Source organism: Agrobacterium sp. T29, assembly GCF_006970545.1.
Taxonomy (GTDB): Bacteria; Pseudomonadota; Alphaproteobacteria; order Rhizobiales; family Rhizobiaceae; genus Agrobacterium; species Agrobacterium leguminum.
In genome coordinates this window covers 514,814-969,664 of the sequence record NZ_CP040641.1, presented here as the reverse complement: position 1 = coordinate 969,664, position 454,851 = coordinate 514,814, and the positions used below count along the sequence as shown (strand labels likewise).

Genomic DNA, 454,851 nt, shown 5'->3' with positions numbered 1-454,851 from the left:
TCAAGCACGACTACCGCCCAATAGCCAATGCCAAACTGGTCTATCCCGATCTCGCCCGGTCAACGGTCCACACGGAACCTCTGGGAAGTGCCAAGATTCAGAAACTATTCGAGGCCGGCGTCGCCAGCGGGTTGTTCGAAAACGCCTTCCTCCCTCTACTGGGATTTTTGACCGGGCGTCGACTTGGGCTCCTTATTCATCTCAAGGGCGATGATTTCCGCGAAAAGTTCAAGGACGTGTGGGTTGCCCAGACCTCCGGCATCGTTCAGATGAACGGACACTGGAAGCGGCTCCCTATCAAGACCAATGCAAGCACATCCTTCTTCGTGCTCCATAACTTCCTTTCGGAAATCGGTTTCGTCCAATGGGCGCTGGAGCAAGGTGACAAGTTTCTTTTCCCAAACTTGATCAGGCTGCAAGACCCTAGCAAGAGCGCGTCGTCCTACATGGGACGACTGTTTGAGGACGCTGGAATCAAGGAATCCCGTGGTGAGGTGTTTCACTCGCTCCGGAGCGGCTATATCGCGGATGCCGGTGACCAAGACATCGAGAAACGGGATAGGCAGATGCAGGTGGGTCATGAGATCGGTGACGACGAACACGATAAGTACGGGTTTCGAACGTTGACAGAGCGGAAAGCCCGCACGCTCGCGAACCTGCCTCTTAATCCGGATATCGACCTTTCGATGTTCAAGGGGCTGGATTTCGGCAAGTTAGCAAAGGCGAAGAGAACGCGGGGGCGGAAACCAAAGACAGGCCGCAATTGATCAAACGGTTGCGTCTATTTGCCTATGCCAATCAACACAATGGCGGGGGGACGCTGCATAGTCCCCACATCGTATCGGAGGTAGGGCGACATCCAGCACGTTTTTCTGACGCGGCTTTAGGTTGTTGCCCCTTATAAGCACCGGTTGTTTCGTCCGTTTCAGTTCACGCGAGATCGACGACAGAAGCATGTTGGTCATGCCTATTTAGGCTTAGTAGACAGCCATATTCTCATCAACATCGAAACTCTGGACGCAGACGCAGCTGACATATGAATTTGATCCGATGCGGAAATCATTTTCGCACCGCATCAGCTACAGGATTAATCCTTCAAAAATGCACAGCTTTCAACCACCGAGACCGGATCAACAGATTGATCTTAGGTTGCATTTTTGTTCGCTAGGACTATTGAATGTCGATGCTGATTCCTGGGGGCGACTGCAAGTGACCAAACCTTTTTACGCTGAACCGATTCTCAACTCGCCCTATGAGGTTCCGACCCGGCATCATGCGTTGTCTGAAAGCGGGGAGCCGTTGGATCACCCTCCAATTGAGGGACGGCGACGCTCGAAATACATCGCGCCCGTCCCTAAAAGCCGCAGGACAAAGGCTGACGGCAAAAGGCAGGCATCTCTGGACCTCGACCAAGCTGGCCAGGGTGGAAGCCGTTACAATCCCACACCTATAATCAGTGAGATTCGGACGCACATCGCTGCATGGCGCAGCCTGCCCAATCCTAACGACTGGGGTGTTACTCCGACGACTCAGCGGCTCCTTCAACACTGGCGCAGCGACGCGTTCTCGGGGGCACGGCCCTTCTATTGTCAGGTCGAGGCTGTAGAGACAGCGATCTGGCTTGCAGAAGTTGCGCGCAACCGAAAGCAGTACGCGCATATTTTCCGCCATCTGGAAGAAGCAAACCAGGACGCCAACCCTGAACTCATCCGTACAGCCCTGAAACTTGCCACGGGTGCGGGCAAGACCACTGTCATGGCGATGCTTATCGCTTGGCAGTCCATCAATTCGGCGCGTCAGCCAAATTCGAGCCTATTCTCCCGTGGCTTTCTCATCGTCGCGCCGGGCATCACGATCAAGGATCGCCTGCGCGTCCTTAAACCCTCTGACGCCAACAGCTATTACCGCACCCGCGAGCTTGTGCCGCAGGACATGATGCAAGACCTGAACAAGGCGAAGATCGAGATCGTCAATTATCACGTCTTCCAGCGCAGAAAGGCACACGAGCTTAATGCTGTGGGTCTTCGTTTGATGAAAGGCTGGAAGAACGAGGAGATCGAGGAACTGGAAACCGAGGGGGCCATGCTCCAGCGCGCCTGTGGCGATCTGCTCCAGCTCAAGAATATCGTCGTCATTAACGACGAGGCTCACCATTGCTATCGTGAAAGACCGAATACGAACGAAGAACAAGAGTTAAAGGGCCAGGAGAAGGAGGAAGCAAAAGAAAACAACGAGGCAGCGCGCCTTTGGATTTCCGGCATCGAAGCTCTGAAGCGCAAGGTCGGCGTGCGCTCCGTCTACGACCTCTCTGCAACGCCATTCTTTCTGCACGGCTCGGGCTATGAGGAAGGCACGCTCTTCCCATGGGTTGTATCCGACTTTTCTCTCGTCGATGCCATTGAATGCGGCATCGTGAAGCTGCCACGCGTCCCCGTCTCCGATAACTCCGTCAATTCCGCCATGCCGGTCTATCGCAATTTGTGGGATCACATCGGCAAGGACATGCCGAAGAAGGGAGCCGGGAAATCTGGCGACTTGGACCCTTTCAAAATGCCAGCGCCATTGCAGACAGCACTTTATTCGCTCTATTCCCATTACCAGAAGGAATACGAGGCTTGGCAGCAGGTAGGGATCGGCGTCCCACCGGTCTTTATCGTCGTCTGCAACAACACCGCCAGCTCGAAGCTTGTCTATGAATGGGTATCGGGATGGGAACGCAGCGAGCAGGGCGAGCTTGTCACCAAACATCATGGCCATCTGAAACTGTTCAGCAATTTCGACCAATACGGCAACCGTCTGCCGCGGATGAACACGCTGCTGATCGACAGCCAACAGCTGGAATCAGGTGAGGCACTCGATCCGGCTTTCCGCGAGATGGCCAAGATCGAGATCGAGCAGTTCAAGCGGGAGAAAGCCGAGCGCGATGGCGCTGCCGAGGCAGCCAATATTTCGGAGTCCGAACTGCTGCGCGAGGTGATGAATACCGTCGGCCAGAAGGGGCGGCTCGGTGAACAAATCCGTTGCGTGGTCTCGGTCTCGATGCTGACAGAGGGCTGGGATGCCAACACTGTCACCCACATTCTCGGCGTGCGCGCCTTCGGGACGCAGCTTCTCTGTGAGCAGGTCATCGGCCGCGGCCTGCGGCGGCAATCCTACGAGCTGAACGACAAGGGTCTCTTCAACACCGAATATGCCGATATCCTTGGCATTCCCTTCGATTTCGCCACTGAACCGCAGGAGGTGGTTCGCACGCCGCCGAAGCCTGTTACTCGAGTCCACGCTTTGAAAGAGCGACCCCATCTATCGATCCGGTTCCCCCGCGTTGCCGGTTACCGCACAGAACTACCGTCCGACAATTTCTCCGCGACATTCAGCGAGGATTCGGGCCTGACTTTGACGCCAGAGCTGGTCGGTCCTTGCCGGGTCCGCCTGGAAGGTCTGGTCGGAGAGGGCCATGAGATTTCGCCCGACGCGCTGAACGACATGCGGCCGAACACCGTCGCCATTTATCTGACCAAAAAGCTGATCGAGCTTTACTTCCGCGAGACCGATCAGGATGTTCCCTACTACCTCTATAACCAGCTTCAACCGATTACCCGACGCTGGGTCAACCAGTGCCTGAAGCTAACCGGCGGCACAAAGGCCGGCATGCTGACCTATGCAGAGCTGGCGGAAAAAGCCTGCGAGCAGATTTACCAGGCGATCGTGCGCAGCGCTGGCGAAGAAGGCACAGGCGTCGTGAAGGCGATGCTCGATCCCTATAACCCGCATGGCTACACAGATTTCGTCTCCTTCATCACCACCAAGCAGAACCTCTGGCGCACGTCGCTGTCGCAGGTTAACTACGTGGTGTGCGACAGTGATTGGGAGGCGGAGTTTGCCCGTGTGGTGGAAGCGCATCCCTCAACCATTTCCTACGTCAAGAACCAGGCGCTTGGTTTCGAAGTGCCTTACCGCTTGGGCAGCGTGCCGCGCCGCTACCTGCCGGATTTCATCATTCAGGTGGATGACGGCCACGGGCCGGATGACCCACTGAACTTAATCGTTGAGGTCAAGGGTTTCCGTGGACTGGATGCGCAGATCAAGGCGCAGACCATGGAGACCATGTGGGTGCCGGGGGTCAACAACCTGAAGACCTATGGCCGCTGGGCGTTCAAGGAACTTCGTGACGCGTTTGCGATGGAAGAAGAATACGAAAAACTGATTGCGTCGTGTCTGACGCTGGTAAAGGAAGTTGCTTGATGGCGGGCTCAACATTTCGAACTAATCCGGTTTCGCTCCACGACCTCCTGAAGAGCTGCAACGACGGCAAAATGCAGCTACCAGATTTCCAGAGAAGCTGGGTCTGGGACGAAGATCGCATCAAGAGCTTGATCGCCTCCATCTCCCGAGCTTTCCCTGTCGGAGCGCTCATGACGTTGGAGACTGGCGGGGGCGTTAATTTCAAGCCGAGAACAATTGAGGGTGCCCCCGAAGCCGCAAGCAACGTCTCGCCAGCAGAACTGCTGCTGGATGGCCAGCAGCGCATGACCTCGCTCTACCAGGTCACGCTTCGCGGTCAGGTGGTGAAGACGGTTACGCCAAAGAAACAGCCTGTCGAGCGCTGGTTTTTTATCGACATGAGAAAATCGCTGGATTTGTCTTCGGATCGTGAGGACGCGATCCTCTCTGTTCCAAAGGACAAGATTGTTCGATCAGACTTCAATCGTCAGATCGAGAGCGACTTTTCCACGACTGAAAAAGAGTTCGAAAATCTGGTGTTCCCCCTATCCCGTGTCTTCGACGGGATGGCCTGGCAAATGGAATTCGTCACTTGGGCGAATGCCAACGGTCGAATGCAGGAACTTTGGCCTGTCGTCCAGCAGTTCTACACCGAAGTCCTTGCCAACTTTACGGGCTATCAAGTGCCCGTCATCGCGCTTGACAAATCAACCACGAAGGAAGCCGTTTGTACGGTCTTCGAGAAGGTCAATACTGGAGGTAAACCGCTTGACGCCTTCGAGCTTGTTACCGCTATTTATGCTGCTGATGGCCACGAACTACGTAAAGACTGGTACGGCGACGGACGCGACAACAAAGGCCGCCACGGCCGGTTCGTGAATGCCCAGAAATTGGCCGACGCAGAAAAAGGCATCCTGGCGAACGTCGCCAACACCGATTTCCTCCACGTAACATCTCTGTTCTACACCCGTGACCTCAGACGGGCAGCCGAGGCCTTGGGCAAAGAAGGCAAGGACCTGCCGCAGGTCACAGGAAAGCGGGAGGCACTTCTGAATCTACCGCTGTCTGCCTATAAGCAGTACCAGGATCAGGCCGAGCAGGGCTTCTTGAAGGCCGCAAAATTTCTTTTTACTCAACGGGTATACCGTCTCTTCGATCTTCCGTACCAGTCGCAGATCATCTCGCTCGCCGCAATCCTTGCCGACATCGGCGATGCATGGGAACTTGAGGCGAACCGGGACAAGTTGACGAAATGGTACTGGTGCGGCGTCCTCGGCGAGCTCTATGGTTCTGCGGTTGAGAGCCGTATCTCGCGCGATTTCCTGGAAGTGCCTGTCTGGCTGGCCGGTGGTAAAGTGCCTGCAACAGTGTCCGAAGCCTCATTCCGACCTGAACGCCTGAAAACGATGCGCATGCGTCTGTCTGCTGCCTACAAGGGTGTGAATGCCCTGCTGATGAAAGAGAAGGCAAAGGACTTCCGCTCCGGCCAGGAATTTGACCACACAGTCTTCTTCGGCGAGAGTGTCGATATCCACCATATCTTCCCCAAGAAGTGGTGCGAGGACCGAGGCATCAAATCGGACATCTATGATTCTATCATCAACAAGACACCCCTTTCCTACCGAACGAACCGCATAATCGGTGGTGTGGCACCCTCGGCCTACCTTTCAAAGCTGGAGACAGGGAGCGCAGATGCCTCTGCCATCAGTCCTGCCAAGCTCGACGGGTGTCTGACGTCGCATCTGATCGAGCCGGCTCTTCTTCGTGGTGACGATTTTGCCGGATTCATGGATGCACGCCAGAAGGCCCTTTTGAACCTGATCGAACATGCGATGGGGAAACAGTCGCCTGGAGCCATTGCTAGCACCAGCGACTATCCCGACGAGTTGGATGAGGACGAGGAGGAGGCCGAGTTCACGGTGGCTGCACAATGACGTTGCAGCAGCCAAGTCTTGATCGGATCGCACAGTTTGTCGATCAACTGAAAGACGCGTTGCATCCACAAGAGAAGATGGCTCAAGCGCAGACAATGCGGCTGAGCGCTTTGTTCGAAGCCGTTGCCGCTTTCAAGCGGGATAATGTTCCGACGCGCCGAGCCCCTCAGCGAAGACTGAATACGGCCAGCTTTTTATCGTACCTTGCTGATCTCCGCCGCGGTCTGGCGGCAGCGCGCCACGATGGCGACCTTCTGAATGTCTGGACTATTGCCGGCCTAAAGCGAAACGAGGTTCGCACGTCAGCGGTTCTTGGGTGGATACTCGACAGTAATGGCAGTCACGGCTTTGGCTCAGCGGTTCTGCAGGCCTTGCTGGAGGCTCTCATACAGAGGACTGGCTCCGAAGAGCTGAGGCAGGCGGTGCTCGGCAGTCACTACCGAGTTTCGGCCGAGCACACCTCATTTGGTGAGCGCGACAACCGCGTTGACCTCGCAATCGAAGGAAAAAATTGCATCATTTTCATTGAGGTGAAGATCGATGCACCCGAAGGCCGAGACCAACTTGACCGCTATACGGCTTTGGCAAAACGCAGGGCAATAGCTTTGCGCAAACCCGTCTCTCTGGTGCTGTACCTCAACAACACCTGCCCTCCCAACCCACCTGCACACTTGATATGGCTGACATGGCGCGATGTGGCACGCGCTATTTTCTCCGCTGTGGCTGGCTCACCTGAGCGCACTGTGTCCGGCGCTGTTCTAAAACAGTTTGCAACTCACATCAGCCGATTGCACTGAGGTCCGTATGTTTTCCAATGAGCTAGATAAGCTTCTTATACTGAATATCGCAGACCTAGATGAAGGCGCGCGGCGATTTGAACTTCTCCAAGATCGCATTGCGGAAAAAGTTGATGCGCTCATCGAGGGCTGGGCGACCCGCCAGGTCTGGCGCAGCACTCCAAATTGGAAAGATGATGAGGATGCTGCAGTCGCGCCTCAGCACTGGGTAACAGGCGAAAGCTGGCATGCCTGGTTTGGTCTCGAATATCGGTCTGGAGATACCCTTGAGTGGCGCGATGGCAACGATTACTTCTGGCTGACCAAGCTGTGCGCAGAAGGCCGAGGTGGTATGGGCTTTCGGTTTCGCCAAGAGGAATTCCCAAAGACGCCTTGGAAGAAGTTTATTCAGCGCCGTGCGGCTCGCTTCAACGATACTCGTTTCATCTTCGACGATGAGCCAAGTCTGTTTCTCCCGGTCAAGGTTGATAAGGACGCCCTGTCAAAAGGAGCGGAGGAGGAGAACTTCGACGACGCATTACGACCCTTGAGCGAAGCGCTCGATTACATACACAGCATCATCCATCGCTTCGACGAGCTGCGTGATGACATGAAAAAAGAACAGGCATCCTGACATGGCTAAGACCCCACGCGAAAAAGACGTCTCCACCCTAACCCATGACAAGGCGGTGCGGCTGAACAATCCGACGGCCGAGATGGCGTCGCTTTACGAGCAGCAGGAGGAGATGCTCGGCGAGGCGGCGCGCGAGATGCGGGTGCCGCGGGATCGTCCGCTGGCCGACGGCGTGGTGCGCGAGCGGGATATGGACCGCGATCCGCAGATCATCTGGAATGGCGCGAAGATCAAGATCACGCCGGCGCAGATGAAGAAGCTGGCCGAGACCGGCGAGATCGAGATCGGCGATGCTCAGCTTGTCTGGCGCGGCAAGGACCGTCAGGACTGGTCGGACCTCGTGGTCAATGCGCCGCCACTCTACATTCAGGAAAAGGTGCATCCCAAGGCCATCATCGACGACCTGAAACGTCGCACCACAAGCGCCCGCCAGCAGAGCACCGATGCGCCCGACCTGTTTGCCGATTTCAACGGCATTGCCGATCCGGAGGCGCGGGCGGAATTCTACCAGCACACCAAGCACTGGCAGAACCGCATGATCCTCGGCGACAGCCTGCAGGTGATGGCGAGCCTCGCCGAACGGGAGGAAATGCGCGGCAAGGTTCAGTGCATCTATTTCGACCCGCCCTACGGCATCAAGTTCAATTCGAACTGGCAGGTCTCGACGATGAGCCGGGACGTAAAGGATGGCAAGAAGGAGGATGTCTCGCGCGAGCCGGAACAGGTGAAAGCCTTCCGCGACACCTGGAAGGACGGCATTCACTCTTATCTCACCTATCTGCGCGACCGGCTAATGGTGGCGCGGGAACTCTTAACGGAAAGCGGCTCGATCTTCGTGCAGATCAGCGACGAAAACGTCCATCGGGTGCGGGCACTAATGGACGAGGTTTTCGGTGAAGAGAATGCCGTTTCTCAAATCACTGTAATGAAAACTGCGGGTCGATCCGCTGCATACCTTCCCGGAGTAGCAGATCATATTGTTTGGTATGCAAAGCATGCTTCAAAACTAAAATACCGTAAACCATTGACCCATAAGGGCTTAGAAGAAGACAACGCCGGAGTTTATCGTTGGCTACAATCGGACGATGGGCAGCGGCGACGGCTAAGTGAAGCTGAGCTACTGACTTACCAACCAGAGCACGGCAGGATTTTCAGACTCGACAACTTTACATCTCAGAAGCCCCCTGGCAGTTTCGAGTTCGAATTGTTTGGCCAAAAAATGCGACCTGGAAAGCGGTACTGGTCGACAGGTGAAATAGGAATTGCGAGGCTTAAAAAGGCATATCGCCTAGTACCGTCGGGGTTTTCCGCTGCTTACGTCCGATATCTTGATGACTTCTCTGCCCGCGAAGTAGGTAATGTTTGGACTGATACGGGCACGGGCAGCTTTACAGACGACAAGTTGTACGTAGTTCAGTCCGGTTCAAAAACTGTTCAGCGTTGCATACTAATGGCTACCGACCCAGGCGATCTCGTGCTCGATCCAACCTGTGGCTCGGGAACAACGGCGTATGTAGCAGAACAGTGGGGACGTCGCTGGATCACCATCGACACGTCTCGCGTGGCACTTGCTCTGGCCCGGACGCGGCTGATGTGCGCGCGCTACCCCTATTACCTGTTAGCTGATTCCAAGGAGGGTCGTGTGAAGGAGCAGGACGTCTCCGGCAAAATCCTTCCCGATGCGCCGGTGACAGGAGACATCCGCTTGGGCTTTGTTTACGAACGTGCCCCACGCGTCATGCTCGGTGCGATCGCCAACAACTCGCAGATCGACGACATTTGGGACAAGTGGCAAGGTGTTTTGGAGCCGCTAAGGACGCAGTTAAACAACGCTGTTTCCACCACCTTTGAAGAATGGGGAATCCCCCGTGATCTCGATGCCTGGCTGGATAGCAAAGACGGACAGGCCAAGGTGCATCTCGTAACGGAGACTGTGCGCAAAATCCACGCCGACTGGTGGGAGGGCCGTATCGCGCGTCAGAAGGAGATCGACGCCTCGATTGCCCGTGCGGCCGATGTCGAGCTGCTCTATGACCGCCCCTATGAGGATAAGACGAAGGTGCGCGTTGCCGGCCCCTTCACCGTCGAAAGCCTGTCGCCTCACCGCGTCGTCGCCGCCCGTGAGGATACGCTGGGTGCAGAACTTGCTGCATCCGGCGCGATCACCGCACGCGCCTCCACGCCCGCCAACATGCCAGAGGCGGACTTCGGCGAGATGGTGCTTTCGCACTTACGCACCGCTGGCGTCCACCAGCAGGAGAAGCGTGACACCATCCATTTCAGTGCCATTACCCCCTGGCCGGGTAATTACATTGCCGCCGAAGGCCGTTATGCCGATGGCGGCGCGGTGGAAAAACGGGCGGCAATCCTGATCGGCCCGGAATTCGGCACGCTGACACGTAGCCAGATCACCGCTGCCGCCCGTGAGGCATCGGACGCCCGCTTTGACGTGCTGATTGCCTGCGCCTTCAATTTCGACGCCCAGGCAACCGATCTCAACAGACTCGGCCCACTCGCCATCCTGAAAGCGCGTATGAACCCCGACCTGCACATGGCCGAGGACCTGAAGAACACCGGCAAGGGCAACCTCTTCGTCGTCTTCGGCGAACCGGACGTGGAAATCCTCGATGCGCCGGGCGGCGAGATCAAAGTCAAGGTCCACGGCGTCGACGTCTTCGACCCCTCCACCGGAGAAATCCGCTCCGACGACGTGAAAGGCATCGCCGCCTGGTTCATCGACACCGATTACGACGAGGAAAGCTTCTTCGTCCGCCACGCCTATTTCCTCGGCGCGAACGACCCCTACAAATCGCTGAAGACGGCGCTAAAGGCCGAGATCGACCAGAACGCCTGGGAGACGCTCTATTCCGACACGTCACGGCCATTCCCAAGGCCGAGCACGGGGCGGATCGCCGTGAAGGTGATCAACCACTTCGGGGATGAAGTGCTGAAGGTGTTCGGGGTTTGAGATGGAGGGGAAAGATTACGAGGACCTGATCGAAATCGTCAAAGGCTACATGCGGGAATATGATCTTTCCGACTTAGCGGACGACAGCAATTTCCTAGACCCTTACCTGCTTACCGAGGGAGTTTCCAAGCTTCCCCCGCCGCAAAAGCATTTGATCTTGCTGCTGGAAGCATTCCAACTTCATCTCAAGTGGACTGATGTGGACACGGTGAATCGCAGCCTAGAGCGTCTTTCCGAAACCGTTGAGGAAGCTCCGGAAAACGCATTTATGGAGCTCCCGGATCGCGGGGACAGCCGCCGCGTTTACCTCACGGAACTCCCAGCGCTTGGTCCTCTTCGTAAAGAGCTTGATGATTTGATCATTGCGCTAAGAGGCGAGGATTTCGAGCCGTCGCCGACAAGGGTGCCGGAATGAATAGGGTGAATGCAGAAGCGGCAATCAATTCCGTGTTCAGTGCTTATGGTATTGCAAGATCAGCTATACCCGCTGGAGCCAGTTCTCATGTGCGCGGCAAGGTCTATGAGCTGTATGTCCTGACGCTGGTGATCAGGTATCTCAGGCGATTGGGATACTTAGTGAGTTTTTCGCACCCTAGAGGAACAGTGCAGTTCAAGGCGAGCGCCGGGTTTTTGAAGGCAAGTGATCCCCATTTTTTTGCCGCTCAGCCAGGGGTCTCCCCATCGTTCGATATATATGTCGACGTCGAATTTCAGACACTCGGCAGTGCGCGCCTGAAAAGCGGCACAACTAGCGATCTCAGCGAACATCACGAGATTGACATTGGTGTATTCACGTACGGACTGAACAACGTTCGACCTGCGCATACTGATGTGGCCCTTGCGGTCGAATGCAAGGCGGTCGTATCGCTTCCAAAATCTGTAATCAGAGGCATGCTCGGACTTCGGAGAGAATTGAGTTTACTTGCCTCGCGTCAAAGGCCTACGGTGATAGCCGAGGCTGCGGACCATTCTAGACCGACCGTACCAGCCGACCCTGCATCCGAAGTTTGGCTTGTAACAACCGACGCAAGCGTGTCGAGTTATAGCAACAGTCCATCCGAGTTCGGAATCAGTTGCATCTATAAGAATCCGTGAGCAAACGTAGGCGTTGCGACACCATTCATGATGGATGGACGACTGAACTGCAGGCTGCAATCGACGGAGAGGATAGAAGAGGAAAAGCTGATGAAGCAAGTAGGCAATTCCATCTCGCGCTTTATAAGCTTGCTTCATCGTTTGAAGAATGAGTGTGGCGACAGCCCGGAGCGATTGAAAGTATTCTACGATCAAAGTGCATCGGTGAAAGACGCAGCAGATCAGCTCTTCCAGTTTGTTGGCTGGGGGAGTTTTGAACGTAGCGTGTTTCACAGTTCGGGAAAACTGCTCTCCGGCGCGCCGACTCGTTTTGAGCAAGACTGGAACGATTTCCACAGCAGCTGGCGCGCACCACTTTTCGATGCTGTTTTGGGCATTGATCTGGATGACTTGTCTCTGCAACTCAGCCCGACGGCAAACGAGGCAAAACCAGCAGATCAGACAAAAAGCGAGTTGTTAGACGTTGTGGCTCCGAACCCAGACGAGGACTGCAACTTCGATCCCTCTTTGATGGATGGAGCCAAGGCTTTTGAATTGGCGTTTCGGGCCGCCGAAGGTAGGGCAGATGATGTCGGCGGCCAGTGGGAAGATGATCTCGCTCGTGCCTCGAACATTGGGCTTGAGGCCTATGACTATCTGACCGGCACCATCGGTTTTTCGCCAGAGGAAGTGTTTCGCCGCTGGCGGAGCTTACCGGTTTTCTTCATCCCCGGTCATGTGACAGCCAAACACTCTGAAGCGGAGAAAGGAGGTTTGTATGAACTTCTGGACAATGCAATCCGGGCGTATGTCTTCGGCGCGACTCTCGCTTCTGTCGCGATGTGCAGAGCTACTTTGGAGCTGGTCCTGAAACGAAATTATGGGCTGGACTATCGATACAAAAACGACAAAGGTCATCTCCGGGACAGAGGTCTTGGGGAGCTGATTATTCTTGCCGAGAAGCAATACGAATACATTCAGGCTGGGAAAATCAGACCGCTTGTCGAATGGGCCAATGGAGTGCTTCATTCCACGTCGTTTGACAGAAGATTTGATCGCAAAGACGAGCGGGCGTTAATCGACTTTTTAAAGACCATTAAGTTCATCATCAACCGAGCCCCGAACAGTCAAGCGAGCGTACCGGAGGAAAATCCAAGATGAATGAAACCCAAGCGGCGCAGCTACTTCGTGATAGCTATGACAGAGGCGCAGTCACCCGTGAACAGGCGACCTCGGTTCATCTGTTCGGAATACAATATGCGGAGGAGCTCGCGAACCTGTCGCTGCCAGACATTCTTGCGCGGGCTAAGATGCCTGCGACCTATAAGACAGAGATTCGCAAAGGCATGAAGCTTGCGCCCTATGTCAGGCTCCGTGACTGACATGACCACAATCCTAGCAGACAGCTTCACCGCCGCACTCGCCAAGCTCACCAATGACGAGCAGAAGCACGCGAAGCTCACGGCGTTCGATCTGCAGACCAATCCGGACAGGCCCGGTCTGCAGATGCATCGGATAGAGGCATCCAAGGACCCGAATTTCTGGTCGGTGCGGGTCAACCGCGATCTCCGGATCATTATCCACAAGACTGGCGACAGCGTGATGCTGGCCTATGTAGACCATCACGATGACGCCTATGCCTGGGCGGAGCGGCGGCGCATTGAGGCGCACCCGCGCACAGGGGCTTTGCAGATCGTTGAGGTTCGAGAGCGGGTTGAAGAAGTCACCCTGCGCGCAATGCCGCCGGTACAGCCCGATCTTCCTTTCGTTGTTTCACCGCCGTTGCCGGCCGCAAGCGCGCCGTTGTTCACAAGGTTGTCCTCGGACGAGGCCCTGTCGATCGGCGTACCAGCCGACTGGGTGGAGGATGTACTCCAGGCAAGTGAAGATCACTTTTTCACGCTGGCGAACCACCTGCCGCAGGAAGCTGCCGAGGCGCTTCTCGAGTACGCAGCGACTGGGGTTCTCAACAAGCCAAGGGCTGTCGATTCCACGCCGATCACTCATCCCGACGCTCAGCGTCGGTTCCGCATCTTCGAAGGGCACGAGGAGCTTGCGGCAGCACTCGACCAACCCTTCGAGAAATGGGCAGTTTTCCTGCATCCTTCACAGCGAACCCTCGTCGAACGTGACTTCTCGGGCCCTGTCCGCGTGGTCGGATCGGCGGGTACCGGCAAGACCATCGTGGCGCTGCATCGGGTTGTCCGGACACTGCGCGCCGACCCCGCCTCTCGCGTTTTGCTCACCACATTCTCCGAACCGTTGGCTATGGCGCTCAAGCGAAAGCTCGACGTGCTTGTGGCAGATGACCCGCGGCTGACGGAACGCGTCGTTGTGTCATCGTTCGAACAGGCTGCGGGAGAACTGTATGCATTGATGACGGGACGGAAGGCCTATCTGGTCAGCCGTGAAAAATTGCGTGGCATACTGAGCGACACTGCCCCAACTGCCGGCACCGGACGTTACCCGATCCGTTTCCTGCTATCTGAATGGGAACACGTGATCGACGCCTGGCAGATCGACAGTGCGGAGGCCTACGCTCTAGTTCCGCGGATGGGACGCAAGAACCGGTTGGGTGCCAAACAGCGCGAGGAACTCTGGTCCATCTTTGCTGAAGTTAGCCGCCAGGTTCGTGCCAAAGCTTTGATGACGAGCGCCGATCTCTTCACCGCCGTGATGCGGCACTTCGATAATCGCGACCACAAGCCGTACAGCCACGTCGTGGTGGACGAAGCACAGGACCTCGGCGTTGCAGAACTGCGATTTCTGAAGGCAATCGTTCCGGATCGTGCCGATGCGATGTTCTTCGCAGGTGATATTGGTCAACGCATCTTCCAGCAACCGTTTTCCTGGAAAGGGCTCGGGATCGACGTGCGGGGACGTTCTTTCACGTTGAAAGTCAACTATCGAACGTCACATCAGATACGCCGCATGGCTGACAGCCTGCTCCCCGACAATGTCCGCGACGTCGATGGCGAGGAAGATCAGCGCAAGGGCACTGTTTCGGTCTTCGACGGAGTGGAGCCCGTTGTCGTCATTGCACCGACGCCTGAAGAGGAAATCATTTCTGCCGGGACCTTCCTGAAAGGGCTCGTTGACACAGGTGTCGCGCCCTCCGAGATTGGCATCTTCTGCCGATCAAACGATGAGATAGCGCGCGCGGCTAAGGTGGCAGAAGCGGCGGATGTTCCCACGGTCTCTGCTCTCCATGCTGCCTCCTCAAGCGAAGCGGTCCTGATTGGTACAATGCATCTCGCGAAGGGCTTAGAGTTTCGTGCGGTCATTCTCATCGCCTGCGACGAAGGAATCCTGCCATTGAATGCTCGCATTGCTGACGTTGCAGACGAATTTGAACTCGATGAAGTGGTGGCGACCGAGCGGCAGTTGCTCTACGTGGCAGCAACACGAGCCCGAGATCACTTGTTCATTTCGGGCGTTTCTCCTGGTTCTGAGTTTCTTGAAGACCTCAGACGCTGAGTAAGATCGATTTGCCAGCAAACGCCGTTATAAGGAGTAATGGGGGGAAGACGTCCAAAAATAATGGGACGCCGTTTGGCGGTGATACTGCAAGTCGTCAGAGGAAGCCTGAGCTACCTCTGCTGCTGCCATGCCCTCAACATTGTGGTAGAGAGACTGTAGGCTGAGGGTTGAGGTGCCACTTTGGCCGGAACGGAAACAAACCATCGGAGTACCGATCGGCCAGATTCTCGAAGACGTCTTCGCTCTCACGGAGATCGAAGCCCTGGCGTTCAAGATCAACGACGAGGGCTTCGGACAGCTTGTTCAAAGCAAGCCGGGCATCTTTCCGGCGTTGAGCAGCCACGATCATCTGCCATAACAGCATCCTCGCCATATCATCCCGTGACGGTCGACGCCTGGCTTTGGCCTCGTCCCTGACTCTCTGCTGACGCACGACCTGATCAGCGTTGCGCTGCTTCTTCGATTTCCTTGCCATTGCTTCATCTCCTTAGTTTGGAGCCTCAGCGTCCATACCGGCTATGCAAGAAACAAGCTCCGCCCACGTTGACATTCCGGAGCGGAAGGCTGGATCGCCAGTCCATCGACCGGCGCTGCGCAAACTCGGTTTGCACCGGAATCGGCAATTGAGACATTGGCAACGACAAAACTGGATTGTGAATCGCGGGAGGGTAAATTGATATAATGTGTTTCAAATTGCCGGCAACGTGGAAGACGGTATGCACACCTTGATGCGGTGCGAGCCGAAGTGAATGAACGTAAAACCATTTGCCGCCAGAGTGGTATAACGCATTGCGACGGCGGAACAGCCACCCCGCCAAATGCTGTCGCGGCCCGCACTAAAATCGCAATTTCCTCAATGGGAATCGATCTCTATGATTTCGGAATCGGCATTCGGGAATTGGGAATCGGAGTGGCGCCGATAGGAATCGTGGTTTCGGTGCCAGTCCGAATATTATCGTCAGTTTTCAGTTCGGTTATTTGTCCCCAGAAGCCTCCTGAACTCCTCGCCGGTCATCACCCCGACATCCTTCAGCCGCTCGGCGATGGCGATCAAAGCTCCGCGTTGGCTTTCCAGCAGGTCTCGGGCAATCGCTTCGGCGGCCACCAACCGGGCATTGACGCGATCCGCCAGGTGCCGGTCAAGGCTTAGCGCGTTAATGGTCAAAGCCGCCGACCGGTACAGCAGGGGTTGTTGATCCGAGAAGCCGAGGCGGGTCTCGGCAGCTGCTGCGTGGTCGGTTGCCATGGCGAGATCGCTGTCGTCATAGCCCCCTGCTCCGGCAACGGTATCGCCAAAGATCAGCAGCTCCGCAGTTCGTCCTGCAAGCATGCAGGCCACCTTGCGCATCAACCAATTTTCGGTTTGTTCAAGGTGTTGATGCTGGCGACTGATGACCTGCCCCATTCCACCGATCCCGATGCTGAGGGTCATGACCTCGGAAATGTCTGTGTCAGAGAACGCGATTGCATGACCAACCTCGTGAATGGCGATCCGCCACCGCAACTCATCGGATAGTCGTGGCTGACCGGCGAGCAAAGCGTGCTCGATATCGATAAAGGTCAATGGCCGTCGTTGCCGTCTGCTTTTGCGTCGAACGTCACGAACGAGGCGCTCGATATCGGCTCCGGTGCTGCCTGTCGCCAAGAGTGCCAGGCGCTGGAGGATGGATCGATGCTCAGTCGCGATTGTATGGATTGCTTCAGACATCTTTAATTGCTCCCGGAATGATCGAGTTAACTGCGCTGTCACCACCTCCGACCAGGCCTCCGGGCCGCAAACCCGCAGTCGTTCCGATCAATGGCGCAGTGGACAACACATCGGTAAGATCAGCGCCGAGATGATAAGCCAGGATATCGATCAAACCCTCGGTATCCGGCATTGGGATCGCGACGTGTTTTTCCAATCGGCCTGACCTGAGAAGGGCTGGATCAATCTTCTCGGGAAGGTTCGTCGCTGCCACGACGATGACGCCGTCGGTCTTGGTGGTTCCGTCGAGGAGTTCGAGCAGACGGTTGATCAGAGATCGCCAATAGTCGTCGTGCTGCTCTCGGTTCCCACCAAAGCGACTTCCGATATTGTCGATCTCATCGATAAACAAAATGACCGGTGCGTTCTTGCGCGCCAATTCAAAATCCCTGGTCATGCGCTTGAGAACGTCGCCGAGGTAACCCGGCTCAAGCCATGACGCAACCGACGTTACGAGCAGCGGCACCTGCAACGTGTTGCATAAGGCGCGGGCATAGGTTGTCTTGCCGGTGCCCGGCGGCCCGGACAGGATCAGTTTCGTACTCATCTCATTCCAGGCCAATTCGCCCTCGCGCCAGAGCAAAAGGTCTGTCTTTAGGTCGAGGGCCCATTCCAGCGCCTCGCGGTAGCCCGATAGTGTTTCGACACGGAGCTGACCTACGAGATTGCGGTCGACGACAGTCTGACCCAGATCGGTAACAGCGCTTGGCTGTTCATCAGAGGTCCCCACAAGCCTGTCAGGCTGAACGATGTCGATACCATCCAGGGTGCCGGAGGGATCATCGCTGTCACCATCTGAACGGAGACCCTTTACCTTTGCTCGCCCTGACCGGTCACCGACACGCCGAGAGCCGCGGTCTTCGCCGTCATCATCAGATTTACTGGAGGCGCGCGCCTGCTTGCCCAGGACCTCAAGGATAGACAGGATTTGCTCCAGGCCACGTCCGGGTCGAACCGCCAGTGCAAGCGCGTCGATAGACAGACCCTTGAGATCAAGGGCCGCCTTTTCCAGCTGCTGCAGGGACTGCTTTGGCGCGATGCCGCAACAGATGTGCAAAAGCTCGGCGATCATCTCATGATCAAGACCAGCGGTCTCGAGCACGAGGTCGGCCGTCATCGAGACGAAGGGCGGAAGGGCGGTCTCTGTCTCATCGGCAAGAACCACCGGGGCCGAGCGTTCGAGCAGGACATCAACGAGAGACTTGCTCAACGACCGTTCAACCGCCTTTTGGACGTCCGTCCCCACAAGTTTCTTAATCGTCTTGCGTGGCCTCTTTCGACGGCGATCACTATAGCCATCCCAAACGGAATTGCTGCGATAGACGTCTTCGAGCTTTGTCCAGCACGGTAGGATCAATCCATCTTCAAGCATAAAAACAAATCGCCGCTCAAACCGTCCGACTGGTGCTTTGATCAGGACGAAAGCCCCTGGGTTTCGGAGGACCGCCGACAGCAATGACAGATCGGGAATGCTTGAACCAACGGCCCGCGCGACCAGTAAAGCGATAGCAACGTGGGCTACGCTCGGCGGCGCAATATGCTTGCGAAGCTGTGCCAGGAACTCATGGCGACACGCAGGGACGGACACTTCGCGCGTGGCTGTTGCCGATGTATCCGGCTTGCTCCTTCGCTTCGTTGACGAGCAAACGTTTCCAACGGTCGGTTCAGCAAAGTCTTGTCCGTGAACATCACAGGTCGGTGTTTTGTAAGTTGCTCTGCGAAGACGCCGTCCTAACTCCGCGTGAAGCTTCACCGGTTCGGAACGGAGGAGATGCAGAGAGTGCTCTGGCACACGCCAAACCGTGCCGGACTGTTCATCTCCTTCGATGATGAAAGCCTGCTCCAAAAGTCCCACGCCCGCTGCACGCTCATAGAGATCAAGAACTGCAAGCCGGTGAACACGAGCCAGAATATAGCGGGTAATACGATCGGTCAGGGTTTCCATCACGCGCCGTCCCCGATTTCGTGAGGCATGAACTGTCGATTGCCCCTGAGCCAGTCGCGCAGCATCAAAGCCGTTGGATCGCCCGCATCACACAGCGCAAGCAACTGCTGTCGGAAGGTTTGGGGAATGCTGGTCATGGCAACGCCCTTGCGTCGAGCAAAGCCAATGACGACTTGGGCAACGACATCTGGATCAGGCGGAGTAGTGGAATTCGCGGAACACCTTGCAAAGGCTTTGGGGATGACCTGCGACCGAGGGGTCGCATTCTGTTTGGCGGCGGCCTTGAATTTCTCCAATCTCTTTGATCGGTCGTTCGTGACCGATGTAAAATCTCGATCTTCTGTGGGGGTGCCCGGAAACGGAATAATGTTTGAGGTAGGTCGGCGCATGGCGGACGTCTCCTGTCGCCGAACATAGGTTCGGCGTGAATGATGAGGATATCGGAAGGAAGGTTGGGCTGGCCGGTCAGCCCGTACCCGTTCGAGGGCTCCGGGCAAAACCAACACGGATGTAGCCGTAATCGACCTTACATTCATTCGGCCTGACTTCTACCGGCCCCGACAACCCGTCCTGCGGGGCGTCAGCGGTAATATCGTCAATGCGGGGCGGTTCCGCTTGTCGGGTGTAACCGCCCCTTGCCATTCTCCAGTTGTCGTCGATCCTCCCATGGAAGCGCTCGCGCAACATTCCGATTGCCTTGCCTGCATCGGCGACCTCGAGGAGATGATCGAGATCGCGCAGTGGCCAGACGCCGCCGTCAATGTCGGAGCGGTGGTTCTCCGCATTCAGGATCACAACACGGACCTCCTCCACCACCAGCCGACGATGCTCTCGGTAGAGAAGATCGGGTACGACGAGGGCGGCGGCCAACATCCGACTCTTCAGTTCGTTGATGCGGGAGACTTCGTAAGAGCCGAGGCTGCGCTTGACGTCGATGACGTGGGCGAGCTTCGTTTTCCTGTTCAACAGGATCAGGTCCGGCGTGTAGGTCTTACGCCCACCGGTATCGGCGTCGAGGGTCAGAGACCGGAAATGCTTTGGATCGTTTTTCTCGACGAGTTCAAGGGCAGTCTTGGTAACCGGTAGCCGAAGATTATGCGCCAGAACGACAAGATCAGGGTTGAGACTAGCAATGATGCCGATGCCACGCTCAAGCAGCCTTCCCTCCTGGATAGGAATGGATCGCAGGATCGCAGCGGCTTCATTGACCCCGCCGGCAAGCGCGTCGGAAAGCGCGCTGGTGGAAAAGGGCTGCGTAGACAGTTCATCGATAAGGATATCGAAGCGCGACTGAAGGGCGTCGAGATCGACGGCATGTGAATAGGCTGGCGCGCCGGGCACGCCTGAAAGAATAGTCGTCATTGTATTGCTCCTGCTGACAGTAGCGATCAGCCTGCAAACCTCGAACCCTCGGCGTCCGACCCGGAAATCATTTCCGCATCCGGCGGCCGCCCAGCTTCAAACGAAGCCGGTTCGGAAAAGGGATGATCGGTTGATGGGGTCAGGTGATCGACGGTGCGCAGGCGCGTCGAAAACGATGGGACATACAGCTGCGCCTTGACAACATGCGGCCATCAACAGGATCGGGGAACAGAGAAGCTTCCCGTTCGGAAGCAAAGCAGGTAAGGGTCAACATAGCCCAATGCCTTTCACTAGAAGGTTGCGGGTTAGGCCCTCGTTCGATGTTGGCGCATCGGCGGGGGCCGCTAAGTGTCTGCAGATATTCATTTTCTGCTAACACTTTCGACATAGCCCGGAGTTTTACGTCAGGCAAGGCGGTTGGAACACACCCGGAACAAAGAGCACCGGTATGGTTAACGGGAGAGGCGGCGACCACCGGTCAAAAAAATAGCCCCGCGCGGGCGGGGCCATGGGTACGGCTTTCTGAACGTTACGCCGGGACGGCTGCACCAGAAGTGATTCTCTTCCTCGCCTTGGCAGTTCGTTTGGGCGCGCTCATGCCATTGAACAATCTGTTGATCTGCGCCAGCGCCACCTCCGGCCCCTTTCGCTCCCGCACGCTCGGCTTTGGCGGCTCCGGCTGCGCAAGGTTACGCTTGTCAACGACCGCCACGTCATTCTCAGTAGAGGGCAACGCCTCCCCGTGGACCACGAAACGCAGCAGCGGCACGACCTCACCTTGAAGCCAGCCAACGAACTCGGTGCGATCGGGCCAACCGTCAACGCCGCCCATACGATGCAGCAAAGCCTGAACCTTGCGCCATGCACTGCCCTCCGGAAGACGCGCAGGCCGCCAATTCACACTTGCGACCATCTCCGCTTTCATCGGTGCCGCAATGCTGTTGAGGAGGTCGTGGGCATGGCGGCAATCGTAGACAATCGCGTCCTGCAGCTCCCCCTTCTTCACCGCTCGCCCTTTGGCAATTGGCTCCATGGCCTTTTCGACCTGCTTGAGGACTGCCGACATAAGACCGTGAAACTGCGCGACGTCCTGCGTCGTCTTCAACTCGGCAGCTTTCCGCAACCCGGCAAGACCACCGACATTGAGATCGTCGTCACTACGAGTCTCTCCGCGCTTCGTCTGGATACCGACCATTGCCTTAATCTGAGCCACCGTCAGGTTTTCGCCGTTCTCGATCGCTGTGATGACGCGATCAATGTCTGACCGTTCGGCAGAGGCCAGCACGAACAGGACCGTCGGGGCGACCGCCATCGACACCAACCGCTCCTTATAATCCATCAGGTTGTTATGGACTGCCATGTAGTTTCGGCCGGTCTTTGGCGTGAACTTGCACACCGCCTTAACCCATGCTCCGAGAGCCTTCTCAGGTAGAATGGATTTTGCGCGCAAGAGGTATTCGCCAATGTCATAGGCCTCCTCCGTCGTGCGCCGCCCGAGCGACCGAAAGGCGTCTCGGAGCCGTTTCAGTTCGTCCTGCTGCGCTTGGCTGAGGGTGCGACCCTGATTGGCCTCGCCAACTGAGGCCTTCCTCCTATGAGTGTGCTTCTTCATGTGTCTCTTGTCTCCGTTTACATCCGATCTTCATAAGCGACCGTGAGATTATGATGACATGAGATTAGAAAAGGTGTTACAACCAATATCGATAAGCTACTGAAATAAAACCATAAATCTCCATTTTTCCAGGTTTTCGTCGTGATTTCACCAGTGTTTTCAATGACTGAAAATTTCGGGAAAAATTTTTTGACGATAATAAAGGCACACCCATAAAGTGTATTGATCGACTTCAGACCACTGGGTTCAGGCCGAAATCTGCCGCTCGATCCGCCTACATCTCTTCCTGATGAGAAAGACGAGGCTGGACGCAAGTTCGCGATTTGAAACCGGGTACGATTGGACGTGGTCAAGTGCCTCGTCTGCCTTGGTCGCGACCAGAGCGGCGAGCTCCACGACGCGCCTGGTTACGGCAGCGGGACTAAGCCCGACATCGGCGGCAAACTGACGCCAGTCCTTCGCGTGCAACTCGTCGGCGTTGCGCTTGCCGGCCAGTTGCTGGGGCAGAGATTGATCGACCTGCTTGTAGGGTGACGCGCACATCAGATCGTAGAGCGGCGCGAGTCTCGCGGTGCCGGACGCGCCGACAAGCACCGAGTAGTTTTTCGCATGCGAGTCCGAGTTACAGATCAGGATGTTGAAGATCACCGCGTCAAGCAGACGGATGCGTTCGGCGGGCGAGACAAGGCGCGCCAAGGCTTGAAACATCTGCGGCAGTGATGCGCCGCCACGCTGACCGAGACCGGTTTGCTCATACTTCTCCGCCGGGAACAGTCCCAGCAGCTGGCAGAAGTCTTCTTGGTGTATGCGGCGGATGACACCTTGGCGGTCAGCAACCCGGTCATAGCGGCGGACGAGAAGATAGTCCCGTGTTCCTGCACGGCCCATTGTCACTTCGGCAACGTCCAGCCCGCAGAGCCTTGCGAGGATCATGCAGAACGCTTCATTGGTGACGCTCCCCGCAAGACGTTTGATGTCGGGCTTCAGGATGTGGGTCGAAGGGGTGCCGTCAACCGGTATGCCGATCCGACCTTCGTAATCGATGTAGACGGGGAGCTTGTCCTGGACGCCTGCAAGCGACATTGAGACGCCCCGCTCACCGATCAGGAATGGCCGCTCCGGCAGTTCGTCGATGATGCGCTCAAGTGCTTCCCCGTCATCGACGATGCGGAAATTATTTCCCTCCCGTCGCGGCTCACCGATCGAGAAGGCACCTGCCGTATCGCGGCCGACACGCAGCAGGAGACCGATTACGTCCTGGGGCGACACCTTGAGCTGCTGGCCAATTTCGGACAGATGGGTTTCCGGCAGCAGGTTCGCGAGCCACGGCATGACCCGTTCGGCCCCATAGCTGCCTGCGCGCATTGGCGTCGTAAGCGACAATGGGAAGGCTGAGGACCGTTTCTCCCACTCTGCGTCGTATGAGAGAGCTAGGCCATCCTGATCCGACAAGTGCGCAACAGACCAGTTCTCGTAGTAGATAGTCGTCAAGGTCGTATCCGATCAGGAAAAGCGCGGCAGGTAGTCGAGGTCGTCATCGGCTGCCGGAATCGGCAAGGACGAGATCGCATTCAGGTCGCCGAGGTTAAGTCCAACCGTTCTGGCCGCGATCAGGGATTTCTCAAGCTGACAGCTTGGCTTGCCGTTTTCTAGATCGACGATGAAGCGTTCCCCGGTGCCACAGCGCTCAGCGAGCTGGGTTTGCGTCCATCCCTGCTTCTTTCGGTATTCTCGAACAAGCGCGCCGAATTCTGCCGCTGAACGGATCATGATGACCTCCCTGCGATTTTACTCTTACCGTAAAGGAAGAATAATCAAGAATCCAGATGAGCTTACCGAAAAGGAAGATTTCTGCCTATTACGAAACTATCGTCCCGATCGGGAAGGCACGGCGTGACTGTTGATCAACCCGCGACTTCTGCTAAGCTGGCGGACGGATGGAGGTGAGCGATTTCGCTTACTTGGAGTTTTCTACCAACTCGTCAGCGAGGCGTCCGATCGGCGCTCGTACCGTTCAAAGACTGCGGAGTGACGTATTACGCATACGTCGTCTTGTGCGAGGATTCTACTCCCAACTGAGGGGTGGCTGTTTTCCCGGCCACTGCACGTCCGCTTCAGCAATGAAGCAAAGGACGTGAATCCATGCCATCAACAAAGGCGATCAAGAATCTCAGAAATCAAGCTGCTCTTGAACAAGGCTGGCGCTGCTATTACTGCCAACTGCCGATGTGGGACGCGTCACCGAAAGAGTTCATGAATCGCTATGGAATGCCGCCGGGTTTGACGAAGCGATTTCAATGCACAGCGGAACACCTGAATGCAAGATGCAATGGTGGCGAGGACGTCGCGGCCAACATCGTCGCCGCATGCCTCTTCTGTAACGCAACCCGCCACAGGACAAAGCACCCTCTTGATGCGACCAAGCATGCGTCTGTCGTGCGCTCCAGAATGGCCAAGGGAAAGTGGCATCCGCCCCAGGTCATTGCAGCTCTAGGCAATCGAGGAGAGCCACCGGCATGAGCAGCAAGGGTACGAGGATACTCCATATTGCGGTGTTCGACACAGGCATCGGCAAAGGCCGAAATCGTCGACTTGCCAAAATGTATCGTTCAATGTATCGCTCCAGGTATCGAAATCGGGCTTGTCTGTCAGTGCGTTGCCAGAAACCCTTGGATTCGTGCAATTGGGGAAGAGTCCCACCCTCTCCGCCATTATCGCTTAATCAATACTTTTCGTGGATTTGATGCCATTTCGGCATCGTGGTTGCGGCGCCTTTGGTCGTCACGAGTGCCTGTTCCCATGTCAGACCTTGGGTTGCTCGTGGGTGGCGCAATGGATGCCGCCGCCCACTTCACCCAACGGATCGATATTCAACGTGATTATCTCCCGATCTGGATAGAGCTTGCCAAGAACGGTTACGGCTCGTTCATCGGCTTGCCGGTCGCCGAATTCGGCGGCGATTACGGCGCCGTTGCAGACATAATAATTGACGTAGGAAGAGACAAAATCGGCGCTATCCGCACGGATGCCATAGGGCTCTGGCAAAATGACCATCTCAAGCTTGCGGCCCTCGGCATCGGTGGCGGCGGCCAGGATATCATGGGTCTCGAAGGCGGCGACCGACCAGGGATCGTCGGGATTGATTTTTTCCCCCATCTGAATCAGCAATTGCCCCGGTTTGACGAAACGGGCCAGTGCATCGATGTGATAATCGGTGATGTCCGCACCGATAATTCCCGGCGCCCAGATCATCTTGCGTGCGCCCATCGTGTCCAGCAGCATCTGCTCGATCCGGGCTTTGCTGTCCCGATTGCGGTTGGCGTTGACGAAGCTGCTTTCATGGGCGATCAGCGTGCCGTGACCGTCCGTTTCAACGCCTCCGGCCTCTCCCACCAGTCCTGCATCGAAAATCTGAAGGCCCATGCGCTCGGCTATCCGCGCGGCAATACGGCCATCGGCGCTATGGGTCTGTTTGTTGCCCCATCCGTTAAAGTTGAACTGCGTGAGGGCCAATCCGCCCTTGCCATCCACAACAAAAGACGGTCCGGAATCGCGGCACCACAAATCATCGGTTGGAATATCCCACAACTCGACGCTGCGCGACACTTGGCTGCGGATCGCGCCATGGTGCTGCGCTGCGGCCAGCATCACGACCGGTTCGAATTCCGCGATGGTGTTGGCGATTTTTGCGATGGTTTTCTGAAGATCGTCGAGGAAATCAGGGTCATCATGCACGGCGGGGTTCACCGGCCATTGCATGAAAGTGCGTTCATGCGGTTCGGTTTCTTCAGGATACCAGAAACCGGCGGCACGCGCCGATGAGCCTGTCGCATGACTCTGGTGTGACAAGGTTGAAAGACCGGTGGCAGCAGCGGCAAACAGCAGGCTCTGGCGACGGGTCATCATCGTATCACCATGAAAATAAAAAGAAAAATGTCGATCATTTCGCGGTGATACAGGTTAGGTTTGCTGACAGGTGCTGTCAACAGGGACGAAATTGCCTGCAAACGTTGCCATTTTTCAATGCCGCGGCTCTCGGCCGCTATTGCCTCTGCGAAAGGTGCAACGGATTTGCCCCGTTTTCTCAGAACCCACACTCAGCGAGAAATGCCCTGCTGGCCGCCAGATCATCCAGAATGCCGCCGGCATTGCGCGGATCGCGCTCCTGTTCGATGGTGATATAGCCGCCATAGCCAAGTTCCGTCAGAAGGCTGTGGATGGCTGGATAGTCGATTGAGCCGCGCCCGATCGGGCACATGACGCCCTTGGCGCAGGCGTCGAAGAAGCGGATGCGTTCTGCCATCACCTCTTCGAAAACCGCAGCGTCGATATCCTTGAAATGAATATAGTCGACACGATCCCAATAGCGGCGAAGCGTGGTGACGGGGTCCATGCCGGAATAGGCCATATGGCCGGTATCGAGGCACAGGCCCGCCAGATCGGCGGGAATGTCCTCGACGATCTGCTGCAACTCATCGGCAAATTCGATGTAACCGCCAGCGTGGGGGTGGATGGTGGCGCGCACGCCATATTTGTCACGGGCGAGCGTTGCGATGGCGCGGATGTTTTCGACCATGCCGTTCCATGCGTCGCCATCGAGGCGCGGCGCGCGGTCGGAATGGCCGGCGGCATAGTCCCGCTCGTCATGTCTCCAGTCCATCACCGTCAGATAGGGGGCGGAAAAGCGTTGGCCGGCATGGGTTTCCGGTTTCGGCAGGCGGGTGATCAGCGCGCAGATCTCGTCGGTCTGGCGCAGCAGATTGTCGCGGTTCTCCGGTGAGACCAGATCGTCGAAGATCGTGCCGGCGACGATCTTCAGGTCGCGCTCATTGAGCGCCTGCGAAACACGCTCGAGGTCGAGCGGCAGATAACCGTAAGGGCCGAGTTCCAGGCCGCCGAAACCGGCGGCCTTCGCCTCGTCCAGCACCTTTTCCCAAGGGGGCAGATGGGGATTCTTGACGTCGTCGACGCCCCAGCAACAGGGAGCGGTGGTGATGGTGATCCGGTTGGTCATGGCATCCTCGTGGCGCAATTGACGCCGGGCCGCCTTCTGCGGCCCGGAGCAGATCTCAGCGGCTGATGGTGGCTTGCAGGGCGTCGATGGAGGACTGGATGCCCGCCTCGGTGGACATGGTGAAATCTTCCATTTCCAGACTGACCCAGCCATTGTAACCGGCCATGCGCACCACGGAGAAAAATTCCTTCCACCATTGCAGATCATGGCCGGCGCCCACTGCCACATAGTTCCAGCTGCGGTTGGCGACATCCGTCACCTCTTTCAGCTCCAGCAGGCCGTTCACATCGGCCAGTCCGCGTTCGATGCGGGTGTCCTTGCCGTGGCAATGGTGGATCGCGCTGCCGAGTGCACGGGCGGACGCGATGGGATCGGCCCCCATCCACATCAGGTGCGACGGGTCGAGATTCATGCCGACCGTCGGGCCGACCTCATTGCGCAGGCGGAACAGGGTTTCCGGGTTCCAGACGAGCATGGCCGAGAAATTCTCGAGCGCATATTTTTCGACGCCCGCTTCCCTGGCGAGCTTCACAAGCCCGTGCCAGAGCGGAAAGGCGCGGTCTTCCCATTGGTAACGGTCGCGCTCCGGCATCTCGTTCGGCCAGCTCTTGGTGTAGACGAGCCAGTTCGGCACGGTGTCGCCCGGTGCTGCTTCCGGCAGGCCGGACATGGTGACGATCTTCGTCACGCCGATTTCGCCCGCCAGCCGGACGGTGTCCTCAATCTCCTTCAGGTGGCGCTTGCCCATATCGCCGGGATCGAGCGGATTGGCGGAGCAATTCAGCGCAGCGATTTCGAGGCCACGGGCCTCGATTTCCTTGAGCTTGGATTTGAGCAGACCCTTATCCGCCAGAAGTTCGTCGGCCCTGAAATGCGGACCGCTGGACCAGCCGCCGCCGGTCATCTCGATGCCTTCGACACCGAGCTCGACGCATTTGTCGAGCATGTCGGTGAAGGGCAGGCTTGCCATGACGTCGGTACAAATTGCGAGTTTCATCGTTCATCTTTCCGAGGAGGTATGGGGACGCGTCTGAAGAGGAGGAGGACGGGAGAGTTGTCCGGCGCGCCCCCAAGCTGGTTAAGCGAAATCGACCCAGGCGGCGCCGGCATCGGCCGAACGGACGCAGTTTTCCAGCCAGCGAACGCCTTCGGTGCCGGCCGTGATGCCAGGATAATGGTGGGTCTTCAGGAAAGCCTTGTCACCGCGATTTGCCGCGTCGACAGCTTGAGCGATCCAGAGATAAATGTTCGACCAGCTATCGCCGAGACCTTCGGTATGCAGCGCGCCCATGCGGTCGATGGCGAGGCTTTCCTGTTCCAGATAGGGCATGCCGTGATGCAGGATGCGGCCGGGCTCGCCCTGAACCTCGTAGATCAGCTGATCGGGATGGGAATCCGACCATTCGAGCGACGCCTTGGAGCCGACGAAACGGTAACGTTGCGATCCCATATTGCCGGCATTGACGGAGGAGACCCACAGGCGGCCGCGTGCGCCATTGTCGTAATGCATCAGAACGGTGGCGTGATCTTCCAGCGGCGCGCGCGTGGGGATGAAGGCCTTGCGGTCGCAGAGCAGGCGTTCCACCTTCATATGCGGTAGCACGACTTCAGAGAGATAATAGAGATGCGTGCCGATATCGCCCAGCACGAAGGTCGGACCGGCGGTGCGGGGATTGGTGCGCCATTTGACGGCCTCGCCCGCGCCCACATCGTCGCCGGCATTGAAGCCATGGGTATATTGCAGGTCGACGATGCGGATGTCGCCGAGCATCCCCTTTTTGACCATGGCCGCCATCTGGTGGACGAGCGGATGCCCGGTAAAGCCATAGGTGACGCCGACGATCAGGCCCTTCTGCTCGGCCAGCCGCGCCACCTCCTCGCATTCGGCCACGGTGAAGAATAGCGGCTTTTCGCAGATGACATGCAGCCCGGCCTCAAGGCAGGCCTTGGTGATCTCGTAGTGGGTGAAATTGGGGGTGGCGATTGAGACGACATCCACGCCGTCTTCGCGTGCCGTCTCGCCGGCAATCAGCGCCCTGTAATCCGCATAGCAGCGTTCCGCCGCCACGCCGAGATTGACGCCGAAGTCTTTGCCCCTTTCGGCATCGAGGTCGAAGGCGCCCGCAACGAGCTGGTAGTTGCCGTCGCGCAGGGCGCCGGTGCGGTGCTTGTAGCCCACCTGTCCCGTGCGTCCGCCGCCCACCATGGCCCAGCGCAGCGGGCGCGAAATCAGTCTTTCTCCGTTGATCATGTCAGTCGTCTTTCCATTTGATGTTGCGAATGGCCGCGGCGGGAGGCGGGGTCTGCCTCGGGCTCAGCGCCGGTTTGCCGCGTCATTTCTTGAAATAGAGGTCGATATAGTCCTGCATCTTGGTGCGCATGAACCGGCTCGATTCATCGGCCCTGTCCTCCCAGGCGAAGACGCAGGAGGTCATGATGCCGTCAAAGCCGATTTCGGAAAGCGTGCCGAAGAAATCGTCCCACGGCACTTCGCCCTGGCCGATATTCAGGTGCTGGTGCACCCGCGCCTGTGTGCCCGGCGGATTGAGGATATAACGAAGCCCGGAGCTGGCCTTGTGGTTGAAGGTATCGCCCACATGCACATGGGCGAGCACATCCTTGGCTTCGCGCAGCATCGCCTTGGTGTCGTCGCCGAAATAGAAGGTATGCGGCGCGCAATAGAGGAACTTGACGTTCTTCGAATTGACGGTGCGGATGATGTCGAGCGCCGGCTGTAGCGTTTCGCACCAGTCTTCCGGATGCGGCTCGACATGCAGGTTGATGTTTTCGCGCTCGAAGATCGGCACCAGTTCTTCCATCGAGCGCCACCAGGCATCCTCGCAGGCCTCGATCATCGAGCCGGTGTGGCAGCAATAACATGAACCCTTGTCGGGATGCGGTCCGCGGCCGAATTCTGAGTTCATCGTGTCGACCTCCAGTTCGATGGCGATCTCGATGGCGCGTTTCCAGTGTTTGACCGCTGCCTGCCGTTCGGTCTCGTCATTGGAGGCCCAGCGATACATCGGCAGCAGCGAGGCGATGCCGACATCGGCGTCCTTCAGCGCCTTCTTGAAAGACCTGATCCGCTCGGGAAAGACGCGCGGCGCCTTGAACCATTCGAGGAAATCCGCGCGCGGGCTGAGTTCGATCCAGTCGTAGCCGAGTTCCTTCACTTTGGCCGGAAGCTGATCGAGGCTGGTGAAACGATGCATGTGGGGGTCGATGGCGATTTTCATCGGTCTTGATCCTTGCTTTAAGTCTTAATTCGAGGGTGGCTGCGGCGGATGGCCGTCATGGCTGGCCATGTAATTTTCCACCTCCGCGCCGAGGTCGGCGAGCGCTTCACCGCCGGCCATCAGATCGGTGATTTCCTCGCGGGATTTTTCACCCTTGCGGAAGTTTGCGGCGACCGCGCCGCGAATGAGCACGGCGAAATGGTCGCCGACGGCAATCGCATGGGTGACCTGATGGGTGATGAAGATCACCGCGATGCCCCGCTTGCGCGCCTCCAGCACGATGCGCAGGACGTGGGACGCCTGTTTCACGCCCAGCGCTGCCGTCGGCTCATCGAGGATCAGAACGCGTGCGCCAAAATGCACCGCGCGGGCGATGGCGAGCGATTGCCGCTCGCCGCCGGAAAGCCCGCCGATCAGGCGGTCGCCGTCATCGATGCGGGTGATGCCGAATTCCTGCACCGCCTTGACGGCGATTTCGTTGGCTTTCTTGCGGTCGTAGATCCGGAAAGGCCAGAAACCTTTGGTCGGTTCGGCGCCGATGAAGAAGGAGCGGCCGATGCTCATCAGCGGAAAGGTTCCGCCGAACTGGTGCACGGTGGAAATGCCCATGCGCTGCGCATCGCGCGGTCCGTCGAAATTGACCGGCTTTCCATCCATCAGCACTTCGCCGGAACTCGGCTGGTAGACGCCGGCCAATGTCTTGATCAGTGTGGATTTGCCCGCGCCATTGTCGCCCAGCAGGCAGAGCACCTCGCCGGCGCGCACTTTCAGCGAGATATCGTGCAGAACATCGATCGGGCCGAAGGATTTGTTGACGTTTTTAAGTTCGAGAATGGGTGTCGACATCGTCTTGCCTCACTTCTTCTTCGGCGAATAGGTGAGCGCCATGACGCGGAAGGTGTTGTTCATCAGCACGGCCAGGAGCAGCATGACGCCGATGATGAGGCTCGACCAGTTGCGGTCAAAGGCGGTGAAATAAATGCCCTGATTGACGATGGCGAAGGTGATGGTGCCGAGAAAAATACCGATCACCGAACCGAAGCCGCCAGTCAGCAGCACCCCGCCCACGACGACCGCGATGATGGAGTTGAAGATGAAGGTCATGCCGGCCGAAACCTGGGCGACATTGAACAGGATTGCCTGACAGACCCCGACGAAGGAGGCGCTGACGGAGGAAAGGACGAAAAGCGTCACCGTCAGCTTGTCGGTGGGAATGCCGGCATTGCGGGCACTCACCCGGTCGCCGCCCATGGCGAAAATCCAGTTTCCGAAGGGCGAATAATGGACATAGAAGATATAGATCGCCGTCAGCAGCAGCCACCAGACGATGCTGACCTGAAAACTGCCGCCGATGAATTGTCCGAACAGGAATTTGGCGATGGGGCCGGATTGGGCCGGGCTCAGCGCCACGCTGGTCGTGCCGGTCAGAAGCACGGAAAAGCCGAGGATCAGCCCCTGCACCGCAAACAGCGTGCCGAGCGTGACAATCAGTGAGGGCACCACGGTCCGTATCACCAGAAAGCCGTTGATAAGCCCGACAAGCACGCCAAGGCCAAGCGCGCCGACAATGCCGAGCCAGATCGGCATGCCGTAATAACCGGTGATGATGGCGACCGTCAGCGCGCCGGCCGGGATCATAGCGCCGATGGAAATATCGAGCTCGCCGGAAATCATCAGCAGCCCGACGGGAATGGCGACGATGCCGAGATTGGCGGCGACATTCAGCCAGCTTGCGGCGCCGGCGGGTTTGAGAAAATCGATGCTGCCGAAGATGACGAAGAAGGCAAGAACGAAAACAAGGCCGAGAAAGGCGCCTGATTCCGGGCGGCGCAGAAGGTCGCCCAAAGAGAGATTTTTCACGTCGTTCACTCCAATATTGGCCCTAAGTGCCGAGGGGATATCCTCTGCCCGTCAAACCCCGACCCCCGGTTTCGCCGGGGATCGGAGGCGGGCAAGGATCACCGCTCAGCGTGCTCCCTTGGCGACGCCGACAAGCGTGGTCTGGATGTTGGATTTGTCGACGATGTTCGGTCCCGTCAGCAGCGGGGCGGTCGGCAGATCGGTTCCGAAATCGATGGCCGAGGCCAGAAGCGTTACCGCCAGCAATGATTGCAGGTAGGGCTGCTGGTCGATTGCAAAACCCTGTGTCCCGTCCTTGATCCGGTCGAGGCCGGACTGGTTGAGATCGAAAGTGCCAAGCAGGGCGGTTTCTGTCTTGCCGGCCTGCATGATGCCGATGGCGGCGGAATCCGCATCGCCCGCCGAAATGGTCAGGACGCCGTCGATCTTGCTGTCCTGTAGCAATGTCGCCTTGATCGCCTCGGCGACGGCGGTGGCGTCGCCGAAACTGGTGGCGGGAAGCGGCAGTTGCTTGCCGGCGCCGCCGGCCTTGGTAATGCCGTCGATGACGCCCTTGCAGCGCGCCTCCTGATTGGCGGCGCCCGGAACGGTATTGACGCAGATGACGTTCTTTTTGCCCTGTTTCGCAAAATATTCGCCGCCGGCGACGCCGGCAATATATTCGTCGGAGCCGACATAATTGATCGCGCCGAGTTCCTTGGCCTTTTCGTGCCCACCGGCATTCATGAGAATGACCTTGATACCGGCATTGATGGCTTCCCGGATCGCCGGGTCCTCGCCTTCCGGAACCCAGTTCGGAATGACGAGACCATCGACCTTCTGGCTGATGGCGGTCTGGATCAGCTGCAACACGTCGGGCGCGAAATTGTCATAGGTCTGCAAACGCAGGTAATTGACCTTGCCGCCATTTGCCTCGACCACGAGGCGTGCGTCGTCCACACCCTTTTTAATGAGGTTCCAGAACGCATCGTCATTCTTGCCGCCGACAACGGCGATATTGGCCGCGAACGCGCCGGATGCCATCACGAGCGACACAGCGCCCGTTGCGAGAAATTTCCTGAAAAATGCCATTGCTTCCTCCCTGCCCATTCTCCCGACGGGCCCTAATGACAGGACGATTTATATCTTTCATTTTCATGGGAATGGAATTTATATTTCATTTAATGTTGCATTTAATATCATTTCATGTCATTCATGGATGATACGATTGTGAGGCGTCATGAACCGACCGACCATTACCGATCTTGCGAAAGCCGCCGGTGTCAGCATCTCCACGGTCAACCGGCTGCTGCACGGTTCGACTTCCGTGCGCCAGGATACGATCGACCAGATACTCAAGGCGGCGGAGGAGATCGGTTTTTATGGTCTCGGCACCATCAAGGACCGTCGCCGCGAGGCCATGCCCCATCACCGGCTCGGCTTTCTGTTGCAGCAATCCCACCGGCCGCTTTACCGGCTTTGGGCGGAAGGGATCGTTGCCGCCGCACGCCAGCGGCCGGATAGCATCATTGAGCCGGATGTCGTTTTCGAGGACGATCTTTCACCGGAGGCCGTATCCGCCAATCTCTTGAAGATGGGACAATCCTGCGGCGCAATCGCGGTGGTGACGGCCGATCATCCGCTCGTCAGCCAGGCGATCGACGAGCTGCGGGGCAAGGGCGTTCCGGTGGTGACTTACGTATCCGATCTATCGGCGGCAAGCCGCGCGGGCTTTGTCGGCACCGACAGCTGGAAACGCGGCCGCACGGCGGCATGGTTCCTCAGCCAGACGGTAAAGGGCGAGGGCGTGGTCGTACCGCTGATCGGCAGCAATCGGTATCAGTGCCAGGATGTTTCGGACGCCAGCTTCCGCTCCTATATGCGCGAGAACACACCTGAACTTCAGGTCGCGGAAACGCTGCTGACCCATGAGGAGCCGGAAAATGCCTATGTCATTGTGCGGGATATGATTGCGGCCGAACCGGGGCTCCGGGGGATTTATGTCAATGGCGGCGGCATATCGGGTGTTCTGCGCGCGCTCAGGGAACTGCCTGCCGAGCGGCAGCGCGACATAAAAATCATCTGTAACGATATCGGGCCGGAAACACGAAAAGGCCTCAACGAAGGGCTGATTACCGCCTCGCTGCCGCTTCCCCTCGACAGAATGCCGCAGCAGTTGATCGACGTGATGTTGCGGCGAATCGAGAACGGAGATTCGTCTTCCGTAGAGCAGCGGATCGTGCCCTTCGAAATCCTGACGCCCGAAAGCATCTGGACCTGACCGACACGATCACTGGAATTCGAGGCTCATCCGGGCAAGATCGTCCCACAGGCTTTCGGCAAAACCGCGCAGCACGATGACTTCGAAGACCTGCCCGTCAAGCCGGGTGAGGTGGGCTGCTATGTGGCCGATCAGCGTCGCGGCGGAATGTCCCACCGGGAAGGCTGCTAGAGACAGGTCGACTGCTGTGCCTTTGGCCAGAACTCGCTCGGCCATCTTGCCTTCGATGCGGATGCGAACGCGTCCCTGACTCTGGTCGACACCCGTTGCCTGAGGCTCGAGCGCTGCAAGAAGCGCCTTCATATCAGCATGAGACAGAGGGTGTTCACCGACGATGAACCATTGGCCCGGTGAGACCGCGCGTATATCGCCTTTGGCAAGGTCGCGAAGGCGGGCGTCCAGATCCGTTGCGTCGGGTGCGGCCAGAACGTGGATGATCGCGCCTTCCGGCAGCGGAGAGAGCTTGATGGCGGTGGAGGCAATCGCTCGCTTCGCGCCCAGCACCGGGCGGAGCGTCGGCCGGAAGCCGGATTTGAAGTCAGGCTTGAAATCAGACATGGAGTTTCTCGTTTTGAGGATCGACAAAAACCGGGTTGCAAAGGCGGGCTTGGGTAAATTCGTTGCGCAGGCCGTTCCAGACCATGATTTCCTCGCCATGCCGCGCAGGACCATTCTTGACCAGGGCGAGACCGATAGTCGAACCCAGATGCGGTGAGAAGGCGCTGGAGGTCACATAACCCTGATCGTTCTCCAGCGTTGCCGCGGCATCCTTCGCAAGAATATGCGAGCCGGTGCGGAAGGACTGTTTTGGATCAAGCGGCACGACGCCGACGAGGCTCGGACGGTCGGCTTCGGAAAGCCCCTTGCGCTCCAGCATCCGTCGGCCGATGAAATCGGCCTTCGTAGCGGAGACCATTTTGCCGAAGCCGAGATCGGCGGGCACCACCGTGCCGTTGATTTCATTGTGGGTGACATGTCCCTTTTCGATGCGCAGCACGCCAAGCGCCTCGACGCCATAGGGCATGATATTCTCCGCCTCGCCGGCTTCCATCAGCGCGTCGGCGACGCTTTCACCGTAACCGGCCGGGACGGCAAGTTCGTAGGCCAGTTCGCCGGAGAAGGAAATCCGGAACAGGCGTCCATGCAGCTGCCCGCCAAACAGGGAGACTTCCCGGGCTGCGAGGAAGGGAAAGGCCTCGTCGGAAATATCTTCATCGACGATCCTCTGGAGAATGGCGCGTGCCTTCGGTCCGGCAATCGCCATCTGCGCCCACTGGTCGGTGACGGAGGCAAGCCGCACGTCGAGATCAGGCCAGAGCGCCTGCGCGCAGAATTCAAGATGGTTCATGACGCCCGCCGCATAGGCGGTGGTGGTCGTCATGAAGAAGCGGTTTTCCTCCAGCCGGCTGGTGGTGCCGTCGTCATAGATCATGCCGTCCTCACGCAGCATCAGACCATAACGCGCCTTGCCGACCGGCAGTTTGAGGAAAGCGTTGCAATAAACCCGGTTCAGGAATTCGGCGGCGTCCTTGCCACAGATTTCGATCTTGCCAAGCATCGACACATCGCAGAGCCCGGCATTCTTGCGCACATTCAGAACCTCACGATCGACGCTTTCCCGCCAGCCGCTTTCGCCTTCGCGCGGAAACCAGGAAGAGCGATACCAGAGCCCGGTTTCAACGAACACGGCCCCGTTTTTCTCGGCCCAACCATGCAGCGGCGATTTGCGTACCGGCTGGAAATGCTGGCCATGATAGGCTCCGGTCAGTGCTCCGAAGGAGACGGGCGTATAAAACGGCCGGAACGTCGTGGTGCCGACATCCGCCGGGGAGATACCACGCGCTTCGGCCAGCAGCCCGATGGCATTGACATTCGAAAGCTTGCCCTGATCCGTCGCCATGCCGTTGGTGGTGTAGCGTTTGGCGAGTTCGACATGGCCATAACCTTCACGGATAGCGAGGCCGAGATCCTTGCGGTGAACGTCGTTCTGGTAATCGACAAAGGCTTTCGCCTTAATGCCGGGGATGGACCAGAGCGGCTTTGCAGGCGGGGCCACGATATCGTTTTCCACTGTGCCGAATGTCGGTGCGGTCGATGCAAAGCCGAGCTCTTGTGCCAGCGCTGCGCCCTTCCGCGCTCCATCCTCAAGGCAGGCGGCGATACCGTTGATCGCGGAAACCGCGCCGGCGAGTTCCAGCCCCTTGAGATTGCCGGGCGCCAGAAAAGCGGCATCGTCCTCCGACCAGACCGGCTTGCCGCCGCGATGGCAGGCGAGATGGATGATGGGGCTGAAGCCGCCCGACATGGCCAGCGCATCGACATTCAGCTTCTCCGCCCGGCCATTCGCATAAACTTCGATGGCGGAAAGCGCCTTGCCGCCTTTGGCATTAGAGACGACGCCACCCTTGATGACGCGCGCCTTGCCTTCGTAGCCCGGACTACCCTGCTCACGGCTGTCGATGATGGCGGCCAGAGCGACGCCCTGCGCCTCCAGATCGCGGGCAAGGGCATAACCGCTGTCATTGGTGGTGAAAATTGCCGTCGCCCTACCGGGGCTGACGGCATAGTGGTTGAGATAGCTGCGCATGGCGCCGGCCATCATCACGCCGGGAACATCGTTGCCGCCGAAGACCAGCGGCCGTTCTTCCGCACCGGTTGCAAGCAGCGCCCGCTTGGCGACGATGCGCCACAGGCGCTCCACGGGCACATGTGCTTTCGGATCGGGCAGATGTTTCTGCACCCGCTCCACCGCACCGAAGACATTGCCGTCATACCAGCCGAAAGCCGTGGTTCGCGTCAGTATCGTCACATTCGGCAGGGCTTCAAGTTCGGCAACGCATTGCGCCGCGAAATCCGCAGCGCTTTTACCGCCGATGGTGGCGGTTTCGGAAAGAAGCCAGCCGCCTGCCACGGAATGTTCATCGACAATGATGACGCGCGCGCCGGCGCGTCCTGCGGCAAGCGCTGCGGCCAGACCTGCCGCGCCGGCGCCGATCACCAGCAGGTCGCAATGCGCCCAGCATTTGTCATAGGTATCCGGATCCGCCTCGTAGCTCGCCTTGCCGAGGCCGGCGGCTTTGCGGATGAAGGGCTCGTAGACCTTTTCCCAGAAGGCGGCAGGCCACATGAAGGTCTTGTAGTAGAACCCCGCCCCGAGGAAGGGAGACAGAAGGCCGGTCAAGGCGCCGATATCGAAATCGAGAGAGGGCCAGCGGTTCTGGCTGCTGGCTTCCAGCCCGGCATAAAGCTCCTGCATGGTGGCGCGGGTGTTCGGCTCCGTGCGCCCGCCGCGGCCGATGGTCATCAGCGCATTCGGCTCGGCTGCACCCGCCGTCAATATGCCGCGCGGGCGGTGGTATTTGAAACTGCGACCGACGAGTTTCTGGCCGTTGGCGAGCAGGGCGGAGGCGAGGCTGTCGCCCTGAAAGCCTGACATAGGCTTGCCGTCGAAGGTGAAGGAAAGCGGTTTGGAACGGTCGATCAGACCGCCGGTCTTCAGGCGGTTGGCGCTCATGCGTTTGTCACTTTCGTCTCGTCGGCGGCGTCGCGGCAGGCGGATATCTCATGGGTGGCGGTATCGCGGGCGACGACCAGCCAGCGGCGGCAGCCGGATGTGTGGTGCCAATACTCCTCATAGGCGCCGCGCGGATTGTCGCGCAGATAGACATAATCGAACCATTCCTCCGCGCCGGCATCGGCGGCGGGCCTTTGAAGGGCTGCGCCCTTGATGGTGAATTCTTCCCTGGGTCTTGGCCCGCAATGCGGGCAGGGCACGAGACTTGCCATTTCAGATGTCCTTGATCCGCCAGATAGCGGGATGGCGAAAACTGTGAGCGATTTCCGCCTGAAATCCCGCTACAGATTTAGTGAAGGTTAGGCTGGGCGCCCTGGCCCTTTTCATCGATGAGATAACCGCGCCGGAAGCGATCCAGCCGGAAGGCCGTTGCCGTTTCCTGCGGTGCACCCCGCGCCAGAAGATGGGCGAAGCAGAAACCGGAAGCGGGCGTCGCCTTGAAGCCGCCATAACACCAGCCGGCATTGAGATAGAGATTGTCGATAGGGGTCTGGTCGATGATCGGCGAACCATCCATCGACATATCCATGATGCCGCCCCAGGAGCGCAGCACCCGGACGCGCGAGAGCGCCGGTATCATCGCCTTGCCTGCCTCCGCGACATGTTCGACCGTCGCCAGATTGCCGCGCTGGGCATAGGAATTGTAGCCGTCTATATCGCCGCCGAAGACGAGGCCGCCCTTGTCCGATTGCGAGACGTAAAAATGGCCGGCCCCGAAGGTGACCACGCCATCGATGAAGGGCTTCAGCCCCTCAGACACGAAAGCCTGCAGCACATGGCTTTCGATCGGCAGTTTCAGCCCGGCCATGGCGGCCACCTGCGAGGAATTGCCGGCTGCCGCGAGCGCCAGCTTGCCGCAGCCGATGAAGCCCTTGGCGGTTTCCACACCCACGACACTGCCGTTTTCGCGGCGAATGCCGGTTACCTCGCAGCCCTGAATGATATCGACGCCGCGGCTGTCCGCGCCGCGCGCATAACCCCAGGCGACGGCATCGTGACGCACGGTGCCGCCGCGTCTTTGCAGCAGGCCGCCCTGCACCGGAAAGCGGGCATTGTCGAAATCGAGGAACGGCAGCATGGCCTTGACTGCGGCGCGGTCCAGCAATTCGGCGTCGACGCCGTGCAGCCGCATGGCGTTGCCACGCCTTGTATAGGCGTCGCGCTGGGCATCCGAATGATAGAGGTTCAGCACGCCGCGCTGGGAAACCATGGCGTTGAAGTTGAAATCCTGCTCCAGCCCTTCCCACAGCTTCATCGAAAGCTCGTAGAAGGGATTGTTACCCGGCAGCAGATAATTGGAGCGAATGATCGTGGTGTTACGGCCGACATTACCGGAGCCGATGTAGTTTTTTTCCAGCACCGCGACATTGGTGACGCCGAATTCTTTCGCAAGATAATAGGCCGTCGCCAACCCGTGTCCGCCGCCGCCAACGATGATGACGTCATAATGCGGTTTCGGAGACACCTCCCGCCAGGCGGGTTTCCACGCCTTGTTGCCGAAAAGGCCGTTCTTGAAAATGGAAAAGGCGGAATAGCGCATCTGCGTACCTCGAACGATATCGCGCAAGCTTACCGGCGTCGTTCGAAAGGGAATTGCAAATAAGGGACATAATGATTTAAAAAAGAGACATGACGACCATCGAGCAGAAGAATGTCCAGCGCATTGGTTTCATCCTGGTTCCGAATTTCGCGCTGATGTCTTACGCCTCGGCGGCGGAGCCATTGCGCGCCGCCAATCTGATCGCCGGAACCGATCTTTACGATGTGGTTCCGCTTTCTTTCGATGGCGAGGCTGTCAGAAGTTCTTCCGGCATCATTGTCGGCTGCGAGGCACTCGCCACCGCAGGCGAGAGATGCCACACGATCTTCGTCTGCGCAGGGGGCGGGCCGCAGGACTGGACCGTTGCGGAAAATTCCTACGGCACGTTAAGGCGGCTGGCGCGGCAGGGTGTCCGGATCGGGGGCATTTCCAGCGGCGCTTATGTGCTGGCGGCGGCGGGATTGCTGGAAAACCGCGATTTCACCATTCACTGGGAGCATGCGCCGGTGCTGAAAGAGGCCTTCGACCATCTCACGCCCCGGCAGGCGCGGTTTGTTTTCGACGGGGATCGCATCACCTGCGCCGGCGGCGTCGCGCCACTCGACATGATGCATGCGATGATTTCGCAGAGAATGGGCGCTCATTTTGCGCGGCGTGTCAGCGACTGGTATCTGCATACGGCCGTGGCCGAACCCGGCGCGCCGCAACGGGGTTCCGCCGCCGAGCGCCATGGCACCAACCATCCGGCCCTGCTGGCCGTGCTGGAAAAAATGGAAACGACCATTGAAAGCCCGCTCGACCGGCAGACCATGGCGAAACTGGCGGGAACCAGCGCGCGCCACCTCGACCGGCTTTTCGCAACCCATCTGAAAACGACATTTCTGGAAACATACCGCGCGATCCGTCTCGATCACGCCCGGCGGCTGCTGGAGCAAAGCCCGCTCTCCATTGCCGAAGTGGCCTTCGCCACCGGCTTCTCAAGCGCCGGGCATTTTTCGGGAAGCTTCAAGGCCCGGTTCGGCCATACCCCAAATACAATGCGGCAAAGATTTCCTCCGAATTAAAATAGTTTTCCTGTAAGGAAGGGAAAACACGATAATGCCGGAGGATATCATGGTGAAGGATACCACCAAAACCGAAACTGCGCAGTTCCTGTCGCAGGATCCGCATGCCATCCGCGAGCCAAGGGTCAACAATCTGGAAATGGCGATTGGCCATGAGGTGCGCGCCTATCGCAAGAAACTCGGCATCACGGTCACCGATCTTGCATCGGCCACCGGCGTTTCCGTGGGCATGCTTTCCAAGATCGAAAACGGCAATATCTCGCCATCGCTCACGACGCTGCAGACGCTTTCAAAGGCGCTGGGCGTGCCGATCACGGCCTTCTTTCGCGGTTTCGAGGAGCCGCGCAGCGCCACCTTCGTCAAGGCGGGGCAGGGCGTGAATATCGAGCGCAGGGGCACTCGCGCCGGTCATCAATACAGCCTGCTCGGCCATATCGACAACAATACCAGCGGCGTCACCGTCGAGCCCTATCTCATCACGCTGACCAAGGATTCGGACGTGTTCCCGACCTTCCAGCATGAGGGAATGGAGTTTCTCTACATGCTGGAAGGCGAGGTGGTTTACCGCCACGGCGAGCAGCTTTTCACCATGCAGGCCGGCGACAGCCTGTTTTTCGACGCCGATGCGCCGCATGGGCCGGAGGAATTGGTGAAGCTTCCCGCCCGTTATCTGTCGATCATTTCCTATCCGCAAAGGCGGCTGGGCAATGATTGATAATTTGCCTTAGAAGAAAAAAATATTCCTGATAGTTGACGGAATGGAATTCCATATGTTAGCCCTTCATTCAGAAACGAATGGAGGTGCCTGTCGATGTGCGGCATTGTTGGACTATTCCTGAAAGACAAAAGCCTTGAACCGCAGCTGGGCGCGCTGCTTTCGGACATGCTCGTCACCATGACCGATCGCGGCCCGGATTCGGCCGGCATCGCGATCTACGGAAGCGCTGCCAATGGCCGGGCGAAAGTGACGATCCAGTCGGCCGATCCGACCGCCGATTTTTCCGGCCTCGCCGAAGCGCTGAAGGAAAGCGGCGTCGATGCCGTGGTCACGGTGAAAAGCACTCATGCTGTTCTCGATATTCCCGCCGAAAAACTGGATGGTATCCGTCCGGTTCTTTCCGCAATCCGCCCGAATGTGCGTGTGATGGGTTCCGGCGACAGCGTCGAAATCTACAAGGAAACCGGTCTTCCGAAGGATGTCGTCACCCGTTTTGACGTGCGCTCCATGGCGGGCACCCATGGCATCGGCCACACCCGCATGGCGACGGAATCGGCGGTGACGACGCTTGGCGCGCATCCCTTCTCCACCGGCGCAGACCAGTGCCTGGTGCATAATGGCTCGCTTTCCAACCATAATAATCTGCGCCGCGAACTGGTGAGCGAGGGCATGGTCTTCGAGACCCAGAACGACTCGGAAGTCGCCGCCGCCTATCTCACCGCGGAAATGGCCAAGGGCAAGGATCTGGGCGAGGCGCTGACCGGCGCGCTCGATGATCTCGATGGTTTCTTCACTTTCGTCGTCGGCACCAAATCCGGTTTCGGGGTGGTGCGTGATCCTATCGCCTGCAAGCCTGCTGTCATGGCCGAGACCGACCAATATGTCGCTTTCGGCTCTGAGTATCGCGCTCTGGTCAATCTGCCCGGCATTGAAAATGCCCGCGTCTGGGAGCCGGAACCGGCGACCGTCTATTTCTGGGACCATGAAAAGGCCGCCTGAGACCCGTCATCGGCGCCTGTTTTGAAAGTCATAATCCATGCCAGTTTTCGATCTCTCCCACACGCCGCTGCGTGAACTCAACAAGGCGCTCCACGGTCTTTCCTCGGGCGCAAACGACACCGAATTCGAGGTCGTCAATCCGCGCGGCCACCATGCCGTGGCGGTTGGCATCGACAGCCCCGTCACCGTCGATGTGCATGGTTCGGTCGGTTATTATTGCGCCGGCATGAATGATGGCGGCAACGTCACCGTGCACGGCTCGGCCGGGCCGGGTGTCGCTGAGAACATGATGTCCGGCACGGTCGTCATCGAGGGCGACGCCTCGCAATATGCCGGCGCCACAGGCCGCGGCGGGCTTCTGGTCATCAAGGGCAATGCCGCCTCCCGCTGCGGCATTTCCATGAAGGGCATCGATATCGTCGTGAAGGGCAATATCGGCCATATGTCGGCCTTCATGGGCCAGTCCGGCCATCTCGTCGTCTGCGGCGATGCGGGCGATGCGCTTGGCGATTCCCTTTATGAGGCGAAGCTTTTTGTGCGCGGTTCGGTGAAGAGCCTGGGTGCCGATTGCATCGAGAAGGAGATGCGACCCGAACATCTCGAAAAGCTCGCCGAACTTCTGGAAAAGGCCGGCGTCACGGATGTCAGCCCTGACGAGTTCAAGCGCTACGGCTCGGCCCGCACGCTCTACAATTTCAACATCGACAACGCCGACGCGTATTGAGGCGAGGGATATTCCGATGAGCTATCACAACCCCTTCACCCCGCCGCGCAAATCCGCAACTTTCGATGACCATACACTGGCGGAAATCCGCCGCGCGGCTGCGACCGGCATCTATGATATTCGCGGCGCGGGCACTAAGCGCAAGGTGCCGCATTTCGACGATCTCCTGTTTCTCGGCGCGTCCATCTCGCGTTATCCGCTCGAGGGTTATCGCGAGAAATGCGATACGACAGTTACACTCGGCACGCGCTTCGCGAAGAAGCCGATCACGTTGAAAACGCCGATCACCATTGCCGGCATGAGCTTCGGCGCTCTGTCAGGCAACGCCAAGGAAGCGCTCGGCCGGGGCGCGACAATCGCCGGCACCTCCACCACGACCGGCGATGGCGGCATGACGGATGAGGAGCGTGGCCACAGCCAGACGCTGGTTTATCAGTACCTGCCCTCCCGTTACGGCATGAACCCGAAGGATCTGCGCCGTGCGGACGCCATCGAGGTCGTCGTCGGTCAGGGCGCGAAACCGGGCGGCGGCGGCATGTTGCTCGGTCAGAAGATTTCCGATCGCGTCGCCAATATGCGCAACCTGCCGAAGGGCATCGATCAGCGTTCCGCCTGCCGTCACCCTGATTGGACCGGCCCGGATGATCTGGAAATCAAGATCCTCGAACTGCGCGAAATTACCGACTGGGAAAAGCCGATCTATATCAAGGTCGGCGGCGCGCGGCCCTATTACGACACGGCGCTGGCGGTGAAGGCCGGTGCGGATGTGGTGGTGCTGGATGGCATGCAGGGTGGCACGGCGGCCACGCAGGATGTCTTCATCGAAAATGTCGGCATGCCCACGCTTGCCTGCATTCGCCCCGCCGTGCAGGCGCTTCAGGATCTCGGCATGCACCGCAAGGTGCAGCTCATCGTCTCCGGCGGTATCCGTTCGGGTGCGGATGTCGCCAAGGCGCTGGCGCTGGGTGCCGATGCGGTCGCTATAGGCACTGCGGCGCTGGTGGCGCTGGGCGACAATGATCCGAAATGGGAAGACGAATACCAGAAACTCGGCACCACGGCCGGCGCTTACGATGACTGGCACGAGGGCAAAGACCCCGCCGGCATCACCACGCAGGATCCGGAGCTTGCCGCTCGCCTCGATCCCGTGGCCGCCGGCCGCCGTCTTGCCAATTACCTGAAGGTCATGACGCTCGAGGCGCAGACCATCGCGCGTGCCTGCGGGAAGAACCATCTCCACAATCTGGAGCCGGAAGATCTGGTGGCGCTGACGATGGAGGCTGCCGCCATGGCGCAGGTTCCGCTGGCGGGAACCAACTGGTTCCCGGGCAAAGGCAGCTTTTAAGCCATAAGAACGGACGGGCGCATTTGGGAGGATGTGCCCGTCTTTTTTCGATGAAGTGTCTGATATTCAAAAAAAGGGGAATGACGTGACACTGGACCTCTCCAAATTTGCTGCCGAAAAGGGCATCAAATATTTCATGATCAGTTATACCGATCTCTTCGGCGGCCAGCGCGCCAAGCTGGTTCCCGCAGAAGCGATTGCCGATATGCAGAAGGATGGCGCGGGTTTTGCGGGCTTTGCCACCTGGTTCGATCTGACGCCCGCCCATCCCGATCTTTTTGCCGTGCCCGACGCCTCCTCGGTCATCCAGCTTCCGTGGAAAAAGGATGTCGCCTGGGTCGCCGCCGATTGCGTGATGGAAGACCAGCCGGTGGAACAGGCGCCGCGCGTGGTGCTGAAAAAGCTCATCGCTGAGGCGGCAAGCGAAGGGCTCAGGGTCAAGACCGGCGTGGAGCCGGAATTTTTCCTGATTTCGCCGGATGGTGCGAAAATCTCCGACGAATACGACACGGCGGAAAAGCCCTGCTACGACCAGCAGGCGGTGATGCGCCGTTATGATGTCATTGCCGAGATTTGCGATTACATGCTGGAGCTGGGCTGGAAGCCCTACCAGAACGACCATGAGGATGCGAACGGCCAGTTCGAGATGAACTGGGAATATGACGACGCACTGCAGACCGCAGACAAACATTCCTTCTTCAAATTCATGGTCAAATCCGTCGCCGAAAAACACGGGCTGCGCGCCACCTTCATGCCGAAGCCTTTCAAGGGCCTGACCGGCAATGGCTGCCATGCCCATATTTCGGTCTGGGACCTCGACGGCAAGGTCAACGCCTTTGCTGACAGGGAAATGCCGTTCGGTCTGTCGGCCAAGGGCAAGACGTTTCTCGGCGGCATCATGAAACATGCGTCGGCGCTTGCGGCCGTCACCAATCCGACGGTCAATTCCTACAAACGCATCAACGCGCCGCGCACCATTTCCGGCGCGACCTGGGCGCCGAATACAGTGACCTGGACCGGCAATAACCGCACCCATATGGTGCGCGTGCCGGGGCCGGGACGGTTCGAACTGCGCCTGCCGGATGGAGCCGTGAACCCCTATCTGCTGCAGGCCATCATCATCGCCGCCGGCCTTTCCGGTGTCCGTTCCAAGGCCGATCCCGGTCCGCACTACGATATCGACATGTACCGCGAGGGCCACAAGGTCACGGATGCACCGAAGCTGCCGCTCAACCTTCTCGATGCGCTGCGCGAATATGAGAAGGATGCGGAATTGCAGCAGGCGCTCGGCACTGAATTCTCCAAGGCCTATCTGAAGCTCAAGCAGGGCGAGTGGAACAGCTATTGCTCGCAATTCACCGCATGGGAGCATCAGACCACCCTCGACGTCTGAGCCCGGTTTTCCCCGCCGCCCTTGCGGCTTTTCCCCGCGCTGATCAAAAGCGCGGGGTTTTTCGCTAAAGCGCGTCGCGTCCAATCTGATTCATGCCACGCGCTTTAGATCTTTGTTTTTAAGCATGTCTTGGTCCCAAAACCGCTGCACGCTTTCGGGAGACATGCTTTATCGATGACGGAAAGAGTGCCAGATGACGAACTTCGTCCTGACCGTGACATGCAAATCCACCCGCGGCATTGTCGCCGCCCTTTCAGGCTTTCTCGCTGAGAAGGGATGCAACATCGTTGACAGTTCGCAATTCGACGATCTCGGTACCGGCCGTTTTTTCATACGCGTCGGTTTCATTTCCGAGGAGGGTGCGACACGCGACGCCTTGATGGCCGGGCTTGCTCCGATCTCGGAAAAATTCGGCATGGAGGTGGCGCTGCACGATCAGGCAGAGCGGATGAAGGTTCTTTTGATGGTGTCGCGCTTCGGCCATTGCCTCAATGACCTGCTCTATCGCTGGCGCATCGGGGCGCTGCCGATCGATATTGTCGGTGTGGTTTCCAATCATTTCGATTATCAGAAAGTCGTCGTCAATCACGACATTCCGTTCCACCACATTCCGGTGACGAAAGAGAACAAGCCGCAGGCCGAAGCCCGGATCATGGAGATCGTGGAAAGTTCGGGTACGGAACTCATCGTGCTGGCGCGTTACATGCAGGTGCTTTCCGACAGGATGTGCGAGGCGATGTCGGGCAGGATCATCAATATCCACCACTCCTTCCTGCCGTCCTTCAAGGGGGCCAACCCTTACAAGCAGGCCTATCAGCGCGGTGTGAAGCTGATTGGCGCGACGGCGCATTATGTGACCGCCGATCTGGACGAGGGGCCGATCATCGAGCAGGATACCGTGCGTATCACCCACGCCCAGTCGGCCGAGGATTACGTGTCGCTTGGCCGCGACGTGGAGGCGCAGGTGCTGGCGCGTGCCATCCACGCCCATATTCACCGTCGTGTATTCCTGAACGGCAGCCGAACCGTGGTGTTTCCCCCCGGTCCCGGCTCTTACGCTTCGGAAAGAATGGGATGAGCATTCTGCGTGAGCCGTGCTGATGTTGCCTTAAGCAGAGCACGGCGCTAAATAAGCTGGTACGCCATAATACAAAAGCCATTTCCCGCTTTGTTCGTAACTGCGTTGCAACGAAACGGGAGGTGTCAAACGAGGTGATACCATGACAGATGCTTCGCACGGAACTGCCATTCGCGTTGAGCGCCCGACAAAGACGCTGAGGGAACTCGCTCTCGACAAGGTCCGTGACGCCATCGTGAACGGTTATTTCCGCCCGGGCGACCGTCTGGTGGAGCGCGATCTCTGCGCCCAGCTCGGCGTTTCCCGCACCATCGTCCGTGAGGTCCTGCGGCATCTGGAATCCGAGGGGCTGGTGGCGAATTTGCCGAACAAGGGCCCGATGGTCGCGATGCTCGATCTCGATGAGGCGAAGCAGATCTATGAAATTCGCGGTGCGCTGGAAGGAATGGCGGCGCGCCTTTGTGCGGAGCGCCGCGATCCTGCCATCGTGGAAGCGCTCGAAACGTCGCTCAGTCATATCCGCGAAAGCTATGTCGAAAGGGATATGCCGGGCGTTCTGGCGCATACCTCGTCCTTTTATCAGACGCTGTTCAGCAAGATCGACCGTCATGTCGCCTGGGGCGTCGTCAACCTGCTGACGGTGCGGATCAACCATCTTCGTTCGATGACGATCAAGACGAAAAGCCGCGATACCGAAGGTCCGGCGCAAATGGAAAAGATCGTCGAAGCCATCCGGCAGGGGGATGGAGACGCCGCTTACAAGGCGGCTCTGGACCATGTCGCGAGCGCAAGCGCGATTGCGGAAGCTGTTCTCATCGCCCAGAAGAGCGGCAAAGAGTAACCTCTCCCGCCTCGTGTGCGGCTAAAATTTCCGACGCAGTATCTAGCCTGCGTCGGCACCTATCCCCGCAAGCGTGGTTTGCAACATTTCCCGAACGGCAGCTACCAAATCGTTGAGCGGCTGGTCGTCGCGATAAAATGACGCCGCCGTCCGGACACGCCGGTAAAGCGTATCGGTGCCGGGCGCACGGCCGCCTTCGTCTGGCTGCATGTCGTAAGCCTGCGCGGCGCTCATGATCTCGATTGCGAGAATGGTTTCCAGATTGCCGATAATCGAAAGCGTCTTGTCGGCGGCGGCGGTGGCATGTGTCAGTATATCCTCCTGCAAGGCGGAGGTGATGCCGCCATCGAGGCTGGCGGGGGCGGCGAGGCGGCGGTTTTCCGCGGCAAGCGCTGCGGCCGTGTACTGGATGATCATGAAACCGGAACAGACACCGTCACTTTCCGCCAGAAAGGCGGGCAGCCCGCTGACAAGCGGGTTGACGAGCCGGTCGATACGTCGCTCGGAAATCGCTGCGAGTTCGGCTGCGGCCGTCGCCAGCCCATCCATGGCAAGCCCGAGCGCCGCACCGACAGCATGGGCCTGGGAATGGACCTCGGGCGACTGTGGCGTGCCGCCGACGACCGGGTTGTCCGTGACGCTTGCGAGCTCGCGGTCTACGACGTCGGCGATCTGCGCGACGCTGTCGCGAACGGCGCCATGCACCTGCGGCACGGCGCGCAGGCTGAGCGGATCCTGCGTGCGCGATCCGGCCGACCGGGCAAGAAGCGGGCTTGCCGCCAGAAGCTGGCGCAGGTTTGCGCCGACGGTCTGGATGCCGGGCGAGCTGCGCAGTGCCAGCGGCCCTGCGGCGAACGGATCGGCCTGCGCACCAAGGTTTTCATAGCTCATTGCCGCTGCCGCATCGGCCCAGTCAAGGAGCGAAGTCGTGCGGGCAAGCGCGAGGCTGGCGAGGCCGGTGGCGCAGGGTGTGCCGTTGACGAGGCTGAGCCCCTCCTTCGCCTGCAGAACCATGGGTTCGAGGCCGAGCTTTTCGAGCCCCTGCCTGCCGCTGATGAGTTCGCCGCCGTGGCGGGCCTGGCCTTCGCCGATCAGCACCAGCCCTATCGCCGCGGCATGGGTGAGGTAACCCACCGAGCCCTTTGATGGAATAACGGGAAGAATATCGCCATTCAGCAGGGCGAGCAGCGCTTCGACCGTCTTGACCTGCACGCCGGAATAACCATGCGCGAAGTTGTTGATCTGGGCGGCCATTATGGCGCGCGTTTCTTCGCGCCCGAGCGGTTCTCCGACGCCGCAGGAATGGCTGAGCAGGATGTTGCGGGAGAGGGCCTGCTGCTGCGGGATATCAACGATCACATCGCAGAGTGCGCCGACACCCGTATTGATGCCGTAACCGCGCACCCGTTTTTCGACGAGTGCATCGACGATGGCGCGGGCTTCGGCAATGCGCCGCCACGCTTTATCCGACAGGGAAAGCGTGGCGCCCTTTGCAACAGCGGCGATCTCCTGCCAGGTGAGGGCACGATCGATGGTGATCGTATCAGCCATGCTGGCCTTCTCCCGCACCCGTGCGGCGCTCCACGAAACGGGCGACATAGTCGTTTGCGGGGCTGTTGAGAATCTGGTCCGGTGTTCCCACCTGCACCAGTTTGCCGTCCTTCAGGATCGCGATCTGCGCGCCGATGCGGAGCGCCTCGTCGAGATCGTGGGTGATGAAAACGATGGTCTTGTGCAGGTTCTTTTCGAGCTGCAGCAACTGGTCCTGCATGTCGGCGCGGATCAGCGGGTCGAGCGCCGAAAAGGCCTCGTCCATCAGGATGACGTCAGTATCGGCCGCCAGCGCGCGGGCCAGACCGACGCGCTGCTTCATGCCGCCGGAAAGCTGGTGCGGAAACTTGTCCTCATAGCCAGAAAGGCCGACGGTCTCGATCCACTTCATGCCGATGGGCCGCGCGTCGGCCTTGGTCAGCCCGCGCACGCGCTGGCCATAAACGACGTTCTGCAACACGGTGCGGTGCGGCATCAGGCCGAAATTCTGGAACACCATGCTGACGCGCCGGTTGCGGAAGTCGCGCAGATCTTTCGGTTTCAGCGCGAGAACATTGTCGTCGCCGACGAGAATCTCGCCGCTTGTCGGTTCGATAAGGCGGTTGATGTGGCGCACAAGGGTCGACTTGCCGGAGCCGGAGAGGCCCATGATCACGAAAATGCGGCCGCCGGCTATATCGAGGCTGACATTGTCGAGCCCGACGCTGCATCCCGTCTTTGCCAGGATGTCGCTTTTCTCCGCGCCCTGCTGCGCCATGGCGAGCGCGGCCTTCCAGTTGCCGCCGAAGATCTTGGACACGTTGCGGATATGGATATCAGTCATTGCCCATTTCCTTTCGGCTGGATCGGCCAAAACCCTGGGTGATACGATCGAGCACGATTGCGAGAATAACGATGCCGAGACCCGCTTCGAGGCCCTTGCCGACATCGAGCGTCTGGATGCCGTTCAGCACCTGCTCACCGAGGCCGCGCGCGCCGATCATCGAGGCGACGACGACCATGGAGAGCGCCATCATGATCGTCTGGTTGAGGCCGGCCATGATCGTGGGCGTGGCGAGCGGCAATTCGACGCCGAAGAGGATTTGTCGCGGGCTGCCGCCAAATGCGGTTGCCGCCTCCACCACTTCCCGGTCTACCTGCCGGATGCCGAGATCGGTCAGGCGGATCAGCGGCGGCACGGCGTAAACGATGGTGGCAAGCACGGCCGGAACCTTGCCGAGGCCGAAAAGCATGATGGCGGGAATGAGGTAGACGAAGCTCGGCATGGTCTGCATGACGTCGAGCACCGGCAGGGTGATGCGCCTTGCCCACTCGCTTTTGGCAAGCAGGATGCCCATGGGCACGCCGATGACGATGGAGATGAGGCTGGCAATCAGCATCAGCGCCAGCGTCTGCATTGTCAGGTCCCAGAGACCGAGCGCGCCGACGATGAAAAGCATCACCGCCACCATGATGACGAGCGAAATCTTCTTCGCCGCGAACCAGGCGAGCACCAGGAAGACCAGAAAAATGACCCACCACGGCAGACCGCGCAGCACCCATTCCACGAAGAGGATCGCCTGCAGGATCGTCTGCGATATCGCCTTGAAAACGGAGCCGTAATTCACCACCAGCGAACGCACGATCTCATTGATCGGGCCTCGGATGGAAATATGGAAAACTTCAGGAAACATTGGTGTCGTCCTCGCGCCTGCCGACCCCATGTCCGGTAGCCGGCCCCTGTCCTGACGGGAAAATGCGCGCCGGAAGCCCGGCGCGCCTGCGATGTTTACTTGACGGCGGCTTCGATCCGCGCCTTGGCGTCCGCAGAAACCCAGCTGCCCCAGATATCGGCCTTGGTCTGAAGGAAGGTCTTTGCGGCGGCTGTCGCATCGACCTGCTTGTCGGTCATGTAGGCGAGGCTGGAGTTGATCTCTGTCAGCGGGAATGTCGCCTTTTCAAGGATCGCGATGATGTCCGGCGCTTCCTTCGCAAAGGTGCTGTTCACGCCATAGGCCACCTCGACGGAGGGGAAGGCGCAACCGGCGTCGCGCTTTCCATCGGCGCTCGTCAGTTCCTTCCAGCAGGCGTCGCTATAGGCCGGCTCCTGCAACTGGATGAGCTTGTATTTGCCCATGATTGCCGTCGGGCTCCAGTAATAGAACAGCATCGGCTCGCCCTGGAGATAGGCGGCGGCGATGGCGGCATCGAGAGCGGTGCCGGTGCCGGGGCGGAAGTTCACATAGTTTGCTTCCAGCTTGTAGGCTTGCAGCTTGGCGGTGTTGACGCCTTCGCAGGTCCAGCCCGAGGGGCAATTGAGGAAGCGGCCCTTGGTCGGCTCTTCCGGATCCTTGAACAGTTCGACGATCTTCGGGTCGGAAAGCTGGTCGACGCTCTTCAGGTCCGGAGCCTTGGCTTCGATGCCTTTTGCCGGGTCGCCCTTGACCAGATATTCCGGCACGAACCAGCCTTCGGCGGCGCCAACGAAGGTCTTGCCGACCGATGTTACCTGCCCGGCTTCCGCAGCCTTGTTCCAGACGTCGGAGCGGCCGATCCACTCTTCAGCGAAGATCTGCACGTCGTTATTGGCGGTCGCCTGTTCCAGCGTCACGGAGTTGCCGGGAATGGAATCGACCTTGCAATCATAGCCCTTGGAGAGGATTTCCTTCATGACTTCGGTGATGAAAGCACCGCTTTCCCAGTCGATGCCGGCGAAGGTGATGGTCTTTCCAGCGGCGCAGTAGCCTTCCGCTCTCGCGGACCCGGCATAGGCTCCAATGATGAGCGCGGTGGTGGCCAGCGCGATTTTCAGCTTTGAATTCAGCATTGCATTCCCCTTTTGGTTTGATGATTGGCAAGTTGCTGGCATGCGTTTTGTGGTTTCGGCCGGGCGTGCCCTGGGCAGATATCTACCCCTGAGCCCGGCGGTCATTGGTGCATTTCATGTCCCGTCGAAATCGGCGGCCGGGCGTTCGTCGAATCAATATGGAATTCGATGTTCACCCTGGAGCGGCGGGTTGGAAGTTCACTATACAACTTTGAGAAATTCATATGCTTCACGCGCATTGGCCATTCCGAGTCGAAGGCGTATGCGGTTGGCGGGTTCTGGCAAGGGCAGTCTTTCAGCGCATATTGCGCGGCCGAGCCGTCAAGCATAGCTTCGGCACCGGTATGGCAGTTCCTGCCGTTGCGCTGGGCGGGCATTCGAATATCGCCCCGACTATCGGCGGGAGACTTGCGGCCGCTGGAGATCGAGTCTTCGCTTGCCATTATTTTCCCCTCAAGTTGTATATGTAACTTCACACATTTGCGAAAGACAAGCAAGATAGGATGTGATAATTTTGTGCTTGCGCGGATTCTGGCTGCGTTTTGTGCAGTCGCCTGATTTTTAGGAGTTTCAATGCTGCCCGTCACCGAAAACGAGTTTCCTGTCTCGGGCGATCGCTCCTCCCTGCCGCTGTATGAGCGGGTGAAAGAACAGATCAAGGAAAAGATCGCCAGCGGCGAGTGGTTGACCAACCACAGGATACCCTCCGAAAACGAGATCGTCGACATGCTGGGTGTCAGTCGCATGACGGCAAACCGCGCCCTGCGGGAGCTGGCAACCGAGGGGGTGATCGTTCGCGTGCAGGGGCGCGGCTCTTTTGTCGCCCCGAAAAAGCGAAGCGCCGGCATGATGGGCGTGCGCAACATCGCCGACGAGATCAAGGAGCGCGGTTCGACGCATCGGCCGAGCCTGATCCTCGCCCAGACGGAAGTTTGCGGTCCCGATCTCGCAACGGCGCTGGAGATCGCCGTGGGAGCGAAGGTTTTTCACTCCATCATCGTGCACCACGAAGACGATGTGCCGATCCAGCTCGAAGATCGCTTCGTTAATGCGGAGATCGCTCCGGATTATCTGATGCAGGATTTCAATACGCTCACCCCGAATGCCTATCTAACGGCGGCAGCACCAATTTCGCGGACCGAGCAATTCATCGAGGCGGCATCGCCCCAGCCCTGGGAATGCAAATTGATGGCCATCAGCCGAAACGAGCCTTGCCTTCTCGTGCGCCGCAGAACCTGGTCGTCGAGCCGTGCAGTCACGTCCGTACGGCTGCTCTATCCGGGTTCCCGATATCGGCTTGAAAGTCAGGAATAGAGGCCGCCGGCCTCGGCTGCCCTGATCTTCCGGGACATTATCGCCATATCGGGCGGCCACTTGCGCATCCAGCCCGGCTGATGACGCCCCGGTCAAATCTGTCCCATTTCCCCGGCTCCAATCGTTGCTTGCCAAGTGCAATCGGTTGCCCGTAGCGCTCGACTTATCGGCGACGACAATCCCTCAAAATTCAACTGCTCGCCCTTGCGGGATTACGGTACTTGACAGTCATATATTATGGCATACCATAAGCCATCATATTTACGGAGAGAGCGCTGATGTCCATCCAGATCCGCAAGACCCTGCTGCAGGTCGAAACGACGTTGATTGAGGGGGGCAAGGCTGCCGCAGCGCCGTTGAAGCTGTTCGCCGCCATTGCGGTTGTTAAAAATCCGTGGGCGGGCAAAGGTTTCGTCGCCGATCTGAAGCCGGAAATTCACGCAGGCGCGCCGGCGCTTGGCGAGTTGCTGACGAAGATGATCCTTGACGCCGTCGGTTCCGGCGAGGCGGTGGAGGCCTATGGCAAGGCGGCCGTCGTGGGGCTGGATGGGGAGATCGAACATGCTTCCGCGCTCATTCATACGCTGCGCTTCGGCAATCACTATCGTCAGGCGGTCGGCGCCAAATCCTATCTCGCCTTCTGCAACACGCGCGGCCCCGGCAATGCGCCGATCATGATCCCGCTGATGGACAAGAATGATGAAGGCCGCCGTTCGCATTATCTGACGATCCAGACGGCCATTCCCGATGCTCCGGCGGCCGACGAGATCGTGGTCGCGCTCGGTGCTTCCGTTGGCGGCCGGCCGCACCACCGCATCGGCGACCGTTATCAGGATCTGAAGGATCTCGGTCAGGATGTCGCCAATCCGGCCGGCGTTTGAGGCGCACACCAATGCAAAGGGTCGCCGACACGTCACGGGTCAATGGTGCAAAGGCAGGCGCCGGCACGCTCCCCCGGAAAACGACCGGAGGCGGGGCCGCCTATTTCGACGCCGGCGCAGGCGAGGACTTGATCCTCATCCACGGTGTTGGAATGCGGCTCGAAGCCTGGACGCCGCAGATCGAGGTGTTTTCGAGGACGCACCGCGTCATCGCGGTCGATATGCCGGGCCACGGCGGCAGCGAACGTCTTGCGGCCGGCAGCACTCTTGAGGATTTCGTCGGCTGGTTCGGCCGGTTTCTCGACGACATGCGGATAGAGCGCGCCAATGTCGCCGGGCATTCCATGGGGGCGCTGATTTCCGGCGGGGCAGCCGCGATGCTTGGAGATCGCATAGCGCGTGTCGGGTATCTGAATGGTGTTTATCGCCGCGACCCCGTTGCGAAGGCGGCGGTGCTTGCGCGTGCGGCGGCGATCCGCACCACGGGCGTGGACAAGGAAGGCCCCTTGCTGCGCTGGTTCGGCGATGATCTGAAAAGCCGGCACGCGCGGGAATTGACGAGAGGCTGGCTGGAAATGGTCGATCCGGAAGGTTACGCGGTCGCCTATACCGCCTTTGCGGGCGGGGACGAGACCTATGCCGACCGCTGGCCTTTAGTCACCTGCCCGGCGCTTTTTCTGACCGGTTCGGACGATCCGAACTCCACGCCCCTGATGGCGGAGCAGATGGCGGCGATCACGCCGCGCGGTTATGCCCGTATCGTCGAGGCACACCGGCATATGGTCAATCTGACCGCACCCGAAACCGTCAATGCACTGATGGCCGAATGGCTGGCTTTAGAGGAGGAGCCGCAATGACCGTTGCAACCCTTGACCCGCGCGCCCTGCGCGACGCATTCGGCGCCTTCGTGACGGGGGTGACGATTGTTACCACCCGCGACGAAGCCGGAAAGCCGGTGGGTTTCACCGCAAATTCCTTCACCTCGGTCTCGCTCGATCCGCCGTTGCTGCTGATCTGCCTTGCTCGCAGCTCACGCAATTTCGCGACGATGACGGGTGCGAAAAATTTCGCCGTCAATATTCTGTCGGAAGGTCAGAAGGATCTGTCCAATACGTTCGCCCGGCCGGTGGAAGATCGTTTCGCCGCCGCCATCTGGTCGGATGCGCCGGCAGGCTCACCGGTCTTTACCGATGTTGCGGCCTGGTTCGAATGTTCGATGCAGGAGGTTATCGAGGCCGGAGACCACGTCATTTTGCTCGGTCGCATCGACGCTTTCGAGAATAGCGGTCTGAACGGCCTCGGTTATGCGCGCGGCGGTTACTTCACGCCGATGCTGGCCGCAAAGGCACTTTCGGCTGCGGCAGAGGGTGAAATCGCTGTCGGCGCGGTTCTTGAGCGTCGTGGCGAGATTTACCTCGTCGGCGAGGATGTGCTGTCGCTGCCCGGCTGCGTCGTGGCGGGCGGCGATCCGGTCGCGGCGCTAACGGCGCGGCTGGAAGAGCTCACCGGACTGACGGTCAGAACGGGTTTTCTTTACTCGGTTTATGAAAACAAGGCGGATGGGCGTCAGCACATCGTCTACCACGCGCTTGCGGATGGGGACGATGCGCCGCGCCAGGGCCGTTTTCTGTTGCCCGGCGCGCTGGCTTCGGCAAAGTTCGATTCCGGCGCGACGGCGGACATTGTCAACCGGTTCGCGCTGGAAAGTTCAATCGGCAATTTCGGTGTCTATGTCGGTAACGAGACTGCCGGTAGGGTCCATCCCATCTCGATGAAGGCGGCAAACCCATGAAATTCTCCCTCTTCGTCCATATGGAACGGCTGGACGCCTCGCAGGATCACAAGACGCTCTACGAGGAGTTCGTGAGGCTTTGCGAAATCGCCGATCGCGGCGGCATGCATGCCATCTGGACCGGCGAACATCACGGCATGGATTTCACCATTGCCCCGAACCCGTTCGTGACGATCGCCGATCTTGCCCGGCGCACCAGGACGGCGCGTCTCGGCACTGGTACGGTGATTGCGCCCTTCTGGCACCCGATCAAGCTTGCAGGCGAAGCCGCGATGACCGACCTCATCTGCGACGGCCGTCTCGATATCGGCATCGCGCGCGGTGCTTACTCGTTTGAATATGAGCGGCTGCTTCCGGGCCTTGATGCCTGGGGGGCTGGCCAGCGCATGCGCGAGCTGATCCCGGCTGTCAAAGGTGTGTGGGCGGGGGACTATGCGCATGACGGCGAGTTCTACAAATTTCCGGCCACCACCTCCGCTCCCAAGCCATTGCAGCAGCCCTTCCCGCCGATCTGGGTGGCGGCGCGCGATCCGAATTCGCATGAATTCGCTGTCGCCAATGATTGCAACGTGCAGGTGACGCCACTCTGGCAGGGCGATGACGAGGTGGAAACCCTGATGGGCCGCTTCAACGATGCCTGCGCCAAGAACCCGGAAAAACAGCGGCCGAAAATCATGTTGCTCCGCCACACCTATGTCGGTTCCGATGAAGCCGATATCGCTCAGGCGGCGCATGAGATGAGCGTCTATTACAATTACTTCTTCGCCTGGTTCAAAAACGAAAAGCCGATCCATCAGGGGCTGATCGAGCGTATTGCGCCCGAAGACATCGCCGCCAACGCGATGCTTTCCACCGATGTCATGCGAAAGAACAATGTCGTCGGCAATGCCGATGAGGTGATTAGCCGGCTTAAAGCTTACGAGGCCATGGGCTATGACGAATATTCCTTCTGGATCGATACGGGCATGAGCTTCGAGCGTAAGAAGGCCTCGCTGGAGCGCTTCCTTTCCGATGTCATGCCGGCTTTCGGGGAGTAACGCGATGCGCAGTTTCCAGTGCTATATCGACGGACGTTTCGAAGATGGCGAGGCGCGTTTCGCAAGTCTCGATCCCGCAAGCGGCGCTGCATGGGCCGAAATGCCGGAAAGCCGCGAGGCCGATGTCGGCCGTGCGGTCGAGGCCGCGCATCGGGCGCTTTACGAAGATGCAGGCTGGTCGAAACTGACGGCGACACAGCGTGGCAAGCTGCTCTACCGGCTCGCCGATCTGGTCACTGAGAATGCGAAGACGCTTGCCGAACTCGAAACCCGCGATACCGGCAAGATCATCCGGGAAACCTCCGCGCAGATTGCCTATGTCGCGGATTATTATCGTTATTATGCGGGTCTGGCCGACAAGATCGAGGGCGCCTATCTGCCGATCGACAAGCCGGATATGGATGTCTGGCTGCGGCGCGAACCCGTGGGCGTCGTGGCGGCCATCGTGCCGTGGAACAGCCAGCTGTTTCTCGCCGCCGTCAAGATCGGTCCCGCACTCGCGGCCGGCTGCACCATTGTCGTCAAGGCCTCGGAAGATGGGCCGGCACCCCTTCTGGAATTCGCCCGGCTGGTGCATGAGGCCGGTTTTCCCGCCGGCGTCGTCAATATCGTCTCCGGCTTCGGCGCATCCTGCGGCACGGCGCTCACCACCCATCCGAAGGTGGCTCATATCGCCTTTACCGGCGGTCCGGAAACGGCGCGTCATATCGTGCGTAATTCGGCTGAAAACCTTGCCTCAACCTCGCTGGAACTCGGCGGCAAGTCGCCGATTCTCGTTTTTACCGATGCCGATCTCGAGAGCGCTGCCAATGCGCAGGTGGCGGGCATTTTTGCCGCGACCGGCCAGAGCTGCGTCGCCGGTTCGCGGCTGATCATCGAAAGAAGCGTCAAGGATCGGTTCCTCGAGATTCTGAAGGCGAAGGCTGAGGCGATCCGCATCGGCTCGCCGCTGGATATGGCGACGGAAGTAGGCCCGCTGGCGACGGAGCGCCAGAGAAAGCATATCGTTTCTCTGGTTTCCGCCTCCGTGGACGCGGGCGCCAAGGTTGTCACAGGCGGTGCGCCGGTAGACGGCGACGGTTATTTCTATCGGCCAACCATTCTCGATTGCGACGGCATTCGTTCGCCATCGATGGAGAAAGAGTTCTTCGGCCCCGTCCTCTCGGTCGTTTCGTTTGAAACCGAAGCGGAAGCCATCGCGCTGGCCAATGACACGGTCTATGGGCTTGCCTCCGGTGTCTTCACGCAGAACCTGACGCGCGCCCACCGTCTGATGAAGGCGATCCGGGCCGGCATCGTCTGGGTGAATACCTACCGTGCGGTTTCGCCGATTGCGCCTTTCGGCGGATTCGGCCTGTCGGGCGACGGACGCGAGGGCGGGCTTGCGGCGGCGCTCGATTACACGCGCACCAAGACCATATGGCTGCGCACCTCCGATGACCCGATCCCCGATCCCTTTGTGATGCGGTGAGCCCATGTTTTACGAAATCCGCACCTACCGGCTGAAGAACGGCGCCATTCCCGCCTACCTCAAGGTGGTCGAGGAAGAGGGCATCGAAATCCAGAAGAGCCATCTCGGCGAACTGGTGGGTTACTTCTTTTCCGAGATCGGCCCGATCAATGAGATCGTTCATATCTGGGCCTTTTCGAGCCTGGATGACCGCGAGGAACGGCGCGCACGGCTGATGGCCGATCCGCGCTGGTTGTCCTTCCTTCCGAAGATCCGCGACCTCATCGAAGTCGCTGAAAACAAGATCATGAAACCGGCGCGGTTTTCACCGCTCAGGTGAAATGCGCCGGTCGCGACGTGCATACCAACAAGAAGCTCTAAAACGGAGTAAGGGAACATGAAATTGAAACTGGTATTGACGACATGCGCCGCTCTTTTTGCCCTTGGTGCATCTGCTGAGGCGAATGATCTGGTTTTCTCCAGCTGGGGAGGAACCACGCAGGACGCCCAGAAGGCGGCCTGGGCTGAAAAATTCATGGTATCGACCGGCATTAACGTGGTGCAGGACGGTCCGACGGACTACGGCAAATTGAAAGCCATGGTCGAGGCGAACGGCGTGACCTGGGATGTGGTCGATGTCGAGGGCGATTATGCCGCGCAGGCCGGCCCGAAAGGCCTGTTGGAGAAGCTCGATTTTGCCGTCATCGACAAGACCAAGCTCGATCCGCGTTTCGTGACGGATTACTCCGTCGGCAGCTTTTATTATTCCTTCGTCATAGGCTGCAATGTCGATGCCGTGGCCGCCTGCCCGAAGAGCTGGGCGGATCTGTTCGATACCGCGAAATTTCCCGGCAAGCGAACCTTCTACAAATGGTCGGCGCCGGGTGTGATCGAGGCCGCCCTTCTGGCCGATGGCGTGGCCGCCGACAAGCTTTATCCGCTCGATCTCGACCGCGCTTTCAAGAAGCTCGATACGATCAAATCCGATATCATCTGGTGGTCCGGCGGTGCGCAGTCGCAGCAGTTGATTGCATCTGCGGAAGCGCCTTTCGGCAGCGTCTGGAACGGCCGCATGACGGCGCTTGAAAAAAGCGGCGTGAAGGTGGAAACCTCCTGGCAGCAGAACATCACCGCGGCGGATTCCCTCGTCGTTCCCAAGGGAACGAAGAACAAGGATGCGGCGATGAAGTTCATTGCGCTCGCCACCTCTGCGCAGGCGCAGGCGGATATGGCGACCGCGACGGGCTATGCGCCGGTCAATATCGAATCCGCCACGCTGATGGATCCGGAAACCGCCAAGACCCTGCCGGACCAGCAGACGGAAAGCCAGGTCAATGCCGATATGAACTACTGGGCGCAGCATCGCGACGAGATCGGCGAGCGCTGGTACGCCTGGCAGGCGAAGTAAGATAACGGCGCGGGCCGCGACAGGCGCCCGCGCGATTTTCCACGTCCAGGAGGTTTGGGCATGGTCTCGCTTACCGATGAAACAGTCAGCCCGAAAGCGAAGGTGCGGACGCCTTTCCGGCCCGGCAATTTTACGGCTACCCTGCCGGCGCTTGTCCTGCTTGTCCTGTTCTTCGTCGTTCCGGTTCTGATCCTGCTGTCGCGCAGCGTCACCGAACCCGTCCTCGGATTGGGCAACTATGCCGCCCTGCTGGGAAGCTCAACCTATCTGAAAATCTTCTTCAATACCTTCGCGGTGTCGGCGCTGGTAACTGTCGTGTCGCTGGCGATCGGCTTTCCCGTCGCCTGGGCGCTCGCCATCATGCCGGCGCGGCTCGCTTCCATCGTCTTTGCCATATTGCTCCTGTCGATGTGGACCAATCTTCTGGCGCGCACCTATGCGTGGATGGTGCTGTTGCAGCGCACGGGGGTGGTGAACAAGACGCTGATGGGGCTCGGCATCATCGATCAGCCTCTGGCGCTGGTCAACAATCTTACCGGCGTAACGATAGGCATGACCTATATCATGCTGCCCTTCATCATCATTCCGCTCTATGGCGTCATCCGCAAGATCGATCCGGCCATTCTTCAGGCGGCGGCCTTGTGCGGGGCGACACGCTTTCAGGCGCTAACCCGCATCCTTATTCCGCTGGCAGCGCCCGGCATGATTTCCGGCGCGCTGATGGTCTTCGTCATGTCGCTCGGTTATTTCGTCACCCCCGCGCTGCTCGGCGGCACGGCGAACATGATGCTGGCCGAACTCATTGCGCAATTCGTGCAGTCGCTGGTCAACTGGGGCATGGGCGGGGCGGCCGCACTGGTGCTGCTGGTGGTGACGCTGACGCTTTACGCCATCCAGCTCAAATTTTTCGGCGCGGCCGGGGTAGGGGGGCGCTGACATGCTTTTGAACTATAACAGCCTCGGCCTCTGGAAATGGCTGCTCCTCCTGATCACGCTGCTGACGACGGCATTTCTCGTTCTGCCCATCGTTTTCATCGCAGCGCTGTCCTTCGGCTCGTCGCAATGGCTGATCTTTCCGCCGCCCGGCTGGACATTGAAATGGTATGCGGATTTCTTCGCCGATCCGCGATGGCTGGAGGCCGCCTGGACCAGCCTGCGCATCGCTCTGATGGTCACGGTGCTGTCCGTGCTGATCGGTCTTGTCGCCTCCTTCGGGCTGGTGCGCGGCCGTTTCATCGGGCGTAACACGCTTCGCGCGCTGTTCATGACGCCGATGATCCTGCCCGTCGTGGTGCTGGCGGTGGCGCTTTACGCCTTTTTTCTGAAACTTGGCCTTGCCGGCACCACTGCCGGTTTCGTTATCGCCCATCTCGTCGTGGCGCTGCCTTTTTCCATTCTGGCGTTGACCGGCGCGCTCGAGGGTTTCGACAAATCGATTGAGGATGCGGCGGTGCTGTGCGGCGCAAGCCCGTTGCAGGCGAAAATCCGCATCACGCTTCCCGCCATCAGCCACGGCCTGTTCTCGGCGGCGATCTTCTCCTTCCTTACCTCGTGGGATGAGGTGGTGTTGGCGATCTTCATGGCAAGCCCGACATTGCAGACGCTGCCGGTGAAAATCTGGGCAACGCTGCGTCAGGATTTGACGCCGGTTATTGCGGCCGCCTCCACGCTTCTCATCGCGGTGACCATCATTCTCATGCTGCTTGTCGCGGCTGTGCGAAAAGGACTGAAAACATGACCAAACCGCTCCTGCAGATTCGCGGCATCCGCAAGCAATACGGACCGGTCGTCGCCGTTCAGGACGTCAATCTCGACGTGCAGCCGGGCGAGTTCATGACATTTCTCGGGCCGTCCGGTTCGGGCAAGAGCACGACGCTTTATATCCTTGCCGGTTTCGAGCAGCCGACATCGGGCGATATTCTGCTGAACTGCGAAAGCCTGCTGTCGACGCCGTCGCACAAGCGCAATATCGGCATGGTCTTCCAGCGCTACACCCTGTTTCCGCATCTGTCGGTCGGCGAGAACATCGCCTTTCCGCTGAAGGTCCGCGGCAAGAGCAGGGCGGAAATCGATGCGAAGGTGAAGGAAATGTTGCGGCTTGTCCGTCTCGAAGGTTTCGAGGACAGAAAACCGGCGCAGATGTCGGGCGGTCAGCAGCAACGCGTGGCGCTGGCGAGGGCGCTTGCCTATGACCCGCCGGTGCTGCTGATGGATGAGCCGCTCTCGGCGCTCGACAAGAAGCTGCGCGAAGAAATCCAGTTCGAAATCCGCCGCATTCACCAGCAGACGGAAGTGACGATCCTCTACGTCACCCACGATCAGGAAGAGGCCTTGCGTCTTTCCGACCGGATCGCCGTGTTTTCCAAGGGGGTTATCGACCAGATCGGCACGGGGCCGGAGCTTTATGCCCACCCGGCGACCCGTTTCGTGGCTGAATTCATCGGCGACAGCGACTTCATCGCCTGCGATCTCCTCGCCGCCTCGGGCGGCAAGGCGACGGTTTCGCTCGGTCGGGATATCGTCTTCGATCATATTCCGATGCATGGCGAAGCCATGCCGGGAAAGAAGGCGGCGCTGATGCTGCGCCCGGAGCGGCTGCAGCTCAGCCGTAACCGGCCGGTCGCCGCCGCCGGTTTCCAGGCCACGGTCAGCGACATCACTTTCCTCGGCAACAATGTCCATGTGGTGGCCCATACCGGCTCGGGTGAGCCGCTTGCGGTGCGCCTGCCTTTCGGCCATGAGGCGATTTCCGGCCTCAGCCGTGGCGACCTCGTGCATCTCGCCTTCGATCCGGCCTCGGCGCAGGTCTTCTGTTGAGGAATGGGCCATGCATCTGAATGATCCCACACTCTTCGGCGAGAAAGTGCCGGTGGCAGGCCGCTGGGTCGGTTGCAATGGCCGTGAAACGGCGGCGATCCGCAATCCCGCGACCGGTGAGATCGTCGGGCGGGTTCCAGAGCTCGGCGCGAAGGAAACGAGAGAAGCGATCGCTGCGGCTGTGATTGCTCATAAGCAATGGGCCCGCCGCACCGCCGGCGAGCGTGCGAATATCCTGAAGGAATGGTTCCGGCTCGTCATGGAAAACCGTGGCGATCTCGGCATGATACTGACGCTGGAACAGGGAAAGCCGCTGGCGGAAGCAAAGGGTGAGATTGCCTATGGCGCAAGCTTCATCGAATGGTTTGCGGAAGAGGCGCGGCGGATCAATGGTGAGACAGTGCCCGGCCACCAGCCTGACAAACGCATTTTGGTTCTTCGCCAGCCCGTGGGCGTGGTTGCGGCCATCACGCCATGGAATTTCCCCAATGCAATGATCACCCGCAAGGCCGGCCCGGCGCTGGCCGCCGGCTGTGCGGTGGTGCTGAAACCGGCGCCGCAAACGCCGTTTTCTGCCATCGCCCTTGCCATCCTTGCAGAGCGCGCCGGCCTGCCGCTTGCGCTTTTCAGCATTTTGACGGGGCCAGCCGCAGAGATAGGCGCAGAAATGACGGCAAGCCCGGATATCCGCCTTCTGACCTTTACCGGCTCGACGCGCACGGGAGAGCATCTTTACCGGCAATGTGCGCCTACGATCAAGAAACTGGGGCTGGAACTCGGCGGCAATGCGCCCTTCATCGTCTTCGATGACGCCGATCTCGATGCCGCTGTCGAGGGCGCGATCCTCGCCAAATTCCGCAACAATGGTCAGACCTGCGTTTGCGCCAACCGTCTTTATGTGCAGAGCGGCGTCTATGATGCTTTCGCTGAAAAATTCGCTCGAGTCGTCGTTCGGTTGAAGGTTGGCAACGGGCTGGAGGAGGGAAGCATTCTCGGGCCTCTTATCGATGCAAACGCGGTCGCCAAAGTGGAGGCCCATATTGCCGACGCGCTTTCGAAGGGCGCCGAGATCGCCACCGGTGGCAAGAAGCATGCACTGGGCGGCAATTTCTTCGAGCCGACGATCCTGCGCAATGTCGATGCCGGCATGCAGGTGGCGCGTGAGGAAACCTTTGGGCCGCTTGCGCCGCTCTTCCGCTTCGAGGATGAGGCGGATGTGATTGCGCAGGCGAACAATACCGATTTCGGCCTCGCATCCTATTTTTATGCGCGCGATCTCTCGCGGGTCTTCCGGGTTGCCGAGGCGCTCGAATATGGCATGGTCGGTGTCAATACGGGAGCTATTTCCACCGCCGAGGCGCCTTTCGGTGGCGTCAAGATGTCGGGCCTCGGCCGGGAAGGCTCACGCCACGGCATCGAGGAATATACCGAGCTCAAATATGTCTGCATCGGTGGCGTCGGCTAAGGCCGGGCCGCGAAGAATGATGCCTATGCCAACAGCCCACGCATGATCAGCTCGAGATGTATTTTCAGGACGGCCTGTCTGTCCAGAATGCGTCGGTCGTTGAAAATCAGCCGAAACACCAATGTTCCGACCATGGGCGACATCACGACTTTGGCAAGTTCGGGAGGATTGGCCCTGAACCTTTTTTTCGCCACGCCCTCCTCGAGGATCGTATCGATGCGCGCAAAGACAGGCGCCATCAACGTGTCATGGTGCTGGTCGATGAGATCGGGAAATTTTGCGCCTTCCGCAAGGATCAAGCGGAACAGTTCCCGCATCTTCTTGTTGTCGACGAGTGCATCGAACAGGAATTCCAGCAGCAGGCGAAGCTCCTCGACCGGGTCGTCGGATGTATGCGTATAGGCCTTGAACGCCTCCTGGAATGGCAGGGAGGCATGCTTGACCATCGCTTCGAAGAGCGCCTCCTTGGTTTCGAAATAGACGTAGACCGTCCCTTTCGTCACCCCCACCCGTTCCGCGATGTCTTCCACCCGCGTCGCGGTAAATCCCCTTTTGGTGAATTCCTCGAATGCGGCATCGAGAATTTGCAACGGACGTTGTATCTTCTGTTCAGCACGTGTCAGTTTTGCTTTCGCCATGGCCCCGGATCCTTCTATTTTTTGACGCGTGCCCTTCTGTCCGTCGCGATTGGCGGAAATGAGAGATGGGTTTGCCTATAGCACCGGCGCAAAAACCGGAACGATTTTTGTGAAGGCGCGCGCATGCTTCACTATGCCGGAACATTGCCAATGCGCCCGCAGGTATGTGCCGGACGAGAAGGGAACGATCATTCGGGAACCTGTACCGATACTCCGGACAGCTCCCCAATCAGCGGCATAAGAATTTCATTGACTATTCAGTCAGTCAAATATTATAGGATGAGGCGAAGATCAAGAGGTCACCATGAGAACCATTCTTATCGCGGCGGCGCTTGGCGGTATTTTCGCCCTGTCGTCCTGCAGCAATGAAGAGCCGCCCGCCGAAAAGCCGCTCCGCACCGTCGATGTGGTCGCGGCTGAGAAAAAGCCCGTTGATCGCGGTAGCGTCATCACGGGCGAAGTAAAGGCACGGGTCCAGACGGATCTGTCCTTCCGGGTCAGCGGCAAGATCACCGAGCGGCTGGTGGATGTGGGCGCACGGGTGAAGACCGGGCAATTGCTTGCCCGCATGGATCCCGAAGAGCAAAAGGCCGATCTCGATGTCGCCCTGGCCAACCTGCAATCTGCGGAAGCGCAGCAGACGCAGGCGCAATTGACGTTCGACCGTCAGCAAAGCCTGTTCAAGACGCAGGTGACCTCGCGTTCGGCGGTCGACAAGGCCCAGGAAACCCTGCTCACGACGCAAGGGGCGGTGAGATCGGCGCAGGCGCAGCTCGATACGGCGCGGGATGCCCTGTCCTATACCGAACTCAGGGCGGATGCGGATGGCGTTATCACGGCGCGTAATGTGGAGGTCGGCCAGGTGGCGCAGGCCGCCCAGCTCGTTTTTACGCTGGCGCATGACGGACCGCGCGATGCGGTCTTCGATGTCTACGAATCCCTCTTCCTCGAGCGCGATATCGACAATCTTGTCAATGTCAGCCTCCTGTCGGACCCCGCCCGCAGCGTTGCGGCGCCGGTGCGGGAGATTTCTCCGACGATAGACCCGGACAATGGAACGATCAGGGTCAAGGTGGGTCTTAACGGCGATATGACCATGCCGCTCGGCGCGCCCGTATCCGGCCATTTCCGCTTCAAACAGGTCGATGCGATTGAGCTTCCGTGGTCGGCGATGACGTCGCAGGACGGCTTCCCCGCCGTCTGGGTGGTCGATCCGCAATCTTCGGAAATCGCCATGCGGCGCATCGAGGTCGCCGATTACGAGACGGGTCAATTCGTCATCACGCAGGGGCTTAATCCCGGCGATCTCGTCGTCACCGTCGGCACCAAATTTCTCCGCGCCGGTGAAAAGGTCGCCTATGAAAAGGGGCAGGCACAATAATGTCCAGTATATACAAAAGCTTGTTTTTGGTGGCTGTGGCGATTGCGGTTTCCTCCTGCGAGGACAAGCAGGAAGCCGCCGCCGAGGCGCCGCGCCCGGTGCTTTCCGTCGTCGTGGAAGAGAAGCCGGCTGACGCCCTGCGGCTGACCGGCACGGTGGAATCGCGCATTCAGACCGATCTCGGCTTTCGCGTGCTCGGGCGCATTATCGCCCGCAATGTCGATGTGGCCGATCTGGTGAAGAAGGGTGACGTGGTGGCCTCGATTGATCCGCTGGCGCTCGAGCTTGCGGTGAAGAGCGCGCAATCCGACCTCTCCAATGCGGAAGCGCAGCTGGCCAATGCAGTGACGACCGAGCAGCGCCAGCGTGTGCTGGCGGAAGCCCGCAGCGGCACGGAAGCCGCACTGGAAGAGGCCGAGCAGGCCACCCGCACCGCCAATGCGTCCGTCGCCAAGGCCCGCGCCAATCTGGACAAGGCCGAGGAGCAGCTGGGTTATGCGCAGCTGCATGCGGAATTTGACGGCGTTGTGACGGCAACTTCGGGCGAAATCGGTCAGGTCGTCTCGGCCGGGCAAACGGTCGTGACCATTGCCCGTCCGGAAGTGCGCGACGTGGTGGTCGACGTTCCGCAATTTGCGGCGCAACGGCTGGAGATCGGCTCCGCCTTCGAGATCGCCCTGCAGCTCGATCCGAAAATTCGCACCACCGGCGTGGTGCGCGAGATTGCTCCGGAAGCCGAAACGGCGACACGCACGCGCCGCACGAAGATCAGCCTGCAGGATGCGCCGCCGGCATTCCGGCTCGGTTCCGTCGTCACGGCCTCCGTGCTTGCCGCATCCGAACCGCAGATCATGCTTCCATCATCGGCTCTGCTGAAGACCGACAATGGGTGGGGTGTCTGGATCGTCAATGCCGATACGGCAACGGTAACGTTCCGCCCGGTCACGATAGAGGGCGAGCCTGCCGAAGGCGGCAACGTGCGCATCACCGGCGGCGTCAAGCCCGGCGAGCGTGTTGCCAGCGCCGGCGTTCACAAGCTCAAGGATGGACAGGCCATCAGGATCGATCAGGAGGTCCGTCAGTGAAGAAATTCAATCTCTCCGACTGGGCGCTCGAACACCGTTCGCTCGTCTGGTACTTCATGCTGGTTTTCGTTCTTGCCGGCGTTTTCTCCTATCTCAACCTCGGCCGCGAGGAAGATCCGAACTTCACCATCAAGACCATGGTGATCAGCGCGCAATGGCCCGGCGCTTCCGCCGAAGAGGTGGCGAGGCAGGTGACCGACAGGATCGAGAAGAAGCTCGAGGAACTCGACAATCTCGACCATCTGCGCAGCCAGACGGTCGCCGGTCGCACGACGATCTTCGTGGAACTGGTGCCGGAAACCAAGGCGCGCAACGTCGAGCCGACATGGGTGCGGGTGCGCAACATGATCGGCGACATCAAGGGCGAGTTTCCCTCCGGCGTCGTCGGTCCCTTCTTCAACGACCGCTTCGGCGATGTCTATGGCAATATCTATGCCTTCACCAGCGATGGTCTCAGCCAGCGGCAATTGCGCGATCTGGTGGAAGATGCGCGTGCGAAGGTGCTGACTGTCGACAATATCGGCAAGGTCGATGTCATCGGCGCACAGGACGAGACGATCTATCTGGAGTTTTCCACGCGGCAGATCGCGGCGCTCGGCATCGACCAGCAGTCGATCATCAAGACGCTGCAAGCCCAGAACGCCGTCACGCAATCCGGCTTCGTCAATGCCGGGCCCGAGCGCGTGGCGCTGCGCGTCAGCGGCCAGTTCACCTCGGAAGACAGCCTGCGGTCCATCAACCTGCGGGTCAACAACCGGTTTTTCCCGCTGACGGAAGTGGCGACGATCCGGCGCGGTTATGTCGATCCGCCGTCCTCGCTGTTCCGCTTCAACGGCCAGCCGGCCATCGGCCTTGCTATCGGCATGAAAACCGGCGCGAACCTGCTGCATTTCGGTGAGGCGCTGGATGCTGAGATGAAGCGGGTGGTGGCTGATCTGCCTGTTGGCGTCGATGTGCATCGCGTGTCCGATCAGCCGGCCGTGGTCGATGAGGCGGTCTCGGGCTTCACCTCGGCGCTGTTCGAGGCCATCGCCATCGTTCTCGTCATCAGCTTCATCAGCCTTGGCCTCAGGGCCGGCATGGTGGTTGCCGTTTCCATTCCGCTCGTGCTGGCGATCACCTTCGTCTACATGGAATATACCGGCATTTCCTTGCAGCGCATCTCTCTGGGTGCTCTCATCATCGCGCTCGGGCTTCTCGTCGACGATGCGATGATCGCCGTCGAGATGATGGTCGCGCGGCTTGAAGTGGGAGACGATCTCAGGAAAGCGGCGACCTATGTTTACACCTCGACCGCTTTCCCGATGCTGACTGGTACGCTGGTCACCGTTGCCGGCTTCATTCCGGTTGGTCTCAACAACAGTGCGGCGGGTGAATTCACCTTCACGCTTTTTGTGGTGATCGCCGTTTCGCTGATCGTGTCATGGATCGTCGCGGTCCTGTTCACGCCGCTGCTCGGCGTGACGATCCTGCCAAAGACGATGAAATCGCATCATGAGAAAAAGGGCCGCTTTGCCTCCGCCTTTTCCTGGCTTCTCGGCCGGGCGTTGCGCTGGCGCTGGGTGACGATTATCCTCACCATTGCGCTGTTCGGCCTTTCCGTCGGCGGCATGGGCCTTGTGCAGCAGCAGTTCTTCCCGTCATCCGACCGCGTGGAGCTGATCGTTGACTGGAACCTGCCGCAGAACAGTTCCATTGCCGAGACCAACCGGCAGATGGCGCAGTTCGAGCAGGACATGCTGGCCAAGAATCCGGATATCGACCATTGGACAACCTATGTCGGCGAAGGCGCGCCGCGTTTCATCCTGTCCTTCGACGTGCAGACGCCTGACGTCACCTTCGGCCAGACGGTCATCGTCACCAAGGGGCTGGATGTGCGTGACAAGGTGCGCGCCGAGTTGCAGGACTATCTGAACAAGACTTTTATCGGCACCGACGCCTTCGTGAAACTGCTCGATATCGGTCCTCCGGTCGGAAAGCCGGTGCAATATCGCCTGAGTGGCCCTGATATCCAGAAGGTGCGCGAGCTCGGGCAACAATTGTCGGGCATCGTCGGCGAACACCGGCTGCTGTCCAACATGGTGATGGACTGGAACGAGCCGACGCGCGTGGTGAAAGTGGATGTTCTGCAGGACAAGGCCCGCCAGCTTGGCGTCTCGTCGGAAGATATCGCCAATGCCATGAACAGCATTGTCGAAGGGTCCACAGTCACGCAGGTTAGGGACGATATCTACCTCGTCAACGTGGTGGCGCGGGCGCAGCTTTCGGAGCGCGGCTCCATCGAGACCTTGCAAAACCTGCAATTGCCGGCAACCAACGGCAAGGCCGTGCCGCTCTCGGCAATCGCCAATTTCCGTTATGAGCTGGAGCAGCCGACCATCTGGCGTCGCGACCGGATTCCGACGGTCACCGTCAAGGCTGCCATTATCGGCCCGACGCAGCCGGCGACGATTGTGGAGCAGCTGAAACCGAAGATCGAGGCGTTCCAGAAAACGCTTCCCGTCGGCTACACGCTGGAGACGGGCGGTTCGGTGGAATCCAGTGCGGATTCGCAAGCACCGATCGTCGCTGTCGTGCCCATGATGCTGTTTGCGATGGCGACCATCCTGATGATCCAGTTGCAGAGCTTCAGCCGGCTGTTCCTGGTCTTCGCCGTGGCGCCGACTGCCCTGATCGGCGTCGTGGTGGCGCTGCTCTTCTCCAATGCGCCGATGGGCTTCGTCGCCATTCTCGGCGTGCTGGCGCTGATCGGCATCCTGATCCGCAACTCGGTCATTCTCGTCGTGCAGATCGAGCATCTGAGAAGCGAAGGGGTTTCGGCATGGCGTGCCGTCATCGAGGCGACCGAGCATCGCATGCGGCCGATCATGCTGACGGCGGCGGCGGCCACCCTTGCTCTCATCCCCATATCGCGGGAAATCTTCTGGGGCCCTATGGCCTATGCGATGATGGGCGGCATTGTGGTTGGCACAGCGCTCACGCTGCTTTTCCTGCCGGCGCTCTATGTCGCGTGGTTCCGCATTCCGCGTGAGGATGACAAGCCGGAGGCAGCGGAAATCAAGGCGTAATATCTGACGCGTAGCGAGGGTGCGGCGATGCTGCATCCTCGCTCCAACAAAAATATCCGCCGTCGTTGTTCCGGCGGGCAGGATAATGTTAGGAAGGTCGGCTTGGCCGCGAGAGCGGTGGCCGTCCTTTTTGCGTTTGGACGATTCTGGTTTCGCGTTGATATTGCGAACATATTGAGAGTGCGGAGGGTTTGAAGATGGGCGGGTTGTCGGATTGGCTTGCGGATGCGCAGCCGATCAATCGCAAGAATGCCGCAGAAGCGGTATTCGATGATATCCGTTCCGCCATCACTTCGGGGCAGCTTGCGGTCGGCACCCGGCTGCCTTCCGAAGCCCATCTGGCCGCTCGATATGGCGTCAGCCGGCCGATTATTCGCGAGGCTTTACGGTCGCTCCAGACCCTGGGGCTGACGCAGACCCGCACCGGAAGCGGCACCTATGTGATGACGCCGACCCCGCCTTCCGAATTGAATTACGGCGCCTATTCCGCCCGCGATCTGATCGAAGCCCGCCCCTTCATCGAAGTTCCTGCGGCCGGTTGGGCGGCGTTGCGGCGCACGGATGCTCAGCTGGAAGTCCTGCTTGACCTCTGTGATCGGATGGAAGCCGAAGAAAGGCCGCATCCCTGGGTGCTGCTGGATGGGCAATTCCATTGCGCCATTGCGGAAGCATCGGCCAACAGGCTGTTCGCCAAGGTGGTGGCCGATGCCCGCGAGGCCCTTTCCCAACAGTCAGAGATGGTCAACCTGATGGCCGGTCGTCGCGTCGCCTCGAATTTCGAGCACCGCCGGATCGTCGAGGCGATCCGGCGGGGTTCAGCGCCCGAGGCGCGGGAGGCGATGGAGCTTCACCTTGGCCAGGTGAAGCAGGTGGTGACGACGATTATTGGCGAAGATCGGCTTCGCCAGCCGTGACGGCGGGCAGGTTGGCAAGGTGCCGCGGGCTCAGCGCCTGCTGCAATTGCGCATCGGTGAGATAACCGCGTTCCAGAACCACCTGCGGCACCGTGCGGCCGCTGGCAAGCGCCTCCTTGGCCACTTCTGTCGCCGCATAATAACCGATCAGCGGGTTGAGCGCGGTGGCGAGACCGATGGATTCTTCCACGCGCTGCGCCATGATGGCCGGATTGGCGACGATGCCGTCGACGCAGCGTTCCGCCAGCGTGCGGCAGGCGGCGCTGAGTTGGCTGATGCTCTGCGACAAGGCTCGCACGATGATCGGCTCGAAAGCGTTCAGCTGCAATTGCCCGGCTTCAGCGGCCATGGTGATGGTGATGTCATTGCCGATCACCGCATAGGCCACCTGGTTGACCACTTCGGGAATGACCGGATTGATCTTGCCCGGCATGATGCTGGAACCCGCTTGAACGGAGGGCAGTGTGATTTCGCCGATACCAGCGCGCGGGCCGGAAGAGAGCAGGCGAAGATCGTTGCAGGTTTTCGATAGTTTGACGGCGACGCGTTTCAGCACGCCGGAGAGATGCACGAAAGCGCCGGGATCCTGCGTGGCCTCGATGAGGTCCGCCGCCGTCACCAGCGGCCGTCCGGTCAGCTCCGCCAGGTGCTGGCAGGCAAGCTCGGCATAACCGCGCGGCGCATTCAGCCCGGTACCTATGGCGGTGGCGCCGAGATTGATCTCGTGCAGAAGTGCTGCGGATTCGATGAGGCGCGCCTGATCTTCTCCCAGCATCACCACGAAGGTGCGGAATTCCTGGCCGAGCGTCATCGGCACGGCGTCCTGCAATTGCGTGCGGCCGATCTTGATGAAGCCGGCAAATTCCTGCGCCTTGCGGTCGAAGGCATCCTTCAGCACGCCCATGGAAGCCGCCAGATCGTCGATGGCCTCGATCAGCCCGACATTGATCGCGGTCGGATAGGCGTCGTTGGTCGACTGGCTTAGATTGACATGGTCGTTCGGGTGAAGCCGGGCATAATCGCCTTTTTCGTGTCCGAGCAGTTCGAGCGCACGGTTGGCGATGACCTCATTGGCGTTCATATTGGTGGAGGTGCCGGCTCCGCCCTGAATTTCATCCACCACGAACTGCTCATGCAGCGCACCGGCGCGGATTTCGCGGCAGGCTGCGGCGATGGCTTGCATGCGTTCTGTGTCCAGAAGGCCGAGCTCGTGGTTTGCGCGTGCCGCCGCCTCCTTCACATAGGCCAGTCCCCGGACGAGATAGGGGTTGTGGCCGATGGTCACCCCGGTGATCTTGAAGTTTTCCACGGCGCGCGCCGTGTGCACGCCCCAATAGACATCCGCCGGAATTTCCTTGGTCCCGAGCAAATCATGCTCCTTGCGCGTCACGCTCACTTTTTCCTCCACTGGCTTTTAAGCGTTGCTATATCTGTAAAGCTGTCTTACAGATTTTTTGACCTTAATTGGGGTGGAGGAGAAGGTCAATCATATCGAATACGCTTGACGAACGGCATTATCTGCCATTATGAGGGGCAAAAATCTGTCATGCAGCTTTACAGCGCGCATGAGCATGCATGCTGGCCATATTCCAGCGCGGACTGTGCCAGTTTCATTTTCATTTCCGGCTTATCGCCGACTGCAAGCACTTTATCGGGAGGATAAATATCCATGCATTCTGGGAAAACGGCGTCTGCCGATCGTGAGGTCTTCGTCGAAGAAGACCTCGGTTACCACAAGGCCCTCAAGCCGCGTCAGATTCAGATGATCGCCATTGGCGGCGCCATCGGCACCGGGCTTTTCCTCGGTGCGGGCGGACGTCTGGCACAGGCAGGCCCGGCGCTGGTATTTGTTTATGCGCTTTGCGGCTTCTTCGCTTTTCTGGTGCTGCGCGCGCTCGGCGAGTTGATCATGCATCGTCCGAGCTCCGGTTCCTTCGTGTCCTATGCCCGTGAGTTCTACGGCGAGAAGATGGCCTTCGCGGCCGGCTGGATGTACTGGCTGAACTGGGCCATGACCTCGGTGGCGGATGTGACCGCCGTTGCTCTCTACATGAATTTCTTCAAGCAATATGTTCCGTGGCTTGCGGGTATCGATCAGTGGGTCTTCGCGATGACGGCGCTTCTGGTCGTGCTGGCCATGAACATGCTGTCGGTGAAGGTCTTTGGTGAGCTCGAATTCTGGTTCAGCCTCATCAAGGTGCTGGCGCTTGCGATCTTCCTCGTGGTCGGCATTTATTTCGTCATTTTCGGCACCCCCATCGAAGGCCATGTCACCGGCTTTAGCATCATCACCGATAATGGCGGTTTCTTCCCGAACGGTATTTTGCCAGCCTTCGTCATCATACAGGGCGTCGTCTTCGCTTATGCCTCCATCGAACTGATCGGCACGGCGGCAGGCGAGACGGAAGACCCGCGCAAGGTCATGCCCCGCGCCATCCGGGCCGTGGTCCTGCGTCTCGTGGTCTTTTATGTCGGTTCGGTGCTGCTGTTCGCGCTGCTTCTGCCCTATACCGCCTACAAGGCCGGCGAGAGCCCCTTCGTCACCTTCTTCGGTTCCATCGGCGTGCAGGGCGCTGACGTGATCATGAACCTCGTGGTTCTGACCGCCGTGCTGTCCTCGCTCAATGCCGGGCTTTATTCCACCGGCCGCATCCTGCACTCGATGGCGGTTTCCGGCTCGGCGCCGGCAGCACTTGCGAAGATGAACAAGAACGGCGTGCCCTATGGCGGCATCGCGGTGACCGCCGTCGTCACCGTTCTCGGTGTGGCGCTGAACGCCGTCGTTCCCGCTTCGGCCTTCGAGATCGCGCTCAACCTCTCAGCGCTCGGCATCATCTGCGCATGGGCCGTCATCGTGCTCTGCCAGTTGAAGCTCTGGCAGCTTTCCAAGCGTGGTGAACTCGTGCGTCCGGATTTCCGCATGTTCGGCGCGCCGTACACCGGCATTCTCACGCTCATCTTCCTGTTCGGCGTGCTGGTGCTGATGGCCTTCGATTATCCCGTCGGCTCCTGGACCATCGCCTCGCTGCTGGTCATCATCCCGGCGCTCGTCATCGGCTGGTATCTCTTGCGTGACCGCATCTACCGCCTTGCGGACGAGCGTGCGGGAGCATCGCAGTGAGCGGGCAGGACGCAACGCCTCTGGTGGCGGTCATCGCCACCGGCGGCACCATCGCCAGCCGGCGTGGTGCCGATGGCGTAAGCACGCCCAGCCTTTCGGGTGAGGATCTGCTGGCGCTGGTTCCGCAGATCAACGCCCGGCTGAAGCCGGTCGACCTGATGGCGAAGGATTCCTCCAGCCTGACACTGGCAGACATGCAGCGCATCAGCGATGCGGTGGGCGCCGAGCTCGATGATCCCGCTATTGCCGGCATCGTGGTTCTGCATGGCACCGACGCCATGGAAGAATCCTCGCTGCTCGTGCATTTGCAGCGGGCCATCACAAAGCCGGTGGTCTTCACCGGCGCACAGTTTACCGCAGACCATAAGGACGCGGACGGACCGGCCAATCTGGCGCGGGCCATAGAAACAGCGCTCGATCAGGCGAATGCCGCAAAAGGCGTGCTCCTCTCCTTCGGCGGCCGCTGTCTGCCGGCCTGGGGGCTTTATAAGCTGAGCGCGGATGAGGCGGATGCCTTCCGCTCCGCCCGGCCGCTGGCTGCTGCCGCAATGCTGCGGCTTTCCGCCCCGGTAACCGATCAGCGCGTCGATATCGTCGCCATTCATCCCGGCTGTGACGCGACCCATATCGATGCAAGTCTGCAGGCGGGCGCGAAAGGCATCGTTCTTGCCGCACTCGGTTCCGGCAACGCCAATCCACGTATCGCCGAGGCTGTGAAGCGCTGCGCCGAACGCGGCGTTCCCGTCATCGTTTCCAGCCGCGTGCCGGAAGGGCGGCTGGTGGCGACTTATGGCGGCGGCGGCGGCGGGCATGATCTTGTCGCGGCGGGCGCCGTGCATTCATCCACGCTTCGCCCGGGCCAGGCCCGCATTTTGCTGGCAGCGCTGCTGGCCGGTAAAAGCCCGGCGGAAACCATCGTTTCCGCTTTCGGTGATAGCCCGCTCTCTTAGAGCACTTCCAGAAAAAGTGGACCCCGGTTTTCCGTCCGGAAATGCGTCAAAACTCTAAGTAGCGGCAGCGATGCCCGCGACCGGCGGGCATCGAAATTCCTATAAGATTCCTATTTTATTGCCTCTGTGGCCGTCTCGAACCTTTATGCGGTTCGGGTGCATTCTTCTGTGCGTGAAGGGATGGTGTTCCCTTCTCAGCCAGAAAGAGTGAAAAGCGACGTCCCACATGACGGCGCTTTTCTTCCTGTCCGGCTCCTCGAATAAAAAGGAGTCCCATCGATGATGGATGTTGTTCTGATCGGCGCAGCCACGGTGTTTTTCGCCCTCTGCTTTGCCTATACGCGCGCCTGCGACCGGCTTTAGACGGAGGCTGCGATGACATTCGACTATATCTTGAGCGGCGCCGTCACGGTCTTTATCGCCGCCTATCTCACCTATGCTCTCATTCGCCCCGAACGTTTCTGATCGGGAAGCGGCGGTTCGCGCGGCGGAGAGAAAAATGGAATCGGATCCGCCGCTCTCTCTTTCTGTCCGAGCATCGGATTTTCCGAAAACCGCATGACACTTTTCGGTCCGATGCTTTATTGAAAGTTCAATACCATGACCCTCACTGGATGGTTTCAGATTCTGCTTTTTTGCGGGATCATTTTTGCGCTGGTGAAGCCGCTCGGCTTCTATATGGCGCGTGTCTTTAATGGCGAGCGCACCCTGCTGTCGCCGGTTCTCGCACCCGTCGAGCGCGGCCTTTATGCCCTTGCCGGGACAAGCGAACGTGAGGAGCAGCACTGGACGACCTATGCGTTCTCCATGCTTCTCTTCAACCTGCTTGGTTTTGCCCTGCTTTATGCCCTGATGCGCTTTCAGGCGGTGCTGCCCTATAATCCGCAGGGAATGGCGGCCGTGGGGCCGGAATTGTCCTTCAATACGGCGGTCAGCTTCGTCACCAACACCAACTGGCAGAATTATGGCGGCGAAAGCACCCTGTCCTATCTGACCCAGATGGCGGGTCTCACCGTGCAGAACTTCGTTTCCGCCGCAACAGGCATGGCAATCGCCATCGGCCTGATCCGCGCGTTTTCCCGCGCTTCCGGCAAGGCGATCGGCAATTTCTGGGTGGATATGGTCCGCTCGACCCTCTACGTGCTTTTACCCCTCTGCATCGTGCTGACCCTCGTTTATGTCTGGCTCGGCGTGCCGCAGACGCTCGGCGCCTATGTGAATGCGCAGACGCTGGAAGGCGCGCAGCAGACGATTGCCGTCGGCCCCGTCGCGTCGCAGCTGGCGATCAAGATGCTGGGCACTAACGGCGGCGGCTTCTTCAACGCCAATTCGGCGCATCCCTTCGAGAACCCGGATGCCATTTCCAACATGCTCCAGATGGTGTCGATCTTCGCCATCGGCGCGGCCTTTACCAACGTCTTCGGCCGCATGGTCGGCAACCAGCGCCAGGGCTGGGCGATCCTCGCCGCCATGGGCGTGCTGTTCATCGCCGGCGTCGCCGTCACCTATTGGGCGGAAGCGGCCGGAAACCCGCTGATGCACGGCTTCGGTCTAGCCGGCGGCAATATGGAGGGCAAGGAAGTCCGTTTCGGCGTGGCGCTCTCGTCGCTCTTCGCGGTCATCACCACCGCCGCCTCCTGCGGCGCGGTCAACGCGATGCATGGCAGCTTCACGGCGCTGGGCGGTCTTATCCCGCTTATCAACATGCAGTTGGGCGAGGTGATCGTCGGCGGTGTCGGCGCGGGTTTTTACGGCATTCTGCTCTTCATCGTCATCGCCATCTTCGTGGCGGGTCTGATGGTCGGGCGCACGCCGGAATATCTTGGCAAGAAGATCGAGGCCAAGGAAATGAAGATGGCGGTTCTGGCCATTCTCTGCCTGCCGCTCGCCATGCTGGTCTTCACGGCAACGGCCACCGTGCTGCCCTCGGCGGTCGCCTCGGTCGGCACGGCGGGGCCGCACGGCTTCTCCGAAATCCTCTATGCCTATACCTCGGCGGCCGCCAATAACGGCTCCGCCTTCGGCGGCCTCACCGGCAACACCACCTGGTACAACATCACGCTTGGCTTTGGCATGCTGATGGGCCGTTTTCTGGTCATCATTCCGGCACTCGCCATTGCCGGTTCGCTGGTCACCAAGAAGACCGTTCCAGCCTCGGCCGGCACCTTCCCGACGGATGGCCCGCTTTTCGTCGGCCTGCTTGTCGGCACGATCCTGATCGTCGGCGGCCTTACCTTCCTGCCTGCATTGGCGCTCGGCCCCGTTGCCGAACATCTGGTGATGGCGGCAGGCCAGCTCTTCTGAGGTGATGCCATGAACGACAAGTCCCGAAGTAACCGCATCGTCTCCGCCCGCAAAGGCGCTCCCGTCAAAGGGAGCGCCACGCCCGGCGGCTGGTGCGCTTCCAATCTTATTCTCGCGATGATGGCGGCTCTCGTCGCCGCCGTCGTCGCTCTCGAAGTTATCACGGGCTGATCGACCTTTATCGGTCGCCCCGTTTCAAACGCTGGAGCCTCTTCATGAGCCAGTCCAAACAAGCGAGCATCCTCGATTCTCGCATTCTCGTGCCGGCGATTGCCGCCGCATTCAAAAAGCTCAACCCACGCACGCTTGCCCGCAATCCGGTCATGTTCGTGGTCGCGACGGTGTCCGTGCTGACAACAGTGCTGTTCATCCGCGATCTCATCATGGGCGGCGCCAATCTCGGCTTTTCCTTCCAGATCAATCTTTGGCTCTGGTTTACCGTATTGTTCGCCAATTTCGCGGAAGCTGTCGCCGAAGGGCGCGGCAAGGCGCAGGCGGATTCGCTGCGCCGGACCCGTACCGAAACCCAGGCGAAACTGCTCACCGGCGATGATCGCAGCCAGTATAAGATGGTGGCGGGCACTAGCCTGAAGGTGAACGATGTCGTTCTCGTCGAGGCAGGCGATATCATCCCCTCCGACGGCGAGGTTATCGAAGGTGTCGCCTCCGTCAACGAGGCGGCAATCACCGGTGAATCCGCCCCCGTCATCCGTGAATCCGGTGGGGACCGCTCTGCCGTCACCGGCGGCACGCAGGTGCTGTCGGACTGGATCAGGGTTCGCATCACCGCCGCCGCCGGTTCCACCTTCCTTGACCGGATGATTTCGCTGGTCGAAGGTGCTGAACGCCAGAAGACGCCGAACGAGATCGCGCTCAACATTCTGCTCGCGGGCATGACGCTGATCTTTGTGCTGGCTACGGCGACTATTCCGAGCTTTGCATCCTATGCCGGCGGTTCAATCCCGATCATCGTGCTGGTGGCGCTGTTCGTGACACTCATCCCCACCACCATCGGCGCGCTTCTGTCCGCCATCGGCATTGCCGGCATGGACCGGCTGGTGCGCTTTAACGTGCTGGCCATGTCCGGCCGCGCCGTCGAGGCTGCCGGCGATGTGGATACGTTGCTGCTCGACAAGACCGGCACCATCACCCTCGGTAACCGGCAGGCGACCGAGTTTCGTCCCGTTGCCGGTGTTTCCGAGCAGGAACTGGCCGATGCGGCGCAGCTTGCCTCCCTTGCCGACGAAACGCCGGAAGGCCGTTCTATCGTGGTTCTCGCCAAGGAAAAATACGGCATCCGCGCCCGCGACATGCAGAAGCTGCATGCGAATTTCGTACCCTTCACCGCCCAGACCCGCATGAGCGGTGTCGATTTCGAAGGTTCCTCCATTCGCAAGGGTGCAGTCGACGCTGTTCTTGCCTATGTTAACGGCGGCGCTCCGCAACAGGGCAATGTGGCGCTTGCCGTCAAAACCGAAACGGACGCCGCACGCGGCATCCGGACAATTGCGGAAGAGATCGCCAAGACCGGCGGCACGCCGCTCGCCGTCGTGCGGGATGGAAAGCTGCTCGGCGTCGTGCAGTTGAAGGACATCGTCAAGGGCGGCATTCGCGAGCGTTTCGCAGAGCTTCGCCGCATGGGCATCCGTACGGTTATGATCACGGGCGACAACCCCATGACGGCCGCCGCCATCGCAGCGGAAGCCGGCGTCGATGATTTCCTTGCCCAGGCGACACCGGAAAACAAGCTGGAGCTTATCCGCGAGGAACAGGCCAAGGGCAAGCTCGTCGCCATGTGCGGCGATGGCACCAACGACGCACCTGCGTTGGCGCAGGCCGATGTCGGCGTTGCCATGAACACCGGCACGGTGGCGGCACGCGAGGCGGGCAATATGGTCGATCTCGACAGCGATCCGACCAAGCTCATCGAGATCGTCGAAATCGGCAAGCAATTGCTGATGACGCGCGGCGCGCTGACGACGTTCTCTATCGCCAACGATATCGCCAAATATTTCGCCATTATCCCGGCAATGTTCCTGGCGCTCTATCCGCAGCTCGGCGTTCTGAATGTGATGGGACTTGCGACACCGCAGAGCGCCATCCTGTCGGCGATCATCTTCAACGCGCTCATCATCATCGCGCTCATCCCGCTCTCGCTGAAGGGCGTCAAATATCGGCCGATCGGCGCGGGCGCGCTGCTGTCGCGCAATCTGGTCATCTATGGCCTCGGCGGCATCATCGTTCCCTTCATCGGCATCAAGGCCATCGACCTCGCCATCACGGCGCTCGGTCTTGCCTGAGGAGTAAAGACAATGTTCAAACAGCTTCGCCCCGCACTGGTGCTCATCCTCGCCACCACCGCCATCACCGGCCTTGCCTATCCTCTGGGCATGACGGGTCTCGCTCAGGCGATCTTCCCCTTTCAGGCCAATGGCAGCCTCATTGAAAAGAGTGGTGCGGTTGTGGGTTCGCAATTGATCGGGCAGACCTTTGCCAGTGAGAAATATTTCCATGGCAGGCCATCGGCTGCCGGCGATGGTTACAATGCCGCTTCGTCGTCCGGCTCCAATCTCGGCCCGACGAGCGCCAAGCTCATCGACCGGGTGAAACAGGACTACGAGGCCGCAAAAACCGAAAATCCGGCGGCCGAGGTTCCGGCCGATCTGGTGACGGCCTCGGGCAGCGGCCTTGATCCGCATGTCTCGCCGGAGGCCGCTTATTTTCAGGTGCCGCGCGTCGCCAAAGCAAGGGGCATGGATGAGGCATCCCTGCGCGCCATCGTCGAGCGCCATGTCGAAGGACCGGAACTCGGATTCATGGGAGAGCCGGTCGTGAATGTGCTGGCGCTCAACATGGCTCTTGACGCAGCCGGCTCATGAACTGAAATGGCTATGGCTTGTTCGCAAGCCATAGCCTCGACACTGGTGGGTTAAATGCCTGACGACAATCGCGATATGCCGAGCCGACCATCGCCCGATGCGCTGCTGGAAAACGCCCGGCGCGAGGCGCGGGGCCGGCTGAAGATTTTTTTGGGGGCGGCACCCGGCGTCGGCAAGACCTATGAAATGTTGATGTCCGGCCGGGCGAAGCTGGCGGAGGGGGTGGATGCCGTCATCGGCGTTGTGGAAACCCATGGCCGCCGGGAAACCGAAACGCTGGTGCAGGGCTTCGAGATCATCGCGCGCCGGCGTATCGATTATCGCGGTCAGGTGCTGGAAGAGATGGATCTCGATGCCATTCTCGCCCGTCATCCCGCTCTGGTTCTGGTCGATGAACTGGCCCACACCAATGCCGCCGGCAGCCGCCACCCCAAGCGCTACATGGACGTTCAGGAGATTCTGGCGCAGGGCATCGACGTCTATACGACGCTGAACATCCAGCATGTCGAAAGCCTGAACGACGTCGTTGCACAGATCACCCGCATCCGTGTTCGCGAAACAGTGCCCGACAGCATTATCGACCGGGCCGACGATGTCGAAATCATCGATATTACGCCAGACGATCTGATCAAGCGTCTGCAGGATGGCAAGGTTTACCTGCCCCGCACCGCCCGGCGCGCCATCGAGAATTATTTTTCGCGCGGCAATCTGACGGCGCTACGCGAACTTGCGCTGCGGCGCACCGCGCAACGGGTGGACGAGCAATTGCTCAACCACATGCAGTCCCATGCCATTTCCGGCCCGTGGGCCGCTGGAGACCGGGTTCTGGTTTGCCTGGACCACGGCGGCAATGGCCCGGGTTTGGTGCGTTATGCCCGCCGGCAGGCGGATCGTCTGCGCGCGCCCTGGACGGCGCTGCATCTCGATACGCCGCGTTCGCAACAATTGTCGGAGGCGGAGAAGGACCGGCTGGCCGGCACGATGCGGCTTGCCCAGCAGCTCGGCGGCGAAACGGTGACCCTGCCGGCGCTCGATCTGACGCGGGAGATCATCTCCTATGCCAACGCCAATAATTTCACCCACATCATCATCGGTCGCCCGCGAAAATCGTGGTGGCAGCGGATTTTTCAGCGTTCGCTGACGCATGATCTGATCGACCATGCGGGCGATATCAGCGTTCACGTCATTTCCGGCGATAAAAAAGAAGAGAAGCTGGGCCAGGCCGCAAAGCCGGCCTCGGCACAATCACATCGTTCCATAAGGCCTTATCTTAACAGCACCCTGTTCGTCGGCCTGGCGATCGTGGCCGGCATCGTGCTCGACCAGACGCTCGATGTCAGAAATCTGGCGCTGGTTTTCCTGATGGCGGTTCTGGCCGCCGCCGTACGCGGAGGGCTGGGGCCAGCGCTTTATGCTTCCCTGCTCGGTGCTTTTGCATTCAATTTTTTCTTCCTTGAGCCGCGTTACACCCTGACCGTTCGCGATCCGGAAAGTGTCGTGGCGCTGCTGTTTTATCTCGGCGTTGCGCTTGTCGCCTCCAATCTCACGGCAGCCGTACAACGGCAGGCCGCCGCCGCGCGGGCAAGGGCGCGAACGACGGAAGATTTATATCTGTTCTCCAAGAAGCTTTCGGTGACGGGAACGCTGGACGATGTGTTGTGGGCAGCTGCTTTCCAGATGGCCTCGATGCTGAAGGTTCGGATCGTTCTGCTTTTGCCGGAAAACAATACGATCACGGTCAAGGCGGGATATCCGCCGGACGATACGCTGGTGGATGCCGATATTGCCGCCGCGCAATGGGCCTGGGAACATAACAAGGCTGCGGGCAGGGGCGCGGATACGCTTCCCGGCGCCAAACGGCTTTATCTGCCCCTGCGCACCGGCAGCGGCGCCGTCGGCGTGGTGGGGCTGGACGATGACCGGCTCGGCCCGCTTCTGACGCCGGAACAGCAGCGGCTGTTCGATGCCCTGGCCGATCAGGCGGCGCTCGCCATCGAGCGGATTCAGCTCGTCTCGGATGTCGACCGGGCAAGGCTCGCGGCGGAAACCGACCGGCTGCGCACCGCGCTCCTGACATCCATCTCCCACGACCTTAAAACGCCGCTTGCGGCCATTCTGGGTTCGGCCGGAACGCTGAAGGATTTCGCCGAGGACATCCCGCCGGATGCCCGCGCCGAACTGCTTTCGACGATCATCGAGGAATCCGAGCGGCTGAACCGCTTCATCTCCAATCTTCTTGATATGACGCGGATCGGTTCGGGCGCGATGGAACCGAATTACGGTCTGCATTTCGTCGGCGATATGGTCGGAACCGCGCTTTCGCGCGCCGCGAAAATCGTCGTCAGGCATGAGATCGTTCTGGATATTCCCTCCGACCTGCCGATGCTGAAGGTCGACCCTGTGCTTTTCGAACAGGTCCTGTTCAATCTCATCGACAATGCCGCCAAATACGCTCCCGAACATACCGCCATCGAGATTCGCGGCTGGCGGCAGGGCAAAAATATCTTCCTCTCCGTGGCCGATGCGGGGCCGGGTATTCCACCCGACGATACGGAGCGGGTCTTTGACAGTTTCTACCGGGTGCGCAAGGCGGACCACGTGCAGGCTGGAACGGGCCTGGGACTATCCATCTGCAAGGGGTTTATCGAGGCCATGGGCGGTTCGATCCGCGCGGAAAACAGGTCGGGCCGTACCGGTGCGCAGTTTACCGTCAGTCTGCCGGTTCCCGCCGATGCGCCGGTGATAGACCATGATTAAGGCGCGATTGCCGGCGACAAGCAGCTATGCCGCTGAGGGAGATCGGAAATGACCAATTCCGCCGTTCGTATTCTGATCGTCGACGACGAACCGCCGATCCGCAAGCTTTTGCGTGTCGGGCTGTCGACCCAAGAATATGCGGTGAGCGAGGCGATGAATGCGAAGGTCGCCATGGAATTGGTCAGTGAGGACAAGCCCGATCTCGTCGTTCTCGATCTCGGGCTGCCGGATATGTCGGGGCATGATCTTCTGGCGAAATGGCGCGGCGAAGGGCTGGCGCTGCCGGTCATCATCCTTTCCAGCCGCACGGATGAGGCGGGTATAGTCAAGGCGCTGGAACTGGGGGCCGATGACTACATCACCACGCCTTTCGGCATGAATGAGCTCGTCGCCCGCATCCGCGTCGCCCTGCGCCATCGATTGCAGACCCAAGGGGAGAGGCCGGTGTTTCAGACCGGGGACCTGTCGGTCGATCTCGTCAGGCGCATCGTCAAGGTGGAGGATCGGGAGGTGAAGCTCTCGCCCAAGGAATATGACATTCTGCGGGTTCTGGTGCAGCATGCCGGCAAGGTGCTGACGCACCGTTTCCTGCTGGAGCATGTCTGGGACGAACTGACCGATGTGCAATATTTGCGGGTCTATGTGCGCCAGCTTCGCCAGAAGATCGAGAAAACCCCGGATCAGCCGCGTTATATCCTGACGGAAACCGGTGTCGGTTATCGGCTGCAGGAGGTGTGAGGGCGCCGCAAGGCGACGCCCTCCGATAGTTTAAACGGCGGCGCAGATCGACAGGAATTCGTCCACATCGGCCTCGGTCGTCGCAAAGCTGGTGACCATGCGGATCAGCACTTCGTCCTTGCCGACCTTTTCCGGCATGTCGCGCGGCTCCAGCCAGTCATAGAACTTCGCACCCTTTGCCGTGGCGGCTTCTGCGGCGGCCTTTGGCAGAATGGCGAAAACTTCATTGGCCTGGGTCGGCCAGGCAAGGCGGGCGCTGTTCAGCGAAGCGAAACCGGCGCGCAGCCGGTTGGCCATGGCATTGGCGTGGCTGGCGAGATCGAGCCACAGATCGTCCTGCAGATAGGCCTCGAATTGCGCGGCGATGAAGCGCGACTTGGAAAAAAGCTGGGCGGTGCGCTTGCGCAGGAAGGAAAAATCCCGGGCGAGCGATGGATCGAAGAAGACGATGGCTTCTGCGCACCAGCAGCCATTTTTCGTGCCGCCGAAAGACAGGACGTCGACGCCGCGTTTCCAGGTCATTTCGGCGGGCGTTGTACCGAGGGCGGCCAGCGCATTGGCAAACCGTGCGCCGTCCATATGCAGCGGCAGGCCGTTGTCCTTGGCGATTTTGGCGATGGCGTCGATTTCATCGAGCGTGTAGACCGTGCCGGCCTCGGTCGCCTGCGTCATGGTGATGGCTGCGGCGCGACCGTGATGCACGGCATCCTGCGGATAACGCGCAATGCGCTCGATCAGGTTCTCCGGCAACATCTTGCCGTTCGGTCCCTCGACGGCGACCATGCGCATGCCGGAAAAGAAATCCGGCGCGCCGCACTCGTCCTCGATCACATGCGCTTCGGAATGACAGAAGGTCAGGCCGCCGGCGCGGGCGATGCTGGCCAGCGAAAGCGAATTGGCCGCCGTGCCGGTGGCGACGAAAAACACCGCGACCTCGCGCTCGAAAATCTCGTTGAAGCGCTTTTCAATGGAGAGATCGAGTTCGCTGGTGCCGTAGGCGGCGGCAAATCGCGTGGATTCCCGCGAAAGCCGTTCGTTGACGGCAGGGTGGGCGCCGGCCCAATTGTCTGAAGCAAAAAACATCTCTGAAGGCTTTCCGATGGCTGGGGTTCTGGTTTGGGAATGCGTGGCGCGATGAACGGCAAAGTTCTATGACCTAAGATTGCGATTGGCAAATCCGGCAATGAAAGCAATGGCTCTGCGGGTGTTGCGATAAGAAAGTTTCGCGCAATAGGTCAGTATCGAAACTTCGCTGCAAAATGGGGCTTTCACTAATTGGATTCACGCCCTTGCCAAATTCGCCTGTTTCTGCCAAAATCCTCGTGAATTGAGACAGCTTTGCTGTCCTAAATTTGGTCGAGCCGGATTGAATGCGGATTTTGCGGGAAGCGAAAATTCGTGTCGAGCCGGATCTTCGCATGAAACCATGCAAGTAATTTTGCAGGAGGGACAAAAATGACGAACAAGCCGCAGGCGGAAATCGCCGCCGCCACCCTGACCACAGACTGTCCCACCGCGGCTGCGGCCGCACCCGTTTCTGCGAAAGCGCGTTTCGCGGGCGGTTTGCCGGAAAGGCAGGGTCTTTACGATCCGGCCAATGAACATGATGCCTGCGGCGTCGGCTTCGTTGCCCATATGAAGGGTCAGAAGTCGCACCAGATCGTCAAGGACGGCCTGTTCATCCTTGAAAACCTGACGCATCGCGGCGCCGTCGGCGCCGATCCCCTGATGGGCGATGGTGCGGGCATTCTCGTGCAGATTCCCGACCGCTTCTTCCGCGAGGAAATGGCGGCGCAGGGCGTCACCCTGCCGAAGGCCGGTGAATATGCCGTCGGCCACATCTTCATGCCGCGTGATCCTTCCCGCATCGAGCATTACAAGAAGGTCATCGTCGACGTCATCGGCGAAGAGGGGCAGCAATTCCTCGGCTTCCGCGATGTGCCGGTCGATAATGCCTCGCTCTCCAAGGCGCCGGATATCGCAGCGACCGAACCGCACCACGTGCAGGTCTTCATCGGTGCCGGCCGCGATGCCGCGAGCAATGCCGATTTCGAGCGCAAGCTGTTCCTGATCCGCAAGGTACTGTCCAACCGCATCTATGACGAGGGCGGCGGCAAGGAAACGCAGGATTTCTATCCCGTTTCGCTGTCGTCTTCGACCATCGTCTACAAGGGCATGTTCCTCGCCTATCAGGTGGGTGCCTATTACAAGGATCTTGCCGATCCGCGCTTCGAATCCGCCGTGGCCCTCGTGCACCAGCGTTTTTCGACTAACACCTTCCCGTCCTGGAAGCTCGCGCACCCCTACCGCATGGTCGCCCATAACGGCGAAATCAACACGCTGCGCGGCAACGTCAACTGGATGGCGGCGCGTCAGGCGTCGGTTTCCTCCGTGCTGTTCGGCGACGATATCTCCAAGCTCTGGCCGATCTCCTATGAAGGCCAGTCGGACACGGCCTGCTTCGACAACGCGCTCGAATTCCTCGTGCGCGGCGGTTACTCCATGGCCCATGCCGTGATGATGCTGATACCGGAAGCCTGGGCCGGCAATCAGTCCATGTCTGCCGAACGCAAGGCATTCTACGAATATCATGCAGCGCTGATGGAGCCGTGGGATGGCCCGGCCGCCGTCGCCTTCACCGACGGCAAGCAGATCGGCGCGACCCTCGACCGCAACGGCCTGCGCCCGGCGCGTTATCTCGTCACCGATGACGACCGCATCATCATGGCGTCGGAAGCCGGCACGCTGCCGGTGCCGGAAGAGCGCATCGTCAAGAAGTGGCGCTTGCAGCCCGGCAAGATGCTGCTGATCGACATGGAAAAGGGCTCCATCGTTTCTGACGAGGAAGTGAAGCACGAGCTTGCCGCCAAGCACCCTTACCGCACCTGGCTCGACCGCACGCAGCTCATCCTCGAAGAGCTGAAGCCGGTTGAACCGCGCGCGCTGCGCCGCGACGTGTCGCTGCTCGACCGCCAGCAGGCCTTCGGCTATACCAGCGAAGATACCAAGCTCCTGATGTCGCCGATGGCGACCACCGGTCAGGAAGCCATCGGCTCGATGGGCACCGATACGCCGATTTCGGCCATGTCGGAAAAGTCGAAGCTGCTTTACACCTATTTCAAGCAGAACTTCGCGCAGGTGACGAACCCGCCGATCGACCCGATCCGCGAAGAGCTTGTCATGAGCCTCGTGTCCTTTATCGGTCCGCGCCCGAATATTCTCGACCATGAAGGTGCGGCCCGCGCCAAGCGTCTGGAAGTGCGCCAGCCGATCCTGACCAATGGCGATCTGGAAAAGATCCGCTCCATCGGCCACACGGAAGACCGTTTCGATACCAAGACGCTCGACTTCACCTATGATGTGGAGCGCGGTGCCGAAGGCATGCCTGAAATGCTCGACCGCTTGTGCGAGCGCGCGGAATCGGCCGTTCGCGGCGGTTACAACATCATCGTTCTTTCCGACCGCCAGCTCGGGCCGGACCGTATTGCGATCCCCGCCCTTCTGGCGACCGCTGCCGTGCACCATCACTTGATCCGCAAGGGTCTGCGCACCTCCGTCGGTCTCGTCGTCGAAACCGGTGAGCCGCGCGAAATCCACCATTTCTGTCTGCTGGCCGGTTATGGCGCCGAGGCGATCAACCCCTATCTCGCCTTCGATACGCTGCTCGACATGCACAAGCACGGTGCCTTCCCGAAGGAAGTCTCCGACGACGAAGTGGTCTATCGCTACATCAAGGCGGTTGGTAAGGGCATCCTCAAGGTCATGTCCAAGATGGGCATTTCCACCTACCAGTCCTATTGCGGCGCGCAGATCTTCGACGCCATCGGCCTGTCTTCGGAATTCGTCGAGAAATATTTCTTCGGCACCGCCACCTCCATCGAGGGCGTCGGCCTGACCGAAATCGCCGAAGAAACCGTAACGCGCCACACGGCTGCCTTCGGCAAGGACCCGATCCTTGCCAATACGCTCGATATCGGCGGCGAATACGCCTACCGCATGCGCGGCGAAAGCCACGCCTGGACGCCGGATGCCGTTGCCTCGCTGCAGCACGCCGTGCGCGGCAACAGCCAGGATCGCTACCGCGAATTCGCCGGCATGGTGAATGAGACGGCGCTGCGCATGAACACCATTCGCGGCCTGTTCAAGGTCAAGTCGGCGGAAGCGCTCGGCCGCAAGCCGGTTTCCATCGACGACGTTGAGCCGGCGGCTGATATCGTCAAGCGGTTCTCGACTGGCGCCATGTCTTTCGGCTCGATCAGCCGCGAGGCGCATACCACGCTTGCGATTGCCATGAACCGTATCGGCGGCAAGTCCAACACGGGTGAGGGCGGTGAAGAATCCGACCGTTACATGCCGCTGTTGAACGGCAAGCCGAACCCGGAACGCTCGGCCATCAAGCAGATCGCGTCCGGACGCTTCGGTGTAACGACCGAATATCTCGTCAATGCCGATATGCTGCAGATCAAGGTGGCGCAGGGTGCCAAGCCCGGCGAAGGTGGCCAGCTGCCCGGCCACAAGGTGGATGCGACCGTTGCCAAGACCCGTCACTCGACCCCGGGCGTCGGCCTCATCTCGCCGCCACCGCATCACGATATCTACTCCATCGAAGATCTGGCGCAGCTGATCTACGACCTGAAGAACGTCAACCCGGAAGCCGATGTTTCGGTGAAGCTGGTGTCGGAAGTCGGCGTCGGCACGGTTGCGGCCGGTGTCGCCAAGGCGCGCGCCGACCATATCACCGTTGCCGGTTTCGATGGCGGCACGGGCGCTTCGCCGCTCACCTCGCTGAAGCACGCCGGTTCCCCATGGGAAATCGGTCTTGCCGAAACCCAGCAGACGCTGGTGCTGAACGGTCTTCGCTCGCGCGTTGCCCTGCAGGTGGATGGCGGTTTGAAGACCGGCCGCGACGTCATCATCGGCGCGCTGCTCGGTGCGGATGAATTCGGCTTTGCCACCGCGCCGTTGATTGCGGCCGGCTGCATCATGATGCGCAAGTGCCATCTCAACACCTGCCCTGTCGGCGTTGCCACGCAGGACCCGGTTCTGCGCAAGCGCTTCAAGGGCACGCCGGAACACGTCATCAACTACTTCTTCTTCGTGGCCGAAGAAGTGCGCGAAATCCTCGCTTCGCTTGGTGTTACCAGGCTGGACGAGATCATCGGCGCTTCCGAGCTGCTGGAGAAGGATGAGATGCTGGCGCATTGGAAGGCCAAGGGGCTGGATTTCAGCCGCATCTTCCACAAGGTCGAGGCTCCGAAGGAAGCAACCTTCTGGACCGAGCGCCAGAAGCATCCGATCGATGACATTCTCGACCGCAAGCTGATCGAGAAGTCCCTGCCGTCGCTCGAAAACCGCGAACCTGTCGTGTTCGAAGTGCCGATCAAGAACGTCGACCGTTCCGCCGGCGCCATGCTGTCGGGCGCGCTCGCCAAGCGCTGGGGTCACAAGGGCCTCAAGGACGACACGATCCACGTCACCCTCAAGGGGACGGCGGGCCAGTCCTTCGGCGCTTTCCTCGCACGCGGCATCACCTTCGATCTGGTGGGTGACGGCAACGACTATGTCGGCAAGGGTCTGTCGGGTGGCCGCATCATCGTGCGCCCGCCGGAAAACACCCGGATCGTGGCTGAGAACTCGATCATTGTCGGTAACACCGTGCTTTACGGCGCGATCACCGGCGAGTGTTATTTCCGTGGCGTGGCTGGCGAGCGTTTCGCGGTGCGTAACTCCGGCGCGGTCGCGGTTGTCGAAGGTGTCGGCGACCACGGTTGCGAATATATGACCGGCGGCATCGTCGTCGTTCTCGGTGAAACGGGCCGTAACTTCGCGGCCGGCATGTCCGGCGGCGTGGCCTATGTTCTCGACGAGAAGGGCGATTTCGCCACCCGCTGCAACATGGCCATGGTCGAGCTGGAGCCGGTTCCGGAAGAAGACGATATGCTGGAGAAGCTGCACCATCACGGCGGCGACCTCATGCACAAGGGACGCGTGGACGTTTCCGAGGACATGACGCGCCACGACGAGGAGCGTCTCTACCAGCTGATCTCCAACCACTTCCATTACACGAACTCGTCGCGCGCCAAGGATATACTTGACCGCTGGAGCGAGTTCCGTCCGAAATTCCGCAAGGTCATGCCGGTCGAATACCGCCGTGCGCTTGAGGAAATGGAGCGCATGCGCATGGGCGTGGCGGCGGAGTAATCCGCCGCGTGAGGATACTACACCAACTGGTCTCGCTGATGATCGCGGTCGCCGTTCCCACGGCGATCATCTGGACGAGCGGCGAGACCGGATTTGAGTTCATCGTGCTGGGGGCGGCTTTTGGTTTCGCTTACTGGTACTGGGGCCCGACAGGCGCTCCGCTTTGATGTGAGGACATAAACGTGGGCAAGGTTACAGGTTTTCTGGAGATCGACCGGCAGGTGGGCAAGTATCAGCCCGCATCGGATCGTATTCGCCATTTCCGCGAATTCACCATTCCGATGTCGGATGCCGAGGTGCAGAAGCAGGCGGCGCGCTGCATGGATTGCGGCATTCCCTACTGTCATGGCCCGACGGGCTGTCCCGTGCACAACCAGATCCCCGACTGGAACGATCTGGTCTATAACAACAATTGGGAAGAGGCGATCCGCAACCTCCATTCCACCAACAACTTCCCGGAATTTACCGGCCGCGTCTGTCCCGCGCCTTGTGAGGAGGCGTGCACGCTGAACCTTGAGGATGCGCCGGTCGCCATCAAGACCGTCGAGCAGGCGATTGCCGACAAGGCCTACGAGCTGGGCTTCATCGTGCCGAAGCCGGCGACGATCCACACCGGCAGACGAGTCGCCATCATCGGTTCCGGTCCTTCGGGCATGGCGGCGGCGCAGCAACTCGGCCGCGCCGGCCACGAGGTTCATGTCTATGAGCGCGAATCCAAGCCCGGCGGCCTGTTGCGTTACGGCATCCCGGACTTCAAGATGGAGAAGAACTTCATCGACCGCCGTGTCGAACAGATCAAGGGTGAAGGCGTCACCTTCCATTGCGGCGTCAATGTCGGCGTCGATGTGACGGTCGAGGCGCTTCTGGCCGACCACGATGCCGTGCTTTATTGCGGCGGCTCGGAAACCCCGCGCCCGGCTGGTATCGGCGGCGCCGATCTGCATGGCGTTTACGATGCCATGCCTTACCTCGTGCAGCAGAACCGCCGCGTCGGTCGCGAAAATATCGACAGCGTCGGCTGGCCGGCCGATCCTATTCTTGCCGGCGGCAAGCATGTCGTCGTTGTCGGCGGTGGCGATACCGCATCCGACTGCGTTGGCACGGCTTTCCGTCAGGGTGCGGTGAAGGTCACGCAGCTCGACATCCGCCCGATGCCGCCGGAAAAGGAAGACAAGCTGGCGGTCTGGCCCTTCTGGGCAACCAAGATGCGCACCTCGTCCTCGCAGGCCGAAGGCGCCATCCGCGAGTTCCAGGTGGCAACGCTCGAATTCGTCGGCGAAGACGGCGTATTGACCGGCGTGAAATGCTGCCAGGTGGATGACCGCCGCAAGCCGATTGCCGGCACGGAATTTATCATCAAGGCCGATCTCGCCTTCATCGCCATCGGCTTTTCCGGTCCCTTCACGGACAGCGTGCTGAAGGAAATGGACGGCAAGCTGACGCTCAACACCGACCGTCGCGGCTCCACCAATGTGATCGCCAACGAAACGGACTACAAAACCTCGGTCGACAAGCTGTGGGCGGCGGGCGACGTGCGCCGTGGCCAGTCGCTGGTGGTCTGGGCGATCCGCGAAGGCCGCCAGGCGGCGCGTGCGATCGATGAAGCGCTGATGGGTGCGACCGTTCTTCCGCGCTAAGCACCGACGGCAATACGAGCCGGAAAGGCCTGTTGCAGACGCAACAGGCCTTTTCTTTTGGCTGTGAAAATGACGGCTTCTTCTTCAGCAATAGGGAAGGGTGATACGGAAGCAGGCGCCACCGGTGGAAGCATCGCTGATGGTAATCTCCCCGCCGTGATAACGGACGATTTCCTGCACGAGGTTGAGCCCGAGCCCGGTGCCGCGATCTTTCGGCCGCAGGCGGTGGAAGGCATCGAAAACCAGTTCCCGGTCCTCCTCGGGAATACCATTGCCTTCGTCGGCTATCTCTATCACCCGGTTTGCCGCCACCCTTATCGTGATCGTGCCGCAATTGCCGCCATGTTCTATGGCGTTTTGCACGATGTTCATCAGGGCGCGCTGCAACGAAGCGTCGTCGGCAAGGGCGAGGATAGGCTCTTCCTCCGGTTCGAAGGACAGCGCATATCCCCGTGATATGGCGAGCGGGGCCATATCGGCAACGACCGATCTGCACAGGTTGACAAGATCAAGGGGGACCAGAGGGGCCTTCTGCCCGCCAAGGCGCTGCAAATCGAGCAATTGTTCGGCCAGCACGGCGATACGGCTTGCATCCGCCAATATTCTGCTGCGGGCCGGGCCGTCCAGCAAGGTTTCCACCCGGGTCTGGAGAATGGCGACGGGGGTTCGCAATTCATGGGCGGCATCGAGAATGAAGCGCTTGTGCCGTTCGTAGCCATCGTCCAGCCGCTTCAACGCGCCGTTGACAGCATGCACGAGCGGCTGCACCTCCCGTGGAATATCGCCATCCGGCAATCGGTATCCGCGCCTGTCGATATCGATGGTTTCCGCCGTTCGGGCAATGGTGGAAAGGGCGCGAAATTCCCTGCGGATGATCCAGGGGATGGTCACGACCGTCACGATGGACATGAGAATGAGGACAGGCATGATCAATATGTTCGAGAACAACAGAACGGGGAAGGTCATGCTGAACGGCCCGCCTTTGCCGATCATGACGAATTCTCCCGCCGGTCCCGAAGCGCGGCGAACGACGGCGATGCGCACCACGGCGAGGTAGGAATAGGACAGCGCCGCGTCGCGCACGTCGGAGACCCTGATGTCGCTCAGCTGCTGATCCATGTTGCTGAATGCCTCGGGCACCTGCCCGCCCTGCACGATCTCACCTTTTTCGCTGACCGCGACGAACCAGAAATCGGAGGTATTGCTGCGCAGGTTGATGAATTCGGGCGTTTCTTTGAGAACCAGCCGATTGTCCTCATTCCGTATGATCGCGTTGGCGGTTATCTTGGCCGCCTCCGGGCTGAGCAGCGCGCTGCCTGCGCCGCCGCTCGACATATAGGTGACAATGGCGGCGGTGACGAAGAACAGGCTGCCGATCTGGAACAGCAGCAGTTGAATGGTGAGCCGGCGCTTGAGCGATTTTCTTCTGGCCAGCTTCACGAGGTTGCCCTCAGCAGGTAACCGACGCCGCGAATGCCGTGGACCTCAAGGCCCGCATCCGCGGCCGCCAATTTGCGGCGCAAGCGGGAAATATGGGAATCGAGCGCATTGGACTGGATCTCATCGTCGAAATTATAAACGGCTTCCTCGAGCAATGAGCGCAGCACCGTTCTGCCCTGTCGCCGCAACAGGGCCTCGAGGATCAGCAGTTCGCGTCTGGTCAGCGGAAGAAATTCGCCCTTGATACGCACTTCGCGGGTTTCGAAGCAGAATTCCAGCCTGCCCAGTTTTGCCGTCATCGTCACGGCGCCGGCCGGCCGGCGCATCAGGGCGCGAATGCGTGCAAGCAGTTCCTCGACGGCAAATGGCTTGGCCAGATAATCGTCCGCACCGAGGTTCAGGCCATTCACGCGATCCACAAGCGCGCCCTGCGCCGTCAGCACGATAACGGGCGGGGTGACGGGCAGGAGCCGCAAATCTTCAATAAGCCGGATGCCGTCACCATCCGGCAATTGCCGGTCGAGTACGACAAGATCGTGAACGCCGTCCATGATGGCGTGACGGGCAAGATCGAGCGTGCCGACCGTATCCACGATAATATCGAACCGGTGGAGCGCGGCGGACAGGGCTGCTGCCATTTCGCGTTCGTCTTCAACAAGCAGCAGGCGCATGAATTCATCTCGGTATTGTCCGGCGTACCTTCCGGAAAGGGGCGCGGCGAAAGGCAAAAAACCGACGGCGCCGCTGACGCTACGGACAAGCGAGGCGTCGCCGTCAAATAGATGTCGCCATGCAAAAAGGGGAGTGGGGATGGTGGATGGCCAACCCCGCATTCCTGCAAAGCTGTACCTATCCTGTCATGTGCGGATTGCCTAAACATTACGCCCGCTGCGGGGCGGTCAGGCCGCTGCGAAAGCGTCTATTGTTTTGCCTGTGTGGTATCGGGCGCCACACGATAGTCATCGATGCGGCCTGCCGGTGCATCGGCCATCTCGCCCCGCTTGGTCAACCTTTCGCGTGGCGATTCCACCACAGATACGCGTGTCGGTCCGGCGGCCAAAGGGGCATCGCCCAGCAGCTTGTCGCCGCCATCGAGATTGGGATCGGTGAGGCTGATAGGCTGGGTACGTACCTGCCCGGCATCGATGCCGAGTGCGGGCAGGGAGGTGAGCGCCGGCAGATTGCTGCCGTCCAGTTTCACGAGGTCCGGCCCGGCGCTATCGAGGTGCCTGCGCACGAATTTTTCGACGTAAAATGCAAGCTTGCGTTTGCCGGCCTGGGTCATGCCGATGCCATCAGCCTCGCGCAGGCGCGCCTGCTGGCCGTTCATGTCGTAACCGGTGATGACGAATTTTCCCGCCTCATCGACGAAACCGTCCCAGACGTCGACGAATTCGCCGCCATATTTCTCGACATGGCTGCGATAAAGCCGGTTGAAACCGACAAGATCGGCCGAAAGCGACGACGACTGGAAGGCGGGCAGGCCAACCCACAAGAGCGGCACCTTTTGGCGCTCGGCAAGGGCCAGAAGCTCGTCGATCCGCCTCTCATATTCCTTGAACCAGACCTCCGTGCCGAATTTTTCCCTGATATCGCCGATCTGCATCTGCTGGCGATCGTTCGATCCCATCATGATGACGATGGTGGCCGGTTTGGTCTCGCTGATGAATTGCGGCAGGTTGGTGAACCAGTCGTAATAATCGGTACGGACGAGGCCGGAAGAACCATTTGCACGCACATCGACGGCGATTGCAGGCGAACTGGCGAAGGCATTGACCAGTTCTTCACCCATGCCGCCGGCGAGAAAATCGCCGATGACCAGAACGCGCCGCGCATTTTCAAGCTTGGCGGCAGGCTCCGGCTTTGCGGTCCGCATCTGCACAACCGAGGGCGCTTTTCTGGCGGGTTGCGGGCGGGTGACCGATCTTTCACGCGGAGCAGACGGAAAATCGCGGCGGTTGCGGGGCTGGTATTCGCGCCCGGATCCGCCATCGCGGCCCACCGGTCTGCCGAAGAGCATTTCAAACAGGGTGCGCCGTTGCTCCTGGGCGAAGCTTTCGGAAGGAACGAGCGGCACGGTAAGGACAGCGGAAAGAAGGACGGCGCAGAAACGCCAGCCGGTTCTTCCGTTCTTCGCCGCAGGTTTCCTACTCATGACATCAACCTTTCCGGATGCATCGGCGGCGCTCACGCCGCCGCCGAATTCACCGGCACATTATCAATTGCGCAAGGCTCTCAGCAACCGCTGCGACGGCTGGCCGTCGGTTTCCATACCCATGCGCGACTGGATGGCGCTGATGGCTGCTTTCGACCCGGAGCCGAAGTTCCCATCCACCTCGCCGTCATAATAGCCGAGCTCCTTCATGCGGGTCTGCAGCTCGAATTTTTCACGAATGTCCAGCGTCCCATCGGGGCGCGGCCATTTCTGCTGCATGCCGCCATAACCGGCGATCTCATCCGCAAGCAGGCCGACGGCGAGCGCATAGCTGTCGGAGGCGTTGTATTTCTTGATGGTGAAGAAGTTCTTCATCATCAGGAAGCCGGGGCCGTTTGCTCCGCCCTGCAATTTCAGCATGGCGCGATCGGAACCGCGCGTGAAGTTCTTGCCGTTCGGGCGGGCAAAGCCGAGCTTCGTCCATTCCGCAATGGTCTTCGTCTGCCCTTCATAACGGGCGCCGCCACGCGGAACGGCGGTTTCATAACCCCAGGTCCGGCCGGGCTCCCAGCCGTTCTTGGAAAGAAGATTGGCTGCGGTTGCCAGCGCGTCCGGAACCGAGTGCCAGATGTCGCGCTTGCCGTTGCCATCCGCATCCACCGCATAAAGCAGGTAGCTGGTGGGAATGAACTGGGTATGACCCATCGCGCCCGCCCAGGAGCCTGTCAGCTGTTTCGGCGTGACATCGCCCGCCTGGAGAATCTTCAGAGCGGCGATCAATTGCGTGCGCGCGAATTTGGCGCGTTTGGGATCGGAATAGGCGAGCGTTGCCAGCGCCTGCGGGATGTTGTGCAGACGTTCGGGTTTTTCGAGAACCGCGCCGTAATTCGATTCCATCGACCAGATGGCGAGAATGATGTGCTTGTCGACATTGAAGTTACGCTCGATCCAGTTGAGGGTCGTCGCGTGCTTCATCTTCATCTCGCGGCCGATCCGCACCGTGTACGGATTGACGCGGGAATCGAGATAATCCCAGATCTGCGTGGTGAATTCCGGCTGGAAGGTGGCCTTGCGCAGCGCGTCGGGATCCGGCTCACTGACACCGGCAAAGGCCTTCTGATAGGTCGCCTTGCTAATGCCTTCTTTCGCGGCTGTTGCATAGAACTGGTTGATCCACTGACGGAATCCCTGATCGGCGCGGGCCGAAACGGGCGCCAGCGAGATTGCCAGGCCTGCAACCACCATGCAGCCGAATTTGCGGACATCTGAAAGGATCATCTTTGTCATCGTCTGTCTTTCGTTCTCTCGAATGTCATTTCGATTGCGAAAACGCATCGGGCGTCATCATGGATAACAAAAGAACGTCAACAAATTCTTTACCATTAATAGATGGTAGCGTCACCCTTTACAAAACGTTGTTATTTTTGAAATAACAACAGCGTGCGGGGATTGTGATCAAGTTTTATCTCTCAGGAGGGATATGTGGTAGAACAGAAGAAAATTCGGAAGGCCGTATTTCCGGTCGCAGGTCTCGGCACGCGTTTCCTGCCCGCAACCAAGGCGGTTCCGAAAGAAATGCTCACCGTCGTCGACAAGCCGGTCATTCAATACGTCGTCGATGAGGCGGCGGAAGCGGGCATTGAGCATTTTGTATTTGTCACCGGCCGCGGCAAGGCGGTGATCGAAGATTATTTTGATATTCAATTTGAACTTGAACAGATGCTGCGCGAGCGCAACAAGAATGCCGAGCTGACATTGCTGGCCGGCCTTCTGCCCAAGGCGGGCACCGCGAGCTTCACGCGCCAGCAGGTGCCGCTCGGTCTTGGCCATGCGGTCTGGTGCGCCCGTGATATCGTCGGTGACGAGCCTTTCGCCGTGCTCTTGCCCGATATGATCATGCATTCGCAGAAAAGCTGCCTCAAGGGCATGGTCGAACTTTATGACCAGACCCAGGGCAACGTTATCGCGGTGCAGGAATGCGCTCCCGACCAGACGCATAAATACGGCATCGTCGGTGTTGGCGACACCGTGGGCGAAGGTTTCAAGATCACTGAAATGGTCGAAAAGCCTGCCAAGGGTACGGCGCCGTCGAATTTCTACATCAACGGCCGTTATATTCTTCAGCCCGAGATTTTCGACATTCTCGAAAATCAGGAGCGTGGCGCCGGCAACGAAATCCAGCTGACGGACGGCATGCTGACGCTCGCCAAGTCGCAGGAATTCTCCGGCTATCATTTCCGTGGCCAGACCTTCGATTGCGGCGCCAAGGATGGTTTCATTCTTGCCAACGTCGCCTTCGCGCTGGAGCGTGGCGATATTCGCCCTGCGATCGAAGAGCCGATCAAGGCTCTGATCGACGGGTTGAAATAATCCACCAGAACAGAAACGGGATCCCGGCCTCAGCGCCGGGATTTCTTTTTGGCCGAAGCCTATCGCTTGAGGACAAGTCCTGCGCCGACGCGCAGCTCACTGCTGTCGTAAACCGGTGTCCACTGGTAGCTGACGTCCGCCGTCAGGTCGAGATAGCGGTTCAGCCCCCAGGTCAGGCCGGCGCCTGCGGTATATTCCACGGCGTTTTCCATGTCGGAAGAGGGGAATGTGCGATGCACGATCTGCCCCGTCAGGCGGGCAACGAGGTTGCTGCGCAATTCGTGGGTCAGGCCGGCATCCAGCCGATAGGAAATCCAGCCACCCTGCGGTCCGCCGGCAAAGTCCTCTATCGTCGTGCGCAGGCCAAGATTGACATTCGTGCCGCGCTGGGGTGACCAGTTGAGTTCGCCATCCAGCGTCAATGCGCCGATCGAGGCGAGGCGATCGTCGTCATATTGCTTGCGCAGATAGCCGATGGCGGCCTCGCCGCGGGTCTTCTCGCCAAGATCGACTTCCGCGCCGACCTTCGCCCCATAGGCATTGGAGGAGCGGGCATAGCCCGAATTGTCGAGACGCCTGTCATATTTGGTCGTCCCGGCATTCAGTTCGAGGAAGGGGATGAGCGCCGGCGACAATTCGTAGCCGATGCGTCCGCGCAGGTTCGCGCCGTTCTGGTCGCGGTCACTGAGGCTGATCGGCCGGCCGTCGACGCCTTTCGCATCCGTATAGACCGTGCGCGAGAGATCGAGCGCCGCCAGGCCGCGCAGCTTGCCGAAATCCCGCTCTATCGATGCGCTGGTGGTGAAGCGGTGTTCGCCGCCCTGCACGGCAGCGCCGGTGAGAGCATTGGGGTCAGTCGTGTCCTCGCGGCTGAATTCATAACCGGCCTTGAGATTGGCCGTCGTTTCTTTACCGAGATCAAGGCGCAGATCGGCCTCTATCCTTGCCCGGGGTTCTTCACCGTCCTTGTCGCTACCGAAGTTCCTCTCCCAGGCGCCGTCGCCCGTCACCGTCAAAGCGTGACGGGACCAGTCGCTGGTGAGCGTACCGCGTATGCCTGTCGTCAGATAATTGCGTCTGGAAGGACCGCCGGTATTCGTCTGCTTTTCCGTATTGATCGTCTGGCTGATCGAAGGCCGCAGCAGGAATGTGCCGAGCCGGATGCCGGGCGTCTGGCCGGGTTCGGTCGCTATCCGTGGATTTTCGCCACCGTCCACCGTCGGCTCATAGGGGTTTTCGGCCTCGGCATAGGGTTGGCCCGCTTCGTCCTGCTGTTCGTAAATCGGATCGCCGGGATTGTTGGACGGACGCCAGAGTTGCGGTGCGGGCGTGGGTGTAGCTGTGGCAGGGACAGTGCCAGTGCTCACCCCACTGTCCGTCGCCGGCGTGGGTGAAGCTGCTCCGTCGACGGCAGAAGCGCTGCCCGGCAAGACTGGTATGGCTGTCGTTGCAGTCTGCGCGAAGGTGTTTCCCTGGGGGTAAAAAATCGTGCAGGCGAGCAGCAGGGTTGCTGCTTTCCGCGACGTCGGCAGACGTGTGGCGGTGCCCTTCACGTTCATTCCTTTTCACCCGGCGAGTTTGGCCGATGCCGGATCGAAGGGCCACCAAGACATCTCCTCAGGCCCGATGAGTGACAGGCCGATGAAATGACGTGAAGAAACCAGGGACCAGACAGGCGACGCAAGTTTTAACATCGCTTTAACAATAGGTTTTTTATGGTTAACAGTTGATAAAGATCGCCGGGATTTCAGTGTTATGGCAGGCGAGGGAAAAGCAGCGACATCCATCGCTGAATCGGGCGGCTCGATTTCACTCACCTCGATTACTGGAGAAGAATAGTCATAAATGCAAAAAAATTCTAATATGAGAAGATTAAAACGTTTCAATTTGGCACGGAATCGCCCTATAGTTTATGAGGGCTGATCTTCTATTGCTCAGCAAGTGGTATTGAATTTTATTTTGTGTGACAGCGTCGTTTCATGAATCCCGTTTTGAACACCAAGCAGGTCGGTTTTTATTGTTGGGATATTACCAATGACCGTTTCTATCTAGACGAAGTATGTGCTGAACTCTTCGGGATTCCGCTTCGGGAAGCGATGCAGGGCATCAGCATTTTTCAGATGCTTGAAAAAGTGGACCTCGATCATCGAAACCATGTGATCGAAACGGCGTTGACCACGCTCAAGGCCGCGAGTTTTTATAATCAGGAATATGCCGTGCGCCGCAGCGACGGCTCGGTCTCATGGGTAAGGACGCTCGGGCGATATCTGGTCGACGAGGAAAACATCCCTTTCAAGCGGCTTGGAACGATGGAGGAGATTTCTCCGCCGGACCGGCGTCATTGATGACATGTCGTTGGACTGAAACCGTCGAACATTTTCGGACGACATCGACTAAAACCCCGCGCCGACGGGCTGGAGAGTGGACTTATTCCGGCTGAAAGAGTAACAGTCGGCCATGATTACGCGCGCCGTCAAACTGGTCGAAGACAATGCCATCGAATCCGCCGTGCGGACGATTTCGATGGAGCGGGCTGGCCTTGCCGCCCTTGAGGATGCTTTGAGGAACGGTCTTTCAGACCCCTTCTGCAAGGCGATCGAGACCATCGGCCAGTCGAATGGCCGTCTCATCATTACCGGGGTCGGTAAAAGCGGCCACATAGGCGCGAAGCTTGCCGCCACCTTCGCCTCCACCGGAACGCCTGCCTTTTTTGTGCATGCGGCGGAGGCCAATCACGGCGATCTGGGCATGATCGGCGGCGATGATGTGGTGCTGGCCATTTCCAAGGGCGGCGAAAGCGCCGAACTGCGCAGCATCATCAACTATTCGCGCCGTTTCTCCATTCCGTTGATCGCGCTCACCTGCTCGGAAAATTCATCGCTGGCACAGGCTTCCGATATCGTGCTGCTGGTTCCCAATGAGCAGGAAGCCTGCCCGCTCGGCCTTGCGCCCACGACCTCTACGTTGATGCAGCTTGCGCTGGGCGATGCCCTTGCCGTTGCGCTGCTGGAGGCGCGCAATTTCACCGCGGGCGATTTCAAGGTGTTTCATCCCGGCGGCAAGCTGGGGGCGAGCCTGACGCTGGTCAGCGATATCATGCATACCGGCGATCGTGTGCCGCTGGTCAACAAGGGAACGGCCATGCCGGAAGCGGTCGGGGTTCTCTCCCGCAAGCATTTCGGCTGTGTCGGCATTCTGGACGAGGATGGCCGCCTGTGCGGCATCGTCACCGAAGGCGATATGGCACGAAACCTGTCGCGCAACCTCGCCGAGATGACGGTCGACGACATCATGACCCGCACGCCGAAGACCGTCAAAAAATCGGTGCTGGCGACCAGCGCGCTGGCAACGCTGGAAAAATTCCACATTGGCGCGCTGATTGTCATCGATGACGACAACCGGCCCATCGGGCTGGTGCATTTCCACGATCTCTTGAGAATTGGCGTGGCTTGAAGCCACCGCCGATCCTGAAAAAGCTGGTCTGAATCTATCTGTTCAACGGCTCGATTGTCAGCGTGCGTCCGCGTGCGGAAGCGATCCTCACCCGGGTGCCGGCCGGCAGGTCTTCGCCGTTGACCGGCCACCAGGTATCGTCCAGCCTGATGCGACCACGCCCTTCGACAATCGGTTCCTGAAGGGTCGCGGTGCGGCCGACAAGGCTTGCCTCACGCTGGTTGAGGAAGGGTTCGTCGCTTGCCGCCCGGTTCCTGCCGAAATATTTCCGGCCGAGCAGGGCGAAGACGACGGAAAGCGCGGCAAACAGCACCAGCTGCAATTGCCAGGCCCAGAATACCGCATCCCACAAAAGCAGCGAGACCGCGCCGATGACCAGCGCGGCGAGGCCGATCCAGATCAGGAACACGCCGGGAGCGATGAGTTCGGCGGCCAGAAGCATGAAGGCGACGATCCACCAGCTCCATGGTCCCAGCTCAGTGGCAAGCCGTTGCAACATCATCACTTCTCCGATGAAGAGCCGAAGGGATTACCGGGGATCGTGACGTTGATGCTCTGGCTGGAAGGCCGCGTCGGCGGCACGGAGCGGGACGATGTGGAGGCGGCCGGCGCGGTCGGCGCATCGCCCCTGTCACCGAAGACCTCTTTCGCAATCGTGCCGATACCGCCAAGGGAACCGATCAGCGCCGAAGCCTCCATCGGCATCAGTACGATCTTGGAATTCTTCGCCGTGCCGATCTCCGCCAGAGCCTCGGTATATTTCTGGGCGACGAAATAGTTGATGGCGTGGACATTGCCGGCGGCGATGGCTTCCGAGACCATGCGGGTGGCGTTGGCTTCGGCCTCGGCCAGACGCTCGCGCGCCTCGGCATCGCGGAATGCCGCTTCGCGCTGGCCTTCCGCCTCCAGAATGGCGGATTGCTTTGCGCCTTCCGCGCGCAGAATCTGGGCATTGCGGGCGCCTTCGGCTTCCAGCACCTGCGCGCGTTTTTCGCGCTCGGCCTTCATCTGTCGCGCCATGGAATCGACGAGATCCTTCGGCGGTGCGATGTCCTTGATTTCGATGCGGGTGACCTTGATGCCCCATGGTCCCACCGCCTCGTCCACCACGCGCAGCAGGCGATCGTTGATGGCGTCGCGGTTCGACAGCAATTCGTCGAGGTCCATCGAGCCCATCACCGAACGGATATTGGTCATGGTGAGGTTTTCGATGGCCATTTCCAGATTGGCGATCTGGTAAGCGGCCTGCGCGGCATTGAGGACCTGATAGAAGGTGACGGCGTCGGCGGAGACGCTGGCATTGTCGCGGGTAATGACTTCCTGTGTCGGTATATGCAGGACCTGCTCCATCACGTTCATTTTCGAACCGATGGTTTCGAAGAACGGCACGATGAGGTTCAGGCCCGGCTCGAGTGTGCGGGTGTAGCGCCCGAACCGTTCAACCGTGTAGCGATGCCCCTGGGGCACGGTCTTGATGCCGGCAAACAGCACCAGAATAACGAGAACCACCGCTGCCATGACGACGATGTCGAAACCGCCCAATGCAATCATCACTTTTCCTCCTGATCAGAACCGTCCGGGTTTTACCCCGGCATCGTTATGGCAAGATTACACCCATCCTTGCAACTCCCGCCGCACAACCTTTTCGAGAACATTCATGCCCTCGGCGCTGTCGTTAAGACAGGGGATATGGGTAAATTTCTCTCCGCCATTATGCAGGAAAATCTCGCCCGCTTCACCGGCGATTTCTTCCAGCGTCTCAAGACAATCCGAAACGAAGCCGGGATTCATCACGGCGATGCGCTTGATGCCTTCCGAGGCCAGCTTTTCCACGGTCTTGTCGGTATAGGGCTGCAACCATTCTTCCGGTCCGAAACGCGACTGGAAGGTGATCATGAAATTTTTCTCTGTCCGCCCCAGCGCCTCGCGCAGCAGCCGGGCGGTTTTCTGGCAGTGACAATAATAAGGATCGCCCTTTTTGAAATAGGATTGCGGAATGCCGTGGAAAGAGGTGATCAGCATCTCCGGCTCCCAGTCCAGCGTCGCCAGATGGTTTTTGACCGAGGCGGCGAGCGCCTCGATATAGGCCGGATCGTCGTGATAGGGCGGTACGGTGCGGATGGCGGGCTGCCAGCGCAGCTTCATCAAATGCTCGAAAGCCTTGTCGTTCACGGTTGCCGTGGTCGATGCGGCATATTGCGGATAAAGCGGGAAAAGCAGGATTTTTTCGCAACCCTGTTCCTTCAGCGCATCGATCTTCGAGGCGATGGAGGGCTGGCCGTAACGCATGCCCCAGTCGACCGCGACATTGGGCAGGTCCTTCAGCGCTTCCGCCAACAGCTCGCCCTGGCTGCGAGTATAGGTGCGCAGATAGCTTTCATTGCGCTCGTGGTTCCAGATTTCCTCATAGGCCTTGCCGACTTTCTGCGGGCGCTTGTTGAGAACAATGCCGTAAAGGATCGGATACCAGTAGAGACGCGACCATTCGATTACCCGCTTGTCGCTCAAGAATTCCGCCAGATAACGGCGCATCGGCCAATAGTCCGTACCGTCAGGCGTGCCGAGGTTGACGAGCAGGACGCCGACCTTGCCAAATGCTGTGCGGGGATGGTTTGCGGGGAGTGCGGATAGTTCTGTCGCCATGAATGACACCCTGAAACTCGGACTGGTTGCGTGAGGAGCGGTTCCGTTTCGGATAAGGGCGGAAACGCTCCATCTTGTGTTTATGCGTGCCGAACGCAAACCGCGACGGTTGGGCCGGCAATGCCCGAGCTATACGCTCGTGCCGTCAATTTGTTCACGTGTTCTAGACGAAATTTTTCAGGATTGAACCACCGGCGGAGGCTATTTCCGCGGCGGGGGGCGCTGCAGGATGTCCTTCGCCAAAATTTGATCTGTAAAGATTTGTTTTTAAAAGAAAAATAAGAAGCCGGCCCCGATCTCCGAGGGCCGGCTTCCTGTCTGCGGCAAATTGCCCTGTCCGTTCCCGTCCGGCTTATTGAGCCGGCAGTTCCAGCTCCTCGCCGATCTCGATGTGGTTCGGCTGCTTCAGCGTGTTTGCTTTGGCAATCCTGCTCCAGAGAGCGCCGTCGCCATATTTCTCGGCTGCGATCTTCCAGAGCGAGTCGCCCTTTTCAACGACATATTTGCTGGCGGCAGCAGCGGCTGCGGCGGGCGTCGTCGTGGCCGGAGCCGTGGCGGCCGGTGCTGTGGCAGCAGGTGCAGTAGCGGCAGGGGCTGCGGGAGCGGGTGTGGCGGCCGGCGCAGGTGCGGTCGCTGCCGGCGCAGGTGCCGCGGGCTTTGCCGGAGCGACATAACCGGCAGGCGTCACTTCGCTGATGCGGCCATCCGTGTAGGGCTTATAGGGGCTGTTGGCGGTGATATAGGCCGCAACGGCTTCCTCGAGGTTGGGGCCGAAGTCATAGGCGTTGATGGCCTTGGTCGCAAAGACCTTGAAGCCGTCGCCGCCGGTACGCACGTAATTATTGGCCGCGACAATATAGGTCTTGGCGGGATCGAGAGGCACGAAGGCGTCGCCTTCCTTGACCTCGACTGAAACGACCCGGCCGCCGGCCGGCTTCGAGCGGTCGAAGGAATATTTCAGGCCGGAGACCTGCATGAAACGACCAGCGCCGTCGTCGATCTGGCTGACGCCGTTTTCGAGCGCGGCGCGAATGTCCTCGCCCTTCAGCTGGAAGGTCGCGACGGTGTTCTGGAACGGCAGAACCGTCAACACTTCGCCCATGGAGACATCGCCGGCATCGATGGAGGAGCGCAGGCCGCCGCTATTGGCGAAAGCGATGGTCACGCCCTGATCCTTGACGCGGGCGAGCGTTGCATCGGCCACCAGATTGCCCATGGAGCATTCCTTCACGCGGCAAACCTTACGGTCTCCCTCGATCGGGCCTTCCGAAGAGCCGACGACCTTCGATTTCAGAGCCTCGATCGGCGCCTTCAGCTCATCGATGCGCTTCAGCGTGGCTTCATCGGGCTTGAAGGAGGAGTCGATCAGGATGGGATCGCCCTTGCTTTCCTTGACCACGCCACTGTCGTCGAAGACCACTTTTAGGTCGCCCAGATATTTGCTGTACTGTCCGGCCTGAACGACCGGAACCTTGTAGCCGCCGGGATTGTCGACCAGGGTCGGATAGGGGCCTTCGGCCTTCTGGTCGGTGTTGGAAAGCAGCGTATGTGTGTGGCCGCCGACCACGACGTCGACGTCAGGGATTTTGGCGATGAATTCGAGATCGCGCGGATAGCCGACATGGGTCAGCGCAATGATCTTGTCGACGCCGTCCTGCTTCAGCTTCTGTACCTGCTCGCTGATTTTCGCGACATCTTCGGCGATGGTGATATTGGGACCGGGCGTTGCCAGTTCAGCCGTGTCGTTGGCCACCGCGCCGACGATGCCGATTTTCTGTCCGCCGACTTCGAGCACGATGGACGGCTTGACACGGTCGCCGATTTTCGAGGCGGCGGTGGCCACCACATTGGCGGTCACGACGGGGAACTGCACCTTGTCGAGGAAGCCGGCAAGTCCGTCTTCGCTGTCGTCGAATTCATGGTTGCCGACGGTCATGGCGTCGAACTTCATGGCGTTCAGCACTTCCGCTTCCACCGTGCCCTTGTAGGTGGTGTAGAACAGCGAGCCCTGGAAATTGTCGCCGGCATTGAGCAGCAGAACGTTCTTGCCTTGAGCCTTCAGGGCATCACGGGTCTGATTGATTGCGGTCAGAAGACGGGCGGCGCCGCCGAAGCATTCGTTTTTGCCTTCTTCTTCCGCCGAGCAGGTCGAGTCGAACTTGTTGATCGATTCGATACGGGAGTGAAAATCGTTGATGTGAAGAATGTTGAGCTCGTAATCGGCCAGAGCCGCTCCAGCCGAAAGCGTTATCGCCGAAACGCTCAGCATGCCCAGTCCCAAAATTTTCTTCATGGTCCCTCTCTCCTGTTCAAAGCGGAAGCCCGGGCCGGTCGATCATCCTCCGGCCGTGCTCATTTTCTAATCTGAAATCATGTCAGTCTTTCAAAGCGCGATGTTTCCATTTAGCGGCAATCGCCGCAAGCGAAATTATGACAGGCGCACAATAAACAAAAACGCACGCCTGAGGCGTGCGTTCCAGAAGATCATCTCTTTGAAAAGGTGACGTTATCAGCCTTGGCGCGTCAGCGAGAACTGGCTGTTCGTGTCCGTCGTGCAGTTCAATTGTGACGGGGAGACGAGGGCGCAGTTGACGCGCGACTGCGTGTTGCGCACCAGCGAGGTCATGTTGATTTCGTAAAGCGTCGGCGAAATCGTCACATAGGTGCCGGAGGCCAGAAGCGTGTTGGTGTCGGTCGAGCGGGTGGAGAAGGCGCCGTTCTGGAACGTCGATACGATGCCGTTGCGGTCGATCCAGCGACCGTCGACGGCCGGGCCGCGGGCAAGCGAAGGCGCCATCGAGGTCTGCTGGGAGGGACCCGGCGCGACGCATGAAGACACCGCGATGGCGGCTGAAAGCAAAGCAGCGCTTGTCTTGAAGTTCATGAGCCTGTTCTCCTGCGATTCGATGAAACCTTCTGTGCTTCGACCATGCCGCGAAGCGTTGCTTATTTCAAGGCAACGTTGTTCGCTCTCCCCGGTTCCTGATGTCGTGCAGGAAAGCCCCGGCGTGACAAATATGAGACTCCGTCCCGTCAGCGCACGAGGATGTTGCGAAACTGCCAGGGATCGGACGTATCGATATTGTCGGGAAACAGGCCGGGGCGGCCATCGGTCGGCTTCCAGTCGGTATAATGTCCCTCGACGGGTCCGAGATAGGGGCGCTGCACCTCAAGGCAACGGCGGTAATCCATTTCATCCGCCTCGACGATACCGGCCTGCGGATTTTCAATGGCCCAGACCATGCCCGCGAGCACAGCGGAGCTGACCTGCAATCCGGTCGCATTCTGGTTGGGGGCGAGGGAGCGTGCTTCCTGCAGGCTCAACCGCGAGCCATACCAATAGGCATTCCTGTCATGGCCATAAAGAAGAACGCCGAGTTCATCGGCGCCATCGACAAGCTCGTCTTCGCCGAGCACATGCTGGATCGGCTGAGGGGTGCCGCCATTGCCGAAAAGCTCATGCAGGGAAAGAATGGCGTCATTGCAGGGATGGTAGGCATAATGGCAGGTCGGCCGATAGGTCACGTCGCCATCATCGTTGCGGACGGTGAAATAGTCGGAAATCGAAATCGCTTCGTTATGCGTGACGAGAAATCCGTATTGCGGCCCAAGGCCCGGGCACCATGTCCGCACCCGCGTATTGGCGCCGGGCTGATCGAGATAGATTGCCGCCTTGCTTCCCTTTTTCTGCTTTTTCGCGTTCTTCGGCATCCAGTTTTCATGCGTTCCCCAGCCGAGTTCGGCCGGCTGAAAACCTTCCGCGATAAAACCTTCGACGGACCATGTGTTCCAGAAAGCGCCGAAGGGCTTGGGTTCTTTCGCCCGCTGGGTGTCGCGTTCGGCCACGTGAACGCCCTTGACGCCAAGCCGCTTCATCAGCTTTGCCCAGCCATCGCGGTCATGCGGCTGCGGCTCCTCGATGTCGAGGCCGGTATCTTTGGCGAGATTGACGAGTGCCTGTTTCACGAACCAGGACACCATGCCCGGATTGGCGCCGCAGGTGGAAACCGCCGTCGTGCCGCCCGGCTTGCGCGCCCTCTCCTTCAGCATGGTTTCGCGCAGCGAATAATTGGTTCGGGCCGCATTGTCGGCATCGGCATCGAAATAAAAACCGGGCCAGGGTTCGACGACCGTGTCGATGTAAAGCATGCCATGCTTGCGACAGATCCGCATCAGATCGACGGAGGCGGCATCGACCGAAAGATTGACGCAGAAGCCCTGGCCCTGAACGCCCTTGAGGAGCGGCTTGAGAATCTCGCGGTAATTTTCCTTGGTCAGATGCGTCTGGATATGGCGGATGTTCCTCTCGGCCAGAAAGGCGGCGATGTCTTCGCGCGGGTCGATGACGACGAGCCGGGTCCTGTCGAAATTGAAATGACGTTCGATCAACGGAAGAGTACCGCGCCCGATGGAGCCGAAGCCGATCATGATGATGGGGCCGTCAATATCGCCGTAAATCGGGTGGTTTGCATCCGTCATTCGTCAATTTTCCTTTTTCAGCCAATAAGTAAGCTAGATCACAAAAGCGTGCCACAATAAAGGGCAGGTGGATGACGGACATATGACGATGGCGACGGCAAGACGGGCGCGCGCACCCTTTCCACCGCATTCTGCCTCTTCGCATTTTAGAGAGTGCGTTTATAATTAAGTTCTTCTTTTCCTCTCTATGTCCAAAGGCTTGGGGGCTTTGGCCGGATGACGACGGGGGAATTTTCGCCATCACGGGGGAGTTGCCTGTTGAATAATCTTATCGAGCGTGTCGCAGCGCTTCAGAGTGCCACCCCCGTTCTTATTGCGCTTTACGATTCCGAGGACCGGTTGCGCCATGCCAATCCGTCGTTTCGGGAAAGCTTTCAGCTTGCCGCTGGCGATTTCCCGACCTGGGCGGATATCATGCGGCTGAACCACCGGCTGCGCACCGGTGTCGTCGTCCGCAACAATGATTTCGAGGGATGGCTGCTGTCGGCGCAGTCCCGGCGCGGCAAGCTGCCTTACCGCGCCTTTGAGATGGATATGCATGACGGCCGCTGGTTCTGGATGACGGAAACGGTGCAGCAGGATGGCTGGATGCTGTGCGTTGCAAGCGACGTCACCGAATTGCGCCAGGGTTACAGAACGCTGCGGCAGGACCGGGATCTGGCAGTCCGCGCCTCGCAGACGGATGAATTGACGGGAACGGCAAATCGCCGTTTCGTTTTCGCCAAGCTGGCTTTGCAGGTGGAGCAGGTTGCCAAGGGGCTGGAAACGCCCTTTTGCCTGTGCACGCTCGATATCGATTTCTTCAAGCAGATCAATGATCGTTTCGGCCATAAATGCGGGGATGCGGTGCTTCGCGATTTCGTCGGCATCGCCCATTCCGTCATCCGGCGGGTGGATTGTTTCGGCAGGATCGGCGGTGAGGAATTCATGCTCATCCTGCCGCGCAGCACGGTGGCCGAGGGCCGGGAGATCGTCGAACGGCTGCTGCAGAAGGTGCGCCTTTCGAGGCCCCTCTCCGAATTTCCGGACTTTTCCTATAGCTGCTCGGCCGGGCTGACGGTCTATCGTGCGCCCGAAAGCGCCGACGATGTTTTCATGCGGGCGGATCAGGCTCTTTATGCGGCTAAGGAAAAAGGCCGCGACCGGCTTCTGGCGGTGACCGTTTAAACGAGTTCCGCTGCAATCAACCCATGCAGCGAATTGCCGACGAAGAGTTTCCGACCGGCAATGTCTTCCGGTTTCAGCGCCTGTCCGCGCGCCCGGCGTTCGCGGATCAGATCAGCGCGCAGCACACCCGGCAGAATGCCGCTGTCGAGCGGCGGCGTCAGCAATTGCCCATCCGGCATTTCGACGAAAATGCTGGTCGACGATCCCTCGCACAACTCGCCGCGCTCGTTGAGCAGCAGCACCTCGTCGGCCTCTCCGGCTGAAAATTCGGCCCGGGCGGCATCATAGGGCTCGCGGCGTGAGGACTTGTGGCGATAGAAGGTGTCGGAGGAATCGAGCGTGGTCTGCCGGGCAATGCGAACCCGCCAGACGGCATCCTGCCGCAAGGGCTGGAAGTCAGCGGTTTCGATGTCGAGTTCGCCCTTGTAGTTCATGACCAGCCTGACGCAGAGCGGCTTTTCGCCGCTCACCTTTTTTTCCAGAACCTGAACCGCATTGACGGGCGCGCGAAAACCGAGCGCGTCGGCGGAGCGCAGCAATCGGCGCATATGCTGGTCGATGCGCTGAAAGCCGGTCTGCGGCTCCCAGCGCAGGGTTTCCCTCAAGGTCAGATCGGCGGGTTTGCGTTTCATTGCCTGTGCTCGTCGCCTGAATTATTGCCGGTGTCTTCTGCCGGCAATATCAACCGGCAAAGCTTGTCCGAAATAGGATAGCCCTGCCGGCGGAAGAGATTAAGCCTGTTTGTTATCCAGCGCTTCGAGCTCGTCGATCAGCCCCTCGATCATCGAAAGCCCCTTGTCCCAGAAAGAGGGATCGGTCGCATCGAGGCCGAAGGGTTTCAGAAGCTCCGAATGGTGCTTGGTGCCGCCCGCCTTCAGAAGCTCGAAATATTTCTCCTGAAAACCCGTCTCGGCCTTCTGGTAAACCGCATAGAGCGAGTTCACCAGGCAGTCGCCGAAGGCATAGGCATAAACATAAAAGGGCGAGTGAATGAAATGGGGGATGTAGGTCCACCATGTCTCGTAGCCTTCGGAAATCCGGATCGCCGGGCCCAGGCTCTCGGCCTGAACGGACAGCCACAATTCGCCGATCTGCTCGGAGGTCAGTTCTCCCTGTTTGCGGGCGGTGTGCAGTTTGCGCTCGAATTCATAAAAAGCGATCTGGCGCACGACCGTGTTGATCATGTCCTCAACCTTGCGCGCGAGCATGGCCTTGCGTTCCCGGATGTCCCTGGTGTCGTCGAGCAGCTTGCGGAAGGTCAGCATTTCCCCGAAGACGGAGGCGGTCTCGGCAAGCGTCAGCGGCGTCGCGCACATCAAGGCGCCCTGTTCGCCGGCCAGAACCTGATGAACGCCGTGGCCGAGTTCGTGGGCAAGCGTCATCACGTCACGCGGCTTGCCGAGATAGTTGACCAGCACATAGGGATGGGCCGAGGGCACGGTCGGATGCGCGAAGGCGCCCGGCGCCTTGCCGGGGCGGGCGGGGGCGTCGATCCATTCTTCATCGAAGAAACGGCGGGCAATATCGGCCATCTCGGGGGCGAAATTGCCATAGGCGGAAAGCACGGTGTCCTTTGCCTCATCCCAGGGAATGATCGTGTTCGACGTATCGGGAAGCGGCGCGTTGCGGTCCCAATAATTCATTTGTTCCATGCCGAGCCATTTCGCCTTCATGGCGTAATAACGATGCGAGAGGCGCGGATAGGCCTTCTTGACCGCCGCCGCCAAGGCATCGACCACCTCGCGCTCGACGCGGTTGGCGAGATGACGGCTATCGGCAATATCCTCGAATTTGCGCCAGCGGTCGGAAATATCCTTGTCCTTGGCAAGCGTGTTGGTGATGAGCGTGAAGACGCGCAGATTGTCCTTGAAGGTGGCGCTCAGCGCCTGAGCCGCTTTCTTTCGGGTTTCCGGCTCCGGCTCCTGCAGCATGTTGAGCGTCACTTCCAGTGGCAGGCTCGCGCCGTCAATGTCGAAACGCAGATCGGCCATCGTCTCGTCGAACAGGCGGTTGAAGGCCGCCGCGCTGGTCATCGATTTTTCGAGGAACAGCTGCTCCAGCTGGTCGTCGAGCTGGTGCGGCTTGTCCTTGCGCAAATCCACCAGCCACGGGCGGTAGTGACCCGCTACGGCGTCATTCGCCATGCAGGCGTCCATCCTGGCGTCGTCGATACGGTTGAGCTCAAGGGTGAAGAACAGGAGATGGGAGGAAATATCCGTCAGCTTCGCCTGGGCATCGCCGTAAAGCTTGCCGTTTGCCGGGTTCGACGTATCGGAAAAATAGGTGAGCCCGGCAAAGGAGCCGATGCGGCCGATGAGATCGTCCAGCGCTTCATATTCCCTGAGCGCGGCGCCGATTCCGTTTTCGCCCGTCGCCTTCGCGGCTGCTTCAAGCTTGCCCTTCCATTTCTTCTCGAAAGCCGCCGCCATCGACGCCGCCTTGTCGAGATCGCCCTTGTATTCCGGCGAATCGCCCGACGGATAGAGGTCCGAGAGCTTCCAGCCGGGCAGGTCGCCAAGCGCCGGACCGGCGGTTTCGGCAAGGGAGAAGACGGGTTGCGGGGTAGGGCGGTTGAGGGTCATCGAACGTGTCCTTCTGATTATGCGTGCGAAGCATATGGGGACCTTGTTTCCCGCGGCAATGGATAAAATGCAAGCAATTCTCAAAACTGGATGTTCAAGTCTCCCATGCCAGAGTGCGGAATAAGGGACCGCATGAAGCAGGTCCATAAACCGGAAACCGGAGCTAAAAATGACCGCGCATGTTCTCGTGATAGACGATGATCCCGTCCAGCGCCGCCTGCTCAAAAATGCGGTGGAACGTTATGGGCATCTCGCCTTGCTCGCCGAAAACGGCAAGGCGGGGCTGGAATTGCTCAAGCAATATAGCGGCGAGATCAATGTCATCGTCCTCGACCTCATGATGCCTGAAATGGACGGGCTTACCTTTCTCAAAGCTATCGGCGAACTCGGCACCGATGTTCCCGTCATTGTCCAGACGGGGCAGGGCGGCATCGATACCGTTGTGCAGGCCATGCGCGCCGGCGCTTTCGATTTTGTCGTCAAGCCGGTTTCGCCGGAAAGGATCGGCGCTGCCATCTCCAATGCGCTCAAGCTCGACAGGAGAGAGGCAAAGGCCCGCACGGGCCGGCGCGGACGGAGCAATGCAGTGAATTTTACCGATATCGTTTCCGCAAGCCCCGCAATGCTGAGGGTCATCGAACTCGCGCAGCGCGCCGCCCAGTCCAGCATTCCCGTGGTGCTGGAAGGCGAATCCGGTGTGGGCAAGGAAATGGTCGCCCGCGCCATCCAGTCGGCCGGCGACAGGGCGAGCAAGCCGTTCATCACCGTCAATTGCGGCGCGATTCCCCATAATCTCGTGGAAAGCATCCTCTTCGGCCACGAAAAGGGAGCCTTCACGGGGGCGACGGAAAAACATGTCGGCAAATTCATGGAGGCGGATGGCGGCACGCTGTTCCTCGACGAAATCGGCGATCTGCCGCTGGACGTGCAGGTGAAGCTGCTCCGCGCGGTCCAGCAGGGCGAAATCGAAACCGTCGGCTCCGCACGGGTGCAGAAGGTGAATGTGCGGCTGATCTCCGCCACCAACAAGAACCTCATCGAAGAGGTGAAGGAAGGCCGCTTCCGCGAAGACCTTTATTATCGCCTCAACGTCTTCCCGATCACCATTCCGGCGCTGCGCCGCCGCAAGGAAGATATCCCCCATCTGGCGCGGGTTTTCGCCGAGCGCTTTTCGGCGGAACAGAAATTGCCAAATCCCGTCGGCCTCGATGCCAGCGCGCTGGCGCTGCTCACGGCTTATGACTGGCCGGGCAATATCCGCCAGCTCGAAAACGCTGTCTTCCGTGCGGTAGTGCTTTCGCAGGGCGAGGAACTGTCGGATTCCGATTTTCCGCAGATCGCGCTTCAGCTGCCGGAATTTTCGACCGGCGACGATGCGGACGATGTTACCCGCACACCATCGGGAGCGTCGCTGAAGCTTGCGGCCTATTCACCGGCCCCGCCACCGGCCGCTGAAAACCACGCCGTCATCGAGGAGCCGTCGGATATTTCCACCACCATTTACCGGGGCGGAAACCTGATCTCCAGCATGGATGAATCGGGCAATATCCGCAAACTGGCCGAGATCGAGGAGGAGCTCATCCGTTTCGCCCTGCGCTTCTATCGCGGGCAGATGAGCCAGGTTGCCAGAAAGCTTGGTATCGGCCGTTCGACGCTTTACCGAAAGCTGAAGGATTATGGCATCGATCCCGACGATCCCCTTCGAGATGCAGCCTGAGCGCACAAACCCCGCATTCGAAGGCAGATCGTAAATTCGTTAACTTCTGAGCAAGGATATCCGCTTACCGTCTATAAACCTCTTGTTAGTGGCTGATTCACTATGTAGAGGAAGGTTGTATGTGTGTGGCAATTTTGCCATCGTGTCACCGTATTTGACGTTCATTTGAGGCAATGTGACAGAAATTGTCTTCCAGGCGGGGATCGAATTGCCATATCTGCATCGGAATAACGCGCTTTCGACTAGGATCGCGCGCGGCTTGATCAAGGATATATGCACGAAGCTGTCGGCGCGCGCTGTCACCTTTGCCTGCCTGATGCTCGCCGCAATGCCTTTCGTAGGTGTTTCGGCGACGGAAGCCGCCGCCGAGACGCGCAGCCTCAAACTGTATTATATCCATACACGCGAGAAGGCGGTCATCACCTTCAAGCGCAATGGAAAATATGACCAGAAAGGTCTGCAGGAGCTGAACCGGTTCCTTCGTGACTGGCGGCGCAACCAGCCGACACGCATGGACCCGCGCCTTTTCGATCTTGTCTGGGAAGTTTATCGCCGCAGTGGCGCGACCGACTATATCAACGTCGTTTCGGCCTTCCGCTCGCCGGAGACCAACGGTCTGCTGCGGACGCGCACCAAGGGTGTCGCGGAAAAAAGCCAGCACATGCTCGGCAAGGCCATGGATTTTTATATCCCCGGTGTGAAGCTTGCCCGCCTTCGTGAAATCGGTATGCAGATGCAGATCGGTGGCGTCGGTTTCTATCCGACATCGGGCTCCCCCTTCGTGCACATGGATGTCGGCGGCGTTCGCGCCTGGCCGCGCATGAGCCGCCAGGAACTCGTCCGCATCTTCCCGAACGGCAATACGCTGCATCTTCCTTCCGACGGCAAGCCGCTTCCCGGTTATGAGCAGGCGCTTGCCGATTACAAGAAGCGCGTCAGCTCCTCCTCCATTCAGGTTGCTTCCAGCGCCGGTGCCGGCCCTGCCTCATCTGGCGGCGGCAAGCGCAAGACCCTGTTGCAGGCCCTCTTTGGCAGTGGCGGCGACGAGGATGAAGATCCCGATAGCATCGCAGCGCCGGAGCCCGCAGAACGGCCGGCTGTCGCCCGTCCGGCGGCTCCGCAGCAGGCGGCTCCCGAGCCTGAACCCACCATTGCAGTTGCTTCGGCACAGGCGCTTCCCGGCGTGAACGATGCGCCGCTGCCGACGGCTCGTCCCGCCTTCGGTAACCAGCCGCCGGCCAATACAGGCCTTGCGACCGCGCTTTATTCGCCGGCCCGCAATGCAGCGCAGGATGCCCTGCAGGCAGCGACCACGCCGACGCCGGCTTCTGCGCCGGCCGAGCGCCAGCAATTTGCCGATCTGGCTGAGGTATCCGTGCCGGTGCCCACACTTCTCGGGCCGCGTGGCATGAGAGGTGATGCGGAAGGATCGATCCTGACGGCGTCCGCAGATGGTGCGACACCGGCTGCGACCGGCGAACTCGCTTCTGTTCCGGTTCCCGCCAATCGTCCGGCCGTGGCGGAAGCCCTGCTGGCGGCGGCGAATGTCGACCCCGAAGGTGAGGACGATCTCGCCGAGGCGCAGGAAGATACGCTTTCGCCGACGGTGGTTGCCGCACTTGAACAGAGCGGTCAGGCCGCCCGGTCGCAGGTCCAGTCGGCTGCCATGCCGACAGCCGCGCCATTCCCGGCCGCCGTCAACCACAAGGTTACCGTCGCACCCGCCGAAACGGCCAAGGCCGAACCGCAGGCTGGCTTCGGTGATGCTTTCGACCTGAAGCCTGCCATCAATGGCGGTCTCAGCGCCGGCATGCCGACCAAGGGTTCGCGTCCGAGCAGGCAGGATGCCGCCGTTTCCCAGCAGGCCATGGTGGGCGGTGGACGTCTGACGCAGGATCTGATTTCGGATTGGGCGCTCAACCAGAACAAGGGCACGACCGGACGCTCGGTAAAGGCGCCGCGTGTTGTCGCCAACCGTATGCTCAGCAACGACATGTCGGCTTCCGCCACCTCGGCGAGCTTCAAGCCCGGTGCCGTTGCCATCGAATCCAGCCGCTTCAGCACGCCGGTGAAGATGCACTGAGCCTGTTTTCATAAGTAAGACGGCCGAGAGGCCAACAAAAAACCCGCCGTTACCGGCGGGTTTTTTATGCGGGATATTGAAGCTTTAGACGCCGCTCTGGCCGTCCGAGCCAATATAGGCGATGCGGACCATATTGGTCGCGCCAGGGGTGCCGAGGGGCACGCCGGCGGAGATGATGATACGATCGCCCGGCTTGCCGAAACCTTCGGAAACCACGATGCGACAAGCGCGGTTCACCATGTCGTCAAGGTCGCTGGCATCGCCGGTGACGACGCAGTGCAGGCCCCAGACGACCGACAGGCGGCGGGCGGTCTGGATGATCGGCGACAGCGCGATGATCGGAACCTGCGGCCGTTCGCGCGCGGCGCGCAGGCCGGTCGTGCCCGAGGACGTATAGGTGACGATTGCCGCAAGCTTCAGCGTTTCGGCGATCTGGCGCGCGGCAAGCGAAATGGCGTCGGCGCCGGTCGGTTCCGGCTGGGCGCGCTGCGCATAGATGATATTGGAATAATAGGGGTCCTGCTCCACCGTGCTGGCAATGGAGGCCATGGTGGAAACCGCTTCGACCGGGTAGTCGCCGGAGGCAGATTCAGCAGAAAGCATGATGGCGTCCGCGCCTTCGAAGACGGCGGTGGCGACGTCGGAGACTTCGGCGCGGGTCGGTACAGGTGCGGTGATCATCGATTCCAGCATCTGCGTGGCGACCACGACCGGCTTGCCGGCGCGGCGGCAGGCGCGGGTCAACTGCTTCTGGATGCCCGGAACGGCTTCCAGCGGCATTTCGACGCCGAGATCGCCACGGGCTACCATCAGCGCGTCGGAAAGTTCGATGATTTCCTCGATGCGCTCGACAGCCTGCGGCTTTTCGATCTTGGACATCAGGCCGACGCGGCCGCGTGCGATCTTGCGCACTTCGGCAAGGTCTTCTGGACGCTGGACGAAAGAAAGCGCTACCCAGTCGACTTCGCCGGTGGCGAGAACGGCGTCGAGATCGACGCGGTCCTTGTCGGTCAGAACGCCGACGCCGAGCAGCGTATCGGGCAGGCTGATGCCCTTGCGGTCGGAGATGCGGGTGCCGGAAATGACGGTGGTGACGATGCTCTTGCCGTCGCTCTTTTCAGCGCGCAGATGCAGCTTGCCGTCGTCGATCAGCAGGCGATGGCCGGGCTTGACCGCCTCGAGAATTTCCGGATGGGGAAGGAAAACGCGGGTGTTGTCACCAGGCGTGTCGTTATTGTCCAGCGTGAAGGTCTGGCCCGGAACGAGTTCGACCTTGCTTTCGGCGAATTTTCCGACGCGCAGCTTGGGACCCTGCAGGTCGGCCAGAATGCCGATGGGGCGGCCGGTACGGCTCTCGACAGAACGGATACGCTGAATGAGCGTCCGCATCACGTCGTGGCTCGCATGGCTCATGTTGATCCGGAAAAGATCTGCGCCAGCAAGATGCAGCTTCTCGATCATCGCCTCTTCGGAAGAGGCTGGGCCGAGAGTTGCAAGAATTTTGACTTTGCGGTTACGCTTCATCAGTTTTGATTTCCCTGTGTGCCTGGCGTATCGGAGAGCTGGACCATCCAGCTGCCCTGTCTGCCCGTGTCATATTCCTTGAAACCCATTCTCTGGAAGCTGCGGGCAAAACAATCGTCCACGCCGTTGATCTTGAACTCGTTTTCCGCCACGCACATGTTGACGTCACCGGTCCAGCGGCCGCCATGGGCGGCATCTTCGGCATAGAGATAATAATAACGTGACTGCAGCTCACCCTCGATCAGCGTCGCGCAGGTCGAGGAGGGGACCTGCCACCAGCCTTCACTGACCCAGCCCTCCTGTGCCCGGTAGCCGATTGCGACCCCCACGAGGTTCTGCGTGCTGTTGCACACGCGAAAATCCGCATGCGCGGGCGCCGCGATCATGAACGGGGTCAGAAACAATGCCGCTGCGGAAAAAAGACGGGCGATATGCCGAAAGTGGCGAGGAAGAGCGAGAGATGACTGAGTCACGGCTTCCATCCGGATTCCATGGTTATAATGAACACACTTCTTGGCGTGGCCGCCCAAGAAAGTCAACGCGATTTTAATCGATTATATTGTTCGTGGGATCGTGAGTGCGATAAGGTAGATGGCTGTTCTTTCGCCGCAACTTGCGCCCGGCCTCAAGCCATGCCATCAAGCTTCTCTCCTCAATCCTGCCCCAGAAAATCATCGATGAACGACTTCATACCCTATGAAATCATAGAAGGCGATTATGACAAAGGCATGGTTCTTCTGGCGGACCATGCCATGAACCTCCTGCCGGCACACTACGGCAAACTTGGCCTTCCGCAAACCGCTTTTCATCGCCATATCGCATTTGATATCGGTATAGAGGGGCTGACACGCTCACTTGCCGCGCGCCTTGGCGTGCCGGCGGTGCTCGGGCGGTTTTCCCGGCTGCTCATCGATCCGAATCGCGGCGAGGATGATCCCACTCTCATCATGAAGATTTCGGATGGGGCGATCATCCCCGGCAACCATCCGATTTCGGACGAGGAATGGCAGAGGCGGATCGAGATTTTTCACCGGCCCTATCACAATGCCGTGGACCGTGTGCTGACCGGCGTGGCCGAAGCCTCGGAAGAAGCGCCGCTGGTTCTGTCGCTGCATTCCTACACGCCGTTCTGGAAGGAAACGCCGCGGCCATGGCATGCGGCGGTTCTGTGGGATACGGATCATCGCGCGGTCGATCCGCTTCTGGCGCATCTGCGGGCTACGGGCGACATCCTCGTCGGCGACAACGAACCCTATGACGGGGCGCTCAAGGGAGATACCATGTATCGCCATTGCATGATGAAGGGCATACCGCATGCGCTTCTCGAGGTTCGGCAGGATTTGATCGCGAATGAAGAGGGGATCGCCGAATGGTCGGACCGGCTCGCTCCCATTTTCGCCGCAATGAACGACGATCCCGTCCTGCATGAATATCAGCTGTTCGCCTCCCGCACCGGCCCCTATTGAGCCTGGAGTTTTGCCATGACGAATGAAAACGACAATCGGCAGGTCGAATTCGAGGCGGCGGCATTTCGCCGTCTCGTGCAGCACCTTCGCGAACGCCACGACGTGCAGAACATCGACCTGATGAATCTCGCCGGCTTTTGCCGCAACTGCCTTTCCAATTGGTACCGGGAAGCGGCCGAGGAGGCCGGTGTTCCGCTCAGCAAGGAAGAGTCCCGGGAAATCGTCTACGGCATGCCTTATGAGGACTGGAAGGAAAAATATCAGGCGGAGGCGAGTGATACCCAGAAAGCCGCCTTTGAGCAGAACAGGCCCAGGGAATAACCCCGATCGACGGAAACGACTTGACGCGACGCCTTTCAGTGGGCAGTTCACAGGCCGGAATTCTGCTGCCCGCCAGCAGCGACCGGCGAAGGCTTCGCCCGGAATAATGAACAAGGCTCGCATGCGGGCCGTCAATAAAGGATGATATGATGGACGATACCAGCACCACCGAAACCGTCGCCGCCGCAGAACTGCGCCAGTTCATCGAGCGCGTCGAGCGCCTGGAAGAAGAAAAGGCCGCCATTCAGGGCGATATCAAGGATGTCATGGGCGAGGCGAAGGGCCGTGGTTACGACACCAAGGCGATCCGCACCATCATCCGCCTGCGCAAGAAGGATGCCAATGAGCGCATCGAGGAAGAAACGATTCTCCAGACCTATATGGCCGCGCTCGGCATGGAATGATCGGCTGGAAATGCCTCAATGAAAAATCGCCGCTTTTGCGGCGATTTTTGTTTGAGCATCTCGCGAATTCAGCCGCGCGTGCCGGCCAGCTTTTCCGAAAGGTCGACGGCCTCCTTGCGGGCGTCCTTGTCGGCGGGGTAGAGCGCCAGATAACGTTCCCACGCCTTCAGCGCCAGCTCGTCGCGGCCCGAGGCTTCGAGGATGTTGGCAAGGCTTGCCAGCGCCGGGAAATAGCGCGGCTCCCTTTCCAGCGTCAGGTTGATATCCGCCATCGCCTTGCGGGTGTCGCCATCGGCAAAATGCACCATGGCGCGACGATAGGGCGCCTGCACATAGTCCGGATCGAGCAGAATGACCTGGTCGAGAAAATCGTAAGCGGCGGCATTGCGCTTTTCGTCAGCGGCTTCGCCCGCCCATTGCATCAGCAGATTGACCGTTGCGCTGCCGGAATCATTCCATTCGGAGGCGATCTGGTTGGCTATGCTGCGCGCCTTGACCGCATTCCGTTCTTTTTTCAGCGATGCGAAAAGCGTGTCGATCGTCTTGGCGGGTGAAGGCGCAGAGTCCGCAACGGCAGGCGGTTGCCCGTCCGCCGCATGGGCAATGTCAGCCGTTCCCGAAAGCGGGAGGCTTGAAAACAGGAAGCCCTGAGCGAGGATGATAGCCGTGCAAAAACGATTTGGGCGCATGGGTTAAAGCTTAACCCGACTGCGCCCAATATCAAATGCAAACTTCTGCTCTGTCAACAAAGTGATCCGCGAGCCTGATCGCGAACCGCAGTCGCAGTCAATCAGCCCTGACGAGCCTTGAAGCGCGGGTTCTGCTTGTTGATGATGTAGACGCGGCCCTTGCGGCGAACCAGGCGGTTATCGCGATGACGGGCCTTAAGCGCTTTAAGCGAATTCTTGATCTTCATTTTACTGGTCCGCAGTTTTGCACGGTTTCTGCCGTGCTTATTCAAACAATCAAAAGCGCGCAACGGGGCGCGCTCTTTTCGGTTGGCAGGCAGATACCCGTTTGAGCCCTGCCTGTCAACACTTGCCCGTGTCGTTGCCTTAAAAGACTAGGCTTTTCCTGTGCGCAAAAGCTCGGTCACATGGCCCATCTTGCGGCCCGGCCGTGCTTCCGTCTTGCCGTAGAGATGCACGAGACAGTCTTTTTTCGACAGCCATGCCGGCACATCGTCGATGTCGTCGCCGATGAGGTTGGTCATGACGCAATCCGAATGGCGATCCGTGCTGCCGGGCGTAAGGCCCGATACGGCCCGGATATGCTGTTCGAATTGCGAGATTACGCAGGCCGCCTCCGTCCAGTGGCCGGTATTGTGAACGCGTGGTGCCATTTCATTGGCGACCAGCGAACCATCCGGCAGGACGAAAAACTCGATGCCGATGATGCCGACATAATCGAGCGCGGCCAGAAGCTTTTCCGCCGATTGCACGGCAACCTCCCTGGCGGCGTCAGAAAGTGCGGCCGGAACGGTGGACGTGTGTAGAATGCCGTTCAGATGGACATTCTCGGCGGGATCGTAACAGGCAACGGCGCCGTCCTGGAAACGGGCGGCAATGATCGAAATTTCCCGCTCGAAGGAGATGAAGCTTTCGAGAATCAGCGGCACGCCGCCGAGCGCCGCAAAGGCGCCTGCGAGGTCTTCCCCACCGCGGAAAAGACGCTGGCCCTTGCCGTCATAACCCATGCGGCGGGTTTTCAGCACGCCCTTGCCGCCGAAGGCGGCCAATGCGGCCTCCAGCTCTTCCTGGCTGTCCACGGCGCGGAAATCGGCGGTCGGGATGCCGCAGCCGTTGAGGAAGCGTTTTTCCGTCAACCGGTCCTGCGAGGCGCTGAGCGCTTTCGGAGGCGGATAGACGGGAACGGAGAGGCTGAGCTTTTCGGCGGCCGCGACAGGCACGTTCTCGAATTCGTAGGTCACGACATCGCAACGGCTTGCGAGTTCCGCAAGCGCGTTTTCGTCGTCATATTCCGCCACGATCTGCTCGTTGCAGGCCTGCGCAGCCGGACAATCGGCCTGCGGTTCCAGTACGATGGTACGGTGGTTGAGACGGGCTGCGGCCATCGCCAGCATACGCCCGAGCTGCCCGCCACCGATGATGCCGATGGTCAGGTTGGTCGTCTTTGCCATCACTTTTGTCGTCACTGGGCGCTGTCCATGGGATATTCCGCGACAGCCGCCGACTGGCGCGCACGCCAGGCATCCAGCCGGTCGGCGAGGTCCTCGTCGCTCAGCGCCAGAACCGCGGCGGCGAGAAGGGCGGCATTGATCGCGCCGGCCTTGCCGATGGCGAGCGTGCCGACGGGGATGCCGGCGGGCATCTGCACGATGGAATAGAGGCTGTCCTGACCGGACATGGTCTTGGACTGTACCGGAACGCCGAAGACCGGAAGCGGCGTCATCGAGGCCGTCATGCCCGGCAGGTGGGCGGCGCCGCCCGCACCGGCGATGATGACCTTGAAGCCTTCGTCCTTCGCGCCATTGGCGAAGTCATAAAGCCGGTCCGGGGTGCGGTGGGCGGAAATGATGCGGGCTTCGTATTCAATGTCGAGCGCATCCAGCGTATCGGCGGCGTTCTTCATGGTCTCCCAATCGGACTGGCTGCCCATGATGATGGCGACGGGGGGCGTTTCTGCTGTCACGTAATGTCTCCGGGCTCAGGCGATGATATCGGGAATGACCTGGTCTTCGAGCTGGGTCATCTTGTCCTTGACGGCCAGCTTCTTCTTTTTCATGCGCTGTATTCTCAGCGCATCGCAGCTGGTCTGGATCATCGCGTTGATCGCCGCGTCATAATCCTCATGCTCCTGGCGCAGCCGCGCCAGCGTGAGCCTGATGTCCGCCTGGTCCTGATCGGGCATCTCGTCATCCCCATTTTATGCCAGCCGGATCGGCTCCGGCGCGTCTGTGATCGTTCACGAGCCTCTATCATCAAATCGCGGTAACGGGAAGTTATCCGTTGCGACCAAATTGCCCACTTATTGCCTTCATTTCGCCTTCGACAAGCGGCGCGATCCGTGTCACATTGCCGTCGTAAACCTGAAACTCCAGCGATGGAGAGCTGGAGGTAGGTTCAAAAAGGAAGGACGTGCCGCATGACCATTCAGGCTCATATTGCATCGCTCGAAAAGAAACACGGTGCTCTGGAGGAGGAGCTCGAAAGTATTCTTGCTTCCCCGTCGTCTGACGATAGAGAGATCGCGGACCTTAAACGTCGAAAACTGCGCCTGAAGGATGAACTGCAGAGGCTCAAGGCCTCGACAAGACATTGATTTATGCCAGACCGTCGGCCCTCGATGAATGAGGGGTCGACGGTCTGAGCCTTTCGAGCTCTGGCGGCGAAAACCTGCTGCCAGAGCTTTTTTATTGTCGAATTTAGAACGGCAGTCCGTCCCACAGCAGTTTAAGCGCCGCAATCAGCGCCATGGCATACATGAGTGGGTAAAACACGGCGGGTTTCAGATATTTCACCACCCTGGCGCCGGCAAGCGTCGCCAGCATCGCCACCGGCAGCAGGCTTGCCGATGTCTTGAGGTTGGTGGCGTCCAGCGCGCCGAGCGCGAAATAGGGAATGAGCTTGATCGCATTCATGATGGCGAAGAAACGCACGCTCATGCCAGTATAGGTCTTCGGATCGAGCTTCAGCGGCAGAACATATATCTGGAAGGGCGGACCGCCCGCATGAGCCACGAAACTCGCATAACCCGACAGGCTGGACCAGAGGGTCGCAGCCGCCGGTCTTTGCGGCTTGGCCGGAATTTCCTGGCCCTTGCGGCTTTTGAAGCTCTCATAGAAATAACGCAGCACGAACAGGATCGTGACAGAGGCGACGACAAGGCGCATGGCGTCCGCGGAAATGAGGCTCGAGGTCGCCCAGCCGAGCGCGATACCGGCGATTGCGCCCGGCAGCATGATGAGGAGCGTTTCCCGGTGGTTGTAGTGCCGCCAGGCAAAAAGCGCCACGATATCCATGACGATCAGGATCGGCAGGAAGATGGCCGCCGCCTGCACGGGCGATACCGCAAGCGCCATCAGCGGCACGCCCATCAGGGCGAGAGCGCCGCCCAGCCCGCCCTTGGAAAGGCCGACGAGCACGACTGCGGGGATGGCGACGAGATAAAAATGAAAATCGGTGAGCATGGATGGACGGTTGATCCTTTCGCCGGTCCGGTTTATCGGATTTGTCATATGAAAACGAGTGCAGATTGCGCGGTAGGCGTCTTCTGTCTGAAATGGACGAACCGATGACCCTAGTTGAAGATCGTTGCCGCCTTGTCCTCATCGTTCCGCAATCGGACGACGCGCAAAAGCAGGCGACAGAGGTGGAAGACGCATTGCGGGGCGGCGATGTCGCTTCCGTCATCATTCCGCAATATGGTCTGGATGACGCCGCTTTCCAGAAACGCGCCGAGCTGATCGTGCCGCTTGTCCAGAAGGCAGGTGCGGCAGCGCTCATCGCCGGCGACAGCCGCGTTGCCGGTCGCGTGAAGGCGGATGGCCTGCATGTGGTTGGCAATGGCGAGGCGCTTGCCGAGGCCGTGGAAAAATTCACGCCGAAGCTCATCGTCGGCGGCGGCAATGCGGATGACCGTCACAAGGCGCTGGAGCAGGGCGAGGCCAATCCGGATTATGTTTTTTTCGGAAAGCTCGAAGGCGACATCAAGCCGGAAGCGCACCCCAAAAACCTGGCGCTCGGCGAGTGGTGGGCCTCGATGATCGAAATCCCGGCGATCGTCATGGGCGGCACGGATATTTCCTCGGTGGTTGCCGTGGCAGAAACCGGTGTGGAGTTCGTGGCGATGCGCAGCGGTGTTTTCGATAACGTCAGTGGCGCTGCCCAGGCCGTTTCTGAAATCAACGCCCTGCTTGACGAAAAAGCGCCACGGTTTGACGGTTGATACAGGCGATGATCATGCGCTCGGTTCACCTCTGCCTTTCCGTTTCGCTGCTGGCGCTCGCTTTCGGCGCGCCGGCGGGTGTCGCTTTTGCCCAGTCCGGGCCGCAGAGCGAAAGCAATGCACTGTCCCGCCAGCTGGAAAATGAGGCTCAGCCGACCCGTCAGGGCAGGGTGCAATCCGAAGAGCAGAAGGACTTGCAGCCCTCTGCAGGTGTGAATGTCTATCAGCGCATGGGCGCGGAGCTGCCGGCGCTGCCGCCTGAAAAGGAATTCAAGGGCCGGGTGGACGAAGCTTACGGGCATTTCCAGCGCGGCGAATATGTGCAGGCGCTCGACAAGGCGCTGAACCGCGCGCAGAACGGTGACGCAGCCGCCCAGACGCTGGTGGCGGAAATGATGTCGCGTGGTCTGGGCATCGCCCGTGACGAGAAGACAGCTGCTTTCTGGTACCAGCAGGCGGCTCAGGGTGGCGATCCCGTCGCCATGTTCAAATTCGCGCTGATCCTGATGGAAGGCAAATTCGTCACCCGCGACAAGGCGAAAGCTGACGATTTCATGCGCCGTGCGGCGGAAGCCGGCAACGCCTCTGCCCAGTTCAACTGGGGTCAGATACTGGTTTCGGAAAATCCCGGCGCCAAGGGTCTGCTGATGGCTTTGCCGTTCTATGAGAAATCCGCCGAACAGGGCATTGCCGATGCGCAATATGCGGTGTCGCAGATTTACTGGTCGCTCAAGGATGTGCCGGCCGAGAAGAAGGCAAAGGCGCGGGACTGGCTGACACGGGCCGCGAAGGCTGGATACGATACCGCGCAGGTCGATCTCGGCATCTGGCTGGTCAACGGTTTCGGCGGTGAGCGCAATCTGGATGAGGGCTTCCGCTGGCTCTACGGTGCGGCACAGCGCGGCAATGTCGTGGCGCAGAACAAGGTGGCGCATCTTTACATTCAGGCGCTCGGCACCCGGCCCGATCCGGTCGAAGCGGCCAAATGGTACGTGCTTTCCCGCCGCGCCGGGCTGAAGGATCCGTCTCTCGAGGACTTTTATCTCGGCATCACCGACGAGCAACAGAAGAAGGCGATTGAGGCCGCAAATCGTTTCCGCCCGACGTGATGGAAGGGGAGCCTTCCGGCACCGGCGTCGACCCATGGGCTTTTTGCCTTGAATTTCCGCGCGTTTTGTGGTCTTGAACCGCAAACTTTCAATTCAAGAAAATAATGACGTGCCTGCCCGGTGAGCTTCCGGGCGGTTCGCAAGATTTCCAGGAAACAACATCGATGGCCCGTTCAGCCCTTCTCAATGTCATGGTTCAGGCCGCCATCAAGGCGGGTAAGTCTTTGTCGCGTGACTTCGGTGAAGTGCAGAACCTTCAGGTCTCGGTCAAGGGACCGAGCGATTTCGTCTCGCAGGCGGACCTGAAAGCCGAGAAGATCGTGCGCGACGAGCTGATGAAGGCCCGCCCGACCTACGACTTCCTGGGTGAAGAAGGCGGCGAGGAAAAGGGCACGGACGGCGCACATCGCTGGATCGTCGATCCGCTGGATGGCACCACCAACTTCCTGCACGGCATTCCGCATTTCGCGGTTTCCATCGCGCTCGAGCGTAACGGTGAAGTCGTCGCCGGCGTGATCTTCAATCCGGCCACCGACGAACTCTACACTGCCGAGCGCGGCGGCGGTGCGTTCCTCAACGATCGCCGCATCCGTGTCGCTGCGCGCAAGGCGCTGACCGATTGCGTCATCGGCTGCGGCGTGCCGCATCTCGGCCGTGGCAATCACGGCAAGTTCCTGGTCGAACTTCGCCACGTCATGGGTGAGGCAGCCGGCATCCGCCGCATGGGTGCGGCTTCGCTCGATCTCGCTTATGTCGCCGCTGGTCGTCTGGATGGTTTCTGGGAAGCCGATCTTTCGCCATGGGACATGGCGGCAGGTCTGGTGCTGATTCGTGAAGCCGGTGGTTTCGCCTCCGACATCAAGGGCGGTACGGATATCTTCGGCAGCAGCTCCGTCGCTGCCGGCAATGAATATATCCACAAGGCGCTCGTCGAGGTCGCCAACCGTCCCATTCCGGGCCGCTGATTGGTTTTCGGCGGAAAACCTGCTGTTTTCTGCAAGTTTTAGACGCCCGGCGAATATTCGCCGGGTGTTTTTATTTTCCGTCATCCGGTTCCAGGCTGTTTTCGTGAAACGCCTGTGACGAAAGACCGGCTTTTCGCTTCAAATCGTCGCAATTTTCAAATAGCTTCCGCTGGATAGCTGACCAGAGGGAATGCGAACGTTATGGCGGATTCGGAGCTGCTCGATCTTGGCGTCGAGAAACCGGTGACCACACGGCAATACAGCCACAAGCTGTCCAGCCCGACACCGTTTCTCTGGACGATGGTTCTGTTTCTGATCCTCGTGGGCTTTCTGGCGGCCATTCTTTACCGGCAGGCCCACACCGCCTTCATGACCAATCCGGGGCTCAACGGCTTTATTCTCGGTGTGCTGGCCATCGGCATCATTCTGGTGTTCACGCAGACGATGAGCCTGCGTTCCGAAGTTCGCTGGTTCAATGCCTTTCGCGCTGCCGGCAGCGTCGAAAAGGTCGGCCGTGCGCCCAAGCTGCTTGCGCCGATGAGCACGCTGATCGGTAAGCGTGGCGAAGTCCGGCTCTCTGCCGTTATGCAAAGGACGATCCTCGATTCCATCGCGACGCGCCTCGATGAGACGCGTGACACATCGCGTTATCTTGTCGGCCTGCTGGTGTTTCTCGGCCTGCTCGGCACCTTCTGGGGCCTGATCGGCACCATTGGCGCCATCAGCAATGTCATCCAGTCGCTCGATCCGAGCGCTGGCGACAGCAACGATATTCTCGGCTCCCTCAAGGCTGGCCTGACTGCGCCGCTGGCGGGCATGGGAACAGCCTTTTCCTCGTCGCTGCTTGGTCTTTCGGGTTCGCTGATTCTCGGTTTCCTCGATCTTCAGGCCGGCCGCGCCCAGAACCGTTTCTATACCCAGCTCGAAAACTGGCTTTCCTCGGTGACGGATACGACGGAAGGGCCGAGGGAGTTCAAGGGCGAACCCGGCGCCGTGGTCAGCACCGAGCGCTCGCTTGCGGCCATGACCAGCCTTGCCGAAGGCATTCAGGGCCTGGTCAAGAACATGCGCAGCGAACAGCAGATGTTGCGAGACTGGATCGAAGCGCAGCAAGAAGAATCGAAATCGCTCCGCCGCACGCTCGACCGGCTGTCGGCGCGGATCGACAGCGACACGAAATCTTCCGGACGCACCCGGCACGATAACGGGAGCGAGTAGCCATGGCGCTTGCGCGCAACCGCCGCCGCGACAGGGGTGTGGATTATTGGCCGGGTTTCGTCGACGCGCTTTCGACGCTGCTCATGGCCATCATGTTTCTGCTCACGGTCTTCGTACTGGCGCAATTCGTTTTGTCGCGGGAAATCACCGGCAAGGATGAGGTGCTAACACGTCTCAACAGCCAGATTGCGGAGCTGACCGAACTTCTGGCCATGGAAAAGGGCAACAAGCAGGATATTGAGGACGCACTCGCGAGCCTGCAATCCACCCTTGCCGCATCCGAAAACGAGCGCTCGCGCCTGCAGGCGCTTCTCGATGCGGGATCTGGCAGCAATGCGAATGCCAATGCCCGGATCGGTAGCCTGACCGGTGAGCTGGACGAGCAGCGGCAGGCCAATTCCCGTGCCTCCGCGCAGATCGAATTGCTCAACCAGCAGATTGCGGCGCTGAGAGCGCAGATTGCCTCGGTCGAAGCCGCGCTTCAGGCCTCGGAAGCCAAGGATGCCTCTTCTCAGGTCAAGATCGCCGATCTCGGTCGCCGTCTCAATGTCGCGCTGGCGCAGCGGGTGCAGGAACTTAACCGTTATCGGTCCGATTTCTTCGGGCGGCTGCGCGAAATCCTGTCGGACCGCGAAAACATCCGCATCGTTGGCGACCGGTTTGTCTTCCAGTCCGAAGTGCTCTTCCCCTCCGGCGGCAATGAACTCAACCCGGAAGGGCAGGCGGAGATGGAGAAGCTTGCTGTCGCGTTGCTCGATCTCGCCAAGGAAATTCCGGCGGAGATCAACTGGGTGCTGCGCGTGGATGGCCATACGGACAATGTCCAGCTTTCCGGTTCCGGGCGTTATCGGGACAATTGGGAGCTTTCGTCGGCCCGCGCCACCTCGGTGGTGAAATTCCTGATCTCCAAGGGCGTGCCGGCAAACCGGCTGGTCGCCGCCGGTTTCGGCGAATATCAGCCGATTGCCGAAGGCGATACGCCGGAGGCACGGCGGCAGAACCGCCGTATCGAACTCAAGCTCACCGAACGCTGAAATCGCGGACCGCCTCATCGCGGTTGCCTTCTGATGAAAGTGAATTTACGTTCGCGTAAAAGTAATTCCGTCATATCTGGGAGGGGCTGATGGAAGGCTATGATGTGGTCGTTGTCGGCGCGGGGCTTGCCGGGCTGGTGGCGGCAACCGAGGCGGCTGAGCGGGGTTTCAGCGTCTGCGTCGTGGATCAGGAGGGCGAGCAGAACCTTGGCGGACAGGCCTTCTGGTCGCTGGGCGGTCTGTTTTTCGTCGATAGTCCCGAACAGCGCCGGATGCGGGTGCGAGACAGTCTCGATCTTGCAAGACAGGACTGGTTCGGCTCGGCCGGTTTCGACCGTCCGGAGGATTATTGGCCGCGCCGCTGGGCGGAGGCCTATCTCGATTTTGCTGCCGGTGAGAAACGCGAATGGCTGCACCGCATGGGCATGCGCTGGTTTCCCGTTGTCGGCTGGGCTGAGCGCGGCGGCAGCCTCGCCCACGGCCATGGCAATTCCGTTCCGCGTTTCCATGTAACCTGGGGCACGGGTCCGGGCGTACTTGCACCTTTCATCGAAAAGGCGAAGGCGATGGCGGCAACAGGCCGGCTGACCTTTCGCTTTCGCCACCGGGTTGATCGTCTGGAGATCGCCGACGGTCGGGTGACCGGTATTTCAGGGGCGGTTCTCGCAGCCGACCCCGTGCAGCGCGGGCAGGAGAGCAGCCGGCAAGAGCAGGGCGATTTTGTCTTCTCCGCTGCGGCGGTCATCGTCAGCTCCGGCGGTATCGGCGGCAATCAGGAACTGGTGCGGCGCAACTGGCCGGTGGAACGGCTGGGCGAGCCTCCTGCCAGCATGGTCTGCGGTGTTCCCGCGCATGTGGATGGCCGCATGATCGCCATTACGGAAACCGCCGGTGGAGCCGTCATCAACCGTGACCGCATGTGGCATTATACCGAGGGTGTGAAGAACCACGATCCGATCTGGCCGGGTCACGGTATCCGCATCCTGCCCGGCCCCTCGTCCTTCTGGTGCGATGCGGATGGAAACCGCCTCGCCGCCCCCGCCATGCCGGGTTTCGATACGCTCGGCACGCTTAAAATGCTGGGCGAACGCGGCAGCGGCCATAGCTGGTTCATTCTGACCAAGGCGATCATCAAGAAGGAATTTGCGCTTTCAGGCTCGGAGCAGAATCCGGATCTGACCGGCAAGGATATAAGGCTGCTGCTCAAAAGACTGGGCAAGGAACCACCGGGACCGGTGCGTGCCTTCATGGAGCGCGGCGAAGATTTCGCCGTTCGGGATACGCTCGAAGAACTCGTGACGGCGATGAATGCCATCAGCGGCGACGACCGGCTGAATATAGGCCGTATCCGCCATCAGATAGAGGCGCGCGACCGCGAAATCGAAAACGGTTTCAGCAAGGATGCACAGGTAACGGCCATCCATGGCGCGCGCCGTTATCTCGGCGACCGGTTGATGCGGACGGCAAAACCGCACCGCTTGCTCGATCCGGCAATGGGGCCGCTGATTGCGGTACGGCTGCATGTGCTGACGCGCAAGACGCTTGGTGGTCTTCACACCGATCTTGAAGCGCGGGTGCTGGATGCTGCCGGTGCGCCGGTGCCGGGCCTTTATGCCGCCGGCGAAGTGGCGGGTTTCGGCGGCGGCGGCATGCATGGCTATAATGCGCTGGAGGGCACGTTCCTTGGCGGCTGCCTGTTTTCCGGCCGCGTTGCGGGGCGCAAAGTGCTGGCGTGATCTAGGCCTGGGCGCGCAATTCGTCCGGCCCGGTCTGGAATTGCAGCCGGGCAAGCCGCGCATAAAGGCCATTCTGGCGAATGAGGCTCTGATGCGTGCCTTCTTCGATGATGCGGCCTTCATCCATCACCAGAATGCGGTCGGCCTTCAGCACGGTGGCAAGGCGATGGGCGATGACGATGGTGGTGCGGGTTTTCATCAGCTCATCGAGCGCCTTTTGCACCAGCGTTTCGCTTTCCGCATCCAGCGCCGAGGTGGCTTCGTCCAGCAGCAGGATTGGCGCATTGCGCAGAATGGCGCGGGCAATGGCGATGCGCTGGCGCTGGCCGCCGGAAAGCGTCACGCCGCGTTCACCCACCTGCGTATCATATCCGTCGGTAAGACGTTCGATGAAGCTGTCGGCCTGTGCGGCAATGGCGGCGGTGCGCACTTCCTCGCGCGTCGCGTCAGGCCGGCCAAAGGCGATATTATCGTGGATGGAGGAGGCGAATATCGCCACATCCTGCGGAACGATGGACAGGCGCGCGCGCAGATCGGCAAGGGTGACGTCGCGGATATCCGTGCCATCGACGGTGATGCGGCCCTGCTGCGGATCGTAAAAGCGCATCAGCAGCGAAAAGACCGTGCTCTTGCCGGCACCGGAAGGCCCGACGATGGCGACGGTTTCGCCGGCGCTGACCTTGAAGGAGAGGCCGGAAACGATCGGCCGTCCTGTCGCGAGCGGATAGACAAAATCGACATTCTCGAATTCCGCCTCGCCGCGCGGCTGCTGCGGCATGGCGACGGGCGATGTGGGTTCCGCGACGGGCGAGTGCTCGTTCAGCAGTTCGGAAAGCCGTTCGGCCGCACCGCCCGCCTGCGCCAGTTCACCCCAGACTTCGGAGAGCTGGCCGAGACCGCTTGCCGCGATGACCGAATAAAGCACGAACTGACCGAGCGTGCCCGCGGTCATGCTGCCCGACAGCACGCTTTGCGCGCCATACCAGAGAATGCCGACGACGCTGCCGAAGACCAGCGCAATGGCGACGGCGGTGAGGATGGAGCGGGCGCCGATGGCGGCGCGTGCGCCCTGATAGGCGGCTTCCACGGAGGCGCCATAACGGGCATTCGCCAGCACCTCGGCATTAAAGGACTGCACGGTGCGGCTCGCCGCAATCGTCTCGGAAGCATAGGCGGCGGAATTGGCCAATGTGTCCTGCGTGGTGCGGGAGCGGGCGCGAACCGAGCGCCCGAAGGCGATCAGCGGGAAAACGATGAAGGGAATGGCAAGCAGCGCAAGGCCGGAAAGACCGGGGCTGGTATAGATCATCATCGCCACCGCGCCGCAGCACATGATGATGTTGCGCAGCGCTACCGAGGCGGACGAGCCAAAAGCCGAGCGAATCTGCACGGTATCGGCGGTCAGCCGCGAGGTCAGCTCGCCGGATCGATTGCTATCGAAAAACTGCTGCGACAGGGTGGTGAGGTGGGCAAAGACATCGCGGCGCAGATCGGCAACGACCCTTTCACCGATGGTCATGACGTAATAATAACGCATGGCGCTGGCGAGCGCGAGGACAACGGCAATCGCCAGAAGCATGGCGAAATAGCTGTTGATCATGCCGCCATCCGGCGTCTGGAAACCGTGATCGATAATGCGGCGAACGGCAAGCGGCAGGGCAAGTGTCGTGGCGGAAGAAAGCACGAGAGCGAAAAGGGCGGCCGCCATCAGGCCGCGATAACGCCGGAGATAGGGAAACAGGCCAAGAAGCGGCTTCAGGCTTCTTTGTTTCGCCGCTTTCTGCTCGTCAATGTCTGCCACGTCCTCTATGCTCCTCATTCCCTGCCGTTTTGGGCCTTTTGCGGGTGAATTTCCGGTGTGCGGTAAAATTCCCGCCCCTTTGGCCATCTCCTTTCACAAGGGGATAGCAGGCTCTTGTTATCTGGGCGACCTTCATGTATAGGCTCCGCATCGAATTGGGAAGCCATAGCCCATCTGGTCTATGGCTTCATTTATTGAAATGGCTCAGTTGACGCAATTGCGGCAAATGGACCGCACGTCACTTAACCAGGAAGATTGTCATGAAGGCTGATATCCATCCCGATTATCACACGATCAAGGTGGTCATGACCGATGGCACCGAATACGAAACCCGCTCCACCTGGGGTTCGGAAGGCGCCGTCATGAACCTTGAAATCGACCCCAAGTCCCATCCGGCATGGACGGGCGGCAACCAGCAGCTTATGGACCGCGGTGGTCGCGTTTCCAAGTTCAACAAGCGTTTCGGCGGCCTCGGCCTCTGATCCTCTTGTGGACGGATCGTTTAAAAAAAGCCCGGTTTTACCGGGCTTTTTTGTTGCCATTTTTCGGCGATGGCGCTCGCGCCCGCGTAGCACGCAAAGAAAAAAGCAGGCCGGTGAGCCTGCTTTTCAAATTGTCCGGATAAGGTCGTCTTTTCTCAGTTGATCGAGAAAGCCGTGCGCAGAAGGTTGAGCTGCGCCTGCACGCTGTTTTCATTGTCCGGCACCTTGGCGGCTTCGGATGGGCGATAGATTTCGCGGTCGAGCAGGGCGATGCGGTTCTGGAGACGCAGCGAGCGCTCGATGAGATCGCGGAAGGATTCCGGCAGGTCGTTCCAGCCGGGCGCGTTGCGGTCGACGTTGAAGCTGTCGAGTCGCACCTTGTTCTTTTCGTTCAGAACCTGATCGCGTGTCATTTCGCCGTTGTTGACGGCGCGCTGCAGAAGCAGCCAGGAGGCCATCTGCATCAGGCGGGTGGTGAGGCGCATCGATTCCGCCGCATAAAGCACCGAGGCCATGCGCGGCAGCACCTTGGAGGCGGCGCGGCCGGCGCCGTCGAGATAACTTGCCGTTTCCTCAACCAAGGTCATGCCTTCGGTATAGAGGGTCTTGAACTGGTTGGAAGCAGCCGCGCGACCCGCAAAGCTTATGGTATTTAAAACCTGTTCCGACATTTTCTTTAAATCCCTGCTCACGCACCACACTGTCAGGCAACGACGACCCGGATATTTTGTTCCGGCCTTTAGTGTTTTCAGGATGGTATCTTTACCTGAAATGCGCAAGGCAATTATTAAAGAAGGGTTAATACCCACAGTTTTACGGAAACCGGCCAGCGGCAAAAAAAGAGCCGCGAAAGCGGCTCTCAAGGTAAAACAGGGAGAAAAATCAGACCAATTCGCCGTATGGAGAAGATGCCTGAGGTCCAGAAGAACTGGACATGTATAGTAATCTCTCAGAAAGCTTAATTTTCGGTTAATGGTAAACGAAAGACTGCCCCGTAATATTCATTTTCGGGCGCTGGCTGAGCCGTAGCTTGCGGCAGCGGAAGTGCAGTCGTGTACCTATTCTGCAGCGCGCATCAGGATCGGAAGAGATTTTCCGCCGCCTGCCTTCCGGCGGATTTCCGTGTCCTCTCCTCTTCGAGTCGGGTGATTTCGGCTTGCAGAAGATCGATACGGCTGCTCAGCTCGTCCACGGAAAGAAGGCTGAGATCGCCACCGATCTCATGCGCTGCCGGTTTTTGCGGACGGTCATCGTCAAAGAGGCTCATATGCCTGCTCCTTTTTCCACATAGTCGCCATCGTCGCCTGGATATTGCGGCGCGCGCGGGTCAAGCGCAATACTTTCCGGCGTGACGAGCGGTGAGGGCGTCGTTGGCATCATCGTCGAGAAATTGTCTTTTTCCTCGGTGGAAAGCGCAGCGCGCCGGCGGCTTCTGATGATGGCATAGGCGGTGATGAGCAGATGGGCCACAGCCGTCACCAGGAACAGTGCATAGGGGCCGAAATGGGTCATGATCGCGCCGCCGAGCGTCGGGCCGATGATGGTGCCGATGCCGTAAAGCAGCAGCAGACCGCCGGAAACCTTGACGAAGTCTTCCGATGCGGCGAAGTCGTTGGCATGTGCCACGGCGATGGGATAGAGGGCGTTGGCGGCGGCGCCATAAATGGCGATCATGGAAATCAGCACATAGACATCATGCGGCTGGACCACCGCGACAGCCAGGCCCGCGACCGCGCCAAGCCCGGCCAGCCCGGCCAGCACGTAGCGGCGGTCTATCCGGTCTGAAAGCCGGCCTGCGGGAAATTGCGCCAGCGCACCGACGAAAATCGTGACGGACACCATGATGGCGATCATGGTCGGGTCCAGCCCTGCCCGCGCACCGAAGACGGCGCCGAGCGTACCGTAAGCGCCATTGGCAATGCCGATCATCAGAATGCCGATGAAGGAAACCGGTGAGTTGCGGTAAAGGGCCGGCAGATCCAGCTTCACCTTCTGCAACGGCTGTGGGCTCGCCGCCTTCGAAAGCGTCGCTGGCAAAATCGCGATGCAATAGATGATACCGCAGATCATGAACAGCGAGGTATTGCTGATATCCCCCATCGGCACGATCATCTGCCCCGCCACGACGCCGAGCAGCGTGATGGCGATATAAAGCGAGAAGATCATGCCACGACTTTCATTGGTGGCGCGCTCATTCAGCCAGCTTTCGATAATCATCGAGGTTCCGGCCGTGCAGAAACCGGTAAGCGCGCGCAGCGCGATCCATGAGGTGTCGTCGATGATGAGGCCGGTCATCAGCACCGTCAGGCACACCAGCGCCACGAAGGACCCGAATGCCCGTACATGGCCAGCGCGGCGCACGATGGCAGGCGCGACAAAGCAGCCGACGACGAATCCCGCCGCCCAGGAAGTGCCCAGAAAGCCAAGAATTTCATTGGAGTAACCTTCCGCCGAACCACGCACCGGCAGGACGAGGCCCTGAAGGCCGTTGCCGAGAAAAAGAAACAGAGTGCTGGATAAAAGAGCGAATACGGGTAGAAGATTTCTGCTCATGAAAACACTCTCATGCGTTCGGACGGACGGTCGGACAGGTCATAGGACGGGCGTTACCCGAATGAGTTGCACTCTTCTGGTGAACGGTAAAAATGTCCAGCCTGTGACGATGCAGAAATAAAGAAAAGGCTCAATAAATGACGAAGGCGATCGGCCTTTTTTTACTGCTGGCCATGGTGGTCCAGATCATCCGGCCGCTCGGTCTGCCGGGCCTGAAAAAAAGAGGCGATTGCTGGAAGATCGCGGTTGCCGCCTTTGTCATCTGGTCGGTGACGCTGCTTCTGCGTCCGTAACGAAAAGCCGCCGCGGAGGCAGGCTCCTTTCAGGCGGGTGGCGGCTCCGCATCGGGCACGACCGATAAAGTATGCTTGAGGCATTTAAGTGCGAAACAGGAGCGGGAATGGCGCACACCCTCGATCTTGTAAAGCTTGCGGCGCAGAAACTGCTCGTAACCCGCGGTTCCCGCCACCGCCACCTTGATGAGATAATCATATTCGCCGGTCGTCAGATAGGCTTCCAGCACTTCGGGAAGAGCGGCCATGGCCTTACCGAAACGTTCCAGAACCTCATCGTCGTGACGCTCCAGCATGACCTCGATGATCACCGTCTCGGTCAGTCCCAGGTGGGCCTGATCGAGAATGGCGGTATAACCGCGAATGACCCCTTCGTCTTCCAGCCGCTTGACGCGCTGCCAGCAAGGGCTGGGCGACAGCCCTACCTTTTCCGATAGTTCCGTATTGCTCAGCCTGCCGTTCTCCAGCAGGGCCCGCAATATTTTGCGGTCAATTCTGTCCAGCGGCTTCGTCATGCCGGCCTCCCTGAAATATATCGCAAAAAAATCTGCCGTCGGTGGGGCCGCTCGCGAAAGAAGTGTTTTCCGAAGGGCACTTTGGCGGCGCCATTCGAAAGCACCTTTGGCTGGTCTTTGAGTACCGTACTGCAAGGTACAGGCAGCAGGGAGGAGCAGGCATGGCACCTACACGGCAACAGCATTTTCCAAGGCCGAGAACGCTGATACACCCCGGTATTTCTTCGCCGGTGCGTATCAACAGCCTGCGCTCGCCGTCTGCGCGCCATATGCGGCTCTTCATCGCGCCTGGCTGCAGCCTCTACGATGGAATCGTGCGGTCTTTGGCCGAAAACGGCATCGAAAATGCCTCTTTGACCATTCTCGGCGGTTATTTCGACATCCTGTCCTATTGCGTGGCTCCACCCGATCCTTCCGGCAGGGCGGTCATCGCCTATACGAAACCCATCGATGCCGGGGCAGCCTGGCTGGTTTTCGGCAACGCGACGCTGGGGCGGAGCATGAAGGGCGAGCCGATCGTGCATTGCCATGCCGCCATGCGGACTGCGGCGGGTGTGGTCAAAGGCGGCCATTTGCTGACGGAATCCTGTATCGTCGGAGAAGGCGGCATTTCCGCACTCGTGACCTCGCTCGACAGTTTCGTGCTGCAGCAGTCCTTCGATCCCGAAACCAATATTCCCCTTCTTCAACCCAGGAATCGCACGGAGCGCGCCGATGAACACGCATAACACTGTCGAATCCGGCTCCATGGGCCGCGTGGCCTATGCCCGCATCGCGCCCAATGAAGATCTCGTGCTCGGCGTCGAGAAACTGTGTCTGGCCGAAGGTTTCCGCAACGCCTTCGTGCGCGGCGCGTTGGGCAGTCTGGTGGATGCGTGCCTCGGCACCCGCAGCGGCGCGTTTTTGCAGATAAGCGGTCCTGCCGTTGAAATCGTTTCGATTGCCGGTGAGGTGCGCGCCCAGCCGGATGGCTCCCTGCGCGCCGCGCTGACCGGCGTTGTCGCCGATACCGATGGCGCGGTTTACGGCGGTCCCTTCATCGCCGGCGCCAACCCTGTATGCATGACCTTTGAGGTGACGCTGGAAGAATGGTTGCCTGCGGAAAAGCCGCAGGCGGCGTGAGGTACGGTAAGGCGGGCGGTGGAGTTGCGCGGCGCAACTCATGCGGCCGCCCCCTGTCTTTCGGTCAGAAGCAGCTCGAAAGTGACGCAGACCGGGTTCTTGCCGCGCACCAGCCGCCCGCCGCTGATCTGCGTGGTAAGATCGACCATCGCAATATCCAGCATTGCCCGTCCGCCACCCGTGGCGGAGGGGTGGATGCGGCCATTGCGGATGAGGATTTCGCTGGCATAGGCGGTGAGACTTGTTCCGTCTTCATAATCCGCGCCGATCAGGCTGCCGATACCATTGACCTCGGCCTTCCGCAGGTCGAATTGTTTGCAGGCGGCTTCAAGCGCCGTGCAGATATCGGTATTGGGCCGCACGGTGCACAACAACGCCCGGCGCCCTGCATCTTTCCGGTTGCGCGGCTGCGCGATGGGCGTGAAGAGGGGGAAATTGGTTTCCTCATCCTTTTGCACATCCAGAATTGCGCCATCCAGCGCCAGCGCCTCGAGCGGCGTTTCCCCGGCAAATTCGGACTCCAAAGGCAGCAGGTGGCCCATGGATAGAACGCCTTCGGCACTTTTCCACGAACCATGGCAATGCAGGAACGGCCGACCGTCGCGTCGCCCCATATGCAGGCCGGCATCGATGATCGTGCCTCCCGGCATGGAGAATGTTTCGCTATACCAGGCGGCATGGGCGTCATCGGGTGCGGCTGCGGGCATGACATAGTGCAACCGCTTCATCGGCACATTTTTCAGTCTGACATAACCGCCATCGAAACCCTGTTCGACAAAGGCCTCTGCAATCGCTTCGTTGACGCAGACGCCGGGTCTGGCATTCAGCCTGACCGGATGGGCGTGGCAGCCGACGACGCGGAAGCGTTCGGGTGTTGCCGGCCCCGGATGGACGATGCTGCGCGGAAGCCCCTTCGGGGGCATTATCGTCATACCGCAAGCCCTGCGGTAATGAAGCCGCCATCCACGGCCAGCACCTGTCCGTTGATGTAGCTCGCGTCGTCCGACACAAGGAAAGCCACGGCAGAGGCGATCTCGTCCGTCCTGCCATAGCGGTGCATGGGAACGCGGCTGTGCCACTGGCTGCGAACATTCTCCGTATGAACCGCTTGGGTGAGGGGGGTATCGACGGGGCCGGGCGCAATCGCATTGACGCGAATGCCCGATTGCCCCAGCTCGTTTGCCATAACCATCGTCAGAAGATTGACGCCACCTTTTGAAGCGCCATAGGCGCTGCGACCACGATTGCCGCACATGCCGGAGACCGAGCTGATATTGACGATCGAACCGGAAATTGCGCGGTCCAGCCAGTAACGCGCGGCGGCGCGGGCCACGGCGAAGCTGCCGACGAGATTAACGTCAACGATACGACGGAATTCTTCCACGCTGGTATCGATGGAAAGCTTGTCGATGCCGATGCCGGCGCTGTTGACGACGGCCACCAGATCAACGGCACGATCGGCGCCGCCTGCCGTCAGGGCGGCGAAAGCCTCTTCTATCGACGCCTCATCCGCCACGTTGCAGACGATGCCGCGCGAGGCATCGATGCCGAGTTTTTCGCAGGCCGCATCCAGCGCCTCACGCTTGAGGTCCAAAAGCCATGGCTGCCAGCCGCGCGCCATTAAGAGCTGCGCCGTGGAAAAGCCGATACCCGATGCGCCGCCGGTGATGGCGACAGCGCCTTTCATCTCTCTCGTCTGCTGTGTCATACCGTCTCCTCCCGGTTATGCGTTACGGCCTTCAGCCGGTCAGTTTTTCCTCGAAAACCGGCATCTGGCCGCGCTTTTCCAGCTCCTCGCGGATCATCTTCTTGGTGATCTTGCCATAGGCGGATTTCGGCATGGCATCCCAGAACACAACGGCTTTCGGCAGCTTGTAACGGGCCATCTTGCCGTCGAGATAGGCTTTCAGGTCGATGCCGGCGATATCCGCGCCCTCCCGCGCCACGCAGACGGCGACGCCGACCTCGCCCCACACCGCGTCCGGCACGCCCAGAACCGCTGTCTCGCTGATATCCGGGTGCATGAGGATTTTCTCCTCGATCTCACGCGGATAGATGTTCGAGCCGCCGGAAATATACATGTCGGAGGCGCGGCCGGTGATGTAGACGAAACCGTTCTCATCGCGGTGGCCAAGATCGCCGGTGCGGAACCAGCCGTTGCGGAAGGCTTTGGCATTGGCATCGGGATTATCGTAGTAACCCGCGAAAACCGCCGGGCCGATCACGCAGATCTCGCCGGTTTCACCGGCCTGAAGCTCCTCGCCCGCATCGTTCTGGATTTGCACTTCCATGCCGGTGCGATCAAAACCGCAGGTGCCGATCCGCGCCTCCGGGCCGTCCTCGGCGGCGTGGAAGGAGGGCGGCAGCACGGTGATGTTGCCGGTCACTTCGCCGAGGCCGAAATATTGCACCAGCACCGGGCCGAGCTTGGCGAGCGCCCGTTTCTGATCGGCGCGATACATGGGCGCACCGGCATAGATGACGTAGCGCAGCGAGGAATGATCGAAACGATCCACGGAAGGGTCTTCGATCAGCATTTTCAGAATGGTCGGCACGGTAAAGGCATTGGTGACGCGCCATTTCTCGATCAGCGCCCATACCGCAGGCACATCGAGTTTTTCCGCAGCCGGAAGCACCGTTTTTGCCCCATGCGCCACCTGCACCAGCTGGTGAATACCCGCGCCATGCGACAGCGGCGCAACGACGATGGAAGCGTCGCCCGGTCCGGTGCCGGGCATCAGATCGCAAAGATGGTTGGTGATGACGAAAGCCATCTGGCCATGGGTCAGTACCGCAGCCTTGGGCCGACCCGTTGTGCCGGAGGTGAAGAAGAACCAGCAGGGATCGTCCCGATCCACCGCCTGGCTTTTTACTTTCTGGCCCAGATGACGGGCCACGATGGTATCGTAGTCCTCGCCGAATTCGGCCGTGCCAATGGCGATGGTGAAATCGATCGCGGTCGCATCACGGCTGGCCCTTGCATGCTCGGGAAAAGCGCTGGCGCAGATCATGCCGCGTGCGCCGCTGGCTTTTGCCAGATAGGCCACCTCATCTGGCGACTGGCGGTAATTGGTCGGCACCCACACCGCACCCACGCGGAAGCAGGCGAACATGGATTCGAACATCTGGTTGTTGTTGGAAGACTGCACCAGAATGCGGTCACCCTTTTTGACGCCGAATTCGGTGACCAGCGCCTGCGCCATGGCATCGACACGGGCGTCCATTTCAGCCCATGTCCAGGTCTTTTCACCCCAGACGAAACCTATATCGGTTGGGTGGCGGCGTGCCGCCTGGGTCAGGAAATGCGAGAGATTCATCACCCGCGTGGTGGAAGGCGCAACCCCGCCGGGAGGATGCTGCACGGCGCTTTGTATCGTCATTTCACGCGCTCCATGATCGAGACATAATTGGCAACCGCAGTTCCGCCCATGTTGAAGACACCGGCCAGCGAGGCGCCGGGGATCTGCATGTCGCCCGCCTCACCCATCAATTGCATTGCGGCCATGACATGCATCGAGACCCCGGTTGCCCCGACAGGATGCCCCTTGGATTTCAGCCCGCCGGAGGGGTTGATCGGCAGGCGACCGGTTTTCAGCGCAGTCCCTTCGCGTACCACCCGATGGCCTTCACCGGGTTTCGCCAGCCCCATGGCCTCATATTCAATGAGTTCGGCAATGGTGAAGCAATCATGGGTTTCGACGAAGGAGAGGTCGTCGAGCGTCGCCCCGGCGAGTTCCAGTGAACCTGCCCAGGCGCGGCGCGCGCCCTCGAAGGCCAGCGGATCGCGGCGGCTGAGCGCCAGAATGTCATTGACATGCTTGCGGCCCCTGAAACCGATGGCCCGGTTGAGTGTCGCTGCGGTTTCCTCATCGGCCAGAATGATGGCGGCGGCGCCATCGGAAATCAGCGAGCAGTCGGTGCGGCGCAACGGGCCTGCGACATAAGGGTTCTTGTCCGATACCGTGTTGCAGAAATCGAAGCCGAAATCCTTGCGCATATGGGCATAGGGATTGACCGCGCCATTGGCGTGGTTCTTGGCGGCGATCATCGCCAGTTCTTCCGAGCGATCTCCATAGCGCTGGAAATAGGCCTCAGCGATACGTCCGAACTGGCCGGCAAAGCCGCCGGAAATATCGGCTTCCTCAGCACGGTAGCAGGCCGATAGCAGGATTTCACCCACCTCGGCGGTTGGCAGCGCCGTCATTTTTTCGGCGCCGACAACGAGCGCGATGCGTCCACGCCCGGCCTCAATGAAATCCATGGCGCTGTAAAGGGCGGCCGATCCCGTCGAGCAGGCATTCTCGAAACGCACGGCGGGCGTATAGGCGAGGCGCTCATCGCCCATGGCCACCAGCGCGCCCTGAAAATCCTGTTTCGAGAAACCGTTATTCATGACGCCGACGAAAATGCCGTCTATATCGCCGACATCGACGCCGGCATGGTCTATGGCCGGCGCCACGACCGAAGCCATCAGTTGCTCGGTATTTTCAAGGGCCGATTTGCCGAAAGGCGAATGCGCCCAGCCGACGATCTGCGCTTTGCTCATTTGCTCGTTCTCCTTGTTTGCCGTTTCGCATCGCCTTCGCCGCGCGTGCGGGCGCGGCTGGCCATCATTTCCGCAATGCGTGTCTCGATGCGGGTCACTTCCTCGCGCAGCACCGCCGCCAGTTCCGGCTGGCGCTCCGGCCGCATGCGGCTGTCGACGGCGGCAATGCTCAGCGCCCCCGCCACCGCGCCATCCGGCGTTCGGATGGCAACGCCGATACCCCAGGAATTCGAGAGGATCAGACCCGGATTGAGCGAATAACCATTGGTTCGCGTCAATTCGACATCGCGGCGCAGCCCGTCCAGCGTGATGCCGGGATAGTTCGCGGCAATCAGCCCGCTATTGGCGGCAATGACGCTTTCCACCTCGGCATCGGGCAGCGCCGCCAGCATGGCGAGCGATCCCGCGCCAATGCCCAGAGGGTGCTCGAAACCGGCCTGAAGCGCGTGGGTGCGCACCGGCCAGGTGCCTTCTTCGCGATAGAGGCACAGCGCAAATGTATCGCGACGCACGGAAAGGAAGCTCGAATCCTCGGTGCGGCGGGAAATGCGCGTCAGACTATCCTGGGCCATCTGCAGCAAGCCGAAACGGCGCGATGACAGGCTGCCGAGCACATAGGCTTCCTCGCCCAGATAATAACGCCGCGTTTCCTCATCCTGCTCCACCAGGCCTGCGCGGATCAGCGCCAGCAGCAGGCGGCGGGCCGTGGGCTTGTTCAGCCCGCTTTCGGTGACGATGACCGAAAGCGCCACACCGCGTTCGGCATGACGCCCCACCATCGATAGAAGCCCCAGCGCCCGGTCTACCGCGCGCGCGCCTGTCAGGTCGTTTTCCATCGGGATCATCGTGGCCATATCAGGAAAACGCTCCCACCGCACAGCTTTGCCCGCCATCGACCGGCAGGCAGATGCCGGTGATGAACTTGGCTTCATCGGATGCCAGAAAGACTGCCGCATGGGCGATATCGAAGGCATCGCCCATGCGGCCGACCGGGACCGCGGCATTGCGCGCTGCCACCATATCCTCGACGGAGGCATATTGATTGCTGATCTGCTTGTAGATCAGCGGCGTGTCGATCATTCCGGGCAGAACGCAATTGGCGCGAATGCCCTGGCGGGCATATTGCATGGCCAGCGCCACGGTTGCCTGGTTTACGGCGGCTTTCATGGCGTAATAGGCAAAATAGGGATAGCCGGTCCAGCGAATGGAGGCGAGCGAGGAGATATTGACGATGGCCCCGCCGCCCTGCGCCAGCATCACCGGCAGCACCGCCTTGGCGGTGCGATAAACGGAGCCGATATTGAGGTCGACCGAGGCTCGAAAGCGTTCCTCATCCAGCTCGACCGGGCCGCCCATATGGGTCACGCCGACATTGTTGTGCAGGATATCGATGCCGCCGAAGACCTCGCAGGTCCGCGCAACCGTGGCAGATACGGAATCGAATTCCGTGACATCGGCAGCAACCGCAATCGCCTCGAAACCTTCGCCGCGAATGATCTGCGCGGTTTCCTCGGCCGCGTCAGCGAAGAGGTCGACACAGGCCACGCGTGCGCCTTCGCGGGCGAATTGCACGGCCGCAGCCTTGCCATTGCCGAAACCCGGACCAGATGATCCTGCGCCAAAAACAATGGCGCGTTTTCCCGTCAGGCGACCTGTCAAAACAGTCTCCATTACAATCGTCAGAAATAGTCGGGTCGGCCCCGCTAGAGCGTTTTCACTTTTCTTCGAATCGCGAAAACGCTCCAGCTTTTTGTTTTGTCGCATTTCCGGACGGAAAACCGGGTTCCACTTTTCCTGGAAATGCTCTCAAAGCGGGGCCAGTTATTCAGCGGATCGATCAGGTCAGGCTGGCGCCAACGGCCTTTTCGAGAATGGCCCAGGCTTCATCGCCATATTTGCCCTTCCATTCGGAATAGAAACCGGCTTCCTTGAGGGTTGCACGGAAGAGTGAGGCGTCGGTGTCGTTGAAGGTCATGCCCTTGGCAATCAGGTCTTCCTTCACCGAGGCATTGAGTTTCGCCACATCGGCCCGCTCGTCCTTGCCGGCCTGATTGAGGTTTTTGGCAACGATGGCGCGCAGGTCATCCGGCAGGCGCTCCCAGGCGCGCTTGTTCGCCAGGAACCAGAAGCCGTCCCACATATGGTTGGTGACCGAGCAGAATTTCTGCACTTCGAACAGCTTGGCGGTGGAAATGATCGCCAGCGGATTTTCCTGGCCATCGACAACGCCGGTCTGCAAGGCGGTGTAGACTTCAGCGAAATTGATCGAGGCTGGGGCCGACTTGAAGGCCTTGAACATCGAGGTCCAGAGCGGGCTTACCGGCACGCGGATCTTGAAGCTTTCGAGATCGGCCGGCGTGGCGATGGGCTTCGAAGCGCTGGTGATCTGGCGGAAACCGTTATCCCAGATGGTGTCCATGGCAACGAGGTTCTGCTTGGCGATTTCGCCGCGCACATATTTGCCGAGATCGCCATCCATGGCCGCCCAAACCGAATCGTAGTTCGGGAAGGCGAAGCCGATGCCGCTGATGGATGCATTCGGCACCAGCGTCGACAGGATCAGTGGCGAAAGCGTAAAGAATTCAACGCCGCCCGAGCGTACCTGGCTCAACACATCGGTATCGGCACCCAACTGGCTGCTGGGGAAGATGTTGATATTCACCTGGCCGTCGGTTTCCTTGGCGATACGGTCAGCCGCTTCCTTGGCGCGGATGTTCATGGGATGCGCGGCAGGCAGGTTGTTGGCATATTTATAATTGAATTGCGCAGCGCGGGCGCGCGACACAAAAGCGGTGGCAAGAACGGCAGAACCGGCGCCGGCCAACACGGTACGTCTGTTGATATTCATTGCTTTCTCCTCCCAAAATAAAAGCATGTATCATTCATCGGCGTGGCGGGTGGACCCGCCACGGTCTCAGAGCAGAATTGTCGAGAAGCCCGGAATTGCCGCAATCAGCAGCAGACCGATGACCATGGCTGCGAGATAGGGCCAGATGGCGCCCATGGCCTCATCAGGCGAAACATTGCCTATCTTGCAGGCGATATAGAAACCGATGCCGATGGGCGGCGCCATCAGGCCGATATTCATGGCGACCACCACCACCATCGAATAATGGATGTCGTTGATGCCAAGCGTGCGGGCAATGGGGAACATGATCGGTGCGAGCAATACGATCGCCGGCAGGCCTTCCAGCACGCAGCCGAGGATCATGAAAATCAGGATCGACACGACCATATAGGTCATCCAGCCGCCCGGAAGATCGGTAATCATCGCGGTCAGCTGGAAGGCAAAGCCGCTCTGCGTCAACCCCCAGGCCATGGCCGAGGCGCAACCGAGGATCAGCAGGATCGCCCCGGAAAGGGCGGCCGTCTCCACCAGCATGGAATAGAGTTTTTTGAGGCTGATGCCGCCATAAAGCACCGCACCGATAATCATCGCATAGAGCACGGCAATGGTGGAAACCTCGGTTGCCGTCGCCACGCCGCCGCCGACGAGGCTGCGGATGAGGAAGGGCAGAACCAGCGCAGGCGCTGCAACCAGCGCTGCCTTGCCCACCAGCGGCCACGGGGTGCGTTTTGCGCCTTCCATGTTTTCATGCCGCGCCTTCCAGCGCGCCAGAACGGCCAGTACCAGAAGCAGTACCATGGCGATCATGAAGCCGGAAGTGAACAGGCCGGCAATCGACACGCCCGCTGCCGAACCGAGAACGATCAGCACGATGGAGGGCGGAACCGTATCGGCCATGGCGGCGCCGGTGGCCAGAAGCGCGATCATTTCCTTGGGCTTGTGGCCACGGCGCTTCATTTCCGGAAACAACGCCGGTGCGACCGTCGCCATATCCGAAACCTTGGAGCCGGAAATGCCCGAGACCAGAAACAGCGAACCGAGCAGCACATAGGACATGCCGGCGCGAATATGGCCGAACATCGAGGATAGCAGTTCGACAATCGCCTTGCCCATGCCGGTGGCATCGAGCACGCAGCCCAGCAGCACGAAAACCGGAACCGACAACAGAATGATGCCGGACATGCCCTCGTCAATGCGCCCGATCATCACGATGGTCGGAACCCAGGTGGTAAAGGTCAGGTAGGCGAGGGTTCCAAGGCCGAAACAGAAGGCGATCGGTACGCCCAGTACCAGAAACACCGCCACGAACAGGCCAAGGAAGATCGCCAGATTGAAATTGCCGAAAGTTTCGAGCGTCGGAGATGCCAGATAGAGCAGGCCGGAGGCGACCGCGACGGTGACAACGGCTGCGATGATGTCCCGCAGATTTTCCCTGCGGAAGAGATTGTTGAGGACCAGCAGCAGCATAAGACAGGCGCCAACCGGCAGCGCTGCAGCGCGGAAGGACATTGGAATATTCAGCGCCGCCGAGGTGACGACCCATTCCTCAATGGCATATTCTATCGCGGGCTTGATAATCGCCGCAAGAAATGTCGCCACCAGCACCAAAGCGAGCGAATTGACATAGCCCAGAATGCGCTGCGGAAACATGTTGAGAAACAGCGTCAGTCGCAGGTGCTCGCTACGATCGATGGCAATTGCCGCACCCAGCATGGCAAACCACAGGAAGCTCAACGACGCCGTTTCATCGATCCAGACGATTGGCAAATGCAGGGCATAGCGCGATGTCACGCCCAGCAGAAGCAGGCCGATCATCACCGCCAGCAGCACCGCCGCTACGGCCTCGATAGGTCGCATGAACCACGAGCCTGTTACCGGCCCGGTATGTAAAAGCTCTCCATCGAGTACAAATACGTCGTCATTCGCGTTTGCGGTCATGGTCATCGGGGCCTCCTCTCCCACAGAACAACCTTCGCAACGGACTGCGGCAGACAAAGAGAGTTATCCGCGTCGAGGCCAATATCATGACCGACGCATCAGGATATATCTGTCATTGCCAGACCGGCCAGACCCCTCCAAAAGCCTGAAACTAGCGGTATATTGCCTCCACAATATGGACCGTTAAAAAACTATGCATTCGGGATACACAGGAAAAGTGCCAAAATCAACTGTATAAATGCAGTATTGCGCGGTTTTCATCGCGTGTTTATAGGTCCACATAGTGGATCATACTATAATTGATTGAAATTTATCTGTGATATAACGAGCGCGCAGCAATTTCCGGGGCTTTTCGGAAGCCCGTCGAGACGAAAGCGCTTATGATGCCGGGCGATCCGGATGGTCTGGCGCTATGCACTGGAGAAGTCGGGGAGCGCATCCGCTGCCTATTGCGGCAATGACGGTCATAAAGTCGTCAGGTCGCACGACTTGAGCGGATAAAGCTGCCCATGGTGGATATGCTTCCACGCAGGTAGCGATGCACAATCAAAACGGTTGAGAATTATCAGTCAGGTAAAATGAAAGACGATTGGTCCGGGTGACGGAATACGGATGATCTTGCTTTATCAAACGAAGCAGCCGCCCGTTGGGGCGGCTGCTGTTTATCTGATGTTCTCTGTCAGCCTCAGGCTGCCTTTTCGAGTTCCTGCTTCCAGTTACCCTTGGCGGCGAGGCTGTTCATCGCGGCGCGGTGCGTGAAGGCGCGCTGGCCGGCGGCGACGTTTTCCTGCTTGCCGCCCCATGTCTTGAGGGCCGTATCCTGAAGCGCGCGGCCGTAGGAATAGGTCAGAGACCAGGGCAGGTCGTAGCCGGCATTCATGGCGGAGAGATGGGCGGTCGCCTCTTCGGAGGACTGGCCGCCGGAGAGGAAGGCGATGCCCGGAACGGAGGAAGGCACGGTCGCCTTCAGAACCTTCACGGTCTTTTCCGCCACTTCCTCGACGGAAGCCTTGCGGGCCTTCTTGCCGTCGATGATCATGTTCGGCTTGAGGATCATGCCTTCAAGGTTCACGCGGGCGTCGAACAGGTCTGCGAAGACGGTCTGGAGAACCCATTGCGTGACTTCCGCACAGCGGTCGATGTCATGCGTGCCCGGCTCGCCGTCCATCAGCACTTCCGGCTCCACGATCGGCACGATATCCGCCTGCTGGCAGAGGGCGGCGTAACGGGCGAGCGACTGGGAGTTTGCCTTGATCGAACCCCAGCTCGGACGCTGCTCGCCGATGGTGATGACGCCGCGCCACTTGGCGAAACGCGCGCCGGCCTCATGATACTTGCGCAGGCGCTCGTAAAGACCGTCGAGGCCTTCAGTGATGAATTCATGCGGATGGAAAGCCATCGGCTTGGCGCCGATATCCACCTTGATGCCCGGCAGGCTGCCGGCCGCCTTGATGATATCCACGAAAGGCGTGCCGTCGGCGGCCTTCTGGAACAGGGTCTCTTCGTAAAGGATAACGCCGGAGATGTATTTCTTCATGGCGTCGTCGGAACGGAACAGCATCTCGCGATAATCGCGGCGGGCGGTCTCGGTGGACTCCAGATTGATGCTGTCGAAACGCTTTTTGATCGTTCCCGTGGATTCGTCGGCGGCGAGCAGGCCCTTGCCGTCGGCGACCATTTTGATTGCGATGTCTTCGAGACGTTCGGTCATTTGCTATTCTCCCAAGGCACAATAAATTTCCGATAACAGAAGTTCCAGGGCAGGGAAATGGCACGCTAACTCATTGAAACGATTGAAATGATTTCAATCGTTTGAAACTTTTCCTCCCGGTGCCGCTTACCAAAAAGCAAGGCCGGACAAGCGTGGCTTGTCCGGCCTCGTGTCAGGCAAGTAGGGTGAGTTTACTTGGCGGCGGTCAGGATGGCAACGCCCGGCAATTCCTTGCCTTCCATCCATTCGAGGAAGGCGCCGCCGGCCGTCGAAACATAGGAGAAATCCTCGGAAACGCCGGCATGGTTGAGCGCGGCCACGGTATCGCCGCCGCCGGCGACGGAGACGAGCTTGCCGGCCTTGGTGCATTCCGCCGCGTGTTTTGCGGCAGCCACGGTCGCCGCGTCGAAGGGTTCGATTTCGAAGGCGCCGAGCGGACCGTTCCAGACCAGCGTTTCGGCGCGGGAAATCCAGGCCTTGATGCTTTCAACCGATTTTGGGCCGACATCGAGAACCATGGCATCAGTGGGAATGGCGTTGATGTCGACGATTTCATTGGCCGCACCGGCCTTGAATTCGCGGGCGACGACGCCGTCCTCCGGCAGCACGATGGCGCAGCCGGATGTCGCCGCCTCGATCATGATCTGCTTTGCGGTCTCGGCGAGATCATGCTCGCACAGCGATTTGCCGACCTGCGCGCCGCGGGCGGCGAGGAAGGTGTTGGCCATGCCGCCGCCGATGACGAGGGCGTCGACCTTCTTGACGAGGTTCATCAGCAGATCGATCTTGCTCGAAACCTTGGCGCCGCCAACGATGGCGACAACCGGACGAACTGGCTGGCCGAGGCCCTTTTCCAGGGCCTCAAGCTCGGCCTGCATGGTGCGGCCGGCATAGGCGGGCAGGTGGCGTGCAAGGCCTTCGGTGGAAGCGTGCGCGCGGTGGGCGGCGGAGAAGGCGTCGTTCACATAGATATCGCCATTGGCTGCCAGAGCTTCGACGAAGGCCGGATCGTTCTTTTCCTCGCCCTTGTGGAAACGGGTATTTTCCAGAAGCAGGATATCGCCATCGTTCAGTTTAGCGACGGCGTCCGCCGCCGGTGCGCCGATGCAATCGGCTGCGAAGGAAACGGCGTGATCCAATACTTCCTCGACGGCAGGCACGATCTGGGAAAGCGACATATCGGCCACCGGTTCGCCCTTCGGACGGCCGAAATGGGCAAGCAGAATGACTTTTGCGCCCTTGGAGGACAGTTCCAGAATGGTCGGCGCAACGCGTTCGATACGGGTTGCGTCCGTCACCTTGCCATCTGCGACCGGCACGTTGAGATCAACGCGGACGAGAACGCGCTTTCCGGCAATGTCGTTGAGGTCGTTGAGGGTCTTGAAAGCGGGCATAGGTCGATCCTGATTTGTTGCGAGTTCGGCACGGACCATACTATGCCTGATTGACGACGCAAGCCGGTCAGGCCTCATTTTCTCTCACTGTATTCGCAGGGGTGTGGGCGCTTTCTTCAACGCTGGCGGCGTGTGGCTGGCGCTTCTCTGCCAGATGGTTGCGCACACGATTGAGGATTTCCGAAAAGCTGATGAAGATCGGCAGGCTGGTAGCCGGTTCCACCGGTTCGAGGGAGATGCCCACACCGGTTATCGCCTCGTGTTCGTCCAGTGTGCGAACGATCAGCACGATGGAGCCGAGGCGCACGCGGTCGGCATAATCGGCCTTTCCGGCAAGACGGGCCTCGATGAGTTCTGCGACGCTCATCGCCTGTTCGGCGGGCGAAAGCAGGCCGGGGCCATAGGCTGCGTCCAGCTCCTTCGCCGGGCGGGCGGGTGAGATCGCGAAGGTGCCGAAGAAATCGGCGTCGTCATCGGCAACCGGCAGGGCGCTGGCGAACAGCCGGTCGATCAGGCGGGAATAGCCGGGCGCGATGAAGAGATAGACGAGATCGTTCTCCCGCAGCCGCCCGGCATATTGATAGCGGATCGATTTGCCGTCGCGCACCACCAGCGAAGGCATGGCCCAGCGCGGAATACGCTCGCCCTGCATGATGGCGCTACCCTTGGCGACCCGGTAGGAGATCAGTTCGTGATTGGCGGTGCCGGGCAGGTCGACTTCCAGCTTGTCCACCTCGCCCATGCGCGGTGGCACGATCAGCCCGAGCCTTGTCGCCACCGGCTTGATGGTCCAGCCCTGCACGAGGAGCGACACCAGCACGATGATGAAGGCGGCGTTGAAATAGACCTGCGCATCGTCAAGGCCGCCGAGAATGGGCATGATGGCGAGCAGGATGGAAACCGCGCCGCGCAGGCCCACCCAGGCGACGAAGGAGGTTTCCTGCTGGGTATAGTTGAAGGGCATCAGGCTCAACCAGACCGCAAGCGGGCGGGCGACGAAGATCAGGAAAAGCGCCAGCAGCACGGCCGGAATGGCGATTGCCGGAAACTGCGACGGGGTGGCGAGAAGGCCGAGCATCAGGAACATGATGATCTGGGCAAGCCAGGTCAGACCCTCATGGAAACGGCGGATGGTTTCCTTGGCGAAGATCCGGCGGTTGCCGGCGACGATGCCAGCCACATAGACCGCCAGAAAACCGCTGCCGCCAATTGTGCCGGTGAAGGAGAAGACGAGCAGCGCCAGCGCAAGCACGAAGATCGGCGCCAGCCCGCGGTCGGCGGCGAACCGATTGACGACGGTGGCGATCATGACGCCGCCGAGCAGGCCGAAAATCACGCCAAGGCCCATCTGCTCAATGAAAAGCAGTAGAAAGCCGCTGTCGATGCCGGCCAGCCCCTGACCCTTGGCGATGATTTCGACCAGGGCAATGGTAAGGAAGATCGCCATCGGATCGTTGGTGCCGGATTCGACTTCCAGCGTCGAACGCACCTGATCGCGGATATGGATGCCGCCGATGCGCAGCAGGAAGAACACGGCCGCCGCATCGGTGGAAGCGACGATGGCGCCGAGCAGCAGGCCCTCAAGCCAGGAAAGCCCGAGCAGCAGGGCCGCCGCGCCCGCAAAAAAGACGGATGTGAGGATGACGCCGACTGTAGCGAGAGCGACGGCAGGGGCCGCCGAAAGCCGGAAGGATTGGATGGATGTGCCGAACCCGGAATCGAAGAGGATGACGGCAAGCACCAGCGAGCCAAGCATATAGGCCAGTGGATTGTTGGTGAATTCAATGCCGAGACCATCCACACCAGCCCCAAGGCCGATCATCAGGAAAAGCAGGAGGAGCGGCGCGCCGAAACGGAAGGCGATGAGGCTGGAAAAGGCGGCGACGAGAACGAGAACGGTTGCGACCAGCAACAGAAGATAAAATGATTCCACGTCCACCGCCTCATTCAAACCGCGTTGATAGACCGCAACCCGTGGCGCAATGAATGCTCTGCACGTCTGCAGTCAATGCGCCACGGGTTGCGGTCTGTCAGCGCTGTTTCGGGTGGCGTTGAAAGGTGACGCAAGGCGGGGTGTATCGAATGATACGGCAGGGCCGAAGTGCATTGCGCACGACCGTTATCCCTGTGTTTCTTGTCCGTCCCAAAGTGGACCAGACAAAGGCAGGAAATGGGAATTTTTTCGGCGTATGGGCGAAAAAATCCAAGGCGCGCAGCGCGAAATATGCTCCGCCCAAACAATTCAGGCGCCCGGGTTTCGACGTAACATAGAGACAATGCAGCGGCGTTATTTCTCTCGTCCGAATTGCTTTTCAACATTACCGGAGCGATCGGATGAAGCGGATAAATATTACTGGATTTATTATGGTGTTGGTGGCGGGCTCGATAGTTTCGGGTTGCTCAAGCACGGAACAGACGGCCGAAAACATGGCTGCTCAACGCGAGCGTTGTCGCGTCTTTGGCTACCCTGAAGGTTCTCGGGATTTTGCCGACTGTATGATGAAGCTTTCCATGCAGCAAAGTGATTTGCGGCAACAGACTTTCGATACGATCTGGAGCAGCGCCGGGAATTCCGGCCCGGTCATTATCAACAACAGAAAATGACGGATGCGCGTGCCCCGTACTGGTTGAGGGACGGCCGCATCGTCTCTCCGCCGGTGATTGTTTCGATCCGAAGCGCCCCGCCTTGCTTCGGGATCGACGCCGGCGGGATCCCTCACTCCCGCCGGCATTTTTCAGGCAAACAAAAACCGGCAGGATTGCTCCTGCCGGTTTTTTATGGAAGCGATGCCTGCTTAGATGGTCTTCGCGAAGGCGACGGCCGTATCCGACATGCGGTTGGAGAAGCCCCATTCGTTGTCGTACCAGGACAGAACGCGCACGAACTTGCCTTCCATGACCTTGGTCTGGTCGATCGCGAAGATCGAGGAATGGCTGTCGTGGTTGAAGTCGCGGGAAACCAGCGGCTCCTCGGTGTAGCCGAGAATGCCCTTCAGCTTGCCATTGGCGGCAGACTTGATCGCCTCGTTGATTTCCTCGACCGTCGTGTCGCGCTTGGCGATGAACTTGAAGTCGACGACCGAAACGTTCGGGGTCGGAACGCGGATCGAGGTGCCGTCCAGCTTGCCCTTGAGGTGCGGCAGAACGAGGCCAACGGCCTTGGCAGCACCCGTCGAGGTCGGGATCATGGAAAGGGCTGCGGCGCGGGCGCGGTACAGATCCTTGTGCATGGTGTCCAGCGTCGGCTGGTCGCCCGTGTAGGAGTGGATCGTGGTCATGAAGCCATGATCGATGCCGACGACGTCATCGAGAACCTTCACGACCGGCACGAGGCAGTTGGTGGTGCAGGACGCGTTGGAAATGACCAGATGGTCCTTTGTCAGCTGGTCGTTGTTGACGCCGAAGACGACCGTGAGGTCTGCGCCGTCAGCCGGAGCAGACACGATGACGCGCTTTGCGCCGGCCGTCAGGTGAGCGGCAGCCTTGTCGCGGGCGGTGAAGATGCCCGTGCATTCCAGCGCGATGTCGACGCCGAGTTCCTTGTGCGGCAGCGTTGCCGGATCGCGAACGGCGGTAACCTTGATCGGCTTGCCGCCGCCAACGATGATCGTGTCGCCTTCGACCTTCACATCGGCCGGGAACTTGCCGTGGATCGAATCGTAACGCAGCAGGTGGGCGTTGGTCTCCACCGGGCCGAGGTCGTTGATGGCAACGACTTCGATATCGGTGCGGCCGGATTCGACGATGGCACGCAGGACGTTGCGGCCGATGCGGCCGAAGCCGTTAATGGCAACTTTTACAGTCATTTACAGTCTCCCGAACAAGATTGGGCGTGGTCTTTGCTGAATGGTGAGGGCCTGGGAAGCCCTCACGCAAGTTTTGCCTCGACTGCGGCGACGACGGCTTCCGCCGTGATGCCGAAGTGCTTGAAGAGATCCTTCGCCGGCGCGGACGCTCCAAAGGAGTGCATGCCGACGAAAGCACCGTCGTTACCGATGAAATAATCCCAGCCCTGGCGGATGGCGGCTTCGACCGCGATCTTGACCGGAGCCTTGCCGATGATGGCGTTGCGATAGGTTTCCGGCTGTTCCTTGAAAAGCTCGAAGCAGGGAACGGAAACGACACGGACGGAAACGCCGTTGTCCTTCAACGTTGCGGCGGCCTTCAGCGCCACTTCGACTTCCGAACCGGAGGCGAAGATCGAAACCTTGGCGTCGCTGGCGGAGACGAGTTCGTAAGCGCCGTAAGCAGACAGGTTCTTCTCTTCATATTCCTTGCGCGAGGGCGCAAGGTTCTGGCGGGTGAGCGCCAGCGCGGAAGGACGATGCTTCTGCTCCAGCGCGAGCTGCCAGCATTCCGCCGTTTCGGTTTCATCCGCCGGGCGGAAGACGAGCAGGTTCGGAATGGCGCGCAGGGCTGCGATCTGCTCCACCGGCTGGTGGGTCGGGCCGTCTTCGCCGACGCCAATGGAATCATGCGTCAGAACGTGGACGACACGGATGCCCATGAGCGCTGCAAGGCGGATCGACGGACGGCAATAATCCGAGAAGATCAGGAAGCCGCCGGCATAGGGGATGAGACCGCCATGCAGCGCGATGCCGTTCATCGCCGCCGCCATGCCGTGCTCGCGGATGCCGTAATGCAGGTAACGGCCGGAGAAGTCCGTCGGCGTGATGGACTTCATCTGGCTGGTCTTGGTGTTGTTGGATGGCGTCAGGTCAGCCGAACCGCCGATCATTTCCGGCAGGACGCCGTTGATGACTTCGAGCGAATCTTCCGAAGCTTTGCGTGTCGCGACCGTCGGGTTGTTCTCGATGATCTTCTTCTTGAAGGCATCGATGGCGCTGTCGAAATTGCCGGGCAGGTCGCCGGCGAAGCGGCGCTTGAATTCGGCCTTCTTGCCGGCTTCAGCGGCTTCAAGGCGGGCTTCCCAGTCCTGGCGGGTCTTGGTGGAGCGCAGGCCGGCGAGACGCCATGCATCGAGCACGTCTTCCGGAACGACGAAGGCTTCGGCTTCCCAGTTCAGGTGCTTGCGGGTGGCTGCGATTTCTTCGGCGCCGAGCGGGTTGCCGTGAACCTTGTGGGTGCCCTGCTTGTTGGGCGCGCCGAAACCGATGACGGTCTTGCAGGCGATGAAGGTCGGGCGGTCGGATTTCTGCGCGGCTTCGATGGCGGCGGCAATCGCGTCCGGATCGTGGCCATCGACGCGGATGGTGTTCCAGTGAACGGCCTGGAAGCGGGCGATCTGGTCGGTGCTATCGGAAAGGCCGACTTCGCCGTCGATGGTGATGTTGTTGTCATCCCAGAACAGAACGAGCTTGTTGAGCTTCAGGTGGCCGGCAAGCGCGATGGCTTCGTGGCTGATGCCTTCCATGAGGCAGCCGTCGCCGCAAAGCACATAGGTGAAGTGGCTCTGCAGGTCGGAACCGAACTCCTCTTCCAGCTTGCGCTCAGCAATCGCCATGCCGACGGCGTTGGCGATGCCCTGGCCGAGCGGGCCGGTCGTCGTTTCGATGCCGGTCGCGTGGCCATATTCGGGGTGGCCGGCGGTCTTGGAACCGAACTGACGGAAACGCTTGATCTCGTCGATCGTCATGTCCTCGTAGCCCGTCAAATAGAGCAGCGAGTAAAGAAGCATCGAGCCATGACCTGCCGACAGCACGAAGCGGTCGCGATCCGCCCAGAGCGGCGCCTTGGGATCGAATTTCAGGTAACGGGTGAAGAGAACGGTGGCGACATCAGCGGCGCCCATCGGCAGACCGGGATGGCCGGAATTGGCCTTCTCCACTGCATCCATGGCAAGAAATCGGATCGCATTTGCCATCCGGTTGTGTTTGTCGCGAGAAATCATGGCTTTTCCGTCTGTTTCCGGGTGAAAGGAGATAGTTTTACGCAACTATCCAAAAAGCGGGTTGATCCATAGCAGGTGAGGCCGGCAAGTCAATAAATCCACTGGCGTTTGCGGTTCGCTGAGGGAGAAAAAATCGTTTAGAAAATCGGACATCCTGACAAAATCCGTGCGATAGGCGTTGCCGCCTCTTCGTTCATCCACAGAGCAAAACGTCTCAATGCACTGGTTTGATTGACGGGATGGTAAATCGGGTAATAACCTCGTGATTGTTGAAAAGGCCTGAAACCGGACGATTCGGCCGGTGGCGTGCGAGTTGGAAAAAACGATGTCGGCTGACAAGACCGTACAATCTGCGCTGACGGAGCTGAATGCTGCCATCACAAATCTCGAAAATGCCATCGATATGCGTATCGAGCGGCAAAGGGAGACGGGCGAGATCGATAACGAGGTCAAGCGGGTCCATGTCGACCGCGCAAGGCTCGCGCATGAGCTGGATCAGGCCGAGTTTCGCGCCAATCGTCTTGAAGAAGTCAACCGCGAGGTTTCCCGCCGGCTGGTGACGGCGATGGAGACGATCCGCGCGGTGCTGGATCGATAGGAGCGGGCTCATGGCGCAAGTCACAGTTATGATCGACGGCAAGGCCTATCGCATGGCGTGCGAGGCGGGGCAGGAAGACCATCTGACCGATCTCGCAACGAGGTTCGACCGGTATGTCGGGCACCTCAAGAGCCAGTTCGGTGAAATCGGCGATCTTCGCCTGACCGTTATGGCGGGCATCATGGTGATGGACGAGCTTTCCGAACTCAATCGCAAGATCGAGAAGCTGGAAGGAGAGGTCGCCTCCCTTTCCCGCAACCGCGACGGCATGGCCGAGCACCGGGCGAAATCGGACGAGATGGTGGCGCTCGCCATCGGCGATCTGGCCGACCGCCTGAACGGGATTACCGAAAAACTGCTGGCGCGGCCGAAGCCCGCCGCGCATTGATGGCCTGAAGGGTTCTGAGGCGGCAAAATTTCGCGCGCTGCCCTCTGGCGGTTTTCTCCGATCCGTCCTATATCTTCTATGCGTTCTGCGCTTCCCGACAGGAACCACAATCCCTGGGGCCATACTCGATCCAAAGGGAGCTGTCCCTGGCCAGTCCCGTGGGGCTGGACACACGGTGCCCACCTACTTTTGTAGGCGCCCAGGATCGTAAATCTCCATCGGTCGCCGTGGATCGCGCTTGAAGTTTCGGATCAACCTCCGGGGCTTCCCTGTATCCTTGATATATTCGACAGTCATTTTTCATAACTGCCGGACGCGGCTTTTTTATATTGCCGTCATTGCAATGGCGGAACAATTCCCTATTATCCGGATTGGTATGTCTGTCATGCCCTTTAAAAAAGGGCGCTGCGGTCAAAACCGCGACGTGCCGTTCAACAGCCCAAAGAGCTAAACTTGTTTACTGAAATTATGATCGTGGTCCTGCTCACCGTATTGAACGGTGTGCTTGCCATGTCCGAGCTTGCCGTTGTCTCCTCCAGACCGGCGAGGCTCAAAGTGCTTGCCACACAAGGCAGCAAGGGCGCCACAATGGCGCTCAGCCTTTCCGAAAATCCCGGACGCTTTCTTTCCACGGTGCAGATCGGCATCACGCTGGTCGGCGTCCTTTCCGGCGCTTTTTCCGGCGCCACGCTCGGTGCCCGCTTTACGGCGTGGCTTTTGGAGCAGGGCGTTCCCGACCGTGCCGCCGATGCGCTCGGCGTCGGCTCGGTGGTCGTCGCCATCACCTATCTGTCGCTGATCGTCGGGGAACTGGTGCCCAAGCAGATTGCGCTGCGCGATCCCGAAAAGGTCGCCGCCCGCGTCGCCCCCACCATGATGCTGCTGTCCAAGGTCGGCGCGCCGCTGGTGTGGCTGCTTGACCGGTCGGGCAAGGCCGTTCTGGCGCTTCTCGGCCATAGCGGTGAATCCAACGCTTCGGTCACCGACGATGAAATCCGCACGGTTCTGGCCGAAGCTCACAGTGCCGGCGTGATCGAGACCGAGGAATCGGCGATGATCACCAGCGTCATGCGCCTTGCCGACCGCAATGCGCGCGGCCTGATGACGCCGCGACGCGATGTGGAAGTGGTCGATATCGAAGACAGCGCCGAAGAAATCCGCGAGCAGCTTCGACAGACGCAGCGTTCGCGCCTGCCGGTGCGCAACGGCGCCTCGGATGAAATTCTCGGCGTGCTTTTCGCCAAGGACGCTTTCGATGCGCTCGCTTCCGGCAAGGAACTCAACATTCGCGAGCTTCTGCGGGAAGTGCCGGTCGTATCGGATCTGACGAGCGCGGTGGATGTCATCCAGTCGCTGCGTCGCTCCACCGTACATATGGTGCTGGTTTACGACGAATACGGCCATTTCGAAGGCATCATCAGTTCCGGCGACGTGCTGGAAGCCATCACCGGCGCGTTCCAGGAAGATGATGACGAGGAGCCGGCCATGGTCGAGCGCGAGGACGGTTCGTTCCTCGTCGCCGGCTGGATGCCCGCCGACGAGTTCGCCTATCGCATGGGTTTCCAGATCGACGAGGATGCCGAGTTCGAAACCGTTGCCGGTCTGGTTCTGGACGAGTTCCGCCGCCTGCCGGAACTGGGCGAGCATGTCACCCGCAATGGTTGGCGTTTCGAGGTCATCGATCTCGACGGCCACCGCATCGACAAGGTTCTCGTGAGCCGGGCCGCTTGATGCCCGGTGACGTTGCCAAAAAAGCAAGGCTGCGCGGCGAAAGGCTCGCCGCGCGCGATGCACTGACGCTGGCGGAGCGCCAGCAGAAGAGCCAGTCCATAACGGCCCATGGCGCCTCCAGCATCCCCTTTGCACCGGGCACCGTAATTTCCGGCTTCATGCCGATCCGCTCCGAGGCCGATACCCGGCCGCTGATGGAAGCGTTGCGGACAAGGGGCGGGCGTCTCGTCCTGCCCGTTGTGCTGGACCGCGAAACCATTGTCTTCCGCGCCTTTGAAACGGATACGCCGCTGGTGAAGACCGGCTTCGGCACGACCGGGCCGGGCGAGGATGCGGAGGTTCTCGATCCGGATATTCTGCTCGTGCCTCTTTCCGTCTTCGATGGCAAAGGTCAGCGGGTCGGTTATGGCGCGGGCCATTATGACCGCGCCATTGCGCGGTTGCACGCCAGGGGCCGTCAGCCTGTGCTCATCGGCGTCGCCTTCGATTGTCAGGAAGTGCTATCCGTACCGGCGGAGCCGCATGATGTGTCGCTTCACGCCATTCTGACGGAGAGCGGCCTGCGCTGGTTTTCCGGCCAGCCGTTGATGTCTGATAATGGGCAAACGGCGCTTTAGCACTTTTTAAAAGACGGATTACCCGCTAGAGGGACGAAATCCAAAGAACATACGCAAAACGGGGCGGTGAATGAGACTTCTTTTTCTCGGAGATATGGTTGGCAAGACCGGACGCACGGCTGTCTGGGAACGATTGCCGGGGCTGATTTCCGACCTGAAGCTGGATTTCGTTATCGTCAACGGTGAAAACGCTGCCGGTGGTTTCGGTATCACCGAGGATATCTATCTCGAGACCATCAATGCTGGCGCCGATGTGGTAACGACCGGCAACCATGTCTGGGACCAGAAGGAAGCGGTTTCCTTCTGTGAGCGCCACGACCAGTTCCTGCGGCCCGCCAATTATCCGGATGGTACGCCGGGCAAGGGCTCGGGCATTTTTTATGCCCGCAACGGCGCGCGCATACTGGTTGCCAACATCATGGGCCGGGTCTTCATGCATCCGGAACTGGACGATCCCTTCAAGTCGGCGGAAAACATTCTTGCCGCCTGCCCGCTGAAGGAACAGGCCGACGCCATTATTTTCGATTTCCACGCGGAAGCGACCAGCGAAAAACAGTGTTTCGGCCATTTCGTCGACGGGCGCGCAAGTTTCGTTGTCGGCACCCACACCCATGTTCCGACCGCCGACGCGCAGATATTGAACGGCGGAACCGCCTACATGTCGGATGCCGGCATGTGCGGCGATTATGACAGCTCGCTTGGCATGGAGAAGGAAGAGCCGATCAACCGCTTCATTTCCAAAATGCCGAAGGGCCGTTTCGAGGCTGCGAGCGGACCTGCAACGATCTGCGGTGTCGGCGTTGAGATTTCCGACCGAACCGGACTTGCGGAAAAGATTGCGCCGCTGCGCATCGGACCGCGACTTTCGGAAACCCTGCCATCCTTCTGGGTTTAATCTTCCCCGAAGCGTTCACAATGACGAGAGTGTAAGCCTTCCGTTACTCTTGTAACTGGACGCTCGCCAAAACCTGTCCCATCCTCTCAGCTTCGCAAGTTCAGGGGAGTGGCATGATGCTGCGCGTGCTAATGCTTGCAATAACGGGGCTGATCGCCTGTTCGGGAGCGGCCTTCTCCCAGACGGCGAGCCGTCCTCCCGTCAGCCAGTGCCAGGCGATCGCCAGCAACATTCCGGGCGTCATGTTCGCGAGCTTCAATCCGCCGGGTGTTCAGCTGGCGCAAGCTGCGGCAAAGGAAGAGGTGAAGATCAGCTTCATCGGCCATTCCACCTATCTCATCGAAAGCCCCGGCGGTGTGACTATCGCCACCGATTATAACGGCGTCTATCGTCCGCCCGTCACGCCGACGGTGGTGACGATGAACCGGGCGCATTCGACGCATTTTACCCTCAGTCCGGACCCGGCCATTCAATATGTACTGCATGGCTGGAGCGATACGCCGGGAGAAAAGGCCGAGCACAAGGTTCTGGTGGGCGATGTCTATATCCGCAATGTCGCAACCGACATCCGCAACCGCTGGGGCGATTACGAGTCCTTTCAGGAGAACGGCAATTCCATCTTCATCTTCGAGGTTGCCGGGCTGTGCATCGGCCATCTCGGGCATCTGCATCACGAGTTGACGGATACGCATTATGCCGAGATTGGCCGTCTGGATGTGCTGATGGTGCCGGTGGATGGCGGGCTGACCATGGGTGCCGACAGCATGAGCCGCGTGGTCAAGCGCCTGCGCTCCGCGCTTATCCTGCCGATGCACCGCACCGGCCCGCCGCTGGAGCAGTTTCTGACGATGTTCGGCGAAAGTTTCCGTATTGCCTATGCGACCGATCCGGTGATCCGGGTTTCGATGAGAAACCTTCCCCGCCAGCCGCAGATACTGGTGCCAAAAGGCATGTAGCATGGCGACGGGCGGGGAAGGCCGGGGGGAGTGGTTTATCAGGCAAAGGTGAGGTGCTGGCGGACGCCGACGTCAGGCGTCTTGTCATCCGACATGTTCGCCTTGGCGATTTCCCAGCCGAATTTCAGCGTGCTGTCCGTCGAAGCCCAGATATCGGCATCGTCGACATGCAACGCCAGCATGGTCAGTTGCGGGTCGCTTTTGCCATGTTCGTACCAGGCCGCCGTGACGGAGTTCCAATATTCGTCGATCTTGGTTTTGTCGTCGCGCGCTTCGAGGATGCCTGAAAGGCAGGCGTGGTAGTCATGGTCCTTGCCCACCACGCAGAAATGCGCCCGGGAGCCGGATTTCAGCGATTTCACCAGATCGGTGTCTTTTTTGGAGAAAAACCAGATGGTGTTGGTCTTGGGGTCAGCATGAGGCGCCATGGGCTGCATGTGGTTGTGCAGTCCCTCCAGCCCGAGCATGCCGGCATGGACGGAATTGATCTCGTCCCAGAGCTGGCGGGCCGGTGCTTCTCGTGCTTCAGTCAGGCTGACCATATGTTTTCTCCTTCGGGTCTTATGCTGCGACGGAGGAAAAATGCCCTGTTCCGCCGCGTTCATGATCAGAACGAAGAGCGGATAAATCAGTTCCTTCCGTTGTTGCAGCAAGAGAAAGCGCTTGCGGGGTTGAATGGCGCGGCTATCGCACTTATAAGGCCCGCAATCTCCAAATTACGACAATCAGGTTTTCCATGGCTGGTCATTCACAGTTCAAGAACATCATGCACCGCAAGGGCAAGCAGGACTCCGTGCGGTCCAAAATGTTTTCCAAGCTTGCGCGCGAAATCACCGTTGCGGCAAAGACGGGCATGCCCGACCCGAACATGAACCCGCGCCTGCGTCTGGCAATCCAGAACGCCAAGGCACAGTCCATGCCGAAGGACAATATCGAGCGTGCGATCAAGAAGGCGTCCGGCGCGGATGGCGAAAACTATGACGAAGTCCGTTACGAGGGTTACGGCCCGGGCGGCGTTGCTGTCATCGTCGAGGCTCTGACGGACAACCGCAACCGCACCGCCTCCAACGTTCGCTCCATCTTCACCAAGGCCGGCGGCGCTCTCGGCGAAACCGGCTCGGTCTCCTTCTCCTTCGATCGGGTTGGCGAAATCTCCTACAAGGCTGAAGTCGGCGATGCCGACAAGGTCATGGAAGCCGCCATCGAGGCCGGTGCCGACGACGTCGAATCTTCCGAAGATGGTCACACTATCATCTGCGGTTTCGAAGCGATGAACGAGGTTTCCAAAGCGCTGGAAGGCGTGCTGGGCGAAGCCGAAAGCGTCAAGGCCATCTGGAAGCCGCAGAACACGGTGCCGGTGGATGAAGAAAAGGCACAGTCGCTGATGAAGCTCATCGACAATCTCGAAGACGATGACGACGTGCAGAACGTCTACTCCAACTTCGAAGTGTCCGAAGAAATTCTCGCCAAGCTTTCCGCCTGACGTCTCATATTTCATAAAAAAGCCCCGGTAGCGTCCGCTCCGGGGCTTTTTGTTTAGGCGGCCTTCTTTATGGAGGTCCGCACGTCGGCAAAAATCTCCACGGATCGCAGCCGCTTTTCGATGTCATGGATCGGCATGGAAACGATCAGCTCATCCGCCTGCGTTTCCGCCAGGAAGCCGTCGAGATGGCGCTGGATCGTCTCAGGCGAGCCCACGGCTGCGAAACGCAGCGTGTGTTCGACAGAGAAACGTTCCATCTCGTTCCAGTAATCGTCCATGCTGTGCACTGGCTTCGGAAACTGCGTGCGCACGTTGCGGCGCAGGTTGACGAATTGCTGCTGCGACGAGGTGAAGAGATGCTGTGCCTCCTCGTCGGTATCGGCGCCGACGCCCATCACACCCACCATCACATAGGGCTTGTCCAGCACTTCGGAGGGTTGGAAGCGCTCGCGATAGATATGGATCGCTTCCATCAGCATATCGGGTGCGAAGTGAGAGGCGAAGGAATAGGGCAGGCCGAGGGCTGCGGCGAGATGTGCGCTATAGGTGCTGGAGCCGAGCAGCCAGATCGGCACGTTGGAATTCATGCCCGGTACGGCGAGAATGGCCTGATCCTGCTGCGGCGGGCCGAGGTAACGCTGGAGTTCGACGATATCGTGCGGGAAATTTTCCGCACCGGCATCGAGATTGCGGCGCAGCGCCCGTGCCGTGCGCATGTCGGTTCCGGGAGCACGGCCGAGACCGAGATCGACACGGCCGGGAAGCAGTGCCGCAAGCGTGCCGAACTGCTCGGCGATGACGAGCGGGGAATGGTTGGGCAGCATGATGCCGCCGGAGCCGACGCGGATATGTTTCGTGGCCGCGCCCACATGGGCGATGACGAGCGATGTTGCCGCACTGGCAATGCCCGGCATGCCGTGGTGCTCCGCCAGCCAGATGCGGTTATAGCCGTGTTCTTCGGCCTTGATCGCCATTCGGCGGGAATTTTCAAGCGCCTCACTGACGCTCTCGCCTTCGCCGATGGGCGAAAGGTCGAGAATGGAAAAGGGGATCATCCGACGCTCCTGCGAAATTTAAATCTTTGCTGCGGATGTAAGGCGCGTGTCCCGATTTACCAGTGAAGTCGCGCAGAATTGAAGGATGGTTCAAAAAAATTGGGGCCTTCGAAGAGGCCCCCGTTCTTTTTCAGCCTGCCCGCCGAATTTGTCGGGTGTCGCGATGACCAGCCGCATCCCGGTCGGAAGCCAGCGTGAATTGTCCAAGCCTGCCGTCCATTTCACCCGCTTCGGAGGCGAGATTGTGAATGGCGGCCGTCGTTTCTTCCACCATGGCGGCATTCTGCTGGGTCATGGTGTCGAGGCTGGCGACGGTGCTGTTGATTTCCGAGAGCGTGTGCGCTTCCTCGCGGGTGGAGTCCATGATCTCCTCGATGCGCGCGCTGATGGTCTGCACATGCTTGCCGATGCCGGAAAGCGACGTGCCTGCTTTTTCCACCAGCGCCACGCCGGCGGAAACCTCGTCGGTGGAGCGCTTCAGCAGGCTGGTGATCTCCTTTGCAGCCGCTGCCGAACGCTGCGCCAGTTCGCGCACCTCCTGCGCCACGACCGCAAAGCCTTTGCCTGCTTCGCCTGCACGTGCTGCCTCCACGCCGGCATTGAGGGCGAGAAGATTGGTCTGGAAGGCGATTTCATCGATGACGCCGATGATCTGGTTGATCTGGCGTGACGAGGTCTGGATCGCCTCCATGGCGGCGATGGTCTGCTCCATCACGCGGCTGGATGCCGTGGCCTCCGCGCTGGCGTCGCGGGCGATCCGCGTTGCCTGTTCGGCGCGTTCGATCTGGTCGCGGACGGCTTCGGTGATCGCCTTGATGGCGCTTGCCGTTTCGGTGATGGAGGCTGCCTGTCGCTCGGTGCGTTCGGCGAGCTGATCGGCGCCCACCCGCATTTCCTCGGAACCGCCACGAACCGCGGCGGAGTTGCCGCCGATGGCCTGCATGGTTTCGCTGAGCCGGGAAAGCGCCGTGTTGAAGTTGTGGCGCAGGCTTTCGAGATCGTCGGGGAAGACGGTTTCGATACGATAGGCGAGGTTGCCGTTCGCCAGCCGGTCGAGACCTTCATCCAGGGAATGCACGACCATCTGCAGGGTGCCGGCCTCGGCCTCCCGTTCCGCAAGATGCGCGCGGCGGGCCGTTTCGGCTTCCTCACGCGTGCGTGATGCGGTTTCTTCCATCTCCCGCTGCAGGATGAGCTTTTCGCGGAAACTGCCGAGCGCCTGCGCCATGCGGCCGATCTCGTCCTTCCGGTCCTGATTGCCGATCTCCGCATCGAGACGGCCTGCGGCCACTTCGCCGGTCAATCCTGCAAGCTTTTCCAGCGGTGCGAACAGGCGCCGCGCGAAGAAGGCCGTCGCCGCGCACATGGCCGCCAGAACGCAAAGGCCGATCACGGCAAGCGTGCCGGCAATCGAAACCGAGCCCGCATTCAATTCGCTGCGCAGCATGCTTTCCACCGCGAGATATTTTTCCCCGGCAAAGGAGAAGGGGCGGGCATAGGCATTGGCCTCGCCATCGGCACGGTCGATCTTGGCAATCGTCATGCCCGTCGTATTCAGCGCCTGCCCATGGAAACCATAGATTGCCGGATCGAGGCCGACCAGCCTGTTACCCTCCACGCCGATAACCTTGCCATCGGCGGAAACGATTGCGGACTGTTCGGAACTGCCGGCCGTCACACCCTTTGTGAGGATCTGGCTGAAGACCTCTTCCTTGACCCGGAAGAGGACGATGCCCTTGAACGCGCCGAATTTGACGACCGGAACGCCGAAATAAATACCAGCCTCTTTCGTGGCGGCGTCGATGCGCAGGCCGGAGAAGCTGGTCTGCGCCACGTCGTTCACGGCCTTTTCGGCATTCGCGGCGCCGCGCGTGAAGGCCGCGCCGAGGCCGCTTTCCGCCCACGCGCTGCCGGTGACGGTTTCCCCGAAAGCCGTTCCCTTCAGGTAAGAGTAATAGACCGTGCCTGCAGGATCGATGAAGAGAACGTCGCTGAACGGCGTTCCCTGCAGATAACCGCCAATATCCGTCTGGGTTTTTTCATGGGTCGAATAATAAAAGCCGCTTGGGCTTTCCGGCTTGATCAGCTTTTCCTTTTCGCCGAAGGGGTTTTCCTTGACGAAGACGCGCTGCAGTTCCGCCTTCGCATCGCCGGAGTTCTTCTGCACGGTCGCCCAGCCGCTGCGCATGGAAACGACAGCCATTTGCAGGGATTCGATCTTGGCAATGGAATCCGCCTGCGTTTTCAGCTGCTCAAGACGCTCCTGAAGCATGTCGCCGCGAAAGACGAGAATGCTCTCCATGGATTTCGACGCCTGTTCTTCGAGAACGCCGCTGCTGCTTTGATAGCCGAGAAGTGTCAGAGCCCCGGTCGAGATCGCCATAAGCGCCAGGAAAATCGCCAGCACTTTGGTGGATATGGAATGAAAACGGTTCAGCATGGCCGATACAGCCCCCAATGCCGGATCAGTTCCCGCGCCATGCATGTGGCGCCACCGGATGGCTGATATGGCTCAAATATTATGCCGCGGATCATCATGTCCGCAGCTCCCCTTTTTTGATTTTGTGGGGGAACAATGCGGTACGCGGTTTAAGCAGAGGTAAATGCTGCACTGCAAATTTGATGAATGTTGTCGTTTTGTTCACTTATCGCTGGCAGGGTCGCAGCCGGAAAGATAAGGTGCCTCATGCAAAAGACGATTCGAATCATCGGCATTGACCCCGGATTAAGGCGCACCGGCTGGGGGGTGATCGACACCCTCGGCAACAGCCTGCGGTTTGTCGCCTCCGGCACGGTGACGTCGGACGGCGATATGGATCTGGCCTCCCGGCTCTGCCAGCTGCATGACGGGCTGGCGGATATTGTGCACAGCCACCAGCCCGACGAGGCGGCGGTGGAACAGACTTTCGTGAACAAGGATGCGGTTGCGACCCTGAAACTCGGCCAGGCGCGCGGCATCGCCATGCTGGTTCCGGCGCGCGCAGGGTTGCCGGTCTTCGAATATGCGCCGAACGCGGTGAAGAAGGCCGTCATCGGTGTCGGGCACGGCGAAAAGCAGCAAATTCACATGATGCTGAAAATCCTGATGCCGAAGGCCGAATTCAAGGGTAACGATGCGGCGGACGCGCTCGCCATCGCAATCTGCCACGCCCATAATCGCGGCGGTGACAGGATGCGGCGACTGCTGGCGGCCGGTTGAATATTTAAAGTCTCATTGCAGCGGGCGGCATCATGATCGGAAAACTGAAAGGCAGCATCGAGGAAATCGGCGCGGACTATGTGCTGGTGGATGTGCACGGCGTCTGTTACGTCGCCTATTGTTCGGCGCGCACGCTGTCGAAAATCGGCTCCGTCGGGGAAGCGGTGGTGCTGTTCATCGAAACCTATGTGCGTGAGGACCAACTGAAGCTCTTCGGTTTTCTATCGGCGCTGGAGCGGGAATGGTTCAACCTGCTGCAGAGTGTGCAGGGCGTGGGCTCAAAAGTGGCCTTGGCCGTTCTTTCCACGCTGTCGCCCTCCGAACTGGCCAATGCCATTGCGCTACAGGACAAAACGATGATCTCACGCGCGCCGGGCGTCGGGCCGAAGGTGGCGGTGCGCCTTGTGACCGAGCTGCGCAACAAGGCGCCGGCCTTCGCCGGAGAGGCTTCCGCCTCGATCGGCCTCAAGCAGGAGCTTGGCGAAGGCGTCGCATCCGCACCGGTGGCGGATGCCGTTTCCGCGCTCACCAATCTCGGCTATTCGCGCGACCAGGCCGCCAATGCGGTTGCCGCCGCGCTGAAGAACGGCGGGGAGGGCGGCGACAGCGCCAAGCTGATCCGGCTCGGGCTGAAAGAGCTTTCGCGTTGATGCGCTTAATGCTAAATTCCTTACAATGGGTGAAAAGTAAGAAAAGGGCAGCGGCATGGGCTTTCAGGTGACAATCACCTCCAAAGGGCAGATGACAGTTCCCAAGAACGTGCGCGAACAATTGAAAATCAAGCCCGGCGACAAATGTTACGCCTGGGTTCGTAACGGGGAGATGATCGTTGTCCCTCGTAATAAATCTCTTGCCGATCTGGCCGGAATTCTCGGTAAACCTCCGAATGGCAAAAAGCTTACCGTCGAGCAGATGAATGACGCGATTGGTGAGGGAGCCGTTGCGCGATACAAGCGTTCTACGGGTAAGACGGAAGACGAATGACCAGCCGTTTCGGAATAGACACGAATATTCTGCTCCGTATCGTGGTAGATGACGATGTCGAACAAAAAGAAACGGTGAAGCGTCTTCTTACACGGCTTGAGGACGGAGAAACCCTGCTTGTAAGTCTTGCTGTGATTTTGGAGACGGCGTGGGTACTAGGCCAGTTCTACGGTTATCCTAAAAGCACCGTTCTGGAGTTTTTCCAGCTTATGCTTGAGCGGCGGGAACTGGAAATTCCGGATTATGAGGCGATTGGCAATGCCATCGACATATGCCGGAATACAAATGCGGATTTTTCCGACGCAATTGTATCGGAAAGCAACAGGGTCAATGGCTGCGTGGCGACATATACGTTTGACAAAAAGGCTGCTCGCAAGCTGCCGGGAATGGAACTTCTGACATGAGTGATCCGGCAAGGCTGATCACCCCCGAAAAGCGCGGTGAGGATATCGACACCACCCTGCGCCCGCAGTCGCTGGACGATTTTACCGGCCAGGCGGAGGCCCGCGCCAATCTCAAGGTATTTATCGAGGCGGCCAAGAACCGTGGCGAAGCACTGGATCACGTGTTGTTCGTCGGCCCGCCCGGCCTCGGCAAGACCACGCTGGCGCAGATCATGGCCAAGGAACTTGGCGTCAACTTCAAATCCACCTCCGGCCCTGTCATCGCCAAGGCGGGCGATCTTGCTGCACTTCTGACCAATCTCGAGGAGCGCGACGTTCTTTTCATCGACGAAATCCACCGTCTCAACCCGGCGGTGGAAGAAATTCTCTATCCGGCAATGGAGGATTTTCAGCTCGACCTCATTATCGGCGAAGGACCGGCGGCGCGCTCGGTGAAGATCGATCTTTCCAAATTCACCCTTGTCGCCGCGACGACCCGTCTTGGGCTTTTGACGACGCCGCTGCGCGACCGTTTCGGCATTCCCGTCCGGTTGGCTTTCTACACTGTGGATGAGCTGGAACTGATCGTCCGGCGCGGCGCGCGGCTGATGGGGCTGAACATGACCGACGAGGGCGCGCGCGAGGTGGCAAGGCGTGCCCGCGGCACGCCGCGTATCGCCGGGCGGCTATTGCGCCGTGTGCGCGATTTCGCCGAGGTGGCGCGGGCGGAAGCCGTTACCCGCGAGATCGCCGATGAGGCTTTGACCCGGCTTCTGGTCGACAAAATGGGTCTCGACCAGCTCGACATGCGTTATCTCACCATGATCGCCGTCAATTTCGGCGGAGGCCCGGTTGGCATCGAAACCATCGCCGCTGGCCTTTCGGAGCCGCGCGACGCCATCGAGGATATCATCGAGCCCTATATGATCCAGCAGGGCTTCATCCAGCGCACGCCGCGCGGCCGTATTCTGACCGGCACGGCCTGGAAACATCTGGGCATGCAGCCGCCGAAGAATATCGAGGCGGCGCAGTTCCGGCTGACGCTGGAGGAGGATTGAGGGAACAAGCCCGGTGTACCGGCATTTGATCGTCTTTGGCACGGAGATGATCATGTCGGTGTATCGCAAGGGCACGAAGGTCCGGTGGAACTGGGGCAGCGGCACCGGTGAAGGTAAAATCGTCGAGACTTTCACGGATGATGTCGAACGCACCGTCGCCGGCTCCAGAATAAAGCGGAAAGCGAGCAGGCAGGAGCCTGCCTATCTGATCGAACAGGACGACGGCGCCAGGGTTCTGAAAAGCAGATCGGAGCTTGAGCGCGTCGATTGAACGACGCCGTCCTTCGGCGGCAATGGAGGAGCCTTCATGTCTTACGATCCGCTGCGGGTCTTCCGCAAACTCGCGCGCAACAACCGGCTGGCCAATTTTCGGCTGCATCAGGCCTGTCTTCAGCTTTCGCAGGAGGCGTTTGTGGCTTCCCGTGTGAGTTTCTTTCCGACGCTGCGCGCGACGCTGAACCACATATACACCGTTGACCTTTTTTATATTGATGCCCTGCAGGGCGGCACACTCGGCCTTGCCGCCTTTGCCGAAGAAGAGCCTTTCGCCACCATGGCGGATCTGCGTGTCGCCCAGATGGAGTTGGACGAGGTGCTTATCGCATTTGTCGACAGTCTCGATGAAGACGGCCTTGCGGCTAACGTCAATATTCACCGCGGCACGCGCATCCAGCAGGACCGCTGCGACGATATCCTGTCGCATCTCTTCCAGCACCAGACGCATCATCGCGGGCAGGCGCATGCGATGTTGTCCGGCACCGCGCTCAAGCCGCCGCAACTGGATGAATTCATTGTGGGAGATGACGCAAAAGCGAGAAAAGATGAGATGGATGCGCTAGGGTGGACGGAAACCGATTTGATGTTTCCAGCCCGCAGGTCAGCGCCATGACACACGATACCAAGCAGGACACCCGCATCCGCATGAAGTTCAAGCCGAAGCGCATTTTCCAGATGCGGGTGGCGGGACTGGCGTTTCGTGATGGACACGTGCTGGTGCACCGGGCGTCGCATGAAAAATTCTGGACCTTTCCGGGCGGCCGCGCCGAAATGGGCGAACGCTCCGAAGAAACGCTGGCGCGCGAAATGGTGGAAGAGCTTGGCGTCGAGGCCAAGATCGGGCGGCTTCTCTGGGCGGTCGAAAATTTTTTCCATTATGAAGGCAAGGACTGGCACGAACTCGGATTCTATTACCTGATGGACCTGCCGGAGACGCTGGCCTTTCATCCGACCGATATCATTCACCGCGTTCAGGATGGCGACAACGAGCTGGAGTTCCGCTGGGTCGCCGCAACCCGTCAGGCATTGACGGAGCTTGATATTCCGCCCTATTTCATTGCCGACGCAATAGAGCATCTGCCGAAGGCCACAAGACACCTCGTCTGGCATGACGGCGATCTGGACGATAAATGACCTCTGCCCCCAAACGCCACATGATCCGGCTGGACCGGAAACCGCAACTTTTCAGCATGCGCGTGGCGGCGCTGATCTTTCAGAACGGCCATGTTCTCGTCCAGCGCGGTGCGAAGGACAGTTATTGGGCCTTGCCCGGCGGGCGGGCCGAAATCGGCGAAAGTTCGCAGGAAACCATCATCCGCGAGATCGGCGAGGAGCTTGACCGGGATTGCTCGGTCGAACGTCTTCTCTGGTCGGCCGAAAGTTTTTTCGCCTATGACGATTTTGCGGCGCATGAACTCGGATTTTATTATCTCGTTTCGCTTCGCCAGCCCCTGCCGTTCCATGAAAGCGATATCGTGCATCGGGTGTTGGATGGCGTCGAGGTGGAGTTCCGCTGGCTGCCCGCGCAGCCTTCTGCGCTTCTGAAGAGCGATCTGAGGCCCCGTTTCATCGCGGAGCGTATCGAGGCGCTGCCGCAACGGCATGAGCATCTTATCGTCCGCGAAGGACGTTCCGATGCAGTTGAAATTCCCAAGGAGATAGTATGAGCGAGCTTGTGGTTTCGCTTTCGGGCGAGCTTATCGAACATGGCCACCGCCTGACGCAGCGTGTCTATTATGAGGATACGGATTTTTCCGGCCTCGTTTATCACGCGCGTTATCTGCATTTTCTTGAGCGCGGGCGCACCGATTACCTGCGTTGCCTCGGCTGCGAACAAAGCGCGCTTCTGACTGCCGATGAGGAAGGTCTTGTCTTCGTCGTTCACCGCATGGAGATCGATTTCAAGACGCCGGCGCGGATGGATGACGTGTTGACGATCACGACCATCACCGAGAAGGCCGGCGGCGCGAAAATGGTGCTCAATCAGGAAATCCGGCGCGGTGAAACGCTGCTTGTCGCCGCCAAGGTCATCATCGCCGTCATCAACGCCAATGGCCGGCCAAGGCGTCTTCCGGAGACGGTGGCGGAAAAATTCCTGAAGTAATTGGCGGCCCGGTCCAGTAAATCCATCCGGCGTGGCCTCGCTGTAACACTCCTTTAACCATAATGGTGTCTTACTTTAGCAACTGGCATTTGTGCGGCGCACGCCTTCCTTTCACCAAATTTATTGGCAAGTAAGGCTTACTGGCAAGTATCGGGGTATGGCTAAGGGGTTGGCGGCTGTTGCCGCAGGACTTCGAGCGTTAACACGCGTTTGAATCGCCCGGTCCCGTACCGGGCGTTTGGATTCGGGGATTGGATATTTATGGAACAGGCAGGTTTGGCAGCGGCGACGCACGATGTAAGTCTCTGGGCACTGTTTATGCAGGCGGGCCTCATCGTGAAGCTCGTGATGATCGGACTTATCGCCGCCTCGGTCTGGACGTGGGCGATCGTCTTTGACAAATATGTGAGCTTCGGCAAGGCAAGACGCCAGTTCGACCAGTTCGAACAGGTCTTCTGGTCTGGCCAGTCGCTCGAAGAGCTTTATCGCACGCTGGCGGAACGCCAGAATGGCGGTCTTGCGGCGATTTTCGTTTCCGCCATGCGCGAATGGAAGAAATCCTTCGAGCGTGGCGCACGCTCGCCCATCGGTCTGCAGATGCGCATCGACCGGGCGATGGACGTGACCATGGCGCGTGAAAGCGAACAATACGAGGCGCGCCTCGGTTCGCTCGCCACCATCGGTTCGGCCGGTCCCTTCATCGGTCTCTTCGGTACGGTTGTGGGTATCATGACCTCGTTCCAGGCGATTGCCGGTTCGAAGTCCACCAACCTTGCGGTCGTGGCGCCGGGTATCGCCGAAGCGCTTCTGGCGACGGCCATCGGCCTCGTCGCGGCTATTCCCGCGGTTATCGCCTACAACAAGTTCACGGCCGATGCGCACAAGCTTTCCGCCCGCATGGAAGGTTTCGCCGACGAGTTCTCCGCGATCCTGTCGCGCCAGATCGATGAAAAACTTCAGACGCGGCAGGCCGCCCAGTAAGCGGCCGCATGCTGTGCAGTAATTTGCCGCAAGGCAAAATGGAGTAGATGATATGGGTATGTCAGCAGGTGGCAGCGGCGGCGGTTCCGGTGGACGCCGGGGGCGCGGCGGACGACGCAGGGGCGGCGCGATCAGCGAGATCAACGTGACGCCGCTGGTCGACGTCATGCTCGTGCTGCTCATCATCTTCATGGTGGCGGCACCGATGATGACGGTCGGCGTGCCGATCGATCTGCCGCAGACATCCGCCAATGCGCTGAACTCGGACACGCAGCCGATCACCATTTCCGTCAACGCCAATGGCCAGATCCATCTGCAGGAAACGGAAATCCAGGCGGCCGAAGTGGCCGACAAGCTGCAGGCAATCGCCACGACAGGTTATAACGAGCGTATCTTCGTGCGCGCGGATTCCGTTGCCGCATACGGCGTCGTTGCCGATGTGATGGCGCGTATCCAGGCGGCGGGCTTCAAGAATATCGGCCTTGTGACCCAGCAGAAACAGGACAATTGACGTAAAACGATGAAGGGCAGCCTTACCACATCCGCGATCGTGCATGCGTCGCTTCTGGCTTTCGCCCTCGTTTCCCTGGGCTCGCCGGAGCCGCTTGACGTGTCGCAGGCCGAGGCCCTGCCGGTGGAACTGGTGCCCATCGAGGAGCTGAGCCAAATCCAGCAGGGCGACAAGAACGCGCCGAAAGCGGAAAAATCGGCCCCGGTCCCGACCACGCGGCCGGATATTGTCGAGAACGCCCAGAATGTCGGCAACAACACGGTCGATCTTGATGCGCCGCCGACGCCGACCACCAAGCCCAACGACAATATCAGCGCCGCCGCTCCGCCAAAGCAGGAAAAGCCGCAACCCGTCGTCGACACCAAGGCGAACGAGGTGAAGGAAATCGTCAAGGAAGAAACCTCGGCTCCGAAGCCGCAGGAAATGGCCGCCTTGCCGCAGACCAAGCCTGAGATCGCACCGCAGCCGAAGACGGAGCCGCCGCCGCAGGAAACCAAGGCCGAAGAGCCGCCGCCCGCGCAGCAGGAACCGGCCGAAATCCCCGTGCCGCAGAACGTGCCGCGTCCGAATTCCCGTCCCGAGCCACCGAAGCCGGAAGAGCCGAAGCAGGCCGAGACCAAGCCTGCCGAGCAGAAGCCCGCGGAAAAACCGGCCGAGACCAAGCCCGATCAGGCGAAGTCCACCGACAAGCCTTCCGACAAGAAGCCCGGCGAGAAGAAGCAGGAGACTGCGAAATCGGCTTCTTCGAAGGAAAGCGATTTTAACGCTGACGATATCGCCGCGCTTTTGAACAAGCAGGCCCCCTCGGGCGGCGGCGCCAAGCGCTCCACCCAGCAGGCCTCGCTTGGCGGCAAGAAGACGACGGGCGGTTCGACGCTCAGCCAGACGGAAATGGATGCGCTGCGTGGCGCGATCCAGAAGAACTGGCAGATCATTCCCGGCATGGCGGATGCCTCGGACGTTCGCGTCCGGGTCACCATGAAGCTCGACCGTGATGGAACCATCATCGGTCGGCCCGAGATCGAAGCGACCGGCGGTTCCGAAGGAACGCGTCGTGCTCTTTCCGGCGGAGCCTATCGCGCCATCATGCGTTCTGCTCCGTTCACCAACCTTCCTGCCGACAAATATGACGCATGGAACGAAGTTGTCGTGAACTTCGATCCCAGTGAATTGCTATGAATGCTGAAAGGCCTGGCAACATGAAGATATTTTCGCCGATCCGGCTGGTGCTCGCTGTCGCGGCCCTCATGTCGGTTTTCTCCGCACCGGCTTTTGCGCGGGTGGAAATCAACATCAACAAGGGCAATGTCGAGCCGCTGCCCATCGCCATTACCGACTTCATGTCGAGCGACGGCATCGGCGCGCAGGTTTCCGCGGTCATTGCCGCCGACCTGCAGCGTTCCGGCCTTTTCGCGCCGGTCAACAAGAACGCCTTCATCGAAAAGATCAGCAATCCGGATCAGCAGCCGCGTTTCGAGGACTGGAAGGTCATCAACGCACAGGCGCTCGTGACCGGCCGTGTCACGCGTGAAAGCGATGGCCGCCTGCGCGCCGAATTCCGCCTGTGGGATACGTTCGCCAACCAGCAGATGACTGGCCAGCAGTTCTTTACCCAGCCGGAAAACTGGCGTCGCGTCGCCCACATCATCGCCGACGCCATCTATGAGCGCATCACCGGTGAAAAGGGCTACTTCGACACCCGCGTCGTTTTCGTCTCTGAAAGCGGCCCGAAGACGGCCCGCAAGCGCCAGCTGTCGATCATGGACCAGGATGGCTTCAACGTCCGCAATCTCACCAACTCGAACGACATCGTCCTGACGCCGCGTTTCTCGCCGAACCGTCAGGAAGTGACCTACATGTCCTTCGAAGGCCAGCAGCCGCGCGTTTATCTGTTGCAGCTGGAAACCGGACAGCGCGAAGTCGTCGGTAATTTCCCCGGCATGACCTTCTCGCCGCGCTTCTCTCCGGATGGCCAGAAGGTCATCATGAGCCTGCAGCAGGATGGCAACGCCAATATCTACACCATGGACCTGCGCTCTCGCACCACGACGCGGCTGACGAACACGTCGGCGATCGATACGGCGCCGTCCTATTCGCCGGATGGGCAGCGCGTCGCCTTCGAAAGCGACCGCGGCGGCCGCCAGCAGATTTACGTCATGAATGCCGATGGTTCCGGCCAGCAGCGCGTTTCCTTCGGCGATGGTTCCTATTCCACGCCGGTCTGGTCGCCGCGCGGCGATCTGATCGCCTTCACCAAGCAGTCGGGCGGCAAGTTCTCGATCGGCGTGATGAAGACCGACGGTTCGGGCGAGCGCATCCTGACCAGCGGTTTCCACAATGAAGGCCCGACCTGGGCGCCGAACGGCCGCGTGCTGATGTTCTTCCGTCAGAACGCCGGTGCGGGCGGTCCGCAGCTCTATTCGATCGATCTTACGGGCTACAACGAGCAGCTCATCAAGACGCCGACTTTCGCTTCGGACCCGGCGTGGTCGCCGCTTCTGGACTGATATGACTGCCATGACGGCGCCGGTTCCTGCCGGCGCCGTCATGTTTTACTTGATACCACGGGGAAGTGCGCCTCTTTCTTGCCGCAAAGTGTTGTGAGGGAGCAAAAAAATGGGACATTTCCTTTCTGTTAACCATAAGCGTTTGCCGGCTATTAACCGCGATCAGTTAGTGTCCGGCAACGTTATTGAAATCCTAAGGAGAGACCGGCGATGAGCCGTACACACATTTCGGCACTCAGCCCCATGCAGAAACTGGCCCGTAACCCGGCTGTCATCGCCATGACGCTCGCGCTCGCTCTCGCAGGCTGCGCGAATAAGAAGAACATGCCGAACAGCGCCGGTGAACTTGGCCTTGGTGGCGCGGGCTCCGCAACGCCGGGCTCCCAGCAGGACTTCACGGTCAATGTCGGCGACCGCATCTTCTTCGATACCGACTCGACCTCTATCCGCGCTGACGCCCAGCAGACCCTGCAGCGCCAGGCTCAGTGGCTCGCCCGTTACCCGAACTACGCCATCACCGTTGAAGGCCATGCCGACGAACGCGGCACGCGCGAATACAACCTGGCGCTCGGCGCCCGTCGTGCGGCTGCAACCCGCGACTTCCTGGCTTCCCAGGGTGTTCCGGCAAACCGCATGAAGACGATCTCCTACGGCAAGGAAAAGCCGGTCGCCGTTTGCGACGACATCTCCTGCTGGTCGCAGAACCGCCGCGCCGTGACGGTTCTCGGTGGCGCGGGCATGTGATTGCCTGACGTTATTGTGATCTCGAATGAAAGGCGGTCTTTGGGCCGCCTTTTGTTTTTTTCATAGTTTGGCCGAAGTTAAGTTGCTTTTTCGGTTGATATGGAAAAAATCCGGCTTGCGCCATTCCGGTGCAAATCAGTTAAGGCAGGACGAATGAGATGAAGAAACTTGTCGTGGCGGGAATGCTGGGGCTTGCAGCCTGCACCGGCTTGAGCGGCATCGCCGTTTCGGGTCCGCTGTTCGGTGCGGGGGGTAGCTTCGGCACGATCAACTCTCAGCAGCAGCCCCCGGTCGTCCGGGTTCAGGCCAATGAAGCCTATCGGGTTCAGCAGCTTGAAGAACAGATCCGGCAGCTCAACGGCCGTATCGAGGAAATGAGCTTCCAGCTTCTGCAGATGCAGGAAACGATCCGCAAGGCGCAGGAAGACAATGAGTTCCGCTTCCAGGAACTGGAGAGCGGCAATGCCGGCGGCAAGGGTGCAAGCCCGACCGCTGCGCCGAAAAAGAAGGCGGAAGCCAGTCCGGTCAATCCGGCCTCACCGCCGACCGACGACGTTGCAACGATCATCGAAACGCCACCCGAGGGTGGCGCTTCCGTTTCTCCGTCTGCTCCCTCCACCACTCCTACAGGCGCACCGGGAGAGACGACGCTCGGCTCCATCGAGCTTGATTCCAAGGGAATGCCGGTTGGCGGCACGTTGAATCAAGGCGCTAATAATTCCTCCGCCGGCCTTCCGGGCGTCAGCACGGGCAATAGCCAGCGCAAGACGGATCCGGTGAATACTGCGGCGCTTACCAGCGAAGGCGATATTTATCAGGCCGCTTACGGCCATGTTCTTTCCGGTGACTACAAGCTGGCGGAACAGGGGTTCCAGCAATATCTGCAGGGTTATCCCAAGGGCACGAAGGCCGCGGATGCGAGCTTCTGGCTGGGCGAGGCGCAATATTCCCAGGGCAAGTTCAATGAGGCCGCAAAGACCTTCCTGAACGGCCATCAGGCCTATGGCAAATCTCCGAAGGCACCGGAAATGCTGATGAAGCTCGGCATGTCGCTTGCCGCTCTCGACAATACCGAAACCGCCTGCGCCACGCTGCGCGAGGTGCCGAAGCGTTATCCCAATGCTTCCAAGACCGTGCTGAGCAAGGTTGCCAGCGAACAGAAACGGCTGAGCTGCTGATTTTTCCCTGCGATCGCGGGTATTTCCATGCCGGTTGATGCCCGCATTCTGAACGAAAAGACTGTTGCGCCGCTCGCGGCGGCAAGGTCTTTTGTCGAAAATCTCCACACACCCGCCCATATCCTCGTCGCAATCTCCGGAGGCAGTGATTCCACCGGTCTGTTGCTGGCCTTGCATGAGGCAATGGCGGAGATGGATCGGGATGGCTTGCGCCTTTCCGCCGTCACCGTAGACCATGCGCTGAGAGCGGAATCCGCCGATGAGGCGCGCAAGGTGGCGATGCTCTGCGCCGAACTCGGCATCCCCCACGTTACCCGCCGATGGGACGGTGCCAAACCGGCCTCCGGCCTTTCCGAAGCCTCCCGGCTTGCCCGCTATCGCCTGATTGCCGAGGTCGCCCGCGAGACCGGCGCCGATCTTGTCGTGACAGGACATACAATCGGCGACCAGCGCGAAACCGTGGCGATGCGCGCCGCCCGTAGCGGCGGCTCTGACAATCTCGGTCTCTCCGGCATGGCGGATGCGGTCTTATACGATGGCCGCCACTGGATCATGCGGCCGTTCCTGATGTGTGAGAGGCAGGCGATCCGTGACTATGTGTCCTCCCGCTCGCGTGGCTGGTTCGACGATCCGAGCAATGAAAATACCCGATATGAGAGGGTGCGAGTACGGCAGGCGCTTCCCGTTTCTGCCGTCCGGATCGATGCGGAAACCTCTCTCAAAAGACAGGCGCTTTCCGAAACAACGGCCGCTTTCCTGCGCGGTCACACACAGGTTTTAAACGCTGCGCTCGTCAGATTGGCCGGCGATGGCGTCGATCCCGATCTTCCCGAGTTCCGGCATGGGCTGGCGGCGCTGATCGCCACCCTTGGCGGAAGGGCATATTTTCCGGCCGCAAGCAGCATGGAACGCGTTCTGCGGTTTCTCAAGACGGCTGAACGCGGGCGACTGACGGTCGGTCGCGTCCTGCTCGATCGCCGGCGGGACGGGCTCTATATGTTCCGCGAGCAGCGAAACCTGCCGGAGCTTGATATTGGCGCAAATGACCGAGGGCTGTGGGACGATCGTTTCCTCGTAAAGAACGGATCGGCTTTTCCAGTCCATGTCGAAGCGCGCAGGGCCAGCGATGCTGCGGAAGCGGCCGCGCTTTTTCCGTCAGTACCGGCCGGGGTGGCGAAGCAGGCGATGGCGGGGCTGCCGCAAATTGCCGCAGCGGCCGATGAGCCGGGTTCGCGGGCGGATGCCCTCACCATCACGCCGCGGTTCGCACCTTTCGATCTTTTCCTGTCGCGTTTCGACCTTGAGTTGGCGAATGCAATCGCCAATTTATTCGGGCGGACGGCATATCCACAGCCCCCGGTTTAAATCCGGCCTCTTTTTCGTGAATTGCCTTGGAATAGTTTTTACACCAAAACGCATCAGATAATGCGCTTTGCCTTGGCAACGGCAGATGTCGTCCTTATGTTAGGGGCACGTAAGAGCGGGCAGCAGATATGCCCGTGTGAGTTCGGGGAGTTCGATGAACCCAAATTTCAGAAATTTCGCCTTGTGGGCCGTGATTGCCCTCTTGCTGATCGCATTGTTCAGCATGTTCCAGACATCGCCGACGCAAACGGGTTCGCGGGAAATTCCGTATTCCCAGTTTCTTCGCGATGTGGATTCCGGGCGAGTTCGCGACGTGACCGTCACCGGTAACCGGGTTCTCGGAACCTATACCGAAAACGGCACGGCCTTTCAGACCTATTCCCCCGTCATCGACGACAGCCTGATGGAGCGCTTGCAGAGCAAGAACGTGACCATCGTGGCGCGTCCCGAAAGCGACGGTTCCTCCGGTTTCCTGAGCTATCTCGGCACGCTTCTGCCGATGTTCCTCATTCTCGGCGTGTGGCTGTTTTTCATGCGGCAGATGCAGGGCGGCTCGCGTGGTGCGATGGGCTTTGGCAAATCCAAGGCCAAGCTTTTGACGGAAGCCCATGGCCGCGTGACGTTCGATGACGTTGCAGGCGTGGACGAAGCCAAGCAGGACCTCGAGGAAATCGTTGAATTCCTGCGCGATCCGCAGAAGTTCCAGCGCCTTGGCGGTAAAATTCCGCGTGGTGTGCTGCTCGTCGGCCCGCCCGGTACGGGTAAGACGCTTCTGGCGCGTTCCGTCGCCGGCGAAGCCAATGTGCCGTTCTTCACCATTTCCGGTTCGGATTTCGTGGAAATGTTCGTCGGCGTCGGCGCAAGCCGTGTGCGTGACATGTTCGAGCAGGCCAAGAAGAATGCGCCCTGCATCATCTTCATCGACGAAATCGACGCCGTCGGCCGCCATCGCGGCGCCGGTCTTGGCGGCGGTAACGACGAGCGCGAGCAGACGCTGAACCAGCTGCTGGTCGAGATGGACGGTTTCGAGGCGAATGAAGGCATCATCCTCATCGCCGCCACCAACCGTCCTGATGTTCTTGACCCGGCACTTCTGCGTCCCGGCCGTTTCGACCGTCAGGTCGTCGTGCCGAACCCGGATATTGTCGGCCGCGAGCGCATCCTCAAGGTGCATATCCGCAACGTGCCGCTGGCGCCGAATGTCGACCTCAAGGTTCTGGCCCGAGGCACCCCCGGTTTCTCGGGTGCGGACCTGATGAACCTCGTCAACGAAGCTGCCCTCATGGCCGCCCGCCGCAACAAGCGCGTCGTCACCATGCAGGAATTCGAAGACGCCAAGGACAAGATCATGATGGGTGCGGAACGCCGCTCCTCCGCCATGACCGAGGCCGAGAAGAAATTGACCGCCTACCACGAAGCCGGCCATGCCATCACCGCGCTGAAGGTTGCCGTGGCCGATCCGTTGCATAAGGCGACGATCATCCCGCGCGGTCGCGCGCTCGGCATGGTCATGCAGCTGCCGGAAGGCGACCGTTACTCCATGAGCTACAAGTGGATGGTGTCGCGTCTCGTCATCATGATGGGTGGCCGCGTTGCCGAGGAACTGACCTTCGGCAAGGAAAACATCACCTCCGGCGCGTCTTCGGATATCGAGCAGGCCACCAAGCTTGCCCGCGCGATGGTTACGCAATGGGGCTTCTCCGATGCTCTCGGCCAGGTCTCCTATGGTGAAAACCAGCAGGAAGTCTTCCTCGGCCATTCCGTCTCGCAGTCGAAGAACGTCTCCGAGGCGACGGCCCAGACCATCGATACGGAAGTTCGCCGCCTGATCGACGAGGCTTATGGCGAGGCGCGCCGCATCCTGACCGAAAACCACGATGGTTTCGTTGCGATTGCCGAGGGTCTGCTTGAATACGAAACCCTGACGGGTGACGAGATCAAGGCCCTGCTGAAGGGTGAGAAGCCCGCCCGCGATCTGGGTGACGATTCTCCGGGCAGCCGTGGTTCGGCAGTGCCGAAAGCCGGCACCAAGAAGGACGGCCCGAGCGAAGCAAAGGGTGACGGTGAGGCCGAAGGCGGCATGGAGCCGCAGCCGCATTGATTGTTCGCGCAAGCTAAAAATTGTAAAAGGCCATCCGGGTTTCCGGGTGGCCTTTTCATTTTGGTAACAAGATATAAGCCATTTTTGCGCTAATTTACGTGCTGTTTATCGTGGTTTGTGGCATCTAGCCAAAAACGCTTCCGGCTGTTTTCAGCTTTTGCCGGAATGCTGGAAAAGATTTGGAGTTCAAATGGCACGCCGTTATTTCGGAACCGATGGTATCCGCGGACAATCGAACGTATTTCCCATGACGCCTGATCTGGCGATGCGTGTGGGCATTGCGGTCGGGACGATCTTCCGCCGTGGCCATCATCGCCATCGCGTGGTCATCGGCAAGGATACGCGTCTTTCCGGTTATATGCTGGAAAACGCGCTGGTCGCCGGTTTCACCGCCGCCGGTCTCGATGTCTTCCTGCTCGGCCCCATTCCGACGCCCGCCGTCGCCATGCTGACCCGCTCGCTGCGCGCCGATATCGGCGTGATGATCTCGGCCTCGCACAATCCCTTCTCCGATAACGGCATCAAGCTTTTCGGACCGGATGGTTACAAGCTCTCCGATGAGCTGGAACTGGAGATCGAGGACCTTCTCGACAAGGATATCTATGCGCAGCTTGCCAAGCCGAGCGAGATCGGCCGCGCCAAGCGTGTGGATGGCGACATCTACCGTTATATCGAATTCGTCAAACGCACCCTGCCGCGCGATGTGACGCTGAGCGGACTGCGGATCGCCATCGACTGCGCCAATGGCGCGGCCTACAAGGTGGCGCCCGCTGCGCTCTGGGAACTCGGCGCGGAAGTCGTCACCATCGGCAATGAGCCGAACGGCATCAATATCAATCTGGAATGCGGCTCTACCCACCCGGAAGCGCTGCAGAAGAAGGTGCATGAAGTACGGGCCGATATCGGCATCGCGCTCGATGGCGATGCGGATCGTGTCATCATCGTTGACGAGCGCGGCGAGATCGTCGATGGCGACCAGCTGATGGCCGTCATCGCTGATAGCTGGGCTGCCGACAACACGCTGCGCGGCGGCGGTATCGTGGCGACCGTCATGTCGAATCTCGGTCTTGAACGCTTCCTGGGCGACAAGGGCCTTACCCTTGCCCGTACCAAAGTGGGCGACCGTTATGTCGTCGAACACATGCGTAACCACAATTTCAACGTTGGCGGCGAGCAGTCCGGCCATATCGTGCTGTCGGACTATGGCACGACGGGCGATGGTCTTGTTGCGGCCTTGCAGGTTCTCGCCAAGGTCAAGCGCTCCGGCCTCACGGTCAGCGAAGTCTGCCGCAAGTTCGAGCCGGTGCCGCAGCTTTTGAAGAATGTCCGTATTTCCGGCGGCAAGCCGCTGGAAAACCCTGTCGTGCAGCAGGCGATTGCGGATGCGGAAAGCGCATTGGCCAATAATGGCCGCCTCGTCATCCGTCCCTCCGGTACGGAGCCGCTGATCCGCGTCATGGCAGAAGGCGACGACAGCGCGAAGGTGGAGCAGATCGTCAACGATCTCGTCGGCGTCATCGCCAATGCCCGCTCGGCGGCGTGAACTTCCGCAACAGTAACGCCTGAAAAAGCCGGCTCCGCAGCCGGCTTTTTCTTTGAGTATTTCCTAATAAATATAGTGAATGATCGTGGTTAATCGGGACTTAACCATTTTACGCCAATCTCCGTGACTGAACAGTTCACTGGCATCTGCTGCCGAAACCGCACGTGCCTCTTCTGGAGTGGAAGTCATGAAAAACGCCCTGGCCGGATTTCTGGCCGTCCTGTTGACCGGTACCAGCGCTATCGCTGCCGATCTTTATCAAGCCGAGCCCGCACCGGCCTATGTCGAGGCCCCCGAAGTCGAGATTACCCAGGCAAGCGGCTGGTATCTGCGCGGTGACGTCGGTTATTCTTTCAACAAGCTGCGCGGCGCTCACTATTATCAGGGCGGCCCCGGCGGCTATCTAGCGGATTTCGAAACCGCGAAGATCAAGGACAGCTACATCATCGGCGCCGGCGTCGGTTATCAGTTCAACAACTATTTCCGCAGCGACTTAACCTTCGACTACATGGGTAAGTCGGACTTCCGTGGCTCTACTCGTGGCTATTGCGGCAACGGTGCTGACTGCGTCTCGACGGACCTGAGTGCGCTGAGGGCCTACACGCTGATGGCGAACGCCTATGTCGATCTTGGCACTTATGGCCGTGTCACGCCTTACGTGGGTGGCGGTATCGGCGCATCCTATGTGAAATGGGACAAGCTGCGTAACACGTCCTGTGCAACGGACGGATCTGGCTACTGCGACCCCACCACGGAACATGGCGGCAAGGGCAAATGGCGCTTCGCCTACGCTCTGATGGCCGGCGCATCCATCGACGTCACCTGTAACCTGAAGGCCGATATCGGCTATCGTTTCCGCCATATCAACAAGGGCGATATGTTCGCTTATGAGAATGGCGGCGGTCCGGGCCGTGACAAGGGCCTTTATTCGCATGAAGTGCGCGTCGGTGGCCGTTATGTCTTCAACGGCTGCGATACCGCGCAATACATGCCGCCCGCCGATATTCCGTTGCAGCCTGCCGTTTATAAATAAACGTCACGCACCGCTGGTACTTTCAGACCGTCCGCATCCTCCGGGTGCGGGCGGTTTTGTTTTACCGGCATCTGACACGGGGCATGACGCATATGGACCAAAATTCTTCTGCGTAGCGACATATTCCGCTTGACTGGGATCGGCGAGAGGAATAGCAACGGCGTCAGGACACTCCACCCTAACGTGGAGCGCCTATCTGGAAGGGTAGTCAAATGACAGATATCGTGAAGCCGGACGTCCGTCCGGGCAATGCGCATTTTTCCTCTGGTCCCTGCTCGAAGCGTCCCGGTTGGTCGCTAGATGCTCTCTCCGATGCGCCGCTCGGTCGCTCGCATCGCGCCAAGGTTGGCAAAGCCAAGCTGAAGCAGGCCATCGATCTCACCCGTGAAGTTCTGAACGTTCCTGCCGATTATCGCATCGGTATCGTTCCGGCATCTGACACCGGCGCCGTTGAAATGGCGCTCTGGTCGCTGCTCGGTGAACGCGGCGTCGATATGCTCGCCTGGGAAAGCTTCGGCGCTGGCTGGGTCACCGACGTCGTCAAGCAGCTGAAGCTGAAGGACGTCCGCAAATTCGAGGCCGATTACGGCCTGCTGCCGAACCTTGCCGAAGTCGATTTCGACCGTGATGTCGTCTTCACCTGGAACGGTACCACCTCCGGCGTTCGTGTTCCCAATGCCGATTTCATCCCGGCTGACCGCAAGGGCCTGACCATCTGCGACGCCACTTCGGCGGCCTTCGCACAGGACATGGATTTTACGAAACTCGACGTCGTCACCTTCTCCTGGCAGAAGGTTCTGGGCGGTGAGGGCGGCCATGGCGTCATCATCCTTTCGCCCCGCGCTGTCGAGCGTCTCTTGAGCTACGCGCCGGCATGGCCGCTGCCGAAAATCTTCCGCATGGTTTCCGGCGGCAAGCTGATCGAAGGCATCTTCACCGGCGAAACCATCAACACCCCGTCCATGCTCTGCGTTGAAGATTATATCGACGCGCTGCTGTGGGCGAAGAACCTCGGTGGTCTCAAGGCGCTGATCGGCCGTGCCGATGCCAATGCCAAGGTTATCTACGACTTCATCGAGAAGAATAACTGGATCGCCAACCTGGCCGTCAAGCCGGAAACCCGCTCCAACACCTCCGTCTGCCTGAAGATCGTCGATCCCGAGGTGCAGGCGCTGGATGTAGCCGCGCAGGCTGATTTCGCCAAGGGTGTTGTCGCCCTGCTCGAAAAGGAAAATGTCGCCCTCGATATCGGCGCTTACCGTGACGCCCCGTCCGGTCTGCGCATCTGGGCCGGCGCGACCATCGAGACGGCGGATATGGAAGCCGTCATGCCCTGGCTCGCCTGGGCCTACCAGACGCAGAAGGCAGCACTTTCCAAGGCTGCCGCCTGATTTTGATACCGGCCCTGCGCTGATGCAGGGCCGCATATTCCCCGCTTTCAAAACTGCACCGTTTTTCAAGGAGCCCGTGAACCATGGCACCTCGCGTACTCGTATCCGACGAACTGTCGGAAACCGCCGTCCAGATCTTCCGCGATCGTGGCGTCGAAGTCGATTTCCAGCCGAAGCTCGGCAAGGACAAGGACAAGCTTGCCGAAATCATCGGTAACTACGATGGTCTCGCCATCCGCTCCGCCACCAAGGCAACGGAAAAGCTGATCGAGGCGGCGACCAACCTCAAGGTCATCGGCCGCGCCGGCATCGGCGTCGACAATGTCGATATTCCGGCCGCCTCGCGCCGCGGTATCATCGTCATGAACACGCCTTTCGGCAACTCCATCACGACAGCGGAACACGCTATCGCGCTGATGTTCGCCGTCGCCCGCCAGCTTCCGGCCGCTGACAGCTCCACGCAGGCCGGCAAGTGGGAAAAGTCGAAATTCATGGGTGTCGAAATCACCGGCAAGACGCTTGGCGTCATCGGCGCCGGCAATATTGGCTCCATCGTCTGCTCGCGTGCACTCGGCCTCAAGATGCATGTTCTGGCCTATGACCCCTTCCTGTCGCCGGAACGCGCGCAGGAAATGGGCGTGACCAAGGTTGAGCTGGACGAGCTGCTGGCGCAGGCTGATTTCATCACTCTGCACGTGCCGATGACCGATAAGACGCGCGGCATTCTCAATGCAGAGAACCTTGCCAAGACCAAGAAGGGCGTGCGTATCGTCAACTGCGCCCGTGGCGGTCTGGTGGATGAAGCGGCCCTTGCAGATGCCATCAAGTCCGGCCATGTCGCTGGCGCCGGTTTCGACGTGTTCGAAGTCGAGCCCGCCACCGAGAGCCCGCTTTTCGGCCTGCCGAACGTCGTCTGCACGCCGCATCTCGGTGCTTCGACCACGGAAGCGCAGGAGAACGTCGCCCTTCAGGTTGCCGAGCAGATGTCGGACTACCTCGTCAAGGGTGCGGTTTCCAACGCCATCAACATGCCGTCGATCACGGCTGAGGAAGCACCGCGCCTGAAGCCGTTCATCCGTCTCGCGGATGTTCTGGGCTCTTTCGTCGGTCAGGTGCAGGAAAGCGCCACCAAGGAAATCGAAATCCTTTATGACGGCGCAACCGCCAGCATGAACACCAAGGCACTGACCAGCGCCCTGCTGGCCGGCCTGATCCGCAGCCAGGTTGCGGATGTGAACATGGTTTCGGCCCCGGTCATGATCAAGGAAAAGGGCATCATCCTCTCCGAGGTCAAGCGCGACAAGACCGGCGTTTACGACGGCTACATCAAGCTGACGGTCAAGACGGAAAACCAGATCCGCTCGGTTGCCGGCACGGTGTTCTCGGATGGCAAGCCGCGCTTCATCCAGATCAAGAACATCAACATGGATGCCGATGTCGGGTCGCACATGATCTACATCACCAACACCGACGTTCCCGGCATGATCGGCTTTATGGGCACCACGCTCGGCGAGGCTGGCGTCAACATCGCCAACTTCCAGCTCGGCCGTGAAAAGGAAGGCGGCGACGCCATCGCACTTCTTTATGTCGATGGCCCGGTTTCCGAAGTCGTGCTCGACAAGCTGCGCGCCAACCCGGCGATCCGCCAGGTCAAGCCGCTGACCTTCAACGTCGACTGATCTTATCGTTCCTCCCAAGGGGACAATAAGGCCCGGCGCAGGGGAGACCCTGTGCCGGGTTTTTCGTTTTTCCAGTGTCTGTTTCGTCGTAAAATAAGGACGACTATCGCATTGGTTGCATATCACAAAAAATTTAAGCCAAGTGGTCTAAAAATGATGATCATGAGTTGCTATATCGCCTGCTGACATGCCGCTCATGGGAGGGCGGCCAACAGGAGATAACGATGTTTGCTGCCTTTCGGCGCTTCAAGGGTTTGTTCGCAGTCGCCGCGCTTGGTATCGCGGTGTCTTTCGTGGCGGTTGATATGGCGGAAGCGCGTCGCGCCAGCGGCGGTTTCGGCAGCCGCGGCACGCGGACCTATTCCGCTCCGCCTTCGACCAGCACCGCACCTGGCCAAACCGCGCCGATCAACCGCAGCATGACGCCCAACACCAATCAGGCAGCGCCGAGCGCTGCTCAGCCCGCCCGTCCGGGCGCGCAGGCGCCGCAGCAGAATCGCGGCCTGTTCGGCGGCATGATGGGTGGTTTGATGGGCGGCCTGTTGATGGGCGGTCTGTTCGGCATGCTGCTGGGTGGCGGTTTTGGCGGCATGGCCGGTTTCTTCGGCATGCTGTTGCAGGTGGCGCTGATCGGTCTTCTGGTCATGCTCGCCATGCGTTTCTTCGCCTCGCGCCGTCAGGGCCAGCCCGCTTATGGCTCGGCCGGCGGGTCGCAGCGCACGGATCATTCCGGTTCCTCCTATAATGGCGGTTCGCAGGCGGGTTCTGCCGCATCCTCGTTCAAGATTCCGAAGATCGGCGCGCTGGCCGGCGCTGCGGGCGGTGTGGCCGCCACTGCCGCAACGGCAAAGCCTGCGCCTCATGCCAACGCCATGTCGGAAGGTGATGAAATCGGCATTACCCAGGGCGATCTCGAAACTTTCCAGAAAATGCTGGAAGACGTGCAGGCCGCCTATGCCGCCGAGGATTATGGCACATTGCGCAAGCTGACGACGCCGGAAGCCATGTCTTACCTCGCGGAAGAACTGAGCGACAACGCCACGAGCGGCGTGAAAAACGACGTGCGCGATGTGACGCTGCTACAGGGCGATGTTGCCGAAGCATGGCACGAAGAGGGCCAGGATTATGCAACGGTGGCGATGCGCTACTCCGCCATCGACGTGATGCGCGACCGCACCTCCGGCAAGGTGATCGAAGGCGACGAGCACCAGCCTTCTGAAGCGGTGGAAATGTGGACCTTCGTTCGCCGCCCCGGAAAAGACAACTGGCAGGTGGCCGCTATTCAGGCGGCTGCCTGACGAATCGGAACGTGTTTAACGGATAAAGGCCCGGCGGTTTGGTGACCGCCGGGCCTTTGCTCGTCTCACTTCCAGAAAGCATGGTCACGCCGACGCTCGCTCCGCCAAGGGGACAGCAAGATGCGGTCAAAAAACGACTGATAAATCTAACGGGTGATATCTCCCCCGCTCATCGGCGGTGAATTCCGCTTCGCCCTGCTATGCAAGGCTTTGAGCCCTTCTTGTCGCGGCATGTTGCCCGCGCATGGCTCATCCGCTTCACGGAATTGCCTTTTTTTATTCATCCGGCATTCAGTCCCTGCATCCTAACCAGAATGCATACACGTCAATGTGACTTTTCGCGCCGGTTCTAAACCGCTTTGGAAAGGGAACCTCAGGCGCAAAACAGCGTTGACAATCCAATCCCCGGCCCCTCCCAAGCCGGGCTGGGTGGCTGGGCAATGCAGGCCCTGCGAGAACGGAGAGCTATCGAGATGAAACGCTTTGACCTGATCGACGGGATGCGCGGTTACTTCCTCGTCTTCATGCTGATCAACCATCTGGTGTTTGCCGGGGGCTTCTGGCTGGTGGAAATCAATCACCGGCAGTTTGCCTTTGTCGAGGACGCCCAGGGCTTCGTGTTCCTGTCCGGCCTGCTGATCGGCATGGTTTATGCGCGCAAGATGATGAAATACGGCTATGATGCCGGCAAGCAGATGATCTGGAACCGGGCGCTGGAACTCTATCGTTACGCGATGGGTCTCGTCATCGCCGTGCTGTTCTTCCGCATGGTCATCCCGCATGCACCCTATATCTGGTACAACTGGCTCGGCATGACGTCGTTCGACGATCCGCTGCGACTGGCGGCGATTGCGACATTCCTGTTCCAGCCGACCTTCATGGATATTCTGCCGCAATATATCGTCTACATGATCTTTGCGCCGGTGCTGGTGAAGCTCTGCCTCGATGGCAAGTGGGCCTATGTCATGGCCGGCTCCCTGCTGGTCTGGATGGCCGGCCAGCTTGGCCTGCAGCAGATCGTGACGACCCCGCTCAACGAACTCGTGAAGGGTGCGGACGAGCAGGGCATTCGCGTCAGCTTCAACCTGCTCGGCTGGCAGCTCGTATTCTATTCAGCGCTGGTGATGGGCGCGATGACGGCGCAGAACCGCATCCCGTGGAAGGCGATCTTCTCGCCTGAGCACACGTGGCTGCCGAAGGCGGCGCTCGTCATCTGCCTGTTCTTCATGCCGCTGCGCATCGCGACAGCCTGGGGCCTGATGCCGGAATTCATGATGGGCAAATTTTCCACCATGGAAATCCGCGCCGATTTCGGCCCGGTCTATCTCATCAACTTCCTCGCTGTCGGCGTCGGCCTGACGTGGCTGGTGATCGCAGGTCCGAAGCACCACCGTCCGCTCGTGCGTTCCATCGCCGAAAGCGTCATCTGGGTGCTGTCGCTGAAGTTCCTGCAATTGCTCGGCCGCCATTCGCTGCAGGTCTATGTCTGGCACGTGGCGATCGTTTATGGCGTCTATTATCTGGATGGCCGCACGGCGGAACTGTCTCAGCTCAACAAGACGCTGATCGCCTTCACGGCTATTGGGTTGCTGGCCCTGCCAGCCCTGTGGCGGGAGCGCGACAAGTGGTTCGGCAGCAGCGGCCAGAAGACGGCCGGCGCCTGAGGGCCGGGTCCCAGCCCGAATCTGACGGCTTTGCGGGGCGGTTTTCCGCCCCGTACTTGCGTGCGCGGCCATTCCTTTCTATATGCAGCCCTTAAATCCGCAGGATGACGAGACAGGACGGCCCGATTGATGGCCAGGTTTCTCGCGGCGGATGACCGACAGGCGGCGGGGCCTTTACCCCCGTTATGACTGACGATGGGAAAAAACGTGAATACGCTCGATTTTGACAAGAGGCCGGAAGATACCCGGATCGTTGTCGCCATGTCCGGTGGCGTCGATTCTTCGGTGGTGGCCGGTATCCTCAAGCGCGAGGGTTATGATGTCCTCGGCATTACCCTCCAGCTCTATGACCACGGTGTTGCCGTGCACCGCGCGGGCTCCTGTTGCGCGGGGCAGGATATAGACGATGCGCGCCGGGTCTGCGAAACGCTCGGTATTCCCCACTACGTGCTGGATTACGAAGCGCGGTTCCGCGAAACCGTCATCAACCCCTTTGCCGAAGCCTATGCGATGGGCGAAACGCCGATCCCCTGCGTGGCCTGTAACCAGACGGTAAAATTCGCCGATCTGCTCGCCACCGCGCAGGAGCTCGGCGCCGATGCGCTGGCGACCGGCCATTACATTCGTTCGCGTCCCAATCCCGTTTCCGGTCAGCCGGGGCGGCGTGCGCTTTATCGGCCGATCGACAGCGACCGTGACCAGAGCTGGTTCCTGTTCGCCACGACGCAGGAGCAGATCGACTATCTGCGCTTTCCGCTCGGCGGCCTCTCCAAGGCTGAAACACGGGCACTGGCGGAAGATATGGGTCTTGTCGTCGCCAAGAAGGCTGACAGTCAGGACATCTGTTTCGTCCCGCAGGGCAAATATACCGATATCATCAACAAGCTGAAGCCGAATGCGGCATTGGCAGGCGATATCGTCCATCTCGACGGGCGCGTGCTCGGCCGCCACGATGGTATCGTGCATTATACGATCGGCCAGCGCCGAGGCATTGGTGTCGCGACGGGGGAGCCGCTTTATGTCGTGCATCTCGATGCACGCGGCCGCCGGGTCATCGTTGGCCCGCGCGAGGCGCTGGAAACCCGCCGGGTCTATCTGCGTGACATGAACTGGCTGGGTGACGGCGAGCTGGCGAACGATGCAGGGCAGGGCTTTGCCTGTTTCGCCAAGGTGCGCTCCACCCGCCCGCCGACGGAAGCGATGCTGCATGCGGACGAAAACGGTATCTATGTGGACCTGATGACCGGAGAGGCCGGTGTCGCTCCCGGTCAGGCCTGCGTGCTTTATTCCGCACCGGGGGCCGATGCCCGCGTTTACGGCGGCGGTTTCATCGAACGGTCGGAACGCTCGGCGGAAGCCGAGGCGTCGCTGAAGGCGCTTCTGGAAAAGCCGGTTGCCGCCTGAAACCATTCGCTTTTTGCAGCGATGCGGAAAGCGAATTTTTTGCGCATCTTGCGCTTGACACCTTGGGGAGCGGCACCTTATAAGCCGCTCATCCTGATGGAACGGCCGGTCACATGACTGTCACGTTTCCCCTGTGGCGGGGTAGCTCAGGTGGTTAGAGCAGCGGAATCATAATCCGCGTGTCGGGGGTTCAAGTCCCTCTCCCGCTACCACTTTCCTTCATGCGAAAAATCCAAACCGAACGATTATGCGCCCATGTTTCATTGTACCCTGTAGCGCGTTTTCGGAATTTTGACACGAGAAATCGGAATTCGTGACAATTCCGAAAGGGGCGTCAAACTCCAATTGAAGACGCTTTAAGTGGCCTTCGAAGCGGTCTTGATTACTTCTTATCGGGCAGAGTTCCGAAAATGCGAAGGCAAACTGTTTCAACCGTTGGGAGGGTTCCTGTCGCCACAAAGGTCTGCCCTCTGCCCTTCGTCGTCATAGATTGATCGATTTGGGGTTCGTATGGGTCCGCGCTCATAGCGGCGAGGATGCGGTTATCATTGTCTAGGAAAACAAAGTCGCCAGAAACCCGGACGGTTTGTGTGCTCCGATTGGCAATTGAGTAAGTCGTTTCCAACTGCGTCATATCGGACAAAATATCCTTCACTTCCCTCACCGAGAAATTGTTTACGGTGAACCCGCCTTCGTCTACCGAAAACTTTTGAAATTCCGACATCGGCATGCAGATTGCCGAGGAAGGCGTCGCTTGCGACGCGCGGTAAGGCGCATCTTCGGCTCCCGCACTCAAAGGCACAGCGGCCAACAGGATCGACAGTGAAGAATGACGCTTGAATGTCGACAAGACAAATCCGCCAGCGAAGATGAAAATAAACTTGAGAAAGCTCGTCATTGTGTCCCTTCGCCGATGTCATAGCACGCTGGTTGTAACGAGTTAGAAATGACCCGTACAGAGGAGCTACGTGGGCAAAAACAAGCTTGCCAGCCTGCGCTGCCGAAGAGGGTAAGCAGCGCAGATCGGGTCGTCTAAATCAATTGCCGGCTTCGAGGGCGGCAATTCGCTCGGCTAGATTTTTCATGCTTCCGTACTTCGAGATCACGTCACCGTCGGGCGTAACTATGACGAGGTTCTCCGTGTTCTGAGCATTCGTGATCCTGATGCCGGATGGCCCCGCCTGGACAACCAGATGACCGTCGAAGAACTGGTCACGGTAAATGGCGGCGTCATGTTTTCCGTTCTGCCTGAACGTGATCCTGTTTTGAGGCGATACGATCATCGCAGAATCAGAGAAGGACGAACCTCGGAAGTCAATGCCGAAGGCGGCTTGCTGGTGCCCGACGCCGATAACGGTTCCATCAGCCGAGATGCTCTCCGGAGAAATCGTCAGGCCATTTTGCCAGCGACCTTTGCCGTTGCCTTCCGTCAGGACTTCTAGGGCGTTCGTATTCCGCCCACCAAAACCGACCACCTGAATGCCGACTTTTGAATGGTTCGGGTAGACGCCATCGAGGCCGGCATTGAGAACATCGACTTCCAGTCCGATCAACTGGCTATCCTGCGATTGCCCGCCGGAGCGAGCTGAGAAGAAACCGCCCCAAACCCTAGCATTGTTGACGACCGCTGACGCATCACCCCAAATGCCCACCGCGTTCGTGTTGGGACGTTTGGAAATGACCTCGCCAATGAAGGTCTGGTAGTGCTCAAGCGGTGGCCCGTCTTCCAAAAGATGGGAAACGCCCGCGTATTGCCCGACAGGCCGGCCGCCAAACTGATGGTAACCGTAGGTCGATTGGTCCATCACCGAACAGCGTGGATGTGCGCCACCGCACAGGAATTTTCCTGTCGCGTTCGTCTCCAGTTCCTGGGCGGTTGCAGCGCTCCCCCAAATTCCGGCGACTACGATGGCGAGAATGCCAAAAAACTTCATTGCATGTGCTCCCTCAGATTGAAAAGTTATCAGCAAATTGCAGCCGGTTGGTCAACCGCAAGTGTATTTCGCGCGCCGCTTCAACGGCGCGTGGTCAAATAATCCGGACGTGATTGACGATGAAAAAGACTAGCCACCCCGCCCCGCCAAGGAGGGCGATGACGCCGCAGATCAGGCCGAAAATGGCCAAGTAGAAAATCGCGGTCATGTCGGGGATCATTCTGCATCTCCTGTCCAGGAGATGGCCGTGATGTCTTCGAGCGTCTCCGCCGCCATGAGCTGTTGCGTCAACGTATCGAGTTTCGTCTGGCAAGCGACGACGTGGGCTTTACCTGCCCGGCCAGCGGCAATGATTTGCGATGCTGTGTGAGCACGAAAAGCCCATACCCCGGAGGCGTCCGCGCACCAGAACGGCGTCGTCCATCCATCTGGGTTACTTGGAATTAGCGCATCCGTAACACTGCCCATCATGTTCAGTTGAGCCGTCACGTCCGATGGATAGGTATGCATTGACCCAAGGGCATCAGAGTCGTAGTCGCTGACGATGGCACCACCACAACATGCTTGCAGCGTGGCCAACACGAAATCGCGCGCTTCTTCGATTGCAGGGGCCGCGTTCAACGCTTCGAGAAGCTCGGCGGTTGTCGGCTGGATCATATTGAGCGCGTCCAGCGCTTCGTCCCAAAACGTGATGACAGGCTTATCATCGACGATCGCGACCGCGACAAGTCCGCCATTTGGCTTCTGGAACGACCAGAAATCCAGATCGCCTCCGGCCGCCAGATAACGCTTATAGATCAGTTTCAGCATAGGTAGCCCTCACTGTGTCCGGAGAATAGTCATTGAGGCGGCGGCGATGTTCCCGCTGCTGAAGGTGCCTCCAGAGGAAATGGCTTCAAGGCCGGTGAGGATCAACGTGTCGCCTACCGCCACGTCGATTGCTCCCGAACCGGTGATGTAGCTTGTGACTGGTGTGCCAGCGATCAGCGTCTTGTCGTCCCCGAACTGGCAGACCGTGATCTGTCCGCCCGTGCCGTTGTTCTTGACGATTGAGCCGAGCGACGAGACGAACTGCCCTGTCGGAGTTCCGGTTACGCTGATCTGCATGCGCCCTGTGATCGTGTAACGACCGGCCTGCGTGAATGTGAACACAGACCCAGCAATCGTGCCGAACTGACTTGCTGAAGCGGAAGTTGCCCAAGGCACCGCGTAGGCGACATTGTTGAGCGCCAAGGCTGTGTTCAGTGAAGAGACTACGTTTTGATATCCACCAATACCTGTCAGCGTACTTGGATTAGGGTTGGTCAAAACGGCGCTGTTATTGAAGATGATGAAACGGGCGAGCTTGGGAATTTCGCCGCCCGTCAACGCGGTTCCGTCCGCGAGAGTGATCGGGATCGCGCCCAGCCCGTTGATGTTGAGGGTGGCCGCAGCCGTGTTACTGTTTACTACCCGGAGATTGACGGACATGCCATCCACGTAGGCGGGCGGAGTTGGCGTCAGCAAAGCCGTCAACACATTGGCGGTGCCACCGGCCACGGCGTAGCGCCACTTATCGGACTGGACATCAAGCGCCAGCTTTTCGACGTATGTGCCGGCGATACGCTCGAATACACGCCCATCGGGCAGACTGATGCCATGGCCGTCCGGTGGCGTCAGGTAGGTCCACACGGAACCTGTCCATTGGGCGATCTTGCCGACGTTACCCGCCCAGATGCCGGTCGCGCCGGTCGGGATCAGGTAGGCATCACCCGCTGATGGTGCGCCAGGCGCGATCGAAAGCGTCATGGAGTTGACCGCCAGCCATCGGCGGCTGCGGATTTCGGAAGCCAGCCCGAGGATTTGCAAGGCCTGCCAGAGTTGTGTCCAGTCGCCTTCGCTCGGGGCAAGCCCGGCCTCCGTGACAACCTTCAGGATTTCTTCCTGCGCCATGTTGAGCCATAGAGCAGTGACTACAGTGCCTGCCGTTCCGGTCACAAGGTTTTCGTCGCGGAAGCCACGCCGGCCGCCGCCAATATCGATAGTGTCAGCGCCATTGATGCGATCCATCAGGCTTCTCCGTACTTGAACACAAGGGTGGTATGGGCGGGCTTGTAGCGGCGCAGAACGCACTCGATCGACGAGACCTCGAACGAACCGAGGCGATGGCCGGCGCGGCTTGCGCCTGCCCGAAACTTCGTGACCGACACGACGCCCGGAATGTTGACGCGCCAGACGAACTGCGATCCGTCCGGGCGCAACCGCTGGCCCGCACGCAGGACACCGGCTCGGCTCGGCCAGAATTCCTCAATCGTGATCGTCACGCCGAGGGCGGCGGCAACCGATACAAAATACGGGATGGATTGCCCGCCTCGGGCCGTCCAGCGCTGGAAGGCGAGCTGGCGGCGCTGCTGTACGGTCAGGCCGTCTTTGTCGCGCCCGCAAGGGTCGGGACCAAGGCAGCGCTCGAAGTCCGAAAGCAGCTTGTCCGCCAGACGCGGGTCCGTCTCGTTCATCATCGCTTCGGCAGCAGCTTCCGCGTCTGCGATGGCCTCGGCGATCGCGCCGAGGAGGACGCCCATGACGCCGCCGCGATAGCGCAACGCCCAGCCGATCGGCAGCTTCGAAAACAAGTTTTGAAGGATCGTTGAGGAAGTCCTGGACATGTCTTAAAGCCTCCTCAATCCAGCCATGTGATTTCGGTGGCGATCGGGCATTCCTTGGTGCCGAGCGTGTATCTGGCGGCAGGTATGGTCAGATCGTGCGAATATTCACCATCGGCGGCCGAGATGGCTTCCGAGATGCGCGAAGGCTCGATGGTCGCGCCGATCGGGCTTTCGTTCTCCATGTCGTCTTCATCGCCGATGGTGGCAATGAAACGATCATAGGCGAGCTGCACCGCCGCCCTGGTCAAAGCGCCATCCGGACGAAGGCGCACGCTCACTGGCACCTCGACCAGCTCGGCCGCGACGGGGATAACGCGGGCGGTAACGGGCCGGACGCCGGTCTGGCTGCCCTGAGCGCCGACGTAATTGCCGATCGCGGTCAGCTCCAGTTCGGTCGGGACACGCGGCGTGCCATCATCATTCCTCAGGGCGATGACAAGGCCCACGGAGCCGCGACCGATCCAGTCCTCCACGACTTTCACGGCATAGACGCTCGCGACGTTGCCGACCCATGCCTGATAGTCCTGGGAAGAACCGCCCATGGGTGGCTCGCGGATGCGCTGAAGATAACGCACCTGGACTTCTTCCGGCTCCTCGTCATCAGCGCCGCCTGCAAAGGCTGTCGCGACGGTGACCTTCGAAATCTCCGGATATGCGGCAAGTGTCGAAAGCTGCACACCGCTTTCCAGATTGCCGGCGCTGCCGGCAGTGACCGCCTCGGCCGTGACGGCGACGGTGCCACCGGCCGCGATCGTGCCGCCCGAGGTGGTCACGTAGGTGTTGGTGGCGGTCGATGTCAGCACGATGCCGGAGGCCAGAACGGTTCCGGCCACACCTTCGATCGTGACGGAACCGACTGCCTTTGTCGCCGGACGTGGCTCGATGCCCCAGATCGAGGCATGGCGAAGGATCATCGTTTCGTCGTCGGCGCTGTCCGGCATCCACTGCCGCGCCCACCATGCGATATGGTCGTGCGTCTCGCGCACTTCCGGGGCCACCGCGCTCCAGATCACCGCGAACATGCCGCGTGCCGAACGGACGGCGCGGGAAATCGCCTTCACGTCGGCCTCGGGATAAATGCCGAGCAGGATCACTTCAGAGGTGGCAGCGAGGCGGGAAAAGATCGTTTTCGCTGCGGGGACAGGCCAGACCATTACGCCACCTTCCGCGTCAGTTCGAGCGTGACATCCTCGACCAGGACACGATAGGCGAGCACGCCATCTCGCAGCCACCAGACTTCGATTTCTGCCGGCGTTCCGGTATCGGTCTCGGCCCAGCCGAGGCCCTCGGCGAGATAATATTCCGCGAGCTGGCGGGTGGTCTCGGTTTCCTTGGCGCGTTCCAGCAACCACATCTTGCAGCCCGCCATGTCGCCGGCAGCATTGAGACCATCGAGGAGCGCGCCACGGCGCTCGGAGAAGGAAATGGGGGCCAGAAACTGCGACCGGCCTTCCGGCAGTTCATCGTCCGGAGAGGCGCGGCGATCTAGGCCGACCGAAAGCAGGACCGGCGTCACGGACGTTTCGTCCAGGACCAGATTGAATTCGTCATCCAGCACCAGATCGCAGCAGCGCCGCGTGGCGTCATAGGTCAGGGCAAGGTCGAAAAATCCGGTCATGGCGCGAAATTATCGCGCGCGCGCAAGCCTGATCAGGCCCGCCGTGGCGGGCGGTCAGCCGCCAACAGGCACACCACTAATGCCACCGCCTGGCACAACATCCGTGTGTTTGTGCGTCTTGTCGATCACGACGCCGTCGTGCCTGATGCTGCCGCCACTGATGCTAAGCCCGTCGGCATCCAGCGTCATCGTCACGCCGCCCACCTTGAAGGTGATGGAACTGGCGGCCTGCGCCTCCATGCCGCCGCTGGCCTTGACGATCAAGCGATCGCCGAACTTGTTGCCGATACCGACATCGCCTTTGCTCAAGCCGCCGATGCGTTGCGATGGATTGGCGAGCGGCAGGATGACCATATCGCCTTCGTCGCCGCCGACCGCCAGCGCCACGCCGACTGCGCCGTCATCGTCGGGAAACGAGAGCAGGCCATACGGCAGCATAACTTCCAGATCATCTCGCCAGACGCCTTCCGCCACCTCGGCCGAGGCCGTCTGCATCTGGCCATCATCCTTGATGTCTTTCACTGTGACGCGACGGATCAGGCCGCGCACCTTGTTGACGATCTCGCTCATAGGGCCTCCGCCGTGCCGTCCAGCGGGCCGGAACTCTTTTTCGCGGACTTGCCCTTTCCGGCCTTGTCTGTCCGGCGCTTGCCCACCGGCTCCTTGTCGAAGGCCTCGGCCGAGCAAACGGAAATATCCGTGGTGATTTCGTCTGCCTCGGAATAACGGACAGCGGAAATCAGCAGATCGCGCTCGATGCCGAGGAAGGCATCGGAAACGGACACCACCTGGTTAACCGTCCAGAGCTGGCCGTTCACCTCGTGGCCTTTGACCGTGTAGGTCTGCTCGTCACCCTCGGCGCGAGACGTGCGATTGCGCCAGTCGGCTTCGTCCTGGGCGCTGACCGCGCCCGCCTTGCTGCGTGCGAGATGGACGATCGGGCGGTAACGCCTGATCTCGGCATCATCCGCCCTGCCAGTCGCGACGGTTCCCTTGCGCTCGCGCTCGCGGGCCGAACCGTCGCCGTCGTTACGGCTGTCCGCACCGATCGGCTCGGCTGTGGCATCAAGGGCGGCGGCGCTCCGGGCTTTGCCGGACCGTTCCGACTGGCCGCGCACCACGGTCTTGCTATAGCGGTTCGCGGTGCTGAAATTTGCCCTGATGCCGATCACGTTACCCGGAAGACTAATCCCATCGGGCGCACGCGTCTTGCCCGTTCGGGTGATGACGATGTTGCCGACACCATCCGAAAGGATGAGGACGCTTCGCTGTCTCGAACCTTTCTCGATCGCGGAAAAGGCGGTCTCGCCAAGGTCGATCGAATAACGGTCGAAGGTCTCGCCGGTGTCCACTTCCGTCCGGACCTTCAGGCCGAACGGCTCGGCGATTTTTGAGGCTGCGGCCTCCAGTTTGACGCCCTTCAGCTCGGCCGGACCTTCCGCCAGTGCGGAACAGTCAATGAGATCGCCGGTCTTGTCGCGCCCTGAGATCGTTACAGAGGCGTTGCCGGGACTAACATCCGGGGCGACAGTTTCGACATGGCCTATCAGAACCGTCCGTTTTCCGATCATGATCTTTGCCTGCATCTGAGGGTGAAGACGCGGCAGGTTCGGCATCGAGGCGAAAGGGAACGTCGCTTTGGACGCCTCGCCATCACGAAACGTGAAGCTGAAGCTGCCAGAAAAGTCCTTCAGGTCGCGGGTGACTTCGCCTGATGTCCACTGATCATAGGCCGTGCCATTGAGAAAGAGCCTGATGCTTTTTGCCATCAACCACGCTCCAGAAACTCTATATCGCCGGCAGGCAATTGCGCCGGGTGCGATGGATCGTTGCGGGCGACAATATCGGCATAGACGGTTTCGAGCAGTGCCGGTGTATCGCCGGAAAGATGCTGGGCGACCAGCCATGCGTCGGCATCGCGATTGACCGACAGGCGGCGCACGGACGGCAGGCGGCCGATCACCTCATTGAGATCGGAGACAATTGCGGCCGTCAGCGATCGCGCAGCAGAAGAGAACGCCGAACTGGCGGCCTGCATCGTGTCGGGCGACTGCTGCTCGACCTGGTCAACGAGTGAGGCGAGTGCCGAGGTCATGGCGGCGCGGTAACGGAGCGCTTCCTGCCGCGACACGAAATCCGCATAGGAGGATTGCTCGGCCGTCGCCGCGAGGAACTGTCCGGCCGCACCGGCCAGCAACAGGGCGTCAATTGCGGAAGGTGCCTTGCCCGCTTCCGTCAGCAGTCCCGAGGCGATGGAAAGACCGGCGCTCATCAGCGCCTGGGCGCTGGGCGTCGCGGCTACCGTTGTCGTCGCGGGTGCCACAGCCGGAACCTCAATCGTCTGGGCAATGACCGACGCAGCCGAGCTGGCCCATGTGTCGAACGCGACAGGCGAGGATGGCGACGACGCTTCCAGCGCCGAGCGTATCTGGCTGACGGCCGAGCGAGCGTCGGGACGCGCCGTGATGGAATCGGCGACTGAGGACGTGACGCGCCGGCTGCGAATGGTCGCTGCGGTTCTGGCGCTGGAAATGACCGTCAGCGCGATCGAGGCGGCGAGCGAGGTCACAGCGCTGGTGAAGCTGATGAGCGCCGAAGGCAGAAGGCCACCGGAGAAACCGGAAGCCGAAGACGATGGTGCGCGCTTGAACCGGGCCGAAACCCGGATAACCCGCAGTTCCCGTTCCGAGAAGCGGATTTGCGCCGGCTCTTCCATGATGACCTGCATCGGGCCAAGCCACGGGTGAATGAGCAATGCAGGACCGGGCGTCTCGAAGGCTTTGGCGAGGAGCTGCGCACGGGTGCGGTAATCGTCACCGACATAAAGCGCCTCGATACTGATGCCAGAGGGACCAACGCCGAAATCGTCATAGGCGGCGGGATCGACACCCGGAAACAGGTATTCGAGAACCCGCCGTCCATGGTCGCTCGATACATCGACGATGGAGAGCGGAATGCCGCGATAAACACCCGGCAGCAATCCTTCAGCGGCATTGAGGCTGTCGAGAAGCATCAGGGCCTCCCGACAGCGCGGCCGGTGTTGACGTTCGGCGACGGCGACGTGACGGTCGTTGTCTGGCCGACAACCTTGCCGGGGCCTTCGACAACAACCTTCGCTTCGGTGTTGACGTTGAGCTGCTGTGGTGCTGCCGGCGCGGTTGGCGACGCCTGTGCCGGCAGGACACCATTCTGGTTGGCGGGCAGCACGCTGTTTCGACCAAAGCGCGTCATGTTGCGCTGGCCGGACACGCCGAGCGCGTTCGAGACGCTTTCAATGCTGAGCGCATTCTGCACTCTCTCAAGCGCCGACGCGACGCTGTTCCACGCCTCGGCAATACCCTGCGGCACAAGGGCGCTCCAGTCGATGCCGCGATTGATGGCTTCCACCAGTGATGCGATACCGTTCACGACCCACTCAATGGCTTTCGCAACGTCCTCCAGGACCATGACGGCCGCCAGCACTGTCTTGCCCGCCAGATCGCCGAGGAACGACATGATGCCGGAAAGCATGCCGGTTATCTTGCCACCTTCGCCGAGGCCGACAAGTTCCCGTATTGCCGTAGCCAGACGCATGAAACCGTTGGCGATGCCGCCAATCGCTTTCAGAGTGCCGCCCGCCGCTTCGCCGATCGGCTCCAGCCACTTCGCAAAACCGGAGCCAAAATCCCGGATCATTCCCCAGGCCGTGGCGATGCCATTCAACGCAGCATCGAGAACACGGAACGCGGCGAGCTGCACATCGCTGATCGTCAGGCCGGAGAAGTCGAACTGGAGATCGAGGCCGCGCATGAAGCCGGACACGAAGGTCTTCAGGTTCTGCCAGCCGGCCGTCACGTCCTGAAGCGCTCTGCCGAGGCCAGAACGGATGATCGGGCCGAAGCGGTTGACGATCGCGGTTCCGACCGTCATGGCGTCGGCATAGGCCTTGCCCATGCGGTTCCACAGTTGCGACAGGCGCGGCGCATAGCTTGACCAGTTGCGATAGACGTAGACGCCAGCGGCCGCGATGCCGGCGAGCGCGATGCCCACCGGGCTGAACAGCGCGGCCAGAACCGACAGTCCCGCGCCGATCGCGGGCAAGACCACGCCGAGAACGCCGAGGCCGGCCGCCGCCAGGACAGCCACGCCAGCAAAGGCGAGGCCCTGCTTGACCATGCCGCCAGTCGCGGTGTCCAGCTCGCGCAACCATTTGAGGCCGTCCATCAGATAACCGTTGATCGCCGGCATCCAGGTGCCGAATGCAAGGCCCACTTCGCGGGACGCCTGCGTGCCGATTTCGCGGAAGATGGTGAGCTGGCGATTGAGGCCCTGCATCTGGGTTTCGAAGTCGCCATCGATGGCGCTGCCTGTCGCCTTGGCGACTTCATCCTTGATCGACTTGTATTCGTCGATGTTGCCGAGCATGGGGATCAGGAAGTCCATCACCTGCATGTCGGAGAACAGTTCGCCGAGTTTGCCAGCGCCATAAATCTTTTCGAGCTGCTCGCGCACGGATGCCAGTGCATCGGCGTCGGACATGCCGGCATCCTTCGCTTTCTTCATCAGGCCCTGAATTTCCTTGCTGGAAACGCCGGTAAGCTTCGTGATCTTCTGCACCACGGCTTCGATCGGGTTGATGCCTTTCGTCACCGCGTCCTGCATCACACCCTGGATATCGACGCCCATGTCGGCAAAGTTCTTGACCGTGGTAGGCGCAAGCACTTTCGAGAGGAAGTTTTTCAGATTGTTGGCGGCCTCGGCCGGATCGGACGTTCCCTTGCGGGCGATCTGGAGGGCAGCGCCGAGGAAGTTGATTGCTTCACGGCCGGTCACGCCGAACTTCGCCATCTGCCCGGTCAGCGTCGGGAAATAACGCGACATGTCCTTCAGCTCGAAGGAGCCGAGCTTGCCCGCCGTTACCAGCGCCCCGAGGGCATCATCCAGTTGATCGGCCGGAAGCTTCAGTGTGGTGAGAAGCGACGTGGCGACAGACGCCATGTCGTTCATCTCGGCATTGGCGGCAGTGGCGGCTCGGCTGATCGATCCGATCGAGCGGTCTACCAGCCCGTTATCGACGCCGGCGGCGATCATCTGCCCCGCGCCTCGTGCAACGGTATCGGAAAGCTGACCGACATCGAGGGCGAGCTGCTCGAATTTCGCTTTTGACTGATCGACGAACGCAAACGCCGCCTGTCCCGTCAGATTTGACGTTCCGGCTATGTCGATCAACTGCTGCTGGAAAGCTGCGGCCTCCTGCATGGGGCCGAGGAAGGAAATGCCGGCAACCGCTGCGCCGACAATACCGATCTTGCGGGCGGCGCTGGAGATGCCGTCAAGCGCACCTCTAAGACCGCGTAAAGGCCCGCTCAAGAGGTCCTTGAGGCGAACGATGACATCAAGGTTCATGTTCCGGTTGGCCATGCGCGCGCCGCTCCAATCTGGCGGCAAAATATCGCGCGCACGCGAACCAATTCAGGCCCGCCTCAACGGGCGGTGCCTGAACTAGCCTTGAGCAAGGTCGTTTACGTGTTTTCGGTATGCCTGGATGCAGTTCCACCACATCCTTACCTGATCGATCGTCATGTCGCCGATCTCGGCCGCGCTGAAGCCGGAGCCGTCAGCGAGGCCGCCGAGCATTATCGGCCAGTCGTCCGACCACTCGTCAAAAAATGGTTGAGTACCCGGCCGGCGTCCGTGATGTCTTCGAGGTCGAGCTTTTCATACAGCTTGTCCATGACCATCTGCGACAATCGTGTCGAGCAGGAAAAGGCAACCGACACCTGTTTTGCGTCTGACGCGCTGGCGATACGCTGCTGATCAGCGCCGCGTAGACGATGAAACGTGAGAGCGTCGAACTCATCCTCCCAAGTCTTGCCGTCTTTCTTGCGCCCCACGACCTGAGGATACAACAACGGCAGCGTGACCGAACCGTCAGCGTTCTGGATTGCGCGCTCCGGAAGTCTGTCGCGTGGATCTGCGTCTTCATCCACAACGTCAGAGCGACCGCTAATCCCTTCCTCCACATTGCCCGCAGCCGTAGTGGTGATCGTACCATTGGAAGCATCTTCGTCCAGGTCGATGGTGATGTTCTTCGGAGTGCCCATCAGATAAGCTCCTCGCCCGCAGACGCGGCCCATTTGAGTTCGATCTTGCCGCCTTCGCCGCCCGTGACCTCGGGACGGTCATCCACGAGGAAGGCATCGTTGAAGACGAATGTCTGGCCGGTGTCGCAGAGCACCTGCAATTCTCCTTCGCCCGGGTCCAGCAGATTGCCAAGGCTCTGGCCCGCTTCGAGGTTGGTGGTGGCGGTAATCTGCGATCCCTGAAACTCCTGGGCGCGACCAACCTTGCGGCCATAGGTCACGGCGTTGTTCTTGATACCGCCCTGGCGAAATTTCGCACCCTTCTCGACGGGGATGTTACGGCCCCGCCAGATGATATCGACGATGCCTAATACCTGTGTCATCGTTCAAAAGCTCCTGTTAAACCTGAAATTCGAGACGGGCGGCGAAGACCATGAGATTGCCGACAACCACCACCTGTTGGCGGGCTTCCAGCCGGTTGCGATCATCGCTCGACCGTTTGAAGACGCTTTCCCTGAGCGTGCGCTGCACGTCCTCGATCCAGACCTTTTCGCCGTAAAGCTTGCATCGTGCCGCCCAAGAGCCGGCCATGCGTTTCGGCGTTACCACCGCCGTGCCGGGGTCTTTGTCATCGTCATGGCGGGATGCGAAGGCCGCATCAGTGTCGTCATCCACGAGTTTCGAGCGCGGATACATCAGATTGATGTACACGGACCAGTCATAGCGGATGCGGCTCATGGTGACAGGCACCATGATGTCGAGCCAGGCGCGATCATCGACGTCAAGCGTCGTCTTCTTGTAGGTCGTGATCATACGCGAGATCGTGACCGAACCGTCAGACAGGCAGTCAAAGGTGGAAATGCCGGCGCGCAGCAGCAGATCGGGTTCGTTTGCCGATTCGAGGAACTGATCGGCCTCATCCGGAGCGTCCACACCCGGCAGTACCAGCGACTTCAACTGGCGGGCCGGATCGTTCGTCAGATAGAACGAGGCGACACCAAGCGCCGAGGCGGCCATCGCCCAGGATGACGTCGGGCTTCTATTCAGGCCGGCCGCAGTCAGGAATGGCGAGTTGGTCAGGTTGCCGAAAGTCGTCAACTGGCCATAGGTCCCGCGCTTGAACACGAAGCCGTGGCAGTCGAGCTTCGAGGTCGCGAGATAGCGCACCCGCAGCCACTCGGCCGTTTTCGCCATGTTCGTTGCATCCGACCATGGATGCGTGATCTTGGTTGCCCAGGTGCTGGCGAGAAGATCGAGCGCCGGCTGAACGTCCGGATTGCCGGAGCCGCCCGCCATTGCGACGACGGCGCAGGTCAAACCGGCCGGAAGCGGCTGAACCTTGGTATCGACGCGCAGATCGATCTCGTTGCCGACCTCGCCACCATGGCGGGCCGTGACGGTGACCACGGCTGCGACGGCCGCTGCGGTCGCGACCATGTCGAGATCGGCATTGATGGCGGCGGCAAGCTTCGTCGCCAGTGCTGCCGGCGCATCGCCGGAAAGTGCGGTCATGCGAACCTGCCGGCCGCCGATCTTGAAGCGCAACACGACGGAACTGCTGGGAGAGCCGGCAAAGGTGAAGGTGCCGGTTGCCTTCACGGCGTCCTCATCATCGACAAGGCCGATGACGAAAAGCGGCGCGGTGCGGTTCGCCTTTTTGAAATAGGCGACCTGTTCAGCGCCGATCGAGCCACGGCCGAAGAGTGCGATTGCCTGATCGGCGCGGGTGATCTCCTGAATGGCACCGGCAGCGAGTGTGCCGGTGGCAAGCTTCTGGCCAATGATGAAGACTTTTTCCGGCCAGGGCAGAATGCCGACATTGCGATAGTTCGGCCCGATCTCGATCAGGGTCGCAGGTTCGAGGCGATCGACTGGGATTTCGTTGAAATCCATTACTTGTCTCCTTCAGACTTCTTGGTCGTGGACCGCTTGGTCTCGGCGGCGGTTTCGGCCGGTTCCTCGATCTGGGTGAGCTGCGGCGCATCGGACGATGCAGGCGCTGCGGGCTGGGCCGCGTCGGCGGGCTTCTCGATCAGATCGCCGTCAGCGATGCGCCGGCGCGTGAAAAGCGTGTTCGGATCGGGCAAGCCTTCCTTCGGCCATTCAGTGCCGTCCAGAAGGAGGACCGTGCGGCCCTCGGCCGCGATGAGTGTTTTCGTGGTGGCCATGGCCGGGTTTACTCCTGGGGTGGTTGAATTTCGTCGGAGACGGTTTGGGGCGAGCCGTTCACGGACCACGTGATGCCAAGCGCCTCGAAGTCGTCGGGCTGCATCTTTCCGGTCGCAGCGGCACGGGTTGCGAAGCTGAAGGTGAAATCGAGCTGGGCAATCGCGACATTGTCGTCGGTCCAGCCATCGGCAATAACGCTGTTGATCAGCGTCACATTGGTGGCACCCTGGCCCGCGAAGCTGACGCCCTGGAGAAGTACCGAGGCGACATCGACCATGGCGTCCATGCCGATATCGTACTTGTCGCCCTTAAAGCGCGCTTCAAGGCCGCTCGAAACGCTGTTTATGAGGATCAGCCGCCATAGCATGTTGCCCTTCAGCATCCGGCCGTTGTCAGGGTCCGGCTTCATGCCTGTCCAGGCGAGGCCGATGAAGGGCGACAGTTTGACGACGCGCTTGAACTCACCAAGGCTGAGAACCTGCGGCACACGCTCTATCGTGAAAGGGTTTTTGGGAAAGGCGATCCGGAGCCGCTCGATGATAAGTGGCTCTTGGTTGCGGATCGGCGTCAGGGGAAAGCTGTCCATCAGAAGCCCCTCAACGTGTCGAAGGTCACGATGCGCTCGCGGTCGGAAATGCGCGGGCCGGAGCCGACCGCGTTGCCGCCTGTCGGCGATGCCAGCTGAATGTCCAGGTGCACGATTTCCTTGGCGACGTTCTCAAGCCACTTGATGACCTCGGCGCGGCCCTTGGCCATTTCTTCCGAAGGGCTGGACCGTTCGGTATCGGCCAGATCGTAGCGGGCGAGGATGCAGGTGGCACGAACCACATCCTGCGGCGGGTTTGCGATCGGCGTCAGGTAGCGGCCGCGAATGTAGCTGTTGATCAGCTCGGTGGCGTCGGTCAGCGCGGTGTTGACCTTTTCCACGTCCGGCGTCTCGGCTTCACGGTCTTCCGGATTGGACAGGCGCACGATCTGCACCTCTCCAAAGCGGGCGATCATGTCGGTGACGGTGGCGTACATGGTCACTTCTCCCGTGATTTCAACATGAACATGAAAGCGGTAGCGCCAGCCAGGCCGCCCGCGATCTGAAAAAGCGAAAGGCTGAGGCTGACCAGGAGGAGCGACCGAGGAGCGGTAAAGAGCACCAGAACCAGAAATGCCAGGGTCACCGCGATAGCGCCAATGATGGCACCGCCGAGGCAGGCAGCCAGTTCTTCGACGGTGGGTTTCTTCTTGTCTGTCATGGTCTTCCTCAAGGCGGGGATTAGGGCTGACCCGAAGGCCAGCCCCGGTGCAGGCAGTTGGATCAGCAGTAAATCCAGCGGCGGTAGTGCAGAGACTGCCCGCTGGTCAGCCAGCTTTCGCGATAGATGTCCTTCAGCTTGCCGATGACCTTGAAACTGGAGACCTTCGGGAGGGCGAGATGCGCCCAGAGGAAGGCCGCAGGCTTGGCCACGGCGTGCACCACGAAGCGCACGAGGTTCAGGGCGAAGACGACAGTGTCTTTGGCGAACGTCGAGAACGCTGTGAGGCAGGCGAAGAAAGCGAGGCTGAAATAACGTCGTGTCATGCGGTGTCCTCTTTGGGTTGGCTTCAGGGTTTTGCCGCTGTTGCCGATGGCCTCTTGCGAGCCTCGTGCCATCGGAGGGCTTCGGGGCGATCGGTCCGGCGTGCTGATCCGGTCCTCCCGCTCCTCGCGGCGCTCCCGTCAGGGATTACTTCTTCTCTTTGCCGCCCTCCGAGGCGGCGATGGTCTTCGTCATGTCTGCAATCGTCGCGACGTGACCTTTGATCGTTTCGCCGTCTTTTTTGATGTGCGCTTCGAGATCACCAACGCGCTCCTCGGCTTTCTTCAATTTCTTGCCGAGGGCGTCGATCGCATTGTCGTGTTCCGCCTTAGTGTCTGCGAGCTTTTCGGCGACGGCGTCGGAAACAGCCTGGTTAAAGCTGAGCTGAAGCTTCTGGCGCTCGATCTCGACGCGGGCGTTTACCGCCTGCTCAATGTCGGCGCTGGAAACTGCGACTGTGCTGCCGGCGACCTCCTGGACGATGAAGGCGGGGTCGGCGCGAAAAGCTTCAAGCTCGGTATCGGTCCATCTGCCGGGTTCATAGAGTGCCTGAGCAGGATGCTCGACACCGTTGCGGCGGATGCCCGGTTTCGAGCAGATGATCTGGATTTTCGACATGTGTGGTTCCTTGGCTTCGGGTTTCGGGAAAGCGGCGACGCGGCCGTTTTCCGGAAACCCGCCAGCAATCGGGAGGTGACTGCTGGCGGTGCGGTCGAGCGGCGGATCAGCGCCCGGCCGGTTACGCGAGATGCGGGATGACGACGACGCTTGCGGTCTTTGCCCAGACGTTGGTGTCACCACCGTTGATCAGGGCAGCTTCAACGATCTTGCGGGCCGTCGCTTCGAGTACGGGCGGCACGAGCAGCTTGACCGGTCGGATCGCCTGTATCTGTCCATCTTTTCTACGGATGGACTGCATGGCGGTACGGGCGGCATCATAGTTTTCCTGCGTCAGCTCGGCCTTCGACTTGTAGGCGAACTGCCACATGCCGAAACCAGCGTTGCCGCGTGTGTCGGCGCCCCAGATGTATTCGGCGCGCCAGAAGACGTTCGGGTCTTTTTCGTCGAACATCTGGGTCAGTTTGATCTTCTTACGGTCCTGCCAGATCATCGGCTTGATGACCTGCGTATCGTCGATCAGGTACCAGGCCGGCTGCGCACCTGCGGTATAGTTCGACACCGAAATCTGATTACCCTGCTCATTGTAGCCGGGATGGTCGGTATCGAAGTAATACTGTCCATCATAGCAAGTGACGGTCTCGCCCTTCTTGAACAGAGGCCAAACGAGAGTATCGGGGAACGATTTGCCGTCCTGCCCGAACTGTGCGGCCATGGGTGTGAATATGCCGACCTGATCGTCTTCGATCTGTTTGCGCTTGATCTTGATCGTCTTCTCGAAGTCGCGGTTAACGATCTGATAGAGAGACGCACCGACATCATGGGCAACACGATCGCCGATCCATTCACGGAAACCGGGCAAGTCGTCCAGGCGCGGATACTGGTTGGCGAAGGTCGTAGACGTGACCGTCATGGCGATGGTCTCGTAAAACGCAGGCGTGGCGGCCATCGCCTGGTTAAAGATGGTCGAAAGCGAGGTGTAGATGCCCCGCAAATTGGAGATCGTGATATCCATCGTGGTTCCTTAGAGGGGCTTGAGCCAGACGCCGTCGGCGTCAATGGCATGGAGGATGCCGGCCGGCAGCAATGCGCCAGCAGCGAGCGTGAAGGTGTCATCTGCCGAGGCGTAAACGGTCTTGCCGATATCGGCGGCGGTGGCACCGGCCAGTGTGATGGCAGTGACATCCTTCTTCGCGTTGATGAGGCGGTCACCGGTCGCGCCGTCGCGGTTATCGACGTTTTCTTCCGCGAAACCGATCAGGGCGACGCAGGAGGCATGACCGGCCGGCACGGCCGCGAGCGCGGCGGTCACGCCGATATAGGTGCCGCCGAAGATGCGGACGCCGGCGAGAACGGGATAACCATAGGCATCGCCGTTGCGGGTCTTGCGGCGAATGTCAGCGGTAGCTGCCATGTCACATGTCCTTTCCGAAGAGCGCCTTGTGCTCTTTCTTGAAGGCTTCCTGATCGACGCCCATCAGGGCAGCGACGGTAAGCTCATCACTGGTTGCGGTTTCACCCTCGGCGGGCGGCTGACGGCCGCCGAGGCCGCCGGCGTTGAGCGACGGCATGACCTTCAGCTCCGCTTCGACTTCGGTCGGGTTTTTCATGTGGCGAGCGATGAAGTGCTCACGCAGGGACGGCACGATCTGCATCTTGGCGATGGCGGCATCGACGACGGTGGTGGCCTTTTCCTTTGCGGAATCGGTGATCAGCGTTTCGACACGGGTATTGAGCGCCTTGATCTCGTTTTTCAGGGTGGCGTTTTCCTGCTCGATGCCCGAGGCAGGCTTCGTTTTCGCCTGAAGGGCGGTCACCAACGCGTCAGCGCCGACAGTCACTTCGACGCCGGCGACTTCCGCCAGCTTCGACATCAAGGCCGCATGCGCGGTCTGGGCAGAGTGAGCCGCCGTGAGCGCCGCAAGGATCGCGGCCTCATCTGCGGTTTCCGGCAGGCCAAGCGCCTTCCGGAGAACTTCCAAATCCATGGTGGTCTCCAAGTTCTGAGAGTGAAGCGATTTCAGGTTGAGGTTGGGATCGTTGGTCAGCGCCACGCGCAGCAGCTTGTGAACCGCAAAGGGAGCCTTGGCGCTGTGGGTGAAAACCGGGGAAATGTAACCGTAGGCTTTGCCCTGCATCATCGTCAGGCCATCGGGCGTCCACTCGACCTTCGCCCAGACGCCATCGTCACGGCGCTCCAGCGCGGTAAGCCAGCCACGCGCAGGCGCGGAAAAACCCTGCTTTGCCGCAAGGTCGGTCGAATGGTTCTCATCGACCGGCAATTTCTTGCCCTCGGCATTGAATGCCGAGATCAGGGCGTCGGCATTGTCCAAGACATAAGGGCCGCGACCATCGACGCCGGAGAAACGGCCGGTCGGCAGAACGTGCAGCCATTCGGGAACCGTGGCGGCCGACTGCAACGCGACAATATGGGTCGAGACCGGCGCAGCCGAGGCCGAATGAAGTGCAACAACAGTGGTCGAGATCAGGTTTCGCATGGTCCGGATATGCCATGCGGGCAAAATTCAATTCATGCCTGCGCCTGCGGGCGGGCCTGAAGGAAAGAGAATTTCAGCGGGGGGAATAGCGGTCCACAAAACCGAAGACGGTTTCGGCGATCATCGCTTCGTCATCCGACGATATACCGAGGAAGGGACGTGCGGGCAAGGTAACACTGTCGGCTTTGATAAGGTTCCCGCCGATCCGGAACCGGAGATGCGTTGCCCGAACCGGCACGATCGTCGCGCCGAACTGGTGAGGGGCAGCGTAAATGACATCGGTGCCAACAAGTACCTCGTCATTGCTTGCCCTGGCATTGATGCTGTTCCGCAGCCGGCCGCTTTCGGTCAGGATGCGGGAATTGCGCTTGTCCTCGGCATATCCCGTGTTCAACGCCTGCCACGCTTGACCGTCCGGATCGGTCTGGGTGACGAAACGCATATGGGTCGAACCGACAAGGCCAACGCCGATCGCGCGCATAACGGGCGTCGTGTTCGTCATCAGGCCTTCGAGCTGGCGAAAGCCGCGTCGGACTTCCGAATCGAGAACCTGTGCCGTGATCGAGATCGATGCGCCGCTCATGCCAAGAACCTCACTGCCAGCCGGGGCCGAAGGCGTCCGTCAGATCAGAACGGCTGACACGCTGGAGCGAGGTCATATAAACGGTCTTCCGATCGGCCTTCATGACGATATCGACATCGGCGCGATAAAAGACACCATCATGTTCGCCGACGAAGGCCGGCCGGCCGCGATTGTCGCGAAGCAGCTTTCCGGACTGGACGAGCTGGCCGGGAATGACGCCGATGGTGTCGGGCGTCAGAGCTTCAGCTATTTGCGCCTGGCTGCGGATGGTGTCAGCCGTCAGGCGGATTTCCGTGCCTGCGGCGACATCGAGGGCGGCACCCGTCGCCTTGTTCGCCGTCGCAACCGGCGTCCAGGCACCGTCAGGCCATTTGCCCTTCAGCGCCGATTGAACGAAGGCCGCGACCTGCACCTGGTCGGCGCTGACCGCCTTCGGACCAGGTGCGGTTTGCGTCAGCCAGGCAGCGCCGGGATTGTAGGCGAAAGACGGATCGATCCCCCGCGGCTGGTCCGTGCCGAGTTGGTCAAGGTTCGGCGGCGTGTCCGGCCCGGATTTGCCGAGGCGGCGGAGACCAGGACGAGACACCGGCGTGACGAAGCAACCGCACCGGTAGCCGTTCGGGGGATACATTTTCGCCCAGACAGGATCGGTCGCTTCGTAGCAATCGCCATCCCATGCCTTGTGCTCCAGGCGCGGATGCAGCGCGCCGGAATGATTGTACATCCAGTAGGGAAACGCTTCGAGCGTCTCCGGGGCCGTCATCTGGGCGTAGCGGCCGGCCGCGTAAGCCGTGCTGAGATTGGTTTCGAAGATCAGGCGGGAGCGCCAACCGCGTGAACCGTTGTATTGCCAGCCGTGGCGCGCCACGATCGCATCGAAGTCGGCACGGAAATCTTCAAGCGTCAGGCCCTGTTCGGCCGCCTTGATGATCGCTGCCTGGAAATCCTCGACCAGCGCTTTTTTATTTGCGCCCGCCACCATGAACATCTTCGAATGGGCCGCGTCCCAGACATCGCGATAGCTTTCCGTTGGGACGGCCGTTTTCTGGCGAAGGAAGTCGATTGCCTCATCAAACGGCAGATTGATCGCGGCCACCGTCGTTGCCATCAGAGCAACGGCCAACGGCTTAAAAGTTGAGGCGTTTTTAAAGGCCGTGGAAGCGATTTTCGGGCCAGAAGCTACGGATGCCGCAAAAAGCCCCCTGAAGCGCGCCAGTGGGCCTCCTGTCATGACTGCCTCTTGAGGTCATCAATGAGCGCGGCCTGCCCGATCAGGTGCGCCATCGTCATGCCACGCGCCATGGCTTCCGCGAGATCCTCGGCCGACAGATCGAGATCCGCGAGTTTGCGGGCCGCGTCCCGAAGATCCGTCGCGGTGGACAGGATCTCGCGGACCTCGTCGATCATGCCATCCATGGCGGCTGCCGCATCCTTCTCCAGCCGATCGGTCAACTTTTCGAGCAGGTCCGGTTCATCGCGGGAATGCGCCAACGCGAATAGACGATCGAGGCTTTGCTTTGCGGTCAGCGGTTTTCGCTGGGGCCTGTCCTCGGGCGGAACGACCGTCTCGACACGCCCGCCGACCAGCTCGGCATCCGTCGCAGGTGTGGGAATGCCGAGGCGGTCACGAAGGAAGCTGGCCTCAGCCGTCAAGCCGTGTTTCGCGAGCTTGTCGAAGGCCTCGGCAAAGTCCTTCAGCGGCACTTCGTCCGGACGGCCGATGTGGATGGTTGGATATTCGTCCTGGGGGCCGAAGTTGAAAGCGATGATGTTCGGCACGAGCTGCGCATTAAGCGTGTCGGATGCGTCAAGCGCGTCGGAACGTTCAATATCTTCCTGGACAAGGCGATGTTCTTTGGCCACTGCATGACCACCGGAAACAGCGTCCGTCGTTGTCGTCTGGCCGAGGATCAGTTTGGAAGTCTCGCGATTGTACCAGTCCGCCCGCCTTTCGAACATGTCGGTCGAGCTGCTCTTCGAACCCACCTCATGGAACTCGATCAGCATTTCGCGGGGAATGATGGCCGCGCAGTCGCCGGCGATGCCGGAGACCGCCCGCCACAAGACATCCTTTTCCTGTTCGGTTGCGCCACGGCCATATTTGCCGATGCGGATTGGCTGGCCATAGTTCTGTGTGAAGACCGCCCAGTCTTTGACGGTGAAGCTCTTGAACATCCAGAGCCAGACCGCGACGCGGGCAATACCGGACCGGATGGTCAGACCTGATTTAGCTTTGGAGCGATGGACAATGAACTTGTGTGGAATGAGGGGCTCACCGGCAGCGCCCTCGCGTAGCAGCAAGGTTTCGCCGTCCGCCCGGTCAAACGTGAACCAGCGCTGCGTCCGCCAGATCATCGCGCGCGGAAGCACGTTGCCGTTCTTGTGGTGCCAATCTATCTCCAGGACGGAAATTGCCTTGCCGATCGCATCGAGCATATCGAAGAGGCTTGAGCGCAACACGCCAGTCTTGATCCACTCGCGCAGAAACTCGGCATGCTTCTTGTGTTCGGCGCCATCCGACGCGGGCGTGACAGTAATCGGCAATTGCGAAACTGAGCGACGGCGCGTGGCGAGCTGCGCGAGATAATGGCTATCGCGTTCTTCGATGTCTTCGGCCAGCTCGAAATAGGCTTCCACCTCGCCCTGGTCGGCGGCGCGCAGAATGGATGCCAGCTTGATCGGCGTCATGCCATCGGCCGGATGACCGGAAATCCACTGGCGGACACCGCCCACCTGTGCACCGGCCACTTCTTCCGTCAGCTCGGCAACGCTGACGACCTTGCCGTCCTGATCCTTCATGGAGCTGGCGAGGTGACGAGAAATCTTCTGCTTCTTCTTTTTCGCCATTAGAGCGATCCTCTCAGGTAGATATTGACGGTTCCGCCACGGCGATCGTCGTCATGCATCGGCGGGCCGCCATTGTGGCCCTGCATCGGATTGATAGCCTTGCGGCTGGTCTCGTACTCGTAGGCGATCGCCTCCTGGTTGGAAGCGAACCACGCCAGCGCGCCAGCCGGCGCGGTATCGCCGTGGCGATCGTAACCGTCAGCGCCCTTCGTCGAATGTTCATCCGGAACCTTGATGATCCCGTTGACGTAGGCGAGTGCTTGGTGATCGGCGAGAACATCGGCGTCGTTCGGCAAAAGCAGGCTCTTATCGACAAAGGCTTCGATGTAACCGGGCATGTTGGCCGCGTACCACTTGGCAGATGTCATCACTTCGTGGATGCATTCCCCCCAGCGCTGGCGGGCCTTTTCGGCAAGGTACTGGCCGTTGCCTCGCGCATCGAGCGCGCCACCGATGAGACGCGGCAAGGCATCGCCAATGTAGAAGAGGATGTCGCGCTGCTGGTCGAACGGGATGTTCTTCAACTCGACAATCAGGCGGGCGCGGCGGATGAGATCGGCCCCGATCTCGAAGACCACGATTGCCGTCTTGTCGCCAGAACGGGCAAAGTCTTCCCCGAAGCAATGTTCCCGGTCCTTGTCGAGCTTGTCTAAAAGGGGCTTCAAGAGGCCTTCACAGAACTCGTCAGCCTGTTCGGCCCGCTCAAAATCGTCGAGGTTCTTGAACTCGTCCGGCCGGTCCCACCGCACGACGGCTGGTAGATCGGCGGACATGCAGCGCTCGATCAGGACGCGGGTCAATGCCGCCCCTTCCGATTCGGCCGGGATCGCGTCCAGCTCCTGTTTCATCTTGGAAGTGCGCGTGCCATAGGCCGAGCGGATTTTCGCTTCCCAGGCGTCTTCCTTCTCCTGTGACCATTCCTCCCCCTTGATCAGGCAGACGCGTTTGAACAGACCATTCTTTACGGCATCGCCGAAGGTAAAGGTGTGGAAGTTGAAGCCGTTCTTTCCGGCCTCGGCTTCCTTGATCAGTTCATTGAACGGGTTGCTGACGCCGTTGTGCGAGGAAATCACACGGACCTTGCCGCCCCAGATCAGAAGTGCCGCGACGGAATCAATGACGGCGCGCACATCACGATGGAAGGCTGCTTCGTCGATGCAGACCGTGCCCTGAAGACCACGGATATTTTCCGGCCGGGAGGAAAGCGCCTCGATGCGGAAACCGGACTTGAAACGGATGATATAGCTGGAGATCGCGTTCGTGGTACCGTCGTCACGCTGATCGAAGAAAATGCCATCCTCGATCGTCAGCAGTTCCTTGGCGACGGTCTTTGCGAAATGCGCCGCATAGCCGATGAACTCCCGGCCCTTCGGCTTGGTGTCCGGAATGTAGAAATAGTTCTGCCCGCCTGCCGATCGCTGGGCGGCGGCGATCAGCGTTGCATCCAGCGCCTCGGCGAAGGTGATGCCGGTTCGGCGGCCCTTGGCGCAGCCCTTCAGCAGACTGTCGTCGGCAATCCATTCGGCCTGATGCGCCATAAGGACGCCTTCGGCCAATGGATCGAGATCAGCCGGAATATCGGCACCACGAGGCAATTCGTCCGGCAACTTGGCCGGATCGATCGGAAGCACTGGCGGGTCGGTCCACTTGCCTTGCGGCAAACCGGGCAAGGCTTCAGCCACGCTGTTCCTCCATGCATGCAAGACCGGTCCCTTTGCAGGACCGGCAATCGTTCTTCAGGTCATAGACGGTGCTGGAAATCGTGCCGTCACGTCGGCGGTTGATCCGCTTGATGGCCCGCCCTGTGCCATCGCACCTGGTGCAGGGGGCTTTCGGAAGAGTGACGGTCATTGGTCACCATCCTTATTCTCCACATCCGGAGAGACCTCGGGAACGGATTTCGCCTTCGGCCGCACGCCGAGGAACTCGCGACGGGCGCGGGCGATAGCCTCTTTCGAAATGCCGGGTTCGTTCGAAAGAACGTCGAGCGCCTTTTCCGCCTTCGCCTTCATGTCGGCCTCAATGCGTCGGGCCTTCTCTTCAGCTTCGAGCTTCAGACGGCGGTTCGAAGACGTGACCTGGGCGGCCGAGGCAGCGCGCAGCGCGTTCGCCAGCTCCATGGCACCTTTCGGCGAAATGCCCGCATCACCAGCCGATTGCAGCAGCTCGAAAATCAACGTCTTGATCGCCTCGGCCGCGATCAGGGTCAGATCGTCGGAACCGGCCGCGTCCATGCGCTCGGAAATGGTAGCGGCGATTTCGCGGGTCTGTTCAAGCCGGCGCGTCATCTGTGACAGTCGGATGGCGAAGCGATTGAAGGCCGAAAATGACGGGATGTCGAAATCGAGACCGATTTCGCCCTGAAGCGCGATCAGCTTCGTTTTCCACTCGGCATAGATGTCGAGCTGGCTTCGATCACGGTCGGCAAGTTCCTGCGATGCCCAGGAGATCGCGTCACTGCATTCCTCGGGCAGGAGATCAATTGCTGAAAGACGGCCGCGTGCTTTCGCCATGTCAGGCACCCACGCGTGACGGACGCTTCACGCCCTCGATGGCGGACTGGCGATCGACATGGCGACGGCCGAGATCGGTCAAGGAAGCAATCTTGACAGTGCCGGCACTGACGACGACAACAGCGCCCATGGTCTCCAGATACTCGATCTGCTGATGCACCCATGGCCGTTCCTGGTTGATGCCAAAATTGGCAAGGACCGGCTCAAGCATGGAGCTGCTCAGGCTCTCATTTACCTGTTCCGCCAAGGCCCTCAAGATGATGAGCCGCGCTTCTTCGCGCATGATTTTCATATAGTCGATGCCGATGCTCATTGTTTGCCTGCCGTTTCCACCAGTAGCTGGTTCATTCTTTCGTTCGTGGCTTTGATGGGCTTGAGGGTTTCGTTCAGCGTGTCGAGGCGGCCATTCACCTTTTCAAGGGCAAGCTCCAGACGGTGCTGGCTTTCCCGGTCCGGCAGGTGACGCATTTCCCCTTCGATCGCCTGGATGCGGCGGTCATGGCTGGTCAGCTTGGTTTCATGGGCCTCGACGTCTTTGCCCAAGAGCGCGATTTCCTCGCGACCGCTTTTGATGTCAGCCTCAAGCTTCTTTTCGCCGCTGGAGAAAAAGCCCTTGAGGTGACCAAGGACAGCCAGGCTGGAGAGAACCAGCGTCAGCCAGGGAATGATTTCGGTCGGCGTCATCGGCGGGCCTTCTCGAACTTCGTCTGACAGACGATGCACCGTGTGGCGGATGGCAATGCGATGCGGCGCTCGCGGGGAATGTCGTTCGGGCAGTCTTCGCACTCGATCGTGCCGGGTGTGCGCAGGGAGCGCGAGGCGGCGGCAATCCCGGCCTCACGCTCTTGCTCGGCCCGCTCGGCCGCCAAATCGAGAGCGGCGTTTCCACCGAAATTCATGGTGAGGTCTCCGGCATGTTGTCGATCGCCGCGACGGCAGCAGCTCGGCGCGCGTCGCAGGACAGGATTTCAGTTCGGTCGGCACTCCAGCGGGTGGCGACCTCCCGCTGGGAAAGGTCACGATCCGGCAGATCGCCAACTGCGCAGGGCACACGGGACGCGGGCGGCACGGCGGGCTTGACGGTGCGAAGCACGAGCGGAGCCTTGCTTTCAGTGGGGGAGCAGGCGGACGCGATCACGGCCAAGGCCGCAGTCATCGCCATTCGGCAAAGCCGCATTCTGTGTCTCCAGTTCTTCATTTCGCGCTCGCAGCGCATCGATCTTGGCGGAAGTGCTGCGCTCCAGGTCGAGCGCATAACGGGCTTGAGCCGCCTCGGCGCTGGCGGCTTTGGTGTTGGCGGCCTCGATCGCGGCCGTCCAACGGGCATCGCTCTCGGCTTTCGTTCTGCTGACGGCCCGTTCCACCATGCCGTTGACGGTGGCGATGGTGAGCCAGCCGAGGAAAAGGGCAGCTCCGATCAGGAGCAGCACGATGATGACAGGCCTTGCCGCCTTCGTTAGCCAGGCAGAAATCATCGTACCGTCTCCGACAGGGCAGCAGGCTGGTCGCGCGACAGGTAAGGTGGTGGCGAAGGCAGAACGGCTTCACTCTGGGCGGCCGCTTCGAAATCCTTGCTGCCGTAGTGGCGATGGACCCCGAGCACGGTTGCGATCAGCGTCAGGAGCGACGGCAGTGCAATCGTCGCCATGCCAGTAGCTTCTGAAGAGCCAGCGAGCGCCCCGGCGATGAGAAGATAAATCGCTCCCCACGAGGCCCAGAACGACCCCCAGAGATAGCGCTTGGATGTACTGTAGGTTGGCTTCATCGGCGTCATGCCTCGCTCTTCGAGACCGGTGCGCCGGTGCTCGACAGTTCGACCTTGCCAGCGATCGGCGCGTCAGCGGACTTCGGCCAGCGGACGCCACCACTCACGAGGCGGCTTTTGTCCACCCGCGTGATCGAAACGGAATTGTCCTGGTTGCCCCCGAGGACGTGATAGTGCGTCCGGTCCTCACCAACATAAAAGCCGACATGTCCGCCGCCCTTGCGCTCGAAAACGAGGATAGCGCCGCGCGCAATCCGGCTTTCGACGCCGAACTTCTTCCAGTTCAACGCCCCGAGAGGGTTGGCGGGAAGAGCCTCCTTGGGAAGAGTGGTGGCGATGAGGTTGCCGACGAACAGTCCGCACCAGGGAATGTCATCGTCGGTATAAAAGCTGGCAATCCAGCCGCCGAGCTTCTTGGCCCAGCCCATGATGGTTGCATTGGATTTGGGGCCGGCGATTTCCTTCAGTCCCATGTAGCGGCGCGCCTCGCGCATCCATACGGGTTCGGCCGGCACAGGCACCTTCTCGTAGGTAACGAGATTGCTGTTCGGGTTTTTGCTCTGCACCTTGCGGAGCGCATCAACGGTGACTTGATCTGCGCGGCCGGTGATCGGCAGATCATAAGCGCCCTGGAAGCGCTCAAGCGCCGCGATCACTTCGCGGCCATGAACGCCGTCCATGGTCCCGCCATAAGCGCCAGCAACGCGAAGGCGGGCGATCAGCCATTCGTCAAAAGTTTGGGTGGTCATGAAAGCCCCGTCATGATGGCAACTGGCGGAGATCGCGCGGGCCGATATGGGGGCAAATTAGAATTTGGGCCTGAAACAAATCAGGCCCGCCGTGGCGGGCGGGCCTTTAAAACATTTCCATCTGGCGGGGGTCTGTCTTTCGCCTGGACTTGAGCGGCTCCCGTTTTCTGGCGCGCTTCAAAAGTCTTTCAACACCGCTTTCGGTCAAACCGAGCCTTTTGGCAATATCGCGGTTGCTCATTTCGGCATCGACATAACGACGGGCGCGAAACTCGCGTGCCAGAGGCACCCTTATATATCCGCCCGGATATGCTTTGGCTAGACGGTATGCAGCATCAACGCCGATCGTCGAAGAAAGTTCGCTGCGCTCCGGATCAGACGGAACGTAAAGCCTGACGCCGGCATGCGCTTCGACCAGGGAGAAGAAACCGTCTTCGCCGAGCGTCGATAACAGATCAAGGGTGAGGTCTTCGGCCACGGGTAATCCTGTTCGAAATGATGAGCTGCTCTTCGGTCAGCGCCCGCAGGCGTGCTTCCAGCTCGATACGTCGGTGGGAAAAGCGCGGCAGCTTGGCGATCCTTTCCGCCAGTTGGTCACGCTGGTTCTGAAGAACATCGATCTCCCGCTGGTCCGGCCAGCCAAAGAGCGGCATGCCATTCAGGGGAGCGATGTTCCCGGTCATCACATTTGAGCCTTCTTCAGCCGACGAACCTGCGGCCCGAAATGGTTCATCACCGTGATCCACTCAGCATCGCTCAAATTTCTGTAGCTGATGCTTTCGGTGACGATGTGGGTCACGGCCTGCCAGAACGCGTTCGGCTCGGCTGGATGCAGGATCGCCCATTGTGCGCGGGCGATCTTGTAGCCGGGGCTTTTCTCGTAAGGCTCGCACGGCAGGCGATCGGCCCAGACAACACCGGCTCGCGCCAGCATTCCCTTCATCGCCTCGACGACGCTGACGGCGTCCTCTGGCTTGTGAACGAAGCGCATATCCGAAATGTTCGGCAATTGCCTGCCCATTGCGAAGGCTTCCAGTGCGCTGTCACGGCGATCGTCGATCACGCCGAGATTGTAACAGGCGATCCACAGCGCCCGCATCTTCGGCAGATACTTGCCGGAAAGCTTGCGCTTGCCGTCCCGGCCGTCCTGGCGAACCGGCGCGGGTCTCGCGGCACTGCCTCGCAAGCTGACGAGAACCTTTTGCCGCTCCGCCTCGGTCATTTCCGTCGTGGATGTCTTGCCGGTCAAAATGTGGAGCTTGGCGCGATAGGTGAAATCGTCCAGCCCGAGTTTCTTCTGCTCGATCTTGATGGCGGCGATGGTCTTGCTCATTTCGACATCCTCCGTGCCGCGTGCTCTGCAATGTCGGAAAGGCAGAACTCGGAAGATTTGTCTTCGCCGCCTTCCTCGGTGACGACCAGGACGAACATCTTGCCGTTTCTCGCGTGAACGAAATGGCCGTCCTTCAGAAATGCGTCGATCAGCGCCGTCAGCAACTGATCGGGTTCAAATGTTCTCGGCATCGTAGGCCTCGCTGATTTCGGTTGTGGTGAAGGTGGCTTTGAAAACCGGGATGAAGAACCGCACATAGACGAACTGGACGGACCATCCCCGGCGTTGCGCCTTCTCCCAGGTGTCGCGTTTGCGGTATTTGGATGCGACCGCCCTGGCGGCGGTCTCGCTCCATGTGTTCGGCTGAAGCTTTCCCGATGGAGAACAAAGCACGTAGCCCTTGGTGAAGGCCGCAGGGATTTGTCGCTTACTCGTCACTGGCGGACACCTCCGACAATGACGGTTTCGACAGGCGCCATGGGACGCGTGGCGGCCTGAGCGAGCGCGAGAGAAATGGCGCGATCGAGCTGGTCACGGAACATCTTGCGGTGACGGCGGTCGGATATTGAGGCCAGAACCTCTGCAATGTTGGTGGCAAGCGCACCACCAACGGCATTCAGGATTGGCACTTCGAACTGCTCGCCGGTCTCGATAATTGCCTTGTGGATCGCATCGGCGAGGATTTGCGACTGGCGGGCCTCTTCGGCCTTCGCCTTGGCGATAGGGTCATTCATGATCATCACCATGATAGCTGATCTGTTTCACGGGAGCCGGAAGCGCCAACAAGGGCGCGTCCGTCTTTCCGGAGGGGGCTTTGCGAGGCGTTTTCGCTGCCTTCTGTTCAGCCTCGATCTCATCGAGCTGATTGAGTATGCTGGCCATCTGGTAGCGATCGGCCGTCTCGATCTCGATCTTGATCGTGGACTTTCCACCCTTGGTGGCGGCGGAGAAGGATTTCAGGGTCGCGTCGGAGAAGTAGATGCTGGTCATGCCGCTTGGCCTTCGAGCATTGATACATGATGCTGCCCGCTCGCGATCCCCAGAAGCTTTGGAACAACCAAGTCCAACTCATCAACGATAAACCATCGCCATCTGAGGTGGCCCCATCCGCTGGAGAAGATTGTGGTGCCAGCCCGATATCGCCGAACGCATATCTCAGCTTTGACAATCAGCCCTTTTCGGCCGACTAGCGACCAGCGTTCCATGAGCGCGCTCGCCTGCTCCTTGCAGTCCTCGAACTTGTTCATATCGATCGCGTCGGCAAGCTCTGAATGGGCTTCAAGAATAGCGCGGACATCCGGCAAATCGGTATTGTCAACGAAATCCTGCAGCCAGTCTGGCGGGCTGTCAGGGTCACCAAGCGCTTCGATCATGTAGATGGCGGCAACTCTGGCTTCCGCATCAAAAAGATTGTCGTACAGGTGAAGCTCGCTCATGCCGCACCGCCTTTCCGGAGTTCGGCTAGGACTTCCCCGGCGTTGATGCAGATCGTATCAGCGAGCAGCGCCATAAGCTCCGGCTCTTCGCCGTCCTGTGTGAGAATGAGGGTGCGCTTACCAGCGCCGGCCATCCAGCCAAGCTCAAGGTGAGCGCTGCGACCGCAGGGCAGAACGAGAAGGCAGGTGTCAGCCCAACGCATAGCCGCGAAATCGGACATGAAGCCCTGCGCCGCACGCGGGTGCGTCAAAAGGGCGTTTCGATAGTCCTCGGCAGAGCAAGGTACAGCGAGGCCGATCTGAGACCAGGAGAAACCCGTGTTGTGTGGAGGGTTGCGGAAGTCATAGACCTCATGGCCGTTTGTCCGGAGAAGGTCGACGATTGCCGGCTGATGGGGATTGCGCCATGAGGACGCGACATAAATTCGTGCCATGGTGCTGTCCTCACGCGTCAGCAATGTTGAGGGAAATGCGGACCCACTCCGCATCGTGCGATTCCCGAAAGCTGAAATGCAGGTACTCTTTGGAGCCGATTACCCGCACGGCCGCGTTGATGGCATCCATCGCCTTCATCCAGCGCGGATCATCGCTTTCGATCTTGAACAGTTCGAAGACGGCATCCTTGCTGATCTTGCCTGCCTGATCGACATTGAAGGCACGAGTGACGAGGCCACGGATTTCAGCACGGCCGTCTTCGGTCCACTCATTCAGGCATTCGTCGATCAGCCCTTTCGCGACCTGCAACTGCGGCCCGAACTCGATCAGTTTGTTCACGCGGGTCTCGACGGACATTAGCCCGTCGATCGTGCGGTATTTCTGGTTTCCTGCCCCGGCGCGACCGCGTTTGACGAGGCCGTATTTGGCCTCAAGGTTCCGGTCGAACTCGGCGATATCGGCGCGGGTGTGCTTTTTGAAGCGGGCCAGCTCAGCCGAAAGCGGCTTGGCGAAACCGATGATCTTGCGAACCATCTGATCTTCAAGGAAGTCTTCTGCCTTCACCAGGGCAAGCGGCGTCAGGCCGCCATCCGCGTTGGTGACATAATCTTTACCGTTGACGACAGTGATGCCGGCTGCGGCCTTTTCTTCCAGAATTACAGCTTCCATGGTTATGAACCTCATAAATTAATGTGAAAGGGGGATCAGGCCGCGTCGCCACCAGACGGCGCGGAAGGTGCAGGGGAATTGGAGGGCTTGGGGCGGAACTGGACGACGTTACCGCCGTCCTCGGTGTCGGGCCGCATCAGGCCGAGAACCTCAGCCGTAACGCGGTTCATGCTGGTCAGCAGCGACAGGCGGTCTTGTGAAGCGCGCCGGTTCCACTCTGCCTGTGACCAGGCGTTTTCGAGTTTGCGGGCGAGTTCGGCGATGCGGCCGATGTGAAGGATGACGTTCACAGAGGTCACCCGGTCAAGGTTGATCGTGCCACGCTCATTGACGACGCCGTTCAAATCGCGCGCCAACTTGAGCAGATAATCGGAAACGCAGTCAGGCTTCGCCGTCATTCTTTTTTCCTCCAAAGTTCGGGCGGATGATGTTGCCTTCGGCCTTTTTCAGAAGGCCGGTGAGTTCGCCGGTTGCGAGCTGCTCGGCGGTCTTGGCGAGCAGCTTCCCGGCCTCGCTGTCGCGCAGAATGGAAAGCTCCAGCTCAAGATGGCCGGCCTGCTGTGACAGGGCGCGAAGGGTTTTCAGGACGGTCTGGGCGGATTGCGCATCCAGTTCCAGTTTTTCGTCCGGCTTCATCTTTTTGGCGTCCCCGAAGATGCTCGCGAGATAATCCAGGTGAGATTTGAGGGAAGGGTTTTCCGGCGTCATAGGCTGTCTCCCATGTCGCGGTTCTTCCAGGCGGCCTGAAGGTGCTCCAGGCGAACGCCTTCCTCGCCGTCGCCGATGGCGAGCATGGAAGCGGCCTTCATGGTGCGGTCGATCTGGCGAAGCGCCCCGGGCTTCTGGGAGAGACCTTTTAGAAAGGTTGCGCAATCGCTGCCTTCCTCTACGCCCCATGCCTTGATCAGCATTTCCGCGTCCGCAATCGGATTACGAACCGTGCGGACCTGCCGATCGAAGCGGGAAAGCACCTGCGCACGGCTGGCAACTGAACGACCCTGATCCTTAACAAAGGCGGTCGCGGTGTCCTCATTGCCGATCAGAGCGACGCCGCAATGATCATTGTCCACGAAGTGACGCAGCTGGTTGATCGCGTCCGGAACCGCGTTCTGTGCCTCATCAATGATGAGCAGCGAGCCTTCGCCAACGCGCTTCAGCTTCGCACCGAGGGCGCGGGCGAATTTTGCGGGATTATGCTCGTGCACCTCCAAAGCGGCACACAACTCGACGAGCATGCCGTGAACCGTCTTGGTGCTCGGGCTAAGCGTCGCCTTAAAGACATGTGGCCGAGTGGCGGCAAAGTGCTCCACAGCGGCGGTTTTGCCAGAGCCTGCGGGCAGGGTGACGCGGACGAAACCGGACGTTACCTGGGCAAACAGAAGAGCGTTGTAAACGTCCATGCCGACCGTCGTGCGCTGGAAAGGCGGTGACACGGGCATGATAGCGGCCATGTTCTGGCTGGCATCGATAGCATCGAGCCAGTTGGCCAACTGCTGATTTACGTTCGCCAGGACGCCGAGGTACTTTCCGCTAAACCAAGGGGAAAACGTGCCGTCCGGAACGCCCGAGCGGCGGGACACTTCGGCTTTCGTCCAACCGTAAGTGACGGCGACATCAACGGTGCGCGCCGTCAGCTTGCGCCATTCGGCAACGTCGGAAGCCGGATGCTTGGCGGTAAACTCGATCGTCGGTTGAGACTGTTCCCAGACGGTATTTGTGCTGGTCGTCTTTTTCATATAAAGGTTCCTTTGTTCAATTGTGGGGCGGCCTTTGGGTCGCTCATTTTTTTTCGCCCTGTTGGACTGGAACCGTACTCAGTACTTTTCGGCTCTTCTCTTGCGGGCAGGCTTGCCGCCTGCCTCGGTATTCCCCGTGGGGAATTGGATGATTGCGCTTTCCCCGCCCGCCACTCGGGCGAGGCCACGCGCAAAACTGTCTTCGAAATGATCGACGCTGACCGCCTCGACCGGGGCATGTGCAAGGTTGCCGGTAACAAGGCGCGTGACGACCGGACGAACCGGCGTCTGCGGACGCTTCGCAGCCTCGGCCTTGCGGCCCTTTTCCATGATCTCGCCAAGCTGCATCGGGGAGAGCGCCGCATTGCTCTTGGCCACCGCCTGAAGGTTCTTGACGTGCGTTTTGCGTGCCTTCTCCTGGCGACGGGCAGCGCCCGTATCGGCAAAGCCGGTTTTAGCCAGGCAGTTGGCGTCACAAAGGAAGCGGCCTTCCGGGTCGTAGACCTTGACCGGCTTGTGCAGGTCGGCTGGATCGAACCGAACCGTCAGCTTCTTGCTGATCCACTCGTTAAGCACGGGGTGCCAGTAGCGGTTACCGTGCATGTGGATCGCGCCGTCCGGCTTGCGGGCCGTTATGGCGACTGCCGAGAGCATCCAGAGCGAACGCTGGGCCATGCTGGCATAACGGACGATCGTGGACGGCTCGGCGATCGACGCGTCAAACGTCTGCGCAAAACTGCGGCCGTGGGCGGTTTCCGTTGTACGGTTCAGCCGGTGATTATGCTCGTCAACGCACTGCGCAACGTGGCGCTGGAGCGTTTCGAGCGGCACGGCGCTATTGCCGTAGTTTTCCGGCTTCGCGTCCGGCCGGTTGCCCGTATAGCAACCGGACATAGACGGATGCTTGGAAATTTCCTCGGCGAGATCGCGCCAGGCGCGTTCGATCGGTTTGGACTGACCGGAACGCGGCTTCACGAAATGCGGCTCGATGTCGAGCGTCTTCAAAAGGCCGGCAACATCGTCCTCATTGACCTTGAAGCGGTGACGGGTCTTTGCGCCGCCCGAGATCATCTTGCCCGCGAAGGCACGGCCGTTATCCATATAGATGTGCTCGGGGAGGATGCCGTCATGGTTCTCGATCATCGAACCGATGCAGGTGCGGACGGCCTCCCACGTTTCGGCTTCGGAGAGCGTCCACGAAAGAACCTTGCGCGAATAGACATCCTGAATACCGATCAGGATCACGCGCACTGGCGTCTCCGACCACGGTGCCCGCACAAACAGGTCGAGCTGGTGACCGTCGGTGTTGACGATCTTCATCGCGTGCAGATGTGCCACGGTGCGCTTCTGAGGAGGGAAAAGCTGTTTCGCTTTATCTTTGCCTTCGCGAGCGATGATCTGCGCGGCCTTCGGCACTTCCGCATCCAGGCGGCGGCGCAAGGAACGCTCCGAAGGGATCGGCGACAGGTTCTGGTCACGGGCAACCATCATCATGCGACGGTAGCAGGCGCTAAAGGATGGACGTTCCGGCCGCAGGAAGTCGGATTTCAGGATTTTCCACGCCTCGGGGTGGCAGGGAGTGACTTCGGCGGCTTCGCCGCTGGCGCTTCCCGAGAAAGATGGGGCGAGGGCGGCAAGCCAGTCCTGGCGGGAATGGCCTTCAACCATCTTGCGCCACTCGTAATAGGTCGCGGGCACGATATCGGCCCTGCGGGTGACGTGGGCGACGGCATGTTTCATGCTGATGCCCGAGGTCCGCAGTTCCTCGACTTCCGTCAGGACGGCGAAGCGGGTCTTGCAGATAGCCTTGTGGGCGTCTGAAAGGGCCTCAAAACGGTCCCAAAGCATCTTCGAAAGTTTCGTCGGGCGCGGATCGGTCGGCTCCGCATTGAGAAATGCGAGCTTCGCCTGCGCAACCGAAGGCAGGAAGGAATAATGGTATTCAAACCCGCCGCCTTGTCCGGCCTTCGGGCGGGCTTTCACGGTGGAACGCACGCCAGAGCGAGCGATAAACAACTCAAGCCCTTGGCGCGTGCTCGGAATACCCGGCAAAGCTGCCTGGGCCAATTCGGCGGATGTGAACCATTCTTTCTTCATTTGCGCACCCGACGAATGTGCACTGGCGTCGCCTGAAGAACTTTCAGTTCCTTGGCGAGCTTCCTCTGCTCCTGGCGAATGCGGGACATTTCCGCGAGGCGGGCTTCATCACCTTCGAGCAGCAACAGGCCGTCATCGGAAACAACGACATCCCAAAGCCAGAATGCGTTGGTGGCGCGAACGAACGCCTTGAAGCGCGGCATGCTGATGTCGTGGGCGGTCTTGCTTTCGGCGGTGTAGCTGTCGAGAGCGGACTTCGAGACTTTGTCCAGGCCGAGATAGTAAGCCATGCGTGCCGCGATCGTGTCGCGGTCATACTGGCATTCACGGATGGCACGGGCCATTTCGCGTTTCAGGGTCGAACGGAAGCGGTCGATATCGAGACGTTCCGACGCAGAGCGCACCGGGAAAACAGTCTCCTTGAAAAAGTCCATCTGGTTGGGATCGCGTTTCGTGCTCATGCAGCCTCCTCGCGGATCGCAGCCATGAGGGCATCCGGCGCGTCAGACATGCCGATGTGCTCAAGGAAGCTATCGCGGGTTTCCTCGCTCGCCTCGTCCCAGGCGGCGATCAGTTTGGTGAGGATGATTGATTGAGAAGGAGTGGGCGGCGGGGTGACCAGAGCGGGGGGCTTGGTGAAGGCAAGAACCTTCTTCACGTCCGGCTCGTGCTTCAGCGCTGCCGCGACCTTCACCTGATCTTCACGGGGAAGTTTCGCCAGCGTCAAAAGCTGCGACTGATCGTTTTCCGCCGAGGTGCCACGCACGGCCTGTCTCAGCACCGGATCGAGATTTTTCCCGATGCTGGTCACCTTCTCATAGGTGCTTTGACCGAAGCCGAAGCGCTCTTTTACGCGTTCGGAAAGCTCCCGCCCGCCGGAGAAGATAATTCCGTAATCGTTACGGTTTTTCTCCGAAGGACGGCCGGGCTTGATCTCGCCATGCTTCTCTTCCCAAAGTTCGCGGTACTTCATGACGAAGATGGCGCGATCAAGCGGGTTCAACTCATTGCGATAGAGGTTCTCGGAGATTTCGAGCAGCTGCGCCTCAACGGCATCAGCCTTGACGACGATGGCGTCAATCTCCTTCCAGCCAAGCAGCGTTGCAGCGGTGATGCGGTAGCCGCCCGCGACCAGCGTGAAAGGAGTTCCCTTTTTTGCAGGCGTCTTGCGGATCATGATCGGGCTGATCTGCCCGTGTTCAGACATCGAAGCGGCAATAGCCTCGGCATAATCCATATCGATCGGGCGGAGCCGCTCGCCGACAAAGATGCTTGATAGGGTGGCGCGGATGAACTCAGCCATGGGAGGCTTCCTGTCCGGCCGAGGCCTCGTAGAGCATTTCCATAAAGGTGTCTTTGGCGCGGGCGGCGATACGCTCGTAAGCCTTGTCAAAGAGCGGTTCGAAGCGCCGTGCCTCAACGACGCGGACAGCCTGCATCACAGTCCAGCGGGCAACGCCCAGGAGCACGACCAAGCGGCGGCGCGGAACATCGAAATCGACGTGAAGCACGTAGATCGCCATCTGCCGTGCGAGCTTCGCATCGAACATTTCGGCAGGCGGGTTGATGATGTGGCGGAGTGGAAGGTGGTTGAAATGCGAACGGCTGGCGCGATAGCTGGCCGCTACCATTGCCTGCAAACGTTCTTCATCGGAATAAGGATTTACCATCGAAACCTCGGAGTTCGTCGCTCGGCGACGGCATTGCGGCAGTTCGATGCCGGGGCGGTGGGGCTGGGTGTTGAGGCCGCCCCGGCATCTGGCGTCGCTCCCTGGGGGTAACAGAGCGACGGTTCGGGAAATCAGCGGGATTTGTTGGCGTCGGAGCGCGCAAGCAGGCGGCAAAGCTCGGGCTGCATGTCCATGGTGAGGCAACCGACAAGCTTATCGTCGATATCTGCATCGCCTTCGCCAAGCAGCAGGTCGACGAGTTTGTTTCCAGCCGTCATATGAACATCGGCGTCCATGACTGTCGCGTCAGCTTCTGCCGTCAAAAGCTCTGTCAAAGCCTGCTGCACGACTGTGTCGTCGAGCGTGATCGATTCCGGGCTGTAACCGGCCGACAGCTTCGCTTCGTTGAGGGCATGGGCTGCAACGACAATGGCGCGGGCATTCCGCAGTCGCTCGGCATCCACAGTTTCAAGATCGACGACACAGGCCATGGAAAGAGGCTTTTCTGTCGCCTGGGGCAGAGGCTTGGTGACCGTGGTTGGAGCGGGGCTGAAAACGAGAACGTCGGACGGATGCGGGCGGTCGATCAGGCCGTTTTTGACGCGTTCATGCCAGTGGGCGAACTCGTCAAATGTCGGACCCTCTACATTGCGCTTTTTCACAGCGTTTCCGAAGAAGTGGTAGGCCTCTCTGGTGGACTGCCCACGCTCGACGATGTTGTCGAAGGTGGTAATCACAAGGTCTTTCACCCGCGACGGGACACGGTCGAAGAAGGGCACGGCGACGTGATTGCGAACTGCTACGCTCATAGAGCTGCTCCATAGTGTTTGAGGATGGTGATGAGTGCGGCCGAAACGCCCGCGAACGCAGGACTAAAAATCAGCAGGGTTTCGGCCCACCGGCACACTCGGGAGCGGGCCGGAATGAAAATCGGGCTGTCGAAATTGGCATGCGGTTTCGTCATTGTGGGGTGTCTGCTGATCGGCGATTGTCGGGGTGTGGAGCGGTCGAGAGATTGGGTCTGACAGCCGGGGCGAACGAACGCCTTGCACTCGTGCGGTAGGCTAGAGCAGCAATCCCGAACCGTTCCACGCTTCATGCTGCGGCTTGCTCCGCTTCGGCGGCACGGCGGCCGTTCCGGTAATTCTCCGAAGGCTGCGGGCTGAGCCTGCGACCATCGGGCATGTAACGGGAGAACCAGAGAAGGTGCGGCCGGGTTTTCAGGGCCGCAGCGATGGCACGTTCACCGGCCGCGTGCGGCTCATGAACGGCATTGCCGGCTGTGCCGGTGGGCAGGCAATATTTCTTGTCGATCTCGGCAAGCGTAATTTTGGCTATGATGAGCTTGCCTTTAATCCGGGCAATTTCTTCCAGCCGAAGGCGTTCGGCACGGCTCATCTTGCCGCCGTCAGAGACACGGTGCATAAAGGATTCCTTCCAGAAGGGAGGCCCTGACCGGCCTCCTTTTTTGGGGTTATTAATTCTGCGAACACAGAAAGGATTAAGGTAAAATCCGGGATTTGTAAACCCGGCTTTTGCATTAATGCGAAGAATTTGGCGCGACCAGAAACCATCAAGACCCCGCTCGGCCAACGATTGCGGGATATCCGGAAAGCTTTGGGCGATCAGCCGCGTGAAGTATTCGCCAAGAGCCTTGGCATTTCCGAGAAAACGCTCGGCAATTACGAGCGGGGCGACAACGAGCCGGACGCCTCGGTACTGCTGGCCTATAAGGAGGTTTACGGCGTCGATGTATCGTGGCTTCTCACGGGCGACGGGCCGATGTTTAGTGAATCGGCGATGTCAGTGCCTGGAGCTGACCTCGTGGAAATTCCGCTCTATGATGTTCAGGCTGCTGCGGGTTCTGGCCTTATTCCGAAAGAGGATGGGCAACATAACTCAGTTGCCTTCAGCCGCGCGTTCCTTCGGAGCATCGGGGCAAAACCCGAAAGTTGCATTATGCTTGAGGCTAAAGGCGAAAGCATGCTGCCGACTATCCCAGATGGGGCATTCATGATCGTCGATCAAAGCAAGAGCGACATCGTCGATGATCAGGTTTTTGTTTTTCGCGTCGGACCCGGAATTAAGGTGAAGCGGGCAAACTGGCGCATGGACGGCTCGTTAGAACTGCGTTCCGATAACGAACAGAATGGCTATCCCAAGGAAGTCATCGACGAGGATGTGGCAGACGATCTTTCCGTCATCGGCCAGGTGCTCTCTCTTCTTCGTCGAGCATAAATTAGGAATCACTCAAAGGTGGCATTGACTCATTTTGCAATGAGAACAAAATAGGAACATTAGTAACGCCGAAGATGAGGTAAAGGGTATGGCGCTAGCTGATAAGTTCGTTGTTGTTCCATTCGCGGAGCGGAGACCTGAGATGGTGAATGTGGATTGGAAGCTTGCGCCGAAAAACGCCCGGTGGTGGGCCGTCGATGCCAACGGTGAAGCGCACTGGTTTTGTGAGCCGGACATCGCGGCATTTACTGACTTCTGGTTTTCAGAGCCGATCGGCGCACCTTCCTTCGGCTTCGACGGCGACTGGAGATCGAGCTTAACAGAGCGTCCGTCACGGTTTGGCCTGGTGCGCTAACGCAAAAAGCCGCGTTGCATCTTCTCGCAACGCGGCTTTCTCTTATTGTCTTTGATTTCATTGTAAAAAATCAGGATTTTTCGAACTTGCAAGACAGTTGCATGTTCAATTTAGCTTCGGGGCCGTCATTCGTGCTTGTTTGTGAGATATCCGCGCGAGGCCGCCGAATTCTTAAAGGCCGGTTTTCTGGGCTTTAAGGGGTCTTAAAAGACCGATAGGGTGGTTTTTGAGGAGTTGTTGAGGGACGCTCGAATTTTGGCCGTTTCTGCCACGACGGATCGCAGATCGCGCCGCCAGTCTGTCAAACTTGTTTTTGATTGGCGCTCGCATGCACGCTTGAAAGCCCCTGATTTATAAGGCTTTCTCGCCAGTTCCCGGATATTATCGGATATTCCTAGAGATTCCAGTAAGTGGTGACAAAGTACATTCATTGATTTTCCGAGCCGGAGAAACAATGGATCCGATGGTGCCTGCCGGTAAGTTATGCCCAAAAAAAGGGAAACCCGCTTACTGCCAAAACGCAGCCAGCGGGCCTCAACCTTTACCCCCTCCCACAAGGGCGGCTGCACAAAAGCACATTGAATGAATTATGGCAAGATCAAGGCGACCATATTGTTGCGGTTGATGGCCCTGTTCGCCAGTTTAGTGGCGGATGGCAGAGCGTGACCTGTTCCGTGTGCCGTTCGTAAGGGGAGCGATAGGACACGATATTTTCGGTGCAGCGCATTTCCGCGGAATTGGAATAGGTATTTTCGATCCGCTGCGGTCGATAATGTGCTTTGTGCGGTGAAACCCGTTCCTCACGATAAACCGTCATATCGGCGGCAGGCGATATGCCGGGTATCGACAAGGTCGCGACTGCGGCAATCAAGAGAATTCTTCCAGGATGTGCGGACATGGCTCTTCCCCGCGTTGAACAACGCAGGAGAACGTGCTGCGCACATAAGCTGTTCCAGGGACATCGGCAAAAAAATGCCCGCTCATCGCGGGCAATCAGAGGGGAACTGAGGTTAGGAGCCTCGGGTCTGAAACGGACATCTTCGGCATAAGTTCCGCTTGCGGAATAATTTCCGTCGCGCCTTGCCGACAAAGGGGCTGCGCAGGCCGAGTTTCAAGCCGCACGACACGGAACGATGCGACACGCGCAAACGGCGATAATTTTATGATGATTCTATCTTTAGGGAAATTTGGAGCGGGCGAAGGGATTTGAACCCTCGACCCCAACCTTGGCAAGGTTGTGCTCTACCCCTGAGCTACACCCGCTCAAATCCACCGGTCCGGGGTAGTTCGCTGAACCGTGGGCCGCCAAGCGGCGACGGGCGCTATATCGCTCAATCGATTTTGGAATGCAACAGGGAAATGACAAAAACGCGAAAATTTCTTTGAGAAATGCGACAAGCGGCGGAAATGATTGAGAATTTTTCATCCCGCTGTTTTTTCCTGCGTTGCCAAGCGTCGGTTGCCCGCTTAATCAGGAAACAAGGATAGTGGAATCGGCAGAGGCAGGCGGCAGGATATGGCGGAAAATTCCCAGAAGACGGCAACGGAGCTGTTCGAGTTTCTCGACGGACTCGGCATTTCCCACACCACGAAGCAGCATGAACCGGTGTTTACCGTCGCCGAATCCCAGTCGCTGCGCGACCTCATTCCCGGCGGCCATACAAAGAACCTCTTTGTAAAGGACAAGAAGGATCAGTATTTCGTTCTGACCGTTGAGGAAAATGCGGTCGTCGATCTGAAAAGCGTTCACAAGACCATCGGTGCGGCAAGCCGCGTGTCCTTTGGCAGACCTGAAAAGATGCTTGAATATCTGGGCGTCGCGCCGGGCTCGGTGACGGTGTTCGGAGCCATCAACGACACCGACAGGCAGGTCACCTTCGTGCTCGACAGCGGGCTTCTGGAAAACGAGCTGGTCAATGGCCATCCGCTTTCCAACGACCAGACGACAACGATCGCGTCCACGGATCTCATTCGCTTTCTCGAGGCAACCGGACATGCGCCGCTTGTCTTGAAAGTCACCGAGTGAGATACGATCTTTGCTTCAAATAAGACATATGACAGAGGTTACGGGAGACCGGCATGAGCGGCGAAAATAATCCTTACGGCGGTTCCTATAGCGGGCAGATGACCGCAAGCGCCCATCATAATGGCGAGCTGAACGGTGCGGCCTCCGGCCACATCAAGGACACCACGACGGCGGGTTTCTCCAGGGACGTTCTTGAGGAATCGCGCCGCCAGCCGGTTCTGGTGGATTTCTGGGCGCCCTGGTGTGGTCCGTGCAAGCAGCTGACGCCGGTGCTCGAGAAGGTCATCAACGAGGCGAATGGCCGCGTGAAGCTCGTGAAGCTGAATATTGACGACCACCCGTCGATCCCCGGCCAGCTCGGCATCCAGTCCATTCCGGCAATCGTCGCCTTTGCCGACGGCCGGCCGGTGGATGGCTTCATGGGTGCCGTGCCGGAAAGCCAGATCAAGCAGTTCATTGAGAAGATCGCCGGGCCTGACGCGGGCGATCCCAAGGCCGAGATCGAGGCTGTTCTGACGGAAGCGAAGCAGCTTCTGGCGGATGGCGATTTCAACGGCGCGGCGCAGCTTTTCGGCGCCGTCATGCAGGCCGATCCGGAAAATCCGGCAGCCATTGCCGGTATCGCCGAATGCATGATCGCCGCCGGTCAATATGAGCGGGCAAGCGAACTGCTCTCTTCGCTGCCCGCGGAACTCAACGAGGATGCGGGTATTCAGCTCGTTTCGAAAAAGATCGCGCAATATGAGGAAGCCCGTAAAATCGGCGACCCCGTGGCGCTGGAGCGCGAGCTTGCGCTCGATCCCGATCGTCACGAGGCGCGGGTGAAGCTTGCCAAGGTGCTGAATGCTCAAGGGCGGCGCGATGAGGCTGCGGACCATCTGCTTTACGTCATGCGCAAGGACCGGACCTTCGACGATGACGGCGCGCGCCGCCAGCTTCTGGAGTTTTTCGAGGCCTGGGGCTTCAAGGATCCGGCAACCGTTGCCGGCCGCAGGAAGCTTTCGGCGATACTGTTTTCGTAATGCGGGCATATCCCGGCCGTGGCGGTTGATCCGCCGGCCGGGCAGCAGTGAACAGGGGGCTTGATTCCCATGCATGTCGGAAATGCGAGATATGTGAAGAACGACGATCTGCCGGAAACCGTGCCGGTCTTTCCATTGCCGGGCGCGCTGCTTCTACCGGAAGGCCATCTTCCACTTAATATTTTCGAGCCTCGATATCTCGCCATGATCGACTGGGCGTTGGCCGGCCATCGCATCATCGGCATGGTGCAGCCCGCCCTGCATGTCATCGAGGCGGGGCTTGAGGGCGGTCCGCTGAGCGCGGTCGGCTGCCTCGGCCGCATCACGTCCTTTTCCGAAACCGGCGATGGCCGTTATATCATTTCGCTCACCGGCGTGTGCCGCTTCCGCCTGCTGGAAGAGGTGGAGGCGGGCAAACCCTATCGCAGCTTCCGGCATGCGCCCTTCATCGCCGATCTTTCCGGCGAATATGACGAGGATGCGGTGGACCGCGAAAACCTGCTCCGGGTATTCCGCTCGTTTCTGGATGCCAACCAGCTGGAAGCGGATTGGGAAAGCGTGGAAAGGGCGGGCAACCGCGTTCTCGTCAATTCGCTTTCCATGATGTCCCCCTTCGGACCGGCTGAAAAACAGGCGCTGCTGGAAGCGCCGGACCTGAAGACGCGGGCCGAAACATTGATCGCCATCACCGAGATCGTTCTCGCCCAGGGATCGGGCGAGGGCGGAAACGTGCTGCAATAGGATCGCCGCCATGGACGACAGGATGAGCAATGTCGATCCCAAGCTGCTGGAGCTTCTGGTCTGCCCTTTGACGAAAGGGCGCCTTGCCTATGACCGCGCCCGCAATGAACTCATCTCAGAAAGCGCGAGGCTCGCTTATCCGATCCGCGACGGCGTGCCGATCATGCTGATTTCCGAAGCGCGCAAAATAGAAGACTGAGCTTCCCGCTTACCCGCCTTCACACATTGCGTGTCGCGAATTGACGAAGATGCGTTGACAACCATGCGTGGATTTGACCAGAGTCCCGCCCGACATGTCTGTTGCGGGGAGAAAACTGATGTCGTTGCGCGCGCTCGTCCGGATTTCGCTGGTTGCGGTCTCAACCGCCCTGTTTTTTCCGCCAGCCATGGCGGCGGAACCCTCCCGCAAGGTCGTTACGACCCAAAATGGCGATTATTTCGGCTTCGATCTCAGGACGGAGCAAAATGTCTCGCTGGAGCAATGCGGCGAGATTTGCGTCGGCGATACCGCCTGCAAGGCCTTTACCTACAATCCCAAGGTGAAATGGTGCTTCCTCAAATCGGATTTCAATCAGCTGAACGCCTTCCCCGGCGCGGTTGCCGGCAAGATCGTGGAAGTGGCCGCGGAGGCCGATATCGGCGCGCCGCAGCGCCTGTCCTTCGTGACCGACAGCCTGCAGCAGGAAGCACGCCGGCTGAAATCCGGCCTTGCGGCGAATGAGGGTGAGGGCGAACAGGGCCTGGAAGCTCTCGTGCAGACGGCGCGCCAGCAGGCCGCCGCCGGCAATATTCCCGATGCGGTCACGACCTATAAACAGGCCCTTGCGATCACACCCGACGATGGCGCGCTCTGGGCGGAATTGTCGGAAAAGGCCGCGCAGGTCACCGATAATTATTCGATAGCGGGACAAGCCGCTTCCGCCGCCATCAATGCCTATCAGCTGAGCCGCACGGTCAGCGCCCGCACCGAGGCCCTGAACCGGCTGGCGAAGGCGTTTGAAAGAACCCAGAATTATCGCGCGGCACTCAATGCCTATAAGGAAAGCCTCGCGCTTGCCGACAATGCACAGACCAAAGCGGCCTATGCCGATCTGCGCACCCGGCAGGGTTTCCGCGTCATCAACAATACCGTGGATACGGATAGCGTCAGCCCGCGCGCCTGCGTGCAGTTTTCCGAGCCGCTGGTGAAGAACGGCGTCGATTACTCCTCGTTCATCACGCTGGATGGGGCAGCCCCCAAGGCCATCGAGGCGAAGGGCAGCGAGATTTGCGTGGAAGGCCTGACCCATGGCCAGCGTTACAAGATCGCGTTTCGCGCCGGCCTGCCGTCTTCGGTGGAAGAGCCTCTGGAAAAGCAGGTCGATCTCGATATCTATGTGCGTGACCGCGCCGCCAGCGTGCGCTTCACCGGCGAGAATTTCGTGCTGCCGGGCACGGCGCGCCGCGGCATTCCAATCGTCTCTGTCAATGCCGACAAGGCCGACCTGAAGCTTTATCGCGTCGGCGACCGCAACATCACCTCGCTTCTTTCAAACTCGCAGTTTCTGACGCAGATGGACGGCTACAATGCCGACCGTATCGAAAACGAAATTGGCGAGCTTGTCTGGCAGGGCTCGATCGATATCCAGCCCGATCTCAACAAGGATGTGGTGACGAGCTTCCCGGTGGATGAGGCCCTGCCGGAGCGCAAGCCCGGCATCTATGTGCTGACCGCCGTACCGCCGGGCACCGCGCCGGAAACCTGGGATTCGCGCGCCACGCAATGGTTCCTGGTCTCCGATACCGGCATCACCACTTATGCCGGAACCGATGGTCTGAATGTTTTTGTCCGTGCACTTGGCAGCGCCAAGCCGCTGGCAGATGTGGATTTGCAGCTGCTCGCCAAGAATAATGAGGTGCTGGGCACCGCGAAGACGGATGCGGACGGCCGCGCGGTGTTCTCGGCCGGCCTGATGCGCGGTACGGCGGCGCAGGCGCCTGCGATCCTGACGGCGCGCAACGGCGACAAGGACTACGTCTTCCTCGACATGACCCGCGCCGGCTTCGATCTTTCGGATCGCGGCGTGACGGGCCGGGCAGCCCCCGGCGCCATCGACGTGTTCAGCTGGACGGAACGCGGCATCTATCGCGCCGGCGAGACCGTGCATGCCGCAGCCCTTGCCCGCGATGTCGACGGCAAGGCAATCGAGGATCTGCCGCTCACCTTCATCTTCTCGCGCCCGGATGGTGTAGAGGACCGGCGTTTCGTCAGCGACGGCAAGGCGCTGGGCGGCCATGCGGTCGATCTGCCGTTGCAGGCAAATGCGATGCGCGGCACCTGGACATTGCGCATCCATACCGATCCGAAAACGCCTGCGATCAGCGAAAAGAGCTTCCTCGTCGATGATTTCGTGCCTGACCGCACCGAGTTCGATCTTTCCAGCAAGGCAAAACAGATCGACCCTGGCGCGGAAACGGCAATCGATGTCAATGGCCGCTATCTCTATGGCGCGCCCGCTGCCGGTCTGACGCTGGAAGGCGAGGTCGCCATCAAACCGACGCGCACCAGCGCCGATTTCGAAGGTTATTTCTTCGGTCTGGCCGATGAGGAGAGCGAAGAGGAAAACCGCACCACGCTTGCCGATCTGCCGGCGCTGGATGAAGAGGGTAAGGCGAGCTTCAATGTCGATCTGACCGACCTGCCGTCCACCACGCAGCTTCTTTCCGCCAACATCACCGTGCGCATGCGCGAGGCCGGCGGCCGCGCCGTGGAGCGCTCGCTGACGCTGCCCATCAAGGCGGAAGCCTCTGTCATTGGCATCAAGCCGCAGTTTTCGGGCGATCTCGCCCAGAATTCCGTTGGTCGTTTCCACATCATCGGTGTCAGCGCCGAAGGTGCCAAACAGGCGATGAATGGCCTGGCCTGGAAACTCATCAAGGTCGAGCGGAACTATCAGTGGTATCGTCAGGGCAATTCCTGGCGTTACGAACCGGTGGAATATACCAAGCAGCAGGAAGCCGGTACGCTTTCGGTCGATGCCAATGGCGGCGAGATTTCCGTGCCCGTCACCTGGGGCCGCTATCGGCTGGAAGTGGAGGGCGCCGGTAATGGCGCGCCTGTTTCCAGCGTTGAGTTCGATGCCGGTTTTTATGTCGAGGCAAGCTCGACGGAAACGCCGGATGCGCTGGAAATCGCTCTCGACAAACAGAGCTACAAGATCGGCGATACGGCCAAACTCAAGGTTTCCTCGCGTTTTGCCGGCGAGTTGATGGTGACTTCGGGTTCGGAAAAGCTGATTGCCGTGCAGAATGCCGAGATCGGCGAGGATGGCGGCGAGATCGACATTCCCGTCACCGAGGAATGGGGTGCGGGCGCTTATGTGACGGCCACGCTGTTCCGTCCCGGCGATGCGCAGGAAAGCCGTATGCCGATGCGCGCCATCGGCATCAAATGGCTCGCCGTCGATCCGGCCGAGCGCAAACTTGCCGTCACGCTCGGTGCGCCGCAGAAAACGCTGCCGCGCCAGCCGCTTGAAATTCCGATCACCGTTGCCGGTGCCGACGTGGGCGAAAAGGCCTATGCCATCGTTGCGGCCGTCGATGTCGGCATATTGAACCTTACCCGCTATGAGCCGCCGAAGCCGGATGAATGGTATTTCGGCCAGCGCCGGCTGGGGCTGGAAATCCGCGACCTCTATGGCCGCCTGATCGACGGTTCGCTCGGCGCCACCGGCCGGCTGCGCACCGGCGGCGACGGCGGGCAGGCAGCCCTTCAGGGCAGCCCGCCCACGGAAAAGCTCGTGGCCTTCTTTGCCGGTCCGGTCGAACTCGACGCAGACGGCAAGGCGACGGTCAGCTTCGATATTCCGCAGTTCAACGGCACGGCCCGCATCATGGCGGTGGCCTGGACGAAGACAGGCGTGGGACATGCCGTCTCCGATGCCATCATTCGCGATCCTGTCGTCGTCACGGCCAGCGCGCCGAAATTCCTCGCCCCCGGCGATGTCTCGCAATTGCGGCTCGATATCGCCAATACGGATGGCGAGGCCGGCGACTATCGGCTGGATGTGACCAGCAATACCGCGTTGACGGTCGATCAGGGTGAGATGTCGCAAACTCTCGCGCTTCAGAAAGGCGGCAAGTCTTCGCTGACGGTCCCGCTGACGGGCGAACAGCCCGGCAATGGCGCGATCACCATCAAGGTTTCCAATGCCGCCGGTCTTTCACTGGAGCAGGTTCTGAACGTTCCCGTACGTCCGGCCGTTCTGCCGGTGACGACGCGGCGCGAAATCAAGATCGCGCCCAATAGCAGCCTGACGATCAACGGCGATCTTCTGGCCGACAGCATGCTTCTGGGCTCGTCCGTCGCGGTCAATGTCACGCGCTCGCCGGCTTTCGATATTCCGGCGCTGGTGATGATGCTGGACAAATATCCCTACGGCTGCGCCGAACAGACGACGAGCCGCGCTTTGCCGCTGCTTTACGTTTCGGAACTGACGAAGGATAGCGGCCTTGCAGAAGACCCCGACACCCGCCGGCGGGTGCAGGAGGCGATCTACCGCGTGCTGTCCTTCCAGTCGAGTTCCGGCAGCTTCGGCCTCTGGTCGCCGGGTTACGGCGATCTGTGGCTCGATGCCTATATCAGCGACTTCCTGACCCGCGCCCGCGAGCAGAATTACGATGTTCCCGAAGCCGCCATGGTGCAGGCGCTGAACAACCTGCAAAACGGTCTTTCCTATGACAGCAATGTCAAGGATCGCGGCAACGAGATCGCCTATTCGCTTTATGTGCTGGCGCGCAACCGCAAGGCGGCGATCAACGATCTGCGTTATTATGCGGATACGGCGCTTGCCGATTTCCCGACACCGCTCGCCAAGGCGCAGGTTGCCGCCGCCCTTTCGCTTTATGGCGATCAGGCCCGTTCGAAGGCCGTATTCGGCGCTTCGCTCGACATGGCAAGCCGCACCACCAATGTCAGCTTCTCGCGCTCGGATTATGGCTCCGCCCTGCGTGATGGCGCGGCGACGCTGGCGCTTGCGGCGGAAAGCCGGCCGGTTCCGGCCGTCGTGCCGCAGCTTGCCGGTGCGGTGGCCAAGGAATGGGAAAAGAAGCCCTATACCAGCACCCAGGAACAGGCATGGATGCTGCTTGCCGCCCGCGCCGTGAAAGGCGAGGACAAGGATATCCGTCTCGATGTGAACGGCGATCTGCAGACCGGCGGCTTCGGCAAGCGGATGAGCGGCGACGAATTGCTGGCCGCACCCTTGAAGATCGCCAATGCCTCGGCCGATCCGGTCACGGCCGTCGTCACCACGGTGGCGCCGCCGGCGCAGCCGCTTGCCGCCGGCGGCGAAGGCTTCACCATCACCCGCACCTATTATTCCATGGATGGCGAGGAGGTGAACCCGAGCGAGGTGGTCCAGAACGAGCGTTATGTCGTGGTGCTGAATGTGGTGCCGCAGAATAACTGGCAGTCGCGCATTCTGGTGACGGACCTGCTGCCCTCCGGTTTCGAAATCGACAATCCGAGCCTCGTCAATTCGGCTGAGCTTTCGAATTTCGACTGGCTGCCGGAAACGGAAGCGGCGCATACGGAATTCCGCTACGACCGTTTCGTGGCGGCCTTCGACCGCTCGGCCGGCGACAGTTCGGAAATTGCGCTGGCCTATGTGGTCCGTGCCGTCACCCCCGGCACCTACGATCATCCGGCAGCTTCGGTTGAGGATATGTACCGGCCGCAATTTGCCGCCCGAACGGCAACCGGCCGCATGGAGGTGCGCTCGGCAAACCCATGAGGCGGAAGAAGGCGATCATTGTCGGCATCATGACGGCCGCGTTGCTTATGGGAGGCGCGGCCTTCGGTCTCGATGCGCTGGACAAGGCCTATCCGCCGCCGCTGGACGCTGCGCAGCAACGATCCTTCGAGGTTCTGGATCGTGACGGCAAGCTTTTGCGCGCTTTTGCGACACCCGATGGCCGCTGGCGGCTGAAAACCACGGCCGCCGAAGTCGACCCACAGTTCCTGCGCATGTTGGTGGCCTATGAAGACCAGCGTTTCTATGAGCATCACGGCGTCGATCCCTGGGCGCTTTTGCGCTCCGCCTGGCAATTGGCCAGCAACGGCCGGATCGTTTCCGGCGCATCGACGCTTTCCATGCAGGTGGCGCGGCTGATCGAGCCGCGCGCCGACCGCTCGTTTTCGGCGAAATTCCTGCAGGCCGCGCGTGCGCTCCAGATCGAAAGACGGCTCAGCAAGGCGGAAATCCTCGATCTCTATCTGAATATCGCGCCCTATGGCGGCAATCTCGAAGGCATTCGCGCCGCAAGCCTCGCCTGGTTCGGCAAGGAACCGGGCCGGCTCGATACGGCGGAGGCGGCCCTTTTGGTGGCGTTGCCGCAATTGCCGGAAAAGCGACGCCCGGATCGTTTTCCGGAGGCGGCGAAGCAGGCGCGGGAGCGGGTGCTGCAACGGCTTGCCGTGGAACGCGTGATGGGTGAGGGGGAGGCGGAACGGTCGGCTCTTGCGAATGTGCCCGCCAACCGGCGGGACCTGCCGGCCTATGCGCCGCATATGGCCGTCGCCGCACGGGTGAAATTCCCGAATACTGCCGAGGTGCGCTCCACGCTGAAGCTGCCGATCCAGCGGGAGCTGGAGGGTGTCGCCCGCCACGCGGCGGAAAAGCTCGGCGACAGGGTCTCCGTCGCCATCGTCATGGCCGATGCGCAGAGCGGCGATATTCTGGCGGAAGTGGGCTCGGCGGATTATCTCGATACGGCAAGACGCGGTTTCGTGGAGATGAGCCGGGCCGTTCGCTCGCCGGGCTCCACCCTCAAGCCATTCATCTACGGCCTTGCCTTCGAAGACGGCCTTGTCGGGCAGGAAACCATCATCGAGGATCGTCCGGCCGACTTTTCCGGTTACAGGCCGCGCAATTTCGACATGCACTATCAGGGCGATGTCAGCATCCGGCAGGCGCTGCAACTGTCGCTCAACGTGCCTGCCGTCAAGCTGCTCGATGCGGTCAGCCCCTCGGCGCTGATGGTGCGGTTCCGGCGGGTGGGTGTCAAACTCGTGCTTCCCGCCAATGAAGCGCCCGGGCTTGCCATCGCCCTTGGTGGTGCGGGTGTTTCGCTGGTCGATCTGGTGCAGCTCTATGCAGGGCTTGCCGGCGGCGGCGATCCCGTGCGGCTTGGAGACGGCGTCCGCTCGGACCCGGAACGGCTGGAGGGCGACCGGTTATTCTCCGATGCCGCGATCTGGAACATCTCCGACATCCTCTCCGGCGTGCTGCCGCCGCTCGGCATGAAACAGCGCGGCATCGCCTACAAGACCGGCACCAGCTATGGCTATCGCGATGCCTGGTCGGTGGGGTATGACGGGCGGCATGTGGTCGGCGTCTGGGTCGGCCGGGCCGACAACGGCGCGGTGCCGGGCATTGCCGGTTATGCGACGGCCGCCCCGATCCTGTTCGAGGCTTTCGAAAAATCCGGCGTGGCGATCACGCCGATGCCGGCCGCACCTTCCGGTGTCGCGCGGATCGCGGTCAATGACCTCCCCGCCAACCAGCGGCGGTTCACCACGACGGCCAGCGGCCTGCTTTCTGCTTCAAGACGTGAAAGTGCCCCGCGCATCGTTTACCCGCCGGAAGGCGCGCGCGTGGAGCTTTCCGGCCAGTCGGGTATCTCGCCGCTGGTACTGAAGCTGCAGGGCGGGCGCGCACCTTTCCGCTGGCTCGCCAATGGTTTGCCTCTGCCGAACGCGTCCCATCGCCGCAACAGCGAATGGCGGCCGGAAGGCCAGGGATTTTCCACACTCACGGTGATCGACGCCGATGGCCGCGCCTCGAGCGTGCGGGTTTTCGTCGAGTAAATTTTGCGGCCTGACGGTGCCCGCTTTCATCCGGTCTTCTTCAAAAGGAACATAGTCGCGCGGTTGCGGACGGCGAAGCCGTGGGCACCGGGTACTGGCGCCCCTCCAGCCATCTTGCCGACATATGATGGCCATGGGTCCGCGAGAGAGATTTTGGAAATTTTATTGCCGTATAAAAATTCTGCAATTTTTGTTGCGAATCCCGTTCCATCCCGTTATGTTGAAACTGCAGCCGGAAAATGCCGGCCGCATGGGAGAGACGGGCGCGGCATTGAAGCTGCGCGCAAACGGTGCTGCCGTTTCGGCTGATCGAAAGGACATGACCTCGCTCGAGGCGGATTGTGCTGCATCCGTCAAGGCGAAGTCATGCCCTGGAGATGGCCGGGAAGCGTCGGTTTGGATGGTCGCACACATTCGTCACGTGCGGGAAAAAGAGGAGGAGAAAATCTCGTGATCAAAAAAATCGCAATCACAACCGCATTCTGCGCCCTGATGGCAAGTGCCGCCCATGCCGAAAAAATTGGTGTGGCGATGTCGCTGTTCGACGATAATTATCTGACCGTATTGCGTCACAATATCCAGCGCCACGCCAAGGACCTCGGCGTTGAAGTTCAGATGGAAGATGCGCAGGGCGATATCGCCCGCCAGCAGTCGCAGATCGAAAACTTCGTGGCGGCCGGGGTTGATGGCATCATCACCATGCTGGTGGATGCGGATTCCGGCAAGGCCATGTCGAAGATCGCCGATCAGGCGGGCATTCCGCTGGTCTTCGTGAACATGCTTCCGGCCAATATGGAAAAATTCCCGGAAAAGCAGGCATGGGTCGGCTCCAATGAGGAACAGGCCGGCGAATTGCAGGCGACCGAGGTCTGCAAGCTTGCCAGCGGCAAGGGCGAGGCTGTCATTCTGATGGGCCAGCTCGGCACCACGGGCCAGCGCGGCCGTACTGCTGCCGCAGAACGCGTCCTCAAAAGCGATGCCTGCAAAGGCATCAAGGTGCTGGACGCACAGACCGCGAACTGGATGCGCACTCCGGCCATGGATTTGATGGCGAACTGGATCACATCCGGAATGAAGCCCAGCATCGTGCTCGGGAACAATGACGAGATGGCGCTCGGCGCAATTCAGGCGCTCAAATCCTCCGGCATCAGCATGAAAGACGTCGTCGTTGCCGGTGTCGATGCGACACAGGACGCGCTGGCGGCCATGGAAGCGGGTGATCTCGACGTTACGGTCTATCAGTCCGCCAAGGGCCAGGGCGAAGGGGCTCTCGAAGCCGTGCTGAAAATCGCGCGCGGCGAAAAATTCGAGCAGAAGGTGGATGTACCCTTCGAACTCGTCACCCCCGCCAATGTCGCTCAATACAAGTCCAGCAACTGATTTGCGGCCGGCGGCCGGGCGTTTCCCCGGTCGCCGGCATGGCAAATCACGGCCCGGCCGATGGCCGGATAAAGGACGGGTGAGATATGATTTCCACGACCACCTTAGAGGCGATCGAACGCTTCAAGCAGACTATTGGACCTTATCTTCTCGAAATCGAGGGGGTGCGGAAGGAGTTTCCGGGCGTCGTCGCACTGGATGACGTCCAGTTCCGGCTGCGTCCCGGTTCCGTGCATGCGCTGATGGGTGAAAACGGCGCCGGCAAGTCGACGCTCATGAAGATCATCGCCGGAATTTACAGCCCCGATGCTGGCACCGTTCGGCTGCGGGGGGAAGAAGTTCGCCTCAAAAGTCCGCGCGATGCGCTGGAGCGCGGCATCGCCATGATCCATCAGGAACTGGCCCTGATGGACTGGATGACGGTGGCGGAAAATATCTGGATTCGCCGCGAGCCGAAAAACCGTCTTGGCCTCATAGATCATGCGCAAATGCTTGCTGAGACAAAGGCGCTGTTCGAACAGCTGAAGATCAATATCGATCCGGCGGCGGAGGTCAGCACGCTGACGGTGGCGCAACGGCAGATGGTCGAAATCGCCAAGGCCGTCAGTTACCAGTCCAGCGTGCTCATCATGGACGAGCCGACATCGGCCCTGACGGAGTCCGAGGTCGCACACCTTTTCGATATCATCCGCGACCTGCGGTCGCGCAATATCGGCATCGTCTACATTACCCACAAGATGAACGAGCTGTTCGAGATCGCCGACGAGTTCTCGGTGTTCCGCGACGGGCGATATGTCGGAACCCATGCGAGCGCCGATGTCACGCGGGACGACATCATAAGAATGATGGTTGGCCGTGAGATTACCAACATGTTTCCCAAACAGGAGGCATCGATCGGCGACGTGGTTCTCGAGGTCCGTGATCTTGGCTTGCCAGGGGTTTTCCGGGATATTTCCTTCGATCTGCATCGCGGCGAAATCCTCGGTGTGGCGGGGCTGGTGGGCTCCGGCCGCTCCAATGTCGCGGAGGCGATTTTCGGTGTGGTGCCGGCAAGCGAAGGGGAAATCCGCATCAATGGCGGGCCGGTAACGATCCGTTCGCCCGCAGATGCGATGCGCGAGGGCATGGCGCTCCTGACGGAAGATCGCAAGGATACCGGTTGTTTTCTGCCGCTCTCGATCCTCGAAAACATGCAGATCGCCGCCCTCCGGAATGGCCACGCAACGATGGGTTATGTCGATGAGCGCGGACTGACGACGCTTTGCAACGACATGAAGAAGGCGCTGCGGATCAAGACGCCCGATCTCGACGAGCGTATCGAGAACCTGTCCGGCGGCAACCAGCAGAAGGTGCTCATCGCCCGCTGGCTTCTGACCAAGCCCGCAATCCTCATTCTCGACGAGCCGACACGTGGCATCGATGTGGGCGCGAAGGCGGAAATCCACCGCCTGATTTCCAGTCTGGCGAAGGAAGGCGTCGCCGTCATCATGATCTCTTCGGAACTGCCGGAGGTTCTCGGCATGTCGGACCGGATTGTCGTGATGCATGAGGGGCACATGACCGGGATTCTCGATCGCGCCGAAGCGGACCAAGTCAAAATCATGGAACTGGCGGCCCGCTAGGGCTGCGACGGCGACAATGCCGGGGAGGACAATTATGGAAAGCATACAGATCGAACCGGTCGAACGGAAAAGGCGCAGGCTGCCGCAGGAACTGAACATTCTGACGGTGCTGATCGGCGTCGCCCTTGTGTTCGAGCTGCTCGGATGGTTCGTGCAGGGGCAGAGTTTTCTAGCGAGCCCGCAGCGTCTGACGATCATGATCCTGCAGGTCTCCGTCGTCGGCATCATCGCTGTCGGCGTCACCCAGGTCATCATCACCGGCGGCATCGATCTCAGTTCGGGGTCGGTGGTGGCGATGACGGCGATGATCGCCATGAGTTTCGCCCAGAGCAGCGATTTCGCCAGGGCGATCTATCCCGCATTGACCGATATGCCCGTGGTGGTGCCGCTGGCCGTCGGTCTCGGTCTCGGCCTGATCGCCGGCATCATCAACGGCACGCTCATCGCGGTGACGGGAATACCGCCATTTATCGCCACGCTCGGCATGATGGTCACCGCGCGCGGCATCGCCAAATGGTACACGAAGGGCCAGCCGATTTCCTTCCCGACCGAAAGCTTTGCTTCGATCGGCTCCGGCGCATGGCCTGTCGTCATCTTCCTGCTTGTCGCCGTCACCTTCCATATTGCCCTGCGCTATACGCGTTACGGTAAGTTCACCTATGCGATCGGGGCGAACATGCAGGCGGCCCGGGTGTCCGGCATCAATGTCCCGCTGCATCTGGTCAAGGTCTATGCCATTGCCGGCCTGCTCGCGGGCCTTGCCGGCATCGTCACCGCCGCGCGCGCGGAAACGGCGCAGGCCGGCATGGGTATGATGTACGAACTGGACGCCATCGCTGCGGCGGTCATCGGCGGTACTTCGCTCTCGGGCGGCCGTGGCCGCATTTTCGGCACCGTCATCGGCACCGTGATCCTGGGGTTGATGATGTCGGGCTTCACATTCCTGCGCGTGGATGCTTACTATCAGGAGATCGTCAAGGGACTGATCATCGTCAGCGCGGTCGTTGCTGATGTCTACCGTCAAAAAGCCCGCCTTCGGAAGGGCTGATATCCATATGTACGGCATCTCGGCAGGGGTGCTGGCGGCAATGCCGGGGAGATGCACTTGAGCCTTTTCAACTCTCCTCTGGAACTGGGCGTCACCGTGCTCGCCGTCGTGCTGGTCGGGCTCTCCAAGGGCGGGCTCGGCGGCATGAGCCTGCTCGGCGTGCCGCTGATGGCGCTGGTGATGTCGCCGGTCACGGCCGCCGCCATCCTGCTGCCAATCCTCGTCGTCATGGACATGGTCGGGGTGGCGGCATGGCGCAACTGGGTCGACTGGCGGATCATGCGCCAGCTTCTGCCGGCGGCTGTCGTTGGCATCGGGCTCGGATGGATGACCGCCGAGATAACCTCGGATGCCGTGGTGCGATTGATCGTCGGCCTGGTTTCGGCCGTGTTCGTGCTGCGCGTGGTTCTTTCAAGAGGCGTTCTGGTGACGGTTGCGAAGGAGCGGCCGATGGCGGGGCGGTTCTGGAGTCTGCTTGCGGGTTACACCAGCTTCGTCGCCCATGCGGGTTCGCCGCCGCTGCAGGTCTATCTGCTGCCGCTTCGCATGGATCCCAAGGTCTTCACCGGCACCAATGTGATGTTCTTTGCCATCACCAATGTCCTGAAACTCGTGCCCTATGCGGCTCTCGGCGGTTTCGGCGCGCAGAATCTCGGTCGTGCCGCCCTGATGGTGCCGTTGGCGATCGCCTCCACATGGCTCGGCGCCTGGACGGTGCGCCACATGCGCGCCTCGATCTTTTATCCCCTGACCTATGTGTCCGTGGCGCTGGTGGCGGTGAAGCTGATCTGGGACGGCGTGACGGGACTTTAAGGGGTTTTGGTGCCTAGAGGCCCGTCACGGTCGGAATGCGCGGCGCGGTCTCGTTTTTCTGAACGCGTGCGGCCACGGCGACGGCCAGAGCCTGCGCAAGACACATGGGCGCGGCGAGAGACCGGGAAAAGCTGTAATCATGTTCGGGAACCGCGAAAAGGACCTTTGCCGATTTTGCCAGCGGCGACAGGGTGCTGTCGGAAATCGCAACGGTCGGCACGCCGATCTTTTCCGCTTCCTCGACGATATTCACCACCTCCGTCGCATAAAAGCGGAAGGATACGGCGATCAGCACGTCACCGGTCTTCATCGTCCGTGCCATATGGGTGGCAAGGCCGCCGCCCGGATCGAGAAGGATGCATTGCTTGCCGAGCATGGTGAGGATGTAGCGCAGCAGTTCCGCCACCGGTGCCGAGCGCAGCTGGCCGACGAGATAGACGGTGCCGGCGGCTTCTATGAGGTCCGCGGCGGTGCCGAGTTGTTCGGCACTGATGCGTTCGAGCAGATCCTGAAGGGAAGCGATGTCCCGCACCACCAGATCGTGAAGGAAACCATATTCAGAGCGGTCCTCGCGGCTTTGCAATTCATCGTCGAGCGCGCGCACGCGCGCCTCGAAACCCGGAGCCGCCGTCGCCAGCCGTTTCTGGAACAGCGCCTGCAGCTCCTTGAAACCCTTGTAGCCCAGCGACTGCGCAAACCGCACGAAGCTGGAGGCGTGGATGTTGTGCCGCTCGGCAATGGTATTGACCGAATGCACGGCGACTTCATTCGGGTTCTGCGTCAAATAGACGGAAATCCGCTGATAGGTCTTGCTCATCTGATCATGGCGATCATGAATGAGGCGGATCAGTTCTTCGTAATCTTTCGGAGGGTCGACGGGCTGCGGTTGTTGCTTCATGGTGTGATCTTGCAATATTTATTGCGGTTTTCCAAGGGGCATGGAGTCCCGCAGCCCGTCGCTCAATCCGGGATTTCAGGCGGCGACCTCCATCCATTGCCGTGCGGATGAGGAGCGCTGGATCGTCTCGACCAGGCGCTGGATGCGCAGGCCGGCGGCAAAACCGAAAGGCTCTGGCGCCTCTCCCGCGATCGCCCTCAGATAACCTTCGATCTCAATGGCTTTCAGGTCGTTGAAGCCGAGCTGATGACCGGGCGCCACGCAGAAGCGGCCATAGGGCGCGTGATCGGGCGAAGCCTCGATCCTGCGGAAGCCGCGACGGCCGACCGGATCGGCGGCGGAATAGAAATGCAGCTCGTTGAAGCGCTCCTGCGTGAAATAAAGCGCACCCTTGTCGCCATAGATTTCGAAATCATGCTGCATCTTGCGGCCGGTGGCGATCCAGTTGCCTTCAACCGAACCCTGCGCGCCATTGGCGAAGCGCAGGAAGGCGCGGCCCACATCGTCCACCTCAACCTTGCGTGTTCCGCCCCTGCCATCCGGCCGCTCGGCAATCAGCGTCACGCAATCCCCCATCACCTCGGTTATCGGGCCGAGCAGGAATTCGGCGGTGGCAAGCGCGTGAGAGCCGATATCGGCAAGCGCGCCGCCACCGGCCGGATCGTGACGGAAGGTGAAGGCGCCGGAGGCGTCAGCCATATAGTCTTCGGCATGCAGACCGCGATAACCGCGTATCTTGCCGAGTTCACCTGACGCCACCATTTCCCGCGCCAGCCGCAGCATGGGATTGCAGAGATAGTTGAAGCCCACCTGCGTTTTGGCGCCACGCGCAGCCGCGGCAGCGGCCATCTCGCCGGCATCCGCGGCAAGCGGTGCCAGCGGTTTTTCGCAATAGACGTGTTTGCCGGCGGCAATGGCGGCAAGCGCCATTTCCTTGTGCAGCGCGTTCGGCGCGGTGATATCGACGAGGTCGATATCCGGATCGGTGATGATGCTGCGCCAGTCCGCCGTGGAGTGGGCAAAGCCGAAATCCGCCGCCGCCCTTGTAGCTGCATCTTCGGTGATGTCGGCAACGGTGTGTAATTCGATCCGGTAGGGCAGATCGAACACTTTCTGGGCGGAGGCGAAACCGAAGACGTGGGCTTTGCCCATAAAGCCGGTGCCGATGAGGCCGACGCGGAGAACGGGTTTTTCAGACATGGGCAAATTCCGGATTGACGATGAGACCGGGATCGATCGTCCCTTTCAGATAATTGACGGCGTTCTGGATGGACGCGATGGCCATCCTCTCCCCGCATTCCGTCGTAAGCCCGGCAATATGCGGCGACAGGACGGTGTTGAACTGCGACAGTAGCGGGGAGGAGCTTTCCGGCGGCTCGTCATCGAAGACATCAAGCCCCGCCGCACCGACATGACCCGAGGCGAGCGCTTCGCCGAGCGCCTTTTCGCAGACCACCCCACCACGGGCGGTGTTTGACAGCACGACGCCACGTTTCATCAGTGCGATTTCCGCGGCCCCGATTGCCGGGCTTGCTCCCTTGGGAATATGCACGGAAATATAGTCGGCCCAGGGCAGGCCCTCTTCCAGCGATACGGGTCTTGTCGGCCCCTCGGGCCATCCCGCTTGCAGGAGATAGGGGTCGTAGGCGCGGATATGCATGCCGAAACCCGACGCCATTCTGGCAAGATGCCGCCCGATCCGGCCATAACCGAGGATGAGGAGGTTCTTGCCGGATATTTCCTGCTGCTCCAGCCTGTTACGCCAGCTCCATTCTCCCGGTTCACGAACCGCGCGGTCGGCGAGTATGGCCCGCTTTGCAGCCGCCAGCAGCAACATCATTGCATGTTCGGCGACGGAGACGGAATTGACGTCGCCGACGATGGTGAGCGCGATGTTACGGCGGTTGAGTTCGGCAAGATCGACGCTATCGTAACCCACCCCATGGCGGGACACCACTTTCAGCCGTCCGGCTTTTGCAATGGTGGCCGCCGAGAGCGGTTGCGTGCGGATGACGATCGCATCCGCTTCTTCGATGAAGGGCGCGTAGGAGGCTTCGGAAACATCCTCGATATAGCGGACGGAGAAGCCGAGGGAGGGCAGATCGCGCAGCATCGCCTCGCCGGAAGGATGAAGTTTTCCGGCCACGAGAAGGTTCGGCATTCAATACCCCCCTTTGCCATCGGTTTTTTTGGCGGTCTTATCCACCAGCCGGCGCCAGGTAGTGGTCGATTCCGCTGCCGCCGCCGCCAGAAGACGCGAATCGCCGGATACGGTCGTCATGTCGAAACCCCATTCCACCGCGCGTGCCGCGTAATCCGCCGTGCCGCAATGGAGGGCCGCCTTGATGCCGTTGCGGTGGCAGGCATCGAGGATGCGCCTGATGGCGTCGATGACTTCAGGCTCTTCCCGGTCGAAGGCGGGCGTCAATTGCCCTTTCGAAAGCGAGAAGCTGAGATCGGCGGGGCCGACATAAATCCCGTCGAGGCCGGGGGTGGAGGCGATCTCCTCGAGATTGTCCATCGCCTCTGCCGTCTCAATCATCGCAAAGGCGAGGATCTCGTCATTGGCCTCCGCGGCATAATTGCCGCCGGCGGCGTAAACGGCGCGGGTGGGGCCGAAGCTGCGTTCCCCGAGCGGGGGGTAGCGCATGTAACGAACGAATTGCTCGGCCTGCGCCCGGTTGTTGATCATCGGGCAGATGATGCCATAGGCGCCCGCATCCAGAACCTTCGATATCCAGGACGGGTCGAGCCAGGGCACCCGCGCCATCAGCACCTTGTCGGAGGCGCGCATCGCCTGGAACATGCCGAGCACATCCTTGTAATCGACTGCGCCGTGCTGGATGTCGATGGAGATGGCGTCGTAATCCTGCGCCGCCATGATTTCGGCGCTGAACGGGCTGGCAATCGACAGCCAGCCATGCAGCACCGGACGTCCCTCGGCCCAGATTTCTTTCAGTTTGTTTTTCCGCATGATTTTCTCCTGCAAGAATATTCGTCTTCAAAAGACGATCTGGGCGAGTTTGGTTTCGAGATAATCGCTTATCCCCTCTATACCGCCCTCACGCCCCATGCCGGAATGGTTCGTACCGCCGAACGGCGCTTCGGATGCGGCGAGAGCGAAGCTGTTGATGCCGACCATGCCGGATTTAAGCGCCGCTACCGTTCGCCGTGCCCTGTCCGGGGAACGGGTGAATGCATAGGCGGAAAGGCCCATGTCGGAGGCGTTAGCCCGCTCCAGAACCTCTTCCTCGGTGCTGAAGCGGGTGATTGCGGCAATCGGACCGAAATTTTCTTCGGCAAAAACCTTCATCGTGTCCGTCACGCCGGTCAGCACGGTGGGCTCGAAAAAGAAGCCGTGGTTCAGGTGCGGCGGGCGTTTGCCGCCATGGGCGATTTTTGCGCCGGCGTGTACGGCATCGGCGACCACCGCCTCGATGTCCTCAAGACGGCCGGCATTGATGAGCGGACCCATGCCGGTATCGGGATCAAGCCCGTCACCGAGCCTTATCTTTGCCGTGCGGGCCACGAAACCGTCGACGAATGCGTCGTGCAGGCTATCGTGAACGAAGATGCGATCCGGCGTGACGCAGACCTGGCCGCAATTGGCGAATTTGGTGGGCACCGCAAGATCGAGCGCGTTGTCGAGATCCGCATCGTCATAAATGATGAGGGGCGCATTGCCGCCTAGTTCCATCGACACCTTCTTCACGGTCTGCGCGGCGTCACGGATCATTTGCTGGCCGACCCGGGTGGAGCCTGTCAGCGACACCTTGCGCACGCGTTTGTCCGCCATGATCGGGCCATAGGTATCGGCTGTCGAACCCACAACCAGATTGACGGAGCCATCGGGAAGGCCGGCTGCCTTCAGGCAGTCGACCATGACCATCGCGACGCCCGGTGTCTGGGATGAGGGGCGCAGCACGACGGGGCAGCCGGCGGCGAGCGCCGGGGCGAGCTTGCGCGCTGGAAGCGCGGCCGGGAAATTCCACGCGGTGAAAGCGCCGACGATGCCGACGGCTTCGCGGGTCACCTCAAACCGTCCGCCGGGCACCCGGCTGTCGATGATGCGGCCATAGATGCGGCGCGCTTCTTCGGCAAACCAGCGGAACTGGTCGCAGGAAAGCGTCCATTCGCGGCCCGCCTGGGCAATCGGTTTGCCGGTCTCCAGCGCGATCATTCTCGCGCCTTCCTCGGCACGGCGCAACATTTCATCGGCGGCCCGATGCAGCGCCTCGGCGCGTGCGAAGCCGCCCATGGCGCGCAGTTTTGGAAGGGCGGTTGCCGCCGCTTCGATCGCCGCGCGGGTCTCATCGGCGGTGGCAAGCGTCACCTCGCCCAGCGCCGCGCCGGTGACAGGAGAGATGACTTCGCCCGTCACAGTGCCGGCAAGCCAGCGGCCGTTGATGAAAAGTCCATAATTCGCGTACATGGCTTACCCGATCTCGCTTGTGTTGACGGTGCGCCCTTCGGCGGCGGAACGAATCGCCGCTTCCGCAAGAAGCAGGGCCAGCCGGCCGTCTTCGAAGCCGACCTCCGGCGTCTTGCCCTGTTCCACGGCATCGACGAAGGCGCTGATTTCCGCTGCGAAGGCATCGGCATAACGGTCGATGAAGAAATTCATCAGCGGTGCTGCCCGGTCGGTGCCGTCTTCGGTGTGGAGGCGCAGGTGATTGAGCGTCCGGTTTTCGGAAATCGCCATGCCGGCACTTCCGAAGGCTTCCACCCGCTGATCGTAGCCATAAACCGCGCGCCGCGAGTTGCCGATCGTGCATTGTTTGCCCGAAGCGGTTTTCAGCACCACGGTCACGGTGTCGTAGTCGCCGCATTTTTCCATCAGCGCCGGGTCGACCAGCCGCGAGCCGGTGGCCAAGACTTCCGTAATCTCTTCACCCAGAATGAAGCGGGCCATGTCGAAATCATGGATCGTCATGTCGCGGAAAATGCCGCCAGACATTTCGATATAGGCGGCGGGCGCCATGCCGGGATCGCGCGAGGTGATGACGACCTGATGCAGATCGCCTATCGTTCCGTTTTCGACGGCCTCACGCACGGCGCGGTGTCCGCTGTCGAATCGCCGGACGAAGCCGAGCATGATCGGCACGCCGCTGCCGGCAATTTTTGTTGCACAGGCGTTGACGCGGTCGAGGGAGAGATCGATGGGCTTTTCGCAAAGCACCGGTTTTCCGGCGGCAACCGCCTTTTCCAGCAGATCCGCATGGGTGGGCGTCGAGGTGGCGATCAGCACGGCGTCGACCTCGGGCGAGGCAAAAACCGCCTCGGCTGACTTAAATCTCCTCACATCAAGCTTTTCGGCAATTTCTTTTGCCGACGGCTCGTAGACATCAAAGACACCGGCCAGTGTCGCCCGTGGATGGGCGACGATGTTTTCCGCATGCATGCGGCCGATACGGCCCACGCCAAGCACTGCAATTCTCAGCATTGAAATTTTCCTCCCGAGGTATTTGGCAATAATCATTGCAAAGTATTGAATTTGTCAATATGCATTCCAAAAACATATCGACAACCATCCGCAGGAGGAGGCGAGATGACCGCTAAGACCTTACGTCTGACCATGGCCCAGGCGCTAGTACGTTACCTGTGCAACCAGTTTACCGAAATCGATGGAGAGCGCGTTCCCCTGTTTGCGGGCGTCTTCGCGATCTTCGGGCATGGCAATGTCACATGCCTTTCCGAAGCTCTGGAGACGGTGCAAGATCAATTGCCGACATGGCGCGGGCAGAACGAACAATCCATGGCGCTCGCCGCAATCGGTTTTGCCAAGGCAAAACGGCGCAGGCAGATCATGGTCGCCGCGACATCGATAGGGCCGGGGGCGCTGAACATGGTGACCGCTGCCGGCGTCGCCATGGCCAACCGGCTGCCCGTTCTGCTTCTCGCGGGCGATACCTTTGCGAGCCGCCTGCCGGACCCGGTTCTGCAGCAGGTCGAGCATTTCGGCGATCCGACGCTGACCGTCAATGATGCATTCAAATCCGTGGTGCGTTACTGGGACAGGATCGTGTTGCCGGAACAATTGCTGCAATCGCTGCCGCAGGCGGTTGCGACCATGCTTGATCCGGCCGATTGCGGCCCGGCCTTCATCGGTCTTGCGCAGGATACGCAGGAAATCGCTTTCGATTATCCGGCGGTCTTCTTTGAACCGAAGGTCTGGAAAATCCCTCGGCCGCGTCCGGACCGTGATGCCGTGGCCGCCGCTGCCCGGCTGCTGGCGCAGGCGAAACGCCCGCTCATCATCTCCGGCGGCGGCGTGCGTTATTCGCTGGCGGAAGAACGCCTTGCCGATTTTGCCGCGAAGCGCGGCATTCCCGTGGTCGAAACCATCGCCGGCAAGGGCGCGCTTACCCACCACCATCCGGTCCATGCCGGGCCTATCGGCATTGTCGGATCGACCTCGGCGAATGCGCTGGCCAAGGATGCAGATGTCGTGCTGGCAATCGGTACCCGGCTTCAGGATTTTACAACAGGTTCCTGGACGGCTTTCTCTCGCGACGCGCAGTTCATTTCCGTCAATGCCGCCCGCTTCGATGCGGTCAAACACCGGGCGCTTTCCGTGGTTGGCGATGCGCTTGAGACCATTGAGGAGCTGGACCAGGCGCTCGGTGCGTATAAGGTCGATGTCGCGCATATGCAGCGGGCCAAAACACTGTTCGCCGAATGGGACAATCTGCTGGACGAACACCAGCGGGTCACCAATGCGCCGGTTCCTTCCTATGCGCAGGTGGTTGGCGTGCTGAATCGGGTGGCGCGGCCCGAAGATACGCTGATTGCGGCAGCGGGTGGAACGCCGGGCGAGGTGACCAAGGGATGGCGGGTCAAGAACCCGAATACGTTCGACTGCGAATTCGGCTTTTCCTGCATGGGCTATGAAATCGCTGCCGGCTGGGGTTGCTCCATGGCGCAGGAAGGGCCGGGCGGTGCCGGCGGCGTTCCCATCGTCATGCTGGGGGATGGCACCTATATGATGATGAACTCGGATATTTATTCGGCCGCGCTTACCGGGCACCGGATGATCGTGGTGGTCTGCGATAATGGCGGATATGCCGTCATCAACCGTCTGCAGCAGGCCAAGGGCGTTCCCGGCTTCAACAACCTGCTGACCGATTGCCGTGTGGCGGACCGGGAAAATCCGCTGCATGTCGATTTCGTCAAGCATGCGGAAGCGATGGGTGCCCATGCACGCAAGGCGGAGAGCCTTGCCGATCTTGAAGAGGCGATGATCTGGGCGCAGGGCAATGATGGCGTGACCGTCATCTCCATCGTTTCCGATGCGTGGAAATGGGTTCCGGGCGATGCCGACTGGGATGTCGGTGTTCCCTCCGTCTCCAGCTTCGAGACCGTGCGTGCCGCCCGCGCCGCGCAGGAAAACATCCGCAAGGCGCAGCGAGTGGGAGTCTGAGATGAAAGCAAGACTTGGTATCGCGCCGATTGCCTGGTGGAATGACGATCTCGCCGAGCTTTCCGATGATGTGAGCCTTCAGGAATGCCTGAGGCAGGCAAGCGAAGCCGGCTTTACCGGAATGGAGACCGGGCGCCGGTTTCCGATGGATATGGCGGAGCTTGGGCCGATCCTCGAGCGCTACGGCATATCGGTGTGCGGTGGCTGGTTTTCCGGCCTGCTGCTGGATGGCGACATCGAGGCGGAGAAAGACCGTATCGCGCAGCAGATGGAATTCTTCATCGCCGCCGGTGCGCCCTGCATCGTTTATGGTGAAACGGCACGCTCCATTCAGGGCGTGCGTTCCGCCCCGCTTGCCACCAAGCCAAGGCTCGACGAAGCCGGCATGGCGGCCTATGGCCGCAAGATGTCCGACTTTGCCGACTGGTGCGCGGGGCAGGGCATGCCGATTTCCTACCATCATCATATGGCGGCCGTCGTGGAGACCGAAGCGGAACTCGATCTCTTCATGAAGCACTCCTCGGTTCCGCTGCTGTTCGATGCCGGGCACATGGCCTTTGCGGGCGGCGATGTCATGCGCGTCATCGAAAACCACCATGCGCGCATTACCCATGTCCACACCAAGGACATCCGGCGTGAGGTTGTCGATAGGTTGGATAGAAACCGGGAGAGCTTCCTCGATGCCGTCATCAAGGGCGCCTTTACCGTGCCGGGCGACGGCAGCCTGGATTTCGAGGCGATCGTCAGGGCGCTGGCGTCGAAAGGTTACCAGGGCTGGTTTGTGGTCGAGGCAGAACAGGATCCGGTCAGGAATCCGCCGCTGGACATGGCCCGCAAGGGGCACAGGGAATTGCTGCGCGTGATGGACGCCGCTGGTTATGAGGTCGTGAAATGAACCGTATTGAAGGAAAGATCGCCGTTATTACCGGCGGAACCCAGGGGTTGGGTGCAGCCGTTGCGCAGGTGTTTGCACAGGCGGGCGCGGCGGGCATCGTCATCGTCGGGCGCGGCGTGGAAAAAGGCCAGGCTGTTGCGAATGCCATCACGCAGAAATCAGGCGTGCCGGTCGAGATGGTGGCGGCCGATCTTGGCAATATCGATGATGTCCGCGGCATCATTCCGGCGACGGACAAACGCTTCGGCCGGGTCGATATTCTCGTTAACGCGGCGGGGTTGACGGATCGCGGCAACATGCTGAACACAACGCCCGAGCTTTTCGACCGCATGTTCGCGGTAAATACGCGTGCGCCATTCTTTCTCATTCAGGATGCGGCGAAGGTGATGATCCGCGAGGGTATCGAGGGTCGTGTCGTTAATGTCGGATCGATGTCGGGGCTTACCGGCCAGCCGTTCCTCGCGCCCTATGCGGCCTCGAAAGGTGCGCTTGCTACGGTCACCCGCCATGCCGGCTTTTCGCTGATGCGTCATCGTATCCATGTGAACCAGCTCGATATCGGCTGGATGAATTCCGATCACGAGCGCAAGCTCGTCCTTTCCGAGACCGGCGATCCCGATTTCATCGACCGTGCGGCGGCGGCAAAGCCGTTCGGGCGGATTCTCGATCCGCTCGAAGTAGCCCGCGCCATCCTGTGGATGGCATCCGACGACAGCGGCATGATGACCGGCGCCGTGATCCCCTTCGACCAATCGGTCTATGGCGGTTATGACGACGCGCCGGTGCCGGCGAAAAAACTGGAGGAATAAGGCGATGCGGACCATCAAGGGGCCGGGTGTCTTTCTGGCGCAGTTCGCGGCCGATGAGGCGCCCTATAATTCGCTTGCCTCGTTGGCGGCCTGGGCCGCGGCCAAGGGCTTCAAGGGTGTGCAGATTCCCACCTGGGATACGCGTCTGATCGACATGAAACAGGCGGCGGAAAGCGATGCCTATTGCGACGATCTGAAGGGTATGCTCGGCGAGCATGGGCTGGAGATCACCGAGCTTGCCTCCCACATCACCGGGCAGCTTGTGGCGGTGCATCCCGCCCATGACGCGATCATGGACAGTTTTGCGCCCGAGCATGTCCGGGGCAATCCTGCAAAGCGTCGGGCATGGGCCGAAGAGCAGCTGCGCTTTGCCGCCCGCGCCTCGAAACGTCTCGGCATCGACCGCCATGTGACCTTTCCCGGCGCGCTTTTATGGCCCTATCTTTATCCCTATCCGCAATGGCCGGAAGGGCTGGTGGAGGAAGGCTTTGATGAGCTTGCCCGCCGCTGGACGCCGATCCTCGATGATTTCGACGCCCATGGCGTGGATGTCTGCTATGAAATCCACCCCAGCGAAGACCTGCATGACGGCCACAGCTGGGAGATGTTTCTCGACAGGGTCAAGGAGCATCCCCGGGCGAACCTGATGTACGATCCCTCGCATCTGGTTCTGCAGGGAATGGACTACCTCGCTTTCATCGACCATTACCACGACCGGATCAAAACCTTCCACGTCAAGGATGCCGAGTTCCGCCCCGATGGGAAATCCGGCGCCTATGGCGGCTATCAGCCCTGGTCCAGACGGGCCGGCCGCTTCCGTAGCCCCGGCGACGGGCAGATCGATTTCGGTGCGATCTTCACGAAGCTCACAACCTATGGCTTCGATGGCTGGGCGGTGCTGGAGTGGGAATGCTTCGTCAAAAATCCGGAGGACGGCGCGTCTGAAGGCGCGCGTTTTATCGCCGATCACATCATCCGCGTCTCGGACCGCGCCTTTGACGATTTCGTCAAATCCGGTGCGAACCGCAACGCCAACCGCGCCATGCTGGGGCTGGAGGAACAATGACTATCGAAAGACCGCTTCGTCTGGGCATGATCGGCGGTGGCCAGGGCGCCTATATCGGCAATATCCATCGTCTTGCCGCACGCCTTGACGGCAAATGGGTGCTGGTTGCCGGGGCCTTCGATGTCGACCCCGAGCGGGGCCGCACCTTCGCGATCAATGAAGGGCTCGACCCTGCCCGCAGCTATGGCAATTATCAGGAGTTGATTGCCGGCGAGGCTGCCCGCGAGGACCGCGTCGACGCGGTTGCGATCTGCACGCCGAATTTCACCCACTATCCCATCGCGAAGGCGCTGATCGAGGCCGGTTTCGACGTGATCTGCGAAAAACCGCTGACCGCGACGCTGGAAGACGCCATTGCGCTGGAAAAACTGTCGCGGGAAAGCGGCCGTTTCGTTGGGGTGACCTACACCTATTCCGGCTATCCGATGGTGCATGAAGCCCGTGCGCGCGTGGCAGCCGGTGAGATCGGCGAGGTTCGCACCGTGCAGGTGGAATATCCGCTGGAATGGATGGCGACCGCCATCGAGCAGCAGGGCAATGCCCAGGCGGCGTGGCGCACCGACCCGAAGAAGAACGGCCGCGGCGGTTCCATCGGCGATATCGGCACCCATGCCTATCATCTGGCCGGTTTCGTGACCGGGCTGAAATTGCAGTCCCTCACCGCCGATCTCGCTACCTTCGTGGCGGGGCGGGCGCTGGATGACAACGCCCACGTGATGATTCGTTATGAAGGCGGCGCGCGGGGCCTCCTGTGGTCGTCGCAGGTGGCGCTCGGCAATTCCAACGGCGTGCGCCTGCGGGTTTTCGGCTCGACCGGATCGCTGCAATGGTTTCAGGAACAGCCGAACGAACTCGTCTATACGCCGCTGAACGGGCGCGTGCAGACCATCAAACGCGGTGCGGACGATCTTTCCGAAGACGCAAGGGTCCGTACCCGCACCCCGCCCGGCCACCCGGAAGGATATCTGGAAGCCTTCGCCAACCTCTATGCCGGTTTTGCGGAAGCCATCCGCGCCCGCAAGGCTGGGCGCGAACCGGCAGCCATCGGCCGCAATATCCCGCTCGCTTATGACGGTCTGAAGGGTGTGGCCTTCGTGGAGGCGGTGGTGGACAGCGCCGAGAGCACCGATCCGCGCTGGATTACCCCGGTGGCGGTATAGGCTTGCAGCCAAGGACGGACTATGCCGGAAATCGACCTTCCGGAGAGGCCATGCCGGTCCGGAAGGTCGTGTGAATTTCTGCCAGGCCCTCCACCGAACCGAGAATGGCGAAGGGAGGGGCGGTGTTGCTTTCATAAAGGGATGAGGGCAGGGTGCGGCACGGCGCTGGAGGGGTTCGCGTGTCGATCATCATAAGGACCAGACGATTACATCTGCGGAAAGTCGAGAGTGCCGATCTGGCCGCATTGAGCCGGATTTATGCTGACCCGGACTGCATGCAGTTCTATCCGGGTACCAGGTCACCTTCGGAAACCCTCGCCTGGTTTCAGGAACTGGCTTTCGATAGTTATAGCCGACATGGCTTCGGTCTTTGGGCTGTCGTCGATCCGGTCTCGGAAGAGGTCATCGGCGATTGTGGAATTACGCTGCAAAAGACCCCTGCGGGCCTTGAGCCGGAGATAGGGTATCATCTCTGGCGCGGTTTCTGGGGCAAGGGTCTGGCAACCGAAGCGGCCATCGCCTGCCGCGACTATGCCTTTCACAACCTCGGTTTGCCCAGAGTGGTCAGCATCACCACGCCCGAAAACATCCCTTCGCAAAGGGTTGCGGAACGGGTGCACGACAGAAAAGAAATTTATCAGAAACGGCTTGGGGAAAGCGAAATTATCGTAGATCGTTATCTGTATATCAGCGAGAAACGGTGATCGGTCCCGGTTTCAGGCAGACGATGATTTGATTCATCCTGCGCCAAAGCTGGTCATGAGGCCATGTAAGCGGAGGTTTACATTTGAAACTACTGCTGGTCGAAGACGATGCGGAGCTGGCTCAGTGGCTGATAAAGGCGCTGAAGCAGCGCTACGAGTTCATGATCGATTGGGCGGATGACGGAACGGCCGCCGACCAGCGGCTTCGGCAGGAGGAGTTCGACGCCGTCATTCTGGACCTGGGGCTGCCGAAGATGGGCGGACGCGCCGTTCTCTCCGCAATGAGAGTTCGCGGCGACAATACGCCGGCTCTCATCCTGACCGCTCGTGACACCCTCAGCGAACGGATAGGCACGCTTCATGAAGGCGCGGATGATTTTCTGGCCAAGCCGTTCGCGATCGAGGAACTGGAGGCACGGCTGGTAGCGCTGGTGCGCCGAACCCATGGGCGCAATGTGGGCACCTTTTCTTGCGGCGACCTTACCTATTATTCGGCCGAGCAGCGCTTCACCCTGTGTGGCGATCCGCTCGACCTGACGCCTCGTGAGCACTCGCTCCTTCGTATCCTCGTGCAGCATGCGGGCGAACCCATGTCGAAGCAGAAGATTGTCGACCGGATGTTCTCCTATGACGCCGATATCCAGCTGGAGGCAATCGAGGTCATCGCGCATCGACTGCGGAAGAAGCTTTCGAACTCGGTTCAGATAAGAACATTGCGCGGACTGGGATACGTGCTCGAAGCGGGCGCGGCATGAGCAGCGCTGGAAGGTCCGGCAAGCCCGGATGTCCGCTCGCCCTCACGCTCGGTCTCTGGATTGTGCCGGCAATCATCCTGGCAATGGCGTCCACGCTCTGGTTCAGTGCGACGACCGTTCAGGAAATGGCCGATAGCGCCTATGATCGATCGCTTGCCGGGGCAGTCAGGGCGATCGATGCAAACATTTCCACGGAAAGTGGGGGTATCGGGGTCGAGCTTCCTTACAATCTCTTCGAGTTCTTCCAGCTCACGGCGCAGGGGAAGGTCTATTTCAACGTGTCCACGAGCGACGGCCTCGTTCAGATCGGCGATGTCCTCCTGCCAGAGACGCCGAACCTCTTGCCGGGCGAGCTTCGCTTCCATGACGGCGACTATTTCGGCGAGGCGATCCGCGTCGGAGCACTCAGCCGGCCGCTCGATCCCGTTAAGCCGGACGGGACGCAGATCACCATTCAGGTTGCCGAGACGAAACTGTCGCGCACCATGTTCCAGAACGAGTTGATCATCCGCGCCATCCTTCGTGACGTTCTCGTCGTGGTGGTTCTGGGAATGCTTATCGGCATCGGCGTCTTTATGGCGCTGAAACCGCTCAACAGGCTGCGGGAGGCGATCGATGCCCGCGAACCCGACGATCTAAGGCCGCTCGAGATCGCCGATCTACCAAAGGAGGTTCGCCCGGCCGTGGAGGCGATGAATCGGCTGATGGAGAGGAATGTCGAGCAGGCGGAACAGCAACGACGGTTCCTGGACGATGCTTCGCACCAGCTCAGGACCCCGATGACGATCCTGCGAACCCAGATCGACTACGCGCTGCATCAGGCAAACCCGGACGAAATCCGCATGACGTTGAAGTCGTCGAAGGACGTCCTGGATCGTTCGATCCGAACGACGAACCAGCTTCTCGCGCTCGCCAAGGCCCGGACCTCCCAAGGTACGGAAACATATCCGCAGGTTTCCCTGAACGTTGCCGAGACGGTAGCCGAGAGCGTCAGGATGCTGTGGCCCCGAATCCGCAGCCGGCGCATGGACTGCGCGATAGACGCCCACGACGATGGACTGGTCATCCGCGCCAATGAGGGGCTTCTTCAGGAAGCGATGATGAACGTTCTCGACAATGCGGTCAAATATTCGCCCGAGGGCAGCCTGGTGACGGTGAAGCTCCTGCGCGACGATGGATGGGTTGTTGTGGACATCATGGATGAAGGTCCGGGCATGGAGGAAGACGAACTGGCCCATGCGGGAACACGCTTCCGCAGCGGACATCGGGCGGCAAGCGGCAGCGGGCTGGGGCTGGCCATTGCGCTGACCGTCGCCCGCGCCAGCGGTGGTTCGCTGCAGGTCCGGAATAGAAAGGACCGGACTGGCCTTGTGGTTTCCATTCGCCTGCCACTGGCGACTGAAAGCCAGTTGAAAGCTTGAGAGCGATATACGGGGTGCTTCGCAGATAGGAGGTCTGCGTCACTTTCTGGAGGAACATCAATGACGTTCGCATTTCGCGCCGCTCTCGGCGCCGCCCTTTCCTTTACAGCATTTTCGATTTCTTCGACGATTGCTCATGCCGAACCCAAGAATCCCGAATGCATCGCTCCTGCCCAGCCCGGTGGCGGTTTTGACATTACCTGCAAGCTTGCGCAGGCGACGCTTCAGCAATCGGGTGCGGTGAAGTCCCCCATACGCGTTTCCTATATGCCTGGCGGTATCGGCGCGGTTGCCTATAACGCCATCGTTGGACAGCGCCGTGCGGAGCCGAATGTCATTGTGGCCTTTTCCGCCGGATCGCTTCTGAATCTCGCCCAGGGCAAATTTGGCGCATATTCCGAAAAGGACGTCCGCTGGGTTGCAAGCGTCGGTACCGATTACGGTGCGGTCGTCGTCCAGGAAAGCAGCGAGTACAAGTCCCTGACAGACCTGATGGCAGCGATCAAGAAGGATCCGAAGTCCGTCATCATTGGAGCCGGCGGCACGATCGGCAGTCAGGACTGGATGAAAGCCGCGATGGCCGCCCGCGCGGCCGGCATCGATTACAAAGCCATGCGTTTTGTTGCTTTCGAAGGCGGCGGAGACTGTGCGACCGCCCTTCAGGGTGGACACGTCCATATCTGCATGAACGACGTCGGCGACAGCCAGGCGGCAATCGATGGCGGCGCGCCGCTCAAATTGCTCGCAATCTTCTCGGAGCAGCGTCTTCCCGGCAAGCTTTCGCCGGTGCCGACTGCCATCGAGCAGGGATTCGACATCAAGTGGCCGATCGTGCGCGGCTTCTATGTCGGCCCCGAGGTCACCGAGGCGGACTACCGGTGGTGGGCCGATGCCTTTGCCAAGGCCATGCAGTCTCCCGATTACGCCGCCGAGCTTCAGAAGCGGAACCTGTTTCCTCTTCCGATGACGGGCGAAGAAACGAAGACTTTCGTTGAGAAGCAGGTGGCTGCCTACAAGAAGCTTGCCGCCGACTTCGGTCTCGCGACGACCAAATAAGGGCCTGAACAATGATGACCGACCGTCTTCTGGGAGCGACCGCAATCGCGGTCGCAGCGATCATGCTCATGTTCGGATACGGGTTGCAGGCACCCTTTGCCTATGAACCGGTTGGACCCCGCGCATTTCCGATCATCGCGGCAGCGACGATCGGGCTCTGCGGTGTCATCCTGCTTCTGAAGCCGGGTAAATCCCCCGTCGAGCCGGCGGGACCCATCGCTGCCATCGTCGCCCTGTCTGGCTGTCTCGCCGGATATGCCCTTCTTTTCCAATCGCTTGGTTTCGTGATCGCGACCACGATCTTCATGATCCCGATTGCGATGATCTTCGGAGCCAAATGGTGGCAGGGCGCGCTGACCGGCGTTGTGCTGGCCGTTTCGTCGTATTTGCTCTTCGACCGGCTTCTGGAGGTTGTTCTTCCTGCTGGTCCATTCGGAGGCATCGTCTGATGGATACTTTCAACTATCTCATGCATGGATTTGGGGTTGCTCTTTCGCCTGCCAACCTCCTTCTTGCCGCCCTTGGCGCCGTCGTCGGGACGATGGTTGGCGTTCTTCCCGGCTTGGGTCCAATCAACGCTGTCGCCATGCTTGTACCGGTGGTATTTGCCCTTGGATTGCCTCCGGAGGGGTCGTTGATCCTGATGGCGGCGATCTATATCGGCTCCGAATATGGAGGCCGGATCAGCGCCATCCTGTTGAACGTGCCCGGCGAAGCTTCGGCGGTGATGACCGCTCTGGAGGGATATCCGCTTGCGCGCCAGGGGAAAGCCGGGATCGCGCTCTCCCTCTCGGCCTGGACCTCCTTTGTCGGCTCGGCTATCGCCACTTTGGGCATCGTGGTTGCCGCTCCAATTCTTGCGACATGGGCACTGGCATTCGGACCGGTCGAATATGTCGCCCTCATGGTATTCGCTTTCGCGTGCCTGACGGGCCTTCTTACCGATCAGCCTGTGAAGGCGATGCTTGCGATAGGGCTGGGCCTCGCGATCTCCACGATCGGCATCGATGCCAACTCCGGGGTCTATCGCTACACCTTCGGCTCGCCAAATCTGGTCGATGGTGTCCAGTTCGCCACTGTCGTCATTGGTCTGTTCGCGATCAGTGAGTTGCTGATCATGCTCGACACCATGCACGGGGGCATGACCGTTCGTATCGAGCAATTGGGTCGCTCGCTTTTCAATCGGGCCGAGATGCGTTTCACCAATATGGCTGCGCTTCGCGGATCGCTGATCGGGTTCTTCGTGGGCATTCTGCCGGGTGCCGGAGGGACGGTCGCTTCCGCACTTGCCTATACGACAGAAAAGCGGGTGGTTGAAAAGAACGATCCCGAGGGAAGCCGTTTCGGTCAGGGTGACATGCGCGGCCTTGCATCCGTTGAGGCAGCCAACAACAGCGCTTCCAATTCCAATTTCATTCCCATGCTCACGCTTGGCATCCCCAGTTCCGGTACGACGGCGATCATGCTTGGCGTTCTGACGCTTTATAACCTGACACCGGGCCCGGCGCTTTTCCGTTCGCAACCTGATCTGGTCTGGGGCCTTATCGCTTCGCTCTTCATCGGCAACTTCATCCTTCTGGCGATCAACATTCCGCTCGTTGGTGTTTTCGCCAGGATGCTTTCGGTTCCGGCCTGGGTACTCGTGCCGTTCATCGTCGTCGTCAGCGCGATTGGTGTCTATTCGGGCAAGTCCACGACTTTTGACCTTGTGCTGATGGTGGCCCTCGGGGTTGGTGGGTATGTTCTGCGCCGTCTCGGTGTGCCGATGGCGCCGCTCATCCTCGGTCTCGTGCTCGGCAAGATACTGGAGCAAAGCCTGCGGCGGGCCCTGTCTCTTTCTGCCGGAGACGTCGCCATCCTCTGGTCGAGCCCGATTTCCGTCACCCTGTGGGGGATGGCCGCCGCTGTTCTTCTCGTTCCGCTGCTTTTGCCGAGGCTCGCGAAGTGGCGGCAGAAAACATCTCTCCAGATGGATTGATCAGAATGAATTATCTCATGCCCACGGATCAGGATCGAACATCGGCAGGCGAAAGGTTACGTCTCCTTCTGCGCGCGCCTGACATTGTCAGAATGCCAGGTGCGCACAATGGCCTTGCAGCTCTCCAAGCAAAAACAGCGGGCTTCAAGGCGCTGTATCTGTCTGGAGCGGCGATGAGCGCCTCTATGGGGCTTCCCGATCTTGGCATCCTTACGCTGGAGGACGTGCTGTTCTTCACCCGCCAGATCGTCAGGGCTTCGGGTCTTCCGCTGCTGGTCGACGGAGATACCGGCTTTGGTGAGGTCCTGAATGTCATGAATACGGTGCATCGTCTCGAGGAGGTCGGCGCGGCGGCCATCCAGATCGAAGATCAGGTGTTGCCGAAGAAATGCGGTCATCTGAACGACAAGAAGCTCGCCACCTCTGCGGACATGGCCGCAAAGATTGCGGCGGCGGCCCGGGCCCGGCGATCTCTCGTGATCGTCGCACGGACGGACGCGGTGGCCGATGAAGGAATGGAACGGGCGATCGACCGCGCTCGTCTATATGTGAAGGCAGGAGCGGACGCCATCTTCCCTGAAGCTCTGACGAGCGAGGCCATGTTCGCCGAGTTCGCGGCCGCTATGGACAGCGTTCCTCTTCTGGCCAATATGACGGAATTCGGTCGCTCTCCCCCCATGACGGCCGATGCGCTGCAGGCGCTCGGCTACCGAATGGTTATCTGGCCGGTTTCGTCGCTCCGGGTCGCCAACAGGGCGCAGCAGGAACTTTATGCCGAGCTTGCCCGTGAGGGAGCCGTAACAGATGCCATCCACAGGATGCAGACCCGCGCCGAACTCTACGATCTGATCGACCTTGCGGGTTATGAAGCGCTCGACGCCAGCATCGTTGCGAGCAGCCTTCCGCAGGCACAGTAGGCTTAAAAGCCTCACCTGGACGCCAGATAAGCAGCGTCGAAACAAGCGGGCAAGGAAATGAGCCGTGACTGACCTCTAGCGCGGACCCAGTCGGCTGCGATCAATCGCTTCACAAAGAAGCACGTCACACCTATTTACTTTTATAATTATATAATGCAGTTTCTCTGCGTCATACCCATGGAGGTGGGTTCACGCGATAAGGAGGATCGTCGCAATGCTTCATCTCAGAAAATTTCTCGCGGCTGCAACGGTCGCCGCCACTGCCGCGATGTCGGGGGCGAGTGCCACAATGGCGCAGGGCCTCGAGTTTACCATCACCGCTCCGGCCGGCGCCGGCGGCGGGTGGGACTCGGCATCCCGCTCACTCCAGGAAGTCATGATGGCCACGGGGGCCGCAAAGAGCGTGCAGGTCGTCAACGTTCCGGGTGCCGGCGGCACCGTCGGGCTGGCGCAGTTCGTGGGGTCTGCAAAGGGCAGTCCCAAGCAGCTCCTCGTTGCGGGCATTACCCTTGTCGGCGCCAGCATCTCGAACAAGTCGCCCGTGGATCTTACGCAGGTCACGCCGGTCGCCCGCTTGACAGGCGATCCGCTCGTCATCGTCGTTCCCAAGGACTCCCCGATCCAAACCATGGATGACCTGCTCAAGGCCATCAAGACCGACGTTGCCAAGGCCATCTGGGTCGGCGGGTCCGCCGGGGGCGCGGACCACATCCTCGCTGCGCTGGTCACGAAAGCCGCTGGCGAAGATCCCGCGAAGATCAACTACGTTGCCTATTCCGGTGGCGGTGAATCTCTGGCGGCCATGCTTGGCGGGCAGGCGACGGCAGGCGTTTCCGGTTACGGTGAATGGGAAGGCCAGATCAAATCCGGCGATCTCCGCGCTCTGGCTATCTCCTATCCTGAGCCTATCGAAGGAATCGAGGCCAAGCCGCTGAAGGCGCAGGGTCTTGATATCGAACTCGTCAACTGGCGCGGAGTTTTCGCCGGTCCCGGCGTCGAGGGCGCTGACCTTGAGGCTATCGAGGCTGCCGTAGACAAGACGGTAAAATCCGAACAGTGGCAAGCCGTTCTCAAGACGCGCGGCTGGACCGACTACTACGCGCCATCCGGCGAATTCAAGACGTTCATCGGCTCGGAGACCGAGCGCGTGCACGGCATTCTGAAGTCCATCGGCCTTGCCGACTGATTTCTCCCAAGACCGGGATGCCCCGTCTGCGGCATCCCGGCGACGAGGAAACAATGACCAGCAAACCAGCTTTTATCCATAACCGCCCCGCGGCGGTCATTGCCATTGTGCTTTTCGCCATCGCCGCCGTGACCTACTGGGACGCAAGCCGAATGGTCGTAAGGGCCACATACGGAATGAGCGCCACCGCGGCTTCATATTTCGTTGCGATCCTGTTCGCAATTCTGGCGGCCGGCCATTTGATCAGCGCGTTCAAGCCGAATGATGTCGAGAACGAGGAAGTCGACTGGAAGGCCGTCGGTTGGATCGGTCTCGCCCTGACGGGACTGATCGTGTCCATCTGGGCAGGGGGCGGGTTCATTCTGGGATCGACGCTGCTTTTCGCCTTCACGGCGCGCGCCTTCGGCCGCAAGGCATTCGTCACCGATATTTGTCTTGGGTCGATCCTCGGCATCGTCATCTTCCTTCTTTTCAACAAGCTTCTGACGCTCGCGTTGCCCATGGGCCCGCTTGAGCGGCTGTTCTGAGGTCGCCATGGATACCCTCATCTATCTTTTCCAGGGCTTCGCCATTGCCATCGATCCCGCCAACCTCATCTACGCGGCAATCGGGGTCATCATAGGCACGGCGGTCGGCGTGCTTCCCGGTATAGGCCCGGCGCTGACGGTCGCGCTTCTGCTTCCCGTCACTTTCAAACTCGATCCCGGCGGCTCCATCATCATGTTCGCGGGCATCTATTATGGCGGGATGTACGGTGGTTCGACGACCGCGATCCTTCTGAATACGCCCGGGGAAAGCGCGTCAGTGGTGACCGCGCTCGAAGGCAATCAGATGGCGCGCAGGGGAAGGGGCGGTCCGGCGCTCGCCACGGCCGCAATCGGGTCCTTCGTCGCGGCCCTGATCGCAACGGTCGGCCTCGCATTCCTCGCGCCCGTCCTGGTTAAAGTCGCAGTCAAGTTTGGGCCGTGGGACTATTTCGGCCTCATGCTGATCGCGTTCGTCACTGTTTCCGCGACGTTCGGATCGTCGCCGCTACGTGGTCTGACGAGCTTGGCCTTTGGCCTCTGGCTCGGTCTTATGGGCATCGACCAGCTTACGGGTCAGGCACGTCTGACCTTCGGCGTTCCTGAACTTCTCGACGGGGTTGAGGTGACGACGCTCGCGGTCGGCCTGTTCGCCATAGGAGAGGCCCTGATCGTGGCTTCCCGACATCTCTACAAGCCGGAAAAACCGATCCCGGTGAAGGGATCGATCTGGATGACGAAAGAGGACTGGAGCCGGTCGTGGAAGCCCTGGTTGCGCGGAACCTTCATCGGTTTCCCGATCGGCGCGCTGCCGGCAGGCGGCGCAGAAATCCCGACATTCCTCAGCTACAACATCGAAAGGAAGCTGTCCCGCAAACCCGAGGAATTCGGCGAAGGCGCGATTGAGGGCGTTGCAGGCCCCGAAGCGGCGAACAATGCCTCCGCGGCAGGAACGCTCGTGCCGTTGCTCACGCTTGGCCTGCCTACGTCCGCGACGGCGGCCGTGATGCTTGCGGGATTCCAGCAATATAACATTCAACCGGGACCGCTCCTTTTCGCTCAGCACGCCGATCTCGTGTGGGGTCTCGTTGCGAGCCTGTTCATCGCCAACGTGATGTTGCTGGTGCTTAATTTACCGCTGGTTGGCCTTTGGGTCAGGCTGCTGAAAATCCCGCTTCCATGGCTTTACGCCGGAATTCTGGTCTTCGCGTCAATGGGAACGATTGCGGCGAATCCATCCGTCGTCGAACTGCTCTTGCTGACCGGATTCGGTGTCGTCGGATTCCTTATGCGGCGTTTCGACTATCCGATCGCCCCTGCCGTCGTTGGCCTTATCCTTGGCCCTCTTGCCGACAGTGCGTTGCGTCGCTCGCTTCAGATGAGCCTCGGCGATCCGATTGTCTTCTTGCAACATCCGAGTTCGGCGATCATGATCGGGATCGCGGTCGTTGCTCTTGTCGCACCGTTCATCTTCCGCGGACTGTCACGTTTCCAGCAGGACGAGGATTGATTGGTGACCGGCGACCCATCGCGCTATGGTAACATGGCGCGATGTTCCGTAAGAGGACATCGCGACCATGCGATGAACAGGACAGGGCGGCGGATGGCTAGGAAAAGCCTGGTACCACAGATCAGCAGCAACATCGTCGAGTATGTGCAGACGAACCGCATGCAACAGGGCCAGCACCTGCCATTGCAGCTGCTGGCTGACACGTTCCGGGTTTCGCGTGCGCCGATCCTGAGCGCTCTCCAGAAACTCGAAGGAGATGGCATCGTCCGGGCCGAGCCAAACAGGGGCTACTTCCTTGCCGTCGACGCTGAAAATATCGCGCTTGAAACCGCCAGCGACGATATGGACGCGGCGGGCGACGAGGCGATCTACTTCCGTATGGCCGAAGACCGTCTGTCGGGCAAGCTTGAGGAGCGCGTCAGCGAAAACGAGTTGATGCGCTTCTACGACGTCCCCAGAACCCGTCTCCTGAAGGTTCTGCACCGTATCGCTGACGAAGGCTGGATCGAGCGACTGCCGGGGAATGGGTGGGCGTTCCGCCAGGCTCTGACGTCCAGACAGAGTTACGAGGATGGATATGCGTTCCGGGCCGTGATCGAGCAGCAAGCGATGCTGTTGCCGACGTTCGAGCCCGACGTCGAGGGCTTGAAGCGCGCCCGCGAGGTCCAGACCGCCTTGCGCGACGGCGGCTTCGAGACCTGGTCGCGTGCCGATATCTTCAAGGCCAACAACGAATTCCATGAGATGCTCGTCGCATGCTCCCGCAACGAGTTCTTCCTCGACTCCATCAAACGGATCAACAGGCTTCGCCGCCTCATCGAATATCACATCACCATCGACCGCAGCCGCCTGCCGAAGCAGACGGCGGAACATCTCCATATCCTCGATCTCGTTGAGGACGGGCGACGAAACGAGGCTGCGGCGTTTCTATTCACCCACATCATGGGCGCGAGCCGCATCAAGACTCCGAAGGTCTGACGTCCATCAGTCCAGCGCCTTGAAGACGATGCAGACAGGGCTCCCGACCGAGAGCACCTCATCCCTCGCAGACAGGCGACCGGTCACTGCGTCTATGTCGAACGTGGTCACGGTGTCCGAATCCTCGTTTGCCGCTAGAAGGACGCCGTTTGGGAGGATTGTGAAAAATCTCGGTGTCTTTCCGCCGGTCGCCCAATGTCCGGCGAGACGCATGTGGCCGGAGCGGTCCAGCTCGAAGACCACGATGGTGTCGCTGCCGCGATTGCTGGCATAGACGAACCGTCCGTCGCCCGATACCGCGATTTCGGCAGCGCGGCTGTTTCCGGTGAAGGTGTCGGGAAGGGTCGAGAGTATCTGGAAGGGCGAGAGGCGTCCGTTGTCGGGATCGAAACGGTACGCGGTGACAGTTGAGTCGAGCTCGTTGACAACATAGGCGAGGCGGCCGTTGGAGTGGAACGCGATGTGTCTGGGACCCGAGGTTTCCCGCGTGGCGCAGGCGCTCGCTTTCCGCAAGGTCCCGCTCGCCGCGTCGATCTCGTAGATGAGGACGGTGTCGGTACCCTTGTCCGGCACCGCGATCCACCGGCCACTCGGATCGAATTCCACCTGATGAGGCTTGGGCATGGGCTGCTCGACGCGATGCGGGCCGATTTCCCCGGTAACTGCGGCAAGGTCACAGACCTCGCCCAGGGATCCGTTCTCGAGGCGCGGAAGAAGGGCGATCGATGACGTAACGTGATTTGCAATGACGAGGTATCGGTTCGCGGGGTCGAAGGAGAGATCGACCGGATTGCGTCCCCGTGTCGATTGCGTTCCCAGTGGCGTCAGCTTGCCCGTCGACCGTTCGATCGAGAATGACGTCACCCGATCCGAGTCGCCGTGGACGGTATGCAGGAACTGGCCGGTTCGATCGAATGCCAGGAAGGACGGGTTTTCCATCTCGAGAAGCTGAAGGTGTTCCCACTGCATGCCGTTGCGAAGACGGTACACATTGAGGCCGTTGCCGCGCGCATTGCGCTGCCGCGTTGTTCGCGCGCCGACATAAACGACCAGGTCGCCGCGATTTTCCATTTCTCAGGTCTCCTCCGTATGGGCCAGAACCTGATAAACCGATCCTTCGAAAATCGCAATTGCATTTTATAATTATAATATGTAAATAGGGTCGTGCCTTGGGAGGCAAGCGACATAAACACCTTTGGGAGGGAGCCATGACGCTCACCGATACGAGCACGCTTGAGAAGACGACCACGCGTAAAGTCTTCTGGAGAATCGTGCCCTACTGTTTCATCCTCTATGTCATTTCCTATCTGGATCGCGCCAATCTCGGATACGCGGCCCTCGAGATGAACAAGGATCTTGCCCTTTCCGCCGAAGCTTTCGGCTTTGCAGGGGGAATCTTCTTCATCGGCTATTTCCTGTTCGAGGTTCCGAGCAACGTCGCCCTCCAGAAATACGGCTCGCGCATCTGGATTTCGCGTATTCTCCTCACCTGGGGTGCGGTTGCGGTCCTGACGGGTTTCGTTCAGGAAGCCTGGCAGCTCTATACACTCCGCTTCCTCCTCGGCGTCGCGGAAGCAGGCTTCTTCCCCGGCATCATCATCTATCTCACCTACTGGTTCCGCGCCAAGGAACAGGCGACGACGGTGGCGTTCTTCACCGCCGCTATCCCGGCTTCCTATCTGCTCGGCGCGCCGCTCAGCACCTGGATCATGGACAACGTGAATTGGTTCGGGCATGCGGGCTGGCGCTGGATGCTGGTGCTCGAAGGGTTGCCCGCAATCCTGGCCGGGGTCTTCAACTACTTTTACATGACAGATCGCCCGGAGAAGGCGAAGTGGCTGACCGAGGACGAGCGCAACTGGCTGGTCGGCGAGCTTGCCCAAGACCATAACAAACGCAAGAACGTCCAGCATCTTGGGCTGTGGGCTGCGATCTCCAACCCGAAAGTGCTTTTCCTGTCAGCGATCTATTTCATCTATCAGGTGGGCAATCTCGGGATCGGTCTCTGGATGCCCCAGATCATCCAGAGCTTCGGTAAGTCGCTAACGCACACCCAGATCGGCCTCGTCGCCATGATTCCCTATGCGATCGCCACGGTCGCCATGGTCCTGTGGTCCAGGAGTTCCGACCGCACGGGCGAGCGGCAAAAGCACAGCGCCGTACCGCTCCTGATCGGAGGATTCGCGCTGGCCGCTACAGGCCTGACACACGATCCTTATGTTGCGATCGGCCTGATCTCGGTGGCGCTCGCAGGCATCTATGCGTTCAAATCGCCGTTCTGGTCGTTGCCGGGTCTTTTCCTGTCACGTTCAACGGCGGCGGTATCGATTGCGGCGATTAACTCGATCGGCAACCTCGGCGGATTCGTCGGACCCTATGCGATGGGGTGGGCTAAAACGGCGACAGGCAGCCCGCTCGGTGGTCTTTTGTTCCTGGCGGTGCTTCTCGTGATCTCATTCTTCATGACATGGTTCATGCGCTTCCCGGCTCCCGACGCCGATGACAGTCCGACCGGACAGTTCCACGCCGGCCGTACGTCCTCCCGCAAAGCCTGAATGGAAAAACAGCATGCGCACCACATTCGACATCAACGGCGTCAGCCATGACATCATCGATCTTCCGGCCGAGGCCGGTGATTGTCTGGTGCGCATGCCTTATATCCATCGCATCCTGCTGGAGAACGTCCTCCGTACGGCAGGTGATGACGCCTTTCGTGCCAAGGACGCTATGCTCGCCTGGCTCGAAACGGGCCAGAGCGATGTCGAAATTCCCTTTCTGCCGAACCGGGTGCTGATGCACGACACGACATGCGGGCCCGCGCTCGTGGATATCGCTGGCATGCGCTCGGCGCTCGCCGAGGCAGGCGGCGATCCGGCCCTGCTCAACCCCGTCGTTCCCGTCGATGTCTCCACCGATCACTCGGTCGCCGTCGATGCTTTCGGGACTTCGGCGGCGCTCGCGCGCAACATGGAGCGGGAATACGAGCGCAATGCCGAGCGCTATAGTTTCATGAAATGGGCGACCAACAGCCTTGCCGACTTCCGGGCGCATCCGCCGGGAACCGGGATCATGCATACGCTCAATCTCGAACGGCTTGCGACGGTCGCGACGTCGGTGCAGCGCGACGGCAGGCTGTGGGCTATGCCGGACACACTGATCGGGACGGACAGTCATACGCCGATGATCAATGGCATTGGCGTGCTGGCCTGGGGTGTCGGCGGGCTGGAGGCGGAAAGCGTTTTCTTCGGCATGCCTGTCGCCCTCCGCGTTCCCGATGTTGTCGGCGTCCGGCTGACGGGCGCGCTGAGGGAGGGCGTTCTTGCAACCGATCTGGCGCTTGTCGTTACCCATCTGCTCCGCCAGATCGACTTGCAGGACAAGTTCGTCGAGTTCTACGGCCCGGGCGTGTCGAACCTCACGGCGGGCGACCGTGCGGTCGTCGCCAACATGACGCCCGAGTTCGGGGCGAATAGCGGCTATTTCCCGATCGACCGTCAATCGATCGATTACCTTCTCGCCACCGGGCGCAGGTCGGTACACGCTGCTTTCGTCGAGGCCTATGCGAAACGGGTCGGCATCTGGTTCGATCCGAACGCCAATCCGCGCTACACGTCCACCCTTGATCTTGACCTGTCCAGCGTCGAACCCAGCCTCGCAGGCCCCCGTCGCCCGCAGGACCGGATTGCAGTCAGCGAAACCCGTAGCGCAATCGCGGGAATGAAAAAGAACGGCGGCGCGCCTTCCGTCGAGGGTGAACCGAACGACGGCTCGGTCGCGATCGCGGCCATTACAAGCTGTACCAATACGTCCGATCCGCGCCTGTTGATCGCTGCCGGACTTCTAGCCCGCAAGGCGAAGGCCTATGGGCTTCGCCCTCCGCACTGGGTCAAGACGTCCACCGCGCCCGGCTCGCCGACGGCGGAGCGTTATCTCGTGCGGGCAGGGCTTTTGTCCGATCTCGAATCCGTCGGCTTCGGTATCGTGGGTTACGGCTGTACGACATGTATCGGCAATTCCGGCCCGCTGACCGAGCCGGTCGCGGATGCGATGGCCAAGCGTGGCATCCTTCCTGTCGCCGTGCTTTCGGGAAACCGCAACTTTCCCGGGCGCGTCCATCCCCAGCTTGAGGCCGGGTTCCTCGCCTCGCCACCAATGGTCGTGGCCTTCGCGCTCGCCGGGACCGTCGAACTCGATATCATGAACGATCCGATCGGGGTTTCGCAGGACGGCACGCCGGTGACCCTCTCCATGCTATGGCCGAGCGCCGTCGAGATCGACGAAGCCCTGGCTGCCGCATCGAAGATCGAGGACTTCGCGCCCGCCTACGATGCCGCCGAAGCGAGCAAGGCGTGGAAGGAGCTTCCGGCTCCAACGACGACGCTGTTTCCCTGGGACGAGACATCCACCTACATCCGCCGTCCGCCATTTGCGAGTTTCGGCAAGGGTACCAAGCTCGGAACCTATGAGGCGCATCCGATCCTCGTTGTTGGCGATGACATCACGACCGACCATATTTCACCGGCCGGCGCGATCCCCGCAAAGGGCGATGCCGGGCGCCATCTGATCGAGCGCGGGGAAAATCCCTTCGACCTCAATGTCTTCTCGTCGCGGCGCGGCAACTGGGAAGTGATGATCCGTGGCCTGTTCACCAACAAAACGGTGCGCAATCTTCTCGGCGACGACATTCCCCCCGGTTCCACCATCCATGCCGGATCGGGTGATGTCCTGTCGCTCTGGGACGCGGCGCAACGATACCAAGCCGAGGGCAGGTCCGTGGTCGTGGTGGCAGGCGAGCGTTATGGAATGGGTTCTTCTCGTGACTGGGCAGCCAAGGGTGTGGCGCTTCTCGGTGTCCGCGCCGTGCTCGCAACCAGCTTTGAGCGCATTCACCGCTGGAACCTGATCGGCATGGGCGTGTTGCCCCTACGGTTACCGCAAGGCGTCAAGCCCGCTGACCTTGGCATCTCGGCCGATGATGTCGTCGTGATTGACGCCGATCCACAGACCATGACACCACGTTGCGATGTGACCGTGACAATACGCAAGGTGGATGGCACTTCGACGACCCTGGATGCCGTGGCGGCAATCGAAACCAGTGCGGAGGTCGGCATTCTTCGGGCAGGCGGCGTGCTGCCGCTCATCCTCAAGCAATTGCTGAACAGGCCGGGTCGGAAGGCATCCGGGCGGGAAACCTGATCGGAGAAGCGAAATGACAGACATCGACATCGCCAAAGTGCGACGCGCAATCGCTCCTTCGGGAACGTTGCGGACGACGATAAACGTCGGGAATCCGATCCTCGCAAGCCGGAAAGACGTGCCGGGAGGCGTCGCAGGCGTTTCCGTCGATCTCGCCCGGACGCTGGCCGAGCGTCTGGACGTACCGCTCGAACTTGTCGTTCTGGAGTCAGCGGGTAAAGCAGTCACCGCCGTTGAGGAAGGCCGTGCCGATATCGGCTTTTTCGCTCGCGATCCGGCGCGCGCGCAACTGATTGCGTTCACTGCCCCCTACGTGCTGATCGAGGGATGTTATCTTGTCCGAGACGGCTCGCCGGTCTCCGAAATGAAAGACATCGATGTTGCGGGCCGTAGGGTGGTTGTGGGCAAGGGCAGCGCCTACGACCTGTATCTTACACGAGAACTTCGACACGCCGCGATAGAGCGTGCCGCGACCTCCCCCACCGTCGTCCAGCATTTCCTGGAAACGTCAGCCGACGTTGCGGCGGGCGTTCGTCAGCAACTCCAGCAGGATGCGGACCGGTTCGGTGGACTGCGGCTTCTGCCCGGCCGCTTTATGGTGATCGAGCAGGCGATGGGAGTGGCACGGACGCATGGCCCGGTGGCGCAGAGCTATCTGACCGCGTTTGTGGAAAGCGCCAAAGCCGAAGGTCTGGTTACCGACTTCCTGAAAGCGAATGGCGTGGATGCGGTCTCGGTGGCTCCGCTGACAGTTGATGTCATATCATCCTGATCCGCACAGACGCGCCTTGCGTTTTCGATAGCAAATAAAACAGGAAAATGGCGTCCACGAGAGGATTCGAACCTCCGACCCCAGGATTCATACCGCTTCGGCTTTCGCCGCCGTCCCGCCGTTTGCCGGCAAGACGTTCGTGGTCTGGACTGTCCCTTCACCATGGGCCTTGCGGCCTTTAGGTGCTGCCCATCCAGTCTCTACACCTTCACCGGATTTCTCCGGAGCTTGGCTCGGGATTGGCATGCTGGAAGACCAGCGAAGCTTTCCCCGACTTTGAGCAGATCGATTGCGTCGTTTCCGGGCGCAACCCCCAATTTGTCTTAGGAATCCTGTGCTCTATCCTGCTGAGCTACGTGGACACTGAATTGCTCTTTAACCTGACGATGCCTGCGGATCAACCGCGTTCTTCATCGCGGTCGATCTCTTCCTCGGCTTTCTTCGCGTCAGTCGGCAATCAGCTCGTCAGGCGCTGTTCGGCCAGTTTCACCCAGTAGGAAATGCCGTAAGCGATGGCCTCGTCGTTGAAATCATAGCCCGGATTGTGAAGCCCGGCCGAATCGCCGTTGCCGATGAAGATGAAGCAGCCCGGTCTTTCCTTCAGCATGAAGGAGAAATCCTCTCCCGCCATGGAAGGATCGACATCGGGGTCGACATTCGGTTCGCCCGCCACATCGCGGGCCACACGGATGGCGTGGTCGGTCTCGGCGGCGTGGTTGAAGGTCACCGGGCAATAACGCTCATAGACGACTTCCGCTTCCGCGCCGTTGGCAAGGGCAATACCTTCCGCCATCTGCTTGATGCGATCCTGCGCCAGATCGCGCACCGTTTCATCGAGGCTGCGCACCGTGCCGGCGATCAATGCCTCGTTGGGGATGATGTTGTGGCTGGAACCGGCCTGAAAGCGGGTGACGGAGACGACTACCGAGCGGATGGGGTCGGCATTGCGTGAGGCGATCATCTGCAAATTGCCGACGATCTGCGCGCCGATGGTGATCGGATCGACGGTGCGGTGCGGCTGTGCCGCGTGGCCGCCACGGCCCTTGACGGTGATGGAGAACTTGTCCGGTGCCGCCATAATGCCGCCCTTGCGGATGGCGAAGGCGCCAAGAGGAATTCCCGGCATGTTGTGCATGCCGTAGACCTCGTCAATGCCGAAACGCTCCATCAGGCCGTCCTCGACCATGGCGAGCGCGCCGGCGCCGCCTTCCTCCGCCGGCTGGAAGATGACGGCGATGGAGCCGGCGAAGTTGCGGGTCTCGGTGAGATATTTGGCCGCGCCAAGCAGCATGGCCGTGTGGCCGTCATGGCCGCAGGCATGCATGGCGCCCGCGGTTTTCGAGGCCCAGGGCTTGCCGGTTTCCTCAAAAATTGGGAGAGCGTCCATATCCGCGCGAAAGCCGATGGTGCGATTGCCCGGAAGATTGCCCCTGATGATGCCGACCACACCCGTGCGGCCGAGACCGGTCACGATTTCGTCAACGCCGAAAGATTTCAGCTTCTCCTCAACGAAGGCTGCGGTGTTGTCGACATCATACAAAATCTCGGGATTTTCATGCAGGTGACGCCGCCATTCGCTGACTTCCTGCTGGAGTTCGGCGGCTCTGTTCAAAATCGGCATTCGTTCATTCCTGGGTTCATCGGTGCGGCGTGTCGTAAAATCCTATCCTCCGTGGTGGATAGTGCGCCGCATAATTGACGTAATCAATGTACTTTGCCATTGCTAGGACATATATGGTGAATATTGCCATTCCCCGACCGAAGACGGGAATTCGAGGACAAGCCTTGCCACAGATATTTAAATCGCCAAACGCCGCCAGACGGCTCTCCGCAGCCGTTGCCATCATGACCGCAGGCCTCGTTGCCGCAGCACCCGTGGCAAACGCCAATCCGAAAATGGTGGTCGATGTCAAAACCGGCAAGGTGATTTCCCATCAGGAAGCCTTCCGCAAGTGGTATCCCGCTTCGCTCACCAAGCTGATGACCGCCTATATCGCCTTTTCGCAGATGAAGGCCGGCAAGATCAGCCCGCAGACGGAAGTGGTGATGAGCAAGAAGGCCGCCGATCAGCCGGCCTCGAAAATGTATTTCAAGCCCGGCCAGAAGCTGACGATGGATAGCGCTTTGAAGCTGCTGCTCATCAAATCCGCCAATGACATCGCCGTGGCGATTGCCGAGACCATCGGCGGCACCAGCGACAATTTCGTGGCGCAGATGAATGCGCAGGCGCAGCGGCTGGGCATGAGCTCCACCCGTTACATCAACGCCAATGGCCTGCCCGGCAAGGGACAATATACGACCGCCCGGGATCTGGCGCTGCTGGCGCTGATCATCAAGCGCGAGTTTCCGGAATATGCCCATTATTTCTCGCTGGAAGGCGTCAGCACCGGCAAGAAGAACTACGCCAATTTCAACATGCTGGTCGGCCGTTTCGATGGCGCGGATGGCATGAAGACCGGCTTCATCTGTGCCTCCGGCTTCAACCAGGTGTCGTCGGCCGTGCGCAATGGCCGCTCGGTCATCACGGTCGTGCTGGGCGCGGACAGCCTTGCCGGACGCACCGACCAGTCGGCCGATCTGTTGCAGATGGGGCTGACGGCGCCCTCGGGCCAAGGCGTTTCGCTCGCCGCGCTGGCGCCCTATGGCGATACTGGCGATGTGAACGATATCAGCGCCGAAATCTGCAACCCGAAGGCCGCCAAGGTGCGCAGCGAAAGCCGCGACGAGGCTGGCCGCATGGTCATCCATTCGCCCTATGTGCAGGAAATGACCCGCCCGCCGGAATATTCCTTCGCCGGTCTCATTCCGGGCAGCGAGACGGTGGCGGTGAATGCCACCAAGGGAGCCGGCAAGGGCGAACTCGCGAACGTGCCGATCCCGATCCCGCGCCCGACATTCTGATGATCGGTGACTGCCTCGAGGCCGAGCCTCGCGGTTGCAATGCGGTTTGTGTATTCGCAGGTCGATGATGTTATGATATTACAGTGTCGCTCGCGGCTTCCAGGCGCGGGCGATTTCTTTTAGCTCCATGCGGCTCCGGGTTTCGTGTCGTCCAGTGACCTGCCGGAGCGGCCATCAACATACAGGCAAGTCATGTCTCGCGATCGCATCCCGGTTTCCATCATCACCGGATTTCTCGGCGCCGGAAAATCGACGCTGCTCAACCGGCTCCTCAAGGATCCGGCGATGAGCGATGCGGCGATCATCATCAATGAATTCGGCGATGTCAGCATCGATCACATGCTGGTCGAAAGCGCGGGTGAGGGCATCATCGAGCTGGCGGAGGGCTGCCTGTGCTGCACGGTGCGCGGCGAGCTGGTGGATACGCTGGCGGAACTGATGGACGGCATCCAGACAGGCAAGCTGAAGCCGGTAAAACGGGTAGTGATCGAGACCACGGGCCTTGCCGATCCCGCCCCCGTCATGCAGTCGGTCATGGGCAACCCGGTCATCGCGCAGAATTTCGTGCTGAACGGCATGATTACGGTGGTGGATGCCGTGAACGGCCTTTCCACGCTCGACAATCATCAGGAGGCGGTGAAACAGGCCGCCGTGGCTGACCGTCTAGTGATGACCAAGCGCGCCCTTGCCGATGCCGCCACGATTTCCACGCTGAAAGCCCGTCTGCAAGCGCTCAATCCGCGTGCGACAATCGAGGACGGTGACAAAACCGAGTGGAGCGCTGCGGGGCTTCTCGACAACGGCCTTTACGATGCCGGCAGCAAGAATGCCGATGTCGGCCGCTGGCTGGGCGAAGAGGCGGCACACGATCATCATGATCACGGTCATGACCATGGCCATCACCACCATCATGGCGATCACGACGACCACCACCATCATCACGATGTGAACCGACACGATGCGTCTATCCGTTCCTTTTCGATCATTCACGATCAGCCGGTCAGCCCGATGGCGATCGACATGTTCGTGGATCTGCTGCGCTCGGCACATGGTGAAAAACTCCTGCGCATGAAGGCCATCGTCAAGCTGTCGGATAATCCGGCCCGGCCGCTGGTGCTGCATGGGGTGCAGAATATTTTCCACACGCCGGAGCGCCTTGCGGCCTGGCCGGACCCGGCTGATCAGCGCACGCGCATGGTGCTGATTACCAAGGATTTGCCGGAAGCCTTCGTGCAGGACCTGTTCGCGGCCTTCACAAGCGCACCCGGCATCGACCGGCCGGACAGGCAGGCGATGACGGATAATCCGCTGGCGGTTTCGGGGTTGCGGTTTTAGATCACGCGATGCCGTTGAAATCAGTGGGTGGGGTTACCCCCCTCTGCCCTGCCGGGGATCTCCCCCTCAAGGGGGGAGATCGAATCGAGGCGAGGTTTCGGCCGTCTCGACATTTGAGAATGAAGTGATGGGAGAGCTTCTTGCCGATCTCCCCCCTTGAGGGGGAGATGTCCGGCAGGACAGAGGGGGTAACCACGGCCGGCGCCGTTGAACGTCGGTTACCCGCCCTTCACAATCCGAAACCGATGCCCCTTATCCAGCGCAGTGGTTTCCACCAGCCTATGCCCATCCTCATTGCACATATGCGCAATATCGATCACCGCCAGCGGATCGGTCGTCTCGACGGTCAGAACATCTCCCGCCTTCAGGGTTGCGAGTTTCTTGCGGCTTCTCAAAACCGGAAGGGGGCATTTAAGCCCCCTCAAATCATAAACGATCTCGGCCGTGTCGCTCATTCCTTGGCCCAGAACTTCCAGAATGGCTTCTTTTCCGGCGCTTCGGGAGCAGGTGCTGCGGAATAGGCAAGCGGGTTCATGGCCGGAACCGGGATGCTCTGGGCAGCAGCTCCGGTCTGGTCGGCTGCTGCGGGGGTAACCGAGGCAACCATCGTCGGTGCCGCCGGGGCCGGGTTCGATTGCGGTGCCGTGGCGGGCTGGACAGCCGAAGGCCGTGGGCCGCGCAGGGAAGAAGCGGTTGCGGTCGTGGCCGGAGAGGAGGTGGTCACCTGCTGCGCCTTTTTCTCCATCAGCGCGGCATATTCCGTTTCCTTCATCAGCTTGCCGGCCTTCAGCGCCGAGCCTGTCGGGGCATAGGCAGGCTCGCGGCCCTTGCGCTTTTCGGCGACCAGCGCCTTGCGCTCGGCTTCGCTCGGGTCGTACCAGGCCATGCCGTCATATTTCTTCATCGCCTTTTCATAGGCGAGATCGTAGGTCTTCTCGTAGCTCGAAAGCGCGCTGACGAGCGCCGGCGGTGTGCTCATGGCCGGGCATTGGGCAGACGCGTTGAAGCTGCCGCCTTCGGTCTGCTGGTTGAAGACATATTTCTTCTCGCAGACATTCACTTCCGGCGGGCGCTTGGTCACTTCGAAATTGTCGTAACCGACCTTAAGCATCTTCCAGAATTCGAGATGTTCGCTCTGGCGATGGCGGGCCATGTTTTCCGCCGTCATTCGGAACGGGAAGGCCTGCAGCTGCACGGTCTTCTGGCCGCCTTTGAAGGCGTCACGGGCAAAACCGTAAATTTCAAGAATCTGCGCATCCGTCATCGAATAACAGCCGGAGGACGAGCAGGCGCCATGGATCATCAGATTGGTGCCGTTGCGGCCATTGGCGGCATCGTAACGGTTCGGGAAACCGGTATTGATGGCGAGATAATATTTCGAGTTTGGATTAAGGTGCGCGGGCGTCAGGTTGTAGAAACCTTCCGGCGCCTGCCGGTCGCCTTCCTTCACCTTCGGGCCGAGTTTGCCGGACCATGCGCAAATCTCGTAGCTGGCAATCTTCTCGAAACGGTTGTCGCGCCTGGCTTTCCAGATTTCCAAGGCACCTTCTTCCTTGAAGATGCGGATCATGATCGGCGAGGTGCGGTCCATGCCCCTTTTGTCGATCTCGGCCAGAATGGCCGGAGACAGCGGGTAATCGACCTTGTTCTTGACGTGGGAGACGTCGCGTTCAACGGTTTCGAGCGTATCGTTGCAGCCGGCAAGAACGAGCGCGGTGCAGGCAAGAAGTGCAAAATGTGTCAAACGCATGATCTGATCCGAAAGACGATGGCACGAAGCGGCGGCAGTTCTACACCGTCCCGTGTGTATTTTAAATACGGTATTAACCGTTTACATCTTCTTAACTCAAATCGGACCCGCCCCGCGGCCGCCGATACATCTTTTGATGTGACCGGACTATGGCCGAGTTGGGGCGATATTCAAGGAAAATAAGGCCGGACTTAAAGGTTCCGGCCGATATCCAGGAATTTCTGGCGGCGTTCGGCGCGCAATTGTGTGCCCGAACGCTGGGAAAGATCGGCCAGAGCCTTGGCGATGACGTCACCGGTTGCACTGATAACGGTTTCCGGGGCGCGATGCGCGCCACCGATCGGTTCGGGAATGATTCCGTCGATGACGCCGAGCGCCTTCAAATCTTCCGAGGTGATCTTCATGTTGGTTGCAGCTTCCTTGGCGCGGGTCGAATCGCGCCAGAGAATGGAGGCGGCACCTTCCGGCGAGATCACCGAATAGATCGCATGTTCGAGCATATAGACGCGGTTGCCGGTGGCGATCGCGATTGCGCCGCCCGAGCCGCCTTCGCCGATGACGACGGAGACGATCGGCACCTTCACGTTGAGGCACATCTCCGTCGAGCGGGCGATGGCTTCGGCCTGGCCGCGTTCTTCCGCGCCGACGCCGGGATAGGCGCCTGCCGTATCGATGAGGGTGATCACCGGCAGCGAGAAACGGTCGGCCAGTTCCAGCACGCGGATCGCCTTGCGGTAACCTTCCGGGCGCGGGCTGCCGAAATTATGCTTCAGGCGGCTTTTGGTGTCGTTGCCCTTTTCCTGGCCGATGATGGCGACGGGCTGACCGTTGAAGCGGCCGAGGCCTGCCTGAATGGCGGCGTCTTCGGCAAACTTGCGGTCGCCGGCCAGCGGCGTGAAATCGGTGAACAACGCCTTGGCGTAATCGACGAAATGCGGACGCTGCGGATGGCGCGCGACCTGCGTTTTCTGCCAGGCGTTCAGCTTGGAATAGATGTCCTGCATCGCGTCGTTGACCCGCGATTCCAGACGGTTGATCTCCTCCGAGGTGTCTATGCTCTCGTCTTCATCGGCAAGCTTCTTCAGCTCGATGATCTTGCCCTCAAGGTCCGAGATAGGTTTTTCGAAGTCGAGATAATTGTGCATGAGATCCGTTTCCGATCGTTTTGCGCAAGGTTTGACCGGATTATCCGGCGGTTCCGGTCGCTCTAATCAAGGTTTTTGCCCTGTTTGGCAAGGGGGTGATGTGTTTGTACCAGCTCTTGCAAGCGTTCTTCCAGCACATGTGTATAGATTTGTGTCGTGGAAATGTCGGAATGGCCGAGCAGTTCCTGTACCGCGCGCAAATCCGCGCCGTTCTGCAGAAGGTGGCTGGCAAAGGCGTGGCGCAGCACATGCGGCGATATCGCAGACGGGGTCAGGCCCGCACGGATGGCGATGTCCTTGAGGTCGCGGGCAAAGACCTGGCGGGGCAGGTGGCCTTCCTTGCTGTTGGAAGGAAACAGCCACGGGCTTTCCGGTGTCTCCGGTTTTTTCTGCGAAGCGGCCACCTTGCTTTTCTCGGATGCGAGCGCCTTTCTGGCAGCCTCGTATTTTTCCATCGCCTCGATGGCGGCGCGGGAAAGAAGAACCATGCGGTCCTTGTTGCCCTTGCCCCGTATCATCAGGAAGCGGCCTTCCTGTCGCAATACCTTGACCGGCAGCGAGACGAGTTCGCTCACACGCATGCCGGTTGCATAAAGCAGTTCGAGCAGCAGATGCATGCGGATGCGGGCAAGCTGGCCGGGACCGGATGTGGCGGCTTCCTGCGCCGCGAGGCTAAGAAGCCTGTTCACATCGGCGACGCTCATCGTTTTCGGTAAAGCGAGACCTTTCCTGGGAGCGTCGATGATGCCGGTCGGGTCGTCGCCGCGCAGTCCTTCCGAATAGAGAAAACGATAGAATTGCCGCATGGTGGAGAGACGTCGCGCCTGTGAGGTTGCGGCAAAGCCCTGAGCGGAAAGATGGGTCAGATAGGCGGAAAGGTCAGGCGTCTGCGCTTCCGTCAGGGACTGACCGCGCTGACCGAGAAATTCGCGCAGATCGGAAAGATCGCGCTCATAGGAAGAGAGCGTGTTGGCGGCTGCCCCGCGTTCGGCGCTCATCATTTCCAGAAAACTTTCCAGCCGCGCGCCGTCGCGTCCTGCCGTCGGCTGTCCGCTCATGGGGTGCGCCTTGCCGGTTCGGTCGACGGCGGGTTCAGTCGCTCGGAAGGAATGCGCACCGTCACTTCGCGGTCGCGCGGTTTGACGACCATGACGAGCAGCACCATGCCGCCATAGATCAGCCCCGCGATGGTCGCCAGTATCATCGTGAAGCGGAAGAGGGTAGGCATGGCGGCTCCGTGAAGGTGGCGGTCGAAACGTATATGCGGTGCGGCGAAAGCGGCGACAAGATCAAAATGCCCGCTCCGCTCCATGCCGCATGCGGCGATGATTGTGATTCACCGCAATTCAGTCAGCAATTTGGCTTGACGCTTCGTAAACATTTGCAGATATCCATGCCAAACGGGCTTTCAAATCTATGAATGAAACGAATTTATCCGTCCCGGCCACACTCGGGGAGCAAGCGCGGGCAAAGCTCGGACGGCGCAACATCGTCTTCGTCGGGCTGATGGGGGCTGGAAAGTCGGCGGTGGGCCGCATGGTCGCCCAGCAGCTCAGGGTGCCGTTCATCGATACGGATGTCGAAATCGAGCGCGTTTCGCGCATGACGATATCGGAACTTTTCGCCACCTATGGCGAGGAAGAATTCCGCGCGCTGGAAACGCGGGTCATCAAGCGGCTGCTGCGCGGCGGCCCCAAGGTCATCTCCACCGGCGGCGGCGCCTTCATCAACGATAATACCCGCCGGCACATCACGCGCGGCGGCATTTCATTGTGGCTGAAGGCCGATCTCGAGGTGTTGTGGGAGAGGGTCAACAAGCGCGACCACCGCCCGCTTCTCAAGACCGAAAACCCCAAGGCTACGCTGGCGACCCTGATGGAGAAGCGCTATCCGATCTATGCGGAAGCGGATCTGACCATCGAATCCCGCGATGTCCGCAAGGAAATCATCGTGACAGAAGTGCTGGCCGCCATAGCCGGCATCGAACAGAAAGACTGATCCCCATGACGCCTTCCGAAATCCACGCCGATGAACGTCTCGTCCATGTGCCGCTCGGCGAGCGCGCCTATGACATTCTGATCGGGCCGGGCCTGATCGGCCGGGCGGGCGGCGAGATTTCGGCGCGGCTGAAGGGCCGGCGCGCGGCCATCATCACCGATGAACATGTCGCGCCGCTCTACCTCGAAGGCCTGATGGACGGGCTGCAGACGGATGGCATCGAGGCCGTCTCGCTGACGCTGCCGGCCGGCGAAAAGACCAAGAGCTTCGAACATCTGGTCACCGTCTGCGATGCGGTTCTGGCGGCAAGGGTGGAGCGTAACGATGCGGTGATCGCGCTCGGCGGCGGCGTGATCGGCGATCTCGCCGGTTTTGCAGCGGGCATCGTGCGTCGGGGCGTGCGCTTCGTGCAGATACCGACCTCGCTTCTGGCGCAGGTCGATTCCTCCGTCGGCGGCAAGACCGGTATCAACAGCCGCCATGGCAAGAACCTCGTCGGCGTATTCCACCAGCCCGATCTGGTGCTGGCGGATACGGCGGTGCTCGATACGCTGAGCCCGCGGGAATTCCGCGCCGGTTATGCCGAAGTGGTGAAGTACGGGCTGATCGACAAGCCGGACTTCTTCTTCTGGCTGGAAAAGAACTGGGATGAAATCCGCACCGGCGGACCCGCCCGCATTCAGGCGATTGCAACGAGCTGCCAGGCCAAGGCGGAGGTGGTGGTGGCCGACGAGAAGGAAAACGGCGTGCGCGCCCTTCTGAACCTCGGCCATACATTCGGCCATGCGCTGGAGGCGGCGACCAATTACGACAGCAAGCGGCTGGTGCATGGCGAAGGTGTCGCCATCGGCATGGTGCTGGCGCACCAGTTCTCCGCCCGCCTCAACCTCGCAAGCCCCGACGATGCCGCCCGCGTCGAGGCGCATCTGAAGGCGGTGGGCCTGCCGACGACGATGAGGGATATTCCCGGCGAGTTGCCGCCGGTCGAAACGCTGATGACGGCAATTGCGCAGGACAAGAAGGTCAAGGGCGGCAAGCTCACCTTCATCCTCACCCACGGCATCGGCCAGTCCTTCGTGGCCGATGATGTTGCGGCGTCCGAGGTGCAGTCCTTCCTGTCGGAAAAACATCCAGGTTAAGGCCGCGAGACAAAGGAGGCCGTGCCTAGAACCGCACCGCTTCCCCCGGCGCCGCCGCCTCTATCGCCAGCGCATGCAGGCCGGCATCGAGTTCCGGCTTCAAAAGCGCGTTGATCGCCCGGTGGCGCTCGACGCGAGACTTGCCGGAAAAGCTTTCCGACACTATCTGAACACGCATATGCGTCTCGCCCGTGCCGGTCATATCCGGCTGGTGGCCGGCATGCATCAGGCTTTCATCGACGACCCTCAGGCGCTCCGGTGAAAAGCTTTCCCGAAGCTTCGTTTCTATGCGTTCTCGCAGGGACATGCGACGGGCTCCATTCTCGTTGGCTGGTCTTGAAGGGGGCTACCTAAAAGCCAGCAACATTCCGCTTTGTCAATTCTTGTTGTGCGGCTTTTCGCACCCCATAATCAGGGCATCATGAAACTGGATTCGAAATATTTCGATCGCATCCGCACGCGCCGGAAAAGGGAAAGGGAACCTGAGGTTCAGGCCCCCACCTGCCAGTGGGACGGATGCGACAAACCGGGTATTCACCGGGCACCCGTCGGCCGCAATGCCGAGGGGCAATTCTTCCTGTTCTGTTTTGAGCACGTGAAGGAATACAACAAGGGCTATAATTATTTTTCCGGCCTGTCCGACAGCGAGATCGCCCGTTACCAGAAGGAAGCGATCACCGGCCATCGCCCCACCTGGACGGTGGGCGTCAACAAGACGGCGCGCGACAGCCCGCTGCACTCCACGCTGCGTTCCGGCACGGCGAGCGGCAACGCCCGTATCCGCGATCCTTTCGGCTTTGCCGGCGGTTTTGCGGGCGGCGCAAGGGCAGGCGGCACCCGCATGCAGCAGGACCGAAAATTGAAGACGCTGGAGGCAAAAGCCTTCGATACGCTCGGTCTTTCTTCCACCGCAAAGCAGGAAGACATAAAAAGGCGCTACAAGGAGCTTGTCAAAAAGCACCATCCTGATGCTAATGGTGGCGATCGTGGTTCGGAAGAGCGTTTTCGGGCTGTTGTTCAAGCATATCAATTGTTAAAGCAGTCAGGTTTCTGCTAAGCCAACTTATGTGTTTACCGCCTGATTGATGATGTGGCCGGGTGGCTGCCGCCCGCCTTGGAGACGTGATGAGCAAAATCGACCTTGATATTTCCAACCTGCCCGACACGACGGTGTCCGTGCGGGAGGTTTTCGGCATTGATACGGATCTGCGGGTTCCCGCCTATTCCCAGGGCGACGCCTATGTGCCTGACCTCGATCCCGACTATCTTTTCGATCGCGACACGACGCTTGCGATCCTTGCCGGTTTTGCTCACAACCGACGTGTCATGGTCTCCGGTTTCCACGGCACGGGTAAATCCACCCATATTGAGCAGGTGGCCGCCCGCCTGAACTGGCCCTGCGTGCGCGTCAACCTCGACAGCCATGTCAGCCGTATCGACCTCGTCGGCAAGGACGCCATCGTCCTGAAAGACGGCAAGCAGGTCACCGAATTCAAGGACGGCATTCTGCCCTGGGCCTACCAGCACAATGTCGCGCTCGTCTTCGACGAATATGATGCCGGCCGCCCGGATGTGATGTTCGTCATCCAGCGCGTGCTGGAATCCTCCGGCCGCCTGACCCTGCTCGACCAGAGCCGCGTCATCCGTCCTCACCCGGCATTCCGCATTTTCGCGACCGCCAACACCATCGGCCTTGGCGATACGACCGGCCTTTACCACGGCACGCAGCAGATCAACCAGGCGCAGATGGACCGCTGGTCCATCGTCACCACGCTGAACTACCTGCCGCATGAGCAGGAAGTGAACATCATTGCCGCCAAGGTGAAGAGTTTCGACAATCCGAAGGGCCGTGAAACCGTCTCCAAGATGGTACGCGTGGCCGATCTCACCCGTTCGGCTTTCATCAACGGCGATCTTTCCACGGTCATGAGCCCGCGTACCGTCATCACCTGGGCGGAAAATGCGGAAATCTTCGGCGATCTCGCCTTTGCCTTCCGCGTGACCTTCCTCAACAAGTGCGACGAACTGGAGCGCACGCTGGTGGCCGAGCAATATCAGCGGGCTTTCGGCGTCGAGCTGAAGGAAAGCGCTGCGAACATCGTTCTCAGCGCCTGATCGTCCCCGGCTTGTCCGGGGAAGATCACCGATGACTTGAAGACGCCGGTGGCGCGCGCGATTTTCCGATCGCGTGCCGCAGGCGCCGACAAATGACAGGAAAGACAATGGCAGCGCGCGGCGACAATTCCAGAGCGAAACCGGGTACGGCGGTCGATACGGAACCGTTGCGTCAGGCGATTGCCGGATGCGTGCGATCCGTCGCTGGTGATGCCGAAGTCGAGGTCGTCTTCGCCAATGAGCGGCCGGGTCTTGCCGGTGAGCGCATGCGCCTGCCGGAAATTTCCAAGAAACCGACGGCGCAGGAAATCGCCATCACGCGTGGCCTCGGTGATTCCATGGCGCTGCGTCTTGCCTGCCATGATGCCGACACCCATGCGGTGATGTCGCCGCAGGGCGCCGAAGCGCGGCTGATCTTCGATGCTGTCGAACAGGCGCGCGTGGAATCCATCGGCGCGCTGCGCATGCCGGGCATGGCTTCCAACATCCATGCCATGAACACGGAAAAATACGCCAAGGCCAACTTCGCCGGCATCAACAACAAGGACGATGCACCGCTTGCCGAAGCCGTTGCGCTGCTGGTGCGCGAGAAGCTGACGGGTGAGAAGCCGCCGGAAAGCGCCGGCAAGGTTGTCGATCTGTGGCGCGATTTCATCGAGGACAAGGCGGCCGGCGACCTCAAGGATCTCTCCAGCGTCATCACCGACCAGAAGGCGTTTTCGCGGCTGGTGCGCAAGATGCTGACCTCCATGCAGATGGCGGAAGATTTCGGCGACGAGGATAACGAGCCCGAGAGCCAGGAGGCGGAATCCAACGAGGACCAGCCGCGCACCAACGAGACCGAAGAAGAGCAGGTCGAGGATGAGGCCGGCTCGGACGCGACGCCTGCCGATGAAAACGAGGCCTCGCAGGAGGAAATGGAAGAAGGCGAGATGGACGGCGCCGAGATGTCGGACGAGGAAATGTCCGACGATCTCGACGAGGATTCTGAAACGCCAGGCGAGACCCTCCGTCCCAACAGCCCCTTCGACGATTTCAACGAAAAGGTCGACTACCGCATCTTCACCCAGGAATTCGACGAGGAAATCCACGCCGAGGAACTGTGCGACGAGGCCGAGCTTGACCGTCTGCGCGCCTTCCTCGACAAGCAGCTCGCCCATCTTCAGGGCGCCGTCGGGCGCTTAGCGAACCGCCTGCAGCGCCGCCTGATGGCGCAGCAGAACCGTTCCTGGGACTTCGATCTGGAAGAGGGCTATCTCGATCCGGCCCGGCTCGTCAGGCTCATTATCGATCCCATGCAGCCGCTTTCCTTCAAGAAGGAGCGCGACACCAAGTTCCGCGATACTGTGGTTTCCCTCGTCATCGACAATTCCGGTTCGATGCGCGGCCGTCCCATTACCGTGGCTGCCACCTGCGCCGATATTCTGGCGCGCACGCTGGAGCGCTCCGGCGTGAAGGTGGAGATTCTGGGCTTCACCACCAAGGCCTGGAAGGGCGGACAATCGCGCGAACAGTGGCTCGCCAATGGCAAGCCGGCATCGCCGGGCCGTCTCAACGATCTGCGCCATATCATCTACAAGTCGGCGGACGCTCCGTGGCGGCGCGCGCGGCGCAATCTCGGCCTGATGATGCGCGAGGGCTTGCTGAAGGAAAATATCGACGGCGAAGCGCTGATGTGGGCGCATAACCGCCTGATCGGCCGCCCCGAGCAGCGCAAGATCATGATGATGATCTCGGATGGTGCGCCGGTGGACGATTCGACCCTGTCGGTCAATCCGGGCAACTATCTGGAGCGGCACCTGCGCGCCGTCATCGAGCAGATCGAAATGCGCTCGCCGGTGGAGCTGTTGGCAATCGGTATCGGTCACGACGTGACGCGTTATTATCGCCGCGCCGTGACCATCGTGGATGCGGACGAGCTGGCCGGTGCGATGACCGAGCAGCTTGCGGCGCTCTTCGAGGATACGAGCGGCGCTTCCGGTTCGTCCCGCAGGGTTCGCCGTGCGGGATAAGCGGGGCCGGGCTTCTTCCGCCTGCAAAACGCTTGCGATGGCCGCCATTCTGGCGGCCGCATCGCTATGTCCGGTTTCCATCGGCGCTTCCACCATCGATGTGCCGGTAAGCGTGCGTCTGCTCTCCTCTTTCGAGGTCGGCACCAGCGAAAAACGTTTCGGCAAGCTGGAATTTATCGGCGGCATGGTGATGAGCGCGCCGGAAAAGCTGTTCGGGGCGATATCCTCCATCCGTTTCCGCCCCAATGGGGAGGATTTCGTTGCGGTGCTGGATACCGGCCATTGGCTGACGGGCAGGGTCTTGCGCGACGCTCGCGGTGCTTTGTCCGGGCTTGCCGATGCCCGCATCACCCCCATGCTGGACATGAGCGGGCGCGAACCGCCGCGCAAGATGGAGATGGATGCGGAAGGGCTGGCGCTGCGCGACGGCAGGGTTTTCGTCAGTTACGAGCAGCGCCACAGGATCGTTATCTATCCCGATCCGGGCTTCGCCACCTCAAAGCCGCTCGACCGCCTGCCATATCTTATCCCCAGCAACGAGTTGCGCCATAATGGCGGCCTGGAGGCTCTCGCGGTATCGCCGGCCGATTCGCCGCTCGCCGGCGCTCTGGTCGTTGTGGCTGAAAAAAGCATCGATACGGACGGCAATCTTCTCGCCGCCATACTGGAAGGTCCGCGCAAGGGCACATTTGCCGTGACGCATCATCCGTCATTCGACGTGACGGACGGCGCGTTCCTGCCCAATGGCGACCTGCTGCTTCTTGAGCGCCGCTTCAACTTCGCCGAAGGTGTGGGCATGCGCATCCGCCGCATCCGTGGCGCCGATATCCGGCCGGGTGCTGTGGTGGATGGCGAAATTCTGATGGAAGCCGGCATGGCCTACCAGATCGACAATATGGAAGGCATGGATGTGGTAAAGGGGCCGGACGGCTCGACGCGCCTCATCATCGTTTCCGATGACAATCACTCGTTCCTCCAGCGCAACCTGATGCTGGAATTCAAGCTGGTGGAGTGAAATCAGGCCTGCTGCTGCTGTGCCGCCTTGTAGGCTGCCATCAGGTCCTCGACGGGAATGCCGTCGATCTTCATGCCGGTCATCCGGCATGACGTTATCTGCGCACCGGACAGGTTTGAGTTGCTCAGTTTCAGACCGGAAAAATTGACGTCATCGATCGACCAGCCGGACATGTTGTTATCCGTGAACGACGCGCCTGACAAATTGATATTGTTGAAGCTCGCCCCGGAAAGATTGACATTGTCGAAGACCGTGCCGGATAGATTGACGTCGTTGAAGGTTGAGCCTGAAAGCGTGGCGCTGGCGGCCTCCACGATGTCTATAACGTCCTTGATCTGCATGTCGACCTGCCTCCGCGCTGTGCCACGGACGACAGACTGCAATGCTGACGGCTGGCTTGCAAGCGCGATTTGATCCGCGCTTGCCCGGCCTCAAACGCGGCCCGTTTTGACGGCGCCCGGCATCGGCTTCAGCGTGTTCATCAGCGCGCCGTAGGGCAGGAGCATGACGAGGCCGACGAGAACCTTCACCGAAAGATCACCCAGCGCCCAGGAAATCCAACGGGGCGCTTCCACGGCGAAGACACCGAGAATGGGAGCGTTTTCGATGGCGAAGGCATCGTTGGGGCCGACGAAGGAGAAGCTTGCCGCAAAGGCGATGGAGAAGAACAGGGCCGTATCCAGCACCGATCCCAGCATGGAGCCGGCGAGCGGCGCGTGCCACCAGCGCTGGCGGCGCAGGCGGTTGAAAACGGAAATATCCAGCAGCTGGCCGATCAGATAGGCGGTGCCGGAAGCGACCGCGATGCGCGGAATGGATGTCCAGAAAGACAGCGTGACCCCGACGACGAAGCCGGCAAGCACGACGCGGCGTGCGATCGAGGGGCCGAACTGGCGGTTGGTCAGGTCCGTGACGAGGAAGGCGATGGGATAGGTGAAGGCGCCCCAGGTCAGAAGGTCGCCCAGATTGACGCCGAACAACGAGCCGGAAAGCGGGTATTGCACCAAAATATTGGACGCGACGACCACCAGTGTCATCAGCAGGACATAGATAAGCGTAAAGCGCAGATAGGGCATTTTTTTATCCTGGGTGATGCCACCAGTTGGAGCCAAGCATCGGAAGAAAACGTCTCAAACGGTTTTCGCAAAACCCGATGCAACTAAAATCTGGAACAAACAAAAGGCTTGAGCGGCAAAGCCATTCAAGCCTTCTGAATTCAGATGATGTCGAAACCGCTATTAAGCAGCTTCGGCCGTCTTCTTGGCGATCTGGCGGCGCAGGAGACGAGCGCGCATGCTCAGTTCGTTTTCGCCGGACTTCAGAAGGAAGGCATCGAGGCCGCCACGGTGTTCAACGGAGCGCAGAGCGGCTGCGGAAACACGCAGGCGGAAACGCTGGCCGAGAGCATCGGAGATCAACGTGACCTGGCAGAGGTTCGGAAGGAACCGGCGCTTGGTCTTGTTGTTGGCGTGGCTGACGTTGTTGCCCGTCTGGACGCCCTTGCCGGTCAATTCGCATACACGGGACATGGGTACACCTATTTCGTTTCGTCTGTTTCACCACTGGCTCGCCACCGGCAAAACCGGGGTGGCAATCCAACTGGCCATGATTGGAAAGTTGCGGTTCTATAGTCAGACGAGACTTAACAGTCAAGCCGCTCGCGATCAAATGAAAGGAAATTCCGGCGTTTTCAACCGGCATCCGCTTTTTTATTGCCACAAGTCAGCGTATATGATCGCCCGATAAGGCCGCTTCCGCGCCTCTTTTAAGGTGATATCGAAATGATTGCCAGAGGAAAAAGCATTTTCGTGGCCGCGACAATAGCGTTAACGGGCGTTTCCCCCTCGCTCGCCGCCGAAGCGCGTCACACAAGCGAATACAGCATCAACCTCGGCATTTTGCCGATTGCCAGGGCAAGTTTCTCGACTCGCATGGATGGACCGAATTATTCGATCTCCGGTTCCTTCAGCGCCGCCGGCCTTGCCAGCATCCTCAAGGATATTTCCGGCAAGACGACCGTTTCCGGCGCCAAGCGCGGCCACCGGCTGCAGGCCAACGAATATTCGCTGGTCTACAAGGACGGCAAGCGGGTGCGCACCTATGACGTTGTCTATCGCAACGGCAACGTCACATCGACAACGGTGAAGCCTGAGCCGAAAGCCCGGCCGGACAACTGGGTTGACGTGAAGGACCGCGACCTGCGCTCGGTTCTCGATCCGATTTCCGGCCTCATCATTCCCGCGGGCGGCCGCATCTGCCCGACTCGCCTGCCAATCTATGACGGCGAATCGCGACTCGATCTGGTTTTGAGCTCCAGCGGCACCAAGCCGTTCAAGACCAATGGTTTTAATGGCGACGCCATCGTCTGCAAGGCGCGGTATGTGCCGAAGTCGGGTTACAGGCAGGGGCGCAAGGATATCGAATATCTGAAATCCATCTCCATGGAAATCTGGTTCGCCAAGTCGAACAACATGGATGTCTATGCGCCTGTTTATGCCATCATTCCGACTCGGGTGGGGCAGGTCTATATTACGGCTACGAAATACGGCGGCTGACCAAAGCTGGCGGTGGCGTAAGAAAAGTAAACGTTGCGGCGTATTTCTTCTCCCCGCCGGGGAGAAGAAACAAGTGGCATCCGCTCACCCCACCGACATAACTCAGGGAGTTACGGCGCATCTCCCGGCGCCCAGCCGGGCTCTGCCATAACGAAGCTCGAAAAGGCAAAGCCCGGTGAGACGGTGCAGCCGACGAGCGTGAAGTCGCCGAGGCTTTCGGCCGATTGCCAGCAATTGGCGGGAACGATGACCTGCGGGCGCTCGCCTTCAAGAATGGCGGGGCCGAGCGTGAAGGTCTGCACTTCCCGGCCGTCCTGCGAAAGATGCAATGCGATGGGCGCGCCGGCATAATAGTGCCAGACCTCCACCGCATCGGTGACCCGGTGCCAGTGCGAGCGGTCGCCCTTTTCCAGAAGATAATAGATCGCCGTCGAATGACCGCGCTCACCGCCTGCCCTGTCGCGGAACGTCTGATGGTAAAAACCGCCCTCGGGATGCGGCTCCAGCCCCAGTTCGCGAATGATCGCCTGCGTCGATATTTCCGTTCCCATCAGAAATTGTCCTTGCGTGTGCGGATTTCCGCGAAAACATCGGCATCGGTGGCGCTTTCAAGGCCAAGATATTTGCGAATACCGGCATCGGCCACCCGCATATAGGGATTGGTCTGTTTTTCGAGCCCGATGGTGGTGGGAATGGTGAATTCATTCGCCTGCCGCGCCCTCTCGATGAGGGCCGCTCGCTCGCTTAGCACAGCGTTCTCCGGATCGACGGTGAGGGCGAAACGGGCATTCGTCAGCGTATATTCATGGCCGAAATAAACCTTGGTCTCATCCGGCAGCGCCATGAGTTTCTGGAAGGAATGCCACATATCCGCCGCCGGACGTTCGAACAGGCGGCCGCAGCCCATGGCAAACAGCGTATCGGCGGCAAACAGCAGCCCGTCATCGGGCAGATAATAACAGATATGTCCCGCCGTATGGCCGGGCGTGGCGATAACCTGTACGCGGCGGCCGGCGAATTCGAACTCGTCGCCATCGGCCTGCGAACGGTCGAGACCGGGGATCGCAACCGCTTCGTCGTAGGGGCCGTGAATTTCGCAGCGGAACTTGTCTTTCAGGGCCAGATTGGCTTCCACATGGTCCTGATGGTGGTGGGTGGTGAAGATATGGGTGAGCTTCCAGCCGTGGCCGTCGAGCGCCTGCAGGATAGGTCCTTCTTCCGGTGCGTCTATGGTGGCTGTCGCGCCGCTTTCGGGATCGTGCAGGAGAACCCCGAAATTGTCGGTGCGGCAAAGAAAGACGTCTATTTCCAAAGGTTTCATCTTATCCTCTCCATTTGCCGGCCAAAACCGGCGCATCGCCCGCCTGACCTTCTATGTAAGGGCAGACGCCTTGAAGTCCAACCGCCTGGTGCTACATTCTCGCCCATGAATACCGATATCGTCGATCTGCGCGAATTCTATCACTCTCCGCTTGGCCGCTCGGCCGAGCAGGCGATCACCATGGCGCTTTCGACGCTATGGCCGCCTTTGCCGGAAGAGCGGCTGGTCGGGCTCGGCTATGCCGTGCCGTTTCTGGAGCGGTTTCGTCGCGATACGGAGCGCACCTTCGCCTTCATGCCGGCGGGGCAGGGGGCGGTGAACTGGCCGGCGGGCGAACTGTCTTCCACGGCGCTGGTTTTCGACGAGGAATTGCCGCTGCCTGATGCGTCGATAGACCGGGTCCTGATGGTGCACGCGCTGGAATTTGCCGAAAATCCGCGCGAAAGCCTGAAGGAACTGTGGCGGGTGCTGGCGCCCGGCGGCCGTCTGGTGATCGTGGTGCCGAACCGGCGCGGCGTCTGGGCGCGCATGGAGCATACGCCCTTCGGTTCCGGAAGGCCCTATTCGCGCGGACAGCTGACGGCGCTTTTGCGCGAAACCAATTTCACGCCGGGCGCCACCGCCGAGGCGCTGTTCTTCCCGCCCACCACCAGCCGGCCGATACTGAAATTCCGCCGCTATCTCGAACATACCGGCCGCCGACTGTGGCCGCTTTTTTCCGGTGTCATCGTGGTGGAAGCCCAGAAGCGTCTCTATCAGGGATTGCCCGTCACCCAGCGCGCCTCGCGTCGCGTTTTTGTGCCGGTGCTGGCCCCGCAGGGGGTGCCCACCACCCGCACTGCCGCAGGCCAAGGAAAGCCGCGCTGACCCTCGACAAAGCGCCCATTCCGGTCTAATGCCTCCGGCATTGCTTTTGCCGGGTTCTCCGGCGCTTTTCCAAAGGTCGATCAAATGAGTGCAGAGCTTAGCCAACCTGTTCCGCGTCCGGGTATTCTGGATATCGCCGCTTATGTTCCGGGCAAGGAACATGTGGACGGCGTCGCGAAGGTTTATAAGCTCTCCTCCAATGAGACACCGCTTGGGCCCAGCCCGAAGGCGATTGAGGCTTTCGGCACGGCTGCCAGCCATCTGGAAATCTATCCGGACGGTCAGGCGATCGCGCTGCGCCAGGCGATTGCCGACGTGCACGGTCTCAACATCGCGAATATCATGTGCGGCAACGGTTCGGACGAGCTTCTCGGCCTGCTTTGCCACGTTTATCTGGGCGCTGGCGATGAGGCGATCATCACCGAACACGGTTTCCTCGTTTACAAGATCCAGATCATGGGTGCGGGCGCGACCCCGGTGACGGTGAAGGAAAAGGATTGCGCGGTGGATGTGGATGCGATCCTCGCCGCCGTGACGCCGAAGACCAAGATGGTTTTCGTCGCCAATCCGGGCAATCCCACCGGCACCTATGTTCCCGTTGCGGAAATCCGCCGCCTGCAGGCCGGCCTGCCGAAACATGTCGTGCTGGTGCTGGATGCGGCCTATGCCGAATATGTGCGCAAGAACGACTATGAGGCCGGGCTGGAGCTGGTTTCCGGCAACCGCAACGTGGTGATGACCCGCACCTTCTCGAAGGTCTATGGCCTCGCTGCCTTGCGCGTGGGCTGGATGTATGGTCCGGCCGCCGTCATCGATGCGTTGAACCGCGTGCGCGGTCCGTTTAACATGAGCGCACCGGCCATCGCGGCTGGTGCCGCTGCCATCCGCGATCAGGCCTTCGTCGAGAAGGCCGTGGCGCACAACGCGCTATGGATGGAAAAGCTGGTCACGACCTTTACCGGCCTCGGCCTCACCGTCACGCCTTCGGTCACCAACTTCATCCTCATCCATTTCCCGGATCGGGACGGCAAGCGCGCGGCGGATGCGGACGAGTTCCTGAGCCGCCGCGGTTACATTCTGCGTGCGGTACGTGGTTACGGTTTCCCGAATGCGCTGAGAATGACCGTCGGTTCGGAGGAGGCCAATCTCGGCGTCATCGCGGCCCTCACCGAGTTCATGGGGCAGGCGTGATGGCTGAGATCATGTTTGAACGCATCGCGCTGATCGGCATCGGCCTGATTGGCTCGTCGATTGCCCGCGATGTCAAAGAGCTGGGTCTTGCCCGCCATGTGACGATTTCCACCCGCAGCGAAGACACGCTGAAACGGGCGGAAGAACTGGCGCTTGGCACGGATTACACCGTTTCGGCGGCGGAGGCGGTAAAGGATGCCGATCTCGTCATCGTCTCGGTGCCGGTCGGTGCGTCAGAAAGTGTGGCGCAGCAGATCGCGCCGCATCTGAAGCCGGGCGCCATCGTTACCGATGTCGGCTCCACCAAGGCTTCGGTCATCGCACAGATGGCGCCGCATATGCCTGACAATGTGCATTTCATTCCCGGCCACCCGCTGGCGGGTACGGAAAAATCCGGCCCGGATGCCGGTTTTGCCGGTCTCTTCCGCGACCGCTGGTGCATCTTCACGCCGCTGCCGGGCACGGATGCCGAGGCTCTGGAAAGGCTGAAGGATTTCTGGCGGGCGCTCGGTTCGCGCGTGGATGAGATGGATGCCGAACACCACGACAAGGTTCTGGCGATCGTGTCGCATCTGCCGCATATCATCGCTTACAATATCGTCGGCACGGCGGATGATTTGGAGACGGTGACCGAATCGGAAGTCATCAAATATTCCGCCTCCGGTTTCCGCGATTTCACCCGTCTTGCCGCCTCCGATCCCACCATGTGGCGCGATGTCTGCCTGCATAACAAGGATGCGATCCTTGAAATGCTGGCGCGGTTTTCCGAAGACTTGGCGTCCCTGCAAAGGGCGATCCGCTGGGGGGAGGGCGACAAGCTGTTCGAGCTGTTTTCCCGCACCCGCGCCATTCGCCGCTCTATCGTGCAGGCGGGCCAGGATGTCGACGCACCGGACTTCGGCCGTCACGCGCTGGACCAGAAGAAATAAATCGCCGCTGGCGACAGTCATGGCCGGATTTGATGCGGCCATCAGACCGCTGGCAAAGTGTCAGAGCTTTGCTTTCGTCATCCTTGGGCTTGGCCCAAGGATCTAAACACATCAACACAAACAACCGGTTGCAGATCCTCGGGACAAGCAACCGTGGATCTACTGTGCGAATGCCGGGTCTGATCGAGCGATTGCGTTGAGGATTGTGATGAGCTTTCGCACGGTTGCGATGATGGCGAGTTTGAAAGGCTTGCCGCGCATTCTGAGCCGTTGATAGAAGCCGCCAAGAACAGGGTCTCTGACCTTGATGGCGCTGAGTACGGCCATATAGGCGATGTCGCGCAGATGTTTTCTGCCCCCTGCACATCGCCCGTTTCGTTCGGTTGCGCCCGACTGGCGAGCATAAGGCGCCACCCCGACAAGGGCGGCGGCGACTTTTGCAGAGACTTTTCCCAGCTCCGGCATGTCGGCAAGCAACGCCGTTGCCAGGACCGGCCCGACGCCGGTGACCTGGCGAAGGCGGGCATGGCTTTTGCGCAGCCTCGGCGTCTGCGTCAGCACATCGTCGATTGCCGCATCCAATGTGGCAATATCCTGTGCGATGGTCCGCAGACGCTCCTCGATCAGGTCGCGCACCAGCGGTTCGTCGATGGTGTCGAGCTGGCTGACGAGCCCACTCCTTTCGGCCAGCAGGCGCCGGCGGTGGGCGCTGATCGCATGCATCCTGCGGCAAGCCGGATCAGGCGCGTAGGGTGTGAGGTCACGCCGCACCGCCGCCAGATAACGCGCAATCATGGCCGCATCGATGCGGTCGGTCTTGGCCAGCTGGCCGATGGCGCGGGCAAAGCTGCGCACGCGGGCGGGGGCGACGATATAAACCTCAAGGCCGGCGGCATGAAGACCATCGGCCAGCCTACTTTCATAGCCGCCCGAGGCTTCGAGGCCGACGGCGACCGGCCCCAGCTCCCAAAGACGCCGGGCAAGCTGCGTGATCTCGTGCGGTGACGAACCGCAACGAAAGCTTTTACCGGCGGGGTGGATATGGATGTCGAAATACTGCTTGGAAACGTCAATGCCGACGACGGCGATATCGTGTATCATGGCCTTGCTCCCAGGCTTGTGGTGCGGGCAAAAGCCCGATCAACCGTTCGGGGTCAAAGGGAGCAGGCAGGGCCTTGCTTGTCCTCGGCTGTCTAAACCAGCCCGAAAAAACGGCCGCCTGCCTGCATCAGCCGGGTTTGCGATGCCCGGCTGATGCATCCAGTAAACCACAAATCCTCCACACAAGCCCGAGGATGACGTCGAATATGAGGCTAAACGTCAAATCGGCGGGATTTTCCCAAGCGGAATAAAGCCGCTGACCGTGGCGCGGCCACGATCCACAACGAGATCGACGGATGCCCGGTCGCCGCCGCCGGCGAGCGCGCCGAGCAGTTTGCGGGCCGTATCGATGGTGGACTGCAGCTGCGGGAAGACCTGCTTGGCATTGTCCGACCATGCGCCGAGCTTTTCGATTTCCAGCTTGAACTGGCCGGAGAGATAGCCCTCGTTGTCGAAGGAGAAGGGGCCGCTGATGCGCATGGTGCGGCCCTCGCCAATATCGGCCACCAGCCGGCGAAGCTCGCCGCTCGCGCCATACAGGCCCGAACTGTCGCTGCCATCCACCATGCCCGCCTTGCCGGCAAGGGTGACATCGGCGATGGCGTTGAGGCGCGGCAGAAGCTGCGGCCAGTCCTTGATGACGGTCGCGGAGTCGGTGAGCGTGATGGCCCCGTCGAGATCCGCGCCGTTCTGGCGCAGATGCATTTCCGTTTTGACTGCATCGAAATCGATGGTCTGGCCGGTGACGGAAGAAATCGCCTGTGCCTTCAGCCCGTCGATGACGAGCGAGCTGCGGTCGATGCCCTTCAGCTTGGTGACGATGCTGGACTGCATGTTCTGCCAGGCGGCCGAAATTGTCAGGCCATGGGCGGAACGGATCTCCGCCGGCGAATCGAGTTCCCAGACGATGTGGCCGGGATTATAGACCTGCGCTGCCGAGCGAAGTTCGCCGAAGGAAGCGGAAACGCCGTTCTCCTTGTCATCCACCGTCACCTTGGAGCAGAAGAGGCCGATGCGGAAGGGATAACCCTTGAAGGCGATATCGCCGCATTCGCCGCTAACGCTGCGGGCCTGCGAGGGGGCAATGACGTTCAGAACCGTCTGCTTCAGCCTGTCGGCGGCGTAAAACCACCCGGCGGTATAAAGTCCGATGACCACGAGGATGGCGATGGCGAGCCAGAGGAATTTTTTGGCGGTGCCGGATTGGCTTGACGCTGCCATATTGATCTCCGATGAACAGACTTCAGACAATTTCGATTTGGCTTGGGATATGGACGATTTTTGGGTCTTTGGCTACGGTTCGTTGATGTGGAACCCCGGCTTCGCCTTTGAAGAGCGGCAGCAGGCGCGGCTGCACGGGTATCGGCGCTCGCTTTGTATCAGTTCCAACTTTTATAGAGGCACCGAAGAAAAGCCCGGTCTCGTTCTCGGCCTGGAGCGTGGCGGCTCCTGCCTTGGCGTCGCTTTCCGCGTGCGCGGACAGGACCGCGACCCGGTCATGATCTATCTGCGCGAGCGCGAACTGGTGACGAATGTCTATAAGGAGCGGCTGGTTTCCATCGCGCTTTCCGATGGCAGGCGCAGCAGCGCCGTAACCTATGTGGCCGATCCCGCGCACGAGCAATATATCGGCGGTCTCGGCATTGCCGAATCGGCGACCATCGTCGCAGCCGCATCGGGCCGGTCCGGGCCGAATACGGATTATGTCTTCAACACCGTGCAGCATCTGCAGGAGATGGGCATTCGCGATTCCCTGCTGGAGAGCATCGCCAAAAATGTCGGCGCGCTCGCCGCTCAGCCGGCGGCGGTTTCCTTGCCCTGAAGTTCGGCGATCCGCTTCACGGCGGTCGGCGGCAGCGGCAAATGCGGGTTGTTGCGCACGGTTTCCAGCAGCAACTCGTCGCTCGCCTTTTCCGTTACATCGATCAGGCGCTTGAAAAACACGTCGGGGTCCAGCCCCGGCTCGATGGCCGGCAGGATACGCACCTTGAAACGGCCGGGATAGCGCATGGTGGACCGGCGCGGCCAGAACAGGCCGGGATGCATGGCGACGGGAATGACCGGAACCTGCAGATCGCGGTAAAGCCTTGCGATGCCGTAACGATATTCGGGTTCGGCGCCCGGCGGGCGGCGCGTGCCCTCGGGATAAATGATGAGTTCGCGACCGGCGGCCATTTCCTCTTTTGCCCGCTCCATCACCTTCAGCATCACCTTGCCGCGTGCGGCACGGTTAACCGGGATCATGCGCTGTTTCATGGCGTACCAGCCGAACAGCGGAATCCACAAAAGCTCGCGCTTCAGAATATAGACCGGATCGGGAAGATTGGGCAGCAGAGCGTAGGTATCCCAGAAGGACTGGTGCTTAGGTGCGAAGATGCAGCCGGTTTCGGGAATGTTTTCCAGCCCTTCGACCTCGAAGGTGGTGCCGACGATGGTCTTCATCAGCCAGTGGTTGGATCGCGCCCAGTTCTTGGGAATTTCATAGGCGATCTTGCGCGGCAGGATGAAATAGATCGGCGTCAGCACGATCATGCGGACAATCAGGTTGAGATAAAACAGCGTATTGAAAAGAAAAGAGCGCAGCTTGAGCATCAACAGCCTTCCCGGAGCGCAGCCGTTCCGAAGCCCTGGACAGGCCTCGATGCCGGATGCCGATGCCAGACGCCTACACGAAAACAAGGGGCCGCAGCAAGCGCGTTCTCGCCGGTCAGGAAGAAGCGCTTGTCGTCTTTATCCGGGAATGATCGGCGGCGGCCTTGCGCAGACCGTCGCCCTTGCCGAAGCCGGTGAGGTCGCGTCCCGCCGCCGCCACGAACTTCAGATATTCGTAAAGCATGGTTCTCACCACATCCGGCTCCACGAACCAGTTGGTGCGGGCGAGATCGGCGCTGATGACGGGATAGGCGATGAATTGCGTCTGCGGGCTGGCGCTGCGCAATTCATGCAGGCTGCGATGCATATGATAATTATTGGTGACGACGACGATGGAGGAATAATTGTGATCGCGTATCCAGCTTGCCGCCTCATTGGCGTTGCCGATCGTGTCTATCGCCTTATAGCCCATATCCACGCAGCAGGAAAACATGTCCGATGACCCTTGCGTCATCTTGCGGATCTGCGAGCGGGTGGTGGCCGGGTTGACGCCGGAAATCAGAAGCCGCTTGCCCACGCCGTCTCTCAGCAGGCCGACCGCCTGTTCGATACGCTGATAACCGCCGGTAAGCACGATGATGGCATCGCCTCTTGCCCCCTCCGGCGGACGCATGGAGGCGACGGAATCGGCAAACCACAGGAAACCGCCGGAAAATGCGCCGAGCACAATGACGCAAAGCAGGATGATGGCGCGAATAAAACGGCGCAGAGGACCGCGCCGCGACAACAGGCCCTTTCTGGCCGGTCGCGCTGTCGCCTGATCCTGGTCCATCCGACTCACAAACATTCCTCCTGAATACTCGCCGATTAAGGCAAGGAACAGGCATTTTTGTCCACCGTCTGCAGGTTACATCCGGCTTGTGACGGTTTCAGTCTTACCGCAGGATTCCGGGGGTGTTCTCACGATGCAAGACCGTCGCTTTTCGATGGATCGGAGCGGACGCGGTCGATATCGTCGATGGTGCGGATGACGGTCACGCGCGCCGTGATGGTGGTCAAAAGCGCGATGATGATCATCGTCATGGCAATGCCGAAATAGCCGCCGAGACCGACCGAAAACGAGCCGAAAAGCGCGCTCGCCTGATCGCTCTGCGGCGTGGCGACCGTGCTCGATTGCCAGAAACCGGCGACAAGGAAAACCGCCGCGGCCAGAGCGCTGCCCGCCGCCGCCCCTTTGAGGCTGATCTTCAGGAAGTGCTTCTGGAATTCGCGCGCCACAAAACTGCTTTCCGCGCCGACGAAATGCAGAACCTCGACGATATGCCGGTTGCCGGAAAGCGCGCCGCGCGTCGCGAACACCACCGTCAGCACCATGGCGGTGAAGACGAGGATAAGAACGCCGACGCCGATCATGACAGTGGTTCTGGCCATGGAGACCAGCCTGTCGACCCAGGTGCGGTGGTCGTCCAGAAATGCCTGCGGAATCTCGGCCTTCAGCATATCCCGCATCGCCTGGAAATCGGGCGGATTGTTTTCATCGATGGTGATGACGACGAGACGCGGCACCGGCAATTCGGAAAGATCGAGACCGCTGCCGAGCCACGGCTCCAAAAGGCGCGATGTTGCCGCATCATCGAGGATGGTGCCGTCGCGCGTGCCGACGAAGGTGAGCGCCAGGTTGCGCGCCTTGGAGAGCGCCGCATCCATGTCCAGCCCGTCCTCGGGCTTGATCTGGATGGTGATCTCGCGGGAAATCTGACTCTGCCAGGTGGCGGCGGTGGCGCGCACCATGGAGACGGCGCCCAGCGTCAGGCAGGCGAGAAAGGCCATGATGGCGATGACCACCATCAGCGCATTGCCCTGAATATTGGAGGGCGGCAGAATCGGCGCCATCGGGCGGATGCGCATGGGGGGGCGCTTCGGCTGCGCCGCTTCCGGCTTCAATTGTTTGCGGTTGATCTCATTCATAGATGTCGAGCCGCCCTTCGGTGAGGATCATCCGGCGCGCATCGATCTGGTCCATCAGGCCGAAATCATGGGTGGCGATGACGACGGCCGTGCCCAGCCGGTTGAGTTCCAGGAAAAGGTTGAGAAGGCGCTTGGCCATCGGCGGATCGACGTTGCCGGTCGGCTCGTCGGCCAGCAGGATTTCGGGTTGGTCCATCAGCGCGCGGGCAATGGCGGCGCGCTGCTTTTCCCCGCCGGAGAGGATGGCCGGCAGCACATTGATGCGTTCGCCGAGCCCCACCCACTTCAAAAGCTCGATCACATCGTTGCGATAGGCGCTTTCTTCCTTGCCGCGCACGCGCAGCGGCAGGGCGACGTTTTCATAGGTCGTCAGATGATCGAGCAGCCGGAAATCCTGAAACACGATACCGACGCGGCGGCGCAGCATCGGCAACTCGCTGCGCGGAATGCGCGATACATCGCGGTTGAACATGCGGATATTGCCGCGAGTCGGCTGCAGCGACATCAAAAGCAGGCGGAGCAGCGTCGTCTTGCCGGCGCCCGACGGGCCGGTCAGAAACTGGAACGAACCCTTGGGGATATCGAAGGTCATGTCCCTCAGGATCTCGGGTCCCATGCCGTAACGCAACCCGACATTTTCGAAATGGATCAACGGACTTCCAGTCTCTTCGTTTCGTGGTGGTTCGCAAGCCGCTGGCGCGTGGGGTTTGGATGTCGGGGTTTAACCCGGATCCGGCAGCCTGTGCGAGCCGTTTTTGCGAAGCATTAACCAATTAAATTTAAAACTTGGCAGGATTCGTTGCAATGCCCAGTTTTGCGGGCCGGAAAACCTCACCCAAGGAATTCTATGGCTATGTTCCGTTCATCTCGCCGGCAAGCGGCATTCGATTTCGACCTCCTGATGCCGGAAACGCCGGTGCGCCGCACGGCGCGGGCGGCAAATCCCGACCGCGATGTGATAGACGCGGAATTTGTCACCATCAAGGAAAACCGTTCGCCTCGGCCCGGAAACGACAATCGCGGTGCAGTGCGCCGGCAGGCGGCAAAACCACCCGTCACCATCGGTGTGCTCGGCCTCGCTTTCATCGGCTGGCTGGACCGCAGATTATCCCGTCTTTCGGCGGATGCCTATTCGGCGCTGGTGGCGGGGCTTGCGATTTTCGTCTTCGTCTGCTCGGGCGGTCTTTCGGTGGTCGTGCCGGAAAAGCCGGCTGTTGCCGCTTCGGTGAACCCGCTCGCCATTTCCCATGTCACCGTGACCCCGATGGAGGCGGACGGCATGGATACTCTGCTCATCAACGGCATCGTCGAAAACAATGGCGGCAATCTCGAAGAGGTGCCGGCCCTCCGCGCCGATCTCTTCGCCGCCAAGGGACAACTGGTGGCCAGCATGGTCATCGAACCGCCGGTGAAGGAGATGCAGCCCGGTTTCAGCCACGGTTTTTCGGCAAAGTTGCGCCATCCCGGTGGAAAAACGCCCGAGATCAAGCTTTCCTTCGTCGAGGCGGGTGCGTCCGAACGCTGACTGTGCTAACGCGTGGTCTTCGTATTTTTACTGAAAGGTAAAATCGGCAAGGCGCAGCACAGGAGTAAGAATGCCCGTCGTCCGTGGAAAAAACATCGAGCCGCTTTATACCGCCGAGCAGATCGCCGCGCGCAATCGCGACATGGCCAAGCACATTGCCAGCGGCCCGACCAAGGATTTGCTGGTCATTGCCGTGCTCAAGGGATCGTTCATTTTCGCGGCCGATCTTATCCGCGCGCTGCATGACAGCGGCCTTGCCCCTGAAGTCGAGTTCATCACGCTGTCGAGCTATGGCACCGGCACGGTTTCGCAAGGCGTCAGGATCGTCAAGGATATCGACAGCGACGTGAAGGACCGCGATGTCCTCTTGATCGACGATATTCTCGAATCCGGCCGCACGCTGCGTTTCGCCAAGGAACTGCTCTACGAGCGTGGCGCCCGCAACGTCACCATCGCTGTGCTGCTCGACAAGAAGGTCAAGCGCAAGGAAGATCTGGAGGCCGATTATGTCGGTTTCGAATGTCCGGATTATTTCGTCGTGGGTTACGGCATGGATGTCGCTTATGCCTTCCGCGAACTGCCCTTTGTCGGCGTTGTGACCGGCGACGCCTGAGCACTTTTGCCGTGCCGGAACGGCACAGCGCGGAGACGCCTCATTAACCATTCACCCAGCCAAAGCCTGGGTGTTTACCTCTTGAAAAGAGGAGCCTGCGATGTTGCTCACGGCTGGAAATGATGCCCAGGAGCAATGAGTAATGGCGAAGATTTTGATTACCGAAGACGAGGATGCATTGCGGGCTTTCGTCGCCCGCGCGCTGCGTCTCGACGGTCACGAGACCCATGAGGCGGCGGATGGCGAGCAGGGGCTGGAAAAGCTTCAGGAAACCAGTTTCGATCTTCTTCTTTCGGATATCCGCATGCCGGTCATGGATGGCATCGAGCTGGCGCACCGCGCCGCCGAACGCTTCCCGGCCATGCGCATCCTGCTGATGACGGGTTACGCCGAACAGCGCGAACGGGCTGACGATCTTGCGGAGAAGATCGTGGACGTGGTTTCCAAACCCTTTGCGCTTCCGGATATTCGCAAGGCTGTGGCGCGGGCGCTTGCGGCCTGAGTGATAAGGGCGCAGAAATCTAAAGGGCGGCCGTCGGGCCGCCTTTTTTGTTGGTCAGTCCCCTGGCTCAGCGCAGTTCCCTACCTCCGTCATTCCGGTCTTGAGCCGGAATCCAGCCAGCCCAAGTCCTTGAGCTGAAAGAACTCTTTCCGCCGCGCAGACGCACGCCGACTGGATGCCGGATCAAGTCCGGCATGACGGAAACTTTAGCTTCTGAAACAGTATGTAACGAGGCGCGCCATTACCTGTGCGAACCCTCACTGTATGTCCAGCAACCGCTCCAGATACCGCCGCTCGATTTCACCGGGCGGATTGTTGCCGAGCTTTTCGCGGATCGCCTCGAGGATTTCGCGGGCGCGCTGCACATCGATTTCGTCCGGCACCTTCACCTGATCGCCGAAATCCGGGCCGGTGGTGCTGCGCGGACGGCCGAGCGGATCACGGCCGTTCTGGCCGCCCTGGCCCGCCATGCCCTCCTGACCTTGCCCCGGCTGCTGGCCCTGCTGGCGCATGGCCTGCATGATCTGGCCCATCATGTCCTGTGCGCCCTGGCGCAGCGCATTCAGCGCATTGCCCTGACCTTCGACAGCCTGCTCGCCCTGGCCCTTGCCCAGCGCCTCGCCGGCGCCTTGCATTTCCTGCTGCGCCTTGCCGAAGTTTTCGCCCGGTTCCATGCCGAGATCGCGAAGGCCCTGCTGCAACTCGCCGAGCTGCTTGCCGAGCGCATCCTGTTGCGCCCGCAGGTTTTTTAGCGCCTCGCGCAATTGTTCGGCGGTCATCTGGTCGCTTGGTTGTCCGCCCTGCTGTCCGTTCTCGCCCTGTTGGCCCTGCTGTCCTTCTTGCGGTTGCTGGCCGTTTTCGCCCATCTGCTGTTCGTCTTCACCGCCCTGCTGCGGGTCGCCGCGCTGCATGCGGTCGCGCAGCGCCTGATCGAGCTTGAAGGTCTCGTCCATCAGCTTCTGCTGCTGCTGCAGGATTTCGCCCAGCTTGTCGATCTGCTGGCGCATCTTGCTGCTCTGCTGCTGCCCCTGCTGGCCCTGACGCTGCGGCCTGCCTGCCTGCAGATTGTTCATCATGCGCTGCAGCTGCGAGAGCATTTCCTGCGCCGCGTCGCGGTTGCCGGAGCGGGCGAGGTTCTCGATCTGGTTCATCATGTTTTCCAGATCGCGCTGGCGCAGCACGTTCTGTGCTTGGCTGTTCATGTTGGCCTGCGGCGCATTCTGCATGCGCTGGGCAAGCTCGCTCATGAACTGCTGCATGGCTTCGCGCAGTTCCTGCATCAGCTTGGCAATTTCCTCGTCGGAGGCATTGCGCTGAAGCGCTTCGGAAAGCGCAGTCTGCGCATCGCGCAGGCGTCTTTCGGCCTGCGAAAGATCGCCGTCCTCGATGCCGAGCGCGATTTCCCAGAGATAATCGGCCGTATCCTTTAGCATCTCCTCATTATAGGCGAGCCGCATGCGGGTCTGCGCCGATTGCAGCAGGAGATAATGGGTGGTGTTGGGAATGGTCTCTTCCGGACGCAGGCCCACCGCCTCGTTATAGGCGATCGCCTTCGGCATCTGGCGCGTATCCAGCGAGAATATCTGCCGCTGCTCGGCAATGGAGGCGGCCAGCGGTTCGGAGAAATTGCGGCCCGGCAGCACCATTTCATGTGCGGGGCTGCGGCCGGTCTGACCGGCGCCATCCGTCGCCACCAGCGTGATGCGCACGCGTTTTCCCGCCATCGGATGTTCGGTCAGGTTGCGGCTGGTCAGGCCCTTGATCTCGCGATTGTTCTGCCGCGGCAGATCGAGCTTGAATTCCGGCGGCGGATAAAGCGCGGTCGCACCTTCCGCAACGCCAATCGGCTCGATGATGGCGTGGGCTTCCTTCAGCCCATAATCGTCCTTGGCGGTAAAGCCCACTTCCAGCGCGCCATTGACGGCGCGTCGCGGCATGTTGTCGAAGGCGATGCTGGGCGGCTGGTCGGGGATGACGTTGAACACCCATTGTTCGCCATTGGCGGTGATCATGCCGCTTTCGGTAACATCCATGGCGAAGGTGCGCGGCGCGACGGGCTGATCCGCCGAACGAACCGGCGTTTGAACGGCGATATCGCCGCTTGCGCTGTCGGCACGCGCCGCTTCCGGTGCAAGCTTTTGCAGCGCGCCTGCCATTTCAGGCTCGAAGGTCACTTCCTCGCCGCCATCGCCGCCGGTCATGCGGATCGTCAGCTTGGAGGATTGCGGCACGGAAACCGCGTCACGGTTGGTTGCGTCGCGTCCGGTCAGGAAAATCGGCGCGCGGCCGGTATAGGATGGCGGCGTGACCCAGGCGTCGAGACGGATATCGGGATTGAGCGGACCGACAGCCGGCCGGCTGCGGAAGGCATCGGCAATCGTGCCCGCGCCGTTGGAATAGGAAAAACCGAAGGCGGCCGCCAGAAGAAGGGCGGGAACGGCGCGCAGCGCCAGACGGTCATAACGGGCGATATCGGGTTTCGGCAGGCCGGCATTCAGCGCGGCGATGCGCTCCGCCATGCGGATCTGGTGTTCTTTCCACAGCGTTCGCGAAAAGGGCGTATCGAAGGCCGGTTCGTCCTCCTGCACGCCAACCGGCTGGTGCGCGAGACCGTTGCGGTCTTCAAGCAGGCGGGATGCATCGTGGTCCGTCGGCCATTTCTGCCGCACGATTGGCAGGAGAGTGGCGATGAAGGAGAAGACGAGCACGAAAACAACGCCGAGCCGCAGGAAATCCGGCATCTGTCGGTAAAGGCCGAACCAGGCAAGCGCCAGAAACACGGCGGCGATGGAGAGAGGCCAGAGCGTTTTCGGCGCAATTTTTTCCGAAAGCAGCACGATTTTCGCGAAGAAGCGCTTGGCGGCAACCCGGCGGGCAAGGTCCGGCCGCTGCGCGAATGCGCCGGTCGGGCGCTTTCTGCCTGTCCTGTCCTCTCCGGCTGTGGTCATCAATCCGTTCTCCCGGTTCTGGCCACGTCGAACGCCATTCCCGGAACGGCGAGCTGTTTCATGTCACGGAGCAAGGATAACATTCTTTGTGGCGAAGACGAGGGCACCCAAGCCCTCACCCCCATTTTTTAGGCAGCTTCGCTTGATTGTGATCGACCAACCGGTGATGCGGGCGAGATCAATCGAGCCAGGCGGGTACGGAATCGAGCGCGATCAGCTCTTCATAGGTGCCGCGCGGGCGAATGACGTGGAATTTGTCACCCTTCACCAGCACTTCCGGCACCAGCAGGCGCGAGTTGTAGGTGCCGGCCTGCACCGCGCCATAAGCACCGGCGGAACTGACGGCGATCAGATCGCCCGGCTGCGGCGCAGCCATCTCGCGGTCGAGCGCCAGATAATCGCCGGTCTCGCAAACCGGGCCGACGATATCGGCCTTGATGCGCGGCGTGTTCTCGGCCGGCTGCACCACCGGGCGGATGCCGTGATAGGCCTCATAAAGCGTCGGGCGGATGAGGTCGTTCATCGCGCCGTCGACGATCACGAAGGTCTTTTCGCCGCCGTCCTTCACATAGATCACTTCCGTCACCAGAATGCCGGCATTGCCGACGATCAGGCGGCCCGGCTCGGTGACGATCTTGCAGTTGAGGCTCTTCAGCTCGTTCTTGACGATATGGGCATAGGCATCCGGCAGCGGCGGCGGATTATTGTCATCGCGATAGGGAATGCCGAGACCGCCGCCAATATCGACGTGGCTGATCGTGTGGCCGTCAGTGCGCAGCGCCTCGACAAGTTCGCGCAGCAGCCGGAAAGCGTCCTCGAAAGGCTGCAATTCGGTGATCTGGCTGCCGATATGCATGTCGATGCCGGTCACTTCGATGCCGGGCAGGGTGGCGGCATGGGCATAGACCGCGCGGGCGCGCTCATAGGAAATGCCGAACTTGTTTTCTTTCTTGCCGGTGGAAATCTTGGCGTGGGTGCGCGCATCCACATCCGGATTGATGCGGAAGGACACATGCGCCCGCTTGCCGACTTTCACGGCGCGCAGGTTGAGGACTTCCAGTTCCGGCTCGGATTCGATGTTGAAACAGTAGATGCCGGCTTCCAGCGCGTAATCCATTTCCGCAACCGTCTTGCCGACGCCGGAAAACATGATGCGGCTTGCCGGAACGCCGGCTGCGAGTGCGCGGCGCAATTCGCCGCCCGAGACGACGTCGATGCCCGCGCCGAGCTTTGCCAGCGTCTTCAAAACCGCCTGGTTGGAATTGGCCTTCATGGCGTAACAGACCATGGCGTCCACATCCGCAAAGGCGCCGGAAAACACCTTGTAATGGCGCTCCAGCGTCGCGGTCGAATAGACGTAGAAAGGCGTGCCGACCGCCTTGGCGATCTCGGGCACGGGCACGTTTTCGGCGTGCAGCACGCCGTCGATATAGCCGAAATGGTTCACAGGCTTTTATCCGTCAGAGAAGCTTGTCGAGAATGAACGGCCGTTCCTCCGTCGCCGGCTTTGTCTCCGTTCCGTCGGCATTGCGCTTGTTGCGCATTTCGACCGGCGTGCTCGGCGGGTCGATGTCGCCCTTACGCCCGCAGGCGCTGAGAACAAGGCTGACGGCGAGCGTCATGCCGATGGGAACGATAAGTTTGCGCGCGGTTTTTGAAAGCATGGGCCTGTCCAAAGGAAATATGTGCCTCTCTGATAACGAAAAACAGGGCGCTTGTGCACCCTGTTTCTTGTGATCGCAGCGTAACGCGATTTTATCAGTTGCGTCCGCGCCACCAGGCGATCTGCTTCTTCACTTCGGAAGGGGCCGTGCCGCCGAAGCTCACGCGGCTGGCAACCGATGCCTCGACGGACAGAACGTCGAAAACACCCTTGGTGATGCCGGGATGGATGGCCTGCAATTCCTCAAGCGAAAGATCGGCGAGATCGCAGCCCTTCTTTTCCGCCAGCGCCACGGCATTGCCGGTCACATGGTGGGCATCGCGGAAGGGCAGGCCCGCTTCGCGCACCAGCCAGTCGGCAAGGTCGGTGGCGGTGGAATAGCCCGAACCGGCGGCGGCGCGCATGCGGTCCTTGCGCACTTCAAGGTCGCGGATCATGCCGGTCATGGCGGCAATCGCCAGTTCCAGGCTCTCGGCGGCGTCGAAAACCTGTTCCTTGTCTTCCTGCATGTCCTTGGAATAGGCGAGCGGCAGGCCCTTCATGACTGTCAGGAGAGCGATCAGCGAGCCGTTGATGCGGCCGGTCTTGGCACGCACCAGCTCGGCGGCGTCCGGGTTCTTCTTCTGCGGCATGATCGAGGAGCCGGTGGAAAAGGCATCCGACAGGCGGATGAAGCCGAATTGCGGCGTCGACCAGATGACGATTTCTTCGGCGAGACGCGACAGATGCGTGGCGCAGATGGAAGCGATAGATAGGAATTCCAGCGCGAAATCGCGGTCGGAGACGGTGTCGATGGAATTGCGGGTCGGCTCGCGGAAACCGAGCGCCTTCGCCGTCATGTGGCGGTCGATGGGATAGCCGGTGCCGGCGAGTGCGGCCGCGCCGATCGGGCTTTCGTCCATGTGCTCGATGGCGTGACGCACGCGGGCGCGGTCACGGCCGAACATTTCCACATAGGCCATGCAATGGTGGCCGAAGGTGACGGGCTGCGCTGTCTGCAAATGGGTGAAGCCCGGCATCACGGTATCGGCATTTTCCTCGGCGCGGTCGAGGAAGGCGGCGATGAGGGCGGTCAGCATACCCTCGGTTTTCTGCAGTTCTTCCTTGACCCACAGGCGGAAATCGAGCGCCACCTGGTCGTTGCGCGAGCGGGCGGTGTGCAGGCGGCCGGCCGCGGTGCCGATCAGCGTTGCAAGGCGGGCCTCGATGTTCATGTGAATGTCTTCGAGCTTGCGCGAGAATTCGAAGCTGCCGGCTTCGATCTCTGACAGGATCGTGTTCAGGCCATCGGTGATCTTGTCTTTATCTTCCGGCGAAATAATGCCTTTAGATGCCAGCATGGCGGCATGCGCCATAGAGCCGCGGATATCCTGGGCGTAAAGCTTCTTGTCGAAGCCGATGGAGGCATTTATCTCTTCCATGATGGCAGATGGCCCGGAAGCGAAACGCCCGCCCCACATCTGGTTGGAGGATTTCTGATCTGTGCCGTCAGCCATGTTCGCAGTGCCCTGGAGTATTCGATGACAGAAAAAAGGCCGTTCAGGCTTCCTTCCGCCAAGTTGGTTGCAATTGCTGCCGTTGCCGGTGTCTTAAGCGGCGCGGGCGCGGTCTGGTTCAGGCATATTGGGTCTGAGAGCCCGGTTCAAGGGGCAGCGGTGACTGACGCCGGTTTATGTGAGGGGGCGGCGAAGCGCATCGCCTCGCTGAAGCCGTTTCTGAAGGGGCAGGTGGCGGCCATGTCGGCCACGGACACGCCGCGCATCATTCCTCTCTCCTTCAAGGGGCCGCAGGCGCAGGACATGACGCTTGCCGATCTCAAGGGCAAGGCGGTTCTGCTCAACCTCTGGGCCACATGGTGCGTGCCCTGCCGCGAAGAGATGCCGGCGCTGAACGCGCTTGAAAAGGAAAAGGGCGGTAACGCTTTCGAGGTCGTGGCCGTCAATATCGATACCGGCGCGGATGAAAAACCGAAAGCCTTCATGGAAGAATACAAGATCGATGCCCTGAAGCACTACCGCGACAGTTCCATGGGCGTCTTCAACGTTCTGAAAAAGGAGGGCCTCGCTTTCGGCCTGCCGGCAACCCTGCTGCTGGACGAAAACGGCTGCCTGCTTGCGGCCATGAACGGCCCGGCTGCGTGGGACAGCGAGGATGCCAAGGCGCTGGTGACCGCAGCCACTGGAAAATGATGCCGGCGGCCGGACATTGAGGGCTGTAGGCCGCAACCGCCTTCAGAGCCGGCCTTTCCAGCGGACGGGCCGGTGCAGACAAGCCCGTGCCCGCCTCGTATAATGATCCTGGCTTCCGCCATGAATGGGTGCCGATATGGAGTTGCTTATTCCCCGGCTTGGTCTTGCCCTCGCCATCGGCCTGCTTGTCGGTCTTGAGCGCGGCTGGCGGGAGCGCGATGCGCCGGCGGGCAGCCGCACCGCCGGGATCAGGACCTATGGCATTGCCGGTCTGCTGGGTGGCGTCTTCGGCGTATTGGCCGCCGAGCAGAACAGCGCCTTCGCCTTCGCGGCGGGTTTTCTGGGGTTCGCATTCAGTTTTTCATGGTTCAAGCTGCGCGAGGCGCGCCATGATAATGATTTCAGTGTTACCGGCGTGGTGGCGGCTCTCTGCGTCTTTGCCCTCGGCGGGCTTGCGGTAACGGCGCAATATCAGGCGGCGGCGGCTGGTGGTGCTGCCCTTGCGGCATTGCTCGCTGGCAGGGAAGTTCTCCACCGCCTGCTGAAACGGCTTACATGGATCGAACTGCGCTCCGCGCTGGTGCTTGCCGTGATGACCGCCGTTGGCCTGTCGATCCTTCCGAACCGGACGATCGATCCGTGGGGCGGCTTCAACCCCTGGGAAATATGGCTGTTCACCGTGCTCAGCGCCACGATTTCCTATTGCGGTTATATTGCCGTGCGCCTCCTCGGCTCAACCCGTGGCCTGCTGGTGACCGGGCTGGCGGGCGCCCTCGTTTCATCGACCGCCGTAACCGCCAGCTTTGGGCAGAAGGCGAAAAGCGGTGAAAACGTTTGGCCTCTGGCCGGTGTGGCGGCGCTGGCCGCGGCCGTATCGCTGCTTAGGGTTCTCGTTATCGTTCTCGCTCTTTCGTTGACGACATTTTCCCTTATCGCACCGGCCGTACTGGCCGCCGCACTGGTTCTCGGGTTAAGCGGCGCTGGCCTGATAAGGCTGCAGGATATGCAGTCCGGGCAGGAAATCGACGCAAAGAACCCGTTCGAACTGGTGCCGCTTGCCATTTTCGCCGCGCTCTTTGCCGCGACGAGAACGCTGAATGCCGTTCTGCTTGTCTGGATCGGCGCGGGCGGCTTCATCGCTCTCACGGCTTTATCGGCCATATTCGATGCCGATGTGGCGGTTCTCAGTGCGTTGCGAACCAGCGCACAGAATCTGTCGCCGGATATCGTGGCGAGCGCGATCCTCACTGCACTCGCCGCCAACGCGGTAGGGCGCGTATTCGTCGCCGCCGTTTCCGGAACGCTCGTTTATTGCGGGTTGCTCACGGCTGCATCCGTCGTCGCCGCCGGCGTCGGATCGATCATTTACCTGCTCATTGCCTGAGGGTTCAGGTGAAGGGGATCAGCGCGTCGGAACCGGCGTCTCGCCGCGATAATCGTAGAATCCGCGGCCGGATTTGCGGCCGAGCCAGCCGGCCTCGACATATTTGACCAGCAGCGGGCAGGGGCGATACTTGCTGTCTGAGAGGCCGTCATGCAGCACCTGCATGATCGACAAACAGGTGTCGAGACCGATGAAATCGGCAAGCTGCAGCGGTCCCATCGGGTGGTTGGCGCCGAGCCGCATGGCGGTGTCGATGGCTTCCACCGAGCCGACGCCTTCATAAAGCGTATAGATCGCCTCGTTGATCATCGGCAGCAGGATGCGGTTGACGATGAAGGCCGGGAAATCCTCGGCAACGGTGATCGCCTTTTCCAGCGTCCGCACATAGTCCTTGGCCGCGTCGAAGGTCTTTTCATTGGTGGCGATGCCGCGCACCAGTTCCACCAGCTTCATCACCGGCACCGGATTCATGAAGTGGATGCCCATGAACTGTTCGGGACGGTCGGTGGCGGATGCAAGCCGGGTGATGGAGAGCGACGAGGTATTGGTGGCGAGCAGCGCCTCGGGCTTCAGAATCGGGCAGACCTGCGCATAAATCTTGCGCTTGATCTCCTCGTTTTCCGTCGCGGCCTCGATGACGAGGTCCATGGCTGCCAGATCGTTGATGTCGGTCGAACCGCTGATCAGCGCCAGCGCCTGCTTGCGGGCGTCGTCCGATAGCTTGCCGTTGGTGACCTGGCGGGCGAGATTGCCGTTGATCGTGGCAAGACCGGCCTCGATGCCTTCCTTGGAAAGATCGTAGATATGGACCTTGTAGCCGGCAATGGCGGAGACATGCGCAATGCCGCATCCCATTTGACCGGCTCCAATGACACCGATGTTCTTAAAGGGGGCGGTCATAGGCTGGTCTCCTCTCAGGGATTTTGTCTGCGTTATTGCCGGCGATGTTACGCATATCGCCGAAAAAGAGAAGGCGGCGCGTTTAAAAAACGCGCCGCCTCCAATTTATGCTTAAATTACAGCGATTTTTCGAGTTCGGGCAGCGCCTCGAACAGGTCTGCGACGAGGCCGTAGTCTGCCACCTGGAAGATCGGCGCTTCTTCATCCTTGTTGATGGCGACGATGACCTTCGAATCCTTCATGCCGGCCAGATGCTGGATGGCGCCCGAGATGCCGGCGGCGATGTAAAGCTGCGGCGCAACCACCTTGCCGGTCTGGCCCACCTGCCAGTCGTTCGGCGCATAACCGGCATCGACAGCCGCACGGCTGGCGCCGACGGCGGCACCCAGCTTGTCGGCGACGGGAAGGATGACTTCCTTGAACTTCTCCGACGAACCGAGCGCACGGCCACCCGAGATGATGATCTTGGCCGATGTCAGTTCCGGACGGTCGGACGACGCCAGAGCATCGGAAACGAAGCTGGAAAGACCGGGGTTTGCAGCAGCGCCGATGGTTTCAACCGCTGCCGAACCGCCTTCAGCGGCGGCGGCAAAGGCGGTCGGACGCACGGTGATGACCTTCTTCGCATCGGTCGCCTGCACCGTCTGGATGGCGTTGCCGGCATAGATCGGCCGCTTGAAGGTGTCAGGGCTGACGACCTCGATGATTTCCGAGACCTGCGCCACGTCGAGAAGCGCCGCAACGCGCGGCGTCACGTTCTTGGCCGAGGCGGTCGCCGGCGCGATGATGACATCATAGGAAGGGGCGAGCGAAACGATCAGCGCCGCCAGCGGTTCTGCCAGCGCATTGGCATAGGACGCGTCGTCGGCGAGCAGCACCTTGGATACGCCGGAGAGTTTCGCTGCCGCATCAGCTGCACCCTTGGCGCCGGAACCGGCGACCAGCACATGGACGTCGCCGCCAATCTGCGTTGCCGCCGTCAGCGTCTTTGCCGTCAGGTCGGAAAGGGTTGCGTTGTCGTGTTCTGCCAGAAGAAGAATGGCCATGAGAATATCTCCCTTTTCCGAAACCTTAGAGGACGCCGTCGGCTTTGAGCTTTTCGACCAGCTCGGCAACCGAGCCGACCTTGATGCCGGCCTTGCGGCCTGCCGGCTCTTCGGTCTTCAGCACCTTCAGGCGCGGCGAAACATCGACGCCGAAATCGGCCGGCGACTTTTTGTCGAGCGGCTTCTTCTTCGCCTTCATGATGTTCGGCAGCGACGCATAACGCGGCTCATTGAGACGAAGATCGGTGGTGACGACGGCGGGAAGCTTCAGCTCAACGGTCTGCAGACCGCCATCGACTTCACGGGTGACTGCGACCTTGCCGTCGGACGGTACGACCTTGGAGGCGAAGGTGCCCTGGCCCCAGCCGAGAAGGGCGGCCAGCATCTGGCCCGTCTGGTTCGAATCGTCATCAATCGCCTGCTTGCCGACGATCACGAGGCCGGGCTGCTCAGCCTCGGCAACGCCCTTCAGAAGCTTGGCGACGGCCAGCGGCTCGACCGTCTCGTCGGTCTCGATCAGGATGGCGCGGTCGGCGCCCATGGCGAGCGCGGTGCGCAGCGTTTCTTCCGCCTTGGCCGGGCCGATGGAGACGACCACAACCTCTTCGGCCTTGCCGGCTTCCTTCAGGCGCAGCGCCTCTTCCACCGAGATTTCGTCGAACGGGTTCATCGACATCTTCACATTCGCAAGCTCAACGCCTGAACCATCCGATTTTACCCGGATCTTAACGTTGTAATCGACGACTCGTTTGACGGGAACAAGGATCTTCATCGGCGGCTTTCCTCAAACTCCTGTCCGCTTTGGCCAGTTGACCGCGCGGACCTCCAAAAACAGGTTGGCGACATGGATAAGCATTTTTCCCGCAATTACAACGGAGCAATCTTCATTATCACATGCACGTAAGGCATATCTTACGTTGACGTTCACGTAAATACTCTATCTCTTTCGCAAGAGCTCATCTGCTCCCGTCATAGCCCCGTTCGATTTGCGACAACCCCGCCGTTTGCGACGGATTCTTGAACTGTGCCGCCCTCGGCGGAACAATGGTGCGGTCAAACAGGGGAACGCCCCGCCTGCGCATGAAAATCACCATGATTGCGCCCGCCATGATGCCGCCCACATGCGCGCCCCAGGAAACGTTTTCTTCGAGCCCGAGCGCCAGCATCAGGAACTGCTGGCCGATCCACAGCGCCAGCGGAATGAAGGCGGGCAAAGGAAGCGGAATGCGCATGAGAACCAGCACCCAGACGCGCACTCTGGGATGCAGCAGGAAATAGGCCGCGACGACGCCGGAAACCGCACCCGAAGCGCCGATCAGCGGCCCCTCCGAGGTGGGGGCGACGAAACCGTGAAACAGCGCGCCGGCGATGGCGCAGGCGATGTAGAAGATCAGGAAACGGAAATGGCCGAGCGCATCCTCGACATTGTCGCCGAAGACCCAGAGAAACAGCATGTTGCCGGCCAGATGCCAGAAATCCAGATGCAGGAAAGCATAGGTAACGACGGTCAGGTCATCGGGCACGACTTGCAGGGCGGGTTCCAGATAGGCGTAGTCGAACACCACTGCGGGAATGAAACCGAGGCCGAGGGCTGCGGCATTGGCCTGGGTGTCGCTGGCCAGCACCCCGGTAAACAGCCAGACCAGCACATTGACCACGATCAGGCCGATGGTGACATATTGCAGCCGGATATGTTTGAGGGAATTCGCATCGTGCAGCGGTATGAACATCGAACGCCCTTTGGTTGCGTCATTGAAACGCTTTAGCGGTTCTTGCCGGGAACCCACAATATATCGGCCTTGCCGGCATCATTGGCGAAGCGGGCGGCGACGAACAGGAAGTCGGACAGGCGGTTGGCATATTTCAGCGCCGCCGGGCTGACGATCTCATTCTCAGTGACGGAAAGTTCCACCATCAGTCTTTCCGCGCGCCGGCAGACGGTGCGCGCCATATGCAGATTGGCCGCTGCCGCACTGCCGCCCGGCAGCACGAAAGAGGTCAGCGGTTCAAGGGCGGCATTGAGATCGTCGATTTCGTTTTCCAGCCGCGTGACCTGGCTTTCGACGATGCGCAGCAGCTCATAGGAAAGCGGTTCGCCGCTATCCGGCGTGGCGAGATCGGCGCCGAGATCGAAAAGATCGTTCTGAATGCGGAAGAGCATGGCATCCAGCTTTTCCATTCCGCCCGTATGAAGCCGCGCGACGCCGATGGCCGAATTGGTCTCGTCCACCGTGCCATAGGCCTCGACACGAAGATCGTGCTTCAGGCGGCGCGGGCCGGAAACCAGCGCCGTGGTGCCCTTGTCGCCGGTACGGGTGTAGATCTTGTTCAGCTTCACCATGTCAGCGGCCACCGCCGGTGAGCCAGAGGGTGAACATGATCAGCACAATCGCCACAGCCTGCAAAAGCAGGCGAAGCTGCATCAGCTTGTTGGAGCGGTTGGCGTCCTGTCCCTTCAGCATGTTGAAGAGGCCGCGTATCAGCACGATGACGACGAGGCCCATGACGATAAGGGCCAGAACGGTGGTGAAGCCGGACATGCGGTATTACTCCTCCTCAATCGAATCTGCGCAGCAGACGATAGAAAAGTCCGGCAGGCAAGAGCCGTTTCAGCACAAGCCCCTGTTTGGCCGGCACGGTAACGGGATAATGCGGTTTCGGCCTTTTGGCGGTCAGGGCATGTTTCAGCACGGCATAAACGGCGTCCGGGCCGAGCTTGTGGCGGTTGACGGGGCCGGAACCATCCATACGCGCCAGCTGGCGTTTATATTCCGCCGCATGGGCGGAATTTTCGAGATCGATGTGCTCGTTGATATGGGCAAGCGCCGTCGCGGTGAATTTGGAGGTGATCGGCCCCGGTTCGATCAGGCTGACATGGATGCCGCTGCCCTGAAGCTCCATGCGCAGCGTCACGCCCAGCCCCTCAAGGGCGAATTTCGAGGCGGTGTAAGCGCCGCGATAGCGATAAGGCACAAGGCCGAGGATGGAGGAGCAATGCACGATGCGCCCCGCACCCCGGGCGCGCATGAAAGGAATGACCCGCCGTGTCAGATCGTGCCAGCCGAAGACATTGGTTTCGAACTGTGCCCGCAGCGCTTCGACAGGCAAATCCTCCACCGCGCCCGGCTGGCCATAGGCGCCGTTGTTGAAAAGCGCATCGATGCGGCCGCCGGTCCGGGCTGCGACAGTGTCCACCAGCGCGGCAATCGTCTCCGGCTTGGTATAGTCCATGATCAGGGTCTCGATGCCCTGGTTTTCGAGTGCGGCCATGTCGGCGATGCGCCGCACGGTGGCGAAAACCCGCCAGCCGTCCCGGTGGAGCGCGCCGGCGCAATGGGCGCCGATGCCCGAGGAACATCCGGTGATGATGATGACGGGTTTTTCAGACATTTGCCGCTCCGGGAAACCGACTGTTGCTCTGGCCCGATTGCCCGGCCCGTTAAAATCCTATCGCGCGAAATCCGTGCCCTTCTGGAACCGAAAGGCCAGCTTGCGCGCTGTACAAAGCGAAGCTGATTTCCCATATTCGGCTCGAAGTTACAAATGAAATGCCGATGAATGGAGGTGACATGGTTGCCGCAGTGCGCCTGGCAGGCAAGGTTGCCTTCGATGCCTATTCCCATTTCGCCGAGGATGACGGCTGGGCGATGGCGAGCCATATGGCGCTGTCGATCCTGCTGGCCCTGTTTCCGTTCCTGATCTTCGGTACGGCCCTCGCCGGCTTTCTGGGGGCGGACCAGTTTTCCGAAACGGCGGTGCATCTGATTTTCGACACCTGGCCGGAGGCGATTGCCGGGCCGCTGGCGGCGCAGGTGCAGCAGGTGCTGACCATTCCGCGCGGCGGGCTGCTAACGATTTCGGTACTAGCGGCCGCCTATTTTGCGTCCAATGGTGTGGAAGCGCTGCGCATTTCATTGAACCGCGCCTATCGTGTCACCGAAACGCGCTGGTGGTATGTCACCCGCCTGCTCAGCCTGCTTTATGTGCTGATCGCCGTCGTGGTCTTTGCCGGCATCAGTATCGTGCTTGTTGCGGTGCCGGTCGCCATGTCCTTTGCGGAGGAGAAGTTTCCGTGGCTGACAGATGTTCTGAACACCGTCTCCAGCCTCGGTCTTTATGGCACCATCGTCGTGCTGACGGCGGGGCTGGTGGCGGCGCATCTGTGGCTTCCGGCCGGCAAGCGCCGCATCTGGGATGTCTGGCCGGGCATTCTCCTGACGATGATCTTCTGGGTCATCGGTGCGGCGATCTTCGCCTATTACCTCTCCACCTTCGCCAATTATGCCGCCACCTATGCCGGTCTCGCCTCGGTGATGGTCGTTCTGGTGTTTCTTTATATGGTCGGCGTCATCTTCATGCTCGGCGCGGAGGTGAATGCCGCGCTGATGAAATACAAGGTCCGGCAGATCATCCGCCGCAATATCGGCGGCAACAGCGCGCGTCGCGAGCAGGTTCTAGAGGAGACCGACAAGCCGGCGGATATCTGAGGGCGCAGCACCTTCCGAACGAAGGGCGGAAAGTCCGGTGCTGCCTTCGCTTTTCGAGAGCTTGCGCCCGTCCGCGCCCAAGATCAGCCGGTGATGGTGATAGGCCGGTTGCGGCAGGTCCAGCAGGTGTTGCAACAGCCGGTGAATGGCGGTGGCGTGATAGAGATCCATGCCGCGCACCACATGGGTTATGCCCTGCAGCGCATCATCCACCACAACGGAAAGATGATAACTCGACGGCGCGTCGGAACGCGACAGCACCACATCGCCCCAAAGCGCGGGCAGGGCCTCGATCTGCCCCGCTTCACCATCGCCGCTTTCCTGCCAGAACAGGGGGCTGCCGGCAGCGCGGATCGCCTTTTCCATGTCGAGCCGCCAGGCGTGCGGCCGGCCGGAGGCGAGCAGCGCATCCCGCTCCGCCCTTGGCCTCTCCCGGTCGATGGCCGGGTAAAGCGGCGCGCCATCGGGATCGCGCGGCCACAACCCTCCCTCCGCCTCGAAAGTACGAACGATCGCCTTGGTTTCTCCACGGCTCAGAAAGGCAGGGTAAGCGAGCCCTGCCTCGATCAGCCTGTCCAGCGTCACGCGGTACTCTTCGAAATGCTCCGATTGCCGCCGCACCGGTTTCTCCCAGTCGAGACCCAGCCAGCCAAGGTCATCATAGATTGCCTGTTCCAGCTCCGGGGTGCAGCGCGTCTGGTCGATATCCTCGATGCGCAGCAGAAAGAGGCCGTCGTTGTCTCGCGCCATATCATGGTTCAGGAAGGCGGAAAGCGCGTGGCCGAGATGCAGCAGGCCATTGGGGCTTGGTGCGAAACGGTAAGCCGGTTTTTGACGGAGAGGCGAAGGCATGGTTTCTTCTGCCATGTTTTAAAGCACCCCGCCAGCGGCTGGCGGCATATGGAATGACGGACATGAAAATCATCACCGGGATGGATGACATCAGCGAAGGGCTGGAGCATCTCGCCCGCCTCGATCCGGCTCTCGGTCTCGTCATCGAAAAGGCCGGTCCGCTGGAGTTGCGCATTCACGAGCCCGGCTTTTCCGGCCTTGCCCACATCGTCGTCTCGCAAATGGTGTCGCGCGCCAGCGCCAATGCCATATGGGCGCGTATCCTTGCCGGTACCGGCGGCGTGGTCACGGCGGAAAATTATCTCGGTGTACCGGAGGAATTGCGCGCCACTTTCGGCCTTTCCCGGGCCAAGGCGACGACGCTGGAAGGGCTGGCGCACACCGTCATGGAAGGGCAGATCGATCTTGACGGCGTGGTGCGCAAGGAGGGGCGCTCAGCCCTTTCCGAGCTGGTGGCGCTTCGCGGTATCGGCCCGTGGACGGCGGAGGTCTATCTGATGTTCTGCGGCGGGCATCCGGATATTTTTCCGGTCGGCGATGTGGCGCTGAGATCGGCGGTTGCGCATGCGCTTGCCCTGGAGGTGAGGCCGGAAGCGAAATGGCTGGCGGAGCGGGCAACAATCTGGTCGCCATGGCGCTCCGTGGCCGCGCGGCTTTTCTGGGGCTACTATGCCAATATCATGCGGCGCGCCATGGTGCCGCTGCCCTGAGCGGGGTTAAAAATCGGCAATACTGTAGGGCAGCGCTCCGCGCGAAAGATGATCGAAATGCAGCCTGCGTTTCAGCGGCGGCACGGCGCGTTGCACGCAATCCACCCTCTCACAGACCCGACAGGAAATGCCGATAGGTTTGAAGGAGGCCGCATTGCCGAGATCGAGCGTATCGGCATAAACGAAATTCTGCGCGTGTGAAATTTCGCAGCCAAGCGCGATGGCATAACGCGGTCTCTCCGTGTTGAAACCGGCGCCGGCTTTTTCGATCTGGGTGGCGATGGAAAGATAGCGCACGCCGTCAGGCGTTTCCGCCAATTGTCGCACGATCCTGTCCGAGCTTTCGAAGGCCTGATGGATATTCCACAGCGGACAGGCCGCGCCGAAACGGGCAAATTGCAGCCGCGTGGCGCTGTGGCGTTTGGTGATGTTGCCGGCGCGGTCGATCTTGGCGAAAAAGATCGGTACGCCTTTCATGCCCGGGCGCTGCAAGGTGCTCAGCCGGTGGGCCACCTGCTCAAGGCTCGCGCCGAAACGAACGGCGAGAAGCTCGAGATCGTGGCGCAGTTCCTGCGCCGCCCGGTGAAAGCGGCCATAGGGCAGGATGAGGGCTGCGGCGAAATAATTGTGCAGCCCGATACGACAGATTTCCGCAGCTTCCGCATTGCGGAAACCGGCACCGGCCAGCACCCTGTCCACCGTTGGACCGGCGTGAAGCTGGGCGATCTGCAACGCAAGCTGAAAACAGCGGGTCGGCGCGGCCATGTAGGAGCTGAGGGCGAGGGTTTTGCCGGCAGGATCGAAGTGCCGGATCAGACCGCCTGCCGCCTCGGTTCGGGTGATATGGATGCCGTAACGGCTCTTCAGATGCGCCGCCAGAATGCCATAGGTCTCGCCGCCTTCAATCTCCAGTTCTTCCGCCAGCTCCTCGGCCAGAAGATCGATCTCGGCCACGTAATTGTCGACGAAGTGGAAGAAGTCGCGCACCTCCTCATAGGGGGTTCTTTCCACCTGTGCGGTGCCGCGGCCCAGCCGGTCATCCAGCTGCACCAGCTGCTCGCTGTTCTGGCGATAGGCCTGATGGGCGCGCAGCAGCGCATGGGCAAAACCCGGCGCGTTCTGGGCGATCAGCTTCAACTCCTGAAGCCCCGGCTCGTAATTCAGGAACAGCGGGTCTTTCAGCGCCTCGCGCACAGCGGAAACCAGCCGGTCGCTTTCGCCTGTCGCCAGTTCCGCCATGTCGAGCTGGAATTTTTCCACCAGCGTCACCAGAACGCTGGCCGAAACCGGGCGCTGGTTGTTCTCGATCTGGTTCAGGTAGCTTGCGGAAATGCCCAGCCGTTCGGCGAATTGCGCCTGCGTGGCGCGGGCGTTTTCGCGAAGGCCGCGAACCTTGCGGCCGATGAAGAGTTTTTCCGTCGCCATGTTGCAACTTTGCAAAATTAAATATTGCAAATATTTATGGCACGCATACGCGCACGATCAAGGCTTCTTGGCGAATGTTTTCTGGGCTATTGATCGTGGCACAACGCATGGAGGAAACATGCCCGGCATTCTGGAGCAATTGGAAACGCGGCGCGCTGAGGCGCGGCTGGGCGGCGGCGTCAAGCGCATCGAGGCGCAGCATGGCAAGGGCAAGCTGACGGCGCGCGAGCGCATCGACGTGCTCCTGGATGAAGGTTCCTTCGAGGAATACGACATGTACGTCACCCACCGGGCGGTGGATTTCGGCATGGCGGAGCAGAAGGTGGCGGGTGACGGTGTCGTCACCGGCTGGGGCACCATCAATGGCCGGCAGGTCTATGTGTTTTCGCAGGATTTCACCGTGCTCGGGGGCTCGCTTTCGGAAACCCATGCCCAGAAAATCTGCAAGATCATGGATATGGCCGTGCGCAACGGCGCGCCGGTGATCGGCCTCAACGATTCAGGCGGAGCGCGTATTCAGGAGGGCGTGGCCTCGCTTGGCGGTTATGCCGATGTGTTCAAGCGCAATGTCATCGCCTCCGGCGTCGTGCCGCAAATCTCCGTCATCATGGGGCCTTGTGCCGGTGGTGCCGTCTATTCGCCGGCCATGACCGATTTCATCTTCATGGTGCGCGATACCTCCTACATGTTCGTGACCGGGCCGGATGTGGTGAAGACTGTCACCAACGAGATCGTTACGGCTGAGGAACTGGGCGGAGCCTCCACCCACACGAAGAAATCCTCCGTCGCCGACGGCGCTTATGAAAACGACATCGAAACGCTGGAACATGTGCGGCTGCTGTTCGATTTCCTGCCGCTCAACAACCGCGAAAAGCCGCCGGTGCGCCCGTTCCACGACGATCCGGCGCGGCTGGAAGCACGTCTCGATACGCTAATCCCTGATAGTTCCAACAAGCCCTATGACATGAAGGAAATGATCCACGCGCTGGCCGATGAGGGCGATTTCTTCGAGCTGCAGGAGGCTTTCGCCCGCAACATCATCACTGGTTTCATCCGTCTCGAAGGCCAGACGGTGGGTGTCGTCGCCAACCAGCCGATGGTGCTGGCCGGCTGCCTCGATATCGACAGTTCGCGCAAGGCGGCGCGTTTCGTGCGCTTCTGCGATGCCTTCAACATTCCGCTGTTGACGCTGGTGGATGTGCCGGGTTTCCTGCCCGGAACGGCACAGGAATATGGCGGCGTCATCAAGCACGGCGCCAAACTTCTCTTCGCCTATTCGGAAGCGACGGTGCCGATGGTGACGCTGATTACCCGCAAGGCCTATGGCGGCGCTTACGACGTGATGGCCTCGAAACATATCGGCGCGGATGTGAATTATGCCTGGCCGACGGCGGAAATCGCCGTGATGGGCGCGAAGGGTGCGGCGGAAATTCTCTATCGTTCCGAGCTTTCCGATCCGGAGAAGATCGCCGCGCGCACGAAGGAATATGAAGAGCGTTTCGCCAATCCCTTTGTGGCGGCGGAACGCGGTTTCATCGACGAGGTCATCATGCCGCATTCCTCGCGCCGTCGCATCGCCCGCGCCTTCGCGTCGCTGCGTAACAAGAGCGTGGAAACCCGCTGGAAGAAACACGACACTATTCCGCTCTGAGACTGGAAAAATGCTTCGGCCACCTTACTATATGTTTGTTCAGGCGCCCGGATGTCCGGATGTCCTCCCGAAACGCACAAGGACAGATTTTTATGGCCGAAAATTCCTCCGCAGATAATTTCCCCGCCGGATATGAGGTGCCCAAGGTCTGGACCTGGGACAAGGGCAATGGCGGCCAGTTCGCCAGTATTAACCGCCCGATTGCCGGTCCCACCCATGAAAAGGAACTGCCGGTCGGCAAGCACCCGCTGCAGCTTTATTCGCTGGCGACGCCGAATGGCCAGAAGGTCACCATCATGCTGGAAGAATTGCTGGCCGCCGGCCACAAGGGCGCGGACTACGATGCCTGGCTGATCAAGATCGGCGAAGGTGACCAGTTCGGTTCTGGTTTTGTCGGCGTCAATCCGAATTCCAAGATCCCGGCGCTGATGGATCACTCGACGACTGAACCGACGCGCGTTTTCGAAAGCGGCTCCATTCTCGTTTATCTCGCGGAAAAATTCGGCGCCTTCCTGCCGAAAGAGGGCAATGCCCGCACGCAGGCGCTGAACTGGCTGTTCTGGCAGATGGGCTCCGCCCCTTTCCTCGGCGGCGGTTTCGGCCATTTTTATGCCTATGCGCCGGTGAAGATCAAATACGCCATCGACCGCTACGCCATGGAAGTCAAACGCCAGCTCGACGTGCTGGACCGGCATCTGGCTGAAAACCGCTATCTGGCGGGTGATCAATATACGATCGCCGACATGGCCGTCTGGCCGTGGTACGGCAAGATCGCGCTCGGTCAGGCCTATGGCGATGCCGGTGCGTTCCTTGAGGCGGACGGTTACAAGAACGTCATGCGCTGGACGCTCGAAATCGGCGAACGCCCGGCGGTCAAGCGTGGCGTGATCGTCAACAAGACCTCGGGCGATCCGTCCGAACAATTGCATGAACGCCACGACGCCTCCGACTTCGAGACGAAGACGCAGGACAAGATCGGCAGGGCATAAGGAAAGATTAGAGCGCCAAAAGCGCTCTAACTATTTGAATTGACGCATTTCCGGACGTAAAAGCAATGCAGCTTTTAATGGAAATGTTCTGGAAGGACAAAAGATGGCGAACCTGCCCGAAATGACCAAACACAAGGGATTTCCCTCCGGCATGCCGAGCACGGGCGTCCAGTTCACCATCCGCCGCGCCAACCCCAAAGGGGTAACACCTATCAAGATGATACCCCGCCGGGCGCGCAACGACACCAAGGAGCATCGCATCGATGCCGCCTTCCTGCACTCGCTCTGGCACCATTTCGGTGCCGAGCCCTTCGAGCGCGGCAATCTCGACGCCGCCCGCCTCAACCTGCTCTTCGGCCGCGAGGTGGTGCCGGCGGAGAAGAATTTCGATCCCCTTTCCTATCAGGCGATGCTGGTGATTGATGAGCGCGTTGCGCGGCAGAACTTCCCGGAGTCTTTCGAGAATTTCTTCGAGATCTGAGAACGGGGCACGGCATTTGCCGTGAGGGGAAGAGGGGGAGAATAACCGCATGATCAAGAAAATCCTCATCGCCAATCGCGGCGAGATTGCCTGCCGGGTCATCAAGACGGCGAAGAAAATGGGCATCGCCACTGTCGCGGTCTATTCGGATGCGGATGCCAATGCGCTGCATGTGAGACAAGCGGATGAGGCCGTTCATATCGGCCCGGCCCCCTCGTCGCAGTCCTATATCGTCATCGACAGGATTCTTGAGGCAATCGCGAGGACCGGGGCGGATGCTGTCCATCCCGGTTACGGCTTCCTGTCGGAAAATGCTGCCTTTGCCGAGGCGCTGGAAAAGGCGGGCGTCGTCTTCATCGGTCCGCCTGTTGGCGCCATCAAGGCCATGGGCGACAAGATCACCTCCAAGAAACTGGCCGCGGAAGCGGGTGTTTCCACCGTTCCCGGCCATATGGGATTGATCGAGGATGCGGATGAGGCGGTGAGGATCGCCTCGCAGATCGGTTATCCCGTCATGATCAAAGCGTCGGCCGGCGGCGGCGGCAAGGGCATGCGCATCGCCTTCAACGATGCCGAGGCGCGCGAGGGTTTCCAGTCCTCGAAAAACGAGGCGAAATCCTCCTTTGGCGATGACCGCATTTTCATTGAAAAATTCGTCACCCAGCCGCGTCACATTGAAATTCAGGTGCTGGGCGACAAGCACGGCAACACACTTTATCTGGGTGAACGCGAATGCTCGATCCAGCGCCGTAACCAGAAGGTCATCGAGGAAGCCCCATCGCCCTTTCTGGATGAAGCCACCCGCAAAGCCATGGGCGAGCAGGCCGTGGCGCTGGCGAGAGCCGTCGGTTACCATTCGGCCGGCACGGTGGAATTCATCGTCGATGGCGAGAGGAATTTCTACTTTCTGGAAATGAACACCCGCCTGCAGGTGGAGCATCCGGTAACGGAACTCATCACCGGCATCGATCTGGTCGAACAGATGATCCGTGTCGCATCAGGAGAAAAGCTCTCCTTCGGGCAGGCGGATGTGAAGCTGAACGGCTGGGCCATCGAAAGCCGGCTTTATGCCGAAGACCCCTATCGCAACTTCCTTCCCTCCATCGGCCGGCTGACGCGATATCGCCCGCCGCAGGAGAGTGAACTGGAGAACGGCACCGTCATCCGCAACGATACCGGCGTTTTCGAAGGCGGCGAAATCTCGATGTATTACGATCCGATGATCGCCAAGCTGTGCGCTCTAGGCAAGGATCGTGAAACCGCCATCGACGCCATGGGGCAGGCGCTGGATCGTTTCGAGGTGGAGGGCATCGGCCACAATCTGCCCTTTTTATCGGCCGTTATGCAGCATGAGCGTTTCCGCGCCGGCCGCCTGACGACGGGCTTTATCGCGGAAGAATTTCCGGAAGGATTTTCCGGCGTGGAACCGGATGAGGGCGCGGCGCGCCAGCTTTCCGCCATCGCCGCCATCATCCATCAGCGGCTGCAGAGCCGCGCGATCGAAATTTCCGGCACGATCGGCAATCACCGCCGCATTGTCGGTCAGGACTGGGTGGTGTCGTTTGGCGCATCCCGCCACAGGGTCGGCGTTGAAACCGGCACGGATGGTACGGCGGCCCGTTTTGAAGACGGGGCGGCGCTCACCGTCGATACCGGCTGGCTTCCCGGCCAGAGCCTCGGCCTGTTCACGGTAGCGGGGGAGGTTATCGCCGCCAAGGTCGATCTTGCAGGTGCTGCGATCCGCCTGCGCTGGCGCGGCATGGATATTCGTGCCCATGTGCGCAGCCCGCGTGTGGCGGAACTGGCGCTGCTGATGCCGGAAAAACTGCCGCCGGATACATCGAAACTGCTGCTCTGCCCCATGCCGGGCGTCATCACCGGTATTTCCGTGGGTGAGGGTGACGAGGTGGAGGCCGGGCAGGCGCTGGCGACGGTGGAGGCCATGAAGATGGAAAACATCCTGCGCGCGGAAAAACGCGGCCGCGTTGCCAGAGTGGCGGCAAAACCGGGCGACAGCCTCGCGGTGGATGAAGTCATCCTCGAATTCGAGTGATGGCTGCTGCCGTTTTTCCGGAACGCATGTGGGCCGGAGCGGTTTACGGGGTCGGACCTGCGGGCGGATCGTTCGATTTTCGTCACGATCACCCGTCACAGTGCTAAAATGAAATGCAGAAGGGGAGAGATGCATGTCGGGTGAAAAAACGGTGAGGGATTGGCTGCAGCTTGCCGAAAAAGAGCTGAAGCGTTCACCGGAAACGCTCGTCTGGCACACGCCCGAAGGCATCGCGGTCAAGCCGCTCTATACCGCTGACGATCTTCAAAAGATTTCGCATCTCGACAGCCTGCCGGGCTTTGCACCTTTCACGCGCGGCCCGCGTGCCACCATGTATGCCGGCCGGCCCTGGACCATCCGCCAATATGCCGGTTTTTCCACGGCCGAAGCCTCGAATGCCTTTTATCGCAAGGCGCTCGCCGCCGGTCAGCAGGGTGTTTCCGTGGCCTTCGATCTCGCCACCCATCGCGGTTATGACAGCGATCATCCGCGTGTGGAGGGCGATGTCGGTAAGGCGGGCGTGGCGATCGACAGCGTCGAGGACATGAAAATCCTGTTCGATGGCATTCCGCTCGAAAAAGTCTCGGTGTCGATGACCATGAATGGCGCGGTTATTCCGGTGCTCGCCAGTTTCATCGTTGCGGGGGAAGAGCAGGGGGTGCCTCGCGCCGCTCTTTCGGGCACCATCCAGAACGATATCCTCAAGGAGTTCATGGTCCGCAATACCTATATCTATCCGCCGGAACCCTCGATGCGGATCATTGCCGACATCATCGAATATACGGCAAAGGAGATGCCGAAATTCAACTCCATCTCCATTTCCGGCTATCACATGCAGGAAGCGGGCGCGACGCTGGTGCAGGAGCTGGCCTTCACGCTGGCGGATGGCCGCGAATATGTGCGGGCGGCGCTGGCCAAGGGGCTGAATGTCGATGATTTCGCCGGGCGCCTGTCGTTCTTTTTCGCCATCGGCATGAATTTCTTCATGGAGGCTGCCAAGCTGCGCGCCGCGCGCCTGCTCTGGTCGCGCATCATGGAGGAGTTCAAGCCGCAGAAGGCGTCGTCGCTGATGCTGCGCACCCATTGCCAGACGTCGGGCGTCTCGCTGCAGGAGCAGGACCCTTATAACAACATCGTCCGCACCGCGTTTGAGGCCATGTCCGCCGTGCTCGGCGGCACGCAGTCGCTGCACACCAATTCCTTCGATGAGGCGATTGCCCTGCCGACGGAATTTTCCGCCCGCATCGCCCGCAATACCCAGCTCATCCTCCAGCATGAAACCGGTGTCACAAAGGTGGTCGATCCGCTGGCCGGCTCCTACTATGTCGAAAGCCTGACGGACGAACTGGCTGAGAAGGCCTGGGCGCTGATTGAGGAGGTGGAAGCGCTTGGCGGCATGACCAAGGCGGTGGCGGAAGGTCTGCCGAAACGACTGATCGAAGAGGCCGCCACACGCCGGCAGGCGGCGGTGGATAAGGGCGAAGAGGTCATCGTCGGCGTCAACCGTTACCGTCTCGAAAATGAAGAGGATATCGATGTTCTCGATATCGACAACGCCGCCGTGCGGGCCGCACAAATCCGCCGCATCGAAGAAACGCGCCGCCGCCGCGATGGCAAGGACGTGACCGCCGCTTTGGCAGCACTTTCCGAGATCGCCCGCAGCGGCAAGGGCAATATTCTCGAAGCCGCCGTTGTCGCCGCCCGCGCCCGCGCCACGGTGGGAGAGATTTCCGATGCGCTGCGTGCGGCCTTCGGCGACCATGCCGCCGTGCCGGAGGTGGTGAGCGATATTTACGGCGAGGCCTATAAGGACGAGCCGGAACTTGCCACGCTCGCCGCCCGGCTTTCCGGTGTGGCTGAGAGGATCGGCACCAAGCCGCGCATCATGGTCGCCAAGCTTGGGCAGGACGGGCATGATCGCGGCGCGAAGGTCATCGCCTCCGCCTTTGGCGATATCGGTTTCGATGTGCTGGCCGGGCCCCTGTTTCAGACACCCGTTGAAGCGGCCGATCTCGCCGTCCAGAACAGGGTGCATGTGGTCGGCATGTCGTCGCTCGCCGCCGGTCACAAGACGCTGGCGCCGCAGCTGGTCGAGGCGCTGAAACAGAAGGGCGCGGAAGACATCATCGTTGTCGTCGGCGGTGTCATTCCCCGGCAGGATTATCAGTTCCTGCTCGACCACGGTGTCTCGGCGATTTTCGGCCCCGGTACCAATGTCATGGATGCCGCCAACAAGGTCATTGACCTGCTCGAAGGCGTTAGGCGGAACGCGTGAGGGAAAGACGGCCATGTTCGGAAGATTGAATCATGTCGCCATCGCGGTGCCCGATCTCGAAGCCGCCATTGCCCGATACAGGCTGTTGGGCGCAGATGTCTCGGAACCGCAATCCCTGCCTGAACACGGCGTGATCGTGGTTTTCATTCAGGCTGACAATACCAAGATCGAACTTCTTTATCCGCTCGGCGAAAATTCGCCGATTGCCGCTTTTCTCGAGAGAAATCCGGGCGGCGGCACGCATCATCTCTGCTTTGAAGTGCCTGACATTGTCGCGGCGCGCGACGATCTCGTCAAAAAGGGCATTCGAATTCTGGGCGATGGCGAGCCGAAGATCGGCGCGCATGGCAATCCCGTTCTTTTCCTGCATCCGAAGGATATGGGCGGCGTGCTCTATGAGCTTGAGCAGGTTTCCCAGACATACGGCTGAAACACAGGCCCCGTAAGAGGCTGGCCATACGGTGAACGGCGCGCAGCGGCCATTCGCCTTTGCCGGAACGTGTTTCGTTTGTTTTCTTTTGACATTCGTTTTGTTTTCGTTTTTATGGCAATTGTCTTTCAACGATGGGGACGCGGTCCCCCGGCGCTGTCGTGGAGGCTCTATGTCCGGCGAGAATATTTTCGATCTTTTTGTTATCGGTGGCGGCATCAATGGCTGCGGCATTGCCCGCGATGCCGTGGGCAGGGGCTATTCCGTGGCGCTTGCGGAAAAGGGCGATTTCGCTTCGGGCACGTCTTCCGCCGCCACCAAGCTCATCCATGGCGGCCTGCGTTATCTCGAACATTACGAGTTTCGTTTGGTGCGCGAAGCGCTAATGGAGCGGGAAATCCTCTGGGCCATGGCGCCGCATGTCATCTGGCCCATGCGTTTCGTCCTGCCCATCCAGAAAGGCGGCGTGCGCCCGGCATGGATGGTGCGGCTCGGCCTGTTTCTTTATGACAATCTCGGCGGCCGCAAGCTTCTGCCGGCGACCCGCACGCTCGATCTTCGCAAGGACCCGGCGGGCAAGCCGTTGAAGCCGACATTTGCCAGAGCTTTCGAATATTCCGATGGCTGGGTGGATGATGCCCGTTTCGTGGTCCTCAATGCGCGCGATGCGGCCAATCGCGGCGCGACGATCATGAACCGCACGCGGGTCGTTTCCGCACGGCGCGAAGGCGAGCTGTGGCTCATCGAGACGCTGGACGAAAAAACTGGACGTGCGGAGACACATAAAGCGCGCATGCTGGTGAATGCCGCCGGTCCCTGGGTGGACAAGGTGCTTTCCGGCGTCTTCGGCCGCAACGACGTGCATAATGTCCGGCTCGTGCAGGGCAGCCACATCATTGTGCGCAGGAAGTTCTCCGATCCGCGCGCCTACTTCTTCCAGAATCCGGATAACCGCATCATCTTCGCCATCCCCTATGAGCGCGATTTCACGCTGATCGGCACCACGGACCGCGATTACAAGGGCGATCCGGCCAGCGTTCGCATCTCCGAAGATGAAATTTCCTATCTCTGCAACGCGGCCAGCGACTATTTCAGCGAACCGGTCCGGCCGGAAGATATCGTCTGGACCTATTCCGGCGTGCGCCCGCTATTTGATGACGGCGCTTCGAAAGCGCAGGAAGCGACACGCGATTATGTGCTGAAAGTGGAAGAGGGGGAAGGCGAAGCGCCACTCCTCAATATTTTCGGCGGCAAGCTCACCACCTATCGGCGGCTGGCGGAACATGCGCTGGAAAAGATCGGTGCGGCGATTGGTGAAAAGGGCAAGCCGTGGACGGCGGGCTCTCACCTGCCGGGCGGCGATTTCGGCGCTGAGAGATATGAGGCGCAGGTGCGGGCGCTCGTCTCCCTTTATCCCTTCCTTGACGGACGCCATGCCGAGCGACTTGTCAGAAACTACGGCACCAAGGCGGCGGAACTGTTGGGCAGCGCCACCGATGTCTCAGGCCTCGGCCGGCATTTCGGCGGCACGCTTTATGAATGCGAGGTGCGCTGGCTGATCGAGCACGAATGGGCCTGCGCGGCCGAGGACATTCTCTGGCGACGCACGAAACAGGGCCTGCGCCTGAACAAGGACGAGGCTGCCGGTCTCGATGACTTCGTGGCTGTGCTGACGGGCGGCGGGCAAAAGGCTGAAGCCGTGGCGGAGCGGGCCTGAAAATCCGCCGGTTGCCCCGTCAGCTCCCGGAACTCTTCGCCGGCCTCTCCGGGCCGTCGGTGCTCAGAATATAGTCGTCTGCGGCTGAAAGCGCGTGTTCCATATGCCCTTCGAACACCAGTTCCGGCTCGTTGGGCGCTATGGCGATTTTCGGCATGCCGCCGAAACGCACCGCCTGCGATTGCGCCAGACCGTCGCGCAGGCCGCTTTCCAGAAGATCGAAATAGCGGGTGCCGGGGCCGGTGATGAAGACCGGCATATGGCCATGCAGGCTGAAGAGGCGTGAAAGGCCGTTGCCGAGCGCAAGGCCGGCGGTGCGGAAGGCGAACCGCGCCATGCGGGCGCCGGTGCGGGCCGAGGCGGCGATCTTGTCCACCTCGGCGATCGGCACGAATTTCGCCGGTTCCGCCTGCGGCGGGGCTTCGAAAGCAGAACGCAGGATGGCGTAAAACCCGGAATAGGCCTCGATGCAGCCTTTGGTGCCGCAACGGCACAGTGCGCCGTCGGCCAGATGCAGCATATGGCCGAAATTGGGGGCGCTGACCTCGATTGCGCCGCCCGTCGAGCGGGCGATGCCAAGGCCGATGCTGTGGCCGAGCGACAGGGTGACGAGGGCTTCCGGCGCCGGGTTTTCCCGTGCCTGCTCCCGCATCCAGATGGCCTTGGCGGCCAGCAGCGTCTCGTTGTTCAGCGTCACGCGAATGCGCCCGTCCCCGGAAACGAGCCGCTGAAAATCGATCCTTTCGTCACCGAGAACCGGCGACCAGACAAGCGTTGCCGCGGCCGCATCCACCAGCCCCTTGCTGCTGATCGAGACCTGGAGGATATCGTGCCGGTCGATGCGCGAGCGATCGGCAAGTCTTGCGAGACCGGCGAGGATCGCGCCGCCGAATGTGCCTTTTTCAGCCGTAATCCTCTGTTCGGTGAAGCGGTCCACCAGCTTGCCGGCATAATCGACCAGCGAATATTGCACGCTGTCGGAAGAGATGATGACGATGGCGACATGGCAGAAAGCGCCGCGCGGGCCGAAGAGAATGCGTGGCCGGCCGCGGCCGGCGGTGGCTAGTTGCTCCTTCCGCAGAATGAGACCGGCCCGCTCAAGCTCGGTGGTGATGGCGGAGACGGTTGCGGAGGCAAGCCCGGTGAAAGACGACATGTCGGTATGGGAAAGGCTGCCGTGCAGGCGCAGCGCCGCCATCACCGACAGGCTGTTTTTCTGGCGCACCAGTTCCGTACTTGCAATGGCGGACATGGGCTGGGGCATGCTCCCTGAACGGCCTTTTTCCTGTCGTGCTGATCCACTCTGATGGCGCATGCCAGAGCGAAGATCAAGGCACCCGGATGCTGCCCGCAGCCGTTGTTGACAGCATGGGGAATCTCTGACATTAATTTTCTCGACTGTCGAGAAAATTGTGAAACCACAGAGACCGGCAGCTTTTTCCGGGCGTTTTTCCTGCATGGAGGTGTGGGGCTTCGCCCTTACCGGGAGGACATCATGAATTCTTTTGCCAAGCTTTTGGCGGGTACAGCCGTACTCGTTTCCCTGCATACCGCGGCTATCGCGGCCGATCTCGTCGTCGGCGTTTCCTGGTCGAATTTCCAGGAAGAACGCTGGAAAACGGATGAGGCAGCCATCAAGGCGGCGCTCGACAAGGCCGGCGCGAAATACATCTCCGCGGATGCGCAATCATCCGCCGCAAAACAGCTGACCGACGTGGAATCGCTGATCTCGCAGGGCGCCAACGCGCTGATCATTCTGGCGCAGGACAGCGACGCGATTGGCCCGGCCGTTGAAAAGGCCGTTGCCGAGGGCATTCCGGTCGTGGGTTACGACCGTCTGATCGAAAACCAGAACGCTTTCTACATCACCTTCGATAACAAGGAAGTCGGCCGTCTGCAGGCTGCCGAAGTCTTCAAGGTGAAGCCGGAAGGCAATTACGTCTTCATCAAGGGCTCTTCTTCCGACCCGAACGCGGACTTCCTGTTTGCCGGTCAGCAGGAAGTGCTGAAGGCGGCCATTGACGGCGGCAAGATCAAGAATGTCGGCGAAGCCTATACCGATGGCTGGAAGCCGGAAAATGCCCAGAAGAACATGGAACAGTTCCTGACCAAGAATAACAACAAGGTCGATGCGGTCGTCGCCTCGAATGACGGCACGGCCGGCGGTGCAATCGCCGCTCTCGCCGCGCAGGGCATGGCCGGTTCGGTTCCCGTTTCCGGTCAGGATGCCGATTTCGCCGCGCTGAACCGCGTCGCGCTCGGCACGCAGACGGTGTCGGTCTGGAAGGACAGCCGTGAACTCGGCAAGGAAGCGGCCGGTATCGCGCTGGAACTGGCCGGCGGCAAGAAGATGACAGAGATCAAGGGCGTCACGGCCTTTGATGGCGGCCCGAAGAAGGTCACGATGCAGTCGGTCTTCCTGAAGCCGATCGCCATCACCAAGGACAATCTGAACGTCGTCATCGATGCCGGCTGGATCAAGAAGGAAACGGCCTGCCAGGGTGTGAAGGCCGGAACCGTCAAAGCCTGCGATTGATCGAATAGGTCCCGGTTCGGGCGCTGCGCCATGGTTCATGGCGTGGCGCCTTTTAGAGCATTTCCAGGAAAAGTGGGCCCCGGTTTTCCGTTCGGAAATGCGCAAAACAAAGAGTTAGAGCATTTCCAGGAAAAGTGGAGCCCGGTTTTCCGTCCGGAAATGTGCCAGAACAAAGCGTTGGAGCGTTTTCGCGATTCAGGGAAAAGCGAAAACGCTCTAAGATGTGAGGAGCACCGGCAGTTCATGGCCGATATGACCCAATCCAATTCCACAACGTCGCAAAAGACGGAAAAAACAGGCTCGATAACGCGCTTCATCAACGCCACCGAGCTGGATACCAGGCTGCTCGGCATGGTCGGTGCGCTTCTTCTGATCTGGATCGGATTTCATATCCTGTCCGGCGGGCTGTTCCTGACGCCGCGAAACCTCTGGAACCTCTCCGTGCAGACCGCGTCCGTGGCCGTCATGGCGACCGGCATGGTGCTCGTCATCGTCACCCGCAACATCGACCTTTCGGTCGGGTCGATCCTCGGTTTTTCCGGCATGATCATGGGTGTCATGCAGGCGGAAATCCTGCCGCAGATCCTCGGCTTCGAACATTGGGCGACATGGATCGTCACGCTTATGGTCGGCATTCTCGTCGGCGGCGCCATCGGCATGCTGCAGGGCTCCATCATCGCCTTCCTCAACGTGCCGTCCTTCATCGTCACGCTCGGCGGTCTGCTCGTCTGGCGCGGCGGCACCTGGTTCATCACCAGCGGCCGCACCGTGGCGCCGATGGATTCGACCTTCCGCCTGATGGGCGGCGGCACCAGCGGTTCGATTGGTGCGACATGGAGCTGGATCGCCGCCGTCGTCGCCTGCGTCGCCATCATTGCGGCCATCCTGAATTCCCGCCATCAGCGCCGCCGTTTCGGCTTTCCGTTGCGGCCCGTCTGGGCGGAATATTTTCTGGCCGCGCTCGGCTGCCTTGTCGTCATCGGTTTCGTGGCGGTGGTCAACAGCTATCCATGGCCGGTCAACATCGCCCGCAACTATGCCGATGCCAATGGCATCGCCTGGCCTGAAGGCGGTCTGTTCATTTCGCACGGTATCGCCATTCCGGTGCTGATGGCGCTTGCCGTGGGTGCGGTCATGACCTTCATCGCCACAAGGCTGCGCTTCGGACGTTATGTCTTCGCCATCGGCGGCAATCCGGAAGCGGCCGAACTCGCCGGCATCAAGACCCGCTGGGTGACGGTGAAGATCTTCACGCTGATGGGCGTTCTGTGCGCCATCGCCGCCGCCATCTCGACCGCCCGCCTCAACGCGGCCACCAATGCCCAGGGCGAACTGGACGAGCTTTACACCATCGCGGCGGCCGTCATCGGCGGCACCTCGCTTGCCGGCGGTGTCGGAACCATTGCGGGCGCGATGCTCGGCGCGCTCGTCATGCAGTCGCTGCAATCCGGCATGGTGCTGGTGGGCATCGATACGCCCTTCCAGCGCATCGTCGTCGGTGTGGTTCTGGTCGTCGCCGTCTGGCTCGACACCATCTACCGCGCCCGCGCCAAGTAAGAACCGAGGAGAACTCCTATGACGGACCAAGTCACGCCCCTCGTGGAAATGCGCAATATTTCCATTTCCTTCGGCGGCATCCACGCGGTGGAAAACGCCTCTGTCGATCTTTTCCCCGGTGAGGTGGTCGCCCTTCTTGGCCACAACGGCGCGGGCAAATCGACCCTTATCAAAATCCTCTCCGGCGCCTACCGGCGCGATGGCGGCGATATCCTCATCAATGGCGAGGATGCGGATATCCGCAATCCCCGCGATGCCAAAAAATACGGTATCGAGACCATCTACCAGACGCTGGCCGTGGCCGACAATGTCGATGCGGCAGCCAATCTTTATCTCGGCCGCGAGCTGAAGACGAAATGGGGCACGCTTGACGATGTCGCCATGGAAGCCTCGGCCCGCGAGGTCATGGGGCGTCTCAACCCCAATTTCCGGCGGTTCAAGGAACCGGTGAAGGCACTGTCCGGCGGCCAGCGGCAGTCCGTGGCCATTGCCCGCGCCATTCTGTTCGATGCCCGCATCCTCATCATGGACGAGCCGACGGCCGCGCTCGGACCGCAGGAAACGGCGCAGGTGGGCGATCTCGTCAAGGAGCTGAAACGGCAGGGCATCGGCATCTTCCTCATCAGCCACGATATTCACGACGTCTTCGATCTGGCCGACAGGGTCTTCGTGATGAAGAACGGCAAGGTGGTGGGCCATGCCCGCACGCAGGATGTCACCAAGGACGAGGTGCTTGGCATGATCATTCTGGGCAAAGTGCCGGCCGGTGCGGTGCCGGGGCCGGGTGCGGTCGCGCTCTGAACTCAGTGAAATAAAGACATAAAGATTTCTTTATGTCTATTGACATCTTGGCGCCCGTGGTGAGAAATGCGGGTGTCATGGTTCTCCGGGCTCGTCTGTTCGATCCTGGAGCTAAGAGGGAATACGGTGCGCCGACGATCGGCAAGACCGGAGCTGCCCCCGCAACTGTAAGCGGCGAGCCTTTGTCCAACACGTCACTGGGTAACCCCCGGGAAGACGGACAAAGGCGACGACCCGTAAGCCAGGAGACCTGCCAGGACAAAATAACGTCCACGGGCGGGGTGTCCCGGTGGTTGCTGCAATGGTCCGGCACAGGCCGGACCTGCACGCGTCCGCTTTACCCATGCCCCCACAACCAAATGGGGTATGACAATGCCAGACAAGACCATTCCAGTCGCATCGCTCGGTTTTCCGAGGATCGGACGCCATCGCGAACTGAAGTTCGCGCTTGAAGGCTTCTGGTCCGGCAAGATTTCCGAGACGGAACTGCTCGAAACCGCCGGCCGGCTGCGCGCCGAAAACTGGGCGCTCCAACTGCAAAAGGGGATTACCCATATCCCGTCCAACGATTTCTCCCTTTACGATCATGTCCTCGATACGGCCGTGATGGTGGGCGCCATTCCATCCCTCTATGGATGGGCGGGTGGAGATGTTTCCCTCTCCACCTATTTCGCCATGGCGCGCGGCAGCCAGAGCGAAGGGCACGCAGGCTGCGGCCATGGGCATGAAGGACATTCGCATCATGGTCAGGGCGTTCCGGCGCTGGAAATGACCAAATGGTTCGACACCAACTATCACTACATGGTGCCGGAGGTTTCAGAGGATCAGCATTTCGTGCTCACCTCGCAAAAGCCGGTCGACCACTTCCTTGAGGCGAAAGCGCTCGGCATCCATACGCGTCCGGTCATTCTCGGCCCGGTCACGTTCCTGAAGCTTGCCAAGGCGCGCGAGGCAGCCTTCAAGCCGCTCGATCTGCTGGCAAGGTTGCTGCCCGTCTATGAAGAGCTGCTGCGTCGCCTGCGCGCGGCCGGTGCGGACTGGGTGCAGATCGACGAGCCGGTCGCCGTGCTCGATCTTTCCGAGGGGGAGCGTCACGCGCTGGCTGTGGCCTATCGGGCTTTGTCGAAGGCCGCGCCGGATCTGAAAATCCTGCTCGCCACCTATTTCGGTGGGCCTGAGGACAATCTCGAAGCCGTCGCATCGCTTCCGGTCACCGGCCTTCATATCGATCTGGTGCGAGCGCCAGATGCGCTGGAGACGGCGTTGAAGGCGTTGCCGGAAAATCGCGTCCTGTCGCTGGGTGTCATCGACGGCCGCAACATCTGGCGCGCTGATCTCGCTGCAATCATTACCCGATTGGAACCCGCCATCGCGGCACGCGGTGCGGCGGCGTTTCAGATCGCGCCGTCCTGCTCGCTGCTGCATGTCCCGGTCGATCTCGAACTGGAAACCGGCCTCGATGCCGATCTGAAAAGCTGGCTTTCCTTCGCCACCCAGAAGCTCGGCGAACTTGCCACGCTTGGCAGGGCCCTCGGCGAGGGCAAGGCCGCTGTCGCGACGGAACTGGAGGCTGCCTCCAAGGCCGTTGCCGCGCGTGCATCCTCGCCGAAGGTAACGGACGCCGCCGTGCAGAAGCGTATTGCGACGATTGGCGAGGCCGACAGGAAGCGGGTGAGCCCGTTTGCCGAGCGGCAGAAAGTGCAATCGCAGGCCATTGCGCTGCCGCTTTTCCCGACGACGACCATCGGCTCCTTCCCGCAGACGCCGGAGGTGCGCAAGGCCAGAGCGGCGCATTCCAAGGGCGCGCTGACGGATGCGCAATATGAAAAATTCCTGCAGAAGGAAACCGAGGCGACCATCCGCTGGCAGGAGGAAATCGGTCTCGACGTTCTCGTGCATGGCGAGTTCGAGCGCAATGACATGGTGCAATATTTCGGCGAACAGCTTTCCGGCTTCGCTTTCACCCAGCATGCATGGGTGCAGAGTTATGGTTCGCGTTATGTGCGCCCACCCATTATTTTCGGCGACGTGTCGCGTCCGAAAGCGATGACGGTTCGCTGGTGGGAATATTCGCAGTCGCTCACCGACAAACCCGTCAAGGGCATGCTGACCGGGCCGGTGACGATCCTCAACTGGTCCTTCGTCCGCGACGATATCGCCAGAAGCCTGACATGCCGCCAGATCGCGCTCGCCATCCGCGATGAGGTCAATGATCTCGAAGCGGCCGGTGCGCAGATGATCCAGATCGATGAGGCAGCTCTTCGCGAAGGACTGCCGCTTCGGCACCGGCATTGGCAGGATTATCTCGGCTGGGCGGTGGAATGCTTCCGCATTTGCTCCAGCGGCGTGGGCGACCGCACACAGGTTCACACCCATATGTGCTATTCCGAATTCAACCAGATCATCGATGCCATTGCTGCCATGGACGCCGACGTGATCTCCATCGAGACCTCGCGTTCGAAGATGGAATTGCTGGATGCGTTTCGGACCTACAAATACCCGAACCAGATCGGTCCCGGCGTTTACGACATCCATTCCCCGCGTGTGCCGGCGGTTGGAGAAATGGTCGATCTTCTGGCGCTGGCGCGAGAGCGGCTTGACGACCGGCAGCTCTGGATCAATCCGGATTGCGGCCTGAAGACGCGTAAATGGGAAGAGGTCAGGCCGGCACTGGTCAACATGGTTGCTGCCGCTGCCGAGCTTCGCCGTGCGGTGCTCTGATATGAATGGAGGCCCGGCGAGAACCGGGCCTCCATCATGGCTTCCGCCGGGAAAATGTGGGGGAGGGCATATGAAAGCCTCTCCGGGAGGATGGAGCCAGCCGGACAGGCAGATGAACGTTTCCGGGCCTACGACTGGAGATCGGTGTGGAAACGCTCAATCCCGGCGGATTTACGCCGTTGCGGAAGCGCTCAATGCAGATCGGCCTGAGCGAAGGCGCCGACATTCAGCTCTGCGCTTACCGGCGGCAGACCCTGGTGATTGATGTCCTGGGCCAGCGACAACAATGCCATTTCCAGGAAATAGGTCGACATGCCCAGTTCCAGAGATTTCGAGCGCTGGCAAAGATAGGAAACCATCCGCCCGAGCGCCAGAATCTCGTCTGCATTGTCCTGTTCAAGTATAGCTGTGGTAGACGCCGCCATGATTCCCTCTCGACAGTCGACAGTATGAAAACGCGATAATGTTGCGTTGTTCATTTTCGACCACATCGAGCGTCACGCGAGCGTCACACCTGCGTCAATCGTCGTTTTTGTCCGCCGGCGCGGCGGCATTTTCTGCCGCTTCAGTGGCGGCGAGCGATGTCACGAGAGCGACGATGCTTCTGCGCACAGCGGCGCTCTTGATGCGCGAAAAGGCTTGGTTGAGCGAAAAGCCTTCATTCGAGGCCACGAAGGTCTGCATGGCATTGATCGTGCCAAGGGCCGGATTGGCCGGGTCGCCATCGGGCGTGGCATTGGCGAACAGGGAGCTGACCTCAACGCCGAGAATCGACGCAATGGCCTGCAGACGGGACGCGCCGACGCGATTGGCGCCCTTTTCATACTTCTGGACCTGCTGGAAGGTGATGCCCAATCGCCCGGCCAGCGCACTCTGGCTCATGCCGAGCGACTTGCGGCGCATTCTGATTTGTGCGCCGACATGGACGTCGATCGGGCTGGGTAGTTTGGCGTGCATTACAAATTCCTCCGGTTGAGGTTCTTAAATCCGATGATTATCAATTAATATTGTTGAAGGTATACATTCAACACAATTTCCACGGGTATTGTGACGCTTTATTGACGAAATTGCACGATTTTTCGTTCATAATCGCGTGTCCGGGCCGCGATTTATTATTTTTGTTGCACAACGCAACGCACCGTTGCGGCTGGAAAGATGGCTCCATCCGGCCACGCCGATGGTTTGAAAGCCGATTCTGTCCCAAATTTCTCGGTTCATTGCATCGAATTCCTCAAGCGACTCGGTATCGCCGAAATGCGGAACCCAGACGAATGGCCGTTTCTGACCGGAACGTATGACATTTTCAAGAAGGACATTGTTGTAAAGTCTGGGCAGGCATTTTTTGGTGTCGATGGCCCGCGAAAGCGGGATGGGATTTCGTTCTATCGCAAAGCCCTGTCGCGCGAGCCAAAGTGACGAGGCGTCCAGTTTTCGTTTCAGCTCGGTTGCGGCGCGGGCATTGCATCCGCCATGCGCGACAGGGTCGGCAACGAGCAATAGCGGCCGGCCGCCGCTTCTCAGACCGGTGACTGAAACGAACTGGTCAACGTGGAAGCCGCATTGGTGCATTTTTTTGCCGGCAATCTCCGCTCCGCAAGTTTCCATCGCGGAAAAATCGGAAGAGACCGGGACTTTGCCGAGATCTTCCGGCCGATATCCGAAACTGAAGATGTTTCTGCCGTCGAGAGCCTGAATTTTTCGCCACCGCTGCGAAGGGATGGCCGCATTCCTTCCTATCCCCCTGTCATCCTGCAGGCTGGCATGGCCCACCAGCCGAAAATCCGGGCCGACAAGCTGGTTGCCGCCTGCCAAGGCGACATCCGAATGCGTGGTTGCCGCTCCCAGATATTCGGCCAGGCTGACGCCGATGGCCTTCTCCGCCACCAGGACGAATTCTGTCGCGGGATCAATCGCACGCACATGGAACATGTCCTGTATCCACGGATGCGAAACGCCGTCATTTCCGACAAGGGGTATCAGCTCGGTGCCGCAGGAGGCTGGCAGGCTGCCGAGCCAGTCTCGCGCTGACGCGAGACTGGCTTGATCGGTCACGATAAAAGCGGTGATATCTGCGGGCAGGGCCGAGAGCAGGTTTCCGATTGGAATGAGCGGTGAAACAGTGTCAGTGGCCCTGTTTTCCGCAAAAAAAGCGGCGGGTAGTGCGAGCGCAATCGTGCGGATCAGCCCGCCGCAATCGGGCATAAGAGGCAGGGGCTGGATGGCGCTCAAGACCTTTTGTCCCCTGCCGCCTGCCTTGCTGCCAATTGCTGGAAAAACATCGTATTCTGAAGCTTCCATGATGGCGGCGGTGGGGATGGCAACGTTTCTCCCGTGATTGTTGCCAGAAGCCTTGCCGCATCGTTTCTTTTGATGGAAACCGCATTGGCCGCGAGCAGATTCGCCGTCTCGGAGCCGAGGCCCGCTTCCGCGGCGACGGCGCGCCATGTCCTGCGGGTAAAATGCAGATTGTTGGCTGCGCAGGTGAGCGCGTCATATTCCTCTGGAGCGACCGTCTCGCGGCAGACGGCGAGCGTCGCCTCGGCATCGACCAGTGCGACTGTCAGCGCGCGGTAATCGAGCGCGCCGGGTGCGTGGCTCACCGCCACATCGGCATCGGAAAAACGCCGCCCATCCCGATAGGCTTCGAAAATCTCGCCGATGCCGATCATGCCGAAGGGGGCGCATTCCGCCGCTCTGAGCGCTCCCATGCTGGCGGCGCCGAAAACGGTGACGCCGCTCGACAGTGCAAACAGGATTTCCTTGTGCCAGACGGCGGCGCAATCGCCATAGAGCCCGTCGATCAGTCCGATTGTCCCGACGCCTTGCCGGACCGCATCGAAAATATCGCCGCAGGCGGCCGGACCGCGAAGATCGAGACCGGATATGTGCTCGGCTGCGATGCCGTGGATGGACGGCCCTGCAAAAACCACCGGCTTCATCCGAGGCCTCCGACGGTCAGCAGGTGATCGAGAGTGCGTTGCGAGATGTGTTGCAGGCCGCCGCCGGCCGGAGCAAGGCCGCTTGCCAAAACCCGCACCACATGCAGGCCGGATACCTCCGTTTCCAGCGGAAAGACATAGATATCCTCGATGCCGCCGGCGAACAGGTGTGTCGCAAGCTGACGCCATGGCGGCGAAGACGCGGCGTCATGTATAAAATCGAGATTGGCCGGCACCCTTTCCATCGGCTGCACGCCGGCGGCCGAAGACCCGGCCGCAACCATATCCCGCTGGTAGCGGAGAGGAGAAAGATCGTCCCTCGCGCCGCTGATATCGGTCAATCGCGACTGGATCGCCTCTAGCAAGGCTGCAATCGCAGCGCCATGGATATCGGGCCGGCAGGCAGCGCCCGCGGCGCTGCGGGTGGCTGGCCCGTCCTGCGCCTGAAGCGACCGGGGCAGGCTCGCCATCATAACCGGCACGCCAAGCCCATTCGTCAGGTCGAAGAAGGACGGCGGCAGGCCGATATCCGAAAGGTGCTGAACGAGACCGTCGAAGGAAGGATCGACGCCCGCTGGAATGAGGACCGGTCGCGGTGCGATGGCGCGCGTCTCGAAAGTGTCGACGAGAAGGCAGGCATCGTTTTCAATAAGTTCGAGCAGGGCATGGAGGACCGCATGGTCATGGTCGAACCCCGCCGCGAGCCCTTGGGAACTCATGCGGAAGGCCTGCCGGTCCCATGGGAAATCCACCCGGAAATCCATGCCGACAAGTTCGTAAGGCGCAAAAACCTGCCCCTGCCGGCGAATGGATGTGCCCTTCACCCAGGCACGTTCTTTTCGCGGATCGAGCGCGTCCGGATCGACCCTGCCAACGGTTTCGAAGGGAATGAGAGGAACCCCTTTGTCCCGCATCTCCTGAACGGAGCTGACGGCGGCGATATGTTTACGGGTTTCTTCGGCGACCGCGCCTTCGATCGCCTCCATGATCGCCGATAGCCGGGCCTGTTCCGCGACAAGCCCCTTGCCCTGCGAGACCGACAGCCCGCGCGAATTGGGCCGGGCTGCGAACCAGACGGGAATGCCGATAATATCGAGGCCGGTCACGTCGCCGACACGGGTAATCCCGAACCGCCGAAGCAGTCCGGGATCGAAGAACGAAGCGTCGACATGCCTTGAAGCCGCTGTCGCTGATATGGGAGCATCGGCGCCGGTCAAGGCTGCGCGACCGCGATCAGGGCGCCGTGTTGCTGTCGTCGGCAAGGATGGCGTCGAACAGCTCGCCGGTGACGGAGCCGGCCGGGCCGACAGCCTTCAGGGCGGCTTCGATCGGCGCCTGTACCATGCGGTTGAAATCCCAGCCGGCGTCGTTCACTTCGCCGATGAAGGCGAAATCGGCTTCGGAAACCACGGCACCGCCGGAGACGAGGGCTTCGATGCCCTGAATCTGAACCTGGTCCAGTTCCGCTTCCGGCTGGCCGTTCTGGCGAACGAGCATCGACTTTGCGGCGGCTGCCACGCGGGCATAACCATCCACGCCGGGATGGCTGGCTTCATAGGCGGCAATCGTCTCATGCGACACGGACGCAACCCTGAGCGGCGCCGTGCGAATGAAGAGAACGCCGAAACCCTTTTTTCCGACAATGAAGAAATGCGAGGACATAGTATCTCCTATTTGATCCCAGCTAATCGAAGTGCGTGATAGAATTTTTCATTCGCTATCGGGTCTCGGTCTGGAGACAGGCTGCTGATCTCCCTCGCCGTCATACCCGGATAGTTTTCCTGAAGCCTGTTGCCGGATTCCCGGGCGGAGGCCAGATCGCCATGCAGCGCGTGGCTTGCGGTGAGGACGCGCAGCGCAGGCTCGTCATTTTCCATCCGCCCGCACAGTTCCACCGCCGTGCCGTAATCCTCGCGCTTGAAAGCGATGCTGGCGCCGGCCCACCAGTAGATGTCGGGCGCCAGCGGATTGAGGTCGATGGCCTGCTGAAACTTCTCCCAGGCGATTTCCGCATCGCCGAAATGAGCGAGCGCATCGGCATGCTGGAGCAGGAGGTCGGCCGAATTGGGCGCCAGCGCCTCCGCCTCGAAGAATTTTTCGGCGGAGATGTCGAAGTCCCGCTGGTAGAGCGCCACCACCGCGCACATCCAGTGGCCCACCCCGAGGGCGGGGTCGATCTCGACGGAAGAATCGGCCTCCGCCTTGGCGCGGTGCAGGAGATGGGGGTCGTTGCCGCCCAGCATCAGCCATTCCAGTTGCAGGCTCTGTGCAACGCGGGCGCGGGCAACCGCCATGCTGTGGTCGAGATCGACGGCCTTGCGGAACATCGAACGGGCTCTTCTGAGAAGCGGCAGATCGCATTTGCCACGCAGAAGCTGCTGGCCTTCCAGCAATTGCCGGTAGGCCTCGCCGCTATGGTTGCGGTCGGGCTCCACCTGAAGTCGCTCGATTTCGCGGGCAAGCGCTGCGGCCACCTGTTTGGAGAGCAGCCGGAAGGCGGCGTGGATATGCCGTTCGGTCAGGACCGCTTCCAGTGACCAGACGATTTCACCGCTTGCATCCTCGATCAGCGCGACCGACATGCGGGTTTCGTCGAACACGGTCGAAATGATGCGGTAATCCGCCCGCAGCATGGCATAGCCGTCATCGGCCCGGTCATGCGCCAGCGCAAAGGTGCTGTGCGGCGAAAGGACGGTGAAGGTGCGGTATCGGACAAGGCTGTTGGCGACATCCTCAACGAAGGCATGCATGACCGGCGAGACCGGCTGCCCGTCGACCCGTGCCGGGCGGACGAATGCGACACGCGGTTTTGCCATTGATTTTCGGCGACTGCCTTCTTCCGGCTCGGCGGGGGCCGTTATCGTGGCGGCCAGACTTTGTATTCTCCGCCTCAGCGCCACGGTTTCCGCTTCCGGCGAACGACCCTCCTGACGAAGCTGCTCCATCAGAAGCTGGTACATGCCCTCGCAGGCGCTGATATTTCCAACCCGCGCATAGGCCGCCATGGCGGCGCGGTAGGTTTCTTCGCGCTCCGATTCGATCTTGCAGGCGCATTCGGCAAGTCTGGCGATGTCGTTCGAGCTGGCGCGACCGAACCGCGTCAATTCCTCCAGAAGCTGGGTGTAGCTCGAAAAGAACAGGTCCCTGAGACGGCGGCGCTCCGAAAGCAGCCAGAGATAAAGATGGTCCTGCCCGGCCTCCAGCCCCTCCAGCAACTCGCCGCCGAATTCGAGCAGCGCATTGAGCCGCCGCATCGGGTCTTCGGCTCTTGCGCCGGCAAGGAAGATGGCAAGGTCAGTGCGCTGCGCCAGCTTGCCGGCCTTCAGGTCGTTTCCTTCGGTCAGAAGGATGGCATCGTCCTCATTGGGCAGTTTCTGCAGGCGGAGAATGAGCTGCCGCAAATTGCCGAGAGCCCTTTTCTGCTCGACATTTTCCCATAAAAGCGATGCGGCATGCTGGCGGGAAAGGGACTGGTTCGGCGCAAGGATGAGGGCGGCGGTAAGGGCGAAGCCCTTGGACGGAAAAAATGCCTCCCGCACCGCGTCACAGCGCGGGGTGCCAAAAAGCCGGATCGGTATCAGTTCAGCGTTCCCAGCCACTTTCGTCCCCTCATGAATCATCATCTAACAACGTGTCCGGGAAATTGAAAGTCATCATAGCGTTCCATTTGACGCTGGTGTGACGCGGCCTGCCTATTGTCGCAGACAGAAGCATGAATGACGGGTGGAAAACAGCGGACATGCGACGGGCAGGCATCGGGAATTTTCGACAGTGATAGCGTTTAACGGAAGCTACATGGCCTTCGAGCCGCGTATCGAGCCTTACCAGCGTGCCGACGATGTCGGATATGCGGTCAGTGAATTCATGTGGTTCAAGGGCCGTCCGTTCTATCCGGTCTCGGCGCTGGTCCATGCGAAGGTTGCGCATGCCAGGCTGTCGGCGGAAAAGGGCGACGATGAGGACGAGGATAATCTCGATATTCTCTTTCGTATGCCGCTGGTGGCGGGCGGGCACTTTTTCGAGATCGTGCTGCGTTCGAATGAGGGGACGTCCTACGGCGGCTGGGTGTGGGGAGAAGAACTGGAAATCCTGAATGAATTCGTCAACGGCTATCGCGTTCTGGCGGGGAAGTTCGACGACAGGCTCATCCGGTTCGAATATTCCAGGCGGTTTCAGCGTTACCGGACGATCGAGCCGCTGCCGGTGGAAAAATCCGTCTTCCTGATCCAGCGGGAGGCAAAACCTTATGCGGGCAGGCGTGGTCTGCCGGGAGTTCCGGTGGCCTGATCGCGGGGGGTGCCCTTTGGGACAACGGGCGGAAGGCATGGATGCGCGTATTGCGGCATGTCCGGTAAAGCGCGGCTTTATCGGAAGTCACCCGGGAATATTTTTATTTTTATTGTGTGGAACATTATGATGCCCAATAGAGGTAAAGTGCGTAACAGGGGGATGTCATCGCAGCTTGTGGCGGTGAATTGCGTTTCCGGCGACGATACGCTTTCCGATGCGGAGAGCGTTGAGGAGGAGCCGCGCCCGCTTCTGCGCAGCGACAGGCTCTATGTTGTCAGTGAGCCCGTTTCCCAGACATTGCCCGCATCCGCGGTCGGCGATGATCGAGCCGGAAAAGAGGCGTCGGGCAGGACCGAGATTAGAAACAGGGTTGTCGATGCCGATATCAGGGCCGCAAAATGGGCCTGGGCGATATTGGCCATTGCGCATTGCTGGCTGATTTATTTCATGGTTCACAATCTCGGTTAGCGCCTCCCGCCGGAAGACATCCGGTTTCAACCCGCTGGCGCGCAAGCCCATCGCCGCTATTTGCGGCCATTTTGCCGTTTGAGCGGACCCGAGTGTCCATAACCTGACCTTCCGACAGTCTCCCGCGCACTTCTTCATGCTGCCGCCTGTCCAGCCGCGAAGGCCAGCTCTCCCTGCTGTTTGCCTGTGGAAATGTCATAAAGCTGTAAATGAAGAAACTTAATTGAGTGATCGGTTTCAACGGAAACGGATCACCATGTCCCGGTCGCTTTTTACCGACACGGCGGCCGCCTCGGACTTTCTTACGACATCGCATCGCCCGGGATAGGCGACGTCAATATCGACCGCCCGGACCTGTTTGAAGTGGCGTCGCATGTGCGGCACCCGAACTCCCATGACCTTTCTAGCCCTGGAGATGACGAAGTGAGCAATCTTATAGGTACCGGCTTCAACGCCGGCTCGGATGATGGCGAACTGGCCACCCTCGAAAGCGATCTGCGCGCGCTTGCCGAAATTGGCTGCGATACCGTGGAAATCGCCGCAACAAGCCTCGACATGATCGCCGGCGGCCGGATAATCGAAGAGCGCGCCGACCGTTTCGTGTCGCTCGCAAAGCAGTTCGACTTCCGCTACACCGTGCACGGTCTCGTCTCTTCGAATTTCATGGATCCGGTGACATGCCGTTACCAGATCGATGCGGCCAAGGCGCTTGCCGTTCTATGCGAGCGTATTGGCGCGGGCATTCTCGTCCAGCATAGCGGCGCACTGCGTGCCGACCAGATCGCCGAACGGGCCGATGCCGACAGCCGCGAGCGGGAAGCGCTTTTCGAACTGGCGGAATTCTGCCGGCCCTATGGCGTGCGCATCGCCCTTGAGAATATCTTCTCCACCGAACCCGGCCAATATCGCCAGACACCGGCCGAGGTGGCAGCGACCGTGAAGGCTGTCGGTCACGACAATCTCGTTGCGCTGATCGACTTCAGCCATGCCTATCTCGAATCCACCTATCGTGGTCTCGATTTCCGCGATGAGCTTCGCGCCATGGCGCCGGTTGCCGGCCATCTGCATGTGCACGATTCCTTCGGCCGCCCGCAGGGCTTCTATCAGCCGTATTTTCCGCAGGAAAACACAGCACTCGGCATCGGCGATCTGCACATGCCGCTCGGCTGGGGCGATATCGACTGGCAGGACATCTTCTCGGAACTTTCTTTCCTGCCCGATACCGTGCTGATGATGGAAATCGGCCGCCGTTATCGCGCCGAGCAGCCGGCAAGCCTCGAAACGGCGCGGCATCTGATTTCGCTGAATAGCGCCCGCACCCAGCTCGCGGCCGAGTGATTGGCCTGAACGAGGCGTAAGCCGAGAGGCTGATGTTTGAAACACCGGCAGTCCCGATGCGACTGCCGGTGTTTTAATTCATGCGGCCCAGTCGGAGAGCGAATAGGCCCTGATGTAATCGATCATCATCTGCGAGCCGTCGCTGAAATCAGCGTCCGATGGCGTTCCTGCCGTGCCGCCAACGGCAAGGTTGACGACCATATACATGGGGTCATGCATATCATCAGGCGTATCCGTCTGCGCCACGGCGACATCGTCGAAATACCAGGTTATGTGCTCGGCATCCCACAACAGACCGTAAGTGTGGAACCCTTCGGTGCTCGGCACGCTGACATTGTTGATGACTGAGGTCTGTTCACCGGTGGCGTTGGAATGGGCGGACATGATGAGCGTATTGGGGTTCTGACCGCGCATTTCGATGACATCGAGTTCCGGCGGCCAGGAGCCGTCTTCGGGCAGGAGCCAGAAGGCAGGCCAGGCGCCCCGGTCGGTCGGCATATCGGCGCGGATTTCGAAATAACCATAGGTCTGGCTGAAGGAGGAATAGGTGTTCAGCATCCCCGAGGTATAATCATAACCTTCGACCTCGTCGGCAATCGACTGCGGGGTCTCCTCGGCGGTAATGGTCAGGACACCGTTTTCGACGCTGAAAGGGTTGACCTCCGATGTGCCGGCATAGGCGGGATTGATATACCATTGCGCCTCGCCATTCGTCGTCAGCGAGCTTCCCTTTTCCGGCGCCCACCAATATTTGGCGTCCCAGGTGCCCTGATCGCCGCTGCGCAACGAGAGCGTATCGAATTCATCGGCAAAGGTCTGGGTAAGGGACGATCGGTCGAGGCTGAGTTCGAACTGGTCGGCCTGAAGGTCGTCTATGGTCGTTCCAGCAAGAACGATGGCCTCGCCATTGGAAAAATTGAGCCACAGGTCGCTGCCTTGCTGCGTGGCGCTGCCGACAAGCTGATCGAAAGATGTGATGCCGTAACCATTGAGCCGGATCGTGTCATTGGCGCTGAAATCCGTGATGAGATCGGTGCCGTTGCCGCTGGTGAAAACAAAGGTGTCGGCCCCGCCGCCACCGATCAGCACATCGTTGCCAGCCCCGCCATCGATCGTCTGGCTGCCCGACCCGCCGGTGATGATATTGTCGAGCGAATTGCCGAAGGCATAACGCCCGTCACCCGTCACACGCAGATTCTCGAAATTGTCGGGCAGGGTGTAACTCATCCAGGTATCGATGGTATCGATACCTTCCCCGGCATTTTCGGCGGCGCGATTGATGCTGGAATAGAGATAATAAATATCGTCGCCCGTGCCGCCCGCCATGGTCACGTTGACGGAACTGTCGCCCCACATGGAATCATTGCCTGCGGTGCCGGTGAGCAGCGGGCCGGAACCCGTGGCGGAGAAAAATCCCGTGGAACTGCCGCTGTAATAGAGTGTGTCTCCAAGCGCATTCACTACTGTCCGGGCCATGAACCGTCTCCTGTCCGTTAGCGTTGCTGTCTCACTCCTCCTGCTGCACACCCTAACAGGGCAAAAAGCCTCCTGTTAGGCCGAAATATGAGGGGTATGTTCCGTTGCGGTTGCATTCAGCTGTTGAACGGGCGCGTTGTCATGACCCGCTTCCGCCTGTTACATATTCGTTTTTGAACCGGCCCAGCGCGGTCTTGCGGTGCCCCTGCGGGCGATGGCAGGATTGGGGCGGATCGCAGATATGTCGCGGGGCATATCGGGAATGGAGTGTCAGGATTGAGCGTAGCCTTTACCAAGGAAGACAGTGCGGAAACCGCAGCCGAAACCGTTCTGCCGGATCGGGTAATCTCGCGTCATCCCAATCTGGTAACGCAGTCCGGGCTGAAGGCGCTGGAAGAGCAGTTGCGTCTGGCGCGCGAAGCCTGTGAGGCGGCCAATGCCATTGAAGACATCAATGAAAGGCGACGCATTTCCGCCAGCCCGCTACGCGATCTGCGATATTTTTCCGAGCGGGTCCGTACCGCGCAGTTGATGCCTGATCCGCCAGCGGATGGCGTCGTCGCCTTCGGCAGCCTGGTGACGTTCAGCCGCGATGACGGGCGAACGCAACGGTTCCGGATCGTCGGCGAAGATGAGGCCGATCCCGCTGCGGGAACGATGTCCTATGTTTCCCCGGTTGCAAGGGTGCTGATGGGAAAAGCGGCCGGCGATCTCGTCAGTTTGGGCGGGAGGGAGATCGAGATCCTCGACGTCGCCTGAAGCGTTCGGTCAGAACATAGGCGGACTTAGACCCGGCCTGTTTCCGATGAGGCTTCCTTCTTCCCGGTTGCGCGCATTGTCTGCCGTTCCCAGCATCCGCATCATTGTGTTTCTCAGGAAAAGCCTGAAGTCCAGATCAATGGCGGCATAGGCAAGCGCAAGTCCCACATGGGCCATGAAGACGGGGTTGAAATTCAGCTCTTCAAATTGATAGCCGATAATGACGCCGATTGCCGAATAGGCGAAAAAGCCGATTTTCCGTTTCCGGAAAATTGCATAGAAAAGCGCGAAGGCGCTCATGATGCAAAATCCCAACCCGGAAGCATAGGCGGTGGCCATAAAACCATTATGTGGCGTGCCGATCCTCGATATCTGCGCAAGCTCTTCGTATCGTGCGGTAAATCCTATGCCCAAGGGATGCTGGAACATGACCTGAAAACCGCCGGTGATCGTCTCCCACCGCTCATGCAAGTTGTTGCTGCTATTGCTGTCCTCCAGAAAACGTTTCGAAAAGACCTGTTCCGCAAAATCGAAAGCGCCGAGCGGCAAAACGGCGGCGATGACGAGGGCGCACAAGGCAAAACCGAAATAGGTGCTGAGCAGCATTTTAATCGAAAAATTCCGGACGTAGAAATAGAGCCCGATGGCGAGGACGGCAAACACCCCCGAGCGGTTAAGCGTAAGGGTAAAGCTGGCGAAATACACGAGCAGAAACACGGCAAACAGCGCGGGGCGCTTGTGGCGTTCGGCGACATAGGCCGCCGCCGCTCCGGCCAGCGCGAAGACCGGTCCAGCCGTGTTGCCGACGGGCCAGATGCCGCCTGCCTTTTCGACGCGCAAAAGCAGCGGGGTTATCTCACCTTTCGCCGCAAGCTCCAGCACGCCCGCCTCATCGAACATGAAGGACAATCCGAGGGAGGCGAGCTGGTCATGGATGACGATGTCCAGGAAAAGCAGGATCGTCACCGCTAAGAAGCCCGCAAATATGCCCCAGCAGAACAGTTCGAGCAGGTTTTCCTTGAACAGCAGATAGGCAAAGAACAGAAAATAGACCGCATAAAAATAGGTCATTGCTGTTGTATAAAACTCGCCATCGCCGCGCGCGTCGGCAAAGAGCGTCGTGAGAACAAACAGCACCGTGAGCGGGAGAAGATAAAACAGGATAATCGATGGCGTCAGGCAGCGAATGTAAAGCAGCGCGATGACGGGCAGCGTCATCAGCACCAGCATGTCGGTAATATTGAGGAAACGCAGGCCAATATTGCTGGTCGCCACATTGCATTGAATGAAGAAACCAATGGCGAAAACGAATGTCGCGAGAAAGATGCCGGGGATATTGATTGTCTTTGAAGGGTAAAGCGGCATTGCCAAAACAAAACCCGGTATAGCGGGCTGGTGCGATGCCGCATGATTTGCTGGTTTTTTCATCCGCGGTTTCTATCTTTTGTGGGCGGATTTCGACTGTCCATAGGACAGCGCTACCGCGCGGCAATCAATATAATATGACGTCCATTATTGGGCTCGATGACGTCGCCGCGCAAGATATTTTATCGTTTCGTCATTAAATCAGATTGCCTTTCGGCAAATCCCCTTCGACCGCGATGATGCGCTGAATGTGAACTGGTTCATTCGAGGTGGGCGCGCTGATACCGAATGCCGGAAAGATTCGCAGATAGAAATTATACCCCGCCGGGTTGATATCGTGGTCTATGGCGATCCCGTTGGCGATCGCCCACATCCAGCCGCTATTGCCGGCGACGTTGGCACCTCCGAATTGTAGGGCGGAGCAAACGATTGTCCGGACTGCGCCACCGCTTTTCACAACCAGCGTGATGTAGGGCAGACGCTGCCTCTCGTTGTTTTTATAAAGCACGGCGAAGGAAACGGTCTTGCCGATCATCGCTGCGGCCTCCGCATTGCGGAAATAGCGTGTGAGCCCGGCCGTCTGGCTACCATTGGCATAGAGCGCGAGGCTGCTGGTGAAGAATGGGGAAAAAATGATGTCGGCGATTTTCGTGGCGGAACCCGGCGCGACTGGACTCCAGCCCGCCGGAACGGAACCAGTCCAATCGGTAAAATCGCCATTGCCGATAAGATTGGCGGCAGGCAGCTTTGGCCAGCAAGGCGTCTGGAAGCCATTATCGCGTGCCGATCCCAGATAGGAATCGAACAGGGTCCGGGCAATCAGTCGGGAGCCCGTCTCGTTCGGGTGAACATTGTCCCGATAAAGGGCGGTGTCCTTGCCCTTCGCCAGAAATGCGGCATGCGTATCCACCAACGTTAGGTTCGGATGGGATCGGGCCAGGTCGAGGATTGCCTGATAGACTTTGTCGTAACCCGTCCCATCCCGCCACGGGTTCTGCGTGGTGACGAGTTGCGGAGCATTTGGCCACTGCCATTCGGTCATTCCCAGCGGTCCGAGCAGGGTGGACCGTCCGGAGCTTAAAATGCCGCCGGGCGCTTCGAAGGTCTGCATATTGTGGCCATGATGCATGATGCAGAGATCGGGGCGGGGAATCTTCAGCGCCGCTGCGCGCTGTTCCGCAAGCATGTAACCCGCCATGCCGCCGGGCAGCGTCGCAAGATAAAGCGTCAGCGTCGCTCCTTTGCCTGCGCGCAGCGTGACCGGGGGCGCATAGGTTTTTGGCCCGGTGGCGGCGCTCGTCTCCCATTCCGCCCAACGGTATAACACAACAGTCGTATCGTGCAGATCGCCGAGCATCATCGCAAATTGCTGAAATGGTCCGGCTTCGGCATGGGCGGTGCTGTCGCCGTTCACGAAGATCGTGGCATTCTGCCCGGCCGCCAGACGGGCCCGCAGTGGCGAGAACGCGGTCAGGGAAAAACCGATGTCACCCATGTTTCGGGGACGTATGCCGAGCGTTAAGCCGATCATGCGACCACCTCTTCCGTTCGCGCCGTATATATGCATATGTTGTGTTCGGGTGGTGTCATCGTTCGTTCTCCTGGTCTGACCTCAGAATAGTTCCGCCATGAGGACCGGGGAAAAAATGCCGGGAGCGAAACAGAAAACAGCGCATGAAAACGAGCGTCATGAATTTTTCTTCGATCTCGCTTGAAATGTAAAAATAGAATATTATTCTAATTATTATTGTTATTATCGAATTTTATTACGAATAAAGGTTTTGATGCTGGTGTTTTTATCTAGCGACACGCTTTTCCACGCGGCTTCCGGTGAAGATATTCCTGTCGCTTTCGGGCAGGTTCGTTGTTTTTGCCGGCCGGCTGTTCATGCCCGCAATCACAGACAGATGTATCGTGGGCCCTCTCATCCGGCAGAGGAGATGCCATGACATCCGCTCTTTTCGTCAGCCATACCGGAGAGAAGGGCGGCGCCGAACTTTTTCTGACGGACCTCGTCAAGGCGGGCCCACACTCCTGGCGTGCCTGTTTTCTCAGTGGCGGTGCGGCCGCAGATGATCTCGTTGATGCGGGGCGAGCTCCGATCATGCTGTCCGCCGGAGAAAAAATGCTGTCGATCCGCCGCAATGCGTCGTTCGGCGCCCTGTTGCGCGGAGCGGCCGACGTGATGGCGGTCGCCTGGCAATTGAGCCGGGAGGCGAGGCGCTATGATGTGATCTGCGCCAACTCGCAAAAGGCGCTTTTTGTCTGTGCCTTGGCCGCGAAGCTCAGCCGTCGGCCGCTTGTCTGGATTTTGCACGACATCGTCACCGATCCGGCTTTCAGCGCCACCAACCGCCGCGCCTCGCTGGCATTTGCGCGCCTTTTCGCCAGGCTGGTGGCTGTCAATTCCGAAGAGACGGGTCGGGCTTTCATCGAGGCCGGCGGCGAGGCGGATAAGGTTCGCATCGTTTACAATGGCTTCGACCCTGCGAAAGCAAGGCTTTACGAGCCTGGCGCCGCCGCGCGGCTGCGTGCGGAACTGGGCCTTGGTCCGCAACCGCTTGTCGGCCTTTTTGGCCGGCTGAGCGAATGGAAGGGACAGCATGTGTTTCTGGACGCGATTGCGGCGATGGAGGGCGTGCAGGCGGTCATCGTCGGCGGTGCGCTTTTCGGGCAGGAGGCCTATGAGACGCGCATCCGCGAACAGGCGTCCCGTCTCGGTCTCGACGGTCGCGTCCGCTTTCTCGGTTTCCGCCCGGATGTGCCGGAACTGATGGCGGCGATGGATGTGGTTGCTCATACTTCGATTGTTGCCGAGCCCTTCGGCCGGGTGGTGGTGGAGGCCATGATGTGCGGTCGTCCTGTTGTCGCCACGCGCGGCGGCGGTGTTACCGAAATCATCCGTGACGGCGAAACCGGCCTTCTCGTGCCGCCGGGGGATGCATCGGCGCTGGCGGCGGCGATCGGCTTTGTCCTGTCGCAACCGGCTCTGGCGGAAAGGCTGGCGCAAAAGGGGCGGGAGGATGTGAGCCAGCGTTTCTCGCTGGAGGAAACCTGCCGCTCCGTTTCCGCGCTGCTGACGGAGGCGGCGTGAGGTTTCGCCCGGCGATCGACAGGAACAGGCAATGCCGGCAGGCGGAAGGGCCAGGATGCGCATTCTCGTAAACATGCCGAGCCAATATGGCGGCAAGGCCTCGGGTGTGGCCCGCGTGACCTTCAGCCTGCTGGAGCGGCTGCTGGAACAGACGGGTGACGACTATGTTCTGCGCTCTCCCTGGGCGCGGGCGCAACTGCCTGAAAACCTGCGCGACAGCCGGCTGCAGCTCATCGAGACTCCACGGCCGCGCGTCATGGTTTTCGATGTGGTGCGTCAGGCCGCGATGCTGCCCGCGCTCTGCCGCCGGCACGGTATCGATGTGCTGTTTAATGTCGATCCTTTCGGAAGTCCCCTCGGCGGCAAACGGCGTCTCACCCTTGTTCATGATCTTTATTTCAAAACCATTCCCGAACAGATCGGCTGGCGGGCGACCCTGACGACCGATTTCATCTTCAAGCTGATGATGGCCGGTTCGGATCGGGTCATCTGCGTATCCGAAGCGACGCGGAAGGATCTGGGGCGTTTCTATCCAGCCGCTGTCGATAAGAGCATCACCATTCATTCCGACAGCACGTTGAATGTCGATCCCGGGGCTTTCGACACGGTGCCGCCTGTTCCCGGACGCTACATACTGGCGGTGGGAAACGCGACGTCCAATAAGAATTTCGCTCTCCTGGGCAAAGCCTTTGCCATACTCGGTAAAAAATGGCCGGATTTGTGCATCGTGCATGTTGGCCGCGACGAGGCGGAGGAAATCGCCGGTGCGCTGGACGATCCGGAGCTGCAGGCCCGGCTGATCCGGCTTTCCGGCATAGATGACCGGCAACTGGCCGAACTTTACCGTCACGCAGCCTGCCTTTGCGTCCCCTCCACCTATGAAGGCTTCTGCCTGCCGGTGCTGGAAGCGCAGCAGCTTGGATGCCCGGTCGTCTGCTCCAATCGTTCCGCAACACCGGAGATTGCCGGCGAAGGCGCCCTGACTTTCGATCCGGCGGATGCTCAAAGCCTTGTCGACACGCTTGAGCGACTTTTGGACAATCCGGAACTGGCAGAAAATCTCCGCCAGGCGGGTTATGAAAACCGCAAATTATATTCGTGGGAGAAGGCGGCGGAGAGCTACGCGCGGCTTTTCAAGCAAGGAGCCGCAGCCTGAGGAGGGACGCTGTCGTCACGGTCAGGCGGTTTTGCATACGTCCGCATAGAGCTTTTCATAGGCCGCAATGACCCCTTCAGGCTCAACGCCCTGGCGAATTCGCTCCCGGGTTTCAGGTGTTTCCGCAAGCATGGCGGGATTGCGCATCGCTTCTGCCATGCGCGCGGCCAGTTCGGCGGCATTGCCCGGGGCGAACAGGCGTTCCCGTCTGTCCGCGCCGATCTGTTCGGCAACACCCGCAAGATTTGCGCCGATGACGGGTACGCCGCGCAGAATGGCTTCAGCAACGGTGCGGCCGAAGGCCTCTGGCCATAAGGGCGGTACGATGAGGCAATCTATGCCGGCGAAGAAACGATCGGCTTCCACATAGCCCGGAAATTCGACCGGCATGCCGGCTGCCTTTTGCTGATAGGCCTCGATACCGTCCGGCGCGCGGCCTGCCATGACAGCCCGCCAGCCCTGCGGCGGCAAAAGCCGCAACGCTTCGATCAGCAAGTCAGCCCCTTTCGCTGCTTCGATGCGGCCCAGATAGCCGAAAACCAGCGGCTCGCCGGGCGTGCGGGGAATGTGCGGTTCTGGCGAATCTGGCGGTGAGATGGCGTTCCAGATTACCGTGCGGCGGTTTTCGGGAACATGGGTGAAAAAGCCGGCACGCACATGGCGTTCGACGATATCGCGACCAACGCCGGCGACAGCATCGACTGCGCATTGGCAACGCCGGTGGAGATAGGAAAAGGCACGGCATTTTTTGCTGCTGCCATCGCAGATATGCCCGTCATGAAACAGGGAGCCATTGGTGCATATGCTCGTGAAATCATGCAGCGAATGAACCAGCGGAACGCCGCGCTTGCGGATCATCGGCCAGATCAGCGGCGTCAGTTCCGATAGCGAATGGGTATTGACCACGTCCGGCCGGAAATCATCGATGACACGCGCAAGCCGGCGAACGAGGCGCGGATCCAGTTGCACGGCGATCTTATAATATTTTCGCTTCCATTCCGGCTGTTGCCCCCAGTCGCCGATAAAGAACGGCGTGGTATGCCCCAGACGGTGAATGGTGAAACCATCGCGTTGTTCCGCTGCCTGCTCGTCACGCGAGATGGCGGCCACTGCGACCGTGTGCCCCTTATCGGCAAGTCCACGCGCAAGGTCTTCCACGAATATTTCCGCACCGCCCACCCGATCCGGAGAAAACAGCGAGGTTACTTGCAATATCCGCATGCTCAAATTCCTGCGTCTTTAAGATCACGAAACCTGTTTTGCATTCGTAAAATCCGTTATTGCAGACGAAGCGGCGTTTTTACTGTCTGTCCTGAATGGTCCGGCGCCGGCATTGCAGCGTCTTCTGGAAATTGTCTCCGCCGTTTGCGGCCTTCCCGCTCCATTCCGGGCGGGTTTAGGCAAAGCGTGACGACCGGGGCGAGGAAAACGGCATAGGCCATGGCAAAGCCCGGAATCTGCAGCGAAAAATCAAGTGTCGAATGCAGCAGGACGAGCAGCAGCGCGGCAAGGCCGAGATGAGAGGCATAACGATAATTTCTGCGTTTCAGTGCCCCGCGAATGAAAATCACCAGTTGGATGAGCACAAAAAAAGCGAGGTAAAACGGGAAGGCCGCACCGAGTGTCAGCAATCCCTCCGCGTAGACGTTGTGGGCGTGGGTGACGACGGCGTCCACCCCGCATCGCGCCACATGATAGGGCGCATAGATTTCCGTAAAGCTCGCGAGGCCCGACCCCTGCGGCCAATTGTCGGCGATGGCGCGGGCGATGCCCGGCATGTAGCAGAAGCGCATATCGTCTTCCAAACGCGTTTCCATGCGAAGCGCCACCCGGTTGGCGAAAAGCGCGAAGAGGGCGATAGCGATTGCGATCAGGAGCGCGGCACGACGTCTCGTTCCACGTTGCCTGCGCCGATTGGAGGCTCCATTGCGGCCGGTTCTGGCGGGGGAGTTGAACACAATCAGCAGGATCAGCAAAATCAGCGCGGCGAGGCTTGAGCCGATCCCCGCACGCGATCCCGTCAGCATCAATGCGATGAAACAAAAGCCCGCGAGGACGCCGAGAAAAGCGGCCCTGCGGATGAGCTGTTTCTGCTCCGCCGGCACGGTGAGGCGATTTGCCACGAGCGCCTTTACTCTCGCCCAATCCGGAGCGAGGAGGCTTTTGTGTAACAATGCGGCGAGCGTGAGAAGGATGAGACCGAAGAAGGTCGCGGCGGTATTGCGGTTGACAAAAAGGCCGGTAAGGCTGCCGAGGTAGAAGCGCTTCTGGATGAAGCCGAGAGCCTCGGGGAAAAGCACGAATTGCACGATGGAAAACAGCGCGAGCCAGCCACCGGCAATTGCGAACCATCGCAGCGTCTTTGCCGCACGCTCGTCGCTATCGAAAAGTACGAGGCCGGTCATGAAGGCGCCGAAGGGCAGGGCGGCGCTCAAGAGGCCGAGCCGGTCATCCGCAGGTGTCAGTGAGATTGTGGCGGCTGGCGCAGTCTGCATGAACATGGCGGCGGTAGACCATGCCGGATTGGCGCGCGTGATGCCGGGCATGGAGGATGCCTGCAACAGTACCTGAACGATGAGCGCTCCCAATAAAAGGCAGGCTGCCGCGAATACCTTGCCCGCACCGGCCTTCGGAGGTCCGAACAGGAGGATCGATGGCACCAGCAGGAGATAGATCGCCGCCGTGACGACGATGCGACTTTCGATTTCCGTTGCGCCCCTATTGAGAAGCGCCAGCAGAAATATTGCCCAGAATGCGACTATTGCGACCGGCCGGGCATAGTCCCGAACCGCCACCAGTGGGGGCTGCGAGGAGGAGAGCGGTTCTGATCGGGCTTCGGTAAGCGACATATCTTTGGGCTTTGTCAGAATTGTTTGTGGTGGCTATGCCGCGAATATCGACGAGGCTCAGCCGTTTCATCGTTTCAGATCATGACAGCGGCGCGGAGCGTTTTGTGTCTGCCGGCGGTGGCTTTGGGCAGACTTCCGCCAGGGTCCATCGCAGGATTTCTCCCTGCCTGCCGCAGACGACGGCCGTATCCGCCTCGCGGGCAACCTCGGCCTCGGGCAAGGTGTTCTTCGGAAATTGCTGCCACATCACGAAACGCCCACGGATCAGATTGGCATCGGCAGGCCCATAGAGCTGGGAGAAGTTCATCAGCACGGCGACTTCCATGGGCGAGGCGTTGCGCAGCGAGCGAACCATGGCAAGACGCAGCCAGACGTCGCCATTTGCGGGAAAACAAGAGAGCGAATGGCGAATAAAGGTTTCGGCAAAACCGAGACGCGCCGCGCCGGAATCGGATGTCGGATCGATGCCATTTGCATCGAGATCGGCCAGAACGAGCCTTAGTCCGGCCTTGACGATATCCGAACGGCAGATTTTTTCGGTAACGATGGGCTGAAGTTCAGGGACCGTTTCCGCAAGGAGATCTGGCGCGAGGCCATTATTGTCGTCGGCGATCCGCGCCAATGCGACAATATCGGAAAACCGCCGGCTTTGCGAAAACGCCTGCGCCGCGACGGACAGGACAAAGATGGAAATGACGAGGACCGGTACGACCGCGAGGATTTTCCGCAGGCGCATCACGCCATCACGCCTGGTCATGGTAATATCGTGTATAGCGCGAATGATAATATTCGCTCGAACCATAGGCGCGGTAAAGCTTCAGCTTTTCGGTGTCCACCTTGTTGAGGATGACGCCGAGGCACTTCTTGCGGATATGAACCTCATTCTCCACCGTGTTCCGCACTGCCCTGCGGGCGGTTTTGCCCCATTCGGTGACGAAGATGAAACCGTCTATCCGCCCCGCCATGGCGCGTGCATCGACCACCGGCCCCAGCGGGGGCAGGTCGACGATGATATAGTCGAAAGCAGTGCTCGCTTCGGCCAGGAGCTTGTGCATTTGCGCCGAGGTCAGCAGTTCCGAGGAATGAGGGACACGCTGTTTGACCACCGTGGGCAGGAAAGCGAGCCGCGTCTTTTCGTCACGAAGCAGCACCTCCTGCACGCTGCGGCCTTCCAGCAATACTTCGAGCAGGCCCTCGCTCGCGTGACGCGCCATGGCGCGCGTGGCGCCGGGATTGCGAATATCGGCATCCAGCAACAGGACCCGCGCACCCTGCCCGGCGAGCAACTGTGCCAGATTGATGGAGATCGTGGATTTCCCTTCGCTCGGCAAGGCTGAGACGACACCGACAATCCGCGCTCCGCTTTTGGCGGGAACGCCGAGATCAATGGCAAGCCTGGTGCTGCGCAGGGTTTCGGCGAAGGAGGAGAGCGGATGGTCGACCGCGTAGCGCGCAACGCTGGTGGGGCGCGTCAGGGCCGGATGGCCGCCTTCCTGATCTTCTATTACGGCCTTGTTCTGGATGAGCGGGGTATTGCCGAGGAATTCCAGCCCGAGAACATCGCGAACCTGTTCGCCAGTGCGGAAAAACCGGTCGCGGAATTCGCGGAACATGGCGATACCGCCGCCGGCTGCGGCGCCCATGACCATGAACAGGGCCAAAATCATGGTTTTGTTCGGCTTGCTCGGAATTCCAGGCGGCATCGCCTTGGAAATCACGCGCGCCTCCGTCACGGGGAAGGATTGCTGCTGCATCGCTTCCTGATATCGCTGCAGGAAGGTCTGGTACATGTTCTTGTAGGTTTCGGCCTCGCGCTGCAGTTCGCGCAGCTGAACCTGTGTCTCGCTGGCCGAGTTGCTGATGTCGGTCGCCTTGGCGACACTCTCGGCAAGCGACTTTTCCCTCGCTTCCGAGACTTCCAGATCGCTTTTGTAACTTTGCGCGATGCGGCTGATTTCCTGGAACATCAGCCGCCGGTATTCCTGCATTTCATTGCGCAGACGCACCGCCTGAACGTGGTTGCTGCCGAGCCTGCCGGTGATTTCCGCCTCGATCTTGGAAGCTTCGAGATATTTTTTGCGCAGGTCGTTGGCGACCGAGCTGTCGAGAATATCGGTAACGACCGCATCGACATCGTCGGTGGCGAGAATATGTTCGATGCGTTGCACCCGCGCCCGTGCCCTGGCGGTTTCCGACTGCGCCAAAATCAGCGCGCTGTTGGATTCCGCCAGCTGCTGGTCGGAGAGCAGGCTGTTATTGCCGGTCGAGATCAGATTATGTTCGGCGCGAAACTTCTGCACGGCCAGATCGGTTTCGAGCGCCCGCTGGCGCAACTCCGCAATACGGTCGGACAACCAGTCGCTGGCCCGTCTCGTCGCCTCGTATTTGGAATTCAGCTTGTCCACCAGATAGGCCGAGGCCACGGCGTTGACGATCTGCGCGGCGAGAACCGGCGATGTCGAATTATAGGTGAGTTCCAGCGCGTAGGTCCGGCCGATGCGCTTGACGCTGAGGTTGTTGAGCAGCCGGTCCGACAGCGATCTCTTCAGGGTTCCATTATCAACCACCGCCTCCTTTTTCGCTGGCGAGAACCATTGCGAAACGTTGACGAGCGAGCGGATGGTGCCGAATATCGAGCTTAGAAGCGATGCACGCGTTGCCCTGAATTCCTGGTTTTCCGTGAGATTGAGACTATCGACAACGGCAAGCCCGATGGTTTCCGATTGCAGCACCTCGACCTGGCTGAGAATGGAAGCTTCATCCTCTATGACGCCGCCGATCGTCGAAAGCTGTTCGACAATCTGGCTGTTGTTGCGGTCGATCAACAGCGTCGCCGTCGCCGAATAGATCGGAACGGCCGTTGCGGCAAAGGCGAGGCCGATTGCCCCGGCGACTGCGACGGCGGCGAGCACGATGCGCCACTGGCGGCGGATCATCGCGAGAACGGTGTCGATATCGATAAACTCGGACGTCAGCCCGCCTTTATCGTAGTCAGCCATCGTCAGGGGATCGTGCCTTTGCAACAACTGTCAGCCTCGCTCTTTTAGGCGGGCGCTGCGCCCGCCAAATCACGGTTGCATCACAGAACTGGCGGCAGCCTTCCTTCAGGGGAAGGCGACAAAGCCAAACTCAAACGGGACTTGTGCTGACAGGCGTGGTGGTGCTGCCGGTCGAGAAGAAATTATTGATCGTGGTGAAGAAGGACGTGCCGGTGCTGCCTGTCGTTCCGCCACTGCTGCCGCCGCCACCGACGGGTGCACTACCGCCACCCGCCTGTGCGGTGCCATCTGCGGCGCCTGCCGTTCCCGAACCGCCGATGCTGTTGGCGCTTGCCGGCGAGGAACCGGCGCCGCCGATCGGCGAGGCCGCCGCTGCCGCCGCGGCAGGGGCGGCCGGACCGGCAGCCGTTCCTTCGATATTTTCGCTAAAGGCGATCAGGAGATCGGCGGGTACGTTGGCGCCCTTTGTCTGCAACTGGATGGCGGCTGCGAGTATCGTATTGCCGTTCCTCATCGCGGTGGCGTGGGCAAGCGCCAGGCCTTCGCCGACGACTTCGGAAAAGTCCTTGTTGCCGACCTTCTGGGCCAGTGCGACGATGGTTGGCAACTGGCCGGAGTCACTCAGGATGAGGCCGGAAAGCTGTTCGGAGAATTGTGCCGCGCTGGTGGAAACGGCGATGATCGGAAACCCGCTCGTCACTTTTCCGGTTACGTCGGCCGTTGCCGCATCCGTGCTGGACGCGATGGTGACCAGATCCCTGATCATCCCCTGCGTCGGAGACTGCTTGAACAGTTCCGCTGCGGCAATCGAAACCGTGTCCGGATTGGTGGTGTTGACGCGGCTCAGAAATGCGGCGGTGGTTTCATCGGCGGCCTTGACGGGTGCGCCTGTTGCAGCGCTCTCAACCGAGGGCGCCTGCTGCGGTGCGGCCGGCGGTGTAGTTTCCACGTTCTGTGCGTTGGCGACAGCGGAAAAGAGACCCATGCTGGCAATAAACATCGCACCAACGAACATCGAGCCGTTACGAATGCGGAGCATCCAACTCTCCAAATCTTTTAAAATACGACTTTAAATACATCCAATGCCGGGCAAGGTTACCCAACATTTAAAATTTCTTTTTAAATCGCACAGCCCAAGCAAAGGATCAAGCGCTAAAATAAACCTGCGTCGGAAACCCTCAGCTATTGTTAACGGCCGCCCTTGCCTTTCTCCAGTTTGTTCATGACACGGCGACTTTCCGTGGCGATGTTATCAGCCGGTCACGCAGCCAGATATTGGCCGGCGTTTCGACAAGGACGTGGAAGGTGTGGGCTATGGCGACGGTGCTGACGACGATGACGAGATAAACGAGGTTGCTCCATTCGGGCGGGAACGTGGCGCCGCCGAGCGCAATCTTGAAGCCTCGGAAAATAAACGGGTGCAGCAGGTAAAGCGCATAGGATGAATCTCCGAGTTTTGCCAGCGGCCGTGCGAAACGGGGCAGGGAGATGTTTCTGGTCAAGGTCGCCGCTGCCATCAGCAAAATCGCGCCGCCGCCGAAAACCAGCAGCCGCGAAAAGGAATAACAGCCTGGATCGCACTTGAATCCTATCCTATTCAGATCGGTCAGCATCCAGAGCGCCAGGCCGCACAGGGCCGTTGCGAGCCCGAGCAGGGGCGGCAGGCGAACGCCTCGCAAGAAGAGGACCGCCAGGAACATGCCCGCGACGAATTCGAGAATGATCGGCTGGAACCAGAAGCTGAATGGCAGGCCGAGATCGAAAGCGGAGCCGATCATGACGGCGGCAAACAGCACGCCGGCTGTCGTGAATACCGCGCGCTCCAGCGGCAGGAAGATGAACGCTGCGAAAACGATATAAAAGAACATTTCGTAATTCAGCGTCCAGCCGAGATCGATCAGCGGAAACGGATAGGCGTCGCCATAACCCATGCTGTCATAGGGAATAAACAGGTAGGAGGTGAGGATCGACTGTAACGGCGGGAAGGCCTTTGCACTGATAAGGGTCACGCTGGCGGCCATGGCAAGCCGCAGGGTCAGCACAAACCAGTAAAGCGGAACGATGCGGAGAAACCGGCGCAGCAGAAACGCCGAACGACCGCCTGTCGCTGCGAAATAGGGCCGGGATGCATAAACGATGACAAAGCCGGAAATGACGAAAAACAGGTCGACACCGCCGCCCAGCCGCAGCAGATGCAGTGGGAAAAGCGTGAATTGCCAGTTCACGTCCGCGTGCAGCGCAACAATCATGGTTGCCGCGACGGCGCGCATCACCTGAAGAACATCAAGACGCTGCGCCCCGGCAGCGGGCGCTTCTTTAAAGTTTTTCATCATCGTCAATCTATAAAAATAAAGATATATTTAGTATTATATTGCGCCGCTTTTGCGGGGCGGAAGTCCAGTATTCAAGCAGGCTATCATGCAATAACGCGACGCGATACACACAATTTTGCGATGCGGCATTTCCTGCGCGCCATTCAGAAAACTTCCAGAACCGTAAGCTGGTCGCTGACCGAAAGCCGGTATTGCCCGCTTTCCTGCGTGATTGTCTGCTGGCTCACGGAGCCGTCATCGCGGAAACGGTGTGCGATAACGTGACTATGCTGGCCGGCCACCGAAAATGTCGCAATCCGTTCGGCGGGCGGGTTTTCGATGCGGGCCGGCCATTGCCAGCCGGAAATTCCAAGCCAGACGGGCACGAGCAAAGCACCGTCCGGTCTCACCAGATGCAGCGACAACCTTTGGGAATCGGCGGTGAGAAAATCGAGCTGTCGTTCCTCCGGTCCGGTTTGCCGTTCTGCCCTGCAGAGGGAAAGAAGGGCGCGAACGGCCTCGTAAGCCGGGGCGCGGCTCAGATCGTGGCGCAGGAGGCCGAAGGAGGATTCCGGGTTTGTCTCATCGGCGGCGAAGCTTGAAACCATTTCATAGATGTAGGACCGGCGGATACCGCTGATGAAGCACCAGAGCAGCATGCGCGGCATATAGCGCGCCTTGATGCCTTCGGGGACGGGGAAATGAAATGTCTTGGTTTGCAGCGAGGTATGGTAGCCCATTTCCGTGGCGAGCACCGGCCTGCCGGCCGCTATATGCGCCGAAGCGGCGATGGATTTCGAGAGTGCCCCCGGACCGGTCGTTTCGGGATGCTCCATCCCGGCGTAAGCGTGGATATTGCCGTAGTCGCAGGCATTTTTCAGGTCCAGCGCCAGCGCTCTGTTCGACAGGACATAACTTGGCGCCGCAACGGGCACCGCATTCAGGCGCGGAACCGAGCGGATGGTGTCGTGCAGCGCCGCCTGATGCTCCGCCGAAATGCGCGGAGCATTTTGCGGATCCTTCGTCAGGTTCGGTTCATTGCTGCCCTCGAAAATATCGATACCCGCGTCGCACCAGTCGTAGAAATCCGCCAGCCTGTCGAGCGGCGTGGAAACGTAAGGGTTGAGATTGTCGTAACAGATGACGGTGAGGCGAACGCCCGCCGCCACGATCCGGCGCAGCCGCCGAAAGACGGGGCTGTCGCGACTGTCTCTCGCGGTGATGAGCCCGTCATCGCGCAAATGCCGGACGCCCAGTGCTTCGAGTTCGGGCACGATCCGCTCGAACTGTTCCGGATAGATGCCCGTGGGACGGGTGAAGTGACCGCACACCCCTACGCTGTCCAGAAAGGCTTCGGTACTGGCTGAAGCAACCGTCTGCGCCCGTGCGGGAATGGCTTGCAAACCGGAGGCGGCGACCAATGCAAGGGGCGCGGCTGAAAGCAGGTTGCGCCGTGTCAGGCCGCCCATGGCGATCGGCGTTTTTCCATTCATCTGCGCCTCCTGGTGTGTCCGGAGAAAATATAAGCCAGACGTCAACACATGGACGTCGCCGTTTAAATGGCGATGATGCCTCTCAACACGTCGAGATCAGAATGTCCTGGAAGTTTTCGGCATCTACAATCGCCCTGAAATCCATGTGTTTGAAATAAAACAGATATTATCAACTGGAATATAGTCGCAAGCTGCAACGCAACCGATTTCTCCCGATTGCCTGCACTTTAAAGTGGCTAAACCGTAACACGAGACCGGTTCTTTTCGCAACACCGCATGGCTTTTGCCGCGCCGCGAAAAAAATCACTTGAAATAGCGTCGATTCCCGTGCTTTTTGAAAAGTAGATTTTGGTAATTCATATTTTCAAACATTAGTTCTGCTCCGGCTCTTTTATTTTTGCAGATGTCTCACTGGTCTCCTGGAATGAAGGGAGACGAACGAGCCCGGGATGGACGCCATAGATTTTCGATGAAGGAAAACAGAGCGTATCCGCATGAGAATTCTCCATCTTAGCAGCCTTTATCCGCCGCATATCGTTGGTGGATGCGAACGCTCGGTCGAACACCTCGCCGAGGAACTCGTTTCCATGGGACATACGGTCGGCGCCGCCTGTATCGAGCGGCAGGCCGAACCGAAAACCATGCGCAACGGCGTCACCGTTTACCGCATGTTCCATAATAACGATTTCTGGCTCGAGGACTGGCCGCAATATTCGCCGCAGCAGCGGCGCATGCAGAAGCTCAAGCAGCAGTGGAATTTCGACGTCGAAAAGCAGTTCGAAGCCGTTCTCGACGATTTCAAGCCCGACGTTCTCAACACCCACTCGCTTCTGGATGTGACGACGCTGGTGTGGCGGGCGGCGAATAAGCGCGGCATTCCGATCGTTCACACGATCTGCGAATATGATCTCCTGTGCGGCAACGCCGCCATGTTCAAGGGTGGCAAGCCCTGCGAGCACATCCATCTCGGCTGCCAGGCGGTGAATTTCACCAAGAAATTCACCCAGCGTTATATCGGCGCTGTCGCAAGCGTCGGCACGGAAATCCTCAAGACGCATGTCAATCACGGGCTTTTCCACCACATTCCGGAAAGCCTGCGCCGCGTTATCTTTTATTCCTGCACGGTTCCGGAGGGCGATCCCGTTGCCCGCCGGCAGATCGACCGCTCTGGCCGGCCGCTGACATTCGGTTATATCGGCCGTATCAATACGGAAAAAGGCGTCGGCAACATGGTCGATGCCTTCAAGGAAATCGGCCACGGCAACTGGCGCTGTCTGGTCGCCGGCCATGCGATGGATGATTCGATCGAACGTTTCACGGCTCAGGCCGGCGATCTGCCGATCGAATTCGTCGGCTGGGCGAAACCGAAGGAGTTTCTCGAAGAGATCGACGTGCTCATCGTTCCTTCCTTCTGGGCGGAGCCTTCGCCACGCACGATCTACGAAGCCTATGCCATGGGCGTGCCGGTCATCGGCGCAGCCTCCGGCGGCATTCCGGAGCTGATCGGCGAGACCAACCATGACTGGCTGTTCGAACCGGGCAACGCCACCGACCTTGCCGCCCGTATCCGCCGGGTGCTGACGCTCTCGCGCGAAGAATTGCCGACGGAAGCGGATTTCGGAAACATCGTCGAGGAATCCACCTCGCGTCGGGTCGGCGAAAATTATGTGAAACTCTATGAGGACGTCCTGACGCGCTACAGGCAAAGCCGAACCCTGCGTGCATCTTAACCGGCAACGGACCCGGTCCGTTGAAGCGGTTTTCTTCGAAGGAGAGAGCATATGGTGGGAAGCAATAAGGGCAGCCTCCGCTTTCACGGCCTGGGCGTCGAGGTCGCTGCGCATGTTGCGTCAACGCGGCCGGCTTTACGGGTGGTGAATTGATGTCCGAAGCTACGTCGATAGGCAATGCTGCCCTGAAAGGCGTGTTCTGGTCCATCGTCCAGAACTGGGGCGGCAAGCTTTTCACCTCCATTCTCTTCATCGTTCTGGCCCGTTTCCTCAGCCCTACGGATTACGGCATGGTCGCCACCGCCGGGCTGGTGCTGATGCTGATCCAGATGGTGTCGGAGTTCGGATTCGCAGATGCGATCGTGCAGAAACGCAACCTGGAACCCGGCGACGTCAATCTGCCATTTTATGCCTCGGTTGCCGTCGCGACGCTGCTGGCTATTGCCGTCTGCGTGTTTTCACCGGAACTGGAACGCTGGTTCGAGGTCGAAGGGCTGGCGCCGGTCATCGTGGCTATCTGCATATTGCTGCCGCTGAACACGGCATCGATGTTTCAGGAGGTGAATTATCGCCGCGCACTGGCTTTCAAGCCGCTGGCAATCAGAACCTTCATATCGAACATCGTCGGCGGCGGCGTGGCGATTGTTTTCGCGATCATGGGCATGGGCGTCTGGAGCCTCGTCGTGCAGACCTATGTCGCCACCCTAGTCACGCTGATCTGGCTCTGGCGAAAACCGCACTGGCTGCCGGGCACCACTCTCAACCCCGGCACCTTCGTCGAACTGCTTCGCTTCGGTTCGTCGGCGCTCGGCCTTCGCATTGTCGATTTCGCGGCCACGCGCCTGATCGATTTCATGATCCTCGGACATTACGGGGTCGCGCTCTTCGGCCTCTACACCGTCGGCAGCAGGCTCTATCAACTTCTGATGCAGTTGCTTCAGGCAGCGCTCTATGATGTCTCGCTGACTGTGCTTTCGCGCATATCGCACGAACGGGAACGAATGGCGGCGCTCTACAAGCAGTCGATCACCATGTCGGCGATCTTCTCGACACCGGTCTTCGTGCTGGCCGCGGCATTGGCGCCAGAAATCTGCAACGTCCTGTTCGGTGCGCGATGGCAGGGTGCCGATGGGGTGGCGCAACCGCTGCTCCTGCTCGGCGCGCTGCAATGCGTTCAGTTTCAAAACGCGCCTTTCCTTTCCGCGCGCGGCAAGCCGAACAAGGTGCTGATTGCCGGAAGCATCAAGGCGATTTCCACGATCCTGCTGATCCTGCTGGTTCCAACGGACAGCATCAGGGAGATCGTCATTGTTTATGCGGTCGGACAGCTGACCTCCACGCCCTTCACATTTTTCTTCATCGCTCGCGAGCTTGGCATCGGGCTGTGGCGAATATTCCTCCTGCTTCTGCCGAGCTTCGCCTCCAGCGGATTCTGCTTCCTGCTCGTCCAATGGATGCGTCCAGAGGTCAAGCTGCTGGGCGCCGGGGATTTCATATCCGGCGTCATGCTCGGCTGCATTTTCGGCGCGGCCTATCTTCTGCTTCTGGTGCTCACCGCGCGGAACGAGGCCCGGTCGGCCATCGCGCTCGTCATGGGCAAAATCATTTCCCGAAAGGAAAGCAAATGCGCAAGCTGATAAAAAAAATACTGCCGGCGCCGCTGCGCCAGAGAGCGGTGAAATATATCGAGCGGCGCAACCGGGATATCGCCTTCCGGCAACTCTTTGACGATCTGCAGGAATTGAAGGCAGGCATGAAACCCGCGGCTGCCGGCGGTCCGTTAAGCCGGCTTTTGATCGTGGCTGGCGACCCCATCACCCTTTTCGGTTCGTTGGGCGATGACGCCATGATTACCGCGACGCTGCAACATGCGCGTGCGAGCAATCCTGATGTCGAGATAGACATCCTTGTCGATGGGATGGATCACGCTGATTCCGCTTATCAGAGGGGCTTCGTTCCCGTCGATATCTTTGGCAAGCCCGATTTCATAAAAGCCCTGGCGCAGCAGTTTGAAACAAGAAAATACGACTGTGTCGTCGTTGTCGGCGCCGATGTCATGGATGGATATTACCACCCGTTGGTCAGCGCGAAACTTCTCGCAAGCGCGGATCTCGCCGCCGCTGCCGGAATAAGGAACGTCATTCTCGGTTTCAGTTTCAATGAAACGCCGCATGCCCCTCTGGCAATGTTCTATCGTTCCCTTCATCCGGAATGCTCGCTCAAGGTGCGCGACGTAATCTCGCTTGAGCGTCTGCAATCCTTCGCGAAGACGAATGCGGCGCTCGTCTCCGATTCCGCGTTCAGTCTCGTTCCATCGGAACCTGACGAGGACACGCGTTCATGGATCGCGCGAAAGCGGACCGAGGGATACAGGGTCATGGGTTTCAACCTGCATCCAATGCTGTTCAAAAATGCCGACCGCGCGCAGACCGAGGCAGTCATCAGGCATGCGGCGGAAGCACTGCAATTTGCAACCGATGCGCGGCCGGTGTGCTGGCTGCTTATCCCGCATGATTACCGCGACAATGTCGGCGATCAGGCCTATCTGAAAGCCATAACCGAATTGGTCCCGGGATCGCGAGCCGACAGGGTCCGATATCTCGACGGAAAATGGTCGGCGCCTGTTTTGAAAGGGATCGCAGGCCAGCTTGATGGTCTCGTCAGCGGCCGCATGCATCTTGCCATCGCCGCACTGGGGAAAGGCGTTCCCGCGATATGCATCGCCTATCAGGGTAAGTTTGAAGGGCTTTATCGGCATTTTGGCCTGTCTGCAGCCAATCTGCTTTCGCCGGCCGCATTCCACACTCAAGACGGAATAAAGAAGGCTCTGGTGGAATTTATCGATCAATCCGACGAGATTCGTGAACGGGTCGGGAAAAGGCTGCCGGATATTCTTGCGATGTCCAAGAGCAATTTTCAGGTGTTCGAGACCTTCTCGGCACAGGCCTGAGTTCGTTCATGAAAGTCGCTTTCGTCTCGGCATTTCCGGTCGTTCCCGCCAATGAAGGTGCGCGAAGCAGGATTCTCCAGCTCGCGCGCGCCGTGCGCAGCCTCGGTCACGAGGTGCATTTCGTTCACGTCGCGGGTACGATTGCCGCCGATTTCGATCGGGAGGGGCATGAGGCGGAATTCGGGCCTGATCATCTGCACCTTGTTTCCCGGCATGCAGGCGGCTTGTGGAGCAGGCTTGCCGGCGACGTCGGTTTCGACCTTAGTTTGACGGCGTTTCGAGCCGTCCGAAAGGTCCACCGGTTATTTGGCCGCGACAGCGGTTTTTATAATTACCTCGACGAGTTCTATTATCCCGAAATCGGCCGGCAGGTTCGGGACCTTCAGCGCCGGCTTGGCATCGATGCCGTCATTGTCGAATATGCCTTTCATTCGCGGGCGTTCCTGGGGTTGCCGAAGGCTGTGCTGCGCATTCTCGACACCCATGATTCCTTCGCGGATCGACACAAGGCTTTCGTCAATACCGCGAACAAATATGGATACTGGTTCTCCGTTCCGCCGGCCGTGGAGAGCAGGGCTTTCCGCCGTGCGGATGTGGTTGTCGCCATTCAGGAGGAAGAGGAGCGGACGTTCAGGAAGCGGCTGGGGGCAGAGCCGCCGGTTGTTGCGACCGTCAGCCATATTCTCGATCTCGGTGGAAGAGTGGAAGACTTAACACCGAGCGACTTCTTGTTCCTCGGTTCCGGCAACGACGCCAATATCATTTCCCTGAAGGGGTTCCTGCAAAATGTCATGCCGCTGGTCAGGGCGGCCCGGCCGGATATTCGTCTGGTTCTGGCGGGTGGCATATGCGGCAAGATCGAAGACGGGGAGGGCATTCTCAAGCTCGGTCGCGTGGATAATCTGAAGGACGCCTTCGCGCGCGCGCCACTCTCCATCAATCCCATCACGCTCGGAACAGGCATCAATATAAAATTGCTCGATGCCCTGGCTGCCGGTGTTCCGACAATCAGCACCCGGACAGGTGTGAGGGGGCTTTCGGAACGATACCGGCGCGGCGTGGTCATTGTGGAGGATAATGACCATCGGGCTTTCGCCGACGCGATCCTGCAGCTCGCCTCCAGCCGCGATCAGCGGCAGGAACTGGGAAACAGGGCGTTTGAGGACGCCGTTGAATGGAATCGCCAGCAAATGGCGGTCCTCGATGATATTCTGAGCGGCAGGCAGGCTGGTTGAAACCAGACCTTGATGCCGCTTTCGAGCCTTCTCTCGGACGTGCGGTCTAATGCGGGCAGGGTGGCTTTGGGCGTTCGAGTGGTCAGGGAAGACCTGATAGCTTTCTCAGGTCGCTATTGATGCGTGACTGCCAGCCTTTGCCCATGGCTTTGTAGTGCTCCACTAAATCAGGATCGAGACGGATCGTAACCGGCGTTTTCGGTGCATCCGCCCTTGGCCTGCCACGGCGCGCAATTTCCCGATCAATGCTCTTGGCAAGGTCAGGGAAAACCGCCCCGAACGGTTTGGCTTGCGCCATCTCTTTATCGGTGGCTTCGGGGGCGTCCGGATCGGACGCTATCATTTTCTGAATCTCCGCTTCTTCCTTATTGGTAAGCGGGCGTTTCGAAGAAAATTTTAAGGGCATGAGAGCCTCCTTTCCTTGGTGCTGGCTGGCCGCATGGAAATGACGGACAGGGCCTGCGAACCTAGCGGGCTGAACACCACCGCAATGATGATGCGACCCTGAAGCTCACCTATCGCCATAAAGCGGTCTTCCTTGGCGGGAAGAACGATAGAGCCTACAAAGAACTCTATCGTCAGATCGGCAAAATCGAGGCCATGCTTCTCGATATTCGTTAGCCGCTTCGTTTCGTCATAAGTGATTTTCATATTTTGTACGTACAATAAATTGGCGACATATGCAAGATTTTTGTAAGTACAAAAATTCCTAGGTTAGCCTATCAGGTGCAAGCCCGCATCCGAAAGCCTGAGAACGGTAAGCCTGCCCGTGGTGAATGCACCCGTGTCGATGCCGATCCGTTGCGGGCCGGTTTCCGGCTCGGTTACCGGCGTGTGGCCGTGGATGACGACGAGATCCAGCCCGGCCCCTTGTGACAGGAACGGCTCCCTGATCCAGAGCATGTCCTTATCCGTCTGCGTCTCCAGCGGCAATCCCGGTCTCAAGCCGGCATGCACGAAAATATAGGGTCCTATCCGGGCGTAGATCGGCAGGCTGGATAAAAGCTGGCGGTGGGTCTGCGGAATTGCGCCGAGCAGGGCGTCCCTGAATGGCTGCAGTCTCAGGCGGCCCTTTTGCAGGAAATAGTCGATATCGACGCCGTAGGATAAAAGCGTCTGGCGGCCACCGAAGTCCAGCCAGTGCATATTCTGCTGCGGATTTTCGAGAAAATCATGGAAGAGCTGCTCGTGGTTGCCGCAAAGCGCAATACGGCGCAGCGGCGCGGGCGGCGGCTGCAGCAAATGTTCGAGAACGCCACGGGAATCGCGCCCGCGATCGACATAGTCGCCGAGGAGAACGACCAGCGCAGGAGAAGGGTCGGGTCCCAGATCGGCAAGGATTTTCCGCTCCGCCTGCAACAGCAGGTCGAGGCTGCCATGCACGTCGCCAATCGCATAGATCGGGAAGGAGGCCGGCTTGTCGCCAAGGTCAATTCTGCGCCGCCTCCGGTCGTCGCGGGAGGCTGGTTGTTTACGACCGCGAATCCAGTTGAGCACCTTGGGCATAGCTGCCGATACTGTCTCTCCCGCACAAGGTCAAGAGCGTTGAAGGCGGCTGTCGCATCACCCGCCAAAGCTGCGTTGACGCACCGCTTGGCCATCCCTAGAAACCCGCCGGATGAAGCGGCGAAGGGCGGTTTCTGCAAAGCAGGACGCGTCGATTCTGCGAGGAAAGAATACCCGCTTTGAGGGTCGAAAGATACGTTGCCTTAAACCGGCAATCGAATGCCTGCCGTCCGAAAGGGCGGCTTCAGCCTGAAACCGTGTTCTAGAGTTTCAGCCAGACACGCGGGTCCTCGTGCGACTGAATCTTGATCCATTTCAGATCCACCGCTTTCCATGGCTTGACGACATTGGTGCGGTTATCCAGCACCAGATCGCCCTGGCTGGTGCTGACGACCAGAACGGCATGTCCTATGCCATCCGTCGTGCGGGCTGTGGCGATGCGCAGGGCGCCCGAAGGCCAGCCGGCGCGCAGGAGGCGTTGCCGCTTGGTCACCGCAAAATCTTCGCAGTCGCCGCTTGCCGGGTTCAGCTTCCAGTCGTCTTCGCCGTCCTGTTCGCTGGCATAGATTATCGAGGTGTTGATCTCGGCGTTGATGCGCTGGAGTTCCGTGCGCTTCTGCTTGCTCAGTTCCACCATATCGCGGTCGCCAATCCGGAGGCACTGGTCGGCGGCGCTTTCGCAGAATTTCGCAAAGGCAATGGGTGCGATGGTGGGACGGCTCGTGGTCATGAACTGGCCGGGCCGCGAGGCGCCGGGCTTCTGGGCAAGGCCACCGAGCTGGACGGCCGATGCCGTTGTCGCAACGCTTGCCGCCACGCCGGCAGCGACGGCAAAAATCTTTGCCAGACGGATTGTTCTCTTCGCCATGTCCTTGCCCCTGCACAATTGTCTTGTCTTATGCCTGGCACCATAGCGCCCCATTCTTGCGGGCCGTTTAAGTCGATAGATTGCATTTTAACGAAATCTAATTTTGTGACAGCGCGCTGAAAACAGCCGGAAAGCCGGGCTCGCGCTCACCTGCAGCGGGTTCTGCCCTCGGTGTCGACAATACAGGTTTGCTGCGGGACAGCCCGCCTGAGTTCACGCCGGGTCTCGGGGGAGGCGCGGCTTGCCGGCGGCCGGTCGTAATTCCGGTAAACTTCGAAATTGCGCCCGCCGATCGTTCCCTGCGCCCCGCTGCGGCCATCCGGCGTCACTTCTAAATTCTGATACTGCTGGGCATGGGCGCCCATGGAGAGGCAGATCATGGCGGTCAGGACGCCGGCCGCCAGGCCGCCCCGCAATGCTGCCGCTTGCTGCCTGCCCAACCTCATGACCGTTCCTCCATTGACGAAATGATGAATGCCGCCGCCGCATATTTGCCATGCCCGGCGCGCATTGATTTTCCAGTCGTCCGTCGGGGGTAATCATATCACCGATATTGCATCCGGTGTGAGAAGGATTTGTGCCTGGCAAAGGCCCGAATCGCCTTTCTGCCGCATCGGCCAGCGGTGTCACAACGCCAAGAGGTGTCACCGTGCCGTTCGATCGCCAGGAATGCGAAAAAGGCCATTCTACGGCTCAAAAATTAAGCTCTTCGCCGCTGCATTTATAGGCTTCACAATCCTGTAACAACGGACCTAATATACAAGTGCAGATGCCGAATCGCTCAGGAGAAGCCCTTGACGATTGCAGTTTCACCACAGGCCCTGCCGGCGCTCGTTCTGAACGCAGACTACAGGCCACTGAGTTATTATCCCTTGTCGTTATGGTCCTGGCAGGACGCGATCAAGGCCGTCTTTCTAGACCGTGTGAACATCATTGCAGAATATGATCACGCGGTGTCGTCCCCCAGCTTTTCCATGCGGCTGCCGAGCGTCGTCAGCCTCAAGACCTATGTGCAGCCCACCCGCAATCCCGCCTTTACCCGCTTCAACGTTTTCCTTCGGGACAAGTTCGAATGCCAGTATTGCGGCACGCGGGACGAATTGACCTTCGACCATGTGATTCCCCGCGCGCATGGCGGTGAAACCACCTGGCACAATGTCGTTGCGGCGTGCTCTCCCTGCAACCTTAAAAAAGGCAGCAAGCTTCCCAAGCAGGCGGGCATGTTCCCGGCGCAGAAGCCCTTCCAGCCGACGGTTCAGGATCTGCACAATAACGGGCGGCTGTTCCCGCCCAATTATCTGCACGAAAGCTGGATGGACTATCTTTACTGGGATACCGAGCTGCAGCCCTGATCTTTCGAGGACTGCAACGCGGTTTTCCGCTTACCGGCTTTTACGGCTCGCGCCAAAAAAGGCGACTGCCGCAAGTGCAACGCTTGCGATGACATTCCAGCCCGCGAAGGAAAGGCCGAGCACCCGCAAAGCGGCGTCGTTGCAGGAAGGCGCCTTGATGGCGTTCAGATTGCCCAGCAGATCGCCGGCATTGGTGGTGATGGAAGGCGCCCCGGTGGCGCAGGTGATCGGCCCTTCCCAGAAACCCCATTCCACACCGGCATGATAAACGCCGAGCCCGGCGCCGATCAGCATCGCCACGCCGATAAGGGCAAACAGCAGCCGGGTGATCTGAACCGGCAATTTGAAGATGCTGGTCGCAATGGCCAATATGCCCAGCGGAATGGCGTAATAATAGGGATCGCGCTGCAGCAGGCACAGCGCGCAGGGCGTATAACCGCCGATATGCTGGAAACCGAGGGCGGAGCCGACGGTGAAGATCATTCCCGCCGTAACGCCGAGAGCGGCGAGCGTGCGGCTATTGTCGGCGGTGGTCGCATTGGCCATGTTGTTTTCCTCAAACTTCGCGAAGAAGCAGATATCCCGGACGGGCTTTCAAAAAGGCGGGCGTGATGGCGAAATTAAGTCGCCGGTCCTCACGGGGTGTAACGGGATTCGTCTAATCGAGTCCGCCGCATCTGGCAAATGAAAGCCCGGTAATACTCGGGAGCGCGCAAGCAAAGTTTCGTGAGGTTGTTGGCAGGCGGTAGGCCATTGAGGAGTTCAATGCGACGTGGTGGGCAAAGTGAGGAAAACAATGCGGTTCGGAAATGGTACTCCAAGCTGGGCCGCTGATTTTTCGCGAAAGCAGTGGTCTATTCAGTTCTTGGACTTCGCAGCTTTCCGCGCAGTCGCTATACTTTTTTGAAATATATCCAACGGCTGCCGCGCCACTAGTTGTAGCAATAGTGCGCTCAAGATGCCTTCGATGACCGGATGAAGAGCTTGTGAGCTTCGCGACGTGGCGTGTGAAAATGCTGTGAGCTAAGAGGACCTAAGCTGCAGAGAAAAAAGAACAACTTGAAAACCCTCAGATACCAAATCTAAATCGGCAACTCAAAAGTGTTCATGATTTTGGTCTCCATCTTGCGAACACAGTTTTTAGGAGTGGCACCCACATTTTGGCCGCCGACAAATCAGCGGCCTGCGATGCAGCACTTACCTAGGCTTCTGGTTAACGAATGCCTCGGCCATATCAATCTCTTTCAATGCCTTTACGCGATCCGCCTCACTGAAACAAATGTCGTCCTTGTAGATATCCCGAGCATCTTTAAACTGCCTTGTCTCGACTAGGTACTCGGACTTCAAAATTAACACCTGTCGTCTATGGGCTTTGTTCTCTGCTTGCCCGTGTCGAGACGTCATAAACTCAAGATTTTGTATTTCATCCTTGGCCGCCGGCTTGTTGCCTTTTTTTAGCAGGATTCTTGCGTTGAGAAGCTTGGGTTCGAATAGGTAAGGAGTACGATGCATCGCCTCTTTTATGAAGGTGTGCGCCGTATCAGGATTTCCGTAAAGAAGCTCAATCTCCGCTTTCCGAGTGTGTGAGAATGACTTTTGCTCTTCATCGTCCAACGCCGATAATCGGCTTAAAAGTTCTTCAACCTCGATGTTTCCGACGCATCTCGCACCAAGTGACCGCACCAGAGAACTGATCAATATATCAATGGTAAAAAGATTATTAGTGGCTTTTTCATAAGCTTTGCGAGCGTACTTCTCAGCGCCAACATCGTCACCTGTGATAAGGCAAATCGACGCAAGCTCTCGGGAGGTGGAGCGATCATTGTCATTCAACTGATACGAATCCTTGAATAGAGCTTCGGCTTCAAAAACACGCCCCTGAAGTCGTTCGTTAAATCCTTTTAGGAAGAGTATGTTGGATCTTGACCAATCATCTTTTGCAACAGCTTTCAGCTTCGCTATTCCTTCCTCAAAATCCTCCTGTTTATTGAGTCTAGCTGCAGAAAGGCAAAGCAATCGACATGCGGCCATAAACCCTTGCGCAGACAACCTAGAGCGATCCTTTACGGCGTCCTGTGAAAGCCTTAGGCTATCTTTCCAATTCGCAGCGTCATAGTATCGACGGGCTAACCAAACGCGATGGGAAGGCAGTAACAATGCATTGGCGATAGGCCCCATTTCCGTTCCAGCTTCCAGAACCGCCATTATCGCTGCGTCTGCCAAAGATACTGGAACGCTGCCGTCGTCCATTGCGATCGTCAGCGACTTCGCCAGACGGCCCACCATCTCGCTGCGCTCGGCAGGACTAATTTTGATTCTTGGATCGCGTTCAACTGCAACACGAAGAGGTGGTGAGATTGAGAAACGGTCATCAGAGAATCGGAGCAAATGTTGGTCTACTAGGAGCTGAATCGACGAGGACGCATCTGTAGCACTTATTCCCAACGCATTGACCAGCGACCCAAAGTCAAGCTCAGGAGCGAATAGCAAAGCTGATAGAATTTTTATCTCAGTATCCGTCAGTGTGATTGTCCGCAAATATCCTGATGTCTGTTTATGTTTCCAAGCTTGGAAACTTGATGTGTCTGACAAGAATGCGTCCACGCCAATCTCTGATACTCGGTCTTTCATCTCGTAAATATTGTAGGGGTGAAAATCGGCGATTTCGATCAGCTGATCAAGTTGTCCAGGGGTAGGAGAAACGTTACTTGAACGCATCGCCCACGAAGTAAGTCGCATTGTGTCCTCTCTTGTGAGAGCGCCGACGGATAGATACGCAACGTCTTTCGATCTTCGTCGCAAATTTCGAGGTGACATTCGCGGCGAGATTAGAACAAGGGGGGGTGTGGGTAATCCTGAACATAGTCCATTATCTGCTCGAACTCGGAAGACAATGCGCCGCTTTCGTGCAGTAGCCCTCCGACATCATTAGCAAAAACAACGATGTTGTTCTCAAGCATACCGTTGATTTCCGCCGCAATTGCTTGAGCCTTCTCAGAATCGCTTTTTTGGGAGAATTCTGTCGCTCGACTAATGAATTCACGAATGTCGAGAGATGGATTTAAAGCAGCCACGACTTGGCGATATATTTCATCAAATCCCGCATACTGCTCGATATCTAATATGGGATATGATCTAAGCACTTGGGGATATTGTCGCGCAAGAAACTGTTCAGCGATTGATCGTCTTCCAACGCCGCTGTTGCCAGACAAAAAGAATGCTTTCACCTTAGGTTTACTGAAGTCTAGAACCTGCGCTTCTAACTCTTTAAGCTCATGCTCTCGACCGATGAAAGGATGTCCGAGTTTGTCAGATAGCTTACTCGCTGATATAAGCTTGCCATTGATAATGTGTGCAGCTGTTTCGGGAGAAGGCGGTTGCCGTATTGCATTAAAAAATTTTGCGTCAGCAGAAAGCTTTTCAAAAGAAAAATTATCGAGGCAAATAGTAAGAAAATTATTTATCTTTCCGGCCCCAACGAGTTCCAAAGCTAAGCTTTGCTCAAACTCTACGTATTTCGAGAGAGCTGCATTGTTTGACATAAATAAACAGAAAAGATCGACTCTCTTTAATGCAGATATTATCTCTGCAATGTTCATCTCTCCTTTTTCGAACGTAAGGGAGTCAAGCTCGAAAGTCCCGGGGCGTAATAACTTTGCCACTCGTTCCACGTAACCTTTATCGGCCGACGAATGAGACAAAAAAGCTTTCATATGACTCACATCCTAGTAATGTTAGATCTTGCTCACCTTCTACTATAGCGTTCCATCAACAATTTCAAATTGAATAAGCGAATTGATGCAATTAGCCAACGAGCAGCGGCGATCATCGCAATGGCTGCTTATTCGCTCAAATACAGTAAATAAGCTCCATGGCGACTGAAGCGCGATCTATTCGCTAGACCGGCGGCTCGCCAGAAAGTGCTCACGAAGAGCGTCGTCAAACTTATGGATCAGGCTGCAGACGACAGTGACGATTGACTAAAAGCAGAACAAAAGTGTCCAACTTTTACAGGAAGTGTGAGCTACTTGGATACTTCCGGCCGGAAAACCTAAGAAAATCAACGTGATTTTTAGGTAATGGTACCCCAAGCCGGGATCGAACCAGCACTCCTTTCGGAACCGCATTTTGAGTGCGGCGCGTCTACCAATTCCGCCATTGGGGCAACGGTGGTAATGCCACGGCGTCTATCATGGTCAAGGCCATGCGTGCAACCCCAAAGCTGACTTATCCTTTTGAATTGCGCGTGTTTGCGCGCGCGGTTTTCCGTCTTTGCCGGGCCGCCGATCAAAATGTTGCGGAGGGTGGCTGTGCCGGATCGCGACACCTGCAGTTGCGGCATTAGGGTAATATTAGGTACCTCTAATAAATTAGAATATACGCAATTACTATTTGAATTATGATGTCAGGGTGGAGTTTCCACGCGGGGCGGGAATGGCCAAACTCATAGGGAGGAAATTATGAGGGCTTTTTCTCGCAATTTATTACTGTCCGCCTGCCTGATCCTGCCGATCAACGCCCATGCGCTGGATATCGGGATCGGTGGCGAGAATGGGGTTAACGCCAGTGTTGGCGACAATGGCAGCGGCGGGCTCGGGGTCGATGCCTCCGTTGGCGGCAGCAGTGGCGTTAACGCCAGTGCGGATGTCGGCGGTCGGAGCGGCGGCGGGCTGGGTGCGGATGTCAACGCATCGGTTGGCGGCAGCAATGGGGTCAATGCGGATGTCAATGCATCCGTCGGCGGTTCCAGTGGCGTCAATGCGGGCGTGAACGCTTCCGTTGGCGGTTCGGACGGCATCAATGCCAATGTCGGAGCCAATGTGGGCGGCTCGAGCGGTGTCGGTCTCGGCGTCGGCGTCGGTATCGGCGGCTCCGGTTCGACCGGAACGCCCGGAAATCCCGGCGGCAGCACCACCAGTCCCGGCGGCTCGGGCACGGTGTCTCCCGGCGCGATGCGCAATGCCCTGCAAGCCTATAACGATATGTCGCGAACCGAGCAGATCAAGCTCGCCCGTCGTTGTGTCGATATTCTGGGCGGCGGATACGATGCGGCGCTGACGCAATTGTGCAAGATGATCCGGACGGCCTCGCGCTGAAGCAGGCTTTGCCCGTGTCAGAAACTTCGAAGGGCGCCACCGGCGCCCTTCGGATCAATTGCCCTTGCGTCCGAAGGACAGGATCTTCTGCCGCAGGCTGCGGGCGAGGTTGCGGGTGTTGCGGTACATGTCCACCTGCGTGGAAACCTGCCGCACGTCCCGGTCGCTGTTCTGCGCAAGCCCGACGACCAGCGTGCCCATTTCCTGCCGTTCCTGCCAGAAACGGCTCATGATCGGATGATCGGGCACGGCGCAGCTGTCGCTGCGCAGAATATTGGCGTCATCCAGATGCCAGTCGGTCAGTTTCTGCACCAGCAGCTTGCCGGGAGAAAATTGCGCATAGCTCTCGTCGAAAGCGGTCTTCCACGTATAGGCCTCGCCCGCCGTGATGAAGACGACCATGGAGGCGATGGCGCTGCCATTGAGATCGATGGTGTGGATACGCACCGCATCCGCTTCGGCCAGATTGGTGATCGCCTCGCGGGCGAAGGCGGCGCGATAACGGTCGTTGACCAGCGCGGTGCGTTTGCGGCCTTTCCAGCCGCTCGCCTCCAGCGCCAGAAACTCCTCCATGCGGTAACGCACGTCCGCTGGCTGCCGGGTAACGGTATAGGAGAGGGGCCCAAGTTTTTCGAGCTGACGCCACTGCCTGTTCATTTCGCGCAAATGGTGCGGCGCAAGGGCGTTTCGCAGATAGGCCTTGCCATCGAGAAGGCTTTCCAGCATCGGCCGGTAATAATTGCCCGTCGTCGTCACCGGCAGGTTGCGGCTGAGCGCGATGGCTTTGAACATGCGGGCAAACGGCCCTTCCAGCCGAACATCCGGCAGAACCAGAACATTCGGCAGACGCATGTTGCTGTCGGAAAGCGCATCGAAAAGATTGTCGAGGGTTTCGGCGGCGCCTTCGGTGTCGACCAGCGGCGTGCCGAGCGGCCCGAATGGATTGGCCCAGACGCGAATGATGGAGGGACCGATGGAAAAGCCCGGCTTTTCCACGGTGAAGGGCATCAGGAAGCGCATGCGGCTTCTGGCGCCATTCTCGTCGCGAATGAGAGCGAAGCGCACAGACTTGTCCTCGATGCGCGGCATGGCGGGCGCGAGAAGCCTTCCGGTGAAGAAGACATTCGCCTCCATGACGCGGTTGGACAGAAAGTCGAGTTCTTCCTGCATGTCATAACCGAGCTGACCCGGATAGATGCAGAATTCCCGGCCATCGCGGCCCACGCGTCGGCTGCTGTCGGCCACGGGGCGGTCACGCTCCGCAGACGCCATCAGTGCCGCGATGCGCGGGTCCTGAAAATCCGGATTCTTTGGATCGCTGGACATGCTTATCGTTACACCGCCTTCCCAGTGTTTTGACCCGCCCGGGGATCGTTGAAGGCAAAAAGGACGATCCCGAGTGTGCGGCGAATGGCAATATGCAATAGCACAGCTTCTATGCACATGGCTATCGCCACCGCTGCCGCGGCCCCTGCCAGACCATAGACCGGAATGAGCGCCATGTTGAGTGCAATGTTGCAACCGAAGATAATAATATAAAGGACGACGCACAATTTTTGTTTGCCGGCCATGTTCAGCAATGTTTCCCCCGGGCCGATCAGCGCCTTGGCGAGGAAACCGGCGAAAAGGAAGAACATCAGCTCATAGCCCTGAACGAAGCCGGGACCGAACAGCGACAGCAGGAACGGGCCGGCCAGAAGGACCACGCTGCCGACGCCGAGTGACGGCCAGAAGGCCCAGCGCGAGGCCTGGCTGGCGAAACCGGCAAGCCCCTGCCGGTCATTGGCCGACATCAGGGCGGCCAGGCGCGGGGCGGCGGCCGCCTGCACCGAGAAAAACACGAATTGCATCAGCACGATGGTCTTTGCCGCGGCAAAATAGATGCCCACCTGATCCGGCGGCAAATAAAGCCCGACGATCACCACATCGGAATTGGTCATCAAAAAACCGATGCCGTCGATCAGGAACATCGGGAAGGCGAACCTTATCCAGTGGCGGAAATGCACCCTGCGGACCGTGCTGCGGAAATGCCGGTTGAGCCGGCGGTTCATGAAGGCGAAATGGAAAAGCGTGGTGACATAGGTGGCAAGAAGGGCCGTCAGCATGGCCGTCGTTGCGGTTTTTTCCGCGCCGAGACCGATTGCCACCAGCATGAACAGCAGGATCAGCACCGGGCGAACGATATAGGTGGGGCTGAGTGCGGAGACCGCCCAGCCATTGGCGCGCGCGGTGCCGTTCAGCACATCGCCCAGCGCCACCATCGGCAGGGTGAAAAGCGCCAGCGAAACGGGAATGAGATAATAGGAGGCGATGCGCTCGCCGAAGAAATACAGGAAAACGAAACCGAAAATCGCAAGCGCGCTGGCGGAAAACATGGCGAAAACACGCGCCGTCGAGGTCAGCCCCATGATCTTGTCATGGGCATCCTCCAGACGATAGCCGGGTAAAAAGCGGATGACGGTGGTGTGAAAACCGAGACAGGAAAGATTGCCGAACAGGATCACCAGAACCCAGACGAAGGCGAACAGGCCATATTCGAATTCACCCATCAGGCGGGCAAGGATGATCTGGGAAATGAAGGCGATACCGGCGCTGACGATGCGCACCGCAAACGCAACCAGCGCCATGCGCTGCGCGCGGGAGACCTCATCCCCGCCGGAAAGAACAACGGCGACTTTCGCTACCAGCGGCGAAAGCTTCGCGCGCAGGCCTGCGGGTAAGGCTTTTTCCGCCGTGTTGAGGATAGCCATGATCCACACGCCATCATTTCCAGTTGAATAGGCGAGCCGATCATACGCGCTTCATCCTTAACGAAGGGTTTGGGACGCGCCGGCCTGTGTGCCAATATCGTCCGCCACGCGTGGCTTGCGGATGCCGTTGAACAGGAAAAGGGCGAGCGGGCTGAGGCGTATCGCCTGATGCAGCATATAGGCCGTCGCCGTGGTGGCTGCGACGATGATGGTAAATTCCAGGATGGGTGGCAGCGCAATGAGGATGAACAGCGTTCCGAACCCATAGATCAGCGGATGGTGAAACAGGTAGATGGTGAAGGACGCATCCGTCATGCGTCTGGCAAGCCGGTTCGGCCTGTCGAAATATCGGCAGGCGAGGTCTATCAACAGACGGCTTGCCGCCACCGCCGCAATTGCCGACACCAGCACCAGCAGGGCCGAATTCGAAAAGGGATATTGCAGGCGCAGGGTCACCGCCGTCGCGATGGCGCCGGCCGCGATGACGCCGGTGAGAAGGCCCGTCTGGCGAAAGCGGTGAAAGAGGGCGCGGTCACGGTGCAGCAGCGCGCCAATGAGGAAAAATGGCAGGTAACGCGCATAGGGATCGGAAGCGCGTTCATAGAGAAAAAAGAGGCCGCTTCCGCTCTTTGCTGCAAGCTGGCCGGATCCGTAGATCGTCAATTCCCACACAACAGGTATGAGGCAGAGCATTGCGAAAAACAGGGAGGTATGCCCCTGCCGCAGGCTGCCGAACCAATCTCTCACATAGGCTACTGGCGGACGTTCCAAGAGAAACAGCAGGCCGGCAAGCAGGATCGAATAGAAGATAAGGGCCGGCAGGAACCATAGATGCATGATCCACTGTTCGCTCGGGCGCAGCAGGCCGGGCAGGCTCTCAAGCAGCCGGTCGGCTGGGATATCGCCTTTGGCGACGCCGGCCAGTTGCAGCAGGAAAAGCTGTGATGGCCCGAGCAGAAGGACCGCGACGATAAAGGGCATGCCGAGGCGCAGGAAACGCTGTCTCAGCCAGCGCATCTTGCCCTTCTTGCCGATGACCATGGTGGAAAAATAGCCGGCCACCAGAAAAAATGCCGGCATGCGGAAGGTGACGAGTGCGGCACCCAGCGCGCTCAGAAGCGGGCTGGTGTCGAAATCCTTGATGTCCCATGGCAGGGCGTAGCTGTAGAGGAGGGAGGCGTGATAGGGAATGCCAAGCAGCATGAGGAGCGCCCTTAGCGGGTCCCAGTAGTGCTCGTAGTCTGATTTGCCCGGTTGCATTTTTCCCTCGCGCCGCAGGCGCGATCCCGTGTGATCGGCAATGACCAGCACGACTATTGGTGGAAAACGCTAATAAACCCTTCACGCCCCGGAGGGTGTGGGCGGAGCCTTTTTTCTCGGCATGAGATCGAGGACCAGCGCACAGCCCAGAATGATGATGCCGGCGCCGAAAAGCTGGGGAAGCGAAAGCGGCTCATCCAGCACCAGCGCGCCGACGAGGACCGCAACGACGGTCACGGCGAATTCCACGCTGATCGCCCTGGTTGCGCCGATCGAGGAGACAAGCTTGAAATAGGTGATGTAGGTGAGGCCGCTCATGACCACCGCCTGCACCAGAAGATAACCGTAATCGATGAGATCAGGCGTTCTCGGCAATGGGACCGCGAAGAGAAGCGGCAGGGTCATCAGGCCGCCTGTCAGGAATGAGCCTATGGTGATTTCCCAGGAACCCACGCCCTTCAGGTGGCGGCTGGCAAAATTGCTGCCATAGGCCGCGCAGATGCACGCGGCGACAGCGGCGGCGCAGCCGATGATAAAACCGGTTGTAACGGGAACGGCGGGAAAGCCGACAAGCAGGACGATGCCGGCAAGACCGATGACGAGACCGGCAATGCCCTGACGCGTCAGACGCTCAATACCCCAGACCTGCGCGATGAGCATGGAAAAGAGCGGGATGGTGGCCACCAATATGGCGGCCATGGCGGTGCCGACCAGCGGCGTCGCATAGGAGAGGCCGATCAACTGTCCCGCGACCGTTGTTGCGCCGACGACCGCGAAGGCGCGCCAGCTCGCGGAAAATGCAAGCTTTCGGCGCGCCGCAATCGCGATCAAAAACAGGGTGACGGCGGTGACCAGCGAACGGAGCGTGACCGCGCCGATCCAGCCGAAGGCCTCGACGACATGCAAAAGCAGCAGGAAGGACATTCCCCACGCGAGTGCGAGAAAAACATAAGCGGCAAAGTCGCGAGGGGCCATGAAAGCTTTTTCCGGAAGACGATCCGGCTCCCATATTGGAAATTGCCGATATCCGTCAACAGCGATCGAGGGGTGCAACGAAAATCGCCCGCAACCGAGGGTGCGGGCGATTTCGTTTGTCTGTCAGCAACTGCCTCAGGCCTGTTCGTAAACGCCGTGGCAGTGCTTGTATTTCTTGCCGGAGCCGCAGGGGCACATTTCGTTGCGGCCGATACGACCCCAGGTGGCGGGGTTTTCCGGATCGCGATCCTCGGCCGGCACGAAGGCGGCGGGCGCGGTCTGTTGGCCCTGCGCCATTTCGTCTTCGCCCGTATTGGGGTCGAGATGATGCGCCGTCATTTCCGGCAGTTCCGGCTGCTGCGGTTCCTGCTGCACCAGTTCCACCCGCATCAGCTGGGCGGTAACGGCCTCGCGCAGATTGGCGAGCAGCGCCTGGAACAGTTCGAAGGCTTCCGCCTTGTATTCCTGCAGCGGGTCGCGCTGGGCATAACCGCGGAAACCGACGACGGAACGGAGATGGTCGAGGTTGACGATATGTTCGCGCCACAGATGGTCGATCGTCTGGAGAATGACCGAGCGTTCCACATAGGTCATGATCTCGGGGCCGAAACGTTCCGCGCGCTCGGCGGCGTATTTGTCGGCGGCCTCGGTAACACGCTCAAGAATATCGTCCTCGGCGATGCCTTCTTCCTTGGCCCATTCCTCCACCGGCAGGTCGAGGTTGAGGAACTGGGCGATGCCGGCCTTCAGGCCCGCAATATCCCACTGTTCGGCATAGGCATTTTCCGGAATATGCTTGGTGACGAGCGTTTCGATCACTTCATGGCGCATATCGGCTGCGGTTTCGCCGATATTGTCGGCTTCCATCAGCTCGAGACGCTGCTCGAAAATCACCTTGCGCTGGTCGTTCAGCACGTCGTCATATTTCAGAAGGTTCTTGCGGGTCTCGAAGTTGCGGGCTTCGACCTTCTTCTGGGCGCGTTCCAGCGCCTTGTTGATCCACGGATGGACGATTGCCTCGCCTTCCTTCAGGCCGAGCTTCTGCAGCATCGAGTCCATGCGCTCGGAACCGAAGATGCGCATCAGGTCATCCTGAAGCGACAGGTAGAATTTCGAACGGCCCGGGTCGCCCTGACGGCCGGAACGGCCGCGCAGCTGGTTGTCGATGCGTCGGCTTTCGTGGCGTTCGGTGGCGATGACGTAAAGGCCGCCGGCGGCAAGCGCCTTTTCTTTCAGCACCTTGATCTCGGCGCGGATTGCCTCTTCCTTCGCATCAAGCTCGGGACCCGGCTCCATGCCTTCCAGCTCGCGCTCAAGCCGCATGTCGACGTTGCCGCCGAGCTGGATGTCGGTGCCGCGGCCGGCCATGTTGGTGGCGATGGTAACCGCACCCGGAACGCCGGCCTGCGAAACGATATAGGCTTCCTGCTCGTGGTAACGGGCGTTCAGGACCTGGAAATCGGAGAAGCCGGACTGACGCAGGAGATGGGCCAGAAGCTCGGATTTTTCGATGGAGGTCGTGCCCACGAGAACCGGCTGGCCGCGTTCATGCGCCGCCTTGATCTCGGTGATGATCGCCTGGAACTTCTCCTCGCCGGTGCGGTAAACCTCGTCGTCCTCGTCGATACGCTGGATCGGCAGGTTGGTCGGCACTTCGATGACGTCGAGGCCGTAAATGTTGCCGAATTCTTCCGCTTCCGTCGCGGCCGTGCCGGTCATGCCGGCCAGCTTTTCGTACATGCGGAAATAATTCTGGAAGGTGACGGAGGAAAGCGTCTGGTTTTCCGGCTGGATCTGCACCTTTTCCTTGGCTTCGAGAGCCTGATGCTGACCTTCGGAATAACGGCGGCCCGGCATCATGCGGCCGGTGAACTCGTCGATGATGACGATTTCGTCGTTGCGGACGATATAGTCCTTGTCGCGGGTGAAGAGCTTGTGGGCCTTCAGCGCATTGTTGATGTGGTGAACAATGGCGACGTTTTCGACGTCGTAAAGCGATTCGCCCTTCAGGAGGCCCGCCTGCCGCAGCAGGTTCTCGAGCTTCTCGGTGCCGTCTTCGGAGAAGTTGGCCGAGCGCTGCTTTTCATCGATTTCGTAATCTTCCGGCGTCAGCAGCGGAATGAAGGCGTCGATGGTGTTGTAAAGGTCGGAACGGTCGTCCAGCGGGCCGGAAATGATCAGCGGCGTGCGCGCCTCGTCGACCAGGATCGAGTCGACTTCGTCGACGATCGCGTAGTTGTGGCCGCGCTGAACCATCTGGGCGCGGTCATATTTCATGTTGTCGCGAAGATAGTCGAAGCCGAGTTCGTTGTTCGTCGCGTAGGTGATGTCGCACGCATAGGCCTCGCGGCGCTGGTCGTCGTCCAGCCCGTGGACGATCACGCCGGTCGTCAGGCCGAGGAAGCCGTAGAGCCTGCTCATCGTGGCCGCGTCACGCTTGGCGAGATAGTCGTTGACGGTGACGACATGCACGCCCTTGCCGGCAAGGGCGTTGAGGTAGACCGCAAGGGTCGCCACCAGCGTCTTACCTTCACCGGTCTTCATTTCGGCGATGGCGCCGCCATGCAGAATCATGCCGCCGGTCAGCTGCACGTCGAAGGGCCGCATATGCAGAACGCGGCGCGACGCTTCGCGGGCGACGGCGAAAGCCGGGATCAGCAGGTCGTCCAGCGTCTTGCCGTCGGCAAGCTGCTGGCGGAACTCAGCGGTCTTGGCCGCCAGCGCTTCGTCGGAGAGCGCCTTGGTGGCTTCTTCCAGCGCATTGATGGCTGCGATCTTGCTTTTATAGGAGCGGACGCGGCGGTCATTTGCCGAACCGAACAACTTGCGGGCTATTCCGCCGAGACTGACCATCTTACTGGCCCTTTCTGAAATTCCGTTTTGCCGGGCGCTTTTCTCCGTCACGCCGATTTCAGCATAAATGACGGACTTCGCCCTTCAACGTATCTGGACGCGAGGTTGCGTGACAGATAAGAGGGGGGGCAAATGATGTCAACGGTTCTGCCCGTTACAGAATGGCCACAATCCGGTGTTTGGAAGTTTTTTCAGAGCCGGAAACCATGTCTGGAGCCGGCATTGTCCCCGAAAGGTTCAAAATGTTGCGCTATAATAAAATTGCGGCTGCGGTGATTGTGGCCACGCTCGGCCTCCAGCTTCCGGCTTTCGCACAGGAAGACAAGGTTGTCGCCAAGGTCGGCGATCTGGAAATCCACCAGTCCGAACTCGACCTCGCCATGAGCAACCTCGACCCGCAGCTCGCGCAGCTTCCCGATGAGCAGAAGAAGGTCGCAGCCCTTTCCGGCGCGATCGACGTCAAGCTTCTGGTGAAGAACGCCAGCGCCGAAGGTCTGGAAAAGACTGAAGATTTCAAGAAGCGCATGGAATTCATCCAGGACCGTGAGCTGCACAACGCCTATTTCCGCAAGCACGTGGTCGATGCCGTTACCGCTGACGAAGTAAAGGCCCGCTACGACAAGGAAGTCGCAGCCCTGCCGCAGGAAGAGGAAATCAAGGCCGCGCACATTCTCGTCGCCAGCGAGGACGAAGCCAAGGACATCATCAAGCAGCTTGATTCGGGCAAGGATTTCGCAGCGCTCGCCAAGGAAAAGTCCACCGATTCCAACAAGGATGACGGCGGCGATCTCGGCTGGTTCGGCAAGGGCCGCATGGTGCCGGAATTCGAAGAAGCCGCTTTCGGTCTCGAAAAGGGCGCCTACACCAAGGCTCCGGTGAAGACCCAGTTCGGCTTCCACGTCATCAAGCTGGAAGACAAGCGCATCGCACCGCCGCCGGCTTTCGAGCAGGTCGAGCCGCAGGTTCGTCAGCTTGTCATGCGTGACAAGTACGTTGCCCTCATCGAGAAGGCAAAGGCCGACCAGAAGATCGAAATCATGGATGAGACGCTGAAGAAGGGCTACGACGAAGCCACGAAGGAACAGCAGGCTCAGCCGCAGCAGTAAAAACAAATGTTACGGGGCGGCTATGGGCCGCCCCGTTTCATCTCAGGCATTCCAGACCCCTTTTCCAGAATTTCAGGCGCTTCCCATGTCCGTTGCCGTTTCCCCGCTCGCTCCGAAATCCTATCCCGACATGCCTGCGCTGCGCGGTGTTCGCATGGCGACGGCTGCCGCCGGCATCAAGTACAAGAACCGCACCGACGTTCTGCTGATGGTGTTCGACAAGCCGGCAAGCGTCGCCGGCGTCTTCACCAAATCGAAATGCCCATCTGCCCCGGTCGATTTCTGCCGCGCCAATCTCGGCGGCGGCGTGGCGCGCGCCGTGGTGGTCAATTCCGGCAATGCCAATGCCTTTACCGGCGTCAAGGGCAAGGCCGCGACCGAATTGACGGCGAAATCCGCCGCTGCCGCCGTTGGCTGTTCTGAAGGCGAGGTCTTCCTGGCATCGACGGGCGTGATCGGCGAGCCGCTGGATGCGACGAAATTTGCCGGCGTTCTCGGCGACATGAATGTCAGGGCGGAAGCCGATTTCTGGCAGGAAGCCGCCAAGGCGATCATGACGACCGACACCTATCCCAAGGTTTCGACCCGCACCGCCGAGATCGGCGGCGTGATCGTGACGATCAACGGCATTTCCAAGGGTGCTGGCATGATTGCGCCCGACATGGCGACGATGCTCTCTTTCGTGGTGACGGATGCCGATATTGAGCCTGCCGCCCTGCAGTCGCTGCTGTCTGCCGGTGTTGGCCCGACATTCAATTCCGTGACGGTCGATAGCGACACTTCCACCTCCGATACGTTGATGCTGTTTGCGACAGGTGCTGCCGCTGAAGACGGTCAGGTGAAGGTAACGAGCGCCGATGACGAGCGCCTTGCCGGCTTCCGCACCGCGCTGAACGATCTCCTGAAGGACCTCGCCCTGCAGGTGGTTCGTGATGGCGAAGGCGCGCGCAAGATGGTGGAAGTCACCGTAACGGGCGCGGAAAACGATGCCGCCGCCAAGAAGATTGCCCTCTCCATCGCCAATTCGCCGCTGGTGAAGACCGCGGTTGCCGGCGAAGACGCCAATTGGGGCCGCGTCGTCATGGCCGTCGGCAAGTCCGGCGAAATGGCCGACCGTGACCGCCTCGCCATCTGGTTTGGCGGCGTGCGCGTAGCCGTCAACGGCGAGCGCGACCCGGATTATTCGGAGGCGGAAACCAGCGCGGTGATGTGTCTCGAAGACATTCCGGTGAAGGTGGATATCGGTCTCGGTCAGGGCACTGCCACCGTCTGGACCTGTGACCTGACGAAAGAATATGTTGCGATCAACGGCGACTATCGGAGCTGACCGTTGGAGCCGAAGAGAATGCAGGACAATAAAGCCGTCAATCTGCCGCTGGTTCGCCGTCTGGAAGCCGTCAGCTTCCGGGCATGGCCTGCCTCGTCGGTGATTTATGACGGCAGCTGGCAAATCCGCCTGACGGGTTCGCACCCCTCCAAACGCATCAACTGCGTGGTGCCGCTGGACCCGTCCGATTACGGAAACAGCGCGGTGCGGCTGGAAAAGGCGCGCAAGCGTTTCGAAGATTTCGGCCGACCGCTGGTGGTGCGCGAAACGACGCTGATGCCGCCGCAGCTGAGAGAATTTCTCTCGAATGACGGCTGGTCCGTGTTCGAAGAGGTGATGGTCATGACGGCCGATCTCTCCGGCATGGAACTGCCCGAAACGCTGGTCAGCCTCCCGAGCCACGATATCGGCCGTTTTGTCGAGGCGAGCATCAAGGTCAGCGATAGCGACCCGGCGCTCCGTCCGGCGATTGCGGAAATCGTCAGCTCCATCAAGCCGGCGCTCGGCCTCTTCATCAATGAGGAAGTGGAAGGCAATCCGCTCGCGACCGTGATCTGCGTGCAGGATAACGACCTCGCCGGCATCATCTCCCTCGATGTCGAAAAGTCGCAGCGTAAAAAGGGCCTCGGCACGCAGGTTTTGTCGTCGGCACTGCGCTGGGCGAGAATCAGCGGCGCAAAAACCGCCTGGCTGCAGGTGGTTTCCACCAATGCGCCGGCGATCGCCCTTTATGAGAAATTCGGCTTCTCGGAGGCCTATCGTTATCGCTACTGGCGCAAGGGAACCGGCGAATGAGCGAGGCTGGCAAAAAAATCCTGCTGGTCGCCGCCTGCGCCCTTCTCGATCAGGATGGCCGCATTCTTCTGGCGCAGCGTCCGGAAGGCAAGTCGCTTGCGGGCCTGTGGGAATTTCCGGGCGGCAAGGTGGAGCATGGCGAGACGCCGGAGGAAACCCTTGTCCGTGAACTGGACGAGGAGCTGGGTATCAAAACCAAGGTCGCCTGCCTCGCGCCGCTGACATTTGCCAGCCACACCTATGAGACCTTCCACCTCCTGATGCCGCTTTACGTGTGCCGCCGTTATGAGGGCATTGCGCATGGCCGGGAAGGACAGGCGATCAAATGGGTGAAGCCGCAGGCCCTGCGCGATTATCCCATGCCGCCGGCCGATGAGCCGCTCATCCCCTTCCTGCAGGATCTGCTATAAAATCGGGAAGCCCCCGAGGTCCTCGCGCATTATCCCGTCACAGCTTCGTGAAAATGCCCCGTTTGCAGCGCTTTGCCGTGCCAAAACGGGGCTTTGTTAAGAGATCGTTCAGCACCCTCTGGCAGATTGTTAAGCTAAAGAAGCGGTAAACTGCGCGAGACGAGGTTGGTCATGAACGAGGATTTCTGGAAGACGGTGGAAGGTCGTCACTTGTATTCCGACAAATCCCGTCGCACCGGCGTGCTCAATGTGGCGCTGCTTTTCGGCACGGCGGTTATCGCGCTCTCGCTCATCGTCACTCCCATGCTTGCTGGAAAATCCTCGACGCGGGTGGCGCAGTTTCCCGACAATTACGACATGATCAGCACGGGCTCCATCAAGAAGACCGATGTGGGCAAGACCTATTCCATCCGTCGCAGCATCACCCAGCCGATGCCGGAAATGCCCTGCGTGGTCACGGGTTATAGCAACGAGAGCGGTTGCTGATCGTTTACCATCAAAGGTAACGGATTCCTCATATCGCCGACCTAGGATAGAGTTGATTTCAACAGGGCAGAAGCCGGTTGTCGCAACGCACCGGATGGCGGATGGGGAATATCCTGTGCTGCATTTTTTTATCAATTTTTGCAAAAGCGAAGACGGTGCCACAGCGGTTGAATACGGCCTGATTGTCGGGCTGATTTCCGCCGCCCTCATCGCTGGCGCAGGCAGCATCAGCAGCAATATCAATGCCGTGTTTCAGTTCATCGTAGACACTTTGGTCGAGTTGAAGCCTTTTGGCTGATCGCTCAGGACAGCTTCACCTCGGTTGTCTTTAAGGCGTCGGCAAGCCGCACCTTGGCGGAGCCGGGTTTCAGCGGTTTCTGCTGGCTTTCATGCGGCGCCCAGCCTGATACATAGATGATGGAAAATGTCGCCCTTATCCGCCCGTCAGGATCGGAATATCGCTCGGCGTAAAGCTCCGCCGCGCGCAGAAAAAAGGCGCGGTTGAGCGGCTTTCTGCTGCGGCTTGCCAGCGGATTGGCCATGCCCATGGCGCGCAGGTCGCGCATCAGCGGGAAAATCGAATCGTAACGCACGGTGTAGCTTTCCGCATCGGTCACGGGGAGCGCAAAGCCGGCGCGCTGCAAAAGCGCACCGACATCGCGCACATCGGCGAAGGGAATGACACGCGGGCTGGCGCCTCCGGTCAGTTCCGCCTCGGCGGTCAGCAGCACGTCGCGCAGTTCCTGCAGGGTGCCGCTGCCGGGAATGGCGCCGAGAAACAGGCCGTCCGGTTTCAATGCCCGGCGGATCTGGATCAGCGCGCCGGGCGTATCGTTGGTCAGATGCAAGGCAAGCGGTGAAACGATGAGATTGGCGGAGGCCTCTTCGAGCGGCAGATGCTCCATGGACGCGGCTTCGGGAATATTCGCATCCGTCGCAAAACAGCTCTCGGTTTCGATACGGCGAATGGTATCCACCTTGCCGGTTTCCGCCAGCCGCCGGGCGGTGACGCCGGTTCCGCCGTGAAGTTCGATTGCGGTCTCGAACTGGCGCTCGACGATGGCAAGCCTGTCGGCCAGCTCTTCGGCCGCCATATCGAGAAGAAACAGGGCCTTGTCGTCGCGCCGGTTCCAGGCCCGGCGACGGTTTTGTTCGATCAGGGCCTGGTCAAAGAGAATATCCATCGTCTTGCCTGCTCGGCCTCGAACGCCTTCGGGATCGGCGGGCCGTATCGTTGGTCTCATGCCGCCTGCGGCATCGTTTTCCCGGTGTCGGGAGGGAACTATCGCTCTCGCAAAGGCACCCGTTCGGCGGTAAAGTCAACCTCATGGGTGCTGGTGACAGTCTGTTTTCGGGTTTGCTGTCGAAGTCTGCGGCCGTGCCGGCGGCGGCGGGAGACATGTGGCGTGCGGTCTTCCGCATGCTCTACCCGCCAACCTGCGCGGGCTGCACCCGCATGACCGGCGGCGAGGGCGCCTTATGCGCGGATTGCTGGCGGGATGTGGCCTTTATCGATCGCCCTTTTTGCGAGGTTCTGGGCATTCCCTTCGCGCGGGATCACGGAGACGGTTTCGTGAGCGCACAGGCGATTGCCGAACCGCCGCCTTTTGACCGGCTGCGCGCCGTTGCAAGCCATGAGGGAACCGCCCGCAAGCTGGTGCACCGGCTGAAATATCAGGACCGGACCGATCTCGCCCGCCTGATGGCGCTGTGGATGCTGAGGGCAAGTGACGGAACGGTGGATGCCTGCGATTGCATCGTGCCCGTTCCATTGCATCGCAACCGTTTCCTGCGCCGCCGCTTCAATCAATCCGCCGAGCTGGCGCGGCATCTGGCCAGAGCCTCCGGCAAGCCCTTGCTTGCCGGCACGCTGCTGCGCGTGAAACCGACAGAGCGGCAGGTGGGGCTTTCCGCGCTTGCCCGGCGGGACAATGTGCGCGGCGCTTTCGCGCTTGCGCCCGGCCGGGAAACCGATGTCCATGGCAAGCGCGTGGTGCTGGTGGACGACGTCTATACCACCGGCGCGACGGTGGGTGCGGCAAGCCGCGCCCTGCGCAGGGCCGGTGCCGCGGATGTGACGGTTTTGACCTTTGCAATGGCCATTTCCGGGCCTATATGAAACCTGAATGACATGACTTTATCGTGCGTTTTACCGCACGTTTGCGAGGGCTTTGAAAACATGGCACCGGTGACGATCTATACGCGGGATTTTTGTGGTTATTGCGCGCGCGCCAAGGCGCTGCTGGACAGCAAGGGCGTGGATTATGCCGAATACAACGCCACGACGACGCCGGAATACCGACAGGAAATGATCGAGAAATCCGGCGGAACGACGTTCCCGCAAATCTTCATCAACGGCCAGCACGTGGGCGGCTGCGACGATCTGCACGCGCTGGAGCGCGCCGGTAAACTGGACGCGCTGCTGGCCGCCTGATCGGCCGCGATCTTGCGGGTATGGAGGATGTGATGAGTTTCAAGGCTGCCGCCATTCAGATGCGCTCCGGCGTCGATCCGGCAAGAAACGCCGCCGATATGGAACGGCTGGTGCGTGCGGCTGCGGCCGAGGGCGCCGTTTATGTGCAGACCCCGGAAATGACGGGCGCGATCCAGAAGGACAGGCAGGCGCTGCGTGCGCAATTGCGTGATGACGATGGCGATATCATCGTTGCGACGGCCGCCCGTCTTGCCCGCGAACTCGGCATTCATGTCCATGTGGGCTCCACGGCCATTGCCCGCCCGGATGGCAAGATCGCCAATCGCGGTTTTCTCTTCGCGCCGGATGGTTCGCGCATTTGCAGCTATGACAAGATCCATATGTTCGATGTCGATCTCGACAATGGTGAAAGCTGGCGTGAAAGCGCTGCCTATCAACCCGGCGAAGTGGCGCGTATCGCCGAACTTCCGCTGGGGAAATTCGGCTTCGCAATCTGCTATGACGTCCGTTTCCCGCAGCTTTTCCGCGCGGAAGCGCTGGCAGGTGCGGAGGTTCTGACCGTTCCGGCGGCTTTCACCCGGCAGACGGGGGAGGCCCATTGGGAAATTCTGCTGCGTGCCCGCGCCATTGAAAATGGCGCTTTCGTCATCGCCGCCGCGCAGGCCGGCGTGCATGAGGATGGGCGGGAGACCTTCGGCCATTCCATCATCATCGACCCATGGGGCAAGGTTCTGGCCGTTGCCGGCGGCGCTGGCGAAGAGATCATCTTCGCCGAGATCGATACCTCGCTGGTGGCTGCCGCGCGTGGAAAAATTCCCAATCTCCGCAATGCCCGCGAGTTCGGTCTGGACACGGTTATTCCCCTGAAACCTGCCGGAGGTGAAGCGGCGTGATCCGTTATGCGCTGGCCTGTGAAAAGGGCCATGAGTTCGAAGGCTGGTTTGCCGGCAGCGACGATTTCGACGATCAGTTGCAGCGCGGTTTCCTGTCCTGTCCGGTCTGCAATTCCGTGCAGGTCTCGAAGCTGTTGATGGCGCCTTCGGTTTCCACCGCCCGCAAGAAAGACGAACGCCAGACGCTGGCCATGGATGCCGCCCGAAAAGAGGCGCTTGCGAAAATCCGCGAGGCCGTTGCCAATATCCGCGCCAATGCCGAAGATGTCGGCGATAAATTTCCGGAAGAAGCCCGCAAGATCCACTATGGCGAAGCGGATGAACGCGGCATCATCGGCAATGCCTCGGCGCAGGACGCCAAGGCCCTGCTGGACGAGGGTATCGAGATCGCGCCGCTGCCGGTGCTGCCCGACGACGTCAACTGAACTTCTTTAGGACGACCTCACTCAAATAGCATCCGGCGTTACCCCTGCGCCGACCGCTTCGCCAGCATCATGTAGTTGACATCCATATCCGGCGAAAGATTCCAGCGATCCTGCAGCACGTTGTAGAAGACGCCGGTGCGGTGGATGATATCCATGCCGCTCGCCACCAACGGCCGCTCGAGCTCTTCCGGGCGAACGAGCTTTTCATATTGGTGCGTGCCGCGCGGCAGCCAGCGCAGCACGTTTTCGGCGGCGAAGATCGCCAGTGCCCGGGCTTTGAGCGTGCGGTTGATGGTGGCGGCGAACATCAGGCCGCCGGGGCGCACCATTTTCGCGCAGGTGGTGACGAAGAGATCGACATTGGCCACATGCTCGACCACCTCCATGTTGAGGATGACGTCGAAGGTTTCGCCGGCTTCCTGCAACTGCTCGGCAGTGACGGCGCGGTAATCGACGCTGACCCCGCTTTCGCGGGCATGGGTGGAGGCGATGCCGATATTCTTTTCCGAGGGATCGGCGCCTACCACATCCGCGCCCATGCGTGCAACGGGTTCGGAGAGAAGGCCACCGCCGCAGCCGATATCCAGTATGCGCAGCCCTTCCAGCGGGCGGTGCGCCTTTGGGTCGCGGCCGAAATTATCGCAGATGCGGTTGCGGATATATTCGAGCCGCACCGGATTGAACTTGTGCAGCGGGCGGAACTTGCCGGTCGGGCTCCACCACTCCGCAGCCATCGCGGAGAAGCGATCCACTTCGCTCTGGTCGACGGTCGTCTGTGCGGTTTCGCTCATGGTTCTGCTCCATATTGCTGTTGCATTGAAGTCGGATGATTGCCCCTCGAAGTCAAGACCGGCGGTCCATCCCGGCGGCGATTTATCGGGCGCTGATTGCCGCAGGTGGAACTGATTGGATGCCTCATTTGTTTCATGCTGCGTTCATGCAGAACCGCGTATTTTCCGGTCGTGGCAGTATGTGGAACGCATACTGGTCCATCGAACAGGGTGGATGCCGACAAGGGCAAAGCGGGCCTTTGCTTGAGGAGAAAGAAGTGAAGAAAAAACTATTTGGCGCAATTGCGCTGGTGGCCATGCTCGCCGCACCGGCACTTGCCGAAGCTGCGACGCGGGGTTTCGCCACCGCGAATGTGAATATGCGCTCCGGCCCGAGCACGGCCTATCCGGCCGTCGTGGTTATCCCGAATGGTGCGCCGCTCACCGTGCACGGCTGCCTTTCCGATACGCCGTGGTGCGATGTTTCCTTCGTGGGCGGTCGCGGCTGGGTGGCAGGGCGTTATATCGCCACGACCTATCGGCAGAACCGGGTCTATGTGGAACCGCGTTACTACCGCGATCTCGGCGTGCCGGTGATCACCTTCGAAGTCGGCCGTTATTGGGACCGCTATTATCGTGACCGCGACTTCTACCGCGAGCGCGACCGCTGGCGCCGTCCGCCGCCGTCCGGCGGGTACTGGAACGCCCCGCCTCCGAGCGCCGGATGGGATCGTCCGCGTCCGCGTGACGAGTGGCGTGACGGACGCCGGGACGACTGGCGTGATGGTCGCCGCGACGAGTGGCGTGATCCCCGTCAGGGCGGCCCGAATGACGGACGCTGGGAACGTCGCTACGGCGACTGGAACCAGGGTGACAGAAATCAGGACAGGCCGCGTCGCGACGACGACCGCCGCCGCTTCGAAGAAGAAAACCGCGACCGCAACCGCGATGGCCAGCAGAACCAGGATGAAGGCCAGCGTCGCCCAGAGCGTCGCCAGTGGGATGACCCGCGCCGTGCGCCTGCTTCGGAAAATTTCCGCGATGGCTGCCGGATCGGCGATCCGGGTTGTGACCCGCGCTAAACAGACAAAGCCCGGCATGATTGTCGGGCTTTTTCATTTATGGCTTCAGCTTGGCTTTACGAGCCGCTACTTCGCGGCGGCAGCCTTGCGTGCACGGGCCTTGGGTTTTGCCGGGGCTTGCGCATCCGGTGCGGCTTCTGCAGCAGCGGCCTTGGGAGCAGCCTTCTTGCGCGTTGCGGGTTTCGTCGCTTCCGATGTCTTCAGCAGCGAAAATTCATGCTTGGCCTGTTCCCAATGGTGCGCGTCGCGCCCATGGGGGTGGCCTTCCTTTTCCCAGAGTGTATATGCCCGTTTACTGATCCATTCGTGTTCCGAAACCTGCATGCTCGTCTCCCGTTGCTGTTTACAGCGCCTATGAGAAGGCGACATTCCGCTTTGGTCCGGCACACGCTCGACAGGAATCAATGCCGGCATTTCCAGAACCCATTACATGCCATGATTTTCCGGGCGTCAAGCAAACATGCTGCATTGCGAAAACGGATTTCTGGCATTTTCTGCCCGTTAAAGCGGTTTGAGCGAAAGACGTTCCCGCAGAACAAGATCAACGTTGCGTGATCGCGCCAGGGCCGCCAAGATGGCCGGATGAATGGGCAGCGGAGGAGGCGGTCTTGGAACAGAGAACGGAAGCGGATGCGCAGGTCATCGTCGAAAAACAGGGAGGGGCAGGCATCATTCGCCTCAACCGCCCGAAGGCCATCAACAGCCTGACCTTGCCCATGGTGCGCGACCTGTTTCAGGCGCTTCAGCGTTTCGAAGAGGATGCCGGCGTTTCCTGTGTGGTGCTGAGCGGGGAAGGCGACAGGGGGCTTTGCGCCGGGGGCGATGTCCGCATCATTCACGATCTCGGCAAGGCGGGCGACCCGCAGGTGCTTGATTTCTGGCGGGAAGAATTTCCGCTCAACTATCGCATTGCCCGCTTCGGCAAACCCTACATCGCTCTGATGGACGGCATCGTCATGGGCGGCGGTGTCGGCATTTCAGCCCATGGCAGCCACCGCATCGTCACGGAACGCACAAAACTCGCCATGCCGGAAACCGGCATCGGTTATTTCCCTGACGTCGGCGGCTCCTGGCTTTTGCCACGGGCGCCGGGCGAATGCGGCACCTGGCTGGGGTTGACGGGCAATGCCGTTACCGCTGCCGATGCCATCTATGCCGGTTTTGCCGATTATCTTGTTCCTTCGGACCGTCTCGAGGGGCTGGTCCAAGACCTGTCGCAAGCTGCGGATATAGACAGCATCGAGATGGCGATTGCGGCACACGCCGTCGAGGCCGGTGAAGGCGTTTTATACATAAATCGGGATATCATCGACGCGACATTCCGTTTCGACACGGTCGAGGAGATTTTCGCCGCGCTTTCTGCGCGCCAGGATGCGTTTTCGCGCGAGACCCTCGAGGTCCTGCAAAAACGCTCCCCCACCAGCCTGAAACTGACCCTGAAGCTGCTGCGTCTCGGCCGGGAAAGCGCGAGCCTCATCGAATGCCTGGAGCGGGAATTTGCCGCCGGCACGGAAATATTGCGCCAGCATGATTTTTACGAAGGCGTGCGTGCGGCGCTGGTCGACAAGGACCGCAATCCCCGCTGGCAACCGGCACGGCTGGAGGAGGTGAGGGAGGAGGACATTGCGCCTTATTTTACTGCGCATTCCGGCAATCTGTTTCCCGATCACCGTCTTTAGGTCGACGCAAAAGAAATCCGGCTTCTTGCCGTATATGAAATCATCGCCTTTGGAGTCGATATTCTTTGGGCGAAATTTCCAATCCGTGCGCCCGGAAAGCATGGCTGTTTCTCGCGGGCGTTGCCGCCGCCCGCTATGTTGAGCACCATTCGAATTGCCGGGGGTATTCATGAAACGTCTTCTCATTATCGGTACTGCCATTGCCGCTCTTTTTGCAGGTGCGGCGCAGGCGCAGTCTCCGACCACCATTCTCAACGCATCCTACGATGTCGCCCGCGAAGTTTTCGCGGCCGAGAACGAGGCGTTCATCAAGCTGCATCCGGGCGTCACGGTCGACCAGTCGCATGCCGGCACCTCCAAGCAGGCGCGTGCCATCGTCGAGGGTCTGGAAGCCGATGTCGTCACCTTCAATCAGGTCACCGATGTCGATTTTCTGGTGAAACAGGGTTTCGTTTCCGCCGACTGGAAGAAGGATTTTGCGAACGACGCATCGCCCTTCTATTCCTTCCCGTCCTTCCTCGTGCGCGCCGGCAATCCCAAGGGTATCAAGGACTGGGACGATCTTGCCCGCGACGATGTGAAGATCGTTTTCCCCAATCCGAAGACCTCGGGTAACGCCCGTTACACCTATCTCGCCGCCACGGCTTACGCCAAGGAGAAGTTCAACGGCGATGACGCGAAGGTTCAGGCATTCGTCAAGAAAATCTTCGACAATACGCCGGTGTTCGACACGGGAGGCCGCGCCGCCACCACCACTTTCGTTGAGCGTGAAATCGGCGACGTGCTGATCACCTTCGAAGCCGAGACCCGCGGCATCGCCAAGCAATATGGCGCAGACAAGGTGGAAGGCGTCGTGCCCTCCGTCAGCCTGCTGGCCGAATTCCCCGTGGCCGTGGTGGACAAGGTCGTCGACAAGCGCGGCTCGCGCGATCTGGCAAAGAGCTATCTCGACTTCCTCTATACTGAGGAAGGCCAGCGCATCGCTGCCGAATTCGGCCACCGTGTCCACAATGAAAAGGTCGTCGGCGAATTCAAGGACAAGTTCCCGGCCATTCGCCTCGTCAACGTCGATGATGTCTTCGGCGGCTGGGACAAAATCCAGAAAGAGCATTTTGCATCCGGCGCGACGCTTGATACGCTTTACGGCAGCCGTTAATCACAGCGATACGCAACAGGTAAAAGACCCGGCGGGAAACCGCCGGGTCGCTTTTTGATGAATGGGGGCGGGGTTTGAAGCGGAATGTTCTGCCGGGGCTGAAATTGTCCCTTGGCGTTACCCTGACTTACGTTGCCATCATCGTGCTTCTGCCGCTCTCGGCATTGGTGTTCAAGGCGGCAAGCCTCGGCCCTGCCGAATATTGGTCGATCATCTCCTCGCCGCGCGCCGTGGCCAGTTATCGTGTTACCGTGCTCTGCGCTCTGGCCGCCACGCTGTTCAACGTCATCTTCGGGCTGGCGCTCGCCTGGGTGCTGACGCGTTACCGCTTTCCCGGCTGGCGCATCGTCGACGCCATCGTCGATCTGCCTTTTGCGCTTCCGACCGCCGTTGCCGGCATTGCGCTGACGACACTGTTCGCAGGTAATGGCTGGTTCGGCTCGGTGCTTTCGCAATTCGGCATCAAGGTGGCTTACACGCCGCTCGGCATCATGGTGGCGATGGCCTTTACCAGCCTGCCCTTCATCGTGCGCACGGTGCAGCCGGTGCTGGAAGACCTCGATCCGGCACTTGAGGAAGCGGCACAATCGCTCGGCGGTTCCGATCTCGAAATTTTCCGCAAGATCATCCTGCCGCTGTTGACGCCAGCGTTGCTCGCCGGTCTGTCGCTGTCCTTCGCCCGCAGCCTCGGCGAATTCGGGGCGATCATCTTCATCGCCGGTAACCAGCCGTTTTCGACAGAAATCACGGCGCTGCTGATCTTCATCCGGCTGGAGGAATATGACTATCAGGCGGCGGCCGCCATCGCCTCCGTGCTGCTCATCACCGCCTTCGTGATGCTGGCGGTGACCAATTATCTGCAGGCGCGTGCGCTTCGTTATACGGTGAGGGGCTGAGAGATGAGCGCCGTTTCGTCACATCGCAAACCGCCACGCGTCGGCGACGCGCCTCTCGTTCGCCGCTGCCTGATTTCTTTTGTGCTGGTCATCGGCGCCCTGTTGGTCCTGGCGCCGCTTATCATCATCGGCGTCGAGGCCTTTTCGCAAGGCTGGAAGGCCTATACGGCCACCATCACCCATCCCGATACCCGCCACGCCATCATGCTGACGGTGCTGACGGCGCTGATCGCCGTGCCGGTCAATACGGCCTTCGGTGTTGCGGCCGCATGGGCGATCACCAAGTTCGATTTCCCCGGCCGGCGCTTCCTGCTGGTGCTGATCGAGATACCCTTTTCCATCTCGCCGATCGTCGCGGGTGTCGCCTATCTCTTCGTTTACGGGCTGCAGGGGCTTTTCGGCCCGTTCCTCGATGCGCATGACATCAAGATACTTTTTGCGCTGCCCGGCATCGTCATTGCCTCGATGTTCGTCACCGCACCTTTCGTGGCGCGGGAACTTATCCCGCTGATGCAGGCGCAGGGCCGCGATCTGGAAGAGGCGGCGACCTCGCTTGGCGCATCCGGCTGGCGCACTTTCTTTTCGGTCACCTTGCCGAATATCAAATGGGCGCTGCTTTACGGCGTCGTGCTGTGCAACGCCCGCGTGATGGGCGAGTTCGGCGCGGTATCGGTCGTATCGGGCAATATTCGCGGCCAGACCAATACGCTGCCGCTGCATATCGAGCTGCTTTACCACGATTACCAGACGGCCGGCGCTTTTGCTTCGGCCTCGATCCTCGCCACCCTCGCCGTCGTCACCATCATCGCCAAGGTGGCGCTGGAACGGCGCGGCGCCGGGCGCGGGGCCAAGAAGACCAACGGCGATGCCGCCATCGCCACGGAGACCTGATTCCCATGAAAATCCGCCTCGAAAATGTGGTGAAGACCTTCGATACCTTTCGCGCCGTGCGCGATGTTTCGCTGGATATCGAAAGCGGCGAGCTTCTGGCGCTGCTCGGTCCCTCAGGTTCCGGCAAGACCACGATTTTGCGCATGGTCGCCGGTCTCGAATATAGCGATGGCGGCCGTATCTTTTTCGGCGACGAGGACGCCACCAATATTCCGGTGCGGGACCGCGGCGTCGGTTTCGTATTCCAGCATTACGCGCTGTTTCCGCATATGACCCTGCATCAAAACATCGCTTTCGGCATGAAGGTTTCGAAGGTGAAGCGGGACAAGGCGGCAATAGATGCCCGCGTCGAAGAGCTTCTGCGGCTGGTGAAGCTCGATGGCCTGGGCGACCGTTTCCCGGCCCAGATTTCCGGCGGCCAGCGGCAGCGCGTGGCGCTGGCGCGTGCGCTTTCGGTTGATCCGAAGGTGCTTCTGCTCGATGAGCCCTTCGGGGCGCTGGACGCCAATGTACGCCGCGACCTGCGCCGCTGGCTGCGCGAGATTCACGATTCGCTCGGCATCACCACGATCTTCGTGACGCATGACCAGGAAGAGGCGCTCGATCTTGCCGACCGCGTGGTCATTCTCAATCAGGGCGAGATCGTGCAGGAGGGCACGCCGAAGGAGGTCTGCCGCCAGCCGAACAGCGCCTTCGTCATGCGCTTTCTGGGCGATGCCAACCGGGTGTCCGGCGTGGCGCGCGGCGGCAAGGTCTATGTCGGCGATAACGAGTTGCCTTTCTCCTATGCTCAAGGCGATGGCGCGGTGGACATCTATGCCCGCCCCGGCGATCTGGAGTGGGAAGATCTGCATGAGGGCATTCCGGCCTCTGTGGCGCGGGTTCTCGACCGCGCGGGTGAGCGCCGGGTGATCGCCAGCACCGATGGCGGCGACCTTCTGGAATTCGACGTGCCGCCGGAAAACGATGTCGCCGCCGGAGACCGCGGTTCCGTCATCATCCGCCGAGCGAAGATTTTCCCGGCGGCTTGAGCCGCTATCAGCCCAGAAGCTCGAAGGCGCTTTCTGCCACAAGCTTGCCGTTGATCGTCAGGTCGACCCTGTGGATGCCGGGATAGTGTTTGCGGGTCGTGAAATCGCGTATGGCGCGGCTAATCGATAGCGCGCATGTCTCGCCGGGCTGAAGTTCGATCTCTTTCCACTTGAAGACTTTCGCGGAGGCGTCGCCGCTCTTCTTCACGTAGTGCACGGCGTAGTCGATCACCAGTTTCTGCGGCCGTTTCGCCGTCGAGGTGAAGGAGGTTGCAATCCGCACCGGATTGCCGAGCGCAACCTTGTTCGGCGTGACCTGAAATGCCGCAAGGGAAATTTCCGCTTCCTCATGTGCGCCGAGATGGGCAAGTGCGGCGGCATCGCCCTTCTTGATCAATGTGCGCAGGGCCTGCCGCGTGATCCAGCGCGTATGCGGATTGTCCTTCGGCCATGTATCGATCAGCCCCAGCACGAAAGCGGGATTGTCCTTGGTGATGTCGTTCAGATGATTGGCGACGGATTTGCGCACATAAAGCGCCTCGTCGGCTTTCATCGTGTCGAGGATTGCTGTCACCGGTGAGGGATCGTCGATCAGGGGTTTGAGCTGGAACGACCATGGCAGGCGGGGCCGGCAGCCTTCGCTCGCCAGCCGCCGCACATGTTCGTTCTCGTGCCGCGACCATGTTTCCATCACGGCGAGGGTGGCGCCCAAGTCCTTTTGCAAAAAATGACGGATGGCGAATTCAGAGGAGCCGAAGCGGGTGAAATAATGCAGCGCTTCCATGGAAAGATCGAAATCATCGAGGCCGTAAAGCGCCACATATTCCGGCAGCGAAATGGAGGCAAAACCGTTGCCGATGCCCGGCGCTGCGGCGGTCAGGATTTCGATATTGCGGGCATAGTCGCCGGGAAGCGTCGCATGCAGGCTCGTCGCCACCTGCCGCATGCGCTGCATGATGCCCAGCGCTTCGAGGTTTTCGGTGGCGAGCGCCATGAAGGCGGAAACGTCAAATGGCGGATGAACGGCCTTGGTCTCATCGGCGATATGCCGCAGTTTCTCGCGGTTGAAGATTTCCTTCAGTGCCGGTGCCGCCGCGTCGCTCATATCGCCCCTCAAAGTTCACTTTTTGTTCTTTTAGGGCAGGACGGGGCTGGAGGCAAGATAGTGCTGAGCAACTTTCAGGGCGTGACAATGGATCGAGCGATTGCGGCTTCGCCTTCTCCCCGTCGGGGAGAAGGTCGCGGCAGCGGGATGAGGGGGGGCGCGCAGAGATATGCGGAGAGCTTGCCCCCTCATCTGACCCTTCGGGCCATCTTCTCCCCGGCGGGGAGAAGAAATTTCGGAACACTCAGCTCATCTGGCTGACGAATTTGGTCTCCAGATAGGCCTGAACCGCTTCCGAGCCGCCTTCCGTGCCATAACCGGAATCCTTGATGCCGCCGAAGGGGACTTCCGGAAGCGCAAGGCCGTTGTGGTTGATGGTCAGCATGCCGGCCTCGACCTGTTGGCCGAGTGCGTGGGCGGTCTTGACCGAGCCGGTGAAGGCATAGGATGCAAGGCCGAAGGGCAGGCGGTTCGCCTCGGTGATGGCGTCATCGAAGCTCGAGAAGCGGTTGATGATGGCGACCGGGCCGAAGGGCTCGTCATTCATGATTTTGGCGGTGGTCGGCACATTGGCGAGAACCGTCGGCTCGAAGAAATTGCCCTTGTTGCCGATGCGGCGGCCGCCGGTCTTCAATTCCGCGCCATGGGAAACGGCGTCGTTAATGAGGCCTTCCAGCGCCGGAATGCGGCGCTCATTGGCGAGCGGCCCCATGATGACGCCGTCTTCCAGCCCGTTGCCGACCTTGATGGCCTTCGTCGCTTCCACGAAACCTTCAAGGAAACGATCGGCCACGCCGTCCTGCACGAGGAAGCGGGTGGGGGCGACACAGACCTGACCGGCATTGCGGAACTTGGCAAGCGAGGTGACTTCGATTGCCTTGTCGATATCGGCGTCGTTAAAGATCATCACGGGCGCATGGCCACCGAGCTCCATCGTGGCGCGCTTCATGTGCTTGCCGGCAAGTGCGGCCAGATGTTTGCCGATGGGGGTGGAGCCGGTGAAGGAAATCTTGCGGATAACCGGATGCGGGATCAGATATTCCGAAATCTCGGATGGAACGCCGTAAACGAGGCCGATGACGCCCGCCGGCACGCCCGCATCCACGAAAGCGCGGATCAGTTCGGCCGGCGATGCCGGTGTTTCCTCCGGCGCCTTGACGATGATGGAGCAGCCGGTGGCAAGCGCTGCGGAAAGTTTGCGGACGATCTGGTTGATCGGGAAGTTCCACGGCGTAAACGCCGCGACGGGACCGACCGGCAGCTTGATGGCAAGCTGCGAAACGCCGGTCGCACGCGCCGGGATAACCTGGCCATAGGTGCGGCGGGCTTCTTCGGCGAACCAGTCGATGGTATCGGCAGCGCCCATGATTTCGGTGGCCGATTGCGCCAGCGGCTTGCCCTGTTCGCGGGTCATGATGTAGGCGATCTTGTCCTTGCGCTCGCGCAGGAGATCGGCCGCCCTGCGCATGATCTTCGAGCGCTCGAAGGGCGAGGTGTCGCGCCACACCTTGAAACCGCGCTCGGCGGCGGCAAGCGCCAGATCGAGGTCTTCCTTCTCGGCATGCGCAATCGCGCCGATGATCTCGTCGGTTGCCGGATCGGACACGGCGATCGTCTTGCCGGAAACGGCGTCTCGCCATTCGCCATCAATGAGAAGTTTGATGTCGGGATAGGTGTGCATAGGGGCTACCTTCATGATGCGGCCGATACGGCGAAATGCCGTCCGGCCCGGAGACGTGAACAGAATTTTCCTGGCCGGACGATATCCGGCATCGCGGCTTTCGCTGCGCGGAACATGTGTCTGGATATTTCCGACGGGGGCTTCTGGAATTGTCGGAAACGGAAACGACAGCCTTTATATTAAGGCCCGGGCGGTATGTTTCAACCGTGCGCTCCGGCAATCGCCATGATTTTTCCGTGACGCAGAATTTGCCATTCGTCATTTCAATCTAGCACGCGGACGGGGCGTTGCTTATCCGGCTGCCTCAGGCGAATCAGATGAAGCTGCGCGACGACGGAAAGGCTCTCGCCACAATTCGGCCTTTGTCGCACCTGACGAATTATCGGGAGGGGTCTCCGGAGCTTGTCGCTTGTGTCATAATGGGACGCGTGGCCTGAAAAAATACAATAAGACGGAAAACTTATCCAAAGGGTTTACTCAAAACCTAGAGAAAATACGGATAAAATCTCACTGAGGATATAACATCCATTCCTGATATATATTGCTAGCGTCGGTTCCCTTGACCTTCAAAGGTTGGTGAAAACCCTCGACCTGAACGTTATCGATGGAGAAAAAGTATGAGTTTCGCCCGGGTACTTCTCAGTGCGTTCTTGTCGCTCGCGTGGCTTTCCTGTGCCGAAGCCGGCGAAATTGCCAAACCGCAAGGAAAACCAATATTAACCATATCCGGAAACATCGCCAATACGAATGGCGAGGGTGCTGCGGTATTTGATCGTGACATGCTGGAAGCGCTCGGCATGGTGACGGTGGAGACGACGACGCCCTGGCATGATGGCCGCGTCCGTTTCGATGGTGTTTCGCTGGCAAAATTGATGGATGTCGTCGGCGCAAAGGGCACCAGCGTCACGGCAGTCGCTCTCAACGATTATGTCAGCACGATACCGATTGAAGATTTTAAGAAATTTAACGTTATTCTGGCGATCAAGCTGGATGGCAATTACATGACAGTTCGCGAAAAAGGCCCGTTGTTCGTCATCTATCCCTATGACAGCGATCCGGAGCTGCAGAAGCAGACCTATTATTCGCGGTCCGCATGGCAAGTTGCCAAACTGATAGTGGAATAAAGGTGCCGTTTGCGAAAACTTGTGGCGGTGATCATCTGTTGCTTCGTCCTGGCAACGGGCTATATCGCTTTCGTCATTGCCGAGCGGCAGACCGCTCTGCAGAAATTTGCCCGCTACAATGATTCCTGGGCCGTCAGCCAGACCGTAGCCGAATATCTGCGTCTCCAGAACAAGCTGGCCGTGTTCGCGCTCAATCCCGGCAAGATCGACCGGGATGAGCTGCAACTGCGTCTGGATATCATGCTGAGCCGCCTTGAGCTTTTGAAACAGGGCAATCTCGGGGCCTTCATCAATGAAAAACAGCAGTGGCGGGATCTCGTAATCCGCCTCGATGCCGTTCTGGCCCGTCTGGAGCAGCAGGTGAACAACCTCAATCCGGCCGAGGTTCCGGATCTGCTGGCGACGATGAGCGCGCTCGATGCGCCGATGACGACGCTTGCCTCGTCTTCCGTCGCTTATGACGTCAATCTGATCGATACGGCCCATGAGGATGTGCGCAAGCTGCATATCGTTTATACCGCGCTGGCGGGCGGCCTGATTCTGTGCGGTATCGCGCTTGTCATATTGCTGCTTCGCCAGAACGATCTCCTGAACCGCGCGCAGAAAAGCATGCGCGGCCTGACGGACGATCTGCGTGCCGCGACGCTGGAATTGCAGGCGAAGAATGTCCGGCTCGAACACGACGCCTATCATGACGCGCTGACGGGACTGCCGAACCGCGCGCTGTTCCGGCAGGAACTGATCGAGAGGTTGCGCCGATCCTTCGGCGGGACGGGAACGACAGCCATCCTCCTGCTCGATCTCGACGGGTTCAAGGACGTCAACGACACGCTCGGCCACGATGCCGGCGATGCGCTGCTTCAGGCCGTGGCGCAGCGCCTCTCGGGCATCGGCGGCGATTATGACATGGTCTGCCGTCTGGGCGGCGACGAATTTGCCGTCGTCTCCGACGATCTGAACGAGGATGCCGCCCGCCGTCTTGCCACCAAGCTCATCGACCAGATCAGCCGCACCTATCAGCTCGGCGAGCAGGAAGTCAAAATCGGCACATGCATCGGCATCGCCATATCGCACGGCGCCGTCGATGCGGATGAATTGTTCAAGCGCGCGGATCTGGCGCTTTATGAGGCGAAAGCCATCGGCCCCGGCCGGGCGAGCGTTTTCAAGGTCCGTATGCAGAAGCAACTGACCGAGAAGAAATCCTTCGAGGCCGACCTGCAGACCGCATTGCAGAACGACGAGATGGAAGTCTATTACCAGCCGCAGGTGGCGACGCAGACACGCAAGCTTTGCGGCTTCGAGGCGTTGCTGCGCTGGAAACATCCGGTGCGCGGCGATGTGCCGCCCAGCGTGTTCATTCCCGTGGCGGAAAGAACCGGTCTCATCCATTCGCTCGGAAAATGGGTGATGGAGACCGCCTGCCGCGAGGCGATGGGCTGGGACGAGGACATGAAGGTGGCGGTCAATCTGTCGCCGGTTCAGTTCCACAGCACCAGTCTCATCCAGAACGTCATGGGCGCGCTTGAGAAAAGCGGGCTGGAACCCAGCCGGCTCGAGCTTGAAATCACCGAATCGATCCTGCTCAACAAGAGCGACCAGACGATCAACACGCTGTCGCGCCTGAAGGCCGTCGGCATTCAGATCGCCATGGATGATTTCGGGACAGGTTATTCATCGCTCGCCAATTTGCGCGGCGTGCCCTTCGACAAGATCAAGATCGACCGCTCGTTCCTGCGCGATATCACCAGCGACCGCGACGCGCTGGCGATCGTGGAATTCGTGGTCGGCGTCGGCCGCAGTCTGCGGATGACGACGATTGCGGAAGGTATCGAGACGGAAGAGCAATATGAATGCGTCAGGCGTCTGGGCTGCGATCAGGTTCAGGGATATCTGATCAGCAGACCGTTGCCGGCCAAGGAGCTTGTGGCCTGGAGTTCCGTCTGAGACGCGCCTGTTTTAGTGCCTGCCGTATCTTGAATTTTTACCACGTCATAGCGTTGCTTGCGAAAACCGATACCGGTTGCCGCAACGATGCTGTAGAGCATTCCCGGTCGATATGGGATCATTGCGACAAAGCGGCCGGGTTTTGCGAAAAGGCTTGAGACATGGAAATACTGGACGTGCATGGAGTTGCCCTTCCCCTCTCTTCCGATGAGGTGTCGCCGGTCATCTGGCAGGCGCTGACCGACGGCAGCTATGAGGCGAAAGAGGCCCGCAGCGTCCTGAAAGCCATCAAGCCCGGCGATCGCGTGCTGGAGCTGGGCTCCGGTATCGGGATCATCACCTCGATCATTGCCGGCATCGAGGATGTTTCCGTCTGGGCCTTCGAGGCCAATCCCTCGACGGCGGCGCTGGCGCAACGGGTGATCAAGGCCAATTGCCGCGGTAACGTCGAGTTTTCACAGGGGCTTCTTACCGCCGACGAGCCAAGCTCCTATGCTTTTTATGTCCGCAAGGATCTCTGGATGTCGTCCATGGACGAAAATCAGGGCCCATATGAAAAACGCATCGAAATTTCCTCCGCCAATATCGATGAATTTATCGCCAGCCGGGGCATCACCGCGCTCGTGATGGATATCGAGGGTGCGGAACGCGATCTGCTCGGCAGGGCCGATCTGACCGGGGTGGAGCGGATATTCGTGGAACTGCATGACCATCTTTACGGTCTCGCCGGCGTTCGCGATATCATGCAGGCGCTGACCGCCAAGGGATATGCCTATGATCCGCGCGGTTCACGCGGGCCCTGTGTCCTGTTCTCCAAGGACGAAAGCCCGAGGGAATACGATCCCGAGGTAGACTGAGGCCGCGCCGAATTCACGGAACCCTCCGCCGGTCATCCTCGTTCTCACACTTGCATGAGGGCGCGGAGCGGGTCGACACGTGTGCTAGAATGGTATGCGGGTCGAGAAGATAATTTCATAAACAGCAATTCATTCCCAATTATTGTTGCAATTGTTGCAACCGTTATCCTACGTCATCATCCCTCCATCAAACCGGCGCACAACAGGCTGCGCCGGAGATGCCAACGCAACCGAAGGAGTAACGATCATGGGCTTTGTTAAGACGACAGACGGAACGGAAATCTTCTACAAGGACTGGGGCCCGAAGGATGCCCAGCCGATCATGTTCCACCATGGCTGGCCGCTCTCGTCCGATGACTGGGATGCGCAGATGCTGTTCTTCGTTTCCAAGGGTTTTCGCGTCGTCGCCCATGATCGCCGTGGCCATGGCCGTTCCGCCCAGGTTGCCGACGGTCATGACATGGATCACTACGCCGCCGACGCCTTTGCCGTCGTTGAGGCCCTCGACCTGAAGAACGCCGTCCATATCGGCCATTCCACCGGTGGCGGCGAAGTCGCCCGTTATGTCGCAAAACATGGCGAACCCGCCGGCCGTGTCGCCAAGGCGGTTCTCGTTTCCGCCGTGCCGCCGCTGATGCTCAAGACCGAGGCCAATCCGGAAGGTCTGCCGATGGAGGTTTTTGACGGCTTCCGCTCGTCGCTCGCCGCAAACCGCGCGCAGTTCTTCCGCGATGTGCCGGCCGGCCCCTTCTACGGCTTCAACCGCGATGGTGCGACCGTTCATGAAGGCGTTATCCAGAACTGGTGGCGTCAGGGCATGATGGGCGGCGCAAAGGCCCATTATGACGGCATCAAGGCCTTCTCGGAAACCGACCAGACCGAAGACCTGAAGAATATCAGCGTTCCGACGCTGGTGCTGCATGGCGAAGACGACCAGATCGTGCCGATTGCTGACTCCGCGCTGAAATCGGTGAAGCTGTTGAAAAACGGCACGCTGAAGACCTATCCCGGCTTCTCGCACGGTATGCTCACCGTCAATGCCGATGTGCTGAACGCCGATCTTCTGGCTTTCATCAAGGGCTGATCCTTCCGCAAAATCAAAATGCGGTCGACCATTCGGCCGCATTTTGCGTTTCGCATCAGGCTATGTGGCCTCGCCAGGCATTGCGGTAAGAGGCGAGACCGGGAATATCGTGCGGCGTGAAATGGCGCTCGCGACCGGCAAGCGGCTTGATGCCGGTGAGCAGAGCCGCACCGGCGCTGGTGCCCGTGGACCCTTCGACCGCCGTTACTTCGGTCTCTGCAAAGCCGGCCAGCGCCTTCAGATAAAGGGTGTTGCTGGCGAAGGGGCCTTCCACAAGGATCGGGCCTTTACGCCCGATGAGCGAGAGGCTGCATTCCGTCATCAGGGCGAGATAAAGCGACGCCGCTGCGTGCCGTTCCGCGGCCGTGGCCGTGGCTTCGCCGATCCAGCGCGCCGCCTTGTCCGGAAATGGGCCGGAGCCGCTGACGACGCTCGGCAGCAGCATCATGCCATTGGCAATCACGCCGCCGAGAGCCGCGTCCATCGCTTCGTCTTTCACGGCCCCGAATTGCTGCGCCAGCATTTCGTACTCCCTGCCGCCCATGAAGCGGGACGAGGGAACGGGACGGCCGAAAGCGTCGACATTCAGGAGTGTGTCCCGGGTGGGATCGAGCGAGCCCGCCGCGCCGCCGATGGCGAAATTCACCACCCAGGTGCCGGTGGAGACGACCGAAAAATCTCCGTCCCGGCGCAGAAGATGCGGCAGGAGGGATGCGTTGGAATCGTGGATGCCACAATAGACCGGCATATGCGGCGAAAGACCGGTTTCCAGCGCAATCGACGGGCGAATTGTTCCCAGCACATCGAAAGCGGAGCGGACCGGCGCCATCAAATGTTCGATACCGAGACGCGCGACGAGTGAGGAGAAACTCTTCCGCCGCGGGTTCCAGAGATCCGTATGGCAGCCAAGCGAGGTCGTTTCCGTGGCCTGAACGCCCGTCAGCCGTCCCGCCCAATATTGCGCATAGGTGACGATGCTGCGCACTCTGGAGAAATCGTCCGGAAAGGCCGCTTTCTGGAAATGGATTTGCGCGCCAAGGTTCAGCCCGACGGGAAGCTGCGGCGAGCCGGTCTCGGCAAAATCGGGCCTGATGCCACGATAGGCTGCCTCAATGGCTGCGGGATAGCCGTGTTCATAATCGAGCACCGGCATGGCGAGATCGCCGTTTCCATCGAGAAGTGCTGCTGAAGCGCCATGGGTGGTGATGGAAATCGCGTCGAAACCCGGCTCTCGTCCAAACCGCTGAAGAGCGGCAAGAATGAAGCGCCAAAGCATCTCCACATCGTAATGTGGGTAGGGGCCATCGCGGAGAACGGGGTTCGTCCGCTTCTCGCCGGCAATTTCCTCTCCGCTGCCGGTGTCGATGACGACTACTTTGGCATTGGTCTTGCCGATATCGATAACCGCGACCCGGCTCGGTCTGATGATGTCGCTCATGGCAGATGGAACACCGTCACCAGGTCTTTTACAACGGGTGAATTATCGGGATTGCTCTCCATGATATCAGCCATATGCGCCCACCATTTCTTCATCACGGGATGTTCGGGCAAAGCCGCCATGCCGTGGTTCTTCGGGCGCGTCAACACGCCGAACAGGATGTTAGTTTCCGGGTCGAGATGGATGGAGTAATCGCTCACACCCGCATCATGCAGCAGCGCCACCAGTTCGGGCCATATCTCGTCATGTCGCTTTTTATATTCGGCCTCTTTTCCGGCAAAGAGTTTCATCTTGAAGGCGTGTTTTTCAAGTTCCGGCATGGCTTAACTTCTCATGGCGCGAAGGCGACGGACAACGATGGGGATGGCGATGGTTACGATGAGCAGCAGACCGACAAAGATCGACATGACGATGCCCGGCACATTCAGAAGACCGAGCCCGAAGGTGACGAGGCCCATGACGAAAGCGGCAATGACGACGCCTGCGATGGTGCCGGAGCCGCCGAGAATGGAGACGCCGCCCAGCACCACCATGGTCACCACCTCAAGCTCCCACCCTTGAGCGATGGACGGGCGGGTGGAGCCGAGCCGCGATGTGAGGCAGACGGCGGCGATGCCGCTCATCAAGCCGGTGAGCAGGAACAGGATGAACTTCACCCGCTCGACGGGTATGCCGGAGAAACGGGCGGCGAAGGGGTTGTTGCCGATCACATAGACCTGCCGGCCGAAATTGGTGGCATGCAGCAAAATGGCGAAGAGGATGGCCATGGCGATGAACAGCACGAATTCGAAAGAAATCACCCAGAAAACGTAACCCTGACCGAAATAGGCAAAATCGGCGGGATATTTGCCATAGGCCTGATCGCCCAGCACCATATAGGAAATGCCGCGAAACAGGCTCATCGTGCCGATGGTGACGACGATGGACGGCAGCTTCAGCCCTGCGACCAGAAAACCGTTGAAGGCCCCGCACAAAAGCCCGGTGCCGATGCCGATGGCGACGAGGCCGGGCGTGCCGATCCCCATCTGAACTGCCGCACCCATGGCGGTGGAGGCGAGCGCGATGATGGCGGCGACGGACAGATCGATTTCACCGGCGATGATCAGCAGCGCCATGGCGAAGGCGATGATCGCCTTTTCCGTGAAATTGAACGTCGCGTCCGACAGGTTCCAGGCATTGAGGAAATAGGGTGAGGCCAGCGAATTGGCGATGAAGATGAGGATCGCAACGCCAAGCAGCAGCACTTCCCAACTGGCCATGATGCGGCGCAGCGGCGTGCCGAGCTTGTCTGGAATGATGCGCGGATTCTGCGCTGGTTGAGGCATGGTGCTCATGCTGCGGCCTCCCTGGCCTGATCGCTTGCTGCGCGGTCACGCAGGATGATACGGCCTTTTCGCGCTTCGGCGCGGGCGTTGAAGACGACGGCGAGCACGATCACCACGCCGGAAATCGCCATCTGCGCGAAGGGCGAGATGCCGATGACGGGCAGGGCGTTCTTGATGACGCCGAGGAACAACGCGCCGAGCACCGCACCCGCCACCGATCCGATGCCGCCGGCAATCGAGATGCCACCGATCACATTCGCCGCCACGCTGTCCAGTTCGAAACCGGCGGCAATATCGACATAGGCAACCGCATAACGCGATACCCAGAGATAGCTGGCGAGACCGGCAAGTGCGCCTGACAGCACGAAGGCGAAGAAGCGTGTCCGGCCGACATCGATGCCCGCATAGACGGCGGCACTCGGATTACCGCCCGACGCATAGGCGGAGCGGCCGAAGGAGGTGCGGCTGAGCACCAGCCACGCGCCGGCGATGATAACGATCGCCACCCATGAAAGTACGGGCATACCGAGGATCATGGTGCGCGGCACGTTGAGGAAGGTCGGCGAAAGCTGGTGCGCATTCACCCAGCCGCCGCCGGACAGCACAAAGGCCATGCCGCGATAGATGGTGAGCGTGCCGAGTGTGACGACGATGGGCGGAATACCGAGCCACCAGACCAGCACGCCGTTGAGTGAGCCGAGAAACGCGCCGATGCCGACCGCCATGGCGATGAGAAGCGGCAGGGGAATGCCCGGGAAGGCGGCATTGGTCATCGCCACCGCCATGCCGGTGAAGGCGAGATTGGCGGCAACCGACAGATCGATGGATTTGGTGAGAATGACCGCCATCTGGCCAAGCGCCAGAATAATGAGGATGGAGGTATCATTGAATATATTGACGAGATTTGCGGGCCGGCTGAAACCGGGCGCGCGCAGCGCAAAACCGGCGATCATGATGACGATGATGCCCGCCAGCAGCCATTCGCGATTTTTAAGTAGACGTTGCATGTGGTTGCCCCTCTCAGGCATTGCCGGTGGCGGCGCGCACCAGCTTTTCCGGAGAAAAATCGGTGCGTTCGAACTGGCCCGCCATCAGGCCTTCGCGCATGACGATGGCGCGGTCGGACATGCCGAGGATTTCGGGAAGTTCGGATGAAATCATGATGATGGAGAGCCCCTCTGCGGCAAGCTCGCTGATGAAACCGTGCACGGCGGCCTTGGAGCCGATATCGATGCCCTTGGTCGGCTCATCGAGAATGATGACCTTGGGCTGGGTGGCGAGCCATTTGCCGATCACCACCTTCTGCTGGTTGCCGCCCGAAAGCGTGCCGACCGGCACCGAAAGGGCGGCCGCGCGCAGATCGAGCCGCGAGGCATATTTGCGCGCCAGCGCGAATTCATTGGCGGCGGCCAGAAACCCCTTGCGCGAGGTGCGCGTGAGCGATGGCAGCGACATGTTCTGGTAGATCGGCATATCCAGCGCCAGCCCGTGGCGGCCGCGCTCTTCCGGCACATAAACGATGCCGGCGCGGATCGCGTCTTCCGGTGAGCGGATGGAAAGCGGCTGGCCTTCCAGCGATACCTGTCCCGAAGCCGGCCGGGTAATGCCGAAAAGCGACTGGCAGAGTTCGGAGCGACCGGCGCCGATCAGCCCGTAAAGGCCGAGAATCTCGCCCTTGCGCAGTTCGAGCGAAATATCGCGGAATTCCGTCTGATGCGAATAGTCACGGACCGAAAGAACCGTCGGACCGAGGGCCACGGCCTGCTTGGGAAAGGCGTTCGTCACGTCGCGGCCAACCATCAGCCGCACGATCTCGTCCTGCGGCGTGGCCGCAAGATTGCCCGCTCCAACCATCCTGCCGTCGCGGAACACGGCGTAGTTCTCGGCGATCTCATAAACCTCGTCGAACTTGTGGCTGATGAAGAGGATCGCCTTGCCCTGCCGCTTCAGGCTTTCGACGATGCGAAAGAGATCGTCGATCTCCTTGCGGGAAAGGGCGGCCGTCGGTTCGTCCATGATGACGATGCGCGCCTCAACCGACAGCGCCCGGGCAATCGCCACGAGATGGCGTTGGGCGATGGACAGGTCCTTCAGCCGGATCGTCGGATCGATGGTGCTTTCGAGCTGTTCCAGCAGGGTTCTGGCGCGCGTGTTGATGGTCTTCCAGTCGATCAGGCCAAAACGGCCCTTCGGCGCATGGCCGAGGAAGATGTTTTCGCCGACGGAAAGTTCGTCGAACAGCACGGTTTCCTGATGAATGGCGGTCACGCCGGCATCGATGGCGTCCTGTGCGCTGTGAAAATGGACGGGCTGGCCATCGAGAAGGATTTCGCCTTCGTTGGGGCGATAGATGCCCGTGAGGATTTTGACGAGCGTGGATTTACCAGCACCGTTCTCGCCGATCAGCGCGGTGACCTTGCCGGGATAAAGCGCGATATCGACGCCATCCAGCGCTTTGACGCCGGGGAATATCTGGCTGATGCCGCGCATTTCCAGAATGGGCGTTGAATTTGAAGCCTCGACGACATCTAAAATTTTCGTTTCGATACGCATCATCCGTCTTACCGGTCAGTTTGATTGAAGCGGTGAAGGGCACCCCCCTCTGCCCTGCCAGGCATCTCCCCCTCAAGGGGGGAGATCGATATGCGGCACCGTTGAGGCCATCACTAAAGTTGAGAGTGAGCGAGTGTTATCGTCTGGCTGATCTCCCCCCTTGAGGGGGAGATGCCCGGCAGGGCAGAGGGGGGTGCCCTCCACCCGCCGTCAGCCACTTCTCCGATCAAAAGATCTTCGAGAACTGATCGATATTCTTCGCATCATAAACAAACGGATCGGCCATCGCCGCTTCGCTGTTTTCGCCAACCTTGATCTTGCCCATGCGGCCCGCTTCGATTTCCGACCCCGGCTTGCCGTCGGTTTCGCCCTTCACCAGGCGATAGGCGATCTGGGTGGCGGAGTAACCGAGGTCGATCGGGTTCCAGATGGCGAATTCCTTGGTGGCGCCCGACTTGATGGCGCCGGCCATTTCGGACGGCAGTCCAAGGCCGGTCACATAGACCTGACCGATCTTGCCCGCATCCTTCACCGCCTGCGAGGCGGCGAGAACGCCAACCGTCGTCGGCGCGACGATGACCTTCACATTCGGCTGCGAGGAGAGCAGGCCCTGCGCTTCGCGGTAGCTCTTGTCGGCAAGATCGTCGCCATAAACCGTGGTGACGAGGTTGAGGCCGGGGAAGTCCTTCAGCTGCTTCTTCATCTCGTCGATCCAGATATTCTGGTTCGTGGAGGTGGTGGTGGCCGAAAGAATGGCGAAATCGCCCTTGCCGCCTTCCAGATGCGACGCGGCGAGCTGCAGGCACATCTTGCCGATCAGCGCGTTGGACGAGGGGTTGAGCTGGAGAATGCGGCCTTCCGGCGCAACGCCGGAATCCCAGGAAATGACCTTGATGCCGCGCTGCGCCGCCTTTTTCAGTGCCGGAACGACAGCGTCGGGGTCATTGGCGGAAATGGCGATGGCGTCGACGCCCTGCGCGATCAGCGAATTGATGACTTCGATCTGGCCTTCCGCCGTGGTGCTGGTCGGGCCGGTATAGATGATCTCGACGCCGCCGAGGTCCTTTGCGGCCTCCTGCGCGCCCTTGTTGGCGGCTTCGAAAAAGCCGTTGCCGAGCGATTTGACCACCAGTGCGATCTTCACATCGGCGGCTTGGGCAACGCTGCCCAGCCCTGCGACAGAGAGCGCCGCGCCAAGCGCCAGAGCGCTCGTCAATGTTCTGCGTGTAAGTTTCATGTCCCTTTTCCTCCCGTTTTGAACCTTTTCCTCCCTCCGGTGCTCCTCAGGCGACCGAAGAAGAATCCTCTTCATCCGGTGGGGCGGCTGTCTTGCCATCCCTCACCGCGCCGACGACCAGCAATTCGACGCCGGCATCTTCCACCATCCTCGCCGCCTCATCGGAAATCCCGTCATCGGTGATGATGGTCGAGACGTTTTCGAGCGGGCATAAAATGAGGCTGGATCGCTTTCTGAATTTCGAAGAATCGACCATCACGATCAGCTCTTCCGCCTGCCGCATCAGCTTCTGCTCGCTCTGGATAACCAGCGCGTCGGATTCCATGATGCCGAGAGCGCCCACACCCTGCGCACCGAGAAAAATCCGCCGCGCATAAAAATTGCGGATCGCATCGTTCTCGAAAGGCGACAGGATGAGGCTTTGATCACGATAGATCGCGCCGCCCGGAACGCTGACATTGCATTTGGAATGCTTGACCAGATGCTCGGCGATGGCGAAAGAATTGGTCATCACCTGCAGGCGGCGCGCCGCCATGTAATGCACCATCTGGAATGTCGTCGTGCCGCCATTCAGGATGATCGCGTCGCCATCGTTGCAGAGATCGACCGCCTTGCGCGCAATTGCGCGTTTCTTGTCGATATTGACCGATTCGGACACCCGGAACGGCCGGGCGGCCAGATTGCCGAGCTGCGGCGGATGCACCGCTTCCGCCCCGCCGCGCACGCGGCGCAATTTGCCCTGAACATGCAAAGACGCGATATCCCGGCGGATCGTCGCTTCGGACGCATCCGTCAGTTCGGCAATATCCTGCACCGTCACGACAGCTTTTTCCTGCGTGGCGCTCAAGATGATGCGATGGCGTTCGCGTTCGTGCATGGGGTCCTCCTGATCGTGATTATTCGCAATCTCTTTACGTTGTCAATCAAGAACGATCAAATTAATCAATATCGCGCTGCAACATGAAAATTTATGATCGTTTTTGATTGACATTATGCTTTTGGATGCGCGATATCTGCCATCAAAGGAGGCGGGCCGGTATCGGCTCCGCGAATGCAGACAGATATTGGGAGGAAGACATGACGGGAAAATCCCGCCTTCTCGAAAGCCGTTGGGACGATGCCTATGCCAGAACGCTCGATGAGCCGGGCAAGCTGCTTTATCGTTCCAATCTGCTCGGTGCCGACAAGCGCATTACCAATTATGGCGGTGGAAACACATCTGCAAAGGTGCTTGAGACGGATCCGCTGACGGGCGAGAAGGTCCGCGTCATGTGGGTGAAGGGCTCCGGCGGCGATGTCGGCACCATCAAGCTCGATGGTTTTGCAACGCTTTATCTCGACAAGCTGGAAGCGCTGAAGGGCATTTACAAGGGTGTCGAGGATGAGGACCGCATGGTCGGTTTCCTGCCGCATTGCACCTTCAACCTCAATCCGCGCGCGGCTTCCATCGATACGCCGCTGCACGGTTTCGTGCCTTACGATCATGTCGACCATATGCATCCGGACGCGATCATTGCCATCGCCGCCTCGAAGAATTCGAAAGAGCTGACGCAGCAGATTTTCGGTGACGATATCGGCTGGCTGCCCTGGCGTCGCCCCGGTTTCCAGCTCGGTCTCGATCTGGAAGCTTTCGTCAAGGCCAACCCGAAGGCCAAGGGTGTCGTGCTGGAAAGCCATGGTCTCTTCACATGGGATAATGACGCCAAGGCGTGTTACGAACTGACGCTTGCCATCATCAACACGGCGATCGAATGGTTTGCGGCAAAGACCGAAGGCAAGACGATTTTTGGTGGCGCGGTGGCGAAGAGCCTGCCGGTTGCCGAACGCCGTGCCATCGCCGCCCGGCTGATGCCGGAAATCCGTGGCCGCATCGGCCGTGAGGAACGCAAGCTCGGCCATTTCGACGATCAGGACGCGGTTCTCGAATTCGTCAACTCGAAAGACCTGAAGCCGCTCGGCGCGCTCGGCACATCCTGCCCGGATCACTTCCTGCGCACGAAAATCCGCCCGCTGATCCTCGATCTCGATACGGCGAAGCCGGATGTGGACGCGCTGACGGCGGGTCTCGACAAGGCGCTTGAAGGTTACCGTGCCGATTATACCCGCTACTACGAGGCCTGCCGCCACGACAATTCGCCGAAGATGCGCGATCCGAATCCGGTGATTTTCCTGATCCCCGGCGTTGGCATGTTGTCCTTCGCCAAGGACAAGGCCACTGCCCGCATCGCCGGCGAATTTTACGTCAACGCCATCAACGTCATGCGTGGCGCTTCCACCGTGTCCGACTATCAGGGCCTTCCCGAACAGGAAGCCTTCGATATCGAATATTGGCTGCTGGAAGAGGCAAAACTTCAGCGCATGCCGAAGCCGAAGAGCCTTGCCGGCCGGGTGGCCTTCGTCACCGGCGGTGCTGGCGGTATCGGCCGGGCGACGGCGGAAAGGCTGGCGGGCGAGGGCGCCTGCGTGGTTCTGGCGGATATTGACGAAGCGGCGCTGGAAGCCGCCAAGGCCGATTTCGTCAAGCGCTACAGCACTGACTCGGTGCGTACCGTCAAGCTTGATGTGACGAAAGAGGATGCCGTCATCGCAGCCTTCGCGGAAGCGAGCGTGGAATTCGGCGGCGTGGATATTCTCGTCTCCAATGCTGGCATAGCTTCCTCCGCACCGGTGGAAGACACGACGCTTGCCATGTGGAACAAGAATATCGACATTCTCGCCACCGGCTATTTCCTCGTTTCGCGGGAAGCGTTCCGGCTGCTGCGGCGTCAGAATCTCGGCGGCAACGTGGTGTTCGTCGCCTCGAAAAACGGTCTCGCTTCCTCGCCCAATGCCTCCGCCTATTGCACGGCCAAGGCTGCGGAAATTCATCTGGCCCGTTGCCTCGCACTCGAAGGGGCGGAAGCGGGCATTCGCGTCAACACCGTCAATCCCGATGCCGTGCTGCGCGGTTCTAAAATCTGGAGCGGCGAGTGGCGCGAGCAGCGCGCGGCCTCTTCCAAGATCGAGGTGACCGATCTGGAGGAACATTACCGCAAGCGTTCCATGCTGAAGCTCAATGTCTTCCCGGAAGATATCGCCGAGGCGATCTACTTCCTGGCGTCCGACGCCTCCGCCAAGTCCACCGGCAACATCATCAATGTCGATGCCGGTAATGCGCAGAGTTTTACGCGGTAGGGTGTCGGTGGATATCGACATATAAAAAGACACGATGCTTTGAGAAGTGGCGAAAGTCCCACCTTCGTCATTCCGGCCTTGAGCCGGAATCCAGCAGTCGCGCGTCTGCGCGGCGAGAGAGTCTTCTCAGCCCAAAGACTTGGGCTGGCTGGATTCCGGCTCAAGGCCGGAATGACGGGGTGGTGGCGTCGCGGGCCGAAGCACCTGTTGTGTTCATTGCCTGGGAGGAAGAGATGACCGAGACAAAAATCGCTGCCGATGTCATCGCGGCGGAAAACGACAAGCGTGCTCACGCGCTGAAGGATGATTATCAGGCGCTGGGCAACCAGCTTGCGCGCCGCAATATCGATATCGAGGCCGTTACTGCCAAGGTCGCGGAATTTTTCGTTGCCGTGCCCTCCTGGGGCGTTGGCACCGGCGGCACCCGTTTTGCCCGTTTTCCCGGCACGGGCGAGCCGCGCGGCATTTTCGACAAGCTGGATGATTGCGCCGTCATCAACCAGCTGACACGGGCGACGCCCAATGTTTCCCTGCATATTCCGTGGGACAAGGAAGACCCGAAGCGGCTGAAGAGCCATGCCGATGCGCTGGGTCTCGGCTTCGACGCCATGAATTCCAACACGTTTTCGGATGCGCCCGGCCAGAGCCATTCCTACAAATACGGTTCGCTCAGCCACACGGATGCCGCTACGCGCCGGCAGGCCGTCGAGCACAACATAGAGTGTATTGAGATCGGCAATGCCATCGGCTCGAAGGCGCTGACGGTGTGGGTGGGTGATGGTTCGAATTTCCCCGGCCAGAGCAATTTCACCAGAAGTTTCGAGCGTTATCTCGCCGCCATGGCCGATATCTACAAGGCGCTGCCGGATGACTGGCGCATCTTTTCCGAACACAAGATGTACGAGCCGGCCTTTTATTCCACCGTCGTGCAGGACTGGGGCACCAATTACCTCATCGCCAATACGCTCGGCGAAAAGGCCTTCTGCCTCGTCGACCTCGGCCATCATGCGCCGAACACCAATATCGAAATGATCGTCGCCCGGCTCATCCAGTTCGGCAAGCTCGGGGGTTTCCATTTCAACGACAGCAAATATGGCGATGATGATCTGGATGCCGGCTCGATCGAGCCATACCGCCTGTTCCTCGTTTTCAACGAGCTGGTGGATGCGGAATATCGCGGCGTGAAAGGTTTCCATCCGGCCCATATGATCGACCAGTCGCATAATGTGACGGACCCGATTGAAAGCCTGATCTCCAGCGCCAATGAAATCCGCCGCGCCTATGCGCAGGCATTGCTGGTGGATCGCGCGGCTCTCGACGGTTACCAGCAGGACAATGATGCGCTGATGGCTTCCGATATGCTGAAGCGGGCCTATCGCACCGATGTGGAACCGATTCTTGCGCAGGCCCGGCAATTGGCGGGCGGCGCTATCGATCCGGTCGCGACTTATCGTGCGAGCGGCTATCGCAGCCATGTTGCGGCGAAGCGCCCGGCTTCGGTTGGCGGCAGCGGCGGGATTGTATAGGGACGTCCCTCACACCCGTCACCCCGGACTTGATCCGGGGTCTAGTGTGCGATCAAGTCCTTGATCGCGCAAGAGTCTTTCACGGCGCAGACGCGCCGTGGCTGGATGCCGGATCGAGCCCGGCATGACGGAAATAGTCTCACTTCCCCGAAGGCGATTGCCGTCGCACCTGAAACGTATGCTCCGGCCCGGGAAACGCCCCCGAGCGAACCTCATCGGCATAAGCGGCCGCTGCTTCCGAAACCGCCGGGCCCAGATCGGCGAAACGCTTGACGAATTTCGGTTTGAAATCGGTGAAAAGGCCAAGCATGTCGTCGGAAACGAGCACCTGCCCGTCGCAGGCCGGCGATGCGCCGATGCCAACCGTGGGAGCTGCGAGTTTTTCGGTCAATTCGCGGGCAAGCGGTTCGACGGTGCCTTCCACGACGATGGCGAAGGCGCCGGCCTGATCGACCGCAATCGCATCGCGCCAGATTTTTTGCGTTTCCGCATCCGAATGCCCGAGCGAGCGGAAGCCGCCGGCGGTGTGCACCAGCTGCGGCATAAGCCCGACATGGCCGAACACCGGAATGCCGCGCGCCACCAGAAAGGCGATGGTCTCCGCCATTTCCTCGCCGCCTTCCAGCTTCACGCCGTCGCAGCCGGTTTCCTGCATCAATCGCACGGCATTGCGGAACGCCTGTTCCTTGGATTCCTGATAGGTACCGAAGGGAAGATCGACGATGACGCAGGCATGTTCGACGCCGCGCATGACGGCGCGGCCATGGGCGATCATCATATCCAGCGTGACGCCGACCGTCGTGTCCATGCCGTAAAGCACCATGCCGAGGGAATCGCCGACCAGGAGCAGATCGCAATGCGGATCGAGAAGGCGGGCAATCGGCGTGGTATAGGCGGTCAGGCAGACAATGCGCGCCTCGCCCTTCATCTGCCGGATGGAGGCCGTCGTCAGCCGCTTGTGTTTTCCATGGGCGCTCATTCGGCCGCCTCCCGTTGGTTGATCCTGTCGCGCCCGATGACGCGGTTGTCGAGGAGCCTCGTGCTGCCGAGCCTGACGAACAGCGCCACCAGCACCGGCCCCGCCTGCAATGAAGCGACGGGGGCAAGCGTATCGGGATCGCGCACTGCAACGACTTCCGGCAAGGCCAGCGGCTCGGTGGCGATGAATTTTTCTATCGCGGCTTCAAATGCGGCGGGGTCGTTGAAACCCTCGCCATAAAGCCGTTCCGCTTCGTCCAGCGCGCGCGGCACGATCACGGCGGCAGCGCGTTCTGCGGGGTTTAGATAGACATTCCGCGAAGAACAGGCCAGCCCATCCGCCTCGCGCACGGTGGCGACTGGCACGACCCTGACCGGCTGGGCGAGGTCCTCGACCATGCGGCGGATCAGCGTTACCTGCTGATAATCCTTCTCGCCGAAATAGGCGGCGTCCGGCTGGACGAGGTTAAAAAGCTTGGTCACGACGGTCGCAACACCGGCGAAATGCCCCGGCCGCACCGCGCCTTCCAGCTGGCTTCCCAGTTCGGGCACATCCACCACGGTCTGCATCGGGCGCGGATACATCTCGGAGACGTCTGGCGCGAAAAGAATGTCGATGCCCGCCTCTTCCAGCAATGCGCTGTCCCGGGCGAGATCGCGGGGGTAACGGGCCAGATCCTCATTCGCACCGAATTGCAGCGGGTTGACGAAGATCGAAACCACCGTCACGTCGTTTTCCGCCTTGGATTGGGCAACGAGCGTCAGATGGCCGATATGGAGAAAGCCCATGGTCGGTACGAAGCCGATGGTTTTGCCCGCACGGCGAAAAGTAGCGGTGGCATCCCGCAATTCGGCGACGGTTTTTACAAGCTGCATGGGTCTCCTCCGGCTCCCCAATCGCCGCCCGGCGAAAGGTGCTGGATAGAACTCGATTTGCCGAACGGGGTCAACGGACGCATCGGGATTATCGATTAACCCTATGACGACTTTTAAGAAAACCGGTGCTCGGCCAGATGGCGGCGATCACTCCACCCAGAGCGGTTTCCTTTTTTCGGCAAAGGCCAATCGCCCCTCCCGCGCCTCGTTGCTGCGGCTGATCGTGGCGATGACGTTTTCAGCAAAGGCGAGCCGCTCGCTTGCGGGCATATCGCGCATCTTCAGCAACGCCGCCTTTCCGGCCGCGATGGCGCCCGGCGCATTCTGCCGCAACCGGGCGAGAACATCTCCCACCACGCCATCGAGTTCGGCCGACGGGACGACCCGATTGACGAGGCCAAGGCGCTCCGCATCGACAGCGTTAATCGCGGCCCCGAGATAAGCCATTTCCTGAAGCTGGCTCAGGGGTATCTTCGCCAGGAGCTTCGCCGCCACCATGGCCGGGAAAAGCCCGACACGGACCTCCGGCAGGCCGAATTCGGCATGGTCGGCGGCATAGGCAAGATCGCAGGCGGCGATGAGGCCAAGCCCGCCGGCCAGAACCCGACCGTTGATGCGGGCGATGACGGGCCTGTCGCAGCCCTCGATGGCACGCATCACATCGGCAATAGGGTTGGTTCCATCCCGCGAGAGGAACATGCCGCCGGCGCTTTCTTTCAGATCGGCCCCGGAGCAGAAGCTGCGGTCTCCCGCAGCCGTTATCACCACGGCGCGCAGGCCGCCATCACCGGATGCCGTGCGGATGGCCGTCGTCAGGGCGTCCGTCATCGCGGCATTCAAGGCATTGTGCACCTCCGGCCGGTTAAGCGTCAGCCAGAGAACGTCCTTGCGACTTTCGCTCAACAACTCATCCGCCATGCGCGTCACCCTCCTGTCTTGCCGCAAGCAGCGCCTTGCCGGCGCGCGCCGCATTCCGTCTGCCGAGATGCCGGCTGATCCAGTCTCCGGTTTTTGCCACCGCCATCAGGTCGATACCGGTTTTAATGCCAAGCCCCTGCAGCAAATAAACGACGTCTTCAGTGGCGACATTGCCGCTCGCCCCCGGCGCAAAGGGGCAGCCGCCCAGCCCGGCCACCGAACTGTCGAAGACGGAGATACCTTCATCCAGCGAGGCCAGCACATTGGCGACGCCCTGCCCATAGGTATCGTGGAAATGCATGGCGAGTTTTTCACGCGGGATGCGGGCAGACACCCGTTTGATGAGATTGCGAATCTGGTCCGCCGTGCCGACGCCGATCGTATCGCCGAGCGAAATTTCGTAACAGCCGAGCGCGATGAGCGCTTCGGCCATCGCCGCCACCTCATCTTGTGCAACTGTACCGTCATAGGGGCAGCCGGCTATGCAGGAAACATAACCGCGCATGAGGATATTCCGGCCAGCCGCGGCTGATGCGACATCGCGCAGGCGCTCGAGGCTTTCGGCGCGCGAGCAGCCGATATTGTGCTGGCTGAACCCTTCGGATGCGGAGACGAAAACGGCGATTTCCGTCACGCCGGCATCAAGGGCGGCCTCGAAACCTTTCATATTGGGAACGAGTGCCGGATAGGCGGTGCCGGGTCGCCTTTCGAGGCCCTGAAAAACCTCCTTCGAACCCGCCATTTGCGGCACTTTTTTGGGTGAGACGAAAGCACCCGCTTCCACCGCCGCCAATCCGGCTGCGGCCAGCCGTTCGATCAGCTCGATCTTGATGGCGGCTGGAACCTCGGCGCTTTCGTTCTGTAAGCCGTCACGCGCGCCCACTTCGACGATTTTGACGGTTTGAGGCCAACTCATCTCAGCCGCCCTCCGGCTCGAAATCCACCAGCACCGCACCGGCGGCGACCATATCGCCCTCGTTGCAATTGATGGCCGTGACGGTGCCTTTCGCCGGCGCGCGGATCGTGTGCTCCATTTTCATCGCCTCCATCACCACAAGCGCCTCGCCGGCCTCAACCGCGGCACCGTTGCTGCTCAGCAAGGCGCGGATGACGCCGGGCATAGGTGCTTCCAGACCGCCGGTATGGGGAGCGGAATCCGCGATATCGACCGGATCCGGCTGGTTGATGCGATAATGCTCACCATCCAGAAAAAGTGCGTAACGGCCATCCTCTGCAAAGAAATGGCCCTGCCTTTTCCTGCCTTCCACCGTCGCACGGAATTTACCGTCCTCGAAAAGGTTGCCATAGGCGCTGATCGCCCGTCCGTCGATCTCCAGCGAAAAACCGTCCGCCTCATGCGTGACGCCGACGCCAAGCGGCTGGTTGTCAAACACGAAATACAGCGTTTCCCGCGCTGGCGCGTTGAGGCGGAAGGCGGCCGTCATGTTCCAAGGGCTATGGGGATCGGCCTGCGAACCTGGCTTTCCGTTTTTCTGCCGCGCAAGCAGCAGGCCAAGCGCGGCCATGGCTATCTCGTTCCCGTCCGTTGCTGTCGGAGCAAACAGCGCCGCTTCGTTACGGGCGATGAAACCGGTGTCGAGATCGGCGTTCGCGAAGGCCTCCAGTCCCGCAAGCCGCATAAGAAAGGCGGCATTGCTGGTGACGCCGCAGATCGCCAGATTTTCGAGCGCCAACCGCAGACGCCGCACCGCCGAGGGGCGATCTCGGTCCCAGACGATCAGCTTGGCGATCATCGGATCGTAATGCACGGTGATGGCGTCGCCGGCGCGGATGCCGCTGTCGATCCGGACGTGAGGGCCCTGATCGGGAAAAACCAGATGGCTGATGGTGCCGATCGACGGCAGGAAATCATGCGCCGGGTCTTCGGCATAAATCCGTGCCTCGATGGCATGGCCGTTTATGCTCAGATTCGCCCAGTCTTCCGGCAGGGCCTCTCCGTTGGCGACGCGGATCTGCCATTCGACCAGATCGAGACCGGTAATATATTCCGTGACCGGATGTTCGACCTGGAGCCTCGTATTCATTTCCATGAAATAGAAGTCGCCGGAAGGGTCGAGCAGGAATTCCACCGTTCCCGCGCCGCGATAATCGATGGCGCGGGCGGCGGCGACCGCCGCTTCATACATGCGCTGCCGAAGTGCGTCGGGCAGGCCGGGGGCAGGGGCTTCCTCTATGACCTTCTGGTGCCGGCGCTGGATCGAGCAATCGCGCTCGAAAAGCGAAACACACTTGCCGTGGCCATCGGCAAAGACCTGCACTTCCACATGGCGTGGACGCTCCAGGTATTTTTCGATCAGCATGCGGTCATTGCCGAAGGCGGCCAGCGCTTCGCGTTTCGCGCCGGCAAGCTCGGCTGCGAAGTCGCGCTTTTGCCTGACGACGCGCATGCCCTTGCCGCCGCCGCCGGCCGAGGCCTTCAGCAGCACCGGATAACCGATCTTGTCCGCCTCGCTCGTCAACCGTTTTTCGGACTGTTCGTCACCGTGATAGCCCGGAACGATGGGAACGCCTGCTTTCGCCATCAAGGCCTTCGCCTCGCTTTTTCCGCCCATGGCGCGGATTGCCTGCGGTGTCGGGCCTATGAAAATCAGGCCGGCGGTGGCACAGGCTTCGGCGAACGCGGCATTTTCGGAGAGAAAGCCGTAACCCGGATGGATCGCCTCCGTGCCGGTTGTTTTTGCAGCCTCGATGATTTTTTCCGCATCGAGATAGGAGGCGCGCGCCGGCGCGGGGCCAATCGCGATGGCCTCATCGGCCAACGCCACATGCATGGAATTGCGGTCGGCCTCCGAATAGACCGCGACGGTGCGGATGCCCATCCTAGCGGCGGTGCGGATGATGCGGCAGGCGATTTCGCCGCGATTGGCGATCAGTATTTTCGAGAACATCGTCGCCTCACATCCTGAATATGCCAAAACGGGTGGGTTCAATTGGTGCGTTAAGCGCGGCGGAAAGACCGAGGCCGAGCACGAGGCGGGTATCCTTCGGATCGATGATGCCGTCGTCCCACAGCCTTGCACTGGCATAATAGGGATGGCCTTCCCGTTCGTATTTTTCCCGGATCGGCTGCTTGAACGCCTCTTCGCCTTCCTTCGACCAGTGGCGGCCATCGGCTTCGATGCCGTCGCGGCGGATTTGCGCCAGAACGGACGCCGCCTGTTCGCCACCCATCACGGAAATGCGGGCATTCGGCCACATCCACAAAAAGCGCGGTGAATAGGCCCGCCCGCACATACCGTAATTGCCGGCCCCGAAGGAGCCGCCGATGATGACGGTGAATTTCGGCACTTTGGCTGAAGCGACGGCGGTAACGAGCTTCGCGCCATCCTTGGCGATACCACCAGCCTCATAGGCCTTGCCGACCATGAAGCCGGTGATGTTTTGCAGGAAAACCAGCGGGATGCCGCGCTGGCAGCAGAGCTCAATGAAATGCGCGCCCTTCAGCGCCGATTCCGAAAAAAGGATACCATTATTGGCGATGATGCCAACGGGATAGCCATGGATATGGGCGAAACCGCAGACGAGCGTCGTGCCGCAAAGCGCCTTGAACTCATCGAATTCGGAACCATCCACCAGACGAGCGATGATCTCACGCACCTCGAAAGGTTTTCGCGTGTCGGCAGGAACGATGCCATAAAGCTCGTCGGCCGGGTAAAGCGGCTCCACCGGTTCGCGGATATCGAGTTCCATCTGCTTGCGACGATTGAGGGTGGAAACGATCCGTCGGGTCAGTGCCAGCGCGTGGCGGTCGTCGTGGGCATAATGATCGGTGACGCCGGATTGCCGCGAATGCACATCCGCGCCGCCCAGCTCTTCCGCACTCACCACCTCGCCGGTCGCGGCCTTTACCAGCGGCGGGCCGCCGAGGAAGATCGTGCCCTGATTTTTGACGATGACGGACTGGTCGCTCATGGCGGGCACATAGGCCCCGCCCGCCGTGCAACTGCCCATCACCACGGCAATCTGGGCGATACCTTGCGCCGACATATTGGCCTGATTGTAGAAGATGCGGCCGAAATGATCGCGGTCGGGAAATACTTCGTCCTGATTGGGCAGGTTCGCGCCGCCGGAATCCACGAGGTAAATGCAGGGCAGGCGGTTCTCCGTGGCGATTTCCTGCGCGCGCAGATGTTTCTTCACCGTCAGCGGATAATAGGTGCCGCCCTTTACCGTCGCATCATTGGCGACGATCACACATTCGCGGCCGGAGACCCGGCCGATGCCGGTGACGATGCCCGCGGCGGGAACGGGTTCGTCATAGACCTCGTATGCCGCGAATTGCGAGAATTCGAGAAACGGGCTGCCGGGATCGAGAAGGGCTTCGATCCGGTCGCGCGCCAGCAATTTGCCGCGGGAAAGATGCCGTTCACGGGCCTTGTCGCCGCCGCCTCTGGAGATTTTTTCGACGTGTTGGCGCAGGTCATCCACCAGCCCCGACATGAAATCGACATTGGCAGCGAAGGTCGGGTCGCGGTTCAGACTTGAAGTAAGCTTCATCGTGTCCTCACCCGTTGCCCTTGACCAGTTCGCGGCCGATCAGCATCCGGCGAATTTCGCTGGTGCCTGCGCCGATCTCATAAAGCTTGGCGTCGCGCAGCAGCCTTCCGGCCGGGCTTTCATTGACATAACCGGAACCGCCGAGAAGCTGGATGGCATCCAGCGCCACCTGCGTCGCCCGTTCGGCGGCAAAGAGGATCGCGCCCGCCGCATCCTGTCTTGTGATGCGGCCATTGTCGCAAGCGCGGGCAACGGCATAGACATAGGCGCGCGACGCATTCATGGCCGAATAGATATCGGCAAGCTTGCCCTGCACCAGCTGGAATTCGCCGATGGGTTTGCCGAACTGCTTACGCTCACGCGCATAGGGCAGCACCAGGTCGATGGCCGCCTGCATGATGCCGACCGGGCCGGCGGCCAGCACGGCGCGCTCATAATCCAGCCCGCTCATCAGCACCGTCACGCCGTCATTGAGGCGGCCGAGAATGTTCTCTTCCGGCACCTCGCAATCCTCGAACACCAGTTCGGATGTAGGTGAGCCGCGCATGCCGAGCTTGTCGAGTTTCTGGGCCGGGCGAAAACCCTTGAAGCCTTTTTCGATCAGGAAAGCGGTGATGCCGCGAGGGCCGGCCGACATATCCGTCTTGGCGTAAACCACCAGCGTATCGGCCTCGTGGCCGTTGGTGATCCACATTTTCGCGCCGTTCAGCACATAGCGGTCGCCTTTGCGCTCCGCCTTCAGCCGCATTGAGACGACATCCGAACCGGCCCCAGTCTCGCTCATGGCGAGTGAACCGACATGCTCGCCGGAGACCAACTTCGGCAGATATCTGTGCTTCTGCTCTTGCGTTCCCCAGCGGTGGATCTGGTTGATGCAGAGGTTGGAATGGGCGCCATAGGAAAGGCCGATGGAAGCGGAAGCCCGGCTTATCTCTTCCATCGCCACGCAATGGGCGAGATAGCCCATGTCGGCACCGCCGAATTCTTCTGAAACCGTGATGCCGTGCAGACCGAGCTCACCCATCTCGGGCCAGAGTTTACGTGGAAAACGGTCGTCGCGGTCGATCTCCGCCGCCAAGGGGGCAATTTTATCATCTGCGAATGCGCTTGCGCTGTCGCGCAATGCTGCGATTTCCGGGCCGAGATCGGCATCGAAAATGGCGGCGAGGTTCAAACTCATCGCGTCTCCTCCTCCGGACGGCAGGCCGTCCCTCTTTTCAGCAGCCAGCACCTCCTCCGCGCCGGCAGCCCTTGATTACGGCGCGTCACCCCCCGTGAAGGCGGCGGAACGGCGCACGAATGTCTTGATGGCGAAATTGGACTGGATGCGCGACACGCCGGGAACCGTGGTCAGGAAATCCAGTAGCTCCTGATAATGCGGCAAATCCCGCACCATGGCGTGGATCAGATAATCGGAACTGCCGCTGGTCTGATAACCGCCCACCACTTCCGGAATGGAGGCCACATGGTGTTCGAAGGTCGTCAGCGCTTCCTTGATCTGCCGTTCCAGTGTGACGGAAATGAAGACGCCCATATTGCCGAGCAGCCGGTTCTCATCGAACACGGCGGTATAGCCACGAATGATGCCTTCCTCTTCCAGCTTGCGCACGCGCCGCAGCGTCGGCGTGAAGGAAAGACCGATTCTCGCTGCCAGGTCACGCCAGCTCACCCGCCCGTCATCACCGAGAACATGCAGAATCTTCCGGTCGAAACTGTCGAGCTCAATCATGGATCATTTGCTCTATGATATGACTAATTGTTGGATCAAAGATATCGCCAATCAAAAAACTGTCAATCAAAATAGCTTTGAAATGAATTCGAGATAGTGATAGCGTTCACCTCAGTCGCGGTCTGGAGGAGATTGCGATGACGGTCGTTCTCTCAAGCGGTAGAATGGCCAAGGGAGGTGAATTTGGCTGTGCATGACCCTGTCGTGATCGTTGGGGCCGCCCGTACTGCTATGGGTGGGTTCCAGGGCGAATTCAAATCGGTGGCCGAGCCCGATCTCGGTGCGGCGGCGATCCGTGCGGCCGTCGAACGGGCTGCGGTTCCACCCACTGATATTGACGATGTGCTGATGGGCTGTGTGCTTACGGCCGGGCAGGGGCAGGCTCCGGCCAGACAGGCGGCCATTGCCGCCGGAATCCCCAACTCGGTTGGCGCGACGACCATCAACAAGATGTGCGGCTCTGGTATGAAGGCGATCATGCTGGCGCATGACCAGCTTGCGGCGGGAAGCTCTTCCATCGTACTTGCGGGCGGTATGGAAAGTATGAGCAATGCGCCCTATCTCTTGGATCGCGCCCGCAACGGCTATCGTCTCGGCCACGGCAAGCTCACTGACCACATGTTTTTGGATGGCCTCGAAGACGCTTATGACAAGGGTCGGCTGATGGGCACTTTCGCGGAAGATTGTGCTGAAGCCTACCAATTCACCCGTGCCATGCAGGATGACTATGCGCTGACCTCGCTGGAGCGCGCCCGGCGTGCCATCGCTGAGGGGGCTTTCGAAGCGGAGATCGCGCCTCTCGGCGATGTTGCCGTGGACGAGCAGCCGGGCAAGGCGAAGCCGGAAAAGATCCCGCAACTGAAGCCCGCCTTCCGCGATGGCGGAACGGTGACGGCGGCCAATTCCAGTTCGATTTCCGATGGCGCTGCCGCTCTCGTTCTCATGCGTCGCTTCGAAGCGGAAAGGCGGGGCCTGTCACCGCTGGCGACCATTATCGGCCAAACCTCTTATGCGGATGCACCCGCCGGATATCCAACGGCTCCCATCGGCGCGATGAAAAAGCTGTTCGATAAAACCGGCTGGGCGGCGAAGGATATCGATCTGTTCGAAATCAACGAGGCCTTTGCCGTGGTGGCGATGGCGGCAATGCGCGATCTCGATCTGCCGCATGAGAAGGTGAATGTGCACGGCGGGGCGTGTGCGCTCGGCCATCCCATCGGCGCTTCCGGCGCGAGGATCGTCGTCACATTGCTGGCCGCTTTGCAGCGCCAAGGGCTGAAGCGCGGCGTGGCCGCCGTCTGCATCGGCGGCGGCGAAGCAACCGCGCTCGGCATAGAGCGATATTAAGGGGAGGCGGCGATGATCCTGAACGAAGCCCAGCAGCAGATCAGGGGCATGGCCCGCGATTTCGCCCGCGAGCGGCTCGCCCCTGGGGCTGCTTCGCGTGACCGGGAAAGCCGGTTCCCGAAAGACGAACTGAAGGAGATGGGAGACCTCGGCTTCCTCGGAATGCTGGTCTCCGAGGACTATGGCGGCTCGGAAACCGGTGCCGTCGCTTATGCTCTGGCGCTGGAGGAAATCGCTGCCGGCGACGGCGCCTGTTCCACCATCATGAGTGTGCATAATTCGGTCGGTTGCGTGCCGATCCTGAAATTCGGGACCGAAGACCAGAAGCAGCGTTTCCTGCCGAAACTGGCCTCCGGCGAATGGATCGGTGGTTTTGCGCTGACCGAACCGCAGGCCGGTTCAGATGCGTCCAACCTCAAGACCCGCGCCCGGCGCGATGGCGACCGATATATTCTCGATGGCGCGAAGCAATTCATCACCTCGGGTAAAAATGGCGATGTCGTCATCGTCTTTGCAGTTACCGATGCGGAGGCGGGCAAGAAGGGCATCAGCGCGTTCATCGTGCCGACCGATACGCCGGGTTACGAGGTCATCCGTGTCGAGGAAAAACTCGGCCTGCATTCATCCGATACCTGCCAGATCGCCTTCACCGAGATGGCGGTCCCAGCCGAATTTCGGTTGGGCGAAGAGGGTCAGGGGTATCGCATCGCGCTTGCCAATCTGGAAGGTGGGCGCATCGGCATCGCCGCGCAGGCTGTCGGCATGGCGCAGGCCGCCTTCGAGGCGGCGCGGGATTATGCCCACGAGCGCAAGGCCTTCGGACAGGCAATCGTAGAGCATCAGGCGGTGGCGTTTCGTCTCGCGGATATGGCGACGCGGATTACGGCGGCGCGGCAGCTGGTGCTGCATGCGGCGGCGCTGAAGGAAGCGGGTGAACCCTGTCTTTCGGAGGCCTCGATGGCGAAGCTTTTCGCGTCCGAAATGGCTGAGCGTGTCTGCTCGGACGCCATCCAGATTCACGGCGGTTACGGTTACATGGCGGATTATCCGGTGGAGCGGATCTATCGCGATGTACGCATCTGCCAGATTTACGAGGGGACCAGCGATGTCCAGCGCATGGTCATCGCGCGGAACCTTTGAGAGTTGTTTCGCGGTCTGGAGGAGATCGCGACGGGAGGAGTAGAATGGATATAACCGAAACGCCACGTCTCAGCCTGCATGTTCCCGAACCTGCGGTGCGGCCCGGCGGGGAGCCGGATTTCTCCAATGTGAAAATACCCAAGGCCGGTTCCGTGCCGCGCCCGGAGGTGGATGCAGCACCTGAGAGCATGCGCGATCTCGCCTATTCAATCATCCGTGTCCTCAATCATCAGGGCGAGGCTGTCGGGCCGTGGGCGGGGCTGCTTTCGGATGACGACCTGCTGGTGGGCCTCAAAAACATGATGCGGCTGCGGGCTTTCGATGCCCGCATGCTAATGGCGCAACGGCAGGGTAAGACCTCCTTCTACATGCAGCATCTGGGCGAAGAGGCTGTCAGTTGCGCCTTCCGCAAGGCGCTTTCCAAAGGCGACATGAATTTCCCGACCTACCGGCAGGCCGGGCTGCTGATCGCCGACGATTATCCGCTCGTCACCATGATGAACCAGATCTATTCCAACGAGCTGGACCCGCTGCATGGGCGGCAATTGCCGGTTCTCTATTCCTCGAAGGAACATGGCTTCTTCACCGTTTCCGGCAATCTCGCCACGCAATATGTGCAGGCGGTTGGCTGGGCGATGGCGTCGGCCATCAAGGGCGATACGAAGATAGCAGCTGCGTGGATCGGCGACGGTTCGACGGCGGAGTCGGATTTTCACTCGGCGATGGTCTTTGCTTCCACCTACAAGGCCCCGGTGGTTCTCAATATCGTCAATAACCAATGGGCGATTTCCACCTTTCAGGGCATCGCGCGCGGCGGCTCCGGCACCTTTGCGGCGCGCGGCCTGGGTTTCGGCATTCCCGCACTGCGGGTCGACGGCAATGATTATCTCGCCGTTTATGCCGTGGCGCGCTGGGCGGTGGAGCGGGCGCGCCGCAATCTCGGCCCGACGCTGATCGAATATGTGACCTATCGTGTCGGCGCCCATTCCACGTCGGACGATCCGAGCGCCTATCGCCCCAAGACAGAGTCCGAGGCATGGCCGCTGGGCGACCCGGTTCTGAGGCTCAAAAAACACCTCATCCTGCGCGGCGTCTGGTCGGAGGAACGGCACCGGCAGACGGAGGCGGAAATTGCCGATGAGGTGCTTGAGGCGCAGCGCGAGGCGGAAAGCCACGGCACGCTGCATGAGGGCGGCAAACCGCCGAAAAAGGATATTTTCGAAGGCGTCTACGCCGAGATGCCGCCGCATCTCGCCCGCCAGCGCCAGAAGGCAGGGTGGTGACCATGGCAAGAATGACGATGATCGAAGCCGTCCGCAGCGCCATGGATGTGTCCATGAAGCGCAGCGACGACGTGGTGGTTTTCGGCGAGGATGTGGGTTATTTCGGCGGCGTGTTCCGCGCCACGCAGGGGCTTCAGGGAAAATACGGCAAGACCCGCTGTTTCGATGCGCCGATCAGCGAATCCGGCATTGTCGGCACCGCCATCGGCATGGCCGCTTATGGCCTGCGCCCCTGTGTCGAAATCCAGTTCGCCGATTACATGTATCCCGCCTATGATCAGATCACCCAGGAGGCGGCGCGTATCCGCTATCGCTCCAATGGCGATTTCACCTGCCCCATCGTTCTCAGAATGCCGACCGGCGGGGGCATTTTTGGCGGGCAGACGCACAGCCAGAGCCCGGAAGCGCTTTTCACCCACGTCTGCGGGCTGAAGGTGGTGGTTCCTTCCAATCCCTATGACGCCAAGGGGCTGCTGATCGCATCCATCGAAGACCCCGACCCGGTGATGTTTCTGGAGCCGAAGCGGCTTTATAACGGTCCCTTCGACGGCCATCACGACCGGCCGGTGACGCCCTGGTCCAAACACGAGATGGGGGAGGTACCGGAAGGGCACTACACCATTCCCATCGGCAAGGCCGAGATACGCCGGCCCGGAAACGCTGTCACCGTCATCGCTTATGGCACCATGGTGCATGTGGCGCTGGCGGCGGCGGAAGAGACGGGTGTGGATGCCGAGATCATCGATCTTCGCAGCCTCTTGCCGCTCGACCTCGATACCATCGTGAAATCGGTTTCGAAGACCGGCCGCTGCGTCATGGTGCATGAAGCGACGCTCACTTCCGGCTTCGGCGCGGAAGTCGTGTCGCTGGTGCAGGAACATTGTTTTTATCACCTTGAGGCCCCCGTTGTTCGCGTTGCGGGCTGGGATACGCCTTATCCCCATGCGCAGGAGTGGGACTATTTTCCGGGACCTGCCCGCGTCGGGCGCGCCCTTGTCGAAGTCATGGAGGCCTGATTATGGCGGAATTTGTTCTCACTATGCCCGATGTCGGTGAAGGTGTGGCGGAAGCCGAACTGGTGGAATGGAACGTCAAACCGGGCGATCTCGTCCATGAGGACATGGTGCTGGCGGCGGTGATGACCGACAAGGCGACGGTGGAAATCCCATCCCCGGTGGCGGGCGTCGTCACCTGGCTCGCCGTGACGGTTGGAAATACCGTGCCGGTGAAGGCGCCGCTTCTGCGCATCGAAACCGATGTCGCGGCCGCCGCTCCCAATGGCAGCGTGCCGGAAGCGGAAGCGCCCACCCCGATGACGGAAGCGCCTGCCGACATGACGGACACGCCGCCACCCGTTGAAGCCCAGCCGACGGAGCGAGAACCCGAGGAGGCGCCGCCGGCGCCCGCCGCCGAACCGCATCATAAACCGTTGGCGTCTCCCGCCGTTCGCCAGCGCGCCGACGATCTCGATATCGATCTCACCAAGGTCAAGGGAACGGGGCCAGACGGGCATATCACCCATGCCGATCTCGACGGGTTTTTAACCGTGCGGGGACGGCCGGAACGCCCCGAGCCGATAGCGCCCCACGATAGCGCTGTCGAGGAGGTGAAGGTGACCGGGCTCAGGCGCAAGATTGCCGAGAAGATGGTGCTTTCCGCCTCCCGCATTCCCCACATCACCTATGTCGAGGAAGTCGACGTGACCGATCTGGAGGATTTGCGCGCGACCATGAACGGCAACCGCCGTTCCGGGCAACCGAAGCTGACGATCCTGCCGTTCCTGATGCGCGCGCTGGTGAAAGCCGTTGCCGATCATCCCGGCATGAATGCCACCTTTGACGACGACAAAGGGGTCGTCAGCCACTATGAAGCGGTTCATATCGGCATCGCCACGCAGACGCCGTCGGGCCTCACCGTTCCGGTCGTGCGCCACTCGGAAACGCTCGGTCTTTGGGAATGCGCGGACGAAGTCGCACGCGTCGCCGAAGCCGCCCGCACAGGCACGGCGCATCGGGAAGAGCTGATGGGCTCCACCATCACCATCAGTTCGCTGGGAGCCTTGGGCGGTGTGGTCTCGACACCCATCATCAATCATCCGGAGGTGGCGATCATCGGCGTCAACAAGATCATGACGCGGCCGGTGTGGGATGGGACGCGGTTTGTGCCGCGCAAGATGATGAACCTCTCCTCGAGCTTCGATCACCGGGTTGTCGATGGGTGGGATGCGGCGGTCTTCATCCAGGCCGTCAAGGCATTGCTGGAGAAGCCCGCGCTTATTTTCATCGAGTGAAGGCGATCCGTGCTCTCTCTTCCCTGTGCTCGTCACAGGGATCCAGCCCGCCCAAGTCTTTGGGCTGAAAGGGCTCTCTCCACCGCGCAGACGCGCGTCGGCCGGATTCCTGTGATGAGCACAGGAATGAGGGCGTATGCGTGTCATGCCCGCATTTCTTAGCCCGCGTTTTCGACCTTCACGGAACTGTTTCTCTGTCGGTATAGGCTTGCGTTCGTCATCTTCGGGTATAGAAGAGAAGAACGAGAAGCATGTTTTCTCATCATGATCATAGTGGCGGAAGAGGGCGCTCCGGTGCCCGGCGGTCCGCCCTCCGCCGGCAACCGAATGAAGAAGAAGGTCCTCCCATGCGCACTCCCAAACCCGTTGTCCTGACTATTCTCGATGGCTGGGGGCTGAACGAGGACACATCCAGCAATGCGCCGGTGCTGGCGAATACGCCCACCATGGACCGGCTTTTCGCCACCTGCCCGAATGCGAGGCTCACCACATTCGGCCCGAATGTCGGTCTGCCCACCGGGCAGATGGGCAATTCGGAAGTCGGCCACACCAATATCGGCGCCGGCCGCATCGTCGCCATGGATCTCGGCCAGATCGATCTGGCGATTGAGGATGGCAGCTTTTTCCGCAATGCGGCGATGCTTGATTTCGCCGCCACGGTGAAGGCCGCGGGCGGTGTGGCGCATCTGATGTGCGTCGTTTCCGATGGCGGCGTCCATGGCCATATCCTGCACGGCCAGGCGGCGGTGAGGCTGATGATCAGCCACGGCCTGAAGGTCGTGGTACATGCCATCACCGACGGCCGCGATGTCGCGCCGCAATCGGCTGAAGAATTTGTGGCGGCGCTGGTGGCAAGCCTGCCGCAGGGGGCAAGCATCGGCACGGTAATCGGTCGCTATTATGCGATGGATCGCGACAATCGCTGGGAGCGCGTCGAGAAAGCCTATGACGCCATGGTTCTGGCGAAAGGCGAACACGCGCGGGATGCGGTGAGCGCCGTTGCCCAGAGCTACAAAAACAACGTCACCGACGAATTCATCCTGCCGACGGTGATCGACGGCTATGAAGGTTTCAAGGCCGGCGACGGCCTGTTCTGCCTGAATTTCCGCGCCGACCGTGCCCGTGAAATCCTGCTCGCCATCGGTGCGGACGATTTCGACGGTTTTTCGCGCGAAAAGCCCGTCCTTTCAGCGCTGCTCGGCATGGTGGAATATTCCACCCGGCACAATGATTTCATGACCACGGCCTATCCCAAGCGCGATATCGTCAATACGCTGGGCGCATGGGTGGCGACGCAGGGGCTCACGCAGTTCCGCCTCGCTGAGACGGAAAAATATCCGCACGTCACCTTCTTCCTGAATGGCGGCAAGGAAGAGCCGGAAGTCGGCGAAGACCGCTTCATGCCGAAATCCCCGAAGGTTGCGACCTACGATCTGCAGCCGGAGATGAGTGCGCCGGAAGTGACGGAAAAATTCGTCGAGGCAATCGGTAAGGGTTACGATCTGATCGTCACCAATTATGCCAACCCCGATATGGTCGGCCATACCGGCGATCTGCAGGCCGCAATCAAGGCCTGTGAAGCGGTGGATCGTGGGCTTGGTGCGGTCGTTGCCGCCCTCGAAAAAGTGGGTGGCGCGATGCTTGTCATTGCGGATCATGGCAATTGCGAAACCATGGTCGACCCGGTGACCGGTGGCCCGCACACGGCGCACACCACCAATCCGGTGCCGGTGATCCTTTTCGGTGGCCCGGAAGGTGCGAAGCTGCATGACGGCATTCTTGCCGATGTCGCGCCCACCCTGCTGCAACTGATGAATGTGCCGCTGCCTCCGGAAATGACGGGTAAAAGCCTGATCGACCTCTAATCACACGTCGTCGCGCGGGAGCGTTCCAGCCCCGCGCGACTGCCCGTTCCCCGCGCGCTGAACGAGCGTTTGCGTTATGGCTGCTTTGCGTAGAGGCGGTCGTGAACCAGCATGCCGGCAATCATGGCGCTGACGAAAAGAACGACCGGCATAAGCCCGAGGGCGAGAGCCGATAGTGCCGGGCCGGGGCAGAAACCGGCAAGTCCCCAACCGACGCCGAAAATGGCCGAGCCTGTTATGAGCGGCCGGTCGATGCGGGTTTTTGCCGGAAGGCTGAAATCCTCTGCGAGGACCGGTTTGGCAAAACGTCGGCTGAGCAGCACACCCGGCACGGCGACCATCACCGCGCCGCCAAGAACGAACATCAGGCTCGGGTCCCAATGGCCGCTCGCCACATCTAGAAAACCGGAAACACGGGCCGGATCGACCATGCCGGAGAGCGAGAGGCCGAAGCCGAACAGCGCTCCTGCGGCCAATGCCAGGACAACACGCGCCACGGCCGGATTTTTCATGACAGGGCTCCCACTATCGTCGCGGCGCAAATACCGGTGATCAGGAAGGTGGCGGTTGCGGCGATGGAGCGTTGGGAAAATCGCGCCGGCCCCATGATGCCGTGTCCGGATGTGCAGCCTGAGCCCATGCGCGTGCCGAAACCCACCAGCAGGCCGGCAATGAGGATGAGTGGCCACGGTGAAACTATGGTGACGGCAGGCAGCCGGCCGAATGCGGCGGCATGGATATAAGGCCCGGCCAGCAAGCCGGCGACGAAGGCGAGATCGGCAAGACGCCGCTCCCTGCCGAGCATTTTTCCCATTATCCCGCTGATGCCGGCAATGCGGCCGTTGAAAAGAAACAGCAGAATGCTGGCAAGACCGAGCAGCATGCCGCCGAAAAGAGAGGGCCAGTAGGGGCTCACGGGGTCTCCTCCTCCGGCGCGCAGAATATGGTGTAAAGGGCCTCTATCAGTTGCGCCGCTTTCGCTTCACTCAGTTGGTAGAAGATTTGCTTGGCGTCGCGCCGGGTTTCGACCACACCGGCTTCCCGCAGGACGCCCAGCTGCTGGGAAAGCGTCGGCTGGCGAATATCCAGCTTGACCTCCAGCTCGCCGACGGAAAATTCCCCCTGCGCCAGTGTGCAGGCGAGCATCAGCCGCGCGGGATGGGCAAGCGTTTTCAGAAGCAGCGCGACCTCGACAGCCCGCTCCTCCATGGCGGGGAGAGGGATTTCTGCAATATGCGCGGGCTTTTCCAGCGCGTTTTCCTTTACCATATGCTGCCCTCCAGCACGTCGAGCGGGAATTTCAGGTAACGCTTGCCATTCGCCTCCGGCTCCGGCAGGCGGCCGCCGCGAATATTGACCTGCAGGGCGTGGAGAATGAGCTTCGGCATCGGCAATGTGCGATCCCGCGCTTCCCTGAGGTGGATGAAACCCTCCTCCGTCATGCCGGCAAGATGCGGATTGCTGCGTTTCTGTTCGCCCACCGTGCTTTCCCATTTAGGCGCGCGGCCGCCGGGCTGATAATCGTGGCCGGTGAAAAGCCGTGTTTCGTCGGGAAGGGCGAGAATGTCCTGGATCGACGCCCAGAGTTCTCTGGCGCTGCCGCCGGGGAAATCGGCGCGCGCGGTGCCGGAATCGGGCATGAAAAGCGTATCGTGCACAAAGGCGGCATTACCTACCACATAGGTCACGGAGGCGAGCGTGTGGCCGGGCGAAAACAGCACGCGCGCTTCAAGGGAGCCGATATTGAACCTGTCGCCCGCCTCGAACAGCCGGTCCCATTGCGAGCCGTCGGTTTTGAAATCCGGCCAGTTGTATTTCTCCTGCCAGAGCTTTTGCACGCCGGTGACTTTCGCGCCGATCGCCGTCTGCGCGCCGGTCTTCTGCTTCAGATAGTGGGCGGCGGAAAAATGGTCGGCATGCGGATGGGTATCGAGAATCCATTCCACCGACAGACCCTGGCTCTCCACATAGTCCAGAATGGCGTCGGCATTCATCGTTCCGGTTGCGCCGGATTTCTCATCGAAATCATAGACCGGGTCGATAATGGCGCAGCGCCCGGTCGAGGGATCGGACACGACATATTGCACGCTCCATGTGCGCGGATCGAAGAATGCCTTGACGTGCGGAACCGCCGCAGCGCGCCGTTCCAGCCAGCGGGTGGCGCCGGAAAGGTCAAAGCCATGCGCCTTGCCGAAAGCCTCGATATCGTCCCTTTCGATGCGCCCATCCAGCGCTTCCCCAAGAACATGAAGCGTGAGCGCGCGGGTGCCGCCCTTGCAATGGGCAAAAACGGGACCTTCCGCTTCCGCCATTTTCTGCTGGAAGGCACGGATATCGGCTTCGGTAATGGTAGGGCCGCTGACCGGGATGAAACCATAATCCATGCCCGCCGCGCTGGCGGCGCTTTTTTCCTGCGCATTGCCCGGCTGGCCGGGCTCTTCCCCATCAGGCCGGGCGTTGATGATGCTTTTATAACCCTGGGCGGAGAGCGATGGGAAATCGGCGATCATCGGCTGGCCCGCAACTGTCAGACGCTCGTTGATCTTCACGGCATTCATCGGCATCTCCTGTTGTAATAATTTAATATATATTATCATATAATGTATATTGTGTGTTTGCAAGGGCGCGAACCGCCTTCGTTTCCGAATGTCTCCTGCCGTATTTTCAGGAAAGGTTCGGAAGGAAATCCTAGAGGCGGGATTTCTTCGTTTTGTGACGGGTGGGCGGAGATTGCCTGTATTTGACATGCAAAAACATGCCTTGCGCCCGAAATATTGGGGCACAAGGCATGTTCACGAAAACCGGTTCGAATTCAGGCTTGCTTCAGACGGCGAGCCTGCGGCGCGTCGCCTTCCAGCCAAGACAGATGGCTGCAACAAGCAGAACCGTCTGGGCGACCACGAAGGGCGGTTCGTTGCCGTTCGGCGCCAGGTTGTTGAGTGTTTCGACCTTGAGAAAAGCCTGAACGATCAACACGAACATATTGAGATAAAGGCTGATCGTGGCGGTGATCGTATAAATGATGCGCGCCCTGCCATTCAGACCGTATCCATAAAGCGCAACCAGTGCGATTGCCAGAACGAGGGTCGAGATGATGCCGACGCCGAGTGCCGGTGTGAAATTTCCGATTGGAAACAGGAAGCCGGTGAGTGTGGTGGCGAGTGTGGTGACGAGGAAAATCGCCATCATGCGGGGCATCCACCGCCCCGCCGCATAAGCGGGCAGGGCGATCAGTCCGGTGGCAATGCCGATGAAGCTTAAGCCCACGTGCAATGCAGTGAATTGGGGAATGGTCAGTCCGAGGATCATGATACGTCTCCCTCTATTCGGTTTTGGCTGCACGATACCGGCTGGCGGCAAGTGCATGCGACAGATTGGGCCTTAACGCCGCGCGCGCTGCAAGGAAATTTTCGAGATCGGCCGTATCCGGCAGGGAAGGAATGGTCAGCGCTTCGCCGAGATCGAGACCGGCAAGGGCCGCATCCACCATCTCGTAAACATCCATGACCATGGCGGCCGGAATGGCATCGAGCCGTTCCTCTTCCCAGATCGCCGTGCGGGTGATGCCGGGCAGGACGGCCTGAACCCGCACGCCGGAGGGCGAAAGCTGCGCCTGAAGCGCCTCGGTGAAGGCAAGCACAAAGGCCTTGGTGGCCGGGTAGACGGCGGTGAATGCCGCCGGCATCAAAGCTGTGACCGAGGTGATGTTGATGATCGTGCCCTTGCCATCGGCGGCAAGGCGCGGTGCGATGGCCGCCGCAAGCCGGGTGACGGCAAGAATGTTGAGGTTGATCATCGTCGTCACATAGGCCGGGTCCAGCGTGGTGATCGCGCCCTCGCCGGCAATGCCGGCATTGTTGACGAGGCCGGTAATCCGCCGGTCCTCACGCAGCCGCACCTCCACCTTTTCGAGGTCTTCCGCCCTGGAAAGATCGGCGGAGAGAACCTCGACTGCGATGCGATGATCCTTTTCCAGCTGTGCTGCCAGAACCTTCAGCTTTTCGGCACGCCGTGCCACGAGAATGAGATCATGGCCGCGCTTTGCCAGACGTTCGGCATAGACCGCGCCGATGCCGTCGGATGCGCCGGTGATGAGAAATGTATTCTGTGTCATGTCCGTGTCTCCTTGTGCGGCGGTTTCAGGCGTTGATGAAGGCGAGAAGGTCGGCGTTGAACCGGTCCTGATGGGTCTGCGTCAGGCCATGGTCGGCGCCCTCATAGATTTTGAGGACCGCGTGTTTGACGATTTTGACCGTGGAAAGCGCGGAAGCGCCGACCGGCACGATCTGGTCGTCATCGCCGTGCAGAACCAGCGTCGGTTTGTCGAAGGCCTTCAAATCCTGATGGAAGTCGCTTTCCGAAAAGGCGCGAATGCTGTCGAGTTGACCTTTCAGGCCGCCCATCATGCCCTGCCGCCAGAATTCGTCGCGGATGCCTTCGGATATCACGGCACCTTCGCGGTTATAGCCGTAGAAGGGAATGGTTAGGTCCTTGAAGAACTGGCTGCGATTGTCATAGGTGCCCTTGCGGATACCGTCGAAAACATCGATCGGCAGGCCGATGGCATTGCTTTCCGTCTTCAGCATCAGCGGCGGCACGGCGCCAATGAGGGCGATTTTCGCGACGCGGGCCGTGCCGTGGTGGCCGATATAGCGTGTCACCTCGCCGCCGCCGGTGGAATGGCCGACCAGAATGATGTCGTGAAGATCGAGCTGTTCGATCAGTTCGGCCAGATCGTCGGCATATTGATCCATGGTATTGTTATGCCAGACCTGATCGGAGCGGCCGTGGCTGCGGCGGTCATGGGCGATGGTGCGGAAACCGTGATTGGCGAAGAACACCATCTGCGCATCCCAAGTATCGGCGCTGAGCGGCCAGCCATGGGAAAAGATGATGGGCTGGCCGTCTTTCGGGCCCCAGTCCTTGTAGAAAATATGCGTTCCGTCTCTGGTGGTGATCGTTGTCATGGCTCTCTCTCCTGTTACAGGGGGCTTGCTTGCGTCCCGTGGGAATAGAGATACTCTGGAGGCTGCCGGGGCTGGATTGGCGCTTCTGACAGAAAACGAGCCGAAACTGACAAAACGGGGTGTGGGGCGCATGGCAGGTGTAACGGGAAGCGCGCTGGAAGTGGGGCTGGTCCTCTATCGGGACTGTCAGATCGCCATGGTACATGGCATCACCGATCTTTTCGCCATCGCGTCGATATTTTCACAGGATCGCGGCGGGCCGAAATTGCGGGTCAGCCACTGGAGCATGGGCGAGGGCGGTGAATTTTCCCGCTGTCATGACACCGAGCCAGGCAGGCCGGGACATCCCGACATTTTTGTCGTACCCGGCCGGTTGACCGGGCCGGCCGAAATCGACGAGGCGGAGCCCTACGCCCGCTGGCTGCTGGATCGGCACGCGCAGGGCGCGACGCTGGCCGCCAGTTGCGGCGGTTCCTTCATCATCGCCGCAACGGGTCTTTTGTCCGGCCGCCCGGCCACTACCCACTGGCTGTTTGCCGAACGGTTCCGCGACCGTTTTCCAGACATCCGGCTGGAGATCGACAAGATCGTCATCGAGGATGGCGATATCATCACGGCTGGCGGGCTGATGGCGTGGACCGATCTTGGCCTGCGCATCGTCGACCGGCTGCTCGGACCTTCGGTGATGATCGAGACCGGCAAATTCCTGCTGATCGACCCTTCGGGGCGTGAACAGCGCCATTATAGCAGTTTCGCCCCGAGGCTGACGCATGGCGACGAGCCGATCCTGAAGGTGCAGCACTGGCTGCAGGCCCGCGCCGGGCGGGCGACGAGCGTTACCGACATGGCCGGCCATGCCGGGCTGGAGGAGCGGACCTTCCTGCGCCGCTTCAAGGCGGCGACCGGGATGAAGCCCATCGAATATGTTCAGCATCTGCGCGTCGGCAAGGCGCGGGAATTGCTGGAATTCACCCGTCGTTCGGTCGATCAGATCGCATGGTCGGTGGGTTATGAGGATTCAGCCGCCTTTCGCCGGGTGTTTCACCGCATTCTTGGCCTTTCGCCGGGTGAATATAGGAGCCGCTTTTCCAGCAGCTCGGCCATGGCTGCGGCGTGAGGGCGGCCAATCGTCCGGGGGGCAGAGGCCCGGCCCTTGCAATGTGGCGGGTGTTTGCTAACATGCCAGACAAGTTTAAAACAGGTGGGCCGGAATGGACGTTGAGAGCAGCACGAAGCAGGGGGTATCGCTCGCGGCGAAAATCAGTTCGGCATTGCGGCGGGATCTGTCGGAGGGTGTGTTCCGCCCCGGCGACCGTCTTCCGAGCGAAAGCGAACTGACGCGTGAATATTCGGTCAGCCGAACCGTGGTGCGCGAGGCCATCGCCATTCTGCGCGCCGACGGCCTCGTTGAAGCCCGCAAGGGTGCGGGCGTTTTTGCCGTCGAAGTAAAACCGGCCAAGGAGCTGCCCTTTAACGATCTGGCCGTGGGGCGGATTTCCTCGGTGATCGAATTGCTGGAATTGCGCACCGTTTTCGAGGTTGAATCCGCCGGGCTTGCGGCATCGCGCCGTTCCGCCGTGCAGGTGGAGGCGATTGTGGATGCGCACCGGCGCGTCGGTGATTGTCTCGCCGCCGGCCTGCCGACGCGGGACGCCGATTTCGAGTTCCATCTGGCCATTGCACAGGCGACGCAGAACAGGCGTTTCCCGGAATTCCTTCAACTCATTCGCTCCGGCATCATTCCCCGCGGCGAATTGCAGGGTGCGGCGCCAGGATCTCGTCCCAAGGACTACAACCTGCATCTCCAGGAGGAGCATGCAAGGATCGTCGACGCCATCATCGAAGGCGATGCCGATGCCGCGCGGCAATATATGGCGGCGCATCTGCGCGGCAGCCTTGAGCGCTACAAGGTGCTTCTGCGCTCCCGCACCGCGGTGGAGTGATCCAGAAATGGCCTATAGGCCAATGGTTTACGCAGTTGCCCGCCGATAGAAGGCCAGCGAGGCGGCGAGCGTCAGAAGCGCGCCGCCGCAAATCCGGTCGAGCCACAGGGCTCCGGATTTCCGCAACAGCCGGACGGCCTGCGAGCCGAACAGGGCATATCCGAACATCACGATGAAATCGATGCCGGCGAAGATCAGCGCAAGCGCCGCATATTGCTGGAGCTGCGGCGCTGAGGGATCGATGAATTGCGGCAGGAAAGCCGAAAAGAACAGATATCCCTTGGGGTTGGTCGCCGCCACGAGAAAGCTCTTGAGAAAAATCGAGCGGGCGGAGGCGGCATTGCTGGCTTCTGCCGATTGAAGGGCGCCATCGAGCGTGCCTCTGGAGCGCAAGAGCATGACGCCGAGGAAAGCAAGATAACAGACGCCCACCCATTTGACGACGCCGAACCAGAATTCGGAGGCCGCAAGCAGGGCGCCCAGTCCCAGTGCAACCGCGCCGATCAGGACGAAATCCGAGAGAACAGCGCCAGCCATGCCGATCATGGCGCGGCGTATTCCGAATCTCGAGCCATTGGCAAGCGCCAGCAAAACGGTGGGCCGGGTGTCGCAATGCCAATAAAGGCGACGACGGCAAATGCCAGAAGCGTCATCTCAGCCATATTTTCCTCACCCTGAAGGCACGGACGTCATCGGCATCATAGCCGGGGGACAGGTATCCGCGCATTCTGCAAGACGGAGAATACAGGCTTTTGCGGTTGCGGCAACGCAGGCACCTTTCTCCAAAACAAAAACGAAAGCCGGGTGAGCCCGGTCTGAAATTTCCACCCCGGACACATATTTCGGAACCTCGGCCAATGCGGATTTCGCTGGCATGCGCTTGACAGCCTCCAACACCTGTGACAACTTGCGGATAGTTGTCAGACAGGATTGCGCCTTGGTCCCTTGCGCGGTCGATCTCTGGCAAGGGAGGAATCATGTCAAAAAGACGCCTTTCGCTGTATGGCCTGTCCGGCCAGATCGGAAGTATTGCGGTTACGCTGCTTGGATTGCTGCTGTTGACCTTTTTTATCGGCCGCCTGATGCCCGCCGATCCCGTGCGCGCGATTGTGGGTGAGGATGCGACCCGCGAAACCTATGAACAGGTCTATCACGCGCTCGGTTTCGACCGTCCGCTCTGGCAACAGTTCTTCTATTATCTGGGAGACGTGTTCACCGGCGACTTCGGAACCTCGATCCGCACCGGGCGTCCGGTCATCGAGGATATCATCAGGGTCATGCCGGCGACGATGGAGCTGGCGACCTTCGCGATCCTGATCGGTGCCGGCCTCGGCATTCCCATGGGCGTTTATGCCGCCGTCAACAAGGATCGCTGGCAGGATCATCTGGTGCGGGTGCTCAGCCTGTTCGGTCATTCCATGCCGATCTTCTGGACCGGCATGATTGCGCTGATCGTTTTTTACGCCCATCTCGGCCTCGTCGGCGGCGGCGGACGCATGGACCAGTTCTATATCGGTCTGGTCGAGGAGCGGACGGGCTTTCTGTTGATTGACAGTCTTCTGGCGGGCGATATGGAGGTCTTCTGGTCAGCCATCAACCACCTTATCCTTCCCGCCGCTCTGCTGGGTTATTCCTCCTCGGCCTATATCACCCGCATGACGCGCAGCTTCATGCTGGACCAGCTGGGCCAGGAATATGTGACGACCGCCCGGGTTAAAGGCCTGTCGCAACGGCAGACGGTTTGGTTGCATGCCTTCGGTAATATTCGCGTGCAGCTCGTCACCATCATCGCGCTTGCCTATGGTTCGCTGCTGGAAGGGGCGGTTCTAATCGAGACCGTCTTCGCCTGGCCGGGTTTCGGGCAATATCTCACCAGCAATCTTATCATCGGCGACATGAATGCGGTGATGACCTGCGTTTTGATCGTCGGCGTCATCTTCATCGGGCTCAATCTCCTGTCCGACATTCTCTACCGCTTTTTCGATCCGAGGACCCGCTGATGACGGCCCGTACAGAAACTTCCTTCCGCCTTCCGGTGCCCTTGAACGCGCTGAAGAACATCGTCGTTTTCCTCCTGAAAAGCCCGACATCGGCTTTCGGTCTGGCCGTCCTGCTGCTGCTCGTCATCGCCGCGATTTTCGCGCCCTGGCTTGCGACGCATGACCCTTACGCGCAGGATCTCGCCAATACGCTGCAGGCGCCGGGTAATGGCCACGTCTTCGGCACCGATGAGCTGGGACGCGATATATATAGCCGTCTTCTCTGGGGCGCACGCATCACACTCACCATCATCTCGCTGGTCTCGATCATCGTCGGCCCCGTCGGCCTTTTGGTCGGCACGGCTTCCGGCTATCTCGGCGGCAAGTTCGATACGGTGATGATGCGCATCACGGATATCTTCCTGTCCTTCCCGAGCCTCATCCTGTCGCTCGCCTTCGTCGCAGCACTCGGGCCCAGCCTCAACAATGCGATCATCGCGATTGCACTCACTTCCTGGCCGCCGATTGCGCGCCTTGCCCGCGCCGAAGCCATGACCTTCCGCAAGGCGGATTACATTGCCGCCGCACGGCTTCAGGGCGCATCGCCGCTGCGTATCATCGTCAAGTCGATCATGCCCATGTGCCTGCCGTCGGTCCTTATCCGCCTGACGCTAAACATGGCGACCGTCATTCTCACCGCCGCCGGCCTCGGTTTCCTCGGCCTCGGCGCGCAACCGCCGCTGCCGGAATGGGGGGCAATGATCGCCACCGGCCGGCGTTACATGCTGGATAGCTGGTGGCTCGTCACCTTCCCCGGCATTGCGATCCTCTCCGTCAGCCTCGCCTTCAATCTTTTAGGCGACGGCCTGCGGGATGCGCTCGATCCGAAGCAGATGAACCGGAGATAGGGCCATGGAAAAACCAATCCTCGACGTCGAAAATCTCCGCATCCGTTATGGCGGCTCGCCCATTGAGGCCGTTCGCGGCATCTCCTTCACCCTTGGCCGGGAACGGCTCGGCATCGTCGGCGAAAGCGGCTCGGGCAAATCCACCGTCGGCCGCGCCCTGCTGCGCCTTCTGCCGTCGGCCACAATCACCGCCGACAGGCTGGATTTCGATGGCCTCGATCTTCTCAAGCTCGATGAGAAGGAGATGCTGAAGGTCCGCGGTCGGCGCATGTCGATGATCCTTCAGGATCCGAAATTCTCCCTCAACCCCATCCGCCGGGTCGGCGATCAGGTGACGGAAACTTATCTGCGCCACTTCAAGGCTTCGAAAGCCGAGGCCCGGGAAAAGGCGCTGGCCATGCTCGATGCGGTGAAAATCCGCGATGCCGCCCGTGTTTACGAGCAATATCCGCACGAGATTTCCGGCGGCATGGGCCAGCGTGTCATGATCGCCATGATGCTGCTTGCCGACCCCGATCTCGTCATCGCCGATGAGCCGACCTCGGCGCTTGATGTGACGGTGCGGCTGCAGGTGTTGAATATTCTCGACGGTCTGGTGCGGGATCGCGGCATCGGCCTCATCATGATCAGCCATGATCTCAATCTCGTGCGCAATTTCTGCGACCGGGTGCTCATCATGTATTCCGGCCGGGTGGTGGAAACGCTCGCCGCACGCGATCTCGATCAGGCGCAGCACCCCTATACGCGCGGCCTGCTGGCGGCGCAGCCGCGTATCGGCGGCTCGCGTGCGCCGCTTGCGGTGCTGGATCGCCGCCCCGAATGGCTGGAGGAGAACGTATAATGGCCGTTTCCGTTGAAACCCGCGATCTCTCCATCACCTTCGGCAGCGGCCATACGGCGCTGAAAGTGCTGCCTTCCGTATCCTTCCGCGTCGAGCCGGGCGAGTGCTTCGGGCTGGTCGGCGAAAGCGGATCGGGCAAATCCACCGTGCTTCGCTGCGTCTCCATGCTCAACGATTTCTGGACCGGCGATATCCTCATCGACGGCAGGTCGGTGCGCGATATGCCGCTGATCGAGCGGTGCCGCATGCTGCAAATGGTGTTTCAGGACCCCTACGGATCGCTGCATCCGCGCCAGTCCGTGCGCACCGTGCTTTCGGAATCGCTTGCGATCCATAAGCTCGGCGACCGGGAAGAGCGGATGCGCAAGGTCATCACGGATGTCGGACTGCCCATCTCTTTCCTCGACCGCTTCCCGCATCAGCTTTCCGGTGGCCAGCGGCAGCGCGTGGCGATTGCCCGGGCGCTGATCCTCGAACCGTCGCTGCTGTTGCTAGACGAGCCGACGTCTGCGCTCGATGTCTCGGTGCAGGCGGAAATCCTCAACCTCCTCCAGCGCCTGCGGGAAGAGCGCGGCTTCACCTATATCATGGTGACCCACGATCTCGCCGTGGTCGATCACATGTGCGACCGCTTCGCGGTGATGCTGCGCGGCGAAATCACCGAAATCCTGCCGCGCGAGGCTATCGCCGGCAATGGCGCGACGCATCCCTATGCGCGCGAACTGATCGGCGCCTCGCTGGAATATGAAGGCGCGTGACGGCTCCAAGACCGTGCCGTCCTCCTCCGGGGCGTCACGGATAATAACATCCTCCTTCCTTGCCCGGCCTCCCTGCCGGGCATTTTTTTGGAATGGCTACGGCAGGATGGTGGGCCGCCAACTACGCCTAGGCTGCTGACATAGTGCGAGACCCGCCTTCCGTCATGCCGGACTAGATCCGGCATCCAGCCACGGCGCGTCTGCGTCGTGAACGGACTCTCTCGCGATCAAGGACTTGATCGCACTAGACCCCGGATCTAGTCCGGGGTGACGGAGTGCGGAGGCTTCGCTTGCGCCTGACACATTGGGTGAGCGGGGCTTTGTTACAGCAAAAAGGCGCGGGGTTAGCCGCGCCTTTTCCTACTCGCAGATATGGCGGTCGATTACCGCTCCTTGCTCACTTCTTCAAACCGCGAAAGCCAGGGGCTGACGATCATGCCCTTGATATCGCTGCGGAAGGCGGCGGTGTCGATGACCTCGGAGAAGGGCTGAATGGACATGACGATCTCGTCCATATAGCCCTGCAGCTCCTCATAAAGCTTCGTCTGTTTCGCCACGTCGCGCTCCACCAGCGCCGCCTCGATCATCTTGTTCAGCTTCTCATCGAAGAAGCTGGTGCGCCAGCTCTGGTAATTGGTGAGCTTGGCGTCATCGGCATTGTTGGGATTATAGGCGATGGAGCGCAGGTTGTTGTCCGGGTGTGGCTGCTGGCCGCCGCCGCCGCGGCCGAGCAGCAGTTCGAAGTTGCGCTCGCGCATCGCGCCGTAAATCTGGTCGCCGGAGCCGCTGATCAGCTCGGTCTGAATGCCGGCCTGCGCCAGCGTGTTCTGGATCGCCGTTGCCGCTTTCATGAAGGGGTCTTCCGAAAGCACGCGCAGCGTCGTCTTGAAACCGTTCGGATAACCGGCTTCTGCCAGAAGCGCCTTGGCTTTTTCGATGTCGAGCTTGTAGCCCTGATCCGGCAGCGCGCCCATGACGCCGGTGCTGAGGGAGCGCTGATGCAGCTTGCCGTAATAGGGCATGACCGCCTTGTCGAGACCGTCGTAATCGATCAGGTAACGCAGGGCCTCGCGCACCTTCTTGTTCGCGAAGCGCTCATCCTTCATCGAAACGCTGAGGTAATAAAAACCGGAGCCGGGTGTGGATTCGATGGTGACGGCCTTGTCGGCCTCGAGCGATTTCAGGTCCGGGGCCTGAAGGGAATAGGCAACGTCGATATCACCTTTTTCCAGCATCAGCCGCTGCGACTGCGATTCCGGCAGATGGCGCATCAGAATGCGCTTCATCTTTGCCTTCTCACCCCAATAATCGTCGTTGCGGGTGAGGATGATATATTCGTTGGATTTCCACTGCGTCAGCTTGAAGGGGCCGGAGCCGGCGGAATTCAGCGTCAGCCATGCGCCGCCCAGATCGCCGTCCTTTTCATTCTCGAGCGCCGTCTTGCTGTCGATGATCGAGCCGGGACCGTTCTGCGCAAGGATCATCAGCAGAAGGTTGGGGTCGTCGGGCTTCGGAATATTCAGCACGAAGGTCTGGTCGTTTTCGGCAACGAACAGCTTGTCGGCCTCTTCCAGTTTGAAGCCACGGGTTTTCAGGAAGGATGATTGCGCCAGATTGCGGGCGAGCAGCCGCTTCAGGCTCCACGCCACGTCCTTGGCCGTCACGGCGTTGCCGGAGGCGAATTTGGCATCGGCGCGCAGATGGAAGCGGATTGATTTCCGATCTTCGGCAATTTCCCAGCGTTCG

General features: G+C 60.0%; 432 protein-coding genes, 4 tRNA genes, 1 other RNA gene, 2 pseudogenes and 1 riboswitch (2 of these 440 only partly in view). Of the genes and pseudogenes, 213 read left to right on the top strand and 226 right to left on the bottom strand.

What is annotated here, in order from left to right:
- The 11 genes from FGF54_RS19490 to FGF54_RS19440 all read left to right on the top strand — a co-directional run.
- Positions 1-767, top strand: the final stretch of a protein-coding gene (locus FGF54_RS19490) for a hypothetical protein (protein ID WP_142780826.1). The gene continues 1,141 nt to the left of window position 1, outside the view; 767 of the gene's 1,908 nt are visible here — the last part of the coding sequence; its start codon lies beyond the left edge, outside the window; it ends in the stop codon at positions 765-767.
- Positions 768-1,209: 442 nt separating this feature from the next.
- Positions 1,210-4,242, top strand: a complete 3,033-nt coding sequence (locus tag FGF54_RS19485; protein ID WP_142780825.1) for a BPTD_3080 family restriction endonuclease — start codon at positions 1,210-1,212, stop codon at positions 4,240-4,242.
- Positions 4,242-6,155 (top strand): DUF262 domain-containing protein, encoded by a 1,914-nt coding sequence (locus tag FGF54_RS19480; protein WP_142780824.1) that lies wholly within the window; start codon positions 4,242-4,244, stop codon positions 6,153-6,155. Before FGF54_RS19485 ends, FGF54_RS19480 begins: the two co-directional genes overlap by 1 nt.
- A complete protein-coding gene (locus tag FGF54_RS19475) occupies positions 6,152-6,952 on the top strand; it encodes a PD-(D/E)XK nuclease family protein (protein ID WP_142780823.1) in 801 nt (266 codons plus the stop codon). The genes FGF54_RS19480 and FGF54_RS19475 overlap by 4 nt, the downstream gene beginning before the upstream one ends.
- A 7-nt stretch (positions 6,953-6,959) precedes the next feature.
- Positions 6,960-7,565: a hypothetical protein gene (locus tag FGF54_RS19470; protein ID WP_142780822.1), complete on the top strand. Its 606-nt coding sequence runs from the start codon at positions 6,960-6,962 to the stop codon at positions 7,563-7,565.
- A 1-nt stretch (position 7,566) separates the two neighbouring features.
- Positions 7,567-10,533, top strand: a complete 2,967-nt coding sequence (locus FGF54_RS19465) for a site-specific DNA-methyltransferase (protein ID WP_142780821.1) — start codon at positions 7,567-7,569, stop codon at positions 10,531-10,533.
- 1 nt (position 10,534) lies between these two features.
- Positions 10,535-10,948, top strand: coding sequence for a hypothetical protein (locus FGF54_RS19460; RefSeq protein WP_142780820.1), 414 nt, complete (start codon positions 10,535-10,537; stop codon positions 10,946-10,948).
- On the top strand, positions 10,945-11,628 hold the full coding sequence (locus FGF54_RS19455; protein WP_142780819.1) for a hypothetical protein: 684 nt from the start codon (positions 10,945-10,947) through the stop codon (positions 11,626-11,628). The genes FGF54_RS19460 and FGF54_RS19455 overlap by 4 nt, the downstream gene beginning before the upstream one ends.
- Before the next feature lie 90 nt (positions 11,629-11,718).
- Positions 11,719-12,768, top strand: coding sequence for a hypothetical protein (locus FGF54_RS19450; protein ID WP_142780818.1), 1,050 nt, complete (start codon positions 11,719-11,721; stop codon positions 12,766-12,768).
- Positions 12,765-12,989: a DNA ligase gene (locus tag FGF54_RS19445; protein WP_142780817.1), complete on the top strand. Its 225-nt coding sequence runs from the start codon at positions 12,765-12,767 to the stop codon at positions 12,987-12,989. The genes FGF54_RS19450 and FGF54_RS19445 overlap by 4 nt, the downstream gene beginning before the upstream one ends.
- A gap of 1 nt (position 12,990) precedes the next feature.
- Positions 12,991-15,084, top strand: a complete 2,094-nt coding sequence (locus tag FGF54_RS19440) for a 3'-5' exonuclease (protein WP_142780816.1) — start codon at positions 12,991-12,993, stop codon at positions 15,082-15,084.
- A 136-nt stretch (positions 15,085-15,220) separates the two neighbouring features.
- On the opposite strand, the gene FGF54_RS19435 is transcribed toward FGF54_RS19440, so the two are convergent.
- The 8 genes from FGF54_RS19435 to FGF54_RS19400 form a co-directional block, all read right to left on the bottom strand.
- Positions 15,221-15,562 carry a hypothetical protein gene (locus FGF54_RS19435; RefSeq protein WP_142780815.1) on the bottom strand — a complete coding sequence of 114 codons (342 nt, stop codon included), beginning with the start codon at positions 15,560-15,562 and terminating at the stop codon, positions 15,221-15,223.
- Between the two features lie 483 nt (positions 15,563-16,045).
- Positions 16,046-16,795 carry an ATP-dependent Zn protease gene (locus tag FGF54_RS19430; RefSeq protein WP_142780814.1) on the bottom strand — a complete coding sequence of 250 codons (750 nt, stop codon included), beginning with the start codon at positions 16,793-16,795 and terminating at the stop codon, positions 16,046-16,048.
- Positions 16,788-18,779, bottom strand: coding sequence for an ATP-binding protein (locus FGF54_RS19425; RefSeq protein ID WP_142780813.1), 1,992 nt, complete (start codon positions 18,777-18,779; stop codon positions 16,788-16,790). The genes FGF54_RS19430 and FGF54_RS19425 overlap by 8 nt, the downstream gene beginning before the upstream one ends.
- Complete coding sequence (locus FGF54_RS19420) at positions 18,779-19,168, bottom strand: hypothetical protein (protein ID WP_142780812.1); 390 nt, start codon at positions 19,166-19,168, stop codon at positions 18,779-18,781. The genes FGF54_RS19425 and FGF54_RS19420 overlap by 1 nt, the downstream gene beginning before the upstream one ends.
- Positions 19,169-19,244: 76 nt before the next feature.
- Entirely contained in the window at positions 19,245-20,141 is an 897-nt protein-coding gene (locus tag FGF54_RS19415; RefSeq protein ID WP_142780811.1) for a hypothetical protein, read from the bottom strand.
- Positions 20,142-20,670: 529 nt separating this feature from the next.
- Complete coding sequence (locus FGF54_RS19410) at positions 20,671-21,753, bottom strand: hypothetical protein (protein ID WP_142780810.1); 1,083 nt, start codon at positions 21,751-21,753, stop codon at positions 20,671-20,673.
- Between the two features lie 246 nt (positions 21,754-21,999).
- A complete protein-coding gene (locus FGF54_RS19405) occupies positions 22,000-23,244 on the bottom strand; it encodes a type II toxin-antitoxin system HipA family toxin (protein WP_142780809.1) in 1,245 nt (414 codons plus the stop codon).
- 12 nt (positions 23,245-23,256) lie between these two features.
- A complete protein-coding gene (locus tag FGF54_RS19400; RefSeq protein ID WP_142780808.1) occupies positions 23,257-23,523 on the bottom strand; it encodes a helix-turn-helix transcriptional regulator in 267 nt (88 codons plus the stop codon).
- 372 nt (positions 23,524-23,895) lie between these two features.
- On the opposite strand from FGF54_RS19400, the gene FGF54_RS19395 reads away from it, so the two are divergent.
- Positions 23,896-24,273 carry an HNH endonuclease gene (locus tag FGF54_RS19395; RefSeq protein ID WP_142780807.1) on the top strand — a complete coding sequence of 126 codons (378 nt, stop codon included), beginning with the start codon at positions 23,896-23,898 and terminating at the stop codon, positions 24,271-24,273.
- 282 nt (positions 24,274-24,555) lie between these two features.
- Here FGF54_RS19395 and FGF54_RS19390 read toward each other — a convergent pair whose 3' ends face one another.
- The 8 genes from FGF54_RS19390 to FGF54_RS19355 all read right to left on the bottom strand — a co-directional run bounded on the left by FGF54_RS19390 (position 24,556) and on the right by FGF54_RS19355 (position 32,934).
- Positions 24,556-25,659: an agmatine/peptidylarginine deiminase gene (locus FGF54_RS19390; RefSeq protein ID WP_142780806.1), complete on the bottom strand. Its 1,104-nt coding sequence runs from the start codon at positions 25,657-25,659 to the stop codon at positions 24,556-24,558.
- 178 nt (positions 25,660-25,837) lie between these two features.
- Positions 25,838-26,767 carry a sugar phosphate isomerase/epimerase gene (locus FGF54_RS19385; protein WP_142780805.1) on the bottom strand — a complete coding sequence of 310 codons (930 nt, stop codon included), beginning with the start codon at positions 26,765-26,767 and terminating at the stop codon, positions 25,838-25,840.
- 55 nt (positions 26,768-26,822) lie between these two features.
- Entirely contained in the window at positions 26,823-27,764 is a 942-nt protein-coding gene (locus FGF54_RS19380; RefSeq protein ID WP_142780804.1) for a sugar phosphate isomerase/epimerase, read from the bottom strand.
- An 81-nt stretch (positions 27,765-27,845) separates the two neighbouring features.
- Positions 27,846-29,018, bottom strand: coding sequence for a Gfo/Idh/MocA family protein (locus FGF54_RS19375; protein WP_142780803.1), 1,173 nt, complete (start codon positions 29,016-29,018; stop codon positions 27,846-27,848).
- A gap of 82 nt (positions 29,019-29,100) precedes the next feature.
- Positions 29,101-30,003 (bottom strand): sugar phosphate isomerase/epimerase family protein, encoded by a 903-nt coding sequence (locus FGF54_RS19370; protein ID WP_142780802.1) that lies wholly within the window; start codon positions 30,001-30,003, stop codon positions 29,101-29,103.
- 24 nt (positions 30,004-30,027) lie between these two features.
- Entirely contained in the window at positions 30,028-30,849 is an 822-nt protein-coding gene (locus FGF54_RS19365) for an ATP-binding cassette domain-containing protein (protein ID WP_003519613.1), read from the bottom strand.
- A gap of 9 nt (positions 30,850-30,858) precedes the next feature.
- On the bottom strand, positions 30,859-31,863 hold the full coding sequence (locus FGF54_RS19360; RefSeq protein WP_168208192.1) for an ABC transporter permease: 1,005 nt from the start codon (positions 31,861-31,863) through the stop codon (positions 30,859-30,861).
- Positions 31,864-31,968: 105 nt separating this feature from the next.
- On the bottom strand, positions 31,969-32,934 hold the full coding sequence (locus FGF54_RS19355; RefSeq protein WP_142780801.1) for a substrate-binding domain-containing protein: 966 nt from the start codon (positions 32,932-32,934) through the stop codon (positions 31,969-31,971).
- A 148-nt stretch (positions 32,935-33,082) separates the two neighbouring features.
- On the opposite strand from FGF54_RS19355, the gene FGF54_RS19350 reads away from it, so the two are divergent.
- Positions 33,083-34,123, top strand: a complete 1,041-nt coding sequence (locus FGF54_RS19350) for a LacI family DNA-binding transcriptional regulator (RefSeq protein WP_142780800.1) — start codon at positions 33,083-33,085, stop codon at positions 34,121-34,123.
- 9 nt (positions 34,124-34,132) lie between these two features.
- Here FGF54_RS19350 and soxG read toward each other — a convergent pair whose 3' ends face one another.
- The 4 genes from soxG to FGF54_RS19330 all read right to left on the bottom strand — a co-directional run bounded on the left by soxG (position 34,133) and on the right by FGF54_RS19330 (position 39,237).
- Positions 34,133-34,681, bottom strand: coding sequence for a sarcosine oxidase subunit gamma family protein (gene soxG, locus FGF54_RS19345; protein WP_142780799.1), 549 nt, complete (start codon positions 34,679-34,681; stop codon positions 34,133-34,135).
- The gene (locus FGF54_RS19340; RefSeq protein WP_142780798.1) at positions 34,674-37,637 is read right to left on the bottom strand and encodes a sarcosine oxidase subunit alpha; all 2,964 of its coding nucleotides are present in this window, start codon (positions 37,635-37,637) and stop codon (positions 34,674-34,676) included. The genes soxG and FGF54_RS19340 overlap by 8 nt, the downstream gene beginning before the upstream one ends.
- Positions 37,634-37,909: a sarcosine oxidase subunit delta gene (locus FGF54_RS19335; RefSeq protein ID WP_078052088.1), complete on the bottom strand. Its 276-nt coding sequence runs from the start codon at positions 37,907-37,909 to the stop codon at positions 37,634-37,636. Before FGF54_RS19335 ends, FGF54_RS19340 begins: the two co-directional genes overlap by 4 nt.
- A 77-nt stretch (positions 37,910-37,986) precedes the next feature.
- On the bottom strand, positions 37,987-39,237 hold the full coding sequence (locus tag FGF54_RS19330; protein ID WP_078052087.1) for a sarcosine oxidase subunit beta family protein: 1,251 nt from the start codon (positions 39,235-39,237) through the stop codon (positions 37,987-37,989).
- An 89-nt stretch (positions 39,238-39,326) separates the two neighbouring features.
- Between FGF54_RS19330 and FGF54_RS19325 the strand changes: the two genes are divergently transcribed.
- The 8 genes from FGF54_RS19325 (at position 39,327) to FGF54_RS19290 (ending at position 47,399) form a co-directional block, all read left to right on the top strand.
- Positions 39,327-40,301: a GlxA family transcriptional regulator gene (locus FGF54_RS19325; protein ID WP_078052086.1), complete on the top strand. Its 975-nt coding sequence runs from the start codon at positions 39,327-39,329 to the stop codon at positions 40,299-40,301.
- Positions 40,302-40,335: 34 nt separating this feature from the next.
- Positions 40,336-41,016 carry an XRE family transcriptional regulator gene (locus tag FGF54_RS19320; RefSeq protein ID WP_168208191.1) on the top strand — a complete coding sequence of 227 codons (681 nt, stop codon included), beginning with the start codon at positions 40,336-40,338 and terminating at the stop codon, positions 41,014-41,016.
- Between the two features lie 96 nt (positions 41,017-41,112).
- Positions 41,113-42,018: a glutamine amidotransferase family protein gene (locus FGF54_RS19315; RefSeq protein ID WP_078052085.1), complete on the top strand. Its 906-nt coding sequence runs from the start codon at positions 41,113-41,115 to the stop codon at positions 42,016-42,018.
- A 37-nt stretch (positions 42,019-42,055) separates the two neighbouring features.
- On the top strand, positions 42,056-42,742 hold the full coding sequence (locus FGF54_RS19310) for a GXGXG domain-containing protein (RefSeq protein ID WP_142780797.1): 687 nt from the start codon (positions 42,056-42,058) through the stop codon (positions 42,740-42,742).
- A 16-nt stretch (positions 42,743-42,758) separates the two neighbouring features.
- Positions 42,759-44,087 (top strand): FMN-binding glutamate synthase family protein, encoded by a 1,329-nt coding sequence (locus tag FGF54_RS19305; RefSeq protein WP_078052083.1) that lies wholly within the window; start codon positions 42,759-42,761, stop codon positions 44,085-44,087.
- 85 nt (positions 44,088-44,172) lie between these two features.
- Positions 44,173-45,480, top strand: a complete 1,308-nt coding sequence (gene glnT, locus FGF54_RS19300; protein ID WP_065656696.1) for a type III glutamate--ammonia ligase — start codon at positions 44,173-44,175, stop codon at positions 45,478-45,480.
- 193 nt (positions 45,481-45,673) lie between these two features.
- The gene (gene purU, locus FGF54_RS19295; protein ID WP_078052082.1) at positions 45,674-46,558 is read left to right on the top strand and encodes a formyltetrahydrofolate deformylase; all 885 of its coding nucleotides are present in this window, start codon (positions 45,674-45,676) and stop codon (positions 46,556-46,558) included.
- Between the two features lie 142 nt (positions 46,559-46,700).
- Positions 46,701-47,399: a GntR family transcriptional regulator gene (locus tag FGF54_RS19290; protein ID WP_142780796.1), complete on the top strand. Its 699-nt coding sequence runs from the start codon at positions 46,701-46,703 to the stop codon at positions 47,397-47,399.
- Positions 47,400-47,441: 42 nt separating this feature from the next.
- Here FGF54_RS19290 and hutH read toward each other — a convergent pair whose 3' ends face one another.
- From hutH to FGF54_RS19265, 5 genes are all read right to left on the bottom strand, one after another.
- On the bottom strand, positions 47,442-48,950 hold the full coding sequence (gene hutH, locus FGF54_RS19285) for a histidine ammonia-lyase (RefSeq protein WP_142780795.1): 1,509 nt from the start codon (positions 48,948-48,950) through the stop codon (positions 47,442-47,444).
- Entirely contained in the window at positions 48,943-49,773 is an 831-nt protein-coding gene (locus FGF54_RS19280) for a glycine betaine/L-proline ABC transporter ATP-binding protein (protein WP_003519594.1), read from the bottom strand. Before FGF54_RS19280 ends, hutH begins: the two co-directional genes overlap by 8 nt.
- Positions 49,766-50,623 carry a proline/glycine betaine ABC transporter permease gene (locus tag FGF54_RS19275; RefSeq protein WP_003519593.1) on the bottom strand — a complete coding sequence of 286 codons (858 nt, stop codon included), beginning with the start codon at positions 50,621-50,623 and terminating at the stop codon, positions 49,766-49,768. Before FGF54_RS19275 ends, FGF54_RS19280 begins: the two co-directional genes overlap by 8 nt.
- A 95-nt stretch (positions 50,624-50,718) precedes the next feature.
- Positions 50,719-51,756 (bottom strand): ABC transporter substrate-binding protein, encoded by a 1,038-nt coding sequence (locus FGF54_RS19270; protein ID WP_142780794.1) that lies wholly within the window; start codon positions 51,754-51,756, stop codon positions 50,719-50,721.
- Between the two features lie 101 nt (positions 51,757-51,857).
- The gene (locus FGF54_RS19265; RefSeq protein WP_142780793.1) at positions 51,858-52,199 is read right to left on the bottom strand and encodes a hypothetical protein; all 342 of its coding nucleotides are present in this window, start codon (positions 52,197-52,199) and stop codon (positions 51,858-51,860) included.
- A gap of 130 nt (positions 52,200-52,329) precedes the next feature.
- On the opposite strand from FGF54_RS19265, the gene hutC reads away from it, so the two are divergent.
- The 12 genes from hutC to FGF54_RS19205 all read left to right on the top strand — a co-directional run bounded on the left by hutC (position 52,330) and on the right by FGF54_RS19205 (position 63,920).
- Positions 52,330-53,070, top strand: coding sequence for a histidine utilization repressor (hutC, locus tag FGF54_RS19260; protein ID WP_003519590.1), 741 nt, complete (start codon positions 52,330-52,332; stop codon positions 53,068-53,070).
- A 278-nt stretch (positions 53,071-53,348) separates the two neighbouring features.
- Positions 53,349-53,951: an amino acid synthesis family protein gene (locus FGF54_RS19255; RefSeq protein ID WP_142780792.1), complete on the top strand. Its 603-nt coding sequence runs from the start codon at positions 53,349-53,351 to the stop codon at positions 53,949-53,951.
- 11 nt (positions 53,952-53,962) lie between these two features.
- Positions 53,963-54,808 (top strand): alpha/beta fold hydrolase, encoded by an 846-nt coding sequence (locus tag FGF54_RS19250; RefSeq protein ID WP_142780791.1) that lies wholly within the window; start codon positions 53,963-53,965, stop codon positions 54,806-54,808.
- Positions 54,805-55,743, top strand: a complete 939-nt coding sequence (locus tag FGF54_RS19245) for a flavin reductase family protein (RefSeq protein WP_142780790.1) — start codon at positions 54,805-54,807, stop codon at positions 55,741-55,743. Before FGF54_RS19250 ends, FGF54_RS19245 begins: the two co-directional genes overlap by 4 nt.
- Positions 55,740-56,780 carry an LLM class flavin-dependent oxidoreductase gene (locus FGF54_RS19240; protein ID WP_142780789.1) on the top strand — a complete coding sequence of 347 codons (1,041 nt, stop codon included), beginning with the start codon at positions 55,740-55,742 and terminating at the stop codon, positions 56,778-56,780. Before FGF54_RS19245 ends, FGF54_RS19240 begins: the two co-directional genes overlap by 4 nt.
- A 4-nt stretch (positions 56,781-56,784) precedes the next feature.
- Positions 56,785-58,251 (top strand): aldehyde dehydrogenase, encoded by a 1,467-nt coding sequence (locus tag FGF54_RS19235; RefSeq protein WP_142780788.1) that lies wholly within the window; start codon positions 56,785-56,787, stop codon positions 58,249-58,251.
- A 4-nt stretch (positions 58,252-58,255) separates the two neighbouring features.
- Positions 58,256-58,570 carry an NIPSNAP family protein gene (locus FGF54_RS19230; protein ID WP_065656547.1) on the top strand — a complete coding sequence of 105 codons (315 nt, stop codon included), beginning with the start codon at positions 58,256-58,258 and terminating at the stop codon, positions 58,568-58,570.
- Between the two features lie 57 nt (positions 58,571-58,627).
- Entirely contained in the window at positions 58,628-59,638 is a 1,011-nt protein-coding gene (locus FGF54_RS19225) for an ABC transporter substrate-binding protein (RefSeq protein WP_142780787.1), read from the top strand.
- A gap of 60 nt (positions 59,639-59,698) precedes the next feature.
- A complete protein-coding gene (locus tag FGF54_RS19220) occupies positions 59,699-60,574 on the top strand; it encodes an ABC transporter permease (RefSeq protein WP_142780786.1) in 876 nt (291 codons plus the stop codon).
- Position 60,575: 1 nt separating this feature from the next.
- On the top strand, positions 60,576-61,376 hold the full coding sequence (locus FGF54_RS19215) for an ABC transporter permease (RefSeq protein WP_127755521.1): 801 nt from the start codon (positions 60,576-60,578) through the stop codon (positions 61,374-61,376).
- The gene (locus tag FGF54_RS19210) at positions 61,373-62,455 is read left to right on the top strand and encodes an ABC transporter ATP-binding protein (protein ID WP_142780785.1); all 1,083 of its coding nucleotides are present in this window, start codon (positions 61,373-61,375) and stop codon (positions 62,453-62,455) included. Before FGF54_RS19215 ends, FGF54_RS19210 begins: the two co-directional genes overlap by 4 nt.
- A 10-nt stretch (positions 62,456-62,465) precedes the next feature.
- Entirely contained in the window at positions 62,466-63,920 is a 1,455-nt protein-coding gene (locus tag FGF54_RS19205) for an NAD-dependent succinate-semialdehyde dehydrogenase (protein WP_142780784.1), read from the top strand.
- Between the two features lie 23 nt (positions 63,921-63,943).
- Here FGF54_RS19205 and FGF54_RS19200 read toward each other — a convergent pair whose 3' ends face one another.
- A complete protein-coding gene (locus FGF54_RS19200; RefSeq protein ID WP_059757763.1) occupies positions 63,944-64,558 on the bottom strand; it encodes a TetR/AcrR family transcriptional regulator in 615 nt (204 codons plus the stop codon).
- Positions 64,559-64,862: 304 nt separating this feature from the next.
- Here FGF54_RS19200 and FGF54_RS19195 point away from each other — a divergent pair, with 304 nt between their 5' ends.
- The 4 genes from FGF54_RS19195 (at position 64,863) to FGF54_RS19180 (ending at position 71,006) form a co-directional block, all read left to right on the top strand.
- The gene (locus FGF54_RS19195; protein WP_080857497.1) at positions 64,863-65,939 is read left to right on the top strand and encodes an efflux RND transporter periplasmic adaptor subunit; all 1,077 of its coding nucleotides are present in this window, start codon (positions 64,863-64,865) and stop codon (positions 65,937-65,939) included.
- A complete protein-coding gene (locus tag FGF54_RS19190) occupies positions 65,939-67,024 on the top strand; it encodes an efflux RND transporter periplasmic adaptor subunit (RefSeq protein WP_142780783.1) in 1,086 nt (361 codons plus the stop codon). The genes FGF54_RS19195 and FGF54_RS19190 overlap by 1 nt, the downstream gene beginning before the upstream one ends.
- Positions 67,021-70,092 carry an efflux RND transporter permease subunit gene (locus tag FGF54_RS19185; protein ID WP_142780782.1) on the top strand — a complete coding sequence of 1,024 codons (3,072 nt, stop codon included), beginning with the start codon at positions 67,021-67,023 and terminating at the stop codon, positions 70,090-70,092. The genes FGF54_RS19190 and FGF54_RS19185 overlap by 4 nt, the downstream gene beginning before the upstream one ends.
- Positions 70,093-70,289: 197 nt before the next feature.
- Positions 70,290-71,006: a FadR/GntR family transcriptional regulator gene (locus FGF54_RS19180; protein ID WP_142780781.1), complete on the top strand. Its 717-nt coding sequence runs from the start codon at positions 70,290-70,292 to the stop codon at positions 71,004-71,006.
- Here the strand turns inward: FGF54_RS19180 and FGF54_RS19175 are convergent.
- Complete coding sequence (locus FGF54_RS19175; RefSeq protein ID WP_246666999.1) at positions 70,975-72,402, bottom strand: aspartate ammonia-lyase; 1,428 nt, start codon at positions 72,400-72,402, stop codon at positions 70,975-70,977. The two genes, FGF54_RS19180 and FGF54_RS19175, sit on opposite strands and share 32 nt — an antisense overlap.
- A 273-nt stretch (positions 72,403-72,675) precedes the next feature.
- Here FGF54_RS19175 and FGF54_RS19170 point away from each other — a divergent pair, with 273 nt between their 5' ends.
- From FGF54_RS19170 to FGF54_RS19135, 9 genes are all read left to right on the top strand, one after another.
- A complete protein-coding gene (locus FGF54_RS19170; RefSeq protein ID WP_078052064.1) occupies positions 72,676-74,127 on the top strand; it encodes an amino acid permease in 1,452 nt (483 codons plus the stop codon).
- On the top strand, positions 74,124-75,077 hold the full coding sequence (locus FGF54_RS19165; protein ID WP_142780779.1) for an asparaginase: 954 nt from the start codon (positions 74,124-74,126) through the stop codon (positions 75,075-75,077). Before FGF54_RS19170 ends, FGF54_RS19165 begins: the two co-directional genes overlap by 4 nt.
- 375 nt (positions 75,078-75,452) lie before the next feature.
- The gene (gene kdpF, locus FGF54_RS19160; RefSeq protein WP_003506089.1) at positions 75,453-75,542 is read left to right on the top strand and encodes a K(+)-transporting ATPase subunit F; all 90 of its coding nucleotides are present in this window, start codon (positions 75,453-75,455) and stop codon (positions 75,540-75,542) included.
- A 135-nt stretch (positions 75,543-75,677) separates the two neighbouring features.
- On the top strand, positions 75,678-77,381 hold the full coding sequence (kdpA, locus tag FGF54_RS19155) for a potassium-transporting ATPase subunit KdpA (RefSeq protein WP_142780778.1): 1,704 nt from the start codon (positions 75,678-75,680) through the stop codon (positions 77,379-77,381).
- A gap of 9 nt (positions 77,382-77,390) precedes the next feature.
- Positions 77,391-77,552, top strand: a complete 162-nt coding sequence (locus FGF54_RS27340; protein ID WP_168208190.1) for a hypothetical protein — start codon at positions 77,391-77,393, stop codon at positions 77,550-77,552.
- Positions 77,553-77,596: 44 nt separating this feature from the next.
- Positions 77,597-79,681, top strand: coding sequence for a potassium-transporting ATPase subunit KdpB (gene kdpB / locus FGF54_RS19150; protein ID WP_142780777.1), 2,085 nt, complete (start codon positions 77,597-77,599; stop codon positions 79,679-79,681).
- A 12-nt stretch (positions 79,682-79,693) separates the two neighbouring features.
- A complete protein-coding gene (gene kdpC, locus FGF54_RS19145; RefSeq protein WP_142780776.1) occupies positions 79,694-80,260 on the top strand; it encodes a potassium-transporting ATPase subunit KdpC in 567 nt (188 codons plus the stop codon).
- 54 nt (positions 80,261-80,314) lie between these two features.
- Entirely contained in the window at positions 80,315-83,017 is a 2,703-nt protein-coding gene (locus tag FGF54_RS19140; protein ID WP_142780775.1) for a sensor histidine kinase KdpD, read from the top strand.
- Positions 83,018-83,065: 48 nt separating this feature from the next.
- The gene (locus tag FGF54_RS19135) at positions 83,066-83,755 is read left to right on the top strand and encodes a response regulator transcription factor (protein ID WP_142780774.1); all 690 of its coding nucleotides are present in this window, start codon (positions 83,066-83,068) and stop codon (positions 83,753-83,755) included.
- A gap of 30 nt (positions 83,756-83,785) precedes the next feature.
- Here the strand turns inward: FGF54_RS19135 and FGF54_RS19130 are convergent, their stop codons facing one another.
- Entirely contained in the window at positions 83,786-84,838 is a 1,053-nt protein-coding gene (locus FGF54_RS19130; protein WP_142780773.1) for a low specificity L-threonine aldolase, read from the bottom strand.
- Between the two features lie 471 nt (positions 84,839-85,309).
- Here FGF54_RS19130 and gltB point away from each other — a divergent pair.
- From gltB to FGF54_RS19120, 3 genes and pseudogenes are all read left to right on the top strand, one after another.
- Positions 85,310-89,956 (top strand): annotated as a pseudogene (gltB, locus tag FGF54_RS19125) (glutamate synthase large subunit); the annotation flags it as partial.
- Between the two features lie 8 nt (positions 89,957-89,964).
- Positions 89,965-90,123 carry a hypothetical protein gene (locus FGF54_RS27335; protein ID WP_168208140.1) on the top strand — a complete coding sequence of 53 codons (159 nt, stop codon included), beginning with the start codon at positions 89,965-89,967 and terminating at the stop codon, positions 90,121-90,123.
- A 15-nt stretch (positions 90,124-90,138) separates the two neighbouring features.
- Positions 90,139-91,593: a glutamate synthase subunit beta gene (locus tag FGF54_RS19120; protein ID WP_127755537.1), complete on the top strand. Its 1,455-nt coding sequence runs from the start codon at positions 90,139-90,141 to the stop codon at positions 91,591-91,593.
- Between the two features lie 84 nt (positions 91,594-91,677).
- Here the strand turns inward: FGF54_RS19120 and FGF54_RS19115 are convergent, their stop codons facing one another.
- From FGF54_RS19115 to FGF54_RS19100, 4 genes are all read right to left on the bottom strand, one after another.
- On the bottom strand, positions 91,678-93,033 hold the full coding sequence (locus tag FGF54_RS19115) for a HAMP domain-containing sensor histidine kinase (RefSeq protein WP_142780771.1): 1,356 nt from the start codon (positions 93,031-93,033) through the stop codon (positions 91,678-91,680).
- A complete protein-coding gene (locus FGF54_RS19110; protein WP_142780770.1) occupies positions 93,030-93,704 on the bottom strand; it encodes a response regulator transcription factor in 675 nt (224 codons plus the stop codon). Before FGF54_RS19110 ends, FGF54_RS19115 begins: the two co-directional genes overlap by 4 nt.
- Positions 93,705-93,952: 248 nt before the next feature.
- On the bottom strand, positions 93,953-95,188 hold the full coding sequence (locus FGF54_RS19105; protein ID WP_142780769.1) for an SGNH family hydrolase: 1,236 nt from the start codon (positions 95,186-95,188) through the stop codon (positions 93,953-93,955).
- A 63-nt stretch (positions 95,189-95,251) separates the two neighbouring features.
- Positions 95,252-96,475, bottom strand: a complete 1,224-nt coding sequence (locus FGF54_RS19100; protein WP_003519550.1) for a lytic murein transglycosylase — start codon at positions 96,473-96,475, stop codon at positions 95,252-95,254.
- Between the two features lie 195 nt (positions 96,476-96,670).
- Between FGF54_RS19100 and galU the strand changes: the two genes are divergently transcribed.
- Positions 96,671-97,558, top strand: a complete 888-nt coding sequence (gene galU / locus FGF54_RS19095; RefSeq protein WP_142780768.1) for a UTP--glucose-1-phosphate uridylyltransferase GalU — start codon at positions 96,671-96,673, stop codon at positions 97,556-97,558.
- Positions 97,559-97,617: 59 nt separating this feature from the next.
- Here galU and uppP read toward each other — a convergent pair whose 3' ends face one another.
- Both uppP and FGF54_RS19085 read right to left on the bottom strand, forming a co-directional pair.
- Positions 97,618-99,117 carry a polysaccharide biosynthesis protein UppP gene (uppP, locus tag FGF54_RS19090; protein WP_142780767.1) on the bottom strand — a complete coding sequence of 500 codons (1,500 nt, stop codon included), beginning with the start codon at positions 99,115-99,117 and terminating at the stop codon, positions 97,618-97,620.
- Between the two features lie 6 nt (positions 99,118-99,123).
- Positions 99,124-99,375: a hypothetical protein gene (locus tag FGF54_RS19085; protein WP_168208189.1), complete on the bottom strand. Its 252-nt coding sequence runs from the start codon at positions 99,373-99,375 to the stop codon at positions 99,124-99,126.
- Between the two features lie 162 nt (positions 99,376-99,537).
- Here FGF54_RS19085 and FGF54_RS19080 point away from each other — a divergent pair, with 162 nt between their 5' ends.
- Together FGF54_RS19080 and FGF54_RS19075 are read left to right on the top strand one after the other, a co-directional pair.
- A complete protein-coding gene (locus tag FGF54_RS19080; RefSeq protein WP_142780765.1) occupies positions 99,538-99,903 on the top strand; it encodes a PAS domain-containing protein in 366 nt (121 codons plus the stop codon).
- 112 nt (positions 99,904-100,015) lie between these two features.
- Positions 100,016-101,011, top strand: a complete 996-nt coding sequence (locus FGF54_RS19075) for an SIS domain-containing protein (RefSeq protein ID WP_003519544.1) — start codon at positions 100,016-100,018, stop codon at positions 101,009-101,011.
- A 34-nt stretch (positions 101,012-101,045) separates the two neighbouring features.
- On the opposite strand, the gene FGF54_RS19070 is transcribed toward FGF54_RS19075, so the two are convergent.
- The 6 genes from FGF54_RS19070 to FGF54_RS19045 form a co-directional block, all read right to left on the bottom strand.
- Positions 101,046-101,510: an NfeD family protein gene (locus FGF54_RS19070; RefSeq protein ID WP_080854238.1), complete on the bottom strand. Its 465-nt coding sequence runs from the start codon at positions 101,508-101,510 to the stop codon at positions 101,046-101,048.
- 2 nt (positions 101,511-101,512) lie between these two features.
- A complete protein-coding gene (locus tag FGF54_RS19065; RefSeq protein ID WP_142781579.1) occupies positions 101,513-102,562 on the bottom strand; it encodes an SPFH domain-containing protein in 1,050 nt (349 codons plus the stop codon).
- A 57-nt stretch (positions 102,563-102,619) separates the two neighbouring features.
- Complete coding sequence (gene hemH, locus FGF54_RS19060; RefSeq protein WP_142780764.1) at positions 102,620-103,654, bottom strand: ferrochelatase; 1,035 nt, start codon at positions 103,652-103,654, stop codon at positions 102,620-102,622.
- Between the two features lie 352 nt (positions 103,655-104,006).
- The gene (locus FGF54_RS19055; RefSeq protein ID WP_142780763.1) at positions 104,007-105,947 is read right to left on the bottom strand and encodes a 5'-nucleotidase C-terminal domain-containing protein; all 1,941 of its coding nucleotides are present in this window, start codon (positions 105,945-105,947) and stop codon (positions 104,007-104,009) included.
- 216 nt (positions 105,948-106,163) lie between these two features.
- The gene (gene omp10, locus FGF54_RS19050; RefSeq protein ID WP_003497694.1) at positions 106,164-106,538 is read right to left on the bottom strand and encodes an outer membrane lipoprotein Omp10; all 375 of its coding nucleotides are present in this window, start codon (positions 106,536-106,538) and stop codon (positions 106,164-106,166) included.
- Positions 106,539-106,687: 149 nt separating this feature from the next.
- Positions 106,688-108,133, bottom strand: a complete 1,446-nt coding sequence (locus FGF54_RS19045) for a homospermidine synthase (RefSeq protein ID WP_142780762.1) — start codon at positions 108,131-108,133, stop codon at positions 106,688-106,690.
- 258 nt (positions 108,134-108,391) lie between these two features.
- On the opposite strand from FGF54_RS19045, the gene FGF54_RS19040 reads away from it, so the two are divergent.
- Positions 108,392-109,300 (top strand): GGDEF domain-containing protein, encoded by a 909-nt coding sequence (locus FGF54_RS19040; RefSeq protein ID WP_142780761.1) that lies wholly within the window; start codon positions 108,392-108,394, stop codon positions 109,298-109,300.
- Here FGF54_RS19040 and FGF54_RS19035 read toward each other — a convergent pair.
- Together FGF54_RS19035 and FGF54_RS19030 are read right to left on the bottom strand one after the other, a co-directional pair.
- Positions 109,297-109,932 (bottom strand): aminotransferase class IV family protein, encoded by a 636-nt coding sequence (locus FGF54_RS19035; protein WP_142780760.1) that lies wholly within the window; start codon positions 109,930-109,932, stop codon positions 109,297-109,299. The two genes, FGF54_RS19040 and FGF54_RS19035, sit on opposite strands and share 4 nt — an antisense overlap.
- A gap of 99 nt (positions 109,933-110,031) precedes the next feature.
- Positions 110,032-111,882: a M3 family oligoendopeptidase gene (locus FGF54_RS19030; protein ID WP_142780759.1), complete on the bottom strand. Its 1,851-nt coding sequence runs from the start codon at positions 111,880-111,882 to the stop codon at positions 110,032-110,034.
- Positions 111,883-112,051: 169 nt separating this feature from the next.
- Here FGF54_RS19030 and FGF54_RS19025 point away from each other — a divergent pair, with 169 nt between their 5' ends.
- Together FGF54_RS19025 and FGF54_RS19020 are read left to right on the top strand one after the other, a co-directional pair.
- Positions 112,052-113,599 (top strand): sigma-54 dependent transcriptional regulator, encoded by a 1,548-nt coding sequence (locus tag FGF54_RS19025; RefSeq protein WP_142780758.1) that lies wholly within the window; start codon positions 112,052-112,054, stop codon positions 113,597-113,599.
- Positions 113,600-113,774: 175 nt separating this feature from the next.
- On the top strand, positions 113,775-115,682 hold the full coding sequence (locus FGF54_RS19020) for a DUF882 domain-containing protein (RefSeq protein ID WP_168208188.1): 1,908 nt from the start codon (positions 113,775-113,777) through the stop codon (positions 115,680-115,682).
- A gap of 84 nt (positions 115,683-115,766) precedes the next feature.
- Here the strand turns inward: FGF54_RS19020 and pyk are convergent, their stop codons facing one another.
- Both pyk and FGF54_RS19010 read right to left on the bottom strand, forming a co-directional pair.
- Entirely contained in the window at positions 115,767-117,206 is a 1,440-nt protein-coding gene (gene pyk / locus FGF54_RS19015; RefSeq protein WP_065656511.1) for a pyruvate kinase, read from the bottom strand.
- Positions 117,206-117,592 carry a DUF1036 domain-containing protein gene (locus FGF54_RS19010; protein ID WP_020012242.1) on the bottom strand — a complete coding sequence of 129 codons (387 nt, stop codon included), beginning with the start codon at positions 117,590-117,592 and terminating at the stop codon, positions 117,206-117,208. Before FGF54_RS19010 ends, pyk begins: the two co-directional genes overlap by 1 nt.
- Before the next feature lie 291 nt (positions 117,593-117,883).
- Between FGF54_RS19010 and FGF54_RS19005 the strand changes: the two genes are divergently transcribed.
- The 3 genes from FGF54_RS19005 (at position 117,884) to FGF54_RS18995 (ending at position 119,397) form a co-directional block, all read left to right on the top strand.
- Complete coding sequence (locus FGF54_RS19005) at positions 117,884-118,672, top strand: N-formylglutamate amidohydrolase (RefSeq protein WP_020012241.1); 789 nt, start codon at positions 117,884-117,886, stop codon at positions 118,670-118,672.
- Positions 118,673-118,687: 15 nt separating this feature from the next.
- Positions 118,688-118,993 (top strand): DUF1244 domain-containing protein, encoded by a 306-nt coding sequence (locus FGF54_RS19000; protein WP_142780757.1) that lies wholly within the window; start codon positions 118,688-118,690, stop codon positions 118,991-118,993.
- A 146-nt stretch (positions 118,994-119,139) separates the two neighbouring features.
- Complete coding sequence (locus tag FGF54_RS18995) at positions 119,140-119,397, top strand: DUF2312 domain-containing protein (protein ID WP_020812069.1); 258 nt, start codon at positions 119,140-119,142, stop codon at positions 119,395-119,397.
- A gap of 68 nt (positions 119,398-119,465) precedes the next feature.
- Here FGF54_RS18995 and FGF54_RS18990 read toward each other — a convergent pair whose 3' ends face one another.
- From FGF54_RS18990 to FGF54_RS18970, 5 genes are all read right to left on the bottom strand, one after another.
- The gene (locus FGF54_RS18990; RefSeq protein ID WP_142780756.1) at positions 119,466-120,086 is read right to left on the bottom strand and encodes a tetratricopeptide repeat protein; all 621 of its coding nucleotides are present in this window, start codon (positions 120,084-120,086) and stop codon (positions 119,466-119,468) included.
- A 101-nt stretch (positions 120,087-120,187) separates the two neighbouring features.
- Entirely contained in the window at positions 120,188-120,313 is a 126-nt protein-coding gene (gene ykgO, locus FGF54_RS18985) for a type B 50S ribosomal protein L36 (protein WP_003497670.1), read from the bottom strand.
- Between the two features lie 147 nt (positions 120,314-120,460).
- A complete protein-coding gene (locus tag FGF54_RS18980; protein WP_142780755.1) occupies positions 120,461-121,537 on the bottom strand; it encodes a 5-(carboxyamino)imidazole ribonucleotide synthase in 1,077 nt (358 codons plus the stop codon).
- Positions 121,538-121,548: 11 nt separating this feature from the next.
- Positions 121,549-122,016 carry a 5-(carboxyamino)imidazole ribonucleotide mutase gene (gene purE / locus FGF54_RS18975; protein WP_035212960.1) on the bottom strand — a complete coding sequence of 156 codons (468 nt, stop codon included), beginning with the start codon at positions 122,014-122,016 and terminating at the stop codon, positions 121,549-121,551.
- 48 nt (positions 122,017-122,064) lie between these two features.
- Positions 122,065-122,268, bottom strand: a complete 204-nt coding sequence (locus FGF54_RS18970; RefSeq protein ID WP_003497661.1) for a YdcH family protein — start codon at positions 122,266-122,268, stop codon at positions 122,065-122,067.
- 234 nt (positions 122,269-122,502) lie between these two features.
- Between FGF54_RS18970 and FGF54_RS18965 the strand changes: the two genes are divergently transcribed.
- On the top strand, positions 122,503-122,679 hold the full coding sequence (locus FGF54_RS18965; protein ID WP_003506164.1) for a YdcH family protein: 177 nt from the start codon (positions 122,503-122,505) through the stop codon (positions 122,677-122,679).
- 103 nt (positions 122,680-122,782) lie between these two features.
- Here FGF54_RS18965 and FGF54_RS18960 read toward each other — a convergent pair whose 3' ends face one another.
- On the bottom strand, positions 122,783-123,547 hold the full coding sequence (locus FGF54_RS18960; RefSeq protein WP_003520365.1) for a sulfite exporter TauE/SafE family protein: 765 nt from the start codon (positions 123,545-123,547) through the stop codon (positions 122,783-122,785).
- Between the two features lie 104 nt (positions 123,548-123,651).
- On the opposite strand from FGF54_RS18960, the gene FGF54_RS18955 reads away from it, so the two are divergent.
- The 6 genes from FGF54_RS18955 to FGF54_RS18930 all read left to right on the top strand — a co-directional run bounded on the left by FGF54_RS18955 (position 123,652) and on the right by FGF54_RS18930 (position 130,367).
- Complete coding sequence (locus tag FGF54_RS18955) at positions 123,652-124,305, top strand: thiamine phosphate synthase (protein WP_142780754.1); 654 nt, start codon at positions 123,652-123,654, stop codon at positions 124,303-124,305.
- A gap of 8 nt (positions 124,306-124,313) precedes the next feature.
- A complete protein-coding gene (locus FGF54_RS18950) occupies positions 124,314-125,414 on the top strand; it encodes a tetratricopeptide repeat protein (protein ID WP_035262893.1) in 1,101 nt (366 codons plus the stop codon).
- Between the two features lie 164 nt (positions 125,415-125,578).
- On the top strand, positions 125,579-126,379 hold the full coding sequence (locus FGF54_RS18945) for an inositol monophosphatase family protein (protein WP_035262908.1): 801 nt from the start codon (positions 125,579-125,581) through the stop codon (positions 126,377-126,379).
- A 201-nt stretch (positions 126,380-126,580) separates the two neighbouring features.
- The gene (locus FGF54_RS18940) at positions 126,581-127,597 is read left to right on the top strand and encodes a flagellar motor protein MotA (protein WP_142780753.1); all 1,017 of its coding nucleotides are present in this window, start codon (positions 126,581-126,583) and stop codon (positions 127,595-127,597) included.
- Positions 127,598-127,599: 2 nt separating this feature from the next.
- Positions 127,600-128,631, top strand: coding sequence for a peptidoglycan -binding protein (locus FGF54_RS18935; RefSeq protein ID WP_142780752.1), 1,032 nt, complete (start codon positions 127,600-127,602; stop codon positions 128,629-128,631).
- A gap of 89 nt (positions 128,632-128,720) precedes the next feature.
- The gene (locus FGF54_RS18930; RefSeq protein WP_142780751.1) at positions 128,721-130,367 is read left to right on the top strand and encodes an FAD-binding dehydrogenase; all 1,647 of its coding nucleotides are present in this window, start codon (positions 128,721-128,723) and stop codon (positions 130,365-130,367) included.
- A gap of 1 nt (position 130,368) precedes the next feature.
- Here the strand turns inward: FGF54_RS18930 and FGF54_RS18925 are convergent, their stop codons facing one another.
- Positions 130,369-132,168 (bottom strand): ABC transporter transmembrane domain-containing protein, encoded by a 1,800-nt coding sequence (locus tag FGF54_RS18925; RefSeq protein ID WP_142780750.1) that lies wholly within the window; start codon positions 132,166-132,168, stop codon positions 130,369-130,371.
- A 260-nt stretch (positions 132,169-132,428) separates the two neighbouring features.
- Between FGF54_RS18925 and rpmE the strand changes: the two genes are divergently transcribed.
- On the top strand, positions 132,429-132,650 hold the full coding sequence (rpmE, locus tag FGF54_RS18920; protein WP_003497640.1) for a 50S ribosomal protein L31: 222 nt from the start codon (positions 132,429-132,431) through the stop codon (positions 132,648-132,650).
- Positions 132,651-132,805: 155 nt separating this feature from the next.
- On the opposite strand, the gene FGF54_RS18915 is transcribed toward rpmE, so the two are convergent.
- The 3 genes from FGF54_RS18915 to FGF54_RS18905 form a co-directional block, all read right to left on the bottom strand.
- Positions 132,806-133,321 carry a DUF1465 family protein gene (locus FGF54_RS18915; RefSeq protein ID WP_035262902.1) on the bottom strand — a complete coding sequence of 172 codons (516 nt, stop codon included), beginning with the start codon at positions 133,319-133,321 and terminating at the stop codon, positions 132,806-132,808.
- Between the two features lie 404 nt (positions 133,322-133,725).
- Positions 133,726-133,917, bottom strand: coding sequence for a DUF1192 domain-containing protein (locus tag FGF54_RS18910; RefSeq protein WP_003506186.1), 192 nt, complete (start codon positions 133,915-133,917; stop codon positions 133,726-133,728).
- Positions 133,914-135,203, bottom strand: a complete 1,290-nt coding sequence (locus tag FGF54_RS18905) for an MFS transporter (RefSeq protein ID WP_035262904.1) — start codon at positions 135,201-135,203, stop codon at positions 133,914-133,916. Before FGF54_RS18905 ends, FGF54_RS18910 begins: the two co-directional genes overlap by 4 nt.
- Before the next feature lie 137 nt (positions 135,204-135,340).
- Here FGF54_RS18905 and FGF54_RS27330 point away from each other — a divergent pair, with 137 nt between their 5' ends.
- Positions 135,341-135,496 (top strand): hypothetical protein, encoded by a 156-nt coding sequence (locus FGF54_RS27330; protein ID WP_003520354.1) that lies wholly within the window; start codon positions 135,341-135,343, stop codon positions 135,494-135,496.
- A gap of 29 nt (positions 135,497-135,525) precedes the next feature.
- Here the strand turns inward: FGF54_RS27330 and FGF54_RS18900 are convergent, their stop codons facing one another.
- Positions 135,526-136,011, bottom strand: a complete 486-nt coding sequence (locus FGF54_RS18900) for an Lrp/AsnC family transcriptional regulator (RefSeq protein ID WP_065656502.1) — start codon at positions 136,009-136,011, stop codon at positions 135,526-135,528.
- A gap of 161 nt (positions 136,012-136,172) precedes the next feature.
- On the opposite strand from FGF54_RS18900, the gene FGF54_RS18895 reads away from it, so the two are divergent.
- Entirely contained in the window at positions 136,173-136,739 is a 567-nt protein-coding gene (locus FGF54_RS18895) for a DNA-binding protein (protein ID WP_168208187.1), read from the top strand.
- On the top strand, positions 136,726-137,133 hold the full coding sequence (locus FGF54_RS18890; RefSeq protein ID WP_003520351.1) for a PPC domain-containing DNA-binding protein: 408 nt from the start codon (positions 136,726-136,728) through the stop codon (positions 137,131-137,133). The genes FGF54_RS18895 and FGF54_RS18890 overlap by 14 nt, the downstream gene beginning before the upstream one ends.
- 38 nt (positions 137,134-137,171) lie before the next feature.
- On the opposite strand, the gene FGF54_RS18885 is transcribed toward FGF54_RS18890, so the two are convergent.
- The 11 genes from FGF54_RS18885 to FGF54_RS18830 all read right to left on the bottom strand — a co-directional run bounded on the left by FGF54_RS18885 (position 137,172) and on the right by FGF54_RS18830 (position 151,503).
- Positions 137,172-138,065 carry a PCC domain-containing protein gene (locus FGF54_RS18885; protein WP_142780748.1) on the bottom strand — a complete coding sequence of 298 codons (894 nt, stop codon included), beginning with the start codon at positions 138,063-138,065 and terminating at the stop codon, positions 137,172-137,174.
- Positions 138,062-138,841, bottom strand: coding sequence for an SDR family NAD(P)-dependent oxidoreductase (locus FGF54_RS18880; RefSeq protein WP_142780747.1), 780 nt, complete (start codon positions 138,839-138,841; stop codon positions 138,062-138,064). The genes FGF54_RS18885 and FGF54_RS18880 overlap by 4 nt, the downstream gene beginning before the upstream one ends.
- Before the next feature lie 31 nt (positions 138,842-138,872).
- Positions 138,873-140,513, bottom strand: coding sequence for an acyl-CoA synthetase (locus FGF54_RS18875; protein WP_142780746.1), 1,641 nt, complete (start codon positions 140,511-140,513; stop codon positions 138,873-138,875).
- Positions 140,510-141,679, bottom strand: coding sequence for an acetyl-CoA acetyltransferase (locus FGF54_RS18870; RefSeq protein WP_142780745.1), 1,170 nt, complete (start codon positions 141,677-141,679; stop codon positions 140,510-140,512). The genes FGF54_RS18875 and FGF54_RS18870 overlap by 4 nt, the downstream gene beginning before the upstream one ends.
- Positions 141,676-142,533, bottom strand: coding sequence for an IclR family transcriptional regulator (locus FGF54_RS18865; RefSeq protein ID WP_065656496.1), 858 nt, complete (start codon positions 142,531-142,533; stop codon positions 141,676-141,678). Before FGF54_RS18865 ends, FGF54_RS18870 begins: the two co-directional genes overlap by 4 nt.
- A 1-nt stretch (position 142,534) precedes the next feature.
- The gene (locus FGF54_RS18860) at positions 142,535-143,338 is read right to left on the bottom strand and encodes an SDR family NAD(P)-dependent oxidoreductase (protein WP_168208186.1); all 804 of its coding nucleotides are present in this window, start codon (positions 143,336-143,338) and stop codon (positions 142,535-142,537) included.
- 178 nt (positions 143,339-143,516) lie between these two features.
- The gene (locus FGF54_RS18850) at positions 143,517-144,527 is read right to left on the bottom strand and encodes a TRAP transporter substrate-binding protein (protein ID WP_003520342.1); all 1,011 of its coding nucleotides are present in this window, start codon (positions 144,525-144,527) and stop codon (positions 143,517-143,519) included.
- Positions 144,528-144,593: 66 nt separating this feature from the next.
- Positions 144,594-146,471, bottom strand: coding sequence for a TRAP transporter large permease subunit (locus tag FGF54_RS18845; protein ID WP_142780742.1), 1,878 nt, complete (start codon positions 146,469-146,471; stop codon positions 144,594-144,596).
- Between the two features lie 679 nt (positions 146,472-147,150).
- On the bottom strand, positions 147,151-148,176 hold the full coding sequence (locus FGF54_RS18840) for a class I fructose-bisphosphate aldolase (protein WP_142780741.1): 1,026 nt from the start codon (positions 148,174-148,176) through the stop codon (positions 147,151-147,153).
- A 191-nt stretch (positions 148,177-148,367) separates the two neighbouring features.
- A complete protein-coding gene (gene pgk, locus FGF54_RS18835; protein ID WP_142780740.1) occupies positions 148,368-149,570 on the bottom strand; it encodes a phosphoglycerate kinase in 1,203 nt (400 codons plus the stop codon).
- A 67-nt stretch (positions 149,571-149,637) separates the two neighbouring features.
- A complete protein-coding gene (locus FGF54_RS18830) occupies positions 149,638-151,503 on the bottom strand; it encodes a potassium/proton antiporter (RefSeq protein ID WP_142780739.1) in 1,866 nt (621 codons plus the stop codon).
- A gap of 401 nt (positions 151,504-151,904) precedes the next feature.
- Between FGF54_RS18830 and FGF54_RS18820 the strand changes: the two genes are divergently transcribed.
- Positions 151,905-152,174, top strand: a complete 270-nt coding sequence (locus FGF54_RS18820; protein WP_035222201.1) for a hypothetical protein — start codon at positions 151,905-151,907, stop codon at positions 152,172-152,174.
- A 191-nt stretch (positions 152,175-152,365) separates the two neighbouring features.
- Here the strand turns inward: FGF54_RS18820 and gap are convergent, their stop codons facing one another.
- Together gap and tkt are read right to left on the bottom strand one after the other, a co-directional pair.
- Entirely contained in the window at positions 152,366-153,376 is a 1,011-nt protein-coding gene (gap, locus tag FGF54_RS18815; RefSeq protein ID WP_003523203.1) for a type I glyceraldehyde-3-phosphate dehydrogenase, read from the bottom strand.
- A gap of 62 nt (positions 153,377-153,438) precedes the next feature.
- Positions 153,439-155,421: a transketolase gene (gene tkt / locus FGF54_RS18810; protein WP_020812225.1), complete on the bottom strand. Its 1,983-nt coding sequence runs from the start codon at positions 155,419-155,421 to the stop codon at positions 153,439-153,441.
- A 325-nt stretch (positions 155,422-155,746) separates the two neighbouring features.
- Between tkt and FGF54_RS18805 the strand changes: the two genes are divergently transcribed.
- The 7 genes from FGF54_RS18805 (at position 155,747) to FGF54_RS18770 (ending at position 160,606) form a co-directional block, all read left to right on the top strand.
- Entirely contained in the window at positions 155,747-156,019 is a 273-nt protein-coding gene (locus FGF54_RS18805) for a DUF4164 domain-containing protein (RefSeq protein ID WP_035263131.1), read from the top strand.
- A 10-nt stretch (positions 156,020-156,029) separates the two neighbouring features.
- The gene (locus tag FGF54_RS18800) at positions 156,030-156,407 is read left to right on the top strand and encodes a cell division protein ZapA (RefSeq protein ID WP_003523207.1); all 378 of its coding nucleotides are present in this window, start codon (positions 156,030-156,032) and stop codon (positions 156,405-156,407) included.
- Positions 156,408-156,486: 79 nt separating this feature from the next.
- A non-coding RNA gene (ssrS, locus tag FGF54_RS18795) (6S RNA) lies at positions 156,487-156,645 on the top strand.
- 230 nt (positions 156,646-156,875) lie between these two features.
- Positions 156,876-158,138 carry a hemolysin family protein gene (locus FGF54_RS18785; protein ID WP_020812224.1) on the top strand — a complete coding sequence of 421 codons (1,263 nt, stop codon included), beginning with the start codon at positions 156,876-156,878 and terminating at the stop codon, positions 158,136-158,138.
- A complete protein-coding gene (locus FGF54_RS18780) occupies positions 158,138-158,755 on the top strand; it encodes a 5-formyltetrahydrofolate cyclo-ligase (protein ID WP_142780738.1) in 618 nt (205 codons plus the stop codon). The genes FGF54_RS18785 and FGF54_RS18780 overlap by 1 nt, the downstream gene beginning before the upstream one ends.
- Positions 158,756-158,825: 70 nt before the next feature.
- On the top strand, positions 158,826-159,650 hold the full coding sequence (locus FGF54_RS18775) for a TIGR00282 family metallophosphoesterase (protein WP_003523211.1): 825 nt from the start codon (positions 158,826-158,828) through the stop codon (positions 159,648-159,650).
- Positions 159,651-159,763: 113 nt separating this feature from the next.
- Positions 159,764-160,606, top strand: a complete 843-nt coding sequence (locus tag FGF54_RS18770; RefSeq protein WP_121490329.1) for an MBL fold metallo-hydrolase — start codon at positions 159,764-159,766, stop codon at positions 160,604-160,606.
- 38 nt (positions 160,607-160,644) lie between these two features.
- Here FGF54_RS18770 and FGF54_RS18765 read toward each other — a convergent pair whose 3' ends face one another.
- Positions 160,645-161,148, bottom strand: coding sequence for a pyridoxamine 5'-phosphate oxidase family protein (locus FGF54_RS18765; RefSeq protein ID WP_031234299.1), 504 nt, complete (start codon positions 161,146-161,148; stop codon positions 160,645-160,647).
- A 194-nt stretch (positions 161,149-161,342) separates the two neighbouring features.
- Here FGF54_RS18765 and FGF54_RS18760 point away from each other — a divergent pair, with 194 nt between their 5' ends.
- Positions 161,343-162,089 (top strand): YebC/PmpR family DNA-binding transcriptional regulator, encoded by a 747-nt coding sequence (locus tag FGF54_RS18760; RefSeq protein WP_003523214.1) that lies wholly within the window; start codon positions 161,343-161,345, stop codon positions 162,087-162,089.
- A gap of 53 nt (positions 162,090-162,142) precedes the next feature.
- Here FGF54_RS18760 and FGF54_RS18755 read toward each other — a convergent pair whose 3' ends face one another.
- Positions 162,143-163,144: an LLM class flavin-dependent oxidoreductase gene (locus FGF54_RS18755; RefSeq protein ID WP_080819508.1), complete on the bottom strand. Its 1,002-nt coding sequence runs from the start codon at positions 163,142-163,144 to the stop codon at positions 162,143-162,145.
- Positions 163,145-163,274: 130 nt separating this feature from the next.
- On the bottom strand, positions 163,275-165,584 hold the full coding sequence (locus FGF54_RS18750; protein WP_142780737.1) for a methyl-accepting chemotaxis protein: 2,310 nt from the start codon (positions 165,582-165,584) through the stop codon (positions 163,275-163,277).
- A 246-nt stretch (positions 165,585-165,830) separates the two neighbouring features.
- On the opposite strand from FGF54_RS18750, the gene ruvC reads away from it, so the two are divergent.
- The 26 genes from ruvC to FGF54_RS18620 all read left to right on the top strand — a co-directional run bounded on the left by ruvC (position 165,831) and on the right by FGF54_RS18620 (position 190,759).
- Positions 165,831-166,343, top strand: a complete 513-nt coding sequence (ruvC, locus tag FGF54_RS18745; RefSeq protein ID WP_003523217.1) for a crossover junction endodeoxyribonuclease RuvC — start codon at positions 165,831-165,833, stop codon at positions 166,341-166,343.
- Between the two features lie 32 nt (positions 166,344-166,375).
- On the top strand, positions 166,376-166,993 hold the full coding sequence (ruvA, locus tag FGF54_RS18740) for a Holliday junction branch migration protein RuvA (RefSeq protein ID WP_003523218.1): 618 nt from the start codon (positions 166,376-166,378) through the stop codon (positions 166,991-166,993).
- 55 nt (positions 166,994-167,048) lie between these two features.
- On the top strand, positions 167,049-167,327 hold the full coding sequence (locus tag FGF54_RS18735; protein ID WP_003523219.1) for an AbrB/MazE/SpoVT family DNA-binding domain-containing protein: 279 nt from the start codon (positions 167,049-167,051) through the stop codon (positions 167,325-167,327).
- Positions 167,324-167,731, top strand: a complete 408-nt coding sequence (locus FGF54_RS18730) for a PIN domain-containing protein (protein ID WP_142780736.1) — start codon at positions 167,324-167,326, stop codon at positions 167,729-167,731. The genes FGF54_RS18735 and FGF54_RS18730 overlap by 4 nt, the downstream gene beginning before the upstream one ends.
- Entirely contained in the window at positions 167,728-168,768 is a 1,041-nt protein-coding gene (ruvB, locus tag FGF54_RS18725; RefSeq protein WP_142780735.1) for a Holliday junction branch migration DNA helicase RuvB, read from the top strand. Before FGF54_RS18730 ends, ruvB begins: the two co-directional genes overlap by 4 nt.
- 52 nt (positions 168,769-168,820) lie before the next feature.
- On the top strand, positions 168,821-169,039 hold the full coding sequence (locus FGF54_RS18720; protein WP_142780734.1) for a DUF2945 domain-containing protein: 219 nt from the start codon (positions 168,821-168,823) through the stop codon (positions 169,037-169,039).
- Between the two features lie 36 nt (positions 169,040-169,075).
- Positions 169,076-169,657, top strand: coding sequence for a DinB family protein (locus FGF54_RS18715; RefSeq protein ID WP_142780733.1), 582 nt, complete (start codon positions 169,076-169,078; stop codon positions 169,655-169,657).
- Positions 169,654-170,178 (top strand): NUDIX hydrolase, encoded by a 525-nt coding sequence (locus tag FGF54_RS18710; RefSeq protein WP_142780732.1) that lies wholly within the window; start codon positions 169,654-169,656, stop codon positions 170,176-170,178. The genes FGF54_RS18715 and FGF54_RS18710 overlap by 4 nt, the downstream gene beginning before the upstream one ends.
- Positions 170,175-170,711 carry an NUDIX hydrolase gene (locus tag FGF54_RS18705; protein WP_142780731.1) on the top strand — a complete coding sequence of 179 codons (537 nt, stop codon included), beginning with the start codon at positions 170,175-170,177 and terminating at the stop codon, positions 170,709-170,711. The genes FGF54_RS18710 and FGF54_RS18705 overlap by 4 nt, the downstream gene beginning before the upstream one ends.
- Entirely contained in the window at positions 170,708-171,148 is a 441-nt protein-coding gene (ybgC, locus tag FGF54_RS18700; protein WP_142780730.1) for a tol-pal system-associated acyl-CoA thioesterase, read from the top strand. Before FGF54_RS18705 ends, ybgC begins: the two co-directional genes overlap by 4 nt.
- Positions 171,149-171,409: 261 nt before the next feature.
- The gene (tolQ, locus tag FGF54_RS18695) at positions 171,410-172,129 is read left to right on the top strand and encodes a protein TolQ (RefSeq protein WP_003523238.1); all 720 of its coding nucleotides are present in this window, start codon (positions 171,410-171,412) and stop codon (positions 172,127-172,129) included.
- A 52-nt stretch (positions 172,130-172,181) separates the two neighbouring features.
- Positions 172,182-172,640: a protein TolR gene (gene tolR, locus FGF54_RS18690; RefSeq protein ID WP_003523240.1), complete on the top strand. Its 459-nt coding sequence runs from the start codon at positions 172,182-172,184 to the stop codon at positions 172,638-172,640.
- A gap of 9 nt (positions 172,641-172,649) precedes the next feature.
- Complete coding sequence (locus FGF54_RS18685; RefSeq protein WP_003523241.1) at positions 172,650-173,819, top strand: cell envelope integrity protein TolA; 1,170 nt, start codon at positions 172,650-172,652, stop codon at positions 173,817-173,819.
- A 20-nt stretch (positions 173,820-173,839) separates the two neighbouring features.
- The gene (gene tolB / locus FGF54_RS18680) at positions 173,840-175,147 is read left to right on the top strand and encodes a Tol-Pal system beta propeller repeat protein TolB (RefSeq protein ID WP_003523242.1); all 1,308 of its coding nucleotides are present in this window, start codon (positions 173,840-173,842) and stop codon (positions 175,145-175,147) included.
- A gap of 210 nt (positions 175,148-175,357) precedes the next feature.
- On the top strand, positions 175,358-175,891 hold the full coding sequence (gene pal, locus FGF54_RS18675; protein ID WP_003506243.1) for a peptidoglycan-associated lipoprotein Pal: 534 nt from the start codon (positions 175,358-175,360) through the stop codon (positions 175,889-175,891).
- Between the two features lie 158 nt (positions 175,892-176,049).
- Positions 176,050-177,069, top strand: a complete 1,020-nt coding sequence (ybgF, locus tag FGF54_RS18670) for a tol-pal system protein YbgF (RefSeq protein ID WP_168208185.1) — start codon at positions 176,050-176,052, stop codon at positions 177,067-177,069.
- Positions 177,070-177,096: 27 nt separating this feature from the next.
- Positions 177,097-178,434, top strand: a complete 1,338-nt coding sequence (gene tilS / locus FGF54_RS18665; protein WP_142780729.1) for a tRNA lysidine(34) synthetase TilS — start codon at positions 177,097-177,099, stop codon at positions 178,432-178,434.
- 154 nt (positions 178,435-178,588) lie between these two features.
- A complete protein-coding gene (gene ftsH, locus FGF54_RS18660) occupies positions 178,589-180,535 on the top strand; it encodes an ATP-dependent zinc metalloprotease FtsH (RefSeq protein WP_003523247.1) in 1,947 nt (648 codons plus the stop codon).
- Between the two features lie 190 nt (positions 180,536-180,725).
- Positions 180,726-182,078: a phosphoglucosamine mutase gene (glmM, locus tag FGF54_RS18655; protein ID WP_003523248.1), complete on the top strand. Its 1,353-nt coding sequence runs from the start codon at positions 180,726-180,728 to the stop codon at positions 182,076-182,078.
- A gap of 187 nt (positions 182,079-182,265) precedes the next feature.
- On the top strand, positions 182,266-183,111 hold the full coding sequence (locus FGF54_RS18650; RefSeq protein ID WP_142780728.1) for an outer membrane protein: 846 nt from the start codon (positions 182,266-182,268) through the stop codon (positions 183,109-183,111).
- Between the two features lie 212 nt (positions 183,112-183,323).
- Positions 183,324-184,502, top strand: a complete 1,179-nt coding sequence (locus FGF54_RS18645) for a phosphoserine transaminase (RefSeq protein WP_142780727.1) — start codon at positions 183,324-183,326, stop codon at positions 184,500-184,502.
- An 83-nt stretch (positions 184,503-184,585) separates the two neighbouring features.
- Positions 184,586-186,181, top strand: coding sequence for a phosphoglycerate dehydrogenase (serA, locus tag FGF54_RS18640; RefSeq protein WP_080854268.1), 1,596 nt, complete (start codon positions 184,586-184,588; stop codon positions 186,179-186,181).
- A gap of 224 nt (positions 186,182-186,405) precedes the next feature.
- Positions 186,406-187,479, top strand: coding sequence for a Tim44 domain-containing protein (locus FGF54_RS18635; RefSeq protein ID WP_142780726.1), 1,074 nt, complete (start codon positions 186,406-186,408; stop codon positions 187,477-187,479).
- 473 nt (positions 187,480-187,952) lie between these two features.
- Positions 187,953-189,143: an OpgC family protein gene (locus tag FGF54_RS18630; RefSeq protein WP_142780725.1), complete on the top strand. Its 1,191-nt coding sequence runs from the start codon at positions 187,953-187,955 to the stop codon at positions 189,141-189,143.
- 207 nt (positions 189,144-189,350) lie between these two features.
- Positions 189,351-190,547 carry a tRNA 2-thiouridine(34) synthase MnmA gene (gene mnmA / locus FGF54_RS18625; protein WP_142780724.1) on the top strand — a complete coding sequence of 399 codons (1,197 nt, stop codon included), beginning with the start codon at positions 189,351-189,353 and terminating at the stop codon, positions 190,545-190,547.
- Positions 190,548-190,682: 135 nt separating this feature from the next.
- A tRNA-Met gene (locus FGF54_RS18620) sits at positions 190,683-190,759 on the top strand.
- Between the two features lie 170 nt (positions 190,760-190,929).
- Here the strand turns inward: FGF54_RS18620 and FGF54_RS18615 are convergent.
- From FGF54_RS18615 to FGF54_RS18360, 54 genes are all read right to left on the bottom strand, one after another.
- Positions 190,930-191,445 (bottom strand): hypothetical protein, encoded by a 516-nt coding sequence (locus FGF54_RS18615; protein WP_142780723.1) that lies wholly within the window; start codon positions 191,443-191,445, stop codon positions 190,930-190,932.
- Positions 191,446-191,584: 139 nt separating this feature from the next.
- Complete coding sequence (locus FGF54_RS18610; RefSeq protein ID WP_142780722.1) at positions 191,585-192,481, bottom strand: hypothetical protein; 897 nt, start codon at positions 192,479-192,481, stop codon at positions 191,585-191,587.
- Between the two features lie 94 nt (positions 192,482-192,575).
- Complete coding sequence (locus FGF54_RS27740) at positions 192,576-192,701, bottom strand: hypothetical protein (protein ID WP_256366672.1); 126 nt, start codon at positions 192,699-192,701, stop codon at positions 192,576-192,578.
- Positions 192,698-193,291 (bottom strand): DUF4376 domain-containing protein, encoded by a 594-nt coding sequence (locus FGF54_RS18605; protein ID WP_142780721.1) that lies wholly within the window; start codon positions 193,289-193,291, stop codon positions 192,698-192,700. The genes FGF54_RS27740 and FGF54_RS18605 overlap by 4 nt, the downstream gene beginning before the upstream one ends.
- Before the next feature lie 9 nt (positions 193,292-193,300).
- Complete coding sequence (locus FGF54_RS18600; RefSeq protein WP_210247439.1) at positions 193,301-194,530, bottom strand: DUF2793 domain-containing protein; 1,230 nt, start codon at positions 194,528-194,530, stop codon at positions 193,301-193,303.
- A complete protein-coding gene (locus FGF54_RS18595; RefSeq protein ID WP_142780720.1) occupies positions 194,530-195,126 on the bottom strand; it encodes a YmfQ family protein in 597 nt (198 codons plus the stop codon). Before FGF54_RS18595 ends, FGF54_RS18600 begins: the two co-directional genes overlap by 1 nt.
- Before the next feature lie 14 nt (positions 195,127-195,140).
- A complete protein-coding gene (locus tag FGF54_RS18590; RefSeq protein WP_142780719.1) occupies positions 195,141-196,280 on the bottom strand; it encodes a baseplate J/gp47 family protein in 1,140 nt (379 codons plus the stop codon).
- Positions 196,280-196,744 carry a phage GP46 family protein gene (locus FGF54_RS18585; RefSeq protein ID WP_142780718.1) on the bottom strand — a complete coding sequence of 155 codons (465 nt, stop codon included), beginning with the start codon at positions 196,742-196,744 and terminating at the stop codon, positions 196,280-196,282. Before FGF54_RS18585 ends, FGF54_RS18590 begins: the two co-directional genes overlap by 1 nt.
- A gap of 54 nt (positions 196,745-196,798) precedes the next feature.
- Complete coding sequence (locus FGF54_RS18580; protein ID WP_142780717.1) at positions 196,799-197,314, bottom strand: phage baseplate assembly protein; 516 nt, start codon at positions 197,312-197,314, stop codon at positions 196,799-196,801.
- Entirely contained in the window at positions 197,311-198,513 is a 1,203-nt protein-coding gene (locus FGF54_RS18575; protein WP_142780716.1) for a phage baseplate assembly protein, read from the bottom strand. The genes FGF54_RS18580 and FGF54_RS18575 overlap by 4 nt, the downstream gene beginning before the upstream one ends.
- Entirely contained in the window at positions 198,513-199,757 is a 1,245-nt protein-coding gene (locus FGF54_RS18570; protein ID WP_142780715.1) for a DNA circularization N-terminal domain-containing protein, read from the bottom strand. The genes FGF54_RS18575 and FGF54_RS18570 overlap by 1 nt, the downstream gene beginning before the upstream one ends.
- Positions 199,757-202,144, bottom strand: a complete 2,388-nt coding sequence (locus FGF54_RS18565) for a phage tail tape measure protein (RefSeq protein ID WP_142780714.1) — start codon at positions 202,142-202,144, stop codon at positions 199,757-199,759. Before FGF54_RS18565 ends, FGF54_RS18570 begins: the two co-directional genes overlap by 1 nt.
- A 215-nt stretch (positions 202,145-202,359) precedes the next feature.
- Positions 202,360-202,827, bottom strand: a complete 468-nt coding sequence (locus FGF54_RS18560) for a hypothetical protein (RefSeq protein ID WP_142780713.1) — start codon at positions 202,825-202,827, stop codon at positions 202,360-202,362.
- Entirely contained in the window at positions 202,827-203,189 is a 363-nt protein-coding gene (locus FGF54_RS18555) for a phage tail tube protein (protein ID WP_142780712.1), read from the bottom strand. The genes FGF54_RS18560 and FGF54_RS18555 overlap by 1 nt, the downstream gene beginning before the upstream one ends.
- A gap of 16 nt (positions 203,190-203,205) precedes the next feature.
- Positions 203,206-204,699, bottom strand: a complete 1,494-nt coding sequence (locus FGF54_RS18550; protein WP_142780711.1) for a phage tail protein — start codon at positions 204,697-204,699, stop codon at positions 203,206-203,208.
- Positions 204,699-204,974, bottom strand: coding sequence for a DUF2635 domain-containing protein (locus FGF54_RS27325; RefSeq protein ID WP_168208139.1), 276 nt, complete (start codon positions 204,972-204,974; stop codon positions 204,699-204,701). The genes FGF54_RS18550 and FGF54_RS27325 overlap by 1 nt, the downstream gene beginning before the upstream one ends.
- An 8-nt stretch (positions 204,975-204,982) precedes the next feature.
- Entirely contained in the window at positions 204,983-205,561 is a 579-nt protein-coding gene (locus FGF54_RS18540) for a hypothetical protein (RefSeq protein ID WP_142780710.1), read from the bottom strand.
- Positions 205,561-205,998, bottom strand: coding sequence for a gp436 family protein (locus tag FGF54_RS18535; protein ID WP_142780709.1), 438 nt, complete (start codon positions 205,996-205,998; stop codon positions 205,561-205,563). The genes FGF54_RS18540 and FGF54_RS18535 overlap by 1 nt, the downstream gene beginning before the upstream one ends.
- Positions 205,999-206,000: 2 nt before the next feature.
- Positions 206,001-206,222, bottom strand: a complete 222-nt coding sequence (locus tag FGF54_RS18530) for a hypothetical protein (RefSeq protein ID WP_142780708.1) — start codon at positions 206,220-206,222, stop codon at positions 206,001-206,003.
- Between the two features lie 62 nt (positions 206,223-206,284).
- On the bottom strand, positions 206,285-206,548 hold the full coding sequence (locus FGF54_RS18525) for a hypothetical protein (protein ID WP_142780707.1): 264 nt from the start codon (positions 206,546-206,548) through the stop codon (positions 206,285-206,287).
- Positions 206,549-206,693: 145 nt separating this feature from the next.
- Entirely contained in the window at positions 206,694-207,164 is a 471-nt protein-coding gene (locus FGF54_RS18520; protein WP_142780706.1) for a hypothetical protein, read from the bottom strand.
- A 121-nt stretch (positions 207,165-207,285) separates the two neighbouring features.
- Entirely contained in the window at positions 207,286-208,179 is an 894-nt protein-coding gene (locus tag FGF54_RS18515) for a Mu-like prophage major head subunit gpT family protein (RefSeq protein ID WP_080866970.1), read from the bottom strand.
- Between the two features lie 9 nt (positions 208,180-208,188).
- Complete coding sequence (locus tag FGF54_RS18510) at positions 208,189-208,578, bottom strand: hypothetical protein (RefSeq protein WP_080866969.1); 390 nt, start codon at positions 208,576-208,578, stop codon at positions 208,189-208,191.
- A 1-nt stretch (position 208,579) separates the two neighbouring features.
- The gene (locus FGF54_RS18505) at positions 208,580-209,662 is read right to left on the bottom strand and encodes a phage protease (protein ID WP_142780705.1); all 1,083 of its coding nucleotides are present in this window, start codon (positions 209,660-209,662) and stop codon (positions 208,580-208,582) included.
- 73 nt (positions 209,663-209,735) lie between these two features.
- On the bottom strand, positions 209,736-210,245 hold the full coding sequence (locus tag FGF54_RS18500) for a phage virion morphogenesis protein (protein ID WP_142780704.1): 510 nt from the start codon (positions 210,243-210,245) through the stop codon (positions 209,736-209,738).
- A gap of 10 nt (positions 210,246-210,255) precedes the next feature.
- Positions 210,256-211,353 carry a phage minor head protein gene (locus FGF54_RS18495; RefSeq protein ID WP_142780703.1) on the bottom strand — a complete coding sequence of 366 codons (1,098 nt, stop codon included), beginning with the start codon at positions 211,351-211,353 and terminating at the stop codon, positions 210,256-210,258.
- A gap of 119 nt (positions 211,354-211,472) precedes the next feature.
- Positions 211,473-213,092 carry a DUF935 domain-containing protein gene (locus tag FGF54_RS18490; RefSeq protein ID WP_142780702.1) on the bottom strand — a complete coding sequence of 540 codons (1,620 nt, stop codon included), beginning with the start codon at positions 213,090-213,092 and terminating at the stop codon, positions 211,473-211,475.
- Positions 213,092-214,723: a hypothetical protein gene (locus FGF54_RS18485; protein ID WP_371734018.1), complete on the bottom strand. Its 1,632-nt coding sequence runs from the start codon at positions 214,721-214,723 to the stop codon at positions 213,092-213,094. The genes FGF54_RS18490 and FGF54_RS18485 overlap by 1 nt, the downstream gene beginning before the upstream one ends.
- A 216-nt stretch (positions 214,724-214,939) precedes the next feature.
- Positions 214,940-215,605, bottom strand: a complete 666-nt coding sequence (locus tag FGF54_RS18480; RefSeq protein ID WP_142780700.1) for a DUF3486 family protein — start codon at positions 215,603-215,605, stop codon at positions 214,940-214,942.
- A gap of 1 nt (position 215,606) precedes the next feature.
- The gene (locus FGF54_RS18475; RefSeq protein ID WP_142780699.1) at positions 215,607-215,918 is read right to left on the bottom strand and encodes a hypothetical protein; all 312 of its coding nucleotides are present in this window, start codon (positions 215,916-215,918) and stop codon (positions 215,607-215,609) included.
- Positions 215,915-216,289 (bottom strand): DUF2730 family protein, encoded by a 375-nt coding sequence (locus FGF54_RS18470; RefSeq protein ID WP_080866962.1) that lies wholly within the window; start codon positions 216,287-216,289, stop codon positions 215,915-215,917. The genes FGF54_RS18475 and FGF54_RS18470 overlap by 4 nt, the downstream gene beginning before the upstream one ends.
- Complete coding sequence (locus FGF54_RS18465; protein ID WP_142780698.1) at positions 216,286-216,504, bottom strand: TraR/DksA C4-type zinc finger protein; 219 nt, start codon at positions 216,502-216,504, stop codon at positions 216,286-216,288. Before FGF54_RS18465 ends, FGF54_RS18470 begins: the two co-directional genes overlap by 4 nt.
- Positions 216,505-216,714: 210 nt before the next feature.
- Positions 216,715-217,080 (bottom strand): hypothetical protein, encoded by a 366-nt coding sequence (locus FGF54_RS18460; RefSeq protein ID WP_142780697.1) that lies wholly within the window; start codon positions 217,078-217,080, stop codon positions 216,715-216,717.
- Positions 217,077-217,253, bottom strand: a complete 177-nt coding sequence (locus FGF54_RS27320; protein WP_168208184.1) for a hypothetical protein — start codon at positions 217,251-217,253, stop codon at positions 217,077-217,079. Before FGF54_RS27320 ends, FGF54_RS18460 begins: the two co-directional genes overlap by 4 nt.
- A 122-nt stretch (positions 217,254-217,375) precedes the next feature.
- Positions 217,376-218,119, bottom strand: coding sequence for a TIGR02594 family protein (locus FGF54_RS18455; protein ID WP_142780696.1), 744 nt, complete (start codon positions 218,117-218,119; stop codon positions 217,376-217,378).
- 106 nt (positions 218,120-218,225) lie between these two features.
- Positions 218,226-218,597, bottom strand: a complete 372-nt coding sequence (locus tag FGF54_RS18450; protein WP_035261583.1) for a sigma factor-like helix-turn-helix DNA-binding protein — start codon at positions 218,595-218,597, stop codon at positions 218,226-218,228.
- On the bottom strand, positions 218,575-218,802 hold the full coding sequence (locus FGF54_RS18445; RefSeq protein WP_142780695.1) for a hypothetical protein: 228 nt from the start codon (positions 218,800-218,802) through the stop codon (positions 218,575-218,577). Before FGF54_RS18445 ends, FGF54_RS18450 begins: the two co-directional genes overlap by 23 nt.
- Positions 218,802-219,452 (bottom strand): regulatory protein GemA, encoded by a 651-nt coding sequence (locus FGF54_RS18440; RefSeq protein WP_142780694.1) that lies wholly within the window; start codon positions 219,450-219,452, stop codon positions 218,802-218,804. The genes FGF54_RS18445 and FGF54_RS18440 overlap by 1 nt, the downstream gene beginning before the upstream one ends.
- A complete protein-coding gene (locus FGF54_RS18435; protein WP_142780693.1) occupies positions 219,449-219,643 on the bottom strand; it encodes a hypothetical protein in 195 nt (64 codons plus the stop codon). The genes FGF54_RS18440 and FGF54_RS18435 overlap by 4 nt, the downstream gene beginning before the upstream one ends.
- Entirely contained in the window at positions 219,627-219,890 is a 264-nt protein-coding gene (locus tag FGF54_RS18430; RefSeq protein ID WP_142780692.1) for a hypothetical protein, read from the bottom strand. The genes FGF54_RS18435 and FGF54_RS18430 overlap by 17 nt, the downstream gene beginning before the upstream one ends.
- Positions 219,887-220,186, bottom strand: coding sequence for a hypothetical protein (locus FGF54_RS18425; protein WP_246666997.1), 300 nt, complete (start codon positions 220,184-220,186; stop codon positions 219,887-219,889). The genes FGF54_RS18430 and FGF54_RS18425 overlap by 4 nt, the downstream gene beginning before the upstream one ends.
- Positions 220,179-220,442, bottom strand: coding sequence for a hypothetical protein (locus FGF54_RS18420; protein WP_142780691.1), 264 nt, complete (start codon positions 220,440-220,442; stop codon positions 220,179-220,181). Before FGF54_RS18420 ends, FGF54_RS18425 begins: the two co-directional genes overlap by 8 nt.
- Positions 220,439-220,888 (bottom strand): hypothetical protein, encoded by a 450-nt coding sequence (locus FGF54_RS18415; protein ID WP_142780690.1) that lies wholly within the window; start codon positions 220,886-220,888, stop codon positions 220,439-220,441. The genes FGF54_RS18420 and FGF54_RS18415 overlap by 4 nt, the downstream gene beginning before the upstream one ends.
- Positions 220,885-221,322: a hypothetical protein gene (locus FGF54_RS18410; protein ID WP_142780689.1), complete on the bottom strand. Its 438-nt coding sequence runs from the start codon at positions 221,320-221,322 to the stop codon at positions 220,885-220,887. Before FGF54_RS18410 ends, FGF54_RS18415 begins: the two co-directional genes overlap by 4 nt.
- A gap of 10 nt (positions 221,323-221,332) precedes the next feature.
- Positions 221,333-221,992, bottom strand: a complete 660-nt coding sequence (locus FGF54_RS18405) for a DUF3164 family protein (RefSeq protein WP_142780688.1) — start codon at positions 221,990-221,992, stop codon at positions 221,333-221,335.
- Between the two features lie 35 nt (positions 221,993-222,027).
- A complete protein-coding gene (locus tag FGF54_RS18400; protein ID WP_142780687.1) occupies positions 222,028-222,390 on the bottom strand; it encodes a hypothetical protein in 363 nt (120 codons plus the stop codon).
- Entirely contained in the window at positions 222,374-222,700 is a 327-nt protein-coding gene (locus FGF54_RS18395) for a hypothetical protein (protein ID WP_142780686.1), read from the bottom strand. Before FGF54_RS18395 ends, FGF54_RS18400 begins: the two co-directional genes overlap by 17 nt.
- Positions 222,697-223,728: an AAA family ATPase gene (locus FGF54_RS18390; protein WP_065656426.1), complete on the bottom strand. Its 1,032-nt coding sequence runs from the start codon at positions 223,726-223,728 to the stop codon at positions 222,697-222,699. The genes FGF54_RS18395 and FGF54_RS18390 overlap by 4 nt, the downstream gene beginning before the upstream one ends.
- 78 nt (positions 223,729-223,806) lie before the next feature.
- Positions 223,807-225,825, bottom strand: coding sequence for a transposase domain-containing protein (locus FGF54_RS18385; protein ID WP_142780685.1), 2,019 nt, complete (start codon positions 225,823-225,825; stop codon positions 223,807-223,809).
- The gene (locus FGF54_RS18380) at positions 225,822-226,286 is read right to left on the bottom strand and encodes a hypothetical protein (protein ID WP_080819450.1); all 465 of its coding nucleotides are present in this window, start codon (positions 226,284-226,286) and stop codon (positions 225,822-225,824) included. Before FGF54_RS18380 ends, FGF54_RS18385 begins: the two co-directional genes overlap by 4 nt.
- Positions 226,283-227,128, bottom strand: a complete 846-nt coding sequence (locus tag FGF54_RS18375) for a ParB N-terminal domain-containing protein (protein ID WP_142780684.1) — start codon at positions 227,126-227,128, stop codon at positions 226,283-226,285. Before FGF54_RS18375 ends, FGF54_RS18380 begins: the two co-directional genes overlap by 4 nt.
- A complete protein-coding gene (locus tag FGF54_RS18370) occupies positions 227,121-227,495 on the bottom strand; it encodes a hypothetical protein (protein ID WP_142780683.1) in 375 nt (124 codons plus the stop codon). The genes FGF54_RS18375 and FGF54_RS18370 overlap by 8 nt, the downstream gene beginning before the upstream one ends.
- A gap of 131 nt (positions 227,496-227,626) precedes the next feature.
- A complete protein-coding gene (locus FGF54_RS18365; RefSeq protein WP_142780682.1) occupies positions 227,627-228,304 on the bottom strand; it encodes a hypothetical protein in 678 nt (225 codons plus the stop codon).
- A gap of 286 nt (positions 228,305-228,590) precedes the next feature.
- Positions 228,591-229,088 (bottom strand): helix-turn-helix domain-containing protein, encoded by a 498-nt coding sequence (locus tag FGF54_RS18360; RefSeq protein WP_246666996.1) that lies wholly within the window; start codon positions 229,086-229,088, stop codon positions 228,591-228,593.
- On the opposite strand from FGF54_RS18360, the gene FGF54_RS27575 reads away from it, so the two are divergent.
- Entirely contained in the window at positions 229,050-229,733 is a 684-nt protein-coding gene (locus FGF54_RS27575) for an XRE family transcriptional regulator (protein WP_371733975.1), read from the top strand. The two genes, FGF54_RS18360 and FGF54_RS27575, sit on opposite strands and share 39 nt — an antisense overlap.
- Positions 229,734-229,875: 142 nt before the next feature.
- Positions 229,876-230,088, top strand: coding sequence for a hypothetical protein (locus tag FGF54_RS18350; protein WP_035261701.1), 213 nt, complete (start codon positions 229,876-229,878; stop codon positions 230,086-230,088).
- A gap of 1,188 nt (positions 230,089-231,276) precedes the next feature.
- Here the strand turns inward: FGF54_RS18350 and FGF54_RS18345 are convergent.
- Positions 231,277-231,351, bottom strand: a tRNA-Gly gene (locus FGF54_RS18345).
- Positions 231,352-231,604: 253 nt separating this feature from the next.
- Between FGF54_RS18345 and FGF54_RS18340 the strand changes: the two genes are divergently transcribed.
- The 11 genes from FGF54_RS18340 to FGF54_RS18295 all read left to right on the top strand — a co-directional run bounded on the left by FGF54_RS18340 (position 231,605) and on the right by FGF54_RS18295 (position 246,589).
- Positions 231,605-232,114, top strand: coding sequence for a prolyl-tRNA synthetase associated domain-containing protein (locus FGF54_RS18340; protein ID WP_142780680.1), 510 nt, complete (start codon positions 231,605-231,607; stop codon positions 232,112-232,114).
- A gap of 53 nt (positions 232,115-232,167) precedes the next feature.
- Entirely contained in the window at positions 232,168-233,136 is a 969-nt protein-coding gene (gene trxA, locus FGF54_RS18335) for a thioredoxin (protein ID WP_035261692.1), read from the top strand.
- A gap of 69 nt (positions 233,137-233,205) precedes the next feature.
- Complete coding sequence (locus FGF54_RS18330) at positions 233,206-233,877, top strand: LON peptidase substrate-binding domain-containing protein (RefSeq protein ID WP_003523264.1); 672 nt, start codon at positions 233,206-233,208, stop codon at positions 233,875-233,877.
- A 10-nt stretch (positions 233,878-233,887) separates the two neighbouring features.
- On the top strand, positions 233,888-234,076 hold the full coding sequence (locus FGF54_RS18325; RefSeq protein WP_003523265.1) for a Trm112 family protein: 189 nt from the start codon (positions 233,888-233,890) through the stop codon (positions 234,074-234,076).
- Positions 234,077-234,194: 118 nt separating this feature from the next.
- On the top strand, positions 234,195-239,651 hold the full coding sequence (locus FGF54_RS18320; RefSeq protein WP_142780679.1) for an alpha-2-macroglobulin family protein: 5,457 nt from the start codon (positions 234,195-234,197) through the stop codon (positions 239,649-239,651).
- A complete protein-coding gene (pbpC, locus tag FGF54_RS18315) occupies positions 239,648-241,726 on the top strand; it encodes a penicillin-binding protein 1C (protein ID WP_168208183.1) in 2,079 nt (692 codons plus the stop codon). Before FGF54_RS18320 ends, pbpC begins: the two co-directional genes overlap by 4 nt.
- 124 nt (positions 241,727-241,850) lie before the next feature.
- Positions 241,851-242,180 carry a hypothetical protein gene (locus FGF54_RS27310; protein ID WP_168208182.1) on the top strand — a complete coding sequence of 110 codons (330 nt, stop codon included), beginning with the start codon at positions 241,851-241,853 and terminating at the stop codon, positions 242,178-242,180.
- Positions 242,180-243,106 (top strand): substrate-binding domain-containing protein, encoded by a 927-nt coding sequence (locus FGF54_RS18310; protein WP_210247449.1) that lies wholly within the window; start codon positions 242,180-242,182, stop codon positions 243,104-243,106. Before FGF54_RS27310 ends, FGF54_RS18310 begins: the two co-directional genes overlap by 1 nt.
- 86 nt (positions 243,107-243,192) lie before the next feature.
- Positions 243,193-244,728 carry a sugar ABC transporter ATP-binding protein gene (locus FGF54_RS18305; protein ID WP_142780677.1) on the top strand — a complete coding sequence of 512 codons (1,536 nt, stop codon included), beginning with the start codon at positions 243,193-243,195 and terminating at the stop codon, positions 244,726-244,728.
- Positions 244,729-244,762: 34 nt separating this feature from the next.
- The gene (locus tag FGF54_RS18300; RefSeq protein ID WP_080854333.1) at positions 244,763-245,776 is read left to right on the top strand and encodes an ABC transporter permease; all 1,014 of its coding nucleotides are present in this window, start codon (positions 244,763-244,765) and stop codon (positions 245,774-245,776) included.
- A 57-nt stretch (positions 245,777-245,833) separates the two neighbouring features.
- On the top strand, positions 245,834-246,589 hold the full coding sequence (locus FGF54_RS18295; protein WP_246666995.1) for a sulfite exporter TauE/SafE family protein: 756 nt from the start codon (positions 245,834-245,836) through the stop codon (positions 246,587-246,589).
- Between the two features lie 13 nt (positions 246,590-246,602).
- On the opposite strand, the gene FGF54_RS18290 is transcribed toward FGF54_RS18295, so the two are convergent.
- The 6 genes from FGF54_RS18290 to iolG all read right to left on the bottom strand — a co-directional run bounded on the left by FGF54_RS18290 (position 246,603) and on the right by iolG (position 252,930).
- A complete protein-coding gene (locus FGF54_RS18290; protein ID WP_080854335.1) occupies positions 246,603-247,487 on the bottom strand; it encodes a MurR/RpiR family transcriptional regulator in 885 nt (294 codons plus the stop codon).
- Positions 247,488-247,562: 75 nt separating this feature from the next.
- A complete protein-coding gene (locus FGF54_RS18285; RefSeq protein WP_142780675.1) occupies positions 247,563-248,687 on the bottom strand; it encodes a Gfo/Idh/MocA family protein in 1,125 nt (374 codons plus the stop codon).
- Entirely contained in the window at positions 248,680-249,648 is a 969-nt protein-coding gene (locus FGF54_RS18280; RefSeq protein ID WP_142780674.1) for a hydroxyacid dehydrogenase, read from the bottom strand. Before FGF54_RS18280 ends, FGF54_RS18285 begins: the two co-directional genes overlap by 8 nt.
- The gene (locus FGF54_RS18275; RefSeq protein ID WP_142780673.1) at positions 249,649-250,461 is read right to left on the bottom strand and encodes an HpcH/HpaI aldolase/citrate lyase family protein; all 813 of its coding nucleotides are present in this window, start codon (positions 250,459-250,461) and stop codon (positions 249,649-249,651) included.
- 27 nt (positions 250,462-250,488) lie between these two features.
- Positions 250,489-251,919, bottom strand: coding sequence for an NAD-dependent succinate-semialdehyde dehydrogenase (locus FGF54_RS18270; RefSeq protein WP_142780672.1), 1,431 nt, complete (start codon positions 251,917-251,919; stop codon positions 250,489-250,491).
- A gap of 3 nt (positions 251,920-251,922) precedes the next feature.
- Positions 251,923-252,930 carry an inositol 2-dehydrogenase gene (gene iolG, locus FGF54_RS18265; protein WP_142780671.1) on the bottom strand — a complete coding sequence of 336 codons (1,008 nt, stop codon included), beginning with the start codon at positions 252,928-252,930 and terminating at the stop codon, positions 251,923-251,925.
- Between the two features lie 105 nt (positions 252,931-253,035).
- Here iolG and iolD point away from each other — a divergent pair, with 105 nt between their 5' ends.
- The 16 genes from iolD to FGF54_RS18185 all read left to right on the top strand — a co-directional run bounded on the left by iolD (position 253,036) and on the right by FGF54_RS18185 (position 269,866).
- Positions 253,036-254,907 carry a 3D-(3,5/4)-trihydroxycyclohexane-1,2-dione acylhydrolase (decyclizing) gene (gene iolD / locus FGF54_RS18260; protein ID WP_142780670.1) on the top strand — a complete coding sequence of 624 codons (1,872 nt, stop codon included), beginning with the start codon at positions 253,036-253,038 and terminating at the stop codon, positions 254,905-254,907.
- A gap of 1 nt (position 254,908) precedes the next feature.
- The gene (iolE, locus tag FGF54_RS18255; RefSeq protein ID WP_142780669.1) at positions 254,909-255,802 is read left to right on the top strand and encodes a myo-inosose-2 dehydratase; all 894 of its coding nucleotides are present in this window, start codon (positions 254,909-254,911) and stop codon (positions 255,800-255,802) included.
- Positions 255,799-256,611, top strand: a complete 813-nt coding sequence (locus FGF54_RS18250; protein ID WP_142780668.1) for an SDR family oxidoreductase — start codon at positions 255,799-255,801, stop codon at positions 256,609-256,611. Before iolE ends, FGF54_RS18250 begins: the two co-directional genes overlap by 4 nt.
- Positions 256,612-256,615: 4 nt before the next feature.
- Positions 256,616-257,677, top strand: a complete 1,062-nt coding sequence (locus tag FGF54_RS18245) for a sugar phosphate isomerase/epimerase (RefSeq protein WP_142780667.1) — start codon at positions 256,616-256,618, stop codon at positions 257,675-257,677.
- Positions 257,674-258,837, top strand: coding sequence for a Gfo/Idh/MocA family protein (locus tag FGF54_RS18240; protein ID WP_246666994.1), 1,164 nt, complete (start codon positions 257,674-257,676; stop codon positions 258,835-258,837). The genes FGF54_RS18245 and FGF54_RS18240 overlap by 4 nt, the downstream gene beginning before the upstream one ends.
- Before the next feature lie 179 nt (positions 258,838-259,016).
- A complete protein-coding gene (locus FGF54_RS18235) occupies positions 259,017-259,541 on the top strand; it encodes a GNAT family N-acetyltransferase (RefSeq protein WP_142780666.1) in 525 nt (174 codons plus the stop codon).
- Positions 259,542-259,624: 83 nt separating this feature from the next.
- Positions 259,625-260,296 (top strand): response regulator, encoded by a 672-nt coding sequence (locus FGF54_RS18230; protein WP_142780665.1) that lies wholly within the window; start codon positions 259,625-259,627, stop codon positions 260,294-260,296.
- Positions 260,293-261,717 carry a sensor histidine kinase gene (locus FGF54_RS18225; protein ID WP_142780664.1) on the top strand — a complete coding sequence of 475 codons (1,425 nt, stop codon included), beginning with the start codon at positions 260,293-260,295 and terminating at the stop codon, positions 261,715-261,717. Before FGF54_RS18230 ends, FGF54_RS18225 begins: the two co-directional genes overlap by 4 nt.
- 60 nt (positions 261,718-261,777) lie before the next feature.
- Complete coding sequence (locus tag FGF54_RS18220; protein WP_080819425.1) at positions 261,778-262,773, top strand: tripartite tricarboxylate transporter substrate binding protein; 996 nt, start codon at positions 261,778-261,780, stop codon at positions 262,771-262,773.
- A gap of 11 nt (positions 262,774-262,784) precedes the next feature.
- The gene (locus FGF54_RS18215) at positions 262,785-263,222 is read left to right on the top strand and encodes a tripartite tricarboxylate transporter TctB family protein (protein WP_142780663.1); all 438 of its coding nucleotides are present in this window, start codon (positions 262,785-262,787) and stop codon (positions 263,220-263,222) included.
- A complete protein-coding gene (locus tag FGF54_RS18210) occupies positions 263,222-264,751 on the top strand; it encodes a tripartite tricarboxylate transporter permease (protein WP_080854349.1) in 1,530 nt (509 codons plus the stop codon). The genes FGF54_RS18215 and FGF54_RS18210 overlap by 1 nt, the downstream gene beginning before the upstream one ends.
- Before the next feature lie 5 nt (positions 264,752-264,756).
- Positions 264,757-265,668, top strand: coding sequence for a methylisocitrate lyase (gene prpB / locus FGF54_RS18205; protein ID WP_142780662.1), 912 nt, complete (start codon positions 264,757-264,759; stop codon positions 265,666-265,668).
- A 214-nt stretch (positions 265,669-265,882) separates the two neighbouring features.
- Positions 265,883-266,854, top strand: coding sequence for a tripartite tricarboxylate transporter substrate-binding protein (locus FGF54_RS18200; protein ID WP_142780661.1), 972 nt, complete (start codon positions 265,883-265,885; stop codon positions 266,852-266,854).
- Positions 266,855-266,907: 53 nt separating this feature from the next.
- The gene (locus FGF54_RS18195) at positions 266,908-267,381 is read left to right on the top strand and encodes a tripartite tricarboxylate transporter TctB family protein (RefSeq protein ID WP_142780660.1); all 474 of its coding nucleotides are present in this window, start codon (positions 266,908-266,910) and stop codon (positions 267,379-267,381) included.
- 7 nt (positions 267,382-267,388) lie between these two features.
- A complete protein-coding gene (locus FGF54_RS18190; protein WP_003520634.1) occupies positions 267,389-268,888 on the top strand; it encodes a tripartite tricarboxylate transporter permease in 1,500 nt (499 codons plus the stop codon).
- Between the two features lie 93 nt (positions 268,889-268,981).
- Positions 268,982-269,866, top strand: a complete 885-nt coding sequence (locus FGF54_RS18185) for a GntR family transcriptional regulator (RefSeq protein ID WP_142781571.1) — start codon at positions 268,982-268,984, stop codon at positions 269,864-269,866.
- Positions 269,867-269,872: 6 nt separating this feature from the next.
- Here the strand turns inward: FGF54_RS18185 and FGF54_RS18180 are convergent, their stop codons facing one another.
- A complete protein-coding gene (locus FGF54_RS18180) occupies positions 269,873-270,937 on the bottom strand; it encodes a lactonase family protein (RefSeq protein WP_142780659.1) in 1,065 nt (354 codons plus the stop codon).
- Between the two features lie 137 nt (positions 270,938-271,074).
- Between FGF54_RS18180 and FGF54_RS18175 the strand changes: the two genes are divergently transcribed.
- The 3 genes from FGF54_RS18175 to FGF54_RS18165 are packed head-to-tail and all read left to right on the top strand — an operon-like array spanning position 271,075 to position 275,834.
- Positions 271,075-272,421 carry an MFS transporter gene (locus tag FGF54_RS18175; protein ID WP_142780658.1) on the top strand — a complete coding sequence of 449 codons (1,347 nt, stop codon included), beginning with the start codon at positions 271,075-271,077 and terminating at the stop codon, positions 272,419-272,421.
- Positions 272,422-272,434: 13 nt separating this feature from the next.
- Complete coding sequence (acnA, locus tag FGF54_RS18170; protein ID WP_142780657.1) at positions 272,435-275,062, top strand: aconitate hydratase AcnA; 2,628 nt, start codon at positions 272,435-272,437, stop codon at positions 275,060-275,062.
- A gap of 13 nt (positions 275,063-275,075) precedes the next feature.
- The gene (locus tag FGF54_RS18165; protein ID WP_142780656.1) at positions 275,076-275,834 is read left to right on the top strand and encodes a transporter substrate-binding domain-containing protein; all 759 of its coding nucleotides are present in this window, start codon (positions 275,076-275,078) and stop codon (positions 275,832-275,834) included.
- A gap of 48 nt (positions 275,835-275,882) precedes the next feature.
- Here the strand turns inward: FGF54_RS18165 and FGF54_RS27305 are convergent.
- Together FGF54_RS27305 and FGF54_RS18160 are read right to left on the bottom strand one after the other, a co-directional pair.
- Positions 275,883-275,979 (bottom strand) — tRNA-OTHER (locus tag FGF54_RS27305).
- Between the two features lie 312 nt (positions 275,980-276,291).
- Positions 276,292-277,455: a M20 aminoacylase family protein gene (locus FGF54_RS18160; RefSeq protein WP_142780655.1), complete on the bottom strand. Its 1,164-nt coding sequence runs from the start codon at positions 277,453-277,455 to the stop codon at positions 276,292-276,294.
- Between the two features lie 224 nt (positions 277,456-277,679).
- Between FGF54_RS18160 and FGF54_RS18155 the strand changes: the two genes are divergently transcribed.
- Together FGF54_RS18155 and FGF54_RS18150 are read left to right on the top strand one after the other, a co-directional pair.
- The gene (locus tag FGF54_RS18155; protein ID WP_161988025.1) at positions 277,680-278,735 is read left to right on the top strand and encodes a D-alanyl-D-alanine carboxypeptidase family protein; all 1,056 of its coding nucleotides are present in this window, start codon (positions 277,680-277,682) and stop codon (positions 278,733-278,735) included.
- A gap of 192 nt (positions 278,736-278,927) precedes the next feature.
- Positions 278,928-280,070, top strand: a complete 1,143-nt coding sequence (locus tag FGF54_RS18150; protein WP_142780653.1) for a GTP-binding protein — start codon at positions 278,928-278,930, stop codon at positions 280,068-280,070.
- A gap of 218 nt (positions 280,071-280,288) precedes the next feature.
- Here FGF54_RS18150 and FGF54_RS18145 read toward each other — a convergent pair whose 3' ends face one another.
- From FGF54_RS18145 to FGF54_RS18125, 5 genes are all read right to left on the bottom strand, one after another.
- Positions 280,289-280,525, bottom strand: coding sequence for a sulfurtransferase TusA family protein (locus tag FGF54_RS18145; RefSeq protein ID WP_142780652.1), 237 nt, complete (start codon positions 280,523-280,525; stop codon positions 280,289-280,291).
- On the bottom strand, positions 280,522-281,820 hold the full coding sequence (locus tag FGF54_RS18140; RefSeq protein ID WP_142780651.1) for a murein L,D-transpeptidase family protein: 1,299 nt from the start codon (positions 281,818-281,820) through the stop codon (positions 280,522-280,524). The genes FGF54_RS18145 and FGF54_RS18140 overlap by 4 nt, the downstream gene beginning before the upstream one ends.
- A gap of 191 nt (positions 281,821-282,011) precedes the next feature.
- On the bottom strand, positions 282,012-282,965 hold the full coding sequence (locus FGF54_RS18135) for an acetyl-CoA carboxylase carboxyltransferase subunit alpha (protein ID WP_142780650.1): 954 nt from the start codon (positions 282,963-282,965) through the stop codon (positions 282,012-282,014).
- Between the two features lie 62 nt (positions 282,966-283,027).
- Positions 283,028-284,023: a site-specific tyrosine recombinase XerD gene (xerD, locus tag FGF54_RS18130; protein ID WP_142780649.1), complete on the bottom strand. Its 996-nt coding sequence runs from the start codon at positions 284,021-284,023 to the stop codon at positions 283,028-283,030.
- Complete coding sequence (locus FGF54_RS18125) at positions 284,020-284,193, bottom strand: hypothetical protein (protein ID WP_035239639.1); 174 nt, start codon at positions 284,191-284,193, stop codon at positions 284,020-284,022. The genes xerD and FGF54_RS18125 overlap by 4 nt, the downstream gene beginning before the upstream one ends.
- Before the next feature lie 188 nt (positions 284,194-284,381).
- On the opposite strand from FGF54_RS18125, the gene FGF54_RS18115 reads away from it, so the two are divergent.
- Positions 284,382-284,963, top strand: a complete 582-nt coding sequence (locus tag FGF54_RS18115; RefSeq protein WP_142780648.1) for a shikimate kinase — start codon at positions 284,382-284,384, stop codon at positions 284,961-284,963.
- Between the two features lie 5 nt (positions 284,964-284,968).
- On the top strand, positions 284,969-286,102 hold the full coding sequence (gene aroB / locus FGF54_RS18110; RefSeq protein WP_142780647.1) for a 3-dehydroquinate synthase: 1,134 nt from the start codon (positions 284,969-284,971) through the stop codon (positions 286,100-286,102).
- 25 nt (positions 286,103-286,127) lie between these two features.
- Here aroB and FGF54_RS18105 read toward each other — a convergent pair whose 3' ends face one another.
- Positions 286,128-286,409, bottom strand: a complete 282-nt coding sequence (locus tag FGF54_RS18105; protein WP_065656776.1) for a BolA family transcriptional regulator — start codon at positions 286,407-286,409, stop codon at positions 286,128-286,130.
- A gap of 114 nt (positions 286,410-286,523) precedes the next feature.
- Here FGF54_RS18105 and FGF54_RS18100 point away from each other — a divergent pair, with 114 nt between their 5' ends.
- From FGF54_RS18100 to FGF54_RS18085, 4 genes are all read left to right on the top strand, one after another.
- A complete protein-coding gene (locus FGF54_RS18100; protein ID WP_059755848.1) occupies positions 286,524-287,159 on the top strand; it encodes a J domain-containing protein in 636 nt (211 codons plus the stop codon).
- Positions 287,160-287,227: 68 nt separating this feature from the next.
- Positions 287,228-288,217, top strand: coding sequence for a cobaltochelatase subunit CobS (gene cobS / locus FGF54_RS18095; protein ID WP_004445672.1), 990 nt, complete (start codon positions 287,228-287,230; stop codon positions 288,215-288,217).
- Between the two features lie 107 nt (positions 288,218-288,324).
- Positions 288,325-290,229 carry a cobaltochelatase subunit CobT gene (gene cobT, locus FGF54_RS18090; protein WP_142781570.1) on the top strand — a complete coding sequence of 635 codons (1,905 nt, stop codon included), beginning with the start codon at positions 288,325-288,327 and terminating at the stop codon, positions 290,227-290,229.
- A 37-nt stretch (positions 290,230-290,266) separates the two neighbouring features.
- Entirely contained in the window at positions 290,267-291,244 is a 978-nt protein-coding gene (locus FGF54_RS18085; RefSeq protein WP_168208240.1) for an esterase-like activity of phytase family protein, read from the top strand.
- A gap of 2 nt (positions 291,245-291,246) precedes the next feature.
- Here FGF54_RS18085 and FGF54_RS18080 read toward each other — a convergent pair whose 3' ends face one another.
- From FGF54_RS18080 to rpmB, 3 genes are all read right to left on the bottom strand, one after another.
- Positions 291,247-291,585, bottom strand: coding sequence for a pentapeptide repeat-containing protein (locus FGF54_RS18080; protein ID WP_026364030.1), 339 nt, complete (start codon positions 291,583-291,585; stop codon positions 291,247-291,249).
- Between the two features lie 90 nt (positions 291,586-291,675).
- Positions 291,676-292,320 (bottom strand): queuosine precursor transporter, encoded by a 645-nt coding sequence (locus FGF54_RS18075; RefSeq protein WP_080857445.1) that lies wholly within the window; start codon positions 292,318-292,320, stop codon positions 291,676-291,678.
- A 162-nt stretch (positions 292,321-292,482) separates the two neighbouring features.
- A complete protein-coding gene (rpmB, locus tag FGF54_RS18070) occupies positions 292,483-292,773 on the bottom strand; it encodes a 50S ribosomal protein L28 (protein ID WP_003509888.1) in 291 nt (96 codons plus the stop codon).
- A 252-nt stretch (positions 292,774-293,025) separates the two neighbouring features.
- On the opposite strand from rpmB, the gene FGF54_RS18065 reads away from it, so the two are divergent.
- Positions 293,026-293,799, top strand: coding sequence for a DUF3108 domain-containing protein (locus FGF54_RS18065; protein ID WP_003523301.1), 774 nt, complete (start codon positions 293,026-293,028; stop codon positions 293,797-293,799).
- A gap of 110 nt (positions 293,800-293,909) precedes the next feature.
- Here the strand turns inward: FGF54_RS18065 and FGF54_RS18060 are convergent, their stop codons facing one another.
- Positions 293,910-294,350, bottom strand: a complete 441-nt coding sequence (locus tag FGF54_RS18060) for a cupin domain-containing protein (protein WP_168208181.1) — start codon at positions 294,348-294,350, stop codon at positions 293,910-293,912.
- Positions 294,350-295,120, bottom strand: coding sequence for a hydroxyacylglutathione hydrolase (gene gloB / locus FGF54_RS18055; protein ID WP_142780645.1), 771 nt, complete (start codon positions 295,118-295,120; stop codon positions 294,350-294,352). The genes FGF54_RS18060 and gloB overlap by 1 nt, the downstream gene beginning before the upstream one ends.
- Positions 295,121-295,225: 105 nt before the next feature.
- Here gloB and FGF54_RS18050 point away from each other — a divergent pair, with 105 nt between their 5' ends.
- The 3 genes from FGF54_RS18050 (at position 295,226) to FGF54_RS18040 (ending at position 298,107) form a co-directional block, all read left to right on the top strand.
- A complete protein-coding gene (locus tag FGF54_RS18050; RefSeq protein ID WP_078051970.1) occupies positions 295,226-295,987 on the top strand; it encodes a class I SAM-dependent methyltransferase in 762 nt (253 codons plus the stop codon).
- A gap of 84 nt (positions 295,988-296,071) precedes the next feature.
- Positions 296,072-297,178 (top strand): histidinol-phosphate transaminase, encoded by a 1,107-nt coding sequence (gene hisC / locus FGF54_RS18045; protein ID WP_142780644.1) that lies wholly within the window; start codon positions 296,072-296,074, stop codon positions 297,176-297,178.
- A complete protein-coding gene (locus FGF54_RS18040) occupies positions 297,178-298,107 on the top strand; it encodes a prephenate/arogenate dehydrogenase family protein (RefSeq protein ID WP_078051968.1) in 930 nt (309 codons plus the stop codon). Before hisC ends, FGF54_RS18040 begins: the two co-directional genes overlap by 1 nt.
- 159 nt (positions 298,108-298,266) lie before the next feature.
- Here FGF54_RS18040 and FGF54_RS18035 read toward each other — a convergent pair whose 3' ends face one another.
- Both FGF54_RS18035 and FGF54_RS18030 read right to left on the bottom strand, forming a co-directional pair.
- Positions 298,267-299,208, bottom strand: coding sequence for an IS110 family transposase (locus FGF54_RS18035; RefSeq protein WP_142778744.1), 942 nt, complete (start codon positions 299,206-299,208; stop codon positions 298,267-298,269).
- A gap of 219 nt (positions 299,209-299,427) precedes the next feature.
- Positions 299,428-300,429, bottom strand: a complete 1,002-nt coding sequence (locus FGF54_RS18030; RefSeq protein WP_142780643.1) for a DUF2125 domain-containing protein — start codon at positions 300,427-300,429, stop codon at positions 299,428-299,430.
- 49 nt (positions 300,430-300,478) lie between these two features.
- On the opposite strand from FGF54_RS18030, the gene FGF54_RS18025 reads away from it, so the two are divergent.
- Positions 300,479-301,030: a gamma-glutamylcyclotransferase gene (locus FGF54_RS18025; protein WP_142780642.1), complete on the top strand. Its 552-nt coding sequence runs from the start codon at positions 300,479-300,481 to the stop codon at positions 301,028-301,030.
- On the opposite strand, the gene FGF54_RS18020 is transcribed toward FGF54_RS18025, so the two are convergent.
- From FGF54_RS18020 to ftsE, 4 genes are all read right to left on the bottom strand, one after another.
- Positions 301,003-301,800: a 1-acyl-sn-glycerol-3-phosphate acyltransferase gene (locus tag FGF54_RS18020; RefSeq protein ID WP_142780641.1), complete on the bottom strand. Its 798-nt coding sequence runs from the start codon at positions 301,798-301,800 to the stop codon at positions 301,003-301,005. The two genes, FGF54_RS18025 and FGF54_RS18020, sit on opposite strands and share 28 nt — an antisense overlap.
- 115 nt (positions 301,801-301,915) lie before the next feature.
- Positions 301,916-302,632: a YdcF family protein gene (locus FGF54_RS18015; protein WP_168208239.1), complete on the bottom strand. Its 717-nt coding sequence runs from the start codon at positions 302,630-302,632 to the stop codon at positions 301,916-301,918.
- 128 nt (positions 302,633-302,760) lie between these two features.
- Positions 302,761-303,768 (bottom strand): ABC transporter permease, encoded by a 1,008-nt coding sequence (locus FGF54_RS18010; RefSeq protein WP_020808964.1) that lies wholly within the window; start codon positions 303,766-303,768, stop codon positions 302,761-302,763.
- On the bottom strand, positions 303,761-304,420 hold the full coding sequence (ftsE, locus tag FGF54_RS18005; protein ID WP_003497447.1) for a cell division ATP-binding protein FtsE: 660 nt from the start codon (positions 304,418-304,420) through the stop codon (positions 303,761-303,763). The genes FGF54_RS18010 and ftsE overlap by 8 nt, the downstream gene beginning before the upstream one ends.
- A gap of 201 nt (positions 304,421-304,621) precedes the next feature.
- Between ftsE and FGF54_RS18000 the strand changes: the two genes are divergently transcribed.
- From FGF54_RS18000 to FGF54_RS17990, 3 genes are all read left to right on the top strand, one after another.
- Complete coding sequence (locus FGF54_RS18000) at positions 304,622-305,293, top strand: DUF3426 domain-containing protein (protein ID WP_142780639.1); 672 nt, start codon at positions 304,622-304,624, stop codon at positions 305,291-305,293.
- A gap of 70 nt (positions 305,294-305,363) precedes the next feature.
- Positions 305,364-305,906, top strand: a complete 543-nt coding sequence (gene hpt, locus FGF54_RS17995) for a hypoxanthine phosphoribosyltransferase (protein WP_142780638.1) — start codon at positions 305,364-305,366, stop codon at positions 305,904-305,906.
- Positions 305,907-306,048: 142 nt separating this feature from the next.
- Positions 306,049-306,408 carry a response regulator gene (locus tag FGF54_RS17990; protein ID WP_003497441.1) on the top strand — a complete coding sequence of 120 codons (360 nt, stop codon included), beginning with the start codon at positions 306,049-306,051 and terminating at the stop codon, positions 306,406-306,408.
- Between the two features lie 257 nt (positions 306,409-306,665).
- Here the strand turns inward: FGF54_RS17990 and FGF54_RS17985 are convergent, their stop codons facing one another.
- From FGF54_RS17985 to argH, 4 genes are all read right to left on the bottom strand, one after another.
- Positions 306,666-309,356, bottom strand: a complete 2,691-nt coding sequence (locus FGF54_RS17985) for a TIGR02302 family protein (protein WP_142780637.1) — start codon at positions 309,354-309,356, stop codon at positions 306,666-306,668.
- Positions 309,357-309,534: 178 nt separating this feature from the next.
- The gene (gene lysA / locus FGF54_RS17980) at positions 309,535-310,803 is read right to left on the bottom strand and encodes a diaminopimelate decarboxylase (protein ID WP_142780636.1); all 1,269 of its coding nucleotides are present in this window, start codon (positions 310,801-310,803) and stop codon (positions 309,535-309,537) included.
- A 13-nt stretch (positions 310,804-310,816) separates the two neighbouring features.
- Positions 310,817-311,020 (bottom strand): lipoprotein, encoded by a 204-nt coding sequence (locus FGF54_RS17975; RefSeq protein WP_168208180.1) that lies wholly within the window; start codon positions 311,018-311,020, stop codon positions 310,817-310,819.
- A 94-nt stretch (positions 311,021-311,114) separates the two neighbouring features.
- On the bottom strand, positions 311,115-312,515 hold the full coding sequence (gene argH, locus FGF54_RS17970) for an argininosuccinate lyase (RefSeq protein WP_142780634.1): 1,401 nt from the start codon (positions 312,513-312,515) through the stop codon (positions 311,115-311,117).
- 24 nt (positions 312,516-312,539) lie between these two features.
- Here argH and FGF54_RS17965 point away from each other — a divergent pair, with 24 nt between their 5' ends.
- Positions 312,540-313,208 (top strand): TlpA disulfide reductase family protein, encoded by a 669-nt coding sequence (locus FGF54_RS17965; RefSeq protein WP_142780633.1) that lies wholly within the window; start codon positions 312,540-312,542, stop codon positions 313,206-313,208.
- Positions 313,209-313,344: 136 nt separating this feature from the next.
- Positions 313,345-314,592 carry an MgtC/SapB family protein gene (locus FGF54_RS17960; RefSeq protein WP_142780632.1) on the top strand — a complete coding sequence of 416 codons (1,248 nt, stop codon included), beginning with the start codon at positions 313,345-313,347 and terminating at the stop codon, positions 314,590-314,592.
- An 18-nt stretch (positions 314,593-314,610) separates the two neighbouring features.
- Here the strand turns inward: FGF54_RS17960 and FGF54_RS17955 are convergent, their stop codons facing one another.
- The 7 genes from FGF54_RS17955 to FGF54_RS17925 form a co-directional block, all read right to left on the bottom strand.
- On the bottom strand, positions 314,611-315,492 hold the full coding sequence (locus FGF54_RS17955; protein WP_003523331.1) for a 3-hydroxybutyryl-CoA dehydrogenase: 882 nt from the start codon (positions 315,490-315,492) through the stop codon (positions 314,611-314,613).
- 116 nt (positions 315,493-315,608) lie between these two features.
- Entirely contained in the window at positions 315,609-316,538 is a 930-nt protein-coding gene (locus tag FGF54_RS17950; RefSeq protein ID WP_078053341.1) for an electron transfer flavoprotein subunit alpha/FixB family protein, read from the bottom strand.
- A gap of 25 nt (positions 316,539-316,563) precedes the next feature.
- On the bottom strand, positions 316,564-317,310 hold the full coding sequence (locus FGF54_RS17945) for an electron transfer flavoprotein subunit beta/FixA family protein (RefSeq protein WP_020012152.1): 747 nt from the start codon (positions 317,308-317,310) through the stop codon (positions 316,564-316,566).
- Between the two features lie 184 nt (positions 317,311-317,494).
- Entirely contained in the window at positions 317,495-318,268 is a 774-nt protein-coding gene (locus FGF54_RS17940; RefSeq protein ID WP_059753723.1) for a rhomboid family intramembrane serine protease, read from the bottom strand.
- 32 nt (positions 318,269-318,300) lie between these two features.
- On the bottom strand, positions 318,301-318,879 hold the full coding sequence (locus FGF54_RS17935) for a cob(I)yrinic acid a,c-diamide adenosyltransferase (protein ID WP_142780631.1): 579 nt from the start codon (positions 318,877-318,879) through the stop codon (positions 318,301-318,303).
- 1 nt (position 318,880) lies between these two features.
- A complete protein-coding gene (locus tag FGF54_RS17930; RefSeq protein WP_003520830.1) occupies positions 318,881-319,078 on the bottom strand; it encodes a twin transmembrane helix small protein in 198 nt (65 codons plus the stop codon).
- A gap of 16 nt (positions 319,079-319,094) precedes the next feature.
- Complete coding sequence (locus FGF54_RS17925; RefSeq protein ID WP_125144909.1) at positions 319,095-319,928, bottom strand: SDR family oxidoreductase; 834 nt, start codon at positions 319,926-319,928, stop codon at positions 319,095-319,097.
- 179 nt (positions 319,929-320,107) lie between these two features.
- Here FGF54_RS17925 and FGF54_RS17920 point away from each other — a divergent pair, with 179 nt between their 5' ends.
- Positions 320,108-321,025, top strand: a complete 918-nt coding sequence (locus tag FGF54_RS17920; RefSeq protein WP_142780630.1) for a YihY/virulence factor BrkB family protein — start codon at positions 320,108-320,110, stop codon at positions 321,023-321,025.
- Here FGF54_RS17920 and gluQRS read toward each other — a convergent pair.
- On the bottom strand, positions 320,993-321,892 hold the full coding sequence (gene gluQRS / locus FGF54_RS17915; protein WP_142780629.1) for a tRNA glutamyl-Q(34) synthetase GluQRS: 900 nt from the start codon (positions 321,890-321,892) through the stop codon (positions 320,993-320,995). The genes FGF54_RS17920 and gluQRS overlap by 33 nt on opposite strands.
- 38 nt (positions 321,893-321,930) lie before the next feature.
- On the opposite strand from gluQRS, the gene FGF54_RS17910 reads away from it, so the two are divergent.
- Positions 321,931-322,587 (top strand): DNA-3-methyladenine glycosylase, encoded by a 657-nt coding sequence (locus tag FGF54_RS17910; RefSeq protein ID WP_210247438.1) that lies wholly within the window; start codon positions 321,931-321,933, stop codon positions 322,585-322,587.
- A 6-nt stretch (positions 322,588-322,593) separates the two neighbouring features.
- Here the strand turns inward: FGF54_RS17910 and FGF54_RS17905 are convergent, their stop codons facing one another.
- Positions 322,594-324,012, bottom strand: coding sequence for a short-chain fatty acyl-CoA regulator family protein (locus FGF54_RS17905; RefSeq protein ID WP_142780627.1), 1,419 nt, complete (start codon positions 324,010-324,012; stop codon positions 322,594-322,596).
- Positions 324,013-324,130: 118 nt separating this feature from the next.
- Between FGF54_RS17905 and FGF54_RS17900 the strand changes: the two genes are divergently transcribed.
- The 7 genes from FGF54_RS17900 (at position 324,131) to FGF54_RS17870 (ending at position 333,608) form a co-directional block, all read left to right on the top strand.
- The gene (locus FGF54_RS17900; protein ID WP_142780626.1) at positions 324,131-325,663 is read left to right on the top strand and encodes an acyl-CoA carboxylase subunit beta; all 1,533 of its coding nucleotides are present in this window, start codon (positions 324,131-324,133) and stop codon (positions 325,661-325,663) included.
- A gap of 92 nt (positions 325,664-325,755) precedes the next feature.
- Positions 325,756-326,652 (top strand): glutathione-dependent disulfide-bond oxidoreductase, encoded by an 897-nt coding sequence (yghU, locus tag FGF54_RS17895; RefSeq protein WP_142780625.1) that lies wholly within the window; start codon positions 325,756-325,758, stop codon positions 326,650-326,652.
- A 103-nt stretch (positions 326,653-326,755) separates the two neighbouring features.
- The gene (locus FGF54_RS17890) at positions 326,756-327,133 is read left to right on the top strand and encodes a hypothetical protein (RefSeq protein ID WP_003520841.1); all 378 of its coding nucleotides are present in this window, start codon (positions 326,756-326,758) and stop codon (positions 327,131-327,133) included.
- 49 nt (positions 327,134-327,182) lie between these two features.
- Positions 327,183-329,186 carry an acetyl/propionyl/methylcrotonyl-CoA carboxylase subunit alpha gene (locus tag FGF54_RS17885; RefSeq protein WP_142780624.1) on the top strand — a complete coding sequence of 668 codons (2,004 nt, stop codon included), beginning with the start codon at positions 327,183-327,185 and terminating at the stop codon, positions 329,184-329,186.
- 133 nt (positions 329,187-329,319) lie between these two features.
- The gene (gene scpA / locus FGF54_RS17880) at positions 329,320-331,461 is read left to right on the top strand and encodes a methylmalonyl-CoA mutase (RefSeq protein ID WP_142780623.1); all 2,142 of its coding nucleotides are present in this window, start codon (positions 329,320-329,322) and stop codon (positions 331,459-331,461) included.
- Between the two features lie 13 nt (positions 331,462-331,474).
- Positions 331,475-331,891, top strand: a complete 417-nt coding sequence (mce, locus tag FGF54_RS17875; RefSeq protein WP_142780622.1) for a methylmalonyl-CoA epimerase — start codon at positions 331,475-331,477, stop codon at positions 331,889-331,891.
- A gap of 172 nt (positions 331,892-332,063) precedes the next feature.
- Positions 332,064-333,608 (top strand): glycerol-3-phosphate dehydrogenase, encoded by a 1,545-nt coding sequence (locus FGF54_RS17870; RefSeq protein ID WP_142780621.1) that lies wholly within the window; start codon positions 332,064-332,066, stop codon positions 333,606-333,608.
- 19 nt (positions 333,609-333,627) lie between these two features.
- Here FGF54_RS17870 and FGF54_RS17865 read toward each other — a convergent pair whose 3' ends face one another.
- Positions 333,628-334,860 (bottom strand): ROK family transcriptional regulator, encoded by a 1,233-nt coding sequence (locus FGF54_RS17865; protein ID WP_168208179.1) that lies wholly within the window; start codon positions 334,858-334,860, stop codon positions 333,628-333,630.
- Between the two features lie 243 nt (positions 334,861-335,103).
- Here FGF54_RS17865 and xylF point away from each other — a divergent pair, with 243 nt between their 5' ends.
- The 4 genes from xylF to metE all read left to right on the top strand — a co-directional run bounded on the left by xylF (position 335,104) and on the right by metE (position 341,223).
- Positions 335,104-336,144 carry a D-xylose ABC transporter substrate-binding protein gene (gene xylF / locus FGF54_RS17860; RefSeq protein ID WP_059753660.1) on the top strand — a complete coding sequence of 347 codons (1,041 nt, stop codon included), beginning with the start codon at positions 335,104-335,106 and terminating at the stop codon, positions 336,142-336,144.
- A 243-nt stretch (positions 336,145-336,387) separates the two neighbouring features.
- Positions 336,388-337,701, top strand: coding sequence for a sugar ABC transporter permease (locus FGF54_RS17850; RefSeq protein WP_142780618.1), 1,314 nt, complete (start codon positions 336,388-336,390; stop codon positions 337,699-337,701).
- 18 nt (positions 337,702-337,719) lie between these two features.
- Positions 337,720-338,502 (top strand): ATP-binding cassette domain-containing protein, encoded by a 783-nt coding sequence (locus FGF54_RS17845; RefSeq protein WP_059753655.1) that lies wholly within the window; start codon positions 337,720-337,722, stop codon positions 338,500-338,502.
- A gap of 61 nt (positions 338,503-338,563) precedes the next feature.
- Positions 338,564-338,775, top strand: a riboswitch (cobalamin riboswitch).
- Positions 338,776-338,874: 99 nt separating this feature from the next.
- Positions 338,875-341,223, top strand: coding sequence for a 5-methyltetrahydropteroyltriglutamate--homocysteine S-methyltransferase (metE, locus tag FGF54_RS17840; protein WP_142780617.1), 2,349 nt, complete (start codon positions 338,875-338,877; stop codon positions 341,221-341,223).
- A gap of 191 nt (positions 341,224-341,414) precedes the next feature.
- On the opposite strand, the gene FGF54_RS17835 is transcribed toward metE, so the two are convergent.
- The 7 genes from FGF54_RS17835 to FGF54_RS17805 form a co-directional block, all read right to left on the bottom strand.
- A complete protein-coding gene (locus tag FGF54_RS17835) occupies positions 341,415-341,648 on the bottom strand; it encodes a hypothetical protein (protein WP_168208178.1) in 234 nt (77 codons plus the stop codon).
- 94 nt (positions 341,649-341,742) lie between these two features.
- The gene (locus tag FGF54_RS17830) at positions 341,743-342,180 is read right to left on the bottom strand and encodes a helix-turn-helix domain-containing protein (RefSeq protein ID WP_003520859.1); all 438 of its coding nucleotides are present in this window, start codon (positions 342,178-342,180) and stop codon (positions 341,743-341,745) included.
- A gap of 126 nt (positions 342,181-342,306) precedes the next feature.
- On the bottom strand, positions 342,307-343,452 hold the full coding sequence (locus FGF54_RS17825) for a hypothetical protein (RefSeq protein WP_142781568.1): 1,146 nt from the start codon (positions 343,450-343,452) through the stop codon (positions 342,307-342,309).
- Entirely contained in the window at positions 343,449-344,162 is a 714-nt protein-coding gene (locus FGF54_RS17820; protein WP_142780615.1) for a TfuA-like protein, read from the bottom strand. The genes FGF54_RS17825 and FGF54_RS17820 overlap by 4 nt, the downstream gene beginning before the upstream one ends.
- Positions 344,159-345,379, bottom strand: a complete 1,221-nt coding sequence (locus FGF54_RS17815) for a YcaO-like family protein (protein WP_246666993.1) — start codon at positions 345,377-345,379, stop codon at positions 344,159-344,161. The genes FGF54_RS17820 and FGF54_RS17815 overlap by 4 nt, the downstream gene beginning before the upstream one ends.
- 16 nt (positions 345,380-345,395) lie before the next feature.
- Entirely contained in the window at positions 345,396-345,824 is a 429-nt protein-coding gene (locus FGF54_RS17810) for a hypothetical protein (RefSeq protein ID WP_003520863.1), read from the bottom strand.
- 8 nt (positions 345,825-345,832) lie between these two features.
- A complete protein-coding gene (locus FGF54_RS17805; protein WP_168208177.1) occupies positions 345,833-347,785 on the bottom strand; it encodes a BTAD domain-containing putative transcriptional regulator in 1,953 nt (650 codons plus the stop codon).
- Positions 347,786-347,957: 172 nt separating this feature from the next.
- On the opposite strand from FGF54_RS17805, the gene FGF54_RS17800 reads away from it, so the two are divergent.
- The 3 genes from FGF54_RS17800 (at position 347,958) to FGF54_RS17790 (ending at position 350,258) form a co-directional block, all read left to right on the top strand.
- The gene (locus FGF54_RS17800) at positions 347,958-348,449 is read left to right on the top strand and encodes a hypothetical protein (RefSeq protein ID WP_003520865.1); all 492 of its coding nucleotides are present in this window, start codon (positions 347,958-347,960) and stop codon (positions 348,447-348,449) included.
- Positions 348,450-348,611: 162 nt separating this feature from the next.
- A complete protein-coding gene (locus FGF54_RS17795) occupies positions 348,612-348,920 on the top strand; it encodes a hypothetical protein (RefSeq protein ID WP_246666992.1) in 309 nt (102 codons plus the stop codon).
- Between the two features lie 423 nt (positions 348,921-349,343).
- On the top strand, positions 349,344-350,258 hold the full coding sequence (locus FGF54_RS17790; RefSeq protein WP_168208176.1) for a TIM barrel protein: 915 nt from the start codon (positions 349,344-349,346) through the stop codon (positions 350,256-350,258).
- A gap of 78 nt (positions 350,259-350,336) precedes the next feature.
- Here FGF54_RS17790 and FGF54_RS17785 read toward each other — a convergent pair whose 3' ends face one another.
- On the bottom strand, positions 350,337-351,734 hold the full coding sequence (locus tag FGF54_RS17785) for a family 16 glycosylhydrolase (protein ID WP_020811758.1): 1,398 nt from the start codon (positions 351,732-351,734) through the stop codon (positions 350,337-350,339).
- Between the two features lie 276 nt (positions 351,735-352,010).
- Here FGF54_RS17785 and greA point away from each other — a divergent pair, with 276 nt between their 5' ends.
- Entirely contained in the window at positions 352,011-352,493 is a 483-nt protein-coding gene (greA, locus tag FGF54_RS17780; RefSeq protein ID WP_020811759.1) for a transcription elongation factor GreA, read from the top strand.
- 9 nt (positions 352,494-352,502) lie between these two features.
- Here greA and FGF54_RS27300 read toward each other — a convergent pair whose 3' ends face one another.
- Complete coding sequence (locus FGF54_RS27300) at positions 352,503-353,921, bottom strand: O-antigen ligase family protein (RefSeq protein WP_168208175.1); 1,419 nt, start codon at positions 353,919-353,921, stop codon at positions 352,503-352,505.
- Positions 353,922-354,054: 133 nt separating this feature from the next.
- Positions 354,055-355,389 (bottom strand): SGNH/GDSL hydrolase family protein, encoded by a 1,335-nt coding sequence (locus FGF54_RS17760; RefSeq protein ID WP_168208174.1) that lies wholly within the window; start codon positions 355,387-355,389, stop codon positions 354,055-354,057.
- Between the two features lie 414 nt (positions 355,390-355,803).
- Here FGF54_RS17760 and FGF54_RS17755 point away from each other — a divergent pair, with 414 nt between their 5' ends.
- Both FGF54_RS17755 and FGF54_RS17750 read left to right on the top strand, forming a co-directional pair.
- Complete coding sequence (locus FGF54_RS17755) at positions 355,804-356,952, top strand: glycosyltransferase family 4 protein (RefSeq protein WP_142780608.1); 1,149 nt, start codon at positions 355,804-355,806, stop codon at positions 356,950-356,952.
- Between the two features lie 55 nt (positions 356,953-357,007).
- On the top strand, positions 357,008-358,108 hold the full coding sequence (locus FGF54_RS17750) for a glycosyltransferase family 1 protein (RefSeq protein ID WP_142780607.1): 1,101 nt from the start codon (positions 357,008-357,010) through the stop codon (positions 358,106-358,108).
- A 21-nt stretch (positions 358,109-358,129) separates the two neighbouring features.
- Here FGF54_RS17750 and FGF54_RS17745 read toward each other — a convergent pair whose 3' ends face one another.
- The 7 genes from FGF54_RS17745 to FGF54_RS17715 form a co-directional block, all read right to left on the bottom strand.
- A complete protein-coding gene (locus FGF54_RS17745) occupies positions 358,130-359,329 on the bottom strand; it encodes a glycosyltransferase family 4 protein (RefSeq protein WP_142780606.1) in 1,200 nt (399 codons plus the stop codon).
- A gap of 56 nt (positions 359,330-359,385) precedes the next feature.
- Complete coding sequence (locus tag FGF54_RS17740) at positions 359,386-360,957, bottom strand: O-antigen ligase family protein (protein WP_142780605.1); 1,572 nt, start codon at positions 360,955-360,957, stop codon at positions 359,386-359,388.
- A 79-nt stretch (positions 360,958-361,036) separates the two neighbouring features.
- Entirely contained in the window at positions 361,037-361,714 is a 678-nt protein-coding gene (locus FGF54_RS17735; RefSeq protein ID WP_168208173.1) for a hypothetical protein, read from the bottom strand.
- On the bottom strand, positions 361,701-363,956 hold the full coding sequence (locus FGF54_RS17730; RefSeq protein ID WP_142780604.1) for a polysaccharide biosynthesis tyrosine autokinase: 2,256 nt from the start codon (positions 363,954-363,956) through the stop codon (positions 361,701-361,703). The genes FGF54_RS17735 and FGF54_RS17730 overlap by 14 nt, the downstream gene beginning before the upstream one ends.
- A 130-nt stretch (positions 363,957-364,086) precedes the next feature.
- Entirely contained in the window at positions 364,087-364,995 is a 909-nt protein-coding gene (locus FGF54_RS17725) for a hypothetical protein (RefSeq protein WP_142780603.1), read from the bottom strand.
- 181 nt (positions 364,996-365,176) lie between these two features.
- Positions 365,177-366,289, bottom strand: a complete 1,113-nt coding sequence (locus tag FGF54_RS17720; RefSeq protein ID WP_142780602.1) for an acyltransferase — start codon at positions 366,287-366,289, stop codon at positions 365,177-365,179.
- A 143-nt stretch (positions 366,290-366,432) separates the two neighbouring features.
- The gene (locus FGF54_RS17715) at positions 366,433-367,761 is read right to left on the bottom strand and encodes a hypothetical protein (protein WP_142780601.1); all 1,329 of its coding nucleotides are present in this window, start codon (positions 367,759-367,761) and stop codon (positions 366,433-366,435) included.
- A 494-nt stretch (positions 367,762-368,255) separates the two neighbouring features.
- On the opposite strand from FGF54_RS17715, the gene FGF54_RS17710 reads away from it, so the two are divergent.
- The 4 genes from FGF54_RS17710 to FGF54_RS17695 all read left to right on the top strand — a co-directional run bounded on the left by FGF54_RS17710 (position 368,256) and on the right by FGF54_RS17695 (position 373,676).
- Positions 368,256-369,491: a glycosyltransferase family 4 protein gene (locus FGF54_RS17710; RefSeq protein WP_142780600.1), complete on the top strand. Its 1,236-nt coding sequence runs from the start codon at positions 368,256-368,258 to the stop codon at positions 369,489-369,491.
- Positions 369,492-369,643: 152 nt separating this feature from the next.
- Positions 369,644-371,128: a lipopolysaccharide biosynthesis protein gene (locus tag FGF54_RS17705; RefSeq protein WP_142780599.1), complete on the top strand. Its 1,485-nt coding sequence runs from the start codon at positions 369,644-369,646 to the stop codon at positions 371,126-371,128.
- Positions 371,116-372,441, top strand: a complete 1,326-nt coding sequence (locus FGF54_RS17700) for a polysaccharide pyruvyl transferase family protein (RefSeq protein ID WP_142781564.1) — start codon at positions 371,116-371,118, stop codon at positions 372,439-372,441. The genes FGF54_RS17705 and FGF54_RS17700 overlap by 13 nt, the downstream gene beginning before the upstream one ends.
- Before the next feature lie 8 nt (positions 372,442-372,449).
- A complete protein-coding gene (locus FGF54_RS17695; protein ID WP_142780598.1) occupies positions 372,450-373,676 on the top strand; it encodes a glycosyltransferase family 4 protein in 1,227 nt (408 codons plus the stop codon).
- A gap of 82 nt (positions 373,677-373,758) precedes the next feature.
- Here the strand turns inward: FGF54_RS17695 and FGF54_RS17690 are convergent, their stop codons facing one another.
- From FGF54_RS17690 to FGF54_RS17670, 5 genes are all read right to left on the bottom strand, one after another.
- Positions 373,759-374,082 (bottom strand): BrnA antitoxin family protein, encoded by a 324-nt coding sequence (locus FGF54_RS17690; RefSeq protein ID WP_142780597.1) that lies wholly within the window; start codon positions 374,080-374,082, stop codon positions 373,759-373,761.
- The gene (locus tag FGF54_RS17685; RefSeq protein ID WP_142780596.1) at positions 374,073-374,327 is read right to left on the bottom strand and encodes a BrnT family toxin; all 255 of its coding nucleotides are present in this window, start codon (positions 374,325-374,327) and stop codon (positions 374,073-374,075) included. Before FGF54_RS17685 ends, FGF54_RS17690 begins: the two co-directional genes overlap by 10 nt.
- A 63-nt stretch (positions 374,328-374,390) precedes the next feature.
- Positions 374,391-375,182, bottom strand: a complete 792-nt coding sequence (locus FGF54_RS17680; protein WP_142780595.1) for a metallophosphoesterase family protein — start codon at positions 375,180-375,182, stop codon at positions 374,391-374,393.
- Positions 375,183-375,444: 262 nt separating this feature from the next.
- Positions 375,445-376,050: a transglutaminase-like cysteine peptidase gene (locus tag FGF54_RS17675; RefSeq protein WP_142780594.1), complete on the bottom strand. Its 606-nt coding sequence runs from the start codon at positions 376,048-376,050 to the stop codon at positions 375,445-375,447.
- A gap of 146 nt (positions 376,051-376,196) precedes the next feature.
- Positions 376,197-376,496, bottom strand: coding sequence for a hypothetical protein (locus FGF54_RS17670; protein WP_142780593.1), 300 nt, complete (start codon positions 376,494-376,496; stop codon positions 376,197-376,199).
- 348 nt (positions 376,497-376,844) lie between these two features.
- On the opposite strand from FGF54_RS17670, the gene FGF54_RS17665 reads away from it, so the two are divergent.
- Positions 376,845-377,402 (top strand): HNH endonuclease, encoded by a 558-nt coding sequence (locus FGF54_RS17665; RefSeq protein WP_003585610.1) that lies wholly within the window; start codon positions 376,845-376,847, stop codon positions 377,400-377,402.
- 30 nt (positions 377,403-377,432) lie between these two features.
- On the opposite strand, the gene FGF54_RS17660 is transcribed toward FGF54_RS17665, so the two are convergent.
- The 4 genes from FGF54_RS17660 to FGF54_RS17645 all read right to left on the bottom strand — a co-directional run bounded on the left by FGF54_RS17660 (position 377,433) and on the right by FGF54_RS17645 (position 381,567).
- Complete coding sequence (locus FGF54_RS17660) at positions 377,433-377,948, bottom strand: disulfide bond formation protein B (RefSeq protein ID WP_142780592.1); 516 nt, start codon at positions 377,946-377,948, stop codon at positions 377,433-377,435.
- 651 nt (positions 377,949-378,599) lie between these two features.
- Positions 378,600-380,141, bottom strand: a complete 1,542-nt coding sequence (locus FGF54_RS17655; RefSeq protein ID WP_142780591.1) for a lipopolysaccharide assembly protein LapB — start codon at positions 380,139-380,141, stop codon at positions 378,600-378,602.
- Between the two features lie 89 nt (positions 380,142-380,230).
- On the bottom strand, positions 380,231-381,115 hold the full coding sequence (locus FGF54_RS17650; RefSeq protein WP_142780590.1) for a toll/interleukin-1 receptor domain-containing protein: 885 nt from the start codon (positions 381,113-381,115) through the stop codon (positions 380,231-380,233).
- Between the two features lie 367 nt (positions 381,116-381,482).
- Positions 381,483-381,567, bottom strand: a tRNA-Leu gene (locus tag FGF54_RS17645).
- A 295-nt stretch (positions 381,568-381,862) separates the two neighbouring features.
- On the opposite strand from FGF54_RS17645, the gene uppQ reads away from it, so the two are divergent.
- Positions 381,863-382,498, top strand: coding sequence for a polysaccharide biosynthesis GNAT family N-acetyltransferase UppQ (uppQ, locus tag FGF54_RS17640; RefSeq protein ID WP_142780589.1), 636 nt, complete (start codon positions 381,863-381,865; stop codon positions 382,496-382,498).
- A 54-nt stretch (positions 382,499-382,552) separates the two neighbouring features.
- On the opposite strand, the gene FGF54_RS17635 is transcribed toward uppQ, so the two are convergent.
- From FGF54_RS17635 to secA, 5 genes are all read right to left on the bottom strand, one after another.
- Positions 382,553-383,824 carry a GNAT family N-acetyltransferase gene (locus FGF54_RS17635; RefSeq protein ID WP_059753593.1) on the bottom strand — a complete coding sequence of 424 codons (1,272 nt, stop codon included), beginning with the start codon at positions 383,822-383,824 and terminating at the stop codon, positions 382,553-382,555.
- An 8-nt stretch (positions 383,825-383,832) separates the two neighbouring features.
- The gene (gene uppV / locus FGF54_RS17630) at positions 383,833-385,248 is read right to left on the bottom strand and encodes a Wzx-type polysaccharide biosynthesis protein UppV (protein ID WP_142780588.1); all 1,416 of its coding nucleotides are present in this window, start codon (positions 385,246-385,248) and stop codon (positions 383,833-383,835) included.
- Between the two features lie 57 nt (positions 385,249-385,305).
- Positions 385,306-386,508 carry a glucans biosynthesis protein MdoC gene (gene mdoC / locus FGF54_RS17625; protein WP_142780587.1) on the bottom strand — a complete coding sequence of 401 codons (1,203 nt, stop codon included), beginning with the start codon at positions 386,506-386,508 and terminating at the stop codon, positions 385,306-385,308.
- A gap of 81 nt (positions 386,509-386,589) precedes the next feature.
- Positions 386,590-387,483: a DMT family transporter gene (locus FGF54_RS17620; protein WP_142780586.1), complete on the bottom strand. Its 894-nt coding sequence runs from the start codon at positions 387,481-387,483 to the stop codon at positions 386,590-386,592.
- Between the two features lie 135 nt (positions 387,484-387,618).
- Positions 387,619-390,336, bottom strand: coding sequence for a preprotein translocase subunit SecA (gene secA / locus FGF54_RS17615; protein ID WP_142780585.1), 2,718 nt, complete (start codon positions 390,334-390,336; stop codon positions 387,619-387,621).
- A 242-nt stretch (positions 390,337-390,578) separates the two neighbouring features.
- Here secA and FGF54_RS17610 point away from each other — a divergent pair, with 242 nt between their 5' ends.
- From FGF54_RS17610 to FGF54_RS17585, 6 genes are all read left to right on the top strand, one after another.
- Positions 390,579-391,442, top strand: a complete 864-nt coding sequence (locus tag FGF54_RS17610; RefSeq protein ID WP_035237262.1) for a peptidylprolyl isomerase — start codon at positions 390,579-390,581, stop codon at positions 391,440-391,442.
- A gap of 85 nt (positions 391,443-391,527) precedes the next feature.
- A complete protein-coding gene (argJ, locus tag FGF54_RS17605) occupies positions 391,528-392,769 on the top strand; it encodes a bifunctional glutamate N-acetyltransferase/amino-acid acetyltransferase ArgJ (protein WP_142780584.1) in 1,242 nt (413 codons plus the stop codon).
- A gap of 18 nt (positions 392,770-392,787) precedes the next feature.
- Positions 392,788-393,564, top strand: coding sequence for a GNAT family N-acetyltransferase (locus FGF54_RS17600; RefSeq protein WP_059753585.1), 777 nt, complete (start codon positions 392,788-392,790; stop codon positions 393,562-393,564).
- On the top strand, positions 393,561-393,974 hold the full coding sequence (gene mutT / locus FGF54_RS17595) for an 8-oxo-dGTP diphosphatase MutT (RefSeq protein WP_003522547.1): 414 nt from the start codon (positions 393,561-393,563) through the stop codon (positions 393,972-393,974). The genes FGF54_RS17600 and mutT overlap by 4 nt, the downstream gene beginning before the upstream one ends.
- A 171-nt stretch (positions 393,975-394,145) precedes the next feature.
- Positions 394,146-394,460, top strand: coding sequence for a hypothetical protein (locus FGF54_RS17590; RefSeq protein ID WP_003522548.1), 315 nt, complete (start codon positions 394,146-394,148; stop codon positions 394,458-394,460).
- Positions 394,461-394,554: 94 nt separating this feature from the next.
- On the top strand, positions 394,555-394,758 hold the full coding sequence (locus tag FGF54_RS17585) for a Flp family type IVb pilin (RefSeq protein WP_059753579.1): 204 nt from the start codon (positions 394,555-394,557) through the stop codon (positions 394,756-394,758).
- 4 nt (positions 394,759-394,762) lie between these two features.
- Here FGF54_RS17585 and FGF54_RS17580 read toward each other — a convergent pair whose 3' ends face one another.
- A complete protein-coding gene (locus FGF54_RS17580) occupies positions 394,763-395,644 on the bottom strand; it encodes a methyltransferase domain-containing protein (protein WP_020809606.1) in 882 nt (293 codons plus the stop codon).
- 143 nt (positions 395,645-395,787) lie between these two features.
- Between FGF54_RS17580 and FGF54_RS17575 the strand changes: the two genes are divergently transcribed.
- Genes FGF54_RS17575 through FGF54_RS17560 form a run of 4 tightly spaced genes read left to right on the top strand, consistent with a single transcriptional unit; the run spans position 395,788 to position 398,212 of the window.
- The gene (locus tag FGF54_RS17575; RefSeq protein ID WP_142780583.1) at positions 395,788-396,579 is read left to right on the top strand and encodes a ComF family protein; all 792 of its coding nucleotides are present in this window, start codon (positions 395,788-395,790) and stop codon (positions 396,577-396,579) included.
- Positions 396,580-396,639: 60 nt separating this feature from the next.
- The gene (grxC, locus tag FGF54_RS17570; RefSeq protein ID WP_003522552.1) at positions 396,640-396,894 is read left to right on the top strand and encodes a glutaredoxin 3; all 255 of its coding nucleotides are present in this window, start codon (positions 396,640-396,642) and stop codon (positions 396,892-396,894) included.
- Positions 396,895-396,926: 32 nt separating this feature from the next.
- Positions 396,927-397,787: a carbon-nitrogen hydrolase family protein gene (locus tag FGF54_RS17565; RefSeq protein ID WP_003522553.1), complete on the top strand. Its 861-nt coding sequence runs from the start codon at positions 396,927-396,929 to the stop codon at positions 397,785-397,787.
- Positions 397,784-398,212 (top strand): DUF1178 family protein, encoded by a 429-nt coding sequence (locus FGF54_RS17560; protein WP_104679702.1) that lies wholly within the window; start codon positions 397,784-397,786, stop codon positions 398,210-398,212. The genes FGF54_RS17565 and FGF54_RS17560 overlap by 4 nt, the downstream gene beginning before the upstream one ends.
- Positions 398,213-398,250: 38 nt before the next feature.
- On the opposite strand, the gene ubiG is transcribed toward FGF54_RS17560, so the two are convergent.
- On the bottom strand, positions 398,251-399,003 hold the full coding sequence (ubiG, locus tag FGF54_RS17555; protein WP_142780582.1) for a bifunctional 2-polyprenyl-6-hydroxyphenol methylase/3-demethylubiquinol 3-O-methyltransferase UbiG: 753 nt from the start codon (positions 399,001-399,003) through the stop codon (positions 398,251-398,253).
- Between the two features lie 257 nt (positions 399,004-399,260).
- On the opposite strand from ubiG, the gene FGF54_RS17550 reads away from it, so the two are divergent.
- On the top strand, positions 399,261-400,064 hold the full coding sequence (locus tag FGF54_RS17550; RefSeq protein WP_142780581.1) for an SH3 domain-containing protein: 804 nt from the start codon (positions 399,261-399,263) through the stop codon (positions 400,062-400,064).
- Between the two features lie 66 nt (positions 400,065-400,130).
- Here the strand turns inward: FGF54_RS17550 and FGF54_RS17545 are convergent, their stop codons facing one another.
- A complete protein-coding gene (locus tag FGF54_RS17545; RefSeq protein WP_078053427.1) occupies positions 400,131-400,388 on the bottom strand; it encodes a DUF2934 domain-containing protein in 258 nt (85 codons plus the stop codon).
- Positions 400,389-400,672: 284 nt separating this feature from the next.
- Between FGF54_RS17545 and FGF54_RS17540 the strand changes: the two genes are divergently transcribed.
- The 5 genes from FGF54_RS17540 (at position 400,673) to FGF54_RS17520 (ending at position 405,717) form a co-directional block, all read left to right on the top strand.
- Positions 400,673-401,743, top strand: a complete 1,071-nt coding sequence (locus FGF54_RS17540; RefSeq protein WP_142780580.1) for an enoyl-CoA hydratase/isomerase family protein — start codon at positions 400,673-400,675, stop codon at positions 401,741-401,743.
- A gap of 169 nt (positions 401,744-401,912) precedes the next feature.
- Positions 401,913-402,899 (top strand): thiosulfate ABC transporter substrate-binding protein CysP, encoded by a 987-nt coding sequence (gene cysP / locus FGF54_RS17535; RefSeq protein ID WP_035264351.1) that lies wholly within the window; start codon positions 401,913-401,915, stop codon positions 402,897-402,899.
- A 74-nt stretch (positions 402,900-402,973) separates the two neighbouring features.
- A complete protein-coding gene (gene cysT / locus FGF54_RS17530) occupies positions 402,974-403,795 on the top strand; it encodes a sulfate ABC transporter permease subunit CysT (RefSeq protein WP_003522560.1) in 822 nt (273 codons plus the stop codon).
- A gap of 3 nt (positions 403,796-403,798) precedes the next feature.
- Positions 403,799-404,686, top strand: a complete 888-nt coding sequence (gene cysW, locus FGF54_RS17525) for a sulfate ABC transporter permease subunit CysW (protein WP_142780579.1) — start codon at positions 403,799-403,801, stop codon at positions 404,684-404,686.
- A 5-nt stretch (positions 404,687-404,691) separates the two neighbouring features.
- Positions 404,692-405,717, top strand: coding sequence for a sulfate/molybdate ABC transporter ATP-binding protein (locus tag FGF54_RS17520; protein WP_142780578.1), 1,026 nt, complete (start codon positions 404,692-404,694; stop codon positions 405,715-405,717).
- Between the two features lie 7 nt (positions 405,718-405,724).
- Here FGF54_RS17520 and FGF54_RS17515 read toward each other — a convergent pair whose 3' ends face one another.
- Positions 405,725-406,822, bottom strand: coding sequence for a DNA alkylation repair protein (locus FGF54_RS17515; RefSeq protein WP_142780577.1), 1,098 nt, complete (start codon positions 406,820-406,822; stop codon positions 405,725-405,727).
- A gap of 244 nt (positions 406,823-407,066) precedes the next feature.
- A complete protein-coding gene (locus FGF54_RS17510; RefSeq protein WP_142780576.1) occupies positions 407,067-408,503 on the bottom strand; it encodes an NAD-dependent succinate-semialdehyde dehydrogenase in 1,437 nt (478 codons plus the stop codon).
- 617 nt (positions 408,504-409,120) lie between these two features.
- Between FGF54_RS17510 and FGF54_RS17505 the strand changes: the two genes are divergently transcribed.
- The 4 genes from FGF54_RS17505 (at position 409,121) to FGF54_RS17490 (ending at position 413,512) form a co-directional block, all read left to right on the top strand.
- Complete coding sequence (locus tag FGF54_RS17505) at positions 409,121-409,627, top strand: molybdopterin-dependent oxidoreductase (protein WP_003522565.1); 507 nt, start codon at positions 409,121-409,123, stop codon at positions 409,625-409,627.
- Between the two features lie 9 nt (positions 409,628-409,636).
- On the top strand, positions 409,637-411,571 hold the full coding sequence (locus FGF54_RS17500) for a bifunctional diguanylate cyclase/phosphodiesterase (protein ID WP_142780575.1): 1,935 nt from the start codon (positions 409,637-409,639) through the stop codon (positions 411,569-411,571).
- Positions 411,572-411,732: 161 nt separating this feature from the next.
- Positions 411,733-412,428, top strand: coding sequence for an FkbM family methyltransferase (locus tag FGF54_RS17495; protein ID WP_142780574.1), 696 nt, complete (start codon positions 411,733-411,735; stop codon positions 412,426-412,428).
- 247 nt (positions 412,429-412,675) lie between these two features.
- A complete protein-coding gene (locus FGF54_RS17490) occupies positions 412,676-413,512 on the top strand; it encodes an alpha/beta fold hydrolase (RefSeq protein WP_003522568.1) in 837 nt (278 codons plus the stop codon).
- A gap of 55 nt (positions 413,513-413,567) precedes the next feature.
- On the opposite strand, the gene FGF54_RS17485 is transcribed toward FGF54_RS17490, so the two are convergent.
- From FGF54_RS17485 to FGF54_RS17450, 7 genes are all read right to left on the bottom strand, one after another.
- Positions 413,568-414,950: an FGGY-family carbohydrate kinase gene (locus FGF54_RS17485; protein WP_142780573.1), complete on the bottom strand. Its 1,383-nt coding sequence runs from the start codon at positions 414,948-414,950 to the stop codon at positions 413,568-413,570.
- A complete protein-coding gene (gene rhaM / locus FGF54_RS17480) occupies positions 414,947-415,270 on the bottom strand; it encodes an L-rhamnose mutarotase (RefSeq protein ID WP_142780572.1) in 324 nt (107 codons plus the stop codon). Before rhaM ends, FGF54_RS17485 begins: the two co-directional genes overlap by 4 nt.
- Positions 415,271-415,273: 3 nt before the next feature.
- Positions 415,274-416,284: an ABC transporter permease gene (locus tag FGF54_RS17475; protein WP_142780571.1), complete on the bottom strand. Its 1,011-nt coding sequence runs from the start codon at positions 416,282-416,284 to the stop codon at positions 415,274-415,276.
- A complete protein-coding gene (locus FGF54_RS17470) occupies positions 416,281-417,282 on the bottom strand; it encodes an ABC transporter permease (protein ID WP_142780570.1) in 1,002 nt (333 codons plus the stop codon). The genes FGF54_RS17475 and FGF54_RS17470 overlap by 4 nt, the downstream gene beginning before the upstream one ends.
- 13 nt (positions 417,283-417,295) lie before the next feature.
- Positions 417,296-418,831, bottom strand: a complete 1,536-nt coding sequence (locus tag FGF54_RS17465) for a sugar ABC transporter ATP-binding protein (protein WP_168208172.1) — start codon at positions 418,829-418,831, stop codon at positions 417,296-417,298.
- Positions 418,832-419,054: 223 nt separating this feature from the next.
- Positions 419,055-420,065, bottom strand: coding sequence for a rhamnose ABC transporter substrate-binding protein (gene rhaS / locus FGF54_RS17455; RefSeq protein WP_142780569.1), 1,011 nt, complete (start codon positions 420,063-420,065; stop codon positions 419,055-419,057).
- 46 nt (positions 420,066-420,111) lie between these two features.
- Positions 420,112-420,942, bottom strand: coding sequence for a DeoR/GlpR family DNA-binding transcription regulator (locus FGF54_RS17450; RefSeq protein WP_003522575.1), 831 nt, complete (start codon positions 420,940-420,942; stop codon positions 420,112-420,114).
- Positions 420,943-421,142: 200 nt separating this feature from the next.
- Between FGF54_RS17450 and FGF54_RS17445 the strand changes: the two genes are divergently transcribed.
- Positions 421,143-423,239 carry a bifunctional rhamnulose-1-phosphate aldolase/short-chain dehydrogenase gene (locus FGF54_RS17445; RefSeq protein ID WP_142780568.1) on the top strand — a complete coding sequence of 699 codons (2,097 nt, stop codon included), beginning with the start codon at positions 421,143-421,145 and terminating at the stop codon, positions 423,237-423,239.
- Positions 423,240-423,472: 233 nt separating this feature from the next.
- Positions 423,473-424,765, top strand: a complete 1,293-nt coding sequence (gene rhaI / locus FGF54_RS17440; RefSeq protein ID WP_078053438.1) for an L-rhamnose catabolism isomerase — start codon at positions 423,473-423,475, stop codon at positions 424,763-424,765.
- 139 nt (positions 424,766-424,904) lie between these two features.
- On the opposite strand, the gene panB is transcribed toward rhaI, so the two are convergent.
- The 8 genes from panB to FGF54_RS17400 form a co-directional block, all read right to left on the bottom strand.
- Positions 424,905-425,744 (bottom strand): 3-methyl-2-oxobutanoate hydroxymethyltransferase, encoded by an 840-nt coding sequence (gene panB / locus FGF54_RS17435; protein ID WP_125145840.1) that lies wholly within the window; start codon positions 425,742-425,744, stop codon positions 424,905-424,907.
- Entirely contained in the window at positions 425,741-426,619 is an 879-nt protein-coding gene (gene panC / locus FGF54_RS17430; RefSeq protein ID WP_142780567.1) for a pantoate--beta-alanine ligase, read from the bottom strand. The genes panB and panC overlap by 4 nt, the downstream gene beginning before the upstream one ends.
- Positions 426,620-426,766: 147 nt before the next feature.
- On the bottom strand, positions 426,767-427,537 hold the full coding sequence (locus tag FGF54_RS17425; RefSeq protein ID WP_142780566.1) for an enoyl-CoA hydratase-related protein: 771 nt from the start codon (positions 427,535-427,537) through the stop codon (positions 426,767-426,769).
- The gene (locus FGF54_RS17420; RefSeq protein ID WP_142780565.1) at positions 427,527-428,453 is read right to left on the bottom strand and encodes a hydroxymethylglutaryl-CoA lyase; all 927 of its coding nucleotides are present in this window, start codon (positions 428,451-428,453) and stop codon (positions 427,527-427,529) included. Before FGF54_RS17420 ends, FGF54_RS17425 begins: the two co-directional genes overlap by 11 nt.
- 1 nt (position 428,454) lies before the next feature.
- Positions 428,455-430,446 carry an acetyl/propionyl/methylcrotonyl-CoA carboxylase subunit alpha gene (locus FGF54_RS17415; RefSeq protein ID WP_142780564.1) on the bottom strand — a complete coding sequence of 664 codons (1,992 nt, stop codon included), beginning with the start codon at positions 430,444-430,446 and terminating at the stop codon, positions 428,455-428,457.
- A gap of 7 nt (positions 430,447-430,453) precedes the next feature.
- A complete protein-coding gene (locus FGF54_RS17410) occupies positions 430,454-432,055 on the bottom strand; it encodes a carboxyl transferase domain-containing protein (protein WP_142780563.1) in 1,602 nt (533 codons plus the stop codon).
- A gap of 7 nt (positions 432,056-432,062) precedes the next feature.
- Positions 432,063-433,235: an isovaleryl-CoA dehydrogenase gene (locus FGF54_RS17405; protein ID WP_065657134.1), complete on the bottom strand. Its 1,173-nt coding sequence runs from the start codon at positions 433,233-433,235 to the stop codon at positions 432,063-432,065.
- A 75-nt stretch (positions 433,236-433,310) separates the two neighbouring features.
- Entirely contained in the window at positions 433,311-433,784 is a 474-nt protein-coding gene (locus FGF54_RS17400) for an Lrp/AsnC family transcriptional regulator (RefSeq protein WP_035221263.1), read from the bottom strand.
- A gap of 231 nt (positions 433,785-434,015) precedes the next feature.
- On the opposite strand from FGF54_RS17400, the gene FGF54_RS17395 reads away from it, so the two are divergent.
- The 6 genes from FGF54_RS17395 (at position 434,016) to gpmI (ending at position 441,709) form a co-directional block, all read left to right on the top strand.
- Positions 434,016-435,131 carry an acetyl-CoA C-acyltransferase gene (locus FGF54_RS17395; protein ID WP_246667027.1) on the top strand — a complete coding sequence of 372 codons (1,116 nt, stop codon included), beginning with the start codon at positions 434,016-434,018 and terminating at the stop codon, positions 435,129-435,131.
- 12 nt (positions 435,132-435,143) lie between these two features.
- Positions 435,144-436,271 carry an acyl-CoA dehydrogenase family protein gene (locus FGF54_RS17390; RefSeq protein WP_142780561.1) on the top strand — a complete coding sequence of 376 codons (1,128 nt, stop codon included), beginning with the start codon at positions 435,144-435,146 and terminating at the stop codon, positions 436,269-436,271.
- A 44-nt stretch (positions 436,272-436,315) separates the two neighbouring features.
- Positions 436,316-437,554, top strand: coding sequence for a 3-methyl-2-oxobutanoate dehydrogenase (2-methylpropanoyl-transferring) subunit alpha (locus FGF54_RS17385; protein WP_142780560.1), 1,239 nt, complete (start codon positions 436,316-436,318; stop codon positions 437,552-437,554).
- Positions 437,555-437,556: 2 nt separating this feature from the next.
- The gene (locus FGF54_RS17380) at positions 437,557-438,570 is read left to right on the top strand and encodes an alpha-ketoacid dehydrogenase subunit beta (RefSeq protein ID WP_142780559.1); all 1,014 of its coding nucleotides are present in this window, start codon (positions 437,557-437,559) and stop codon (positions 438,568-438,570) included.
- A 2-nt stretch (positions 438,571-438,572) separates the two neighbouring features.
- Positions 438,573-439,844 carry a dihydrolipoamide acetyltransferase family protein gene (locus FGF54_RS17375; RefSeq protein ID WP_142780558.1) on the top strand — a complete coding sequence of 424 codons (1,272 nt, stop codon included), beginning with the start codon at positions 438,573-438,575 and terminating at the stop codon, positions 439,842-439,844.
- 347 nt (positions 439,845-440,191) lie between these two features.
- Positions 440,192-441,709 carry a 2,3-bisphosphoglycerate-independent phosphoglycerate mutase gene (gene gpmI / locus FGF54_RS17365; protein WP_142780557.1) on the top strand — a complete coding sequence of 506 codons (1,518 nt, stop codon included), beginning with the start codon at positions 440,192-440,194 and terminating at the stop codon, positions 441,707-441,709.
- A gap of 74 nt (positions 441,710-441,783) precedes the next feature.
- Here the strand turns inward: gpmI and FGF54_RS17360 are convergent, their stop codons facing one another.
- The 7 genes from FGF54_RS17360 to FGF54_RS17330 all read right to left on the bottom strand — a co-directional run bounded on the left by FGF54_RS17360 (position 441,784) and on the right by FGF54_RS17330 (position 446,676).
- Complete coding sequence (locus FGF54_RS17360) at positions 441,784-442,221, bottom strand: YeeE/YedE family protein (protein WP_142780556.1); 438 nt, start codon at positions 442,219-442,221, stop codon at positions 441,784-441,786.
- Positions 442,218-442,625: a YeeE/YedE family protein gene (locus FGF54_RS17355; RefSeq protein WP_142780555.1), complete on the bottom strand. Its 408-nt coding sequence runs from the start codon at positions 442,623-442,625 to the stop codon at positions 442,218-442,220. Before FGF54_RS17355 ends, FGF54_RS17360 begins: the two co-directional genes overlap by 4 nt.
- Positions 442,622-442,978, bottom strand: coding sequence for a sulfite-sensing transcriptional repressor BigR (gene bigR, locus FGF54_RS17350; protein ID WP_137453833.1), 357 nt, complete (start codon positions 442,976-442,978; stop codon positions 442,622-442,624). Before bigR ends, FGF54_RS17355 begins: the two co-directional genes overlap by 4 nt.
- The gene (gene blh, locus FGF54_RS17345) at positions 442,972-444,267 is read right to left on the bottom strand and encodes a bifunctional sulfur transferase/dioxygenase Blh (protein ID WP_142780554.1); all 1,296 of its coding nucleotides are present in this window, start codon (positions 444,265-444,267) and stop codon (positions 442,972-442,974) included. Before blh ends, bigR begins: the two co-directional genes overlap by 7 nt.
- Positions 444,268-444,532: 265 nt before the next feature.
- A complete protein-coding gene (locus FGF54_RS17340; protein ID WP_003524730.1) occupies positions 444,533-445,018 on the bottom strand; it encodes a hypothetical protein in 486 nt (161 codons plus the stop codon).
- 13 nt (positions 445,019-445,031) lie between these two features.
- Positions 445,032-445,823, bottom strand: a complete 792-nt coding sequence (locus FGF54_RS17335; protein ID WP_142780553.1) for an SDR family oxidoreductase — start codon at positions 445,821-445,823, stop codon at positions 445,032-445,034.
- Positions 445,824-445,848: 25 nt separating this feature from the next.
- Positions 445,849-446,676 carry an alpha/beta fold hydrolase gene (locus tag FGF54_RS17330; protein WP_142780552.1) on the bottom strand — a complete coding sequence of 276 codons (828 nt, stop codon included), beginning with the start codon at positions 446,674-446,676 and terminating at the stop codon, positions 445,849-445,851.
- Positions 446,677-446,806: 130 nt separating this feature from the next.
- Between FGF54_RS17330 and FGF54_RS17325 the strand changes: the two genes are divergently transcribed.
- Together FGF54_RS17325 and FGF54_RS17320 are read left to right on the top strand one after the other, a co-directional pair.
- Positions 446,807-447,793 (top strand): GlxA family transcriptional regulator, encoded by a 987-nt coding sequence (locus FGF54_RS17325; protein ID WP_142781561.1) that lies wholly within the window; start codon positions 446,807-446,809, stop codon positions 447,791-447,793.
- A 94-nt stretch (positions 447,794-447,887) separates the two neighbouring features.
- A complete protein-coding gene (locus tag FGF54_RS17320; RefSeq protein ID WP_142780551.1) occupies positions 447,888-448,619 on the top strand; it encodes a FadR/GntR family transcriptional regulator in 732 nt (243 codons plus the stop codon).
- A gap of 27 nt (positions 448,620-448,646) precedes the next feature.
- Here FGF54_RS17320 and FGF54_RS17315 read toward each other — a convergent pair.
- A pseudogene (locus tag FGF54_RS17315) lies at positions 448,647-449,281 on the bottom strand (LysE family translocator).
- 315 nt (positions 449,282-449,596) lie between these two features.
- Between FGF54_RS17315 and FGF54_RS17310 the strand changes: the two are divergent.
- From FGF54_RS17310 to FGF54_RS17295, 4 genes are read left to right on the top strand one after another with little or no spacing between them, the layout of a single operon-like run.
- Positions 449,597-450,619 (top strand): ABC transporter permease, encoded by a 1,023-nt coding sequence (locus FGF54_RS17310; protein ID WP_020813122.1) that lies wholly within the window; start codon positions 449,597-449,599, stop codon positions 450,617-450,619.
- On the top strand, positions 450,619-451,506 hold the full coding sequence (locus tag FGF54_RS17305; RefSeq protein ID WP_080819256.1) for an ABC transporter permease: 888 nt from the start codon (positions 450,619-450,621) through the stop codon (positions 451,504-451,506). The genes FGF54_RS17310 and FGF54_RS17305 overlap by 1 nt, the downstream gene beginning before the upstream one ends.
- Positions 451,507-451,510: 4 nt before the next feature.
- A complete protein-coding gene (locus FGF54_RS17300; protein ID WP_142780550.1) occupies positions 451,511-452,347 on the top strand; it encodes an ABC transporter ATP-binding protein in 837 nt (278 codons plus the stop codon).
- Positions 452,347-453,105 carry an ABC transporter ATP-binding protein gene (locus tag FGF54_RS17295; protein ID WP_065657148.1) on the top strand — a complete coding sequence of 253 codons (759 nt, stop codon included), beginning with the start codon at positions 452,347-452,349 and terminating at the stop codon, positions 453,103-453,105. The genes FGF54_RS17300 and FGF54_RS17295 overlap by 1 nt, the downstream gene beginning before the upstream one ends.
- A gap of 383 nt (positions 453,106-453,488) precedes the next feature.
- Here FGF54_RS17295 and FGF54_RS17290 read toward each other — a convergent pair whose 3' ends face one another.
- Positions 453,489-454,851: the 3' portion of an ABC transporter substrate-binding protein gene (locus FGF54_RS17290; protein WP_142780549.1), read on the bottom strand. The gene runs 236 nt beyond the window's last position; only the last 1,363 of its 1,599 coding nucleotides appear in the window; its start codon lies off the right edge, out of view; it ends in the stop codon at positions 453,489-453,491.

Bases quoted from the DNA above. Each gene is read 5' to 3' on its own strand.
- FGF54_RS19480 (WP_142780824.1), top strand. From the start codon at position 4,242: ATGGCGGGCTCAACATTTCGAACTAATCCGGTTTCGCTCCACGACCTC.
- FGF54_RS19475 (WP_142780823.1), top strand. From the start codon at position 6,152: ATGACGTTGCAGCAGCCAAGTCTTGATCGGATCGCACAGTTTGTCGAT.
- FGF54_RS19470 (WP_142780822.1), top strand. From the start codon at position 6,960: ATGTTTTCCAATGAGCTAGATAAGCTTCTTATACTGAATATCGCAGAC.
- FGF54_RS19465 (WP_142780821.1), top strand. From the start codon at position 7,567: ATGGCTAAGACCCCACGCGAAAAAGACGTCTCCACCCTAACCCATGAC.
- FGF54_RS19460 (WP_142780820.1), top strand. From the start codon at position 10,535: ATGGAGGGGAAAGATTACGAGGACCTGATCGAAATCGTCAAAGGCTAC.
- FGF54_RS19455 (WP_142780819.1), top strand. From the start codon at position 10,945: ATGAATAGGGTGAATGCAGAAGCGGCAATCAATTCCGTGTTCAGTGCT.
- FGF54_RS19450 (WP_142780818.1), top strand. From the start codon at position 11,719: ATGAAGCAAGTAGGCAATTCCATCTCGCGCTTTATAAGCTTGCTTCAT.
- FGF54_RS19445 (WP_142780817.1), top strand. From the start codon at position 12,765: ATGAATGAAACCCAAGCGGCGCAGCTACTTCGTGATAGCTATGACAGA.
- FGF54_RS19440 (WP_142780816.1), top strand. From the start codon at position 12,991: ATGACCACAATCCTAGCAGACAGCTTCACCGCCGCACTCGCCAAGCTC.
- FGF54_RS19435 (WP_142780815.1), bottom strand. From the start codon at position 15,562: ATGGCAAGGAAATCGAAGAAGCAGCGCAACGCTGATCAGGTCGTGCGT.
- FGF54_RS19430 (WP_142780814.1), bottom strand. From the start codon at position 16,795: ATGTCTGAAGCAATCCATACAATCGCGACTGAGCATCGATCCATCCTC.
- FGF54_RS19425 (WP_142780813.1), bottom strand. From the start codon at position 18,779: ATGGAAACCCTGACCGATCGTATTACCCGCTATATTCTGGCTCGTGTT.
- FGF54_RS19420 (WP_142780812.1), bottom strand. From the start codon at position 19,168: ATGCGCCGACCTACCTCAAACATTATTCCGTTTCCGGGCACCCCCACA.
- FGF54_RS19415 (WP_142780811.1), bottom strand. From the start codon at position 20,141: ATGACGACTATTCTTTCAGGCGTGCCCGGCGCGCCAGCCTATTCACAT.
- FGF54_RS19410 (WP_142780810.1), bottom strand. From the start codon at position 21,753: ATGAAGAAGCACACTCATAGGAGGAAGGCCTCAGTTGGCGAGGCCAAT.
- FGF54_RS19400 (WP_142780808.1), bottom strand. From the start codon at position 23,523: ATGATCCGTTCAGCGGCAGAATTCGGCGCGCTTGTTCGAGAATACCGA.
- FGF54_RS19395 (WP_142780807.1), top strand. From the start codon at position 23,896: ATGCCATCAACAAAGGCGATCAAGAATCTCAGAAATCAAGCTGCTCTT.
- FGF54_RS19390 (WP_142780806.1), bottom strand. From the start codon at position 25,659: ATGATGACCCGTCGCCAGAGCCTGCTGTTTGCCGCTGCTGCCACCGGT.
- FGF54_RS19385 (WP_142780805.1), bottom strand. From the start codon at position 26,767: ATGACCAACCGGATCACCATCACCACCGCTCCCTGTTGCTGGGGCGTC.
- FGF54_RS19380 (WP_142780804.1), bottom strand. From the start codon at position 27,764: ATGAAACTCGCAATTTGTACCGACGTCATGGCAAGCCTGCCCTTCACC.
- FGF54_RS19375 (WP_142780803.1), bottom strand. From the start codon at position 29,018: ATGATCAACGGAGAAAGACTGATTTCGCGCCCGCTGCGCTGGGCCATG.
- FGF54_RS19370 (WP_142780802.1), bottom strand. From the start codon at position 30,003: ATGAAAATCGCCATCGACCCCCACATGCATCGTTTCACCAGCCTCGAT.
- FGF54_RS19365 (WP_003519613.1), bottom strand. From the start codon at position 30,849: ATGTCGACACCCATTCTCGAACTTAAAAACGTCAACAAATCCTTCGGC.
- FGF54_RS19355 (WP_142780801.1), bottom strand. From the start codon at position 32,934: ATGGCATTTTTCAGGAAATTTCTCGCAACGGGCGCTGTGTCGCTCGTG.
- FGF54_RS19350 (WP_142780800.1), top strand. From the start codon at position 33,083: ATGAACCGACCGACCATTACCGATCTTGCGAAAGCCGCCGGTGTCAGC.
- soxG (WP_142780799.1), bottom strand. From the start codon at position 34,681: ATGTCTGATTTCAAGCCTGACTTCAAATCCGGCTTCCGGCCGACGCTC.
- FGF54_RS19340 (WP_142780798.1), bottom strand. From the start codon at position 37,637: ATGAGCGCCAACCGCCTGAAGACCGGCGGTCTGATCGACCGTTCCAAA.
- FGF54_RS19335 (WP_078052088.1), bottom strand. From the start codon at position 37,909: ATGGCAAGTCTCGTGCCCTGCCCGCATTGCGGGCCAAGACCCAGGGAA.
- FGF54_RS19330 (WP_078052087.1), bottom strand. From the start codon at position 39,237: ATGCGCTATTCCGCCTTTTCCATTTTCAAGAACGGCCTTTTCGGCAAC.
- FGF54_RS19325 (WP_078052086.1), top strand. From the start codon at position 39,327: ATGACGACCATCGAGCAGAAGAATGTCCAGCGCATTGGTTTCATCCTG.
- FGF54_RS19320 (WP_168208191.1), top strand. From the start codon at position 40,336: ATGCCGGAGGATATCATGGTGAAGGATACCACCAAAACCGAAACTGCG.
- FGF54_RS19315 (WP_078052085.1), top strand. From the start codon at position 41,113: ATGTGCGGCATTGTTGGACTATTCCTGAAAGACAAAAGCCTTGAACCG.
- FGF54_RS19310 (WP_142780797.1), top strand. From the start codon at position 42,056: ATGCCAGTTTTCGATCTCTCCCACACGCCGCTGCGTGAACTCAACAAG.
- FGF54_RS19305 (WP_078052083.1), top strand. From the start codon at position 42,759: ATGAGCTATCACAACCCCTTCACCCCGCCGCGCAAATCCGCAACTTTC.
- purU (WP_078052082.1), top strand. From the start codon at position 45,674: ATGACGAACTTCGTCCTGACCGTGACATGCAAATCCACCCGCGGCATT.
- FGF54_RS19290 (WP_142780796.1), top strand. From the start codon at position 46,701: ATGACAGATGCTTCGCACGGAACTGCCATTCGCGTTGAGCGCCCGACA.
- hutH (WP_142780795.1), bottom strand. From the start codon at position 48,950: ATGGCTGATACGATCACCATCGATCGTGCCCTCACCTGGCAGGAGATC.
- FGF54_RS19280 (WP_003519594.1), bottom strand. From the start codon at position 49,773: ATGACTGATATCCATATCCGCAACGTGTCCAAGATCTTCGGCGGCAAC.
- FGF54_RS19275 (WP_003519593.1), bottom strand. From the start codon at position 50,623: ATGTTTCCTGAAGTTTTCCATATTTCCATCCGAGGCCCGATCAATGAG.
- FGF54_RS19270 (WP_142780794.1), bottom strand. From the start codon at position 51,756: ATGCTGAATTCAAAGCTGAAAATCGCGCTGGCCACCACCGCGCTCATC.
- FGF54_RS19265 (WP_142780793.1), bottom strand. From the start codon at position 52,199: ATGGCAAGCGAAGACTCGATCTCCAGCGGCCGCAAGTCTCCCGCCGAT.
- hutC (WP_003519590.1), top strand. From the start codon at position 52,330: ATGCTGCCCGTCACCGAAAACGAGTTTCCTGTCTCGGGCGATCGCTCC.
- FGF54_RS19255 (WP_142780792.1), top strand. From the start codon at position 53,349: ATGTCCATCCAGATCCGCAAGACCCTGCTGCAGGTCGAAACGACGTTG.
- FGF54_RS19250 (WP_142780791.1), top strand. From the start codon at position 53,963: ATGCAAAGGGTCGCCGACACGTCACGGGTCAATGGTGCAAAGGCAGGC.
- FGF54_RS19245 (WP_142780790.1), top strand. From the start codon at position 54,805: ATGACCGTTGCAACCCTTGACCCGCGCGCCCTGCGCGACGCATTCGGC.
- FGF54_RS19240 (WP_142780789.1), top strand. From the start codon at position 55,740: ATGAAATTCTCCCTCTTCGTCCATATGGAACGGCTGGACGCCTCGCAG.
- FGF54_RS19235 (WP_142780788.1), top strand. From the start codon at position 56,785: ATGCGCAGTTTCCAGTGCTATATCGACGGACGTTTCGAAGATGGCGAG.
- FGF54_RS19230 (WP_065656547.1), top strand. From the start codon at position 58,256: ATGTTTTACGAAATCCGCACCTACCGGCTGAAGAACGGCGCCATTCCC.
- FGF54_RS19225 (WP_142780787.1), top strand. From the start codon at position 58,628: ATGAAATTGAAACTGGTATTGACGACATGCGCCGCTCTTTTTGCCCTT.
- FGF54_RS19220 (WP_142780786.1), top strand. From the start codon at position 59,699: ATGGTCTCGCTTACCGATGAAACAGTCAGCCCGAAAGCGAAGGTGCGG.
- FGF54_RS19215 (WP_127755521.1), top strand. From the start codon at position 60,576: ATGCTTTTGAACTATAACAGCCTCGGCCTCTGGAAATGGCTGCTCCTC.
- FGF54_RS19210 (WP_142780785.1), top strand. From the start codon at position 61,373: ATGACCAAACCGCTCCTGCAGATTCGCGGCATCCGCAAGCAATACGGA.
- FGF54_RS19205 (WP_142780784.1), top strand. From the start codon at position 62,466: ATGCATCTGAATGATCCCACACTCTTCGGCGAGAAAGTGCCGGTGGCA.
- FGF54_RS19200 (WP_059757763.1), bottom strand. From the start codon at position 64,558: ATGGCGAAAGCAAAACTGACACGTGCTGAACAGAAGATACAACGTCCG.
- FGF54_RS19195 (WP_080857497.1), top strand. From the start codon at position 64,863: ATGAGAACCATTCTTATCGCGGCGGCGCTTGGCGGTATTTTCGCCCTG.
- FGF54_RS19190 (WP_142780783.1), top strand. From the start codon at position 65,939: ATGTCCAGTATATACAAAAGCTTGTTTTTGGTGGCTGTGGCGATTGCG.
- FGF54_RS19180 (WP_142780781.1), top strand. From the start codon at position 70,290: ATGGGCGGGTTGTCGGATTGGCTTGCGGATGCGCAGCCGATCAATCGC.
- FGF54_RS19170 (WP_078052064.1), top strand. From the start codon at position 72,676: ATGCATTCTGGGAAAACGGCGTCTGCCGATCGTGAGGTCTTCGTCGAA.
- kdpF (WP_003506089.1), top strand. From the start codon at position 75,453: ATGACATTCGACTATATCTTGAGCGGCGCCGTCACGGTCTTTATCGCC.
- kdpA (WP_142780778.1), top strand. From the start codon at position 75,678: ATGACCCTCACTGGATGGTTTCAGATTCTGCTTTTTTGCGGGATCATT.
- FGF54_RS27340 (WP_168208190.1), top strand. From the start codon at position 77,391: ATGAACGACAAGTCCCGAAGTAACCGCATCGTCTCCGCCCGCAAAGGC.
- kdpB (WP_142780777.1), top strand. From the start codon at position 77,597: ATGAGCCAGTCCAAACAAGCGAGCATCCTCGATTCTCGCATTCTCGTG.
- kdpC (WP_142780776.1), top strand. From the start codon at position 79,694: ATGTTCAAACAGCTTCGCCCCGCACTGGTGCTCATCCTCGCCACCACC.
- FGF54_RS19140 (WP_142780775.1), top strand. From the start codon at position 80,315: ATGCCTGACGACAATCGCGATATGCCGAGCCGACCATCGCCCGATGCG.
- FGF54_RS19135 (WP_142780774.1), top strand. From the start codon at position 83,066: ATGACCAATTCCGCCGTTCGTATTCTGATCGTCGACGACGAACCGCCG.
- FGF54_RS19130 (WP_142780773.1), bottom strand. From the start codon at position 84,838: ATGTTTTTTGCTTCAGACAATTGGGCCGGCGCCCACCCTGCCGTCAAC.
- FGF54_RS19110 (WP_142780770.1), bottom strand. From the start codon at position 93,704: ATGCGCCTGCTGCTTGTTGAAGACGAACGCGAAATGGCAGCAGCCCTG.
- FGF54_RS19105 (WP_142780769.1), bottom strand. From the start codon at position 95,188: ATGAGTAGGAAACCTGCGGCGAAGAACGGAAGAACCGGCTGGCGTTTC.
- FGF54_RS19100 (WP_003519550.1), bottom strand. From the start codon at position 96,475: ATGACAAAGATGATCCTTTCAGATGTCCGCAAATTCGGCTGCATGGTG.
- uppP (WP_142780767.1), bottom strand. From the start codon at position 99,117: ATGAACGTGAAGGGCACCGCCACACGTCTGCCGACGTCGCGGAAAGCA.
- FGF54_RS19080 (WP_142780765.1), top strand. From the start codon at position 99,538: ATGAATCCCGTTTTGAACACCAAGCAGGTCGGTTTTTATTGTTGGGAT.
- FGF54_RS19075 (WP_003519544.1), top strand. From the start codon at position 100,016: ATGATTACGCGCGCCGTCAAACTGGTCGAAGACAATGCCATCGAATCC.
- FGF54_RS19070 (WP_080854238.1), bottom strand. From the start codon at position 101,510: ATGTTGCAACGGCTTGCCACTGAGCTGGGACCATGGAGCTGGTGGATC.
- FGF54_RS19065 (WP_142781579.1), bottom strand. From the start codon at position 102,562: ATGATTGCATTGGGCGGTTTCGACATCGTCGTCATGGCAGCGGTGGTT.
- hemH (WP_142780764.1), bottom strand. From the start codon at position 103,654: ATGGCGACAGAACTATCCGCACTCCCCGCAAACCATCCCCGCACAGCA.
- FGF54_RS19055 (WP_142780763.1), bottom strand. From the start codon at position 105,947: ATGAAGAAAATTTTGGGACTGGGCATGCTGAGCGTTTCGGCGATAACG.
- omp10 (WP_003497694.1), bottom strand. From the start codon at position 106,538: ATGAACTTCAAGACAAGCGCTGCTTTGCTTTCAGCCGCCATCGCGGTG.
- FGF54_RS19045 (WP_142780762.1), bottom strand. From the start codon at position 108,133: ATGACGGATGCAAACCACCCGATTTACGGCGATATTGACGGCCCCATC.
- FGF54_RS19035 (WP_142780760.1), bottom strand. From the start codon at position 109,932: ATGAAACGCAAACCCGCCGATCTGACCTTGAGGGAAACCCTGCGCTGG.
- FGF54_RS19030 (WP_142780759.1), bottom strand. From the start codon at position 111,882: ATGACCCTCAACCGCCCTACCCCGCAACCCGTCTTCTCCCTTGCCGAA.
- FGF54_RS19025 (WP_142780758.1), top strand. From the start codon at position 112,052: ATGACCGCGCATGTTCTCGTGATAGACGATGATCCCGTCCAGCGCCGC.
- pyk (WP_065656511.1), bottom strand. From the start codon at position 117,206: ATGAAGCGTAACCGCAAAGTCAAAATTCTTGCAACTCTCGGCCCAGCC.
- FGF54_RS19010 (WP_020012242.1), bottom strand. From the start codon at position 117,592: ATGATCGCGGCGCCCGCGCATGCGGATTTTCGCGTGTGCAACAGCACG.
- FGF54_RS19005 (WP_020012241.1), top strand. From the start codon at position 117,884: ATGAACGACTTCATACCCTATGAAATCATAGAAGGCGATTATGACAAA.
- FGF54_RS19000 (WP_142780757.1), top strand. From the start codon at position 118,688: ATGACGAATGAAAACGACAATCGGCAGGTCGAATTCGAGGCGGCGGCA.
- FGF54_RS18995 (WP_020812069.1), top strand. From the start codon at position 119,140: ATGATGGACGATACCAGCACCACCGAAACCGTCGCCGCCGCAGAACTG.
- FGF54_RS18990 (WP_142780756.1), bottom strand. From the start codon at position 120,086: ATGCGCCCAAATCGTTTTTGCACGGCTATCATCCTCGCTCAGGGCTTC.
- ykgO (WP_003497670.1), bottom strand. From the start codon at position 120,313: ATGAAGATCAAGAATTCGCTTAAAGCGCTTAAGGCCCGTCATCGCGAT.
- FGF54_RS18980 (WP_142780755.1), bottom strand. From the start codon at position 121,537: ATGGCAAAGACGACCAACCTGACCATCGGCATCATCGGTGGCGGGCAG.
- purE (WP_035212960.1), bottom strand. From the start codon at position 122,016: ATGGGCAGCCAGTCCGATTGGGAGACCATGAAGAACGCCGCCGATACG.
- FGF54_RS18970 (WP_003497661.1), bottom strand. From the start codon at position 122,268: ATGCCCGATCAGGACCAGGCGGACATCAGGCTCACGCTGGCGCGGCTG.
- FGF54_RS18965 (WP_003506164.1), top strand. From the start codon at position 122,503: ATGACCATTCAGGCTCATATTGCATCGCTCGAAAAGAAACACGGTGCT.
- FGF54_RS18960 (WP_003520365.1), bottom strand. From the start codon at position 123,547: ATGCTCACCGATTTTCATTTTTATCTCGTCGCCATCCCCGCAGTCGTG.
- FGF54_RS18955 (WP_142780754.1), top strand. From the start codon at position 123,652: ATGACCCTAGTTGAAGATCGTTGCCGCCTTGTCCTCATCGTTCCGCAA.
- FGF54_RS18950 (WP_035262893.1), top strand. From the start codon at position 124,314: ATGATCATGCGCTCGGTTCACCTCTGCCTTTCCGTTTCGCTGCTGGCG.
- FGF54_RS18945 (WP_035262908.1), top strand. From the start codon at position 125,579: ATGGCCCGTTCAGCCCTTCTCAATGTCATGGTTCAGGCCGCCATCAAG.
- FGF54_RS18940 (WP_142780753.1), top strand. From the start codon at position 126,581: ATGGCGGATTCGGAGCTGCTCGATCTTGGCGTCGAGAAACCGGTGACC.
- FGF54_RS18935 (WP_142780752.1), top strand. From the start codon at position 127,600: ATGGCGCTTGCGCGCAACCGCCGCCGCGACAGGGGTGTGGATTATTGG.
- FGF54_RS18930 (WP_142780751.1), top strand. From the start codon at position 128,721: ATGGAAGGCTATGATGTGGTCGTTGTCGGCGCGGGGCTTGCCGGGCTG.
- rpmE (WP_003497640.1), top strand. From the start codon at position 132,429: ATGAAGGCTGATATCCATCCCGATTATCACACGATCAAGGTGGTCATG.
- FGF54_RS18915 (WP_035262902.1), bottom strand. From the start codon at position 133,321: ATGTCGGAACAGGTTTTAAATACCATAAGCTTTGCGGGTCGCGCGGCT.
- FGF54_RS18910 (WP_003506186.1), bottom strand. From the start codon at position 133,917: ATGAGCCTCTTTGACGATGACCGTCCGCAAAAACCGGCAGCGCATGAG.
- FGF54_RS18905 (WP_035262904.1), bottom strand. From the start codon at position 135,203: ATGAGCAGAAATCTTCTACCCGTATTCGCTCTTTTATCCAGCACTCTG.
- FGF54_RS27330 (WP_003520354.1), top strand. From the start codon at position 135,341: ATGACGAAGGCGATCGGCCTTTTTTTACTGCTGGCCATGGTGGTCCAG.
- FGF54_RS18900 (WP_065656502.1), bottom strand. From the start codon at position 136,011: ATGACGAAGCCGCTGGACAGAATTGACCGCAAAATATTGCGGGCCCTG.
- FGF54_RS18895 (WP_168208187.1), top strand. From the start codon at position 136,173: ATGGCACCTACACGGCAACAGCATTTTCCAAGGCCGAGAACGCTGATA.
- FGF54_RS18890 (WP_003520351.1), top strand. From the start codon at position 136,726: ATGAACACGCATAACACTGTCGAATCCGGCTCCATGGGCCGCGTGGCC.
- FGF54_RS18885 (WP_142780748.1), bottom strand. From the start codon at position 138,065: ATGACGATAATGCCCCCGAAGGGGCTTCCGCGCAGCATCGTCCATCCG.
- FGF54_RS18880 (WP_142780747.1), bottom strand. From the start codon at position 138,841: ATGACACAGCAGACGAGAGAGATGAAAGGCGCTGTCGCCATCACCGGC.
- FGF54_RS18875 (WP_142780746.1), bottom strand. From the start codon at position 140,513: ATGACGATACAAAGCGCCGTGCAGCATCCTCCCGGCGGGGTTGCGCCT.
- FGF54_RS18870 (WP_142780745.1), bottom strand. From the start codon at position 141,679: ATGAGCAAAGCGCAGATCGTCGGCTGGGCGCATTCGCCTTTCGGCAAA.
- FGF54_RS18865 (WP_065656496.1), bottom strand. From the start codon at position 142,533: ATGGCCACGATGATCCCGATGGAAAACGACCTGACAGGCGCGCGCGCG.
- FGF54_RS18850 (WP_003520342.1), bottom strand. From the start codon at position 144,527: ATGAATATCAACAGACGTACCGTGTTGGCCGGCGCCGGTTCTGCCGTT.
- FGF54_RS18845 (WP_142780742.1), bottom strand. From the start codon at position 146,471: ATGACCATGACCGCAAACGCGAATGACGACGTATTTGTACTCGATGGA.
- FGF54_RS18840 (WP_142780741.1), bottom strand. From the start codon at position 148,176: ATGACCGAACGTCTCGAAGACATCGCAATCAAAATGGTCGCCGACGGC.
- pgk (WP_142780740.1), bottom strand. From the start codon at position 149,570: ATGCCCGCTTTCAAGACCCTCAACGACCTCAACGACATTGCCGGAAAG.
- FGF54_RS18820 (WP_035222201.1), top strand. From the start codon at position 151,905: ATGAAGCGGATAAATATTACTGGATTTATTATGGTGTTGGTGGCGGGC.
- gap (WP_003523203.1), bottom strand. From the start codon at position 153,376: ATGACTGTAAAAGTTGCCATTAACGGCTTCGGCCGCATCGGCCGCAAC.
- tkt (WP_020812225.1), bottom strand. From the start codon at position 155,421: ATGATTTCTCGCGACAAACACAACCGGATGGCAAATGCGATCCGATTT.
- FGF54_RS18805 (WP_035263131.1), top strand. From the start codon at position 155,747: ATGTCGGCTGACAAGACCGTACAATCTGCGCTGACGGAGCTGAATGCT.
- FGF54_RS18800 (WP_003523207.1), top strand. From the start codon at position 156,030: ATGGCGCAAGTCACAGTTATGATCGACGGCAAGGCCTATCGCATGGCG.
- FGF54_RS18785 (WP_020812224.1), top strand. From the start codon at position 156,876: ATGATCGTGGTCCTGCTCACCGTATTGAACGGTGTGCTTGCCATGTCC.
- FGF54_RS18780 (WP_142780738.1), top strand. From the start codon at position 158,138: ATGCCCGGTGACGTTGCCAAAAAAGCAAGGCTGCGCGGCGAAAGGCTC.
- FGF54_RS18775 (WP_003523211.1), top strand. From the start codon at position 158,826: ATGAGACTTCTTTTTCTCGGAGATATGGTTGGCAAGACCGGACGCACG.
- FGF54_RS18770 (WP_121490329.1), top strand. From the start codon at position 159,764: ATGATGCTGCGCGTGCTAATGCTTGCAATAACGGGGCTGATCGCCTGT.
- FGF54_RS18765 (WP_031234299.1), bottom strand. From the start codon at position 161,148: ATGGTCAGCCTGACTGAAGCACGAGAAGCACCGGCCCGCCAGCTCTGG.
- FGF54_RS18760 (WP_003523214.1), top strand. From the start codon at position 161,343: ATGGCTGGTCATTCACAGTTCAAGAACATCATGCACCGCAAGGGCAAG.
- FGF54_RS18755 (WP_080819508.1), bottom strand. From the start codon at position 163,144: ATGATCCCCTTTTCCATTCTCGACCTTTCGCCCATCGGCGAAGGCGAG.
- FGF54_RS18750 (WP_142780737.1), bottom strand. From the start codon at position 165,584: ATGCTGAACCGTTTTCATTCCATATCCACCAAAGTGCTGGCGATTTTC.
- ruvC (WP_003523217.1), top strand. From the start codon at position 165,831: ATGCAAAAGACGATTCGAATCATCGGCATTGACCCCGGATTAAGGCGC.
- ruvA (WP_003523218.1), top strand. From the start codon at position 166,376: ATGATCGGAAAACTGAAAGGCAGCATCGAGGAAATCGGCGCGGACTAT.
- FGF54_RS18735 (WP_003523219.1), top strand. From the start codon at position 167,049: ATGGGCTTTCAGGTGACAATCACCTCCAAAGGGCAGATGACAGTTCCC.
- FGF54_RS18730 (WP_142780736.1), top strand. From the start codon at position 167,324: ATGACCAGCCGTTTCGGAATAGACACGAATATTCTGCTCCGTATCGTG.
- ruvB (WP_142780735.1), top strand. From the start codon at position 167,728: ATGAGTGATCCGGCAAGGCTGATCACCCCCGAAAAGCGCGGTGAGGAT.
- FGF54_RS18720 (WP_142780734.1), top strand. From the start codon at position 168,821: ATGTCGGTGTATCGCAAGGGCACGAAGGTCCGGTGGAACTGGGGCAGC.
- FGF54_RS18715 (WP_142780733.1), top strand. From the start codon at position 169,076: ATGTCTTACGATCCGCTGCGGGTCTTCCGCAAACTCGCGCGCAACAAC.
- FGF54_RS18710 (WP_142780732.1), top strand. From the start codon at position 169,654: ATGACACACGATACCAAGCAGGACACCCGCATCCGCATGAAGTTCAAG.
- FGF54_RS18705 (WP_142780731.1), top strand. From the start codon at position 170,175: ATGACCTCTGCCCCCAAACGCCACATGATCCGGCTGGACCGGAAACCG.
- ybgC (WP_142780730.1), top strand. From the start codon at position 170,708: ATGAGCGAGCTTGTGGTTTCGCTTTCGGGCGAGCTTATCGAACATGGC.
- tolQ (WP_003523238.1), top strand. From the start codon at position 171,410: ATGGAACAGGCAGGTTTGGCAGCGGCGACGCACGATGTAAGTCTCTGG.
- tolR (WP_003523240.1), top strand. From the start codon at position 172,182: ATGGGTATGTCAGCAGGTGGCAGCGGCGGCGGTTCCGGTGGACGCCGG.
- FGF54_RS18685 (WP_003523241.1), top strand. From the start codon at position 172,650: ATGAAGGGCAGCCTTACCACATCCGCGATCGTGCATGCGTCGCTTCTG.
- tolB (WP_003523242.1), top strand. From the start codon at position 173,840: ATGAAGATATTTTCGCCGATCCGGCTGGTGCTCGCTGTCGCGGCCCTC.
- pal (WP_003506243.1), top strand. From the start codon at position 175,358: ATGAGCCGTACACACATTTCGGCACTCAGCCCCATGCAGAAACTGGCC.
- ybgF (WP_168208185.1), top strand. From the start codon at position 176,050: ATGAAGAAACTTGTCGTGGCGGGAATGCTGGGGCTTGCAGCCTGCACC.
- tilS (WP_142780729.1), top strand. From the start codon at position 177,097: ATGCCGGTTGATGCCCGCATTCTGAACGAAAAGACTGTTGCGCCGCTC.
- ftsH (WP_003523247.1), top strand. From the start codon at position 178,589: ATGAACCCAAATTTCAGAAATTTCGCCTTGTGGGCCGTGATTGCCCTC.
- glmM (WP_003523248.1), top strand. From the start codon at position 180,726: ATGGCACGCCGTTATTTCGGAACCGATGGTATCCGCGGACAATCGAAC.
- FGF54_RS18650 (WP_142780728.1), top strand. From the start codon at position 182,266: ATGAAAAACGCCCTGGCCGGATTTCTGGCCGTCCTGTTGACCGGTACC.
- FGF54_RS18645 (WP_142780727.1), top strand. From the start codon at position 183,324: ATGACAGATATCGTGAAGCCGGACGTCCGTCCGGGCAATGCGCATTTT.
- serA (WP_080854268.1), top strand. From the start codon at position 184,586: ATGGCACCTCGCGTACTCGTATCCGACGAACTGTCGGAAACCGCCGTC.
- FGF54_RS18635 (WP_142780726.1), top strand. From the start codon at position 186,406: ATGTTTGCTGCCTTTCGGCGCTTCAAGGGTTTGTTCGCAGTCGCCGCG.
- FGF54_RS18630 (WP_142780725.1), top strand. From the start codon at position 187,953: ATGAAACGCTTTGACCTGATCGACGGGATGCGCGGTTACTTCCTCGTC.
- FGF54_RS18615 (WP_142780723.1), bottom strand. From the start codon at position 191,445: ATGACGAGCTTTCTCAAGTTTATTTTCATCTTCGCTGGCGGATTTGTC.
- FGF54_RS18610 (WP_142780722.1), bottom strand. From the start codon at position 192,481: ATGAAGTTTTTTGGCATTCTCGCCATCGTAGTCGCCGGAATTTGGGGG.
- FGF54_RS27740 (WP_256366672.1), bottom strand. From the start codon at position 192,701: ATGATCCCCGACATGACCGCGATTTTCTACTTGGCCATTTTCGGCCTG.
- FGF54_RS18605 (WP_142780721.1), bottom strand. From the start codon at position 193,291: ATGCTGAAACTGATCTATAAGCGTTATCTGGCGGCCGGAGGCGATCTG.
- FGF54_RS18600 (WP_210247439.1), bottom strand. From the start codon at position 194,530: ATGGATCGCATCAATGGCGCTGACACTATCGATATTGGCGGCGGCCGG.
- FGF54_RS18595 (WP_142780720.1), bottom strand. From the start codon at position 195,126: ATGTCCAGGACTTCCTCAACGATCCTTCAAAACTTGTTTTCGAAGCTG.
- FGF54_RS18590 (WP_142780719.1), bottom strand. From the start codon at position 196,280: ATGGTCTGGCCTGTCCCCGCAGCGAAAACGATCTTTTCCCGCCTCGCT.
- FGF54_RS18585 (WP_142780718.1), bottom strand. From the start codon at position 196,744: ATGACCGGATTTTTCGACCTTGCCCTGACCTATGACGCCACGCGGCGC.
- FGF54_RS18580 (WP_142780717.1), bottom strand. From the start codon at position 197,314: ATGAGCGAGATCGTCAACAAGGTGCGCGGCCTGATCCGTCGCGTCACA.
- FGF54_RS18575 (WP_142780716.1), bottom strand. From the start codon at position 198,513: ATGGCAAAAAGCATCAGGCTCTTTCTCAATGGCACGGCCTATGATCAG.
- FGF54_RS18570 (WP_142780715.1), bottom strand. From the start codon at position 199,757: ATGCTTCTCGACAGCCTCAATGCCGCTGAAGGATTGCTGCCGGGTGTT.
- FGF54_RS18565 (WP_142780714.1), bottom strand. From the start codon at position 202,144: ATGGCCAACCGGAACATGAACCTTGATGTCATCGTTCGCCTCAAGGAC.
- FGF54_RS18560 (WP_142780713.1), bottom strand. From the start codon at position 202,827: ATGGGCACTCCGAAGAACATCACCATCGACCTGGACGAAGATGCTTCC.
- FGF54_RS18555 (WP_142780712.1), bottom strand. From the start codon at position 203,189: ATGACACAGGTATTAGGCATCGTCGATATCATCTGGCGGGGCCGTAAC.
- FGF54_RS18550 (WP_142780711.1), bottom strand. From the start codon at position 204,699: ATGGATTTCAACGAAATCCCAGTCGATCGCCTCGAACCTGCGACCCTG.
- FGF54_RS27325 (WP_168208139.1), bottom strand. From the start codon at position 204,974: ATGGCCACCACGAAAACACTCATCGCGGCCGAGGGCCGCACGGTCCTC.
- FGF54_RS18540 (WP_142780710.1), bottom strand. From the start codon at position 205,561: ATGGACAGCTTTCCCCTGACGCCGATCCGCAACCAAGAGCCACTTATC.
- FGF54_RS18535 (WP_142780709.1), bottom strand. From the start codon at position 205,998: ATGTACGCCACCGTCACCGACATGATCGCCCGCTTTGGAGAGGTGCAG.
- FGF54_RS18530 (WP_142780708.1), bottom strand. From the start codon at position 206,222: ATGACAGACAAGAAGAAACCCACCGTCGAAGAACTGGCTGCCTGCCTC.
- FGF54_RS18525 (WP_142780707.1), bottom strand. From the start codon at position 206,548: ATGACACGACGTTATTTCAGCCTCGCTTTCTTCGCCTGCCTCACAGCG.
- FGF54_RS18520 (WP_142780706.1), bottom strand. From the start codon at position 207,164: ATGTCGAAAATCCAGATCATCTGCTCGAAACCGGGCATCCGCCGCAAC.
- FGF54_RS18515 (WP_080866970.1), bottom strand. From the start codon at position 208,179: ATGGATATCACGATCTCCAATTTGCGGGGCATCTACACCTCGCTTTCG.
- FGF54_RS18510 (WP_080866969.1), bottom strand. From the start codon at position 208,578: ATGGCAGCTACCGCTGACATTCGCCGCAAGACCCGCAACGGCGATGCC.
- FGF54_RS18505 (WP_142780705.1), bottom strand. From the start codon at position 209,662: ATGCGAAACCTGATCTCGACCACTGTTGTTGCACTTCATTCGGCCTCG.
- FGF54_RS18500 (WP_142780704.1), bottom strand. From the start codon at position 210,245: ATGAGCGGCGCATCGATCTCGATCACGGCACAGGTTCTCGATTCGGAA.
- FGF54_RS18495 (WP_142780703.1), bottom strand. From the start codon at position 211,353: ATGGCAACGACGGTGGCCGCGATCAATCTGCCGTTTGATGAGGCAATC.
- FGF54_RS18490 (WP_142780702.1), bottom strand. From the start codon at position 213,092: ATGGCGAAAAAGAAGAAGCAGAAGATTTCTCGTCACCTCGCCAGCTCC.
- FGF54_RS18480 (WP_142780700.1), bottom strand. From the start codon at position 215,605: ATGGCGAAAGCACGCGGCCGTCTTTCAGCAATTGATCTCCTGCCCGAG.
- FGF54_RS18475 (WP_142780699.1), bottom strand. From the start codon at position 215,918: ATGAGCATCGGCATCGACTATATGAAAATCATGCGCGAAGAAGCGCGG.
- FGF54_RS18470 (WP_080866962.1), bottom strand. From the start codon at position 216,289: ATGACGCCGACCGAAATCATTCCCTGGCTGACGCTGGTTCTCTCCAGC.
- FGF54_RS18465 (WP_142780698.1), bottom strand. From the start codon at position 216,504: ATGAATTTCGGTGGAAACGCCGCTCTCGATTTGGCGGCCGAGCGGGCC.
- FGF54_RS18460 (WP_142780697.1), bottom strand. From the start codon at position 217,080: ATGATTTCTGCCTGGCTAACGAAGGCGGCAAGGCCTGTCATCATCGTG.
- FGF54_RS27320 (WP_168208184.1), bottom strand. From the start codon at position 217,253: ATGGCGACGATTGCACTGCCGTCGCTCCTGACGCTGATCGCAACCGTG.
- FGF54_RS18455 (WP_142780696.1), bottom strand. From the start codon at position 218,119: ATGACCACCCAAACTTTTGACGAATGGCTGATCGCCCGCCTTCGCGTT.
- FGF54_RS18445 (WP_142780695.1), bottom strand. From the start codon at position 218,802: ATGACCGGGAACATCGCTCCCCTGAATGGCATGCCGCTCTTTGGCTGG.
- FGF54_RS18440 (WP_142780694.1), bottom strand. From the start codon at position 219,452: ATGAGCAAGACCATCGCCGCCATCAAGATCGAGCAGAAGAAACTCGGG.
- FGF54_RS18435 (WP_142780693.1), bottom strand. From the start codon at position 219,643: ATGCCGAGAACATTTGAACCCGATCAGTTGCTGACGGCGCTGATCGAC.
- FGF54_RS18425 (WP_246666997.1), bottom strand. From the start codon at position 220,186: ATGAATGACCCTATCGCCAAGGCGAAGGCCGAAGAGGCCCGCCAGTCG.
- FGF54_RS18420 (WP_142780691.1), bottom strand. From the start codon at position 220,442: ATGACCAGCATCTACTTCTCCGACGCGACCCTGAAATCCTTCTCCGCC.
- FGF54_RS18415 (WP_142780690.1), bottom strand. From the start codon at position 220,888: ATGAGCGAGCTTCACCTGTACGACAATCTTTTTGATGCGGAAGCCAGA.
- FGF54_RS18410 (WP_142780689.1), bottom strand. From the start codon at position 221,322: ATGGCACGAATTTATGTCGCGTCCTCATGGCGCAATCCCCATCAGCCG.
- FGF54_RS18405 (WP_142780688.1), bottom strand. From the start codon at position 221,992: ATGGAAGCTGTAATTCTGGAAGAAAAGGCCGCAGCCGGCATCACTGTC.
- FGF54_RS18400 (WP_142780687.1), bottom strand. From the start codon at position 222,390: ATGACGGCGAAGCCTGACTGCGTTTCCGATTATCTGCTCAAGTTGGCG.
- FGF54_RS18395 (WP_142780686.1), bottom strand. From the start codon at position 222,700: ATGACGCCGGAAAACCCTTCCCTCAAATCTCACCTGGATTATCTCGCG.
- FGF54_RS18390 (WP_065656426.1), bottom strand. From the start codon at position 223,728: ATGAAAAAGACGACCAGCACAAATACCGTCTGGGAACAGTCTCAACCG.
- FGF54_RS18385 (WP_142780685.1), bottom strand. From the start codon at position 225,825: ATGAAGAAAGAATGGTTCACATCCGCCGAATTGGCCCAGGCAGCTTTG.
- FGF54_RS18380 (WP_080819450.1), bottom strand. From the start codon at position 226,286: ATGAGCACGAAACGCGATCCCAACCAGATGGACTTTTTCAAGGAGACT.
- FGF54_RS18375 (WP_142780684.1), bottom strand. From the start codon at position 227,128: ATGGCTGAGTTCATCCGCGCCACCCTATCAAGCATCTTTGTCGGCGAG.
- FGF54_RS18370 (WP_142780683.1), bottom strand. From the start codon at position 227,495: ATGGTAAATCCTTATTCCGATGAAGAACGTTTGCAGGCAATGGTAGCG.
- FGF54_RS18365 (WP_142780682.1), bottom strand. From the start codon at position 228,304: ATGAGCGTAGCAGTTCGCAATCACGTCGCCGTGCCCTTCTTCGACCGT.
- FGF54_RS18350 (WP_035261701.1), top strand. From the start codon at position 229,876: ATGGTGAATGTGGATTGGAAGCTTGCGCCGAAAAACGCCCGGTGGTGG.
- FGF54_RS18340 (WP_142780680.1), top strand. From the start codon at position 231,605: ATGGCGGAAAATTCCCAGAAGACGGCAACGGAGCTGTTCGAGTTTCTC.
- trxA (WP_035261692.1), top strand. From the start codon at position 232,168: ATGAGCGGCGAAAATAATCCTTACGGCGGTTCCTATAGCGGGCAGATG.
- FGF54_RS18330 (WP_003523264.1), top strand. From the start codon at position 233,206: ATGCATGTCGGAAATGCGAGATATGTGAAGAACGACGATCTGCCGGAA.
- FGF54_RS18325 (WP_003523265.1), top strand. From the start codon at position 233,888: ATGGACGACAGGATGAGCAATGTCGATCCCAAGCTGCTGGAGCTTCTG.
- FGF54_RS18320 (WP_142780679.1), top strand. From the start codon at position 234,195: ATGTCGTTGCGCGCGCTCGTCCGGATTTCGCTGGTTGCGGTCTCAACC.
- pbpC (WP_168208183.1), top strand. From the start codon at position 239,648: ATGAGGCGGAAGAAGGCGATCATTGTCGGCATCATGACGGCCGCGTTG.
- FGF54_RS27310 (WP_168208182.1), top strand. From the start codon at position 241,851: ATGATGGCCATGGGTCCGCGAGAGAGATTTTGGAAATTTTATTGCCGT.
- FGF54_RS18305 (WP_142780677.1), top strand. From the start codon at position 243,193: ATGATTTCCACGACCACCTTAGAGGCGATCGAACGCTTCAAGCAGACT.
- FGF54_RS18300 (WP_080854333.1), top strand. From the start codon at position 244,763: ATGGAAAGCATACAGATCGAACCGGTCGAACGGAAAAGGCGCAGGCTG.
- FGF54_RS18290 (WP_080854335.1), bottom strand. From the start codon at position 247,487: ATGAAGCAACAACCGCAGCCCGTCGACCCTCCGAAAGATTACGAAGAA.
- FGF54_RS18285 (WP_142780675.1), bottom strand. From the start codon at position 248,687: ATGTCTGAAAAACCCGTTCTCCGCGTCGGCCTCATCGGCACCGGCTTT.
- FGF54_RS18280 (WP_142780674.1), bottom strand. From the start codon at position 249,648: ATGCCGAACCTTCTCGTGGCCGGAAAACTTCATCCTTCCGGCGAGGCG.
- FGF54_RS18275 (WP_142780673.1), bottom strand. From the start codon at position 250,461: ATGCGGAAAAACAAACTGAAAGAAATCTGGGCCGAGGGACGTCCGGTG.
- FGF54_RS18270 (WP_142780672.1), bottom strand. From the start codon at position 251,919: ATGTACGCGAATTATGGACTTTTCATCAACGGCCGCTGGCTTGCCGGC.
- iolG (WP_142780671.1), bottom strand. From the start codon at position 252,930: ATGCTGAGAATTGCAGTGCTTGGCGTGGGCCGTATCGGCCGCATGCAT.
- iolD (WP_142780670.1), top strand. From the start codon at position 253,036: ATGACCGCTAAGACCTTACGTCTGACCATGGCCCAGGCGCTAGTACGT.
- iolE (WP_142780669.1), top strand. From the start codon at position 254,909: ATGAAAGCAAGACTTGGTATCGCGCCGATTGCCTGGTGGAATGACGAT.
- FGF54_RS18250 (WP_142780668.1), top strand. From the start codon at position 255,799: ATGAACCGTATTGAAGGAAAGATCGCCGTTATTACCGGCGGAACCCAG.
- FGF54_RS18245 (WP_142780667.1), top strand. From the start codon at position 256,616: ATGCGGACCATCAAGGGGCCGGGTGTCTTTCTGGCGCAGTTCGCGGCC.
- FGF54_RS18240 (WP_246666994.1), top strand. From the start codon at position 257,674: ATGACTATCGAAAGACCGCTTCGTCTGGGCATGATCGGCGGTGGCCAG.
- FGF54_RS18225 (WP_142780664.1), top strand. From the start codon at position 260,293: ATGAGCAGCGCTGGAAGGTCCGGCAAGCCCGGATGTCCGCTCGCCCTC.
- FGF54_RS18220 (WP_080819425.1), top strand. From the start codon at position 261,778: ATGACGTTCGCATTTCGCGCCGCTCTCGGCGCCGCCCTTTCCTTTACA.
- FGF54_RS18215 (WP_142780663.1), top strand. From the start codon at position 262,785: ATGATGACCGACCGTCTTCTGGGAGCGACCGCAATCGCGGTCGCAGCG.
- FGF54_RS18210 (WP_080854349.1), top strand. From the start codon at position 263,222: ATGGATACTTTCAACTATCTCATGCATGGATTTGGGGTTGCTCTTTCG.
- prpB (WP_142780662.1), top strand. From the start codon at position 264,757: ATGAATTATCTCATGCCCACGGATCAGGATCGAACATCGGCAGGCGAA.
- FGF54_RS18200 (WP_142780661.1), top strand. From the start codon at position 265,883: ATGCTTCATCTCAGAAAATTTCTCGCGGCTGCAACGGTCGCCGCCACT.
- FGF54_RS18195 (WP_142780660.1), top strand. From the start codon at position 266,908: ATGACCAGCAAACCAGCTTTTATCCATAACCGCCCCGCGGCGGTCATT.
- FGF54_RS18190 (WP_003520634.1), top strand. From the start codon at position 267,389: ATGGATACCCTCATCTATCTTTTCCAGGGCTTCGCCATTGCCATCGAT.
- FGF54_RS18185 (WP_142781571.1), top strand. From the start codon at position 268,982: ATGGCTAGGAAAAGCCTGGTACCACAGATCAGCAGCAACATCGTCGAG.
- FGF54_RS18180 (WP_142780659.1), bottom strand. From the start codon at position 270,937: ATGGAAAATCGCGGCGACCTGGTCGTTTATGTCGGCGCGCGAACAACG.
- FGF54_RS18175 (WP_142780658.1), top strand. From the start codon at position 271,075: ATGACGCTCACCGATACGAGCACGCTTGAGAAGACGACCACGCGTAAA.
- acnA (WP_142780657.1), top strand. From the start codon at position 272,435: ATGCGCACCACATTCGACATCAACGGCGTCAGCCATGACATCATCGAT.
- FGF54_RS18165 (WP_142780656.1), top strand. From the start codon at position 275,076: ATGACAGACATCGACATCGCCAAAGTGCGACGCGCAATCGCTCCTTCG.
- FGF54_RS18160 (WP_142780655.1), bottom strand. From the start codon at position 277,455: ATGCCGATTTTGAACAGAGCCGCCGAACTCCAGCAGGAAGTCAGCGAA.
- FGF54_RS18155 (WP_161988025.1), top strand. From the start codon at position 277,680: ATGACCGCAGGCCTCGTTGCCGCAGCACCCGTGGCAAACGCCAATCCG.
- FGF54_RS18150 (WP_142780653.1), top strand. From the start codon at position 278,928: ATGTCTCGCGATCGCATCCCGGTTTCCATCATCACCGGATTTCTCGGC.
- FGF54_RS18145 (WP_142780652.1), bottom strand. From the start codon at position 280,525: ATGAGCGACACGGCCGAGATCGTTTATGATTTGAGGGGGCTTAAATGC.
- FGF54_RS18140 (WP_142780651.1), bottom strand. From the start codon at position 281,820: ATGCGTTTGACACATTTTGCACTTCTTGCCTGCACCGCGCTCGTTCTT.
- FGF54_RS18135 (WP_142780650.1), bottom strand. From the start codon at position 282,965: ATGCACAATTATCTCGACTTCGAAAAACCTATCTCGGACCTTGAGGGC.
- xerD (WP_142780649.1), bottom strand. From the start codon at position 284,023: ATGAGCGGACAGCCGACGGCAGGACGCGACGGCGCGCGGCTGGAAAGT.
- FGF54_RS18125 (WP_035239639.1), bottom strand. From the start codon at position 284,193: ATGCCTACCCTCTTCCGCTTCACGATGATACTGGCGACCATCGCGGGG.
- FGF54_RS18115 (WP_142780648.1), top strand. From the start codon at position 284,382: ATGAATGAAACGAATTTATCCGTCCCGGCCACACTCGGGGAGCAAGCG.
- aroB (WP_142780647.1), top strand. From the start codon at position 284,969: ATGACGCCTTCCGAAATCCACGCCGATGAACGTCTCGTCCATGTGCCG.
- FGF54_RS18105 (WP_065656776.1), bottom strand. From the start codon at position 286,409: ATGTCCCTGCGAGAACGCATAGAAACGAAGCTTCGGGAAAGCTTTTCA.
- FGF54_RS18100 (WP_059755848.1), top strand. From the start codon at position 286,524: ATGAAACTGGATTCGAAATATTTCGATCGCATCCGCACGCGCCGGAAA.
- cobS (WP_004445672.1), top strand. From the start codon at position 287,228: ATGAGCAAAATCGACCTTGATATTTCCAACCTGCCCGACACGACGGTG.
- cobT (WP_142781570.1), top strand. From the start codon at position 288,325: ATGGCAGCGCGCGGCGACAATTCCAGAGCGAAACCGGGTACGGCGGTC.
- FGF54_RS18085 (WP_168208240.1), top strand. From the start codon at position 290,267: ATGGCCGCCATTCTGGCGGCCGCATCGCTATGTCCGGTTTCCATCGGC.
- FGF54_RS18080 (WP_026364030.1), bottom strand. From the start codon at position 291,585: ATGCAGATCAAGGACGTTATAGACATCGTGGAGGCCGCCAGCGCCACG.
- FGF54_RS18075 (WP_080857445.1), bottom strand. From the start codon at position 292,320: ATGCCCTATCTGCGCTTTACGCTTATCTATGTCCTGCTGATGACACTG.
- rpmB (WP_003509888.1), bottom strand. From the start codon at position 292,773: ATGTCCCGTGTATGCGAATTGACCGGCAAGGGCGTCCAGACGGGCAAC.
- FGF54_RS18065 (WP_003523301.1), top strand. From the start codon at position 293,026: ATGATTGCCAGAGGAAAAAGCATTTTCGTGGCCGCGACAATAGCGTTA.
- FGF54_RS18060 (WP_168208181.1), bottom strand. From the start codon at position 294,350: ATGGGAACGGAAATATCGACGCAGGCGATCATTCGCGAACTGGGGCTG.
- gloB (WP_142780645.1), bottom strand. From the start codon at position 295,120: ATGAAACCTTTGGAAATAGACGTCTTTCTTTGCCGCACCGACAATTTC.
- FGF54_RS18050 (WP_078051970.1), top strand. From the start codon at position 295,226: ATGAATACCGATATCGTCGATCTGCGCGAATTCTATCACTCTCCGCTT.
- hisC (WP_142780644.1), top strand. From the start codon at position 296,072: ATGAGTGCAGAGCTTAGCCAACCTGTTCCGCGTCCGGGTATTCTGGAT.
- FGF54_RS18040 (WP_078051968.1), top strand. From the start codon at position 297,178: ATGGCTGAGATCATGTTTGAACGCATCGCGCTGATCGGCATCGGCCTG.
- FGF54_RS18035 (WP_142778744.1), bottom strand. From the start codon at position 299,208: ATGATACACGATATCGCCGTCGTCGGCATTGACGTTTCCAAGCAGTAT.
- FGF54_RS18030 (WP_142780643.1), bottom strand. From the start codon at position 300,429: ATGGCAGCGTCAAGCCAATCCGGCACCGCCAAAAAATTCCTCTGGCTC.
- FGF54_RS18025 (WP_142780642.1), top strand. From the start codon at position 300,479: ATGGACGATTTTTGGGTCTTTGGCTACGGTTCGTTGATGTGGAACCCC.
- FGF54_RS18020 (WP_142780641.1), bottom strand. From the start codon at position 301,800: ATGCTCAAGCTGCGCTCTTTTCTTTTCAATACGCTGTTTTATCTCAAC.
- FGF54_RS18015 (WP_168208239.1), bottom strand. From the start codon at position 302,632: ATGGACCAGGATCAGGCGACAGCGCGACCGGCCAGAAAGGGCCTGTTG.
- FGF54_RS18010 (WP_020808964.1), bottom strand. From the start codon at position 303,768: ATGAATGAGATCAACCGCAAACAATTGAAGCCGGAAGCGGCGCAGCCG.
- FGF54_RS18000 (WP_142780639.1), top strand. From the start codon at position 304,622: ATGTTCCGTTCATCTCGCCGGCAAGCGGCATTCGATTTCGACCTCCTG.
- hpt (WP_142780638.1), top strand. From the start codon at position 305,364: ATGCCCGTCGTCCGTGGAAAAAACATCGAGCCGCTTTATACCGCCGAG.
- FGF54_RS17990 (WP_003497441.1), top strand. From the start codon at position 306,049: ATGGCGAAGATTTTGATTACCGAAGACGAGGATGCATTGCGGGCTTTC.
- FGF54_RS17985 (WP_142780637.1), bottom strand. From the start codon at position 309,356: ATGACCACAGCCGGAGAGGACAGGACAGGCAGAAAGCGCCCGACCGGC.
- FGF54_RS17975 (WP_168208180.1), bottom strand. From the start codon at position 311,020: ATGCTTTCAAAAACCGCGCGCAAACTTATCGTTCCCATCGGCATGACG.
- argH (WP_142780634.1), bottom strand. From the start codon at position 312,515: ATGGCTGACGGCACAGATCAGAAATCCTCCAACCAGATGTGGGGCGGG.
- FGF54_RS17965 (WP_142780633.1), top strand. From the start codon at position 312,540: ATGACAGAAAAAAGGCCGTTCAGGCTTCCTTCCGCCAAGTTGGTTGCA.
- FGF54_RS17960 (WP_142780632.1), top strand. From the start codon at position 313,345: ATGGAGTTGCTTATTCCCCGGCTTGGTCTTGCCCTCGCCATCGGCCTG.
- FGF54_RS17955 (WP_003523331.1), bottom strand. From the start codon at position 315,492: ATGACCGCCCCCTTTAAGAACATCGGTGTCATTGGAGCCGGTCAAATG.
- FGF54_RS17950 (WP_078053341.1), bottom strand. From the start codon at position 316,538: ATGGCCATTCTTCTTCTGGCAGAACACGACAACGCAACCCTTTCCGAC.
- FGF54_RS17945 (WP_020012152.1), bottom strand. From the start codon at position 317,310: ATGAAGATCCTTGTTCCCGTCAAACGAGTCGTCGATTACAACGTTAAG.
- FGF54_RS17940 (WP_059753723.1), bottom strand. From the start codon at position 318,268: ATGTTCATACCGCTGCACGATGCGAATTCCCTCAAACATATCCGGCTG.
- FGF54_RS17935 (WP_142780631.1), bottom strand. From the start codon at position 318,879: ATGGTGAAGCTGAACAAGATCTACACCCGTACCGGCGACAAGGGCACC.
- FGF54_RS17930 (WP_003520830.1), bottom strand. From the start codon at position 319,078: ATGTCCGGCTTCACCACCGTTCTGGCCCTTATCGTCATGGGCCTCGTC.
- FGF54_RS17925 (WP_125144909.1), bottom strand. From the start codon at position 319,928: ATGTCTGAAAAACCCGTCATCATCATCACCGGATGTTCCTCGGGCATC.
- FGF54_RS17920 (WP_142780630.1), top strand. From the start codon at position 320,108: ATGGTTGCCGCAGTGCGCCTGGCAGGCAAGGTTGCCTTCGATGCCTAT.
- gluQRS (WP_142780629.1), bottom strand. From the start codon at position 321,892: ATGGCAGAAGAAACCATGCCTTCGCCTCTCCGTCAAAAACCGGCTTAC.
- FGF54_RS17910 (WP_210247438.1), top strand. From the start codon at position 321,931: ATGACGGACATGAAAATCATCACCGGGATGGATGACATCAGCGAAGGG.
- FGF54_RS17905 (WP_142780627.1), bottom strand. From the start codon at position 324,012: ATGGCGACGGAAAAACTCTTCATCGGCCGCAAGGTTCGCGGCCTTCGC.
- FGF54_RS17900 (WP_142780626.1), top strand. From the start codon at position 324,131: ATGCCCGGCATTCTGGAGCAATTGGAAACGCGGCGCGCTGAGGCGCGG.
- yghU (WP_142780625.1), top strand. From the start codon at position 325,756: ATGGCCGAAAATTCCTCCGCAGATAATTTCCCCGCCGGATATGAGGTG.
- FGF54_RS17890 (WP_003520841.1), top strand. From the start codon at position 326,756: ATGGCGAACCTGCCCGAAATGACCAAACACAAGGGATTTCCCTCCGGC.
- FGF54_RS17885 (WP_142780624.1), top strand. From the start codon at position 327,183: ATGATCAAGAAAATCCTCATCGCCAATCGCGGCGAGATTGCCTGCCGG.
- scpA (WP_142780623.1), top strand. From the start codon at position 329,320: ATGTCGGGTGAAAAAACGGTGAGGGATTGGCTGCAGCTTGCCGAAAAA.
- mce (WP_142780622.1), top strand. From the start codon at position 331,475: ATGTTCGGAAGATTGAATCATGTCGCCATCGCGGTGCCCGATCTCGAA.
- FGF54_RS17870 (WP_142780621.1), top strand. From the start codon at position 332,064: ATGTCCGGCGAGAATATTTTCGATCTTTTTGTTATCGGTGGCGGCATC.
- FGF54_RS17865 (WP_168208179.1), bottom strand. From the start codon at position 334,860: ATGTCCGCCATTGCAAGTACGGAACTGGTGCGCCAGAAAAACAGCCTG.
- xylF (WP_059753660.1), top strand. From the start codon at position 335,104: ATGAATTCTTTTGCCAAGCTTTTGGCGGGTACAGCCGTACTCGTTTCC.
- FGF54_RS17850 (WP_142780618.1), top strand. From the start codon at position 336,388: ATGGCCGATATGACCCAATCCAATTCCACAACGTCGCAAAAGACGGAA.
- FGF54_RS17845 (WP_059753655.1), top strand. From the start codon at position 337,720: ATGACGGACCAAGTCACGCCCCTCGTGGAAATGCGCAATATTTCCATT.
- metE (WP_142780617.1), top strand. From the start codon at position 338,875: ATGCCAGACAAGACCATTCCAGTCGCATCGCTCGGTTTTCCGAGGATC.
- FGF54_RS17835 (WP_168208178.1), bottom strand. From the start codon at position 341,648: ATGGCGGCGTCTACCACAGCTATACTTGAACAGGACAATGCAGACGAG.
- FGF54_RS17830 (WP_003520859.1), bottom strand. From the start codon at position 342,180: ATGCACGCCAAACTACCCAGCCCGATCGACGTCCATGTCGGCGCACAA.
- FGF54_RS17820 (WP_142780615.1), bottom strand. From the start codon at position 344,162: ATGAAGCCGGTGGTTTTTGCAGGGCCGTCCATCCACGGCATCGCAGCC.
- FGF54_RS17810 (WP_003520863.1), bottom strand. From the start codon at position 345,824: ATGTCCTCGCATTTCTTCATTGTCGGAAAAAAGGGTTTCGGCGTTCTC.
- FGF54_RS17805 (WP_168208177.1), bottom strand. From the start codon at position 347,785: ATGATGATTCATGAGGGGACGAAAGTGGCTGGGAACGCTGAACTGATA.
- FGF54_RS17800 (WP_003520865.1), top strand. From the start codon at position 347,958: ATGGCCTTCGAGCCGCGTATCGAGCCTTACCAGCGTGCCGACGATGTC.
- FGF54_RS17795 (WP_246666992.1), top strand. From the start codon at position 348,612: ATGTCATCGCAGCTTGTGGCGGTGAATTGCGTTTCCGGCGACGATACG.
- FGF54_RS17785 (WP_020811758.1), bottom strand. From the start codon at position 351,734: ATGGCCCGGACAGTAGTGAATGCGCTTGGAGACACACTCTATTACAGC.
- FGF54_RS27300 (WP_168208175.1), bottom strand. From the start codon at position 353,921: ATGAAAAAACCAGCAAATCATGCGGCATCGCACCAGCCCGCTATACCG.
- FGF54_RS17760 (WP_168208174.1), bottom strand. From the start codon at position 355,389: ATGATCGGCTTAACGCTCGGCATACGTCCCCGAAACATGGGTGACATC.
- FGF54_RS17755 (WP_142780608.1), top strand. From the start codon at position 355,804: ATGACATCCGCTCTTTTCGTCAGCCATACCGGAGAGAAGGGCGGCGCC.
- FGF54_RS17750 (WP_142780607.1), top strand. From the start codon at position 357,008: ATGCGCATTCTCGTAAACATGCCGAGCCAATATGGCGGCAAGGCCTCG.
- FGF54_RS17745 (WP_142780606.1), bottom strand. From the start codon at position 359,329: ATGCGGATATTGCAAGTAACCTCGCTGTTTTCTCCGGATCGGGTGGGC.
- FGF54_RS17740 (WP_142780605.1), bottom strand. From the start codon at position 360,957: ATGTCGCTTACCGAAGCCCGATCAGAACCGCTCTCCTCCTCGCAGCCC.
- FGF54_RS17735 (WP_168208173.1), bottom strand. From the start codon at position 361,714: ATGACCAGGCGTGATGGCGTGATGCGCCTGCGGAAAATCCTCGCGGTC.
- FGF54_RS17730 (WP_142780604.1), bottom strand. From the start codon at position 363,956: ATGGCTGACTACGATAAAGGCGGGCTGACGTCCGAGTTTATCGATATC.
- FGF54_RS17725 (WP_142780603.1), bottom strand. From the start codon at position 364,995: ATGCTCCGCATTCGTAACGGCTCGATGTTCGTTGGTGCGATGTTTATT.
- FGF54_RS17720 (WP_142780602.1), bottom strand. From the start codon at position 366,289: ATGATGAAAAACTTTAAAGAAGCGCCCGCTGCCGGGGCGCAGCGTCTT.
- FGF54_RS17715 (WP_142780601.1), bottom strand. From the start codon at position 367,761: ATGAATGGAAAAACGCCGATCGCCATGGGCGGCCTGACACGGCGCAAC.
- FGF54_RS17710 (WP_142780600.1), top strand. From the start codon at position 368,256: ATGAGAATTCTCCATCTTAGCAGCCTTTATCCGCCGCATATCGTTGGT.
- FGF54_RS17705 (WP_142780599.1), top strand. From the start codon at position 369,644: ATGTCCGAAGCTACGTCGATAGGCAATGCTGCCCTGAAAGGCGTGTTC.
- FGF54_RS17700 (WP_142781564.1), top strand. From the start codon at position 371,116: ATGCGCAAGCTGATAAAAAAAATACTGCCGGCGCCGCTGCGCCAGAGA.
- FGF54_RS17695 (WP_142780598.1), top strand. From the start codon at position 372,450: ATGAAAGTCGCTTTCGTCTCGGCATTTCCGGTCGTTCCCGCCAATGAA.
- FGF54_RS17690 (WP_142780597.1), bottom strand. From the start codon at position 374,082: ATGCCCTTAAAATTTTCTTCGAAACGCCCGCTTACCAATAAGGAAGAA.
- FGF54_RS17685 (WP_142780596.1), bottom strand. From the start codon at position 374,327: ATGAAAATCACTTATGACGAAACGAAGCGGCTAACGAATATCGAGAAG.
- FGF54_RS17680 (WP_142780595.1), bottom strand. From the start codon at position 375,182: ATGCCCAAGGTGCTCAACTGGATTCGCGGTCGTAAACAACCAGCCTCC.
- FGF54_RS17675 (WP_142780594.1), bottom strand. From the start codon at position 376,050: ATGGCGAAGAGAACAATCCGTCTGGCAAAGATTTTTGCCGTCGCTGCC.
- FGF54_RS17670 (WP_142780593.1), bottom strand. From the start codon at position 376,496: ATGAGGTTGGGCAGGCAGCAAGCGGCAGCATTGCGGGGCGGCCTGGCG.
- FGF54_RS17660 (WP_142780592.1), bottom strand. From the start codon at position 377,948: ATGGCCAATGCGACCACCGCCGACAATAGCCGCACGCTCGCCGCTCTC.
- FGF54_RS17655 (WP_142780591.1), bottom strand. From the start codon at position 380,141: ATGCGACTTACTTCGTGGGCGATGCGTTCAAGTAACGTTTCTCCTACC.
- FGF54_RS17650 (WP_142780590.1), bottom strand. From the start codon at position 381,115: ATGAAAGCTTTTTTGTCTCATTCGTCGGCCGATAAAGGTTACGTGGAA.
- uppQ (WP_142780589.1), top strand. From the start codon at position 381,863: ATGAGGGCTTTTTCTCGCAATTTATTACTGTCCGCCTGCCTGATCCTG.
- FGF54_RS17635 (WP_059753593.1), bottom strand. From the start codon at position 383,824: ATGTCCAGCGATCCAAAGAATCCGGATTTTCAGGACCCGCGCATCGCG.
- uppV (WP_142780588.1), bottom strand. From the start codon at position 385,248: ATGGCTATCCTCAACACGGCGGAAAAAGCCTTACCCGCAGGCCTGCGC.
- mdoC (WP_142780587.1), bottom strand. From the start codon at position 386,508: ATGCAACCGGGCAAATCAGACTACGAGCACTACTGGGACCCGCTAAGG.
- FGF54_RS17620 (WP_142780586.1), bottom strand. From the start codon at position 387,483: ATGGCCCCTCGCGACTTTGCCGCTTATGTTTTTCTCGCACTCGCGTGG.
- secA (WP_142780585.1), bottom strand. From the start codon at position 390,336: ATGGTCAGTCTCGGCGGAATAGCCCGCAAGTTGTTCGGTTCGGCAAAT.
- FGF54_RS17610 (WP_035237262.1), top strand. From the start codon at position 390,579: ATGTTGCGCTATAATAAAATTGCGGCTGCGGTGATTGTGGCCACGCTC.
- argJ (WP_142780584.1), top strand. From the start codon at position 391,528: ATGTCCGTTGCCGTTTCCCCGCTCGCTCCGAAATCCTATCCCGACATG.
- FGF54_RS17600 (WP_059753585.1), top strand. From the start codon at position 392,788: ATGCAGGACAATAAAGCCGTCAATCTGCCGCTGGTTCGCCGTCTGGAA.
- mutT (WP_003522547.1), top strand. From the start codon at position 393,561: ATGAGCGAGGCTGGCAAAAAAATCCTGCTGGTCGCCGCCTGCGCCCTT.
- FGF54_RS17590 (WP_003522548.1), top strand. From the start codon at position 394,146: ATGAACGAGGATTTCTGGAAGACGGTGGAAGGTCGTCACTTGTATTCC.
- FGF54_RS17585 (WP_059753579.1), top strand. From the start codon at position 394,555: ATGGCGGATGGGGAATATCCTGTGCTGCATTTTTTTATCAATTTTTGC.
- FGF54_RS17580 (WP_020809606.1), bottom strand. From the start codon at position 395,644: ATGGATATTCTCTTTGACCAGGCCCTGATCGAACAAAACCGTCGCCGG.
- FGF54_RS17575 (WP_142780583.1), top strand. From the start codon at position 395,788: ATGGGTGCTGGTGACAGTCTGTTTTCGGGTTTGCTGTCGAAGTCTGCG.
- grxC (WP_003522552.1), top strand. From the start codon at position 396,640: ATGGCACCGGTGACGATCTATACGCGGGATTTTTGTGGTTATTGCGCG.
- FGF54_RS17565 (WP_003522553.1), top strand. From the start codon at position 396,927: ATGAGTTTCAAGGCTGCCGCCATTCAGATGCGCTCCGGCGTCGATCCG.
- ubiG (WP_142780582.1), bottom strand. From the start codon at position 399,003: ATGAGCGAAACCGCACAGACGACCGTCGACCAGAGCGAAGTGGATCGC.
- FGF54_RS17545 (WP_078053427.1), bottom strand. From the start codon at position 400,388: ATGCAGGTTTCGGAACACGAATGGATCAGTAAACGGGCATATACACTC.
- cysP (WP_035264351.1), top strand. From the start codon at position 401,913: ATGAAACGTCTTCTCATTATCGGTACTGCCATTGCCGCTCTTTTTGCA.
- cysW (WP_142780579.1), top strand. From the start codon at position 403,799: ATGAGCGCCGTTTCGTCACATCGCAAACCGCCACGCGTCGGCGACGCG.
- FGF54_RS17520 (WP_142780578.1), top strand. From the start codon at position 404,692: ATGAAAATCCGCCTCGAAAATGTGGTGAAGACCTTCGATACCTTTCGC.
- FGF54_RS17515 (WP_142780577.1), bottom strand. From the start codon at position 406,822: ATGAGCGACGCGGCGGCACCGGCACTGAAGGAAATCTTCAACCGCGAG.
- FGF54_RS17510 (WP_142780576.1), bottom strand. From the start codon at position 408,503: ATGCACACCTATCCCGACATCAAACTTCTCATTGATGGCGAATGGCGA.
- FGF54_RS17505 (WP_003522565.1), top strand. From the start codon at position 409,121: ATGAGTTTCGCCCGGGTACTTCTCAGTGCGTTCTTGTCGCTCGCGTGG.
- FGF54_RS17495 (WP_142780574.1), top strand. From the start codon at position 411,733: ATGGAAATACTGGACGTGCATGGAGTTGCCCTTCCCCTCTCTTCCGAT.
- FGF54_RS17490 (WP_003522568.1), top strand. From the start codon at position 412,676: ATGGGCTTTGTTAAGACGACAGACGGAACGGAAATCTTCTACAAGGAC.
- FGF54_RS17485 (WP_142780573.1), bottom strand. From the start codon at position 414,950: ATGAGCGACATCATCAGACCGAGCCGGGTCGCGGTTATCGATATCGGC.
- rhaM (WP_142780572.1), bottom strand. From the start codon at position 415,270: ATGCCGGAACTTGAAAAACACGCCTTCAAGATGAAACTCTTTGCCGGA.
- FGF54_RS17475 (WP_142780571.1), bottom strand. From the start codon at position 416,284: ATGAGCACCATGCCTCAACCAGCGCAGAATCCGCGCATCATTCCAGAC.
- FGF54_RS17470 (WP_142780570.1), bottom strand. From the start codon at position 417,282: ATGCAACGTCTACTTAAAAATCGCGAATGGCTGCTGGCGGGCATCATC.
- FGF54_RS17465 (WP_168208172.1), bottom strand. From the start codon at position 418,831: ATGATGCGTATCGAAACGAAAATTTTAGATGTCGTCGAGGCTTCAAAT.
- rhaS (WP_142780569.1), bottom strand. From the start codon at position 420,065: ATGAAACTTACACGCAGAACATTGACGAGCGCTCTGGCGCTTGGCGCG.
- FGF54_RS17450 (WP_003522575.1), bottom strand. From the start codon at position 420,942: ATGCACGAACGCGAACGCCATCGCATCATCTTGAGCGCCACGCAGGAA.
- FGF54_RS17445 (WP_142780568.1), top strand. From the start codon at position 421,143: ATGACGGGAAAATCCCGCCTTCTCGAAAGCCGTTGGGACGATGCCTAT.
- rhaI (WP_078053438.1), top strand. From the start codon at position 423,473: ATGACCGAGACAAAAATCGCTGCCGATGTCATCGCGGCGGAAAACGAC.
- panB (WP_125145840.1), bottom strand. From the start codon at position 425,744: ATGAGCGCCCATGGAAAACACAAGCGGCTGACGACGGCCTCCATCCGG.
- panC (WP_142780567.1), bottom strand. From the start codon at position 426,619: ATGCAGCTTGTAAAAACCGTCGCCGAATTGCGGGATGCCACCGCTACT.
- FGF54_RS17425 (WP_142780566.1), bottom strand. From the start codon at position 427,537: ATGGCGGATGAGTTGTTGAGCGAAAGTCGCAAGGACGTTCTCTGGCTG.
- FGF54_RS17420 (WP_142780565.1), bottom strand. From the start codon at position 428,453: ATGAGTTGGCCTCAAACCGTCAAAATCGTCGAAGTGGGCGCGCGTGAC.
- FGF54_RS17415 (WP_142780564.1), bottom strand. From the start codon at position 430,446: ATGTTCTCGAAAATACTGATCGCCAATCGCGGCGAAATCGCCTGCCGC.
- FGF54_RS17410 (WP_142780563.1), bottom strand. From the start codon at position 432,055: ATGAAGCTTACTTCAAGTCTGAACCGCGACCCGACCTTCGCTGCCAAT.
- FGF54_RS17405 (WP_065657134.1), bottom strand. From the start codon at position 433,235: ATGAGTTTGAACCTCGCCGCCATTTTCGATGCCGATCTCGGCCCGGAA.
- FGF54_RS17400 (WP_035221263.1), bottom strand. From the start codon at position 433,784: ATGATTGAGCTCGACAGTTTCGACCGGAAGATTCTGCATGTTCTCGGT.
- FGF54_RS17395 (WP_246667027.1), top strand. From the start codon at position 434,016: ATGGGTGGGTTCCAGGGCGAATTCAAATCGGTGGCCGAGCCCGATCTC.
- FGF54_RS17390 (WP_142780561.1), top strand. From the start codon at position 435,144: ATGATCCTGAACGAAGCCCAGCAGCAGATCAGGGGCATGGCCCGCGAT.
- FGF54_RS17385 (WP_142780560.1), top strand. From the start codon at position 436,316: ATGGATATAACCGAAACGCCACGTCTCAGCCTGCATGTTCCCGAACCT.
- FGF54_RS17380 (WP_142780559.1), top strand. From the start codon at position 437,557: ATGGCAAGAATGACGATGATCGAAGCCGTCCGCAGCGCCATGGATGTG.
- FGF54_RS17375 (WP_142780558.1), top strand. From the start codon at position 438,573: ATGGCGGAATTTGTTCTCACTATGCCCGATGTCGGTGAAGGTGTGGCG.
- gpmI (WP_142780557.1), top strand. From the start codon at position 440,192: ATGCGCACTCCCAAACCCGTTGTCCTGACTATTCTCGATGGCTGGGGG.
- FGF54_RS17360 (WP_142780556.1), bottom strand. From the start codon at position 442,221: ATGAAAAATCCGGCCGTGGCGCGTGTTGTCCTGGCATTGGCCGCAGGA.
- bigR (WP_137453833.1), bottom strand. From the start codon at position 442,978: ATGGTAAAGGAAAACGCGCTGGAAAAGCCCGCGCATATTGCAGAAATC.
- blh (WP_142780554.1), bottom strand. From the start codon at position 444,267: ATGAATGCCGTGAAGATCAACGAGCGTCTGACAGTTGCGGGCCAGCCG.
- FGF54_RS17340 (WP_003524730.1), bottom strand. From the start codon at position 445,018: ATGATCCTCGGACTGACCATTCCCCAATTCACTGCATTGCACGTGGGC.
- FGF54_RS17335 (WP_142780553.1), bottom strand. From the start codon at position 445,823: ATGACACAGAATACATTTCTCATCACCGGCGCATCCGACGGCATCGGC.
- FGF54_RS17330 (WP_142780552.1), bottom strand. From the start codon at position 446,676: ATGACAACGATCACCACCAGAGACGGAACGCATATTTTCTACAAGGAC.
- FGF54_RS17325 (WP_142781561.1), top strand. From the start codon at position 446,807: ATGGCAGGTGTAACGGGAAGCGCGCTGGAAGTGGGGCTGGTCCTCTAT.
- FGF54_RS17320 (WP_142780551.1), top strand. From the start codon at position 447,888: ATGGACGTTGAGAGCAGCACGAAGCAGGGGGTATCGCTCGCGGCGAAA.
- FGF54_RS17310 (WP_020813122.1), top strand. From the start codon at position 449,597: ATGTCAAAAAGACGCCTTTCGCTGTATGGCCTGTCCGGCCAGATCGGA.
- FGF54_RS17305 (WP_080819256.1), top strand. From the start codon at position 450,619: ATGACGGCCCGTACAGAAACTTCCTTCCGCCTTCCGGTGCCCTTGAAC.
- FGF54_RS17300 (WP_142780550.1), top strand. From the start codon at position 451,511: ATGGAAAAACCAATCCTCGACGTCGAAAATCTCCGCATCCGTTATGGC.
- FGF54_RS17295 (WP_065657148.1), top strand. From the start codon at position 452,347: ATGGCCGTTTCCGTTGAAACCCGCGATCTCTCCATCACCTTCGGCAGC.